The organism is Sediminicoccus rosea, from assembly GCF_033547095.1.
GTDB lineage: Bacteria > Pseudomonadota > Alphaproteobacteria > Acetobacterales > Acetobacteraceae > Roseococcus > Roseococcus rosea.
Window position 1 is genome coordinate 4,458,204 of sequence record NZ_CP137852.1, and the last position, 443,611, is coordinate 4,901,814.

427 protein-coding genes, 3 tRNA genes and 3 pseudogenes (2 of these 433 only partly in view) are annotated in these 443,611 nt (G+C 70.6%); 239 read left to right on the forward strand and 194 right to left on the reverse strand.

The features are described 5' to 3' along the window. The 8 genes and pseudogenes from R9Z33_RS21470 to R9Z33_RS21500 form a co-directional block, all read left to right on the forward strand. Nucleotides 1-267: the final stretch of a CaiB/BaiF CoA transferase family protein gene (locus R9Z33_RS21470; protein WP_318648615.1), read on the forward strand. 948 nt of this gene lie to the left of the window's left edge; 267 of the gene's 1,215 nt are visible here — the last part of the coding sequence; the start codon falls outside the window, past its left edge; the stop codon is at nt 265-267. 109 nt (nt 268-376) lie between these two features. Next, a pseudogene (locus tag R9Z33_RS24805) lies at nt 377-541 on the forward strand (GntR family transcriptional regulator); the annotation flags it as partial. 9 nt (nt 542-550) lie between these two features. Then, on the forward strand, nt 551-1,018 hold the full coding sequence (locus R9Z33_RS21475) for an FCD domain-containing protein (protein ID WP_318648616.1): 468 nt from the start codon (nt 551-553) through the stop codon (nt 1,016-1,018). Then, complete coding sequence (locus tag R9Z33_RS21480; protein ID WP_318648617.1) at nt 1,015-1,923, forward strand: VOC family protein; 909 nt, start codon at nt 1,015-1,017, stop codon at nt 1,921-1,923. The genes R9Z33_RS21475 and R9Z33_RS21480 overlap by 4 nt, the downstream gene beginning before the upstream one ends. Then, a complete protein-coding gene (locus tag R9Z33_RS21485) occupies nt 1,904-2,689 on the forward strand; it encodes an enoyl-CoA hydratase/isomerase family protein (RefSeq protein WP_318648618.1) in 786 nt (261 codons plus the stop codon). Before R9Z33_RS21480 ends, R9Z33_RS21485 begins: the two co-directional genes overlap by 20 nt. Then, nucleotides 2,679-3,317, forward strand: a complete 639-nt coding sequence (locus R9Z33_RS21490) for a glutathione S-transferase family protein (protein ID WP_318648619.1) — start codon at nt 2,679-2,681, stop codon at nt 3,315-3,317. The genes R9Z33_RS21485 and R9Z33_RS21490 overlap by 11 nt, the downstream gene beginning before the upstream one ends. Before the next feature lie 38 nt (nt 3,318-3,355). Next, entirely contained in the window at nt 3,356-4,330 is a 975-nt protein-coding gene (locus R9Z33_RS21495) for a Bug family tripartite tricarboxylate transporter substrate binding protein (protein WP_318648620.1), read from the forward strand. After that, complete coding sequence (locus R9Z33_RS21500) at nt 4,327-5,472, forward strand: CaiB/BaiF CoA transferase family protein (protein ID WP_318648621.1); 1,146 nt, start codon at nt 4,327-4,329, stop codon at nt 5,470-5,472. Before R9Z33_RS21495 ends, R9Z33_RS21500 begins: the two co-directional genes overlap by 4 nt. Before the next feature lie 7 nt (nt 5,473-5,479). On the opposite strand, the gene R9Z33_RS21505 is transcribed toward R9Z33_RS21500, so the two are convergent. The 7 genes from R9Z33_RS21505 to R9Z33_RS21535 all read right to left on the reverse strand — a co-directional run bounded on the left by R9Z33_RS21505 (nt 5,480) and on the right by R9Z33_RS21535 (nt 14,919). Then, nucleotides 5,480-6,358, reverse strand: coding sequence for an MBL fold metallo-hydrolase (locus tag R9Z33_RS21505; protein WP_318648622.1), 879 nt, complete (start codon nt 6,356-6,358; stop codon nt 5,480-5,482). 65 nt (nt 6,359-6,423) lie between these two features. Next, the gene (rsmA, locus tag R9Z33_RS21510) at nt 6,424-7,272 is read right to left on the reverse strand and encodes a 16S rRNA (adenine(1518)-N(6)/adenine(1519)-N(6))-dimethyltransferase RsmA (protein WP_318648623.1); all 849 of its coding nucleotides are present in this window, start codon (nt 7,270-7,272) and stop codon (nt 6,424-6,426) included. Next, nucleotides 7,265-8,551: a peptidylprolyl isomerase gene (locus tag R9Z33_RS21515; protein ID WP_318648624.1), complete on the reverse strand. Its 1,287-nt coding sequence runs from the start codon at nt 8,549-8,551 to the stop codon at nt 7,265-7,267. Before R9Z33_RS21515 ends, rsmA begins: the two co-directional genes overlap by 8 nt. Before the next feature lie 138 nt (nt 8,552-8,689). Beyond that, a complete protein-coding gene (locus R9Z33_RS21520) occupies nt 8,690-11,158 on the reverse strand; it encodes an LPS-assembly protein LptD (RefSeq protein ID WP_318648625.1) in 2,469 nt (822 codons plus the stop codon). Between the two features lie 32 nt (nt 11,159-11,190). After that, nucleotides 11,191-12,315, reverse strand: a complete 1,125-nt coding sequence (lptG, locus tag R9Z33_RS21525; RefSeq protein WP_318648626.1) for an LPS export ABC transporter permease LptG — start codon at nt 12,313-12,315, stop codon at nt 11,191-11,193. Continuing rightward, nucleotides 12,312-13,442, reverse strand: coding sequence for an LPS export ABC transporter permease LptF (lptF, locus tag R9Z33_RS21530; RefSeq protein ID WP_318648627.1), 1,131 nt, complete (start codon nt 13,440-13,442; stop codon nt 12,312-12,314). The genes lptG and lptF overlap by 4 nt, the downstream gene beginning before the upstream one ends. A 34-nt stretch (nt 13,443-13,476) precedes the next feature. Beyond that, complete coding sequence (locus R9Z33_RS21535; RefSeq protein ID WP_318648628.1) at nt 13,477-14,919, reverse strand: FAD-binding oxidoreductase; 1,443 nt, start codon at nt 14,917-14,919, stop codon at nt 13,477-13,479. 170 nt (nt 14,920-15,089) lie between these two features. Here R9Z33_RS21535 and R9Z33_RS21540 point away from each other — a divergent pair, with 170 nt between their 5' ends. Continuing rightward, the gene (locus tag R9Z33_RS21540; protein ID WP_318648629.1) at nt 15,090-15,395 is read left to right on the forward strand and encodes a hypothetical protein; all 306 of its coding nucleotides are present in this window, start codon (nt 15,090-15,092) and stop codon (nt 15,393-15,395) included. A gap of 155 nt (nt 15,396-15,550) precedes the next feature. Here R9Z33_RS21540 and R9Z33_RS21545 read toward each other — a convergent pair whose 3' ends face one another. Both R9Z33_RS21545 and cysQ read right to left on the reverse strand, forming a co-directional pair. Then, nucleotides 15,551-16,504 (reverse strand): L-threonylcarbamoyladenylate synthase, encoded by a 954-nt coding sequence (locus tag R9Z33_RS21545; RefSeq protein ID WP_318648630.1) that lies wholly within the window; start codon nt 16,502-16,504, stop codon nt 15,551-15,553. Further along, complete coding sequence (gene cysQ, locus R9Z33_RS21550) at nt 16,501-17,265, reverse strand: 3'(2'),5'-bisphosphate nucleotidase CysQ (protein WP_318648631.1); 765 nt, start codon at nt 17,263-17,265, stop codon at nt 16,501-16,503. The genes R9Z33_RS21545 and cysQ overlap by 4 nt, the downstream gene beginning before the upstream one ends. Before the next feature lie 87 nt (nt 17,266-17,352). Between cysQ and R9Z33_RS21555 the strand changes: the two genes are divergently transcribed. From R9Z33_RS21555 to R9Z33_RS21570, 4 genes are read left to right on the forward strand one after another with little or no spacing between them, the layout of a single operon-like run. Then, nucleotides 17,353-18,813, forward strand: a complete 1,461-nt coding sequence (locus tag R9Z33_RS21555; protein ID WP_318648632.1) for a leucyl aminopeptidase — start codon at nt 17,353-17,355, stop codon at nt 18,811-18,813. A 3-nt stretch (nt 18,814-18,816) separates the two neighbouring features. Further along, on the forward strand, nt 18,817-20,193 hold the full coding sequence (locus R9Z33_RS21560) for a leucyl aminopeptidase family protein (RefSeq protein ID WP_318648633.1): 1,377 nt from the start codon (nt 18,817-18,819) through the stop codon (nt 20,191-20,193). 22 nt (nt 20,194-20,215) lie between these two features. Then, nucleotides 20,216-21,199: an NADPH:quinone reductase gene (locus tag R9Z33_RS21565; protein ID WP_318648634.1), complete on the forward strand. Its 984-nt coding sequence runs from the start codon at nt 20,216-20,218 to the stop codon at nt 21,197-21,199. Then, nucleotides 21,196-21,636 (forward strand): DNA polymerase III subunit chi, encoded by a 441-nt coding sequence (locus tag R9Z33_RS21570; protein WP_318648635.1) that lies wholly within the window; start codon nt 21,196-21,198, stop codon nt 21,634-21,636. Before R9Z33_RS21565 ends, R9Z33_RS21570 begins: the two co-directional genes overlap by 4 nt. A 6-nt stretch (nt 21,637-21,642) precedes the next feature. Here R9Z33_RS21570 and R9Z33_RS21575 read toward each other — a convergent pair whose 3' ends face one another. The 11 genes from R9Z33_RS21575 to R9Z33_RS21625 form a co-directional block, all read right to left on the reverse strand. Next, the gene (locus R9Z33_RS21575; RefSeq protein WP_318648636.1) at nt 21,643-22,590 is read right to left on the reverse strand and encodes a Bug family tripartite tricarboxylate transporter substrate binding protein; all 948 of its coding nucleotides are present in this window, start codon (nt 22,588-22,590) and stop codon (nt 21,643-21,645) included. A gap of 44 nt (nt 22,591-22,634) precedes the next feature. Further along, nucleotides 22,635-23,960 (reverse strand): siroheme synthase CysG, encoded by a 1,326-nt coding sequence (gene cysG, locus R9Z33_RS21580; RefSeq protein ID WP_318648637.1) that lies wholly within the window; start codon nt 23,958-23,960, stop codon nt 22,635-22,637. Beyond that, complete coding sequence (locus tag R9Z33_RS21585) at nt 23,960-26,503, reverse strand: nitrate reductase (RefSeq protein WP_318648638.1); 2,544 nt, start codon at nt 26,501-26,503, stop codon at nt 23,960-23,962. Before R9Z33_RS21585 ends, cysG begins: the two co-directional genes overlap by 1 nt. After that, complete coding sequence (locus R9Z33_RS21590) at nt 26,503-28,011, reverse strand: sulfite reductase subunit alpha (RefSeq protein WP_318648639.1); 1,509 nt, start codon at nt 28,009-28,011, stop codon at nt 26,503-26,505. The genes R9Z33_RS21585 and R9Z33_RS21590 overlap by 1 nt, the downstream gene beginning before the upstream one ends. Then, complete coding sequence (locus tag R9Z33_RS21595) at nt 28,008-29,714, reverse strand: NirA family protein (RefSeq protein ID WP_318648640.1); 1,707 nt, start codon at nt 29,712-29,714, stop codon at nt 28,008-28,010. The genes R9Z33_RS21590 and R9Z33_RS21595 overlap by 4 nt, the downstream gene beginning before the upstream one ends. Then, nucleotides 29,714-30,904 (reverse strand): NAD(P)/FAD-dependent oxidoreductase, encoded by a 1,191-nt coding sequence (locus R9Z33_RS21600; protein ID WP_318648641.1) that lies wholly within the window; start codon nt 30,902-30,904, stop codon nt 29,714-29,716. The genes R9Z33_RS21595 and R9Z33_RS21600 overlap by 1 nt, the downstream gene beginning before the upstream one ends. Continuing rightward, a complete protein-coding gene (locus tag R9Z33_RS21605; RefSeq protein WP_318648642.1) occupies nt 30,901-31,692 on the reverse strand; it encodes an ABC transporter ATP-binding protein in 792 nt (263 codons plus the stop codon). The genes R9Z33_RS21600 and R9Z33_RS21605 overlap by 4 nt, the downstream gene beginning before the upstream one ends. A 13-nt stretch (nt 31,693-31,705) precedes the next feature. After that, the gene (ntrB, locus tag R9Z33_RS21610; RefSeq protein ID WP_318648643.1) at nt 31,706-32,596 is read right to left on the reverse strand and encodes a nitrate ABC transporter permease; all 891 of its coding nucleotides are present in this window, start codon (nt 32,594-32,596) and stop codon (nt 31,706-31,708) included. 2 nt (nt 32,597-32,598) lie between these two features. Next, a complete protein-coding gene (locus tag R9Z33_RS21615; RefSeq protein WP_318648644.1) occupies nt 32,599-33,864 on the reverse strand; it encodes a CmpA/NrtA family ABC transporter substrate-binding protein in 1,266 nt (421 codons plus the stop codon). Further along, nucleotides 33,861-34,877: a CmpA/NrtA family ABC transporter substrate-binding protein gene (locus tag R9Z33_RS21620; protein WP_318648645.1), complete on the reverse strand. Its 1,017-nt coding sequence runs from the start codon at nt 34,875-34,877 to the stop codon at nt 33,861-33,863. The genes R9Z33_RS21615 and R9Z33_RS21620 overlap by 4 nt, the downstream gene beginning before the upstream one ends. Nucleotides 34,878-35,046: 169 nt before the next feature. Continuing rightward, nucleotides 35,047-35,682 carry an ANTAR domain-containing response regulator gene (locus R9Z33_RS21625; RefSeq protein WP_318648646.1) on the reverse strand — a complete coding sequence of 212 codons (636 nt, stop codon included), beginning with the start codon at nt 35,680-35,682 and terminating at the stop codon, nt 35,047-35,049. A gap of 229 nt (nt 35,683-35,911) precedes the next feature. Here R9Z33_RS21625 and R9Z33_RS21630 point away from each other — a divergent pair, with 229 nt between their 5' ends. Together R9Z33_RS21630 and R9Z33_RS21635 are read left to right on the forward strand one after the other, a co-directional pair. Further along, nucleotides 35,912-36,730 (forward strand): sugar phosphate isomerase/epimerase family protein, encoded by an 819-nt coding sequence (locus R9Z33_RS21630; protein WP_318648647.1) that lies wholly within the window; start codon nt 35,912-35,914, stop codon nt 36,728-36,730. Beyond that, entirely contained in the window at nt 36,727-38,145 is a 1,419-nt protein-coding gene (locus R9Z33_RS21635; RefSeq protein ID WP_318648648.1) for an enolase-like domain-containing protein, read from the forward strand. The genes R9Z33_RS21630 and R9Z33_RS21635 overlap by 4 nt, the downstream gene beginning before the upstream one ends. Here R9Z33_RS21635 and R9Z33_RS21640 read toward each other — a convergent pair. Genes R9Z33_RS21640 through R9Z33_RS21685 form a run of 10 tightly spaced genes read right to left on the reverse strand, consistent with a single transcriptional unit; the run spans nt 38,142 to nt 47,364 of the window. After that, entirely contained in the window at nt 38,142-39,098 is a 957-nt protein-coding gene (locus tag R9Z33_RS21640) for a Bug family tripartite tricarboxylate transporter substrate binding protein (RefSeq protein WP_318648649.1), read from the reverse strand. The two genes, R9Z33_RS21635 and R9Z33_RS21640, sit on opposite strands and share 4 nt — an antisense overlap. Before the next feature lie 3 nt (nt 39,099-39,101). Further along, nucleotides 39,102-40,073 (reverse strand): Bug family tripartite tricarboxylate transporter substrate binding protein, encoded by a 972-nt coding sequence (locus R9Z33_RS21645; protein ID WP_318648650.1) that lies wholly within the window; start codon nt 40,071-40,073, stop codon nt 39,102-39,104. A 54-nt stretch (nt 40,074-40,127) separates the two neighbouring features. After that, a complete protein-coding gene (locus R9Z33_RS21650) occupies nt 40,128-40,937 on the reverse strand; it encodes a sugar phosphate isomerase/epimerase family protein (RefSeq protein WP_318648651.1) in 810 nt (269 codons plus the stop codon). Next, nucleotides 40,934-42,091 carry a dihydrodipicolinate synthase family protein gene (locus R9Z33_RS21655; RefSeq protein ID WP_318648652.1) on the reverse strand — a complete coding sequence of 386 codons (1,158 nt, stop codon included), beginning with the start codon at nt 42,089-42,091 and terminating at the stop codon, nt 40,934-40,936. The genes R9Z33_RS21650 and R9Z33_RS21655 overlap by 4 nt, the downstream gene beginning before the upstream one ends. A 3-nt stretch (nt 42,092-42,094) precedes the next feature. Continuing rightward, a complete protein-coding gene (locus R9Z33_RS21660; RefSeq protein ID WP_318648653.1) occupies nt 42,095-43,261 on the reverse strand; it encodes a Gfo/Idh/MocA family protein in 1,167 nt (388 codons plus the stop codon). Between the two features lie 57 nt (nt 43,262-43,318). Beyond that, nucleotides 43,319-43,942 (reverse strand): TetR/AcrR family transcriptional regulator, encoded by a 624-nt coding sequence (locus R9Z33_RS21665; RefSeq protein WP_318648654.1) that lies wholly within the window; start codon nt 43,940-43,942, stop codon nt 43,319-43,321. Further along, a complete protein-coding gene (locus tag R9Z33_RS21670) occupies nt 43,939-45,201 on the reverse strand; it encodes an NAD(P)/FAD-dependent oxidoreductase (RefSeq protein WP_318648655.1) in 1,263 nt (420 codons plus the stop codon). The genes R9Z33_RS21665 and R9Z33_RS21670 overlap by 4 nt, the downstream gene beginning before the upstream one ends. A gap of 3 nt (nt 45,202-45,204) precedes the next feature. Then, a complete protein-coding gene (locus R9Z33_RS21675; protein WP_318648656.1) occupies nt 45,205-45,939 on the reverse strand; it encodes an amino acid ABC transporter ATP-binding protein in 735 nt (244 codons plus the stop codon). After that, entirely contained in the window at nt 45,936-46,595 is a 660-nt protein-coding gene (locus R9Z33_RS21680; RefSeq protein WP_318648657.1) for an amino acid ABC transporter permease, read from the reverse strand. Before R9Z33_RS21680 ends, R9Z33_RS21675 begins: the two co-directional genes overlap by 4 nt. A gap of 10 nt (nt 46,596-46,605) precedes the next feature. After that, nucleotides 46,606-47,364 (reverse strand): ABC transporter substrate-binding protein, encoded by a 759-nt coding sequence (locus R9Z33_RS21685; RefSeq protein ID WP_318648658.1) that lies wholly within the window; start codon nt 47,362-47,364, stop codon nt 46,606-46,608. Between the two features lie 175 nt (nt 47,365-47,539). On the opposite strand from R9Z33_RS21685, the gene R9Z33_RS21690 reads away from it, so the two are divergent. From R9Z33_RS21690 to R9Z33_RS21725, 9 genes are read left to right on the forward strand one after another with little or no spacing between them, the layout of a single operon-like run. After that, on the forward strand, nt 47,540-49,249 hold the full coding sequence (locus tag R9Z33_RS21690) for a tetratricopeptide repeat protein (RefSeq protein WP_318648659.1): 1,710 nt from the start codon (nt 47,540-47,542) through the stop codon (nt 49,247-49,249). Between the two features lies 1 nt (nt 49,250). Continuing rightward, nucleotides 49,251-50,102, forward strand: coding sequence for a 4-(cytidine 5'-diphospho)-2-C-methyl-D-erythritol kinase (locus R9Z33_RS21695; protein ID WP_318648660.1), 852 nt, complete (start codon nt 49,251-49,253; stop codon nt 50,100-50,102). Nucleotides 50,103-50,152: 50 nt separating this feature from the next. Beyond that, entirely contained in the window at nt 50,153-51,199 is a 1,047-nt protein-coding gene (locus R9Z33_RS21700; RefSeq protein WP_318648661.1) for an extracellular solute-binding protein, read from the forward strand. Then, nucleotides 51,199-52,059: an ABC transporter permease gene (locus tag R9Z33_RS21705; protein ID WP_318648662.1), complete on the forward strand. Its 861-nt coding sequence runs from the start codon at nt 51,199-51,201 to the stop codon at nt 52,057-52,059. The genes R9Z33_RS21700 and R9Z33_RS21705 overlap by 1 nt, the downstream gene beginning before the upstream one ends. Next, entirely contained in the window at nt 52,052-52,852 is an 801-nt protein-coding gene (locus tag R9Z33_RS21710) for an ABC transporter permease (protein WP_318648663.1), read from the forward strand. The genes R9Z33_RS21705 and R9Z33_RS21710 overlap by 8 nt, the downstream gene beginning before the upstream one ends. Nucleotides 52,853-52,861: 9 nt before the next feature. Then, nucleotides 52,862-53,914 carry an ABC transporter ATP-binding protein gene (locus R9Z33_RS21715; protein ID WP_318648664.1) on the forward strand — a complete coding sequence of 351 codons (1,053 nt, stop codon included), beginning with the start codon at nt 52,862-52,864 and terminating at the stop codon, nt 53,912-53,914. After that, on the forward strand, nt 53,911-54,234 hold the full coding sequence (locus tag R9Z33_RS24810; protein ID WP_404830622.1) for a hypothetical protein: 324 nt from the start codon (nt 53,911-53,913) through the stop codon (nt 54,232-54,234). Before R9Z33_RS21715 ends, R9Z33_RS24810 begins: the two co-directional genes overlap by 4 nt. Further along, the gene (locus R9Z33_RS24815) at nt 54,224-54,514 is read left to right on the forward strand and encodes an SH3-like domain-containing protein (RefSeq protein ID WP_404830623.1); all 291 of its coding nucleotides are present in this window, start codon (nt 54,224-54,226) and stop codon (nt 54,512-54,514) included. Before R9Z33_RS24810 ends, R9Z33_RS24815 begins: the two co-directional genes overlap by 11 nt. Beyond that, nucleotides 54,511-55,167, forward strand: coding sequence for a nitrile hydratase subunit alpha (locus tag R9Z33_RS21725; protein WP_318648665.1), 657 nt, complete (start codon nt 54,511-54,513; stop codon nt 55,165-55,167). The genes R9Z33_RS24815 and R9Z33_RS21725 overlap by 4 nt, the downstream gene beginning before the upstream one ends. A 7-nt stretch (nt 55,168-55,174) precedes the next feature. Here the strand turns inward: R9Z33_RS21725 and R9Z33_RS21730 are convergent. The 4 genes from R9Z33_RS21730 to R9Z33_RS21745 all read right to left on the reverse strand — a co-directional run bounded on the left by R9Z33_RS21730 (nt 55,175) and on the right by R9Z33_RS21745 (nt 59,076). Beyond that, nucleotides 55,175-55,249 (reverse strand) — tRNA-Gln (locus R9Z33_RS21730). A 47-nt stretch (nt 55,250-55,296) separates the two neighbouring features. Beyond that, nucleotides 55,297-56,271 (reverse strand): Bug family tripartite tricarboxylate transporter substrate binding protein, encoded by a 975-nt coding sequence (locus R9Z33_RS21735; RefSeq protein WP_318648666.1) that lies wholly within the window; start codon nt 56,269-56,271, stop codon nt 55,297-55,299. After that, the gene (locus R9Z33_RS21740) at nt 56,268-57,638 is read right to left on the reverse strand and encodes an LLM class flavin-dependent oxidoreductase (protein WP_318648667.1); all 1,371 of its coding nucleotides are present in this window, start codon (nt 57,636-57,638) and stop codon (nt 56,268-56,270) included. The genes R9Z33_RS21735 and R9Z33_RS21740 overlap by 4 nt, the downstream gene beginning before the upstream one ends. Nucleotides 57,639-57,669: 31 nt before the next feature. Further along, entirely contained in the window at nt 57,670-59,076 is a 1,407-nt protein-coding gene (locus tag R9Z33_RS21745) for an MmgE/PrpD family protein (RefSeq protein ID WP_318648668.1), read from the reverse strand. 126 nt (nt 59,077-59,202) lie between these two features. Between R9Z33_RS21745 and R9Z33_RS21750 the strand changes: the two genes are divergently transcribed. After that, entirely contained in the window at nt 59,203-60,096 is an 894-nt protein-coding gene (locus tag R9Z33_RS21750; protein WP_318648669.1) for an HpcH/HpaI aldolase/citrate lyase family protein, read from the forward strand. Here the strand turns inward: R9Z33_RS21750 and R9Z33_RS21755 are convergent. From R9Z33_RS21755 to R9Z33_RS21765, 3 genes are read right to left on the reverse strand one after another with little or no spacing between them, the layout of a single operon-like run. Continuing rightward, nucleotides 60,080-60,874, reverse strand: coding sequence for a GntR family transcriptional regulator (locus tag R9Z33_RS21755; RefSeq protein ID WP_318648670.1), 795 nt, complete (start codon nt 60,872-60,874; stop codon nt 60,080-60,082). The genes R9Z33_RS21750 and R9Z33_RS21755 overlap by 17 nt on opposite strands. Nucleotides 60,875-60,884: 10 nt before the next feature. Beyond that, a complete protein-coding gene (locus tag R9Z33_RS21760) occupies nt 60,885-61,430 on the reverse strand; it encodes an isochorismatase family protein (RefSeq protein ID WP_318648671.1) in 546 nt (181 codons plus the stop codon). Then, nucleotides 61,424-61,987, reverse strand: coding sequence for a TetR/AcrR family transcriptional regulator (locus R9Z33_RS21765; protein WP_318648672.1), 564 nt, complete (start codon nt 61,985-61,987; stop codon nt 61,424-61,426). Before R9Z33_RS21765 ends, R9Z33_RS21760 begins: the two co-directional genes overlap by 7 nt. A gap of 68 nt (nt 61,988-62,055) precedes the next feature. Between R9Z33_RS21765 and R9Z33_RS21770 the strand changes: the two genes are divergently transcribed. Further along, nucleotides 62,056-63,585, forward strand: coding sequence for a 4-hydroxyphenylacetate 3-hydroxylase family protein (locus R9Z33_RS21770; RefSeq protein WP_318648673.1), 1,530 nt, complete (start codon nt 62,056-62,058; stop codon nt 63,583-63,585). A 20-nt stretch (nt 63,586-63,605) separates the two neighbouring features. Here the strand turns inward: R9Z33_RS21770 and R9Z33_RS21775 are convergent, their stop codons facing one another. Further along, nucleotides 63,606-65,678, reverse strand: coding sequence for a methyl-accepting chemotaxis protein (locus tag R9Z33_RS21775; protein WP_318648674.1), 2,073 nt, complete (start codon nt 65,676-65,678; stop codon nt 63,606-63,608). 137 nt (nt 65,679-65,815) lie between these two features. Between R9Z33_RS21775 and R9Z33_RS21780 the strand changes: the two genes are divergently transcribed. After that, the gene (locus tag R9Z33_RS21780; protein ID WP_318648675.1) at nt 65,816-66,439 is read left to right on the forward strand and encodes a hypothetical protein; all 624 of its coding nucleotides are present in this window, start codon (nt 65,816-65,818) and stop codon (nt 66,437-66,439) included. Here the strand turns inward: R9Z33_RS21780 and R9Z33_RS21785 are convergent. The 4 genes from R9Z33_RS21785 to R9Z33_RS21800 are packed head-to-tail and all read right to left on the reverse strand — an operon-like array spanning nt 66,429 to nt 70,106. Continuing rightward, nucleotides 66,429-67,202 carry an ABC transporter permease subunit gene (locus tag R9Z33_RS21785; RefSeq protein ID WP_318648676.1) on the reverse strand — a complete coding sequence of 258 codons (774 nt, stop codon included), beginning with the start codon at nt 67,200-67,202 and terminating at the stop codon, nt 66,429-66,431. The two genes, R9Z33_RS21780 and R9Z33_RS21785, sit on opposite strands and share 11 nt — an antisense overlap. Then, nucleotides 67,199-68,035: an ABC transporter permease gene (locus R9Z33_RS21790; RefSeq protein WP_318648677.1), complete on the reverse strand. Its 837-nt coding sequence runs from the start codon at nt 68,033-68,035 to the stop codon at nt 67,199-67,201. Before R9Z33_RS21790 ends, R9Z33_RS21785 begins: the two co-directional genes overlap by 4 nt. Further along, the gene (locus tag R9Z33_RS21795) at nt 68,032-69,021 is read right to left on the reverse strand and encodes an ABC transporter ATP-binding protein (protein WP_318648678.1); all 990 of its coding nucleotides are present in this window, start codon (nt 69,019-69,021) and stop codon (nt 68,032-68,034) included. The genes R9Z33_RS21790 and R9Z33_RS21795 overlap by 4 nt, the downstream gene beginning before the upstream one ends. After that, the gene (locus R9Z33_RS21800) at nt 69,018-70,106 is read right to left on the reverse strand and encodes an extracellular solute-binding protein (RefSeq protein ID WP_318648679.1); all 1,089 of its coding nucleotides are present in this window, start codon (nt 70,104-70,106) and stop codon (nt 69,018-69,020) included. The genes R9Z33_RS21795 and R9Z33_RS21800 overlap by 4 nt, the downstream gene beginning before the upstream one ends. 226 nt (nt 70,107-70,332) lie before the next feature. Between R9Z33_RS21800 and R9Z33_RS21805 the strand changes: the two genes are divergently transcribed. The 6 genes from R9Z33_RS21805 to R9Z33_RS21830 all read left to right on the forward strand — a co-directional run bounded on the left by R9Z33_RS21805 (nt 70,333) and on the right by R9Z33_RS21830 (nt 76,119). Further along, complete coding sequence (locus R9Z33_RS21805; RefSeq protein WP_318648680.1) at nt 70,333-70,989, forward strand: hypothetical protein; 657 nt, start codon at nt 70,333-70,335, stop codon at nt 70,987-70,989. A gap of 46 nt (nt 70,990-71,035) precedes the next feature. Continuing rightward, nucleotides 71,036-73,519, forward strand: a complete 2,484-nt coding sequence (locus R9Z33_RS21810) for a glycosyl hydrolase family 28-related protein (protein ID WP_318648681.1) — start codon at nt 71,036-71,038, stop codon at nt 73,517-73,519. A 15-nt stretch (nt 73,520-73,534) separates the two neighbouring features. After that, on the forward strand, nt 73,535-73,834 hold the full coding sequence (locus tag R9Z33_RS21815; RefSeq protein WP_318648682.1) for a hypothetical protein: 300 nt from the start codon (nt 73,535-73,537) through the stop codon (nt 73,832-73,834). A 24-nt stretch (nt 73,835-73,858) separates the two neighbouring features. Further along, nucleotides 73,859-74,233: a phage tail fiber protein gene (locus tag R9Z33_RS21820; RefSeq protein WP_318648683.1), complete on the forward strand. Its 375-nt coding sequence runs from the start codon at nt 73,859-73,861 to the stop codon at nt 74,231-74,233. Between the two features lie 91 nt (nt 74,234-74,324). Further along, nucleotides 74,325-75,071: a Crp/Fnr family transcriptional regulator gene (locus R9Z33_RS21825; protein WP_318648684.1), complete on the forward strand. Its 747-nt coding sequence runs from the start codon at nt 74,325-74,327 to the stop codon at nt 75,069-75,071. 79 nt (nt 75,072-75,150) lie between these two features. Next, complete coding sequence (locus R9Z33_RS21830) at nt 75,151-76,119, forward strand: Bug family tripartite tricarboxylate transporter substrate binding protein (protein WP_318648685.1); 969 nt, start codon at nt 75,151-75,153, stop codon at nt 76,117-76,119. A 144-nt stretch (nt 76,120-76,263) separates the two neighbouring features. Here R9Z33_RS21830 and R9Z33_RS21835 read toward each other — a convergent pair whose 3' ends face one another. Further along, the gene (locus R9Z33_RS21835; protein WP_318648686.1) at nt 76,264-76,458 is read right to left on the reverse strand and encodes a DUF2842 domain-containing protein; all 195 of its coding nucleotides are present in this window, start codon (nt 76,456-76,458) and stop codon (nt 76,264-76,266) included. A 167-nt stretch (nt 76,459-76,625) separates the two neighbouring features. On the opposite strand from R9Z33_RS21835, the pseudogene R9Z33_RS24820 reads away from it, so the two are divergent. Continuing rightward, nucleotides 76,626-77,253, forward strand: a pseudogene (locus tag R9Z33_RS24820) (adenine phosphoribosyltransferase). Further along, a complete protein-coding gene (locus tag R9Z33_RS21850) occupies nt 77,243-79,288 on the forward strand; it encodes an ATP-binding protein (protein WP_318648687.1) in 2,046 nt (681 codons plus the stop codon). The pseudogene R9Z33_RS24820 and the gene R9Z33_RS21850 overlap by 11 nt, the downstream one beginning before the upstream one ends. A 3-nt stretch (nt 79,289-79,291) precedes the next feature. Here the strand turns inward: R9Z33_RS21850 and R9Z33_RS21855 are convergent, their stop codons facing one another. Continuing rightward, complete coding sequence (locus R9Z33_RS21855; protein WP_318648688.1) at nt 79,292-79,630, reverse strand: MerR family transcriptional regulator; 339 nt, start codon at nt 79,628-79,630, stop codon at nt 79,292-79,294. A 32-nt stretch (nt 79,631-79,662) separates the two neighbouring features. Beyond that, nucleotides 79,663-79,974 (reverse strand): integration host factor subunit alpha, encoded by a 312-nt coding sequence (locus R9Z33_RS21860; RefSeq protein WP_318648689.1) that lies wholly within the window; start codon nt 79,972-79,974, stop codon nt 79,663-79,665. Between the two features lie 191 nt (nt 79,975-80,165). On the opposite strand from R9Z33_RS21860, the gene R9Z33_RS21865 reads away from it, so the two are divergent. Beyond that, nucleotides 80,166-80,798, forward strand: coding sequence for an SGNH/GDSL hydrolase family protein (locus R9Z33_RS21865; protein WP_318648690.1), 633 nt, complete (start codon nt 80,166-80,168; stop codon nt 80,796-80,798). A gap of 43 nt (nt 80,799-80,841) precedes the next feature. On the opposite strand, the gene R9Z33_RS21870 is transcribed toward R9Z33_RS21865, so the two are convergent. The 3 genes from R9Z33_RS21870 to R9Z33_RS21880 are packed head-to-tail and all read right to left on the reverse strand — an operon-like array spanning nt 80,842 to nt 83,846. After that, nucleotides 80,842-81,141 (reverse strand): hypothetical protein, encoded by a 300-nt coding sequence (locus tag R9Z33_RS21870; RefSeq protein ID WP_318648691.1) that lies wholly within the window; start codon nt 81,139-81,141, stop codon nt 80,842-80,844. A gap of 11 nt (nt 81,142-81,152) precedes the next feature. Continuing rightward, nucleotides 81,153-82,541: an MBOAT family O-acyltransferase gene (locus tag R9Z33_RS21875; RefSeq protein WP_318648692.1), complete on the reverse strand. Its 1,389-nt coding sequence runs from the start codon at nt 82,539-82,541 to the stop codon at nt 81,153-81,155. Next, entirely contained in the window at nt 82,542-83,846 is a 1,305-nt protein-coding gene (locus R9Z33_RS21880) for a GDSL-type esterase/lipase family protein (protein ID WP_318648693.1), read from the reverse strand. A gap of 138 nt (nt 83,847-83,984) precedes the next feature. On the opposite strand from R9Z33_RS21880, the gene R9Z33_RS21885 reads away from it, so the two are divergent. Continuing rightward, nucleotides 83,985-84,725 (forward strand): DUF459 domain-containing protein, encoded by a 741-nt coding sequence (locus R9Z33_RS21885; RefSeq protein WP_318648694.1) that lies wholly within the window; start codon nt 83,985-83,987, stop codon nt 84,723-84,725. Nucleotides 84,726-84,731: 6 nt separating this feature from the next. Here the strand turns inward: R9Z33_RS21885 and R9Z33_RS21890 are convergent, their stop codons facing one another. From R9Z33_RS21890 to R9Z33_RS21930, 9 genes are all read right to left on the reverse strand, one after another. Further along, nucleotides 84,732-85,691: a Bug family tripartite tricarboxylate transporter substrate binding protein gene (locus R9Z33_RS21890; RefSeq protein WP_318648695.1), complete on the reverse strand. Its 960-nt coding sequence runs from the start codon at nt 85,689-85,691 to the stop codon at nt 84,732-84,734. Beyond that, complete coding sequence (locus R9Z33_RS21895; protein ID WP_318648696.1) at nt 85,688-86,338, reverse strand: polysaccharide deacetylase family protein; 651 nt, start codon at nt 86,336-86,338, stop codon at nt 85,688-85,690. Before R9Z33_RS21895 ends, R9Z33_RS21890 begins: the two co-directional genes overlap by 4 nt. 3 nt (nt 86,339-86,341) lie before the next feature. Continuing rightward, nucleotides 86,342-88,078 carry a gamma-glutamyltransferase family protein gene (locus R9Z33_RS21900; protein WP_318648697.1) on the reverse strand — a complete coding sequence of 579 codons (1,737 nt, stop codon included), beginning with the start codon at nt 88,076-88,078 and terminating at the stop codon, nt 86,342-86,344. 59 nt (nt 88,079-88,137) lie between these two features. Next, nucleotides 88,138-89,118: an NAD-dependent epimerase/dehydratase family protein gene (locus R9Z33_RS21905; protein WP_318648698.1), complete on the reverse strand. Its 981-nt coding sequence runs from the start codon at nt 89,116-89,118 to the stop codon at nt 88,138-88,140. Nucleotides 89,119-89,459: 341 nt separating this feature from the next. Continuing rightward, on the reverse strand, nt 89,460-90,464 hold the full coding sequence (locus tag R9Z33_RS21910; RefSeq protein WP_318648699.1) for a glycosyltransferase family 2 protein: 1,005 nt from the start codon (nt 90,462-90,464) through the stop codon (nt 89,460-89,462). 33 nt (nt 90,465-90,497) lie between these two features. Further along, nucleotides 90,498-91,187 carry a class I SAM-dependent methyltransferase gene (locus tag R9Z33_RS21915; RefSeq protein ID WP_318648700.1) on the reverse strand — a complete coding sequence of 230 codons (690 nt, stop codon included), beginning with the start codon at nt 91,185-91,187 and terminating at the stop codon, nt 90,498-90,500. Between the two features lie 142 nt (nt 91,188-91,329). Continuing rightward, nucleotides 91,330-92,037 (reverse strand): methyltransferase domain-containing protein, encoded by a 708-nt coding sequence (locus R9Z33_RS21920; RefSeq protein WP_318648701.1) that lies wholly within the window; start codon nt 92,035-92,037, stop codon nt 91,330-91,332. Further along, a complete protein-coding gene (locus R9Z33_RS21925; RefSeq protein WP_318648702.1) occupies nt 92,037-96,020 on the reverse strand; it encodes a glycosyltransferase in 3,984 nt (1,327 codons plus the stop codon). The genes R9Z33_RS21920 and R9Z33_RS21925 overlap by 1 nt, the downstream gene beginning before the upstream one ends. Nucleotides 96,021-96,546: 526 nt before the next feature. Then, nucleotides 96,547-97,224, reverse strand: coding sequence for a TylF/MycF/NovP-related O-methyltransferase (locus R9Z33_RS21930; protein ID WP_318648703.1), 678 nt, complete (start codon nt 97,222-97,224; stop codon nt 96,547-96,549). Between the two features lie 344 nt (nt 97,225-97,568). On the opposite strand from R9Z33_RS21930, the gene R9Z33_RS21935 reads away from it, so the two are divergent. Beyond that, complete coding sequence (locus R9Z33_RS21935) at nt 97,569-99,851, forward strand: polysaccharide pyruvyl transferase family protein (protein WP_318648704.1); 2,283 nt, start codon at nt 97,569-97,571, stop codon at nt 99,849-99,851. A 4-nt stretch (nt 99,852-99,855) separates the two neighbouring features. Then, a complete protein-coding gene (locus tag R9Z33_RS21940; RefSeq protein WP_318648705.1) occupies nt 99,856-101,169 on the forward strand; it encodes a BNR-4 repeat-containing protein in 1,314 nt (437 codons plus the stop codon). 26 nt (nt 101,170-101,195) lie between these two features. Here R9Z33_RS21940 and R9Z33_RS21945 read toward each other — a convergent pair whose 3' ends face one another. From R9Z33_RS21945 to R9Z33_RS21970, 6 genes are all read right to left on the reverse strand, one after another. Then, the gene (locus tag R9Z33_RS21945; RefSeq protein ID WP_318648706.1) at nt 101,196-102,002 is read right to left on the reverse strand and encodes a polysaccharide pyruvyl transferase family protein; all 807 of its coding nucleotides are present in this window, start codon (nt 102,000-102,002) and stop codon (nt 101,196-101,198) included. A 31-nt stretch (nt 102,003-102,033) separates the two neighbouring features. Continuing rightward, a complete protein-coding gene (locus R9Z33_RS21950) occupies nt 102,034-103,053 on the reverse strand; it encodes a hypothetical protein (protein ID WP_318648707.1) in 1,020 nt (339 codons plus the stop codon). Nucleotides 103,054-103,279: 226 nt separating this feature from the next. Next, on the reverse strand, nt 103,280-104,116 hold the full coding sequence (locus tag R9Z33_RS21955; protein WP_318648708.1) for an SDR family NAD(P)-dependent oxidoreductase: 837 nt from the start codon (nt 104,114-104,116) through the stop codon (nt 103,280-103,282). Then, a complete protein-coding gene (locus tag R9Z33_RS21960; RefSeq protein ID WP_318648709.1) occupies nt 104,113-105,066 on the reverse strand; it encodes a tripartite tricarboxylate transporter substrate binding protein in 954 nt (317 codons plus the stop codon). Before R9Z33_RS21960 ends, R9Z33_RS21955 begins: the two co-directional genes overlap by 4 nt. After that, nucleotides 105,063-106,064 carry an NAD-dependent epimerase/dehydratase family protein gene (locus R9Z33_RS21965; RefSeq protein WP_318648710.1) on the reverse strand — a complete coding sequence of 334 codons (1,002 nt, stop codon included), beginning with the start codon at nt 106,062-106,064 and terminating at the stop codon, nt 105,063-105,065. The genes R9Z33_RS21960 and R9Z33_RS21965 overlap by 4 nt, the downstream gene beginning before the upstream one ends. Before the next feature lie 114 nt (nt 106,065-106,178). Next, nucleotides 106,179-107,117: a DUF2125 domain-containing protein gene (locus R9Z33_RS21970; RefSeq protein ID WP_318648711.1), complete on the reverse strand. Its 939-nt coding sequence runs from the start codon at nt 107,115-107,117 to the stop codon at nt 106,179-106,181. 48 nt (nt 107,118-107,165) lie between these two features. Here R9Z33_RS21970 and R9Z33_RS21975 point away from each other — a divergent pair, with 48 nt between their 5' ends. From R9Z33_RS21975 to R9Z33_RS21990, 4 genes are read left to right on the forward strand one after another with little or no spacing between them, the layout of a single operon-like run. Further along, the gene (locus tag R9Z33_RS21975) at nt 107,166-107,720 is read left to right on the forward strand and encodes a gamma-glutamylcyclotransferase (RefSeq protein ID WP_318648712.1); all 555 of its coding nucleotides are present in this window, start codon (nt 107,166-107,168) and stop codon (nt 107,718-107,720) included. Nucleotides 107,721-107,758: 38 nt separating this feature from the next. Beyond that, nucleotides 107,759-108,127: a hypothetical protein gene (locus R9Z33_RS21980; protein WP_318648713.1), complete on the forward strand. Its 369-nt coding sequence runs from the start codon at nt 107,759-107,761 to the stop codon at nt 108,125-108,127. A 59-nt stretch (nt 108,128-108,186) separates the two neighbouring features. Continuing rightward, the gene (mdlC, locus tag R9Z33_RS21985) at nt 108,187-109,806 is read left to right on the forward strand and encodes a benzoylformate decarboxylase (protein ID WP_318648714.1); all 1,620 of its coding nucleotides are present in this window, start codon (nt 108,187-108,189) and stop codon (nt 109,804-109,806) included. Then, nucleotides 109,807-110,772, forward strand: a complete 966-nt coding sequence (locus tag R9Z33_RS21990; RefSeq protein WP_318648715.1) for a Bug family tripartite tricarboxylate transporter substrate binding protein — start codon at nt 109,807-109,809, stop codon at nt 110,770-110,772. It begins immediately after the preceding gene. Between the two features lie 131 nt (nt 110,773-110,903). On the opposite strand, the gene lpdA is transcribed toward R9Z33_RS21990, so the two are convergent. Then, entirely contained in the window at nt 110,904-112,295 is a 1,392-nt protein-coding gene (gene lpdA / locus R9Z33_RS21995; protein WP_318648716.1) for a dihydrolipoyl dehydrogenase, read from the reverse strand. 174 nt (nt 112,296-112,469) lie between these two features. On the opposite strand from lpdA, the gene R9Z33_RS22000 reads away from it, so the two are divergent. The 6 genes from R9Z33_RS22000 (at nt 112,470) to R9Z33_RS22025 (ending at nt 117,307) form a co-directional block, all read left to right on the forward strand. Next, nucleotides 112,470-112,808 (forward strand): hypothetical protein, encoded by a 339-nt coding sequence (locus R9Z33_RS22000; protein WP_318648717.1) that lies wholly within the window; start codon nt 112,470-112,472, stop codon nt 112,806-112,808. Nucleotides 112,809-112,866: 58 nt separating this feature from the next. Next, a complete protein-coding gene (locus R9Z33_RS22005) occupies nt 112,867-113,196 on the forward strand; it encodes a hypothetical protein (protein ID WP_318648718.1) in 330 nt (109 codons plus the stop codon). Between the two features lie 54 nt (nt 113,197-113,250). After that, nucleotides 113,251-113,610 (forward strand): hypothetical protein, encoded by a 360-nt coding sequence (locus R9Z33_RS22010; RefSeq protein WP_318648719.1) that lies wholly within the window; start codon nt 113,251-113,253, stop codon nt 113,608-113,610. A 141-nt stretch (nt 113,611-113,751) separates the two neighbouring features. Next, nucleotides 113,752-114,729, forward strand: a complete 978-nt coding sequence (locus tag R9Z33_RS22015) for a Bug family tripartite tricarboxylate transporter substrate binding protein (protein ID WP_318648720.1) — start codon at nt 113,752-113,754, stop codon at nt 114,727-114,729. A 33-nt stretch (nt 114,730-114,762) separates the two neighbouring features. Beyond that, nucleotides 114,763-115,731, forward strand: a complete 969-nt coding sequence (locus tag R9Z33_RS22020) for a tripartite tricarboxylate transporter substrate binding protein (protein ID WP_318648721.1) — start codon at nt 114,763-114,765, stop codon at nt 115,729-115,731. A gap of 28 nt (nt 115,732-115,759) precedes the next feature. Beyond that, nucleotides 115,760-117,307, forward strand: a complete 1,548-nt coding sequence (locus R9Z33_RS22025; RefSeq protein ID WP_318648722.1) for a D-aminopeptidase — start codon at nt 115,760-115,762, stop codon at nt 117,305-117,307. 6 nt (nt 117,308-117,313) lie between these two features. On the opposite strand, the gene argF is transcribed toward R9Z33_RS22025, so the two are convergent. The 3 genes from argF to R9Z33_RS22040 all read right to left on the reverse strand — a co-directional run bounded on the left by argF (nt 117,314) and on the right by R9Z33_RS22040 (nt 120,207). After that, nucleotides 117,314-118,264, reverse strand: a complete 951-nt coding sequence (argF, locus tag R9Z33_RS22030) for an ornithine carbamoyltransferase (protein WP_318648723.1) — start codon at nt 118,262-118,264, stop codon at nt 117,314-117,316. Further along, complete coding sequence (locus R9Z33_RS22035) at nt 118,261-119,463, reverse strand: aspartate aminotransferase family protein (RefSeq protein WP_318648724.1); 1,203 nt, start codon at nt 119,461-119,463, stop codon at nt 118,261-118,263. Before R9Z33_RS22035 ends, argF begins: the two co-directional genes overlap by 4 nt. A 192-nt stretch (nt 119,464-119,655) precedes the next feature. Then, nucleotides 119,656-120,207: an outer membrane protein assembly factor BamE gene (locus R9Z33_RS22040; RefSeq protein WP_318648725.1), complete on the reverse strand. Its 552-nt coding sequence runs from the start codon at nt 120,205-120,207 to the stop codon at nt 119,656-119,658. 89 nt (nt 120,208-120,296) lie between these two features. Here R9Z33_RS22040 and R9Z33_RS22045 point away from each other — a divergent pair, with 89 nt between their 5' ends. The 5 genes from R9Z33_RS22045 to R9Z33_RS22065 all read left to right on the forward strand — a co-directional run bounded on the left by R9Z33_RS22045 (nt 120,297) and on the right by R9Z33_RS22065 (nt 123,760). Further along, nucleotides 120,297-120,827 (forward strand): ubiquinol-cytochrome C chaperone family protein, encoded by a 531-nt coding sequence (locus R9Z33_RS22045; RefSeq protein WP_318648726.1) that lies wholly within the window; start codon nt 120,297-120,299, stop codon nt 120,825-120,827. Further along, the gene (locus tag R9Z33_RS22050) at nt 120,824-121,318 is read left to right on the forward strand and encodes a YceD family protein (RefSeq protein WP_318648727.1); all 495 of its coding nucleotides are present in this window, start codon (nt 120,824-120,826) and stop codon (nt 121,316-121,318) included. Before R9Z33_RS22045 ends, R9Z33_RS22050 begins: the two co-directional genes overlap by 4 nt. A 156-nt stretch (nt 121,319-121,474) precedes the next feature. Next, the gene (rpmF, locus tag R9Z33_RS22055; RefSeq protein ID WP_318648728.1) at nt 121,475-121,675 is read left to right on the forward strand and encodes a 50S ribosomal protein L32; all 201 of its coding nucleotides are present in this window, start codon (nt 121,475-121,477) and stop codon (nt 121,673-121,675) included. A gap of 33 nt (nt 121,676-121,708) precedes the next feature. Beyond that, a complete protein-coding gene (plsX, locus tag R9Z33_RS22060) occupies nt 121,709-122,806 on the forward strand; it encodes a phosphate acyltransferase PlsX (RefSeq protein ID WP_318648729.1) in 1,098 nt (365 codons plus the stop codon). Nucleotides 122,807-122,812: 6 nt separating this feature from the next. After that, nucleotides 122,813-123,760: a beta-ketoacyl-ACP synthase III gene (locus R9Z33_RS22065; protein WP_318648730.1), complete on the forward strand. Its 948-nt coding sequence runs from the start codon at nt 122,813-122,815 to the stop codon at nt 123,758-123,760. An 80-nt stretch (nt 123,761-123,840) separates the two neighbouring features. Here the strand turns inward: R9Z33_RS22065 and R9Z33_RS22070 are convergent, their stop codons facing one another. The 3 genes from R9Z33_RS22070 to tcuA are packed head-to-tail and all read right to left on the reverse strand — an operon-like array spanning nt 123,841 to nt 127,314. Then, nucleotides 123,841-124,794 (reverse strand): tripartite tricarboxylate transporter substrate-binding protein, encoded by a 954-nt coding sequence (locus R9Z33_RS22070; protein ID WP_318648731.1) that lies wholly within the window; start codon nt 124,792-124,794, stop codon nt 123,841-123,843. After that, the gene (gene tcuB, locus R9Z33_RS22075) at nt 124,791-125,894 is read right to left on the reverse strand and encodes a tricarballylate utilization 4Fe-4S protein TcuB (protein WP_318648732.1); all 1,104 of its coding nucleotides are present in this window, start codon (nt 125,892-125,894) and stop codon (nt 124,791-124,793) included. The genes R9Z33_RS22070 and tcuB overlap by 4 nt, the downstream gene beginning before the upstream one ends. A gap of 22 nt (nt 125,895-125,916) precedes the next feature. Further along, nucleotides 125,917-127,314, reverse strand: coding sequence for an FAD-dependent tricarballylate dehydrogenase TcuA (gene tcuA, locus R9Z33_RS22080; RefSeq protein ID WP_318648733.1), 1,398 nt, complete (start codon nt 127,312-127,314; stop codon nt 125,917-125,919). 159 nt (nt 127,315-127,473) lie between these two features. On the opposite strand from tcuA, the gene R9Z33_RS22085 reads away from it, so the two are divergent. Genes R9Z33_RS22085 through R9Z33_RS22100 form a run of 4 tightly spaced genes read left to right on the forward strand, consistent with a single transcriptional unit; the run spans nt 127,474 to nt 131,716 of the window. After that, a complete protein-coding gene (locus tag R9Z33_RS22085; RefSeq protein ID WP_318648734.1) occupies nt 127,474-129,075 on the forward strand; it encodes an EAL domain-containing protein in 1,602 nt (533 codons plus the stop codon). Between the two features lie 42 nt (nt 129,076-129,117). After that, nucleotides 129,118-130,314 (forward strand): FAD-dependent oxidoreductase, encoded by a 1,197-nt coding sequence (locus R9Z33_RS22090; RefSeq protein WP_318648735.1) that lies wholly within the window; start codon nt 129,118-129,120, stop codon nt 130,312-130,314. Further along, nucleotides 130,311-130,928, forward strand: coding sequence for an isochorismatase family protein (locus tag R9Z33_RS22095; RefSeq protein ID WP_318648736.1), 618 nt, complete (start codon nt 130,311-130,313; stop codon nt 130,926-130,928). The genes R9Z33_RS22090 and R9Z33_RS22095 overlap by 4 nt, the downstream gene beginning before the upstream one ends. Then, on the forward strand, nt 130,925-131,716 hold the full coding sequence (locus R9Z33_RS22100) for an enoyl-CoA hydratase-related protein (protein ID WP_318648737.1): 792 nt from the start codon (nt 130,925-130,927) through the stop codon (nt 131,714-131,716). Before R9Z33_RS22095 ends, R9Z33_RS22100 begins: the two co-directional genes overlap by 4 nt. Here R9Z33_RS22100 and R9Z33_RS22105 read toward each other — a convergent pair. Both R9Z33_RS22105 and R9Z33_RS22110 read right to left on the reverse strand, forming a co-directional pair. Then, nucleotides 131,713-131,931 carry a hypothetical protein gene (locus tag R9Z33_RS22105; protein WP_318648738.1) on the reverse strand — a complete coding sequence of 73 codons (219 nt, stop codon included), beginning with the start codon at nt 131,929-131,931 and terminating at the stop codon, nt 131,713-131,715. The two genes, R9Z33_RS22100 and R9Z33_RS22105, sit on opposite strands and share 4 nt — an antisense overlap. 21 nt (nt 131,932-131,952) lie before the next feature. Next, nucleotides 131,953-133,266, reverse strand: a complete 1,314-nt coding sequence (locus R9Z33_RS22110; protein ID WP_318648739.1) for an NAD(P)/FAD-dependent oxidoreductase — start codon at nt 133,264-133,266, stop codon at nt 131,953-131,955. Between the two features lie 139 nt (nt 133,267-133,405). Between R9Z33_RS22110 and R9Z33_RS22115 the strand changes: the two genes are divergently transcribed. Genes R9Z33_RS22115 through R9Z33_RS22125 form a run of 3 tightly spaced genes read left to right on the forward strand, consistent with a single transcriptional unit; the run spans nt 133,406 to nt 134,377 of the window. Continuing rightward, nucleotides 133,406-133,570 (forward strand): DUF3309 family protein, encoded by a 165-nt coding sequence (locus tag R9Z33_RS22115; RefSeq protein WP_318648740.1) that lies wholly within the window; start codon nt 133,406-133,408, stop codon nt 133,568-133,570. An 11-nt stretch (nt 133,571-133,581) separates the two neighbouring features. Then, nucleotides 133,582-133,902, forward strand: a complete 321-nt coding sequence (locus R9Z33_RS22120) for a DUF167 domain-containing protein (protein ID WP_318648741.1) — start codon at nt 133,582-133,584, stop codon at nt 133,900-133,902. Between the two features lie 49 nt (nt 133,903-133,951). Then, entirely contained in the window at nt 133,952-134,377 is a 426-nt protein-coding gene (locus R9Z33_RS22125) for a DUF3830 family protein (RefSeq protein WP_318648742.1), read from the forward strand. On the opposite strand, the gene R9Z33_RS22130 is transcribed toward R9Z33_RS22125, so the two are convergent. Genes R9Z33_RS22130 through R9Z33_RS22140 form a run of 3 tightly spaced genes read right to left on the reverse strand, consistent with a single transcriptional unit; the run spans nt 134,364 to nt 138,092 of the window. Then, nucleotides 134,364-135,680 (reverse strand): hypothetical protein, encoded by a 1,317-nt coding sequence (locus R9Z33_RS22130; RefSeq protein ID WP_318648743.1) that lies wholly within the window; start codon nt 135,678-135,680, stop codon nt 134,364-134,366. The two genes, R9Z33_RS22125 and R9Z33_RS22130, sit on opposite strands and share 14 nt — an antisense overlap. Then, on the reverse strand, nt 135,673-137,337 hold the full coding sequence (locus R9Z33_RS22135; RefSeq protein WP_318648744.1) for a M3 family oligoendopeptidase: 1,665 nt from the start codon (nt 137,335-137,337) through the stop codon (nt 135,673-135,675). Before R9Z33_RS22135 ends, R9Z33_RS22130 begins: the two co-directional genes overlap by 8 nt. 2 nt (nt 137,338-137,339) lie before the next feature. Beyond that, a complete protein-coding gene (locus R9Z33_RS22140) occupies nt 137,340-138,092 on the reverse strand; it encodes a maleate cis-trans isomerase family protein (RefSeq protein ID WP_318648745.1) in 753 nt (250 codons plus the stop codon). Nucleotides 138,093-138,189: 97 nt separating this feature from the next. Here R9Z33_RS22140 and R9Z33_RS22145 point away from each other — a divergent pair, with 97 nt between their 5' ends. Continuing rightward, entirely contained in the window at nt 138,190-139,158 is a 969-nt protein-coding gene (locus tag R9Z33_RS22145) for a Bug family tripartite tricarboxylate transporter substrate binding protein (RefSeq protein WP_318648746.1), read from the forward strand. Nucleotides 139,159-139,212: 54 nt separating this feature from the next. After that, complete coding sequence (locus tag R9Z33_RS22150; RefSeq protein WP_318648747.1) at nt 139,213-139,752, forward strand: carboxymuconolactone decarboxylase family protein; 540 nt, start codon at nt 139,213-139,215, stop codon at nt 139,750-139,752. Here R9Z33_RS22150 and R9Z33_RS22155 read toward each other — a convergent pair whose 3' ends face one another. Beyond that, nucleotides 139,753-140,619 (reverse strand): helix-turn-helix transcriptional regulator, encoded by an 867-nt coding sequence (locus tag R9Z33_RS22155; protein WP_318648748.1) that lies wholly within the window; start codon nt 140,617-140,619, stop codon nt 139,753-139,755. Between the two features lie 82 nt (nt 140,620-140,701). On the opposite strand from R9Z33_RS22155, the gene R9Z33_RS22160 reads away from it, so the two are divergent. Genes R9Z33_RS22160 through R9Z33_RS22170 form a run of 3 tightly spaced genes read left to right on the forward strand, consistent with a single transcriptional unit; the run spans nt 140,702 to nt 142,925 of the window. Then, nucleotides 140,702-141,406, forward strand: coding sequence for an ABC transporter permease (locus R9Z33_RS22160; protein ID WP_318648749.1), 705 nt, complete (start codon nt 140,702-140,704; stop codon nt 141,404-141,406). Further along, the gene (locus tag R9Z33_RS22165; RefSeq protein ID WP_318648750.1) at nt 141,403-142,089 is read left to right on the forward strand and encodes an ABC transporter ATP-binding protein; all 687 of its coding nucleotides are present in this window, start codon (nt 141,403-141,405) and stop codon (nt 142,087-142,089) included. The genes R9Z33_RS22160 and R9Z33_RS22165 overlap by 4 nt, the downstream gene beginning before the upstream one ends. Nucleotides 142,090-142,094: 5 nt before the next feature. Continuing rightward, entirely contained in the window at nt 142,095-142,925 is an 831-nt protein-coding gene (locus R9Z33_RS22170; RefSeq protein WP_318648751.1) for a substrate-binding domain-containing protein, read from the forward strand. On the opposite strand, the gene R9Z33_RS22175 is transcribed toward R9Z33_RS22170, so the two are convergent. Further along, nucleotides 142,912-144,495, reverse strand: a complete 1,584-nt coding sequence (locus R9Z33_RS22175; protein WP_318648752.1) for an ABC transporter substrate-binding protein — start codon at nt 144,493-144,495, stop codon at nt 142,912-142,914. The two genes, R9Z33_RS22170 and R9Z33_RS22175, sit on opposite strands and share 14 nt — an antisense overlap. 61 nt (nt 144,496-144,556) lie before the next feature. After that, the gene (locus tag R9Z33_RS22180) at nt 144,557-145,762 is read right to left on the reverse strand and encodes a CaiB/BaiF CoA transferase family protein (protein ID WP_318648753.1); all 1,206 of its coding nucleotides are present in this window, start codon (nt 145,760-145,762) and stop codon (nt 144,557-144,559) included. 85 nt (nt 145,763-145,847) lie between these two features. Here R9Z33_RS22180 and R9Z33_RS22185 point away from each other — a divergent pair, with 85 nt between their 5' ends. Then, the gene (locus R9Z33_RS22185) at nt 145,848-146,894 is read left to right on the forward strand and encodes an NAD(P)-dependent oxidoreductase (protein WP_318648754.1); all 1,047 of its coding nucleotides are present in this window, start codon (nt 145,848-145,850) and stop codon (nt 146,892-146,894) included. Between the two features lies 1 nt (nt 146,895). On the opposite strand, the gene R9Z33_RS22190 is transcribed toward R9Z33_RS22185, so the two are convergent. From R9Z33_RS22190 to R9Z33_RS22205, 4 genes are all read right to left on the reverse strand, one after another. Next, a complete protein-coding gene (locus R9Z33_RS22190) occupies nt 146,896-147,969 on the reverse strand; it encodes a mandelate racemase/muconate lactonizing enzyme family protein (RefSeq protein WP_318648755.1) in 1,074 nt (357 codons plus the stop codon). A gap of 61 nt (nt 147,970-148,030) precedes the next feature. Beyond that, nucleotides 148,031-149,533 carry a tripartite tricarboxylate transporter permease gene (locus tag R9Z33_RS22195; protein WP_318648756.1) on the reverse strand — a complete coding sequence of 501 codons (1,503 nt, stop codon included), beginning with the start codon at nt 149,531-149,533 and terminating at the stop codon, nt 148,031-148,033. A 205-nt stretch (nt 149,534-149,738) separates the two neighbouring features. Continuing rightward, nucleotides 149,739-150,269 (reverse strand): tripartite tricarboxylate transporter TctB family protein, encoded by a 531-nt coding sequence (locus tag R9Z33_RS22200; protein ID WP_318648757.1) that lies wholly within the window; start codon nt 150,267-150,269, stop codon nt 149,739-149,741. Nucleotides 150,270-150,273: 4 nt separating this feature from the next. Next, nucleotides 150,274-151,272: a Bug family tripartite tricarboxylate transporter substrate binding protein gene (locus R9Z33_RS22205; protein WP_318648758.1), complete on the reverse strand. Its 999-nt coding sequence runs from the start codon at nt 151,270-151,272 to the stop codon at nt 150,274-150,276. Nucleotides 151,273-151,463: 191 nt separating this feature from the next. Between R9Z33_RS22205 and R9Z33_RS22210 the strand changes: the two genes are divergently transcribed. After that, nucleotides 151,464-152,978: an acyl--CoA ligase gene (locus tag R9Z33_RS22210; protein WP_318648759.1), complete on the forward strand. Its 1,515-nt coding sequence runs from the start codon at nt 151,464-151,466 to the stop codon at nt 152,976-152,978. Then, nucleotides 152,978-153,952 carry a 2-dehydropantoate 2-reductase gene (locus R9Z33_RS22215; RefSeq protein WP_318648760.1) on the forward strand — a complete coding sequence of 325 codons (975 nt, stop codon included), beginning with the start codon at nt 152,978-152,980 and terminating at the stop codon, nt 153,950-153,952. Before R9Z33_RS22210 ends, R9Z33_RS22215 begins: the two co-directional genes overlap by 1 nt. A gap of 60 nt (nt 153,953-154,012) precedes the next feature. Here R9Z33_RS22215 and dnaJ read toward each other — a convergent pair whose 3' ends face one another. Both dnaJ and dnaK read right to left on the reverse strand, forming a co-directional pair. Further along, nucleotides 154,013-155,146: a molecular chaperone DnaJ gene (gene dnaJ / locus R9Z33_RS22220; protein ID WP_318648761.1), complete on the reverse strand. Its 1,134-nt coding sequence runs from the start codon at nt 155,144-155,146 to the stop codon at nt 154,013-154,015. Nucleotides 155,147-155,226: 80 nt separating this feature from the next. Then, nucleotides 155,227-157,134, reverse strand: coding sequence for a molecular chaperone DnaK (gene dnaK, locus R9Z33_RS22225; RefSeq protein WP_404830626.1), 1,908 nt, complete (start codon nt 157,132-157,134; stop codon nt 155,227-155,229). A 259-nt stretch (nt 157,135-157,393) separates the two neighbouring features. On the opposite strand from dnaK, the gene R9Z33_RS22230 reads away from it, so the two are divergent. From R9Z33_RS22230 to R9Z33_RS22240, 3 genes and pseudogenes are all read left to right on the forward strand, one after another. After that, nucleotides 157,394-157,867, forward strand: coding sequence for an Lrp/AsnC family transcriptional regulator (locus R9Z33_RS22230; protein WP_318648763.1), 474 nt, complete (start codon nt 157,394-157,396; stop codon nt 157,865-157,867). Between the two features lie 107 nt (nt 157,868-157,974). Then, nucleotides 157,975-158,817, forward strand: a pseudogene (locus R9Z33_RS22235) (TAXI family TRAP transporter solute-binding subunit); the annotation flags it as partial. Nucleotides 158,818-158,881: 64 nt separating this feature from the next. After that, the gene (locus tag R9Z33_RS22240) at nt 158,882-159,730 is read left to right on the forward strand and encodes an amidohydrolase family protein (RefSeq protein WP_318648764.1); all 849 of its coding nucleotides are present in this window, start codon (nt 158,882-158,884) and stop codon (nt 159,728-159,730) included. Between the two features lie 45 nt (nt 159,731-159,775). Here the strand turns inward: R9Z33_RS22240 and R9Z33_RS22245 are convergent, their stop codons facing one another. Then, nucleotides 159,776-160,135 (reverse strand): hypothetical protein, encoded by a 360-nt coding sequence (locus tag R9Z33_RS22245; RefSeq protein ID WP_318648765.1) that lies wholly within the window; start codon nt 160,133-160,135, stop codon nt 159,776-159,778. A 185-nt stretch (nt 160,136-160,320) separates the two neighbouring features. Between R9Z33_RS22245 and R9Z33_RS22250 the strand changes: the two genes are divergently transcribed. Together R9Z33_RS22250 and R9Z33_RS22255 are read left to right on the forward strand one after the other, a co-directional pair. Beyond that, nucleotides 160,321-161,295 carry a Bug family tripartite tricarboxylate transporter substrate binding protein gene (locus R9Z33_RS22250; RefSeq protein ID WP_318648766.1) on the forward strand — a complete coding sequence of 325 codons (975 nt, stop codon included), beginning with the start codon at nt 160,321-160,323 and terminating at the stop codon, nt 161,293-161,295. 6 nt (nt 161,296-161,301) lie between these two features. After that, entirely contained in the window at nt 161,302-162,339 is a 1,038-nt protein-coding gene (locus tag R9Z33_RS22255) for an amidohydrolase family protein (RefSeq protein WP_318648767.1), read from the forward strand. On the opposite strand, the gene R9Z33_RS22260 is transcribed toward R9Z33_RS22255, so the two are convergent. After that, a complete protein-coding gene (locus R9Z33_RS22260; RefSeq protein ID WP_318648768.1) occupies nt 162,329-163,021 on the reverse strand; it encodes a DJ-1/PfpI family protein in 693 nt (230 codons plus the stop codon). The two genes, R9Z33_RS22255 and R9Z33_RS22260, sit on opposite strands and share 11 nt — an antisense overlap. Before the next feature lie 175 nt (nt 163,022-163,196). Here R9Z33_RS22260 and R9Z33_RS22265 point away from each other — a divergent pair, with 175 nt between their 5' ends. The 5 genes from R9Z33_RS22265 to acs all read left to right on the forward strand — a co-directional run bounded on the left by R9Z33_RS22265 (nt 163,197) and on the right by acs (nt 168,632). Next, nucleotides 163,197-164,156 (forward strand): Bug family tripartite tricarboxylate transporter substrate binding protein, encoded by a 960-nt coding sequence (locus R9Z33_RS22265; protein ID WP_318648769.1) that lies wholly within the window; start codon nt 163,197-163,199, stop codon nt 164,154-164,156. 14 nt (nt 164,157-164,170) lie between these two features. Continuing rightward, entirely contained in the window at nt 164,171-165,622 is a 1,452-nt protein-coding gene (locus R9Z33_RS22270) for an amidohydrolase family protein (RefSeq protein ID WP_318648770.1), read from the forward strand. After that, entirely contained in the window at nt 165,619-166,038 is a 420-nt protein-coding gene (locus R9Z33_RS22275; protein ID WP_318648771.1) for a hypothetical protein, read from the forward strand. The genes R9Z33_RS22270 and R9Z33_RS22275 overlap by 4 nt, the downstream gene beginning before the upstream one ends. A gap of 158 nt (nt 166,039-166,196) precedes the next feature. Then, nucleotides 166,197-166,493 (forward strand): hypothetical protein, encoded by a 297-nt coding sequence (locus R9Z33_RS22280; protein WP_318648772.1) that lies wholly within the window; start codon nt 166,197-166,199, stop codon nt 166,491-166,493. Between the two features lie 201 nt (nt 166,494-166,694). Next, on the forward strand, nt 166,695-168,632 hold the full coding sequence (gene acs / locus R9Z33_RS22285) for an acetate--CoA ligase (RefSeq protein ID WP_318648773.1): 1,938 nt from the start codon (nt 166,695-166,697) through the stop codon (nt 168,630-168,632). 7 nt (nt 168,633-168,639) lie between these two features. Here acs and R9Z33_RS22290 read toward each other — a convergent pair whose 3' ends face one another. Further along, the gene (locus tag R9Z33_RS22290) at nt 168,640-169,509 is read right to left on the reverse strand and encodes a sulfotransferase domain-containing protein (RefSeq protein ID WP_318651686.1); all 870 of its coding nucleotides are present in this window, start codon (nt 169,507-169,509) and stop codon (nt 168,640-168,642) included. A gap of 228 nt (nt 169,510-169,737) precedes the next feature. Here R9Z33_RS22290 and R9Z33_RS22295 point away from each other — a divergent pair, with 228 nt between their 5' ends. From R9Z33_RS22295 to R9Z33_RS22305, 3 genes are all read left to right on the forward strand, one after another. After that, nucleotides 169,738-170,895: an MFS transporter gene (locus R9Z33_RS22295; RefSeq protein WP_318648774.1), complete on the forward strand. Its 1,158-nt coding sequence runs from the start codon at nt 169,738-169,740 to the stop codon at nt 170,893-170,895. Between the two features lie 227 nt (nt 170,896-171,122). Then, the gene (locus R9Z33_RS22300; protein WP_318648775.1) at nt 171,123-172,178 is read left to right on the forward strand and encodes a calcium:proton antiporter; all 1,056 of its coding nucleotides are present in this window, start codon (nt 171,123-171,125) and stop codon (nt 172,176-172,178) included. Nucleotides 172,179-172,248: 70 nt separating this feature from the next. Further along, on the forward strand, nt 172,249-173,211 hold the full coding sequence (locus R9Z33_RS22305; protein WP_318648776.1) for a Bug family tripartite tricarboxylate transporter substrate binding protein: 963 nt from the start codon (nt 172,249-172,251) through the stop codon (nt 173,209-173,211). Here the strand turns inward: R9Z33_RS22305 and R9Z33_RS22310 are convergent, their stop codons facing one another. Then, a complete protein-coding gene (locus R9Z33_RS22310; RefSeq protein ID WP_318648777.1) occupies nt 173,212-174,105 on the reverse strand; it encodes a LysR family transcriptional regulator in 894 nt (297 codons plus the stop codon). A gap of 124 nt (nt 174,106-174,229) precedes the next feature. On the opposite strand from R9Z33_RS22310, the gene R9Z33_RS22315 reads away from it, so the two are divergent. From R9Z33_RS22315 to R9Z33_RS22345, 7 genes are all read left to right on the forward strand, one after another. After that, entirely contained in the window at nt 174,230-174,781 is a 552-nt protein-coding gene (locus R9Z33_RS22315) for a carboxymuconolactone decarboxylase family protein (protein WP_318648778.1), read from the forward strand. A gap of 47 nt (nt 174,782-174,828) precedes the next feature. Then, nucleotides 174,829-175,293, forward strand: a complete 465-nt coding sequence (locus R9Z33_RS22320; protein WP_318648779.1) for a nuclear transport factor 2 family protein — start codon at nt 174,829-174,831, stop codon at nt 175,291-175,293. After that, a complete protein-coding gene (locus tag R9Z33_RS22325) occupies nt 175,290-175,904 on the forward strand; it encodes a pyridoxamine 5'-phosphate oxidase family protein (RefSeq protein ID WP_318648780.1) in 615 nt (204 codons plus the stop codon). The genes R9Z33_RS22320 and R9Z33_RS22325 overlap by 4 nt, the downstream gene beginning before the upstream one ends. Beyond that, nucleotides 175,901-176,182, forward strand: coding sequence for a hypothetical protein (locus R9Z33_RS22330; protein WP_318648781.1), 282 nt, complete (start codon nt 175,901-175,903; stop codon nt 176,180-176,182). Before R9Z33_RS22325 ends, R9Z33_RS22330 begins: the two co-directional genes overlap by 4 nt. A gap of 206 nt (nt 176,183-176,388) precedes the next feature. Beyond that, a complete protein-coding gene (locus tag R9Z33_RS22335) occupies nt 176,389-177,504 on the forward strand; it encodes an NAD(P) transhydrogenase subunit alpha (protein WP_318648782.1) in 1,116 nt (371 codons plus the stop codon). A 13-nt stretch (nt 177,505-177,517) separates the two neighbouring features. Further along, on the forward strand, nt 177,518-177,916 hold the full coding sequence (locus tag R9Z33_RS22340) for a proton-translocating transhydrogenase family protein (protein ID WP_318648783.1): 399 nt from the start codon (nt 177,518-177,520) through the stop codon (nt 177,914-177,916). Between the two features lie 4 nt (nt 177,917-177,920). Continuing rightward, the gene (locus R9Z33_RS22345; protein WP_318648784.1) at nt 177,921-179,321 is read left to right on the forward strand and encodes an NAD(P)(+) transhydrogenase (Re/Si-specific) subunit beta; all 1,401 of its coding nucleotides are present in this window, start codon (nt 177,921-177,923) and stop codon (nt 179,319-179,321) included. A gap of 171 nt (nt 179,322-179,492) precedes the next feature. Here the strand turns inward: R9Z33_RS22345 and rpsU are convergent, their stop codons facing one another. Continuing rightward, entirely contained in the window at nt 179,493-179,696 is a 204-nt protein-coding gene (gene rpsU, locus R9Z33_RS22350; protein ID WP_027286066.1) for a 30S ribosomal protein S21, read from the reverse strand. Between the two features lie 154 nt (nt 179,697-179,850). On the opposite strand from rpsU, the gene def reads away from it, so the two are divergent. The 3 genes from def (at nt 179,851) to R9Z33_RS22365 (ending at nt 181,680) form a co-directional block, all read left to right on the forward strand. Then, the gene (gene def / locus R9Z33_RS22355; RefSeq protein ID WP_318648785.1) at nt 179,851-180,351 is read left to right on the forward strand and encodes a peptide deformylase; all 501 of its coding nucleotides are present in this window, start codon (nt 179,851-179,853) and stop codon (nt 180,349-180,351) included. Further along, nucleotides 180,348-180,905 (forward strand): COQ9 family protein, encoded by a 558-nt coding sequence (locus tag R9Z33_RS22360; protein WP_318648786.1) that lies wholly within the window; start codon nt 180,348-180,350, stop codon nt 180,903-180,905. The genes def and R9Z33_RS22360 overlap by 4 nt, the downstream gene beginning before the upstream one ends. A 121-nt stretch (nt 180,906-181,026) precedes the next feature. After that, nucleotides 181,027-181,680, forward strand: coding sequence for a hypothetical protein (locus tag R9Z33_RS22365; RefSeq protein ID WP_318648787.1), 654 nt, complete (start codon nt 181,027-181,029; stop codon nt 181,678-181,680). 132 nt (nt 181,681-181,812) lie between these two features. Here R9Z33_RS22365 and R9Z33_RS22370 read toward each other — a convergent pair whose 3' ends face one another. From R9Z33_RS22370 to R9Z33_RS22390, 5 genes are all read right to left on the reverse strand, one after another. Beyond that, on the reverse strand, nt 181,813-182,928 hold the full coding sequence (locus R9Z33_RS22370) for an OmpA family protein (RefSeq protein WP_318648788.1): 1,116 nt from the start codon (nt 182,926-182,928) through the stop codon (nt 181,813-181,815). A gap of 260 nt (nt 182,929-183,188) precedes the next feature. After that, the gene (locus R9Z33_RS22375; RefSeq protein WP_318648789.1) at nt 183,189-184,295 is read right to left on the reverse strand and encodes an OmpA family protein; all 1,107 of its coding nucleotides are present in this window, start codon (nt 184,293-184,295) and stop codon (nt 183,189-183,191) included. 182 nt (nt 184,296-184,477) lie between these two features. After that, nucleotides 184,478-185,608: a 5-(carboxyamino)imidazole ribonucleotide synthase gene (locus tag R9Z33_RS22380; protein ID WP_318648790.1), complete on the reverse strand. Its 1,131-nt coding sequence runs from the start codon at nt 185,606-185,608 to the stop codon at nt 184,478-184,480. Further along, entirely contained in the window at nt 185,595-186,083 is a 489-nt protein-coding gene (purE, locus tag R9Z33_RS22385; protein ID WP_318648791.1) for a 5-(carboxyamino)imidazole ribonucleotide mutase, read from the reverse strand. The genes R9Z33_RS22380 and purE overlap by 14 nt, the downstream gene beginning before the upstream one ends. A 15-nt stretch (nt 186,084-186,098) precedes the next feature. Then, nucleotides 186,099-186,299: a YdcH family protein gene (locus R9Z33_RS22390; RefSeq protein ID WP_213610501.1), complete on the reverse strand. Its 201-nt coding sequence runs from the start codon at nt 186,297-186,299 to the stop codon at nt 186,099-186,101. A gap of 211 nt (nt 186,300-186,510) precedes the next feature. On the opposite strand from R9Z33_RS22390, the gene R9Z33_RS22395 reads away from it, so the two are divergent. After that, nucleotides 186,511-186,654 (forward strand): YdcH family protein, encoded by a 144-nt coding sequence (locus tag R9Z33_RS22395; protein WP_318648792.1) that lies wholly within the window; start codon nt 186,511-186,513, stop codon nt 186,652-186,654. A gap of 32 nt (nt 186,655-186,686) precedes the next feature. On the opposite strand, the gene R9Z33_RS22400 is transcribed toward R9Z33_RS22395, so the two are convergent. After that, nucleotides 186,687-187,259, reverse strand: coding sequence for a DUF1013 domain-containing protein (locus R9Z33_RS22400; protein ID WP_318648793.1), 573 nt, complete (start codon nt 187,257-187,259; stop codon nt 186,687-186,689). 151 nt (nt 187,260-187,410) lie between these two features. Between R9Z33_RS22400 and R9Z33_RS22405 the strand changes: the two genes are divergently transcribed. Beyond that, the gene (locus R9Z33_RS22405; RefSeq protein WP_318648794.1) at nt 187,411-187,608 is read left to right on the forward strand and encodes a DUF1192 family protein; all 198 of its coding nucleotides are present in this window, start codon (nt 187,411-187,413) and stop codon (nt 187,606-187,608) included. Nucleotides 187,609-187,653: 45 nt separating this feature from the next. Here R9Z33_RS22405 and R9Z33_RS22410 read toward each other — a convergent pair whose 3' ends face one another. Further along, nucleotides 187,654-188,148, reverse strand: a complete 495-nt coding sequence (locus R9Z33_RS22410) for an Hsp20 family protein (RefSeq protein WP_318648795.1) — start codon at nt 188,146-188,148, stop codon at nt 187,654-187,656. A 218-nt stretch (nt 188,149-188,366) separates the two neighbouring features. Continuing rightward, a complete protein-coding gene (gene rpmE / locus R9Z33_RS22415; RefSeq protein WP_318648796.1) occupies nt 188,367-188,594 on the reverse strand; it encodes a 50S ribosomal protein L31 in 228 nt (75 codons plus the stop codon). 157 nt (nt 188,595-188,751) lie between these two features. Here rpmE and R9Z33_RS22420 point away from each other — a divergent pair, with 157 nt between their 5' ends. Next, complete coding sequence (locus tag R9Z33_RS22420) at nt 188,752-189,336, forward strand: LemA family protein (RefSeq protein WP_318648797.1); 585 nt, start codon at nt 188,752-188,754, stop codon at nt 189,334-189,336. A gap of 63 nt (nt 189,337-189,399) precedes the next feature. Further along, the gene (locus R9Z33_RS22425; protein ID WP_318648798.1) at nt 189,400-190,413 is read left to right on the forward strand and encodes a hypothetical protein; all 1,014 of its coding nucleotides are present in this window, start codon (nt 189,400-189,402) and stop codon (nt 190,411-190,413) included. Between the two features lie 97 nt (nt 190,414-190,510). On the opposite strand, the gene R9Z33_RS22430 is transcribed toward R9Z33_RS22425, so the two are convergent. Next, nucleotides 190,511-191,197, reverse strand: coding sequence for an SDR family NAD(P)-dependent oxidoreductase (locus R9Z33_RS22430; protein ID WP_318648799.1), 687 nt, complete (start codon nt 191,195-191,197; stop codon nt 190,511-190,513). A gap of 77 nt (nt 191,198-191,274) precedes the next feature. Here R9Z33_RS22430 and R9Z33_RS22435 point away from each other — a divergent pair, with 77 nt between their 5' ends. Beyond that, entirely contained in the window at nt 191,275-192,123 is an 849-nt protein-coding gene (locus R9Z33_RS22435; RefSeq protein WP_318648800.1) for an oxygenase MpaB family protein, read from the forward strand. Nucleotides 192,124-192,302: 179 nt separating this feature from the next. On the opposite strand, the gene R9Z33_RS22440 is transcribed toward R9Z33_RS22435, so the two are convergent. Further along, nucleotides 192,303-192,377 (reverse strand) — tRNA-Val (locus tag R9Z33_RS22440). Nucleotides 192,378-192,460: 83 nt separating this feature from the next. Between R9Z33_RS22440 and R9Z33_RS22445 the strand changes: the two genes are divergently transcribed. Further along, nucleotides 192,461-193,228, forward strand: coding sequence for a DUF3108 domain-containing protein (locus tag R9Z33_RS22445; RefSeq protein WP_318648801.1), 768 nt, complete (start codon nt 192,461-192,463; stop codon nt 193,226-193,228). Here R9Z33_RS22445 and gph read toward each other — a convergent pair. Next, nucleotides 193,202-193,828, reverse strand: coding sequence for a phosphoglycolate phosphatase (gph, locus tag R9Z33_RS22450; protein WP_318648802.1), 627 nt, complete (start codon nt 193,826-193,828; stop codon nt 193,202-193,204). The two genes, R9Z33_RS22445 and gph, sit on opposite strands and share 27 nt — an antisense overlap. A gap of 121 nt (nt 193,829-193,949) precedes the next feature. Between gph and glmU the strand changes: the two genes are divergently transcribed. Both glmU and glmS read left to right on the forward strand, forming a co-directional pair. Then, entirely contained in the window at nt 193,950-195,245 is a 1,296-nt protein-coding gene (glmU, locus tag R9Z33_RS22455; protein WP_318648804.1) for a bifunctional UDP-N-acetylglucosamine diphosphorylase/glucosamine-1-phosphate N-acetyltransferase GlmU, read from the forward strand. 42 nt (nt 195,246-195,287) lie between these two features. Beyond that, a complete protein-coding gene (glmS, locus tag R9Z33_RS22460; protein WP_318648805.1) occupies nt 195,288-197,111 on the forward strand; it encodes a glutamine--fructose-6-phosphate transaminase (isomerizing) in 1,824 nt (607 codons plus the stop codon). Nucleotides 197,112-197,129: 18 nt separating this feature from the next. Here the strand turns inward: glmS and R9Z33_RS22465 are convergent, their stop codons facing one another. The 5 genes from R9Z33_RS22465 to R9Z33_RS22485 all read right to left on the reverse strand — a co-directional run bounded on the left by R9Z33_RS22465 (nt 197,130) and on the right by R9Z33_RS22485 (nt 200,487). Next, nucleotides 197,130-197,444, reverse strand: coding sequence for a cupin domain-containing protein (locus R9Z33_RS22465; RefSeq protein ID WP_318648806.1), 315 nt, complete (start codon nt 197,442-197,444; stop codon nt 197,130-197,132). A 5-nt stretch (nt 197,445-197,449) separates the two neighbouring features. Further along, nucleotides 197,450-198,391 (reverse strand): dihydrodipicolinate synthase family protein, encoded by a 942-nt coding sequence (locus R9Z33_RS22470; protein ID WP_318648807.1) that lies wholly within the window; start codon nt 198,389-198,391, stop codon nt 197,450-197,452. Continuing rightward, nucleotides 198,388-198,900, reverse strand: coding sequence for a YcgN family cysteine cluster protein (locus R9Z33_RS22475; protein ID WP_318648808.1), 513 nt, complete (start codon nt 198,898-198,900; stop codon nt 198,388-198,390). Before R9Z33_RS22475 ends, R9Z33_RS22470 begins: the two co-directional genes overlap by 4 nt. Before the next feature lie 56 nt (nt 198,901-198,956). After that, entirely contained in the window at nt 198,957-199,754 is a 798-nt protein-coding gene (locus R9Z33_RS22480) for a lipid-binding SYLF domain-containing protein (RefSeq protein ID WP_318648809.1), read from the reverse strand. Between the two features lie 91 nt (nt 199,755-199,845). Continuing rightward, nucleotides 199,846-200,487, reverse strand: coding sequence for a histidine phosphatase family protein (locus tag R9Z33_RS22485; RefSeq protein WP_318648810.1), 642 nt, complete (start codon nt 200,485-200,487; stop codon nt 199,846-199,848). Nucleotides 200,488-200,560: 73 nt separating this feature from the next. On the opposite strand from R9Z33_RS22485, the gene R9Z33_RS22490 reads away from it, so the two are divergent. The 4 genes from R9Z33_RS22490 (at nt 200,561) to R9Z33_RS22505 (ending at nt 203,453) form a co-directional block, all read left to right on the forward strand. Then, nucleotides 200,561-201,832 (forward strand): AmpG family muropeptide MFS transporter, encoded by a 1,272-nt coding sequence (locus R9Z33_RS22490; protein WP_318648811.1) that lies wholly within the window; start codon nt 200,561-200,563, stop codon nt 201,830-201,832. Continuing rightward, nucleotides 201,829-202,179, forward strand: a complete 351-nt coding sequence (locus tag R9Z33_RS22495) for a DMT family protein (RefSeq protein WP_318648812.1) — start codon at nt 201,829-201,831, stop codon at nt 202,177-202,179. Before R9Z33_RS22490 ends, R9Z33_RS22495 begins: the two co-directional genes overlap by 4 nt. Before the next feature lie 231 nt (nt 202,180-202,410). After that, complete coding sequence (locus R9Z33_RS22500) at nt 202,411-202,917, forward strand: type III secretion system chaperone family protein (protein ID WP_318648813.1); 507 nt, start codon at nt 202,411-202,413, stop codon at nt 202,915-202,917. Nucleotides 202,918-202,934: 17 nt separating this feature from the next. Next, the gene (locus R9Z33_RS22505) at nt 202,935-203,453 is read left to right on the forward strand and encodes a DinB family protein (protein ID WP_318648814.1); all 519 of its coding nucleotides are present in this window, start codon (nt 202,935-202,937) and stop codon (nt 203,451-203,453) included. Nucleotides 203,454-203,506: 53 nt separating this feature from the next. On the opposite strand, the gene R9Z33_RS22510 is transcribed toward R9Z33_RS22505, so the two are convergent. Then, a complete protein-coding gene (locus R9Z33_RS22510; protein ID WP_318648815.1) occupies nt 203,507-204,034 on the reverse strand; it encodes a hypothetical protein in 528 nt (175 codons plus the stop codon). A gap of 78 nt (nt 204,035-204,112) precedes the next feature. Between R9Z33_RS22510 and R9Z33_RS22515 the strand changes: the two genes are divergently transcribed. The 6 genes from R9Z33_RS22515 (at nt 204,113) to R9Z33_RS22540 (ending at nt 210,616) form a co-directional block, all read left to right on the forward strand. Beyond that, nucleotides 204,113-205,270 carry an ATP phosphoribosyltransferase regulatory subunit gene (locus R9Z33_RS22515; protein ID WP_318648816.1) on the forward strand — a complete coding sequence of 386 codons (1,158 nt, stop codon included), beginning with the start codon at nt 204,113-204,115 and terminating at the stop codon, nt 205,268-205,270. Between the two features lie 5 nt (nt 205,271-205,275). Next, nucleotides 205,276-206,565 (forward strand): adenylosuccinate synthase, encoded by a 1,290-nt coding sequence (locus tag R9Z33_RS22520; protein ID WP_318648817.1) that lies wholly within the window; start codon nt 205,276-205,278, stop codon nt 206,563-206,565. Between the two features lie 58 nt (nt 206,566-206,623). Further along, nucleotides 206,624-208,306 carry an AMP-binding protein gene (locus R9Z33_RS22525; RefSeq protein WP_318648818.1) on the forward strand — a complete coding sequence of 561 codons (1,683 nt, stop codon included), beginning with the start codon at nt 206,624-206,626 and terminating at the stop codon, nt 208,304-208,306. Then, entirely contained in the window at nt 208,306-209,613 is a 1,308-nt protein-coding gene (locus R9Z33_RS22530) for a hypothetical protein (protein WP_318648819.1), read from the forward strand. Before R9Z33_RS22525 ends, R9Z33_RS22530 begins: the two co-directional genes overlap by 1 nt. Nucleotides 209,614-209,714: 101 nt before the next feature. Further along, the gene (locus tag R9Z33_RS22535; RefSeq protein ID WP_318648820.1) at nt 209,715-210,134 is read left to right on the forward strand and encodes a hypothetical protein; all 420 of its coding nucleotides are present in this window, start codon (nt 209,715-209,717) and stop codon (nt 210,132-210,134) included. 62 nt (nt 210,135-210,196) lie between these two features. After that, nucleotides 210,197-210,616, forward strand: coding sequence for a hypothetical protein (locus R9Z33_RS22540; RefSeq protein WP_318648821.1), 420 nt, complete (start codon nt 210,197-210,199; stop codon nt 210,614-210,616). Nucleotides 210,617-210,628: 12 nt separating this feature from the next. Here R9Z33_RS22540 and R9Z33_RS22545 read toward each other — a convergent pair whose 3' ends face one another. After that, nucleotides 210,629-211,090 carry a cupin domain-containing protein gene (locus R9Z33_RS22545; protein WP_318648822.1) on the reverse strand — a complete coding sequence of 154 codons (462 nt, stop codon included), beginning with the start codon at nt 211,088-211,090 and terminating at the stop codon, nt 210,629-210,631. 116 nt (nt 211,091-211,206) lie between these two features. On the opposite strand from R9Z33_RS22545, the gene R9Z33_RS22550 reads away from it, so the two are divergent. The 5 genes from R9Z33_RS22550 (at nt 211,207) to R9Z33_RS22570 (ending at nt 215,653) form a co-directional block, all read left to right on the forward strand. Continuing rightward, nucleotides 211,207-212,094 carry a LysR family transcriptional regulator gene (locus R9Z33_RS22550; protein ID WP_318648823.1) on the forward strand — a complete coding sequence of 296 codons (888 nt, stop codon included), beginning with the start codon at nt 211,207-211,209 and terminating at the stop codon, nt 212,092-212,094. Between the two features lie 46 nt (nt 212,095-212,140). Next, nucleotides 212,141-213,535 (forward strand): amidase, encoded by a 1,395-nt coding sequence (locus R9Z33_RS22555; RefSeq protein ID WP_318648824.1) that lies wholly within the window; start codon nt 212,141-212,143, stop codon nt 213,533-213,535. 54 nt (nt 213,536-213,589) lie between these two features. Continuing rightward, nucleotides 213,590-214,447, forward strand: coding sequence for a fumarylacetoacetate hydrolase family protein (locus R9Z33_RS22560; protein ID WP_318648825.1), 858 nt, complete (start codon nt 213,590-213,592; stop codon nt 214,445-214,447). Between the two features lie 73 nt (nt 214,448-214,520). Then, entirely contained in the window at nt 214,521-214,673 is a 153-nt protein-coding gene (locus R9Z33_RS22565; RefSeq protein ID WP_318648826.1) for a hypothetical protein, read from the forward strand. Continuing rightward, a complete protein-coding gene (locus R9Z33_RS22570; protein ID WP_318648827.1) occupies nt 214,670-215,653 on the forward strand; it encodes a Bug family tripartite tricarboxylate transporter substrate binding protein in 984 nt (327 codons plus the stop codon). The genes R9Z33_RS22565 and R9Z33_RS22570 overlap by 4 nt, the downstream gene beginning before the upstream one ends. Nucleotides 215,654-215,668: 15 nt before the next feature. Here R9Z33_RS22570 and R9Z33_RS22575 read toward each other — a convergent pair whose 3' ends face one another. The 4 genes from R9Z33_RS22575 to R9Z33_RS22590 form a co-directional block, all read right to left on the reverse strand. After that, nucleotides 215,669-216,958, reverse strand: a complete 1,290-nt coding sequence (locus tag R9Z33_RS22575) for an LLM class flavin-dependent oxidoreductase (protein WP_318648828.1) — start codon at nt 216,956-216,958, stop codon at nt 215,669-215,671. Nucleotides 216,959-217,076: 118 nt separating this feature from the next. Continuing rightward, a complete protein-coding gene (locus R9Z33_RS22580; RefSeq protein ID WP_450104031.1) occupies nt 217,077-218,468 on the reverse strand; it encodes an ATP-binding protein in 1,392 nt (463 codons plus the stop codon). Nucleotides 218,469-218,524: 56 nt separating this feature from the next. Beyond that, entirely contained in the window at nt 218,525-219,229 is a 705-nt protein-coding gene (locus tag R9Z33_RS22585) for a response regulator (RefSeq protein WP_318648830.1), read from the reverse strand. 3 nt (nt 219,230-219,232) lie between these two features. Then, entirely contained in the window at nt 219,233-219,865 is a 633-nt protein-coding gene (locus R9Z33_RS22590; RefSeq protein WP_318648831.1) for a MarR family winged helix-turn-helix transcriptional regulator, read from the reverse strand. 145 nt (nt 219,866-220,010) lie between these two features. Here R9Z33_RS22590 and R9Z33_RS22595 point away from each other — a divergent pair, with 145 nt between their 5' ends. The 3 genes from R9Z33_RS22595 to R9Z33_RS22605 all read left to right on the forward strand — a co-directional run bounded on the left by R9Z33_RS22595 (nt 220,011) and on the right by R9Z33_RS22605 (nt 226,804). Beyond that, nucleotides 220,011-220,889 (forward strand): branched-chain amino acid aminotransferase, encoded by an 879-nt coding sequence (locus R9Z33_RS22595; RefSeq protein WP_318648832.1) that lies wholly within the window; start codon nt 220,011-220,013, stop codon nt 220,887-220,889. 139 nt (nt 220,890-221,028) lie between these two features. Next, a complete protein-coding gene (locus R9Z33_RS22600; RefSeq protein ID WP_318648833.1) occupies nt 221,029-223,947 on the forward strand; it encodes a glycosyltransferase in 2,919 nt (972 codons plus the stop codon). Between the two features lie 7 nt (nt 223,948-223,954). Beyond that, entirely contained in the window at nt 223,955-226,804 is a 2,850-nt protein-coding gene (locus tag R9Z33_RS22605; protein ID WP_318648834.1) for a glycosyltransferase, read from the forward strand. A 99-nt stretch (nt 226,805-226,903) separates the two neighbouring features. Here R9Z33_RS22605 and R9Z33_RS22610 read toward each other — a convergent pair whose 3' ends face one another. Further along, a complete protein-coding gene (locus tag R9Z33_RS22610; RefSeq protein WP_318648835.1) occupies nt 226,904-231,964 on the reverse strand; it encodes an alpha-2-macroglobulin family protein in 5,061 nt (1,686 codons plus the stop codon). 157 nt (nt 231,965-232,121) lie between these two features. Here R9Z33_RS22610 and R9Z33_RS22615 point away from each other — a divergent pair, with 157 nt between their 5' ends. The 4 genes from R9Z33_RS22615 (at nt 232,122) to R9Z33_RS22630 (ending at nt 237,422) form a co-directional block, all read left to right on the forward strand. After that, nucleotides 232,122-233,270: an efflux RND transporter periplasmic adaptor subunit gene (locus R9Z33_RS22615; protein WP_318648836.1), complete on the forward strand. Its 1,149-nt coding sequence runs from the start codon at nt 232,122-232,124 to the stop codon at nt 233,268-233,270. A gap of 10 nt (nt 233,271-233,280) precedes the next feature. After that, nucleotides 233,281-236,379 carry an efflux RND transporter permease subunit gene (locus tag R9Z33_RS22620; RefSeq protein ID WP_318648837.1) on the forward strand — a complete coding sequence of 1,033 codons (3,099 nt, stop codon included), beginning with the start codon at nt 233,281-233,283 and terminating at the stop codon, nt 236,377-236,379. Between the two features lie 62 nt (nt 236,380-236,441). Further along, nucleotides 236,442-236,807, forward strand: a complete 366-nt coding sequence (locus R9Z33_RS22625) for a hypothetical protein (RefSeq protein WP_318648838.1) — start codon at nt 236,442-236,444, stop codon at nt 236,805-236,807. 198 nt (nt 236,808-237,005) lie between these two features. Next, entirely contained in the window at nt 237,006-237,422 is a 417-nt protein-coding gene (locus R9Z33_RS22630; protein ID WP_318648839.1) for a hypothetical protein, read from the forward strand. A 12-nt stretch (nt 237,423-237,434) separates the two neighbouring features. On the opposite strand, the gene R9Z33_RS22635 is transcribed toward R9Z33_RS22630, so the two are convergent. Continuing rightward, nucleotides 237,435-238,817, reverse strand: a complete 1,383-nt coding sequence (locus R9Z33_RS22635) for an MDR family MFS transporter (RefSeq protein ID WP_318648840.1) — start codon at nt 238,815-238,817, stop codon at nt 237,435-237,437. A gap of 101 nt (nt 238,818-238,918) precedes the next feature. Between R9Z33_RS22635 and R9Z33_RS22640 the strand changes: the two genes are divergently transcribed. The 8 genes from R9Z33_RS22640 (at nt 238,919) to R9Z33_RS22675 (ending at nt 246,765) form a co-directional block, all read left to right on the forward strand. After that, nucleotides 238,919-240,022 (forward strand): 2-aminoethylphosphonate--pyruvate transaminase, encoded by a 1,104-nt coding sequence (locus R9Z33_RS22640; RefSeq protein ID WP_318648841.1) that lies wholly within the window; start codon nt 238,919-238,921, stop codon nt 240,020-240,022. 107 nt (nt 240,023-240,129) lie between these two features. Continuing rightward, nucleotides 240,130-240,834 carry an ATP12 family chaperone protein gene (locus R9Z33_RS22645; protein WP_318648842.1) on the forward strand — a complete coding sequence of 235 codons (705 nt, stop codon included), beginning with the start codon at nt 240,130-240,132 and terminating at the stop codon, nt 240,832-240,834. Continuing rightward, nucleotides 240,831-241,106, forward strand: coding sequence for an acylphosphatase (locus R9Z33_RS22650; RefSeq protein ID WP_318648843.1), 276 nt, complete (start codon nt 240,831-240,833; stop codon nt 241,104-241,106). Before R9Z33_RS22645 ends, R9Z33_RS22650 begins: the two co-directional genes overlap by 4 nt. A gap of 156 nt (nt 241,107-241,262) precedes the next feature. Then, nucleotides 241,263-242,012, forward strand: coding sequence for a DUF4410 domain-containing protein (locus R9Z33_RS22655; protein WP_318648844.1), 750 nt, complete (start codon nt 241,263-241,265; stop codon nt 242,010-242,012). A 168-nt stretch (nt 242,013-242,180) separates the two neighbouring features. Continuing rightward, complete coding sequence (locus tag R9Z33_RS22660; RefSeq protein ID WP_318648845.1) at nt 242,181-243,236, forward strand: TRAP transporter substrate-binding protein; 1,056 nt, start codon at nt 242,181-242,183, stop codon at nt 243,234-243,236. Beyond that, complete coding sequence (locus tag R9Z33_RS22665; RefSeq protein ID WP_318648846.1) at nt 243,233-243,781, forward strand: TRAP transporter small permease; 549 nt, start codon at nt 243,233-243,235, stop codon at nt 243,779-243,781. Before R9Z33_RS22660 ends, R9Z33_RS22665 begins: the two co-directional genes overlap by 4 nt. Beyond that, nucleotides 243,778-245,094, forward strand: coding sequence for a TRAP transporter large permease (locus tag R9Z33_RS22670; RefSeq protein WP_318648847.1), 1,317 nt, complete (start codon nt 243,778-243,780; stop codon nt 245,092-245,094). Before R9Z33_RS22665 ends, R9Z33_RS22670 begins: the two co-directional genes overlap by 4 nt. A 264-nt stretch (nt 245,095-245,358) precedes the next feature. Continuing rightward, nucleotides 245,359-246,765: a DEAD/DEAH box helicase gene (locus tag R9Z33_RS22675; RefSeq protein WP_318648848.1), complete on the forward strand. Its 1,407-nt coding sequence runs from the start codon at nt 245,359-245,361 to the stop codon at nt 246,763-246,765. Nucleotides 246,766-246,802: 37 nt separating this feature from the next. On the opposite strand, the gene R9Z33_RS22680 is transcribed toward R9Z33_RS22675, so the two are convergent. From R9Z33_RS22680 to lipB, 4 genes are all read right to left on the reverse strand, one after another. Beyond that, nucleotides 246,803-248,197: a PucC family protein gene (locus tag R9Z33_RS22680; RefSeq protein WP_318648849.1), complete on the reverse strand. Its 1,395-nt coding sequence runs from the start codon at nt 248,195-248,197 to the stop codon at nt 246,803-246,805. A gap of 94 nt (nt 248,198-248,291) precedes the next feature. Next, nucleotides 248,292-248,534, reverse strand: a complete 243-nt coding sequence (locus R9Z33_RS22685) for a light-harvesting protein (RefSeq protein WP_318648850.1) — start codon at nt 248,532-248,534, stop codon at nt 248,292-248,294. 12 nt (nt 248,535-248,546) lie between these two features. Next, nucleotides 248,547-248,699: a light-harvesting protein gene (locus tag R9Z33_RS22690; protein ID WP_318648851.1), complete on the reverse strand. Its 153-nt coding sequence runs from the start codon at nt 248,697-248,699 to the stop codon at nt 248,547-248,549. A 337-nt stretch (nt 248,700-249,036) separates the two neighbouring features. Next, nucleotides 249,037-249,735, reverse strand: coding sequence for a lipoyl(octanoyl) transferase LipB (gene lipB, locus R9Z33_RS22695; RefSeq protein ID WP_318648852.1), 699 nt, complete (start codon nt 249,733-249,735; stop codon nt 249,037-249,039). Nucleotides 249,736-249,755: 20 nt separating this feature from the next. Between lipB and R9Z33_RS22700 the strand changes: the two genes are divergently transcribed. Together R9Z33_RS22700 and R9Z33_RS22705 are read left to right on the forward strand one after the other, a co-directional pair. After that, nucleotides 249,756-249,841: transfer RNA gene (locus R9Z33_RS22700), tRNA-Leu, on the forward strand. 585 nt (nt 249,842-250,426) lie between these two features. Further along, a complete protein-coding gene (locus R9Z33_RS22705; protein WP_318648853.1) occupies nt 250,427-252,694 on the forward strand; it encodes an NADP-dependent malic enzyme in 2,268 nt (755 codons plus the stop codon). A gap of 71 nt (nt 252,695-252,765) precedes the next feature. Here the strand turns inward: R9Z33_RS22705 and R9Z33_RS22710 are convergent, their stop codons facing one another. The 12 genes from R9Z33_RS22710 to R9Z33_RS22765 all read right to left on the reverse strand — a co-directional run bounded on the left by R9Z33_RS22710 (nt 252,766) and on the right by R9Z33_RS22765 (nt 265,431). Next, nucleotides 252,766-254,178 (reverse strand): DUF1254 domain-containing protein, encoded by a 1,413-nt coding sequence (locus tag R9Z33_RS22710; RefSeq protein ID WP_318648854.1) that lies wholly within the window; start codon nt 254,176-254,178, stop codon nt 252,766-252,768. 175 nt (nt 254,179-254,353) lie between these two features. Next, on the reverse strand, nt 254,354-255,181 hold the full coding sequence (locus tag R9Z33_RS22715; RefSeq protein ID WP_318648855.1) for a hypothetical protein: 828 nt from the start codon (nt 255,179-255,181) through the stop codon (nt 254,354-254,356). Between the two features lie 88 nt (nt 255,182-255,269). After that, entirely contained in the window at nt 255,270-256,103 is an 834-nt protein-coding gene (locus tag R9Z33_RS22720) for a hypothetical protein (protein WP_318648856.1), read from the reverse strand. A 32-nt stretch (nt 256,104-256,135) separates the two neighbouring features. After that, nucleotides 256,136-257,071, reverse strand: a complete 936-nt coding sequence (locus tag R9Z33_RS22725; RefSeq protein WP_318648857.1) for a Bug family tripartite tricarboxylate transporter substrate binding protein — start codon at nt 257,069-257,071, stop codon at nt 256,136-256,138. Between the two features lie 16 nt (nt 257,072-257,087). Then, nucleotides 257,088-257,783: a DUF1028 domain-containing protein gene (locus tag R9Z33_RS22730; RefSeq protein WP_318648858.1), complete on the reverse strand. Its 696-nt coding sequence runs from the start codon at nt 257,781-257,783 to the stop codon at nt 257,088-257,090. A 7-nt stretch (nt 257,784-257,790) separates the two neighbouring features. Next, a complete protein-coding gene (locus tag R9Z33_RS22735) occupies nt 257,791-259,350 on the reverse strand; it encodes a hydantoinase B/oxoprolinase family protein (RefSeq protein WP_318648859.1) in 1,560 nt (519 codons plus the stop codon). Further along, entirely contained in the window at nt 259,347-261,380 is a 2,034-nt protein-coding gene (locus R9Z33_RS22740; protein WP_318651687.1) for a hydantoinase/oxoprolinase family protein, read from the reverse strand. The genes R9Z33_RS22735 and R9Z33_RS22740 overlap by 4 nt, the downstream gene beginning before the upstream one ends. Nucleotides 261,381-261,388: 8 nt before the next feature. Continuing rightward, nucleotides 261,389-262,348, reverse strand: coding sequence for a Bug family tripartite tricarboxylate transporter substrate binding protein (locus R9Z33_RS22745; RefSeq protein WP_318648860.1), 960 nt, complete (start codon nt 262,346-262,348; stop codon nt 261,389-261,391). Nucleotides 262,349-262,351: 3 nt separating this feature from the next. Next, nucleotides 262,352-262,960, reverse strand: coding sequence for a hypothetical protein (locus R9Z33_RS22750; RefSeq protein ID WP_318648861.1), 609 nt, complete (start codon nt 262,958-262,960; stop codon nt 262,352-262,354). A gap of 125 nt (nt 262,961-263,085) precedes the next feature. Continuing rightward, a complete protein-coding gene (locus R9Z33_RS22755) occupies nt 263,086-263,862 on the reverse strand; it encodes a TorF family putative porin (protein WP_318648862.1) in 777 nt (258 codons plus the stop codon). A gap of 193 nt (nt 263,863-264,055) precedes the next feature. Then, nucleotides 264,056-264,277, reverse strand: a complete 222-nt coding sequence (locus tag R9Z33_RS22760) for a hypothetical protein (protein WP_318648863.1) — start codon at nt 264,275-264,277, stop codon at nt 264,056-264,058. Between the two features lie 161 nt (nt 264,278-264,438). Continuing rightward, on the reverse strand, nt 264,439-265,431 hold the full coding sequence (locus tag R9Z33_RS22765; protein WP_318648864.1) for a Bug family tripartite tricarboxylate transporter substrate binding protein: 993 nt from the start codon (nt 265,429-265,431) through the stop codon (nt 264,439-264,441). Between the two features lie 113 nt (nt 265,432-265,544). Here R9Z33_RS22765 and R9Z33_RS22770 point away from each other — a divergent pair, with 113 nt between their 5' ends. The 3 genes from R9Z33_RS22770 to R9Z33_RS22780 are packed head-to-tail and all read left to right on the forward strand — an operon-like array spanning nt 265,545 to nt 267,779. Continuing rightward, nucleotides 265,545-266,171, forward strand: coding sequence for a ribonuclease HII (locus tag R9Z33_RS22770; protein WP_318648865.1), 627 nt, complete (start codon nt 265,545-265,547; stop codon nt 266,169-266,171). Nucleotides 266,172-266,229: 58 nt separating this feature from the next. Continuing rightward, nucleotides 266,230-267,309 (forward strand): site-specific DNA-methyltransferase, encoded by a 1,080-nt coding sequence (locus R9Z33_RS22775; RefSeq protein ID WP_318648866.1) that lies wholly within the window; start codon nt 266,230-266,232, stop codon nt 267,307-267,309. Further along, entirely contained in the window at nt 267,306-267,779 is a 474-nt protein-coding gene (locus tag R9Z33_RS22780; RefSeq protein WP_318648867.1) for a GNAT family N-acetyltransferase, read from the forward strand. Before R9Z33_RS22775 ends, R9Z33_RS22780 begins: the two co-directional genes overlap by 4 nt. A 3-nt stretch (nt 267,780-267,782) precedes the next feature. On the opposite strand, the gene dnaN is transcribed toward R9Z33_RS22780, so the two are convergent. From dnaN to mutM, 5 genes are all read right to left on the reverse strand, one after another. Further along, the gene (dnaN, locus tag R9Z33_RS22785) at nt 267,783-268,910 is read right to left on the reverse strand and encodes a DNA polymerase III subunit beta (protein WP_318648868.1); all 1,128 of its coding nucleotides are present in this window, start codon (nt 268,908-268,910) and stop codon (nt 267,783-267,785) included. Between the two features lie 133 nt (nt 268,911-269,043). Continuing rightward, entirely contained in the window at nt 269,044-270,468 is a 1,425-nt protein-coding gene (gene dnaA, locus R9Z33_RS22790; RefSeq protein ID WP_318648869.1) for a chromosomal replication initiator protein DnaA, read from the reverse strand. A 325-nt stretch (nt 270,469-270,793) separates the two neighbouring features. Continuing rightward, nucleotides 270,794-271,069 (reverse strand): 30S ribosomal protein S20, encoded by a 276-nt coding sequence (gene rpsT, locus R9Z33_RS22795; protein WP_318648870.1) that lies wholly within the window; start codon nt 271,067-271,069, stop codon nt 270,794-270,796. Nucleotides 271,070-271,188: 119 nt separating this feature from the next. Continuing rightward, nucleotides 271,189-271,965, reverse strand: a complete 777-nt coding sequence (locus R9Z33_RS22800; RefSeq protein ID WP_318648871.1) for an enoyl-CoA hydratase — start codon at nt 271,963-271,965, stop codon at nt 271,189-271,191. 35 nt (nt 271,966-272,000) lie between these two features. Continuing rightward, nucleotides 272,001-272,897, reverse strand: coding sequence for a bifunctional DNA-formamidopyrimidine glycosylase/DNA-(apurinic or apyrimidinic site) lyase (gene mutM, locus R9Z33_RS22805; protein WP_318651688.1), 897 nt, complete (start codon nt 272,895-272,897; stop codon nt 272,001-272,003). Between the two features lie 65 nt (nt 272,898-272,962). Here mutM and R9Z33_RS22810 point away from each other — a divergent pair, with 65 nt between their 5' ends. The 5 genes from R9Z33_RS22810 to dnaQ are packed head-to-tail and all read left to right on the forward strand — an operon-like array spanning nt 272,963 to nt 276,294. Beyond that, nucleotides 272,963-273,712, forward strand: coding sequence for a class I SAM-dependent methyltransferase (locus R9Z33_RS22810; RefSeq protein WP_318648872.1), 750 nt, complete (start codon nt 272,963-272,965; stop codon nt 273,710-273,712). Nucleotides 273,713-273,748: 36 nt separating this feature from the next. After that, nucleotides 273,749-274,183 (forward strand): PaaI family thioesterase, encoded by a 435-nt coding sequence (locus R9Z33_RS22815; RefSeq protein ID WP_318648873.1) that lies wholly within the window; start codon nt 273,749-273,751, stop codon nt 274,181-274,183. Continuing rightward, nucleotides 274,183-275,019: a shikimate dehydrogenase gene (locus R9Z33_RS22820; protein ID WP_450104016.1), complete on the forward strand. Its 837-nt coding sequence runs from the start codon at nt 274,183-274,185 to the stop codon at nt 275,017-275,019. Before R9Z33_RS22815 ends, R9Z33_RS22820 begins: the two co-directional genes overlap by 1 nt. Further along, on the forward strand, nt 275,016-275,633 hold the full coding sequence (gene coaE, locus R9Z33_RS22825) for a dephospho-CoA kinase (RefSeq protein WP_318648874.1): 618 nt from the start codon (nt 275,016-275,018) through the stop codon (nt 275,631-275,633). Before R9Z33_RS22820 ends, coaE begins: the two co-directional genes overlap by 4 nt. Beyond that, nucleotides 275,626-276,294, forward strand: a complete 669-nt coding sequence (dnaQ, locus tag R9Z33_RS22830) for a DNA polymerase III subunit epsilon (protein WP_318648875.1) — start codon at nt 275,626-275,628, stop codon at nt 276,292-276,294. Before coaE ends, dnaQ begins: the two co-directional genes overlap by 8 nt. Here dnaQ and R9Z33_RS22835 read toward each other — a convergent pair. The 4 genes from R9Z33_RS22835 to R9Z33_RS22850 all read right to left on the reverse strand — a co-directional run bounded on the left by R9Z33_RS22835 (nt 276,260) and on the right by R9Z33_RS22850 (nt 280,565). Then, the gene (locus tag R9Z33_RS22835) at nt 276,260-276,880 is read right to left on the reverse strand and encodes a sugar transferase (RefSeq protein WP_318648876.1); all 621 of its coding nucleotides are present in this window, start codon (nt 276,878-276,880) and stop codon (nt 276,260-276,262) included. The two genes, dnaQ and R9Z33_RS22835, sit on opposite strands and share 35 nt — an antisense overlap. Beyond that, the gene (locus R9Z33_RS22840) at nt 276,873-278,078 is read right to left on the reverse strand and encodes an O-antigen ligase domain-containing protein (RefSeq protein ID WP_318648877.1); all 1,206 of its coding nucleotides are present in this window, start codon (nt 278,076-278,078) and stop codon (nt 276,873-276,875) included. Before R9Z33_RS22840 ends, R9Z33_RS22835 begins: the two co-directional genes overlap by 8 nt. Beyond that, entirely contained in the window at nt 278,072-279,001 is a 930-nt protein-coding gene (locus R9Z33_RS22845; RefSeq protein WP_318648878.1) for a hypothetical protein, read from the reverse strand. The genes R9Z33_RS22840 and R9Z33_RS22845 overlap by 7 nt, the downstream gene beginning before the upstream one ends. A 61-nt stretch (nt 279,002-279,062) precedes the next feature. Next, nucleotides 279,063-280,565: a heparinase II/III domain-containing protein gene (locus R9Z33_RS22850; protein ID WP_318648879.1), complete on the reverse strand. Its 1,503-nt coding sequence runs from the start codon at nt 280,563-280,565 to the stop codon at nt 279,063-279,065. A gap of 157 nt (nt 280,566-280,722) precedes the next feature. Between R9Z33_RS22850 and R9Z33_RS22855 the strand changes: the two genes are divergently transcribed. From R9Z33_RS22855 to R9Z33_RS22870, 4 genes are all read left to right on the forward strand, one after another. Further along, complete coding sequence (locus R9Z33_RS22855; RefSeq protein WP_318648880.1) at nt 280,723-283,593, forward strand: polysaccharide biosynthesis/export family protein; 2,871 nt, start codon at nt 280,723-280,725, stop codon at nt 283,591-283,593. A gap of 111 nt (nt 283,594-283,704) precedes the next feature. After that, on the forward strand, nt 283,705-285,972 hold the full coding sequence (locus tag R9Z33_RS22860) for a YjbH domain-containing protein (RefSeq protein ID WP_318648881.1): 2,268 nt from the start codon (nt 283,705-283,707) through the stop codon (nt 285,970-285,972). A gap of 80 nt (nt 285,973-286,052) precedes the next feature. Then, nucleotides 286,053-287,348 carry an HlyD family efflux transporter periplasmic adaptor subunit gene (locus R9Z33_RS22865; protein ID WP_318648882.1) on the forward strand — a complete coding sequence of 432 codons (1,296 nt, stop codon included), beginning with the start codon at nt 286,053-286,055 and terminating at the stop codon, nt 287,346-287,348. Between the two features lie 6 nt (nt 287,349-287,354). After that, on the forward strand, nt 287,355-289,292 hold the full coding sequence (locus tag R9Z33_RS22870) for a glycosyltransferase (RefSeq protein ID WP_318648883.1): 1,938 nt from the start codon (nt 287,355-287,357) through the stop codon (nt 289,290-289,292). 6 nt (nt 289,293-289,298) lie between these two features. Here R9Z33_RS22870 and R9Z33_RS22875 read toward each other — a convergent pair whose 3' ends face one another. Next, entirely contained in the window at nt 289,299-290,087 is a 789-nt protein-coding gene (locus R9Z33_RS22875) for a cyclase family protein (protein WP_318648884.1), read from the reverse strand. Nucleotides 290,088-290,189: 102 nt separating this feature from the next. Between R9Z33_RS22875 and R9Z33_RS22880 the strand changes: the two genes are divergently transcribed. From R9Z33_RS22880 to R9Z33_RS22940, 13 genes are all read left to right on the forward strand, one after another. Beyond that, nucleotides 290,190-290,579 carry a VOC family protein gene (locus R9Z33_RS22880; RefSeq protein WP_318648885.1) on the forward strand — a complete coding sequence of 130 codons (390 nt, stop codon included), beginning with the start codon at nt 290,190-290,192 and terminating at the stop codon, nt 290,577-290,579. Continuing rightward, nucleotides 290,576-291,409 carry a MaoC/PaaZ C-terminal domain-containing protein gene (locus tag R9Z33_RS22885; RefSeq protein ID WP_318648886.1) on the forward strand — a complete coding sequence of 278 codons (834 nt, stop codon included), beginning with the start codon at nt 290,576-290,578 and terminating at the stop codon, nt 291,407-291,409. Before R9Z33_RS22880 ends, R9Z33_RS22885 begins: the two co-directional genes overlap by 4 nt. Nucleotides 291,410-291,455: 46 nt before the next feature. Next, the gene (gorA, locus tag R9Z33_RS22890) at nt 291,456-292,838 is read left to right on the forward strand and encodes a glutathione-disulfide reductase (RefSeq protein ID WP_318648887.1); all 1,383 of its coding nucleotides are present in this window, start codon (nt 291,456-291,458) and stop codon (nt 292,836-292,838) included. A 71-nt stretch (nt 292,839-292,909) separates the two neighbouring features. After that, nucleotides 292,910-294,292 (forward strand): class II 3-deoxy-7-phosphoheptulonate synthase, encoded by a 1,383-nt coding sequence (locus R9Z33_RS22895; RefSeq protein ID WP_318648888.1) that lies wholly within the window; start codon nt 292,910-292,912, stop codon nt 294,290-294,292. After that, on the forward strand, nt 294,289-295,443 hold the full coding sequence (locus R9Z33_RS22900) for a beta/alpha barrel domain-containing protein (RefSeq protein WP_318648889.1): 1,155 nt from the start codon (nt 294,289-294,291) through the stop codon (nt 295,441-295,443). Before R9Z33_RS22895 ends, R9Z33_RS22900 begins: the two co-directional genes overlap by 4 nt. Next, the gene (locus R9Z33_RS22905; RefSeq protein ID WP_318648890.1) at nt 295,440-296,312 is read left to right on the forward strand and encodes a DMT family transporter; all 873 of its coding nucleotides are present in this window, start codon (nt 295,440-295,442) and stop codon (nt 296,310-296,312) included. The genes R9Z33_RS22900 and R9Z33_RS22905 overlap by 4 nt, the downstream gene beginning before the upstream one ends. Nucleotides 296,313-296,343: 31 nt before the next feature. Further along, a complete protein-coding gene (locus R9Z33_RS22910) occupies nt 296,344-298,008 on the forward strand; it encodes an NAD+ synthase (RefSeq protein WP_318648891.1) in 1,665 nt (554 codons plus the stop codon). Next, a complete protein-coding gene (locus R9Z33_RS22915) occupies nt 298,005-298,403 on the forward strand; it encodes a hypothetical protein (protein WP_318648892.1) in 399 nt (132 codons plus the stop codon). Before R9Z33_RS22910 ends, R9Z33_RS22915 begins: the two co-directional genes overlap by 4 nt. Before the next feature lie 166 nt (nt 298,404-298,569). Then, complete coding sequence (gene gltX / locus R9Z33_RS22920) at nt 298,570-299,898, forward strand: glutamate--tRNA ligase (RefSeq protein WP_318648893.1); 1,329 nt, start codon at nt 298,570-298,572, stop codon at nt 299,896-299,898. 212 nt (nt 299,899-300,110) lie between these two features. Beyond that, nucleotides 300,111-300,461 carry a hypothetical protein gene (locus R9Z33_RS22925; RefSeq protein ID WP_318648894.1) on the forward strand — a complete coding sequence of 117 codons (351 nt, stop codon included), beginning with the start codon at nt 300,111-300,113 and terminating at the stop codon, nt 300,459-300,461. Nucleotides 300,462-300,610: 149 nt separating this feature from the next. After that, a complete protein-coding gene (gene cysS, locus R9Z33_RS22930; RefSeq protein ID WP_318648895.1) occupies nt 300,611-302,032 on the forward strand; it encodes a cysteine--tRNA ligase in 1,422 nt (473 codons plus the stop codon). Nucleotides 302,033-302,084: 52 nt separating this feature from the next. After that, the gene (gene copM / locus R9Z33_RS22935; RefSeq protein WP_318648896.1) at nt 302,085-302,459 is read left to right on the forward strand and encodes a CopM family metallochaperone; all 375 of its coding nucleotides are present in this window, start codon (nt 302,085-302,087) and stop codon (nt 302,457-302,459) included. Beyond that, a complete protein-coding gene (locus R9Z33_RS22940; protein WP_318648897.1) occupies nt 302,456-303,286 on the forward strand; it encodes an RNA methyltransferase in 831 nt (276 codons plus the stop codon). The genes copM and R9Z33_RS22940 overlap by 4 nt, the downstream gene beginning before the upstream one ends. 3 nt (nt 303,287-303,289) lie before the next feature. Here R9Z33_RS22940 and R9Z33_RS22945 read toward each other — a convergent pair whose 3' ends face one another. Then, complete coding sequence (locus R9Z33_RS22945) at nt 303,290-304,246, reverse strand: Bug family tripartite tricarboxylate transporter substrate binding protein (protein ID WP_318648898.1); 957 nt, start codon at nt 304,244-304,246, stop codon at nt 303,290-303,292. After that, nucleotides 304,243-304,992 carry an SDR family oxidoreductase gene (locus tag R9Z33_RS22950; protein WP_318648899.1) on the reverse strand — a complete coding sequence of 250 codons (750 nt, stop codon included), beginning with the start codon at nt 304,990-304,992 and terminating at the stop codon, nt 304,243-304,245. The genes R9Z33_RS22945 and R9Z33_RS22950 overlap by 4 nt, the downstream gene beginning before the upstream one ends. A 99-nt stretch (nt 304,993-305,091) precedes the next feature. Here R9Z33_RS22950 and R9Z33_RS22955 point away from each other — a divergent pair, with 99 nt between their 5' ends. Beyond that, the gene (locus tag R9Z33_RS22955) at nt 305,092-306,006 is read left to right on the forward strand and encodes an alpha/beta fold hydrolase (RefSeq protein WP_318648900.1); all 915 of its coding nucleotides are present in this window, start codon (nt 305,092-305,094) and stop codon (nt 306,004-306,006) included. Nucleotides 306,007-306,056: 50 nt separating this feature from the next. Further along, nucleotides 306,057-307,499: an esterase/lipase family protein gene (locus tag R9Z33_RS22960; protein WP_318648901.1), complete on the forward strand. Its 1,443-nt coding sequence runs from the start codon at nt 306,057-306,059 to the stop codon at nt 307,497-307,499. Here the strand turns inward: R9Z33_RS22960 and R9Z33_RS22965 are convergent. After that, complete coding sequence (locus tag R9Z33_RS22965) at nt 307,496-308,341, reverse strand: universal stress protein (RefSeq protein WP_318648902.1); 846 nt, start codon at nt 308,339-308,341, stop codon at nt 307,496-307,498. The two genes, R9Z33_RS22960 and R9Z33_RS22965, sit on opposite strands and share 4 nt — an antisense overlap. Before the next feature lie 159 nt (nt 308,342-308,500). Here R9Z33_RS22965 and R9Z33_RS22970 point away from each other — a divergent pair, with 159 nt between their 5' ends. Continuing rightward, entirely contained in the window at nt 308,501-309,754 is a 1,254-nt protein-coding gene (locus R9Z33_RS22970) for an MFS transporter (RefSeq protein ID WP_318648903.1), read from the forward strand. Between the two features lie 128 nt (nt 309,755-309,882). Beyond that, entirely contained in the window at nt 309,883-310,542 is a 660-nt protein-coding gene (locus R9Z33_RS22975; RefSeq protein WP_318648904.1) for an MORN repeat-containing protein, read from the forward strand. A gap of 168 nt (nt 310,543-310,710) precedes the next feature. On the opposite strand, the gene R9Z33_RS22980 is transcribed toward R9Z33_RS22975, so the two are convergent. Genes R9Z33_RS22980 through R9Z33_RS23000 form a run of 5 tightly spaced genes read right to left on the reverse strand, consistent with a single transcriptional unit; the run spans nt 310,711 to nt 315,170 of the window. Then, nucleotides 310,711-312,378 carry a stimulus-sensing domain-containing protein gene (locus R9Z33_RS22980; protein ID WP_318648905.1) on the reverse strand — a complete coding sequence of 556 codons (1,668 nt, stop codon included), beginning with the start codon at nt 312,376-312,378 and terminating at the stop codon, nt 310,711-310,713. Nucleotides 312,379-312,380: 2 nt separating this feature from the next. Further along, on the reverse strand, nt 312,381-312,683 hold the full coding sequence (locus R9Z33_RS22985; RefSeq protein WP_318648906.1) for a CcdB family protein: 303 nt from the start codon (nt 312,681-312,683) through the stop codon (nt 312,381-312,383). 3 nt (nt 312,684-312,686) lie between these two features. Continuing rightward, a complete protein-coding gene (locus R9Z33_RS22990; RefSeq protein ID WP_318648907.1) occupies nt 312,687-313,121 on the reverse strand; it encodes a type II toxin-antitoxin system CcdA family antitoxin in 435 nt (144 codons plus the stop codon). Nucleotides 313,122-313,164: 43 nt separating this feature from the next. Further along, nucleotides 313,165-314,661: a tripartite tricarboxylate transporter permease gene (locus tag R9Z33_RS22995; protein WP_318648908.1), complete on the reverse strand. Its 1,497-nt coding sequence runs from the start codon at nt 314,659-314,661 to the stop codon at nt 313,165-313,167. Continuing rightward, complete coding sequence (locus tag R9Z33_RS23000) at nt 314,661-315,170, reverse strand: tripartite tricarboxylate transporter TctB family protein (protein WP_318648909.1); 510 nt, start codon at nt 315,168-315,170, stop codon at nt 314,661-314,663. Before R9Z33_RS23000 ends, R9Z33_RS22995 begins: the two co-directional genes overlap by 1 nt. A gap of 127 nt (nt 315,171-315,297) precedes the next feature. On the opposite strand from R9Z33_RS23000, the gene R9Z33_RS23005 reads away from it, so the two are divergent. Next, nucleotides 315,298-315,918 carry a class I SAM-dependent DNA methyltransferase gene (locus R9Z33_RS23005; protein ID WP_318648910.1) on the forward strand — a complete coding sequence of 207 codons (621 nt, stop codon included), beginning with the start codon at nt 315,298-315,300 and terminating at the stop codon, nt 315,916-315,918. Here the strand turns inward: R9Z33_RS23005 and R9Z33_RS23010 are convergent. The 3 genes from R9Z33_RS23010 to R9Z33_RS23020 all read right to left on the reverse strand — a co-directional run bounded on the left by R9Z33_RS23010 (nt 315,897) and on the right by R9Z33_RS23020 (nt 318,745). Beyond that, a complete protein-coding gene (locus R9Z33_RS23010) occupies nt 315,897-316,946 on the reverse strand; it encodes an alkene reductase (protein ID WP_318648911.1) in 1,050 nt (349 codons plus the stop codon). The genes R9Z33_RS23005 and R9Z33_RS23010 overlap by 22 nt on opposite strands. Nucleotides 316,947-317,064: 118 nt before the next feature. Next, entirely contained in the window at nt 317,065-318,024 is a 960-nt protein-coding gene (locus R9Z33_RS23015; protein ID WP_318648912.1) for a Bug family tripartite tricarboxylate transporter substrate binding protein, read from the reverse strand. Between the two features lie 4 nt (nt 318,025-318,028). Continuing rightward, the gene (locus tag R9Z33_RS23020; RefSeq protein ID WP_318648913.1) at nt 318,029-318,745 is read right to left on the reverse strand and encodes a SapC family protein; all 717 of its coding nucleotides are present in this window, start codon (nt 318,743-318,745) and stop codon (nt 318,029-318,031) included. Nucleotides 318,746-318,917: 172 nt separating this feature from the next. Here R9Z33_RS23020 and R9Z33_RS23025 point away from each other — a divergent pair, with 172 nt between their 5' ends. The 3 genes from R9Z33_RS23025 to R9Z33_RS23035 all read left to right on the forward strand — a co-directional run bounded on the left by R9Z33_RS23025 (nt 318,918) and on the right by R9Z33_RS23035 (nt 321,031). After that, a complete protein-coding gene (locus R9Z33_RS23025) occupies nt 318,918-319,262 on the forward strand; it encodes a hypothetical protein (protein WP_318648914.1) in 345 nt (114 codons plus the stop codon). Nucleotides 319,263-319,373: 111 nt separating this feature from the next. Next, on the forward strand, nt 319,374-319,859 hold the full coding sequence (locus R9Z33_RS23030; RefSeq protein WP_318648915.1) for a hypothetical protein: 486 nt from the start codon (nt 319,374-319,376) through the stop codon (nt 319,857-319,859). Between the two features lie 32 nt (nt 319,860-319,891). After that, entirely contained in the window at nt 319,892-321,031 is a 1,140-nt protein-coding gene (locus R9Z33_RS23035) for a cupin domain-containing protein (RefSeq protein WP_318648916.1), read from the forward strand. Nucleotides 321,032-321,042: 11 nt separating this feature from the next. Here the strand turns inward: R9Z33_RS23035 and R9Z33_RS23040 are convergent, their stop codons facing one another. Genes R9Z33_RS23040 through R9Z33_RS23065 form a run of 6 tightly spaced genes read right to left on the reverse strand, consistent with a single transcriptional unit; the run spans nt 321,043 to nt 333,061 of the window. Beyond that, nucleotides 321,043-321,795 carry a GDSL-type esterase/lipase family protein gene (locus R9Z33_RS23040; protein ID WP_318648917.1) on the reverse strand — a complete coding sequence of 251 codons (753 nt, stop codon included), beginning with the start codon at nt 321,793-321,795 and terminating at the stop codon, nt 321,043-321,045. A gap of 1 nt (nt 321,796) precedes the next feature. Further along, entirely contained in the window at nt 321,797-325,864 is a 4,068-nt protein-coding gene (locus tag R9Z33_RS23045) for a cellulose biosynthesis protein BcsC (protein ID WP_318648918.1), read from the reverse strand. 13 nt (nt 325,865-325,877) lie between these two features. Continuing rightward, the gene (locus R9Z33_RS23050; RefSeq protein WP_318648919.1) at nt 325,878-326,564 is read right to left on the reverse strand and encodes an ABC transporter permease; all 687 of its coding nucleotides are present in this window, start codon (nt 326,562-326,564) and stop codon (nt 325,878-325,880) included. Then, nucleotides 326,561-327,565 (reverse strand): alginate O-acetyltransferase AlgX-related protein, encoded by a 1,005-nt coding sequence (locus tag R9Z33_RS23055; RefSeq protein ID WP_318648920.1) that lies wholly within the window; start codon nt 327,563-327,565, stop codon nt 326,561-326,563. The genes R9Z33_RS23050 and R9Z33_RS23055 overlap by 4 nt, the downstream gene beginning before the upstream one ends. Nucleotides 327,566-327,620: 55 nt before the next feature. Then, nucleotides 327,621-332,264, reverse strand: a complete 4,644-nt coding sequence (bcsA, locus tag R9Z33_RS23060; protein WP_318648921.1) for a UDP-forming cellulose synthase catalytic subunit — start codon at nt 332,262-332,264, stop codon at nt 327,621-327,623. Next, entirely contained in the window at nt 332,261-333,061 is an 801-nt protein-coding gene (locus R9Z33_RS23065; protein ID WP_318648922.1) for a cellulose synthase operon protein YhjQ/BcsQ, read from the reverse strand. Before R9Z33_RS23065 ends, bcsA begins: the two co-directional genes overlap by 4 nt. 1,159 nt (nt 333,062-334,220) lie before the next feature. Between R9Z33_RS23065 and R9Z33_RS23070 the strand changes: the two genes are divergently transcribed. Continuing rightward, complete coding sequence (locus R9Z33_RS23070) at nt 334,221-335,090, forward strand: hypothetical protein (protein WP_318648923.1); 870 nt, start codon at nt 334,221-334,223, stop codon at nt 335,088-335,090. Nucleotides 335,091-335,167: 77 nt separating this feature from the next. Here the strand turns inward: R9Z33_RS23070 and R9Z33_RS23075 are convergent, their stop codons facing one another. Then, a complete protein-coding gene (locus tag R9Z33_RS23075) occupies nt 335,168-336,277 on the reverse strand; it encodes a glycosyl hydrolase family 8 (RefSeq protein WP_318648924.1) in 1,110 nt (369 codons plus the stop codon). Between the two features lie 238 nt (nt 336,278-336,515). Here R9Z33_RS23075 and R9Z33_RS23080 point away from each other — a divergent pair, with 238 nt between their 5' ends. Then, entirely contained in the window at nt 336,516-337,406 is an 891-nt protein-coding gene (locus tag R9Z33_RS23080; protein WP_318648925.1) for a fumarylacetoacetate hydrolase family protein, read from the forward strand. Beyond that, a complete protein-coding gene (locus R9Z33_RS23085; RefSeq protein WP_318648926.1) occupies nt 337,406-338,443 on the forward strand; it encodes a 5-methyltetrahydropteroyltriglutamate--homocysteine methyltransferase in 1,038 nt (345 codons plus the stop codon). The genes R9Z33_RS23080 and R9Z33_RS23085 overlap by 1 nt, the downstream gene beginning before the upstream one ends. 71 nt (nt 338,444-338,514) lie before the next feature. Here R9Z33_RS23085 and R9Z33_RS23090 read toward each other — a convergent pair whose 3' ends face one another. Further along, nucleotides 338,515-339,297 carry an N-acyl homoserine lactonase family protein gene (locus tag R9Z33_RS23090; RefSeq protein ID WP_318648927.1) on the reverse strand — a complete coding sequence of 261 codons (783 nt, stop codon included), beginning with the start codon at nt 339,295-339,297 and terminating at the stop codon, nt 338,515-338,517. Nucleotides 339,298-339,376: 79 nt separating this feature from the next. Between R9Z33_RS23090 and R9Z33_RS23095 the strand changes: the two genes are divergently transcribed. Further along, nucleotides 339,377-340,510, forward strand: a complete 1,134-nt coding sequence (locus tag R9Z33_RS23095; RefSeq protein ID WP_318648928.1) for an alcohol dehydrogenase catalytic domain-containing protein — start codon at nt 339,377-339,379, stop codon at nt 340,508-340,510. A 65-nt stretch (nt 340,511-340,575) separates the two neighbouring features. Further along, nucleotides 340,576-341,409: a DUF3883 domain-containing protein gene (locus R9Z33_RS23100; protein WP_318648930.1), complete on the forward strand. Its 834-nt coding sequence runs from the start codon at nt 340,576-340,578 to the stop codon at nt 341,407-341,409. A 14-nt stretch (nt 341,410-341,423) separates the two neighbouring features. Here the strand turns inward: R9Z33_RS23100 and R9Z33_RS23105 are convergent, their stop codons facing one another. Together R9Z33_RS23105 and R9Z33_RS23110 are read right to left on the reverse strand one after the other, a co-directional pair. Continuing rightward, on the reverse strand, nt 341,424-342,611 hold the full coding sequence (locus R9Z33_RS23105) for a vWA domain-containing protein (protein WP_318648931.1): 1,188 nt from the start codon (nt 342,609-342,611) through the stop codon (nt 341,424-341,426). A 4-nt stretch (nt 342,612-342,615) separates the two neighbouring features. Next, nucleotides 342,616-343,494, reverse strand: a complete 879-nt coding sequence (locus R9Z33_RS23110; RefSeq protein WP_318648932.1) for an AAA family ATPase — start codon at nt 343,492-343,494, stop codon at nt 342,616-342,618. Between the two features lie 53 nt (nt 343,495-343,547). On the opposite strand from R9Z33_RS23110, the gene R9Z33_RS23115 reads away from it, so the two are divergent. Next, nucleotides 343,548-343,880: a hypothetical protein gene (locus tag R9Z33_RS23115; RefSeq protein WP_318648933.1), complete on the forward strand. Its 333-nt coding sequence runs from the start codon at nt 343,548-343,550 to the stop codon at nt 343,878-343,880. Nucleotides 343,881-343,904: 24 nt separating this feature from the next. Further along, entirely contained in the window at nt 343,905-344,447 is a 543-nt protein-coding gene (locus R9Z33_RS23120; RefSeq protein ID WP_318648934.1) for a periplasmic heavy metal sensor, read from the forward strand. A 6-nt stretch (nt 344,448-344,453) separates the two neighbouring features. Here R9Z33_RS23120 and R9Z33_RS23125 read toward each other — a convergent pair whose 3' ends face one another. The 4 genes from R9Z33_RS23125 to R9Z33_RS23140 form a co-directional block, all read right to left on the reverse strand. Beyond that, on the reverse strand, nt 344,454-344,945 hold the full coding sequence (locus R9Z33_RS23125) for an RNA pyrophosphohydrolase (RefSeq protein ID WP_318648935.1): 492 nt from the start codon (nt 344,943-344,945) through the stop codon (nt 344,454-344,456). Further along, on the reverse strand, nt 344,942-346,000 hold the full coding sequence (locus tag R9Z33_RS23130; RefSeq protein ID WP_318648936.1) for a divergent polysaccharide deacetylase family protein: 1,059 nt from the start codon (nt 345,998-346,000) through the stop codon (nt 344,942-344,944). Before R9Z33_RS23130 ends, R9Z33_RS23125 begins: the two co-directional genes overlap by 4 nt. A gap of 19 nt (nt 346,001-346,019) precedes the next feature. After that, nucleotides 346,020-347,423, reverse strand: a complete 1,404-nt coding sequence (locus R9Z33_RS23135) for a S41 family peptidase (protein WP_318648937.1) — start codon at nt 347,421-347,423, stop codon at nt 346,020-346,022. Between the two features lie 230 nt (nt 347,424-347,653). Next, nucleotides 347,654-348,253, reverse strand: coding sequence for a NeuD/PglB/VioB family sugar acetyltransferase (locus R9Z33_RS23140; protein ID WP_318648938.1), 600 nt, complete (start codon nt 348,251-348,253; stop codon nt 347,654-347,656). A 66-nt stretch (nt 348,254-348,319) separates the two neighbouring features. Here R9Z33_RS23140 and R9Z33_RS23145 point away from each other — a divergent pair, with 66 nt between their 5' ends. Continuing rightward, nucleotides 348,320-349,867: a serine hydrolase domain-containing protein gene (locus R9Z33_RS23145; RefSeq protein WP_318648939.1), complete on the forward strand. Its 1,548-nt coding sequence runs from the start codon at nt 348,320-348,322 to the stop codon at nt 349,865-349,867. Nucleotides 349,868-349,876: 9 nt separating this feature from the next. Here the strand turns inward: R9Z33_RS23145 and R9Z33_RS23150 are convergent, their stop codons facing one another. Further along, nucleotides 349,877-350,113, reverse strand: a complete 237-nt coding sequence (locus R9Z33_RS23150) for a DUF2171 domain-containing protein (protein ID WP_318648940.1) — start codon at nt 350,111-350,113, stop codon at nt 349,877-349,879. Nucleotides 350,114-350,266: 153 nt separating this feature from the next. On the opposite strand from R9Z33_RS23150, the gene R9Z33_RS23155 reads away from it, so the two are divergent. From R9Z33_RS23155 to R9Z33_RS23170, 4 genes are read left to right on the forward strand one after another with little or no spacing between them, the layout of a single operon-like run. Continuing rightward, nucleotides 350,267-351,772 carry a replicative DNA helicase gene (locus R9Z33_RS23155; protein WP_318648941.1) on the forward strand — a complete coding sequence of 502 codons (1,506 nt, stop codon included), beginning with the start codon at nt 350,267-350,269 and terminating at the stop codon, nt 351,770-351,772. Further along, on the forward strand, nt 351,773-352,813 hold the full coding sequence (alr, locus tag R9Z33_RS23160) for an alanine racemase (protein ID WP_318648942.1): 1,041 nt from the start codon (nt 351,773-351,775) through the stop codon (nt 352,811-352,813). After that, nucleotides 352,810-353,595 (forward strand): MlaE family ABC transporter permease, encoded by a 786-nt coding sequence (locus R9Z33_RS23165; RefSeq protein ID WP_318648943.1) that lies wholly within the window; start codon nt 352,810-352,812, stop codon nt 353,593-353,595. Before alr ends, R9Z33_RS23165 begins: the two co-directional genes overlap by 4 nt. Next, entirely contained in the window at nt 353,592-354,371 is a 780-nt protein-coding gene (locus R9Z33_RS23170) for an ABC transporter ATP-binding protein (protein WP_318648944.1), read from the forward strand. Before R9Z33_RS23165 ends, R9Z33_RS23170 begins: the two co-directional genes overlap by 4 nt. Before the next feature lie 10 nt (nt 354,372-354,381). Here R9Z33_RS23170 and R9Z33_RS23175 read toward each other — a convergent pair whose 3' ends face one another. Continuing rightward, nucleotides 354,382-356,127, reverse strand: a complete 1,746-nt coding sequence (locus tag R9Z33_RS23175) for a transglycosylase domain-containing protein (protein ID WP_318648945.1) — start codon at nt 356,125-356,127, stop codon at nt 354,382-354,384. Between the two features lie 375 nt (nt 356,128-356,502). Between R9Z33_RS23175 and accD the strand changes: the two genes are divergently transcribed. Together accD and R9Z33_RS23185 are read left to right on the forward strand one after the other, a co-directional pair. After that, nucleotides 356,503-357,372 carry an acetyl-CoA carboxylase, carboxyltransferase subunit beta gene (accD, locus tag R9Z33_RS23180; protein WP_318648946.1) on the forward strand — a complete coding sequence of 290 codons (870 nt, stop codon included), beginning with the start codon at nt 356,503-356,505 and terminating at the stop codon, nt 357,370-357,372. Beyond that, complete coding sequence (locus R9Z33_RS23185) at nt 357,369-358,655, forward strand: bifunctional folylpolyglutamate synthase/dihydrofolate synthase (RefSeq protein ID WP_318648947.1); 1,287 nt, start codon at nt 357,369-357,371, stop codon at nt 358,653-358,655. The genes accD and R9Z33_RS23185 overlap by 4 nt, the downstream gene beginning before the upstream one ends. On the opposite strand, the gene R9Z33_RS23190 is transcribed toward R9Z33_RS23185, so the two are convergent. The 8 genes from R9Z33_RS23190 to R9Z33_RS23225 are packed head-to-tail and all read right to left on the reverse strand — an operon-like array spanning nt 358,648 to nt 366,526. Then, the gene (locus R9Z33_RS23190) at nt 358,648-359,523 is read right to left on the reverse strand and encodes an SH3 domain-containing protein (protein WP_318648948.1); all 876 of its coding nucleotides are present in this window, start codon (nt 359,521-359,523) and stop codon (nt 358,648-358,650) included. The genes R9Z33_RS23185 and R9Z33_RS23190 overlap by 8 nt on opposite strands. A gap of 41 nt (nt 359,524-359,564) precedes the next feature. Further along, entirely contained in the window at nt 359,565-359,936 is a 372-nt protein-coding gene (locus tag R9Z33_RS23195; RefSeq protein WP_318648949.1) for a DsrE family protein, read from the reverse strand. Further along, on the reverse strand, nt 359,933-360,733 hold the full coding sequence (locus R9Z33_RS23200) for a HesA/MoeB/ThiF family protein (RefSeq protein WP_318648950.1): 801 nt from the start codon (nt 360,731-360,733) through the stop codon (nt 359,933-359,935). The genes R9Z33_RS23195 and R9Z33_RS23200 overlap by 4 nt, the downstream gene beginning before the upstream one ends. 50 nt (nt 360,734-360,783) lie before the next feature. Beyond that, complete coding sequence (locus tag R9Z33_RS23205; protein ID WP_318648951.1) at nt 360,784-361,260, reverse strand: glutathione peroxidase; 477 nt, start codon at nt 361,258-361,260, stop codon at nt 360,784-360,786. Nucleotides 361,261-361,275: 15 nt separating this feature from the next. Then, the gene (locus R9Z33_RS23210; protein ID WP_318648952.1) at nt 361,276-362,451 is read right to left on the reverse strand and encodes a M20 aminoacylase family protein; all 1,176 of its coding nucleotides are present in this window, start codon (nt 362,449-362,451) and stop codon (nt 361,276-361,278) included. A gap of 11 nt (nt 362,452-362,462) precedes the next feature. Next, entirely contained in the window at nt 362,463-363,317 is an 855-nt protein-coding gene (locus R9Z33_RS23215; protein ID WP_318648953.1) for a MaoC/PaaZ C-terminal domain-containing protein, read from the reverse strand. After that, nucleotides 363,314-365,404, reverse strand: a complete 2,091-nt coding sequence (locus R9Z33_RS23220; RefSeq protein ID WP_318648954.1) for an acetate--CoA ligase family protein — start codon at nt 365,402-365,404, stop codon at nt 363,314-363,316. The genes R9Z33_RS23215 and R9Z33_RS23220 overlap by 4 nt, the downstream gene beginning before the upstream one ends. Nucleotides 365,405-365,431: 27 nt before the next feature. After that, nucleotides 365,432-366,526 carry a M20/M25/M40 family metallo-hydrolase gene (locus tag R9Z33_RS23225; protein ID WP_318648955.1) on the reverse strand — a complete coding sequence of 365 codons (1,095 nt, stop codon included), beginning with the start codon at nt 366,524-366,526 and terminating at the stop codon, nt 365,432-365,434. A 46-nt stretch (nt 366,527-366,572) separates the two neighbouring features. Between R9Z33_RS23225 and R9Z33_RS23230 the strand changes: the two genes are divergently transcribed. The 5 genes from R9Z33_RS23230 to R9Z33_RS23250 all read left to right on the forward strand — a co-directional run bounded on the left by R9Z33_RS23230 (nt 366,573) and on the right by R9Z33_RS23250 (nt 371,789). Then, the gene (locus tag R9Z33_RS23230) at nt 366,573-367,691 is read left to right on the forward strand and encodes a threonine synthase (protein ID WP_318648956.1); all 1,119 of its coding nucleotides are present in this window, start codon (nt 366,573-366,575) and stop codon (nt 367,689-367,691) included. Between the two features lie 297 nt (nt 367,692-367,988). Then, nucleotides 367,989-369,485 (forward strand): M81 family metallopeptidase, encoded by a 1,497-nt coding sequence (locus R9Z33_RS23235; RefSeq protein WP_318648957.1) that lies wholly within the window; start codon nt 367,989-367,991, stop codon nt 369,483-369,485. After that, complete coding sequence (locus tag R9Z33_RS23240) at nt 369,482-370,567, forward strand: alanine racemase (protein WP_318648959.1); 1,086 nt, start codon at nt 369,482-369,484, stop codon at nt 370,565-370,567. The genes R9Z33_RS23235 and R9Z33_RS23240 overlap by 4 nt, the downstream gene beginning before the upstream one ends. Continuing rightward, complete coding sequence (locus R9Z33_RS23245; RefSeq protein WP_318648960.1) at nt 370,561-370,968, forward strand: (Fe-S)-binding protein; 408 nt, start codon at nt 370,561-370,563, stop codon at nt 370,966-370,968. The genes R9Z33_RS23240 and R9Z33_RS23245 overlap by 7 nt, the downstream gene beginning before the upstream one ends. Then, nucleotides 370,959-371,789 carry a heterodisulfide reductase-related iron-sulfur binding cluster gene (locus R9Z33_RS23250; protein WP_318648961.1) on the forward strand — a complete coding sequence of 277 codons (831 nt, stop codon included), beginning with the start codon at nt 370,959-370,961 and terminating at the stop codon, nt 371,787-371,789. The genes R9Z33_RS23245 and R9Z33_RS23250 overlap by 10 nt, the downstream gene beginning before the upstream one ends. Nucleotides 371,790-371,857: 68 nt before the next feature. Here the strand turns inward: R9Z33_RS23250 and R9Z33_RS23255 are convergent, their stop codons facing one another. Continuing rightward, on the reverse strand, nt 371,858-372,310 hold the full coding sequence (locus R9Z33_RS23255; protein WP_318648962.1) for a GatB/YqeY domain-containing protein: 453 nt from the start codon (nt 372,308-372,310) through the stop codon (nt 371,858-371,860). Between the two features lie 94 nt (nt 372,311-372,404). Here R9Z33_RS23255 and carA point away from each other — a divergent pair, with 94 nt between their 5' ends. From carA to R9Z33_RS23305, 10 genes are all read left to right on the forward strand, one after another. Beyond that, on the forward strand, nt 372,405-373,763 hold the full coding sequence (carA, locus tag R9Z33_RS23260; protein WP_318648963.1) for a glutamine-hydrolyzing carbamoyl-phosphate synthase small subunit: 1,359 nt from the start codon (nt 372,405-372,407) through the stop codon (nt 373,761-373,763). Nucleotides 373,764-373,796: 33 nt separating this feature from the next. Next, nucleotides 373,797-374,555 (forward strand): SDR family NAD(P)-dependent oxidoreductase, encoded by a 759-nt coding sequence (locus tag R9Z33_RS23265; protein WP_318648964.1) that lies wholly within the window; start codon nt 373,797-373,799, stop codon nt 374,553-374,555. A gap of 4 nt (nt 374,556-374,559) precedes the next feature. Then, on the forward strand, nt 374,560-374,934 hold the full coding sequence (locus R9Z33_RS23270) for a hypothetical protein (protein ID WP_318648965.1): 375 nt from the start codon (nt 374,560-374,562) through the stop codon (nt 374,932-374,934). Further along, nucleotides 374,934-375,581, forward strand: a complete 648-nt coding sequence (locus R9Z33_RS23275; RefSeq protein WP_318648966.1) for a LysE family translocator — start codon at nt 374,934-374,936, stop codon at nt 375,579-375,581. Before R9Z33_RS23270 ends, R9Z33_RS23275 begins: the two co-directional genes overlap by 1 nt. Then, a complete protein-coding gene (locus tag R9Z33_RS23280) occupies nt 375,581-375,844 on the forward strand; it encodes a hypothetical protein (RefSeq protein ID WP_318648967.1) in 264 nt (87 codons plus the stop codon). The genes R9Z33_RS23275 and R9Z33_RS23280 overlap by 1 nt, the downstream gene beginning before the upstream one ends. After that, nucleotides 375,841-376,110, forward strand: coding sequence for a hypothetical protein (locus R9Z33_RS23285; RefSeq protein ID WP_318648968.1), 270 nt, complete (start codon nt 375,841-375,843; stop codon nt 376,108-376,110). Before R9Z33_RS23280 ends, R9Z33_RS23285 begins: the two co-directional genes overlap by 4 nt. Continuing rightward, nucleotides 376,110-376,367 (forward strand): hypothetical protein, encoded by a 258-nt coding sequence (locus tag R9Z33_RS23290; protein ID WP_318648969.1) that lies wholly within the window; start codon nt 376,110-376,112, stop codon nt 376,365-376,367. The genes R9Z33_RS23285 and R9Z33_RS23290 overlap by 1 nt, the downstream gene beginning before the upstream one ends. Nucleotides 376,368-376,433: 66 nt before the next feature. Continuing rightward, nucleotides 376,434-379,679, forward strand: a complete 3,246-nt coding sequence (carB, locus tag R9Z33_RS23295) for a carbamoyl-phosphate synthase large subunit (protein WP_318648970.1) — start codon at nt 376,434-376,436, stop codon at nt 379,677-379,679. Nucleotides 379,680-379,793: 114 nt separating this feature from the next. Then, a complete protein-coding gene (gene greA, locus R9Z33_RS23300) occupies nt 379,794-380,267 on the forward strand; it encodes a transcription elongation factor GreA (protein ID WP_318648971.1) in 474 nt (157 codons plus the stop codon). A 4-nt stretch (nt 380,268-380,271) separates the two neighbouring features. Next, a complete protein-coding gene (locus R9Z33_RS23305) occupies nt 380,272-381,474 on the forward strand; it encodes a threonine ammonia-lyase (protein ID WP_318648972.1) in 1,203 nt (400 codons plus the stop codon). Nucleotides 381,475-381,536: 62 nt separating this feature from the next. Here R9Z33_RS23305 and R9Z33_RS23310 read toward each other — a convergent pair whose 3' ends face one another. The 4 genes from R9Z33_RS23310 to R9Z33_RS23325 all read right to left on the reverse strand — a co-directional run bounded on the left by R9Z33_RS23310 (nt 381,537) and on the right by R9Z33_RS23325 (nt 384,949). Then, the gene (locus R9Z33_RS23310; RefSeq protein WP_318648973.1) at nt 381,537-382,856 is read right to left on the reverse strand and encodes a TRAP transporter large permease; all 1,320 of its coding nucleotides are present in this window, start codon (nt 382,854-382,856) and stop codon (nt 381,537-381,539) included. Further along, a complete protein-coding gene (locus R9Z33_RS23315; protein ID WP_318648974.1) occupies nt 382,856-383,359 on the reverse strand; it encodes a TRAP transporter small permease in 504 nt (167 codons plus the stop codon). Before R9Z33_RS23315 ends, R9Z33_RS23310 begins: the two co-directional genes overlap by 1 nt. Nucleotides 383,360-383,363: 4 nt before the next feature. Continuing rightward, nucleotides 383,364-384,356, reverse strand: coding sequence for a TRAP transporter substrate-binding protein (locus tag R9Z33_RS23320; RefSeq protein WP_318648975.1), 993 nt, complete (start codon nt 384,354-384,356; stop codon nt 383,364-383,366). A gap of 98 nt (nt 384,357-384,454) precedes the next feature. Further along, entirely contained in the window at nt 384,455-384,949 is a 495-nt protein-coding gene (locus R9Z33_RS23325) for an Lrp/AsnC family transcriptional regulator (RefSeq protein WP_318648976.1), read from the reverse strand. Nucleotides 384,950-385,080: 131 nt separating this feature from the next. Here R9Z33_RS23325 and trxB point away from each other — a divergent pair, with 131 nt between their 5' ends. Then, nucleotides 385,081-386,052 carry a thioredoxin-disulfide reductase gene (gene trxB, locus R9Z33_RS23330; protein WP_318648977.1) on the forward strand — a complete coding sequence of 324 codons (972 nt, stop codon included), beginning with the start codon at nt 385,081-385,083 and terminating at the stop codon, nt 386,050-386,052. After that, entirely contained in the window at nt 386,052-386,945 is an 894-nt protein-coding gene (locus R9Z33_RS23335; RefSeq protein ID WP_318648978.1) for a LysR family transcriptional regulator, read from the forward strand. The genes trxB and R9Z33_RS23335 overlap by 1 nt, the downstream gene beginning before the upstream one ends. A 26-nt stretch (nt 386,946-386,971) precedes the next feature. Here R9Z33_RS23335 and R9Z33_RS23340 read toward each other — a convergent pair whose 3' ends face one another. Next, nucleotides 386,972-387,490 (reverse strand): transposase, encoded by a 519-nt coding sequence (locus tag R9Z33_RS23340; RefSeq protein ID WP_318648979.1) that lies wholly within the window; start codon nt 387,488-387,490, stop codon nt 386,972-386,974. A 218-nt stretch (nt 387,491-387,708) separates the two neighbouring features. On the opposite strand from R9Z33_RS23340, the gene R9Z33_RS23345 reads away from it, so the two are divergent. Beyond that, on the forward strand, nt 387,709-388,209 hold the full coding sequence (locus R9Z33_RS23345; RefSeq protein WP_318648980.1) for an MAPEG family protein: 501 nt from the start codon (nt 387,709-387,711) through the stop codon (nt 388,207-388,209). A gap of 95 nt (nt 388,210-388,304) precedes the next feature. Here the strand turns inward: R9Z33_RS23345 and R9Z33_RS23350 are convergent, their stop codons facing one another. Then, complete coding sequence (locus R9Z33_RS23350; RefSeq protein ID WP_318648981.1) at nt 388,305-389,300, reverse strand: aspartate-semialdehyde dehydrogenase; 996 nt, start codon at nt 389,298-389,300, stop codon at nt 388,305-388,307. Nucleotides 389,301-389,463: 163 nt separating this feature from the next. Between R9Z33_RS23350 and R9Z33_RS23355 the strand changes: the two genes are divergently transcribed. Continuing rightward, nucleotides 389,464-389,697, forward strand: coding sequence for a hypothetical protein (locus R9Z33_RS23355; protein WP_318648982.1), 234 nt, complete (start codon nt 389,464-389,466; stop codon nt 389,695-389,697). 135 nt (nt 389,698-389,832) lie between these two features. On the opposite strand, the gene R9Z33_RS23360 is transcribed toward R9Z33_RS23355, so the two are convergent. Next, on the reverse strand, nt 389,833-390,669 hold the full coding sequence (locus tag R9Z33_RS23360) for an NHL repeat-containing protein (RefSeq protein WP_318648983.1): 837 nt from the start codon (nt 390,667-390,669) through the stop codon (nt 389,833-389,835). Between the two features lie 49 nt (nt 390,670-390,718). Here R9Z33_RS23360 and R9Z33_RS23365 point away from each other — a divergent pair, with 49 nt between their 5' ends. From R9Z33_RS23365 to ureG, 7 genes are read left to right on the forward strand one after another with little or no spacing between them, the layout of a single operon-like run. Continuing rightward, entirely contained in the window at nt 390,719-391,510 is a 792-nt protein-coding gene (locus R9Z33_RS23365; protein WP_318648984.1) for an urease accessory protein UreD, read from the forward strand. Nucleotides 391,511-391,534: 24 nt separating this feature from the next. After that, nucleotides 391,535-391,837, forward strand: a complete 303-nt coding sequence (locus R9Z33_RS23370; protein ID WP_318648985.1) for an urease subunit gamma — start codon at nt 391,535-391,537, stop codon at nt 391,835-391,837. 9 nt (nt 391,838-391,846) lie between these two features. Then, nucleotides 391,847-392,152 carry an urease subunit beta gene (locus tag R9Z33_RS23375; RefSeq protein ID WP_318648986.1) on the forward strand — a complete coding sequence of 102 codons (306 nt, stop codon included), beginning with the start codon at nt 391,847-391,849 and terminating at the stop codon, nt 392,150-392,152. Continuing rightward, nucleotides 392,153-393,862: an urease subunit alpha gene (gene ureC / locus R9Z33_RS23380; RefSeq protein ID WP_318648987.1), complete on the forward strand. Its 1,710-nt coding sequence runs from the start codon at nt 392,153-392,155 to the stop codon at nt 393,860-393,862. A gap of 11 nt (nt 393,863-393,873) precedes the next feature. Further along, a complete protein-coding gene (locus R9Z33_RS23385) occupies nt 393,874-394,434 on the forward strand; it encodes an urease accessory protein UreE (RefSeq protein WP_318648988.1) in 561 nt (186 codons plus the stop codon). Continuing rightward, entirely contained in the window at nt 394,397-395,098 is a 702-nt protein-coding gene (locus R9Z33_RS23390; protein ID WP_450104032.1) for an urease accessory protein UreF, read from the forward strand. The genes R9Z33_RS23385 and R9Z33_RS23390 overlap by 38 nt, the downstream gene beginning before the upstream one ends. Continuing rightward, nucleotides 395,095-395,730: an urease accessory protein UreG gene (gene ureG, locus R9Z33_RS23395; RefSeq protein ID WP_318648990.1), complete on the forward strand. Its 636-nt coding sequence runs from the start codon at nt 395,095-395,097 to the stop codon at nt 395,728-395,730. The genes R9Z33_RS23390 and ureG overlap by 4 nt, the downstream gene beginning before the upstream one ends. On the opposite strand, the gene R9Z33_RS23400 is transcribed toward ureG, so the two are convergent. From R9Z33_RS23400 to R9Z33_RS23415, 4 genes are read right to left on the reverse strand one after another with little or no spacing between them, the layout of a single operon-like run. Then, nucleotides 395,731-397,053 (reverse strand): MFS transporter, encoded by a 1,323-nt coding sequence (locus tag R9Z33_RS23400; protein ID WP_318648991.1) that lies wholly within the window; start codon nt 397,051-397,053, stop codon nt 395,731-395,733. After that, entirely contained in the window at nt 397,050-397,658 is a 609-nt protein-coding gene (locus tag R9Z33_RS23405; protein WP_318648992.1) for a nitrile hydratase subunit alpha, read from the reverse strand. The genes R9Z33_RS23400 and R9Z33_RS23405 overlap by 4 nt, the downstream gene beginning before the upstream one ends. Next, nucleotides 397,658-397,957 carry an SH3-like domain-containing protein gene (locus tag R9Z33_RS23410; RefSeq protein WP_318648993.1) on the reverse strand — a complete coding sequence of 100 codons (300 nt, stop codon included), beginning with the start codon at nt 397,955-397,957 and terminating at the stop codon, nt 397,658-397,660. The genes R9Z33_RS23405 and R9Z33_RS23410 overlap by 1 nt, the downstream gene beginning before the upstream one ends. Nucleotides 397,958-397,965: 8 nt before the next feature. Beyond that, nucleotides 397,966-398,262: an SH3-like domain-containing protein gene (locus tag R9Z33_RS23415; RefSeq protein ID WP_318648994.1), complete on the reverse strand. Its 297-nt coding sequence runs from the start codon at nt 398,260-398,262 to the stop codon at nt 397,966-397,968. A 92-nt stretch (nt 398,263-398,354) separates the two neighbouring features. Here R9Z33_RS23415 and R9Z33_RS23420 point away from each other — a divergent pair, with 92 nt between their 5' ends. The 7 genes from R9Z33_RS23420 (at nt 398,355) to phoB (ending at nt 404,416) form a co-directional block, all read left to right on the forward strand. Beyond that, on the forward strand, nt 398,355-398,942 hold the full coding sequence (locus tag R9Z33_RS23420; protein WP_318648995.1) for a DUF2336 domain-containing protein: 588 nt from the start codon (nt 398,355-398,357) through the stop codon (nt 398,940-398,942). Nucleotides 398,943-399,086: 144 nt separating this feature from the next. After that, nucleotides 399,087-400,154 carry a phosphate ABC transporter substrate-binding protein PstS gene (gene pstS, locus R9Z33_RS23425; RefSeq protein ID WP_318648996.1) on the forward strand — a complete coding sequence of 356 codons (1,068 nt, stop codon included), beginning with the start codon at nt 399,087-399,089 and terminating at the stop codon, nt 400,152-400,154. A 63-nt stretch (nt 400,155-400,217) separates the two neighbouring features. Beyond that, nucleotides 400,218-401,180: a phosphate ABC transporter permease subunit PstC gene (gene pstC / locus R9Z33_RS23430; protein WP_318648997.1), complete on the forward strand. Its 963-nt coding sequence runs from the start codon at nt 400,218-400,220 to the stop codon at nt 401,178-401,180. A 4-nt stretch (nt 401,181-401,184) separates the two neighbouring features. Then, nucleotides 401,185-402,096, forward strand: coding sequence for a phosphate ABC transporter permease PstA (gene pstA / locus R9Z33_RS23435; protein WP_318648998.1), 912 nt, complete (start codon nt 401,185-401,187; stop codon nt 402,094-402,096). Between the two features lie 65 nt (nt 402,097-402,161). Continuing rightward, the gene (gene pstB / locus R9Z33_RS23440) at nt 402,162-402,953 is read left to right on the forward strand and encodes a phosphate ABC transporter ATP-binding protein PstB (protein WP_318651690.1); all 792 of its coding nucleotides are present in this window, start codon (nt 402,162-402,164) and stop codon (nt 402,951-402,953) included. A gap of 11 nt (nt 402,954-402,964) precedes the next feature. Beyond that, nucleotides 402,965-403,687 carry a phosphate signaling complex protein PhoU gene (phoU, locus tag R9Z33_RS23445; protein WP_318648999.1) on the forward strand — a complete coding sequence of 241 codons (723 nt, stop codon included), beginning with the start codon at nt 402,965-402,967 and terminating at the stop codon, nt 403,685-403,687. Between the two features lie 12 nt (nt 403,688-403,699). Beyond that, nucleotides 403,700-404,416 carry a phosphate regulon transcriptional regulator PhoB gene (phoB, locus tag R9Z33_RS23450; RefSeq protein ID WP_318649000.1) on the forward strand — a complete coding sequence of 239 codons (717 nt, stop codon included), beginning with the start codon at nt 403,700-403,702 and terminating at the stop codon, nt 404,414-404,416. 137 nt (nt 404,417-404,553) lie between these two features. Here the strand turns inward: phoB and R9Z33_RS23455 are convergent, their stop codons facing one another. Then, entirely contained in the window at nt 404,554-406,095 is a 1,542-nt protein-coding gene (locus R9Z33_RS23455) for an acetolactate synthase large subunit (protein WP_318649001.1), read from the reverse strand. A gap of 74 nt (nt 406,096-406,169) precedes the next feature. Here R9Z33_RS23455 and R9Z33_RS23460 point away from each other — a divergent pair, with 74 nt between their 5' ends. The 6 genes from R9Z33_RS23460 (at nt 406,170) to R9Z33_RS23485 (ending at nt 410,795) form a co-directional block, all read left to right on the forward strand. After that, nucleotides 406,170-406,637 carry a hypothetical protein gene (locus R9Z33_RS23460; protein WP_318649002.1) on the forward strand — a complete coding sequence of 156 codons (468 nt, stop codon included), beginning with the start codon at nt 406,170-406,172 and terminating at the stop codon, nt 406,635-406,637. An 8-nt stretch (nt 406,638-406,645) separates the two neighbouring features. Then, nucleotides 406,646-407,536 (forward strand): formate dehydrogenase accessory sulfurtransferase FdhD, encoded by an 891-nt coding sequence (gene fdhD, locus R9Z33_RS23465; RefSeq protein ID WP_450104017.1) that lies wholly within the window; start codon nt 406,646-406,648, stop codon nt 407,534-407,536. A gap of 100 nt (nt 407,537-407,636) precedes the next feature. Next, complete coding sequence (locus R9Z33_RS23470) at nt 407,637-408,977, forward strand: LLM class flavin-dependent oxidoreductase (protein WP_318649003.1); 1,341 nt, start codon at nt 407,637-407,639, stop codon at nt 408,975-408,977. Further along, complete coding sequence (locus R9Z33_RS23475; RefSeq protein ID WP_318649004.1) at nt 408,974-409,954, forward strand: Bug family tripartite tricarboxylate transporter substrate binding protein; 981 nt, start codon at nt 408,974-408,976, stop codon at nt 409,952-409,954. The genes R9Z33_RS23470 and R9Z33_RS23475 overlap by 4 nt, the downstream gene beginning before the upstream one ends. Nucleotides 409,955-410,032: 78 nt before the next feature. Then, nucleotides 410,033-410,638, forward strand: a complete 606-nt coding sequence (mobA, locus tag R9Z33_RS23480; protein ID WP_318649005.1) for a molybdenum cofactor guanylyltransferase MobA — start codon at nt 410,033-410,035, stop codon at nt 410,636-410,638. A 31-nt stretch (nt 410,639-410,669) separates the two neighbouring features. Beyond that, complete coding sequence (locus tag R9Z33_RS23485; RefSeq protein WP_318649006.1) at nt 410,670-410,795, forward strand: hypothetical protein; 126 nt, start codon at nt 410,670-410,672, stop codon at nt 410,793-410,795. Between the two features lie 40 nt (nt 410,796-410,835). Here the strand turns inward: R9Z33_RS23485 and R9Z33_RS23490 are convergent, their stop codons facing one another. Continuing rightward, complete coding sequence (locus R9Z33_RS23490) at nt 410,836-411,816, reverse strand: NADPH:quinone oxidoreductase family protein (RefSeq protein ID WP_318651692.1); 981 nt, start codon at nt 411,814-411,816, stop codon at nt 410,836-410,838. A 1-nt stretch (nt 411,817) separates the two neighbouring features. Next, nucleotides 411,818-412,768 (reverse strand): Bug family tripartite tricarboxylate transporter substrate binding protein, encoded by a 951-nt coding sequence (locus tag R9Z33_RS23495; protein ID WP_318649007.1) that lies wholly within the window; start codon nt 412,766-412,768, stop codon nt 411,818-411,820. 60 nt (nt 412,769-412,828) lie between these two features. Between R9Z33_RS23495 and R9Z33_RS23500 the strand changes: the two genes are divergently transcribed. The 9 genes from R9Z33_RS23500 to R9Z33_RS23540 all read left to right on the forward strand — a co-directional run bounded on the left by R9Z33_RS23500 (nt 412,829) and on the right by R9Z33_RS23540 (nt 424,989). Then, entirely contained in the window at nt 412,829-413,956 is a 1,128-nt protein-coding gene (locus R9Z33_RS23500) for a CaiB/BaiF CoA transferase family protein (protein WP_318649008.1), read from the forward strand. Between the two features lie 3 nt (nt 413,957-413,959). After that, on the forward strand, nt 413,960-415,306 hold the full coding sequence (locus tag R9Z33_RS23505; protein ID WP_318649009.1) for a tetratricopeptide repeat protein: 1,347 nt from the start codon (nt 413,960-413,962) through the stop codon (nt 415,304-415,306). Between the two features lie 214 nt (nt 415,307-415,520). Next, a complete protein-coding gene (locus R9Z33_RS23510) occupies nt 415,521-415,859 on the forward strand; it encodes a DVU3141 family protein (RefSeq protein ID WP_318649010.1) in 339 nt (112 codons plus the stop codon). Between the two features lie 7 nt (nt 415,860-415,866). Then, the gene (locus tag R9Z33_RS23515; protein WP_318649011.1) at nt 415,867-416,670 is read left to right on the forward strand and encodes an ABC transporter permease; all 804 of its coding nucleotides are present in this window, start codon (nt 415,867-415,869) and stop codon (nt 416,668-416,670) included. 6 nt (nt 416,671-416,676) lie between these two features. Continuing rightward, nucleotides 416,677-417,324 (forward strand): ABC transporter ATP-binding protein, encoded by a 648-nt coding sequence (locus R9Z33_RS23520; RefSeq protein ID WP_318649012.1) that lies wholly within the window; start codon nt 416,677-416,679, stop codon nt 417,322-417,324. A 148-nt stretch (nt 417,325-417,472) separates the two neighbouring features. Beyond that, nucleotides 417,473-418,699 carry a capsule biosynthesis protein gene (locus R9Z33_RS23525; RefSeq protein ID WP_318649013.1) on the forward strand — a complete coding sequence of 409 codons (1,227 nt, stop codon included), beginning with the start codon at nt 417,473-417,475 and terminating at the stop codon, nt 418,697-418,699. After that, nucleotides 418,689-420,464 (forward strand): polysaccharide biosynthesis/export family protein, encoded by a 1,776-nt coding sequence (locus R9Z33_RS23530; RefSeq protein ID WP_318649014.1) that lies wholly within the window; start codon nt 418,689-418,691, stop codon nt 420,462-420,464. Before R9Z33_RS23525 ends, R9Z33_RS23530 begins: the two co-directional genes overlap by 11 nt. A 211-nt stretch (nt 420,465-420,675) precedes the next feature. Beyond that, nucleotides 420,676-421,839, forward strand: coding sequence for an efflux RND transporter periplasmic adaptor subunit (locus R9Z33_RS23535; protein ID WP_318649015.1), 1,164 nt, complete (start codon nt 420,676-420,678; stop codon nt 421,837-421,839). Nucleotides 421,840-421,845: 6 nt separating this feature from the next. Further along, nucleotides 421,846-424,989, forward strand: a complete 3,144-nt coding sequence (locus tag R9Z33_RS23540) for an efflux RND transporter permease subunit (RefSeq protein ID WP_318649016.1) — start codon at nt 421,846-421,848, stop codon at nt 424,987-424,989. A 534-nt stretch (nt 424,990-425,523) separates the two neighbouring features. On the opposite strand, the gene R9Z33_RS23545 is transcribed toward R9Z33_RS23540, so the two are convergent. Beyond that, nucleotides 425,524-426,117, reverse strand: coding sequence for a DUF2889 domain-containing protein (locus R9Z33_RS23545; protein WP_318649017.1), 594 nt, complete (start codon nt 426,115-426,117; stop codon nt 425,524-425,526). Between the two features lie 109 nt (nt 426,118-426,226). Between R9Z33_RS23545 and secB the strand changes: the two genes are divergently transcribed. The 4 genes from secB (at nt 426,227) to R9Z33_RS23565 (ending at nt 430,355) form a co-directional block, all read left to right on the forward strand. Next, nucleotides 426,227-426,706: a protein-export chaperone SecB gene (gene secB, locus R9Z33_RS23550; protein WP_318649018.1), complete on the forward strand. Its 480-nt coding sequence runs from the start codon at nt 426,227-426,229 to the stop codon at nt 426,704-426,706. 272 nt (nt 426,707-426,978) lie between these two features. Further along, nucleotides 426,979-428,052 carry a DegT/DnrJ/EryC1/StrS family aminotransferase gene (locus R9Z33_RS23555; protein WP_318649019.1) on the forward strand — a complete coding sequence of 358 codons (1,074 nt, stop codon included), beginning with the start codon at nt 426,979-426,981 and terminating at the stop codon, nt 428,050-428,052. 9 nt (nt 428,053-428,061) lie between these two features. Continuing rightward, a complete protein-coding gene (locus tag R9Z33_RS23560) occupies nt 428,062-429,276 on the forward strand; it encodes a glycosyltransferase family 4 protein (RefSeq protein WP_318649020.1) in 1,215 nt (404 codons plus the stop codon). Further along, nucleotides 429,273-430,355 carry a glycosyltransferase gene (locus R9Z33_RS23565; protein ID WP_318649021.1) on the forward strand — a complete coding sequence of 361 codons (1,083 nt, stop codon included), beginning with the start codon at nt 429,273-429,275 and terminating at the stop codon, nt 430,353-430,355. The genes R9Z33_RS23560 and R9Z33_RS23565 overlap by 4 nt, the downstream gene beginning before the upstream one ends. On the opposite strand, the gene R9Z33_RS23570 is transcribed toward R9Z33_RS23565, so the two are convergent. Next, nucleotides 430,352-430,849, reverse strand: coding sequence for an acyl-CoA thioesterase (locus R9Z33_RS23570; RefSeq protein ID WP_318649022.1), 498 nt, complete (start codon nt 430,847-430,849; stop codon nt 430,352-430,354). The two genes, R9Z33_RS23565 and R9Z33_RS23570, sit on opposite strands and share 4 nt — an antisense overlap. A gap of 325 nt (nt 430,850-431,174) precedes the next feature. After that, the gene (locus tag R9Z33_RS23575; RefSeq protein ID WP_318649023.1) at nt 431,175-431,879 is read right to left on the reverse strand and encodes an RraA family protein; all 705 of its coding nucleotides are present in this window, start codon (nt 431,877-431,879) and stop codon (nt 431,175-431,177) included. 116 nt (nt 431,880-431,995) lie between these two features. On the opposite strand from R9Z33_RS23575, the gene R9Z33_RS23580 reads away from it, so the two are divergent. From R9Z33_RS23580 to R9Z33_RS23615, 8 genes are all read left to right on the forward strand, one after another. Next, entirely contained in the window at nt 431,996-433,372 is a 1,377-nt protein-coding gene (locus R9Z33_RS23580; protein WP_318649024.1) for a carbohydrate porin, read from the forward strand. Beyond that, complete coding sequence (locus R9Z33_RS23585; RefSeq protein WP_318649025.1) at nt 433,317-433,982, forward strand: DNA-3-methyladenine glycosylase family protein; 666 nt, start codon at nt 433,317-433,319, stop codon at nt 433,980-433,982. Before R9Z33_RS23580 ends, R9Z33_RS23585 begins: the two co-directional genes overlap by 56 nt. Then, complete coding sequence (locus R9Z33_RS23590; protein WP_318649026.1) at nt 433,982-435,148, forward strand: aminotransferase; 1,167 nt, start codon at nt 433,982-433,984, stop codon at nt 435,146-435,148. Before R9Z33_RS23585 ends, R9Z33_RS23590 begins: the two co-directional genes overlap by 1 nt. Before the next feature lie 104 nt (nt 435,149-435,252). Further along, complete coding sequence (locus R9Z33_RS23595) at nt 435,253-436,167, forward strand: VOC family protein (RefSeq protein ID WP_318649027.1); 915 nt, start codon at nt 435,253-435,255, stop codon at nt 436,165-436,167. A gap of 1 nt (nt 436,168) precedes the next feature. Next, nucleotides 436,169-436,546, forward strand: a complete 378-nt coding sequence (locus R9Z33_RS23600) for a nuclear transport factor 2 family protein (protein WP_318649028.1) — start codon at nt 436,169-436,171, stop codon at nt 436,544-436,546. A 51-nt stretch (nt 436,547-436,597) separates the two neighbouring features. Further along, nucleotides 436,598-437,311 (forward strand): GntR family transcriptional regulator, encoded by a 714-nt coding sequence (locus R9Z33_RS23605; RefSeq protein ID WP_318649029.1) that lies wholly within the window; start codon nt 436,598-436,600, stop codon nt 437,309-437,311. Nucleotides 437,312-437,397: 86 nt separating this feature from the next. Further along, on the forward strand, nt 437,398-438,273 hold the full coding sequence (locus R9Z33_RS23610) for an alpha/beta hydrolase (RefSeq protein ID WP_318649030.1): 876 nt from the start codon (nt 437,398-437,400) through the stop codon (nt 438,271-438,273). After that, nucleotides 438,270-439,316, forward strand: coding sequence for an Ldh family oxidoreductase (locus R9Z33_RS23615; RefSeq protein WP_318649031.1), 1,047 nt, complete (start codon nt 438,270-438,272; stop codon nt 439,314-439,316). The genes R9Z33_RS23610 and R9Z33_RS23615 overlap by 4 nt, the downstream gene beginning before the upstream one ends. On the opposite strand, the gene R9Z33_RS23620 is transcribed toward R9Z33_RS23615, so the two are convergent. Continuing rightward, a complete protein-coding gene (locus R9Z33_RS23620; protein ID WP_318649032.1) occupies nt 439,313-440,305 on the reverse strand; it encodes a tripartite tricarboxylate transporter substrate binding protein in 993 nt (330 codons plus the stop codon). The two genes, R9Z33_RS23615 and R9Z33_RS23620, sit on opposite strands and share 4 nt — an antisense overlap. 130 nt (nt 440,306-440,435) lie before the next feature. Further along, nucleotides 440,436-443,611, reverse strand: partial view of an FG-GAP-like repeat-containing protein gene (locus tag R9Z33_RS23625; RefSeq protein ID WP_318649033.1) — the end only. It continues 4,396 nt past the right edge of the window; 3,176 of the gene's 7,572 nt are visible here — the last part of the coding sequence; its start codon lies beyond the right edge, outside the window; it ends in the stop codon at nt 440,436-440,438.

The following is a 443,611-nucleotide window of genomic DNA, read 5'->3' on the forward strand; positions in this document are numbered from 1 at the left end:
ATCCCGGCCGCCCCCGTGAACAGCACCGAGGATGTGCTGCAGGACCCGCACCTCGCCGCCACCGGCTTCTTCCTGGAGCAGGAGACGCGACACGGCCGCATGCGCTTCCCTGGCATGCCCGCCTGGTTCTCGGCCACGCCCGGCCGTGTGGACGGGCCCGCCCCGGCGCATGGCGAGCATGGCCGCGCCGTGCTGGAGGAGGCGGGCTTCACGCCGGAGGAGATCGCGGCGCTGGTGGCGGAGGGCGGTCTGATCCTGCCCGAATGACCGCTTGACTTGTCCGGTCCTTTCTTCCCAGGATTGACTAACAATCCTGGGATCCGCCGAAATTCCCGCCGCCAAGCCCCTTGCCCGCCCGGAGACCCTCTCCCACCGCCTGGCCGATTGGCTGCGGGAGGAGATCCTGGAGGGGCGCCTCGCGCCAGGCGCGCGGCTGATCGAGGCGGAGCTTGTCCTGCGCTCGGGCACCAGCCGCGTCACGCTGCGCGAGGCCCTGCGCATCCTGGCGCAGGAGGGCCTGCTCGACCTCTCGCCCCATCGCGGCGCCTCGGTGCGGCTGCTGTCGGACCAGGAACTGCGCGAGCTCTTCGGCGTACGCGCAGCGATCGAGGCCTTTGCCGCCGGCGCCGCCGCGCGCCGCCGTGACCCCGCCGTGATGGAGCGGCTGCAAGGCCTCGCCGGCCGCATGCGCGGCGCCGTCACCCAGCGCGACATGGCCGGCTATGGGCGCCTCGCCGCCGAATTCCACGAGGCGCTGGTGGACGCCGGCGACAACGCCATCCTGGCCGGCATGTACGCGCAGATTCGCGCGCGCCTGCGCCGCTACCAGGCCGCGATGAGCCGCGTGCCGGAACTGCCGCAGACCTCCATCGCCGAGCATGACGCGATCCTGGCCGCCATCGCGAAGGGCGACGCAGCGGCCGCCATGGCGCTGACCAACGCGCATCTGGACAGCCTGGTGGGGCAATTCGCCGCCCCGCCCAAGACCAAAGACGATCAGGGAAGGAACACCAAATGACAGGCTTCGGCCTCGCCTATGTCGCGCTCGCCACGAAGGATGTCGCCGCCGCGTCCCGCGTCCTGGGCGAGCTTCTGGAACTGCCGCGCCAGGACCTGCGCTTTGCCGGCAGCACGGCCCCCTGCTTTGCCATCGGCGAGACGGCGCTCGCCCTCTTCACGCCGGATGATCCCTTCCTCGGCGCGGGCGCGCAGCCCGGCGTGCATCATGTGGCCTTCGCGGCCGAGGACCCGGCGCGGGCCGGCGCGGCGCTGTCCCAGTCGGGCTTCGCCACCAGCACGGCCCCGGGCGGCGCCATGGCGCTGGACCCGGCACAGACCTCGGGCGTGCGCGTGCGGCTCTCGCCCGCGCTCCGCATGGGGATCGGTCGTTCGGGCTGGGTGGACCGGATTGACCACATCGGCATCGCCAGCGCCGACAACCAGGCCGCCATCGCGACCTTCTGCCAACGCCTGGGCTGCCCGCTGGAAAGCCAGCAGACCGACATGGAGGTGCAGATCGCCGTCGAGAGCTTCACCTCCGACCGCTACGGCGTGGTCTATCACACGCGCCCGCCCGTGCCGGTGGGCGGCCTGCGCGTCGCCTTCATCACCACCGGCGATTGCGAGCTGGAGTTCCTGCAGAACTTCGACCCCGCGCAGTCGGGCCAGGTCGCGCATGGCACATCCGGCAACACGCGGCAGGACCAGGGCGCCATCGCGCGTTTCGTGGCAAGCCGCGGCGCCGGCCTGCATCACATCGCCTTAAAGTCGCGCGACATTGATCGCACGCTCGCGCATCTGCATGCCGCGGGCCTGCCGATGATCGACCTCAAGGGCCGCCCCGGCTCGCGCCGCGCGAAGATCGGCTTCTGCCACCCGCAAGCCATGGGCGGGGTGCTGATCCATGTCGTCGAGCGCGACTGACCCCGGCTTGCGGGAGGAGCGCGCGGGCCGCGCGCTGCTGCTGACGCTCGACCGCCCCGCCGCCGGCAATGCGCTGGACGAGGCGACGATCCTGGCCTTGCGCGCGCGGCTCGACCACGCGGCGCGGGACGAGACGCTGAACTGCGTCATCCTTTGCGGCACCGGCCGCTTCTTCTGTGCGGGGGGAGACCTCAAGGCCTATCGCGCGCTGGAGAACGCGGCCGCGCTGGAGCGCGTCTTCGGCGCCGCACGGGCGCTGCTGGACGCGATCGAGGCGCACCCGCTGCCGGTCATCGCCGCCATTGATGGTTATGCGCTGGGCGGGGGGGCGGAGTTGGCGCTCGCCTGTGACCTGCGCGTGGCAGGGGCGGGAGCGGTGCTGGGCTTTCCGCAGCTGCGCCTTGGCATCATTCCCGGCTGGGACGGCACGGAACGCCTCGCGGCCCGGGTCGGCCGCGGCACCGCCATGCGCCTGCTGCTGACGGGCGAGCGCCTCACCGCCGAGGCCGCGCAGGCCATGGGCCTGGTCGAGCTGGTGGCCGAGAATGCACGCGAGGCCGCGCTCCGCCTCGCCGCCGATCTCGAAGCGGCGGCACCCCTCGCCATCCGCGGCGCGAAACAGGCGCTCTCCACGCTTGAACTGCCGCGCGCCGAGGCCCGCAATCTGGCGGCCGGCGTCTTCGCGCGCCTATGGTTCACCGAAGATCACCGCGAGGCCGAACGCGCCTTCGCCGAAAAACGGGAGGCCGTGTTCCATGGCCGATGACAAGCTCCGCATCCTCGGGCGGCCCAATTCCTTCAACGTGCGCAAGCTGCTCTGGCTCTGCGACGAGATCGCCCTGCCCTATGTCCGGGAGGATTGGGGCCGCGGCTATACGCCGACCAGCACGCCGGAATTCCTGCGCCTGAACCCGGTCGCGCAGATCCCAGTGGTGCTGGATGGCGACCTCGTGCTGCGCGAGTCCAACGCCATCATGCGCTATCTCTGCCTCAAGCATGGCGCGGAGTGGATCTATCCTGCCGCGCCGGAGCGGCGCGTGCGCGTCGAGCAATGGCTGGACTGGGTCGCCTATGACCTGACGCATGCCATGCGCGGCGCCTTCCTGGGCGGGCAGTTGCAGGAGGCGCCCTGGAACAATGCCTGGTTCGTCGAGCAGGGGCGGCAGGACTTCACCCATGCCATGGCGCTGCTCGATCGCGAGCTGGCCGCTGGACAGCCCTACCTCTGCGGCGAGGGCTTCACGCTGGCCGACATCCCGATGGGCCTCGTCGTCAACCGCTGGTTCGCGGTGAAGGGCTTCGACAAGCCCGCCTATCCCGCCGTCAGCGCCTATTTCGAACGCCTGTCGCAACGCCCCGCCTATCTGCGCCACGGCCGCAACGGACTGCCTTGACCACCACAACGACAACAAGAACTGGGAGGACACCAAAGATGAGACGGACAATCCTGAAAGGGCTTGCAACGCTCGCTACGCTCGGCTCACTGGCGGCGCCCGCCCTCGCGCAGGCGCCCTTCCCCGAACGCCCGATCCGGCTGATCATCCCCTATGCGCCCGGCGGCGGCACCGATGCCACGATGCGCGTCCTGACCGGCCCGATGGGCGAGATCCTGGGCCAGCCCTTCGTGATCGAGAACCGCACGGCCGGTGCGGGCACCATCGGCGCCGCCATGGTCGCGCAGGCCAGGCCCGATGGCTACACGCTGCTGGCCGACCCCTCGGCGCATGCGCTGAACCACATGCTGATCCGCAACCTGCCCTTCAACTACGAGCGCGACTTCGCGCCCATCGCACGCATGTCGGTCATGCCGCTCATCATGATCGTGCCGGCAAATGAGCGCGCGGCGGACCTCGCCACCTACATCGCGCGCCTGCGCGAGCAGGGCGGCCGCGTCTCCTGGGCGAGTGCCGGCATCGGCACGGCCTCGCATCTCTCAGGCTTCCTCTTCGTGCAGCGCGCGGGGATCGAATCCACACATGTGCCCTATCGCGGCGGCAGCCAGGGCGCGCAGGCGGTGCTGGCGGGCGACACGATGTTCAACTTCGCCACCGCGCCCTCAGCCGTGGGGCTGGTGCAAGGGCGGCAATTGCGGGCGCTCGCCGTCTCCTCCGCCACGCGCATGTCGGTCCTGCCCGATGTGCCGACCGTGGCCGAGGCCGCCTTGCCCGGCTTCGAACTGGTGGAATGGATCGGCCTCTGGGCGCCCACGGGCACGCCGCCCGCCATCCTCGATCGCATCCAGGATGCGGCCCAGCGCACGCTCGCCATGCCCGACATCCGCGCGCGCCTCGCCACGCTGGGCATGGAGGCCGCCTTCCAGCCGCGACCGGAATTCACCCGCTTCCTGACGGAGCAGCGCGCCCTGCTCACGCGCATCGCGACCGATGCCGGGCTGCGCCCCGAATGAGCGGCGCCCTGGACGGACTGCTGGTGCTGGACCTGACGACCTTTCTGTCAGGCCCCTATTGCACGATGATGCTGGGCGATCTCGGCGCCGAGGTCATCAAGGTGGAACGGCCCGAGGGCGACGAGGCGCGGCGCATGCCGCCCTTCGTCGACGGCCGCAGCCAGCCCTTTGCGCTGTGGAACCGCAACAAGCGCAGCATCGCGCTTGACCTGAAGGCGCCGCCCGATGCGGCGCTGCTGTGGCAGTTGGTGAAGCGCGCCGATGTGCTGGTGGAGAATTTCCGCCCCGGCGCGCTGGCCCGCGCCGGCTTTGGTTGGGAGGCGCTGCACGCGGCCAATCCGCGCCTCGTCGTCGCCTCCATCTCCGGCTTCGGCCAGACCGGGCCCTGGGCGCAGCATGGGGGCTTCGACATGATGGCGCAGGGCATGTCGGGCCTCATGGCCGGCAATGGCCCGCCCGATGGCGAGCCCTATCGCCTGCCCGTGGCCATCACCGACCTCACGGCGGGCATGTTCACCACCAGCGCGATCCTCGCCGCCCTCATGGCGCGGCACCGCACCGGCATGGGCCAGCACATTGACCAGTCGCTCTTCGAGGCTGGCCTCGCGCTCGGCGTCTATGAGGCGGCTCATGTCTTCAGCCAGGGCACGCGGCCCGAGCGCATGGGGCAGTTGCATCGCGGCAACTCGCCCTATCGCGTCTTCCAGACGCGGGATGGCTGGATCACGATCGGCGCCAACAAGGACGCCTTCTGGCGCAGCCTCTGCGACATACTGAACCTGCCGGAATTGCCGGCCGATCCGCGCTTCGCCACCAATGCCGACCGCGTGCGGAACAATGACGCGCTGGTGCCGCTGCTGCAGGCCGCCTTCCTGACGCGGGAGAGTGCCCATTGGCTCGCGGCGCTGGGCGGCGCCGGCATCCCGGCCGAGCCGGTGTTGGCCTATGACGAGGCGCTGGCCCACCCGCAGGCGGTGGCACGCGGCGTCAGCGCCGAGATCGCGGACCCGGCGCGCGGCGCGATCCGCACGCTCTCCTCGCCGCTGAAGCTCAAGGGCACGCCGGCTACGCTGCGCGTCCGCGCGCCCGACCTCGACGAGCACGGCGCGGAGATCCGCGCCTGGCTCGCCGAGGGCGGTTGAAGCGGCGCTACCGCGCGAAGACCCAATCATAGGCGCCGCCGGCCCGCTTCAGGCGGCCCGCGGTCGGCGTCGGGAAATGGATCGGCAGCAGCAGCGTGTCGGTCTCGGCCACCTCCTCGAAGACGCGCTTGCGGCTCTCGGCCGCCGCATGCGGGTCCCAGCAGAAGATGGTGGACATGGTCGGGTCGAAGCATTGCAGCTGGTGGTGCATCATGTCGCCCGCGATGATCGCGGTCTGCCCCTTGCTGCTGATCTTCACGCAGACATGGCCGGGCGAATGGCCGGGCGTGAGGATGAGCGAGATGCAGTCATCCAGCGTGAAGCTCTCATCCACCAGCAGCGCCTGGCCGGCCTTGGCGATGGGCTCGCAATTCATCCGCCACACGCCGCCCGCGCCGCCGGCGCGCTCCTTGCCCTCGCGCTCCAGCGCCTCCCACGCGGCGTATTCGCCCTTGTGGAAGATGTACTTCGCATTCGGGAAGGTCGGGACCCATTCGCCGTTGACGAGCTTCGTGTTCCAGCCGCTGTGGTCGATGTGCAGGTGGGTGCAGAAGACGTAGTCGATGTCCGCCGGTGTCAGCCCCTCGGCGGTCAGCGCATCCATCCAGGGCTGCTTCGGGAAGTCCATGGGCGCAGGGTAGCCCTTGTCCTCCCCGGTGCAGGTATCCACCAGGATGACGTGCTGGGCCGTGCGCACCACGAAGGTCTGGTAGGTGATGACCATCTTGCCCGAGGCGCGGTCGAACACCTCCGGCGCCAGCCGCGCGACATCGGCGGCCTTGGCGGCGCTGTCGTAGTTGAGGAAGAAATCCTCCGGCCGCCGCCACGGACCGTCGCGCTCGATGAGGCTGGTGATGGCGACGTCGCCGATCTGCAGGCGCTTCATGTGTGATGCTCCATCTCTTGGACGCGCGCATCCTGAATCGGATCGCGGCCGCGCGCCAGGGCGGGTCAGGCGCCGCCGCGGGCCAGCACGGCGCGGGCCAGCGCGTCAAAGGCGCTGACCGGCAATTCCTCGGCCCGGCGCTCGCCCGCGATGCCGCATTGCTCCAGCAGCGCCTCCGCGCCGCCCAGCGATTTCAACGAGCCGCGCAGCATCTTGCGGCGCTGCCCGAAGGCGGCCGCGGTCACCCGCTCCATCGCGCGGAACAGCTCGGGCGGCGGCTGCTCGGCATGCGGGGTAATCACCACCACGGCGGAATGCACCCGCGGCGGGGGGCGGAAGGCGCCGGGCGGCAGCCGCAGCCCCACCATGCAATCCGCCACCCACTGCGCCAGCACGGCGAGGCGGCCGTAATGCTCGGTCTGCGGCGCGGCGGTGATGCGGAAGGCGACCTCTTCCTGGAACATCAGCGTCAGCCGCTCCCAGGACGCGGCCTCGCGCAGCCAGCCGATGAGCAGCGGCGTGCCGACATTGTAGGGCAGGTTCGCCACCACCTGGCGGGGCGCGGGCAGCTGCGCCACGCCATCGAACTTCATCGCATCCTGGCGCAACACGGTCAGGCGCCCGGGATGCGCCGCCACAACCTCGGCCAGCGCCGCGATGGCGCGCTCATCCAGCTCGACGGCGGTGAGATGCGCGAGCGGCTTGCCCAGAAGCGCGCGGGTCAGCCCGCCCGGGCCCGGCCCCACCTCCAGCACATGCCGCCCCGTGAGGTCGCCGGGCAGCAGCGCGATGCGGGCGCAGAGCGTCTCGTCCAGCAGGAAATGCTGGCCCAGCGCCTTGCGGGCATCCAGGCCATACTTGCCGACGACGCCGGCGAGGGGCGTCAGCCCAAGCTCTTGTTTTGACTCAGACACGCATCTCGATCACGGCACGGCGGCGCAGGTCGCGCTGCAGCTGGCGCGAGAGCAGCTCCACGCGGTCGCGCAGGATCTGCTGGCGCGCGGCGTCCGGCGTGAACTCGTTCATGTTCCGCTGCTCGCGCGAGCAGACCATCAGCAGCAGCACGCCATCGGGCGCGATCACCGGCTGGCTCGGCCGGCCGATCGCCAGGCTCGCCAGCATGCTGCGCAGCGCGGGCGGATTCAGGCCCTCCAGGCGGATCGGGCCCGGATCGGTCGGCCGGTCGCTCGTGCGCGGCAGCGCGTCCACCTGTTCGCAGCCACGCAGCGTCTGGGAGAGGCGCTGGGCGCGCTCCACCACGGCGCGCTGCTGCTCCGTCGGCGCCTGTGGGTCCAGCGGGCGGTCGAAGGGGGTGAAGAGCTGGCGGATGGTCAGCATGGTCGAGAGCTGCGCCGCCGTCCCGCCCTCGCGCCGGGCGCGCAGCGAGACGATCTGGAAGCCGCCGGCCACGCGGATCGGGTTGCTGACCGCGCCGGGCGGCATGCGGGTCACGATGCTGGCAACCTCGGGGTCGAGCTGGTTGACGCCGACCCAGCCGACATCGCCGCCGCCCAGCGCCGTCTGCGCCTGGCTGAACTGCGACGCCACGACCGGGAAGGGCGAGCCGCGGCGGATCTGGCCAATCACCTCATCGGCGAAGCGGCGCACCTCGCCCTCATTCGCGGGGTCATCCACCGGCAGGTAGATCTCGCTGACGAGGTATTCGGCCTGGGCCTCCTGCGCACGGCGGCTGGCGATGGCATCAGCCACCTCCTGCTCGCTGATCTCCGCCAGCGGGCCCAGGGCCTGGCGCAGCAGGCGGCCCCAGCCGATCTGCGCGCGGATCTGGTCGAACAGCACGCGCGGCTGGATGCCCGCATTGCGAAGCTGGTTGCGCATGGCGCCGGGCGGCAGATTGTTGCGGCGCTCGATATCCGCGATGGCCTCGGCGATGTCCGCGTCGGAGACGCCGATGCGGCGGCGCTGGATCTCCTGGATGCGCAGCCGCTCATCCACGGCGAGGCGCAGCACCTGCGGCTGCAGCCGGCCCAGGATCTCGGGCGCGACGCCCATGCCGACATTGAGCGCGAAGAGGCGGGAGCGGGAGGTGACCTCGGCCTGGGTGATCGGGTCCCCGTTCACGACGGCCAGGATGCGGTTGCCGGTCTGCGGGGCGGGCGCCTCGGGCGCGCCGGCCGGTCGCGGCTGGGCGAAAGCCATGGGCGCCACGGCGACGGCGAGGAAGAGCGCCATCCCGAACGGGAGCAACCCCTGGGGGACCAACCCCTGGGGGAGCAGGCCCGACGGGAGCAACCTGGAGGCGATTCGGGAACGGGTGCGGGTCATGATCCCCTGTCTTAAAGCAGAACCGCCCCGGCCGGAAACCGGGCCTCAAATGGCCCGGAAGAAGTAGTCGCCCACGGTCTTGAAGCCGAGCCGGACCAGGAAGACGGTGTTGCCCATGAAGGGCTCGCCCGTCGTCGAGTTGCGGGCATAGCGGCGGAGGAAGCGGCCCTCGATGATGAAGCACTCGTCCTCGTAGCCGAAATTGGCGATGACCATCGCCGGCGTGTCGGCCACCACGTCGTAGCGGAGCGAGCCGGCGGCCCGCCAGACGCCGCCCGCCGCCGTCCGGTACTGCACCGAGGCGCCGACCAGCACCTCGTTGCGGCCGGTGCTGCTGGTGAATTGCGGCAGGCGGTTGTTGAAAAGGTAGCCGCCGTTGAGCGAGAGGTTGCTCAGAGCCCCCACGCGCCCAAGGTTGAAATTCGCCACCGCGTCGGTCGCGCGGTGCTGGAAGCTCTCGCTGTCGAAGCGGTTGCGGGCGATCAGGTCCACCCAGGAGACCGGCGTCCAGGTGGAGCGCGTCACCCAGTCGGAGGCGCGGTCGTTCAGGCCGGTGTTGAGCGGGAAGGTGGTGGATTGCGTGGTGCGGAAGGAGCGGCCGACCACGGCCTCCACGCGGCCGCCATTCACGAAGTCCCAGCTGCCGCGCAGCGCCAGGTCGGCGCGCGTGGTGCCCTCCATGCGGTCCCGGCCGGTGTAGCGGCTGAGCTGGAAGAGGTTCGCCTCGGTGAACTCGAAATCCAGCGCATCCTCGTTCGGGAAGCGCAGCTGCCGGCCGAGATGCGGGCCGGTGACGAGCTGCACCCGCGGCTCAATCATCTGCGTGCCCCATTCCCCGGCGGAGCGGATGAAGGGCATGCGCCAATCGGCCGCGATGCGGATATTGCCGTTGGCATGGATGCCATTGGCCTCGGGCAGCGGGTTGAAGCCATTGTTCTGCTGGTTGCCGGCATAGTAGCCGGTGCCGTCGAACTGGCTGCGGAAGGTGATGATGTCGCCGAAGGCGCCCTGCACCGGCCGCTCCCAGCTGACGCGGCTGGCGAGGCGCTGGCTGAAGGTGCCGGTCGGGCGCGTCAGGCCGAGGACGCCCACATCGGACGTGATGTAGCCGCCCAGGAACTGCTTGCGGGGGGCATGCTCGTAGATGCCGTTCGGGCCGACGAAGGGGATGGTCGAAAGATCATCGGCCGTGTTGAGGCCCTGGTAGTAGCGCACATCCAGGCGGGCATAAGCCTCGGTGCCCCAGAAGCCCTCGACGTAGGCGGTGCTGGTGAGGACGCGGCGATACTCGAACTTGTAGGTGCGGAGGTAGCTGTCGCTCGAGGCGTAGTTGCCGTCGAAGCCAATGCGCCAATTCTCGTTGATGGCGAACCGCCCGCGCGAGAAAAAATGCCCGTTGATGCCGGGTGAGCCAGTGCCGCCCGCCGCCGCGCGCTCGGCCTGCTCCTGGTTCATGTAGCCGATCGAACCCTGCATCTGCAGTTCGCCGTTGTTGAAGCGGCGGCGGTATTCGAGGGCGAGGTTGGGTGGCGCCAGCGTGCCGATGGTGGGCGTGACCAGCAGGTCCTGCGTCTCGTCGATCGCCCAGAAATACGGCGTCTGGGTGAAGGCACCGAGGAAGCGCGTGTAGCCGTTGGTCGGGAAGAGGAAGCCCGAGGCGCGCGGCGTCTGCGGATCGGGATGGGAGAGAAAGGGCGTGTAGAAGAGCGGGATGCCGCCGATCTGGACCGTGGCGTCGCGGTAGGAGATGCGCTGGGATTCACGGTCCTGCGTGGCCGTGCGGGCGCGCATCTGCCACAGCGGCGGGCGCGTCGGGTCGGCCTCGCAGAGGTTGCAGGAGGAATAGACCGGGCGCGCGATCTCGGTAACGGTGCCGTCCGTCCGGCGCGCGCCATTGCCGGCGAGGCGGGCATTCTGCGCGAGGCGGGCGCGGATCTCGGTCAGCACGCCGTCGCGGAAGCCGTCACCCAGTTCAGCCTCTTCGGCGTAGAAGACCTGCCCGTCCGCCTCGATGATCTGCACATTGCCCTGCAGCAGGGCGACCCGGGTGTTGCGGTCATAGGTGAAGCTGTCGGCCCGCAGGAACCGCCCGCCCTGCCAGGCTTCGACGCGGCCGCGTGCCACCACGCGCTCCCTCTCGCGGTCATACTCGACCTCCTCGGCGGAGAAGGTGACGGGGCCGTCCGTGCGGTTGTCCACCACCGGCGTCGCCCCGGCTGGGCCGGCGGGCGCGGACGCGGCCGGGCTGGAGAGCAGACTCGGCAGCGTCTCCCGCGCCATCTGCGAGTCCACGAAGCCCATGGGCGCGAAGGTCTGCGAGGCGGGGTCGAAGGCGGGTGCGATCTGCGCGCTGGCCGGCAGCAGCAGCTCGACCGGCGCCAGGAGGATGGCGAGGGCCAGGCAGCGCCAGAGGCGCGGGCTCGGGCGCAGGCCGAGGCGGCGCGCCTGGGCGCGGCGGATCAGGCGCCGGGCGAAGCGCGGCAGGGGCCGTGGCGGCCCCAAGGGGGGAACCACGGGAGGAAGCAGCGGCGTGGGGGGCAAGGCGTTCACCCATCCTCCAGATGCAGCAAGAGGGCCAGGGCCAGCAGCAGCCCGGTGGCCGTGGGCGCCCAGGCGGCGAGCCAGACCGGCAGTGTGCCGGATTCCCCGAACTCGCCGGTGATGCGATCGAGCACGAACAGCCCGAAGCCGGCAGCGACGCCGGCCGCGATGGTCTGCGCCACGCCGCCACGCCGGCTGTTGCGCATGGAGAAGCCCGCGGCCAGCAGGGCCATGGTGATCGCCAGCACCGGCGTGCTCAGCATGGATTGGAATTGCAGCCGGTGCCGCAAGGCCGAGAAGCCGGCCTGCTCCAGGATCGCGATGAAATCAGGCAGCGCCCAGAAGGAGAGCGTGTCTGGCGAGGCGAAGCTGTTCTCGATCCGGTCGGGCGTCAGGTCGGTGGGCAGCACGAAACGGGCCGGCGGGCGCGGCAGGCGGTCACCGCCGAAGATGGTCGCTTCCTCCACCTCCCAGCGGCCAGGGCGCAGCGTGGCGCGCGGCGCCTCGATCCGCGCCATGGCCGAACCGCCGGCCGAGATGCGCCAGATGGTCACCTCGGTCAGGCTGAAATCGGCGAGCCGGTCGGTGCCGAGCAGCCGGGCCGGCCGGCCGGAAATGACCGCGACGCCGCCCGGCTCCAGCCCGGAATCGCCCTGCCGCAGCCAGAGACGCCCGCCGGCCAGCGCCGTAACGCCACCCCCCGCGCGCAGATAGGAGGCATCAAGCCGCTCCGCCCGCGCCAGCATGGCCGAGGAGATGGGCGAGACGGCCATGATCGCGATCAGGCCGAAGCCGAGCGCGACGGCCAGCGGCCCGGACAGGAAGCCCCAGGCCGAGATGCCGGCCGCGCGCGCCACGATCAGCTCGGAGGAGCGGGTGAGGCGCCAGAAGGCGAGCAGCCCCCCCAACAGGATGGCGAAGGGCATGATCTGCAGGCCGACGAACGGCATCCGCAGCCCGGCGATGGAGGCGACCAGCGCGAAGCCCGCATCGGGGCGTGTCGCGGCGCGGCGCAGCAGCTCGATGAAGTCAAACATCGAGACGAGCAGCGTCAGCGCCAGCAGCATGCCCGCGGTGGCCGCCAGGAAGCGGCGCGCGACATAGAAGGTGAGCGTCTTCGCGACGATCATCGGGCGAAGCCCCGCATCTGGTCCGGCAGGCCGGGCATGCCCGAAATCACCCAGGCGGAGGCGAAGCCGGGCAGCAGGGCGTGCAGCCAGATCAAGGGGATCAGCGCGCTCTGCCGGGCCGCCAGATTGCCGATGGAGAGGCCGAGCGCCAGCAGCCCCACCATCAGCAGGCTGCCGATGAAGAGGTTGATGCCGCCGCCGAAGCGCCGGAACTGGCCGGACAGCGCCACGGCGAGCGCCAGCAGCGCGAAGGTGACGGCGGTGAGCGGACCGGTGAGACGCTGGTGCGCCTCGGCCAGGAAGCGCCGGCGATCGCGCACCGAGACACCTTCCTCCGGATTCAGCAGCTCGCCCATCGTGCGCTCCTGCGCGTTCCGGAAGCGCTGCCCCTCGCTGCGGTTGGCCCGCGCGAGGTCGAGGCTGTTCTCCTGGAAGGTCAGCACGGTGAGCCGCAGGGTGCTGCTGCCATCCGGCTGCATCACGCGCTCCACCTGCTGGCGCTGGCCGTTGAACAGCGTGACGCGCGGCCCCTGCGGGGTGGAGACGATGCGCCCGCTCTCGGCCAGGATGGTGACGGGCGCGCCGCGCTCCCGCGAGTCATGCACCAGGATGCCGTAGAGCGTGCCGCTCGAATCCCGGTCCCGGGCATAGACCGTCAATTCCTCGCCCACGGAGCTGAACACGCCCTCCTGCAACAGCAGGCCCGCCATCTGGTTGCGGATCTCGAACTGCCATTCGCGGAAGGCCTGGTGGGAGGCGGGGGTGAGCCAGAGGTTCAGAATGAAGCAGATGCCCATGGCGCCCATCGCCACCAGCAGGGCCGGGCGGGCGAGTTGCCACTGGCTCAGGCCGGCGGCGCGCATCACCACCAGCTCCCGGTCCGAGGCCAGGCGAACATAGGTGAAGAGGGTGACCACGAAGGTGGTGATGGGCAGGATCACGCCGAAGAAGCTCGGCAGCAGCAGGCCGGTCAGCTCCAGGAAGACCCAGATGGACAGGCCGCGGTCCAGCACCAGCTCGATGAAGCGCAGCGACTGGGTGAGCCAGACCAGCGCCGCCAGCCCCACCGTCACCGCCAGCAACGACAGGGCGAGCTGCCGCATGATGTAGAGGTCAATGCGCTTCATATGGGCGCGGTCTTACCAGCCCATGGCGGGAAGGTCACGCATCGGGAAGCAGCTTGCCGGGGTTCATGAGGCCGCGCGGGTCCAGCGCCGCCTTGATCCGGCGCATCGCGTCCAATTCGGCGCCACCCCGCCAGGATTCCATCATGTCCGTCTTGAGGCGGCCGATGCCGTGCTCGGCGCTGAAACTGCCGCCGAGGTCGCGCACCACCTCGTTCACCACATCCATGATGTCATGGCTGCGGGCCAGGAAATCGCTGGCCGACATGCCCTCGGGCTGGGCCAGGTTCATGTGGATGTTGCCATCGCCCATATGGCCGAAGGGCACGGGGCGGCTGCCGGGGATGAGGGCGCGGCAAGCGTCGGATGCCCGGCGGATCAGTTCCGGCACGGCCGAGACCGGCACGGAGACATCATTCTTTACACTGGCGCCGGCGCGCTTCTGCGCCTCCGGGTGCTCCTCGCGCAGGCGCCAGATGGCGGCGCGCTGGGCCTCGGATTCGGCCAGCGCCGCGTCCTCCACCTCGCCGGCCTCCATCGCGGCCTCCAGAACGGTCTCCATCAGGCCGCGCAGCCCCGCCCCCTCGCGCGAGGCGGAGAGGTCGACGAGGACGTAGTGGTCCGCGCGGGCCGAGAGCGGCAGCGTGGCCCCCTCGATGGTGGAGAGCACCATCCCCATGCCGATGCCGGACATGTATTCGAAGGCCCGCACCGCGCCCTCATCGGCCGTGCGGAAGCGGCGGAAAAGGGCCAGGGCCGCATCCTCCGAGGGCACGGCGCAGAGGGCCGTCGCCGTCTCGCGCGCGGCGGGGAAGAGGCGCAGCACGGCGGCGGTGATGATGCCGAGCGTGCCCTCGGCGCCGACGAAGAGGTGCCGCAGCGCGTAGCCCGTGTTGTCCTTGCGCAGCCGGCGCAGGCCATGGATCACGCTGCCATCGGGCAGCACGACCTCGAGCCCCAGCATCAGCTCGCGCGCGTTGCCGTAGCGCACCGTGGTGTTGCCGCCGGCATTGGTAGAGAGCAGCCCGCCGATCATTGCCGTGCCCTCGGCGCCGAGGCTCAAGGGGAAGAGCACGCCATGTTCCGCCGCCACCTGCTGGGCGCGGGCCAGGACCAGGCCGGCCTCGACCGTCATGGTCATGTCGGCCGTATCCACCTCGCGCACGCGGTTCATGCGGGCGAGGCTGAGAACCACCTGGCGCGGCCGCGCCTCGGGCGTGGCGCCGCCCACCATGGAGGTGTTGCCGCCCTGCGGGATGATGGCGATGCCCTGCTGGGCGCAAAGCTTTACGCAAGCCGCGACCTCCGCCGTGCTGGCCGGGCGCAGCACCGCCATCGCCTCGCCTTGGTAGAGGCCGCGCCAGTCGCTGAGATGCGGCGCGATGTCGCCCGGCTCCGCCAGCACGCCGGCAGGGCCGAGGATGTCGCGGAAGGCCGTGATCAGGGAGGGGTCGGCGGCAGGGGGGGCGTGGTCGGGCATGCGGGTTTATAGCGGCGCCGCGGGGCATCTCCAGAGACCCGCGCGGGCCGCCACGCATCTTTTCATGCCCTGGGGCCGGCCATACCAAAAAAACGACCGAATGTGATTTTGCACACGCGACATAGCTGCTATATTCTTTAGCAACGCGTTTCATTTATGGAACTTCTCTCATGGCGCCCGGAAAATTCCTGTCCAGCCTTCTGGTCATCGTGATCTGCTCGGCCGGCGGTTTCGGGCTGATGCACTGGCTGCAGGGCGCGCCGACGCCGGTCGCGGTCGCCACCACGACCACCACCACCACGGCCGGCCCCGTCATCAACCGGCTGAGCGGGTGCCAGGGCTTCAACCAATCCATCGATGAAGAGATCGCCCGCCAGAACCGGATCGGGCATAGCCACAATTCCGTCCGCCTCGCCGCGCTGAAGCGCGATTGCTCGGGCGAGGACCAGGAGCATTACCGGGTGATGCCGCGCTGAAGGCCGGACCGGACGGCGACGCCCCTCCGCACGCGATCCCCGCCTAAATCTCCACTCTCGCGGCTCCGCCGCGCGCATTACTCCCGCGGCTCCGCCGCGCGCCTTATTCCCGCGGCTCCGCCGCGCGCCTTACTCCCGCGGCTCCGCCGCGCGCCTTACTCCCGCGGCTCCGCCGCGCGGGCCAACCGGTCGCGGATGGCCGGCCCCAGCCCGTCCCCCGGTACAGGCATGGCCGCGATGCCCCTGAGCCCCGGCCGGTCCAGCGCGCGCAGCCCGGCGAAGAGTCGGGCGGCCGCCTCGCGCAGGTCCCGGCCCGCTGACAACTGGTAGGTCACCGCCGCACCGGGCAAGGGCGGGCCAAAGGCCAGCAGCGCCTCATCCGCCGATACCTCGCGCGCATCGAGACGCAGCGGCAGCGTGGGCGCGTAGTGGGAGAGCAGCATGCCCGGGCTCCGCAGCGTCGGCTGCGGCCCGGCATGCCGCGGCAGCGGCCGCCCGACCGGGCCGATCACCGCCTCGATCGCCTCCACCGGCACGCCACCCGGCCGCAGCAGCGCCGCGCCGCCCCCAGCCAGATCCAGCACGGTGGATTCCACGCCCACCGCGCATTCGCCCCCCTCCAGCACCGCTGCGATCCGGCCGGACAATTCCTCCATGACATGGGCGGAGGTGGTCGGACTGACGCGCCCCGAGCGATTGGCCGAGGGCGCGGCGATGGGCGTGGCCGTGGCCCGCAGCAGGGCCAACGCGCCCGCATGCGCCGGCACGCGCACGGCCAGCGTGTCCAGCCCGGCGCCAGCCAGGAGGTCGATCCGGCAATCGGCCCGGCGCGGCAGCACCAGCGTCAACGGCCCCGGCCAGAAGGCGGCGGCGAGCGCGCGGGCCCGGTCATCGGCCCGCACCTCGGCCCAGGCGGCCTCGGCCTCGGCGAAGTGGCAGATCAGCGGGTTGAAATGCGGGCGGCCCTTCGCCTCGAAGATGCCGGCCACCGCCTGGCCGTTCCGCGCATCCGCGCCGAGGCCATAGACCGTCTCCGTCGCGAAGGCGACGAGCGCGCCCGCGCGCAGCAGCGCCGCCGCATCCAGCGGGTCGTCAAGCAGCGCGGTCATGCCGCGCCCCAGGCGACGAAGCCCGGATTACGGAAGCCGGGCTTGCCGTAGCGCAGCGGCTGGCCCGCCGCATCCACCACGCGGCCACCCGCCGCCTCCAGCACCGCCTGCCCGGCCGCCGTGTCCCATTCCATGATGCCGGAGGCGAGGCGCGGCATCAGATCGGCCCGGCCCTCCGCGATCCAGGCGAATTTCAGCGCGGAACCCATGCGTGTCGTCTCGCGCACCGGCCAGTCGCGGCAGAAGGCCTCGGTCGCCGCGGCGTCGCGGTGGGAGCGGCTGTCGAGCACGTGCAGCCCCTCGGCCGGGGGCCGGCGCGCCTGGATCGCACGGCGCGCGCCCGCTTCCTCGGCCCAGGCGCCCTCGCCCACGATGCCGGCGTAAACGCTGCTCCGCCCCGGCGCGCCCAGCACGCCCAGCACGGGCCGCCCGGCCTCGATCAGCGCGATGCAGGTCACGTATTCGTCGCGTCCGGCGGCGAATTCGCGGGTGCCGTCCAGCGGGTCCACCAGCCAGAACCGATCGCCCACCTCCGGCACCTCGCCGGCCGCGAAGGCTTCCTCGGCCACCACCGGGATCTCAGGCATGGCGCCGCGCAGCCCCTCGGTGATGATGCCCTCGGCCAGGCGGTCGGCGGCGGTGACGGGGCTGGCATCGCCCTTGCGCTCGATGGCGAAGCCGGCCCGGCGCACCGCCTCGATCGCATCGCCCGCCGCGCGCGCGAGGCGCACGGCCAGCTCCAGGAGTTCGGCGTGGGTCATGCGGCTGGTCTATCCACCCGGCCGGGATGACGCAATGCGAGGCAGCCCCTATCCTATGGGGAACCCTCTGACCGGAACCGATCCCCCATGCTCGACATCGCCTTCGCCAAGCCCGCGCTGCCGAAAGCCGGCGCGCTCGTCCTGCCCATCGCCGAGGGGGCGGCCCTCAGCGGCCTCGCCGCCACGCTGGATGCGGCGATGGAGGGCGGCCTTGCCCGCGCGCTGGAGGCGGCGGGCTTCAAGGGCAAGAAGGGCCAGTCCGCCACGCTCTGGGCGCCGCATGGCGGCATCACCAAGCTTGTGGCGCTCGGCCTGGGCGAGAGCCCGGATGCCGAGAAGCTCGGCGGCAGCCTCGTGCCCCTCGTCTCGGGCGAGGCGGCGGCGATGGTGGCGGCCGATGGCCTCAGCGCCGAGCAGGCGGCGAGCCTCGCCATGGGTGCGGCGCTGCGCGCCTATCGCTTCGACCGCTACCGCACGACCGAGAAGGCCGAGGACAAGCCGAAGCTCGCCAAGCTCACCATCGGGACCGGCGAGGCGGCCGCCGCGAAGACGGCCTTCGCGCCGATGAAGGCCGTGGTGGAGGGCGTCTTCCTCACGCGCGACCTGGTCTCTGAGCCCGGCAACATTCTCCACCCCGCGGAATTCGCCGATCGCCTGAAGGGGCTCGAGAAGCTCGGCCTCGGCATCGAAGTGCTGGGCCCGAAGGAGATGAAGAAGCTCGGCTTCGGCGCGCTGCTGGGCGTGGCCCAGGGCTCCATCAACGAGCCGCGCATGGTGGTGATGAAGTGGAACGGCTCCGGCAAGCGGAAGATGGACAAGCCGCTCTGCTTCATCGGCAAGGGCGTCACCTTCGACACGGGCGGTATCTCCATCAAGCCCGCCGGCGGCATGGAGGACATGAAGTGGGACATGGCCGGCGCGGGCACCGTCGCCGGGCTGATGGCCGCCCTTGCCGGACGGAAGGCGAAGGCGGATGTGATCGGCATCGTCGGCCTCGTCGAGAACATGCCGGGCCACAACGCGCAGCGCCCGGGTGACGTGGTGACCAGCGCCTCGGGCCAGACCATCGAGGTCATCAACACCGACGCCGAGGGCCGCCTCGTCCTCGCCGACGTGATCCATTACGCGATCCAGAAGTTCGACCCGGCCTTCATGGTGGACCTCGCCACGCTGACCGGCGCCATCATCGTGGCGCTGGGCCATGAGCATGCGGGCCTGTTCGCGAATGACGAGGAACTGGCGGCGCGCATCATCGCCGCCGGCAATGCGGTGGGCGAGGCCGCCTGGCGCATGCCGCTGGGCGATGCCTATGACAAGCAGATCAAGTCCGACATCGCCGACATGAAGAATGTGGGCGGCGGCCGCGCCGGCGGCTCGATCACGGCGGCCTGCTTCATCCAGCGCTTCGTGCAGGGCAAGCCCTGGGCGCATCTCGACATCGCCGGCACGGCCTGGAGCAGCAAGGACAGCCCGACCATCCCGAAGGGCGCCACCGCCTATGGCGTGCGCATGCTCGATCGCCTGGTGGCGGAGCATTACGAAGGCTGAGCGGTGCTGAAGATCCGGCGCGCGCCCTCACGCGGGGCGCTGCGGCTGCGCCCGGTCCCGGAGGGTGATCACCCTTCGGGCTTCCGCGGCCGGCCGGGCGAGGTTCTGCAGTTCTCTCCCGAGGAACGCTGGGTCGGCGCTGGCAGCGCCTCCTCCCCGCATGAATGGGAACGCGTCGGCGCCGCCTGCATCGCGGCGGCCGGCGAGACGGCGCGCGTGGCGCTGGATGCGCGGGGACTCTCCGCGCCCTGCGCCGTCTCACTGGCGACGGGCGCCCTGCTGCGCGCCTGGCGCTTCGACCGACTGAGGGCAGCGAGGCGGCCACGCCGGATCGAGCTGCTGGTGGATGACCCATCGCTCCTGGACGAGCCCTGGGCCCGCGCCGAGGCGGCGCTGGCCGGTGCGGCCTTCGCGCGCGAACTGGTGGCGGAGCCCGGCAACCACCTGACACCGGGCGCCTTCGCCAAGCGCCTCCGCGCGCTGCGGAAGGAGGGGCTGGAGGTCGCGGTGCTCGGCCGCAAGGCGCTGCGGCGGCTGGGTGCCGGTGGGCTGCTCGCCGTGGGCCAGGGCAGCGCGCATCCGCCGCGCATGGTCCTGCTGCGCTGGAAGGGCGGCTTCAAGGCGCCGCCCGTCGCCTTCATCGGCAAGGGCATCTGCTTCGACACGGGCGGCATCTCCATCAAGGGTGCCGCGGGCATGGAGGCGATGCGCGCCGACATGGCCGGGGCGGCCGCCTGCGCGGGCGCGATGCTGGCCCTCGCCCGCCGCCGCTCCCCCTGCCCCGCCGTCGCCGTGCTCGCCATCGCGGAGAATGCGACGAGCGGCATGGCCTACCGCCCGGGCGACGTGCTGCAGATGATGAGCGGCCGCACCGTGGAAGTCGTGGACACGGATGCCGAGGGCCGCCTGGTGCTGGCCGATGCGCTGCACCTTGCCGCGCGCCGCTTCCGCCCGCAGGCGCTGCTCGACCTTGCCACGCTCACCGGCAGCGTGGTGACGGCGCTGGGCCATCATCGCGCCGGGCTCTTCGGCAATGACGCGGCGCTGGGCGCCGCGGTCACGGCGGCGGGCGAGGTGGTGGGCGAACGCCTCTGGCCCCTGCCCATCGGCGAGCGCCACCGCGAGGATCTGAAGAGCGACATCGCCGACCTCAAGCAATGCGTGCCGGCCGGGCGCGGGCCGCAGCCCGATGCCTCGCACGCCGCGGCCTTCCTGCGCGAATTCGTGGGCGCATTGCCGTGGGCGCATCTGGACATCGCGGGCGTCGACCTGGCGGAGACGGCGGAATGCCTGGCAGCGAAGGGCACGCCCACAGGCTTCGGCGTGCGCCTGCTGGACGCGCTGGTCGAGCGCCACTTCGAGGACCCGCATCGGCTATGATGCACAGCAAGGACAGGAACGGATGATGCAGGCCATCTGGTATGAGGCGACGGGCCCCGCGCGCGCGGTGCTGGTGCATGGCGAGATGCCGCGCCCCGAGCCGGCGCCGGGCGAGGTGCTGGTGCGCGTCCATGCCTCCGGCGTGAACCCTTCGGATTGCAAGGCGCGCGGCGGCTCTCGCCCCATGTCGGCACCGCGCGTCATCCCGCACAGCGACGGCGCGGGCGTGATCGCCGCCGTGGGCGCGGGCGTGGATGCGACCCGTGTGGGTCAGCGCGTCTGGCTCTGGAACGGGCAGTGGAAGCGGCCCTTCGGCACCGCGGCGGAATACATCGCGCTCCCCGCCGCCCAGGCCGTGCCCCTGCCGGAGAATGTGAGCTTCGCCGAGGGCGCCTGCCTCGGCATCCCGGCGCTGACGGCGCTGCGCGCCGTGATGGTGGATGGCGGCGTGATCGGCCAGTCCGTGCTGGTCGCGGGCGGTGCCGGCGCCGTCGGCCATTACGCGATCCAGTTCGCGAGGCGGCTGGGGGCGAAGCAGGTGATCGCGACCGTGAGCTCCGCCGCCAAGGCCGCGCATGCGATGGCGGCCGGCGCCGATGCCGTGATCAACTACCGCGCCGAGGATGTCGCCGCGCGTGTCCAGGAACTGACGGGCGGGCGCGGCGTGGACCGCGTGATCGAGGTGGACCTCGCCGCAAATGCCGCGCTGCTGCCGCGCATCGTGAAGCAGGACGGCCTCTGCGTGACCTACGGCTCGGGCGCGGCCGAGATCACGCTCGGCTTCTTCCCGATGATCCTCTGCGGTGCGGCGATCCGTTTCTTCATCGTCTATGAGTTGAGCGCCGAGGCGCGGGCGGAATGCGAGGCGGTGCTGGACAAGCTGCTGCGCGATGGCGGGCTGCAGCACGCCATCGCCGCGACCATGCCGCTCGCCCAATGCGCCGCCGCACATGACAAGGTGATGGATGGCACGGCGATGGGAAACATCGTGCTCACGGTGCCATGACCGAGATCGGCTTCTACCACCTCACGCGCAGCACGCTGGAGCAGGCCCTGCCGCGCCTGCTCGGCCGTGTGCTCGCCTTGCAGCAGCGCGCCCTGGTGCTCTGCGCCAGCGAGGAACGGTTGAAGTCGCTCGACGACGCGCTCTGGACCTGCCCGGAGCCCGACTGGCTGCCGCATGGCACGCGGGACGGCGCGGTGCAGCCCATCTTCCTGACGCTGGCCGATGCGCCACCGCCCAATGGCGCGCAGCACCTGTTCCTGACCGAAGGCAGCGAGAGCGTGCATCTGCCGCTCTATGCCCGCGCCTTCGACCTGTTCGACGGCGGAGACGAGAACGCCGTGGCCGCCGCGCGCCGCCGCTGGAGCGCGGCGAAGGCGGCGGGGCACGCGCTCACCTATTGGCAGCAGGGCGAGCGCGGCTGGGAGAAGAAGGCGTAGCCGCCGCTACTCCATCACGATTCCGGTCAGCGTCGCCATGTCCTGCCAGCGGCGCACCTCGGCCTGCTGGAATTCGGCGAAGGCGGCCGGGCCCATGGGCGCCGCGTTCAGCCCGGCCTGCGTCGCGCGCTCGGCCGTCTCGGGCTGGGCCAATGCGGCCAGGAAGGCCTCGGAGAGGCGCGTGACGCGCGCCGCATCCACTCCGCGCGGCGCGAAGAGGCCGAACCAGGCATCCACCGCCATGAAGGGCACGCCGGCCTCGGCCGTCGTCGGCAGGTCCGGGAAGCCCGGCACGCGCTGCGTCGCGCCGATGGAGAGCGCGCGCAGCCGCCCCTCGCGCACCAGCGAGACCACGCCGGGCCAGGTCGAGACATAGAAATCCACGACGCCCGCCACCGTGTCCTGCGTGGCGGGGCCGCCGCCGCGATAGGGCACATGCACCGCATCCATGCCCGAGCGCCGCACGAAGGTCTCCGCGATCACATGGCTGGCCGAGCCCGCCTGGGATGAGGCGTAGGAGACGCGCCGCCCGCCGCGCCCCATTTCGATCAGCCCGGCCATGTTGCGGGCGTGCGAATTGGCCGGCACCACCGTCGCGTGGTGCACGGTGGCGAGCCGCGCCACGGGTGTGAAGCTCTCGATCACATTGTAGGGCAGGTTGCGCGCCATCCATTGGTTGGAGGCATGCGTCTGGTTGTGGCCGAGGATGATGGTGTTGCCATCCGCCGCGGCGCGCGCCGCCGCCTCGGTGCCGATGATGCCGCCCGCGCCGCCGCGATTGTCCACGACGATGGCCTGCCCCAGCGCAGCGCCCGCACGCTCGATGAGGATGCGGGCCAGGATGTCGGTGCTGCCACCCGGCGGGGCGGGGACGATCAGGCGCAAGGGCTGGGTCTGCGCGCGCGCAATGGCGGGGGCAGCCAGGATGCTGGCGATCAGGAGACGGCGGTGCATGGTGTTTCCTCCGGCAAGGAGGGCGTTCTACCGCAAGCCGGCGCTCAGGCGAAGGCGGCTTCCGCGCGGGCCGGCAGCGCGCCATGCGCCACCGCCTCGCCCAGCAGCAGCAGCACCGGGCCATCCCCCGCCCAGCCAGGCGCGCGCGCCACGATCTCGGTCAGCGTGCCGCGCAATTCCCGCTGGCGGGGCGAGCCGCCGCGCTCGATCAGCGCGGCGGGCGTGCCAGGGTCGAAGCCCTCGCGCGCCAACCCGTCGCGCAGTTGCGGCAGGGTGGTAAGGCCCATGTAGATGGCGAGCGTCTGCCCCGGCCGGGCCAGCGCCGCGAAGTCCAGGTCAAGCCGCCCCTCGCGCGTATGGCCGGTGACGAAGGTGAGCATGCGGGCGGCGTCCCGATGCGTGAGCGGGATGCCGGCCTGGGCGGCGCAACCCAGCGCGGCGGTGACGCCGGGCACCACCTCGAAGGGAATCCCGGCCTCGGCCAGCGCCTGCGCCTCCTCCCCGCCACGGCCGAAGATGAAGGGATCGCCGCCCTTGAGGCGCACCACGCGCAGCCCCTCGCGTGCCAGCTCGACGAGGAGCGTGTTGATGCCCTCCTGGGGCACGCAATGCAGCGCGCGCTTCTTGCCGACGAAGATGCGCCGCGCGTCGCGTCGCGCAAGGTCGAGCACCTCCTCGCTCACCAGCCGGTCATGCACGATCACATCCGCCTCGCCCAGCGCGCGCAACGCGCGCAGCGTCAGCAGGTCCGCGGCACCCGGCCCGGCGCCGACGAGCTGCACGAAGCCGCGCGGCGCGGCCTCGGCCTGCTCCAGCAGCCGGGCGAAGGCGGCCTCCGCCTCCGCCTGCCGGCCGCCCAGCGCGAGATCGGCCGGGGTGCCGGTCAGCGCGCGTTCCAGGAAGGCGCGGCGCGCGGGCAGGCTCGGGATGCGGGCGCGCACGGCCGCCTGGAACGTCGCGCCAAGCGCCGCAACGCGCCCGAGCAGGGGCGGCAGCACCGCCTCGATCTTCTGGCGGATCAGCCGCGCCAGAACCGGGGCCGCGCCACCGGTCGAGACGCCGATGGTGATCCCCTCCCGCGTGATGATGGCGGGCGTGATGAAGGAGCAGAATTCCGGCCGGTCCACGACGTTCACGGGAATCCCGCGCGCGAGGCAGGCGCGGTGCAGCGCAGCGAGATCCTCCTCCGGCGCGCCGGCCGCCACGGCCAGCGCGCAGCCCTCCAGCAGGGCCGGATCAAAACGCGTGGCCTCGCGCGCTTCCGCACCGGCGGCACGCAGCAGCGCAGCCTTGGCCTCCAGCGCCTCGCCGGCGCCGAGCAACAGGACGATGCGCCCCTGCAGGTCGAGGAAAGCGGGGAAGTGGCGCATCAGGCGGGCGCCAACGCCAGCAGGGCCGCGAGCTCCGGCTTGCAGCTGCCGCAGCCCGTGCCGGCGCAGGTGGCCGCACCGATCGCCGCCACATCGCCCGCACCCGCCTCGATCGCGGCGCGGATGGTGGTCGCACTCACCCCGTGGCAGGCGCAGAGCGTGGGCGAGGGCGGCGGACCATCGGGCAGCATGCCGGCCAGCAGCGCGTGCCGCGCCGCACTGCCGATCCGCGCCTCGGCGAAGAGGGAGATCAGCCATTCGCGCGGCGGCAGCACATGGTTGGGGCCGAGGAACAGCACGGCGATGAGATGACCATCGCGCAGCCAGGCGGCGCGATGCTCGCCCGTCGCCTCGGCGTGGAGCGCGATGGTGGGCGGCCCCTCGCCCAGCGCCTCGGCCAGCCGCGCGAAGGGGATGGCATCCTGCCCCGCCATCTCGTGCCGGAATACGCCCTCGGCCGCGGGAGCGAGGGCGCACCAATCGGCAAGCGCTGCGCCGAGCGGCCGGCGGGCCAGCAGCACGCCGTGCCAGGTAGCCGCGAAGGGCGTGAGCGTGACGGGCGTGTGCTTCAGCTCGGGCTGGCCGCTCACCGGATCGGTCGCGGGGGTGACGGCCGCGTTGATGCGGCCGCACGGCGAGAGCTGGTCGGTCCAGTGCATGGGCGCGAAGCAGGCGCCGCGCGGCGTCGCCGCATCCAGCGCGAGGCGGAGCACCGCCTCGCCCCACGCGCTCGCCACACGCACGAGGCCGCCTTCGGCGAGGTCCGCGGCATCGGCGGGATTCACGGTCAGCACCGGCTCATGCGCGTGCTGCATCAGGCGCGGCACGCGGCCGGTGCGCGTCATGGTGTGCCACTGGTCCCGCAGGCGGCCGGTCAGCAGGATCATGCCGCCCTGATGCGCGGGTCGGCGGAAGGGCGTCACCACCAGGCGCTGCACCGGCGGCGTGATGCGGCCGCCGCGCGGCCCCTGGCGCGGCACGGGCCATTGCGTCGGCGGCAGGGCGTCATATCCGGCGTCGCTGAGGTCGGCGAGGCCACCGAGGTCGAAGACGCGCGGCGCGGGGCGGGCGAGTTCCGTCACCGCCGCATGCTCGCGGAAGATCGCGGCCGCATTGGGCCAGGCGAAATGCGCGCCCCAGCCGAGGCGCCGGGCGACCTGCGCGATGATCCACCAATCGGCCCGCGCCTCGCCCGGGGCGGGCAGGAAGCCGCGCTGGCGGCTGATCACGCGCTCGCTATTGGTGACGGTGCCGTCCTTCTCGCCCCAGCCCAGCGCGGGCAGCAGGATCTGCGCGTGCTGCGCGGTGTCGCTGCCCGCATGGCAATCGGAGAGGATGAGGGTGGGGATGCGCGCCAGCGCGCGCCGCACCTGGGCGGAGTCCGGCAGGGAGACGGCAGGGTTGGTCGCCATCACCCACATCGCGCCGATGCGCCCCTCCTCCGCCGCGCGGAATAGGTCCACCGCCTTGAGGCCCGGCTTCAGGGCCAGGTTCGGCGCCTGCCAGAAGTCACGCAGCGCCGCCACCTCCTCCGGCCTTTCGGCATCGAGATGCCCGGCCAGCATGTTGGCGAGTGCCCCCACTTCGCGCCCGCCCATCGCATTGGGCTGGCCGGTCACGCTGAACGGCCCCATGCCCGGCCGGCCGATGCGGCCGGTGACGAGGTGGCAGTTGATGATGGCATTGGCCTTGTCGGTGCCGCTGCTCGACTGGTTGGTGCCCTGGCTCCAGAGCGTCACCACGCGCTCGGTCGTCGTGAACCAATGGTGGAAGGTGGCGAGCTGCGCGGGGGCGAGGCCGGTCAGCGCGGGCACGTCGAGCACCTGGCCAAGGCCCTCCGGCAGGGCGAAACCGGCACGGCCGAGATGCGCGAGCAACCCGGCGAAGAGCGCGACATCACTGCCCGGCCGCAGCGCGAGGTGCAGATCCGCCGCCTCGCAGCTCGCGGTGCGGCGCGGGTCCACGACGACGAGGCGCATCTGCGGGCGGATCGCGCGCGCGGCAAGAATGCGCTGGTGCAGGACGGGATGGCACCAGGCAAGGTTGCTGCCGACCAGGATGACGAGGTCCGCCTGCTCCAGATCGGCATAGACGCCGGGCACGAGGTCCTCGCCGAAGGCGCGCCTGTGGCCGGCGACGGCGCTCGCCATGCAGAGGCGGGAATTGCTGTCGATGTTGCCGGTGCCGAGGAAGCCCTTCGCGAGCTTGTTGGCGGCGTAATAGTCCTCGGTCAGGAGCTGGCCGGAAACGTAGAGCGCCACGCCCTCCGGCCCGTGCTGCGCGAGGGCGCGGCGGAAGCCCTCGGCCGCGGCATCCAGCGCGGCGTCCCAGCTGGCCCGCTTGCCGTCCACCATCGGGTGCAGCAGCCGGCCTTCGAGACCGGTGGTCTCGCCCAGCGCGGCACCCTTGCTGCACAGGCGGCCCTGGTTGGCGGGGTGCGCCGGATCGCCGCGGACACTCCCATCAGCCCCGGCGAGCACGCCGCAGCCGACACCGCAATAGGGGCAGGTGGTGCGCGTGGCGGCGAGGAGGGAGCCGTCCATCAATACACGTCCCGCTGGTAACGGCCCTGCCGCGCGAGGGCGACGATCCAGTCGCGCGCCTGGTCGGCGTTCATGCCGCCCTCGCGCATCGCGACCTCGCGCAGCGCCGCATCCACATCCTTCGCCATGCGGCTGGCATCGCCGCAGACGTAGAAATGCGCGCCATCCTGCAGCCAGCGCCAGAGGTCGGCGGCATCCTCCAGCATGCGGTGCTGCACATAATCCTTCGCCCTCCCGTCACGCGACCAGGCGAGCGAGAGGCGCTGCAACGTGCCGTCCTTGCGCCAGGCCGCGATCTCCTCCGCGAAGAGGAAATCCGTCGCCGCATGGCGGTCCCCGAAGAAGAGCCAGGTGCGGCCCTTCAGGCCAAGGGCCGCGCGCTCCTGCAGGAAGGCGCGGAAGGGGGCGATGCCGGTGCCGGGGCCCACCATTATGACCGGCGTCTCGGCCCGCGCGGGCAGTCGGAAATGGCTGGCCTGCGCATAGACGGGCACGGAATCCGCGCGGAAGGCGAGGTGGCAGGAAGCGATGCCGTCGCGCACCCGCCCGCGCCGCGAATCGCGCACCACGCCGACGCAAAGCTCCACGCGCCCTGGCGTGGCGCGTGGCGAGGAGGCGATGGAATAGAGGCGCGGCTTCAGCGTGGGCAACGAAGCCACGAGATCGCCCAGCGGCGGCCGTGCGGAGGGGAAGGCCTCCAGCAGGTCCAGCAGGTCGGCATCGGCGGGTTCGGCGCCATCCTCGCCATCGGCCAGGCGACGGAGCGCGGCACCCTCGCGCGGGTCGCGCGCGGCGCCGGCGAGCAGATCGAGCGTGCGGTCGAGCGGGCGGGCGATGTCGCGCTCGGCGGAGAGCGCCTCGCGCAGGGCCTCGTCCTGCGTGGCGCCGAGACGGGTGAGGCAGGCCTCGACCAGCGCCGGATCATTGCGGACGACGACGCCAAGCGAGTCGCCGGGCTCATAGGTAACGGAGGTGCCGCCCAGGTCGAGCACGATGCGGCGCACATCCTTCCCGCTGGCGGCCCCGGTCAGGCGCTCGGAGGCAAGCAGCCGCGCCACCTCGCCGCGCGGCGCCACAATGGGGGACGCGGCGGCGGGCGCGACCTCCACATCGGCCATCAGGCGCTTCACCGCATCGCGCGTGACCTTGCCGCCGGGCTGGCAAAGCGCGGTGGAGGTCTCGCGCCCGTCGGCCAGCGCCTCGGCATAGGTCTGGCAGAGATAGCCGCATTGCCCACAATCGAGCTGCGCCATGGCGGCCATCAGGCGGCGCGGCAGGCTGCGCCCCTCGGCGAGGGCGAGGCGCTCGTCGAGCTCCAGCGCCGGGTCGTGCCAGGGGAAATCCTCGGCGGGCGGCGGCGGCGCGCTGGACAGGCCCGGCTGTTCGGCGCCGCCATAGAGGCCGGCGAGGAAGCCGTTCAGCCAGGCACGCTGCTCGGGCGTGAAGGGGGCGGATTCGGGGATCAGCGGCACCGGGGCCGGGCCGAAATTCTGCGCGATGGCGTTCATGCTTCGAGCATCCCGTTCAACTCGGCATCGGCGTGGCGGGCGCAGAAGTCGCGGAAGCTCTCGCCCGCCTGCCGATCGGCCTGCCAATGGCGCAGGATGTTCAGCAGCAGCGGCGCCACCGCCTCGGCCTGCACCTTCGGGCGGATCAGCCGGCCGATCCGCGCCTCCTGCGCCGCGCCACCGCCGAGATGGATGTCATAGCCAGGCAGCACATCCTCGCCCTGCTCCACCTTGGCGCCGAGCAGGCCGATATCGGCGATGAAATGCTGCGCGCAGGAATGGTGGCAGCCGGTGAGGTGGATGTTGAGCGGCGCGTCCAGCGTGATCCGCTCCTCCAGGAAGGATGCGATCTCGAGGCCGTTGCGCTTGGTGTCGGCGGCCGCGAATTTGCAGCCGGCCGAGCCCGTGCAGGCGACGAGGCCGGCGCGGATGGCATTGGCGTCGGTGGAGAGGCCGAGCGCCGCCAGCGCGGCGAGCGCGCCCGCGACATCGGCCACGTTCGGGACCAGCAGGTTCTGCCAGACGGTGAGGCGCAGTTCGCCATTGCCGAAGCGCTCTGCCACGCCCGCCAGGCCGCGCAGTTGATCCGCCGAAAGCCGGGCCGCCGGCACCACCACGCCCAGCCAATGCAGGCCCTCCTGCCGCTGCGCGTGAACGCCGACATGCGCGAGGCGATCGGGCGCCGGCGGGCGCTGCATCGCCGCGATGTCGAAGCGCGGCAGGGGATGGGCCAGCACCGCCTCCACCTCGCCGAGAAACCGCGCATGGCCCCAGGCATCCAGCAGGTATTTCAGCCTTGCCTTCTTGCGATCCGTGCGGTCGCCATGGGCGATGAAGACGCGCAGGATGGCATCGCAGAGCTTCACCACCTCGCCCGGCAGCACCGCCACATCGGTGGGCGTGGCCAGGTCCTGATGCCCGGTGATGCCGCCGAGGCCGAGGCGGAAGCGATCTGCGCCACCCACCCGCACCACGCTGAGCGCGATGTCGTTCGTCTCCTCCAGCACGGCGATGGAGCCGCCGCCATCCAGGCTGATGTTGAACTTGCGCGGCAGGCCGAAGAGGTCGCGCGTGTTCAGGATGTGGTGGTGCAGCGCGCGGACGATGGGCCGCGTATCCAGCCATTCGCGCGGATCGAGGCCGACCGTGGGAGAGGCCGTGATGTTGCGGATATTGTCCGCCCCCGTGCCGCGCGGCAGCAGGCCGATCTCGCCAAGGCGCATCACCACCTCCGGCCCCTTGCCGGCCGGGATCAGGCGGATCTGCAGGTTGGCCCGGGTCGTGATGTCGATGAAGCCGCCGCCGCATTGCTCTGCGATGGCGGCCACCTCGCGCGCCTGGTGCGCGGTGAGGATCCCGCCAGGGATGCGCAGGCGGCACATGAAGGCGTCCTGCGCGGGGCCGACGAAGAACAGGCCGTGGAAGCGGCCGATGAAGTCATCGATGGGTTTCGGGAATTGGCCGGCCTCGGCGCGCGCCGTGATCTCGCTCCAGCGGTCCAGCGGGTGCCTTTCGCGCTTGGCTTCCTCCTGCGGGACGAGCTTTCCGCCGCGCGCGATGGTCGCATCCTGGGCCGCGCGCAGCGCATCGGCGGGCGCGGTGCCGCCGCCCGCCGGCGCCAGCGCGCCGCGCCGCGCCTCCACGCCGGCCATGAAGCCCTTGAGGTAGTTCTGCTGCTCGGGCGAGAAACCGGGGCCTTCCATCACGCCATCTCCCGCGCGAAGGCCGGGCCGAGCGCGAGGGCCGCGGCATGCCGCCCCACCCTCCGGCCCGAGGCGATGAGGTCCAGGTAGAAACCGCTATCGGCCACGTCGCCATAGAGCACGGCGCCCACCAGGCGGTCCCCGCGCAGGAAGAGCCGCCGGTAGCGATCCTCCTCCTCGTCGCGCAGGGTGACGCCCTCCCCTTCGATCTCGCCGGCCGACCAGACGGCGGTGCCGGAAACTTTCAGCGCGACCGATTCCGCGCGGGGCGCATAGCGCACGGCACCGCCGGTCAGCGTCGCGGCCGCGATCTCCGCCTGTTCCAGCGCGGGTGCCACGAGGCCGATGATGCGGCCCTCCACCTCCGCGCATTCACCGATGGCGAGGATGTCCGGATCGCTGCTGCGCATCACCGCATCAGCCATGATGCCCCGCCCGATGGCGAGGCCGGCGGCGGCGGCGAGTGTCGTGTCGGGCCGGATGCCGACCGCCATCACCACGATCTGCGCCGCGATGCGCCGACCATCGGCCAGCAACACGCCCGCCACGCGCCCCTCGCCCTCGATGGCGGCGAGTTGCGCCGGCATGGCGAAGCGGATGCCGCCACGCCCCAGCCGGCGCGCGAGCAATCCGCCCGCGCCCGCATCCAGCTGCCGCTCCATCGGCCATTCCACCGGATGCAGCACGGTCACCGTCATGCCGCGCCGGGCCAGGCCCGCGGCCGCTTCCAGCCCGAGCAGCCCGCCACCGACCACGACGGCGGAGCCACCGCCGCGCGCCGCGCGCAGCATGGCGCGCACATCGTCCAGCGTTCGGTAAGTCAGCACGCCCGGCAGCCCGGCGCCTGGCACGTTCAGGCGGATGGCGCGCGATCCGGTGGCGATCACCACCCGGTCATAGGGGATCCGCTCGCCGCGCGCCGTCACCGCCGCCCGCGCCGCACGGTCCAGCGCCGCGATGGGCGTGGCGGGCCGGAAGGCGACGCCACGGTCCTGCAAGCCGCGCAGGTCATGCGGGATCAGTTCGGGCAGCGTCTTTTCGCCCGCCAGCAGCGCGGAGAGCGCCACCCGGTCATAGGGCAGTGCCGCCTCGGCGCCGCAGAGCGTCACGCGCGCACCTCCCTCGGCGGCGCGCAACGCGCAGCGCGTGCCGGCCGGCCCCGCGCCGATGACCAGGACCTGCTGGCTCACGCGGCGGCCGGCAGCGCGTGGCGCTCATGCAAGAAGCGCAGCACCGCCTCGCGCGCCGCCAGGAAGCGCGGCTCGGAGGCCAACGCCAGGCGATCGCGCGGGCGGGGCAGATCCACCTCAAGCACCTCGCCGATGGTGGCGTTGGGGCCGTTCGTCATCATCACGATTCGGTCGGAGAGCAGCACCGCCTCATCCACGTCATGCGTGATCATCATGATGGTGGTGCCGAGCCGCGCATGGATCGCCATCACCTGGTCCTGAAGATGCGCGCGGGTCAGCGCGTCCAGCGCGCCGAAGGGCTCGTCCAGCAGCAGCACCTTGGGCTTCATGGCCAGCGCGCGGGCGATGCCGACGCGCTGCTTCATGCCGCCCGAGATCTCGGCCGGGCGCTTCTGAGCGTGCCCCTCCATGCGGACCAGGGCAAGGTTCTCCATGGTCCAGGCATGGCGCTCGGCGCGGGACATATTGCGCCCCACCGTGCGGTCCACCGCGAGCTTCACGTTCTCATAGACGGTGAGCCAGGGCAGCAGCGAATGATTCTGGAAGACCACGGCACGGTCCGGCCCCGGCTCCGTCACCTCGCTGCCTTCCAGCAACACGCCGCCGAGCGTGGCGGGAAGCAGGCCCGCCACCACGTTCAGCAGGGTGGACTTGCCGCAGCCGGAATGGCCGATCACGGCGACGTACTGCCCCTGCTCCACCTTCAGGTCGATGCTGTTCAGCACCAGCGGCGCCGTCGGCCCGAAGCGGACCGAAAGGCGGGAGACTTCGAGAAAGCTGCGGTTCATGGCGCGTGCCCCTTCACTGCTCGGTGGTGCCGCGCGTCACCGCGCGACCGGCGAAGGCCATGATCCGGTCCAGCACGAAGCCGACGAGCCCGACATAGATCAGCGCCACGATGATGTCCGAGAGGTTGGAGCTGTTCCACGCATCCCAGATGAAGAAGCCGATGCCAACGCCGCCGATCAGCATCTCGGCCGCGATGATGGCGAGCCAGGAGAGGCCGACGCCGATGCGCAGCCCCGTGAAGATGTAGGGCGCCGCCGCCGGCACCACGATGCGCAGGAACCACTCATGCGGGCGCAGGCGGATGACGCGCGCGACGTTGCGGTAGTCGGCCGGCACGTTCCGCACGCCGACGGCGGTGTTGATGATGATGGGCCAGACCGCAGTGATGAAGATCACGAAGATCGCGGAAGGCTGCGCCTCGCGGAAGGCGGCCAGCGAGAGCGGCAGCCAGGCCAGCGGCGGCACGGTGCGCAGCACCTGGAAGATCGGATCCAGGCCGCGCATCGCGAGCTTCGAGGAACCGACCAGCATGCCCAGCCCCACGCCCACCACGACGGCCAGCGCGAAGCCCAGCGCCACGCGCTGCAGGCTGGCGGCGAGATGCAGGCCGAGGCCCTTGTCCAACCCGCCCCGGTCATAGAAGGGGTTGAGGATCAGCTCCTTCGTGTCGCTCCAGACGCGTGAGGGCGGCGGCAAGGTCGCCCCCGGCCCGGAGCAGAGCCATTCCCAGAGCAGGAAGAGCCCCGCGACGACGAGCAGCGGCGGGATGACCACCGCCAGCGTCTCGTTCACGCGGCGCATGAAGGCGGAGGCCCAGGCCTTGGATGACCGGGGCGCGGGCGCCGCGGCGGGCGTGGCGAGGGGCGGCGTGGCCGTGACGGCCGGGGGTGTGATCGCGTTCATGCTCAGGCCGCCGAGAGCTTCTTGATGGAGAGCGAGGCGAGATAGGCCGCCGGATTCTCGGGGTCGAAGACCTTGCCGTCGAAGAAGGTCTCGCGCCCGCGCGAGGTGCCGCTGGGCGTCTCGCCATTCGGCACGCCGGCCCGGGCGGCGGCGGCGCGCCAGATGTCCTCGCGGTTCACCTGTGCCAGCAGCGGCGCCGTCTCCAGCCCCTCGGGCAGGATGCCCCAGCGCTGATTCTCGGTCAGGAACCAGAGGTCATGGCTGCGGAAGGGGTAGCTCGCGTGGTCGCGCCAGAACTTCATGGTGATGTCGGTGTTGGTGGTGGTGCGGCCATCGCCGTAATCCACCTCGCCGCGCATGCGGCCGATGATGTCGTTCACCGGCACGTTGAACCAGGCGCGGCGACCCAGGATCTCGCACATCTCCTGCTTGTTGGCCGGCGTGTCGCACCAGCGCGCGGCCTCGATCACGGCCGCCGTCAGCGCCTCGGTGGCTCGCGGGTTCTGCTGCACGAAGTCGGCGCGCAGCGCCAGGCACTTCTCCGGATGGTCCTTCCAGAACTCGCCGGTGACGAGAGCGGTGTAGCCCAGTCGCTGGTTCACCAGCTGCGCGTTCCAGGGTTCGCCCACGCAGAAGGCGTCCATGGTGCCGACGCGCATATTCGCCACCATTTGCGGCGGCGGCACGACAATGGTCGAGACGTCGCGCTCCGGGTCGATGCCGGCGGCGGCGAGCCAGTAGCGGATCCACATGTCATGCGTGCCGCCGCGGAAGGTCATCGCCACCTTGCTGTCGCTGTTCAGCGCACGCCGCAGCGGCGAGGCGTCAAGCCGCGCGCCAAGCTGCATGTGCTTGGCAGCAACGCTGATGGCCTGGCCATTGGTGTTGAGCCGCGCCAGCAGCGCCATGGGCACGGGCTGGTTGTTCTGGGTGATGCGGCCCATGTGGATCAGATAGGCCATGGGTGTCAGCAGATGTGCGCCGTCAATGCCGCCGCGCCCGCCGCCCAGCACCAGGTTGTCGCGCGTCGCACCCCAGCTCGCCTGGCGGTTCACCTCCACATCCGGCATGCCATGCTTGGCGAAGAAGCCCTTCTCACGCGCGATGATGAGCGGCGCGGCATCGGTCAGTGCGATGAAGCCGAAGATCGCCTTGCGGACCTCCGGCGTGGTGCTGCCCTGGGCATGCACGCCCGAGCCGCTCACCGCCTTTGCGGCGGCGAGGAGGGCGGCGGTGCCGGCGATGGCGTTGCGGCGAGAGAGGCTCATGCTTGGGTCTCCAGGAGGGGTTCGGGTTCGTTCAGGCGGGCCGCGGCATCGCGCCACAGCCCGTCATGGAAGGGAGCGAGGGCCTGCGCGTCGGGGATGGTGCCGGGCATGTGCCCGGCCTCGCGCATGGCGGAGAGCCAGAGGGCCGCCTCCTCTCGGCGCGGCAGGGTGGCGGCGCGGAAGCGGATCCGGTGTGTCGCGTCGAAGGCGCTCTCGATGGTGGCGGGGCTGAGCTGCCAGAGCGCGCGGCCGGCCATGATGGAGATGGCCTCCACGCGGTTCTCCGGGTCATCGAGCCAGCGCGCGGCAGCGATGACAGCGGCGGTGGCGGCGACCGTCTGCTCGCGATGGGTGGCGAGGTATTCCGTGCTGAAGGCGAGCAGTTTCTCGGGGTGCTCGGGCCAGATCTCCGCCGTGCCGGCAACGACCTGGCCCGCCCCCATCGCCTCGGCCGCCGCCCCCCAAGGCGCGCCGACGCAGAAGCCGTCAATCTCGCCGGCCGCCAGCCGGTGCGCCATGCGCGGTGGCGGCACGGCGGTGAGGCGCACATCGCGCTCGGGGTCCACGCCCTGGGCCAGCAGCCAGCGGCGCAGCAGATAGTTGTGCGAGGAGAAGGGAAAGACGACGGCGAGCGTCGCGGGCGAACGCCGCGCCTTCAGCTTGGCCGCGAGATCGCCGGCCGCCAGTTCGTTCGAGAGGGTGATGCCATTGCCGTTGCGCGAGAGGCCGCAGGCCACCTGCAGCCTCGCCTCGACGCCGCCGAGCCCGGCCGCCAGGGCGATGGGCATGGGCGCGAGAAGATGCGCACCATCCAGCGCGGAGAAGGCGAGCTTGTCACGGATCGCGGCCCAGGAGCCCTCGGGCGAGAGCGCCACGCGCAGGCCGACCGTCTCGAAGAGGCCCAGCGCCTCGGCCACCAGCAGCGGCGCCGCGTCAAAGAGCGGAACGAAGCCCAGGCGCATGACGCGCGCGGCCGGACGGATGCGGGGGGTGGGGAGGCCAAGCGGGCGCAAGCGGCAGGTCCACGCATCGGGCGGACCGTCATGGGCCACCGGGAGGAGGGCCGGGCTTGCCAGGAATGCGCCATTGCATTCCGCCCGTGGGATGCCTCCTATCGCCAGTGAGGGACAGGGCGCAAGCGGCAAAATGCACGCTTGTTAGGCGAACGAACCTGAGTCGCCTCTACTCGATCCGAATTGCCGGTTTTTTATTCAGATAGGCCGCCGCCATGGGCCCCAGCTTCAGCCGCCGCTCCATCGCCATGCGCTGCAGCCGGCGGTGCGCCTCGGGCTCGGACAGGCCCTCATCGCGCATCAGCCGGCGCTTGGCGGCGGCGATCTGGTCGCGCTCCTCCAGCGTCGCGCGCGCTTCGGCGAGCTGGGCGCGCAGCGCCTCATGCGCCCGGAACCGCCGGATCGCGACCTCCAGCACCGGCCGCACCCGCGCGGGCGCCAGGCCCTCCACCACATAGGCGGCGACGCCGGCCTCCAGCGCCGCCTCGATCTGCTCGGGCGCGCCGCGCTCAGCGAAGAGGACGACAGGGCGAGGCTCGTCACGGTGCAGGGCGCGCATGGATTCCAGCGCATCGCGCGAGGGGTCGTCGAGGTCGCAGACGATGACATCGGCCTGGCTCGCGCGGACGCGCGCCGTCAGGTCAGCCACGTCGGGCGCGATCGCCACGACGGCACAACCGGCCGCTTCCAGACCCAGGCGCACGGCTTCCGCACGCTCAGGCTCGCCATCCACCAACAAGACCCGCAGCGCTGATGCCCCCTCATTCGGGCCGCGCTGGCGTATTCCCCGCTCCCTGCATGCCACGGATGCGGCCGGCGGGAAAAGACCGGAAGGTTTTGTCTTTCCGATTTGGCATTATTTTCCTATGATACCGGTATGACGAATCCCCTCCCCTCCTCCCTCTCCTGCTCCAGCCGCTTCCGGCGGGCGGGCGATTTGTCCGAAAGCGGGGTGCTGCGAAAAATGCACGGCGCTGAACTGCCGCGGCCCGGGCGGCCGCGCTAGCCTCGCCGGGTTGAGGGAGGGAACGACCATGCGCTTCGCGCTCTGCAATGAGGTGCTGCGCCATCTGCCCTTCGCCGAGCAGGCGCGGCTCTCCGCCAGCCTTGGCTATGACGGGCTGGAGGTCGCGCCATTCACCCTGGATGCCGAGACGCCGCACCGGCTGCCCGCCGCACGCCGCGCCGAGTTCCGACGCATAGCGGAAGGGGCCGGCCAACCGATCACCGGGCTTCATTGGCTGCTGGTGGCGCCGGCCGGGTTGTCCATCACCGAAGCCGCGCGGCAGCCGGCCACGGTGGATGTGATGCGCGCGCTGGTGGACCTGGCCGTGGATCTGGGCGCCACCTACCTCGTGCACGGATCGCCAGCGCAGCGGCGTGTGCGCGAGCCGGGCGATGCGGCGCGCGCCGAGGCCGCCTTCGCCGTGATCGCCGACCATGCCGGCGCGGCCGGCGTCTCCTATGTGCTGGAGCCGCTCGACCCGGGCCAGACCAATTGGGCCTCCTCGCTCGCCGAGGCGCTGGAGATCGTGATGCGCATCGGCCACCCCGCGCTGCAGACCATGCTGGACACCTGCGCCACCGGGAACGGCGAGAGCGAGAGCGCCGCGGCGCTGCTGCGCCGCCATGTCCCCGGGGGGCGCATCGCGCATGTGCATCTGAACGACCGCAACAAGCGTGGCCCAGGCCAGGGCGCGGATCTGTTCGCGCCGGTACTGCGCGCGCTGCACGACACGCGCTACGCCGGCATCTGCGGCGTGGAGCCCTTCGACTACCACCCCGATCCGGTGGCTTGCGCGGCACGGGCCATCGGCTATCTGCGCGGGATCCAGGAGGGCATCGCGCCATGAAATTCCGCTTCCTCGAAGCCGAGCGCTTCGAATGGTCCTTCATGCTGCGCATGCCCTTCCGCTTCGGCGTCATCACCGTGCGCGACGGCATCCAGGCCGTGGTGCGCACGCGCATCCAGGATGAATCGGGCCGCGAAGCCTGGGGCTGGTCGGCCGAGACGCTGGCCGCCAAGTGGTTCGACAAGGACCCCGCGCTCAGCGACGCCGACAACCAGCACCAGTTGCGCCGCGCGCTCGAGATCGCCGAGGCACAGTCGCTGGCGGCGGGGTTCAACACCGCCTTTGGCCATTATGCGGATGCCTATGCCGCGCATGTCGCGGCCTGCGCGGCGGAGGGGCTGAACCCGCTGGTCGCGAGCTTCGGCCGCGCGCTGTGGGACCGCGCGGCGTTCGACGCGCTGCTGCGCCTGACCGGCCTCTCATTCGACGCGGCGCTGCGCGCCAATCTTGGCGGCATGGCGCCGCATGCGCTCATTCCGGACCTCGCGGGCTTCGACTTCGCGGCGATGCTGGCCGAGACGCCGCCGCCCGGCCGCATCCATGCGCGCCACACGGTGGGCCTGGTGGACCCGATCACCGCCGCCGACCTGGAGGAGCGGGTGAATGACGGCCTGCCCGAGACGCTGGAAGAGGTCGCCACCACCTACGGCCATGCCTATTGGAAGCTGAAGGTCGGCGGCCATGTCGAAACCGATGTCGAGCGCCTCTGCCGCATCGCCTCCGTGCTCGACCGTCTGCATGGCGGCTACCACGCGACCCTGGACGGCAATGAGCAATACGAGGATGCGGAGGGCGCGCTGGCGCTCTGGCGCGCCATGCAGGCCGAGCCGCGGCTGAAGCGGCTCTGCGCCTCCATCCTCTTCATCGAGCAGCCGGTGAAGCGCGCACGCGCGCTGGAGACGGGCATGTCGGCGCTGGCCGCCGCGCGGCCCGTGATCATTGATGAGAGCGACGGCGCGCTGGACGCCTTCGTGATCGCCAAGGGGCTCGGCTATGCCGGCGTCTCCACCAAGGCCTGCAAGGGCATGTGGCGCTCGCTCATCAATCTGGCGCGCTGCCGCAAATGGGGCGACGGGCATTTCATGTCGGCCGAGGATCTGACGACGCTGGCGGGCATCTGCGTGCAGCAGGACCTGGCGCTGGTGAGCGCGATGGGCCTGACGCATGTGGAGCGCAACGGGCACCACTTCATCGATGGATTCAGCGGGCGGCCCAAGGCCGAGGCGGTGCGCTTCATGGAGGCGCATCCCGATCTCTATGCGGACACGCCGCGCGGCCCGCGCCTGAAGATCCGCCAGGGCGGGCTGGAGATCGGGAGCCTCGCCGTTCCCGGCTTCGGCAGCGTGGAGACGCCGGATGTATCGGCGATGCGCGCGATGGAGAGGGCGGCGTGGCCTCGCCAGGGGCAGCCCTAGTCCACCGTGATCCGGGCCTCCCGCACGACCCGGCCCCATTTCTCGGTTTCCGCCTGGAGGAAGCCCGCCAGCGCCTCGGGCGTGCTCGCCTCCGGGTCCACGCCCGCATTGGTCATGCGCTGCATGGCGGCGGGCGTGGCGAGTGCGGCGCGCAACGCCTCGGAGAGCCGCGCGATGGCTGCGGGCGGCGTGCCGCCGGTCGTCATCACGGCACCCCAGGAGGTGGCCGTGGCCTGGGGGTAGCCCTGCTCGGCCAGCGTCGGCACATCGGGCATCAGGGGATGGCGGCGTGGGCCGGTCGCGGCCAGGGCACGCAGTCGCCCCTCGCGCACCGGGCCGACCGTCGCCGCGATCTGCACCAGCATCATCTGGATGGTGCCGGACATGAGGTCCGCCATGGCACCGCCCGAGCCGCGATACGGCACGTGCAGCAGCTCGATGCCGGCGGCGAGGCGGAACAGCTCGGCAGCCGTGTGCGTCGAGGCGCCATGGCCTGAGGAACCAAAGGAGAGCTGCCCTGGCCGCGCCTTCGCCAGCGCCACGAAATCCGCGAGATTGCGGACCGGCAGCGAGGGCGGGACCACGATCACCATGTCGCTCGTGTAGGCCATGCCGACCGGCGCCAGGTCGCGCGCCGGGTTGAAGCCCATGTTGCGGTAGATATGGATGTTGGTGCTGAGCAGGCCGGTCACGCCCATCAGCAGCGTGTGCCCATCGGGCGCCGCGCGCGCCACCATCTCGCCGCCGATATTGCCGCCCGAGCCGCCGCGGTTCTCCACGATGACAGGCTGGCCGAGACGCTCGCCCATCGGCTCGGCCACGATGCGCGCGGCCACATCCGTGCTGCCGCCGGCGACGAAGGGCACGACCATGCGGATCGGCCGGGTCGGCGCCCAGGATTGCGCCAGCGCGGGCGCGGCCAGCGGCGTGGCGAGCAGGGCGCGGCGCAGCATGGCTCAGTTCACCGTGATGCGCGCTTCGCGGACGACGCGCCCCCATTTCTCGGTCTCGGCGCGGAGATAGGCGGCCAGCTCGGCGGGGCTGGACGTGACCGCCTCGGCCCCCACCTGCGTCAGGCGCTCGCGCACCGGCTGCAGGGTCAGCGCCTCGCGCAGCACGGCGTTCAGGCGTTCGATTGCGGCGGGCGGCGTGCCGGCGGGCGCCATCACCGCACCCCAGGAGGTGGCTTCCGCGGCAGCCAGGCCGATCTCGGCCACGGTCGGCACATTCGGCAGAGCCGGATGGCGGCGGGCGCCGGTCACGGCCAGCGCGCGGACGCGGCCCGCCTGGATCTGCGGCAGCGCGCTCGCCACCTGGTCGAGCATCACCTGGACATTGCCGGCGACCGTGTCGTTCAGCGCGGGGGCGGAGCCGCGGTAAGGCACGTGCTGGATGTCGACCTGCGCGACAAGCTTGAACAGCTCCACCACTGTATGGGTCGAGCTGCCATTGCCGCCCGAACCGTAGGAGAGACGGCCCGGCTGCGCGCGCACCAGCGCCAGGAATTCCTGCGCCGTCTGCGCCTGCACCTGCGGGTTCACGATCAGCACATGGTCGGTCGCGAAGGCGAGGCCGATGGGCGCGAGATCCGTCAGCGGGTTGAAGCCCATATTGGCGTAGAGATGCGGATTGATGGTGAGCGTGCCGGTCGTGCCCATCAGCAGCGTCATGCCGTCCGGCGCGCTGCGGACCACGTTCTCGACGCCCACATTGCCGCCCGCACCGGTGCGGTTGTCCACGGCGACGGATTGCCCCAGGCGTTCGCCCATCGGGTCGCTCAGCACGCGCGCCACGATGTCGGTGGCGCCGCCGGCCGCGAAGGGCACGACGAAGCGCAAGGGACGCGTCGGCGCCCATTGGGCGGATGCGAGGCTCGGCAGCAGCAACGCCGGCAGGGCCAGCGCCGCACGGCGGGTGGTGCGGATCATCTCGTGTTTCCTCCGGTTCTTGGGCGCCGTTCTACGCGGCTTGCCCAGCGTGGTTCAAGAAATCGCGGCGTGACGCTCCTTCATCACGCGCAGCACGTGATCCGGCTCCTCCGCCCACCAGCGGCGGGAGAGGAGTTCGACCTCGGTGAAGCCGTTGTAGCCCGCAGCCTCGGCCATACGGCGGATGGCCGCGATGTCGATGACGCCATCGCCGGGCATGCCGCGGTCGAAGACGAGATCGGTCGTCGGCACCAGCCAGTCGCAGGCGTGGAAGGCGGCAATGCGGCCCTCGGCCCGGCGCATCTGGCGCGCGAGATCGGGGTCCCACCAGACATGATAGACATCCACGGCGACGCCGACGCCCTCCCCCAGCGCCTCGCAGAGATCGAGCGCCTGGCCGAGGGTGGAGAGCACCGAGCGATCCGCGCAGGTCATGGGGTGCAGCGGCTCCAGCGCCAGTGTCACGCCAGCGGCACGCGCTTCGGCCAGGATGGCGGAGAGCCCATCGCGCACCATGGCGCGCGCGCCAGGCAGGTCCTTCGAGCCCGCGGGCAGGCCGCCGCAGACCATGACGAGGCATTGCGCGCCGAGCTTGTGCGCCTCCTCGATGGCGCGGCGGTTGTCCTCGATGGCAGCGGCGCGGCCCGCGGCGTCCGGCGCGGGGAACATGCCGCCGCGGCAGAGGCCGGTGACGGTCAGGCCCGCATCTCGGATCTTCCGCGCGGCGCCATCCACGCCCATGGCGTGCAGCACGTCACGCCAGGGCGAGATGCCGGGAATGCCATGCCGCGCGCAGCCCTCGATGCAGTCGGCGAGGCCCCACTTCTCCTTGACGGTGACGGTATTGAGCGAGAGCGGAATCACGCGACACCATGCAGGGCGAGCAGTTGCTTCATCCGGCTCGCCGCACGCTCCGGGTCGCTCAGCAGGCCCGCCGCATCCGCGAGGCGGAACAGCTCGGCGAAGTGCTGGATGGAGCGCGTGCTCTGTTGCCCGCCGACCATGACGAAGTGGTCCTGATGCCCGTTCAGCCAGGCCATGAAGACCACGCCCGTCTTGTAGAAGCGGGTTGGCGCCTTGAAGATGTGGCGGCTGAGCGGCACCGTCGGCGCCAGGATCTCGTGGAAGGTGCTGAGATCGTTCTTCGCCAGCGAGGCCAGAGCACCACCCACCGCCGGTGCGATGGGGTCGAAGATGCCGAGCAGCGCGTCGGAATAGCCCTCGGCATCGCCCGCGATCAGTTCGGCGTAATTGAAGTCGTCGCCCGTATACATCCGCACGCCTTTCGGCAGGCGGCGGCGCATCACGATCTCCTTCTGGTCATCCAGGAGCGAGATCTTCACGCCATCCACCTTGGCGGCATGCGCGTGTATGACGGCGAGCGCCGTCTCCATCGCCGCCATGTGGTCGTGGTTGCCCCAGTAGCCTTCGAGCGCGGGGTCGAACATCTCGCCCAGCCAATGGATGATCACCGGCTGCTTCACGCCGCCGAGGATGCGCGCATAGACGCGCTCATAATCGGCCGGGCTGTTCGCCGCCTTGGCCAGCGCACGCGACGCCATGAGGATGATGCGCCCGCCCATCTTCTCGACGGCTTCGCATTGCTCCTCATAGGCACGGATCACGTCATCCACCGTGACATCCGGCCCGGGGGTCAGGTGGTCCGTGCCGGCGCCCGAGGCGATCACCGCACCCGGGTGATCCTTCGCCGCATCCAGGCTCAGGCGGATGAGCTGCTGCGCCGCCTTCCAGTCGAGGCCCATGCCGCGCTGCGCCGTGTCCATGGCTTCCGCGACACCAAGGCCGAGCGACCAGAGGTGCTTGCGGAAGGCGATGGTGCGGTCCCAATCCACTTTGGCGTCGAGCCAGGGATCCTGCTCGGCCAGCGTGTCGGCCACCACATGCGCGGCGGCGAAGGCCACGCGCGGATAGGGCGGCAGCGCCTTCGCGAATTCGCGCGGCGGGCTGGTGGTGAAGTCCTCGAGGCCGTTGGCCGTCGGCAGGCGCAGGGTCGCCATCGTTCAGACCTCCAGCCTCGGCAGATCGATCCAGCGGCGCTCTTCCCAGGATTGCAGCCCGGCCATCGCCATCTGCACGCCCTTGGCGCCCGCCAGCAGATCCCAGGGGTAGTCCTTCACCTCGCCCACCACATGGCGCAGGAAGAGCTCCCACTGGACGCGGAAGCCGTTGGGGTAGGGCTGCGTGTCGGGCACCTTCTGCCAGCCCTCGTAGAAATTGATGGTCTGCGGCACGTCGGGGTTCCAGACGGGCTTGGGCGTGGCCACGCGCGGCTGCACCCAGCAATCCGTCAAGCCGCAGACGGCCGATCCATGCGTGCCATCCACATGGAAGGTGACGAGGTCATCGCGCCGCACGCGCGTCGCCCAGGAGGAATTGATGTGGGCCACGATCGGCTCCCCCTTGGCACCCTCCAGCTGGAAGGTGGCATAGGCCGCGTCATCCACGTCGGCATCGTACCAATTGCCCGCCTCGTCCTTGCGCTTCGGAATGTGGATAGCGCCGAGGCAGGAGAGCGACTTCACCGCGCCGAAGGTGTTGTCCAGCACATAGCGCCAATGGCAGAGCATATCGAGGATGATGCCGCCGCCCTCGGCCTTCTTGTAGTTCCAGGAAGGGCGCTGCGTCGGCTGGAGATCGCCCTCGAAGACCCAGTAGCCGAACTCCCCTCGCACCGAGAGCAGGCGGCCCAGCTGCCCGCTGTCGATCACCATCTTCAGCTTGCGAAGGCCAGGCAGGAACAGCTTGTCCTGCACCACGCCGTGCTTGATGCCGGCGGCCTTCGCAACGCGCGCGAGGTCCAGCGCATCGGCCAGATTGTCGGCGGTCGGCTTCTCGCAATAGACGTGCTTGCCGGCGGCGATGGCCTTGCGGACGAGGCCCGCGCGCATCTGCGTCGTTGCCGCGTCGAAGAAGATCTCGTCCTTCGGGTCGGCGAGGCAGGCGTCGAGGTCGGTGCTGACGCGCTCCACATTGTGCGCGCGGGCCAGCGCCTCCAGCTTCGCCCGGTTGCGCCCGACGATGATCGGGTCCGGCATCAGGATGTCGCCATTGGCGAGCGGCAGGCCGCCATCGGCGCGGATCGCGGCGATGGAGCGGATGAGGTGCTGGTTCATGCCCATGCGCCCGGTGACGCCGTTCATGATGATGCCGATGCGCCGTTGCGCCATGGTCGTTTCCCCGTTTAAGTAACCGTCTGGTTACCTATCGCCCCGCGGGGCTCCGGGTCAAGGCCGCAGATAGCCCAGCACCATGGCCACCACATGCGCCTCCCGCGCATCCAACGCCGCCTCGCTGCCCAGGTCGGTGCCGAAGATGGTGGAGAGGGTGTGCATGTTCGCCACCGTGAAATGGCCCAGCGCCACGATGGAGAGGTAGAGCTGCAAAGGGTCCGCATCGCGCCGGAAGATCCCGGCCGCGGCACCGCGCGCCAGCACCTCGCGCAGGCGTTGCGTCAGCGGCGAATAGAGCGCCGGCACATCGGCCGAGCGGCGCAGATAGGCGGCACGGTGGATGTTCTCCTGGTTCAGCAGCGCCACGAATTCCGGGTGCCGCGCCGTGTAGCGCAGGTTGAAGGCGACCAGCCGCGCCATCGCCTCAGCCGGCGGAAGGTGCGAGACCTCGACCTGCTCCTCCTCCGCGCGCTTGGCGGCATAGGCGGCCTCGAGCACGGCCAGCCAGAGATCTTCCTTCGCGCCGAAATAGGCGTAGAGCATGCGCTTGTTCGCACCCGCCCGCGCCGCGATCTCGTCCACCCGCGCGCCCGCCAGGCCATGCGCGGCGAATTCCGCCAGCGCGGCATCGAGAATGCGCGCGCGCGTCGCCTCGGCGCGGGGGGAAAGCGCGCTCACAGGCCCAGGCGGTCGCGCAGCCGGCCTTCCAGCACCTTGGCCGCGACGCCGATGCGCCAGAAGCGATGAAAGGCGATGGGACGGATGGGCGTGACCGGCATGTCCACCCGCTCGCCCAGGATGCGCCGCGCCAATTGCCGCCCCATGGCGGTGCCCATGGCCACGCCGCGGCCGTTATAGCCGAGGCCCGCCAGCAGGCCCGGCGTGGGCTCATGCAGATGCGGGTAATGATCCTTCGTCATGGCGAGTTGACCGTTCCAGCCATGCGTCCAGGCCACACCCTTGATCTCCGGCCAAAGGCGCAGCGCGTAGTCCTTCAGGTATTGGATGGGCTGCGTGTCGCTGATCGGCCGCTGCGGGCCACGCCCGCCCATGAGCAGGCGATTCTGCTGATCCAGCCGGTAATAGACGGTGATGTTCCCGGCCTCATAGAGCGAGGCGCGCAGCGGCATGATCTTTCGCGCCACGGCCTCATCCAGCGGCGCCGTGGCGGCGATGGAACTGAAGACCGGCACCACACTCTGCCGCAGCCCGGGCCAGAGATCGCCCGTATAGCCATTGGTGGCGAGCACCACATGCGCGGCCGTGATGGCGCCCTGCGGCGTGGTCACGCACCACGCGCCCGCTGCCTCCGCAAGCGAGGTGGCGGGCGTCTTTCCATGCACCCGCGCGCCCGCCTGCATCGCCGCACGCGCCAGGCCCCGCGCATAGGAGAGCGGCTGCACATCGCCGCCGCGCCGGTCGAGCATGGCACCCGCATAGCGCGTGGTGCCCGTCAGCTTCGCGATGGCGGCGGCATCCAGATACTCCACGGGCCAGCCGCGCTTCGCGCATTGCTCGGCGGTGCGGCGCACATCCTCGGCGTTGCTGCCATCAATGGCGGCACGGATCGTGCCCTCCTGCCGCGCCTCGCACAGGATCTGGTGGCGACGGATCAGGTCGAAGACGGCATCCGGCGCGCCGTAGGAGAGTTCCAGCATGCGCCCACCCAGATCCTCACCGTGATCGGCGATCACCTGGTCCGGGTCGGGCTTCAGGCCGGGATTCACCTGGCCGCCATTGCGGCCGGAGGCACCCCAGCCCGGCTCCTCCGCCTCGATCAGGATGACGTCGCGCCCCGCTTCCGCCAGATGCAGCGCGCAGGAGAGGCCGGTGAAGCCGCCGCCGATGATGCAGACCTCGGCGCGCGTCTCGCCGGCCAGAGGCGGCGTCGGCATCGCGGGGATGGCGGTCTCGGCATAGAGGCTCGGCGGCAGCATGGGCTACTCCAGGGGGCGCAGGACGCGGCGCAGGAAATCCTGCGTGCGCGGCTCGCGCGGGGCGGTGAGGATTTCCGCGGGAGGGCCTTCCTCGACGACGCGGCCCTTGTCCATGAAGACCACGTGATCCGCGACCTCACGCGCGAAGCCCATCTCATGCGTCACCACGGCCATGGTCATGCCCTCGCGCGCCAGGTCGCGCATGACGGTCAGCACCTCGCCCACCAGTTCGGGGTCGAGCGCGCTGGTCGGCTCGTCGAAGAGCACGGCCTTGGGGCGCATGGCGAGCGCGCGGGCGATCGCGACACGCTGCTGCTGGCCACCCGAAAGCTGGGAGGGATAGGCGCTCTCCTTCCCGGTCAGGCCCACACGGGCCAGCAATTCGCGCGCATGCCGCTCCGCCGCCGCACGGTCCTCGCCGGCGGCGTAGATCGGGCCCTCGGTCACGTTCTCCAGCGCGGTGCGATGGGGAAACAGGTTGAAGCGCTGGAACACCATCGTCACCTGCTGGCGCGTGGCGCGGATCTCGGGGCTGTTACGGTCCACCCGCCTGCCCAGCACCCTCACCTCGCCGCCCTCATAGGATTCGAGGCCGTTCACGCAGCGCAGCAGCGTGGACTTGCCCGAGCCCGACGGCCCGATGACGCAGACCACCTGGCCCTGGCGGATGTTCAGCGAAATGCCATCCAGTACGCGATTCGTGCCGAAGGATTTCTGCAGCTTGTCGATCTCGATCATCGCCGGCCGAACCGCTTTTCCAGCCGCGCCACCAGGATGATCAGCGGGATGGACAGGCACAGATAGAGCAGCGCCGCCATGGTCCAGACCTCCTGGTTCTTGAAGGTGGAGGAGGCGATGAGGCGCGCCTGCGTCGAAAGCTCGGCGACCGTGATGACGCTGGCCTGCGAGCTGTCCTTCAGCAGCATGATCAGGTTGTTGCCATAGGGCGGCAACACGATCCGCACCGCCTGCGGCAGCACCACGCGCGTCAGGATGCGCGCGCGGCTCATGCCCAGGCTCTCCGCCGCCTCGATGGTGCCGGCATCCACGGCGAGGATTCCCGCGCGGAACACCTCGCCCATATAGGCGGAATAGGCGACGCCAAGGCCGATCACGCCCGCCTGGAAGGCGTTGAGGTCCACGCCCAGCTCGGGCAGCACGAAATAGATGTAGAAGAGCTGCACCAGGATCGGGATGCCGCGGATCGTGTTGGTGAAGAGCATCGCCGGCCATTCCAGCCAGCGCTTGCCCGAGGTGCGCATCAGCGCCCAGACGATGCCGAGCGCCGTGGAAAGCAGCAGCGCGCAGAGGGTGACGGCGATCGTCACCCAGACCCCTTGCAGCAGGATGGGCAGAAATTGCTGCCCGTCCCGCAGGAAACCCGCCCAGGTCAAGCGCCGCCGCTCACGCGGCCGAAGGCGGCAGGTTCCACTTGGTAACCAGCGCGGTGAAGGCGCCATCGGCCTTCATGCTGGCCAGCCCCGCATTGATCCGCGCCATCACCGGATCGCCCTTGCGGGTGCCGATGGCGATGCTACCGACGATCGAGGGGCGATACTCCGGCAGCAGCCGCACGCCGCGGAAGGTGCCCTGCGCGATCTGGTAGGAGACGATGGGCGCATCGCCGAAGCCCGCCGCGATGCGGCCGAGCGAGACGTCGCGCATGATGTCGGCCACGCTGTCATAGGTGCGGACATCGAGGCCGGCCGCGCGCAGCGGCTCGATATAGACGGTGCCGATCTGCGCCCCTGCCGCCACGCCGCGCATGTCGGCCAGGCTGCGCCAAGGGCGCTGCTCGCCCTCGCGCACCGCGACGCCTTCCCCATAGGCATAGACGGGGTCGGAGAAATCGATCTGCTCGCGCCGCGCGGGCGTGGCCAGCATCGCCGCCGCGATCAGGTCGATGCGGGAGGAGGTGAGCGAGGCGATGAGCGCCGCGAAGGGGGTGGCCTGCACATCCACGGCGAAACCCTGGCGGCGGCCGATCTCGGTGATCAGCTCCACCATGAAGCCGGTGATCGTGTTGCGGCTGGTGTCGAGGAAGGTGAAGGGAATGCCCGTCGGCGTGGAGCCGACCCGGAGCGTCTGGCCCTGCGCCAGCGCGGTGCCACCGGAAAGCGCCAGCGCGGCGCCGCCCCCCAGAACATGACGACGGTTGAACATGCCCACCTCTCCTCTGTTTGCCTTGCCTGGACGGGATGAGGGCACGGCTGCGCGGAAGGTTCAAGCGGCCCCCCGCCCCGGAACCGATGCCGAAAAGCCACATTGTGGCCGGCAACTGTGGTGAACAGACCACGCCCCATGGTGCGGCACCCCCTCGCATGCCTACATTCCATCCATGCGCGAGAGACGCCTGCCACCCCGGCTCCTGCTCCTGGGCCTGACCATGCTTGCTGCCTGCGCGGCGGGCGGGCCCAATGTCGTGGACCGGGCCGGCCGCTCGGCGCCGAGCCGAGGGGAGGTCGCGGCCAGCGGCAGCGTCTTCGGCAACTACCTCGTCGGCCGCTTCGCGGGCGAGGAGCTGGATACCAAGGTGGCGGCCGACAGCCTGCTCGCGGCCCTGCGCGCCGATCCGGACCAGCCCGACCTCATCCACCGCGCCTTCATCGCCACCCTCATGGATGGCCGGCCGGATGCGCTGCGCCTCGCCCGCCGCCTGCCGGACAACGCCTCGGCGCAGCTTGTGCTCTTCGGCGCCGAGGTGGCGGCCGGGCGCTGGGCGGGGGCGGAGGCGCGGGCGCGCAACCTGCACCGCCAGGGGCCGGTCTCGGCCCTCCAGCCCGTACTGCTGGCCTGGACCCAGGCCGGACGCGGCCAGACCGACCAGGCGCTGGCCACGCTGCGCCCCCTGGCCGAGCAGGGCCGCTTCCGCGCGCTGAACGCGCTGCACGGGGCGCTCATCGCCGACGTCGCCAACCGCCCGCGCGAGGCCGAGCGCTTCGTCCGCCTCGCCCTGGCCGACCAGCCCGAGCCGACGCTGCGCCTTGCGATGCTCGCCGCCGGCATCCTCGAGCGTGCCGGGCGCCCGGCCGAGGCGGCGCGGCTGCTCGACGAGCTGGCCGGCTCCAATGACGACCTGGCGCTCGCCGTCCTGCCGCCCGCGCGCCGCCTGGTGCTCACCCAGCGCGCCATCGAGGGCCCGGCCGACGGCATCGCGGAGGCCTATGTGGCGCTGGGCAGCGCCCTGCGCGGCCAGGGCCTGGAGGAGATGGCGACGCTGATGGCGCGCCTCGCCCTGCGTCTGCGGCCGAGCTTCGCCCCCGCCCTGCTGCTGCTGGCCGATACCCTGACCGAGGGCGAACGCCTGGAATCGGCGCGCGAGACGCTGCTGCTGGTGCCCGAGGGCGACCCGCTTTTCGGGCCGGCCCAGCTCCGCCAGGCCAACCTGCTCGACCGGCTGGGCCGCGCACCGGAGGCGGAGGCGCTGCTGCGCCGCATGGCCGACGCACAGCCCAGCCTGCCGCAACCGCTGACGCGCCTCGGTGACCTGCAGCGCCGGCGCGGCCGCTTCGCCGAGGCGGTGCAGGCCTATGACGGCGCCATCGCCCGCAGCCAGCCCATCCGCGCTGCCGATTGGCCGCTCTTCTACGCACGCGGCATCGCGCGGGAACGCTCCGGCAATTGGCCAGGCGCTGAGGAGGATTTCCTCCAGGCGCTGGCGCTCTCGCCCGAGCAGCCCTTCGTGCTGAACTACCTCGCCTATACCTGGGCCGACATGGGCGTGAACCTGGAACGCGCGAAGGCCATGCTGGAAGGCGCCGCGGCCCAGCGCCCGCAGGATGGCAACATCGCCGACAGCCTCGGCTGGGTGCTGTTCCGCATGGGGCAGATCCAGGCCGCCATCACGCAGCTGGAGCGCGCGGTGGAGCTGGAGCCACGCAGCGCCACCATCAACGACCACCTGGGCGACGCCTATTGGGCCGCCGGGCGTGAGCGCGAGGCGCGCTTCCAGTGGCAGCGGGCACTCACCATGGACCCGGAACCTGCCGAGGCGACCCGCCTGCGGATGAAGATCGACAGCGGCCTGCCCCGGCCCGCCCGCCGCTGACATGACGACGCTGGAGGAGGCCGCCCCGGCCAAGGTCAACCTGTTCCTGCACGTGACCGGCCGCCGCGCCGACGGATACCACCTGCTGGACAGCCTCGCCGTCTTCGGCCCCGCCGCCGATCGCCTCGCCGCGGCCCCGGCCGATCAGCTGAGCCTGACGCTGGCCGGCCCCTTCGGCGAGAGCCTGGCCGCCGAACCCGACAACCTGGTGCTGCGCGCCGCCCGCACCCTCGCGGCCGAGGCCGGGGTGACGGCGGGCGCGGCGCTGCGGCTGGAAAAGCATCTGCCGGTCGCGTCCGGCATCGGCGGCGGCTCGGCCGACGCGGCCGCCGCGCTGCGCCTGCTCAACCGCCTCTGGGGCTGCGCGCTGGAAGAGACGGTCCTGACGCGACTCGCCGCCCCGTTGGGCGCCGACATCCCGGTCTGCGTCGCCTCGCGCCCCGCCCGCATGCAGGGCATCGGCGAGCAGATCAGCCCGGGCCCCACCCTGCCGGAATGCGGGCTTCTGCTGGTCAATCCGCGCGTGCCGGTGGCCACCCCCGCCGTCTTCCGCGCGCGCCAGGGTGGCTTCTCGCCATCGGCCACCCTCCCCGGCGCCTGGGGCAGTGCGGCGGCCATGGCGGCCGATCTCGCGCGGCTGACCAATGACCTGGAGGCGCCGGCACTCTCCCTCTGCCCGGTGATCGGCGAGGTCCTGGCCGCGCTGCGCGCCGCGCCCGGCTGCCTGCTGGCGCGGATGAGCGGCTCCGGCGCCACATGTTTCGGCATCTTCGCGACACCGGCCGAGGCGGCTGCCGCCGCGCGCGGCATGCCCCCCGCCTGGTGGGCCGCGGGCGGCGCCCTGATCACTTGACGGGCGCAGCGCTTCCGCCACAGCTTGTCCGGACATCGAAGGAGCCCGTCATGATCGCCTCCCGCCGGACCATCCTTGCCGCCAGCGCCCTGTCGCTGCCCCTCAGCGCGCCCTGGGTCACCAGCCGCGCGCAATCCGGCGGCACGCTGACCGTGGTGCTGAACCAGGGCCTGCTGGCCCGCCTCTGGATCGACGAGCTGCATCCGGCCTTCGAGCGTGAAACGGGCGCGCGGCTGAACGTCCAGCAATCGGTCACGGCGAACATGCTCGCCATGCTCCGCACCCAGCGCGACAACCCGCCCGACCTGATGCAGTTCTCCGAGGCGGGCGTCTTCGCCGCCGCCCAGGCCGGGCTGCTGCGCCCGCACAATCCGGCGAATATCCCGAACTGGGCCTTCCTGCGCGATGCCTTCAAGCTGGCCGACAACTACTCGGCCGGCGTCATCGATGCGGTGCACACGCTCTACTACAACACCCGCGCGCAGACGACGCAGCCCACCGCCTGGGCGCAGCTCTGGGATCCCTCCTCGCGCCGGCGTGTCGCCATCCCGCCCATCACCTGGAACAGCGGCGTGCGCATGGTGACGACGGCGGCGCAGATCGCCACCGGCAAGCCCTTCGCCGAGGCGCAGCGGGACCTCGATGCCGGCATCCGGCATCTCGCACGGCTGAAGGAGAATGGCGCCATTGCCTATACCGGCGCGCCGCAGGCCATCCAGATGCTGCAATCGGGCCAGATCCCGCTGGTGCCCTTCTACGGCATCTTCATCAACCCGATCATCGAGCAGGGCGCGCCCATCAAGCCCGCCGTGCCGCTGACCGAGGGCATCCATGGCGAGATCGTCGGCCTCAACATGCCGGTGAATGCACGCAACGTGGAACTGGCCGAGCGCTACGTGAACATGAGCCTTTCGCGTGAGTTCCAGAGCAAGATTGACAGCGTGCTGCATTCGCGCGCTGCCAACCGCGAGGTGAACCCGTCACCGCGGACGATGGAGCTGCTCGGTCCGCCGGAGAACATCCTCTACGCCGACTGGCGCTTCCTCTCCGAGCAGCGCGGCCGGCTCACCGATGCCTGGAACAACGTGTTCGGCTGATGCAGGGCGCTTCCCCGCGCCTCACCGGGCTGTTGCTGATTGCGCCCGCGCTGGTTTTCCTCGCGGCCTTCTACCTCGTGCCGCTGGGATACATGGTCGAGGAAAGCCTGCGCTCCGCGCCGGCCGACCTGGAGCCGCGCGCGGGGCTGCACCTCTTCCAGTATGACCGCGTCTGGAATTCCGGGCGCTCATGGCGGGCGCTGGAGCGGACGGTGCGGATCTCGGCCATCTCCACGCTGCTCACGCTGCTCATCGCCTATCCGATCGCGCTGTTTCTCTTCCAGGTGCGGACCTTCTGGCGCACGGCGATCCTCATCACGATCTTCGTCTCCCTCGCCTCCAGCCTGATCGTGCGGAACTATGGCTGGCTGGTGACGCTGGCCGACGCGGGACCGGTCAACCAGCTCCTGCTGGCGCTCGGCCTGACCGAGGAGCCGTTGCGGCTGGTCTACAGCGAAGGTGCGACCATCGTGGCGCTGGTGCATTACGCGCTGCCCTTCATGATCCTGCCGATCTACGGCGCATTGACGCGCATCCCACCCTCCTTCGTCGAAGCCGCGCAATCGCTCGGCGCCGGGCCCTGGCGGGCGCTCTTCGGCACGGTGCTGCCGCTCTCCATGCCGGGGATCTTCGGCGGCACCACGCTGACCTTCGCCATTTGCATGAGCGCCTTCGTGACACCCCTCATGCTCGGCTCGCCCGCGACGGCGATGATCAGCCAGGTGGCGGCCGAGCAGTTCCTGGTGCAGCTGAACTTCCCCTTCGGCTCGGCCATGATCGTGGCGCTGACGCTGGTCACCTTCGGCATCCTGCTGGCCTATACGCTCCTCATCCGCCTGGTGTTCCGCCACCATGCCTGACGCGAAGAGCTTCCGCGCCGTGGTGGCGCTGCTGGCCAGCCTCGGCCTCGCCTTTCTCATCTTTCCGGTGATCTTCACCGGGGTGGTGGCCTTCGGCGGCTCGATCTTCATCGAGTTCCCGCCGCAAAGCCTCTCGCTGCGCTGGTTCGAGAATATCAGCCGCATCAACCGCATCTGGGATGCGACCATCACCAGCCTCTACATCGGCGTGATCACCGCCGCGCTCGCCACCGCCATGGGGGCAGCCGCAGCCCTCGCCCTGGTGCGCAGCCCGCTGCCGGGCAAGGCCATGCTGACCTCCCTGCTGCTCTCGCCCATCGCGCTGCCCATCGTGGCCATCGGCATCGCGCTGATCCAGTTCTTCATCCTGCTGGGCGTCGCCTTCACCTGGTGGAGCCTGGTCATCGGCCATCTCGTGCTGGTCATCGCCTATCCGGTGCGGACCGTGGCGGCGGCCCTCACCCTCTCCAACCCCTCGCTGGAGGAGGCGGGCGCCTCGCTCGGCGCCTCGCCCTGGCAGGTCTTCCGCACAGTCACGCTACCGCAGATGGCGCCGGGCCTGGTCAGCGGCTTCCTCTTCGCCTTCCTCATCAGCTTCGACAACTATCCGATCAGCGTCTTCCTCGTGCGTGGCGACCTCACGACCCTGCCGATCGAGCTGTTCAACTACATCAGCCAGAACCTGGACCCGACGCCGGCGGCCTTCTCCTCCGCCTATGTCGCCGTGGTCGCGCTGCTCATCCTGCTGGCCGAGCGGCGCTGGCGCATCATCTCCCTCTCCATCCCGCGCTGAGGAGACCCCATGGCCCGGCTTGAGCTCGATCGCGTCGAGGTGACCCTGGGGGGCAACCGCATCCTGCACGGCGTCAGCCTCGACGTGGCGGATGGCGAATGCGTGGCGCTGCTGGGCCCTTCGGGCTGCGGCAAGACGACGACGCTGCGCGCCATCGCAGGCTTCACGCCGGTGAGCGGGGGGGAGATCCGCATCGCCGGGCGCTCCGTGCTCGGCCTGCCGCCGCACCGGCGCAACCTCGGCCTCGTCTTTCAGGATTATGCGCTGTTTCCGCACATGACGGTGGCGCAGAACATCGGCTACGGGCTGCGCATGCGCGGGCAGGACCGCGGCACCATCGCGAAGCGCGTGGAGGAGGCGCTGGACCTGGTCCGCCTGGGCGAGATGGCCGATCGCTACCCAGCGCGCCTCTCGGGCGGCCAGCGGCAGCGCGTGGCGCTGGCGCGCGCGCTCGTCATCAAGCCCGACATCCTGCTGCTGGACGAGCCGCTGGGCGCGCTGGACCGCAAGCTGCGTGACGCGATGCAAGTGGAACTGAAGCGCATCCATCGCGAAGTCGGCGTCACAACCATCATCGTCACGCATGACCAGGAGGAGGCGCTCTCGCTTGCCGATCGCGTGGCCGTCATGTTCACCGGCGACATCCGCGAGGTGGAGCGCCCCGCGACCCTCTATGCCCGCCCGCGCAGCCGCGAGGTGATGGATTTCCTGGGCGAGGCCAATCTCATCCCGGCCGATGTCACGCCGGAGGGCGCACTGCGCCTGCCGGGCGGTGGCGAAATCCTGCACGCCGGTGCCAGCCCCGGCGCGGTGCGGATCGGCATCCGGCCCGAGCACATGACGATCCTGCGCGAGGCCGCGTCCGGCAGCATCGCCGCGCGCGTGACCGAAATCGTCTTCAAGGGCGCGCATGCCTCGCTCTATGCGGAGGGCCCGGCTGGCCTGGCCCTCTCGGCGAGCCTGCCGCCCGCGGCGCTGGCGGCGCCGCCCGCCATCGGCGAGACTGTCCATCTGCGCCCCGACCCCGCGCATCTCATCCTGTTCGAGGAGGACAAGGCATGACCAGCGAACGCGCCATGCATGACATAGGCGGGCTCGACCTCGGCCCGATTGATCGCACCGAGCATCCACGCACGCTCTATGAGCTGCGGGTGGACGCCATGCTCATGCTGCTGACAGGCCCGGCCTGCGGCGCCTTCAAGACGGATGCACTGCGGCGTGCCATCGAGGAATTCTCGCAGGAGGATTACGACCACCTGCCCTACTATGACCGCTGGCTGCAGGCGATCACCAACCTCCTGGTCGAGCAGCAAGTGCTGACGCGCGAGGAGATCGAGGCGCGGGTCGCCGCCATCACGAAGGAGCTGGCCGATGCCGCCTGAGCCGCGCTTCGTGCCCGGCACGCCAGTCCGCGTCGCCGACCGGCCGGTGCGCGGCCATTGCCGCACGCCCTTCTACCTGCGCGGCCATCGCGGCGTGGTGACGGAATATGCCGGCCGCTTCCATGACCCGTCCCAGCTGGCGCAGCACCGCCCGGGCCTGCCCAAGCTGTTTCTCTACCGCGTCCGCTTCCCGCATCTCGGCCCCGACGGCCAGCCGACGCGGGACGAGATCGAGGCCGACATCTACGAGGATTGGCTGGAAAGCGAGGCCGCCCCATGAGCACGCCGCATCACCACCATCATGATCACGACCACGATCACGATCATGACCACGCGCCCATCGAGGATGGCGAGGGCCCGCCCGGCCCCTTCCAGATCCTGGAGCGCGCGCTGCGCGAACTGCTCATCGAGAAGGGCATCCTCACCGCCGAGCAGATCACCCGCCAGATCGAGCTGCAGGAGGGCCGCACGCCCGAGCTCGGCGCCAGCGTCATCGCCAAGGCCTGGGCCGATCCGGAATTCCACGCGGAGTTAAAGCGCGACGCGCGCGCCGCGGTGGCGAGGCTCGGCATCACCATCCCCGATGCGCCGGAGCTGATCGCGCTCGAGAATGAGGAGGGATTGCACCACGTCATCGCCTGCACCCTCTGCTCCTGCTACCCGCGCATGCTGCTGGGCGTGCCGCCCGCCTGGTACAAGAGCAAGGCCTATCGCTCGCGCGTGGTCCTCGACCCGCGCGGCGTGCTCGCGGAATTCGGGTTGACCCTGCCGGAGGAGACGCGCATCCGCGTCGTGGATAGCACGGCCGATCTGCGCTACCTTGTCATCCCCCGCCGCCCGGAGGGCACGGAAGGCTGGGACGAGGCGCGGCTCGCGGCCCTGGTGACGCGCGATTCGATGATCGGCACCGCTGTGGCGTTGGCGCCGGACTGAGTGGGGCTGGTTGGGGTGCTAGGATTCGAACCTAGGAATGGCGGTACCAAAAACCGCTGCCTTACCACTTGGCTACACCCCAGCCGTGCAGCCCTTTAGCGAGGCACCGCCGGGGTCGTAAAGCCCCCCTCAGATCCGGATATTCGCGTCACGCACCAGCTGCTGCCAGCGGGCCAGGTCGGTGCGCAGGATGTCGGCCAGCCGCTCCGGCCCGCCCGGCGGCGCAGCCTCCACATTCTGCTGGGCGAGGCGCCGGACGAAGGCGGGGTCGGCCAGCAATTCGTTGAGGACGCGATTCCAGTAGAGCGTGATGGCCGGCGGCGTGCCGGCCGGGCCGAGCAGGCCAGCCCAGGCCAGGCTCTGGAAATCCACCACCTCCGGCACGCCCGATTCGCGCATGCTCGGCACATTCGGCAGGATGGGCGAACGCGCCTGCGCCAGCACCGCCAGCGCCTTCACGCGGCCGCCGGTCACCTGCGGCATGGCGCTCGTCATCGCGTCGATCATGAAATGCACGCGCCCGGCCGAGAGGTCGAGCAGCGCCTGGGCCGAGCCGCGATACGGCACCTGCTCCATCGGCACCCGCGCGAGCCGGGAGAACATCTCCGTCGTCAGGTGCCCCGCCGTCCCCATGCCCGGGTTGGCCGCGATGTAGCGGCCGGGATTGGCCCGCATCAGGGCCACAAGCTCGGCCAGGTTGTTGGCGGGCAGGTCGGGCGGCACCACGATCAGGAATCCGGTCCAGCCGATCAGCGACATGGGCACGAGGTCGCGCAGCACGTCGAAGGGCAGGTTGGGCGTGACCGCCGGATTCACCGCGACGGGCGAGTTGCTGGTCAGCAGCAGCGTATGCCCATCGGGCGGCGCGCTGGTCACCGCCTGCACGCCGATCGCCCCGGTGGCGCCCGCCCGATTGTCCACGACGATCTGGACGTTGTGCCGCGTCTGCATCTCCTCGGTCAGCACGCGTGCGATCAGGTCGCTCATATTGCCCGGTGGGAAGGGCACGATGATGCGCACCGGGCGTGTCGGATAGCCTTGCGCGAAGGCCGGCGCGGCGAGCGCGAGCGCGGGCGTGGCGAGCAGATGGCGGCGTTGGATCATGCGGCGGGAGTCCTTTGCCAGTCGAAGGGGGCGGCGCGCGGCAGGCCGAGATTCTCGCGCAGGGTGGTGCCTGTGAATTCGCGGCGGAACACGCCGCGACGTTGCAGTTCGGGCACGACCAGGCGCACGAAATCCTCATAGGCGCCGGGCATGTGCGTGGCAGCGAGCACGAAGCCGTCGCAGGCCTCGCTCTCGAACCATTCCTGCATCTCGTCCGCGATGGATTGCGGCGTGCCGGTGAAGCAAGGGAACTCGCGGATGGTGCCGCGGCCGCTGATCTGCACGAAGTCGCGCAGCGTCGGGTTCTGCTTGCCCGAGCCGGCGACGACGCGGTCGCGGATCGCCTGCAGGCCCTTGATGCCGGCGAGTTCCTCGTCGGTGAAGGCATCGTCCATGCCCTTGCTGGCGAAGTCGTAGTTCAGCACCTCGGAGAGCAGTGCGAGGCCGTCCACCGGCTTGGCAAGGCTTTCGATCAGCGCGCGCTTCTCCGCCGCCTCATCCTTGCTGTTGCCCACGATCGCGTAGACGGCGGGGCAGACGCGGACCTTGGCGGGATCCCGGCCCGAGGCGGCGACCTGCGCCTTGAACTCGGCATAGACCTTCTGGCCGGCCTTGAGGTTCGGATAGATCACGAAGATCAAGTCGCCCCAGGCGGCGGCGAAGGTCTTGCCGCGACCGCTCTGGCCGGCCTGGATCAGCACCGGCCGGCCCTGCGGCGTGCGCGGCACGGTGAAGGTGCCCTGGCTCTTGTACCAGCGGCCCTCATGGTTCAGGCGGCGGACCTTGCTCGGGTCGGCGAAGATGCCCGAGGCTCGGTCGTTGATGATCGCGTCATCGCCCCAGGCATCCCAGTGGCTGAGCACGATCTGCATGAACTCATCCGCGCGGTCATAGCGCAGGTCATGCTCGGGGTGCTCGGCGCGGCCCATGTTGTGCGCCTCGCTGTCGTTCAGCGAGGTGACGACGTTCCAGGCGACGCGCCCGCCCAGCATGTGGTCCAGCGTCGCGAAGACGCGGGCCACATGATAGGGCTCGTAATAGGTGGTCGAATAGGTGGCGCCGAGACCGAGCTTCTCGGTCGCCAGACCCATCGCGGTGAGGATCGAGATGAGGTCGAGCTTCACGACACGGATGCCGTTCGTCACCGCCTGCGCGTGGTCATGACCCAGGATGTCCGGCAGGGCCAAGCGGTCGTCGAAGAAGGCCATGTGGAAGCGGCCATCCTCGAGGTTGCGGGCGATGCGCTGGTAATACTTCGGCGAAAGGAAGTCCTGCATCGTTTCCGGATGCCGCCAGGACCCCGGGTAGTTCGAGCAGTTCTGCGCCTGAAGAAAGGCGACCATGGCCATTTCGCCGCGTCGTGACATCAATCTTTTTCCTCGACCGTGTGGCGCGTCCTCAGCCATTCAGGGCTTCAGTGAGCGCCATCACATTCGACGCCGCATCCAGGCCCATGACAAGGTCAAGGATGCGCCGGGCCTGCGCCGCGGAGATCTGGCGGCCCGCGTTTTCCATGAACTTCCGTTCCACATCGGCCATGGTCAGCGGATTGCCGTCGGAGCCGCGGTTCATCTCCTCGCGATGGCGCAGAACGCGGCCATCCATCGTCTCGATCACCAGCTCGCCGCCGTAGTAGCGCGGGAAGTTCAGCGTGGCGTCGGTCTCGTAGCTGGTGCGCGCACAGAGGGCGAGCGCGCGCGGATCACGGATCATCTCCTCCTCCAGCTCGTCGAGCGAGAGGCGTCCGCGCAGCAGGCAGGAGGCGACGGCATAATGCACGCTGAACTGCGCGTCATACGAGTTGGCCGGCACCTTCTTCGCCGCCTCCGGCTCGCACACCACCTTCACCTGGCCCGGATGGATCCGGACCGTGATGTGTTTGATGTCCTCCGGCCGCAGCCCGTGCGCCGCGCGCAAGGCCAGCGCGGCATCGGCGAAGACGTGGTTGAAGTGGCAGCAGGGATAGGGCTTCAGCGCGTTGTTGCGCATCTCCCACAGTTCGCCCAGGCGCTCGGTGCAGCGCGAGAGGTCGGAGGGCGCCTTGTCCTGCATGTGACTGCGGAACAGACCGAAGCGCCCCTCATAGGCGGCGGGCGGCGCCTTGAAGCCGTTGCGCGCCAGGGCCGTCGCGGTGATCGCGGCGAAGCCCGCCCAGCCGGGATGGATGCGCTTGGTCCAGGAACCATCCTCCAGGAACTCCAGCGAGCCCGCGGCCATGGAGAGCAGAATGCCCTGCGCCGCCCCGATCTGTGCGGGCGTGGCGCCGGCCAGGCGCCCCGCCGTCAGCGCGCAGCCAAAGGCGCCGACCATGCCCGTCGGGTGGAAGCCCACCTGGTGGAATCCACCCTGCGCGGCGGCGCCGATGCGCGAAGCCGCCTCGACCCCGAGGATATAGGCAAGCAGCGCCTCCGCACCGCTCGCGCCATGCTCGCGCGCCATGTGCAGCGCCGTCGGCACCGTGCTCGATGACGCGTGCACGATCGCGTCCGAATGCGTGTCGTCATAATCGAGGCCGTGGATGAGCGCGCCGTTCATCATCACGGCATCGCGCAGCGGCAGGCGGTAGGGCATGCCGATCACGGGATGGCTGCCTGCCCCGGCCATGCCATGGATCGCGCCGATGGTCCGCCGCGCATAATCGAAGCCCGAGGCAGCAATGGCGATACCCAGGCTGTCCAGCATGTGGCGCTTGGCCTGTTCCATCACGTCGGCGGGAATCTCCTCCACCCGCAGGGCGGTGGCGAACTCGCCCAGCTGCAAGGAAATCGGCGTGCGCGTGGCAAGCTCGGTCGGCAGGCTGTCCATGACGTTTGTCTCCCTTTCCGGAAGGATGGGCATGTCCGGGCGACCCTGTCAAACATACGGACAAATCCATCTGGACGCCGCCCGGCGCCCCGCCTATCAGCGAAGGAACATCGCAGGAGACGCCGCATGACCGCCCCGAACCGCACCTTCCTCTTCGCCCCCGGCGACCATGCCCGCCGCGCCGAAAAGGTGCTGACCGCCGGCGCCGATGCCTGCATCCTCGACCTCGAGGATGCGGTGGCGATCTCGGCGAAGGTCGCGGCCCGCGCGCTGGTGAATGCGGCGCTGGAGCGCCCCCGCACCTGCCGCGGCTTCGTGCGTGTCAACGCCTTCGATACGGAATTCTGCCCCGGCGACATCCAGGCCGTGATCGGCCCGCGACTCGACGGGCTGGTGCTGCCCAAGCTGGAGGACCCGGCCCAGCTCATCGCCGTGGATTGGCTGATTTCGGCGCTTGAGCGCGAGCGTGGCCTGCCCCATCGCGGCATCGAGGTGATGCCCATCATCGAGACGGCGCGTGGCATGGCGGGCCTGGGCGCACTCACCGCCTGCGCCGCCTCCCTCGGCAGCCGCGTGCGGCGCTTCAGCTTCGGCGCCGGCGACTACACGCTCGACCTCGGCATCACCTGGGATCTGGCGGAGACGGTGCTGGAAGGTGCGCGCGAGAAGATGGTGCTGCACAGCCGCGCCGCGGGGCTGGAAGCGCCCATCGACACGGTCTGGATCGAACTGCGGGAGATGGAGGCCTTCACCGCCTCCTGCGCGCGCGGCGTGGCGCTGGGCTTCCAGGGCAAGCTCTGCATTCATCCGGACCAAGTGCCCGTCGCCAATGCCGCCTATTCCCCGGCGGAGGCGGAGGTGGCCCGCGCCCGGCGCATCATAGCCGCCTTCGCCGAGGCCGAGGCACAGGGCCTGGCCTCCATCCAGGTGGAGGGACGCTTCGTGGACTACCCGATCGTGGACCGCGCGCAGCGCATCGTGGCGCTGGCCGAGCGGATCGGCCTCACACCTCGCGCTTGAGCGTCGCGCGATAGGTGAAGCGGGGGGCAGGGTGGCAGCCCTCCGACACCTCGAAGACACGGCCATTCTGGTCGAGGTAGCGCCGGCGGATCATCAGTGCCGGCGCGCCGGGCTCGACCTCGAGCAGCGCGGCCTGGGCCTCGGGCACGCCGCCCGCCGAGAGATCCACCTCGACCGAGGACAGCTGCAGCCCGAAGCGGCGTTCGATCAGGGCATAGACCGAGCTGGGCTGCTGGCCGATCTCTTCGATCACTCCGGCATATTCCGTCGGAATGTGGACCACCGTGAAGCAGATCGGTGCCGTGGTGAGGCGGACGCGGCGGATGCCCTCGACGCGCAGCCAGGTCTCGCCCTCCGGCACGCCGGGCACTTCGCTCGCCGGCACCTCGCGTGCCCGCAGCACGGTCAGGCGCGTCTCCTCCGGGTATTGGAGGAGACCTCCCATGCTGGTCAGGTCCTGCACGAAGCGGCCGCGATTCTCATGCGCGATGACGGTCGTGCCGCTGCCCTGGCGGCGCGCGACCAGCCCCGCCTCCTCCACCAGGCGCAGCGCCTCGCGGATGGTGTGGCGTGACGCGCCGTAGAGGGCACAGAGCTCGGTCTCGGTCGGCAGCATGCTGCCGATGGCGTGCTGGCCGCCGCGGATCTGGGCGAGCAGCTCGTCGCTGATCTGGCGATAGCGTGGGCGCGGATCGGCGCCGGAATTCGTGATGTCGCGTCGGCCCGTGCCGTCGCCCCTGGTTATGTCGCCCTTGGTCACGGCGCCCCCCGATTGCATTCCTTTCTAGTTACCCGGGGTCCTTCACCAATGCCAGCAGGGAACGCCAGCGTGGGTCCGCGGCATCCTCGGCCCATTCGAAGCCGGCCATCTCGGTGGTGATGATCGTGGACCCGGCGCCGGCCAGGCGGGCCAGCGCCGCCTCGCGGTTCGCAGCGCGGCGCGAGCCCATCGCGTCCCGCACCGCCCAGACGCGGCGGCCCAGGCCCAGCAGGCCCAGCGCCGTCTGCATCACGCAGACATGCGCCTCATAGCCGCAGACCACGATGTCGGTGCGCTCGGCCGGCAGGGCGTCCCGGAAGGCGGGCGTGCGGCAGGCATCGAAGCTCGTCTTGTGGAAGGTCGCCTCGCTCAGCGCGGCGAGTTCCGGCAAGAGGGGCCCGATGCGGTCCGGGCAATGCTCGGTGGCCCAGACCGGGATGTCGAAGAGCCTGGCGAGGTTGGCGAGGCGCAAGGCCTCCCGCACCACGGCCGGCCCGCCCTCGATGGCGGGGTGCAGCTTGCCCTGGAGGTCCACGAGGAGCAGCAGGGAGGTCCGGCGGTTCAGGGTCAGCATGGCATGCGCTCCAGCAGGCGTTGCATCAGGCCGCGCGCGGGCAGCCCAAACAGGCGCAGGCGACGGGTTTCGGACAGCACCAGGAGGCCCACCGCCTGGGCGAAGACCTCCGCGACCAGCGCATCGGGCTCAGGCACGGTGGCGGCTGCGCGGATGGGTGCCAAGGCCTCCAGCAACAGGGCGTTCAACTCGGGGTCCACCCCCTGCCCGAGCCCGCGCGGCGCAGGACCGCCAGGGCCGAGATAGAGGCCCAGCGCCAATTCCTGCGGACGCGCGGCGTAGAAATCGAACAGCGCCATCGCGCCCTGCCGGAAGGCGTCCGGCCCCTGCGCGGCGGCGGCGATGGCAACCGTGAGATCGGCGAGCGAGGCGCGCAGCAGTTCGGCATAGATCGCCTCGCGGCTGTCGAAGTGGAAATAGAGCGCGGCCGGCGTGTAGCCCGCACGCGCCGCGATGGCCCGCAGGCTGGCGCCCTCCAGCCCCTGCTCGGCGAAGACCTCGCGCGCTGCATCGAGGATGCGCTGCCGGCCCAGTTCCTTTTTCGTCGAAGCGCTCATTGACCCCGATAATCGAACAGCGTTAGATTTTTCGCAAGCCCAAGGGAATGAGAGAGGGAAACGCCACCATGCTGATGTCCGCCGAGGCCTATCGCGACTCGCTCCGCGCGCTTTCGCCGCGCGTCTTCGTCAATGGCCAGCAGGTGAAGAGCGTGGCGGATGAACCGCTGCTGGCGCCGGGCATCAACGCGCTGGGCGTGACCTATGACTTCGCGCTGCGCCCCGAATACGAGAAGCGCATGGTGGCCACGCAGCAGGGCTCGGGCCGCGTCACCAATCGCATGCTGCATGTGAATGGCAGCACGGATGACCTGCTGACCAAGCTGGAGGCGGTGCGTCTGCTCTGCCGCGAATCCGGCTGCGCCCAGCGCTACCTGGCGCATGACGCGCTGAACGCGCTGCACCAGGGCACGAAGCGCGCCGATGATGAGCATGGCGGCGAGCGCCATGCGCGCTTCCTCGCCTACCTCGATGATGTGCAGGCGCGCGACCTCTCGCTCGGCATCGCGATGACGGATGCGAAGGGCGACCGCTCCAAGCGCCCCGGCCAGCAGGTCAATCGCGACGTGCATGTGCACATCAAGGAACGCCGTGCGGATGGCATCATCATTCGCGGCACCAAGGCCATCGTCACCGGCGCGCCCTACATGCACGAATTCCTCGTCATGCCGTGCCGGACCATGACGCCCGAGGATGCCGATTTCGCCGTCTGCTGCGCGGTGCCGGTGGATGCGGAGGGTGTCACCATCGTCTCCCGCCCCGCCGGCCGCCCGGGCGAGGCCGCGGCCCGCTTCAGCAACACGTATGGCCAGTCCACCGGTGTGGTGATGTTCGAGGATGTCTTCGTGCCGTGGGAGCGCGTCTTCTTCGCGGGCGAGACGGTCGAGGCCGGCTTCATGACGACCAGCTACGCGACGCATCACCGCCATTCCTGCATCGCCGCCCGCGCCGGCTTCGGTGACCTGCTGATCGGCGCCGGCGCCCTGATGATCGAGGCGAACGGCCTGGACACCGACCGCCACGCCCATGTGCGGGATGCGATGGTGGACCTGATCAAGATCGTCGAGGGATTCTACGCCTGCGGCGTCGCCGCCAGCGTCTATGGCACGCGCGACCCCTCGGGCGCGGTGATGCCCGAAACGGTGTTCAGCAACATCGGCAAGCTGCTGCTGGCGACGCAGATCTACGACATGCATCGCCTGGCCCACTACGTCTCGGGTGGCCTGATCGTCGCCCTGCCCGGCCCGGATGAGGACCACAACCCCGAGACAGCCGCCTCACTCTCCGCCGTGCTCGCCGGTCGCCCCGACATCCCGGCGGAGAAGCGCCTCGACGTGGCGCGCTTCATGGAGGACCTCACGGCCTCCAACCAGGGCGGCTGGTATTCCGTGATCTCGCTGCATGGCGGCGGCAGCCCGGAGGCGATGAAGCGCGAGATCTGGCGCAACTACCCGGTGGAGGAACGCAGCGCGCTGGTTGAAAGGCTGCTCGACCGCGGCATCCTGGACGAAGGGAAGCGCACCTCGAAGCAGCCCGGCCGCTGCTGCGAGACGGGCTGCGAACCACCCGCCCTGCCCGCCCGCAACGCGGCCGAATAGGCCGCGCGGCCGGGCCCGCCTCAGGCCGCGCGGATCGCGCCCAGGAAGCCATCCACCTTGCCGCGCAGCGCGATGGCCTGCTGCGACAGCCCAGCGGAGGCATCGCGCAGCTCTGTGGTGGCCGCCGCCGTCACTTCCGCTCCTTCGCGCACCTGCGCGGTCTGGCGCGAAACCTCCTCCGTGCCGCTGGCCGCACGCGAGACAGCGCGGCCAATCTCCTTGGTCGCGGCCGCCTGCTCCTCCGCCGCCGCGGCCACCTGCTCGGCGATGGCGCTGACCTCCGCGATGGTGCGCCCGATGCCGCGCACCGCTTCCGCCGCCCGGCCCGTCTCCTGCTGCATCGTGCCGATCTGCTCGCGGATCTGCTCGGTGGCCTTCGCGGTCTGCGCTGCCAGCGCCTTCACCTCGCCCGCCACCACGGCGAAGCCCTTGCCGGCATCGCCCGCGCGCGCCGCCTCGATCGTGGCGTTGAGCGCGAGGAGGTTGGTCTGCGCCGCGATGGAATTGATCAGGCCGACCACGTCGCCGATGCGCTGCGCGCCTTCAACCAGGACGCCCACGGCGGCATCCGTCGCGCGCGTGTCCTCGGCAGCCTTGGCGGCGATGCGCGCGCTCTCCGCCACCTGGCGCGCCACATCGGCGATGCTCGCCGCCAGTTCCTCCGTCGAATTGGCCACCAGGCCCACCTCCTCGAAGGCGCTGCCCGCGGCGCGGGCCATGTCCTCGGCCCGGTCGCGCGCATCCGTGGCGGCGTGGCCCAGGCGATCGGCCGTGTCGTCGAGCGGCGCGGCGGCGGCGGCAAAGGCGCCCAGCGTCTCCGCCACCTCGACCTCGAAGGCGCGGACCAGGCCTTGCGTGCGTTCGCCCTCGGCCAGCTTCGCGGCCTGCGCGGCGGCGGCCGCCGCTTCGGTGGCGCGGGCGACCTCGGCCTTTCGCCGCAGCACTTCCAGCGCGCCGGCCATCTGGCCGATCTCGTCCCGACGTCCCTCATGCGGGATCTTCCGCGCAAGGTCACCCTCGGCCAGATGCTGCACGCTGCCGGTCAGGTCCAGCACGGGCGTCACCACGCGCCGGCGCAACAGCACCGCGAGGCCCGCCAGCAACAGCCCGACCACCAGCGCCCCGGTCAGCACCATGGCGAGGCTCCACCAAGCCGCGGCTTCCGCGGCGCCGGCTGCGGAGACCGCTTCCTCAAGCGCGGCGTCGCGCAGCAGCAGGAGCTGCTGCAGCGCGGGCGTCGCCCAGGCGGTGAAGGCGTCACCGCTCAAGGGATAGGCGGAGCCCGCGCGGCCCGCCGCGATCAGCGCATCCGTCATGCGCATCGCCTCGCCGAAATAGCGCGTCTGCACTTCGGCCAGGGCCTGTGCCACGCGTGGCGGCTCACCGAGCATGCGGGCCACCATGCGCGCACGGTTCCACCCGCTCTCCACCGCGAAGCTCGCGCCGGCGATCGTCTCCAGTTCGGCCGGCGTCAGCGCGCGGCCGCTGTTCAGCGCCGTGCCCACGGCGACGATCCGGCGACTGGCCGCGTCGCGGACATCCCAGGTGATACGCGCGACGAGCAGCAGGCCCTCAAGCCCGCCGCCTGCCTCGGCCACGGCTCGGTGGCTGCCATCCAGCAGCTGGCTGACGCTCGAAAGCATCGCGGTATAGGCCGCCTGCGGCCGGCCGCGGATGGCTGCCTCGCGCGCGGTCAACGGCTGCTCCGCCGCGGGGCGCAGCTGCGCACGCAGGGCGGTAAGTTCGGCCGGGATGCTCTCCAGTCGCCGCAGGCCGGCCTCCAGACCGGCGGCGCGCAGCGCGTCCAGCGTCCGCTGGAGAGCGGCATCGGTCTCGGTCTCCAGCGCGCGCAGCCGCTGCATGACGCCGGAATCCGCCGCGCCGGCCGCGTTCATGCGGATGACGTAGTTGCCGCGTTCGATCACCAGCCGCTCGGTCAGGCGCAGCAGATCGGCCGAGACCGCGACATGCCCGGCCGCCTCACGCGCACCCTGCGCCTTGCGCCACTCGCTCCAGGCCAGGCCGCCCGCAACCAGCGTTGCGACGCAGCCAATGGACAGCATTGCCAGGTTGAACAGGGTTCTCACGCGCATCGTCATGCATCCTCTTCGACGAGATGCCGGCAGACTTAGGTCAGAGGTCTTGCCGATGCGTGAATCCCGCCGTTAACCGCGATTTCATGCCCGCCGGCCTATTGCCGCCTGGTTTGCCGATGACGAGGTCCCCGAGCATGTCGAACGAGATCACGCCTGCCCTGCAGGACGCCCTGGCCGCTGCCGTCGGTGCGGCCGTCCGGGCCGAGTTCCAGCCGCTCTTCACTGAAATGAACCGCTTCCTCGACCGTCGCATCGCGGAACTGAGCGCGGAGCTGCACGCGAGCGTCCAGCTCGCCGACATGAGCGAGGAGCGCATCACGCAGGAATTGACCCAGATGCATGAGCGCATCGCGAACCTCGTCGCCGCGCCGGCCGAGGCCAGCCGCAACAGCGGCGTGGAGCTGGAGGCCGTGGTGATGGCGACGGAATCCGCCGCCAACGTCATCCTCGAAGCGGCGGAGGCGATCCAGGACTGGATCTCGAGCGGCCAGCGGGACGCGGCGGGCATGCAGGACCTGGCCGAAAAGGTGAACGCCATCTTCGAAGCGTGCAGTTTCCAGGACGTGACTGGCCAGCGCATCCGCCGCGCGATCCAGCACCTGCAGCAGGTAGAGACCATGCTGGAACGCGTGCTGCCCGGCCAGGCGCGGGCGGCCGAAACCAAGGTGGTGGTCCGCACGCAGATGCAGACCGTGGCCGCCGCGCCCAACGCCGCCGACCTCGCGCAGGCCGACATCGACGCGCTGCTCAACGCCTGAGGCGCAGCATCCAGGCGATCAGGCCAAGGCCGCCGGCCACGGCCAGCATGACCACCGCCAGCGCATTCGCCTCGGGCGTCATGCCCAGGCGAAGCTGTGAGAAAAGATAGACCGGCAGCGTCGTCGCTCCCGGGCCGGAGACGAAGCTCGCCAGCACCACATCGTCCAGCGAGAGCGTGAAGGCGAGCAGCCAGCCCGCCGCCAGGCTAGGCGCGATCAGCGGTAGGGTGATGGTGCGGAACACCACGGCCGGGCTGGCGCCGAGGTCCGAAGCGGCTTCCTCGAGCGATGGATCGAGGCCCGCGAGCCGCGCCTGCACCAGCACGGCCACATAGGCCATGCCGAGCGCGGCATGCGCCAGCCAGACGGTGACGGCACCACGCTGCGCGGGCCAGCCCGTGAGCGCCTGAAGGCCGACGAAAAGCAGCAGCAGGGCCAGACCCATCACCACCTCGGGCAGCACGAGCGGCGCGCCGGCCAGCACGCCGAAAAGCGGCCGCCCCGCAAAGCGCCCATGCCGCGCCAGCACCCAGCCCAGCGCGAGACCCAGCAACGTCGCCAGCGTGGCGGAGGCCGCGCCGATGCGCAGCGACAGCCATGCCGCCTCCAGCAGCCGCTCATTGGCTGCCAACGCCTGGAACCAGCGCAACGAGAAGCCGCCCCATTCGAAGGGCACGCGGCTGCCCGAGAAGGCATAGGCCGACATGAGCAGGATCGGCGCCCAGAGGAAAAGCAGCCCGAGCGTGAGCAGAGCCCGCCTCATCGCGCCACCGAAAGCCGCTGGTAGAGCGCGATGGGCAGCAGCAGCAGCGCCAGCAGTGCGGTGGAGAGCGCAGCCGCCGCCGGCCAGTCGCGCGTCTGGAAGAACTCGCCCCAGATGGCGCGGCCGAAGAGCACGGAATCCGGCGCGCCGAGCACCTCGGGGATCACCACCTCGCCCGCCGCGGGAATGAAGACCAAGAGGAAGGCGGCGCCGGCGGCAGGCGCGGCGAGCGGCAGGGTGATGGTGAAGAACACCGTCCAGCGCCCGGCGCCGAGATCGGCCGCCGCCTCCTCCAGCCGCCGGTCGCGCCGGGCCAGCGTGGCGGTCAGCGGCAGCACCGCGAAGGGCAGGTACCCATGCACCATGCCGAGCAGCATGGCGCCCTCGCTGTAGAGCAGTGGCATGGGCTCGGCGATCAGCCCCACATGGAGGAGCGTCGCGTTGATCCAGCCGCCATCGCGCAGCAGCCCGACCCAGGCGGCGAGGCGCAGCACGAAGCCGGACCAGAAGGGCAGCAGCACCAGGGCCAGCAGGGGCGCCTGCCAGCGCGGCGCGGCCGAGGCGATGCCGAGCGCCATGCCGAAGCCCAGCACAAGGCAGAGCCCCGCCGTGATGGCCGCAAGCCGCAGCGAGCGCAGCGCGGCATCGAGGTAGTAGGTGTCGGCAAACAGCAGACCCCAGGCCTCGAAGCTCCCCTGCCAGCCCTCCCGCCCGATGGGCGGGATGACAGGCGGCACGCCGGGCGCCGAGGTGCCGAAGCCCATGCCCAGCACGATGGCCAGCGGGGCCGCCACCAGCAGCAGGAGCGCAAGCCAGGCGCCGGCGCGGATCATGCCAAGAGCGGCGCCAGCGCGGCGGCGTCCCATGCGAGGAAGATCTCCGCCCCTGGCACGGGCAACGCCGCGCCGGCCGGCAGGACGAGACGCAGCCCCTGCCCCTCCGCCTCGGCCAGCAGCAGGACATCGCCGCCGCGGAAGGCGATGTCGGTGACGGTGGCACGCGTCCCATTCACCTCCGGCAGGCTCTCCGTGATGCGGATGCGCTCGGGACGCAGCGCATAGGCGGGCGCGGTCGCGTCCGTCCGCAAGCGGAAGCGCCCGGCCTCCAGGACATTGGCCGCACCCAGGAAGCGCGCGACGGAGCGCGTGGTCGGGCGCTCATAGAGCTCGCGCGGCGCCGCCACCTGCGCGATCCGCCCGCCCTCCAGCACTGCCACCCGATCCGCGAGCGAGAGCGCCTCCGCCTGGTCATGCGTGACCATCACGAAGCTGGCGCCGAGCCGGCGCTGCAGCGCGCGCAATTCCAGGCCCGTGCGTTCCCGCAGGCCGGAATCGAGCGCGCCCAGCGGCTCGTCCAGCAGCACCAGCGGCGGCCGGCGTGCCAAGGCGCGGGCCAGCGCCACGCGCTGCTGCTGCCCGCCCGAGAGCTGCTGCGGGCGCCGCGCCTCCAACCCTTCCAGCCCCAGCAGCGCCACCAGCTCCGCGACACGCGGCGCGGGGTCGCGTTCGCCCGCGCGGCGCAGGCCATAGGCGATGTTCTCGCGCACGCTCATATGCGGGAACAGCGCGTAGGACTGGAACATCATCGCGAGGTCCCGCCCGGGCGGCGGCAGGTGGGTAATGTCGCGCCCGCGCAACGTGACGCGGCCCGCATCCGGCGCCTCGAAGCCGGCGATCACGCGCAGCAGCGTGGACTTGCCCGAGCCCGAGCCACCCAGCAGCGCGAAGAACTCGCCCGCGCCGATCTCGAGCGAGAGGGCGTCCAGCGCCAGGGTGGCGCCGAAGCGCCGCGTCACGCCCTCCAGCGCGAGCAGCGTCACCGGCCGGCCTTGAACCGCGCCCAGAGCCGCGCCCGCGCGCGTTCGCCGGCCTGGGCCGGCGTGCCGGCCACGAAGCTCAACGCCAGCGCTTCGGCCGGGGGGAACACGCTCGGATCGTTCGCCACCTCGGGCGGCAGCAAGGCGCGCGAGGCGGGGACGGCGTTGGGATAGCGCACCTGGCGGGTGATGCCGGCCATGACGTCGGGCTGCAGGATGAAGTTGATGAAGGCATGGGCGGCATCGGGGTTCGGCGCATCAGCCGGGATCGCCATCATGTCGAACCAGAGCTGCGCGCCCTCGCGCGGCATCACATAGGTCACCTCATGCGTGCGCCGTGCCTCGCGCGCGCGAGCCGTCGCCTGGATCACGTCGCCCGAATAGCTGAAGGCGAGGCAAATCTCGCCCGCCGCCAGCGCATCGATGATGGCGGGTGGCGAGGGGATGGAGCGCAGGAAGGGGCGGATCGCGAGCAGCGCGCGCTGGGCGGCATCGAGATCGGCCTGGGTGGTGCTGTCGGGATGCCGGCCCAGATGGCGCAGCACGGAGGGCAGCACATCCACGGCGCTGTCCATCACCGCGATGCCGCAGCGCGCGATGCGGCGCGCATGCTCGGGATTCAGCAGCAGGTCCAGGCTGTCGAGCGGCGCATCGGGCGCGAGTTCGCGAATGCGCGCGGCGTTCATGCCGAGGCCGACCGTGCCCCAGAGGTAGATCACGCCATGCCGGTTCTCCGGATCCACGCTCGCGATCCGCGCCATCAGCGCCGGGTCGAGGTTGGCGGCATTGGGCAGCCGGGCACGGTCCAGCGGGCGCAGCGCGCCGGCGCGGACCAGGCGATTGAAGGCGGGTTCGCTGGTGGGGACCACAATGTCATAGCCGGAGCGCCCTGCGGATAATTTTCCTTCCAACGTCTCCAGCGTGTCATAGACGTCATAGCGGACGCGGATCCCCGTCTCGCGCTGGAAGCGCTCGATCGCGTAGGGATCCATGTAGTCGGCCCAGTTGTAGATGTTCAGCGTGGGTTGCTGCGCCTGGGCGTTGAGGCCAGTGAGCAGCAGGACCAAGGTCAGCAGAAATCGGCGCATGGGGCGGGCTCCGCATCAGGGTGCTGTGCCTAATGGCGCAGGCGCGTCGGTTCCACAATATCCGCTTTTTTTCCTTGACGTTCTTTATTTGTTCTCGTAAAGAAGGCGGGCCAAGGGGTGAACTGCGTCCAGTGCCGCGCCCCGGGCCGCACCCCTCCCTCCCCTTCCGATGCACCCCGCGCGCCCGCGCGGCTTGCCGCCCTCATGGCTTAGGAGACGCACGCCCATGCCCTTCATCGCTAGCGACCTCGTGCCGCTGATCCAGACCGCGCGCTTCAACCTCTGGCACTACCGCAGCACGGATCTGCAGGCCGCCATCACGACGGCCGGCTATTTCGCACCCGCCGCCGCCACGCTCCGCGCGGGCGACCTGATGATCGTGCAATCGGCCGATGCCATGGCCATGCTGCCGGTGCGCAGCAATGCGGCGACCGGCCCCGGCGTCACGCTCGACGGCGCGGTGGCGCCCATCGCGCTCACCCGCTCCATCGCGCAGACGCTGCGCATGGTGCAGGCGGCGGGCGCCGTGGTCTCGACCATCATCCTCGCGCCGCTCATGGCCGGCATCATCGTCGGCACCTCCATCCCGGTGCAGGCGCAGGTGACCGGGCCGATCCAGCAGGTGGTGATCACGCTGCGCAACGCGCAGAACCAGATCATCCCTCCCGCGGTGCTGGTGAATGTGGATCAGGGCTATGTCACGGCCACCCTGCCCACGCCGCCGGTCGGCACCGGCTACCGCATCCGGATCGAGGATGCGCTGGACACCGGCGTCGTCGCCACCTCGCGCAGCTTCAACATCCTGCCCGACCTCCGCCTGATCCTGATCGAGGACGGCGCGAAGCTGCTGCAGGAGGACGGCTCCGCCATCTCCCAGGGCTGAGCCACCGCGCCGCCCCCACACCTTCCCCCAGACCGGACGGAGCCCCATGCCCGACCTCAAGATCAGCGAATTGCCCGCGGCGACGGCCGTCGCGGATGCCGACCTCACGCCCTTCGTGCAGACCTCGCCCACGGCGGCCACGCGGCGTGCCACCCTGTCGCAGATGCGGCGCGCGGTGCTGGCCGACCGCGGCGTGGACGTGCGCGACTTCGGCGCACTCGGCAACGGCACGACCAATGACGCGCCCGCGATCCAGGCCGCGATCAATGCGCTCGGCACCGCCGGTGGCGTCGTGCAGTTCGGCCCGCGCACCTATCGCCTCGCCACCGCCATCACCATCAGCAGCGGCGCCGTGCGGCTGCAGGGCGCGGGCTTCAGCGAAGGCGGCAGCCCCGGCCAGGGCACCTGGCTCACCGTGGACCAGACGGGCTTCACGCCCTTCACCTTCACCGGCGTCGGCGCCCGCGGCTCGGCCGTCTGCGACATGGCCTTCCGCCAGAACCACACCGCCGCGCTGAACGCGAGCTGGGCGCCCACGAACTATGACTGGCTGTTCCGCGTCACCGACTGCCTGGGCGGCGTGGATTTCGACAACATCATGCTCTCGGCCGTCAATCGCGGCATCTTCGTGCGGAATTCGGGGCGCACCGATTTCCGCCGGATCCGCGGCCAGGTCTTCACCGCGGGCATCGAGATCGACGAGGGCTACGACACCTCGCGCATGCTGAACCTCCATTTCTGGCCCTTCTGGTCGGCCGACGACAATGTGGTGCGCTGGCAGCAGGCGAATGGCGACGCGCTGATCTTCCGCCGCTGCGACGGCGTCTTCGTGGACCAGGCCTTCGTCCTCGGCTACCGCTCGATGTTCCGTTTCACGTCCTCCGCGGCGGGCTTCACGCAGAAGTTCAGCATCGGGCAGGCCTATGCGGATTTCGTGCGGCACGGGATCTGGATCGACGCCGCGGGCACCGACGGCCAGGTGGATGCCATGACGGTGCAGTGCGAGATCTTCAACGCCGGCGGCGCGCCGCTGCCCGGCTCCATCGGCATCTACGTCAACACCAATGCCAGCCGCGTGCAGATCGGCACGCTGCGCATCGACGATGCCGAGGATAATCCGATCCGCATCGAGGGCAGCGGCAACCGCATGGACGTCGGCGCCCTGCGCTGCGTGAACTTCAACCTGCGGAACAATGGCGCGGCAGCGCTGCACATCGCCAATGTCGCGAGCGGCACGCCCAACCGCGTGAACCTCGCGAGCCCGCCGCTGCTGGAGACCGCCAATCCGGGTCCTGTCTTCAACGCCGGCAGCAATGGCTCCGTCGGCCTCCAGGCGCCGGCGGGCGAGGCGGCGCGACCCGGCCTCTCCCTCGCGCAGTCCGATACGGGCCTCTTCCTCCCGGCGGCCGCCACGCTCGGCGTCAGCGCGGGCGGCGTGGAGCTGGCCCGCATGGCGAGCGGCACGGCGAGCCTCGGCGCGGTGAGCGGCGCCCATGGCCTCGAGGTGACGACGCCGGCCAGCACGGTGAACCGCCCCGAGATTCTCGGCGGCGTGACCGGCACCCCCGCACGGACCGGCTGGCGGGCGAAGGGATCGGACGCGAACATCTCGGCCATCATGCAGCCCAAGGGCACGGGGGCCGTGCTCGCCCAGTTCCCCGACAATGCGGTGGCAGGCGGCAATGCACGCGGCGCCTCGGCCACCGATTGGCAGACGACGCGCACGGCGGCGGGCCAGGTGGCCTCCGGCACGCAGAGCACGATCGGCGGCGGGGCCAACAACACGGCCAGCGGCCTCAACAGTGTCGTCTCGGGCGGCACGACCAATGTCGCGTCCAGCACCAACACGGCGATCGGCGGCGGCAGTTCCAACACGGCCTCCGGCAACAGCGCCTATGTGGGCGGCGGCAACTCGAACATCGCGAGCGGCGGCTTTGGCTGCACCGGGGGCGGCTTCACCAACACGGCCAGTGGCGCATCCGCGACGGTCGCGGGCGGCAGCACCAACACGGCCGGCGGGTCACGCTCCTGGATTCCGGGCGGCGGCCAGGCGACGACGCGCGGCATCGCCGGGCGCGGGGCCTGGGCGGGCTCGCAGATCGCCAGCCAGGGAGATGCCCAGGCCGGCGAGCACGTGCTCTGCCGCCAGACGACCGACGCGACCGCGACGCGACTGACCTCCGACAACGCCGCGCAGGGGGCCACCAACCAGATCATCCTGCCGAACTTCAGCAGCTATGCCGGCACGCTCACCGTCGTCGCCAAGGCGACGGGCAGCACGGCGGCGGCGACATGGCGGCTGAATGTCTCGGCGGTGCGCGGCAACGGCGCGGCGACCACGACCCTCTATGAGGGCGCGGGCAGCGCCATCGCCCCCACCGCCAGCAGCGGCACCGGCAGCGCATGGCGCCTCGACGTCGGCGCTGACACGGCCAATGGCGGCATCGCCGTCACCGTCACGGGTGCCGCCGCCACCACCATCAACCACTCGGCGCGCTTCGCGAATGTCGAAGCCACGACCGCCAGCTGACCGCAGGAGAACCCCATGGCCTTCCTCATCCCGATCGAGATCAACGACACCGGCGCCTTCGCCGAATATTGGCGCCTGACCCATGTGCAGGTGGACCGCGTGGCCGGCGTCGTCGAGGCGCAACTGCACGGCTATCGCGACGAGGCGGCCCGCCGCGCCGGCAAGGCGCCGCTCGACCGCCTGAGCTTCCGCTTCGACCAAGCGACGCTGGAGGACCCCTACACCCTCGCGGTGGAGGACCTCTACCGGACCATCCGCCTGCAGCCCGAGGCGGGCGGCGCGCCGTCGCGCTTCGCCACCGCCACCGACATCTGACCCTGAGCGAGAAGGAACGATCCCATGAGCTCCCTCACCGATTACGCGAAGAACGTTCTCACCCGCGCGTTGTGCGGCCGCTCGCCGGTGCTGCCCACCGCGGTCTTCCTCGGCCTCGGCACTGGCGGCAGCGATCCCACGGGGATCAGCGGCGAGGCGGTGGGCAATGGCTATGCCCGCCAGCGCGTGACCTTCACGGGCACCGGCGTGCAGCAGAACGCGGAGGCGGTTCGCTTCACCTTCACCGCCGCCGCCGGCAGCTTCTCCCATGTCGGGCTGTTCGATGCGGCGAGCGGCGGCAACGCCCTGACCTGGTCCCCGCTGACCTCGCCCGTCGCCATCGCCGGGCCGGGCACGGTGACCATCAACCCGGGCGCCTTCACCATGACCGGGGACTGACAAGATGGGTTGACAGGAGTTGTGTCACCAAGCTTGCAACTCGGAGAATGTCAGGCTTATTCTCTGCCTCGGTTGAGGGAGAGAATAAGCCGTGAACCCGCTCGACGCCACCCATAGCCTGGTCCGCGACACGCAGCCGGCGGAGCCGTGCTCCACCTGCGGGAGCCGGGTGGCAGGCCTGTGCCACAGGCTCGACGCTTCGGCGCTGGACGATATCTCGGCCGATTCGCAGCGCTTCCACCTGGCGGCCAAGAGCGTGCTCTTCCGCGAGGGCGATCCGGCCCAGCGGGCCTATTCCATCGTGGAGGGCGTCGTGAAGCTCTCCCGCCTGTTGCCCGACGGGAAGCAGCAGGTGGTGGGCTTCCGCTTCGCTGGGGACATCCTGGGCTATGGCGCGGGCCAGACCTATCCCTTCGACGCCGAGACGCTGACCGGCGGCCATTTCTGCCGCATCGAGCGCGGCCGCCTGGATTCCCTCCTGCGGCTCTACCCGCAGATGGAGCGTCGCATGCTCGACCTCTGCCTGCGCGAATTGTCGAACACGCAGGACCAGCTGGTCTCCGTCGGCCGCCGCTCGGCCGAGGCGCGGGTCGCGAGCTTCCTGATCGGCCTGGTCGAGGCCTACCGCCAGCGCGGGCCGCTCCCGACCGACCTTCCCATGCCGATGACGCGCAGTGACATCGGCGATTTCCTCGGCCTCACCCTCGAGACGGTGAGCCGCAGCTTCGCCTCCTTCAAGCGCCAGAAGCTGATCAGCGAGCCCGGGCACCAGACGGTGCGGATCCTCGACATGGAGGCGCTGCTCCGGCTGACCGAGGGCGAGACGGCCGGCATGTGATCCGGGAGCGGCACGGTGGCGCTTGCCCTGGGCATGGCGCTTGCATTCAACTGGGCATGTCTCTCAAGGAAACTCGCCCATGAATCGCCGCCAATTGCTCGCCGCCACCCCCCTCCTGGCCACCCCGGCCCTGGTGCAGGCGCAGCCGGCCTGGCCCAATCGCTCCGTGCGGGTGATCATCCCCTTCACGCCCGGCGGCGCCTCGGACCTCATGATGCGGCCGGTGGCCGAGCGGCTGGAGCGGATGCTCGGCCAGTCCTTCGTCATCGACAACCGCCCGGGCGGCGGCGGCGCGGTGGGTGTCGGCGCCGCGGCCAATGAGCGGCCGGACGGCTACACGCTGCTGATGTCCACCGCCGGGCCGCTCGTGCTGCTGCCCTCGATGATGGCAAACCTGCCTTACAATCCGGCACGCAGCTTCACCTACATCTCCCTGATGGGGGGCGCGCCCATTGTCTGCGCGGTGAAGGGTGACAGCCCGATCCGCAGCCTGGCCGACTACGCGACGGCGGCGAAGCGCGCGCCCGATGCGGTGAGCTTCGGTTCCTCCGGCATCGGCTCGATGGGCCACCTGACCGGCGTGCTCTTCGGCATGGAGGCGGGCGCCCAGCTCTTGCATGCTCCCTTCCGCGGCGCGCCCGAGGCGCAGACCGCCGTGCTCGGCGGCACCACCACCTCGCTGTGGGACACGGCGGCGGCCAATGTGCAGGCGATCCGCGCCGGCACCATGCGCGGGCTTTGCGTCTCCTCGGCCCAGCGCGCGGCCATCCTGCCCGACGTGCCGACGGCGCGGGAAGCGGGCTTCGCCAATGTGGTGAGCCTCAACTGGTTCATGCTCTGTGCGCCGGCCGGCCTGCCGCCGGCCATCGGGGAGCGCCTGGGCGCCGCCGTGCGCGAGATCCTGGCCGAGCCCGCCATCCGCGAGCGGATGGACTCCATCGCCTTCGTGCCGGGCGAGAATGTTCCGCAGGCGGGCCTGGCCGCCTGGGTGCAGGGCGAGCAGCAGCGCTGGGCGCCGGTTGTGCGTGCCTCGGGCGCCAGCATGTGAGGGAAACGGATGGCCGGGTCCCACCCGGCCATCCCCCCGCCGCGGGTATTCAGGAGGTATTGTGCTCGCCCGGCCGCATCAGAAGCGCCCGCAGTTGCAAGCAACCCCCACTACTCGCCGGCGAGAAGACCATGGCACCCCCCGTCATCGCGGGGCTTTGGCGCTCCATTCGATCAACCGCTTGGCCGGAATCACCCAGATGATGCCAGCGGTGACGTAATACACCAACTGTATTGCCCAATGTCGGTGGACAACAAAATCTCCTAACGCGACCACAACGGCGATATAAACGATAAATCCGACCACGCCGATCAGGAACGCAACCTTACCTCGTGACATAGGAACGACATGGCCTCCTCTGGCAATCTCGTCCCGTGAGCGGGAGAGAAGCTTGCTAAATATTGCCCGAAGGGACTAGGCTTCAAGCCGTTCGAGCGAACCCGGCGTCACTCCAGGCGCCCTTCCGCCCGAATCATCCCATCGGCCAGATCGCAGCAAAGAATCCCGTGACGCAAAACGACCTCAAGCGCCACATCCGTGGCATTCCCGATTTTCCCAAGCCGGGAATCCTCTTTTACGACATCTCGACCCTGCTTCGGCACGGGCCGGCCTGGAAGGCCGCCATGGCCGAGATGGCGGCGCGGATCACCCCCTACCAGCCCCAGTTGCTCGCCGGCATCGAAAGCCGCGGCTTCCTGCTCGCCGCCCCGCTGGCGCTTGAGCTCGGCCTGGGCTTCATCATGCTGCGCAAGCCCCTACCAGCCCCAGTTGCTCGCCGGCATCGAAAGCCGCGGCTTCCTGCTCGCCGCCCCGCTGGCGCTTGAGCTCGGCCTGGGCTTCATCATGCTGCGCAAGCCCCGCAAGCTGCCCGGCGCGACCGTCGGCCTCGACTACGCGCTCGAATACGGCACGGACCGGATCGAGATGCAGGCCGATGCCGTGGAACCCGGCCAGCGCGTGATCCTGCTCGATGACCTGCTTGCCACCGGCGGCACCATGCGCGCCGGGCTCGATCTGCTGCGCCAGTCCGGCGCCGTGGTGCCCGCCGTCGCCGCGATGATCGAACTCACGTTCCTCGGCGGAAGGAAACGCCTCGATGTCCCCGTCGAAACTCTCCTCACCTATGACGAGTAGGGCTCCGCCCGTCGACAAGGCCCGCATCATCCGTGACGCGGGCGGCAATGCCTATCTGGAGGGCGGGGACGGTGCGGTCTCCGCCGCCGGCCTCAACGGCGTGCTGGCACTCGCCATCGCCTCGGCCCCCACCGGCATCACCGTGGCCGATCCCTCGCTGCCCGATTGCCCGCTCGTCTTCATCAACCCGGCCTTCACCCAGCTCACCGGCTATCCGCCGGAGGAGGTGCTGGGCCGCAACTGCCGCTTCCTCCAGGGCCGCGGCACGGAGAAAGAATCCGTCCGCGCGCTGCGGCTCGCCATCGCCGGTGGCAAGCCCATCACCCTCGAATTCACGAACCATCGCCGCGACGGCCGCCGCTTCGTGAACGAGCTGCGCATGGCCCCGGTGATGGACGAGAAGGGGCAACTCGTCGCCTATATCGGCATCCAGCACGACGTCACCGCCCGCAAGCGCGCCGAGCGCGAGGCGATCAAGGCCCGTCGCGCGGCCGAGCGCGCCAACCAGGAAAAGAGCGACTTCCTCGCCTTCATGTCGCATGAGGTGCGCACACCGCTGCACGGGGTGATGGGCACGCTGGCCCTCCTGCTCGACACCGCGCTCGACGCCGAGCAGCGCGCCTATGCCGAGACGGCGCAGCGCTGCGGCGCCACCCTGCTGCACACCGTGAACGAGCTGCTGGACCTCAGCCGCATCGAGGCCGGCAAGCTCGGCATCCATTCCGACCCCTTCTCGCTGGCCGACATCGTGAAGGACGTGCTGGACCTGCTGGCGCCTGCCGCCGCCGAGAAGGGCATCGAGCTCTCCGCCAGCCTCGACCACCTGCTGCCCGGCCAGCTGGTCGGCGATCCGAGCCGCATCCGCCAGGTGCTGATCAACCTGACCGACAACGCCGTGAAGTTCACCCATCGCGGCAGCGTGGAACTGCGCATCGCGGCCCTGCCCGACGGGCATGTGGGCTTCGCCGTGACCGACACCGGCATCGGCATCCCGCCCAAGCTGCGCCAGAGCCTCTTCACTCGCTTCGCCCAGGCCGATCCGGCGGGCGAGCAGATCGGTTCCGGCCTCGGTCTTGCCATCTGCAAGCGGCTTGTCGCGCTCATGGGTGGGCAGATCGCGGTGGACAGCACGCCCGGGCGCGGCAGCACCTTCTTCTTCGACCTGCCACTCGCGCATGTGCCGGAATCGGGCACGCCGCCGCCCCGCATCGCGCCGCAGCCCGTGGTGGTGCAGCCGCTGGCCGGAGCGCATGGCCGCATCCTGCTGGCCGAGGACGGCAAGGCGAACCAGCTCGTCGCCGCCGCGATCCTGCGCAAGGCCGGCTACACGGTCGAACTGGCGCGCGACGGGGCGGAAGCCGCCGCCGCCGCCGAATCCTCCGACTATGACCTGATCCTGATGGACATCCGCATGCCGCTCATGGACGGCTATGCCGCCACGCGCGCCATCCGCGCCGTGCCGGGCCCCCGCGGCCGCGTGCCCATCATCGCCATGACGGCGAGCGTGATGCCCGGGGATTCCGAGCGCTGCACCGCGGCCGGCATGGATGGGCACCTCGCCAAGCCGCTCGGCAAGGTCGAACTCCTGGCCGCCGTCCAGCGCGTGCTGGATGCCCGGCCGCGCCGCCCCCGCGTGCCGATTCCGGAAGCCGAGCCCGGCGCCACCGCCCCCCTGCTCGACCGCGAGACGCTGGAGGAGCTGCGCGCCGCCGTGGGTCCGGGGCGCTTGCCGCGCCTGATCAGCGTCTTCACCGCCGAAACGAAGGAGCGCGTGCGTCGCATGCACGCGATGACCGACCCGGTCCGCATCGAGGACGAGGCGCACAGCCTGAAGGCGGCCGCCGCCACCTTCGGCGCCATCGCCCTGCGCGATGCCGCCCGCGCGCTGGAGGATGCCTGCCAGGGCGGCCAGCCTGAGGAGTGGCGCCGCATCCTGGACCTGCTACCGGGCCTCGCGGACCGCAGCATCGCCGCTTTCCCGCTCGCCCGCGCCGAGGTGCGCGCCAAGCAGGATCGCGAGCAGAAGGGGCGCTGAACCTCAGAGCCGGCGCAGCGCCACCGCGATCGCGTCCAGCTCGGCCAGGATCTGCGCCAGCGCACTATCCTCCTGGGCGGGTTCGCCCAGCGGAAGCTCGGGCTCACCCTCGTCCAGAAGACGCTGCACGCCCTTGATCGTGTAGCCTTGCGTGTACAGCAGGTCGGAGATGCGCTTGAGCAGCGCGAGGTCCTCCGGCCGGTAGTAGCGGCGGCCGCCCGCGCGCTTCAAAGGCTTGAGCTGCGGGAATTTCGTCTCCCAGAAGCGCAGGACGTGCTGCGGCACGTTGAGCTGCTCCGCCGCCTCGCTGATGGTGCGGAAGGCCTGCGCGGATTTGCGCAACCGCGGGCGATCCTCTAGACCAGCTTGCCCGCTCACTCCTTGCCGCCATTGGCCGGGGTGGTGCCATTGATCCGTGCCTTCAGCACCTGGCTCGGCCGAAAGGTCAGCACACGCCGGGGCAGGATCGGAACTTCAACGCCTGTCTTGGGATTGCGCCCGATGCGCTGCCCCTTCTGACGGATGAGAAAGGTGCCAAAGCCAGAAATCTTCACGGATTCCCCGGTCTCCAGCACGCTGGAGACGCGCTCGAGCACCGCCTCCAGAAGGGCGGCTGATTCGTTGCGGGAGAGCCCGACCTCCGCATAGATGGCCTCAGCGAGGCCGGACCGCGTCAGCGTATCCATCGTCGACTCTCCGTCATGGCCGGCCCCGCAACACGATGCGAGGCCCGCAAGTCTCTGAACCGGCAGGAAAGCCGGGAAGAGCAGGCCACGTCAACCATGTTTCGCCGCGCTCCCCCCAAAACCGCGTTTACCGCGCTTTCACCCCGGGTCTGGCACCTCGCGTGCCGACCCCAGGACGGAGTCCCTTGCCCATGCCGCCTCGCCGCTGGCCTTTCCTGGCCCTTCTGGCCGCCCTCGCCCTGCCCTTCGCCGCAGCCCCGCTGGCCCCGGCACGGGCCGAGACCGCCTGCCCCGACATCCTGCTGGGCGACAGCCTGGCCGTTGGCCTCGCCCCGCATGCCCGAGCCCTGGGCTTCACCGTCATCGCGCAACAGGGCGCGGGCATCGCCTGGCTGCGCCAGCAGGAGCCGCGCTGCGCCCGGCGCCTCATCCTCGTCTTCGGCACCAATGACCTGCGCGGCATGACCGCCGCGGAGGCCGAGGCCTATCCGCTGCGCATCGCCGCCGTGATGGAGGCGTGGGAGGCGCAGCAGGCCATCTGGGCCACGCCCGGCTGCTTCCAGGATGCTGCGCTGGAGCGTGGAAGCGCCGCGCTCGATGCCGCCCTCACCCGCCATCTCCGCCGCGCGAGCGACCGGCTGCGCGACCTGCCCGCCATCCATAGCGGCCGCCTCGCGCGCTGCGTCTATCCTTCGCATGACGGCATCCACCCGACGGGCCTTGGCTACCAGGCCTGGTGGGCGGGGCTTTCGCAATGGCTGGAGCGTGCCGCCGTGGCCGGGCTGCAGCCGGCCAGCGCACAGCGCCAGAGCATGATCCGCTGAGGTGACATCACGAGGGTGGGGAAGCCCCATCCCCGCCAGGCAATCAGGCGCGGCCCCAGGAGAGCACCGCCCGCAGACGCTGCGTCAGCGCCGGGACGCCAAGCGCCTCCATCCCCGCGTGCCAGGCCTCGGCCAGCGCGATCAGCGCCTCGGTTCCCGGCAGGATGGGCAGCCCATAGGCGGCGTCGAGGATGGCGCCGGAGCGGCCCATCAGCAGCAGCAGCCAGACCGCCCCCAGCACGACCAGCGCGGCCCCCACCGGCAGCGTCGCCGACGCGCGGGAAAAGTCGTCGGGCACGCCGGGTTGCGGCGGCGGGGCATCGGGCATCCAGGGTTGCTGCATCGCGTGCTCCCTCAGAACTGGAAGTAGATGAAGGGCGCGACCCCCTCGGGGCCGGCGAGCAGGATCAGCAGCAACGCCACGCCGCAGAGCGCACCGAGTGCCAAGGGCGGCAGCCGGCGCAGCGCGCGCTCGGTCCGCTCACGTAGATCGGCCGGCCAGAAATGGAAGGAGAGGCCGAGCAGCGTGAGCGCCAGGAGGCGCCAGGTGATGCTCTCGTTCGGCAGGTCGAACTGCACGAGGCCGGCCATCATCGCCCAGAAACCCGCCATGTCATGCGCGCGGAAGAGCACGAAGGCGATGACGACGATGTGGAAGGTGACGAACCAGCGCAGCAGGCGCCCCGCCGTCGTGACCGGCGCCGCGTTGCCGCCCAGCGCCCGCTCGATCCAGAGGGCGACGCCATGGATCACGCCCCAGAGCACGAAGGTCCAGGCCGCACCGTGCCAGATGCCGCCCAGCACCATGGTCGCCATCAGCGCCAGGCCGACATTGCCGCGATTGCCGCCGAAGCAGCGGATATAGACGTAGTCCCGCAGCCAGGTGGAGAGCGAGATGTGCCAGCGCCGCCAGAACTCCGAGAGGGTGACGGCGCGGAAGGGCTGGTCGAAATTCTTCGGGAAGTGATAGCCGAGCAGCGCCGCGAAGCCGATCGCCATGTCCGAATAGGCCGAGAAGTCGCAGAAGATCTGGATGGTGTAGCCGTAGCTGGCCAGCAGGATGTCCAGCGCGCCATGCGCGGCCGGGTCGCGGAAGACGGGATCCACGATGCCGGTCGCGAGTTCGGACGCGATCACCACCTTCTTGAACAGGCCGCCCAGGATGAGAATGCAGGCCATCGCCACGGGGATGCGGAAGCGGTCCGGCGGCGCGTGCAGCTGCGGCAGGAAGCGCGCGGCGCGCACGATGGGCCCGGCCGCCAGATGCGGGAAGAAGGTCAGGTAGACGAGGACGTTGAGCGGCGATGGCTCGGGCTCGGCGGCGCCTTCATAGGCATCCACCATGTAGGAGATTGCCTGGAAGACGTAGAAGGAGACGCCGACCGGCAGCACGATGTCGAGCAGCGGCATGGGCCCGAGGCCAAGCCAGTCGAGCCGGCCCACCACCTCCTGCAGGAAGAAGTTGGTGTATTTGAAGTAGAACAGCCAGGCGAGCGTGCCGGCGATGCCGGTCCAGAGCCAGGCGCGCGAGCGCCCGCGCCCGGCCAGCAGGCCGATGCCCCAGGTCCAGGCGCCCACCAGCAGCAGCGCGGCGCAAAGCTCCACGCTCCAGAAGGCGTAGAAGGCAAGGTTGGCGGCGAGCAGGAAGGGCTTGTGCCAGGCCGGCCGGAAGCGGACGAGCGACCAGTGGCCGAGGAAGACCACCGCGAAGAAGATCGCGAAGATGCCAGTCGGGAAGAGCATTCAGGTGGCGGTGGTTCGCGTGGCGAGGCCCATGCCGCGCAGGAGATGCGCCTGCAACCGCTCCGCCGTCAGGCGATAGCCGTCCGGCGTGAAATGCACGAGGTCGGGCCGCATGAGCGGCGCATCCCCGCGCGCGAGTTCCGGCAGGCGGCAGGGGCTGCGCGTCACCTCGGCACTCCAGTCGAAGAAGCCCACGCGCTGCGCCTGGGCCACGCTGCGCTGCGCCGCGCGCACCCGGAGCAGCGCTGGCAGGGGCGAGACGGCGGCGCAGCCCTGCGGTGGGCGGCCACGCCGCGTGGCGCGCACCGGGCGGCCGGCATCGGGCACGCCCATCACCATGATGCCGCTGCGCGGCAGCGTCTGGCGCAGGCGCTGGATCTGGCGCGTCAGCTGCACCGCATAGGCGGCCTCGTCAAAATCGGCATCCACCGCCTCATTCGTGCCGAAGGCAAGGATGACCAGGGCCGGCGGCTGGTTCGTCAGCTCGCGGGCGAAGATGGTCGGGTCGCGGTTGTCGAGCGAGGCGAGGGTGGCGCCATTGATGCCGAATCCCTCGACCAGCACGCCGCGCCCGCTCCGGTCCACGCCCCAGCCCAGGAGTTCGACCGGGCCATCGCCCGTCACCTCGATGGCCAGCTCCCGGCTGCGCGGCGGCGCGTCCAGCGTGAGTGGGCGGAATTCCGGACCGGCGCTGCGCAGCGTGACCGGACCCACCGCCAGCTCATCCACGCGCAGGCGGAAGCTGCCGGCCTCGGGCCCGGCCATCAGGCCGAGATGCACGCGGTCGAAGCCTGCCGCCTCGCTCGAGCGGAGCGTGATGACATCGCCCGCCCGGGTTCCGGTCAGGCGGAATCCGGTCAGGCCGAAGGGGCCGGGATTGCTGGCGCGGAGCGCGCTGCGCGCCGTCCATTCGCCGCTTTGCGAGGCCTCGACCAGCTGGTTCGCATTGATCGGCCGTTGCGCGCGGCCAGGCGGCAGGCGGCCGGGACCGGCGGCGCCGAAGCGCGCCTGCATCAACTCGCGCAGGTGCCCCACCATGACCGGGCCCGCGGTGTGGCTGTCGCCCAGGATGAGGATCAGGGCGCGCGAGGCCTGGCCCCGCCCGGCGGCGCGCAGCGCGTTCGCCAGCGGCTCATAGGGATTGTCGCCAGCGCGCGCGGGCAGCACCGATTCAAGCCCGGTATCCGGTCGCGCCTGCGCGAGGATGAGCGGCCCGCCCACCTCGCCCGCCAGGGGTTCCGGCCGCGCGCCGCAGCCGCCGAGCAGGGCGGCGGAGCCCAGGAACAACGCGCGGCGGTTCAGCATTTCGTGCGGGCCGGGGACTTCATTGTGACAATCTGCATGGTATAAATCCCCCAATCCCCCGCTGTCCCGGAGAAAACCCGCGTGGCGTTCCGCGCCCTACCCGCATCTCGCTCGCGGCGATGCCTTCTCTATGGCGCAATGGCGCTGCTGTCATCGGGCGGGATCGCCCTGGCGCAACCCGCCATCCTGCCCAACCCCCTCCCCGAGCGCCCGGCGCCCGAGCGGGTGAACCTGCTCTTCTGCGGTGATTCCCTCGCCCAGGGCATGTTCCTCGCGCTGAACGGGCAGCTCCGCCGGCGTGAGACGGTGCGCGTGACGAACGGCACGCTGCACGCCACGGGCGTGACCCGCAGCGACGAGCATGACTGGCCCACCGTCTCGCGAGATCTCGTCGCGCGGCACCGGCCGAACCTCACGCTCTTCTGGGTGGGCGCCAATGATTTCCGCCCGCTGGTGGTGCGCGAGACGCGCTCGCGCTTCGCCTTCGGCACCCAGGCCTTCGCCGAGGGCTATGGCCGCCGCGTCGGCGAGATGGTCAGTCATGCGGTGCAGGCCGGCTCGCGCGCCGTCTGGTTCGGGCTGCCCAATGTGCGCGATGCGCAATTCGCCAATGCGGTGCGCCAGCTGAACGAGATCCAGCAGAATGCCGCGCTGGCCGCCGGCGCCGTCTGGATCCCGACCTGGGAGGCGACGAGCGATCCGCAGGGCCGCTTCAAGTCCAGCGTGAGCCTGGAGCGCGGCCCGCGCGGCTTCCGCGCGGAAGACGGCGTCCACTTCACCGAATGGGGCTATCGCCGGATCGCGGCCCTCTTCTTCGACGAGGTGGAGAACATCTTCCCCGAACTCGCCGAAGGGCTGGGCCGGCTCTCGGATACCTGAGGCGCGTCAGGAATCGGCGGTGATGTTCGCCCGGCGGATCACCTCCCGCCAGCGGCTCAGCTCGGCCCGCTGGAAGTTCGCGAGGTCCTCCGGGCTGCCGCCCATGCCCTCCACGCCGTTGCGCGCGAAGGCCGCGCGCGTCTCGGGCTCGGCCAGGGCCGCGTTGAAGATGCCGTTCAGCCGCTGCGTCAGCGGCGCGGGCAGCCGCGGCGGCGCATACAGCGCCCACCACGCCTCGATGTTGATGGCGGGCAGTCCAGCCTCGCCGAAGGTCGGCACGCCCGGCAGCACGTCGCTGCGCGTGGCGCCGGTGATGCCGAGGCCCAGCATCGTCCCCGCCTCGATGTGCGAGCGGACGAATTGCGTGTGGTAGAACATGGAATCGATCTGCCCGCTCAGCAGGTCGGTCACCGCGCGGGCGCCATCCCGGTAGGGGACATGCGTCGTGGTGATGCCGGTCGCCTCGCCCAGCAGCGCCTGCGCCAGGTGACCCGTGGTGCCGGTGCCGGAGGAAGCGACGGACAGCGGCCGGGTGCGGGCAAGGGCCACGAATTCCGCCATGCTCCGCACGCCGAGCTGCGGGCGGACCACCAGCAGGATCTTGGTCTTGGAATGCGCGATGATGGGCGTGAAGTCGCGCATCGGATCATAGGGCAGGTTCGGCATCAGGTGGGGGTTCACCGTGTGCGTGCCGATGGTGCCGAGCAGCAGCGTGAGCCCGTCGGGCGCCGCCTGCGCCACGTAGTGCGAGCCGATGGTGCCGCCCGCGCCCGCGCGGTTGTCGATCACCACGGTCGCGCCGTTCAGCCCGCGCGAAAGCTGCTGCGCCGCGATGCGGCCCAGGATGTCGGTGCTCGACCCGCCCGGGAAGGGCACGACGAGGCGGATGGGCCGGTCGGGCCAGGCTTGGGCGCGGGCGATGCCCGGAGCGAGCAGGCTTGAAGCCAGCAAGGCGCGGCGCTTCATGGCGCGATATCCTCCCGTGAAATCGCTGCAAGGTCGCACAGGGGGGCACCCTCCCGCAATGCGAGGCAGGCTTCGGGGAATTCGCCGAGGAAGCGCGCCCCCTCCCCCGTCAGCCGATCCAGGACGGCATCGAGGTGCCGCATCGCGCCATTGGGCAGGTCATGCAGCACCATCAGCACCGGGGCACTGGCCGCGCGGCATTGCGCGAGGGCGGTGGCGGGCCAGCCCTCGGGGTCGCGGAAGTCGCCGGGAACGGCGTTCCACAGCACCACCGTATAGGCCTGGGCGCGCAGGTGCCGGAGCGCGCTGGCGTTGAGCAGATGCGGCCCCAGCGCACCGCCGCCGCCATTGGGCCGGAACAGGCGCCCCGCATTCAGCGGGCCGAGCAGCGCCTCGGCCTCCGTGATCTCGGCCACGGCCTCCGCGCCGCCGCGCAGGCCGAGCGGCGCGCCATGCGTCAGCGTGTGGTTGCCGATGCGGTGGCCCTCGGCCAGCGCCCGCTCGGCCAGCGCGCGCCGCGCCGGGTCGCGCAGCTTCCGCGCGATGGGGAAGAAGGTGGCGGTCAGGCCGCGCCGCCCCAGGGCCGCGAGCACCAGCGGCGTCGCCTCCGGCTCAGGGCCGTTGTCGAAGCTGAGGCAGACCTCCAAGCCTCACCACCCCACGGCATAGCTGGCGCGGCGCGGATCGGCGCCGGCCGTCAGGATGCCGCTGCGCTGGTCCGCCTGAACCATGCAGACCGCACCGGCGCGCCAGATGCGGTCAGGCCACCAGCTCACCTGGTGGCCGCGTGCGGCCAGGGCCTCGCCCGTCGCGCGCGCGATCCGGCCTTCCAGGCAGATGCGACCGGGATGGGTCACATGCGGCTCGAAGCTGTCGGGGAAGCTGTAGGTGGCCGCGCGCGGGTGCTCCACGGCGTCCTGCGGATCCATCCCGAAGAGCAGCATGTTCAGCATCACCTGCAGCATCGCCTGGGACTGCACATCGCCGCCCGGCGTGCCCAGCGGCATCACGAATTCACCCGTGCGCTCCAACATGATCGGGTTGGGCGTGAGCCGCGGCCGCTTGCCCGGCGCCATGCGGCTCGGATGGCCCGGCGCGGTGAAGGATTGCGAGCCGCGCGAGGAAGGGCAGAGCCCGGTGCCGGGAATGACCGGCGTGTCGCTTGAGACATCGCTCGGCGTGGCCGAGACCGCATTGCCCCAGCGATCCACCACCGAGATGTAGGAAGTGTCGCGCGGCGGGCCGGAGGGCGCGCCCGGGACGTTCAGCGGCGCGCCCGCAGCGATGGGCGCGGCCCCACGCGGCTGGCCCGGCGGCGGCATGTCGGGCCAAGCGCGGGCGGGGTCGATCATGCGGGCGCGGGTGGCGGCATAGGCGGGGTCGAGCAGGCCTTCCAGCGGCACATTCACGAAGTCCGGATCGCCATAGAAGGCCTCGCGATCGGCAAAGGCGAGCTTCATCGCCTCGATGATCTGGTGCAGGTAGTCGGCACTGTTGTGCCCCGCTGCCTTCAGCGCCGCCGGGTCCAGCAGCGCGAGGGCCTGGTGCAGCACCGGCCCCTGGCACCAGGCGCCGCAGGTATGGACATCCACGCCGGCGAAGCGCGTCGTGATCGCGCGCTCCACGGGCGACCGGTAGTCGGCCAGGTCCTCGGCCGCGAGCCAGCCGCCCGCCTCGCGGTGGAAGCGCAGGATGGCTTGCGCGATGTCTCCCCGGTAGAAGGCGGCGCGGGCGGCCTCGAGCCCGGACGCGCGGTCCCCGCCGCGGGCCAGCGCGGCGCTTTCCTCGTCGGCCATGTAGCGCAGGCTCTTGGCCAGATCCGATTGCACGAAGATCTCCCCCACGCGTGGCGGCCGGCCGCCCGGCAGGAAGATCGCGGCGTTGGACGGCCAGCGGGCATATTTCTCCCGATAGCCCGCGATGGTGTCCGCCATCAGCGGATGCACTGGAAAGCCCTCAGCGAAGCGGATCGCGGCCTGGACCACCTCGGAAAAGCGCATGGTCCCGAAGCGTGCCAGCGCCGTGATCCAGGCATCGGGCGCGGCCGGCACCACGGTGCGAAGGATGCCCTCGGGGATGGTGCCGCCGCAGTTGCGCAGGACATGCTCGGGGTCCGTCGCGCGCGGCCAGGGGCCGAGGCCCGCGATGGTCCAGACCGCGCCATCAGCCATGCGGATCATGATGGGGGCGACGCCCGCGACATTCACGATGTCGGGCTGCACGACGCCGAGCGCGATGCCGCCGGCCACCGCCGCATCCACCGCATTGCCGCCCGCCTCCAGCACGGCGAAGGCGGCATGCGCGGCGCCGTAATGGCCGGCCGAAGCCATGTGCCGCGTGCCGCGCAGGGCGGGGCGCTGGGCGTAGGGCTCGGCGGGGTCAGGCATGGGCGTTCTCCGGTGGCCAGGGCGGCTCGCACCGTGATCCCGCGAAAGCGCGTCCCGGTCTAGCCGTGGTAGCGCCGCCACCATTCGACGAAGCGCGTCAGCCCCGTGCGCAGATCCGTGGTGGGCTTCCAGCCGAAATCGCGCTCCATGGCCGAGACATCGGCGAAGGTCGCCGGCACGTCGCCGGGCTGCATGGGCTTCAGTTCGCGAATCGCGGTGACGCCAAGCAATTCCTCCAGCAGCGCCACCATGCCGAGCAGCGGTTCGGGCCTGCTGTTGCCGATGTTGTAGAGCCGGTGGCCGCCATCGGCCGGCGGGGTGTCCAGCGCGGCCATCACGCCCTGGACGATGTCATCCACGAAGGTGAAGTCGCGCATCATGCGGCCCTCGTTGAAGAGGGAGATGGGGCGGCCCTTCAGCATCGCGTCGGTGAAGAGCCAATAGGCCATGTCGGGCCGGCCCCACGGGCCATAGACGGTGAAGAAGCGCAGCCCGGTGAGCGGCAGCTTGTAGAGGTCGCTGTAGGTCCGGCTCATCACCTCGCCCGCGACCTTGGTCGCGGCGTAGAGGGAGGCCGGGTGATCCACGCGGTCGGTCTCGCGGAAGGCGCCATCCGTGCGCGCGCCATAGACCGAGCTGGTGGAGGCATAAACCGTATGGCGGATGCGGCCCTCCGCCCGGCGGATCGCCTCCAGCACCGAGAGATGGCCGGTGACATTGGCGGCGGTGTAGGCGAATGGCGCCTCGAGCGACCAGCGGACGCCGGCCTGCGCGCCAAGATGCGCCACGCGGTTGATCTCCGGATGCGCCCGCATCAGGGCGAGCACCGCCTCATGGTCGGCCAGGTCCAGCTTCTCGAAGCGGAAGCGCCCCGCCGGTGCGTCCCCGGTGAGCGCGGCGAGGCGCGCGCGCTTCAATGAGGGATCATAATAGGCATTGAGATTGTCGAGCCCGATGACGTGCTCGCCGCGCGCCAGGAGCGCCTGGCAGAGATGCGCGCCGATGAAGCCGGCCGCCCCGGTGACGAGGACGCTACCCATGCCGGAAGCCTGCCCCGCGGCGGGACGCATCTGGATCACATCGGCGCCGTGGCTTCATCACCGCCTCGAGGGTCTGCCAGGAGAAGCTCGCGAACGGCCCAGCCTTGGCTTCGGGGTTATCAGGTCTCGACAGGGGAGGCTGGTTGGAACGACCCCGCTGGGGATCAGGGGATGGGATATTTGGATCGGGGATGCAAGTACCTCGACGCACAGGTCCCCGCGGCAGGACGAAGCGCCCGCCCCATCCTGGCCGCCTCGCCATGGAAGCCCCCCGTAAGACAAGACGGGACCGGCCTGGCTCGCATCGAGCGAGCGGGAGCCGGCCTGGGCGCGGCGGTCGGTCAGGCCTTGACGGCCGTAGCCTGGCGGTATTCACGCCCCGCCTTCAATCGCGGCCCCAGTCTGCCGAGGAAGTCGACGAACATGCCCCGCTGCTGCTCGGAGAAGAACTCGATCGGGGCACCGCCCCGTATCCGGACCTGCCCGGACTGAAGCTTGTCCCGGCGCGCGGTTCCCTTCGGGGAGCGGCCGGCGAGCATATGGATCTCCCTGATCCATTGGCGTGGATTGCCCGGCCGCATCTCCTGCCAGGACATCTGCAGCGCCTTTTCCACGCCCTCCGTGGGGGACAGGACGCTGTATTGGCGGAGCTTCTCGACATTCACGCGCATGCGCTGGGCGGGAAGCAGGTTCTTCATGTGAAGAAGCAGCAGCGCCCCGGGCGCGACGCGGCTCAGATCCGGTCCGTCCAGCTGGAAGTTGTGGCCATAGATGCCCCGAAGCGCCGCAGAGCGATGCACGGCCGACTTGCCGCTCATCAGGCCGGAGGGCGTCACCGCCTCATCCTCGAAGAGGGTGAAACGGTCTTCGCGGTCGCCGTAGTTGTTGAGCCAGATGCCTGCCAGGATGTCAGCCGGCGGCAGCGCCTTGATTTCAGGAACGATCGCGGGACCAAAGAAGACCTCAGCGCTGGAATTGACCCAGCAGACGAATTCATCGGTGTCGAGCAGGATGAAATATTCACTGGTGCCGCGTATCGCGTCGTACAGATCCGGATACTGCGCCGGGCGGTGCAGGCCGTTATGGAAGCCGGTGAACTGTGCCACCGTCGCGTGCTCCGCCGTGCGGCGCAGCGTCGCCAGCACGTCGGGGTCATCGGAGTCATTGTCGAAGATGATCAGGTTTTCCATGCCCACGATGGCGGCATGATGATCGATCCAGCGCTGCAGGAAATGCGCCTCGTTCTTCGTCTTGAGCAGAATCTTCAGAGGAGACGAGCTACGGCGGATGCGTTCGCAGATCTCAGACTGCTGCGTGGTCCATTGCAGGAGCATTGAATCCGTCACGACAAAGCCGTTCCTCTCACGACGCGCGGTGCTTCAAGAATGCTTCTTGACCGAAACAAAAGCCAAGGCGGAACGCACTGGCCTCTCGTTATACGGATAAGAAAAGATCGTCGTCGTGGTAGCAAGCTTTTCTAGCTCGTCCAGCATATCCATGCCGAAGTCGTTGTAGACGAGCGAGCGCCCCCCCTTCCCGTCGCCGTGATAGACCTCAGGCAAGAGAAAAACATCTTCGTCGCCATCCACATCCACACGCTTCACGGTCTTCGGCGCGAGGGGAGATGCGGTCGGGATGGTGAAGATATGAGCCCCGCCGGGCTTCAGCACGCGACTGATCTCCGCGAAGGCCCGATAGGGGTGGCGGACATGCTCGAAGATGTCGGAGGTGATGACCAGGTCGACCGAAGCGTCAGCCAGGCTCAACGCCATCAGGTCCTGGTTGGTCACTCCGTCACGCATCGCGCCGCTCGCGAGATCGCTCCAGTAGAATGACTTGGTGTAATGCGGCAGGCCCTTGAAGATGGCCCGAAAGGGACCGGAAATCCCCGGCTCGAAGATCACGAGGTTCCGAAACCCGGGCATCTTCACCAGGGATGTGAGGTCAGGCGCTGCAAGGGATGAGTAATGATTCAGTATTGCCTCGGCTTGGACGCGGTAACGCAACGTCGAGCGGCATGACTGGCAAGGATAGGTCTCACGGATCGACCGCTTCTGACGGACAAACATGCCCTTCCAACCACAAACGCGACAGGTCGACGCGTAGGAATGCGGGGGGAACGTGCTGTCGGTGGGCGTGTCTGACAAGGAATTTGTCCGCGCTATGGTAAAGTTTAGAACGCCCATCGGGCAGGCGTCCGCGCGGTCCCCCCTAGTCGAGCAACCGCACTTCGACCTTCGTTGCAAGAATCCGACGAACCCATCGAAAATCTTTCGTCACGATATAGACGAGATCATCATCGGCCGTCACGGGGTCCACCGCCTTTACCGCGAGCACATGCGCCCCCGCCGTGCAGACCGACAATTCCGGCTCGAAATCCCGGCCGAGAATACGGTAGCTGCCATGCTGCTTTGGGTCGGGGGCCCCCCAGTCCGTCGTCTCGGCACGCGTCGCCGGCGAGGGATAGGCAAGGACCAGAAGCCCATCCGGTGAGAGGATGCGCGTCAGTTCGCCGAGCGCCTTGCGATGATCGGGCACGCGCGTCAGCACATGGTAGCAGATGATGAAGCCGTAGCTGCCGTCCGGCCGGTCAATCGCCTGCGGATCAATGGCACCAGGCGAGCCGAAGGCGCTCGTCTCGATGCTTCGGAACCAGCCCCCCGCCACCACCCGGATGTCGCCGAAGTCGAGCAGGGAGAATTCCTTGAAGGCGGCGCGGTCGCGGATCGTGTCGATCAACTGCCGCCCTGCCCGGTGCCGCTCAAGCGAGCCGCATTGCAGGCAGGTGGGCGGCCGCCCGCGGCGGCTCATCCGGCCACCCGGCCCCGGTCCGAAGCGCGTTCCACCGCAGCACGGGCAGACGGGCGGCGCCTTGCCCCCGGCGGCGACCTGTGTCGTGGACTTGGGATCGACTGCCATCACGAGGTTCCTTCCTCAAGAACCCGCCAGATCTGGTTCACGCGCGTTTCCCACGACACGTCGTTCAGCACGGCGGCGCGGGTGGCGGGGTCCACCTTGGGCCCACGGCCGGCAAGGGTCGCATCAATCGCGGCGATGAATTCCTTCTGGCTCGCCGCCACGCTGACATAGGGGCCGATGTCCTGGATGTTCGCGACATCGGTGGTCACCACCGGGACGCCGACGGCGAAATAGACGTAGAGCTTCAGCGGATTCATCCGGTCGCTCTGGTCGCTCTTCAGGTGCGGGATCATGGCGACATCGAAGCCGCGCATGATCCGCAGCGCCGTCTCATAGGGCCGGACGCCCAGCAGATGGATGTTGGGGCAGCGGGCGCTCATTTCCGCCACCTCGGGCCGGCCATGCGCCGAGCCGACCAGGGCGATGCTGCCATGCGGATAGCGCCGCGCGACCGCCTCGATGAGCTCGAGATCCACGCGGTCCCGCATGTTGCCGACATAGCCGATGATCGGGCGCGGCAGCCCACGCAGCTCGGGCGGCATCCCCCAGCTCTCGACATCGGGCAGGATTTCGGCGCCGTTCGGGACGACATGGATGTCCGGCCGGAGGCTGGCGAAGGCGTCACGGACGGGGGCGCAGTTGCTGAAGACGGTGTCCGCCTCCGTCAGGATCGTCTGGTAGGCCCGCTCGATCTGGCGCGTATAGGCCTCGCTGCTGCCGGGGAAGGTCCGCTGGTCGTCAATCAGGTCCGCCACCACGAAACCGGGCCGCACGGCGTCGGCGACCTCGGGATATTCGAAGATGACGGGCGACACCCAGAGCATCGGCGCCTCGTCGCAACCGACCTCCGCCAGCACCTCCCGGACGAAGTCGGGATAGGCGCTGGCCGGCCGCAGCTCCTGCCCGAAGGCGCGCGCGGCCCGCGGGCCCGCCCGGTGGAGGAAGGTGCGCCGGATGAAGTCGGGGGCGTCGGCCGTGCGGAGGATCCGCTTCACGGTGTTGACGTAGACAAGGCTGCCCTGGTGGGCCGCTTCGCCGGCCGCGAGCTCGGCCTGGCGCTCCAGGTCCACCACGCTGATCGGACGGTCCAAGTGGATGATGCGGCGGACGCGCCCGGTCTCCAGCATGTATTTCGCCAGCATGTCGGACCGCCGGCCATAGACGTCCGAATCATTCTGCTTCCACAGGAAGACGAGATCACGCGGGCGCTCGCCCTTGACCAGCGGGGCGCGAAGCTCCTGCCTTGGCTTCTGCGCCACGAGGCGCGGCAGCGCCACGCCGGAGAGTTCCTCGAGGATGCGGAAGGTCTGCTCGAACAGATGCGGCTCGACCAGCTGGCCGCGTCGCGCCGTCGAATAGGCGAGGTCGAGCCGCGCCGCATTCACCTCGTAGCTGAGCTCCGAAAGGAAATAGGAGCGCGTGCCCTTGCCCCCGCCCCGCGCGGGTGCGGCGGCGACACGGCGGAGCGCGGCGTCGAGCGAGGCATCGTCGGTCACCACCTCGAAGGCATTGGCCAGCGCGAGGTCCAGCAGCGGCGGCACGGCCCGCGCCAGCACCGGCACGTCCATGGCGAGCGCATCGGTCAGCTTCGCCGGAATCTGGTATTGCGAGATTGGCTCGCTCGGATCCTGCAGGATCGCCACCGCGTCGGCCAGGTTCACGAGCTCGGGCAGGCGCTTCCAGGGCTGGTCGGGATTGAGCGATATCCGCGCCTTCTTGTAGGAGGCGAAGCGGTTCGCCGTCCGCTTGTCGGTCACGGTGCCGATGATGCAGAGGACCAGGCGATCATCGCCCAGCCGCTCAAGCGCATCGGCGATATCGAAGATACCCTTGTGCGGGCGGGGCGTGCCGAGGAAGAGGATGACCCGGTCCGCATCCTTGAAGCCATATTCGGCGCGCACCGCGCGGCGATCATAGAGCGCCGGGTCGAAGACACGCTCGTCGCGCCCATGGCGCACGGTGATCCCGCCGAAACGCCGCCGCAAGGCGACGTTGGAGACGGTGACCAGCTCACCCTCGGTCACGAGGGTCTCGCCGAAGCGGGTCCAGAGCTCGCTGTAGGGGCTGGCGAGTTCCTGCGGGTTGTCCCGCACCGCCGAGCGGATCTCCTCGATGGAGGCGGGCGCGTTGGACTTGGTGAAGGCCAGCTCGTGGTCGTCGATGTCCACGACCATCGGGCAGTCGTTGAAATGCCGGATCAACGCGCCGAGGACGAGGCTCGGCAGGCGCGGCTTGCCCACATGGACGACGTCGCAGCGGGTGTTGCGTGCGAGTTCGATCGCGCCGGTCAGGAAGCTCTTGAGATCGGTCGCGGGGAAGCTTCGCATGGGAAGCTTGCCGTCCGCGATGGGCGGCCAGATCCGCCCCCCATAGAAGGCGAAGATCGGCCCGACCAGCTCCGCATCATGACGCTTGGCGGCCATGTCGGCGAGGAGGAAGGCGCGCCCGACGGGGTTGTGCGCCATGTCCCAGGCCACCACCGCCACCTTCAGGGGGTTGGCCGCCCCTTCCGCCGTGGCCGGACGACCGGTGGTGCGGACGGATGCACCCTCCTTCGGCCGGGCCTCGGCCGGAGGCGCCTTGGGGGCCGGCGACGGCTTCGGGGCCTGGGGGGCGGGCGCCCGCGCAACCTCGCGCTTGGGGAAGCGGATACGGAGATTCTCGGCCCGCAGCCGCCGTCCGGTGGCGCCGCAATAGAAGGCGACCGAGTGCAGCTCGGCATCAAGGACATGCGCGGGCAGCGGAACGAGGAAGCCATGCTCGGCGAGCGCCCGGTTCCCACCGGCCAGGGGCTCCCGCAGCCCCTTCGCCTCGATCTCGCGCACCGGCTGGCCGTCGATCGTGACCAGGACGGCCCGCGCGGCATCGCTCACGATGCCCCAGCACACCAGGGACTCACCTTCGACGCGATCCACCCCGGCCTCGACCGTGAGCGCGCGGTCGGGCTTCGCCTCGGGGCGGGGCGGCGAAGGGGCGGGTGCTGACGCCCGCGCTTCGGCCGCCGGAGCTGAGCTGGACCGCGCGGCGGCCGAAGCGCGGGCCTTGGCCTCGAGAAGCCTCTCGGCCGGGGAAACCGCGCGGGCCGCCGGCGGTTCAGCCGGGGCAGACGCCTCGCGGGGCGGGGACGGCATCGGCGCGCCGGCGATCGCGACCTCGGCCGGCACGGGCAGCTCGATGGATGCGACTTCAAGCTGGGACGCTCGCTCACACAACGAAATCCGAGCGGGGCGGGCCGCGGCGACGGCGGCCGGAAGCTCGGCGGCGAAGCCGAAGCGCCGCAGCCGCGGATCGCCATTCGCATCCATCGAAGAAAGGCCGCCCACGGTGACGCGGACCAGCTCGGCGCCGTTGCCATAGAGACCCAGCGTGGCCGAGCTGGGCCGGTCGGCCACCCAACCCAGGACGCGCCGCCCGGACACCGAGAAGAGCCCGCCCGAGAACTCGCGGGCGCGCGACGCATCGGCGGCCGGCTGGGACATGGTACCGAATTCGACGCTCGACAGAGCGACGGTGCCGGCCTCGCCCGAGAACTCCAACGCGAGCATCCTGGGGGAGGAGGAGGAGACGCTCCGCAGATACTCGACCGTCAGCGCGGCGGGCTCCGGCCCGACCCGCGGCGACTGCAGGAGCATGTCCTCGAAGACCCATTTCTTCTGGGCATTCTCGACCAGCAGCGCGACCCAGTTCAGATTGAGGCCCGGCTGAATCGTGTGGATGCCGGCGATGCTGAGGCGAAAGCGGCCATGCTGGAGGCCGGCGGGAAACTGTAGGGCCTGCGTGATGCGCAAACGCGCCAACGGGCTGCTCGTTTCGATGACCAGGCCGGTCGGCTTGTCGGAGGCGGCGAGCGGGCGGAACGAGGCGACAGGGTCCGCATTGACCCCCTTGAGCTGGATCGCCCATGCCGGGCAGACGTCACTCTGGTGCGCCGCGCGAACGGGGCGGGCCGACCGCCACCCCCCGAACTCGGAATTGCGGATCAAGGAGAGGGATCCAGCATCGCCTTCGGCGACACCAGCCCCTGGGCTCCGAACAGAATTCATCCGCCAGCTCCTTCAAGACCTGAATCCCAGGCGCTCACCCAACCAACAAACCAATCGCCCCCAAATGCATCAAAAGCGATCAAACGCGAGCTGGCTCTCCGATTTGCTTTATGATGATTTTTTCAAAGTCCAATGACGTCGTCTAATTTTTGCTGCTTTGAAGGGCAATATCTAAGTCTAGGTAACGATAGGGATTTCTTCTCTTGACGATAGTGCAAAACCTACATCGGACTAGAAGAGGAGGCAAGGTCCCCCCTCCGGACATTAGGGCCGGCGCAGCCGGCGAGAAGATCAACCATGTGATCGCATGCAACCTGGCCAGCCGAAGCGCCGCCGGCACGACGTCCGACGCCACCTGCCCGAGGGTCCGCCATCGAGATGAAACCCCGACGGAACTGCCACCGCGACGGATGTGGCCGAGAAGTGCGGCGCGACCCGGCCAGGCGGCGCCGGCAGCCCCGGCAGATCAGGCCGGTTGACGCTTCATGACCTTGAAATTCGCTCCATCACCGAAAACGTAATCATCCCGACCCACAAAATATTCATCCACCGCCGCCTTACAGCCGCCATGGGTATGATAGTCATCAAACATCACGCAGCCACCCACGGAAAGCAAAGGCCACGACGAACTCAAGGCATACTTCACCGCGTCATAGAAATCGCAATCGATGTGGACGAAACACAGGGATTTCATATCAACGTCCGGAACGACGTCCTGAAACAGCCCCTTATGCAAATGTATACCCTTCTGCCCAACCTCGATTCCGAATTCCGAGAACGATTGACAAACGCGATCGTAGAGATTTTCAATATATCCGTAATACTTATCAGGACCGATTCCGGAAGACTTGCCGGATTGGATGATCTCAAACCGCTCCTTGGACTTGGGACTGTCCTTTTCTGAGGCCGGCGGCGGAATCATGCCGAACACGTCGAAACCGTGGAAAGAGCGCCCAGCCGCGAGGGCTTGCGATGCCAGCACGATGGCCGACCCGCCGAGCGCGACACCGAACTCGGCAATCGCACCCTCCGTCCGCGCGGCAATGACGGCGCGCAGAGTGGCTTCCAACCTCGCGAACTTTTGTTCGCTCAGGTAGGTCAGGCGGCCCTGCCGCACCTTCTTCGCAAGCTCACTCAGTGCCATAACAAGTTTCCCTCGATTTAAATGCTCAGGAAATATAATATAATTTTGTATTTTTCTGCTCGGCCAATACTACTCATTATTATCTGCTTCTGCAATCTACCCGCCTCAACATTGCAGAGCGGAAATTCCACTCGAATACAACCGGGGCACATTGTTCCTCGACGCACGGCGATGAGTCGGGCGGGGGTTGCCACGATGCAGCAGGCGGCATGCCGCGACCTGCCGGCTGGCTCGCGAATCGGCAGATGATCGGTACGCCCCCGGCAAGGTGTGCTTTACACTAGCTCCCTCAAGCGGATATGATTGTATTGCTTCGTAATTGGCCGATGCGTGGAGATGTTAACGTGATCGTATTCGTGACATGCCTGCGACATCCCGAGAGTGCCAATAACTACGCCAAAGTCGAAGATTTATTGGAATCCACACTCAAGTCTGTCGTCGCCCAGACCAGTCAGGACTTCCACGTGGTCGTGGTGGGGCATGTTCGCCCAAGTTTTACTTTGCCGGCCAAGGTCCAGTTCGTGGAAGTGGACCTCCCGCCCCCGACGGTCGAAGCGGATCTGGAGGCCTCGCGCGAGGTCTTCCGCCACGACAAGGGGCAGAAAATTGCCATCGCCGTCCGCTACGCACTGGAGTACAATCCCTCCCATATCGTTGCCTTCGATGCCGATGATTTCGTCAGCCGCGGTCTCGCGGCCTTCCTGAACGAGCACGGCCAGGGAAGCGGTTGGTATATCGAGAAGGGATACATGTACTCGCCGCGCGCGAGGAAACTCGCCCTCCTGGGCGGCTTCCACCGCCGATGCGGCACATCATTGATCTACAACGTCAAAGACCTGAAGATTCCAGACTGCCCGCCCGATGATCATGCACAGGTCATCAGCCGCACCGGGGCCGAATACTTCAAGAAAATCTATGGTTCGCATGTGCAGGCGAGCGAGTACTTTGCCAAGTTTGCGTCGTCCTGGCAGGCGATCCCGTTTCCAGCGGCCGTGTACACGGTCGAGACAGGTGAAAACCATTCCTCCAACCAATTGCCGCAGACGGGCAAGTTCCTGCCCCTGTCGGATGAACTCAAGGCGGAATTCGGATTGAGCGAACCGGCCCAGACCATGCCCCTCCTGCCTGCCGCAGGCGCAGCCGCGCCCCCCATCCTTCAGCCCTCGGATGGCGCGATCCTCGAGACCGTCCAAAAGATGCTGGCCGAGGGCCGGGCGGCGGAGGCGACCGTGATCGCGAACGAACTGATGGCCTCGGACACGGAGGCCTGGCTTGGCCGTGTGGCCGCGGCCAGCATCGCCCTTCGCCGCAAGAACCACGCCGAAGCCTACCGCCTGCTCAGCACGGCGCCGGATGACCGCAGCCGCATGCTGCGACCCAACCTCTATGTCACGGCCGCCTTCCGCTGCTCGGTTGATGCCGGTTTGTCGGCCTATGGGCAGGTGAGCGCCCTGGGCCTCGCCGCCCAGCCGGCCCAGGCCTGGCCGGTGGTCCGGACGCTCGCCCTCAACCACCGCTTCGAGGAGGCGGAGCAGCTGCTCTCCGCGATCGATCTCGGCCAGCAGCCGCCGGCCGTCGCCACCGAGGCCGCCTGGATCCGGCGCTTCCTCCGCGAGCGCGACAGGAGCGTCGTGGACGGGGATCATGCCGTCCGGCTCGGCGTCATCGACTACAAGTCGCTCGACATGAACCGATCCTCGACCAATATCGGCGATCCGATCCAGACCCTCGCCTATCTCGGCAATCTGGCGCGGTTCTCGAAGGTCAAATACCAGTCGGACGACGGGATCGGCGGCTTCGTCACGGGCTTGCAGGACCGCGTGCCCGACCGCCTGCGCGACCCGAGGCACGAGACCACCGTGCGCCTCGTCCGCGTCAACCGCGATGCGTCCACCTATGAGGCTTACCCGCAAGGCACCTGGGTATTCGTCTATGGCTGGTACATGCACCACCTGTTCCACGCCCGGTTCGACCTGCCGTTGAACACGGCGCTGCGGCCGATTTTCATTTCCTTCCACGTCAACGAGCCGCGGATCCTGACGCCGGCCGCCATCCGGCAATTGCGGCAATACGGGCCGATTGGCTGCCGCGACTGGTCCACGGTGAACCTGCTGCGCCAGAAGAACGTCCCGGCCTTCTTCACCGGCTGCATCACGACGACCATGGGGACCATCCTGCGCAAGGAGCCGGGGGCACCCGCCACCCGCCAGGTGGCCCTCGTCGAGGCCAATCCGGAGCCGGGCGAGATCGCCCCCGAACTCGGGCTCAAGTTCCATCACGGCCACCCGGACTCCCGCGAGGCCAGCCTCGTGACGAACCTCGAAACGGCCGTCGCCAAGCTGGAGACCTATTGCGGCCTGGAGCGGGTCATCACCTCGCGCCTGCATTGCTACCTGCCGAGCCTGGCCATGGGCGTCCCGGTGGATTTCAAGCCGCGCAACCCGAAGGACATCCGGTTCGCGGGCCTGGCCGGGCTGAACATCGAGAACCTCGGAACCATCCGTGACCCGATCCTCAGCCTGATGAACACCATGCTGGGCGAAATCCTCGCCGGAAAAAGCGAGGAAGAGGTCTATGCGGCATGGCGGGCAGCCACCGAGCCGTTGACGCATCTCACCCAGCCCTGAGCCGATGGGCGGCAGCGGGACCTGCGCCTCCGCCGCGAAGCTCCGTCAGGTCGCGGTCTTCGAGCTTGGCCCGGCCTGGAGCGGCAATTCCCTGAATTGCACCACCTACCGGCAGCACGGGGTGTTCAGCCGGAACGGGCGCCAGGCGCTCTGCTTCCTGGATGGGACGGGCCACCTCATCGTTGGCCAGCGCGACCTCGGCGGTGGTGGCATGGAGACGGTTCGCGTCGAGGTGCCGCAAAGGACGCAGGACGCCCATTACAGCCCGAGCCTGGTGATCGACACCCGGAACCGCATCCACGTCGCCGGCGGCGCCCATGTCAGTCCGCCCTTCTATGGGAGATCAGAAGCGGGGGACCTGGCGAGTTTCCGGCTCGTCGAAGACCCCGCGCTGCTGGGCGAGGAGCGGACCAGTTACCCCTCCTTCCTGACCGCGGCAGGCGGAGCGCTTTTCCTTCTCTACCGGCGCGGCCATCCCGGGCGCTCGGTCTGGTGCTGCCGCGGGTGGGATGAGGCCCGGCAGGCATGGTCGGATGAATCCGTTCCGATCCTGAGCGGCGCCGGCACAGCCACCATGCATTCCGGCCCCTACATCAACACCCCGCTGCGCGAGCATGCCGGCCGGTTCGGGCTGTTCCACGTCTGGCGCAGCGGAAAACTGCCCCATACGGGCAGCCATGTCCGCAACATCGGGATGGATTTCTGCGAGGTGGATCTGCTCGACCGGCAGGCCTTCACTCATCGCGGCCTGCAGTTGCAGATGCCCGTGACACCCTTCGTGACGGAGCGCGTGGTGGCCATCCCCTGGGATGCTGACCTCTCCAACCAGGCTGGCGCAACGCGCCTTCCCGATGGCCGGCCGTTCGGCGTCGCATCCCATGCGGAACCGGGCGGGCGGTCCCAGGTGCACATCTTCTGGCCGGACCAGGGTGGGAGGTGGCATTCCCATCCCATCACGCGCTTCACCTCCAGCCGCCGGCTGGTGGGCGGAGGAACGCTCTACCTGCCGCATAGCCGCCCCGCCTGCGCGGCCCTGCCGGACGGATCGGTCCTCGTCGTCTTCCGCACGGCCGAAGCAGGGAATGCGCTGGTCGCCAAGCGCCTGCTGCCGCCGCTGTTCCTGGCGGAGACGGCCGAGGATCATCTCCTCTGGCCGGATGACCTGGGCTTCTACGAACCGGTGCTCGACATCGGCCTGGCGGAGGCCACCGGCCGCATCTGCGCCTATGTGCAGGCCTGCGGCCAAACGCGCGACAACCAGACGATGGCGGAGCGCGCCGCGGCCCCCGCCTTTCTGGTGGAATGGCGGCTTGACTGACCGCCGGACGGAGCAGCGCGGCGCCGTCAGACCTTCAGGTTGAACGGCGCCATCTTCAGGAGCGGGTCGAGGTTCATGCTTTGCCAGGCGCGATCCGGCCGCGTCTGGTCATAGAGAGCGACGCCCTCGGCGTAGCTCCGGGCAAAGCCCAGCTCGAACCCGACGCCGCTGGTGAAGTCGCCCCACTTGAACGGGTAGTTCACGCCCGTGCCGCTCCAGAACGCGAAGGGCACGCCATAGGCCAGGGCGACGATGGCGGCGTGCATCGCATTGGCCATGACGAACTTGGCCGAAGCGATCGCGTCAATGAAGCGGAGGCAGGCTTCGGTGGTGTTCTCGGTGGCGGGGGACATGACGACGGAGTCGGGACAGGATTCCAGGTCCTCGGCGGTCGGCGCGGTGTGACGCAGGTGGTGGACCCACAACACCTTGCCGGCGACGGCCGGATCATGCTTCGGCTGGTAGAAGCGCGGAAGCAGAAGGGCCGTGTCACCCAGCGGGGTGTATTTCGGCAGGCCGAGCACATCACGCGAATGGGCGCCGCGCACGCCAAGGAAGAAGCAGCTGGTCAGCAATTCTGCCGAGAGCGGCTTGGCGTTCTGCAGGCCGCATCCCCAGAAGATGGCCTGGCCGCGCCCGTCCTCCGGCTTGAAGCCGTTTCGCTGGGCCGCCTTGATGCGTCCCGGCTCGATCACGCTGCCCACCAGGTACAGGGTTCCATGCGAAAACCGGCACTCATTGGTGAACATGAGGTCCCGGTAGACCAGGGCGAGCGCATCCCCGAAGTTCCCGATCGCCTGGTCCTGCAGCCAGAATTTTACCCGCGTTGCCAATGATGCCTCCACCGCCCAGAAGATACGGATATCAGACGATTTTCTTGCCCGTCATGTTCACTTTCGGCAGGAACGGCCGAATGATCTGCCTTGCCTTGTCCGAGAGATGCACACGATCTCCGATCACGCATGATTCAGTAAAAAGCGCGGCAGCGCGCATCAACTCGTCGCTATCCGCGCAGATGGCCCGGATGGGGGCCGGGTTCGCCAGGAAATTATAATATCCCTCGCTATAGGCGTATTTTGATTCGTGCCCGCGCTTGTGAAGTATCACCATCAATGAGCCGCGAAAATAGGCGATGTGGTGACACCCGCCGCCCTGCACGCTGAGAAAATAGAAGCACCTGCTGTATATCTTGTTCTTGAAGGTGTTGATGTCATCCTGGCCGCCACCGGCCACGTGCTCGGCGAACAGCGCGTCGAATGAAAGAACCTCGTGGTGCCGTTCAAGAACCTCGAGATCACCGAGATCCATCTGGCCATCCACATCCTGGCTGTAGGCGACGTTGCGCTGGCCAGCCCCATGCCGAATGTAGATGATCTGGAACTGGTGCTTCAGAGTGCTGAAGATCGTCTCCAGCGTGGCCGGGTCGATGAAGTTGATCGGGCCGGAGTTCCATTCGCTGTTGAACTTGTTGTGAATGACAAGCAACGGGCGGTCACTTGCCGCAACCCTGGACTGAAGCGGCAGCGCCGCGAATTTCCTGCGGAGGTCCGGGTAGATATGGAAGGCGCAGGGGCCGAACCGCCCAAGCGTATGTTCATCCTTGGCGGGAAGACAGGGCAACCGGTTCTTCGGCTGGCGCGCGACACGGACGCCACTCTGCTCGACGACCTCCAGCGCTTTCAGGTCGTCATAAAAGCATTTCATCCCCCGATACGTGATGATACGCCGGCTGCCGAGCAATCCAGTCCGCGACAGCCAATTGACGAAGGGCAGGAACAGGATGAGCTCGGCCCCAAACTCACCCTTGTACTCTAGCGTATCCGGGATACTCGCAACGTAATCGAGCACTTTATTCGAGGATCCGCCCTGACCATCCTGCAACATGGTTGCTATATCCCGCCAACCGCGCCGAAAGCTAGATCTTTGCCATCCGCATCAAGCAAAGGACACAGTTTTCCGACCACTTGTATGAAAACATAGAATTATTAGTTAGCAGAAATCTTTTTTGTTGGCAAATAAAATTGCCCGCTCAGGCTCGCCTTACCCCAGATGGAAGCTGGACGCGCGGATGGCGGCGCCGCCGCCGCGCCATCCGAGGGCGGCACTCACGTCACGGCGTCTTCAGCGTCAGCCCGCCATCCACCACAATCTCCGCCCCCGTCACGTATTTCGCCTCGTCGGAGGCGAGGTAGAGCGCGGCATAGGCCACGTCCCAGGCATCGCCCATGCGGCCCATCGGCGGCTGTGCGTTGCGCCGCGCGACGATGGCCGAGACATCGCCCCCGCTTCGCTGGCCGGCGAGGCGCGCCTCCACCAGCGGCGTGTGCATCAGCCCCGGGATCACCACGTTGCAGCGGATGCCCTGGGGCGCATAGCGCACCGCGATCATCCGCGAGAGCGCCATGACGCCCGATTTGGACGCCGCATAGGCCATCAGGTCCGGCCCGATGTTCCGCAGCGCCGCGACGGAGGAGAGATTCACGATCGCGCCGCCACCCTGCTGCACCATGACCGGGAGCACCGCGCGCGTGCTGAGATGCACGTAGTGCAGGTTGTGGTGGAATTGCTTGTGCCAGACCTCGGGCGACATCTCCTCGGGGCCGCCGGGCACGCTGCCGCCCACATTGTTCACCAGGATGTCGATGCGCCCGAAGGCGGCCAGGGTCGCGGCCACGATGCGGGCGATCTCGTTCTCCTGCGTCACGTCGGCGCTCAGCGCCACGGCCTGGCCGCCCTCGGCCGCGATCAGCGCCGTCGTCTCCTCGGCGGCCGCGAGGTTGAGGTCCACGCAGGCCACCTGCGCGCCCTCCCGCGCGAAGAGGATCGCCATGGCGCGGCCATTGCCGATCCCCTCGCCGACCGAACCGGCGCCCAGCAGCAGCACGCGCTTGCCAGCAAGGCGCGGCGCGCCCCGCGGCGGCAGGCCCTGCACGGAAGCGACACTCATCGCTGCGCCCAGGGCGTGGTCTGCCACAGCGCGCGATAGCGCCGCTCATCCTCGCGCAAGCGGGCGAACCAGGCCTCACCCGATTCATGGCGCACCAGCAGCGAGCGCGCCTCGATCGCGCGGATGAATTCAGGGTCCTTCGCGATGTCGTCCGTCGCCTCGCGGAAGCGCGAGACGATGTGCGCGGGCGTGCCGACCGGCATGACCAGGCCGCGCTCGGAGGCCATGGTCACGTCGATGCCCTTCTCCTTAATGGTCGGCAGGTCGGGCGCGAAGCGGCTGCGCGCATTGGCGGCCACCGCCAGCAGGCGCATGCCCTCGTTGTTCGTCAGGACATAGCCGAGGTTCAGCCCGGTGGAGACGATCTGCTTGCCGAGGATGGCGGTACGGATCTGCGGATCGCCCTGGAAGGCCACATGGTTGAAGCGCAACCCCGTCGCCTGCTGGATCAGCACCATCAGCAGATGGTCATCCGTGCCGATGCCGGGCGAGCCGAAGGTGATGCCGCCCGGATCGCGCCGCGCCGCGGCGAAGAGGTCCTCCAGCGTGCGATAGGGGCTGTCGGCGGCGACCGAGATGGCCGAGGGGTCGCCCACCAGGTTGCCGATGGGCGCGAAGTCATCGAGCTTGAACTGCGCCGTCCGCTCGATGGGGATGGTGAGCAGCCCCGGCATGTTGGTGGTGCCGATCACCGTGCCGTCGGTGCGCCCGCGCGCGATGGCGGCCAGCGCCACCTCGCCCCCCGCGCCAGGGCGGTTCACGACGACGACATTGCCGCCGATGCGCGGCTCCAGGAAGCGGGCGTAGAGCCGGGCATCCACGTCGGTGGCGCCACCGGCGACGAAGCCCACGATGATCTCGATCGGCCGGTCCGGCCGCCAGGATTGCGCCAAAGCCGGGGTGGCGAGCAGCGCCGGGGTGGCGCCAAGCAGCGTGCGACGATGCATCATGCGTTTCCTTCCTTGAGCCACTTGATGAGGCGCGAGAGGCCTTCGCGCATATCCACCTCCGGCCTCCAGCCGATCGCGGAAAAGGCCTTCTCATGCGCGATGCGGAAGGCACCGCCTGAGGTCAGTCGCACCTTGCCCGCGGTCTCGCCCACGAAGCTCGGCGCTGGCCCGCCGCCGGCGAGTTCCGTGACCAGCTCGACCAGCTGCCGCGTCGTCACCGGCGCGGGGCCGGAGCAGTTCACCGCGACATTGCTCGCCGCGCTCTCGAAGGCCATGCGGTTGGCGCGCGCGAGGTCCCCGACATAGACGAAATGCTTGGTCTCGCTGCCATCGCCGAAGATCTCGGGCGGTTCACCGCGCGAGAGCTTCTCCAGCGTCTCGATGATGTAGAGCGCATTGGCCGCACGGTGGTGCTGCCGCTCACCATAGACGGTGGAATAGCGCAGCACGACATGCGGCAGGCCGCGCTTGGCCGTGTAGGTGCGGCAGAGCTGCTCGCCGATGATCTTGGTCGCGCCATAGATGATGGCGGCCGGCGGCGCGCCCTCGCTGTAGAAGGGCGTGCCCTCCACCAGGTCGCCCTTGATGCCCGGACCATAGCCATAGACCGCGTTGGAGGAGGCGAAGACCACCTTCCTCACGCCGCGCGCGACGCTGGCCTCCAGCGCGTTCTGCACGCCGCGGATGTTCACATCGAGGCCGCCCCAGGGGTCGCGGTCCATGTTCAGGGTCATGTAGGCCGCCAGCAGCAACGCGCCATCCGCGCCCTCCAGCGCGGCCAGCAGGTCGCTCATGCGCATCACGTCGCCACGGATGATCTTGAGGCGCGGATGGTCCTTCAGATGGGCCACGGCGCTTTCCGCGCCCATCGAGAAATTGTCGAAGAGGCGAACCTCGGCGGCGCCCGCATCGAGCAGTTCCCCCGCCGTTGCGGAACCGACCAGGCTGCCGCCGCCGATGATGACAAAACGCGATCCGGCAATGGGGACGGACGCCATGCTGTTCCTCCAGAAGTTTTCTTGGCGGGCAGCATGCGGCGGCCCCCGGCCCAGGACAACCCGTCCGGGGCACAGAGCCGTCACGGGTGCAGGGCCGTCACCGTTGCAGGGCCGTCAGCGGCGCGGGGCGCCTGGCCATTCGACGGGCGGCAGGGTGGCGAGCGGAATGCGCGCCATGGTCAGGCGCCGGTTCCGCAGCTCGAGCGGCAATTCGACCCGCGGCGGCCCGCCCTCCGCCGGCACGCGGGCGCTGAGCAGCAGGCCCGCGCGCAGCGCGCCCACCATGTTGGGCGCGACCAGCCCGGCCTGCACCACGGCGTTCAGCCCTTCCTGCACGCCCACCAGCGTCAGGGTGCCCCGCCCCTCGGGCTGAAGCTGCGCATCGAGCGTGAGGGTGGCGCGGAGCTGCATCACCGCCTCGCCCATCCGTGCCTCGGCATGGCCGATGCTGAGCGCGCCGCCCGCCGCGCGCCACGCGGCGGCGCTGAGACCGGGCGGCTGGTTGAGCTTGCCGGTTACCTGGAAGCTGTCGAGCCGGGGCAGGCCGGCCGGCGCCAGCCCGGCCGCGCGAATGTCGAAATCCGTCCCGAACAGATTGAGCGCCAGGCTCTGCACCGCGAGCTCATCGCCCAGGCGCAGCCCATCGCCTTCCAGCGTGCCGCCCTGCCCATCCAGGCGCAGCCGCGCGACGAGCGAGCGGCTCTGCACCGGCATCGCGCCACGCGGCAGGATGAGCTGCTGCGCGCCGGTCAGCTCCAGCCGCAATTGCCGATGGTCCTGCGGAAACAGGCCGAGCGTGGCACCCGCCGATTGCCAGCCCACGCCATTGGGCGCGCGCACCGAGAGCTCGGAGAGGTTCAGCACGGCGCCGACCGGAAAGCCCGCGCGTTCGGGGGGGGCATGGCGCACCTGCCAGCCCTCGGCGCGGCGCGCCTCGGTCCAGCGGGCCAGCTCCACCTCCAGGCGGCTGGTCGCCTCCTGCCAGGTCCAATAGAGGCCGCCACCGGCCAGGATCAGGGCGAGGAGGAGGAACGCCCACCATTTTCTTGCCATGCCGGCAGGGTTAAACATCCCGACCGGTTTCGCAAAGGTTCAAGCGGAGTGCAGGATCTTCCCCTGGATGCCGACGGGCATCTTTACGTCTTCGCCTATGGCTCGCTCATCTGGCGGCCGGGCTTCCCGCATCTGGGGCATGAGCCGGCGCTGCTGCGCGGCTATCACCGGCGCTTCTGCCTCTGGTCCCGGCATTATCGCGGCACGCCCGAGATGCCCGGCCTGGTGCTCGGGCTGGATCGCGGCGGCGCCTGCCGCGGGGTCGCCTTCCGCGTGGCCCGCGCCGAGGCGCCCGCCGTGCTGGACTACCTGGAATCGCGCGAAAATCCGAATGGCGAGAACGTCTATCACCGCCGCCTGCTGAAGCTGCGCCTCGCCTCCGGCCGCGCGGTGCAGGGCATCGCCTATGTCGCGGACCGCGCCCACCCGGCCTATTGCCGCCCCTGCGAGCAGAGCACGGCGGCCACCATCGCGCGCGGCGCGGGCAAGACCGGCACGAACCGGGAATATCTGGAAAACACGGCCCGGCAGCTCTCCGCCATGGGCCTCGCCGATCCGCGGCTGGAGCGGCTGGTGCGCCTGGTGATGGCAAGGTCTGATTAACCTTTCCGCCTGATCCTCCACCGACAGGAGGATCCACCATGGCGGCCGACATGCAGGATGAGATCCGCGAGGCCCGGATGCGCTGCGCGCGGCACCTCGCTGATCTTCACCGGCTGCACCTGGCCATCCTCGCCGAGGGGCGTGGCCTGAAGCGCTTCACCGCGGCCGGCAAGCCCAGCGCCGAGATCGAGGTCACCGCCGAATTGCTGGAGCAGTATCTGTCGGCCACCGATGCCTTCCTGGAAAACATGCGCGGCCGGATGGAGGCCCGCCTCGCCCTGCTTCGCCGGGGCGAGCCGCAAGTGAATGGCCGGCCCGAGGATGCACCGGGCCATGGCGGCTTCTGGCTCAGCTTCTCCCGGCTTTGCGCGGTGCTGCGGCGCGTCGCGCGCCGGGCGGAGACGTAGCGCTTGCGGCTGAGGCCCAGGAGGCCGTAACCCTGGCGCAAAGCCCAGGGGGAAGCAGAATGCCGCATGGCCCGATGGAGACCGGCGTCGTTACCGTGCGCGAGGCGACTTTCGCGCTGATGCGCGAACTCGGCATGACCACGGTCTTCGGCAATCCGGGCTCGACCGAGTTGCCCTTCCTCGACCGCTGGCCGGACGACTTCACCTATGTGCTGGGGCTGCAGGAATCCGTGGTGGTCGGCATGGCGGATGGCTATGCGCGCGCCACCGGCCGTGCCGCCTTCTGCAACCTGCATTCGGCGGTGGGCGTGGGGCATGCGGCGGGCAACATCTTCACCGCCTTCCGCAACCAGGCGCCGCTGGTCATCACGGTCGGCCAGCAGGCGCGCTCGCTCCTGCCCGGCAACCCCTTCCTGGGAGCGACCGAGGCGGCGAACTTCCCGCGCCCTTATGTGAAATGGAGCATCGAACCGGCGCGGGCCGAGGATGTGCCGGCCGCCATCGCCCATGCCCACCGCATCGCCATGCAGCGCCCCTGGGGGCCAACGCTGGTGAGCATCCCGATGGATGACTGGGGCGTGCTGACGCGCCCCGTACCGGCGCGCTTGGTCAGCGTGGATGTGGCACCGGACCCCGCCTTGCTCGACCGCCTGGCGGCGGCGCTGGCAAAGGCCGAGCGGCCGGTCTTCGTCGTCGGGCCCGAGGTGGACCAGGAAGGCGCCGGCCCCGCCCTGCTGGCGCTGGCCGAGCACGCGCGCGCGCCGATCCTGACGAGCCCCTTCGCCAGCCGCGTCGCCTGCCTGGAGGATCATCCGCTCTTCCAGGGCTTCCTGGCCGCCGCGCCCAATGCGGTGGCAGCGGGGCTCGCCGGGCATGATCTCATCCTCGTGATCGGCGCGCCCGCCTTCACCTTCCATGTCGCGGGCGAATGCGCGGTGTTCCATGATGGCACGCCGATCTTCCAGCTCACCTCGGATGGCGAGGCGGCGGCGGCCGCCGCCTCCGGCACCGCCATCCTGGGCAGCATGCGCCTCGCGCTGCCAGCGCTGCGGGAGCGCCTGCCGGAGACGCGGCGCGCGGCGCCCGCCCCGCGCGTACCGGCGCCCCCACCTGCGGCCGCCCTGCCCCTGCCGGCGGAATACCTCTTCGCCGCGCTGCGCGCCGCCATGCCGCAGGAGGCGATCCTGGTGGAGGAAGCGCCCTCGCACCGGCCCGCGCTGCAGAGGCACCTGCCCGTCACGCGCTGGGGCGGCTTCTACACCATGGCCTCGGGCGGCCTGGGGTATTCGCTCCCCGCCGCGGTCGGCGTCGCCATGGCGAACCCGGGCACGCGCGTGGTCGCGGTCATCGGTGACGGCTCGATGATGTATTCCATCCAGGCGATCTGGAACGCGGTGCAGGCACGGCTGCCGCTGACCATCATCGTCGTGAACAATGCGGGCTATGGCGCGATGCGCAGCTTCTCCCGCGTGCTGGGGGTGGAGGGCGCGCCGGGGATCGAGCTGCCGGGCCTCGATTTCGTGAGCCTCGCCGCAGGCCAGGGCTGCCCGGCCCAGCGCGTCGAGACGGCCGAGGCGCTGCATGCGGGCCTCAACGCCGCCTTCGCGGCCGAGGGACCGATGCTGCTCGACGTCGTCGTGGATCACGCCATCCCCCACCTCTACCACAAGGCCAAGTAGATGATGGATCGCCGCTCGCTCCTCGCCTTTCCCGCGCTGCTGCCGGTGGCGGCATCGGCCCAGGGCGCCTGGCCCAGCCGGGCGATGCGCATCATCGTGCCCTTCCCGCCCGGTGGCCTCGCGGACCTGCTGGCTCGGCCGCTGGCGGCGCGGCTGCAAACCGCCCTGGGCCAGCCGGTGGTGGTGGAGAACCGGCCGGGCGCGGGCGGCAATATCGGCGCGGACCTCGTCGCGAAGGCGGCACCGGATGGCTACACATGGCTGCTCGGTTCGATCGGGCCGCTGGCGGCCAACCAGTTCCTCTTCGCCGCCATGCCCTATGAGACGCGCAGCGCCTTCGCGCCCACGGTGCTGCTGGTGAACACGCCCAAGGTGATCGTCGTCGCGCGCAACCGGCCCTGGCAGAATCTGGCGCAGATGCTGGAGGCGGCGCGGGCGCGGCCGGATGCGGTCCGCGCGGGCTCGGCCGGCAATGGCTCCTCGCTGCACATCGCGCTGGAATTGCTGAAGCAGCAGGGCGGCGCGCAGATCCTGCACATCCCCTATCGCGGCGCGGCGCCGGCGGTGACGGACCTCGTCTCCGGCCAGATCGACCTGATGGTGGACAACCTGCCCAACATCCTGCCGCAGATCCGCGAGGGAACGGTCCGCGCGCTGGCGGTCGCCACGCCGCAGCGCCTGCCGCAACTGCCCGACGTGCCGACCACGGCCGAGGCCGGGCTGCCCGGTTTTGTCTTCGGCACCTGGTTCGGACTGGCCGCCCCCGCCCGCACAGCGCCCGAGATCGTGGCCCGCATGGCGGCGGCGGTGGATGCCGCGCTGCGCGAGCCCGAGATCGGCGGCCGCCTGGCCGAACAGGGCGCGGTGCTGGGCGGTGGCACGCCCGAGGCCTTCGCGAGCTTCATCGCAGCCCAGACCACGGCGCTGGAGGCCGTCATCCGAAGCGCGAACATACGGGCGGAGTAAGCCGGCAGTCAGCGCCGAACCGGCAAGCCTGCGCCCGCCCACGCAGAATCCGGCCGCAACTGCGGCCGGCGGATCGCTTCAGCGATCCGAAGCCAAGCGCGCGGACGCGCGCGCCCGGCATCTGAGGGCATTCAGATATGCAAAGCCCGTCCGTCCACGGCCAGCGCGGCTTCCTTGACCGCCTCGCTCAGCGTCGGGTGGGCGTGGCAGGTGCGGGCCACATCCTCCGCGCTCGCGCCGAACTCGATCGCCATGGCGATCTCGGCGATCAGCGTGCCGGCATCCGGGCCCATGATGTGCGCGCCCAGCACCGCGTCGGTCTTGGCATCGGCCAGGATCTTCACGAAGCCGTCCATGTCCCCCATCGCGCGCGCGCGGCCATTGGCGGTGAAGGGGAACTTGCCGACCTTGTAGGCCTGCCCGCGCGCCTTCAGCTGCTCCTCCGTCTCACCGACGGAAGCGAGCTCGGGCCACGTGTAAACCACGCTCGGGATGGCGTTGTAGTTGATGTGCGGCTTCTGCCCGGCCAGCAGCTCGGCCAGCGCCACGCCCTCATCCTCGGCCTTGTGCGCCAGCATCGCGCCGGCGATGGCATCCCCGATGGCGTAGATGCCGGGCACGTTGGTCGCGTAATGCGCGTCGGTCTTCACGCGGCCGCGCTCATCGAGTGCGACGCCGACCTCGGCGAGGCCCAGGCCCTCCACATGCGGCCGGCGGCCGATGGCCAGCAGGACGACATCGGCGCGGATCTTCTCCGCCTCGCCGCCCGCGGCCGGCTCGATGGTGACGTCCACGCCCGTCGCATCCGCCACGGCGGCGGTCACCTTGCTCTTGAGCTTGAACTTGAAGCCCTGCTTGGTCAGCACGCGCTCGAAGGCCTTGGAGAGCTCGTTGTCCATCCCCGGCGTGATCCGGTCGAGATATTCGACGACCGTCACCTTGGCGCCCAGGCGGCCCCAGACGCTGCCGAGCTCAAGCCCGATGACCCCGCCGCCGATCACCACCAGGTGCTCGGGCACCTGCGTCAGCTCCAGCGCGCCGGTGGAGGTGACGATGCGCGTCTCATCCACCTCGATGCCCTTGAGCGGGATGCTCTCGCTGCCCGTCGCGATGACGATGTTCTTCGTGCTGTAGCTCTGGCCCGCGACCTCGACCGTGGTCGGGTTCACGATGCGCCCGGCGCCCTTCAGCCAGGTCACCTTGTTCTTCTTGAACAGGAATTCCACGCCCTTGGTGTTGGCGCCCACCACCTCGGCCTTGCGGGCCTGCATGCGCGCGAGGTCGAAGGAGACGCCGGTCACGTTGATGCCATGATCCGCCAGCTTGTGCTTCGTCTCCTCGAAATGCTCGGAAGATTGCAGCAGCGCCTTGGAGGGGATGCAGCCGACATTGAGGCAGGTGCCGCCCAGCGTCGCGCGCTTCTCCACGCAGGCGACCTTGAGGCCGAGCTGGGCCGCGCGGATGGCGCAGACATAGCCGCCGGGGCCGGCGCCGATGACGATGACGTCGAAGCTGTCAGACATGGGTGATCCTCAACCGTATTTGGCCGCAAACTGGCGCGGGCGGGGGCGCGGCGCAAGGTGCGGGCGATCGGCGCCATGCGCAGTGCCGATTGCCGCGGGGCCGATTGGCGCGGGGCCGATTGGCACCGGGCGCGGGGCCGGGGCAAGCTCATGCCATCCGGAAGGGAGTGGACGATGCGCAGGATCATCATCGCGGCCGGCCTGCTGGCCCTGCCCCTGGCCGGAGCAAAGGCCCAGGCGATCCCGCCCAATTGCAGCGGCGTGCTGGAGGCGGTGGGCTGGCAGAGCCAGTCGGAGCGCGGCTACTGGGCCAGTTCGGTGGATTTGCGGAACATCTCGGGGCGCCCGGTCCAGGTGACGGTGCAGTACAATGGCCTGGGCGCGATGAACCGTGGCGCCTTCCGCATGGAGCCGGGCGGCTGGAACCGACACTGGCTGGCCCGGACGGACCGCCCGCTCTCCACCGCCGCGCTCCAGGCCAACACCACGCTGATCTGCGCCGCGCCGGGCTGAGCCTCGCCATCCGGCCGCCGGCGTGGCACTGCTCGCCGGGCAAAGGGAAGGATGCGGCATGCGCGGAGCGGGATGGATGGGCATGGCGGCATTGCTGCTGGGCACGCTGCCCGCCGCCGCCCAGGATTGCGCGGGCCAGGTGATCATCCTGGGCGCCGGCAGCCAGGCGGAGGGGGCCGGCTTCGCCTATTGGGCGACGCTGTCCAACCCCGGCATGCGCGCCGTCCAGGTCGAGCCGCGCTGGGGCGAGGGCAGCCTCCCGGCCCTGCGGATCGAGGCGGGACGCATGCAGCGCATCCGCCTCGGCGCCGGTGAGGCGCGGCTCGCGGCCGAGGCGATCGAGGCGGCGACGCGGCTGCGCTGCCAGCCAATCCCCCGCCAGCCCTGATGGACCCGGCGTAGCAGTGCGTTGCATGCTGCACGCCCCCGTCATGAGGTCCGCATGATCCGCATCTTCCTCCTCGCCCTGCCCCTGCTGCTGACCACCGCCCCCGCCGCGCAGGCGCAGCTTCCGGGCATCGAGCGCGACTGCGCGTCGCTGGGCCTGGCGCCACCACGCTTCGCCAGCCTCGCGCTGGGCGATGGCAGCTACATCTACCGGATGGAACTCGCCGATCGCGGACGGACGGGCCTCCGCTACAGCTACAGCTTCACCCTGCCCGGCAGCACCCGCCCGGCCGAAGCGCTGAACGGCTACCTGCCCCCGGGCGGCCAGATCGAGCATGCGCTGGGCACCAGTGACCGGAACCTGGACGCCAGGGCGCTCCAGAACGCGACGACGCTGCGCTGCTTCGCGCCCTAGGGCCGGATCGCCGCGGGGGCGGAAGCCTCCCCGGATGGGCGCCTCGCCGCGCGACGAAGGGACTTGGCAAGCGCCCCGGTTCCATGCCCCAATCCCGGATGACGGCGCCGTAAGATGCGCCGAGGCATTTGGGAGAACGTCATGGCCCACACCCTTTCACGCCGGCATGCCCTCGCCGTGGGCGGCGCCGTGCTCGCCGCGCCCCATGTGGCCAGCGGCCAGGGCCGTTACCCCGAACGCCCGATCCGCCTGATCATCCCCTGGGCGCCGGGCGGCAGCGCCGATGCGCAGCTCCGCAGCCTGGGCGAGCAGGCCGGCCGCCTGCTGGGCCAGCCCGTCGTCGCCGAAAATCGCGGCGGCGCCGGCGGCACGCTGCACGCCGTGCACCTGGCGCGCGAGGCGCGGCCCGATGGCTACACCATCGGCCAGATGCACCTCTCGGTGATCCGCCGGCCCTTTCTGGTGCGCAACCCGCAATGGGACGCGACGACCGACTTCACGAACTTCATCGGGCTGAGCGGCTGGCTCTTCGGCGTCGCCGTCGCAGCCAACAGCCGCTTCCAGACCTGGCAGGACATGATCACCTACGCCCGCGCCAATCCGGGCCGGGTGAGCTTCGCGACCTCCGGCATCGCCACGACGAACCATCTGACGATGGAAGACATCATGGCGCGCGAGCGGATCGAAATGACGCATGTCACCTTCCGCGGCGCCTCCGAGGCGGTGCCCCAGGTGCTGGGCGGGCAGATCGACATGATCGCGGACAGCAGCGTCTGGGCCGGGCCGGTCGAGGCGGGGCAGATGCGCCTGCTCAGTGTCTGGACGGCGGATCGCGTGTCGCGCTTCCCCAATGCGCCCACCCTGCGCGAGCTGGGCTATGACCTGGTCGTCACGTCGAACTACGGCCTGTGCGCCCCGCCGCGCATGGACCCCGGCATCGTCCGCCTGCTGCATGACGCCTTCCACACGGCGCTGATGGGCCCGGAGAACACGCGCGTGCGCAACCAGTTCGACATGCCGCTCGTCTACTACAACACGGCCGACTACCAGGAATTCGTCGTCCAACGCGCCGCCTATGAGCGCGAGATGGTCACAAGGCTCGGCATCCGCATGGAATAGCGCCGGTCCGCGTTCAGGGAGGAAACGAAAAGAATGACGATCCAACGCCGTGCGCTGCTCGGCGCGCTCGCCGCATCGCCCTTGGCCGCCCCCGCGCTGGCCCAGGGGCGCTACCCGAACCGCACCATCCGCTTCCTCATCCCCTGGCCGCCCGGCGGCAGCCTGGACGCGCTGCACCGGCAGATGTTCGAGATCTTCCAGCGCGACACGGGGCAGAGCATCGTCATCGAGAACATGCCCGGCGCGCGCGGCACCCGCGCGGCCTTCTTCCTGACGCAGCAGGCGCGGCCGGATGGCTACACCCTGGCGCATCACCACCTCTCCATCCTGCGCCACCCCTTCCTGACGCGGCAGCCGACCTGGGATCCCATCACGGATTTCAGCTACATCATGCAGGTCACCGGCTTCGTCTTCGGCACGGCGGTCCGCGCCGACCGCGGCTGGAACACGTTTGACGACATGATCGCCGAGGCGCGCCGCCGCCCGGGCCAGCTGACCTATTCCACCTCCGGCATCGCGACGACCAACCACCTGGCGATGGAGGACATCCTGGCCCAGCGCGGCGTGCGGATGGAGCACATCCCCACGCGCGGCGCGCAGGAGGGGGTGACCATGCTGCTCGGCCGGCAGATCGACATCGTGGCCGACGCCCAATCCTGGCGGCCGCAGGTGGAAAGCGGCGAGTTCAAGCTGCTGAGCGTCTGGACGCCGACGCGCCTCGGCTCCGCCCCCAATGCGCCCACGCTGCGCGAACTGGGCCTCGGGACCAGCGTGACTTCGCCCTATGGAATCGTCGGCCCGAAGGGCCTTGATCCGGAGATCGTGGACATCGTCCACCGCAGCCTGAAGAAGGCCTTCGAGGATGACGCCAGCCAGGCGATCATGCGGCGCTGGGAAAACCCCAACGAGTATCTGGGCCCGCAGGCCTATCTGGAATTCGCGCGGGAGCGCGTGGCCTATGAGCGGGATACGGTGCGCCGGCTGAACCTGAGCATCGACTGAGGCGGCCATCGGGGCGAGACTGCGCCCCATGCAAGATCGCCTCGACTCCCTGCTCGAATCCCTGCCGCGGGCCCATCCGGGCCCGGGCGGCGCCATCGCCATCCTCCGCGCGGGGGAGGTGCTCGTGCGCCACGCCTGGGGCTACGCCAATGCCGAGCGGCGCATCCCCTTCACGCCCGCCAGCCTCTTCCGCATGTGCTCCATCACCAAGCAGTTCACCTGCGGGGCGATGCTGGCCTCGGGCGCGGAACCCGCCGCGCTGGACGCCGCGGTGCGGGCGCGGCTGCCCCTGCTGGAGGGGCCAGCCCCCGGCGCGCTCCACCTCGCGCATAACCAGTCGGGCCTGCGCGACTATTGGGCGGTGGCCATGCTGCTCGGCTCGCCCGTGGAAGCGCCGTTCGGCGACGTGGAGGCCGCGCGGCTGATCGCCGCCACGCGCCGCCTGCAGTTCGCGCCGGGCACCCGCTATTCCTACTGCAACCAGAATTTCCGCCTGCTCTCCGACGCGCTCGAGACGGAAACCGGCCGGTCCTTCCCGGAACTTCTCGCCCGCCACCTCTTCCAGCCGGCCGGAATGGCGACGGCCTTCCTCGCCGCCGACACGCGCGCCATGCCGGACGGCACGGAAGGCTACGAGGGCAGCCAAGCCACCGGCTTCCGCGCGGCGGAGAACCGCATCCTCTGGACCGGTGATGCCGGTCTCGGCGCCAGCTTGGACGACATGATCGCCTGGGAACGCCATGTGGATGCGACGCGCGACGACCCGGCAGGGCTTTACAACCGGCTCAGCGCACCCGTGGCCTTCGCCGGTGGCGCGCCCGCCCCCTACGGCTTCGGCCTGGCGCGCGGGCGGGAATTCGGGCGGGACTTCACCGGCCACGGCGGCGCGCTGCGCGGCTGGCGCAGCCACCGCCTGCATGTGGCGGCCGAGCGCCTCTCCATCGTCGTCCTGTTCAACCACATGGGGGATGCGGCCGGCGCCGCGCTGGATGCGCTGGCCGCAGTGCTGGGCGAGACGCGCCCGCAGCCCGACGCCGGCCTGCCCGCCCCGACCTGGCTCGGCAGCTATCGCGAGCCGGAGACGGGGCTTTCGGCGCGCATCGACCTTGCCGCCCCCGGCCAGCTGCGGCTGCGCTTTGGCCATGGGGCGGAAAAGCTCGACCTCCAGCCGGATGGCTCGGCCGGGTCGGCCCGCACCCGGCTGCATGCCGGCCCCGACGGGCTATGGATGGAGCGCCCGCAGGAAAACCACCGCGCGCGGCTGATCCCCTGCGAAGGCACGGCGAGCCGCGACATCGCCGGGCACTACCATTGCGCCGAGCTGGACGCGGAACTGCTGGTGACCTCGGCGGGCGGCGTCGCCTATGGCGGCTTCGCCGGGCCGGTGGGCCAGGGGCGGATGGAGATGCTGGAGCCGATCGGCCCCGATCTCTGGGCGCTGCCCTGCCCGCGCGCGCTGGATCACGCGCCGCCGGGGGACTGGACGCTCGCCTTCCGCCGCGAGGCGGGGCAGGTCAGCGGCGTGCAGATCGGCTGCTGGCTGGCACGCGGGCTGGACTACCAGCGCCGCGCCTGAGGCCGGTCAGTCCAGGCCCATCGCCCAGAGCAGCACGCCCTTCTGGGCGTGTAGCCGGTTCTCCGCCTCGTCGAACACGACGCTCTGCGGGCCGTCCATTACCTCGTCGGTGATTTCCTCGCCGCGATGGGCCGGCAGGCAATGCATGACGATGGCATCGGGCGCCGCCTGCTTCAGCAGCGCGCCGTTGAGCTGATAGGGCGCCAGCAGGTTATGCCGGCTCAGCGTTTCGCCATCCTTCTCGTCGCTCATCGAGACCCAGCAATCGGTCACGACGCAGCGGGCGCCCTGGACCGCGGCGACGGGATCATGCGTCAGCTCGATCTGCGCGCCCTCGCGCCGCGCCCAGGCGATCAGCTCAGCGGGCGGCGCCAGCTCGGGCGGGGTCGCGATGCGCAGCGTGAAGCCGAAGCGCGCCGCGGCCTGGATGAAGCTCTGGGCCACATTGTTGCCATCGCCCGTCCAGGCGACGACCTGGCCGGCGATCGCGCCGCGATGCTCCTCGAAGGTCATCACATCGGCCATGAGCTGGCAGGGATGGCTGATGTTGGTCAGCCCGTTGATCACCGGCACCGTGGCATGCGCCGCGAGTTCGCGGATGTTCGAGACATCCGCGGTCCGCAACATGATGGCGTCCACGTAGCGCGAGAGCACGCGCGCCGTATCCTTCACGCTCTCGCCACGGTTCAGCTGGATCTCGCGCGCCGTGAGCACGAGCGGCGTGCCGCCGAGCTGGCGGATGCCCACCTCGAAGCTGACGCGGGTGCGCGTGGAGGGCAGCTCGAAGATCAGCGCCACCGTCTTGCCGGCCAGCGGCTGGCCCGGCACCTCGCCGCGCTTCGCCTTCTTGCCCAGCTCCAGCATGTGCCGGAGCGTGGGGCCGTCGAGGTCCATCAATTCCAGGAAGTGCCGGGGGCCTTCGCCGCCCCCGGCCGTCGGCTTCAACAAGGCACTCACTTGGCGGGCGCCAGCGCTTCAGCGGGCGTGAGGGCCAGGCAGGCGCGGTCGAGGGCGGCGAGCGCCTCATCCACCTCGGTTTCGGTGATGATCAGGGGCGGCGCCACGCGCAGCACGTTCATCCCGGCCGCGACGGTCAGCAGGCCTTCCTCCACGCATTGCGCCTGCATGGCGCCGTTGCTCACCTCCGGCACCAGGCGCAGGCCGAGCAGCAGCCCGGCGCCCTGCACGCCCAGGATCACGCGCGGATGGCGCTCGGCCAGCGCCAGCATGCCGCGCCAGAGGTGACGCGCCACGCGGTCCACCTGATCCAGGAAACCGGGGGCCAGGACCACGTCCAGCACAGCATTGCCCGCGGCGCAGGCCAGCGGCCCGCCGCCATAGGTGGTCCCGTGGGTGCCGGGTTTGAGGTGCTTGGCGACCGCCTCCTTCGCCATCACGGCGCCGAGCGGGAAGCCACCGCCGATGCCCTTGGCCGAGGACATGACGTCAGGCTCGATGCCGGCCCATTGATGCGCCCAGAGCTTGCCTGAGCGACCCATGCCGGTCTGCACCTCGTCCAGCGCCAGCAGCAGCCCGAACTCGTCGCAGACGGCGCGGAGTTCGCGCAGGAAGCGCAGGTCGGCCGGGCGGACGCCGCCCTCGCCCTGCACCGGCTCGATCATGATGCCGGCGGTGGCGGGGGTGATGGCGTCGCGGACGGCGTTCATGTTGCCAAAGGGCACATGGTCGAAGCCCTCGACGGCCGGGCCGAAGCCCGCGAGGTACTTCTCGTTGCCCGTGGCGCTCAGCATGGCGAGGGTGCGGCCGTGGAAGGCGCCCTCGAAGCAGATCATCCGGAACTTCTCCGGATGGCCGTTCTCGGCATGGTACTTCCGCACCGCCTTGACCATGCCCTCATTGGCTTCCGCGCCGGAATTGCAGAAGAACACGCTGTCGGCGAAGGAGGCCGCGACATGCCGCGCGGCCAGCTTCTCGGCCTGGGGCACGCGGTAGAGGTTGCTGACATGCATCACCCGCGCCGCCTGCTCGGCGATGGCCTTCACCAGGTGCGGGTGGCCGTGGCCGAGCGAGGAGGTGGCGATGCCGGAGCCGAAGTCGAGGAATCGTCGCCCCGCATCCGTCCACACATAGGCGCCCTCACCCCGCTCGAAAGCGAGGTCGGCACGGTTGTAGGTCGGCATCAGGGCGGGGATCACGCTTCAGCGCTCCTGTGGAACATCCGGCCGCGACATGCGGGCGGAAACCGCCAGCATGACGGAAAACCGCCGGGAATCAAGCCTTGGCTGGCGACAGCGGCCTCAGACGACGCTGTGTTCGTTCCGCATGGTCCTGACATTGTCGAGCGGATGATCCAGCGTTTCGGCGATTCCGCCTCGACGCGTCGCGCCCTAGCGGCCGCCGCCGGCCACCGGACCGCCGGCGGGCAGGATGCCGGCATTGCCGGACGGATTGGGCCCGATCCGGCCCACATTGCCGAAGAGCGCCTGCATCAGCGTGCGCTCATTGCCCGGGCTCGGCGTCTCGCGCTCGACGAAGTTCACGCGCGGCATGTCGCCCTGGGTGAAGTCGAGCTGCCGGATCTCGGCGACTGTGCCGGCCGGGTTGAAATCGATGGCGACGACGCGCTGGGACCGCAGCGCCATGCTGCGGGCGGGCCGCAGCTGCGTGACGCCGCTGATGTAATACCAACTGTTGTCGGAGAAGGTGCTGGTCTGGCTCGGGCTGCCCAGCAGCGCCTGCACGTCGGCCCGTGTGGAGACCCCCGTGGTGATCTGCGCGATCTGGTCCTCCGTCACCGGATGGCCGCGATTGACGATCGGCGTGGTGAACACGTCGCGCGGGCGCTCGGGCATCGGCGGCAGGTAGGCGCAGCCGGCCAATGCCGGCAGCGCCAGGAGGGTCAGGATTCGGATGTTGACCAAGGCTGGGTGACGGGCCATGTCCCGGGCTTAACGCCACCCTGCCCCCGTGGTCAATGCGCCTGAACGGCGCGCCCCGCCCGGGGGCTCTTGTCAGGATTTTCCGCATCATGGGCCTTTTCGGCCTGTTCCGGCGCCGCCCGCATGAGCGGACCGGCTTCGAGCTCTACGCGGCCGCCGTCGGCGCCGCCCGGACGCCCCGTTTCTATGCCGAGCTTGGCGTGCCCGACACCACGGCGGGGCGGTATGAGCTGGTCTGCCTGCATGTCGGCCTGCTGATCCGCCGCTTGCGCGCCGCCACCGACAAGACCGCCGACGCCCTGGGCCAGGCCGTCTTCGACGCGATGTTCGCCGACATGGACGTGAACCTGCGCGAGATGGGAATCGGCGACCTCAGCGTCGGCAAGCGGGTGAAGATGCTGTGGGAGGGCTTCCATGGCCGCGCCACCGCCTATGCCGAGGCGCTGGACCAGGGCGACACCGCTGCCCTCGCCGCCGCGCTGGAACGCAACATCTGGGTGAAGGAGCCCGCCCCCGAGGGCGCCGGCACGGAGCTCGCCCGCCATGCCGAGCGGGTCTCCGCCCTGCTGGCCGGGCAAGAGCTGGAGGCGCTGCTGCGGGGCCAGGTGCATTTCGCATGAGCGCCGAGTTCAGCCACCGCCTGCCCCTGGCCCATGTGCCCGCCGCCGGGCAGCGCCTGCACCTCGAGGCCGGGGCGGAGGAACGCGCCGCGCTGGCCCGCCGTTTCGAACTGCTGAGCCTGCATAGCCTGGCCGCCGACCTGCGCCTCACCCCGGGCGCCGAAGGGGAGGTGCAGGTGACGGGCGAATTGACGGCCGAGCTGGAGCAGGCCTGCGGCATCACCCTCGTCCCGATCCGGCAATCCGTGCGGGAGCCCATCGCCTGGCGGCTGCTGCCCGAGGGCATGGAGCCCTCCGATGGCGAGGATGACCCGGACGACATCGAGACCGAGCAGGGCGTGGCCGACCTTGGCGAGGCACTGGCCCAGCAATTGTCGCTCGCCCTCGACCCCTATCCGCGCGCGCCCGGCGCGGCCATGCCCGAGAATGCGGACAAGGACGCCGCGCATAGCCCCTTTGCAAAGCTGTTGCGTCTGAAGCCGCAAGGGTAGGTTGCGCGAGGGGAAGAATGGGTGCTAATCGCCCACCCTCCCTGCTGCCGCTTGCCCGCAGCGGCCGTTATCCCTTGGGCGCACCCCGCCCCGTCTCTTGCCAGGACCGACCGGCGCTTGTCCGGGCGGTCCCCTACCCGTTGAAAGGCTGGCTCCATGGCCGTCCCGAAGAAGAAAGTCTCCCCTTCCCGCCGCGGCATGCGCCGCAGCCACCTGGCGCTGGCGAAGGAAGGCCATGTGGAGTGCTCGAACTGCGGCGAGCTGAAGCGCCCGCACCATGTCTGCTCCTCCTGCGGTCATTATGACGGCCGTGAGGTCGCGGCCGCTGATGCGCTGAAGGGCGTGGTTCGCGGCTAAGCCGATGACGGGTGGGGCGATCCGCGCGTGAACATGGCGGCACCCTCCGAGGGGGCTTTGCGGCGATTTTCCCTCGCCGTTGACGCCATGGGCGGCGACCATGCCCCCGACAGCGTCCTCGACGGCCTGGACCTCGCGGCGGAGCGCCACCCCAAGGCGCAGTTCCTGCTCGTGGGTGACGAAGCGCGGCTGCGCGAAGGGCTGAAGACTCGGCCGCGCGCCGCCAAGCTCTGCGTCATCCGCCACGCGCCGGACGCGATCCCGGGCGACATGAAGCCGACCGTGGCGCTGCGCCAGGGGCGGAACTCCTCCATGCGCCTCGCCATCGACGCGGTGGCCAAGGGCGAGGCGGCGGGCGTCGTCTCCGCCGGCAACACGGGCGCGCTCATGGCGCTCGCCAAGATCGTCATCAAGACGATGCCCGAGATCGGCCGCCCGGCGCTGGCCGCCATCACCCCCTCCGCGCGGGGCGACGTGGTCATGCTCGACCTTGGCGCCAACATCCAGTGCGATGCGCGCAACCTCGTCGAATTCGCCATCATGGGCGATGCCTTCGCCCGCGCCGTGCTCGGCCTGCCCAACCCCACCATCGGCCTGCTCAATGTCGGCTCCGAGGAGCTGAAGGGCGATGACCGCGTGCGCCAGGCGGCCGAGGTACTGCGCGAGGGCCATGCCGGCATCAACTTCCATGGCTTTGTCGAGGGGCATGACATCGCCGCCGGCACCGTGGACGTGGTGGTGACGGATGGCTTCACCGGCAATGTCGCGCTCAAGACCGGCGAGGGCGCGCTGAAGCTGATGCGCGACCTGCTGCGCCAGGTCTTCACCTCGAGCATCCCGGCCCGCGCCGGCTACCTGCTGGCAAGGCCTGCGCTGGAGCGGTTGCGCGAGTGGATGGACCCACGCCGCTACAACGGTGCCATCCTGCTCGGCCTGAACGGCGTCGTCGTGAAGTCGCATGGCGGTACGGACGCGACGGGTTTCGCCCATGCCATGGACGTGGCGATGGACATGGTGACGCACGGCTTCACGCAGAACATCCGCGAGGGCCTCTCGCGCCTCGCCACGCATGCGCCGCCCATGACCGGCTCCGAGGCCGATCCGTCGGCCGTGACCGCTCAGCAGGACTGATCCGCCTTGACGCTTCGTTCCGTGATCGCCGGCTGCGGCGGCCATCTGCCCCCCAATGTGCTGGACAATGACGCCCTGGCGGCCCGCTTCGGCCTGGACACCAGCGATGCCTGGATCCGCGAGCGCAGCGGCATCACCCAGCGCCACCTCGCCGGGCCGGATGAGAGCTGCGCCTCGCTCGGCGCCGAGGCCGCGCGCAAGGCGCTGGCCCATGCCGGCGCCGCCGTTGATGAGGTGGACGGCATCATCGTCGCCACCGCCACGCCGGACCATGCCTTCCCCTCCACCGCCGTTCGCATCCAGGCGCTGCTGGGCATGACGCGCGGCTTCGGCTTCGACCTCTCGGCCGCCTGCACGGGCTTCGTCTATGCCCTCTCGGTCGCGGATGCGATGATCCGCGCGGGCCAGGCGAAGTCCCTGCTCGTCATCGGCAGCGAAGTCTATTCGCGCATCCTCGACTGGACCGACCGCGGCACCTGCGTGCTCTTTGGCGACGGCGCGGGCGCGGTGCTGCTGCGCGCGGAAGAGGGCGAGCGCGGCGTACTCTCCACCCACCTGCACGCCGATGGGCGCCATGGTGACATCCTGCTGGTGGAGGGCACCGCGGGCCCGCTGCGCATGGCGGGGCGCGAGGTGTTCAAGCACGCGGTCAACAAGCTCTCCGCCGTGGTGGACGAGGCACTGGCAGCGAATTCCATCGGCCGCGAGGATGTGCAGTGGCTGGTGCCGCACCAGGCGAACATCCGGATCATCGAGGCGATGGGCAAGAAGCTCGGCCTGCCGCGTGAGCGCGTGGTGGTGACGGTGGACCGCCACGCCAACACTTCCGCCGCCTCCGTGCCGTTGGCGCTGGCCGAGGCGGTGCATGACGGCCGGATCCAGCGCGGCGACCTGGTGCTGCTGGAAGCCATCGGCGGCGGCCTCACCTGGGGCGGGGCGCTGGTTAGGTTTTAGGCCCTCAGACACCGGGCCTATGAGGCCCGGATCCTGGAGGCGCAGCGACCATTCTCTGAGGTGGAGTTTGGTCGGGGCCCCTAATCCGCCCGCAGATTCGCCCGCTGCACGATCACGGCCCAGCGCTCACGCTCACTCGCAACGAAGCGCCCGAAATCGGCGGGAGTCGGACTCGTTTCCAGCTCGACGCCATTCTCGATGAGGCGCGAGCGCACCACCGGGTCGGCCAGCGTCGCGTTCATCGCGGCATGCAGGCGGGCCGTCGCCTCCACCGGCGTGCCGGCGGGCGCCAGCAGCCCATACCAGGTGGCGCTGTCGATCTGCGGGAAGCCCTGCTCAAAGGAGGTGCGCAGCTCCGGCAGGATGGAGGCGCGCTGGCGCCCGGCAATGGCGATGGCGCGCAGCGTCCCGGCCGAGAGGAAGGGCAGGAAGGGCGCCGCCGCATTGGTGATCATCTGTACGCGCCCGGCCACCACATCGGTCAGCGCGGGGGCCGTGCCGCGGTAATGGATGGCGTCCAGCTCGAAGCCGAGCGTCAGTGCGATCATCGCGCCCAGCGCATGCGCCGTGGTGCCCGCGCCCGGCGTGCCGAAGGTGAGTGGCGGGTTCTTGCCGCGCGCGAAGGCGCCGAGTTCCGCCAGGTTGCCCGCCGGCACCGAGGGGTGCACCGCGATGACATTGGGCGCCGCCCCCAGCAGGCCGATCGGCGCGAAGCCATTCGCCACGTCATAAGGCACGCGCGGATGCACGAGGCTCGAGATCACGAAGGAGCCACTGCCCGCGAGCAGGATGGTGGTGCCATCGGGCGCCGCCTTGGCGACGATGTCATTGCCCAGGATGCCGCCCGCGCCGCCGCGATTCTCGATGACGATAGGCTGGCCCAACCGCGCCGACATGCCCTCGGCCAGGATGCGGCCCACGATGTCGTTGCTGCCGCCGGCGGTGAAGGGGATGATCAACCGGATGGGACGGCCCTGCGCCCGGGCCAGCCCTGGCAGCGCCAGCAGGCCAAGGGCGGCACGGCGCGCGATCATTTGTGCTTCTCCTGCGCGTTCCGCAGCAGGGCCAGGCCGCGATACACCCCGTGCACCATCTTCGAGTAGGGCATCACCAGGAAGAAGGCGAGGACGAGGCCGAGATGGATGGCCAGCATCACGCCCATCGCGCCCGTATGGCGGATCGCGAGCAAGAGCAGGCCCGTGCTGCTGATCAGGAAGAGCAGCGCCAGCATGGCGTATTCCCCGCCCAGCAGGCGCTTCGCCACCGGGCCGGGGTCCGTCACCGTCTTCACCCACAGCAGCCCGGCCGTGCCGATGCACAGCAGGACGCCGCCCCAGGTGCCGAGCTGCACGGGCAGGCTCAGGAAGGCATGCGGCGACTTCCAGCCCATGAAATGATGGTAGAAGGCGCCCACGCTGGTGGCCGCGAAGCACATCATGAAGCCGTAGAACATGGCGTGGTGCAGGTGCCGCCGCGCCTGGGCGAAGCTGTCATCCAGGTCGTTGCAGCCATGCCCGCCGCCGCCCAGGTTGCGCAGCGTCAGGATGTCCACCGCCGCCTCGGCCACCGGCCCCGCCGTGATGGGCTTCTGCCCCGCGCCCGGCGCCGTGCCGCGCCAGTAGCGCACAGCGCCCATCCCCATGGCGAAGAGCGCATAGCCGAAGCTGAGCGAGGCCATGCCCACCATCAGCCAATAGGGGATCACCCGGAAGAAGGCGCCCGTGCCGGTCTGCGCGGTGTAGAGGATGGCCGGGTCCTGCAGCGCCATGGTCAGCAGCAGCACCAGCGTGACCGAGAGGAAGGCGGCCAGCGAGACCAGCGTGCCGTTGCGCTCGAAGGCGCGGCCCATGCCCTGTGGCCAGGCGTATTCGGCATACGATTCCGCACGGATCGTCGCGAAGGTCTCCGGCACGTTGATGCCGAAGGGGTGCGGCGGCGCATATTGGCAGGCGTGGTAGCAGCCCTTGCAGGAATGACAGAGGTTCGCGAGATGCGTGAGGTCACCCGTCGTGAACTCCCGCCGCAGCGTCATCGCGGGAAAGACGGCGCAATAGCCCTCGCAGTAGCGGCAGGCGTTGCAGATCTCCATCTGCCGCCGCGCTTCGATGGTGGCTTCGCTCTCCGTGCCGGTCATGCCGCCGGGCGCAGGGGGGCGGTTAATTCCTTCCAATTTTCGCGGCCTCCTCGCCTGCGATGCGGCCAAAGACGGTGCCGATGGTCATGCCGAAACCGGCCAGGTAGCCCTGGCCCAGGATGTTGCCCGCCATGATCTCGCCGCTGGCGAAGATGTTCCCCGAGGGCTTGCCATCGGCCATCATCACCCGCGCGCGATCATTCACCTTCACCCCCAGGAAGGTGAAGGTGATGCCCGGCGCCAGCGGGTGGCCGTAGAAGGGCGGCGTGTCGATGCGTCGCGCCCAGTGGCTCTTGGGGATGGCGAGGCCCTCGGTGCGGCAATCATCCAGCTTGTTGCCGTGGAAGGTGCCGGGCTGCACCGCCGCATTGTATTCGGCCACCACGCGCTCGAGCTTGGCGGGGTCGAGGTCGAGCATGACGGCGAGCTGAGCGATGCTGTCCGCCTTCATCGGCGGGAAGACGCTCGGCAGGTAGTTGTGCAGCGCCTGGCTGTCGGTGATGGCGAAGGCCCGCTGGTCGCGCTGCTGCGCGATCAGCCGGCCCCAGATGGCGTAGCGCTTGGGCCAGACATCCTCGCCCTCGTCATAGAAGCGCTCCACGTCCTTGTTCACGACGATGGAGAAGGGCACGCAGTCGAGGCGCATGGCGAGCCCGCCATCGGCCATTGGCGCGCGCGCGTCATTGGCCACGGCATGGAACTGCGTGGGGTCGCCGACCTCCTGAACGCCGCTCGCCAGCATGTCGCGCAAGACGCGACCCTGGGCATAGGGCGTGCCGCGGATCTGGAAATTGTCCGCCGCGTCGCCCCAGTATTCGCGCAGCCACTCGCGGTTCGCCTGGAAGCCGCCGGCCGAGGCGATGACGGCCTTGGCACGGATGCGCTGCGGGAAGCCCCGCCAGGAGACGATGGCCTCCCGCGCGAAGCCCTCCTCGATGGCGATGTGCTGCACCTCGGTGTCGTAGAGGATGGTGATGCCGAGCTTCTCGGCCGTGCGGTAGAGCGCATTCACCAGCGCCTTGCCGCCGCCCAGGAAGAAGGCGTTGGTGCGGGAGAGGCTGAGCGTGCCTGACAGGCTCGGCTGGAAGACCACGCCGCAATCGCGCAGAAAGCCGGGCGCATGTTCGCTTGCGCGGATGCACATGCGCGCCAGCGCCTCATCCGTGCGGCCGCCGGTCACGCGCAGCAGGTCATCCCAGTATTCCTCCTCGAGGTAGCTCTCGGTGAGCACGTCGGTCGGCTTGGGGTGCAGGGCGCGCAGGTTGCGCGTGTGGCGGGAGTTGCCGCCGCGCATGGCCTTCGGCGCATGCTCGGCGACGATGACGCTGGCGCCGGCCCGCGCCGCGGTGATCGCGGCCGAGAGCGCCGCATTTCCGCCGCCCACCACCAGGACGTCCCAGAGACGTGTGAATTCAACCATATGACTGCATATGCGCGGCGGGCCGCGCCTGTCCAGCGGCCTACCGGCCGCTTAAGCGCCGATTCACCATCGCGGGCCCATGAAGGCCACGGGGCGCCGCAGGAGCCGGACGCCACGCCTCGAAAGCAACATCATGCCGGAAGCCGCGGAGACCACAGCATGAGCACCGCCGCCCGCCGCCCCCTGGGCGACCGCGAGCGCTTCGTCGCCTTCGCCTTCGCCGGCGCCGACATGCTGGTCGAGACCAACCTGGAAGGCCAGATCGCCTTCACCGCCGGCGCCTTCCGCGTGCGCTTCGGCGCCGCGCCGGAAAGCTTCATGGGCCAGGACCTCGCCGCCCTCATCGCCGCGCCCGATCGCAGCAGCTTCGCCGCCGCCCTGGCCTTGATGCCCGAGCGCGGCCGCCTCTCGCCCACCGTGATCCGCCTCGCGAATGCCGAACAGACGCCCTTCGTCGTTTCCGGCCTGCACCTGGCCCTGCCGGGCGAGCCGCCGCGGCTGTGCCTTTCCATGGGCCCGGTGCCCATCCCGCTCGATCCCGCGGCCGATGCCACGCCCACCGCCGTGGCGCTGCTGCGCGAAGCGGAGACGCGGCTACGCCGGCCGGGCCAAGGCGCGGGCGGGCTCGGCCTCATCGAGGTGTCGGGCCCGATGACGGCGGAGATGCGCGCCGCGCTGACCGGCCAGGCCGGCAACATGGCGGCGGAGCTGGCGCCGGGCCGCTACGGGCTGCTCTCCGCCGCCGGAGCCAGCGCGGCCGAGATCGCCGCCGTGACCGAACGCCTCGAGATCCTGCTGCGGCAGCAGGGACAAGGGGGCAGCGTGAGCGGCGGCATGCTGCAGCTGGATGGGGGCGCGCTTTCGCCCGTCCAGGCCGTCCGGGCATTGCGGCATGGGCTGGCCACCTTCACCCGCGCCGGCGCCGCCGGGCTGCTCGAGGAGGGCTTCAGCAACGGGCTCTCGGGCTTCGTCGAGCAGATCACCGCGCGCGCCGGCACCATCCGCAGGGCCATCGCCCAGCGGCGCTTCCACCTCGACTACCAGCCCATCATGAGCCTCGGCGAGCGCGCCCTGCACCATTACGAGGCGCTGCTCCGCCCCGAGCGTGGCCTGCTGGGGGCCGATGCGGGCCCGCAGGATTTCGTCACCCTGGCCGAGACGGTCGGCCTGACGGAGGAACTCGACCTCGCCGTCACCGAGGTCGCTTTGCAGGCGGCCAGCGCACTCACCGGGGCGCAGCGCATCGCGGTGAACATCTCCGGCCTGTCGCTCCAGAGCACGGCCTTCCGCAAGAGCCTGGACGCGCTGATCGCGGCCCATCCCTCCGCCGGGCAGCGCCTGATGGTGGAGCTGACCGAGAGCGCCGAGATCGAGGAGGAGGCCGCAGCCGCCGCCACGCTCGAAAGCCTGCGCGCGCGCGGCATCCCGGTCTGCCTCGATGATTTCGGCGCGGGCGCCGCGGCCTTCCGCTACCTCAAAGCCTTCCGCGTGGACTATGTGAAGGTGGATGGCAGCTTCGTCGAGGCGGCGATGCGCAGCGAGCGGGACCGCAGCTTCGTTGCCTCCATGGTGGATCTTTCCGTCGCCGTGGGCGCCCGCGTGGTGGCCGAGCGGATCGAGACGGAAGAGATGGCGCTCATGATGCGCGGGCTTGGCGTGCATCTCGGCCAGGGCTGGCATTTCGGCCGCCCCGGCCCCCTGCCGAAGCCCCAGACGGTGGCAGTGGCGCGACGCAGCGGAAAGCAGGAAAGCTGGGGCTGACGGGCTTCCCAGGCCCGGGCGCAGCGCCCTAGGCTCGTCCGCATGAGTCGTGATCGTGTTCTCATCGTGGGCGCGGGGCCGGTCGGCCTTGTCGCCGCCGCGGCCTTGGCGGCCGAGGCCATTCCCGTCGCCATCATCGAGGCCGAGCGCGACCTGCCGGACGGCATGCGCGCCAGCACCTTCCACCCGCCCACGCTCGACATGCTGGAGCGCTTCGGCGTGGTGGAGAGCCTGATCGCGGACGGCCTGATCTGCCCCACCTGGCAGTTCCGCGACCGTGCCGAGGGGCCCATCGCCACCTTCGACCACGCGATGATCGCGGATGACACGCGCCACCCCTACCGCCTGCAATGCGAGCAATGGCGGCTCACGCGCCTGCTGCGCGAGCGCCTGGCGGCGAATGCGGCGGTGGAGTTCATCTACGACGCGCGCGCGCTCGGCGTGACGCAGGACAAGGACGGCGTTCGCCTCACCATCAGCCGGCCGGACGGCCATCGGGAAGAACTGGCCGGCCGCTTCCTCATCGGCGCCGACGGCGCGCGCAGCGCCATCCGCAAGAGCCTTGGCATCGGCTTCGAGGGGCAGACCATCCCCGAGATCTACCTGACGCTCTCCACGCCCTTCGCCTATCACGACGCGATCGAGGACCTCACCAACATCGCCTATATCAGCGACCCGGATGAGTGGTTCGTGCTGCTGCGGAACCGCAACCTCTGGCGCCTGCTGCTGCCGACCGACCCGAACGAGCCGGAGGAGGTCATGCTCTCCGATGCGCGGATCGAGCAGCGCATGCAGGAGGTTCTGTCCAAGGGCGGCGCCTACGAGATTACGCACCGCACCGCCTATCGCGTGCATGAGCGCGTGGCCGAGCGCTATGTGGAAGGCCGTGTCTTCCTCGCGGGCGATGCGGCGCATGTGAACAATCCGCTCGGCGGCATGGGCATGAATGGCGGCATCCATGACGCACTGAACCTGGCGGAGAAGCTTGCCGCCGTCTGGCGCGGCGCGCCGCTGGCGGCGATGGGCCGCTACGAGCGGCAGCGGCGCAAGGTGGCGCTGGAGGTCGTGCAGCAGCAGGCGCTGCGGAACCGCTCCATCCTGAACCAGAAGGACCCGGCGGTGCGCCAGGCCTTCCTCGACGATCTGCGCGCGACGGTGGCCGATCCGGCGCGACACCGCGCGCATCTGCTGCGCACCAGCATGATCCAAAGCCTGCGTGACCTGGAGGCCATCGAATGACCGAGACCGATGAAGAAATCTACGCCCGCCAGGGCCTCGGCCGCCGTGCGGGCTTCGGCGTCGCGCCCGCGCTGGTCATCGTGGACTATGTGGTGGGCTTCGCCGACCCGTCGCAATTCGGCGGCGGAAATATCGGCCCCGCCATCGCTGAAACCGTCCATCTGCTCGCCCATGCGCGGCGCAAGGGCTGGCCGGTCGCGCATACCCGCGTGGTCTATGCCGAAGATGGCTCGGATGCGGGCGTCTTCACCCTGAAGGCGCCTTCGTTGCTGAAGCTGACGGAGCATTCGCCGCTCTCGCAGATCATCCCGGAACTCACGCCCGCGCCGGGCGAACTCGTGGTGCGCAAGCGCGGCGCCTCGGCCTTTTTCGACACGAATCTCGCGGGCTTCCTGACGATGCGACGGGTGGACACGCTGATCGTGGCAGGCTGCACCACCTCGGGCTGCGTGCGCGCGACGGTGGTCGATTCCCTGCAGCATGATTTCCGCACCATCGTGGCGACGGATTGCGTGGGCGACCGCGCCATCGCGCCGCATGAGGCCAACCTCTTCGACATGGGCCAGAAATACGCGGACCTGATGACGCGGGCCGAGATCGAGGCGCTGGGGTGAACGAGGCGCGCGTCACGCTGGAGGTCGCGGCCGGCATCGCGCGCCTCACCTTCGACCATCCGCGCCGGATGAACGCCATCACCGCCGCCATGTGGCAGGCGCTGCCCGGCCTGCTGGACCAGGTCCAGGACGACCCCGCCATCCGCGTGCTGCTGCTCCAGGGTGCGGGCGATCGGGCCTTCTGCACCGGCAACGACATCTCGGAATTCGAGGCGATCCGCGCCGATGCCGCGCAATCCGCCGCCTACAACGCGCTCCAGCGCGCGGTGGCGGAACGCATGGCGGCGCTGGAGAAGCCCGCCATCGCCGCCATCCACGGCCATTGCCTGGGCGCAGGGCTCGAGCTCGCCCTGCAATGCGACATGCGCTTCGCGAGCCAGGAGGCGCGCATGGGCGTGCCCGCCGTCCGCCTGGGCCTGCCCTACCGGCTGGAGGATATCGCGAAGCTCGTGGATGTGGCCGGCCTCGCCACCGCGCGGCGCATGGTGCTGACCGGGCGCAGCTTCGCCGGCGCCGAGCTGGAGCGGATGGGCCTCGTCACGCAAATGCTGCCCGATCGGGCCGCGATGCTGGCAGCGGCCGAGGCGGCGGCCAGCGACATCGCCGCGGCCGCACCGCTCTCGCTGCGCGCCGCCAAGGCCGCCTTCCGCGAGATCGCGCGACGCGACGGCCCGCCAGACCTGGCCCGCGCCCAGGCGCTGGCCGACGCCTGCTACGACAGCGCCGATTACGCCGAGGGCCGCGCCGCCCGGCGCGAGGGCCGCCCGCCGCGCTTCACCGGCCGCTAATCCCCCGCGCGCGACTTCCGCTTGCCCAGCGCCATGCTGAGCGCGAAGACGCCCATACCCCCCAGCAGCGACATCAGGATGAAGCCCCATTTCAGCCCGGCGGTGCGGGCCTTGGGGTCATCCATCACCTGCACCAGCAGCAGCCCGAAGATGACGACGCCAACACTGCCGATGGCCGTCGCGACGATGCCGAACTGCCGCATCCTGCGGTCCATGCCTCCCCTCCCCTTTCTGGTTCAGTGGAGTTTGACACCAGGCTCCGCCCTTTGCGAGACGAGGCTGGCCAGGCTGCGCCAGGCGGTGGGCGCGCTGCCATGCAGCGCCGTCTGGTGCATCTTGTAGAGCGAGCGATACATCAGCCGCGCGAAATACCCCTCGATGAACATGGACTTGCCCACCAGGAAGCCCATCAGGCTGCCCACCGTGCTGTATTTTCCGAGCGAGACGAGCGAGCCGAAATCCCGATAGACGAAGGGCTCGAGCGGCTTGCCGTCGAGCAGACGCTCGATCTGGTTGTACATGTGGCTGGCCTGCTGGTGCGCCGCCTGGGCGCGCGGCGGGATCGGCTGGTCCGACCCCTCGCGCGGGCAGGAGGCGCAGTCGCCCAGCGCGAAGACGCTCTCGTCGCGCGTCGTCTGCAGCGTGGGCAGGACCTTGAGCTGGTTGATCCGGTTGGTTTCGAGGCCACCGATGTCCTTCAGGAAATCCGCGCCCTTCACCCCCGCCGCCCAGACCGTCAGCTCGGCGGGCAGGAAACCGCCATCGGCCAGGACCACGCCATCGGCCCGCACCTCGGCCACGCGCGTGCCGGCATGCACCTCGACGCCCATCTTCGCGAGCAGGTCATTGGTCGCGGCCGAAATGCGCTCGGGCAGGGCGGGCAGGATGCGCGGCGCCGCCTCCACCAGCATGATGCGGATGTCGCGCTCGGGCTGGATGCGATCGAGGCCATAGGCGACGACGGCGCGCACGGTGCGGTGCAGTTCGGCGGCCAGCTCCGTGCCGGTCGCGCCCGCGCCGATGATCGCCACATGCAATTGCCCGGGCCGCACCGGCTCGGGCTGCGCGTTGGCGCGCAGGCAGGCGTTCACCAGGCGGCGGTTGAAGCGACTCGCCTGATCCAGCGTCTCCAGCGGGATGGCGTGCTGCGCGGCGCCGGGCGTGCCGAAATCATTGGTGACGGACCCGACCGAGATGATCAGCGTGTCGTAGGCCAGGCGGCTCGCCGGCGTGATCTCGCGCCCTTCCTCGTCCAGCATGGCGCCGAGCAGCACCTCCTTCGCCGCGCGATCGAGGCCCACCATCTCGCCGAAGCGGTAGGTGAAGTGGTGCCAATGCGCCTGGGCCAGGTAGTTCAGCTCATGCTGCGCGCGATCCAGGCTGCCCGCCGCCACCGCATGCAGCAACGGCTTCCAGAGATGCGTGCGGCTGCGCTCCACCAGCGTCACCTGTGCGCGCTGTCCTTTCCCGTAGCGATTGCCGAGGCGGGTGGCGAGTTCGAGGCCGCCGGCGCCCCCTCCGACGATGACGATGCGGTGCGGATCAGCCATGCCAAGCCCCCTTATGCCCAGGGCAGCGTAACGCCCGGCATCGTTGCAGGCAAAAAACATATCGGGGGCAACCTTGCGGGGCGGCCAGGCGTTGATGGTCCGCGTGGGTCCTCACGCGCCAGAACCCGGAGACCGCGCCATGCCCATCGGCACCATCCTCGTCATCCTTCTCATCATCGCGCTGCTGGGCGGGTTCAGCGGCCGCTTCGGTGGCTATGGCTACGGCTTCGGCCATGGCAGCATCGGCGTGCTGGGCACGGTCCTGATCATCGTCGTCATCCTGATGGTGTTGGGACGCATCTGACGGGGGAATGATTGGCGGAACCTTTCCAGGTCACGCCCGAGGGGCTGCGGCTCGTCGTCCGCCTCACCCCGCGCGCGGGGCGGGATGGGCTGGATGGCGTCGCGACCACGCCGGATGCGGGAACGCATCTGCGCTTGCGCCTCTCTGCCCCGCCAGTGGAAGGCGCGGCCAATGCGGCGCTCATCGCCTTCCTGGCCCGCGCGCTGGGGCTGCGCAAATCCGACATCCGCCTGCTCGCGGGCGAGCGGGCGCGGGTGAAGCGCCTGCTGCTGGCGGGCGACGGCGCCGAACTGGCCCGGCGCGTCACGGCCTGGATCACCCCCTCGACCTGAGGCGCGCTCCGTGCTTTTTCCGCCGACAACTCCAGCAAAGGGCAGGATCGTGAGCGACATCACCATCAATATCGGCGGCGACATCTTCCAGGCGCGCTTCGAGACCGAGGCCGCGCCGCAGACTGTGGCGCGCTTCCGCCACCTGGTGCCCTACAAGGACCGCATCATCCATGTCCGCTGGAGCGGCGAGGCCTGCTGGATCCCGATGGGCGAGCGCGACCTCTCCATTGGCTATGAGAACGCGACGAGCTACCCCGCGCCGGGGCAGATCATCGTCTATCCGGGCGGCATCCCCGGGGCGGTGAGCGAGACGGAGATCCTGGTGGCCTATGGCCCCTGCTGCTTCGCCAGCAAGGCCGGGCAGCTGGCCGGCAACCACTTCCTGACCATCACGGCCGATCTCGACCGCCTGGCGAAGGTGTGCCGTTCGGTCCTGTGGGACGGCGCGAAGGACATCACCTTCAGCGCCGCCTGAGGGGCAGCAGCGCCAAGCCCACGGCGGCCGGCAGCAGCCAGATGATCCGCGCCTCATAGCGGTTCAGCGGCTTGGAGAGCGCGCCCGTCGCCGCGGCATTGCCGCCGATGGCGACGAGCGCGAAGAGGATGAGGGCGGCGCGCGGCACATCCCGCGCCCGCGCGGCGCGCCAGAGTAGCCACGGCGCCAGCAGCAGCGCCAGCAGCACCACCGGAAGATGGATGGGCAGGAAGGGCGCCGCCGCCGCGGGCAGCAGGCCGCGCGCCTGCAGCCCCGCATCGAAGCGCGCCAACTCGGCCGCCGGGAAGCCATGTTCGATCACCTCGCGCGTGCTGAAGAGCGAGGTGGGCACCAGCGTGTCGCCGACGCGGAACAGGGTGAGCTGGCGCAACGCGTTGCGGAGCATGGCCCAGGCCACCTCCTCCGGATAGGCGGCGATCGTCGCGCCCACGATCTCTCGCGCCTCGGGAACGGCGCGCAGGCCGCCCAGCTTGCGCAGGCTGCCATCGGCCTCGCTGTTGATCGGGCTTATGCCCCAGAGGAAATCCTCCGCATCCATCGGCAGGCGATCGAGGAAGCCACAGAGCCGCCAGCCCGGATCCTCTGGGCAGCGCGCCTGCATGAGACGCAGCGCGGGTCCGTCATCCTGCAACCGTGCCAGCAGGAAGATCGCGCCATGCGGCGAGGGCGCGAAGCGGCCGAAGGCGGCGTAATTCGCGCTCGCCAACACCAGCAGCGCGAGCATCGGCGGCGCGGCCACCCGCAGCACGGGGGCCAGACGCCGCGTCAGCAGCGCCGTCATCACGACCAACGCCAGGGCGGGCGGCAGATGCGCCATGTGGCCCGAGATGGCGAGCGCCCCGAGGAGGCCGACCGCCAGCATCTCGATCCGTGAGAGGCGGCCGAAGCCCAGCAGGAAGAGACAGAGCGGGCCAAGCGCCGTCAGCGCATCGGGCATCACCGTCGCCAGGAACCAGGGTGCGGAAGTCAGCGCCGCAAGCCCGCCGCAGACCAGCAGATGCGCCCCGGGCCCAGGCGCCTCGCGCAGCGCCCGCTGCGTCAGCCAGAGCAGCCAGGAGGCAAGCAGCCCCTGCGCCAGCGCCACCGGCCAGAGCGACCAGGCCCCATGCAGCGCATGGATCGCGGCACCATAGGTGAGCGACTTGTCCCAGGGCGGCACGCCCATCGTCGTCTGGCGGATGTAGGTGAAGCTGTCCACGAAGACGAGCGGATAGAGGTTCAGCGCGGCGGGCCAGACCAGCAGCAGCCCGCCGAGCAGAATCGCAAGCGGAATCCTAGCCAAGCGCCGCTTCCGCCTCCCGCACCACCTCGGCCAGCGCACCCTCCGCGAAGGGCGAGACCAGCCCCGCGCCATGCGCCAGTTCCTGGAAGGGGGCCGAGCCGCCGCGGGCGCACAGCGCCACATAGTCGTCCAGCGCGGCCCGCGCGTCGTGGCGGGACTTCACCCAGAACTGCATCGCGCAGCACAGCGCCAGCGTGTAGTCGATGTAGTAGAAGGGGCTGTTGTAGATGTGCTGCTTCGCCTGCCACCGCCCGCCCTTGGCGGGGTAGGCGAGGTCTCCATAGTCGGTCCAGGGCATGTAGAGCCGCTCCAGCCGCTGCCAGATGGCGTGGCGCTCGGCCGGGGTCGCGTTCGGGTTCGCGTGCACCTCGTGCTGGAAGTGGTCCACGCAGACGCCATATGGCAGGAAGGCGAGCGAGGAGATCAGGTGCATCCGGCGGAACCGGTCCGCCGCCGCCTCGCCCACCAGCAGCCCCATCTGCGGATGCGTCAGGAATTCGAGGCCCATGGAGTGGATCTCCGCTGCCTCCATGGTGGGCCAGAGCTGGTCGATACCCGGCAAATGGCGGCTTTCCCAGCACTGGAAGGCGTGGCCCATCTCATGCGTGAAGACGCCGATGTCGTGATGCGTGCCGTTGAAATTCGCAAAGATGAAGGGCACGCCGACCGTGGGGAAGGAGGTGCAGAAGCCGCCCCCCGCCTTGCCTGGCCGGTTCTTCAGATCAAGGAAGCCGCCCGCCTGCATCAGGCGGTAGAAGTCGGACAGGCGCGGGTCCATCCGGTCGAACATGGTCTGCGCGGCGGTCACCAGCGTGTCGTGGTCGCCGATGGGTGCCGGGTTGCCGGCGGGGTCGATGAGGGCCTCGTCCCAGTAGCGCAGGCGGTCCCAGCCGAAATGGGCGCGGCGGGCCTCCAGCAGCTTCGCCACCAGCGGCACCACATGGCGCACCACCTCCTCGCGATAGCGGGCGACATCCGCCGCGTCGTAATCCACGCGGCGCATGCGGCGATAGGCGAGCGGGATGAAATTCGCATCGCCCAGCTTCACCGCCATGCCATGCCGGAGCTTCACCAGCGAATCATAGATCTCGTCCAGCTCGGCGCCGTTCCGGGCGAAGAACTCCCAGCGCGCCGCCTCGGCCGCGTGGCGCATGGCGCGGTCCGCATGCTCGGCATAGGGGGCGAGGCCGGAGAGGTTCAGCTCCTTCCCGTCCAGCGCGATCTTCGCCGAGGCGAGCAGCGCCGTGTAGCGCGCGGAGAGCCGGGCCTCCTCCTCCAGGTCGGCCGCGATGGCGGGGTCGAAGGTGGTGATGTCCGTCTCCCACAGGCGCAGCACATGCGCGCCCACCAGCGCCTCGATGCCGGCGCGGTCCGGATCGGCCAGCAGGCGGCGCTTGATCGCCACCTCATGCCCGGTGGCGACGGGGGCGAGCTTGTCGGCGTATTCGCGGGCGGCCTTGGCCTCCTCATTGGCGGTGTCCTGCGCGAATCGCAGATGCACCAGCGCCGACCAGGTGTCATGCGCACGCCGCGCAGCATCCCATTGCGTGACCGCCGCCGCGCGGTCGCCCGCATCGAGCAGGGCGTTGATGGCGGCGGCCTCGGCCGCAAGGCTCGCCTCCGTCGGCGTGGGCGCCGTGATCTCGTCGAAACGCATGCTCAGAACTCCGCCATCAGCCGGCCGAAGCCGTCCATCTTGTCGGTGATGCCATTGGCGCGCAGCGCATGCCACCAGGTGGCGGTGTTGATCGCGATGACGGGCTTGCCAAGCCACATCTCGGCGGCCGCGGCGAGGCGCACCATGGAGAGGTTGGTGCCCACCTGCACGATGGCGTCCACATCATCGCCGTCCAGCTCCCGCAGCACGGGCACCAGCTCGGCCGGCGTCACCTCGGCGATGGCGGTCCAGCGCGGGCATTGAAGCGCCCTGTCCCGCACCGTCGAATAGCCCATGTCGCCGAAATAGCGGATCACCTCGGCATTCATGCTGGGCCAGTAGGGCGAGAGGATGGCGAGGCGCTTGACACCGCCATAGGCCTGCAAGGCCGCGTGGCAGGAATGCGAGCCGACGCTGATCCTGAGGCCGCTCTCCTCCTCCACGCTCCTGACGAAGCGGTCGGCGCCTTTCACGCCGTCGAAGAAGGTCACGGCGCTCATGCCCATCACGAGGTAGTCGGGCTCGCAGGTCATCACGCTGCGCACGGCGTCGAGCGTATTGGCGCCGATCACTTCGGCGCCGGCGCGGAAGGTCTCGTTGCTCACCGCATGGGCGTTGGGCGTGAAGATCCGGCTGTAATGCGCGGTGACGCCGGGCGGGCGCATCATGTCGAAGTCCGGCTGCACCACCGTGTTGGTGGAGGGGCCCATCACGCCGAATTTCTTCCGCCAGCCCAGCACGTCACGCATCGCCATCGCCTCTCTTCTCGGGGCCCCGAGTCTCGCGCCCCGCGCGACGGGGCACAAGCCGCGCTTGCGGGCGGAGGGGCGCGCATCCTATTCCGGGTTCACCATGAACCTGCTCCGCCGCCTCCTCCTCTCCGCCCCCCTGCTGCCGCTCGCGGCCCAAGCGCAGGAGGCCTGGCCCGCACGGGGGACGATCCGCTTCGTCGTGCCCGGGCCGGCGGGCGGCGCGGGCGATGTGACGGCGCGGCTGGTGATGGAGCGCCTCGCCGCCCGCCTCGGGCAGCAGATCGTGGTCGAGAACCGGCCGGGCGCCGGCACCAATATCGGCATGACGCTGGTCGCCCGCGCGGCGCCGGATGGCTATGTGCTGGGGCTGGCCAGCATCGCGAGCCATGCGGTGAACCGCAGCCTCTATCGCAACCTGCCCTTCGACCCGGTGGCGGATTTCGCGCCGGTCAGCCTGCTCGCGCTGGTGCCCAACATGATGGTGGTGCCGCCCGGGCTGCCGGTCTCGAACCTGGCTGAATTCGTGGCCTTCGCGCGGGCGCGCCCGGGGCAGATCAATTTCGGCTCGGTCGGCGCGGGCTCCTCGCAGCACCTGGCCGGCGCGCAATTCGCCCAGGCGACGGGGATCGAGCTGCAGCACATCCCCTACAATGCGGGCGGGCAGATGAACACGGACCTGATGGAGGGCCGCATCCAGGTGCTGTTCCAGTCGGTCAGCGCCGTGGCCGAACTGGCCCGCGCCGGGCGCGTGCGCCCGCTCGCCGTCACGGGCACGGAGCGCATCGCGGCCTTCCCCGAGGTGCCGACCCTGCGCGAGGGCGGCGTGGACATCGTCTCCACCGGCTGGTTCGGCGTGGTCGCCCCGGCGCAGACGCCCGCCGCCATCCTCGACCGGCTGCATGCCGAGACCATCGCCGCGCTGGCCGAGCCCGAACTCGCCGCGCGCCTCGCGGCCGGCGGCAGCCTGCCGCGCGCCTCCGCCAGCCGTGCCGATTTCGCGCGCTTCATGGCGGAGGAGACGGCACGCTGGGCCCCGGTGGTGCGCGCCACGGGCGCGACCGCGGATTGAAGCGCGACGCGGCCCGGTCCACCCTGCCCATTCCCACCCGGCAGGAGCAGAGCCATGGCCCGCGTGCGTTCCATCCCCTCGAGCGAGCTGCCCCCTGATCTCGCGGCCATCTACGAGGATTTCGCCGGGCAATACGGGCCCTTCCGCAATCAGGTCGCGGTCATCGCGCATGTGCCGGCCGCACTCCGCCACCTCATGCCCATGCTGATGGAGCTGCGCGCGGCGGCCACCCTGCCCAAGCGCTACCTGGAGATCGCCATCGTCGTCGTCTCGCGCCTGAACGAGTGCCATTACTGCGTGGCGCACCACAAGCCCTTCCTGGTCGTGGCCGGCGTCTCGCCCGAGGCGGTGGACCGCATCATGGACGCCGACCTGCCCGCGGAATTCGACGCGGTGGACCGGCTGGTGATCCGCTATGCCAAGGTCGCCTGGGAGACGCCCAACCGGGTCACGCCGAAGCTGCACGCCGAATTGCTGGAGCATTTCACCGAGGCGCAGATCGTGGAGCTCACGCTGCGCATCACGCTCTGCGGCTTCTTCAACCGCTTCAACGATGCGCTGCAGATCGAGGAGGAGGAAGAGGTCCACGCCTAGTCAGAGGTTGAAGGAAACCCGCCCCGTCTCGGTCACGTCATAGCCGCCCATCCGCGCGGCCCGCTCGGCGAAGAGCGGCGTACGGGCGAAGGCGAGCAGCGCCTGCATCGGCGCCTCGAAGGCGTCGCGCCGGTGCAGGACCAGGTCGAACCGCTCCCGCAGCAGCGGCACGAAGCCGAGGGCGGCGCGGGCAGCCTCGGCGCGGATGCCGAAGCCCGCATCGGCCGCGCCGCGCAGCACGGCGGCGGCCACCTCATCCTCGGCCAGCGCGGGTTCAGGCAGGAAGGCCACGTCGCGGAGCGCCACACCGGCATCGCTCAACAGGCCCACCAGCGCCACATGGCTGCCGGCGCGCGGCTGGCGGCCGATAACGCGCAGGCCCGGCCGCGCGAGGTCCGCGATGGCGGAGAGCCCGGCCGGATTGCCGGGCGGCGTGATCAGCCCCTGCTCGCGCCAGGCCCAGGTGAGGCCCACCAGCGGCGCGCCGGGCAGGGCGGCGCGCACCGCGGCCTCGTTGAAGCCGCCCTCCTCGTCGCGCAGGTGCAGCGCGGCGACCAGGGCGGTGCCGGCCACCAGCGCATCCAGCCCATCCAGGCTGCCGCCCGCCCTGAGTGCAAGGCCGCAGCCCGATTGCCGCACCGCCCAGTCCAGCAGGGGATCATGGCTGCCGGCCAGGATGGGCGGCGGCGCGGCGCGGCCCCCGGCCTCGGCCTGATCCACCAGCCAGCGGCGCAGCGCCTCGGCCGGGAACACCCATTTGCCGCCCACCAGCGCCGCCGGCAGGCGCCGCGCGCGGGCGAGGTCGTAGAGGGCGCGTTCGGAGAGGCGGAGGAACTGCGCGGCCTCCTTCAGGGTCCAGACATCCATCCGGCAAATATCGGCAAATGACGGCAGATGATCAATTCATCTCGCCGTGGACGCCAGAAAGCGCCGGGCTTACAGCCGTGTCATGCAAGATCTCGGGGCCGCATTCCAGCAGGCGCTGGGCCTCGTCGCCGCGGGCGATGCGGGGCTCTGGGCGATCATCGCCCTCAGCCTGCGCGTCTCGCTCACCGCGACCCTCATCGCCGCCTGCATCGGCCTGCCGCTGGGCGCGCTGCTCGCCGTTGCACGCTTTCCCGGGCGGCAGGGCCTGCTTGTGCTGCTCAACGCGCTGATGGGTCTGCCGCCGGTGGTGGCGGGGCTCGTGATCTACATCCTGCTCTCCCGCTCCGGCCCGCTCGGCCCGCTCGGCCTGCTCTTCACGCCGACGGCCATGGTGATCGCGCAGGCCGTGCTCATCACCCCCATCCTCGCGGCGCTGACGCGCCAGGTGCTGGAGGGGATGTGGGAGGAATATGCCGAGCAGCTGCGCTCGCTGGGCTCCGGCCCGGGCCGCGCCGTGCGCACCCTGCTTTGGGACGGGCGCTTCGCGCTGTTGACCGTGCTGCTGGCGGGCTTCGGCCGCGCCTCGGCCGAGGTCGGCGCCGTCATGGTGGTGGGCGGCAACATCGAGGGCTTCACCCGCGTGATGACCACCGCCATCGCGCTCGAGACCAGCAAGGGCGACCTGCCCTTGGCGCTCGGCCTCGGCATCGTGCTCATGGCGATCGTGCTCGGCGTGAATGCGGCGGCGCAGTTGCTGCGCGAGGCCTCGGCCCGGTGGTCGGGATGAGCGGCCCCATGTTGCGCGCCGAGGGGCTGGGCTACAGCGTGGGCGGCCTGCCCCTGTTGCAGGGGCTGGACTTCACCATCGGCCCGGGCGCGCCCAGCTTCATCATCGGCCCGAATGGCGCGGGGAAGTCCACGCTGCTGCGCCTGCTGCATCGCCTCCTGCCGCCCAGCACGGGGCAGGTGCTGAGTGCGGGCATCGGGCGGCAGGCCATGCTCTTCCAGAAGCCCGTGCTGCTCCGCCGCAGCGTCGCGCAGAACATCGCGCATGCGCTCTCGCTCGCCGGCATCCAGGAGCCGGGCCGCATCCCCGCCGCGCTGGAGGAGGTGGGGCTGCCGCACCTGGCCCACCGGCCCGCGCGCCTGCTCTCGGGTGGCGAGCAGCAGCGCGTGGCCCTCGCCCGCGCCCTCGCCCTGCGGCCCGACATCCTGTTCCTCGACGAACCCACCGCGAGCCTCGACCCCGCCGCGACGCGCGCGGTGGAGGCGATCCTCGCCCGCACAGCCCAGCGCGGCGTGAAGATCGTGATGACCACGCATGACCTGCACCAGGCGCGCCGCCTCGCCGGCGAGATCCTGCTGCTGCACCAGGGCCGCCTCGTCGAGCAGGCCGCGGCCGGGACCTTCTTTTCATCCCCCGCCAGCGCCGAGGCCCAGGCCTTCCTGCGCGGCGACATCCTGGAGTGAGACGCATGTTCCGCCGCCCCCTCCTTGCCCTCGCGCTGCTGGCGACGCCCGCCCCCCTGCCCGCCTGGGCGCAGGAGCGCGTCATCACCATCAGCAGCACCACCAGCACCGAGCAGTCGGGCCTGTTCGGGCATATCCTGCCGCTCTTCCGGGAGCAGACCGGCATCACCGCGCGCGTGGTCGCACTCGGCACCGGCCAGGCGCTGGATGTGGGACGCCGCGGCGACGCGGACGTGGTCTTCGTGCATGACCGCGCGGCAGAGGAGCGCTTCGTGGCGGAGGGCTTCGCCACGCGCCGCCAGCACGTGATGTTCAATGATTTCGTGATCATCGGGCCCGCCCATGACCCCGCGCGCATCGCAGGCTCGCGCGATGCCGTGGCCGCCCTACGCCGCATCGCCGAGGCGCGCGCGCCCTTCGTCAGCCGCGGCGACCGCAGCGGCACCCATGCGGCGGAGCTGCGCCTCTGGCAGCAGGCCGGCGTGGAGCCTGCGGGAAACTGGTATCGCGCCGTGGGCCAGGGCATGGGCCCGGCACTGAACACCGCGGCGGCGCAGAACGCCTATATCCTGGCGGACCGCGGAACCTGGCTCTCCTTCCGCAACCGGCAGGAGCTGCGCGTGCTGACCGAGGGCGATCAGCGCCTGTTCAACCAGTATGGCGTGATGCTGGTGAACCCTGCGCGCCACAGCCACGTGAAGGCACGCGACGGGCAGGCCTTCGTGGACTGGATCGTCTCGCCCGCCGGGCAGGCCGCCATCGCCGGCTACCGCATCAATGGCGAGCAGCTCTTCTTCCCGAACGCGACGCAGCCCGAATCGGTCACGTCTTCCTGACGTTCCAGAAGAGCGGCGCGCCCTGCACGATGCCGCTGACGTTGCGGCGATGGGCGGTGGCCAGGAAATACTGGCCGAGCGGGATCATCGGCACATCCTGCATGGCCTGTGCCTGGATGCGGCGCGCGATGGCCTGCTGCGCCGCGAGATCGGGCGCGTCGAACCAGGCGTTGCGGAGGTTCTCCAGCTCCGGGCTGTCGGGCCAGCCGATCCAGCCATTCGTGCCATTGCCGCGCAGGCCGAGATGCCCGGCCGGCGAGGCGAAATCCTGCCCGCCGCCGAAGGTGAAGAAGGCGGACCAGCCGCCGCGCTCCACCGGCTCGCGCGAGGTGCGGCGGGAGAGCACCGTGCCCCAGTCCAGCGCCTGGTAGTCGAGGTTGATGCCGATGCGGCGGAACAGGTCGCCGCCCACCTCCGACATGGCGCGCAGGAACGGCAAGTCCGTCGGTACGATCAGCACCATCCGCTGCCCGTTATAGCCGGCCGCCGCCAATTCGCGCCGCACGCGATCGAGGTCGCGCGGTGAGGTCAGCGCCCCCATCGCCTCGTCATTGGCGAGCGGCGTGCCGGGCGTGAAGACGCCCACATTGCCGCGCCAGAGATCGGGGTTGTTGCCGACGATGGCCTGCATGAAGTCCGGCTGGTTGATGGCGCCCAGGATGGCGCGCCGGATGGCGGGATTGTTGAAGGGCGGCTGCAGGTGGTTGAAGCGCAGGAAGCCCACCCAGCCCGAGGTCTCGAGCGTGGAAATCTCGATGTTGCGGTTGCGGCGCAGCGTGGGCAGCAGGTCGGTCACCGCCTGTTCCCACCAATCCACCTCGCCCGCCTGGAGCGCGGCTGAGGCCGTCGCCGCATCGGGCATCACCACCCATTCGACGCGGTCGAGATTGGCCACCTTGCCGCCGGCGGTGAAGCTCGGCGCGCCCTCGCGCGGGACATAGCCGTCGAAGCGCGCATAGACGGTGCGGGCACCCGCCACGCGTTCGCCGGGGACGAAGCGATAGGGGCCGGAGCCGATGATCTCCGTCACCTGCGTCGCCGAATCGGTGCGGGCCAGGCGCTCGGGCATGATGAAGGGGACGGTGACGGTGGTCTTGCCGAGCGCGGCCGGCAGCAGCGGGAAGGGCTTCTTCAGGCGGAAGCGCAGGCGCCGGTCATCCAGGGCCACGAGTTCATCCGTCGCGGCGAAGAGCGCCTGGCCGAAGGCATCGCGGGCACCCCAGCGGCGCAGGCTCGCCACCGCATCGGCCGCACGCACCGGCTCGCCATCATGGAAGCGCAGGCTGGGGCGGAGCGTGATGGTCCAGGTCTTGCCCTCATCCTCGACGACGTGCCCCTCGGCCATCTGCGGTTGGGGCGCGAAGTTCGCATCGGTGCCGTAAAGCGTGTCATAGACGAGATAGGCGTGGTTGCGACTGACGAAGGCGGTGGACCAGAGCGGATCAAGCACCGTCACGTCCGATTGGGGCACGAAGCGCAGCGAGCGCGCTCCCTGCGCGGCGACCATGGCGGGCGCGGCGAGGCCGGCGATCGGCGCGGCGAGCAGGCTGCGGCGGGGAAGCTGGGTCATGCGGGGGCTCCGTCACATGTCCAAGACATGATGCGAAGGTCATCCACACAAGTCCACGGAATTAATCGGGCAGGATCAGCGCCCGCGCCGCGACCAGGGCCGCAATCGCCGCCTCGTCCAACCCCGCCTCGCGCAGCACCTCCCGCCCATGCTCACCCAGGCGCGGCGTGGGACGGCGCGGGATCTCGCCATGGGCGGAGAAACGCACCGGCGCCGCCATCCGCGTCAGCGCGCCCTCGCTCGGGTGCTGCTCCGGCTGGAAGAAACCGCGCGCGTTGAGGTGCGGATCGGCACGCAGGCTGGGCAGGTCATGCACCGGGGCGCAGGGCAGGTCGGCCGCTTCCAGCAGCGCCAGCCATTCCGCCGTGCCCCGCGTGGCGAAGATGGTGGCAAGCTCGGCATAGAGCTCATCGATGTGGCGCAGCCGCGTGGTGTGGTTCTTCAGGCGCGGGTCCTGCGTCATCCGCTCGGGCGTCCCGATGGCGGCGAAGAAGCGCTCCCATTGCGCCTGGTTGTAGATCATCACGCCGATGAAGCCGTCCCGCGTCGCATAAGGCTTGCGGTCGGGGCTGATGAGGCGGGCATAGCCGCCCTGGTCGGTCGGCGGCTCGAAGCCGAGGCCGCCCATGTGGTCGCCCAGCACCATGCTGGCCATCACCTCGAACATCGGCACCTCCACCTCCTGCCCCAGGCCGGTGCGGCTGCGCTCCAGCAGAGCGGCGAGGATGCCCGAGAGCGCGTGCATGCCGCCCACGCGATCGGCCAACGCGAAGGGGGCATAGCGCGGCGCAGCGGCGCCTTGCGCCAGCGCCAGATGCGCGAGGCCGCCGATGCCCTGGATCAGGTCGTCATAGGCGGGCTTCTCCGCATAGGGGCCGTCCTGCCCGAAGCCGACCAGCGCGCAGAAGACGAGGCGCGGATCAGCCGCGCGCAGCGTCGCCGAATCGAGGCCGAGGCGCTGCAGTGCGCGCGGGCGGACATTGGTGATGACCACGTCGCAGGTGCGGGCCACGGCCAGCGCCGCATCCCGCGCGGCGGGCTGCTTCAGGTCCAGGCAGAGGCCGCGCTTGCCGCGGTTGAGCGTGAGGAAGATCGCCCCCATGCCTGGGTTGCGCGCAGGCTCGGTGTGGCGCGTCACATCGCCCTCGGGCGCTTCCAGCTTGATGACCTCGGCGCCCATCTCGGCCAGGAGCTGCGTGGCGTAGGGGCCGAAGAGCACCGTCGTCATGTCGAGCACGCGGATGCCCGCGAGTGGTCCGGCGCCCATATGCGTCTCCCCCTGTGTATCGGGAGGGCAGGCTAGCCAAGCGGCGCGGCTTGGGCGAGCCTGCGCCGCAAACGGGAGACCCAAGTTGCAAAGATTCCGCATCGGCTATGTCGGCTTCGTGCCGCACCCCAATTTCCTGGCGACCGCGGCGCAGGACCCGGCGCTGGAGATTGTCCATATCCCGCTGGAGGCCAGCACGGGCGAGCAGATCCAGGCGCTCTCCTCCTGCCATGGCTACTACGTCATGGCGGCACGCGATGAGCTGCCCCTGCCGCTGCATGTGCATGCCGAGCTGCTGGGCAAGCTGCCTAATCTGCTGATGGCCGCGAGCTACGGCGCGGGCTACGACCCCTGCAACCCGGAGGCCTGCACGGATGCGGGCGTGCTGCTGGTGAACCAGGCCGGCGGCAATGCGGAGGGTGTCGCGGAGCACGCTGTTGGCATGATGCTGGCCTGCCTGAAGCGCATGCCGGAGGCGCAGGCCTCCATGATCGCCGGCACGGCGCGCAACCGCGCGACGCTGCTGGGCCGGGAGCTGCGCGGCAAGGTGGTGGGCCTGGTGGGCTTCGGCCATGTGGGCCGGCGCGTGGCTGAGATCGTGAAGGCCGCCTTCGGTAACCGCGTCCTGGTCTGCGACCCCTATCTGGACGCCGCCACCATCGCCGCGCATGGCGGCGAGAAGGTGGATTTCGGCACGCTGCTGGCCGAGGCCGACGTGGTCAGCATCCATTGCCCGCTGACGCCCGAGACGCGCGGCATGATCAATGCCGCGGCCTATGCCGCGATGAAGAAGGGCGTGATCTTCGTCACCACCGCGCGCGGCTCCATCCATGACGAGGCGGCGCTGTTCGACGCGCTGGAATCGGGCCAAGTGGCGAGCGCGGGCCTGGATGTCTGGGAGGTGGAACCGCCGCCGGTGGACCACCCGCTGCTGCACCACCGTGCCGTCATCGCGAGCCAGCACACGGCGGGTGTGACCGAGGAAAGCCGCGCGAACATCACGAAGATCGCCGCACTCGCCTTCTCCGAGCTGGCCGCCGGGCGCATGCCGCCGCGCATCGTGAACCCGGAGGTGAAGCCGCGCTTCATCGAGCGCTACACCGCGGCCTTCGGCAAGCCACCGATCGGGTAACTCAGAAGGCGGGCGCGAGGCCGAGGCCGGGCCCGTCGGGCACCGCCATGAAGCCCTCGCGCACTGCCAGGGACTGGCCATAGGGGGGCGTTGCGAGGTCGGCGTAGTAGACCTCGATCGGCGCCTCCTGCTCCTGCGCGGCCAGCACATGCAGCGTGGCCAGCAGGCCCGGGCCGAAATAGGGCGAGTGCGGCACGAGGGTCACGCCCGCCGCATGCGCCAGCCGTGCCACCTCCATCAGCCCGGTGACGCCGCCGATCTTGGTGACGCTGGGCTGCGCCACATCCAGCGCGCCGGCGGCAAAGAGCGCCGCGAAGTCCGTGGGGCTGCCGGCATTCTCGCCGCCCGCGATGGCGACGCCCGCCGCCGCGCGCACGCGGGCGATAGCGGGCGCATCCTCGGGCGGCCAGATCGGCTCCTCCACCCAGCGCACATTCATCCCCCGGACGGCCTGGCAGAAGGCGATGGCCTCGGCCTCGGTCGCCCAGGCGCAGTTGATGTCGAGCATGAGCGGGATCTGGGACGGAGCCGCATCGCGCGCCGCACGGATGCAGGCCAGGTCCACCTCATGCAGCTTGATCTGGCGGTAGCCCTCGGCCACCGCAGCCGCCGTGTTGCGGGCGACATCCTCCGGGACGCCGTAGCGCAGCAGGCTGGCATAGGCGGGCACGCGTGCCCGTCCCGCGCTGCCCAGCAGCGCGTGCAGCGGCTGGCCCGCCCGCTGCGCCGCCAGATCCCAGAGCGCGATGTCGAGGCCGGAGAGCGCGAAGGTGATGGGCCCATTGCGCCCGAAATTGTGGAAGCGCCGCGCCAGCATGCGCGTGAGGCCCGCGATGTCCGTCGCATCCTGGCCGAGGCAGGCGGGGGTGAGCAGGCGGTCCAGCGCGTCCTTCGTGGTCTCGACCAGGTTGAAGCCGAAGCCCTCGCCCCAGCCCACGCGGCCATCCTCCGTCTCCACGCGGAGGATGAGCGTGTCCATGTCCTTGAGATGGAGGTTGCCGCCCACACCCGCGCTGCCCGCGCCATAGGTGAAGCTGCTCCGCTGGATGCGGCTTTCGATGCCGGTGATCTTCATGGCGTGTCCCCTGCCCCCGGGCCGATGCTGGCACCGGCGCGGGCGCGGGGCTACCCCGCCATCAGGCGGGCTTCGGACTGCGGAAGCCAGCCATGAGCTTGCTGATGGCGGGGTAGAACATCAGAGTCAGCCCCGCCACCATGATGGTGCCGACCAGCCAGTTCGAGAAGAAGACGGCGAGCGAACCTTCACTGATCAGGAGCGCCTGGCGGAAGCTCTCCTCCGTGCGGTCCCCCAGCACCAGGGCGAGCACGAGCGGCGCCAACGGGTAGTCCAGCTTCTTCATCACATAGCCGATGACGCCGAAGATGAGCATCAGCACCACGTCGAACTCCGCGCTGTTCACCGTGTAGGCGCCGATGGCGCAGACCATGAGGATGATGGCGGCGATGATCGAGAAGGGCACGCGCAGGATCATCGCGAACCAGGGCACGGCTGCCAGCACGATGATGAGGCCCACGATGTTGCCCAGATACATCGAGGCGATCAGGCCCCAGACGAAATCCTTCTGTTCGACGAAGAGCATGGGCCCCGGCTGCAGCCCCCACATGATCAGGCCGCCCAGCAGCACGGCCGCGGTGGGCGAGCCCGGCACGCCAAGCGAGAGCATGGGCAGCAGGGCCGAGGTGCCGGCCGCATGCGCCGCCGTCTCGGGCGCGATGACGCCCTCGACGCGGCCCTTGCCGAAGCTCTCCTTGTCGGTCGCCATGCGGCGGGCCACGCCGTAGCTCATGAAGCTCGCCGGCGTGGCGCCGGCCGGAGTGACGCCCATCCAGCAGCCGATGACCGAGGAGCGGATGAACAGCCACCAGTGGCGCGGCAGCTCGGACCAGGTCTTGAGCATGGTCCGAAGGGTGATCTTCGCGGACTGCCCTTTGAAGCGCAGCCCTTCCTCGATGGACTGGAAGATCTCGGAGAGGCCGAACAGACCGATGACAACGACGAGGAAATCAATGCCGCGCATCAGCTCCATCGAGCCGAAGGTCATGCGCAGCTGGCCCGTCACGCCATCGAGGCCCACGCCCGCCAGCAGGAAGCCGAACATCATCGCGGCCAGCGCCTTGAAGGGCGACCCCTTGGACAGGCCGATGAAGCAGGCAAACGAAAGAAACATCACCGCGAAGAATTCGGGCGGGCCGAATTGCAGCGCGAATTGCGCGACGAGCGGCGCGACGAAGGTGATCATCAGCACGGCGATGAAGGCGCCGACGAAGCTGGAGGTGAAGGCCGCCACCAGCGCCTCGCCCGCGCGGCCCTGCTGCGCCATGGGGTAGCCGTCGAAGGTCGTGGCGACGGACCAGGGCTCGCCCGGGATGTTGAAGAGGATGGAGGTGATGGCCCCGCCGAAGAGTGCGCCCCAGTAGATGCAGGAGAGCAGGATGATGGCGCTGACCGGCGGCAGGGCGAAGGTCAGCGGCAGCAGGATGGCGATGCCGTTCGCGCCACCCAGGCCCGGCAGCACGCCGATCAGCACGCCGAGCACGATGCCGGCCACCATCAGGATGATGTTCTCCGGCTGCAGGGCAACCGCGAAGCCCTGCATCAAGAGGCTGATTTCTTCCATCAGTGCGAACCCTTCAGCGCCGCCGGGCGCAGGAGTGCAGCATCAAGCGCCACCGCGACGGCGCGCGCGCCGGGGAGCCCCGATGCGGCTTTGCCGCATCGGGATGAGCTGAGTTTGGAGAGAACGAGGCCCGGTGGCCCCGCGAAGATTTCGGCGGCGGAAGGCCGCGCAGCCGGCATTCCGCCGGCGAAGGCTTCGTGGGGAGCTAGTAGCCCAGATAGGTTTCGAGCGGGCCCTTGGGCAGGGCGACGAGGAACCACAGCTCGAAGATCGCGAAGGCCACGCCCGCCGCCAGTGCGCCCGAGGGGAGGGAAACGACGGAGCGGAACTCGCCGAAGCGGATCATGAAGAAGGCGATCAGCAGCGCGGAGCTGACATAGATCCCGGCGAAGGGAATCACGGCCACATAGACCGCCGTCGGCACCAGCACGGAAGCGACCATCCGCAGCTGCGGCCAGGTGGCGAAGAGCGCGCCTTCGGCCTTGGCACCGGGCTTCAGCGCCATGGCGAGGTTCACCAGGCTGGCACCAACAAGGATGAGGCCGAGCCAGAAGGGGAAGTAGCCCGATTGCGGCCCGTCGCCAGCCCAGCCCGCGCCGATCCGCAGGCTGTCCATGATGGCGATGCCACCCACGGCCATGAGGATGACGGCGGTGCCGATCTCCATGCCCTTCATGCTGGGGCCGCGCTCGGCGGCCGCTTCAACCAGGGTGTCGTTTCCGGTGGTGACGCTCATGGGTTCAGCCTCCAGTGGCCAGGAAGCCAGCTTCCTGCATCAGGGAACGGTGACGCGCCTCCTCGCGCGTCAGCCACTCGACGAAGGGCGCGCCCGTCATCGTCGTGGTGTTGAAGGCGCCATTGGCCATCAGGTCGCGCCATTCGGGCGTCTGCGTCACGCGGTTCAGCAGCTCGGTGTAGAAGGCGACCTGAGGCGCGGTGATGCCGGGCGCGGCGAAGACGCCACGCAGCATCAGGTATTCGACGTCGAGCCCCGCCTCCTTGCAGGTGGGGATGTCCTGCCAGCCCATCGTGTCGGTGATGCGGCCCTCGCCCGGCAGGCGGCGCGTATCGAAGACGCAGAGCGGGCGCAGCGTGCCCGCGCGCCAATGGGTCACCGCCTCGATCGGGTTGTTCACCGTGGCCTGGATATGGCCGCCGACGAGCTGCGTCGCCACCTCGCCGCCGCCGCGGAAGGGCACGTAGATGAACTCCGTGCCCATGGCGCGCTGCATGGCGACGGTGATGATCTGGTCTTCCTGCTTGGAGCCGGTGCCGCCGATGCGGATGCGCCCGGCCTTCGCGGCCTCCACGAATTGCTGGAGGTTCTGCCAGGGCGACGAAGCGTTCACCCAGAGCACGAATTCGTCCAGCGCCATCATCTTCACCGGCGTCAGGTCTCGCCAGGAGAAGGGGATGCCCGTGGACATCGGCGTGGTGAAGAGGTTGGAGAGGCTGATGATCAGCAGATGCGGGTTGCCGCGCGCGTTGCGGGCCTCGAGGAAGCCCTCGGCGCCGGCGCCGCCCGCCTTGTTCACCACCATCATCGGCTGGCGCATCAGGCTGTGCTTGGTGATGATGCCCTGGATGATGCGGGCCATCTGATCGGCGCCGCCGCCGGTGCCGGCGGGGACGATGAACTGCACGGGGCGCTGCGGCTCCCAGGCGCGCTGCGCCTGCGCGGCGCCGGAGACCGCAAGACCGGCCCCGATCATCGGCAATTGGCGACGACTGAGCATCATGGGCAAGGGCCTCCTATGGCGTGAACCGTGCCTGTAAATGCCCTTTACAAAGCCGCTTGGAACCCCTCTCGTTCCGTAAAGGAGTCAATTGGCTGTGAAGCGATGAAAAGCTTGCAAAGCCGCTTGGCAGCCTTCCGCTTCCGCGCGATGCCGCGCTTCATTGGGTCCGTGTTCCAGGAGAACTGCGTTTCATGAGTGCGATCAGCAACCTCGGTGAATTGTTGCAACGCGGTGCCGCCGCGGCGCCGGCGCTCCGCGCGCCCGGCCGCCCGGCGCTGACGCATGAGGGGCTGCGCGCGCTCGCCGCCGGCACCGTCGCCGCTCTGAACGCGAAGGGCATCGGCCGCGGCGATCGCGTGGCCATCGTGCTGCCCAATGGGCCCGAGATGGCGGCCGCCTTCCTCTGCGTCGCCGCCGGCGCGTCCACCGCGCCGCTCAACCCCTCCTACAAGGGCGACGAGTTCACCTTCTACCTCGATGACCTGAAGCCCAAGGCGATCATCGTGCAGCAGGCCGACGCGACGCCCGCGCGCGCCTCGGCGGAGGCGCTGGGGATTCCGGTGCTGGAGCTGATTCCCGGCGAGGCGGCCGGCAGCTTCACGCTGCAGGGCGGCACGCCCGGCACGGCCAGCAAGCCCGGCATGGCCGAAGCCGATGACGAGGCGCTGGTGCTGCACACCTCCGGCACCACGGCGCGGCCGAAGATCGTGCCGCTCAGCCAACGCAACATCACGGCCTCCGCGCGGCACATCGGCACCGCGCTGGAGCTCTCGGAGAGCGATTGCTGCCTGAACATCATGCCGCTCTTCCACATCCACGGGCTGATCGCGGCGGTGCTGTCGAGCGTCGCGGCCGGTGGCGCGGTGTGCTGCACCGGCGGCTTCGATGCGCTGAAGTTCTTCCGCCTGCTCGATGAGGAACGCCCCACCTGGTACACAGCGGTGCCGACGATGCACCAGACCATCCTCAGCCGCGCCGATCGCAATGCCGAGATCATCCAGCGCGCGAAGCTGCGGCTGATCCGCTCCTCCTCGGCCTCGCTGCCCGGGCCGGTGATGGAGGCGATGGAAGCCACCTTCGGCTGCCCGCTGGTCGAGAGCTACGGCATGACGGAGGCGGCACACCAGATGGCCTCCAACCCGCTGCGCGGCAAGCGCAAGCCCGGCGCCGTCGGCCTGCCCGCCGGCCCCGAGGTGCGCATCATGTCCGACGAGGGCGAGTTCCTGCCGCAGGGCGAGGTGGGCGAGGTGGTGATCCGCGGCCCCAACGTCACCGCGGGCTATGAGGCGAATCCGGAAGCCAATGCCAAGGCCTTCACCAATGGCTGGTTCCGCACAGGCGACCAGGGGATGCTGGACGCGGATGGCTATCTCCAGCTCACCGGCCGGCTCAAGGAACTCATCAACCGCGGCGGCGAGAAGGTGAGCCCGCTGGAGGTGGATGGCGTTCTCTCCGCGCACTCTGCCGTGGCGCAGGCGCTGACCTTCGCCATCCCGCACAGCAAGCTGGGCGAGGAAGTGGGTGCGGCCGTCGTGCTGCGCGAAGGCGCTGAACTGACCGAGCGCGAGCTGCGCGACTTCGCGGCGAAGTACCTGGCGGACTTCAAGGTGCCGCGGAAGGTCGTCTTCCTGCCCGAGATTCCGAAGGGAGCCACGGGCAAGCTGATGCGTATCGGACTCGCTGAGAAGCTGGGGATTTCGCTCTGATGAAGATCTGCGTGTTTGGCGCCGGCGCCATTGGCGGGCTGATGGCGGCGAAGATGGCGGCGGCAGAATCGGCCGAGGTCACGATCATCGCGCGCGGGCCGCATCTGGCTGCGATGCAGAAGAACGGCCTGAAGCTGATCAGCGAGGGGCAGGAGACGATCGTGTATCCGCGCTGCGTCGCCACCGCGGAGGAGGCGGGCGTGCAGGATGCGGTGATCGTCACGCTGAAGGCGCATTCGCTGGCGGGTGCGGCCAAGCAGATGCAGCCGCTGCTGGGGCCCGAGACCTCCATCGTCTCGGCCGTGAACGGCATCCCCTGGTGGTATTTCCATAAGATCGGCGGCCAGTATGAAGGCCGGCGCGTGGAGAGCGTGGATGCGGGCGGCGAGGTCTCGGCGCTGCTGGCGCCGGAGCGCGCCATCGGCTGCATCGTCTACCCGGCGGCGGATGTGCCGGAGCCCGGCGTGATCGAGCACACCTATGGCGACCGCTTCACGCTGGGCGAGCCGAGTGGCGAGCGCACGCCACGCGTGGAGGCGGTGGCCAAGGCGCTGGTGGCGGCGGGGTTCAAGGCGCCGGTGCGGCCCAAGATCCGCGATGAGATCTGGGTGAAGCTCTGGGGCAATCTCGCCTTCAACCCGATCTCGGCGCTCACGGTGAATACGCTGGACCAGCTGACGGGTGATCCCGGCCAGCGCGAGGTGGCGCGGAACATGATGCTGGAGGCGCAGGCGATCGGCGAGGCGCTGGGCGTGCGATTCGCGATCGACGTGGACAAGCGCATCGCTGGCGCGGCGGAAGTGGGCGCGCATCGCACTTCGATGCTGCAGGACCTGGAGCGCGGCCGCCCGATGGAGATCGAGGCGCTCTTGGGCGTGATCGTGGAATTCGCGGAATTGACCGGTTTGCCAGCGCCCACCTGTCGCACCGTTCTGGCGCTCGTGCGCGCCCGCGCCCGCGCAGCCGGGCTCTGAGATCAGGGGGCCGGGGCCTCACGGCCCCGGCAGGTCCAGGGCAGCGCCCTGGACGTTCCTTTACCGACCCAGCCCGTCCCAGAACTCCTTCACCTTCGCGAAGAAGCCCTCGCTTTCCGGGCTGCTCTTGCCACCCTGCACCGCCTCGGCCTCGAAGGCCTCAAGCAGCTCGCGCTGCTTGGCGGTGAGGTTCTGCGGCGTCTCGACGACGACCTGGACATACATGTCACCGCGGGCGGGGTTGCGCAGCACGGAGAAGCCCTTGCCGCGCAGGCGGAAATTGTCGCCCGTCTGGGTGCCGGCCGGGATCTTCACGGCTGAGCGGCCGCCATCAATGGAGGGCACCTCCACGCTCGCGCCAAGTGCGGCCTGCGTCATCCGCAGGGGCACACGGACCATGATGTTGGGCCCCTCGCGCTGGAAGATCGGGTGCGGCTTTACGCCGATATCCACGTAGAGATCGCCTGCCGGCGCACCGCGCAGCCCGGCCTCGCCCTCGCCGGTCAGGCGGATGCGGGTGCCGTCCTCGACGCCGGCCGGGATGGTCACGTTCAGCGTCCGGTCGCGCTGCACGCGGCCCGAACCCGAGCAGACCTTGCAGGGGTTCTTGATGATCTTGCCCGAGCCCGAGCAGGTGGGGCAGGTGCGCTCGATCAGGAAGAAGCCCTGCTGCGCGCGGATCTTGCCCGAACCGCGGCAGGTGCCGCAGGTGGTGGCGGACGCGCTGCCGCCCTCGGCGCCCGAACCGTTGCAAGCCTCGCAGGAGACACTGCTGGGCACGCGGATGGTCTTCTTCGTGCCGGCGAAGGCCTCTTCCAGGGTAATCTGGACTTCCTGGCGGAGATCGGCGCCGCGACCGGTCGCCTGGCGGCCGCCGCGCCCGCCGAAGCGGCCGAACATTTCCTCAAAGATGTCCTCGAAGCCGCCGCCGCCGAAGGGATTCCCGCCGCCCCCACCGCCGCCGCCGCCCTCGAAGGCGGCGTGGCCGAAGCGGTCATAGGCGGCGCGCTTGTCGCCATCCTTCAGCACCTCGTAGGCCTCGTTCACCTCCTTGAAGCGGGCCTCCGCCTTCGCATCCCCCTGGTTGCGGTCGGGATGGAACTGCATCGCGAGCTTGCGATAGGCCTTCTTGAGCTCGTCCTCGGAGGCGTCCCGGCTGACGCCGAGCACTTCATAATAATCGCGCTTGGCCATGGTCACTCCTGGGCGGAATTACAGAGACGCCCGGGCCATCACTGACCCGGGCGCTGGAAGCCATCGGACTGAGGCGATGCTCAGCCCTTCTTCTTCTTCGGGTCCACTTCCTCGAACTCGGCGTCCACCACCTTGTCGTTGGGCTTGGTGGCATCCGGGCCGGGCTCGGGCTGGGGCGAAGCCTGCTCGGCCTTGTACATCGCCTCGCCGATCTTCATCGCGGCCTGGCTCAGCTTCTCGGCGGCCGCGTTGATGGCCTCCGCATCGCCGCTCTCCATGGCCGCGCGCGCCTCGGTGATCAGCGCCTCGGCGGCGGCGCGCTCATCGGCCGGCACCTTGTCGCCATTCTCGCGGATGGTCTTCTCGGTGGAGTGCACCAGCGTGTCGAGCTGGTTGCGCGCCTCGACCGCCTCGCGGCGCTTCTTGTCGGCTTCGGCATTGGCCTCGGCATCGCGCACCATCTTCTCGATGTCGGCGTCGGAGAGACCCGACTTCGCCTGGATCTTGATCTGGGTCTCCTTGCCGGTGGCCTTGTCCTTCGCCGAGACGCTGACGATGCCGTTCGCGTCGATGTCGAAGGTCACTTCCACCTGCGGCACGCCGCGCGGTGCGGGGGGGATGCCCTGCAGGTCGAAATTGCCGAGCAGCTTGTTGTCCGCCGCCATCTCGCGCTCACCCTGGTAGACCTTGATGGTGACAGCCGTCTGGTTGTCATCCGCGGTCGAGAAGGTCTGCGACTTCTTGGTGGGGATCGTCGTGTTGCGGTCGATCAGGCGCGTGAACACGCCGCCCAGCGTCTCGATGCCGAGCGAAAGCGGCGTCACGTCGAGCAGCAGCACATCCTTCACGTCGCCCTTGAGGACGCCGCCCTGGATGGCGGCGCCGATGGCGACCACCTCGTCAGGGTTCACGTTGCGGGCAGGGTCCTTGCCGAACTTCTGCTTCACCGCCTCGATGACCTTGGGCATGCGCGTCATGCCGCCGACCAGGATGACCTCGTCGATCTCACCGGCGGAGAGCCCGGCATCCTTCAGCGCCTGCTCCACCGGCGCCATGGTGCGGGCGACGAGGTCCTCCACCAGCGACTCCAGCTTGGCGCGGGTCAGCTGCATGACGAGGTGCTTCGGGCCGGACGCATCGGCGGTGATGAAGGGCAGGTTGATCTCGGTCTGCTTCGAGCTGGAGAGCTCGATCTTGGCCTTCTCGCCGGCTTCCTTCAGGCGCTGCAGAGCGAGCTTGTCGCCGCGCAGGTCGATGCCGTTCTCCTTCTTGAACTCATCGGCCAGGTAGTCGATCACGCGCTGGTCAAAATCCTCGCCGCCCAGGAAGGTGTCGCCATTGGTGGACTTCACCTCGAAGACGCCGTCGCCGATCTCGAGGATGGAGACGTCGAAGGTGCCGCCGCCGAGGTCATAGACCGCGATGGTGCCCGAGGTCTTCTTGTCCATGCCGTAGGCGAGGGCCGCGGCCGTCGGCTCGTTGATGATGCGCAGCACCTCGAGGCCCGCGATGGCGCCGGCCTCCTTCGTCGCCTGGCGCTGGGCGTCGTTGAAATAGGCGGGCACGGTGATGACGGCCTGCGTCACCTTCTCGCCGAGATAGGCCTCGGCCGTGTCCTTCATCTTGGTGAGGACGTTGGCGCTGATCTGCTGCGGGGCATACTTCTTGCCCTCGACCTCGACCCAGGCGTCGCCATTGTCGGCCTTCACGATGCTGAAGGGGGCGAGGCCCTTCTCCTTCTGCACCATGGCGTCGTCGAACTTGCGGCCGATGAGGCGCTTGACGGCGTAGAGGGTGTTGTTCGGGTTGGTCACGGCCTGGCGCTTGGCGCTCTGGCCCACCAGACGCTCGCCATTCTTCGCGAAGGCGACCATGGAGGGGGTGGTGCGCGCGCCCTCCGCGTTCTCCAGGACCTTCACCTCGCCGCCTTCCATGATGGCGACGCAGGAATTGGTGGTCCCGAGGTCAATACCGATGACTTTGCTCATGCGAGCATGCTCCTGTGCGGCGGCTCTGGTCCGGCCCCTGTCAGGCACCGGGCTGAGCCCCTGTTGCTGCCGCGCGGATACGCGGCTTCCGCGCCCCATGCGCGGCTTCACCTGCCCATGTATTGAGCAGCGGGCGTGCGGACAAGAGGCGGGGCCCAAGTCTTTGCCGGGCATTTTCGCATGGCGGAAACCCTTGCCCTTGCGATCGGAACGCCGCATTTTCGTTTACAGATCGAGTTTATCCGAATAGCCTCCCGCCATGGACGAAATTGACCGGAAAATTGTCATCGCGGTTCAGCAGGACGGCGCCGCGGGGCTGGCCGACCTGGCCAAGGTCTCCGGCCTCTCCGTCTCGGCGACCGCGGAGCGGCTGAAGCGGCTGGAGGAACGGGGCGTGGTCCGCGGCTGGCATGCCGAGCTGGACCCGGCCGAGGTGGGCTGCCCCCTGCTTGCCTTCCTGCGCGTCGCCATCCGCCCGGGCAAGGAGGACATCGCCTTCCGCCGCCTGATCCGCAAGCTGGAGACGGTGCTGGAATGCCACCAGCTCACCGGGGAATGGTCCTACCTCGTCAAGCTGCGCCTGCCGGACATTGCGGCGCTGGAGACCCTGATGGCCGAGGAAATCCGCCCCCTGGCGGGGATGGAGCGCATCTCGGTCGAGATCGCGATGGCGACGGTGAAGGAGACCGCCCTGCTGCCCGTGATCCGCGCACCGGAGGAAGAGGAGGCGTGATCATCCGGCGCGCCCTGCTGGCCGCACCCGCGCTTGCGATGGCCGGCCGCGCGGCGACCCAGACGCCGGCCACCCTCCCGCCCGTCACCCTCTAGCTCGCCACCGCCACGCCGGGGGGCGGCTTCCCGGCCTATGGCGCGGCCTTCGTCGCCGCCATCCATGTCGCCGATCCGAGCCTCACCATCGCGCCACGCAACACGGCGGGCAGCCTCGAGAACGTGAACCTGCTGGCGGAGGGCCGGGTGGATCTCGGCCTTGTCGCGGGCGAGACGGCGACGGTGGAGCTGGCGGCCGGGCGGGGCGTGACCCTGCTCTTCGCCATGTATGCCCAGCCCGGCCTCTTCGGCCTGCGTGGGGACAGCCCGATCCGGTCCATCAGCGAACTGCGCGGCCAGCGCGTGGCCTAGGGCGCGCGGGGCTCGGGCTTCGTGGTGCTGGCGCGGCAGGTGATGGGCGGCCTCGGCCTCGACCCGGAGCGGGACTTCCAGGGCGTCCTGCTGGACCGCGCGGGGGATGGCTCGGCCATGGTGATGCAGGGGCGCGTCGCCGCGCTTTGGGGCGGGGGCGCGGGCTGGCCCGGCTTCGTCACCCTGGCGCGCGGGCCGCAGGGGCTGCGCTTCGTGGCGCCGGAAGCGACGGAACGCGCGCGCATCCTGGCGGCCGACCCCACGCTGCGCCCGATGACGCTGCCCCCCGGCAGCTACCCCGGCCAGGCCGAGGCGGTGGAATCGGTCGGCACCTGGAGCCTCATCCTCGCGCGGCCAGGGCTGGAGGAGGAGCTGGGCTATCGCCTCGCCGCCGCGCTGCACAAGGCGCGCGGAGACCTCGGCCAGCGCCTGGCCCAGGCCAGCGAGACCACGGCCGAGAACACGGCGAGCGCGGTGACCGACCCGGCGCTGATCCAGCCTGGCGTGCGTCGCTTCCTGCGCGGGATCGGCCTTCTGGGCTGACCGGCGGCGGCGCCCTAAGCTCCGCCCCATGAACGAGATTCGCGACTGCCCCGGGCCGGACCCCGTGCCCCGCCCCCCCGCCATGGCGATGCCGCCACTGGCCTGCGACACGCATACCCATGTCTTCGACGCCGCGCGCTACCCCTACCAGGCCACCCGCGGCTACACGCCGCCCGACAATGGCGTGGCGCGGCTGCTGGCGCTGCACGACGCGCTCGGCATCGCGCGCGGCGTGGTGGTGCAGGCGAGCGTGCATGGCACCGACAACCGCGCCGTGCTGGATGCCGCCGGCACCCATCCGGACCGGCTGCGCGCCATCGTCGCCGTCAGCGAGGGCGTGACCGAGGCCGAGATCGCCGCCATGCATGCGAAGGGCGCGCGCGGTATCCGGGTGAACCTGGTGGACAAGGGCGGCATGCCCTTCCGCTCGCTCGATGCGCTGGCGGATGTGGCGGAGGTGATCCGTCCCTTCGGCTGGCATGTGGAATTGCTCGTGCATGTCGAGGAACAGCCGGCCCAGCTGCGCGCGCTGGCCGAGGCGATGCGCCTGCCCGTCTCGGTCGGCCATATCGGCTACACCAAGGTGGCGCGCGGCGGCATCGCCCATCCCGGCTACCAGGAGTTCCTGGCGATGCTGCGCGACGGCCTGTTCTGGGTGAAGCTGACAGGCCTCTGCCGCATTTCTGCCGAGGCGGCCTTCCCCTATTCCGATACGGCCAGCTTCGCCCGCGCCGTCATCGCCGCCGCGCCGGAGCGCGTGATCTGGGGCAGCGACTGGCCGCATGTGGCACATTTCGACAAGCCCATGCCGAATGACGGCGACATGCTGGGGCTGCTCGCGGAATGGGAGCCGGATGCGGCGAAGCGGGCGATGATCCTCAGCGGAAATCCCGCGCGGCTCTACGGCTTCTGACCCTCGGCGGGGCCCGGCGGGCTTGCGGAGGGCCGCGCCCGCAACTCACTCGCAGACCAGGTGCAGCTGCCCGGTGATCATCTGGTCGGTCACGCCAGGGGCACCCGGCCGGAAGGTCGCCACCCATTGGACGACCTGCGACTGAGGTCCGATCCGCCGCCGGAAATTGCCGACCGTCTCGCGGGCAGACCCCACATAGGTCACGTTGTAGGTCTGTGCGAAGGGCTGGCTGTTCTGCAGCAGGATGGAGACGCGGAGCCCGCCCTCCGCCGTGGGCTCGCGTTGCACGCCGAGCAGGGTCAGCCGCCCGCTGGGCAGGCAATCCGCGGCCGAGGCAAGCGCGGGCGGAGCGAAGGCCCCGAGGGCTCCGACGAGCAGGGCGGCGGTGATGGCGTTGCGCGGCATGCGGCGATCCTCCAGCGACCATGCGAGCCTAGTCGGGCATCCGGCCGGCGCCCAATCCATTCCGACGATGGGTGGCATGGACGGCGCCGATCATGCCCTGGCCGCGCCACCGGGCGCGGGTGGTCAAGGCCCGGTGGCTGAACCAAGATGCGCCGTCGCCGAACGCGGCCTGGAGGAAACGCCACATGAACCACCATCGCTGGGGGCGCCGCACGCTGCTGGCCGCCCCGATCGCCTTGGCCACGCCCGCCCTCGCACAACCCTCCTGGCCCAGCCGGCCGGTGCGGATGATCGTTCCCTGGCCGGCGGGCGGTGCGGCGGATCTCGTCGGGCGCCTCTACGCCCAGGCGCTGGCGACGCGCACGGGCCAGACCTTCGTGGTCGAGAATCGCGGCGGCGCCACGGGCACCATCGGCGAGCAGGCGATGATCCAGGCGCCGAATGACGGCTACACCATCATGAACCAGGCGACGCCGATCTCGGTGACGCCCGCCCTCTTCGCCGGGCAGCGGCACATCCCGGAGCGCGAGTTCCTGCCCGTCTTCCAGACCATGGCCGTGCCGCAGCTCGTCCTCGTCGAGCGCAATTCGCCGGTCAACAGCGTGCCGGAGCTGATCGCGGCGATGCGGCGCGCCAATGGCAACTTCGCCGCCGGCTCCTCCGGCATCGGCTCGCAGCAGCACCTGGTGCTGGAGCTTTTCCTGCGCGATGCGGGGGTGAAGGCGAACCACATCCCCTATCGCGGCGGCGCGCCCGCGCTGATGGACCTCGTCGCCGGGCAGATCCGGCTGTTCTTCGGCAATGTGAACAGCGCCATCGCACAGGTGCGGGACGGCCAGGTGAAGGCGCTGGCGCATACCTCCAACCGGCCGCGCATCAATGCCCTGCCCAATCTTCCCGCGCTGTCGGAGACGCTGCCCGGCTTCGCCACGGTGGAGTGGAACGGCATCTTCCTGCGCGCCGGCGCGCCGCAGCCGGTGGTGGAGCGGCTCTCCGCCCTGCTCAACGAGATCGTGGTGGACCCCGCCTTCCAGCAAACGCTGCGGGCGAGCGACCTCACGGCCGAACCCAACACGCCCGAGCAGTTCGCCGCCTTCTTTCGCGCCGAGAGCGCCAAGTGGCAGGCCTTCGTGCGCGACGCCAACATCCGGCTGGAGTAGCGCCCGATGGCCAGCATGATCCCACCCCCCGGCATGACCGCCGCGCGCCACATCGCGATCCGCGAGGCCTGGCTCGACCAGCATCAGGAGCCGATCCTCGATCCGGCCCTGCCGATCATCGATCCGCACCATCACATCTGGGACCAGTCGGACCAGCGCTACCTGCTGCCGGAATTGCTGGCCGATACGGACACGGGGCACGACATCCGCGCCACCGTCTTCATCCAGTGCGGGTCGCAATACGACATGGCGGAGGCGCCCGAGCGGCGCCCGCTCGGCGAGACGCGCTTCATGACGCGCGTGGCCGAGGCGGCCGAAGGCGGGCGCACCCGCGCCTGCGCCGGTATCGTGGGCCTCGTCGACCTGACCTTGGGCGACCGCGTGACGCCCCTGCTGGAGGAGCATGTGGCGATCGCGGGCGGGCGCTTCCGTGGCGTGCGCAACCGCACCGCCTGGGATGCCTCGCCGCTGGTCCGCAGCAACCTGGAATCGCCGCCGCCCGGCCCCCTGCCGCTCCCTGCCTTGCGCGAGGGCGCGCGGCGGCTGGCGGCGATGGGTCTCACGCTCGACGTCTGGGCCTATCACCCGCAATTGCCGCAGGTGCTGGAGGTGGCGCGCGCAGTGCCGGAGCTGACGCTCATCGTGGATCACTGCGGCGGGCCGGTCGGCGTCGGGCCTTACAGGCACGATGAGGTCTTCGCCACCTGGCATGCCGCGATCAAGGCGCTCGCCGCCTGCCCGAACGTCATGATGAAGCTGGGCGGCCTCGCCATGGAGGTGGGCGGCTACAAGTTCCACGAGGCGGCGCTGCCGCCGAGCTCCGAAGCCCTGGCCATGGCCTGGCGCCCCACCATCGAGGCCTGCATCGAGGCCTTCGGCGCCGGGCGCTGCATGTTCGAGAGCAACTTCCCGGTGGACAAGGGGATGTGCAGCTACCCGGTGCTGTGGAACGCCTTCAAACGCCTCGCGGCCGGCGCCAGCGCAAGCGAGCGGACGGCGCTTTTCTCGGGCACCGCCGCGCGGGTCTATCGGCTCACGATCTGAGGCGGGAGGCTGCCGTCTCCACCGCGGCCGCCCGGATGGCGCGCCGCGCCGCCCCCGCGGTGCGGGCGCGCTCCACGACGGCCGCCGGCGCCACGAAGGGCGTGCCGGCGTTGAAGGGCGGCTCGGGGTCGTATTCGATCTGCAGCTGGATGCCCATCGCCACATCCTCCCCCGCGAGGTCGGCCACGACGCGCAGCGCCATGTCGATGCCCGAGGTGACGCCGCCGGCCGTGTAGATCTTGCCGTCCTTCGTCATCCGCGCATCGCTCACCTCCGCGCCGAATTGCGTGAGCAGGTCGCGCGCCGCCCAATGCCCGCCCGCGCGCCTGCCCCGGAGCAGGCCGGCCGCGCCAAGCAGCAGGCTGCCCGTGCAGATGCCGAAGACATGCTGCGCCGCTTCCCCCTGGCGGCGGACGAATTCCACCGTCTCCGCATCCAGAATCGCGTCATCCGTGCCTGGGCCACCGGGCACCACGAGAAGGTCGAAGGGCGGGGCGTCGGCGAAGCTGACGGAGGGGGTGATGACGAGGCCGCGATCGGTCTTCACCGGCGCGATCGTCTTGGCGACGATCTCGGTGCGCCAGCCCGGCAGGCGCGCGATCACCTCATAGGGACCGGTGAGGTCAAGCTGCGTGAGGCCGGGAAACAGCAACAGGCCGGCAACGGGCTGGGGGTTGGACATGGTGTTCTCCCTGGGGTCTTGCCGCGCAGCATGCCCCGCATCGCGGCCGCGCGGGAGGGGCGCCGCCCAAGCCTTGGGCAGGCGTGGGGCCGATGCCCGTGACGGCATGAAACTTCCCGCTTCCCCCGCGCGCCGCGGGGCGCGAGGCTCTGGCCTTCCCGTGGAGACCGCCCGCATGCTCGCCACCCGCCGCGCCCTGCTGCTCGCGCCCCTTGCCACCCCTGCCCTCGCCCAGGCGCCCTTCCCCGACCGGCCCATCCGCCTCGTCATCGGCTACCCCGCGGGCGGCGGCGTGGACACGGTGGGGCGGCCGATCATGCAGAAGCTCTCGGAGCGGCTCGGCCAGCCGGTGGTCGTGGAAAATCGCGGCGGCGCCAATGGCAACATCGCCATGGAGTTCATGGCCCGCGTGGAGCCCGATGGGCACACCTTGTTCATGGGCGATGCCGGCAATCTCGGCATCACGCATGCGCTCTATCCGAACCTGCCCTTCGACACGCAGCGCGATTTCGTCGGCGTGGCGCAACTCACCGCCGGCCCGTCCGTGCTGGTCGTCTCCTCGGCCGTGCCGGCGCGGACCATGCAGGAATTCGTGGCGCTGCTGAAGGCGCGGCCGGATGCGCTGCATTTCGGCTCGGCCGGCATCGGCTCCGGGCCGCATCTCTTCTACGAATCCTGGCGCCGCGCGGCGGGGGTCTCCATGACGCATGTGCCCTATCGCGGCACGGGGCCCGCGCTGCAAGGGCTGCTGGCGGGCGATGTGCAGCTCATGGTCGGCAATTACGGCGTGTTCCGCGGCGCGCATGAGGGCGGCCGCGTGCGGGTGCTCGCCATCTCCTCGCCCGAGCGGCATCCGGCCCTGCCCGACATCCCCACGGTGCGCGAGACGGGGACGGACTGGGCGCTGGTGGGCTTCAACGGCGTCATCGCCCCCGCGCGCATCCCGCCCGCGCGGCGGCAGGTGCTGGAGGACGGCTTCCGCGCCGTGATGCAGCAGCCGGAGATGGTGGCGCAGATGATCAGCCTCGGCTCCGTCGCCGCCTTCACGCCAGGCGCCGCGCTGGACGCCCATATGCGCGAGCAGCGCGCCTTCTGGACGCGGCTGGTGCGGGAGGCCAACATCCAGGCGGAATAGGGAGGGCACAGCCCATGATGCTGATCACCAACGCGACCATCGTGACGGGCGATGAAGCGGGCACCATCCATCACGGCGGCGCCATCGCCATTGAGGACAACCGCATCGCCGCCATCGGCCCCACCGCCGAGATCACGGCGAAATACCCGGGCGCCGAGGTGGTGGACGCGACGGGCCGCGCCGTCTTCCCAGGCTTCGCCAATATCCACACGCATCTGGTGATGACGCTGGCGCGCGGCGTCTTCGAGGATCTCTCGCCGCCGCATGAGCCGCCCTTCACCGGCGGCCTCTCGCCCATCCCCCTGCCGCCGCTGACGCCGGAGGAGCAGCGCGTGATGTGCGAGCTGGGCGCCCTGGAGGCGCTCCGTTCCGGCACCACAGCCGTGCTGGAGGATGCGACCCAGATCGAGAACTACGCGGCGGCGATGGAAGCCACTGGCCTTCGCATGCTGCTGGCCGAGCGCAGCTGGGACCGCGTCGGCACCTCCATCGGCGACCCCGCGGAGTTCAAGCGCGACGCGAAGGTGGGCGAGGCCGGCATCGCCCGCATCCGCGCGCTGCACGCGAAGTGGAACGGCGCGGCCGGCGGGCGCATCCGCGTCGGCGTCTCGGCCTGGGCGCCGGACATGTGCTCGCCCGAATTGCTGCGGAACCTGCGCGACCTCCAGCAGGAGCTGGACACGGTCTGCACCATCCACCTCAACCAGATCTGGGGCGAGGTGGCAGCGGTGCAGGCGCACCACAACATGCTGCCGACCGAGTTCCTGGATTCCATCGGCTTCATCCATGACCGGATGATCGGCGCGCATTGCCGCTGCATGGCGCCGCTGGAAGAGAAGATCCTGGGCAAGCGCGGCGCGCATGTCGCCTTCAACTCCGCCATCGCGGCCCGCCGCGGGCTCAGCCCCCGCGTCTGCGAGATGGCCGACGCCGGCTGCAACATCGCCATGGGCAGCGACAACATGGCCGAGGACATGGTCGAGGTGATGCGGACCGGCCTCTTCATGGAGCGCGTGCGCCGCAAGGATGGCCGCAACCCGACGCCGGAGGAGGCGCTGCGCTGGGCCACCCGCAATGGCTACAAGGCGATGGGCGTGCCCGATGGCGGCTGGCTGGCGCCGGGCAACCTGGCGGACCTCATCATGCTGCGGACCGACCGCGCGCATCTCGTCCCCTTCCTGCGCCCCGTCTCGGTCTTCGTGCACCAGGGCCAGGCGCGCGACATCGACGACGTGATGGTGGATGGGCGCTGGCTGATGCGCGACGGCGCGATCCTGACGATGGACGAGGCGCGCATCCTCCGCGAGGCGGATGAGGTCTCCAACCGCGCCTGGGCGCGCCTCTTCGCCGAGCGGCCGGACATCGAGGTGCCGGAGGGCTTCCGGCCTTTGCCGGCGCCGGGCTCGGCTGGCAGCGCGGCGGTGGCGATGCATCCGGTGGGGCCCGCGCGGCGCGTGGAGGGGTGAGCCTCGGCCAACGGCTGGTCGCGGGCCGGCCTTGGCGGTTGCTGCTCGGCGTGCTCGCGGCGTCGCTCGTGGCCTGCTTCACGCCGCTGCCGGTGCTGCTGCTGATCTCCTATCTCCCCGGGGCCGGGCTCGATGAAATCACGCCGACGCTGATCGGCGATTTCGCCCTGGGCTCGGCCGCCATGGTCTTCGCCTGGCCCTTCGCCTTCCTGATGACACTGGCCGGTGGCCTGCCGGTGCATGGGCTGCTGGCCGCGCTCGGCCGGCAGGGGCGGCTGGCCTATGCGCTGGGCGGGGCTGTGGCGGGCGCGCTGCTGCTGCACCTGCTCCTGTTCGCCAAGCCCGCCCTGCCGCTGGCGGGCTCATTGGCCGGAGGCCTGGCCGCCCTCGCCTTCCGGCGCATCTGGCAGCCCTGAGGCGCCGATCATGGCAGGCCGCCGCAATCGCCCTCAATTCGCCGCGCCTGCCCTCAACATACCTCGCGAACGCCCAAGCCCCGGCACAGGCGGCGCGCAAATTCCTCCTCACACGAAGCCCACCCCGGGCAACGTGGTTCCCCAAGGAGGAACATTCGATGGTCCAGACTTTCCGCCCCGCCTTCCTGACCCTCGCGCTGCTGATCGGCGCGGCCCCGGCCTTCGCCCAGGGGACCTCGCAGGGCACGGGCACGCCGGCCCCCGCCGCGAGCGGCACGCAGCGCCCCGTGGCCGCCGCCCCCGCGACGCCGGCCAACCCCGGCGGCCAGGCCGCGGCCCGCCCGGCGACGCAGGGCCAGGGGACGCAGGGCACCGCCCAGGCGCCCGTCCGCCCGGTCCAGCCCTCCGGCACCGCCGCGACCACCCCGGCGCCGACCGCGCCGCGCACCAACTGAGGCGCGCCGCCTGATCACCCCGGCCGGCTCCTGACGAGCCGGCCGGATCCCTCCCAGACCCCGACTCACCCTCCCCGGCTCACTCCGGGGAGGGTCTTTTGTTGAGGCCCGGACAGTGCGATTGACGCGGCGCAAGGCGGCGTGCGGTTATCTTCCCCAAACACGCCCCCAAGGCAGACTGGTTCGAGGAAGGAAACGCCCATGTCGGATGACGCGCTCATCGCCATCAAACCCAGCATCGCCAGCACGGCCAAGGTCACGGCAGAGACGCGGGCCGCGATGGTGGCCCGCGCCAAATCCGACCCGGACGGCTTCTGGCGTGACGAGGCCAAGCGCATCGCCTGGATGAAGGCGCCGACCAAGATCAAGAACACCAGCTTCACCGGCGACGTCTCGATCAAGTGGTTCGAGGATGGCGAGCTCAACGCCTCCGTCTCCTGCCTGGACCGCCACCTCGAGGCCGGGCGCGGCAACCAGGTGGCCATCATCTGGGAGGGGGACGACCCGAACAGCGACAGCAAGGTCACCTATGCCGAGCTGCACGAGCAGGTCTGCCGCATCGCCAATGCCATGCGGGCGCTGGGCGTGAAGAAGGGCGACCGGGTCTGCATCTACCTGCCGATGATCGTGGAAGCGGCCGTCGCCATGCTGGCCTGCGCGCGCATCGGCGCCGTGCATTCCATCGTCTTCGGCGGCTTCAGCCCGGACAGCCTCTCCTCCCGCATCCAGGATTCCGAGTGCAAGATCCTGCTCACGGCCGATGAAGGCCGGCGCGGCGGCCGCAAGGTGCCGCTGAAGGTGAATGCCGACGAGGCGCTGAAGGTCTGCCCCTCGATCGAGCATGTGCTGGTGGTCCGCAACACCGGCGCCGATGTGGCGATGCAGGCCGGCCGCGACATCTGGTGGCACGAGGCGGCCGCGGCCCAGCCCGCGACCTGCGCGCCGGAGCGGATGAACGCCGAGGATCCGCTCTTCATCCTCTACACCTCGGGCTCCACCGGGAAGCCCAAGGGCGTGCTGCACACCACCGGCGGCTACATGGTCTGGGCCAGCTTCACGCATGAACTGGTCTTCGACTACCGCCCGGGCGAGATCTACTGGTGCACGGCGGATGTGGGCTGGGTGACCGGCCACACCTACATCGTCTATGGCCCGCTCGCGAACGGGGCCACCACGCTGATGTTCGAGGGCGTGCCGAACTACCCGGATTTCGGCCGCATGTGGCAGGTGGTGGACAAGCACCAGGTCAACATCTTCTACACCGCGCCCACCGCCATCCGTGCCCTGATGCGCGAGGGCGAGGGCCCGGTGAAGAAGCATTCCCGCAAGTCGCTGCGCGTGATGGGCTCGGTCGGCGAGCCGATCAATCCGGAAGCCTGGCTCTGGTACTACCGCGTGGTGGGCGAGGAGCGCTGCCCCATCGTGGACACCTGGTGGCAGACCGAGACGGGCGGCATCCTGATCTCGCCGCTGCCGGGCGCGGTCGCGCAGAAGCCCGGCTCCGCCACGCTGCCGCTGCCGGGCGTGCAGCCCGCACTGGTGGATGGCGAAGGCAAGTTCCTGGAAGGGGCGACCGAGGGCAACCTCGTCATCACCGACAGCTGGCCCGGCCAGATGCGCACCGTCTATGGCGACCATCCGCGCTTCATCCAGACCTATTTCTCGACCTTCCCTGGCCTCTACTTCACCGGCGACGGCGCGCGGCGGGACGAGGATGGCTACTACTGGATCACCGGCCGCGTGGATGACGTGATCAACGTCGCCGGCCACCGCATGGGCACGGCGGAAGTCGAGAGTGCGCTGGTGGCGCACCCCAAGGTGGCCGAGGCCGCCGTGGTCGGCATGCCGCATGAGCTGAAGGGCCAGGGCATCTACTGCTACGTCACGCTGAACGCGGGCGAGGAGCCCTCCGACGCGCTCAAGAAGGAGCTGGTGGCCTGGGTCCGCAAGGAGATCGGCCCGATCGCGACGCCCGATGCCATCCAGTGGGCGCCGGGTCTGCCCAAGACCCGCTCGGGCAAGATCATGCGCCGCATCCTGCGGAAGATCGCCGCCAACGAGACCGACCAGCTGGGCGACACCTCGACCCTGGCCGACCCCGCGGTGGTGACGGACCTGGTCGAGAACCGGGTGCAGTAGGCTTCCCTCACTCGTAGGTGGAGGCGACCTTCGGGTCGTCGAAGCGGCGAAGGAAGTCGAGGAACCAGCGGTAGCGCTCGGTCAGGATGCGGATGGTCTCGGGCTGCAGCTCCTGGCGGTGCCGGCCCGGGGCAGTGTCCGTCCCGGCCCATTTCTGGCCGATCCAGGACGGATTGTTGGGCAGGTTCTCCACCCGCTCGCGCGCGATCTGCCGCCGCTGCTGGCGCGTCCAACTCTCCGGCGGCACGCCCATGAAGTGGGAGGCGCGCGCCACGACCTCCTCGAAATGCAGGCAGTACATGGCGTAGCCGATGAAGATGCGGTCCTGCGGCGCGATCCTGCGGACGGCGTTGAACCAGCCCTTCAGATAGCCGGTGTTGTCGAAGCTCAGCGCGAAGGCGTCGATCCCCTCGCGCGCCACGCGCTCGCGCCGGGCGGCGGTCTGCTCCGGCGTCTCCAGCGGCGCCTCATGGACGAATTGCCAGTGATACTGGTTGCAGACGATGTCCCGCGGATCGCGCGCGTTGAGCACGAAGCGGTAGTCCAGCAGGCGCATGCCGTGATTGAAGTATTGCGGCGTGTTGTGGAGGATCAGGCAATCCTCGCGGGGCGGCACCTCCCGCGTCGCGTCCTGGATGCGGCCGGCCTCATAGAGGGATTCCAGCCAGTCCACCCGCTGGTAGCGACCGGTCGCGATGGCGCGCAGCACCCGGTACATGGAGCCGGTGGCACTGGTCGGCGTGGTCAGGAAGATGATGCTGCGTGCCATAGTCCCGGTTCGTCGCCTTCCCACCACCACCGCGCGCCGGCTGCGCCACGCCCCGGATCGCCGCCGGCTTTCGCCGGGGCAGCGGACCGCCGTGCGAGGTGCCGGCATCACCGCCAGCGCGCCCTCGCTCAGGGCGTCATGCTCTAGCCCGCGCCGCGTGAAGGAGGCAAATCGTGTCCGCGTCACGCAGCGGCGGAGGCGCGGGGGCCTGGTGCATCACCAGCCGGTCCATGTGCATGGGGGCGCCTTTGCCCTGCAGGGCAAAGCCGGCGCGATGACGCAAACGTAACCGGGCCCGCCTTGCCTCCGGGCGCGGTCGGGCCAGTTTTGCGGGCGATGTCCGCTTCCCCGCACCGCGCCCTCATCCTCACCTTCGCGCTCGCGGGCTTCGCCTCCGCCTTCGCAACCCGCCTGACCGACCCGCTGGTGGCGGTCATCTCTCTCGATTTCGAGGCCGATCCGGCGCGGGTCGCGCTGCTCGCCACCTGCTTCGCCCTGCCCTATGCGCTGGTCCAGCCCGTGCTGGGGCCGGTGGCGGATGCGCTGGGCAAGCGGCGCATCATCACCTTCGCCCTCGCCTTCCAGGCCCTGTTCCTCTTCGCCTCGGCGCTGGCCCCGAGCCTCCTGCTGCTCATGCTGCTGCGCGTGCTGACCGGGGCGGCGGGCGGCGGCATCTTCCCGACCACACTGGCCCTCTTCGGTGACCGCGTGCCGCTGGCCGAGCGCCAGGTGGCGATCAGCCGCTTCCTCGCCTGCGCCATCGTGGGGCAGATGGCCGGCGGCGCGGTGGCCGGGCTGCTGGAGCCGATGCTGGGCTGGCGCGGGCTCATGCTGCTCTGCGGCGCGCTCACGCTGGCCGCCATGCTCACCATCCTGCGCGATCGCACGCCGGAGCCGACGGGCCGGCTCGATTTCGGCCAGGCGGTGGGCCGCTACCGCTTCCTGCTCACGCACCGACCCGCGCTGGTGCTGTTCTGGGCGGTGGGCATCGAGGGTCTGCTGGTCTTCGGTGGCTTCCCCTACTTCGCCAACCACCTGGCGGAGACCGGGCTGGGCGGCACGCGGGAGGCGGGGCTGACGGTCGCCGCCTTCGGGGCGGGGGGCCTTGCCTATGCCGGGCTCGCGCCGCTGCTGGTGGCGCGGCTGGGCTCGCGCCGGATGATGCGCCTGGGCGGCAGCCTCGCGGCCGTGGGTGTGGCGGGCCTTGCCCTCGCGCCCGCCGCCATCGTCTTCATGGCGGCGGGCGGGGTTCTCGGGCTTGGCTTCTTCATGCTGCACAACTCGCTCCAGACCCGGGTGACGGAGGTGGCGCCGCAATCCCGTGCCTCGGCGGTGGCGATGCATGCCTTCCACTTCTTCCTGGGCCAGGCGGCCGGGCCGGTGGTGATGGGGCTGGCGCGCGAGGGGTTCGGCTTCACCCCGGCGATGCTGGTGGCGGCGCTCGGCCTGGCGGGTCTCGGCGTGGTCATGGGCCGCGAAAAGAACAAACCTTGAACATTCTCCGATTCGCGGGAGCAAAATTGTTTTGAATCAATGCTGCGCCCCGATTCGCGCGAACGAATCGGGACCGCCCGATTCGCACCTCCCAACCACAACCACTGGTGGCCCGCGCCCTGGCCGGACCACCATGGCGTTCTTCCTTTGTGCAAAATTGGCCCCGCGTTCCACTCGCGAGGCCTTTCTGGCATGATAGAGATCATCAATCGTCAGGGGTCCGCACCATGAAGCAAGCCGTCGGGAAGCTGCCGCTCTGGAGCTGGGCCATTCCGGTCTCCGGCCTCGCCCTGCTGCTCCTCTGGGGCGAGGGGGCCCCTGCCCTGCTGGTCGCCGCCGGGCTGCTCGGCGCCGTCTTCGCCGCCGTCCACCATGCCGAGACCGTGGCGCAGCGCCTGGGCGAGCCCTTCGGCACGCTGGTCCTGGCCCTTTCGGTGACGGTGCTGGAGGCGGGGATGATCGTCTCCATCATGCTGGGCGGCGACAGCCCGACCGTGGCGCGGGACAGCATCTTCGCCGCGCTGATGATCGCGCTGAACGGCATCCTCGGCCTCTGCCTCGTGCTCGGCGGCGTGCGGCACTTCGCGCAGAGCTTCCGCCCCGTCGCCGCCAATGCGTTGCTGGTGGTGCTGATGCCGCTGGCCGTCCTCACCCTGGTGCTGCCGAGCTACACGACCAGCACGCCCGGGCCGGTCTTCAGCTCGCCGCAGCTGGTCTTCGTCTCGATCATCGCGCTTGGCCTCTATGCGCTGTTTCTCTATGTCCAGCTGATCCGGCACAAGACCGACTTCATGGTGGACCACGGCCTGCACGGGGACCCGCCCTCGCGCGCCGCCGCCTGGCTCGCCTTCCTGCTGCTGGCGCTGGCGCTGCTGGTGGTGATCCTGCTGGCCAAGAAGCTCTCCCCCACCCTCGAGGCCGGGGTGGCCGCCATCGGCGCGCCCATGGCGGTCGTCGGCATCGTCATCGCCGCCATCGTCCTGCTGCCGGAGGGGATCACCGCGGTGAGGGCGGCGGCCAGCAACAACCTGCAGACGGCGCTGAACCTGGCGCTCGGCTCCATCGTGGCCTGCGTGGGCCTCACCATCCCGGCGGTGGCTGTCGTCGCGCTCTACCTTGGCGAGCCGCTGCATCTCGGCCTCAGCCAGTCCATGACAGTGCTGCTCGGCCTCACCTTCCTGCTGCTGGCGGTCACGCTGGGCAGCGGGCGGACGACGGTGCTGGAGGGGACGGTCCACCTCGCCGTCTTCGCGGTGTTCGTGATCTTCTCCTTCCTGCCTTGAGGCGGGGGCGGGCTTCCGCCCCCCCCCCGGCTTCGCGTAGCCTCGGCCCCAACAAGACTGAGGAACCGCCATGATCCAACGCCGCCCGCTGCTGCTCGGCGCGCTCGCGATGCCCGGCATCGCGCGCGCCCAGGCCTATCCGACGCGCAGCATCTCCTTCCTCATCCCCTTCGCGCCGGGCGGCGGCACGGACATCATCGCCCGCGCGCTGCAGCCCACCCTGCAGGATGAGCTGGGCCAGGCCCTGGCCATGGAGAACCGGCCCGGCGCCTCGGGCACGCTGGCCGTGGGGCAGCTCGCCCGCGCCCGGCCCGATGGCTACACCATGCTGATGACGACGGTGAGCGCCTCGGCCGTCGTGCCGCCTCTGCTCAACCCGCCGCCCTTCGACATCCACCGTGACCAGACACCGGTGGTGCTGGCCGGCACCGTGCCGCTGGTGGGCGTGGTCCCGGCCTCCTCCCCCGTGCGGGATTTCGATGGCTTCCTGGCGCATGCGCGGGCCAATCCGGGGACGCTGAACTATTCCTCCTCCGGCGTCGCCACGCAGCAGCATCTGGCGGCCGAGCTGCTCTCGGCCCAGGCCGGGCTGCGCATGACGCATGTGCCCTTCCGTGGCACCGGCCAGGCCGTGACGGAGATCCTGGCCGGGCGCATCGACATCGCCTTCGACACCCTGCCCACCTACCTGCCGCATATCCGCGCCGGCCGGGTGCGCGCCATCGCCGTCACCATGCCCCGGCGCGTGGAGTGGCTGCCCGATGTGCCCACGGTGGCCGAGAAGGGCTTCCCCGGCTTCGACGCCAATGTCTGGTACATGGTGATGGGCCCGCCCGGCCTGCCGGAGGCGATCACCGCGCGCTGGGTCGCGGGCGTGAACCGCGGGCTGAACGACCGCGGCGTGCGCGCCCGCATCAGCGAGGCGGGCTTCCTGCCCGGCGGCGGCACCCAGGCCGATGCGGCGGCGCTGCTGCGGCGCGATGCCGAGCGCTATGCGAACGTGATCCGGCAGGCGGCGATCAAGCTCGACTGATCAGCCGAAGGCCCAGTCGCAGCGCTCCGCCGCCATCTCGATGAAGGCGCGCAGCTTGGCCGGGATCAGCCGCGCCGCGGGCCAGGCGATCTGGATGGGCATGGCGGGCGGCTCGCAATCCCGCAGCAGGCGGACCAGGCGCCCGGCGGCGATGGCCTCGCGCGCCTGGTAGGCCAGGACCATGGTGACCCCGCCCCCTCGCTCCGCGGCGCAGAGCGCGGCATCGGCGCTGTTGGTGACAAGGCGCGGGGCGATGGGCACGCGCTGGTCGACGCCGGCGCGGAACAGCCGCCATTCCTCGGCGCCCTCGAAGGCGGAGAAGCGGATGATGCGGTGCGCCGCGAGCGCCTCGGGCTGTTCGGGCGTGCCGTGGCGGGCCAGGTAGTCCGGCGCCGCCACGATGATGCGCCGCGTCTCGCCCAGGCGGCGCGCCACCAGGCCGGAATCGGGCAGGTGGCCGATGCGGATGGCGCAGTCCACCCCTTCCTCCACCATGTTCACCCGACGGTCGGAAAGCTGGAGCTCCGCCTGCACGCCCGCGTGAAGGGCCAGGAAATCCGCCAGCAGCGGCGCCACATGCAGGCGCCCGAACACCGCCGGCGCCGAGACGACGAGCCGGCCCACCGGCGTGCGGCGCTCCGACTGCGCGAATTCCTCCGCCTCGGCCAGCTCGGCCATGATCCGCCGTGCCCGCTCCAGGTAATGCGCGCCCGCCTCGGTCAGCGTGACGGAGCGCGTGGTGCGGGCCAGCAGCCGCACGCCGAGATGCGCCTCCAGCGCCGCCACATGCCGCGTGACGGCCGAGGGGACGAGGCCCAGATGCCGGGCGGCCGGGGCAAAGCCCTTGCGGTCCACCACGGCGATGAAGGCGGAGATGGCGGCGAAGCGGTCCATGGATCATTGCAGCATGAGCAATGATGAAGTGCCAAGAACGGAAATTATCAGTTTCGCCGCAATGGCTGATCGTCCGGATCGCGGTGGCCGGGCCCTCCGGCCGCCCCGGACAAGGACCACCCTGATGACCCGTCTCGTCACCCATGCCTCGATCGACGCCGCCCCCGAGGCCTCGCGCCCCTTCCTCGACGCCGTCCAGAAGCAGCTGGGCTCCGTGCCCAACCTGTTCCGCACCGTCGCCAGCAGCCCGGCGGCGCTGGAGGGCTATCTCGGCCTGAGCGGCGCATTGGCCAAGGGCAGCCTGCCCGCCCAGACGCGCGAGCGCATCGCGCTCGCCGTCGCCGAGATCAATGGCTGCGACTACTGCCTGGCCGCGCACAGCTATATCGGCCAGCACATGGCCCGGCTCGACGCCGCCGAGATCGCCGCCAACCGCGCCGGCTTCTCGAACGACGCCAAGGCCGATGCGGCCGTGCGCTTCGCCGCCAAGGTGGCGCGAGAGCGCGGCCATGTGGAGGATGACGCGCTGCGCCTCGTGAAGCTCGCCGGCTACAGCGACGCGCAGATCGTCGAGATCGTCCTGCATGTCGCCCTGAACACCTGGACCAACTACCTCAATGAGGTGGCACGGACCGAGGTGGATTTTCCGGCAGTGACCCCCGCCCGCGCCGCGTGAGCCCGATGGCGGCGGGGCAGCCCGCCGCCACACCCGAGGAGAAAGCGATGTCCCGCCCCCCCTTCCCGCCCTTCACCGCCGAGACCGCCGCCCACAAGGCCCGCATGGCCGAGGATGCCTGGAACGGCCGCGACCCCGCCCGCGTGGCGCTGGCCTATACCGAGGACAGCCGCTGGCGGAACCGGGCCGAATTCCTCCGGGGCCGCGCCGAGATCGAGGCCTTCCTCACGCGCAAATGGACGCGTGAGCTGGAGTATCGCCTCATCAAGGAGGTCTGGGCCTGGCAGGGGAACCGCATCGCGGTGCGCTTCGCCTATGAGTGGCATGACGATAGCGGCCAGTGGTTCCGCAGCTACGGCAACGAGAACTGGGAATTCGACGAACACGGCCTGATGCAGACCCGCATCGCCTCGATCAACGACCTGGCGATCCGCGCCGAGCAGCGCCTTTTCCACTGGCCGCAAGGCCCCCGCCCGGATGGGCATCCCGGCCTCACGGAGCTGGGCTTGTGAACCAGATCCCCTTCACCCCCAGCATCCGCGCCGTGCAGGACCGCAAGACCGCGCGGCCCCGCCATGCCGAGATGGATTTCCGCAGCCGCATCACGCCCGACCTGGCGTGCTTCATCGCGGCGCAGACCAGCGTCTTCCTGGCGACGGCGAGCGCGGCAGGCCAGCCCTATCTCCAGCATCGCGGCGGGCCGGCGGGCTTCCTGCATGTGCTCTCGCCGAAGCAAATCGGCTTCGCCGACTTCAAGGGCAACAAGCAGTACATCACCCTCGGCAACCTCGCCGAGAACCCGCAGGCCTTCCTCTTCCTGATGGATTACGCGCATCGCCGCCGCATCAAGCTCTGGGGCAAGGCACGGGTGATGGAGGACGACCCCGGCCTGCTCCAGGCGCTGCGCCCCGAGGGGTATGCCGGCATCCCCGAGCAGGCGATCCTGTTCGACGTCGCGGCCTGGGACGCGAATTGCCCGCAGCACATCCCGCAGCGCTTCGAGGCGGCGGATGTGGCCGCCGCCCTGGCCGCCCGCGATGCGCGCATCGCCGAGCTCGAGGCGGAATTGGCGCGGCGCCGGGCCTGGCCTATGCCTGGGGCAACCTCAGGAGAGCCCTCATGAAAGCCTGGACCCTCACCGCCGCCCTGATCCTCGCCGCCGCCCCCGCCTGGGCGGACCGGGCCGGCGCCGAGCGCTGCGCGGCGGGGCTGCAGCCGCTGGGCCAGCAACTCTTCACCCGCGCCTTGCCCGGCGTGCTGGGCGGCGCCTCGATCCCGGATGCGCTGCGCAACGCCGCCGTCTCGATGGTGATGTCGGGCGCGGTCAGCCGCGATGCCGCGCGGCAGGCGGCGGAATCCGCCGGGCCCTGCCTCGCCATGGCGCGCCCCACGGGCGGCTGAACCGGCCGCACGCGCCCGGCGCTTGTCCGCATCCATCCGCCGGACCGCGGCGCCGGCCTTGCTGCCGCACGCCTGGGCAGGCGATGCGCCCTTTCCGGGCTGTCCGGATGATTTCCGAACATTCCACTCGGGAAATGCCGGTCCCCCGCTTGCACTTCGGGGCGCGGCGTGACTATGGAGCGCGGATTGTCCTTCTGGAGCACGGTATGCGCCTCGCGGTTCTCAAGGAAAGGCGGGCCGGCGAAAGCCGCGTCGCCGCCACGCCGGAAACGGTGAAGAAGCTGAAGGCCATGGGCCTCGGCGTTGCGGTGGAGGCGGGCGCGGGCCTGGCCTCGGGCATTCCGGACGCGGAATACGCGGCCGCCGGCGCTGAGATGGCTGCCGATGCCGCGAGCGCGCTGCAGGGGGCGGAGATCGTCTTCGCCGTGCGCGCGCCGGAAGCGCCACTGCCCAAGGGCGTGCTGCTGATCGGCACGCTGGGCGCCGATGCCGCCGCCGCGAGCGCCTATGCCGCGGCCGGCGTCGAGGCCTGCTCGATGGAGCTGCTGCCCCGCATCACCCGCGCGCAGAGCATGGACGTGCTCTCCTCGCAGGCGAACCTCGCGGGCTATCGCGCCGTGATCGAGGCCGCCGAGGCCTTCGACCGCGGTTTCCCCATGCTGATGACGGCCGCCGGCACCATCCCCGCCGCCAATGCCTTCATCATGGGCGCGGGCGTGGCCGGCCTGCAGGCCATCGCCACCGCGCGCCGCCTGGGCGGCCGCGTCTCCGCCACCGATGTGCGCCCGGCCGCCAAGGAGGAGATCAAGTCCCTCGGCGCCAGCTTCGTCGGCTATGAGGATGAGGAGAGCAAGGCGGCCCAGACGGCCGGCGGCTACGCCAAGCAGCTCTCGGCCGAGTTCTACGCGAAGCAGGCCGAGGTGGTCGCCGCGCACATCGCCAAGCAGGACGTCGTGATCTGCACCGCGCTGGTGCAGGGCCGCAAGGCGCCGACCCTGGTGACGGCCGAGATGGTCGCCAGCATGAAGCCGGGCTCGGTGATCGTGGACATCGCGGCCGATGCCGGCGGCAACTGCGCCGCGACGGTGCCGGGCGAGATGATCGTCACGCCGAACGGCGTGAAGGTGCTGGGCTTCACCAACTGGCCCGGCCGCATCCCCGCCGCCGCCAGCGCGCTCTATGCCCGCAACCTGCTGACCTTCCTGACGACCTTCTGGGACAAGGAAGCCAAGGCGCCCAAGCTGCCGCCCGAGGACGACATCGTGGCCGGCGTGACGCTGACGCGCGGCGGTGCCGTGGTCCACAAGAACTTCGCGGCCTGAGGAGAGAGCCCAGATGAGCACCCAGTCCGAACTGGCCGAAAAGGCCGCCGAACTCGCGGCCCGCGCGACGGAGCTGGCGGAATTCGCCCGCCGCGCCGCCGAGGCCGCCGCCCCCGTCGCGCAGGTGGTCGAGCCCTTCCTGCTGATGCTGACCATCTTCCTGATGGCCTGCTTCGTCGGCTACTACGTCGTGTGGAACGTGACGCCGGCGCTGCATTCGCCGCTGATGGGCGTCACCAACGCGATCTCCTCCGTCATCATCGTGGGCGCCATCCTGGCGGCCGCCGCGGCGCAGAGCGATGCGGCGCGCCTCTTCGGCTTCCTCGCCGTGACGCTCGCCGCCGTGAACATCTTCGGCGGCTTCATGGTGACGCGCCGGATGCTCGCCATGTTCCAGAAGAAGAAGGGCTGAACCGATGGCGACGATCTCGACCCTCGCCTACCTGGCGGCCTCGGTCCTCTTCATTCTGGCGCTGCGCGGCCTCTCCCACCCGGAGACCTCGCGCAAGGGCAACCAATACGGCATGACCGGCATGGCGGTGGCGATCATCGCCACCATCCTGAATTCCGGCATGGATTTCGGCGGCTTCGTGCTGATCGTCTCGGGCCTCGCCATCGGCGGCTCGATCGGCGCGGTGCTGGCCAACCGCATCCAGATGACCTCGCTGCCGCAGCTGGTCGCGGCCTTCCACTCGCTGGTGGGGCTCGCGGCGGTCTTCGTGGCGGGTGCGGCCTTCTATAGCCCCGAGAGCTTCGGCATCGGCGTGGTCGGCAATATCAAGGCCGCCTCGCTGATCGAGATGTCGCTCGGCCTCGCCATCGGCGCCATCACCTTCTCGGGTTCGGTCATCGCCTTCCTGAAGCTGGATGGCCGGATGTCGGGCGCGCCCATCATGTTCGCCGGGCAGCACAAGCTGAACGCGATCCTGGGCGGCGTGCTGGTCTTCCTGATCTTCCTTTTCGTGCTGACCGGCTCGCCCTTCCTCTTCTGGGTGATCGCGCTCCTCTCCTTCGCGCTGGGCTTCCTGCTGATCATCCCGATCGGCGGCGCCGACATGCCGGTCGTCGTCTCGATGCTGAACAGCTACTCGGGCTGGGCGGCGGCGGGCATCGGCTTCACCATCGGCAACCTGCTGCTGATCGTGACCGGCGCGCTGGTGGGCGCCTCGGGCGCCATCCTCTCCTACATCATGTGCAAGGGGATGAACCGCTCGATCATCAACGTGCTGCTGGGTGGCTTCGGCTCTGACAGCGGGACGGCCGCGGCCGGTGGCGGCGGTGAGCGCGCGCCGGTGAAGGCCGGTTCGCCGGAAGACGCGGCCTTCATCATGAAGAACGCGCAGAAGATCATCGTGGTGCCGGGCTACGGCATGGCGGTGGCCCAGGCGCAGCAGGTGGTGCGCGAGATGGCGGACCTGCTGAAGAAGGAGGGCGTCGAGATCTCCTACGCCATCCACCCCGTCGCGGGCCGCATGCCCGGCCACATGAACGTGCTGCTGGCCGAGGCGAACGTGCCCTACGAAGAAGTGCACGAGCTGGAGGAGATCAATCCGGAGTTCGCGGAGGCCGACGTCGCCTACGTCATCGGCGCGAACGACGTGACCAACCCGGCGGCCAAGACCGACAAGTCCAGCGCCATCTATGGCATGCCCATCCTGGACGTGGAGAAGGCCAAGACCGTGTTCTTCGTGAAGCGCGGCATGGCCAGCGGCTATGCCGGCGTGGACAACGAGCTGTTCTTCCGCCCGAACACCATGATGCTCTTCGGCGACGCCAAGAAGGTGACGCAGGAGATCGTGCAGGCGCTGCAGCGCTAAGCCGCAGCCTCACTCACGGAAAAGGCGCCGCAGCGATGCGGCGCCTTTTTTGTTGCCCGGGGCGCGGCGTGGCTTCGCGTCAGCCATAACGCAGAAAACCGCGGCAGGAGGCCTGCCACGGTGACGTCATCTCGATCCGGAAGAACCGGCGCCGAAGCGCCGGAGCCAGGCTCAGAAGCCTTCGCGCTCGATGCGCTTGCGCTCAACCTTGCGGGCGCGGCGAACGGCCTCGGCGGCCTCGCGCGCACGGCGCTCGGAGGGCTTCTCGTAGTGCCGGCGAAGCTTCATCTCGCGGAACACGCCCTCGCGCTGCAGCTTCTTCTTGAGCGCCTTCAGCGCCTGGTCAACATTGTTATCCCGAACGACGACTTGCACGCGGGCGAATCTCCTGATGGCCGAAAACGACGTATCGCCCCGGAGCGTCACGCCCCGTGGCCGTGCGGAGCGCATATCACATCCGCCCCTCTGGCGGGAAGCCCTCGCATGCGGGAAAAACACCCCCACATCCCCGGAGTTGCAAGAGGGCAGCATGGCCATCCTGAAGATCGCCCGCATGGGTCACCCGGTGCTGCTGGGCCGCGCCGCGGAGGTGGACGACCCCACCGCCCCCGAGATCCGGCAGCTCATCCTCGACATGGCCGAGACACTGGCCGATGCGGGGGGAATCGGCCTCGCGGCACCCCAGGTGCACCAGGCCCTGCGCCTCTTCCTTTGGCGCGAGGGGCAGGAGCTGCGCGTGCTGATCAACCCGGAGATCACGCCGATCGGCGCCGAGCGCGCCCGCGCCTGGGAGGGCTGCCTTTCCATCCCGGGCCTGCGGGGCGAGGTGGAGCGCCCCGCCCGCGTCGCCTGGCGCGGCCTGGACCATGAGGGCCGGCCGGTGCAGGGCGAGGCCGAGGGCATCGCCGCCCGCGTCCTGCAGCACGAGAATGACCATCTGGACGGCCTCTTCTATCTCAGCCGCATGACCGATCTCAGCCGCCTCGGCTTCGTCGAGGAACTGGCCCGCTTTCCGGAGGAAGCCGCATGACCGAAGCCACCTGGATCGACGCCGCGGTCCGCCGCGCCCGCAGGGAGGGATGGAGTGGCGAGACGCTGCGCCGCGCGCTGGCCGATTGCGGGGAGCCGCCGGAATTGCTCTCCAGCGCCTTCCCGCGCGGCGTCACGGGCGCGGTGGATGCCTGGCTCGCCCTGGTGGATGCCCGCATGGACGAGGCCGCGGCCGCGGAGGATCTGGCCGCCCTGCGCACGCCGCAGCGCATCCGCCGCGTGGTGGAATTGCGCCTGCGGCTGTTGCAGCCTGACCGCGAGGCGCTGCGCTCCGCCCTCGCCCTGCTCGCCCTGCCCTGGAACGCGCCGCTCGCCCTGCGGCTTCTGGCGCGCACCGCCTCGGCCATCTGGCATGCCGCGGGTGACCGTTCGGCCGACTTTTCCTGGTACACGCGCCGGGCGACGCTGGCCGCGGTGTATTCCGCGACCTTGGCCTTCTGGCTGCGCCCGATCGAGCCGGAAATGGACGAGGTTTTGTCGTTCCTGGACAGGCGCTTGCAAGATTTGCCTCAACCGGCGCGGAAAGCCGCCTAAACAGGCTTCGCGCCCTGCGCGGGAGCGTGTAAAGGGCGATGCTGTTCTGGTCAGTTTGGCCGTTTCGCCCGGATTCGCCGGGTGCGGGAAGCTGGCCCACCGATTCGGGAGATTGGGCGGAATGACGCCTTTGAAAAGCCCTCTGGCACGGCGCCTTCTTGCGGGCGTCGCGGCCCTTTCGGCGCTGGCCGCCTGCGCCGGGACCCCAGCACCCACGGTCACGGCTGCCGCGCCTGCCGCAGCCCCCGCGGTGGCGGCCGCCGCACCGGCGCCGGCAGCCCCGGCGACGCCTGCCGCTCGCACCGCTGCCGCCGCGCCGGCCTCGTCAGCTGCCAGCCGGCAATCCTGCCTGCAGCCGGCCGAGAAGGCTGCCTTCGACATCCGCGCTCTGCAAAGCCAGCTGCTCGTGGCGGCCCTCGCCTGCGGCCAGCACGACCAGTACAATGCCTTCGTCCGGAAGAATCAGTCGGAGCTGGCCACTGCCTTCCGCAATCTGGGCGCCTATTTCCGCCGGACGGAAGGCGCGCAGCACCAGCGGCAGCTCGATCAGTACATCACCGAGCTGGCCAACAGCCAGTCGCGCATCAGCATCGATCGCGGCAGCTTCTTCTGCCGCGAACAGGGTCCGCTTTTCGCGGCTGCGATGGCGGCGAATGGTCCGAGCGAGCTGTCCCAGGTGTCGGTCACGCGTCAGGTGCACCAGTCCCTGACGGCGCAGGCCTGCCCGGCGGCACCCGCGAGCCCGCAGCGTGCGAGCTCCCGCCCCGCGCGCTGAGCCCCGCTCCGCGACCCCAAGAAAGGCGGCCCCTGGGCCGCCTTTTTTTGTCTGCGCGCCGAGGGCCCTGCCCAACAAAAAAGGGGTGGCCGAAGCCACCCCTTTCGAAGTCTCGCGAAGGAGACGTCCGGCTTAGCGCAGGACGATCTCGACGCGGCGGTTCTGCGGCTCGCGCACGCCCATCGCCGTCGGAACCAGCGGACGATCGAAGCCGAAGCCCTGGATCGTCATCTCGTTGCGAGCGATGCCACGGCGAACCAGCTCGGCGGCCACCGCTTCGGCGCGGCGGACGGACAGGCGCTGGTTGTAGGCCGCGGAACCGGTGCGGTCGGCGTGGCCGGACACCTCGATGCGGGTCGAACGAACCGTACGGGCGTTCGTCGCCGCCTCGGCGATGATCTGGCGGGCGCGGTCGGTCAGGTCAGCGCGATCCCAGTCGAAGAAGACCAGGAAGGTGCGGGCCGGAGCCGGGGCCGGAGCCGGGGCCGCGACGGGGGCTGCCGGAGCCGGCTGCCACGGGAAGTAGCGCAGGCCGACCATGAAGGAGTGGTTCTCACCAGCCGTCTTCGCACCGCCGGACACCACCGGGGCGCCCGTCCGGGTGTTGTAGCCCACGACCGGGAAGTAGACCGGGTTGGACGCGAAGTAGCGGTACTCGGCCGTCACGGACAGGCCGCGCACAGAGCTGATCGGGAAGGCCGCGCCACCGATGGCCTGGTAGGCGAAGGCGCCTTCCGTGCCGGAGGTCACGAAGGTGCCGCCCGAGGCGCGGTCGATCAGCGTCAGCTCCTGGGCTTCGCGCCAGGCGTAACCGATACCGCCGCCGATGTAGGGGATGATCCACGGCGCGGAGGGGATGCGGAAATCGTAGAAGGCGTTACCCATCAGGCCCCAGGTGCGGCCCGTGCCCGAAGCCGTGCTCGTGGAGGAGCCGGTCGAGCCCGCCTCGTTCTGGCGGAAGCTGCCCTCGATCTCGGCGCGGATGCCGTTGCCGAAGGCATAGCCGATCGCCACCGAGCCGGCGAAGCCGGTGTCAGAACCCGCCTGGGTGGTGGTGGGGATGTTCAGCGCCCGGAGCTGGCCGGCCAGCTGCCGGTTGGTCAGGCCGGTCTGCTCCGGCACCAGGTTAACGCCAGCGGCGGCGCCGATGTAGACGCCCGAGAGCGACAGGGACTGGGCATGGCCCAGCGCCGGCAGGGCCAGGGCGGTCGCCATCACCCCAAGGGCGATTTTCGTTTCACGAAGCATTTCGCTTCTCCTTGCATAAGACGGCATGAACCACGCGGCCCTCAATCGGTCCGCAATAAGATTATCTTTTAGGACAAGCTGCGCGATTGCACAGCCTTCATTTAGGCATCTGCTCAGGAAGCAGTGACTTTCGCCTCACACGGTGCAGTTTTGCAACACCATGGTCCAGCTTGCCTGCCAAGTTACCAATGAATGACGCCCAACAAAAAAGGGGTGGCCGAGGCCACCCCTTTCGAAGTCTCGCGAAGGAGACGTCCGGCTTAGCGCAGGACGATCTCGACGCGGCGGTTCTGCGGCTCGCGCACGCCCATCGCCGTCGGAACCAGCGGACGATCGAAGCCGAAGCCCTGGATCGTCATCTCGTTGCGAGCGATGCCACGGCGAACCAGCTCGGCGGCCACCGCTTCGGCGCGGCGGACGGACAGGCGCTGGTTGTAGGCCGCGGAACCGGTGCGGTCGGCGTGGCCGGACACCTCGATGCGGGTCGAACGAACCGTACGGGCGTTCGTCGCCGCCTCGGCGATGATCTGGCGGGCGCGGTCGGTCAGGTCAGCGCGATCCCAGTCGAAGAAGACCAGGAAGGTGCGGGCCGGAGCCGGGGCCGGAGCCGGAGCGGCAACCGGGGCCGGGGTCGGAACGTTGAAGGCGTACCGGATACCAGCCAGGACGGACTGGTTCAGGTTGTCGCCGTCATAGCGGCCCTGCAGGACGCGGCCGTTGTTCGGGCCGCCCACGGCCTGGCCACGGATGCCCATGTCCGGCTGGGTGGAGCCGAAGAAGCGATACTCGAGGGTCAGGGCCAGAGCCGGCGTGATGCCGAAGGCCACGCCACCGATCGCCTGGTAGGCGAAGTTGTTGGCGGTGTCGTCGATGGTGATCATGCCACCATTGCCGCTGCCGCGAACCGAACGCCAGTTGCTCTGCACGACGCCGATACCACCACCGACATACGGGGTGATGCCAACGCCGCCCGGACGCCAGCCGGTCTGGATGTCGTAGAAGACGTTACCCATCAGGCCGTACTGATAGATCTGGCCACCCGTCGCGGTCGCGTTGCGCGTGCCGGTCGGCGTCGCGATCGTGCCCGAGCTGACGGTGTTCTGGCGGATGTTCGCCTCGAGCTCGGCGCGCAGGCCGTTGCCGAAGCCCCAGCCGATGCTGGCAACGCCGGCCCAGCCCCAGTCGGTGTCGAGACCGACCTGACCGGTCAGGATGCCCGACGGCGAGAGACGCGGGTTGACCGAGTTGTTCTCACGGTAGTTCGCACCCACGCCCGCGCCCAAGTACAGGCCCGAGATCGGTTGCGCCTGGGCGGCCACGGGCAGCGACAGAACCGTCGCGGCCATAAGGGCCTTCTTGAGGCTCATCCTCGTTCTCCTTAGATCAAAAACGTTTGTTCGGTCGCTGCGTGGCACACCCTCTGGATGAGAATCCCCGCTGCGTGAGGGCACCTTAACACCAGTGTTCCGGCAAATGCACCACCCCGCCCCGCATTTCCCACCATCTGTGGCCTAAAGGCAACAACGCCCATTGGCTTTTCGGCCACAGGTCACAATCCGTCACAGGCCGCCGCGTCATCGAGGCCCGCCAGCGCGTCCCGGGGCAGCAGGCGATTGGCATGGCCCAGCTTGCGGCCCGGCTTCGCCTCCGCCTTGCCGTACCAATGGGCCACGACATCGCCGCGCGCGAGCAGGCGCGGCCAGGCCGCCAGCCCCTCGGGCCCGACCAGGTTGCGCATCACCGCATCCGAATGGCGGGCAACCGGGCCGAGCGGCAGGCCGGCGACCGCCCGGATATGCTGCTCGAACTGCCCACAGGGGCAGGCGTCCATCGTCCAATGCCCGGAATTGTGCGGCCGGGGGGCGATCTCGTTGCCGAGCAGGGATCCATCCGGCAGCAGGAACATCTCCAGCGCCACGAGTCCCACCAGTTCCAGCGCGACCGCGACCTTGGCCACATTCTCCCGGGCCGCCCGCGCGGCTTCGGCCGGCAGCCGGGCCGGGGCGAAGGAGAGGTCGAGGATGTGGTGGCGATGCCGATTCTCCACCGCATCATAGGTGGCGACCGCCCCGTCCAGCCCGCGGGCCGCGATGCCGGAAATCTCGGCCGCGAAGGGAACGAAGGCTTCCAGGATCAGCGGCTTGGGCGAGAGTCGCTCGAAGGCCGCCGCGGCCTCCTCGGGGCGCCGGAGCACCGCCTGGCCGCGCCCGTCATAGCCAAGGCGCGTGGTCTTCAGCACGGCCGGCAGCCCGATCTCGCCGATGGCCGCCTGCAATTCGGCGAGGCTCGTCACCGGCCGCCAGGGGGCGACGGGGACGCCGGCCTCGGCCAGGAATCGCTTCTCCGCGATCCGGTCCTGGCAGATGGAGAGCGCGCGCGGCCCCGGGCGGCAGGGCACGCGGCCCTCTAGCGCCGCGAGCGTCGCGGCGGGCACATTCTCGAACTCATAGGTGACGACATCCACCGCGGCCGCGAAGCGGTGCAGCGCCTCCACATCCTCATACCCGGCCACGGTGGCCGCGGCCGAGACCTGCATGGCCGGCGAATCCGCCTCGGGGGCGAAGATATGGCAGCGATAGCCCAGGCGGGCGGCCGCGATCGCGCTCATCCGCCCCAACTGGCCCCCGCCCAGGATGCCGATGGTGGAACCGAGCGGCAGCGCCCCCTCAGACCGGGTCATGCGGGACGCCTTCCGTCTGGCGGGCGCGCCATGCATCCAGCCGCTCCGCCAGCGCCGGGTCGGCCAGCGCCAGGATGGAGGCGGCCAGCAGCGCCGCGTTGATCGCGCCGGCCTTGCCGATGGCAAGCGTGCCGACCGGCACGCCGCCCGGCATCTGCACGATGGAGAGCAGCGAATCCATGCCCTTGAGCGCATGCGACTCGACCGGCACGCCCAGCACCGGCAGCGGCGTCATGCTCGCCGCCATGCCCGGCAGGTGCGCCGCGCCGCCGGCCCCGGCGATGATCACCTGGATGCCGCGCCCGCGCGCCGTGGTCGCATAGTCGAAGAGGCGGCCCGGCGTGCGATGCGCCGAGACCACCCGGCATTCATGCGCGATGCCGAGCGCCGTCAGGGTTTCATCCGCATGGCGCATCGTCTCCCAATCGGAACGGCTGCCCATGATGACGCCCACACGGGGCGCGCTCTCCGCCATGATGCTGGTCCTGTGTCAGGCGATGATGTCGGGGACGAGCTGGCTCTCGAGCCAGGCGATCTCGTCCTTCAGCTTCAGCTTGCGCTTCTTCAGGCGCTGCATCTGCAACTGGTCGCCCAGGCCGGTCTCCAGCCGCGCGATGACGGTGTCGAGGTCGCGGTGCTCGCTGCGCAATTCGTGCAGGCGGCGGAGCAGGGCTTCGCGGTCTTCAAGCATCCGTATGTGCCGCCATCCTGATCGCGAGGGCTGGAAATTCGGCCCGGAGGGTAGAGGAAATCTTTTCCCTTCGCCGAGGGAATGGGGATAGCATGGCTTGGCGCGCTGGCAACAGAGCGCGCGCGAAGGTGATGCCCCGGGTGGGCGTTCCCGCCCGGGCGAAATCGAAAGAGGATGCCCACGCATGATGCATGCCCCCAGGATTCGCGCCTTGGAAACCCGCCACGCCGAGATCGAGACCCGCATCGCCCATGAAGGCGCGCGGCCCCGCCCCGATGACGCGGCCATCGCCAAGATGAAACTGGAGAAGCTGCACCTGAAGGAAGAGATGGAGCGGCTGCGCCGCGCACATTGAGCGCGCGGGACTAGAACACAGGCGGAGGGCGCCTATTCCGGCTCGGCCGGGGCCGGAACCGGGATGGCGATGCCTTCGGCGCGCAGCCGTTCCTGCGCCGCGGTCACCGCCGCGTTCAGCGCCCCCTGGGTGCACAGGCCGAGGATCACCGGGTCGCGCGGCTTGATGTTCGCGCTGTTCCAGTGGGTGCGGTCACGCACCTTCTGGATGGTCTCCTTGGTGGTGCCGAGGAGCTTTCCGATCTGCACATCCGGCAGCTCGGGGTGGTTGCGCAGCAGCCAGGCAATGCCGTCCGGGCGGTCATTGCGCTTCGCCACCGGCGTGTAGCGCCCCCCCTTCCCGCGACCCTTGGCCACCGGCACCGCGGGCGCGGCCAGCACGAGGCGCGCCGTCGGGTCGGCCTCGCAGCGGGCGATGTCCTCGCGCGTCACCTGCATGTTGGCCACCGGGTCATAGCCGATGATGCCCTGCGCCACCTCGCCATCGGCGATGGCCTGGACCTCGAGCGGGTGCATCTGCACGAAATCGGCGATCTGCTCGAAGGAGAGCGAGGTCTTCTCGATCAGCCACACGGCGGTTGCCTTGGGCATCAGGGGCTGGGCCATGTCAGTGTTTCCGGGAGAAGAAGGTCTGTTCCGTGGATGGAGAGGGGCGGCCCGGGGGCCCACACCCGATCTGTGCATGCCCTATACTGTTCACCCCCGGCCACTGTCACCCCCCGCGACGGGACAGCCCCGCCAGGAGAGGAGAAATCGCGTGATCTTCGAGGATGATCCCCGCCCCAAGCCCCGCGAGGGCCTGCACCCGCCCCGCCTGGAGGGTTGGTCGGAGCCGGAACTGCGGGCCTATATCGCGGAGCTGAAGGCCGAAATCGCTCGCGCCGAGGCGGCGATCCTGACCTGTGGCAGCCACCGCGCGGCCGCCGAGGCGTTTTTCCGCAAGCCGCCGGAATGAAGAAAGGGGGGCCTGCGCCCCCCTTTCCCGTGTCAGGCCAAGATGTCAGGCGGCCTGGGACGCCTGCTCGATCGCCACGGGCCGGCTCGGCGCCGCGGCACCGCTGCCGGCTGCGCCCCCATGGGCGATCGGGATGCGCCGGGGCTTCAGCGCCTCGGGCACCACGCGCTGAAGGGCCACATGCAGCAGGCCGTTCTCGATGCGCGCGCCCTGCACGACCAGGTGGTCGGCCAGCACGAAGCGGCGCTCGAAGGCGCGGCCGGCGATGCCGCGATGCACGTAGCGGCGCGCCTCGCCCTCGGCCTGGGGCGCCTTGCCCGAGATGAAGAGCGTGTCCTCGCGCACGACGAGTTCCAGGTCATCGGGGCCGAAGCCGGCGACGGCCATGGTCAGCACATAGCTGTCCTCGCCCGTCACCTCGATGTTGTAGGGCGGATAGGCGGGCGACTCGGCCTGCACGCGCGCGCCGTCGAGCAGACGGGCGAAGCGGTCGAAGCCGATGGCGGTGCGGAGAAGGGGGGAGAAATCAACGGCGTTCATGATGAACCTCCTGCTGTAGCAAGGTCCGGGTTAAGTGTTCCGCCGCGCGCATCCCCAGAACGGGCGATGCCTTGGCTGGATCCACGCCGAGGCCCTGACGGCGCCTCGACAGCAGCGATCTGGAATGTCGCCAGCGCCGTTTCAAGAGGGGTCCCCAACAACGAAAACCGCCCTGGCCATCGGCCAGGGCGGCACCCGGAGCAGGTTGTGCGCGGGCCTTAGCCCTTGCGCATACCGATCCCGGCGAATTTCTTGTTGAACTTGGCGACCTGGCCGCCCGTGTCCATGATGCGCTGCACGCCCGTCCAGGCCGGATGGCTCTTCGGGTCGATGTCGAGACGCAGCGTGTCGCCCGGCTTGCCGCCCGCCGTGCGGGTCTTGAAGGTGGTGCCGTCGGTCATGATGACGGTCATCTCGTGGTAGGCGGGGTGGGTGTCGGGCTTCATGTCGGGCTTTCCGGGATGCGGCAGGCGGCGATGGCTGCCCAGCCGTTGAAGCGCGGGGATTAGGTCATCCGCGGGCCGGATGCAAGGGCGCCCCCCTCCCCGACCAGGTCCAATCCGCCCTAACATCGGAATGAACGAGGATGGGAGGCAGGTTGCGATGGAATGGGTGATCCCGGCGGTGCTGGTCGCCCTCGTGACATGGGGTGGCCTGATCCGCACGCGCCTCCGGCGGCTGCGGGCCGAGGCCGTCGGTACCTGGCCGGCGCTGGCCGCCCGGCTGCAGCGCCGCCATGGCCTGGTCACGCCCCTGGTCCAGGCGCTGCAGGATCTGCCACGCAAGGCGCAGAAGCCCGTCCAGGCCCTGGTGAAGGCGCGCAATGCCGCCCTCGTCGCGGATCTCTCGCCCATGGCCGCCGGCTTGGCCGAGCAGGCGCTGGAGACCGCCATCGTCAACGCCCTGGCGCATGGCGAGGCCCATCCGGACCAGGTGGATCCGGCGCGCCTCGCGCAGCTCGCCCATTCCTTCGAGGAAATGGCCGAGGAGATCACGGACGCGGCGGAGGCATTCAACCACGCCGTCTTCGCCTACAACATGGCCTGCGTCGGCACGCCGGCCATTGTCATCGCCAAGTGGCTGAACTTCTACAAGCTCGAGTATTTCGGCCTGGACCAGGCGGAGCGCGAGGCCCTGACGCAGATCGAGCGCGGGCATGCCCCGGCCCCGGGCGCGCGGATGGGTTAACCAAGCCCTCACCCGGTTGTGCGAAGCCCGGCGCCGGACCTGTCTTTGCCGCCGGAGAACGCCTTGTCCAGCACGCGGACCAGCCAGTCGGTGCAGGAACTGCGCCAATTGATCGCCATGCTCGAACGCAGCGGGATCGCCGAGCACCGCCCCGAGGCGCGCGCCCTGCTGCAGCGTTCGCGGGCGCTGCTGCGCGAGCGGCAGCGCGGGGCGCGCGGGCTGGCCGGCAAGCTGGTCACGCTCCTCACCCTGGCGATGGACGCCGCCATGCTGGGCGCGGCGACGATGGCGGCCATCCTCGCCGCCACCGGCCCGGCCTCTCCCGGGCTGATCGGCCTCGCCCTCGCCCCCGTCATCTGGCTGGCGCTGCGCCTGCGCCGCCACGCACCTGCGCTGGCCGAGGCCGCGCGCTGGATTACCTACCACCTGGCCTGGCTCTATGACTGGTTCGCGGAGGCGGTGAGCTTCGCCGCGATGGAGCGCCTCGATGCGCGGATCACGGCGCGCGAGGTGATGTCGGGCTGGCGGCAGCATCGCCGCGCGCTGCCGCATCGCGCGGGCCTCGGCGATGTCGTCGCCTTCCTGGAGGCCGAGTATGGCGCCCAGGCCGGCCGCGCCTTTCGCCAGGAGGCGGAGGCGCTGGGCCGTCCACCCGCCGCCGCCATCCGCGGCGGCGCGGCGCGTGAGCGGGCGGCGCAGCGCCTTGCCGCCTTGCGCTGGTCCGCGCTGATCGCCCTGTTCGGCCGGCTCGCGCAGAGCGGCGCCCTCTGGCCCGAGACCCTCCCGGCCGGGATGACGGCCGCGGGCGCCGAATGGGCCGGCGGCGGGACGAGGCCCGGCATCCTCGCCATGGCCGCAACGGAGACCGCGCCGGCCGCGCCTGCCGACACGCCGGAGCGCGCCGCCCGCCGGGCCGATCTGCGCGACCTCATCCGCCGCAAGCGCCAGGACATCACCACCGCCTTCGGCTGGCACCTGAAGACCGAGGCCGAGATCAGCCAGCGCGACGCGTTCCTGGCGCAGACGCGGGCGGAGATCGCCGAACTGGAGCGCGAACTGGCGCAGCTCGGCGGCTGACGCGATCGCCCGCCGCGCGGCGTTGGTCGCGGCTTCGGGGCCGGTGGCTGAGAGGATGATCCAGCGGTTCAGCGATCACGCCTCAACACATCATGCCCTAGAAGGGGATGGGCCGGCCGTGATGGTCGAAGAAGCCCCCGCTCTCGGCGGGCGTGAGGCCGTCCAGCACGTCCAGCAGGCGCGCGGCGGCCTGTTCGGGCGGCTGCACCTCCAGCCCCGCCTTGGCGAAGGGGGCGGAGAGCGCCGTATCCACCGTGCCCGGATGCAGCGAGACGCAGATCGCCTGCGGCCTGGTCCGCGCCAGCTCGATCGCCGTGGTCCGCATGATCTGGTTCAGTGCCGCCTTGGCCGCGCGATAGCTGGTCCAGCCGCCCAGCCGGTTGTCCGTGATGCTGCCGACGCGGGCCGAAAGCGTGGCGAAGACGGCGCGGCCATCGCGCGCCAGCAGGGGCAGGAAATGCTTCATCAGCAGCGCGGGGCCGGTGGCGTTCAGGGCGAAGCTCCGCGCCATATGGGCGGGATCGAGCTGGCGGAAGCTCTTTTCCGGCTGGAAGCGGCCATCATGCAGGAAGCCGGTGGCATCGAGGACAAGGCGCTGGCCGGGGCCGGTCTCGGCCGCGGCGCGGGCGATGCTCGCCTCGTCCAGCAGGTCGAGCGCGGGCAGGGTCCGGCGGCCGAGGCGGCGCACGCGCTGGCCGCGCCGCTCCAGCTCGGCGGCGAGCGCCGCGCCGATGCCGCCGCTGGCACCGATGATGACGGCCTGGATCGGTTGTTCATGGTCCATGACCGCTGGGATGGGCGCTAAAGCCGCGGGCCGCAAGCGGGCCTCGCCATCGCGCGCACCGGCCCCATATCCCCTGCATGACACGCGCAAGGCCGGACCCCGCCCAGCCGATCAAGGACGCCATCGCGGCGCGGGTGGTCGCCCTGTTCAATGACCGCGCGAAGGGCGAGGCGCCGGTGCCGCGCCGGCCGGACGGGTTGTTCGGCCCGCGCTCCGTCGCCTGGCGGGTGCATGGCGACGTCACCTCCATGATGGTGGGGGGCATCGCCTCCCTGTTGTTGCAGATGCTGCACCCGGCAGTCCTCGCCGGCGTCTGGGACCACTCGAATTTCCGCACCGACCTGCATGGCAGGCTGCGCCGCACCGCCCGCTTCATCGCGCTCACCACCTATGGCGGTCGGGAGGAGGCGCTGGCGGTGATCGAGCGGGTGCGCGGCATTCATGACCGCGTCGGCGGCACGCTGCCCGACGGTACGCCCTACCATGCCAATGACCCCAGCCTGCTGGCCTGGGTGCATGTGACCGAGACGACGAGCTTCCTGGCCGCCTGGCGGCGCTATGGCGAACCCGGCATGGGCCGCGCCGAGCAGGACCGCTACTTCGCCGAGATGGCGGAGGTGGGCGCGCGGCTGGGCGCCGACCCCGTCCCGCGCGATGCCACCGCCGCGCAGCGCCTCATCACGGCGGGCCGCGCCGCGCTGCGCAGCGACGCCCGCACGCGGGAGGTGCGGCGCTTCCTGCTGCAACCCGCGAGCCGGGCGCCCTGGGCGGCGCCCCTGCAGGCCCTGGGCAACCAGGCAGCCATCGACCTGCTGCCCGGCTGGGCACGGGAGATGCACGGACTCACGAACCCGGTGCTTGGGCGGCCCATCCTGCGCGCCGGAACCCGCGGCCTCGCCGAGACCTTGCGCTGGGCCTTCCGCTGAACCGCAGACGCCGCGCGGGAAGGCAGGATCGGCGAAGCGGTCATCCACCTGTTCGAGCCCGCCGATGGCCCGGGAAGGCGCCCTCCTGGCCGCACGCAGCGTCAGGCGGCCCCTGCCCGCAGGCCACATGGGGAGCGGGCCGGCATCGAAATCCGGAGAGTTGCTGGCAGGGGATCGGATGGTGGGCGCGACAGGGATTGAACCTGTGGCCCCTGCCGTGTGAAGGCAGTGCTCTACCGCTGAGCTACGCGCCCATCCGATGGCGCTCCCTTTGCGGCGGGACGCTGTTCCTGTCAAGCCGGTTGCACCCGGCCCGGCGCGGCCTAAATGTTGACGCATGTTCGGACGCGTCGTCCTCACCCTGCTGCTGCTCACGGCCCCCGCCTCGGCCGAGCGCTGGCGCGCGACCTATGTGATCACCGCCGCCGGCATCACCGTGGCCGATGCCGAGGTGCGCTTCACCCTGGGGCCGGCCGGCACGCCCTACAGCATCGAGACGCGCTCCCGCACACGCGGCGTCGCCGCCTGGCTCATCCGCTCCGAGACCCGGGCGCTCAGCGAGGGCGTGCTGCGGACAGGCGCCGCCCAGCCGCGCCGCTACCAGACCGAGGGCACCTGGCGCGGCATGCCCCGACGCACGCTGCTCGAATACGCGCCCGACGGCACGGCGCGAGTCGCGGCCCTGGAACCCTTGCAGGACATGGAGCGCACGCCCGTCCCCGATGACGCGCGGCGCGGCCATGTCGACCCGCTCTCAGCCATCGTGATGCTGACGGCCCATGTGCGGGAGACGGCGCGCTGCGACGTGCGCGCCCGCACCTTCGACGGCCGCCGCGTGACCGCCTTCGAGGTGACGACGCATCCCGTGGTCCTGGCCTCGGACCGCGGACTGCTGCGCTGCGACGTGGAAAGCCGCCCCATCGCCGGCATCCCGCTCGACCGTCCGATCGAGGATACGAGCCGGCCCACGCGCAGCAGCCTGGTCTTCGGCGTGCCGCAGCCCGGCGCGCCGGCGATTCCCGTCCAGGTCGAGATCGCGAGCCGCTGGTGGGGAACGATCCAGGCGAGCCTGGTGGAGCTAACCGAGGAGCGCGGGCAGCGCTGACGGCGCGGCGGCGCTGAGATCGGCGCCCGTGCCCTCGCCATAGCCCCAGGCGGCGAAGACGCTGCGCACCCCGGCACCGCGCGCGGCGCGGATGTCGTTCTGGTGGTCGCCGATCATCACCGCATCGGCCGCGGCCACGCCCAGCCCCTCCAGCACGCCGCGCACATGGCCAGGGTCGGGCTTTTTCACGGGCAGGCTATCGCCGCCCAGGACCAGGGCGAAATGCGGCGCGAGGCCGAGTTCGGCCAGCAGCGCGCGCGTGGCCGCGATCGGCTTGTTGGTGCAGACCGCATGGCGCCAGCCCTGCGCGGCGAGCGCCTCGAGCGCTGCCACCATGCCCGGATAGGGGCGGGTCAGCACGGCGGAATTCGCCTCGAGATCATCGAGGAAGCCGGGCAGCAGCGCCTCATCGAAGGCGAGGCCGCGGGCCGTGAAGGCCTTGAGCAGCAGGGCCCGGGCGCCGTCGCCGATCATGGCCGCCACCTCGGGCAGCGGGAAGGGATCCAGGCCCTGGGCCGCCATGAGGCGGTTGAGCGCGGCGCGGAGATCGGGCGCGCTGTCCACCAGCGTTCCGTCGAGGTCGAAAATGGCGAGCGGCATGCCAGGGTGGTAGCCGCCGCGCCCCGCCACGGCAAGGAAGCCCCCGGCGATACGCGGTGCAAGAAAGCGTCATCCGTCGCCGGGGTTGCGGCCCGGGTGCCGGGGCGGCTACGCCTTGAACATGCGCGCAGCCATCATTCTCGCGGCGGGACAGGGCACCCGCATGAAGTCCGCCATGCCCAAGGTGATGCACCGCATCGCCGGGCGGCCCATGATCAACCACCTCATCGCCGCCTGCGAGACGGTGTTCGAGCGGATCATCGTCGTCGCCGGGCCCGGCATGCCGGAATTGCAGAAGGCGGTGGCGCCGCATGCCAGCGTGGTGCAGGCCGAGCGCCTGGGCACCGGCCACGCCGCCCGCATGGCCGCCCCCCTGCTGGAGGGCTTCACCGGCGATGTCGCGGTGCTCTACGGCGACAACCCCCTCGTCTCCCCGGCCACGCTGGAGCGCCTGGTCGCCGCGCGTGACGCGGCGGATCTCGTGCTGCTGGCCATGCGCCCGGCCGACCCCGCGAAATACGGCCGCGTGGTGCAGGATGGCGCGGGCGCGGTGGAGCGTATCGTCGAATGGGCCGATGCGAGCGAGGCGGAGCGCGCCATAGGCCTGTGCAATGCCGGCGTGGTCTGCGCGGCCTGGCCCGATCTCTCGCGCTGGCTCGCGGGGCTCAGGAACGAGAACCGCCAGGGCGAGTTCTACCTGACCGATGTGGTGGGCGCCGCCCGCGCCGAGGGCCGGCGCAGCCATGCCGTGGAAGCGCCCGAGGCGGAGCTGCGCGGCATCAACAGCCGTGTCGAGCTCGCCGCCGCCGAGGCGGAGGTGCAGGCGCAGCTGCGCGCGGCCGCCATGCTCGGCGGCGCCACGCTGACCCTGCCCGAGACGGTCTGCCTCGCCTGGGACACGAAGCTCGGCCGCGATGTGGTGGTGGAACCGCATGTGGTCTTCGCGCCCGGCGTCACGGTGGAGGAAGGGGTGACGATCCGCGCTTTCTCGCATCTGGAGCAATGCGTGGTGCGGCGCGGCGCCATCATCGGCCCCTATGCGCGGCTGCGCCCGGGCACCGAGGTGGGCGAGGAGGCGCATGTCGGCAATTTCGTCGAGCTCAAGGCCGCCAGCCTGGGCCGGGGTGCCAAGGCCAACCATCTGAGCTACCTGGGCGACGTGACGATCGGCGCGGGCTCGAACATCGGCGCGGGGACCATCACCTGCAATTATGACGGCGTGAACAAGCACCGCACCGTCATCGGCGCCGGCGCCTTCATCGGCAGCGACACGGCGCTGGTCGCCCCCGTCCGCGTGGGAGACCGCGCGCTGGTCGCAGCCGGCAGCGTGGTGACGGAGGATGTGCCGGATGACGCGCTGGCCGTGGCGCGGGGCCGGCAGGTGAACAAGCCGGGCCGCGGCTTCAAGGGCAAATAGGCGGCATCCCCTGCGGGAGCGCCAGCTGGGAGTATCGATTGCATGTGTGGAATCGTCGGCGTCGTTGGCCGGGAAGCGGCGGCCCCCCGCCTGCTGGAGGCGCTGCGACGCCTGGAATATCGCGGCTATGACAGCGCCGGCATCGCCACGCTGGTGGATGGCGAAGTGCAGCGCCGCCGCGCCGAGGGCAAGCTCGGCAACCTCGCCCAGGTCCTGGCGGAATCGCCGCTGAGCGGCACCACCGGCATCGGCCACACGCGCTGGGCCACGCATGGCGCGCCGGTGGAGCGCAACGCGCACCCGCATGCGACGGCCCGCGTGGCCGTGGTCCATAACGGCATCTTCGAGAACTACGCCGAGCTGCGGCACGAGCTGGAGGCCAAGGGCGCCGTCTTCCAGACCGAGACCGACACCGAGACCTTCTGCCTGCTGCTCGACGACCTGCTGGCCCAGGGGATGACGCCGGAGCAGGCGGCCTCGGCCGCGCTCAAGCGCGTGCAGGGCGCCTTCGCCGTCGCCATGATGTTCGCGGGCGAGGCGAAGACGCTGATCGTGGCCCGCCAGGGGGCGCCGCTGGCCGTGGGGTTCGGCGAGGGCGAGATGTTCGTAGGCTCGGACGCGCTGGCGCTCGCGCCGCTGACCCGCCGCATCGCCTATCTGGAGGAGGGCGACTGGGCCGTCCTCTCCGAGAATGACGCACGCTTCTTCGACATCCACGACAACCCGGTGACGCGCGAGGTGCGCACCACCTCCGTCTCGGGGGCGGCGACCGGCAAGGGCAACTATCGCCACTTCATGGAGAAGGAACTGCATGAGCACCCGGCCGTGCTGGGCGACACGCTGCGGCAGTACCTCGACCCGCGCACGCTGGAAGTGAACCTGCCCCGCCTGCCTTTCGACCCCGCCCGCGTGCCGCGCATCACCATGACCGCCTGCGGTTCGGCCTTCCTCGCCGCGCAGGTGGGGCGCTACTGGATCGAGCAGCTCGCGCGCATCCCGGTGGATGCCGATGTGGCGAGCGAGCTGCGCTACCGCGACCCGCCGCTGGCCGAGGGCGGCGCCGCCATCCTCGTCAGCCAGTCGGGCGAGACGGCGGACACCATGGCGGCGATGAAGCTGCTGCGGGAGAAGCAGCAGAGCATCCTCTCCGTCGTCAACGTGCCCGAGAGCAGCATGGCGCGCGAAAGCGATGCGACGGTGCTGACGGTAGCGGGGCCCGAGATCGGCGTCGCCTCCACCAAGGCCTTCACGGCGCAGCTGGCCGTGCTGGCCTGCCTTGCCATCGGCCTGGGCCGCGCGCGGCGCGAACTGACCACGCTGGATGAGGGCGTGCTGACCAAGGCGCTGCTGGAAGTCCCGCACAAGGCGGCCGAGGTGCTGGAGCAGGACGCGCAGATCAAGGCCCTCGCCGCCGAGGTGGCCAGCGCGCGGGACGTGCTCTTCCTCGGCCGCGGCGCGCTCTTCCCCATCGCGATGGAAGGCGCGCTGAAGCTGAAGGAGATCAGCTACATCCATGCCGAGGGCTATGCGGCGGGCGAGATGAAGCACGGCCCGATCGCGCTGATCGACAACCAGGTGCCGGTCATCGCGCTCTGCCCGAGCGGGCCGCTCTATGAGAAGACGCTGTCCAACCTGCAGGAGGCCTCGGCCCGCGGCGGGCGGATCATGGCCTTCACCGACGCGGCCGGTGCCCCCGGCCTCGCGCGCTTCGCCGAGCGGGTGATCGTGCTGCCGGAGGTGGGCGTCTTCGCGCAGCCCATTCTCTACGCCATCCCGGTGCAGCTGCTGGCCTATCACGTCGCCGTGCTGAAGGGCACGGATGTGGACCAGCCGCGCAACCTGGCGAAGAGCGTGACGGTGGAGTGAGGGAAACGCGTTCCCGGGCTAACCCGGGAACGCCTTCACTTCGGTCTCGACGAAGGAGAGCGGGCCCGGCCCGGCATTGACCACATTGTGCTCGACGCCGGCGACGCGATGATAGGCCTCGCCCTTCTTCAGGATGGATGTGCTGGTCGTCCCGTCCGGGTATTCGACCAGCAGCTGGCCATCCATCATCGGCACGACGACATAGAGCCAGCCATGCCGGTGCCAGCCGGTCTCGGCACCCGGGCCGAAATCCCAGCGGATGACGCGCACCTTGTCATCATCGATCTGCAGCACGGGAACCGCCGGCTCCCGGCAGCGCAGCGGCTCGGCCATCGCGCCTACTCCGCCGCCTGCTTCACCGCCGGCATGCCCGGCAGCGGCAGCGCGCCGGTCGCCTGCCAGGTCGCCCAGGCCTTGTCGCCATCTTCCTTCGAGAGCGGCAGGTGGGGCGGGCGGATCACGCGCCAGCCATCATCGCCCGTGCTGCGCGCGATGATCTCGCGCAGACCGGGGATGAGCGGCACGGCGGTGGCGGCGCGGCGCGTCGCCGTCAGCATGGCCTGGGCCGCATCGGCCTCGGGGCCGGTGCGCTTCGCATAGACGATGCCGCCCCAATGGCTGTTGCAGTTGGAGGCGGCGGTGATGCAGCCCGCGCCGCCCTCGGCCAGGATCTTCTGCACGAACTCGTCGGAGCCGGAATAGACCTCGAAGCCGCGGCTCGCGAAGGCGTCGATCATCGCCTTCATGTTCGCGTAGTCGCCCGAGCTGTCCTTCACGCCCTTGAAGACGCCCGGATGCGCGTCGAGCAGGCGGCCGATCAGCGAGAGGCTGAAAGGCACCGCCGATTGCTGCGGGAAGTGGTAGAGGTAGAGGGCGATGCCGCCGCCGACCCGCTTCGCCACCGCGTCGAAATAGGCGAAGAGGCCGTCATCGCTCGGGCCCTTGTAGTAGAAGGGCGGCAGCAGCAGCACGCCGCGGCAGCCCTGCTCGCGCGCATGGATGGTGAGTTCCACCGTATCGGCCAGCGAGGCGCAGCCGGTGCCGGGCATCATCACGGAGGCGGGCACGCCGCGCGCGATCAGGCCTTCCAGGATCTGCTTGCGCTCATGCAGGCCGAAGCTGTTCGCCTCGCCCGTCGTGCCCATGATGCCGAGGCCGTTGCAGCCATTGGCCAGCAGCCACTTGGCGTGCTTCGCCATGCGGTCGAGGTCGGGCGTGAAGTCGGGCTTCATCGCGGTGAGCACGGCGGCGTTGATGCCGCCGAACAGGGCGTCCTTCATGGCGTAGTTCCTTCCAGTGAACCGATCGCGGGCTTCACGCCCGCGCGTTTCGGCCAGTTGCCCGGCCAGGTGGCGATGTGGTCTTCGGTGGCGCCCGCCGCGCGCTCGGGGATGACGCGGCCGCGCACGGAGACGCCCGCGCGGACCACGCTCTCCGGGTCACCTGAGCGGAGCGGGTGCCATTCGGGCAGGTCCCGCCGCTCGGCCACCAGGCGATAGGCGCAGGTGGGCGGCAGCCAATCGATCTTCTGCAGCCGCGCGGGGGTGAGGCGGATGCAGTCCGGCACGCGGCGCTTGCGGTTGGCGTAGTCGGTGCAGCGCGCCGTCGCCGTGTCGAGCAACCGGCAGGCGATCTCGGTGTGGTGCAGGCGGCCCGTGTCATCCTCGCGCAGCTTGTGCAGGCAGCAGCGCCCGCAGCCGTCGCAGAGGCTTTCCCACTCGGCGCGCGTCATGGCGTCGAGCGTCTTGGTCTTCCAGAAGGCCCCAAGGGCGGCGGGTGTGTCTGACACGCGAGTGGTTTAGACCAATCCCGCCGGCCGCGAAACGGAGGCGCCGGCAACCCTGCTCAGCGCGAGGGCGGGGGCGGCGGCAGCGGCGTGCGGCCGACGCTGCCGCGCGGGGCCGCATTGCCAGCCGGGCTCGCCACGGGCTGCGCGGCCGGCGCAGGGGCCGCGGCGGCGGGCGTGGCCTGGGCGCCGAAGCGCATCAGCGCCGCGCGGAGCGGATCGGCACCCGGATTATGCGCGGACATGCTGATGACGATCTCGCGCGCGCCCACTTCGCGCCCGTAATAGGCGGCGTTCCAGTCAGGCATCGGGTTCAGCACCGACCCCTCCAGCGCGAGGCCGGCGAAGAGCCCGCGCGAGCGCGAGAAGGAGAGGATGTCCGCCCCGAGCGCCGTGGTCGTGGCGCCCTCGACCGAGCCGCCGAGATGCGCGATGGCGAGCGAGGCATCGGCGCCGAACTTGAACTGGCGGTCGATCACCGCGTTGAGCGCGCGGTCATTCATGAGGAGCAGCAGCGTCTGGCTGTCCTGGATGCCGGCCTGGAAGCCGAGGCTGCCCGAACCCACCGCATAGAAGGCGGGTGAGGACCAGGACCCGGCGGCGTCGCGCCCGACCAGCACGCAATTGCCGCCCGAACCGCCGGCGAAGAAGGCGGCGCGGAAGCTCTGCGGGCAGACCACGGCGCCGCGCGCCCGGCGCAGCACGCTCGCGGCATCGAGACGGTCATTCCCGGTGGAGAGGATGTCCTGCACGGTCAGCGCCGAGCGATCCACCAGCGATTGCGGCGCATTCCCCCCGGGGGAGCCAGCACAGGCCGCAAGCAGCGCCGCCGCGGCGGCCAGAATGACAAGGCGCATGAGCTTCCCCCGATAACCCTTCGCAGCGCCACGATTCTAACGAGCCGGGGGCCGCGCCGGAAGGCCTTTCAACAGCGCCTCTGTGGCAGGTTCAGGGCGGCGTCGGGTTTTCGAGCAGCCAGGGCTCCTCATTGACCGAGACCACCCGCCAATCCGGCCCGTGCTTCTCGATCCGCGTCAGGGAGAGGTTCTTGACCGAGAAGGTCAGCGCCTGGTGCCCGTCGAGCTTCAAGGCGTGGGACAGGGCGGCGCGGATCGTCCCGCCATGCGCCACCATCACGATGTCCTGCCCCGGCAGGCTCTGCGCCAGCCCCTCCAGCACCGGGCCCACGCGCTCGCGCACGTCATCCACGCTTTCGCCGCCGGGCGGGCGCTCCGCCGCGGCGTGCGGCCAGAAGGGGTGGGGCGGGTGACGCAGCCGCTCGGTCAGCGCCTCATGCGTGATGCCCTGCCACTCGCCGAGCGACTGCTCGGCCATGTCGGGCTCCACCACCAGGGGCTGCTCCGGGTAGCCGGCAGCGAAGATGGCGGCCGCCGTGGCGCGGGTGCGGCTCAGCGGCGTCACCACCCAGCGGGCCGGGCGCGGCAGGCGGAGCGCCAGCCAGCGATACAGCGCCGCCTCCTCGCGCAGGGCCGCGTCGCAGAGCGCCACATCCATGTTGCCGTAGAGCATCGCGCGCGCCGAGGGTTCGACCAGGGCGTGGCGGATCAGGAAGAAGCGGGTGATGTCCATGGGCCGGCGGTGTAGACCGGTTGCGCCCCCCACGGAACTGGCGGCGCGCCCGGCGGATCGGTAGCTTCGCCGCATGCTGATCCTGTTCCGCGACCGCCGCTTCCTGATCATGCTGGCGCTGGGCTTTGCCGCCGGCGTGCCGTTGCCGCTCACCGGTTTCGTGCTGCGGCAATGGTTTTCCGAATCGAGCATCTCGCTGGCCGCCATCGGCTTCACGGCGCTGATCGGGCTCGCCTATTCGCTGAAGTTCCTGTGGTCCCCGGTGATGGACCACGCCTCCCCGCCCCTCTTCCGCTCGCTCGGGCGGCGGCGCGGCTGGCTCGCCAGCATCCAGCCGCCGCTGATGGTGGCGATCCTGGCGCTGGGGCTCACCGACCCTGCCAGCGCCGCCTGGATGACCGCGGCCGTCGCCGTGGTGGTCGCCTTCCTCTCCGCCAGCCAGGACATCGTGATTGACGCCTATCGCATCGAGATCCTGGAGGAGGAGGAGCAGGGCTACGGCTTCGCCTGCTATGTCTGGGGCTATCGCTTCGCGCTGCTGGCGGCCAATGCCGGCGCGCTCGGCATGGTCGGCCTGGTCGGCTGGTCGGGCGCCTTCGCGTATTGCGCGGCATTGGTCGGCATCGGCTTCCTTGCCGTGCTCTTTGCGCCGGAGCCCGCGGCGCCGCCGCGCGAGGACATGTCCTGGGCCCGGCGCATCAAGCTCGCGGTCGTGGATCCTTTCGTGGATTTCACGCGACGGCGCTACTGGCTGGCGATCCTGCTCTTCGTCGTGCTGTTCAAGCTGGGCGAGGCGCTGGCCGGCATCATGACGCCGCCCTTCTACCGCGCCATCGGCTTCAGCCGGACCGATGTGGCGCAGGTGGCGGTGGTCTTCGGCCTGGTCATGTCGCTCGCGGGCGTCCTGGCCGGCGGCTTCTTCGTGGCGCGGATCGGCGTGGGCCGGGCGCTGGTGATCACGGGCCTGCTGCAGATGCTCTCCAACCTCATGTATGTCGCGCTTTATTGGGCGGGGCGTGACATGGGGATGCTCTACGCCCAGGTCGGCGTCGAGAACTTCACCGACGGCCTGGCGGACGCCGCCTTCGTCGCCTACCTCACCGGGCTCACCAACCGGGCCTTCAGCGCCACGCAATATGCGCTGCTGTCCTCGCTCGCCGCCGTGCCGCTGCGCTTCCTGGGCGCCTGGTCGGGGCAATGGGCCGAGGCGCTGGGCTGGACCAACTTCTTCCTGATGACCACCGCGGCCGCCCTGCCGGCGCTCTGCATCATGCTCTGGCTGCTGAAGCGCCTGCCGCCGGCGCCGAAGCCCGCGCAACCCCTGGGAGCGATGCCCGATCCATGAGCGCGTATTGGCTGACCCCCCTGCTGCTCATCGGCAGCAACATCCTGATGACCTTCGCCTGGTACGGTCACCTCAAGGCCCCCGCTTGGCCGCTTTATGTGGCCGTGCTCGTCTCCTGGGGCATCGCCTTCTTCGAGTATTGCCTGGCCGTGCCGGCCAATCGCATCGGCTATGCGTCGGGCGCCTTCACCGGCCAGCAATTGAAGGTGATGCAGGAGGTGATCACCCTCGGCGTCTTCGCCGTCTTCAGCGTGACCTTCCTGGGCGAACAGCTGCGGTGGACCTATTTCGCCGCCATGGGCTGCCTGGTCGCGGCGGTGATCTTCATCTTCCTGCCGGTGGAATAACGCGACTTATTCACAGCTTCTTCTTGCGGGAAGGACTTGCGGCGCGGATTCAGGGTGCCATACCCTAGCGGTGGTGGTGAATCAGGCGCCGCACCCCAATCCCTAGGCCAAGGGGGACCATCGGGAGGGTTGCCCCGCCTGCGAAAGGACCGTCACGGTCCTGCCACCCACGCGCCATGGCCCGCCCGGGGCCCGGCGGGTGATCGCAACGGGGTGCCTGGGGAGTGCCACATGTCCGGAATGCTGGCCGAGGTTGGGGAAGAACGCGCCACCAACCCGCTCGATGTGCTCGAACAGATCGTCATCGCCAATGATTGGACCTTCGAGCGCCGCTCGGATGGCGAAATGGCGGCCGAAGCCCCGGGCAAATGGTGCAACTACACGCTGTTCTTCTCCTGGTCGCCGGAGATCAGCGCCATGCATTTCTCCTGCGCCTTCGACGTGAAGGTGCCGGACACGCGCCGCGCGCCACTCTTCGAATTGCTGGCCCTGGCCAATGAGCGCCTCTGGATCGGCCATTTCGGCCTGGAGAGCGAGGAGGGCGTGCCCGTCTTCCGCCATGCCGTGCTGCTGCGCGGCGCGCCCGGCGCCTCGGCCGAATCGCTGGAGGACATGGTGGACATCGCGCTGACCGAGTGCGAGCGATTCTTCCCCGCCTTCCAGTTCGTGCTCTGGGGCGGCAAGGCGCCGGCCGAGGCGCTGGACGCCGCCATGCTGGATTGCGTGGGCGAAGCCTGACCCAAGCGCCCGCCGCCATGATCACGCCCGCCTGGGCCAGGGCCATGGCCGCTTATAATGCCGAGATGAACCGCCGCCTCTACAGGGCGGCGGGAGCGCTGGACGACGCCGCCCGCCGCGCCCAACGCGGTGCCTTCTTCGGCAGCATCCACGGCACGCTCTGCCACCTGCTCTGGGGCGATACGGTCTGGATGCACCGCTTCGCCGGCTGGGAAAGGCCACCCACCGGCATTCCCGGCAGCCCCGCCTGGATCACCGACTGGGAGGACCTGACCACCCGTCGCACCCAGGCCGATGCCGGCATCGAGGCCTGGGCCGCCGGCCTCACGCCGGCCGATCTCGAGGGCGACCTCAGCTGGTTCAGCGGCGCCACGGGCCAGGAGATGCGGCGGCCGCGCTGGCTGCTGGTCACCCACATGTTCAACCACCAGACGCATCATCGCGGCCAGGCGCATGCGCTGGTCACCGCCGCCGGCGCCCGCACCGAGGACACGGACCTGCCCTGGGTCATCCCGCCGGAAGCCTGGGCGGGTTGAGACCTGGGGGGGCTGATTCACGCCCCGGCGTTTCCACCATGGAGGATCAGGCTCTAGCTGCGCCGCCCCGGGCTGATCTCGTTCGCCGCCATGCCCGCCGCGGCCGAGACGATGGGCAGGCGCGGCAGGTCGCCCAGCCGGCGCAGCACCTCTTGCGGCGGAACGGTGAAGTTGGGGCCGGTCAGCGCCGCCAGCGCCTGCGCCTGGCTGCCCTCGCGCAGCGCCACGCTGGCCCGGCGCAGCAGGATCTCCACATCCGCGTTCCGGGCGCCCGGCGCGATGCCCAGCGCCGCCCGCATCTCGGCGACGGCCGATTGCAGGGTCTGACTGGTCGCGGGGTTGCTGGGCACGCTGTAGATCGGGTTCTCGCGGAAGCTGCGGGCCAGGAATTCCAGCTGCGCCGCCGCCATGGCCGCGCCTGCCGGGTCGCCCTGCCAGCGCGAGGTATCGCCCAGGTTGCGCGGCGCGAAGAGGGCGGCGCCGCGCACCGGGTCACCGAAGCCGCCCATGTAATCCGTCACCGGATCAATGTCGCAGGCGGCGAGGATGAGGGGCAGAACCAGCATGGTGCGACGTTTCATGGAAACTCCTTCGAGGGTCACCCATGCCATGCCGGCATCTTGCCGGTCAGCATGCCCCCTGTCACAGATGGTAACCGCATGAATGACGGATCCTCCCTGACCACCCCGCCCGGGCTGCTGCCGGCCGGGCTGATGGACCTGCTGCCGCCCCAGGCAGAGCGGGAGGCCGCGCTCATCGAGGCGCTGATGGAGGGCTTCGCCCGCTACGGCTATGAGCGCGTGAAGCCGCCCCTGCTGGAATTCGAGGAAGGCCTGCTGGGCGGCTCCGGCGCCGCCGTGGCCGAGCAGACCTTCCGCCTGATGGACCCGGTCAGCCAGCGCATGATGGGTCTGCGCGCCGACACCACGCCCCAGGTCGCGCGCATCGCGGCCACGCGGCTCGGCCAGCAGACCCGGCCACTGCGCCTCTGCTATGCCGGCCAGGTGCTGCGGGTGCGGGGCAGCGAACTCGCCCCCTCCCGCCAATTGGCCCAGGCCGGCGTGGAGCTGATCGGCGGCGCAGCGCCGGAGGCCGATGCCGAGGTCGCGCTGGTCGCCGCCGAGGCGCTGGCGCGGGTGGGTGTGACCGGCATCACGCTGGACGTGACGCTGCCGCGCATGGCGCAGGCCCTGCTGGATGCCGCCGGGATCGAGGATGCGCTGGCCCAGCGCCTGATCCGCGCGCTGGATCGCAAGGACGCCGCCGCCGTCACGGCGCTGGCCGAGGGCGCCGGGCCCGTGGCCCTGCTGCTGCCCCGCCTGCTGGCCGCCGCGGGCCCGGCCGGGCCCGCGCTCGCCGTGCTGCGTGACGCCGAACTGCCCGAGGCGGCACGTGCCATCGCCGAGAATGCGGCGCGCATCATCGAGGCGATCGCGGCGCGCGCCCCCGGCCTGCGCATCACGCTCGATCCCGTGGAATTCCGTGGCTTCCGCTATCATGTGGGCGTCGCCTTCACGATCTTCGGCCCCGGCCAGTCGGGCGAGCTGGCCAAGGGCGGGCGCTACCTCTCCGCGAATGACGAGCCGGCGACGGGCATGACGCTCTACCCCGATGCCGTGCTGCGCGCGGCCCCGCCCGCCCCGCCCCGGCCGCGCTGCTTCCTGCCGCTCGGCACGCCGGCCGCCGCGGGTGCCGCGCTCCGCGAACAGGGTTTCGCCACCGTCGCGGCCCTGGCCGCCGAGGATGCGCCGGGCGCCCTCCGTTGCACCCATGTCTGGGATGGCGCAAACCCCGTCCCGCTGGTTCAGAAAGGTTAAGCGTTATGGCCAATGTCGCCGTGATCGGCGCCCAGTGGGGCGACGAGGGCAAGGGCAAGGTTGTGGATTGGCTGGCGAGCCGCGCCGAGATCGTGGTGCGCTTCCAGGGCGGCCACAATGCCGGCCACACGCTGGTGGTGGATGGCACCACCTACAAGCTCTCGCTGCTGCCTTCAGGCGTGGTGCGCGGCAAGCTCGGCATCATCGGCAATGGCGTGGTGCTCGACCCGGACGCGCTCTTGGGCGAGATCGCCAAGGTGCGCGCCCAGGGCCTGGATGTCGGCCCGCACAACCTGCGCATCGCCGACAACGTGCCGCTCATCCTGCCGCTGCACCCCGCACTCGACCGCGCGCGCGAGGCGGCGCGCGGCGAGGACAAGATCGGCACCACCGGCCGCGGCATTGGCCCCGCCTATGAGGACAAGGTGGGCCGCCGCGCCATCCGCCTCTGTGACCTGGCCGAGCCGGAGACGCTCTCGGCCAAGCTCGACGAGCTGCTGCTGCATCACAATTCCCTGCTGCGCGGCCTGGGTGCGACGCCCTTCGAGAAGCAGCCGCTGCTCGATGCGCTGCTGGCCCTCGCCCCCCAGCTCCTGCCCTATTCCGAACCGGTCTGGGAGCGGCTGGCCGCCGCCCGCGCCGCCGGCAAGCGCGTGCTCTTCGAGGGCGCACAGGCCGTGATGCTCGATGTGGACCACGGCACCTATCCCTACGTGACCAGCAGCAACACTGTGGCCGGCAATGCGGCGGCGGGCGCGGGCGTGGGGCCGGATTCCATCGGCCTCGTGCTTGGCATCGCCAAGGCCTATGCGACGCGCGTGGGCTCCGGCCCCTTCCCCTCCGAACTGCATGACGAGATCGGCCGCCGCCTGGGCGAGCGTGGCCGTGAATTCGGCACGGTCACAGGCCGCCCCCGCCGCTGCGGCTGGTTCGATGCGACCATGGTGCGCCAGGCGGTGAAGATCGGCGGCGTGAACGGCCTGGTTCTCACCAAGCTCGACGTGCTGGACGGCCTGCCCGAGCTGAAGATCTGCACCGGCTACCGCGTGGACGGCGTCGAGATGCGCCATCTGCCGGCCGCCATGCGCGCCCAGGCCAAGGCCGAGCCCATCTTCGAAACGATGGAAGGCTGGTCCGGCTCGACCATGGGGGCGCGCAGCTACGCGCAGCTGCCGGCGCAGGCGGTGAAGTATATCCGCCGCATCGAGGAGCTGGTGGAGGCGCCGGTCATGATGCTCAGCACCTCGCCCGACCGTGACGACACGATCGCGCTGCGCGATCCTTTCGCGGGGTAGCGCCGGCCCCGCTTCGCCGCCTAACCTCCCCGCAGAAGAACACGGTGGGGAGGCCCCAATGAGCGGCGAGGCATTCAAACAGGCGCGCGACCTTCTCTTCGCCCATCGCGGCAACTACGCGGCGGCGCATCGCGATTTCCGCTGGCCCGCGATGGAGCGCTTCAACTACGCGCTGGACTGGTTCGATACCGAACTGGCCCGCGGCCCGCTCGGCAACAGCGAGGCGCTGCGGATTCTCGGCGATGGCGCCACCACCCGCAGCTTCGCCCAGCTTTCCGCCGATTCCAGCCGCCTCGCCAATGGGCTGCGCGCCATGGGCGTGAAGCGCGGCGACCGCATCCTGATGATGCTCGGCAACATCGCGCCGCTATGGGAGACGATGCTGGCGGCGCAGAAGCTGGGCGCCGTCGTCATCCCCGCGACCACGCTGCTCACCCCCGCCGACCTGAAGGACCGGTTCGAGCGCGGCCGTGTACAGCATGTGGTGGCGACCGGCGCCGATGCGCGGAAATTCGACGGGCTGGATCCGAAGGTCTCGCGCATCGCCGTCGGCGGCGCCTCGGGCTGGGTGGATTACGACGCGCTGCTCGAAAACAGCGCCGATTTCACGCCCCAGGGTGTCACCCATGCGCGCGACCCGCTGCTGCTCTATTTCACCTCCGGCACCACGGCGAAGCCGAAGCTCGTGCTGCATGACCAGTGCTCCTACCCGGTGGGCCACCTGATCACGATGTATTGGCTGGGGCTGCAGCCGGGGGACCTGCATTTCAACATCTCCTCGCCCGGCTGGGCGAAGCATGCCTGGAGCAATGTCTTCGCCCCCTGGAATGCGGGCGCCACCATCCTCATCAACAACCAGCCGCGCTTCGATGCGCGCGCGACGCTGGAGACGATGGCCGCGCAGGGGGTGAACACCTTCTGCGCGCCGCCCACCGTCTGGCGGATGATGGTGCAGCAGGACATGGCGCCGCACCGGGGCGCCTTGCGCGAACTCTGCTCGGCGGGCGAGCCGCTGAACCCCGAGGTGATCGAGCATGTCCAGAAGATCTGGGGCATGACCATCCGCGAGGGCTATGGCCAGACCGAGACGACCCTGCAGATCGCGAGCTTCCCGGGCCAGAAGGTCAAGCCCGGCAGCATGGGCCAGGAATCGCCCGGCTACCGCATCCGCCTGCTGAACCCGGACGACCAGGAGGTGGAGGAAGGCGAGGTCTCGATCATGCTCGACCCCCCGCCCATGGGCCTCATGCAGGGCTACCAGAATGATGACGGCAGCTTCGTGCCGCTGGGTTCCATCGCCTATCGCACCGGTGATGTCGCAACGCGCGATGCCGAAGGCTACTTCACCTACGTCGGCCGCGCGGATGACGTGTTCAAAGCGTCCGACTACCGCATCTCGCCCTTCGAGCTGGAGAGCGCGCTGATCGAGCATGAGGCGGTGGTGGAAGCCGCTGTGGTGCCCGCCCCCGATGCGGTGCGGCTGGCCGTGCCCAAGGGCTACATCGTGCTGGCCGAGGGCGTGGAGGCGGACCGCGCCACCATGCTCTCCATCTTCCAGCACCTGCGCGAACGCCTCTCCCCCTACAAGCGCCTGCGCCGCCTCGAGGTCTATGACCTGCCGAAGACGATCTCGGGGAAGATCCGCCGCGTGGAGCTGCGCCAGATCGAGGAGAAGCGCTTCGCCACCGGCGCCCGCGGGGAGGCCGAGTTCCGCGAGGAGGATTTCCCGGAGTTGCGCTGATGCTGAGCGACCCCTACGGCCTGCCGCTCACCACCGCCTCGGACGCGGCGCGGGACGCGCATGCGCGCGGGCTCGATCGCGTACTCACGCAATATGACGGCATCGTGGAAGCCTTCGACGAAGCCATCGCGGCTGATCCGGGCTTCGCGCTGGCGCATGTCGGCCGCGCCCAGGGGCTGCTGCTGCGCGGCGAGACGGCGGCGGCGGCCGAGGCGCTCGCCACCGCGGAATCGCTCGCCGGCGGCGTCACGGCGCGCGAGGCGAGCCAGATCGCCTTCTATCGCACGCTGATGACGCGGCCGATCGAAGCCGCCATCGCGGCGCTGGAGGCGCATGTCGAAGCCTGGCCGCGCGATGCCATGGTGCTGAACACCAATGCCAACCCGAACGGGCTGCTCGGCTCCTCCGGCCAGGTCGGGCAGAAGGCTCGGCTCGCGGCCATGATGGATCGCCTGGCGCCGCATTACGGGGAGGATTGGTGGTTCGCCTCCGCCCATGCCATGGCGCTGAACGAGACGGGCCAACATGCCGCGGCGCGCAGCCGCATCGAGGTCTCTTTCGCGCGGCGGCCGGATTCCGCCTGGGTCGCGCATTCCCGCGCGCATCTCTGCTACGAGCAGGGCGAGGGGGATGCGGCGCGCGCCTTCCTGCGGGAATGGCTCCGGGCCTATCCGCGCGGCGGCGTGCTGCACGGGCATCTGCACTGGCACCTGGCGCTCGGCGAGCTGGAGGCGGGTGAGACGGAGGCGGCGCTGGCGCTCTACCGCGCCGCCTTCTCGCTGGAGGGCGGCAGCGGCACCGCGCGGCAGAAGCTGCAGGACGCATCCTCCTTCCTCTGGCGTTGGGAGCTGGCGGGGCAGCCGCGCGACGATGCGGCCTGGATGGCGCTGCGCGATTTCGCCCGCGCGCATTTCCCCCGCCCCGGCATCGCCTTCGCCGACCTGCATGTGATGCTGGCCGAGGCCGTGGCCGGCGATGCGGCGGCGCTCGAATCCCGCATCGCGCAGATGGCGGCGCTGGCCGAAGCCGGGCGCTATCCCTCAGGGCCGGTCATCCCGGCCATCTCTCGCGCCTTCCTGGCCTATGGGCGGCGTGACTTCGCCAGCGTGATCGAGACGCTGGAGCCGCTGCTGCCGCAGAGCGAGCGCATCGGCGGCAGCCGCGCCCAGACCGACCTGGTGGAATTCACGCTGCTGCGCGCCTGCGCCGAGGCGGGGCGGGCGGAGGATGCCCGCCGCATCCTGGAGGCGCGGCGGGCCGGGCCGGCGGCGGTGCCGGTCGCGGGGGTGGCCTCGCATCACGGCTGATAGGCACGGGCTGTCACGATGGTCGGACAGACCGATTGGCGCCGCGCCGCATTGCCCGCCATGATCGCCGCATCTGTTGTTGCCCCAGCGGAAAACCATTCATGTCCAAGCTTCCCGGCCTCGTCGCGCTCGCCAGCCTCGCGGTGATCCTCCCGGCCCAGGCGCAAAACATCCCGTTCAACGCCATCACCATCACGATACCGGGCAATTCCCCCTGCCGCGTGACCCCCGTCAGCATCACGACGGGCAAGAGCGCGAGCGATGTCCGGTTCACCTTCACGAATGCGGGCGCCTCCCCCATCAGCTTCACCCTCCGGCTGACGATCTCGGGCATGAGTGCCGGCAGCAGCTTCTCCCGCACGCTGCCTGACGTGGCGTTCAGCGCGCGCCCGACAGGTTCGAACACCGTCGAGATCGGCGGGCTGGGCACGCCCCTTTCCTCGCTCGCCAGCCCGGCGGCGACGGCGGTGCTGGTGAACTGCGTCAATGCGGCCGGCAATCGCCCCTTGGCCAACATGTAGGGTGCATCCCGCGGCCTGCCTCCCCCTCAAGCCGGCCTGACGCCGGAACTGGAGCCCATCTCGTGCTTGTTCGCTTCGCCTTTCCCGCGCTCCTCGCCCTCGCCTTCGCGCTGCCCGCCCAGGCGCAATTCGCCATCCCCGCCACGGCGATCACGCTCAACTACAGCAACAACAACGGCTGCACGCTCTCGCCCAGGCAGGTCTACTCGATCGGCACGGACCAGCTGGTTGTCAGCCTGAACAATGATCACCCGACCAACTGGATCTCCTTCAGCGTCCAGGTCGTCCTCAGCGGCACAGGCTTCAGCCGGACCATCCAGAGCCAGTCCACGGGCTCGCTCGGGCCGGGCTCCCTGGTCGTTCCGATCCGCAGCCTCACGCCCGCCCTGCCCACCAGCATCGCCAATGCCAGCGCCACCGTGACCGTGCAGACCTGCTCCCAGGCGCCGGACCCGAGCGGCCCGCGCCGCAACTGGCGCTGAACCCCGCACCGCTCAGCCCATGGTGACGCCGTATTGCCGGCAGATCTCGATGATCTGCGGCGGTGCGAGCCCGCCGGGCGCGGCCTGGCCGGCGCGGTCGAAATGGCGGAACATTTCCAGGGCCTGGATGCCCGGTGCCGCCAGCACCAGCAGCCGCACCGGCCGGTCCGTGTCGTTGCGGAAGCCATGCGGCACGCCCGCGGGCAATTGCGCCGTGCCGCCCGCCGTTAGCCGGGCCTCGCCATGGGCGCTCAGCAGCGTCAGTTCACCCTCCAGCAGGAACAGGGCCTCGTGGTCCACCGCGTGGCTGTGCGGCGGCACGACATAGCCCGGCGGGACGACGTGATCGGCGAGCAGGAAGCCGACCACCTCTGGCCTGGTCTTCGCCACCAGGCTCGCGCCGAACACATCGAGCACCTCGCCCTCCGCGGCGGCCAGCACGCCCACCGCCGCCTTGGTCCTTGCATCCATCATGATCGTCTCCTCCGTCTTCGCGCCTCTCCTGCGCCGGGCCGAGGTTGCGCGCATGCGGCCGGCCGGCACAGCCAGCGCTTCTGGACAGGCCGTCCACCAGGGCGAACAATCGCCCGATGAGCGCTTTCGCGGGGATCGAGGCCTTCGTGCGCGTGGTGGAGGCAGGCAGCTTCACCACCGCCGCGCAGCGCCTGCAGACCGCCAAATCCTCGGTGAGCGCCGCGGTGCGCGGCTTGGAGGAGCGCCTGGGCGTGCGCCTCCTCGACCGCAGCACGCGCCGCGTGGAGCCGACCGAGGCGGGCCGCGTCTTCTACGCGCGCTGCCGCCGCCTGCTGGAGGAGGAGGCCGCCGCCCGGCTCGAGGCGCAGTCGCTGCAGGAGATGCCCGCCGGCCGGCTGCGCGTCGCGGCGCCGGAATGCTTCGCCGCCCGCCACCTCGTGCCCGGCCTCGCCAGCTTCCTGGCCCAGCACCCGGCGGTGGAGCTGGAACTGGCCGAATCCCCCGGCAATGTCCGGCTCGTGGAGGATGGGTTCGACCTCGCCATCCGCGTCGTCGAGACGCCGGCCGAGGGGATGGTGGTGCGAAGGCTCGCAACCTCGCGCGTGGTGATCGTCGCCGCCCCCGGCTACCTCGCGCAGCATGGCGCGCCGCTGGTGCCGGGCGATGTCGCGGCGCATCGCTGCGTCGGCTTCGCCCCGCTGGCCTGGCGGGACACCTGGCGGCTGGGCGGCGAGAGCGTGCCGGTGCGCCCGGTCCTGCTGACCGACAACACGGAGACACTGCGCGCGGCGGCGCTGGCCGGCGTCGGGCTGGCGGCGGTGCCCGACTGGGCGGTGGCGGATGCGCTGGCGGCGGGCCTGCTTCAGCGCGTCCTGCCGGACCATCGTGCGGCGGAGAGCGGGATCTTCGCCGTCTATCCGACGAACCGGCTGATGATCCCCAAGGTGCGCGCCTTCGTGGACCATGTGGCGGCCGGCTTGCGCGCCCGGGGGCTGGCCGGCTGAGCCCAGCCCCCGTGACGCGCGCGGCGGGGCGGCGCATTCTGCATGCATGACCCAGACCGACCCCGCCCTGATGGAAGCCGAGGCGCTTCTCGCCCTCTATGCCCGCCGCGCCCTTTCCCCCGTCGAGGCCCTGAAGGCCGTCACCGAGCGAATCGCGCGGATGAACCCCTGGGTGAATGCCTTTGCCGCGCTCAACCCGCGCGCCCTGCAGCAGGCGGGAGAGAGCGAGGCGCGCTGGGCCGCCGGGCGCCCCATGGGCGCGCTGGACGGTGTGCCGGTGACCGTGAAGGACCTGCTGCATGTGGCCGGCTTCCCGACCCGGCGCGGCAGCCGCACGACCGACGCCACGCCCGCCGCCGAGGATTCCCCCTCGGTGCTTGGGCTGAAGCTCGCCGGCGCCGTCATCATCGGCAAGACGACCACCACGGAATTCGGCTGGAAATCGCCGGGCGACTGCCCGCTGCACGGCATCACCCGGAACCCGTGGAATCGCGAGCGCACGCCGGGCGGCTCCTCCTCCGGCGCGGGGGCGGCAGCGGCGGCCTGCTTCGGCCCTCTGCATATCGGCACGGATGCCGGCGGCTCCATCCGCATCCCGGCCGCCTTTTGCGGCGTGGTGGGAGTGAAGCCGAGCTTCGGCCGCATCCCGCAATGGCCGCTCGGCGCCTTCGCCAATGTCGCTGTCGCCGGCCCCATGGCGCGCAGCGTGCGCGACGCGGCGCTGATGATGAACGCCATGTCCCGGCATGACCTGCGCGACCCCTTCTGCCTGCCCGATGAGAAGCGCGACTGGCGGGACGGCATCGAGGATGGCGTGGCCGGCATGCGCGTGGCGCTCGTCCGCCGCCTGGGCTTCGATGCGCCGCTGGACGCCGAGGGCGAGACCGCGCTGATGGCGGCCGCCCGCGCGCTGGAAGCCGCCGGCGCCATCGTCGAGGAAGCCGACCCGCAACTGCCCGACACGCGCGCCATCTTCGGCCGGGTCTGGGGGGTCGCACTCTCCCGCCTCGTGGCCTCGGTGCCGGAGGAGAAGCGCGCGCTGCTCGATGCCGGCATCGCAGAGGTGGCGGAGGCCGAGGGACGGATGAGCGCGGTGGATTTCCTCGGCGCCGATGCGCTGCGGATCGAGGCGGCGCACGCCATGGCGCGCTTCCACCAGCGCTACGACCTGATGCTCACGCCCTGCACGCCGACCGCCGCCTTCGCCGCCGACCAGCCGACGATTGATCCACGCATGGCGCTCTGGCGGGACTGGGCGCCCTGGACCTTCAGCCACAACCTGACGCGCCAGCCCGCCATCTCCGTGCCGGTCGGCCTGGATGCCGAGGGCATGCCGCGGGCGGTGCAGGTGGCCGCCGCGCTCTACCGCGACGACCTGGCCTTCCGCGGGGCGCGGGCCCTGGAAATCGCGTTCCAGTCCCCCGCCGCACCCGTCTTGTAACGTCCGCGAAAAGATGCTTCACCCCCGCCACTCATTGTGACGGGGGCATGACACGTGCGGCTTGTGACGTTCACCGATGGCATGGGCGCCCGCGTCGGCGCCCTCGATTCCTCGGGTGCCGTGCGCGACATCACCGCCGTCGATTCCTCCCTGCCGCGCGACATGCTGGGCCTCATCGCCTCGGGACGCATGCCGGCCATCGGCGATGCGCCGGTGGTGCCCGAGGCGCGGTTGCTGGCGCCGATTCCGCGCACGCCGAAGAACGTGTTCTGTGTTGGCAAGAACTACCATGAGCACGCCAAGGAATTCGCCGGCTCCGGCTTCGACGGCGGCGCGAAGGACGTGGTGCCCCCCTTCCCCGTGGTGTTCAGCAAGCCGCACACCAGCATCATCGCGACCGGCGAGCCCATCCTCGGCCATCTCGATCCGACCGGCGGCCTCGACTACGAGGGCGAACTCGGCGTCGTCATCGGGAAAGGCGGCCGCGGCATCGCCAAGGCGGATTCGCTGAAGCACGTCTTCGGCTACACCATCATCAACGACGTGACGGCGCGCCACCTGCAGAAGCGCCACAGCCAATGGGTGCTGGGCAAGGGGCTGGACAGCTTCTGCCCCATGGGCCCCGCCATCCTCACCGCCGATGAAGTGCCCGATCCCGCGAAGCTCACCCTCACCACCTGGGTGAATGGCGAGCAGCGGCAGCACGCCTCGGTCAGCGACCTCATCTTCGACATTCCCACCCTGATCGAGGCCATCAGCGCCGGCATCACGCTGGAGCCGGGCGACGTCATCGCCACCGGCACGCCGGTGGGCGTGGGGATCGGGTTCTCGCCGCCACGCTTCCTCGCCTCCGGCGATGTGGTGCGGATCGAGGTTCCCGGAATTGGAATGCTTGAGAATCGAGTGGCCTAAACCGGCAATTGCGACTATTGCGTGACAACCTTCGGTGGGAGGAACAACTTTGCGCGGACCCAGCACCTTGCCCATGCTGCGCCGTCGTCCTTTGACGGCGACGCAGATCTGCACCCTGCCGGAGCAGGCGCAGCGCGCCGCGGCCTTCTATGAGCCGCCGCGGGATGAACAGCCGCAGCAATCCGCCCGCCTGACCGAAGACCGCGACACCGCCGCCGCAGCATGAGGCTGGACCGTCGCGGCCTCCTGGCCCTGCTGCCCGGCACCGCCGCCCTTGGCGGCCCCGCCGCGGGACAGACCGTCGATTTTCCCACCCGCCCCATCACCATGGTGGTCGGCTTCCCGCCCGGGGGCCAGGCCGACCTGGCGGCACGCCCGGTGGCGGCCGCGATGGAGCGCAACCTGCGCCAGCCCGTGGTCGTGCAGAACCGCCCGGGCGGCGCGGGCGCCATCGGCTCCGGCTTCGTCTCGCGCGCCGCGCCGGATGGGCAGACGCTGCTCATGGCGCTCTCCTCGCTCGCCGTGATTCCGGAGGCCGAGCGCCTCTTCGGCCGCCCGCCGCCCTATACGGTGGACCAGTTCGCCCCGATCGGCCTCGTCAACGCCGACCCGACTGTGCTGGCCGTGCCCGCCAATGCGCCCTGGGCGAACCTCGCCGAATTCGTCGCCGCCGCGCGCGCCCGGCCGGGAGACATCCCCTACGGCTCCTCCGGCGCCTATGGCACGCTGCATGTGGCGATGGAGATGTTCGCCTCCGCCGCGCAGATCCGCCTGCTGCACGTGCCCTTCCAGGGCGCTGGGCCGGCCATCACCGCGCTGCTCTCGGGCAATATCCAGGCGCTGGCCACCGCCCCTGGCACGGTCACGCAGCATGTGCAGTCCGGCCGGGTCCGTGTTCTCGCCTGCTGGGGCCGCGAGCGCGCGCCCGCCTTCCCCGATGTGCCGACCTTCATGGAAGCGGGCTTTCCGGAAGTGGAGTTCTACATCTGGGCCGGCCTCTTCGCGCCCGCCGCCACGCCCGTCGCGATCCAGCTCCGCCTGCGCGAGAGCCTGCGCCTCGCCATGCAGGACCCGGAGTTGCTGCGCGCCTTCGAGACCGCCGGCTCGCCCCCGCGCTATCTCGACGCGCCGGATTTCGCGCGTTTCTTCGTCGAGGATTCGGCGCGCCTGGTGCGCGCCGTGCAGCGCATCGGCCGCGTCGAGTAGCCGGGGCCCGATCGCCTACGGAAAGAACCGATTGGCCGGGCGCGGCAGGCCGAGATGCTCGCGCAGCGTCGTGCCCGCATATTCGGTGCGGAACAGGCCGCGCCGCTGCAGCTCCGGCACAACCTCGCCGACGAAATCCATGAGGCCCCCCGGCACATAGGGGAACATGACGTTGAAGCCGTCGCAGGCGCCGGTCTCCAGCCATTCCTGCATCTCGTCGGCGATGCTGCCGGGCGTGCCGACGATCGCGGCACCGCCATAGCCGCCGAGGCGCTGCGCCAGCTGCCGCACGGTCAGGTTCTCGCGCCGCGCCATGGCGATGGCGCGCTCGCGGCCCGACTTGCCGCCCTCCGTCTCCGGGATCTCGGGCAGCGGGCCGTCCGGGTCGAAGCCGCGCGCATCCACGCCGAGCGCGATGGAGAGCGCGCCCAGCGCGCTTTCGTAATGCACGAGGCTGTCGAGCCGCGCGCGCTTCTCCCGCGCCTCCTCCAGCGTCGCGCCGACGACGACGAGCGCGCCAGGCAGGATCTTCAGGTGATCCGGGTTGCGGCCGATTGCCGCGGCGCGGCCCTTCACATCGGCGTAGAAGGCGCGCGCATCGGCGATCGGCCCGCCGGCGGCGAAGACCATCTCCGCCGTCTCGGCCGCGATCTGCCGCCCCGCCTCGGAGGCGCCGGCCTGCACGATGACGGGCCAGCCCTGCACCGGGCGGGCCACGTTCAGCGGCCCGCGCACCGAAAGCTCGGCACCCTTGTGGTTCAGCACATGCATCCGCGCGGGATCCCAGAAGATCCCGCTCTCGGCATCGCGGATGAAGGCGTCATCGGCGAAGCTGTCCCACAGGCCGGTCACCACGTCGTAGAATTCGCGCGCGCGCTTGTAGCGCTCGCCATGCGCCATGTGTTCGTCATGGCCGAAATTCTGCGCGGCATCGGGGTTGGCGGTGGTGACCAGGTTCCAGCCCGCGCGCCCGTTCGAGATGTGGTCGAGCGAGGCGAATTTCCGCGCGACGTGATAGGGGTCGTTGTAGGTGGTGCTGGCCGTCGCGATCAGGCCGATGCGCTCCGTCACGGCGGCCAGCGCGGGCAGCAGCGTCAGCGGGTCGAAGCTGGTCACGGTGTGGCTGCGGCGCAGCGCCTCCACCGGCATGTTCAGCAGGGCCAGGTGGTCCGCCATGAAGAAGGCGTCGAACTTCGCCGCTTCCAGTGCCTGGATGAGCGTCCTGAGCTTGGGGAAGCTGAAATTCGCATCCGGCCAGGCGCCGGGATAGCGCCAGCCGCCGGTGTGAATGACGACGGGGCGCATGAAAGCGCCCAGGTGAAGCTGCTTTTGCGCCATCTGCGCCAACCCCTCCGGATGTGTCAGTCATCTGGCTTCGCCGCCGGCCTTCCGTCAGGGCGCGGCGCGCAGCCCTGCCATGCGGTCAGACCGGAAGGCGCATCCGCGCGCGCAGCCCGCCCATCGGGCTCTCCTCCAGCAGGATCTCGCCGCCATGGGCGCGGACGATGTCCCGCGCGATGGCGAGGCCGAGCCCGGTGCCGGTGGCCGAGCCCGAGCTGAAGGGGCGGAAGGCCTCGGCGCGGTCGGCCGCCGGGATGCCGGGGCCGTCATCGTCCACGGTCAGCTCCGCCCAGTGGCGCCCCGCCTCCTGCACCTCGGCCACGGCGATGGCGATGCGCTTCGCGTGCCGCCGTGCATTGTCGAGCAGGTTGCCCAGCGCGCGCTTCAGCGCATCCGCGCGCAACGGCAAGGTGAGCGCCTCGGGCAGGTTCACGCTCACATCCGCGCCGCTGCGGCGGGACTTGGCGGCCATCTCCTCGACCAGCTCCACGAGGTCGGCCGGGCGCGGCGCCTCGATGCCCTCGCCGCGGGCGAAGGCGAGGTAGGTCTCGACCATGCGCTCCATCTCCTCGAGGTCCTGGTTGAGCGCCTCCAGATCCTCCGCCGTCTCGGCCGAGCGCGGCAGCATGGCGATGGCGAGCCGCATGCGCGTGAGCGGCGTGCGCAGGTCATGGCTGATGCCGGCCAGCATCTCCGTGCGCTGGCTGACGAAGCGCAGGATGCGGCCCTGCATGGCGTTGAAGGCCAGCGCCGCCTGCCGCACCTCGCGCGCGCCCTCGGGCTTGATGGGGGCGGTGTCGCGCCCGAGGCCGAAGGATTCCGCGGCTTCCGCGAGGCGGCGGATGGCGCGCACCTGGTTCTTCATGAAAAGGATGGCGATGCCCGCCAGCAGCAGGGCGGAACCGACGAGCCAAAGCACGAAGACGTAGAGCGTGGTGCTGAACAGCCGCTTGCGCGGCGCCTCGACCGAGAGCAGCCCCGTGCCGGTCTGCACGCGGATGACGATGGCCTGCGGGTCGCTGTGCCAGTCGGCGTCGAAGGTGAAGCTCATCCGCTCGCGCAGCGCGTGGTCCAGATCCTCCTCCAGCGGCAGGAAGGGCATCCAGGCGGGTCGGGCGGGCGGCGTGCCGAGCAGCTGCCCCGGCTCGAAGCCGAGCGAGAGGCCGAGGCGCCAATTGGCCTCGCGCAGGATCTGGCCTCGCATCGCCTCGGGCACCTGGTCCACCAGATTGGCCACGAAGGCGACATCGCCGGCGAGGCCGGCGGAGAGCCGGCGCGAGATGACGTCGAGATGCCCGCCATAGAAGAGCTGGAGCGCGACACCCTGCAGCACGACCAGCGGCAGCAGCATGATGAGCAGGGTGCGGGCCAGCAGGCCGCGCGGCAGCAGGCCGCCCAGGCCCCGCAGCAGCGACTTGTCCGGCCGCTTCGCGACGGGCCGCGCCAGGCCTTGGCTCACCGGGCCCTGGCCCATGGGTCCCTGGCCCAATGGCCGCTCGCTCATGGGCCCTTGGTTCATGGGCCCTTGGTTCATGGGCCCGGTCTCAGCACATAGCCCTTGTGCCGGATGGTGTGCAGGAAGCGCGGCTCGCGCGGGTCCACCTCGATCTTGCGGCGCAGGCGCGTCACCTGCACGTCCACGCTGCGCTCTCCCGCATCGGGCGTGCCGAGCGCCACCGCGATCTCCTCGCGCGAGAGCACCTCGCCCGCGCGGCGCGCGAGCGCGGTGAGCAGCGCGGCCTCGCCGCCCGTCAGGCGCTGGGTGCCGTCGGGGCCGCGCAGCTCGCAGCGCTCGGCGTCGAACCAGCGCTGGCCCAGCTGCATCGGGCCCTCGGGCAGGGCGGCGGGGGCGGCGCGGGGCGCCGCGCGGCGCAGGATGGTGCGGATCCGCAGCGCCAGCTCGCGCGGGTCGAAGGGCTTGGCCAGGTAGTCATCCGCGCCGTGCTCGAAGCCCGCCACGCGGTCATCGGGCGCGCCGCGCGCGGTCAGCATCAGGATGGGCGTCTCATGCCCCTCACGCCGCAGATGCTCGGCCAGTTGCAGCCCGGTCTCGCCCGGCATCATCACGTCGAGCACCAGCAGGTCGAAGGCCATCGCCTCGATCGCGGCGCGCGCCTCGGTCGCGTCCCCGGCGACGGCGACGCGGTGGCCCTGCTCGGTCAGGAAGCGCTGCAGCAACGCGCGCAGCCGCGCGTCATCATCCACCACCAGGATGTCGGCACTCGTCTCGGCCATGGATCAGCCTCCTCGGGTCTCGAAGCGCGGGGCGGGGTTGGGGGAGAAGGTGGGCGTGGTGCGGCCGGGCGCGGCGCTGCGCTCCAGTGCCTCGAACTGGGCGCGCGCCTCGGGGCCCATCAGGCCGCGCATCACCTGGCGGAAGCCTTCCACCGCCTGGGGCCCCGCCTCGCGATAGGCGCGCAGCACCCATTCGCGCTGCGCGTCGAACAGGCGGCGCTCCAGCGCGGCACCCTGCTCGGTCAGGCTCAGCAGGCGCTGGCGCTTGTCGGTGACGCCGGGCGCCTGATGGACATAGCCATCCTCGATCATCGGCTGCAGGACGCGGCCGAGCGACTGCTTCGTGATGTCCAGGATGGCGAGCAGCTCACCCACCTTGATGCCCGGCGCGCGGCCGACGAAGTGCAGCACGCGGTGATGCGCGCGGCCCATGCCGAGGGTGGCGAGGATGCGGTCCGCCCCGGCGGTGAAGTCCCGGTAGCCGAAATACAGCAGGTCCTGCGCCAGGCGCAGCTCCTCCTCGCGCAGGAAGAGCAGGCTGCGCGTGCCGCCCGGCGCACGGGAGGGCTCCGCCCGGGATGGCTCGAGGCGGGGCGTTTCGGGGCGGGCGAGTTCGGACTTCAGTGTTTCCGGCATGGCAGCCATGATTCCATTTTCGGTCAGGTTCATTGACACATTTTTTGCGGTCATTCTACATGGGCACGGGAAAACGACAGGATGATGCGCCCATTCCGCCCCCGGCGTTCCGTTCGGGTCTCTTACGGCGCCAAGGAGGAAAGACATGGCCCTGGTTCCCTTCGATGATCGCGACGGCGTGATCTGGTGGAATGGCGAATTCCGCCCCTGGCGCGATTCGAAGCTGCACGTCCTGTCCCATGGCCTCCATTATGCCTCCGCCGTCTTCGAGGGCGAGCGTTGCTACGGCGGCGAGATCTTCAAGCTGCGCGAGCACACGGAACGCCTGCTCCAGTCCGGCCGGATCCTCGGCTTCGAGATCCCTTATACCGCACAGCAGATTGATGATGCGTGCAACGAGACGATTCGTCGCAATGGCCTGACCAACGCCTATGTCCGCCCGATCGCCTGGCGCGGCGCCGAGGAGATGGGCGTGGCCGCGAAGGCGACCACCGTGCAGCTCGCCATCGCCGTCTGGGAGTGGGGCGCCTATTTCGGCGTGGAGCAGCGCATGAAGGGCGTGAACCTCGCCATGGCCAAGTGGCGCCGCCCGCATCCCGAGACCGCACCCACCGCCTCCAAGGCGGCCGGCCTCTACATGATCGGCACGATGAGCAAGGAGGCCGCCATGGATGAAGGCGCCGACGACGCCATGATGCTCGACTGGAAGGGCGACCTGGCCGAGGCCACCGGTGCCAACGCCTTCTTCGTGATGGATGGCGAGGTGCACACGCCCAAGCCCACCTGCTTCCTGGACGGCATCACCCGCCGCACCGTGATGGACCTGGCCCGCAAGCGCCAGATGAAGGTGGTGGAGCGCGTGATCCATCCGGACGAGCTGCCCAAGGCGAGCGAGGTCTTCCTGGCCGGCACCGCCGCCGAGGTGACGCCGGTGCGGCGCATCGGCACGCAGGACTTCACGCCCGGCGCCATCACCGAGACGCTGATGAAGGATTATGACGCGCTGGTGAATCGTCGCGGCTGAGCCGCGCGGGCGAATTGTAGCTGAGTCGCGCGGGCGAATGTTGGCGCGGCTCAGCCGGAGAATGGCGGACCAAGCCCCGGCGCGCTTGACGGGGCGCGCCACTCCGGGGGATTGAAGTTACATCCCCCGGAGCACGTGCTTGAACCCATTCGCCTTTCTCACCCGCTTCCTGGCCGGGCGTGCCGCTGAACGGGAGCGGGCGGTAAAGCGCATGGCCGCGCTGGCGGCGCGGCGCGACGGCGATGCCGCGCGCGACCGGCGCGACTGGGCCGAGGCCGCGGCCCATTACGAACGCTACCTCGCCCTCGCCCCCGATGACGCGGCGCTCTGGGTGCAGCTCGGCCATGCCCGCAAGGAAGCGGGTGACCTGCCGGCGGCCGAGCAGGCCTATCGCACCGCCCAGGAACGCCGGCCACGCGACCACGACATCGCGCTCCAGCTCGGCCATGCGCTCAAGCTGCAGGGCCGCCTGGAGGAGGCGGCGGCGGCCTATGCGCTCTCCGACCAGCTGGCGCCCGTCAACCACGCGGCGGAAGAACTCGCGGCCCTGGCCGGCGTGGAGATCCGCCCGCGGCCGGCCGGCGTCACGGCCCGCCAGATCTCGGAGCGCGAGCGCCTGGCGCTCGAACGCCTGCGCGAGGCCGAGCTCGATGTCGCGCGCGCGCCGGAAAATCCCGCCACCCACCGCGCCCTGTCCGAGGCGCTGCTCCAGGCCGGCCGGCGCAACGCCGCCATCGCCGCCGCGCGCGAGGCCTTCCGCCTGGAGCCCGAGCGGCGCAACTGGCAGGCGATCCGCCGCGTCGGCGGCGCCCCCCCGGATGAGGGAACGCCCGGCGGCCCCCAGCTGCATGACGTGACCGACCTGCTGACCATGGTGCGCGACACCGGCCGCGCCACCGGTATCCAGCGCGTCCAGCTCGGCCTGGCCGAGGGCATCCTGGCCGACCCGGTGGCGGCCGAGCAGGCCCGCTTCGTCTTCCTGGCCGAGCGCTTCGGCCCGCTCTGGACCCTGGCGCGCGAGGACATCGCGGCCATCATCGCCTATTGCCTGCACGAGCCGCATGACGCGCTCCGCGCCGAGGCGCTGGTGCATGGCGCGATGGACCGCGCGCGACCGACGCACCTGCCCTCGGCGCGCGTCTTCTTCATCATGGGCGCCTTCTGGTTCTGGGCGGGCGTGCCCTCGGCGCTGGCGCGGCTGCGCGCGGCGGGGCTGCGGATCGGCGTGCTGATCTACGACCTCATCCCCCTCAGCCATCCCGAACACACCAGCGAAGGCACGGTCGCCGCCTTCCGCCAGGGGCTGGAGGAGGGCGCCACCCTCTGGGACTTCGCGCTGACCATTTCGGAATTCACCGCGCGCGAGCTGGGGCGGCAACTCGCCGCCATCGAGGCGCCGAGCATCCCGATCCGCCCGGTGCCGCTGGCCCATCGCATCAGCCCGCCCGACAAGCCCGACGCGCTCGCCTTCCCCGAGGCGGTGCGCGACCTGCAGGGGCAGGACTACGTGCTCTGCGTCGGCACCATCGAATCCCGCAAGAACCACCTGGCGCTGTTCCAGGCCTGGCAGATCCTGCTGCGCGAGGGGCTGGACCCGCCGCCGCTGGTGCTGGTCGGCCGGCCCGGCTGGCGCGTGACGGACCTGATGGAGCAGCTGGAGGCGACGCGCTTCCTGGGCGGGCGCGTGCGCCTCGTGCATGGCGTGTCAGACCCCGAGCTGGAGGGGCTCTATCGTGGCTGCCTTTTCACCATCTTCCCCTCCTTCACCGAGGGCTGGGGCCTGCCGGTGGGCGAATCCCTGGCGCTGGGCAAGCTCTGCCTCGCCGCCCTCGAGGGCGCCACGCCGGAAGCGGCGGGCGGCTTCGCCGAGCCGATCGACGCCTATAGCCCGCGCGACATCGCTGCCCGGGTGCGACACTTCGTGACCGACCGCGCAGCGCTGGCCGCCGCCGAGGCGAAGCTGCGGGAGGGCTTCACGCCGCGCGGCTGGCCGGATGTGACGCGCCACTTCCTGGAGGAGCTTTCGGGCTGCCTGGCCGCGCCGCCCCCGCAGCGGGCGGCACCGGAACCGCCCCGCCTGGCCCCCGGCCAACGCCTCCTCTTCGCACCCGGCGCGGCGGTGGGGGACCTTCTCGTCCTCGGCGCGGGCTTCGAGCCGCCGGAGGCGCCCGGCGCCTGGCTCATCGGCACCTCGGGCACGCTGCATCTCGATTGCGCGGCGCCGCTGCGGCTCTGGTTCCGGCTGCGCGCCGCCCCCTGGGCCATGGAAAACCGCACCGGGATCGCGCTGGGCGACGGCCCGCTGCAATGGGCCGAGGTTGAGCCCGGGCAGGAGGCGATGCTGGCGCTGGACGTGCCGGCCGGCCCCGCCACGCTGCGCCTCGTCGTGGACGGGCCGACCCACCCGCCGCCGGACGGCGAACGCCGGCCGATCCGCGTGGCGCTGAGCGAGATCACCGCCGCCGCGCAGGAGACGGGGCGCCTCGTCCCCGGGCGCGCCGTGGTCTTTGGCGCCGCCGCCGCCACGCAGGACTGGCTTTCCCTGCTCGCCGAGGGCTGGAGCCAGACGGCCAATGGCCAGGGCGTGAGTGCCCTGGCGGCCGATCCGGCGCTGCGCCTCGCCCTGCCCCTCGAGGCGGCGGGCGAGGTCCGCGTGCTGCTCCACCTGCATGTCCGCGCCGGCGCGCATGGCCGGCTGCGCCATCCCGGCGGCCTGACCGACCTGCCGGAGGGCGGCGGCGCGCTGCTGCTGCCGCTGCAGATCCGGACGGATGCCGAGGGCATGGCCCGCATCGCGCTGAGCATGGAGGATCGCAGCGTGCCGCCGATCCGCATCGCCGCGCTGCAATGGGCCGCCGAGGGCGACATGGCCGCACGGCTGGCCATGATCGAATCCGTGATGCTGCCCGAGGGCGGCGCCGCGCACGCCCTCTCGCCCACGCGCCTGATGGCGCTGGAGGCGCGGCTGCGCGCCGAGACGACCGAGCCCGCCACCCCGCTGCCGGGCGGCGAGGCGGGGCGGGCGGCGCTGCGCCTCGTCACCTCGCGCAAGGGCTGAGCGCCCGATGCGCCTTATGCTGGACCTCCAGGGGGTGCAGGGGGCGGCGCGGCATGCGGGCCTGGGCCGCTACAGCCTGGAACTGGCGCGCGCCCTGGTGCGCGGGCGCGGCCAGCACGAGGTGCAGATCCTGCTCAATCTGCGCCTCGCGGATTCGGCGGCGCGGCTGGCGGCGGAATTCGCCCCGCTGCTTGGGCCGGAGGGGATCCGGCGCTGGACCGCGCCGCCGGGCTGCGCCGCGGGGCAGCATCCCCAGGCGTCGCTGCGCCGCCTCGCCGAGCATCTGCGCGCCGAGGCGGTGAGCGCCGCCGCCCCGGACCTGCTGCATCTCGGCTCGGTCTTCGAGGGGCTGCGGCACGATGTCGTCACCACCTGGCCGGCGGAGCTGGAGCGGCCGCGCATCGCCGCGACCGTGCATGACCTGATCCCGATGACGCTGCGCGAGATGTATCTCGACGGGCATTGGCGCGAGGCCGGCCTCGTGCCCTGGTATGCGCGGTGCCTGGACGAACTCGCCGCCTGCGCGCCGCTGCTCGCCAATTCCGAAGCGACGCGCGCCGAGGTGCTGCGCCATCTGTCCCTGCCGCCGGAGCGCGTGGTGGTGGTGGGCGGCGGCGCCTCGCCCGGCTTCGCGCCCCCGCCGCCCGACCCGGTTGCGCGTGAGGCGCTGCTGCGGCGCTACGACCTGGCCGAGGGCTACCTGCTCTACCTGGGGGCCGGGGATTTCCGGAAGAACGAAGGGCTGCTGCTGCGCGCCTATGCCGCGCTGCCCGAGGGGCTGCGGGCCCGCCACCGCCTGGCGATCGGGCATGTGAACCCGCCGCACCTGCGCGAGATGGCGCGCGGCGCCGGCGTGGCCGAGGGCGAAATGGTGTGCCTGCCCTTCATCCCGGACCGCGACCTGCCCGGCCTCTATGCGGCGGCGGGCCTCTTCGTCATGCCCTCGCTGGCCGAGGGCTTCGGCCTGCCGTTGCTGGAGGCGATGGCCTGCGGCGCGCCCTGCATCGCGAGCAACCGTTCCGCCCTGCCCGAGGTGCTGGCCCGCAGCGACGCGCTGTTCGACCCGGAGGATGCCGAGGGGCTGACCCGCCTGATGCAGCGCCTGCTGGAAGCGCCCGAGCTGCGCGCCGACCTCGCTGCCTATGGCCCGCGCCGCGCGCGCGATTTCAGCTGGGACCGCGTAGCGGCGGAGGCCTGGGCCGCCTTCGAGCGCGCCCGCCCCGTGGCGCCGAAGGGCCGGTTGGGGCGCAAGAAGAGCCTCGCGGTCATCTCCCCCCTGCCGCCGACGCCGAGCGGCATCGCCGACTACACGGCGGAACTCGCCCCCGCGCTGGCCGCGCATTACGCGGTGACGGTGGTCAGCGCGGTCCGGCCGGAAGGGCCGCTCACCGGGCGCCTGCCCTGGATGAGCGAGGATGATTTCGCCGAACAGGGCGGCCGCTTCGACCGCGTGCTCTATCACATCGGCAACAACCCGATGCACACGCGCATCCTGCAGGATCTGCTGCCGCGCATCCCGGGTGTGGTCACGCTGCACGAGGCCGCGATCACCGACCTGCGCAACTGGCTCGACCGCCGCGCCGATGCGGCCGAGCCGCGGACGACGCGCGTGGTGCGCGAAGAGGGCTACCCCGCGCTCTTCGCCCCCTACGAGCTGGCCGGCAGCGCAGGGCCGATGGCCGAGGCGCTCGCCCTCGTGCTGCATTCCGGCCATGCGCGCTGGCTCCTCGAGATGCAATACGGCAATGCCGCCCTCGCGCACGCCCATGTCCTGCCGCTGATGCGCCAGCCCGTGTTGCTGCCCTCGCGCGAGGCGGCGCGGGCCTCGCTCGGCGTCGCGGAGGAGGAGCTGATCGTCGCCTCCTTCGGCATCGTCACGCCGCAGAAGCTGCCCGAACGCCTGCTCGCCGGCTTCGCCGCCCTGGCCCGTTCCGTGCCCGCCGCGCGCCTGGTCTTCGTGGGCGAGGCGCAGGATGGCAGCACGGCCCTCATGGCCGCGGCCGAGCGCCAGGGCCTGGCCGGGCGCGTCAGCGTGGCGGGGCGGGTGCCGCCCGGCATCTACCAGGCCTGGCTCGCCGCCTGCGACCTCGCGGTGCAATTGCGGCGCGGCAGCCGGGGCGAGACCTCCGCCGCCGCCAAGGATGTGCTGATGGCCGGCCGGCCGCTGATCTCCAACCGGCATGGCGCGATGGCGGAGATGGAAGCCTCCGGCTGCCGCCTGATCGGTGAGCCGGCCGAGACCGCCGAACTCGCCGCCGCCCTGCTCGAGATCGGCCGCGACGCGGCGCTGCGCAGCCAGATGGGCGAAGCCGCCCGGCGCTGGGCGCTGCGGGAGCTGAACCCGGACCGCGTCGCCGCCGCCTACGCCGCCGTGCTGGAGCACGCCTATGTCCACGGACCGCAGGCCGGGCTCGCGCATCTGCTCGCCATCAGCCGCGACCTGCCGCTCTCCGCGCGGGATGCGGCCGCGGCGGGGCTGTCCCTGGCCACCACTTTCCCCGGGGTGCGCCAGCCGCGCCTCTGGCTCGACACCGGCCTCGCCGGCCTGGAGGAGGGCACGCTGACCATGCTGCGCGAGGGCCTGGGCGCGATGCGGCCCGAACCTTGCGCGCAGGCCGGCCAGGGCTGGGTCACCGCGCATGGCTGGGCCTGGGAGAGGCTAGACCTGCCGGACCAGCCGCCGCCGGAGGGGCCCGCCATCATGGCCCCGGGCGATGCGCTGGTGGCCCCGCCCGGCCTCGCGCGCGACCTCGCGGCGGCGCAGGGCGTACGCGTGCTGGACGGGCTTCACCCCGGCCTGCAGCGCGGCGAGGGCCCGGCCCAGCGCATGCTGGTGGAGCGGCTGCTCGGCGCCTAGACCACGCCGCGTTCACGCAGCATGGTCTGGCCTTGGCTGAGAGGATGATTCAGCGTTTCGGCGATGCCGCCTCAACGCATCATGCTCCCGGGCGCCGGGCTATGGCAGGACGGTGATCCGACCCGCCGCCTGCCGCGCGAAGAAGGCCGGGCGGTACATGTCCGCGACCTCGGCGCCCGGCAGCTCGAACCGCCCCGCCGTCACCGCCCGCAGCCGCACCGCGAGGCGGAACTCCCGCAGCTCGGGCGAGAAGGTGAAGGCGGCCACGACCCGGTCATCGAGGGCGGGCTGCGCATCGGCCTCGGGCAATTCGCCCAGGCCGGGCAGGCCGGGCACGGGGCCCGGGCCGAGCCGGGCCTCGACCTCCCAGCCCGCGGGCAGGCCCTGGCTGATCATCGACATGTGGTTCTGGCTGGACTCCGCCCGGCCCTCGATCACCATGATGAAGGAGGTGCCAGAGCGCAGCTGGTCGAGGTTCAGCGCCATGCCCTCCAGGTTGAGGAAGCGGCGGCGGATCTGCATGGCGTTGCGCCCGGCGGGCAAGGCCTCGGCCGGGATGCCGCTGACCGTGAGGCTGACCGGCAGGGGCGCATCACCGAGGTTGCGCAGCGTGCCGCCCGCCGTCGCGTTCACGACGCGGCCAGGCGCCGCCGTGCCGTCCAGGCTGGCCCGCACCGGGCGGCCATCGCGGCCCAGCGTGGCGGCGGCAAGCACCGCCCAGGCCTGCTCCTGCGTCGAGGCCAACGCGGGCGTCAGCTCCGGCCCCGGCAGGCGGCCCAGCGCCGCGCTGAGCATCGCGGCCGGCATCCGGCCCTCCTGCGCGAGGACGAGGATCGCCATCGCATCCCGCGCGCCGCTGCCATAGTCGTAGATCCAGTCGCGCCGTGCGGGCGCGGCGAGCGCGGCGGTGAAGGCACGCGTCGCGCGCTCCGTGTCGCCCGCGCGGGCGAAGGCGGCGCCGAGCTGCGCGCGGGCCAGCGGCGTGGGCAGCCGGTCCAGGTTCTCCATCAGCCGGCGCGCCGCGCCGAGCCGGTGCCGCCCGGCCAGCGAGAGCGCGCTGAGCCGTGCCGCCTGCGCCGCGTATTCGGCGGGCTCGGTCGGGTTGGTTTCCTCGAGCCGCTCGGAGAGGCTGACCAGCGCCGCCTCCAGCGCGGCATCCGCGACGGCGGCGCCGGCCGCCTTGGCGCGCAGCAGCGCCTCCACCGCATAGCCGGAGGTCCAGTATTCCGGCTCGCCCTGGGCGGACCAGAGGCCGAAGCTGCCATCGAAGCGCTGCCGCGCCAGCACGCCATCCACCGCGCGCTGCAACCGCGCCGCCTGCGCGGGCGTGCTCGCCTCGGTGATCGCGGCGGCGAGGCCGATCGCCTGCGAGGAAAGCTGCTCCAGGCAGGCGAGCGGGAAGGCCTCCAGCGCGCGCAGCATGCCCTCGGCGTCGTAGCGGACCGGCGTGCCGAGCCGTGCCGTGGCGCGCCAGCCGGGCAGGAAGCGCGCGGCATCGGGCGCGAGCCGCACCTCCTGCCCCGGCGCGATCTCGATCAGGCTCGCCACCGCCAGCGGCGCGCGGGAGGAGCGCACCTCGATGCGGGCCTCGCGCGTCGTGGTGAAGCCCTCGGGCCCGGCGATGGCCAGGCGCAGCACGCCCTCGCCCGGGCCGTTCGCACGCAGCGTGGCCGTGGGCTGCGCGCGCGCGCCGGTGGCGAGGCGCGCGGCGAGGCGCTCCGGGCCGGCCAGGGCGATGGCGCCCTCGGCCGTCAGCGTGGCGCTGACCTCGCCGGCCGGGAGTTCGAGATTGTGCAGCAGGACCGCAATGCTCGCCTCGTCGCCCGGGGCGAGGAAGCGCGGCAGGATCGCCTCGGCCAGCACGGCGTCGCGCACCAGCAGCGTGCGCGCGGCGGAACCGACGCGCGCACCGTCCCAGGCGACCGCCATCAGGCGAAGCTCGCCCGCGAAATCCGGGATCTCGAGCGGGATCTCCGCGCGGCCCTGGGCATCGGTGGTCACCACGCCGCTGAACAGCACAACGTTGCGCTGCGGGATGCGCAGCGCGGCGAGGTCGCCCAGCTCGTCGCCGCCCTGGCGCAGCACGGCGAGCGTGCCGTCACCGGGGCGGATCAGCCGGCCGTAGTCGTCGCGGATGTCGGTGCCGAGCGTGCGCCGGCCCGCGTAATGCGCGAGCGGATCGGGCGTCGCGAAGCGCGTCAGGCGCAGGATGCCCTCATCCACCGCGGCGAGCGTGAGATGCACCGGCCCCTGCCCGCCGGTGACGCTCACCGGGATGGTGACGCGGCGCTGCGGGCGCACGCGCTCCTCGCCGCCGATCGCGACCTCGAGGCGGCGCGCGGCGGGGTCGATCTGCAGCCATGTCAGGCCAAGGGCGCGGCCGGGCGCCTGCGCCGCCTCACCCTGGCGGAACACCGTCACGGCGGCATAGGCGCCGGCACCCCAGGCGGGGTCGGCCTCCAGCGTCACCTCGGCGCCGGCGGCCGGCACCTCGATCTCGCGCAGCGCGACCAGACGGTCGGTCAGGATGGCGAGGCTCGCGCGGCCGGCGAAGGGCGCCGTGACGCGCAACGTGATCGGCTGGCCCGGCGCATAGGCGCGACGGTCGGCCGCCACATCCACCTTGTCCGGCACCTCGGCCGATTCCGAGGCGGTCCAGCCGGAGCGGAAGCGCACGGAGGCGAGCGCCATGCCGCCGGCCTCCTGCGCCTCCAGCCGGTAGCGGCCGAAGGGCAGGCTGCGGGCGAAGCGGCCCGGCGCGGTCGCCGTGACGGCGAGGCTCGCCGTGTCCACGGGCTCATCGGTCCAGACCGTCTCGTAGCGCGCCTGGCCGGAGCGCAGGACGATGCGCCAATCCGGTCGCTCGCGCACGAGGCGCAGGTTGAGCTGCCCGGCCTGCGGCTGGCCGGCCGGGTTCACGATGACGAAGTCGAAGGCGGCCTCGCTGTTCGCATCCACCGATTGCGGGCCGCGGATGCCGACGAGGCGCGGCGCGCCGGCCACGGCCAGCGGCAGTTGCGCGCTGCTGGCGCGGCCGCCCGGCTCCTCCACCTGCAAGGTCAGTTCCGCGCGCAGCGGGCGCGTGGTGTCGGGCGCGCGTTCCAGGTTCAGCGTCAGGGTGGCGCGGCCCTGGGCATCCGTCTCGGGCAGTTCGGCCGAGAGCATGTCGGGCGCGAAGACCTCGTCCTCCAGCCCGAAGAGGAAGCCCTGCAGGGCCGGGAAGGGGCTGCGCTCGGTGATCAGGCGGTATTGCGCGTTGCCGGTGAGGCCCGAGCCCGGCGCGCCATAGAGGAAGCGCGCGGTCACCGGGATCTCGAGCGGTTGGCCGGGTGTCAGCGGCCCGGGCGCGGGCCCGACCTCGACGGCGAGGCGCTCGGGCACGAAGGCCTCCACGCGCAGCGTCACCTCGCCCACGGACGGCGCGTTCGGGTCGGTCAGCGCTTCGATCTTCCAGGCGCCGGCCGGGGCGGCGGCGGGCAGCGTCACGGGCCAATGCCCGCCATCGCGCAGCACCGTCTCGGCGGCGACCTGCCCGTTCGGGCGGCGCAGGCGCAGGCGCACCGGCAGGTTCGCCGGCTGCCCCGCCACATCGCGCAGCAGCATCATGGCCTGCACCGTCTCGCCCGGCCGGTAGATGCCGCGATCGAGCCAGAGGAAGGCATCGAGCGGGCCGGGATACGGGCGCCCGGCGACACCGCGATCGGAGAGGTCGAAGGCCGCGGCCTCGAGGTCGAGCGCGACCAGGTCATCCGCCGTGCTGGCATGGAGTGCGACGGGCGCCATCGGCCCCTCGCCCCGCAGCAGGGCGGCGGCGAAGCGGACCAGTCCGTCGGCGCCGGCCTCCGCCTCGGCCAGGATTTCGTTGTTGCGGGCCATCAGGGCCACGCGGGTGCCGGCGGCCGGCCGCGCATCGCCCAGGTGGCGCGCCTGCACGGCGAGCCCGCCCGCGCCCCGCCAGGCGGTGAGGCCGAGATCGGTGACGATCAGGGGCTGCGCCGTGGCGAGGCTCGACGCGTTGTTCGTGCCGTCATCGGGCAGCGCCACCATGATGTAGAGGCCGGGCCCCGCGCTCCGCACCGCATCGGGCACCGGAATGGCGAGGCGCTGCAGGCTGTTGGCCGGATGGCGCGGCACCTCCACCTGGCCCTGCCAGACGACGCGGCCCCAGCTTTCCTGGAGATCCTGCGCCATCCAGGAATCCAGCTGGTCACCCAGGCGCCAGTCGCGCGTGAGGGGGACGAGGTTGCGCTCGGCCACGCGGATGATGCGCAGCTGCACGGCCGAGACGTTCATGAGCGCGAGCGGCACGCGCGCCTGCTGCCCGCGCGGCAGCAGGAAGGCGCGGCTGTCGAAGGCCATGCGGGGCGCGCGGTCGGGCATGGCGATGTTGAGCGCGGTGTCGCGGTTCAGGCGCAGCCCATCCTCGCCCGGCAGGCCGGCGCGCAGCAGCAGCCGCGTGGTGCGGCCATGCGGCAGGCCGACGGCGCAGAGCGAATCGCCATCGCGCGTGATGGCGAGGCCGGGGATGGCGGGCTCGGCGCGGATCCAGTCCTGCGGCTGCCAGTCCTGGCGGCGCGCGGGCGGCAGCGTGAAGCTGAGGCAGGCGCGCGGCGGCTCGGCCTCGCTTTCCGTGTTCACGCGCGCGACGAGCAGGCCGGCGGCGCGGCGGGCCTGGGTGAGCGCCTCGGCGTAGCGCGCCTCGTTCGGGGCGCGCTGCAGCACGGCCTCCAGGGCGGCGATCTGCTGGGCCGGGCGGTCCATGCGGCCCAGCGCCTCGGCGATCAGCAGCAGCGAGGGAATCTCCGGCGTGCCGGCCGGCACCATCATGAAGTTCTGCCAGGCGGCCTGCACAGCGCGCGCCGGCTCGGGCGGGGCGCGCCGCAGCTGCGCGCGGGCCAGCGCCAGCCACTGCGCGGGCGTCATCTCGCCCATGCCGGCGCGTTCCTCCCAGGCCTGGGCGGCATTGGGCCAATTGTTCGCGCGCTCGGCCGTGGCGGCGCGTTGCTCGGCCGCCTGGCGCTGCTGCGGCGTGCCGCCGGCCGGGAAGCGGCGCTCGAGCTGCTCGCGATACTGGCCGGAATCTCGGGAGAGGCCAGGAAGGTCGAAGGCCTGCGCCGGAATTGTGAAGAACAGGGCAAGCACAACCAGCCAGCGAAACATGCGACGCCTTCCTTTCCTCAATACCGGCATCATGCACATTTTGTGCTGAACTCCCAGAAGAACCCGGGGTGACGAAGGGTAACCTTTCCGCCTTGTCACTCGGCTTTTCAGGACGGTGCTGTTGAATCGCATGAACCCCGCGGCCCGCCGCGCGGGAATGGATGATCTCGCCCCGACCGGAGCCCCGCCCCGCATGCTGTCCCGCCTGTTTCCGTTCCTCCTCGCGCTGCTGCTGCCGCTGGCCGCCGCCGCGCAGCCGGCCGTCCCGGTCACGACGGAGGCGGCGCGCATCGGGCCCCTGCCGGTCGAGATCCTGGCCAATGGCACGGTCGTGTCGGAGAGCGTGGTCACCATCCGCACGCGGGTGGACGGGCAGATCACGCAGGTGCACGTGACGGAGGGGCAGCTGGTGCGGCGCGGCCAGGTGCTGTTCACGCTCGACTCGCGGCTGAACCAGGCGATCCTGGCGCAGCAGGAGGCGCAGCTCGCCGCCAACCGGGCGCAGATCGTCCGCTTCCAGGCCGATGCGGTGCGCTACCAGTCGCTGCGCGGCGAGGGCTTCGCGGCGCAGCAGCGCTTCGAGCAGGCGACGGCCGAGGCCGCGGCCGCCGTCGCCAACGCGCGCGCGACCGAGGCGCTGATCCAGCAGACCCGGCTCAACATCGAATTCGCCACCATCACCGCCGAGACGGAGGGCAAGCTCGGCGTGCTGCCGCTGCGCGTGGGCAATGTCGTCCGCCAGGCGGAGAACGTGCCGATGGCGACCATCACGCAGATGGACCCCATCCTGGTGCAGTTCAGCGTGCCGGAGCGCTGGCTGCCGCAGATCCGCGCCGCGCTGAACGCGGGCGAGGTGCCGGTGCAGGCGCTGGGCGATGGCGAGACCGGCCAGCCCGCCGAAGGCGCGCTGGTCTTCGTGGACAGCGCGGTGGATGTCGCGACCGGCACCATCCAGCTGCGCGCCCGCTTCGACAATCCGGGCGGCACGCTCTGGCCCGGGCAATATGTGCGCGTGACCGTGGTGCCCAGCGTGGAACAGGACGCCATCTCCATCCCCTCGGCGGCGGTGCAGACCGGCCAGCAGGGCCGCTACATCTTCGTGCTGGCGCCCGACGGCACGGCGCGGCGGCGCGCCGTGCAGCTGGTGCGGACCCTGCGGGACCGCGCCGTGGTGCGCGGCGAGATCGCGGCGGGCGACAAGATCATCGTGGACGGCGCGCAGCGCGTGACCGAGGGCGCGCGCGCCGTCGAGCGGAACGCGCCGCCCGCGGCACCGGCGCCGCAGCGCGTCTCCTCCGCGAACTGAAGGCGCCGCCATGCACATCTCGGAGCTCTGCATCCGGCGCCCGGTGATGACGCTGCTGCTGACCATGGCGGCCGTCTTCGCCGGCGCCATCGCCTATACGCGCCTGCCGGTCGCCGCCGTGCCGCGCGTGGACTTCCCCGTCATCTCCGTCTTCGCGAACTTCCCTGGCGCCAGCCCGGAGACCATGGCGACCTCGGTGGCACTCCCGCTCGAGCGCGAGTTCAGCACCATCGCGGGGCTGGAGAGCATGAGCTCCAACTCCGGGCAGGACACGCTGAACCTCACCCTGCAATTCCAGCTCGGCCGCAACATCGACAGCGCGGCGCAGGACGTGCAGGCCGCGCTGACCCGCGCGCAGCGACGCCTGCCGATCGAGATGACGGTGCCGCCCAGCTACCGGAAAGTGAACCCGGCCGATGCGCCGGTCCTGCTGCTGACGCTCTCGGGCGGCGACGTGCCGCTCTATCGCCTGCAGGACGTGGCGAGCACCATCATCGCCCCCGCGCTGTCCCGCGTGCAGGGTGTCGCGCAGGTGGTGACCTATGGCGAGCAGCTCTACTCGGTGCGCGTCCGCCTCGACCCCGACCGGATCGCGGCGATGGGCCTCGCCTTCGACACGGTCCAGCAATCCATCCAGCAGGCCAATTCCAACGCGCCGGTCGGGCTGCTGAGCGGCGCGCGGCAGCAGCTCACGCTGCGCGCCACCGAACAGCCGCAGAATGCCGAGCAGTTCGGCCAGCTCGTCGTCGCCGGCCGCGCCAATGCGCCGGTCCGCCTGAACGAGATCGCGGAGGTGGCGGATGGCGTGCAGAACGAGCGCGTGGCGAGCTGGCGCGACGGAAGCCGCGCCCTGGTGCTCGCCGTTCAGCGCCAGCCCGATGCGAATACGGTGGATGTGGTGGATGGCGTGCTGCGCAGCGTGGAGGCGCTGCAATCGGCCCTGCCGCCCGGCGCGCGCCTCGGCGTCATGCTCGACCGCAGCCGCTCGATCCGCGACGCGGTGCATGACGTGCAGGAATCGCTGCTGATCGCGATCGGCCTCGTCGTCCTGGTCTGCTTCCTCTTCCTGCGCCGGCTGAGCGCGACGCTGATTCCCTCCATCGCCGTGCCCATCAGCCTCTGCATCACCTTCGGCCTCATGTATGTGCTGGGCTACGGCATCGACAACGTGACGCTGCTCGGCCTCACCATCGCGGTGGGGCTGGTCGTGGATGACGCGATCGTCGTGCTGGAAGCGATCGTCCGCCACATCGAGGAGGGGATGCATCCCGTCGCCGCCGCGATCCGCGGCGCCAAGGAGGTGGGCTTCACCGTTCTCTCCATCACGCTCTCGCTGATCGCGGTCTTCCTGCCCATCCTGCTGATGGGCGGCGTGGTGGGCCGCGTGTTCAACGCCTTCGCCGCCACCGTCAGCCTCGCCGTCATCGCCTCGCTCGTCGTCTCGCTGACGCTGACGCCGCTCATGGCCAGCCGCATGAAGGGCCAGCACAAGGCGCCGGGCCTGCTCGACCGCATGCTGGAACGCGGCTTCGTCGCCATCGAGAAGGGCTACGCCTTCCTGCTCGACCTCGCGCTGCGCTTCCGCCTGATCATCTGGGCGCTGTTCCTGGCCTCGCTGGTCGGCGCCGCCTGGATGGCGGTGAAGCTGCCCAAGGGCTTCTTCCCGGTCGAGGACACCGGCCTCGTCATCGTCAACACCGAAGGGCCGCGTGGCGCCTCGATCGAGGCGATGGCCGAGAAGCAGCAGCGCATCGCGCAGATCTTCACCGCCTCGCCCTACGTGAACAGCGTGGTGGCGACGGTGGGCGCGGTGGGCGGTTCGGCCTCGATCAACCAGGGGCGGCTCTTCGTCGAGCTGAAGCCGCGCAACCAGCGCCCGGACATCACGACCATCCTGCAGGATCTGCGGCGCCAGGCCTCGGGCGTGCCGGGCATGCGCGTCTTCCTGCAGCCCATCCAGAACATCAATTTCGGCGCACGGCAGACCCGCACCCTCTACATCTACACCATGCAGGGGCTGCGCCTGGACGAGCTCTATGACTGGGCGCCGCGGCTGGAAGCGCGGCTCGCCCGCCTGCCGCAGCTGCAGGACGTGAACACCGACCTGCAGCTCGACAGCCCCGTGGTCATGGTGAATGTGGACCGCGACCGCGCGACGGCGCTCGGCGTCTCCATCGAGCAGGTGCGCCAGGCGCTGTATTCGGCCTTCGGCTCACGCCAGATCAGCACGATCTACGGCCAGGCCAATGCCTATCCCGTCATCCTGGAGGCCCTGCCCGAGGACCAGCGCGACGAGACGGGCCTCGCCAAGCTCTACCTGCGATCCGTGACGGGGCGCCTCGTCCCGCTCTCCGCCGTCGCCAGCATCGAGCGCCGCTCGGGGCCGCTCACCGTCGGCCACCAGGGGCAGCTGCCCGCCGTCACCATCGGCTTCAACACACCCCCGGGAGTGGCGCTGGGCGATGCGGTGAACGCGATCCGCGCGGTGGAGCGCGAGATGGGGCTGCCGCCCACCATCGTCTCCGGCTTCTCAGGCTCGGCGCAGGTCTTCCAGCAGGCGCTGGCCGGCCAGGGTGCCTTGGTGCTGGCCGCCGTGCTGATCATGTATGTGGTGCTGGGCGTGCTCTATGAGAGCTTCATCCATCCGCTGACCATCCTCTCGGGCCTGCCGGCCGCCGCACTCGGCGCCTTCGCCACGCTTTGGCTCTCCGGCCTCGATCTCTCGGTGATCGCGGTGATCGGCGTGCTGCTGCTGATCGGGCTGGTGAAGAAGAACGCGATCATGGTGGTGGATGTGGCGCTGCAGCGGCAGCGCGCGGGCGAAGCGCCGGCGGATGCGGTGCGCCACGCGAGCCTGCTGCGCTTCCGCCCGATCCTGATGACGACGCTGGCCGCGGCGGCCGGCGCCGTGCCCATCGCGGCCGGCTGGGGTGCCGCGGCGGAGCTGCGCCAGCCGCTCGGCCTTGCCGTCATTGGCGGGCTCGTCGTCAGCCAGGCGCTCACGCTCTTCGTGACGCCCGTGCTGTATTTGGGCTTTGACGGGCTGGCGCGGCGCTTCAGCCGCGGGCGCGGCAAGGCGGAGGGGCCGAGCCCGGCGCCGGCCGAATGAGGCCCTGTGACTTTGCCGCGATCTTGCTAGGCTGCCGGTCGGAATTCTCGTCGGAGACACGCATGCTGACCGTCACTCGCCCGGGGGCCGGGCGCCTTCTGCTCCTCACGGTCACGCTGCTGGCCGGCGCCGCCGAGGCGCAGACCCCGCCGCGGCAGAACCAGGGCCAGGCGGTGGACCAGATCTATCGCGAGCTGATGGGCCAGAGCCCCAATGCGCCCGGCACCCTGCCGCCGCCCGCGCTGAACGCCACTCCCAGCCAGGATGCCCGGCGCGAGGCGGAGATCTTCCGTGAGGAAACCGGCCGCAGCCAGAGCGCGCCGAGCCGCGCGACGCCGCCCCCGGCCTCGGGCAGCGTGGCGCAGGATGCGCGGCGCGAGGAGCAGATCCTGCGCGAGTTGAGCAATCCCGCGCTGGTGCCGCGCTGACCGCTCCAGAGGCGTGCCGCCCCGGTCCCGGCCACATCGCCCGGACCGATGGCGGCAAGCGGCAGGGACGATTTCCGCGCACCCCGCATCCGCGCCTAGACTGCCCCCCGAAGGCCAGGCTTGCGGGCCTTCCGGCTGCGGGGTGACTGGCCGCCCACGCCGCCGCCAGGGAACCCGCCAGGATCGAGGACCTCCGCCATGTCCCCTTCCCGCGCCACGCTGCTTGCGGCCCTCGGGCTCGCTCTCGCACAGCCGGCCCTGGCGCAGCAGGGGCCCATCGCCACGCCCTGCGCCGGCAACATCACCATCGGACCGCAACTGGTCCGTCAGCAGGTGGCGCCCGATGGCTCCTCGGCCTGGGCGGTGCTGCTGGGCAATGCGCGCACCCACTCCATCGCCGTCGTCGTCACCGCCTCGGGTTTTCCGCCCAACCTGCGCACGCCCTCGCCCGAGCGCCGGATGATCGTGACCGCGGGCACCAGCAACGTGCCGCTTCTGATGGTGGAGGCGGCGGCCGGCGTCACCGCCATGCCGGGCAACATCTCCCTGGTGCTGGACCAGCAAGCCGCGTCCGGCGGGCCGGTGATCCGCGTCAGCAACTGCTCGCGCTGGTAGCCCGCCGCGCGCTCAGCGCTTGCCGCTGACCTCCGCCCCCGCATCGCGCGGCAGCCGCGCGAAGAGCGGCGTGGCGGAGAGCACGACCAGCCCGGCGATCAGGAAGGCGGCCGTGAAATCGCCCGGCAGCAGCGCCTCGTGCCCCGCCATGTGGCGGCTCACTTCGAGCGAGCTGGTGGCGAGCACCACGCCCAGGGCCGGCGGCAATTGCTGCGCCGTGCCGTAGAAGCTGGTGCCCGCGCTCAGCTTCTCACGCGGGAGGTCGGCGAAGGCCAGCGTGTTCAGCGCGGTGAATTGCAGCGAGCGGAACAGCCCGCCCAGCGCCAGCACCACGAACATGGCCGCGATGGGCCAGGCGGGCGTGAAGGCGGCGCCGATCGCCACGCCCAAGGCGGCCAGCACGCCATTGCCCATCAGCACGGTGCGGAAGCCGAAGCGGCGCAGGATGGGGCGCGTCAGCGGCTTCATGGCGAAGGCGCCGATGGCGGTGGCGAAGGCGACGAAGCCCGCCTCCGTCGCGCCCCAGCCGAAGCCCACCTGCAGCAGCATGGGCACGAGGAAGGGCACGCCCCCGGCACCCATGCGGAACAGGCTGCCGGAGAGTGCCGCGTGGCGGAAGCTCGGATGGCGCAGCAGCGTGAGGTCGAGCGCCGGCGCCTCGGCGCGCCGGCAATGCCGCAGCGCGAGCCAGCCCAGCACCGCGCCCAGCAGGAGCAGCACGCCCGGCCAGTGATCCGGCAGCACGCCGCGCCCCACCGTCTCGATCCCGGCCATCAGAGTGGCCAGCGCGCCGCCGACGAGGGCGAGCCCCCGCAGATCGGGCGGGCCTGGGTTGGCGGGCGGCAGCGGCGTGATCTTCCAGGCCACCATGACCAGCCCGAAGGCGGCGACCGGCAGGTTGATCCAGAAGACGCTGCGCCAGCCGAAGAGGTCGGTCAGGATGCCGCCGAGCGGCGGCCCGAGGATGGGCCCCAGCATGGCCGGCATGGTCAGCCAGGTCATCGCCGTCAGCATCTCGTCCTTGCGGATGCCGCTGAGCAGGAGCAGGCGGCCGACCGGCACCATCATCGCGCCCGCCATGCCCTGCATCACCCGCGCCGCCACCAGCTCGCCCAGGCTGTTGGACAGGCCGCAGGCGGCGGAGGACAGGCCGAAGAGCGCGATGGCGATGAGGAAGACGCGCTTCGCCCCGAAGCGGTCCGCCACATAGCCGGAGACGGGGATGAAGACCGTCAGCGCCACAAGGTAGGAGGTGATGGCGACCCCCAGCCGCGCCGGGTCCTCGTTCAGCTCCCGCGCCATCGAGGGCAGGGCGGTCACCACCGCCGCGCTGTCCAGGTTCTGCATGAACAGCGCGGAGGCGACGATCACGGCGGTCACGCGCGCATCGGCCATTCCCACAGGGTAGAGGTTTATGCGCCCAAGTCACCCGTCGCGGGGTTCCCCAACCGATGAATTCGCGGCAAGAGCCGCTGCTCAGACCAGGAAGACCCGCGATGCTGCTCCTCACCCCCGGCCCCGTGCAGACCCATCCCTCGGTGCGCGCCGCCATGGCCGAGGACATCGCCCCCTGGGATGCCGCCTTCCGCCCCTTCTACACCCGCCTGCGCGAGCGCATCCGCGCCATCGCCGGCGGCGTGGAGGGCGAGCATGTGACGCTGCCGCTGCAAGGCGCGGGGCACATGATCCTCGAAGCGGCGATCCGCACCTATGTCGCGCCTGGCGGCGCCATCCTGATCCCGATGAACGGCGAATACGCGGTGCGCATGGCGCGCCTCGCGCGCGAGGCGGGGCGTGAGGTGGTGGAGCTGCACGCCCCCGACACGCGCGGCATCACGCCCGGCGAAGTGGCGGCGGCCCTCGCCGCCCACCCGGAATGCGGCCATCTCGGCATGGTGCAGAGCGAGACGGGCAGCGGCATCGTGAACGACCCGGCCGCAATCGGCGCCGTGGTGCGCGCGGCCGGGCGGCGGATGATCCTGGACGCCGTCTCCGCCTTCGGCGCCCTGCCGCTCGACCTCGCGGCGCAGCCTGAGATGGACGCGGTGGTCTTCACCTCCAACAAGTGCCTGGAGGGGCTGCCCGGCTTCGGCTTCGCCGTCGCGCGGGTGGACCGGACGGAGCAATGCGCGGGGAATGCGCGCTCCTGGAGCCTCGACCTCTCGGATGTGCTCGCGAACAGCCGGCAGAACGGCATGGGCAGCCTGCGCTTCACCGGGCCCGTGCAGACGCTGCGCGCGCTCGACGTGGCACTGGACCGCTTCGACGCCGAGGGCGGCCGCGCCGTGCGCCTCGCGCGGTACCAGGCCAATGCGGCCGCCCTGCATCGCGGCCTCAAGGCGCTGGGCCTCAAGCCCTATCTGGAGGAAGCCGATCAGGGGCCGATCGTCGTCACCGTGCACCAGCCGGCCGGCCTCGTGCTGGCCGACTTCGTGGCCGCCCTGAAGCGCCAGGGTGTCACGATCAGCAGCTATTTCACCACCGAGGCGCCGAGCTTCCGCATCGGCGCCATCGGCGATATCGGCTTGCCGGAGATCGCGCAGGTGCTGCGCGCGGTCGAGGCCGCGTTGGCGGAACTCGGGCTGCGCCAGGCGGCCTGATTCCCTGGTTCCAGCCGGCGGGCGCATGCTCTGGATCGCGATCGGAGGCTGATTCACGCCTTTGGTGTTTCCACCAAAGGCGATCAGGCTCTAAGAACGGCGCCGTCATGAAACGCTTCTGGAACCAGGCCACCTGCGTCGCCGAGGGCGACGGCTTCGCCATCCATCTCGACGGCCGGCCCGTGAAACTGCCGACCGGCGCTTCGCTGCGCGTCGCCACGCGCGAACTGGGCGAGGCGCTGGCAGCCGAATGGCAGGCCGCGGGCGGCGAGCGCGGCGGCGAGATGAGCTGGGAGGATGTCCCCCTCACCCGGCTGACCGGCACGGCGGCCGAGCGCATCGCGCCCGATCCCGCCGCCACCATCGCCGCCATCGCCAAATACGCCGAGACCGACCTGCTCTGCTATCGCGCCGAGGATGACGCGCTGGCCGCCCGGCAGGACGCGGCCTGGCAGCCCTGGCTCGACTGGGCGCGCAGCAGCTTCGGCGCCGATCTGCGGATCACGCGCGGCATCATGCCGGTGGCGCAGACGCCCGAGGCGCTGACCGCGCTGCATGACGCGGTGGCGGGGCTCTCGCCCGTCGCGCTCTCGGCGCTGGGCGTGCTGGTGCCGGCGCTGGGCAGCTGCGTGCTCGGCCTCGCCGTCATCCATGGCGCGCTGGAACCGGGCGACGCGCATCGCCTGGCCGTGCTGGACGAACTCTTCCAGGAGGAACGCTGGGGCCTGGACTGGGAGGCGGAGGAGCGCCGCGAGAAGGTCGCGGCCGACCTGGCCCTCGCCGCGCGGCTGGCGGCGCTGAGCCAGGGATGACGGCCCGCCTGCTCCGCATCGCCGGGCGCGTGCAGGGGGTGGGCTACCGCGACTGGCTGGTGCGCGAGGCAAGGCGCCACGGGATTTCCGGCTGGGTCCGTAACCGCGCGGATGGCACGGTCGAGGCCCTGCTGGCCGGCGAGGAGGATGGGCTGAACGCGGTGCTGACCGCGTGCCGGCGCGGCCCGCCTCTGGCGCAGGTGACACGGATCGAGGAGCAATTCGCCGAGCCGCCGGCGGAGCCCGGCTTCACCAGGCGGCCCAGCCTTTAGAGCATGAGGCGTTGAGCCGGCATCGCCGAAACGCTGAATCATCCTCCGAGACAAGGCTGGACCACGCGGCGTGAGGGCAGCGTGGTCCAGCTTCCCAGGGCAGATCGGCGCCCGCTAGGCTCCGGACGCACTGAACCTCGCCGCAAGGAAGGCCCGATGTCCCACGCCCCGCAGCCCGGCCGCCGCGCCGCCCTCGCCCTCGCGCCCGGCCTGGCCCTCGCGGCCTGCACGGCGCCGCAGGTGGAACAGACGGCCGGCTATTCGGGCGGGCGACTGCCCCGGCCGGAGCGCATCTATGTGGTGGACCCCGGCGTCGCCGCCGACGATGTGAAGCTCGATGACGGCGTCCGCCAGCGCCTTGCGCAGATGACGAGCGACCAGTCGCTCAGCCAGCAACGCCTGGCCGCCGGGCGCCAGGCGGCGGGCGGCGTGGCGGCGGAGGTGACGGCCAAGCTGCAGAGCTTCGGCCTGCCGGCCGAGCGCGTGGGCCGCGCCCCGCCGCCCGGCGCGGGGCGGGTGGTGATCGTCGAAGGGCATCTGCTCTCGGTGGATCAGGGCAACCAGACGCGGCGCAACCTGATCGGCTTCGGCCGGGGGCGCAGCAGCGTGACGGTGGAGGTGCAGGTCTATTACCGCGACGGCCAGGCCGCGCCCCGGCTGATCAGCAGCTTCGAGGCGACGGCGCAGAGCCCGATGACGCCGGGCGCCCTGGGCACCATGGGCGCGGGGGCCGTGGTGGGGCGCGTGGCGGAGGTCGCCGCCTCCAATGCCATCCTCTCCAATGTGAGCAATGCGCGCTCGGCCGATACCGGCTCGGAAGGCCGGCGGATCGGCGATGCGCTGGGGCTGCGGCTTGGCCGGATCTTCGCCGAGCAGGGCTGGATTCCGGAATCGGCGGTGCATTAGCCCGCGCCGGGCCCCGCCCCCACTGGCGCAGGCGCGACGAGGAAACGTGCAGCCGCTGCCCGCCGCGCAGGCGCTTATGCCCTCCGCGCGCGGATTTCCGCGACAGGCGCCTTGCCACGCTGCGCCAAAGCTTGCGACGCTTCATTCAAACCCAAGGAGAGCAGGCTCGTGCAACGACGTGACCTCATGAGCGCCGGTCTGGCGCTGGGCGCATTCGCGACCCCCCTGGCGGCACCGCTGGTGGCCCGCGCGCAGCAGACCTTCACGCTGCGGCTGCACAGCTTCTCCTCGCCCACGGCGCTGGACCACACGATCCACCTCGACCGCTGGGCCGAGCGCGTGAACCAGCAGTCGCAGGGGCGGATCATCATCCAGAGCTTCCCGGCCATGCAGCTGGGCGGCCAGCCGCGCGACCTGCCGCAGCAGCTGGAAGACGGCGTGGTGGACATCATCTGGACCGTGCCCGGCTTCACGCCCGGCCGCTTCATGGGGACGGAAGGGCTGGAGATGCCCTTCATGAACACCGGCCGCAGCGCCACCATGTCCCAGGCCGCCTTCGAGTATGTCTCGCAGAACCTGGCGGACACCGAGTATCGCGGCATCAAGATCATCTCGATCCACTCGACCGACCGCGCGCTGATCCATACCTCGCGCCGGCCCGTGCGCACGCTGGAGGATTTCCGCGGGCTGCGGCTGCGCGTGGCCGGCCGCTTCATCGGCGAGGCGGTGACCGCGATGGGTGCCACCCCCGTCGGTATTCCGCTGGGCGGCGTCTATGAGGCGGCGTCGCGCAACCAGGTGGACGGCTTCCTGATCAACTGGGCCATCACCCAGCCCTTCCGCCTCTTCGAGGTCTCGAAATACCACAGCGAGCCGCCGGGCGTGGGCCTCTTCCAAGGCATGCTGCTCACGCTGATGAACCAGCGCAGCTACATGCGCCTGCCGCCCGAGCTGCGCGCCGTGATCGACGCCAATTCCGGCGCGGCCCTCTCAAAGCAGCTGGGCGAGGCGTGGGACACGCAGACCCAGCCCGCCATCGATGCCGCGCGCAATGCCGGCAACGAGATCATCGAGATCAGCCCGGCGGAGATGGCGCGCTGGCGCACCGCCGTCGCACCGGCCTATGAGGCCTGGATGGGCGAGATGACGCGGCGCAACCGCAATGGCCGCCAGCTCTTCGAGACCATCCAGACGATCACCGCGCGCTACGGCCGCCCGGCTTGAGCACGCCGGAGGTCACGGAGCACGGCGTCCTCGCGGCGCCGGCTTTCGTTCCCTTCCCCCGGCTGCGCGCGGTGCTGGAATCCGTCGCCACCTGGGCGGCGCTTCTGGCGGGCGCACTGCTGCTCGCCGCCGTCGCCGTCACGGCCGGCTCGGTGCTGCGGGGGGCGTTGATCAACAAGCCGATCCTGGGCGATTCCGAGATCGTCGAGATGCTGCTCGGCGTCGCCGTCGCCTTCTGCCTGCCGCTGGCCGAGATGCGCGGCGCGCATGTGATGGTGGATTTCTTCACGCAGAAGCTGCCCGCGCGCGGCCTTGCCGGCCTCGATGCGCTGATGCGCAGCGTGGCGGCGGCCGTGGTCTTCGTGCTGGCCTGGCGGCTCGCCATCGGCGGCTACAACAACTGGGACCGTGAGCGCGAGACCATGTTCCTCGAGATCCCCTTCTGGTGGGGCTATGCGGGCGCGGCCATCGGCATGGCGCTCTGGATGGTCTGCGCCGCCTTCGTGGCGCTGGAGAGCGCGGCGCGCGTGAGGCGTTCCGCATGAGCGACTTCGACATCGGCCTGGCGATGTTCGCCGCCGCCCTCGTGCTCATCGCGCTGCGGATGCCGGTGGGGGTGGCGATGCTGCTGGTGGGCGGCGTGGGCTTCGCCACCATCGGCGGGTGGGACCGGCTCTTCGCCACGCTGAACTCGATGACCTTCAGCCGGTTTTCCTCCTACACGCTCTCGGTCATCCCGCTCTTCCTGCTGATGGGCGATTTCGCCACCAAGGGCGGCATGAACCGCGCGCTGTTCCGCTGCGCGCGCGCCTGGATGGGGCATTGGCGGGGCGGCCTCGCGGTCGCCACCATCGGCGGCTGCGCGGCCTTCGGCGCCATCTGCGGTTCCTCGCTGGCCACCGCCGCCACGATGAGCCAGGTGGCGGGGCCCGAGATGCGCCGCCATGGCTATTCGCCGGCCCTGGCCACCGGCACGCTGGCCGCCGGCGGCACGCTCGGCATCCTGATCCCGCCCAGCGTCATCCTCGTGATCTATGCGATCTACACGGAGATGAGCATCGGCACGCTCTTCGTCGCCGCCGTCATCCCCGGCCTGATCGCGACCGCGGGCTACATGCTGGTGGTCAACATCTATGCCCGCCTGCACCCCGATGCCGCGCCGCCCGCCCCCGCGCTGGATTTCCGCGAGAAGCTGCGCGCGACCGCCGAGGTCTGGCCCGTCGCGATGGTCTTCATCCTCGTCGTCACCGGCATCTATGGCGGCTGGTTCAGCGCGACCGAGGGGGCGGCCATCGGCGCCGCCGCCACCTTCCTGCTGGCGGTGACGCTGGGCGGCATGCGCTGGGAGGGGCTGAAGGAGAGCCTGCTCTCCACCACCGTCACCACCGGCCTGATCTTCGTGGTGCTGCTGGGGGCGGAGCTGTTCAGCGCGGCGCTCGCCCTCTCCCGCCTTCCCGCCGAGCTCTCGGCCGTGGTCGCCACCTTCGACGTGGCGCCCATCGTCATCCTGCTGATGATCCTGCTGATCTACTTCATCCTGGGCTGCTTCATGGAGAGCCTGGCGATGGTGCTGCTGACGCTGCCCATCTTCATCCCGCTGATGCTCTCGCTGGACTTCGGGCTGGGCCGGGAGCAGGTGCTGGTCTGGTTCGGCATCCTGGTGCTGATGTCGGTGGAGGTGGGGATGATCTCGCCGCCCTTCGGCCTCAACCTCTTCGTCATCAACGCCATGGCGAAGGACGTGCCGATGGGCGAGACCTATCGGGGCGTGATGGGCTTTGTCGCCTCGGACTTCGTGCGGATCATCCTGCTGGCGCTGCTGCCCGCGATTTCCCTCTGGCTGCCCGGCCTCTGGTAGCGGCCGCGCATGCCCGACATGCGTGGTGCGGATTTGCCTTGCGCTTTGTTTTGCGATGCACCATACCACGGCCATCAAGCGGGCATGCATGCTCGCCAGGTCCCGGTCGCGTGAGCGGCGCCGCGCTTCAGCCCAGCTGAAGCGCCTCAAGGCAGCCGAACTGCCGGAACCTTCGATGTATCTCCCGGATCAGCCCAGCCACGCGGGGTGTCCAACCCTGAACTTCCGCGGCCGCGAAGCGCGCGCCGCGCAGCTGGATTTATCATGACCACTTTCCAAGAACTCGGCCTCAACCCGCTCCTCCTGAGCGCGCTGGAACAGGCCGGCTACACCACTCCCACGCCCATCCAGGCGCAGGCGATTCCCGCCGCGCTGCAGGGGCGTGACATCCTGGGCATCGCGCAGACCGGCACCGGCAAGACCGCCGCCTTCGCGCTGCCCATCCTGCATCGCCTGGCCGAAATGGGCGGCCACCCGCCGCGCGGCGGCTGCCGCGTGCTGGTGCTGAGCCCGACGCGCGAGCTGGCCAGCCAGATCGCCGAGAGCTTCAAGACCTATGGCCGCCACATGGGCTATTCCGTCGCCACCGTCTTCGGCGGCGTCGGCCATGTGCCGCAGCAGCGGGCGCTGGCCCGCGGCGTGGACGTGCTGGTCGCCACCCCCGGCCGCCTGATGGACCACATGGGCACCAAGCATGCCCGGCTGGACCACACGCAGATCCTCGTGCTGGACGAGGCCGACCAGATGCTCGACCAGGGCTTCCTGCCGGCCATCCGCAAGATCGTCGCGACCGTGCCGAAGGAGCGCCGGACGCTCTTCTTCAGCGCGACCATGCCGCCCGACATCGCGCGCCTCGCCGCCGACATGCTGATCGACCCGGTCCGCGTGGAGGTCACCCCCGTCTCCACCACGGCCGAGCGCGTGAACCAGAAGGTCATCTTCCTGGATGGCGCGGGCAAGCGCGCCGCACTCACCGGCATCCTGCGCGGCGAGGGCGTGGGCCGCGTGCTCATCTTCTCGCGCACCAAGCATGGCGCGGACAAGATCGTGAAGTCGCTGGAGCAGGACGGCATCGCCGCCAATGCGATCCATGGCAACAAGGGCCAGTCGCAGCGCGAGCGGGCGCTGGCCGAGTTCAAGTCCGGCCGCGCGCCGGTGCTGGTGGCGACCGACATCGCCGCCCGCGGCATCGACGTGCCGGAAGTCACGCACGTCATCCAGCATGAGCTGCCGGAAGTGCCCGAGACCTACGTCCATCGCATCGGCCGCACCGCGCGCGCCGGCGCCTCGGGCGTCGCGATCGCGCTGGTGGCGCCGGATGAGGTCGGCCTGCTGCGCGCCATCGAGAAGGTGACGCGCCAGAAGATCGACAGCGAGGATCGCCGCTCCAACCCGACGGTGCCGCTGAATGACCGCGCCGTGCCGACGCGCCCGCAGCGCGGCCGCGGCGGCGCGCCGCAGCAGAACCAGCGCGCGCCGAAGCGGGAGCATGGCGCGCGTGAGCATGGCGGCGGGCGCGACCATGACCGCCGCGAGCACCACCGCGACGAGCCGCGCGCGCCGAACCGGCCCGCCGCGCCGGAGCGCGCCTGGGTGAAGCCGCTTGGCGATGCGGGGCGGAAGCGCCCGGCGGCGCCGGCGCAGCGCGGGTTTCTCGCGCGCGGGCGGTAAGGGCTGATCCGGGGGCGCCTGCCTCCGGACCCCGCCTTCAGATCGCCTGGGCCGTCACGCCCCGGCGACGCAGCAGCGGCAGCATCACCACCAGCGCCGCCAGCAGCAGCACGATCTCCAGCGCATAGACGCTGGCATAGCCCAGCATGGCGCCGGTCCCCTTGGGGCCGGCCCAGCTGCTCACCACATCCCGGATTACGCCGCCCAGCGCCATCGCGGCGCCGGCGGCGGTCGCCTGCACGGCGCCCCAGGCGCCCAGCGCCAAGCCTACCTGGTCGCGGGGCGCGAGGTTCATGGTCGCCGTCAGCGTGCCATGGCTGAACAGCCCGCCCCCGAAGCCGATCAGCAGCACGCCCAGGCCGAAGAGGACAGGCGCCTGCAGGGGTGCGGCCAGGATCACCAGCGCGAAGCCGGGGATGCCCCAGATCACGCCGTTGCTGGCCATCCGGAAGGGGTCCGTGCCGCGGCTCAGCACGCGCGAGGCGTAGCTGAAGCCGATCAGGCCGCCCAGGGCGAGGCTCGCGGTCAGCGTGGTGGTGGCGGAGACGGTGAGGCCCAGGATCTGGCCGCCATAGGGCTCCAGCAGCACGTCCTGCATGGAGAAGGCGGCCGTGCCGAGGCCGAGCGCCGCGAGGCGGCGCAGCGCCTGCTCGCCCTCGATGAAGCTGCCCCAGGATTCGCGGAAGCTCGGCTCGGGCAGATGGAAGGCGGTGCGCGCGGGGTTGCGCGCCTCCTGCTTCCACAGCGCGATCGTGTTCAGGACGAGGGTCACCACGGCCGAGGCCTGGATCACCTGGATCAGCTTGCCCGGCGTGAAGTCGGCCAGCAGCGCGCCGAAGACGATGGCGCTGCCGATCATGCCGACCAGCAGCATCACATACATGAGGCCGACGATCTTGGGCTGAGCCTCGGGCGGTGCCAGGTCCGTCGCCAGGGCGAGGCCCACCGTCTGCGTGGTGTGCAGCCCCGCGCCGACCATGAGGAAGGCGAGGCCGGCGCCGGCCAGGCCGATCCAGCGCGGCGCATCCATGGCCTCCCCCTCGCCCGCCAGCACGAGCAGCGCGAAGGGCATGATGGCGAGGCCGCCGAACTGGATCAGCGTGCCCTGCCAGATGAAGGGCACCCGCCGCCAACCGAGGAAGGAGCGGTGCGTGTCCGAGCGGAAGCCGATCAGCGCGCGGAAGGGCGCGAAGACCAGCGGCAGCGAGAGCATGATGGCGACAAGCGAGGCCGGGACCGCGAGTTCCACGATCATCACGCGGTTCAGCGTGCCGATCAGCAGCACCATCGCCATGCCGACCGAGACCTGGAAGAGCGAAAGCCGCAGCAGGCGCGAGAGCGGCATCTCGGGCGTGGCGGCGTCGGCGAAGGGCAGGAAGCGCGGGCCGAGCCGCGCCCAGCCTTCGATCACCTTGCGCGAGAGCGGGTTCATGCGCCGTTCATCCCGTGCGGGCCCTGTTCGGGGGAGGGGGTGAGGGGTCGGTCCAAGCGGGCCGGCCCCCCGTCAAGCCAGGACGGGCCTGGCCCTATTTCACCGCGAGCGAGGCGAACTCGGCCGGTGTTCCCGGCTTTGCCAGCGCGACGGCGGGGGCGTTCCCGTCATTCAGGCTCGCCGCGGCGCGCGGCTTGCCCTGCAGGAAGGCGGGGAACCAGGTGGTGTTGGCCAGGATCGCCGTGTGCACGGCGAGCGAGGCGACCACCACGCCGCCCAGCATCAGGGGGATGCCGACGGTGGGCTTCACCACCAGCCACATCTTGCCATTGATCATGGGGGCCTCCTCCTACTTGAGCCAGGGGGAGAGGGTGTAGGCGAGGAAATGCGCGCAGGCGGCGATGAAGCCGAATGTGCGCGTCCCGCTGATCAGGTAGCGGTGGAGTTCTTCCGCCTCCCCGACGGTCAGGCCGGTCGGCCAGACCTTGCTTTCGTCAGACATGGTTCAGTCCCTCCTTTAGAGACCTGTGGACGTTGCGTGATGAACCCAGGAGCGGGTTCCTCGGGGCTTCGGCACCCAGGCTTCGCGCGGGAGGACCGCGCGCCAAGGACGGAAGCAGTGGGGGGTGGGGCGGTGCGGATGGGCACACGGCAGGGCGGCGGCGCAGGGCCGCGCGATCTCCGCCTGTGGGTCGTGTCCCATTGCGATCTTGACCTTGCCCAGAATGTCAATCTAGATTGACAAATCAACTGTCAATTTGATTGGACATTCGTTCCGGTCGCTGTGTCAAGCGTTCTGGCACCCCAACAGTGACAGCCAGCCGCCAGTGTGGCGCGAATCAGACACCCGCGCCCGTGCCGAACACCTCGTCCCAGGCCGCCATCAGGGCCGCATCCGCCTCTTCCATCGTCGCCAGGACGCCCAGGTCATGCAGGCTGGTCACGCCGTGCTCGGCGATGCCGCAGGGGACGATGCCGCCGAAATGCGCGAGGTCCGGCTCCACATTCAGCGCGATCCCGTGCCAGGAGACCCAGCGCGTGACGCGCACGCCGATGGCGCCGATCTTGAACTCGCCCAGGCCCGGCTTCACCACCCAGATGCCGACACGCCCTTCCCGCCGCTCACCGCGGATGTTGAAGCGATCGAGCGCGCGGATCATCCATTCCTCGAGGCCATGCACATAGGCGCGCACGTCGCGCGGCGGCACGCGGCCATGGCGGCGCGTCAGGTCGAGCATCACATAGGCGGTGCGCTGGCCCGGCCCGTGATAGGTCCATTGCCCGCCGCGGCCCGCCGCGTAATGCGGGAAGCGCTGCTCGATCAGCTCCTCGGGCCGGGCGCTGGTGCCGGCGGTGTAGCTCGGCGGATGCTCCACCAGCCAGACCGTCTCGGCCTCGCTTCCCGCGCGGATCGCGGCCACGCGGGCTTCCATCGCGGCCAGCGCCTCGGGATAAGGGGTGAGGCCCTCGCTGATCCGCCATTGCGGTTCTGGCCCCGAAGGATTTTGGTCTGGGTCGGTTGAACAGGGCGGGATCATGCGCTAGGACGCTCTCGTCTGCGGTCGTGGTGGAATGGTAGACACGCCAGCTTGAGGTGCTGGTGGGGGAAACCCCTTGGAAGTTCGAATCTTCTCGACCGCACCATATTCTTACCCTCAGACGCCGGGCGCCCACTCCGTGGGCTTGGCTTCGCCGCGCCACGGGCCTCCCCGACATCGCAGGCCATTGGGCGGCGCCGGCCGCCATGCGGCCGGATGCACGCCCTCTTAGACCCCCGGACGCCGGGCGCCCACTCCGTGGGCTTGGCTTCGCCGCGCCACGGGCCTCCCCGACATCGCAGGCCATTGGGCGGCGCCGGCCGCCATGCGGCCGGATGCACGCCCTCTTAGACCCCCGGACGCCGGGCGCCCACTCCGTGGGCTTGGCTTCGCCGCGCCACGGGCCTCCCCGACATCGCAGGCCATTGGGCGGCGCCGGCCGCCATGCGGCCGGATGCACGCCCTCATAGACCCCCGGACGCCGGGCGCCCACTCCGTGGGCTTGGCTTCGCCGCGCCACGGGCCTCCCCGACATCGCAGGCCATTGGGCGGCGCAGGCCGCCATGCGGCCGGATGCACGCCCTCTTAGACCCCCGGACGCCGGCCGCCCACTCCGTGGGGCGGGATGCGCGAGCGGTTGCGGCTGCGCCCATTACCTCGCATCTTGCCGGAGGTTCAGAAAGGGTTCGCCATGGACGATGATTTCCGCCGCGCCGCGCTCGACTACCACCGCTTCCCGCGGCCGGGGAAACTCGCCATCGAGCCCACCAAGCGCATGGCCTCCCAGCGCGACCTGGCGCTGGCCTATTCCCCCGGCGTCGCCGCCGCCTGCGAGGAAATCGCGGCCGATCCCGCCAAGGCCTGGGACTACACCACGCGCGGCAACATGGTCGCCGTCATCACCAATGGAACGGCGGTGCTGGGCCTGGGCAATATCGGCCCGCTCGCATCCAAGCCGGTGATGGAGGGCAAGGCTGTCCTCTTCAAGCGCTTCGCCGGCATCGATTCCATCGATATCGAGGTGAAGGCCAACGAGATCGATCATTTCGTCGAGGTCGTGGCCGCGCTGGAGCCCAGCTTCGGCGCCATCAACCTGGAAGACATCAAGGCGCCCGAATGCTTCGAGATCGAGGCCCGGCTGCGCGCGCGGATGAACATCCCCGTCTTCCACGATGACCAGCACGGCACCGCCATCATCGTCGCCGCTGCCGTGCGCAACGGGTTGCTGCTGCAGGGCAAGAACCTCGCCGATGTGAAGCTGGTGAACACGGGCGGCGGGGCGGCGGCGCTGGCCTGCCTCGACCTGCTGCTGACCATGGGCCTGAAGCGCGAGAACGTGACGGTCTGCGACATCGAGGGCGTGGTCTACAAGGGCCGCCCCGGCCTGGATGACACCAAGGCGCGCTACGCGCAGGACACCAGCGCCCGCACCCTGCCCGAGGTGCTGGACGGCGCGGATGTGTTCCTGGGCCTCTCCGCGCCCCGCGTGCTGAAGGGCGAGTGGCTGCACAAGCTGGCGCCCAAGCCGCTCGTCCTCGCCCTCGCCAACCCCGACCCCGAGATCCTGCCCGAGGCGGTGCGCGCCGCGCGGCCGGATGCGATCGTGGCGACGGGACGGACCGACTACCCGAACCAGGTCAATAACGTCCTCTGCTTCCCCTTCATCTTCCGCGGCGCGCTGGATGCGGGCGCCACCACGATCAATGAGGCGATGAAGGTGGCCGCGGTCGAGGCCATCGCGGCCCTCGCCCGCGTGGAGGCGAGCGAGGTGGTGGCCGCGGCCTATGGCGGCACGGCGCCGGTCTTCGGGCCCGAATACATCATCCCCAAGCCCTTCGACCCGCGCCTGATCCTGGAGGTCGCGCCCGCGGTCGCCAAGGCCGCGATGGACAGCGGCGTGGCCCGCCGTCCCATCGCGGATTTCGAGGCCTATCGCGCCGATCTCAGCCGTTTCGTCTTCCGCTCCGGCAACCTGATGCGGCCGGTGCAGGAATCCGCCCGCCGCCGGCCCGCGCGGATCGTCTTCGCCGAGGGCGAGGATGAACGCACGCTGCGCGCCGTGCAGACCGTGCTGGACGAAGGCACGGCCGAGCCCATCCTGGTCGGCCGCACGTCGGTCATCGAGGCGAAGCTGAAGGCGCTCGGCCTGCGCATGGCGCTCGGTCAGTCGGTGCGCGTGATGCATCCGGAGGAGCAGCCGGAGTTGTTCGCGCCCCTGGTGGAGCTCTACCAGTCCAAGGTCTGCCGGCGCGGCATCACGCCCGCGGCGGCCAAGCGCCGCGTCGCCTCCCGACCGACGGTCGTGGCCGGCCTGCTGCTGGAGGCGGGCCACGCCGATGCCGCCATCGTCGGCGGCCATGGCGACTGGATGAGCGAGTGGGAACACGCGCTCGGCATCATCGGCGCGCGCGCCGAGGTCAGCCGCGCCTATGCCTGCACCGCCGTCATCACGCAGAACGGCACGCTCTTCTTCGTGGATACGCATCTGCTGGTGGACCCCAGCGCCGCGCAGATCTCCGAGATGACGCTGCTCGCGGCCGAGCAGGTGCGCAACTTCGGGCTGACGCCCAAGGTGGCGCTGCTCAGCCATTCCTCCTTCGGTGCCTCGGGCGCGCCCTCGGCGCGGAAGATGCGCGCGGCGCTGAAGCTGATCCACGCCGCGGCACCCGATCTCGAGGTGGATGGCGAGATGCACGCGGATGCCGCGCTGGTGCCGCTGATCCGCGCCCGCGCCGTGCCGGATTCGCCCCTGGAAGGCACGGCCAATCTGCTGGTCTTCCCGAACATCGATGCGGCCAACATCGCCTTCAACCTGGTGAAGGCAGTGGCGGATGGGCTTCAGGTCGGGCCCATGCTGCTGGGGATGAACAAGCCCATCCATGTCCTCACGCCGAGTGTCACGGCGCGCGGCATCGCGAACCTCGCTGCCGTCGCCGGCAGCCAGGTCGCGCGGGGGTAACACCCAGGAAGGGCCTCCGGCGGCTGGGGCCTCAAACCCCAGCTCTCCGCGATGAGTCTGCGAGGCTCCGATCAGACCTTGTTGACGGCCGGGATGGTCCAGCTGCCATCCAGGATCGAAGGGTCATGCTCGCGCGGCCAGTAGAGGCGCATCATCAGCACGAATTTGCCCGCGGGTGCCGGGAGCCAGTTGGATTCGCGATCCGCGCCTGGTGAGGCGTGCTGAATCAGCAGGTCCACCGAGCCATCCGGATTGCGCTTCAGATCCTGCCGCGCGCTGATCGAGTAGCGGTTGATCGGGTTCGCGACGAAGAAGTAGTCGGCGTCGTACATCGTCAGCGACCAGAAGCCGTCGGCTGGCGGCAGCTGGCCGGGCGGGAAGCGCATCACATAGCGGTTGGCGCCGCTGTAATCGTGCCCATGCGCGTCCTTCTGCGAGGTCGGATAGACCGCATCCTGCGGGCGGTTGGCGCCGAGGCCGATGGCGGTGATCAGCGCGCGCATCAGGTAGTCGGTGCCATAGATGCCGGTGCGCGTGGTGAAGGCCCAGCCATTCTTGTTCGTGACCGCGGGGTTGATCCGGAACTGGATCATGATGCGATCGAAGGAGACGGAGGGGATGCGGCTCACGAAATCGGCGCGCAGCTTGCTCGCGTCGAAATCCTGGCCGGGTACCAGGCCGATGCGGGCGAAGCGCGCCACGTGCTCCGCATCGCCGGGATTGGGCGGGTTCTGCTTCATCAGCTGCGCCAGCAGCGTGAAGTACTCCACCGCGCTCATGCGGTTCACCTGGTCACGCACCGCGGTGCGCATGTCGATCGCGGGGTCCACGCGGCCCGGCGGCGGCGTATAGGGCCGGCCATAGGCGCTGAGCGGCACCAGCGAGACCTGGTCCTGCAGCGCATGCACCTCGCGGTAATCCTCGGGCGTGCCGGTGCAGTAGATGCGGCCCAGCAGCCAGACGATGTTGGTGCGCGACTTGTATTCAGTGACGCCGGGCGGCAGCGTGCCGCGCCAGCCGGGACCAGTGATGGCATAGACCTGCGGCCCTGTGCCGGTGGTGCGCTTGCCCGGGACCTGGAACACCGTGGTCCAGCCATCGAGCAGCGGGAAGAGCGCGTAGCGCCCCTTCATGTCGGGCAGCGAGAGCACCATCGGCTCCTGCCCCACATCGAAGAAGGAGGTGGTGTAGAGCGTGTCGGCGTTCGGCGCCGTGACGTCGCGGAAGCTGGAATTCGGATATTCGCGCAGCTTGATGATGTGCCCCATCGGGCCGCGCGTGCCCTGCACGGCCGGCACATTGGTGATGATGCGGCGCGTCATCTCCATGGTGACGAGCGGATAGCCATAGACATAGGCTTCGCTGGCCAGCCAGAAATCCTCCATCCCCTCGAAGAGGCGCAGGCCCTCGGCCAGCGCGCCGGTGGCGGGCACCATGCCCATGAGGCCCATCCCGGCCAGCGCGGAGCGGCGTGAGATCGTCATCCTGTTGTCCTTCCTCTTTCTGGCGAAGGATCGCCGTGTGGTGGTCGACCCGCGCCGTCGGCATCGCCCCCGAAGGGCCGGGCCGGGCGACTTACAATCGGCATCATGCGAAAAAATAAGGCCGATGCGCCATCACGATTCCGTGTCGCCCGCGTTACGTCGAGGTCAGCCGGTTTCAGCGCGGGAAGAGGAAGGAGACCTGGAAGCGGATCTGCCAGGAGGCGGCATCATCCGGCCGGACCACGTTGTAATAGGCGCCGAGCTGCGCGTTCACCGCCTGACCCGAGACGCGGAAGACCTGCCCGAGTGCCAGGCCCACCGGCACTGTCCATTGCTGGCCGCTGCGCGCCATCCAGTTCGACGTGATGATCGGCGAGCTCGAGAGATAGGTGCCCGGCGAATGGGGGAAGTTGTAGTTGATGAAGGGCTGCGTGGTGAAGGTGTTGTAGGAGTTGTGCCGCGCGCCGCCGAAGGACCAGACATTGTTCACCAGCGCGCCGATCACCCAGGGCCCGCGCATGGTGAGCGCTACGGCCGAAGGGCCAGCGCCCCAGATGTTGCTGCCCAGCGCCTGATCCGTCGTCGTCGGCACCTGGATGATCGGGCCGGCGCCCCAGATGAGGCCATCGGTCGGCCGCGCGGGGGAAAGGAAGGCGGTGAACTGCGTGGCGCCCAGGCCGAAGCTGGTGCCCTGCCCCGGCATCATGCCCGGCTGCGACATCACCGGCAGGATGGTGCGGGTGATCAGGTTCCAGTCGCTGTTGAGCGAGAAGGGCACGACGGGCTGGATGTTGAGGATGTTCTGCGTGTGCTTGCGCGGGCCCGCATCCAGGTTCGTGTTGTTCTGGAAGGGCAGGCTCGACATGTTGGCGACCGGGTTCTGCACCGCCCGCGCCAACGCCGCCGTGCTGTTCGGGTCCTCCGCATGCGGCTGCGCCAGGGCGGGGCACGCGGCGACGCACAGGAGCGCTGCTGCAGCCCGATGGAGGGGAACGGCCGTCATGCTCAACCTCGCTGCCAATGCGTCGCATGGCGAACCATGCACCGGCAGCTTGGACCCACGCCTTGAGGTGCCGCAAGCTGCCGCGGATTCAGCGCGGAAAGAGAAAAACAAGCTGGAAGCGCACCTGCCAGGCGGGCGCGTTGTCCGGCCGGATCACGTTGTAATAGGCCCCGAGATTGGCGTTCATCGGCTGGCCATGGACGCGGAAGACCTGCCCGAGCGCGAGGCCCACCGGCACCGTCCAGCGCTGCCCCGGCGGCGCCAGCCAATCCGCCGTGATGAGCGGCTGGGTGGAGAGATAGGTGCCCGGGGAATGCGCAAAATTGTAGTTGATCAGCGGCTGGAAGGTGAAGGTGTTGTAGGCATCCTGCGGCCCGCCGCCGAAGGACCAGACGTTGTTCAGCAGCGTGCCCACCACCCACGGGCCGCGCATGGCGAGCGCGATGCCGGACGGCCCGGCGCCCCAGACGCGGCTGCCCAGCGCCGGATCGGTCACGCTCGGCGCCTGCACCAGCACCCCCGCACCCCAGCCGATGCCCGCCGTCTGCCGCGCCGGCGAGAGGAAGAAGGAGCCCTGCGTGGCGCCCAGCCCGAAGCTGCTGCCCTGCCCCGGGGTGAGGCCGGGCTGGGAGGTGACGGGAAAGACCGTGCGGGTGATCAGGTTCCAGTCGTCATTGAGGCCGAAGGGCAGCACCGGCTGGATGTTGAGGATGTTCTCCGTCTGCTTGCGCGGCCCCATGCCGAAATTCGTGTTGTTCTGGAAGGGCACGCTATAGACCTTGGCGAGCGGGTTCTGCGCGATGCGTGCCAGCGCCGCCAGGCTCAGCGGCTCGTGCGGGTGGCCCGGCGCCGGCGCGGCGGGCTGGGCGGCGGCGGGCAGGCTGGCGGCGGCGAGACAGGCCGCAGCGATCAGGATCCTCAACACCGACAAGCCCGATCGCCCCTGCCTCGAGATCAGCCGCGCAGGGCGGCACCGAAGCGCGCATAGCCGTCGCGGATGGCGCGCGTATAGGCCTCGGCGTCCAGATAATCCGGCACGGCGTAGATGCGGCGGAGGGCCTCGATGAAGGCCGGGTCCTGTGTGGTCTCGCGGATCACCTCCTGCCACCAGAGCACCGCCTGGCGCGGGATGCCGGGCGGGCCGACCACGCCATAGGCCACGGCGTCGGAGAGCGGGTAGCCGAGTTCGCGGAAGGTCGGCACATCCGGGTGGCCGGGCACCTTGTTGGGGCCGGTCTCGGCCAGCAGCCGCACGGCGCCCTGCGCCAGGAGCGGCCCGAAATCCGCCGAGGCGACGGCGTCGATATGGCCGCCCATCATAGAAGCGATGGCCTCCGCCCCGCCGCGGAAGGGCACCGTGCTGGTCTGCACGCCCTCATGCCGGAAGGCGGCCTCCACCAGCACCTCGGCGAAGCCGCGCGAGCCCGTGGTGCCCCAGCTGAGCTTGCCCGGATTGCTGCGCGCATAGGCCAGCAGATCGGCCCAACTGCGCAGCGGGCTGTCGGTCTTCACATAGACGGCGAGCGGATGGCCGCTGATCTGGCCGAGGCCGGTGAGTTGCCGTGGGTCATAGCCCAGCTGCTGCTGGTGCGGGATGATCCAGAGCGCGCTGACCGAGCCCAACGCCACCTGCGTGCCATCCGGGGTGGCGCGCGCGATGCGGTCCAGCGAGAGGGCGCTGCCGGCGCCGGGGCGGAAATCCACCACGGTCTGCACACCGCGCTTGGCGCGCGCGGATTCCGAGAGCTGCCGCATCACCATGTCACCCACGCCGCCCGGGGCGAAACCCACCGTGAGCGTCAGCGTGCGGTTGCCGGGGAAGGCCTCCTGCGCGTGGATGGCCGGGGCTGCGAGCGTTCCAGCCAGGATCAGGGCATCGCGGCGCTGCATGCGGGGCTCCTCTTCGTCAACGATGCGCGGGCGGGTGGCCATTGTCGGCCAGCCATTTGCTGTGCGTGGCCAGGCGCGGGTTGTAGGGGCGCTCCTGGAAATAGGGCAGCAGTGGGCGGAAGCGGTCGAGGATGCTGCGGAGTTCGTGCACCGGCGTGTCGTGCAGATCCACGCGCAGGTCGAGATAACTGAAGGGCTCATCCGCGTAGATCAGCATGGCGGAGGAGTTGAGCGGCTTGTGCTCGCCCCCTGCATCGCGCCCGGCCTCCAGCGCCAGCATCAGCCGGACTTCGATCGGCTCTTCCACGCTGGCGGTGAGCGAGGCGGCGATGGCGGGCACCACGCCGTCATTGGCCAGCGCGTTGCCCATGGCGACGAAGCCCGGGCCCAGGATATGCGCGGCGTGCACGCCATTGCCGGCACCGGTGAAGCCCGCCGCATGACCATAGGCATCCACCACGCCAATCTGCCGCAAGTCACGCTCGGGGTCGCCCGTCGCCAACTCCTCCACCACCTTGGGCGCGTGCAGGCCAAGCCCGATGAGGCGCGCGCAGGTGAGGGTGAGGCGCGGATCGGCGATCGCCTGAACTCCCGCCGCGCCCATGCGCGGCACCACCACGGGGCAGCGATTGCCAACGGCGATGGAGCTGGTGGCCATGGCCACGCCCAGCATCTTGCTGCGAGGGCAGCGCAGGACGGCGGTGAAAGTCATGGGCGTGTCACTCCGTCTCGGGCGGGTGCATGCCGCCGCCGCCCGGCATTTCGACGATAAGCCGGTCGCCAGCTGGAATCACCTGGAATCCCTTGGCCTTGAGCGTGGCACCAGATGCCAGCCGGACGACCCCGCGCGCCCCATCCGCGCCGCCATGGCGGCCACGCGCCGGGTGATGCACGCGTTCGAAGGTCGCGAAGATGCCAAACGCCTCGCCATGGCGATGCGCCACCTCCATGACCTGCCCGTCGCCGCCGCGGTACCGTCCCGCGCCGCCCGAGCCGTCGCGCAGATCCTTCCGCCAGACGACGATGGGGGCCACCGTCTCGGTCACCTCCACCGGCACGTTCTTCACGCCCGAGGGGTAGGGTGTCGCGGAGAGCCCATCCTGTGCGGGGCGCGCGCCGGCACCGCCCGAATGGAACATCGTCACCATGAAGGGGCGCTGCGTCATGCCCGTCAGCCCCTGTCCGGCGCCGAGCTTGAGGTTCCAGAGGTTCGACGTGCCTTCGGCCGGCACGCGGCCCGGCAGCGCCTGGTCCAGCGCGCCGAAGACCACGTCCGGCAGCATGTGCCCCATGGTGCTGCGCGCATTCACCGCGGCGGGCGAGAGCGCATTGAGGATGCTGCCCTCCGGCGCCGTCACGCGGATCAGGTCCAGCGTGCCGGCATTGTTCGGGATCTCGGGCCCGATGATGCAGCGGATGCCGAAGGCGGTGTAGGCGTCGGTATAGCAGAGCGGGCAGTTGATGCCGTAGCCGCTCTGCGCCGAGGTGCCGGCGTAGTCCACCGCGATGTGATCCTCGGCAATGGTGAGGGTGGCGTGGAGATCGATCGGCGCCTCCATGCCGTCGATCCGCATGTGGCTCTTCCAGCTGCCCTTCGGCAGCTTCGCGATCTCCGCCCGCATCGCCGCCTCGGAGCGCGCGATGATGTGCGCGCCGAGCACCTCCAGGTCGTCCAGGCCGTTCTCGGCCAGCATGGCGGAGAGGCGGCGCTCGCCCGTCTCGTTGCAGGCCATCAGCGCGTAGAGGTCGCCCTCCACCTGCACCGGCTCGCGCACATTCGCGCGGATCAGCTTCACCAGCCACGGGTCCACCACGCCCTGGCGCGCCAGCGGCATGATGGGAATCCGCAGCCCTTCGTGGAACACCTGGCGCCCATCAGGCGAGAGGCCGATGCCGCCGATATCCACCACATGCACCGTGCAGGAAAACAGGCCGACCAGCTTGCCCTGGTGAAAGGCGGGCGAGGTCACGACCACGTCGTAGAGGTGCCCGGTGCCCTGCCAGGGATCATTGGTGATGTAGTGGTCGCCCTCGCGCATGCTCTCGGCGGGAATGGCGGCGAGGAAGTGCTTCACGCTGCGTGCCATGGAGTTCACATGGCCCGGCGTGCCCGTGACCGCCTGGGCCAGCATGCGGCCCTCCACGTCGAAGACGCCGGCCGAGATGTCCCCCGCCTCGCGCGCGCTGGTGGAGAAGGCGGTGCGGACCAGGGTGCGGGCCTGCTCCTCCACCACGGAGAGCAGGCGGTTCCACATCACCTGCAAACGGATGTCGTTCATGGGCTGTGCTCCAGCACGATCTGCTCGGCCGCGTTGATGGTGGCGGACCAGCCGGCGGGCACCACGGTTGTCGTCTCATCCTCGATGATGAGGGCGGGGCCCGGCACGCGGGCGCCGGGCTTCAGCGCGTCACGCACCTGGATGGCGGCGGGCGCGGTGAGGCCCGTCGCCGGGTCCACCAGGGCGCGGTGCTGCGCCGCCGCTGGCGCATCCCGCCCGGTGATTTCGGCGAGGCGCGTCGGTGGCGGGACCGGGTGCGAGAGCGCCAGCGCCCAGGTCATCACCTCGGGTTGCAGGCCCGGGATGGCGCGGCCGAAGATGCCGCGATAGGCGGCGGTGAAGGCCTCCTGCAACGCCGCCGCGCCGATGCCGGCCGTGATCGGCACCGCGATCTCATGCCCCTGGCCGCGGTAGCGCATGAAGGCGGTGCGGGCTTCCACCAGGCCCTCGCGCGGGGCGGCCTGCAACACCACCGCCTCCGCCTCGCGCCGCATCTCGGCGAACATCGCCTCCAGCGCCGCCTCGTCCAGCGCATCGAGCCGCGTGTAGCGCGTGCGCACCACCTCGAAGCCGATCGGCGCCTGGAGGAAGCCATGCGCGGAGCCCACCCCCGCGCCGCGCGGCACCAGCACGCGCGTGATGCCGAGCTTCTGCGCGAGGCGCGCGGCATGCAGCGGGGCGGCGCCGCCAAAGGCGATCATGGTGCGCCCGGCCGTGTCCTCGCCATTCTCGACGGCATGCACCCGCGCCGCGCTTGCCATGGTCTCGTCCACGATCTCCGCCACGCCCACCGGCGCATCGGCGCCCAGCGGCGCGAACGCGTCACGCGCGGCATCCTCATCCAGCGGGATGCTGCCGCCCGCGAACATGGCGGGGTCCAGCCGGCCCAGCAGGAGGTCGGCATCGGTCACCGTCGGCGCGGTGCCGCCCAGGCCGTAGCAGGCCGGGCCTGGCGCGCTGCCGGCGCTGTCCGGCCCGACCTGGATGCGGCCCAGCACGTCGCGCCGCGCGATGGAGCCGCCGCCCGCGCCGATCTCCACCAGCTCGATCACCGGGATGCGGATGGGCAATCCGCTGCCCTGCACGAAGCGATAGGCGCGCGCCACCTCGAAGCTACGGGCCATGTGGAAGCGGCCATCGTCGATCAGCGTCAGCTTCGCCGTGGTCCCGCCCATGTCGAAGGCCAGCACGCGCGTGAGGCCGTTCTGCGCCGCCACATGCCGCGCGAGGATGGCGCCGCCCGCCGGCCCGCTCTCGACCAGGCGCACCGGGAAGCGCCGCGCCGCACCCACGGTGCAGAGCCCGCCGGAGGACATCATCATCAGCACCGGCGCCGCGATGCCCTGCGCGCGCAGCCCGTCTTCCAGCCGCGCCAGGTAGCCATCCATCAGCGGGCGCACATAAGCATTCGCGAGGGTGGTGCTGGCGCGGTCATATTCGCGCACCTCGGGGCAGACCTCGCAGGAGAGCGAGAGCGAGACGCCGGGCAGCAGCGCGGAAAGGACCTCCGCCGCGCGGCGCTCATGCGCGTCATTGGTGAAGCTGTGCAGGAAGCAGATGGCGAGCGCGGTCACGCCATCGGCGCGCGCCTGTTCCGCCACGCCCTCCAGCGCCGCCTCGTCCAGCGGCAGCAGCACGCCGCCATCGGCCGCGATGCGCTCGGGCACGGTGTAGCGCAGCGCGCGCGGGGCGAGCGGGGCGGGGCGCTCCATCGTCAGGTCGTATTGCGCGAAGCGGTGCTCATAGGCGATCTCGACGCTGTCGCGGAAACCCTGCGTGGTGAGCAGCGCGGTGCGTGCCCCCTTGCGCTCGATCAGCGCATTGGTGGCGAGCGTCGTGCCGTGCAGCACGAGGCTGAGCGCGCCAGGCGCCACGCCGGCCGATGCCAGCAGCAGGCGCGCCCCCTCCAGCACTGCGCGCTCCGGCGCATCGGGCGTGGTGAGCAGCTTGTGCGAATGCGTGCGCCCGGGGGTTTCAAGGACGAGATCGGTGAAGGTCCCGCCGATATCCACGGCGAGGCGATGGCCCATCAGCAAGTCTAGTCTCCGATCCTGATGTTCCCGGTGCGCACCACCCGCCCCCAGACCTCGCTGTCGGCGCGCAGGAAGGCGAGATATTCGGCGCGCGGCAGCGTCGCGGGATGCAGCCCGGCCTCGTCGAAGCGGCGCTTCGTGTCGGGCTCGGCCATCACGCGCAGCACCTGCGCGTTGATCGCGTCCAGCAGCGCGTCGGGCGTGCCGGCGGGCGCGGCCAGGCCATACCAGTTCTCGGCGACGTAGCCGGGCACGGCCTCGATCGCGGCGGGCGTGTTGGGCAGCAGCGGCCAGCGCTCGGGCGAGGTGACGGCGATGGCGCGCGCCTGCCCGCCCTGGATGAGGCCGAGCGTCGCGGGATCGCCGTAATAGGCATCCACCACGCGGGCCGCGAGGTCGTTCAGCGCGGGGCCGGTGCCGCGATAGGGCACATGCTCGATGGAGACACCGGCCAGCTGGTTGAACAGCTCGCCCGCCAGATGCTGGCTGGTGCCCGGGCCGCCGCTCGCGTAGCGCAGCCCGCCGCGCCGGGCGAGGGCCAGGAACTCCGTGAGGTTCGCCGCCGGCAGGTCGGTGCGGACGGCGAGGATGAAGGGCATCCGCACCAGCCGCGTGATGTGCCCGAGCCCCAGCGCATCATAGGGCAGGCGGCGCAGATGCGGCCCGGCGGTGATGGTGCCGGCCCCGGTGAGGGAGAGGGTGTAGCCATCGGGCGCGGCGCGCGACATGGCCTCGACGCCGATCACGCCGCCCGCCCCGCCGCGATTCTCGACCACCACGGTCTGCCCCACGGCGCGGCCCAGCGGTTCGGCCAGCAAGCGCGCGGTGAGGTCCACGCCACCGCCCGGCGGGAAGGGCGCGATGAGCCGGATCGGGCGGTTGGGCCAGCCGGGCGCCTGGGCGTGCGCGACGGCAGGGGTCGCGAGCAGCGCGGCCAGGCTGCGGCGAGGGAGGAGATGTTGCATGGTTCAGCGCCCCGGCATGTTGAGGCCGGGCGGCGGGATCGCCGTGCCGCGCGGCATGCCCCCGGCGCCGATTTCGGCAGGCGGCGGCAATTGCAGGTTCTGATAGCCCGAGGGGCGCTGGAAGCGGGATGCCTCCTGCGGGCCGAAGCTCACCTGCGTGGCTTCGAGCAGGCCCGGAACCGGGCCCGTGGCATTGCGCGAGAGGGTCTCGCTGCGCAGCATCACGCCATCGGCGGTGAGGCAGATGCGGGCGGCCTGGCCCTGCTCCTCGACGCGCCAGTTCACGCATTCGGTGTTGGCGATGCGGGCGGGGCCTTCACGGGTGAAGCGGGCCGCGGCACTGGGCGCCATGCGCGCGGCGATGGGCGTGGCCGGCATGTCGAGGATCATGCGCTGCGCCGCCATGGCCATGAAGGCGGTGCCGGACCCCATGTCGAGGACGATCCAGCCCTGCCCGCCCGGCATGTCCATCCGCATCAGGCGGCGCTGGGCCAGCCAGGCCATGCGCATCTCGCCGGGCGGCTGGCCCTCCGCCGTCACGCGGTAGGTGACGGCGACGTCGCGTGCGGGTGTGAGGGTCGGGCGCTCCTGCGCGGCGGCAGGACCTGCCATGGCGAGGAGGAGAACGAGGAGCGACGCGGGTTTCATGAACCTGCCTTCCGAAGAGGAAGGGGGAGCGTCCGCCCGCGCCAGCGCCGGGTCAACACCCGGCCATGGGGGCCGGGTGTCGTTCACGCTCAGAACCGGAAGGCGATCGAGGCCAGGGCGCGGGCGCTACAGATGTTCTGCGCCGTGCCGTAGATGCAGTCCTGCTTGCTGATCGAGGTGTCGTAGTAGCCCACGCTCGCGACCACCGTGCCGATATTGGCGATGGGGAATTCGCGGGTGACGGCGATGGACCACCACGCATAGTCCGGCGTGCCGAAGACGGCGTTGCGCTGGATCCACTGGTAGCCGATGCGGCCGCCCAGCGTGAGGTCCCAGACGCCGGTCTTCCAGTCGGCGCCGCCCTCGACATAGAAGCCATCGCCCGAACGCCCGAAGAAGTTGGGCGAGTAGTTGAAGGCGCCCAGCAGGTTCACGGGGCCGATCTCATAGGTCGCCTTGGCGTAGATTTCCGCGTAGTCGAGCACGGGGGAGACGCCGCCGGGCGGACGGGTATAGCCGGGATAGAGGTAGCCGATGCCGCCGAAATCCAGGTTCACGCCACCGAGCGTGACGCGGTAGCCGCCATAGACGTCCACCTCCTGCCGCGCATCCAGGCCCTGGAAGCTGACATTGGAGATGAAGCCGCCGACATAGACGCCGCTCGTGTGCACCGCCTCGGACGCCGCCTGGTAGGCCATGCGGGAGCGGGTCTGGCTGATGCCGCGGAAGAGGTAGTCGCTGGCATAGGTGCCGGTGGTGGTGACGGTGATCCCGCTCTCGCCGATCGGGATCTGGGCCTGGGCCGGCTGGATCATGGCGAAGCCCGCCAAGGTGGCACAGGCCAGGAAAAGCTTGCGGATGGGCATGAGACCTCCGGGAGGTGGGAACGACGTTGCACCGCAGCATATCGCGGCGCAAAAAACCGTCCCATCAGGGAGGCATCATTTTCAGGCGCCCCTCACATAAATCGCGCATAAATAATGCACGAGCGCAATCCGTGAGCAAAACATAGGCAAGACGCGACCAATCGCAGGCCAAGCCGGTCGCCGGCGGGCCGGGTCAGACCCGCAGGTCGAGCAGCGACCCACGCGGCAAGGGCTTGCTCGGGGCCGGGGGCACCGCCTCGAGCCGGCGCTGCGCCACCTGCTCGGCGCCCATCGTGGCGCCATCGCCCGGCATCTGGCGGCGGATGGCGGCGGCCTCCGTCACCGGGCGCTCGGCAATGCGGTTCTGGGGGGCGACCTCCTTGGTGAAGGCCGCCAGGGAATTGGTGGTGATCATGCGCACCACCTGCCACCGCAAGGATGAAGGTTTCCTGAAGATCCGCGCGGATTCCGGGGCGCTCCGGCCGGCAGCGGCGATGAGGCGGTTGCTGATCATGCCCGGGAACTTGCGCTCCCGGGCCGTTAACACTCCAGCAACCTATGGATGTATCGTGAAGATCATTCGACGCGGATGTTCTTCTCGTTCACCAGTTGCGCCCATTGCACGCGCTCCCGCGCGGCGAAGGCGGCCAGCTCCTCGGGCGTCGAGGGCTCGGCCGCCCCCGCCTGCTGTCGGAAGACGGCCTGCGTCTGCTCGTTGCGCATGCCCTCGCGCACGGCGGCGTTCAGCCGGGCGATGATCGGCGCGGGGGTGCGGGCCGGCGCGTAGAGCGCGAGCCAGAGGCCGGTGGCCAGCGGCACGCCGAGTTCGGTCAATGTCGGCACATTCGGGGTGAGTTCGATGCGCGTCGGGTGGGCGAGGGCCAGGATGCGGGCTCGGTTGTCCACCGCCAGGCTGTTGGCGCCACCCACCGGCAGCATCATGGAGTCCACCTGGCCCGAGGCGACGGCCTGCATGCCCGGTGCCTGCGCGGCGAAGGGCACGTGCAGCTTCTCGAAGCGCTCCGCCCGGGCCACGAACTCGAAGGCGAGGTGCGAGGAGGAGCCGACGCCCCAGGAGGCATGGCTGAGGCGCCCGGCCTCGCGCCGCGCCTCGCGGATGAAGCTCGCATAATCCGTGATCTCGCGGCGATGCGCGCCCACCATGAGCGCGAAGGGGACGCGCGTGACCATGGAAATGGGCACGAAGTCGTTCTCGTCGCTGTAGGGGAGCGAGCGGAAGGTGGAGCGGTTGATGGCGAAGGTGTCGGTGATGCCCATGGTCAGGGTGGTGCCATCGGCCGGGGCGCGCGCCGCCACCAGCGTGCCCACGGTGCCATTGGCGCCCGGCCGGTTCTCGACCACCACGGGCTGGCCCAGCGTGCCCTGCAGGCCGACCGCCATGCCACGGCTGATCACATCCGTGATGCCGCCCGCCGCATAGGGGACGATGATGCGGATCGGCCGGTCCGGCCAATTGGCGGGCAGCGCCGGTTGAGCCAGGGCGGATTTGCCGGCAAGCAAGCCGGTGGCGCTGGCGGCCAGGAGGCCGCGGCGGGATGTCAGAAGCATGGATGTCTCCAGGATGGATTTTTGGTTAACTGAAATTCATGTAGAAATGTTTACATTCCATCGCAAGAGGGTTTCGGCCGCGTCACAATTCGTGATCGGCGGCGGCGCGCCCCATGCCTGACTTCCGCCTCGAGCAGGCGGCCGGCGGCCTGGTCGCCGGGCTGGACGAGGCCGGGCGCGGGCCGCTCGCCGGCCCCGTCATCGCGGCCGCCGTCGTCTTCCTCCGCCCCTGCCCCGCCCCGCTCGCCGCGCTGCTGGATGACAGCAAGCGCCTGAAGGAGGCCGCGCGCCGCAACGCCGCGCTGGCGCTGCGCGACGCCCAGCGCCAGGGCATCGTGGCCTTCGCGCTGGGCGGCGCCTCGGCCGCCGAGATCGGGCGGATCAACATCCTCGCCGCCTCGCTGCTGGCCATGCGCCGCGCGCTGCTGCGATTGCCCGTGATGCCCGGCCTCGCGCTGGTGGACGGCAACCGCCCGCCGCCCCTCCCCTGCCCGGTGCGCTGCGTGGTGGGCGGCGATGGCCTCAGCCTCTCCATCGCCGCCGCCTCGATCCTGGCGAAGACGTTGCGTGACGCCGGGATGGCGCGGCTGGATGCGCGCTGGCCGGCCTATGGCTTCGCGCGGCACCAGGGCTATCCCACCGCGCAGCATCGCCAGGCCCTGCTGGAGCACGGGCCCTCGCCACATCACCGGCGCGGCTTCGGGCCGGTGGAGGAAGCCTTCGCGCGGCACCGCTGTTGACGGCGCGACTCCGCGTCACGCATGTTCAGGCCTTCGATTCGCGAAGGAACTTCCCGCCTTGGGCGCTGGTCTCGAGATACCGCTCGACAGGATCCTGCTGGGCGACTGCATCGAGACGCTGCGCGCCCTGCCGCCCGCCTCGGTGCACGCGGTCTTCGCCGACCCGCCCTACAACCTGCAGCTCCGCGGCACGCTGCACCGCCCCGACCACAGCCTGGTGGACGCGGTGGATGACGCCTGGGACCAGTTCACCGATTTCGCGGCCTATGACGCCTTCACGCGCGAATGGCTGACGGAATGCCGCCGCGTCCTGCGCAAGGACGGCACGCTCTGGCTCATCGGCAGCTACCACAACATCTTCCGCCTCGGCACCGCGTTGCAGGACCTCGGCTTCTGGATCCTGAACGACGTCATCTGGCGCAAGGCCAACCCGATGCCGAATTTCCGCGGCCGGCGCTTCACCAACGCGCATGAGACGCTGATCTGGGCCGCCCGCAGCGAGGACGCGAAATACCGCTTCAACTACGCCGCGATGAAGGCGCTCAACGACGACCTGCAGATGCGCAGCGACTGGTACATCCCGCTCTGCACCGGCAATGAGCGCCTGCGCGACGAGGCGGGCAACAAGCTCCACCCGACGCAGAAGCCCGAGGCGCTGCTCCACCGCGTCATCCTCTCCTGCACGCAGAAGGGCGATGTGATCCTCGATCCCTTCAGCGGTTCGGGCACCACGGGCGCCGTCGCCAAGCGGCTCGGCCGGCGCTTCATCGGCATCGAGCGCGACCCCACCTATGCCGCCGCCGCCGAGCGCCGCATCGCCGCCATCCAGCCGCTGGGCGATGTCGAGACGGCGCCGACACCCACGCGCAAGGAACAGCCGCGCATCGCCTTCGGCAGCCTGGTGGAGCGCGGGCTGGTGCAGCCCGGCGCCACGCTGACCGACCGCCACCGCCGCTGGGCCGCGCAGGTCTTCGCCGATGGCACCATCGCCTGCGGCACGGCGCGCGGCTCCATCCATGGCGTGGGCGCCGCGGTGCAGGAGGCGCCCTCCTGCAATGGCTGGACCTTCTGGCACCTGGTGCAGGCGGATGGCGCGCTGAAGCTGCTGGACGTCTTCCGCACCGAACTGGCCGGGTGAAGATCCACGAGGACTGGTTCCCCGGCCTGGTCGGGGACATCGCCGCGCTGCATGCGCGGCATTATGCCGCGAGCCACGGCTTCGGCGCCGTCTTCGAGGCGAAGGTGGCGCGGGAACTCGGAGATTTCCTGACCAAGCCGCGCTCGCCGGGGGATTTCTTCCGCGCGGTGGAGCATGACGGCCGGGCGCTGGGTTCCATCGCGCTGGAGGATGAGGGCCACGGCCTCGGCCATCTGCGCTGGTTCATCCTGGACGCATCGCTGCGCGGCAGCGGCCTCGGCCGGCGGCTGCTGGGCGAGGCGCTGGCCCATGCGCGGGCGCAGGGCATCGGCCGGGTCTATCTCTGGACACTGGACGGGCTACCGGCCGCCGCCCGCCTCTATGCCGAAGCGGGCTTCGTGGAAGTCGAGCGGCTGACGGCCACCCAATGGGGCAAGGCCGTCACCGAACTCCGGTTGGAGTGGTCCTGAGCCTCAGACCCGCATCGGCATCAGGACGTAGAGCGCGTCGTCATCCGCCGCGTCCTGCACCACGGTCGGCGCGCTGCCATCGGAGAACTTGAAGCGCAGCGTCTCGCCCACCTGCTCGGTGATGTCGTTCAGGTAGCGCGCCTGGAAACCGATCTCGATGGGCGAGGAGGCATAGGTGACCAGCCCCTCATCCAGCTCCTCGCGCGCTTCGCCCTGCTCGGCGCTGGAGGCCGTCAGCAGCAGGTTGTCGCTGGAGATGCTGAGCTTCACCGGGCGCGACCGCTCGCTGGAGATCGCGGCCACCCGGCCCACCGCCTGGGCGAAGGCCTGGGTGCCGACTTCCATGACCTTGTCGTTGTTGCGCGGGATCACGCGCTCATAATCCGGGAAGGTGCCGTCGATCAGCTTGCTGGTCAGCGTGACGGTGCCGACGCGGAAGCTGATCTTGGTGTCGGAGAGGCGGAACTCGATCTCGTCGCGCGTCTCCTCGGCGAGCTTGTTCAGCTCGTTGACGGTCTTGCGCGGGATGATGACGCCCGGCATCGCCGAGGCGCCGTCCGGCAGGTCGGTCTCGACACGGGCCAGGCGGTGGCCGTCGGTCGCGGCGGCGCGGAGCTTGCGGCCCGAGGCGTCCTCGGCGACGTGCAGGTAGATGCCGTTCAGGTAGTAGCGGGTTTCCTCGGTGGAGATGGCGAAGCGCGTGCGGGCGATCATGCCGCGCAGCTTGGCCGCCTCCAGCTTGAATTGATGCGGCAGCGCGCCCTCGGTCATCGAGGGGAAGTCCTCGACCGGGAGCACCGGCAGGCTGGTGCTGAAGCGGCCGGCGCGCAGCGTCAGGGGCGCGTCGCCGCCCTTGTGGTCGAGCTCGACCGTCGCGCCATCCGGCAGCTTGCGGACGATTTCATAAAGGGTGGCGGCGGGGGCGGTGGTGCGGCCGGGGCGGGCCACCTGCACGCCGGGCACTTCCTCGACGATGGCGATTTCCATGTCGGTCGCGGTCAGGCGCAGCGTGCCTTCCTTCGCGTCCAGCAGGATATTGGCGAGGATGGGAATGGTGTTCCGGCGCTCGACCACGGATTGCGTGTGCCCGAGGGCCTTGAGCAGGATGGCGCGCTCGACGCTGAACTTCATCTCTCCCGGTCCCTTGCTGTCCGATGGCGCGAATCGCCGCGCAATACGGGGATTTCTGTAGCATCCCGGCCGAAACGGTCAAAGCAGGGTGCAGGGAGCAGGCTCCCTGCTGGGGTCTGAGGGGCAAAGCCCCTTACATCTCCAGCATCTTCCTGAGCAGGGTCACATCCTCGGCGAAAGCCGGATCCTCGGCCATCAGCTCCGTGATCTTGTTCACCGCGTGCAGCACGGTCGTGTGATCCCGGTTGCCGAAGCGCCGGCCGATCTCGGGCAGCGAGCGGGAGGTCAGCTGCTTCGCCAGATACATCGCCACCTGGCGCGGCCGGGCCACCGCGCGGGAGCGGCGGGCCGAGGCCATTTCGGTCAGGCGGATGTTATAGTGCTCGGCCACCTTGCGCTGGATGTCGTCGATCGAGAGGCGCTTGTCATGCGCGCGCAGGATGTCGGAGAGCACCTCGGGCACGGATTCCAGCGTGACCGGCCGGCCGAAGAGCTTGGCATGCGCCACCACGCGGTTCAGCGCGCCCTCCAGGTCCCGGACGTTGGAGGCGATCTTGCGGGCCAGCAGCTCCTGCACGCGGGGCGGCACCTCGACGCCGGAGATGGTCGCCTTGGACTGCAGGATGGAGAGGCGCAGCTCATAGGTCGTCGCGTGCAGGTCGGCCACGATGCCGCCGGAGAGGCGGGTGCGCAGGCGGTCCTCGATGCCCGAGAGGTCATTCGGCGCCTTGTCGGCCGAGATGATGATCTGCTTGCCGGCGTCGATCAGCGCATTGAAGGTGTGGAAGAACTCCTCCTGCGTGTTGTCCTTGCCGATCAGGAACTGCAGGTCATCCACCATCAGCACATGGACCGAGCGCAGCTGCGTCTTGAACTCCATGGTGTTGTGGCTGCGGAGTGCCGCGATGAAGCGGTACATGAACTTCTCGGCCGACATGTAGGCGACGGAGAGGTTCGGGTCGCGCTCCCGCAGGGACCACGCGATGGCGTGCATCAGATGCGTCTTGCCCAGCCCCACGCCGCCATAGAGGAAGAGCGGGTTGAAGCCGGCCTGGGCGGGCTTCTCCGCCACGCGGCGGGCGCAGGCATGCGCGAATTCATTGGGCTTGCCGACGACGAAGCTGTCGAAGGTAAAGCGGGGGTCGAGCGGCACCAGCCAGTCGTTGCGGACGGGCTCGGCCATCGCCGGCGTGGCGGCGGCGGGCGCGAGGCTCTCGGCGAGGGGCGAGGCCTCGGCCACCTCCTGCTCGATCGCGGCCTTCTCGGCGCGGGAGGCGGCCTGCACGCGCAGCTCCACCAGGCGCACGCCGGGCATCTCCGCCTGGCAGAGCAGGCGCAGCCGGTCGCCGTAATGGTCGCGCACCCAGTCCCGCAGGAAGCGCGTGGGCAGGTGGATGAGGACGCTTTCCCCCTCGACACCGGCCAGGCTCATCTGCCGCAGCCAGTTCCGGTACTCGACGTCACCCACCTCCTGTCGGAGGCGTGTGCGGACGCGGGCCCAGCAGGCGGCGATCTTTCCGGCGTTGGGCGGGGGGGTCTCGCCCGTGTCCTGATCCATCCCTGTCCTCAGTCTCTCAACGCGTTCCTCGGGGGAGGCCGCATATTGGTTGCTCGTTTTTGAGGGCGGGGCCGCCCGGTACTCGACACTGGAATGCTCAACACCGACCGTGGCGCCACGCTGCATGGCACCGCGATGATGGGGAAACGTTACCGCAGGTTTCAGCCGGGCTTGAAGTCGTTCAGGCGCCATTTATCAAAAACACGCCCAGTGTGACAAACAAGTCGCTATGCGGTGACGTTCAGCCACAAGAAAAAGCTCCGCCATGGGAAGAATAGCCTTCCCTCGGCAGAGCCGTTCCAATTGTCAGTAGTTGAAGGCGCGATCAGGCCGAAGCGGTGTTCAGCGCCTTGATGCGAGCCGAGAGGCGCGACATCTTGCGGGCCACGGTGTTGCGATGGAGCACACCCTTGGTCACCGCCGTCTGCATTTCCGGCTGCGCGGACTGGAACGCCGCGGCCGCCTGCTCCTTGTCGCCGCCGGCGATCGCCAGCTCGACCTTGCGCAGGAAGGTGCGCACGCGCGAACGGCGCATGCGGTTGCGCTCGGTGCGCTTCTCGGTCTGGCGGATGCGCTTGCGCGCGGAAGCATTGTTGGCCATGGGCGTTGAGTGCGATCGCTTCTGGAGTGAGTGACAGGGACGGTGAAGGCCGCCCGAGGAAGCGAGGGTCTAAGCCCCCGCCCCCCTCATCGTCAAGACGGGAAGTGCGGCGGCGCCCCTCACCGGTTGCGGAAAGCGGGCTTGCGCTTCTCGGCGAAGGCCGACATGCCCTCCTTCTGGTCCTCGGTCGCGAAGAGCGAATAGAAGATCTTGCGCTCGAAGCGCACGCCCTCGGCCAGGGTCGTCTCGAAGGCGCGGTTCACCGCCTCCTTGGCGATGGCGACGGCGGGGCCCGAGAGGCTTGCGATCTTCTCGCCCACCTTCATCGCCTCGGCCATCAGCTGGTCCAGCGGGACCACGCGGGCGACGAGGCCGCTGCGCTCGGCCTCCGTCGCGTCCATCATGCGGGCGGTGAGCACGAGGTCCATCGCCTTGGCCTTGCCCACCGCGCGCGTCAGGCGCTGGGTGCCGCCCGCACCGGGGATGATGCCGAGGTTGATCTCCGGCTGGCCGAACTTCGCGTTGTCGGCCGCGATGATCATGTCGCACATCATCGCCAGCTCGCAGCCCCCACCCAGCGCGAAGCCGGCCACCGCCGCGATGACGGGCTTCTTGATGGTGGTGACCGCCTCCCAGCGGGCGGTGATGAAGTCCTCGAAATAGACGCCCGGCCAGGTGCGGTCCTTCATCTCCTTGATATCGGCACCGGCGGCGAAGGCCTTCTCGGAGCCGGTCAGGATGATGGCGGCGATGGCGGGGTCGGCGTCGAAGCCGCGCAGCGCCTCGCCCAGCTCACCCATCAGCTGGTCGCAGAGCGCGTTCAGCGCCTGCGGCCGGTTCAGCCGGATCACGGCGACCGCGCCTTGCGTCTCTGTCAGGATCATTTCGTAGGCCATGGCGTCCTCGGAGGTTGGCGGCCGCGGCGTGCCGCTCAGCGTTGATGTTTGGCGCAGTAGAAGGTGGATCGGCCCGACTGCACAAGCCGGGTGATCCCGGAGCAGGCGGGCGGGCCTGGGCAGCGCGCGCAGGGCTGGCCCGCGCGGTCATAGACGTCGAACCGTTCCTGGAAGACGCCGAGCTCGCCATCCGCCCGCACATAGTCGCGCAGGCTCGAGCCACCGGCCGCGATCGCCTCGGTCAGGACCGAGGTGATGGCCGGCACCAGACGCCCGGCCCGGGCGCCCGGAATGGTGGCGGCCAGCCGCCGGGGCGAGATCCCGGCGCGGTACAGCGCCTCGCTGACATAGATGTTGCCCAGGCCGGCGACGACCTTCTGGTCCAGCAGGGCGGCCTTGATCGGGGTGATCTTGCCGGTCAGCGCCGCCTCCAGCGCCTCGACCGTGAAGCCGGGCTCCAGCGGCTCCGGGCCCAGGCCGGCCAGCAGCTTGTGGCCGTCCTCGGCGTCGCGCGGGACGAGGTCCACGCAGCCGAAGCGGCGGGGGTCCACGAAGCCGACGCGCCAGCCGCCCTCCGTCTCCATCACCAGGTGCTCATGCGCCTCGGGCGGCTGGTTGTGGCCGCGGGCGTCGCTGGCGAGGCCCTGCGGGCCCATCCGGGCCACCACGGCGGCATCGCGGTGCCGCGCCACCATCCGGCCGGACATGCCGAGATGGATCAGCACGCTCTCCCGCCCCTCCAGGCGCATCAGCATGTATTTGCCGCGCCGCCGGAAGCCTTCCACCCGCGCGCCCGTGAGCGTCGCGGCCAGGCCGGGCGGGAAAGGCCAGCGCAGGCCGGCGCGGCGCGTCTCGGCATGGCAGATCACCTGGCCGCCGAGCACGGAAGCCAGGCCGCGCATGACGGTCTCGACCTCGGGCAATTCGGGGATGGCGGCCTCCTCTTTCTCCGGTCCCCCGCATGGCAGATTCGCCCTGTTGCCGCTATACCCGGCGGATGACCGAGAACCCCGAGACCACCGCCGATTTCGGCTTTCGCAGCGTCCCCGCCGAGGAAAAGGCCGGGCTGGTGCGCGAAGTCTTCGACAGCGTGGCCCCCCGCTATGACGTGATGAACGACCTGATGTCCCTCGGCCTGCACCGGGCCTGGAAGCGCATCTTCGTCAACGCCATCCAGCCCCGCCCGGGCGAGACGCTGCTCGACCTCGCGGGCGGCACGGGGGACATCTCCTTCCTGGCGCTGGAGCGCGGCGCGGGCCGTGTCATCTGCTCGGACATCAATGCCGAAATGCTCTCGGTCGGCCAGTCGCGCGCGCTGAAGAAGGGGCTGGTGCGCGGCCTCTCCTTCCTGTGTGCCGATGCCGAGCACATCCCGCTGCCGGATCGCAGCGTGGAGAAGGTCAGCATGGCCTTCGGCCTGCGGAACTGCACCGACAAGGACGCCGTGCTGCGCGAGGTGCGGCGCGTGCTGCGCCCGGGCGGGCGCTTCCATTGCCTGGAATTCTCGCGCCTGGAGGTGGCCGCGCTGGCGCCGCTCTATGACGCCTGGTCCTTCAAGGCGCTGCCGGCGCTCGGCGGGCGCATCGCCCAGGATTCCGAGAGCTACCGCTACCTCGCGGAGAGCATCCGCATGTTCCCCGACCAGGCGACGCTGGCCGCGATGATGGCGGCGGCCGGTCTGGAGCGCGTGCAGCACCGCAACCTCTCGGGCGGCATCGTCGCCATCCACACCGGCTGGCGCCTCTAGCGCCCGCCCCAGGCCCCTCCTCATGAAGACCGAAAGATGAGCATGCCGCACAAGGACCTCCAGGCCCGCATCGAGGCAAGCTTCGCCCAGCAGGGGCTGATGCGCGTGATCGAGGCGCGCATCGCCTCCGTCTCGCCGGGCCGCTGCGTGATCGAGGCGCCTTTCCGCAAGACGATGACGCAGCAGCAGGGCTTCCTGCATGCCGGCGTGCTGACCACGCTGGCCGACAATGCCTGCGGCTATGCCACCCTCTCCCTGCTGCCGCCGGGGCAGGAGGTGCTGACGGCGGAGCTCAAGGTGAATTTCCTGCGCCCCGCGCGTGGTGTGCTGGCCATCGCCCGGGCCGAGGTGCTCAAGCTCGGCCGCACGCTGACCGTGGCGCGCGCCGAGGTCTGGATGCGGGCCGAGGATGGCTCGGAGAGCCTCTGCGCCGCGATGCAGGCGACGCTGGTTCCCTCGCTGACCGGCTGATGGTCACGGGCCGCATTCTGACAGGCAAGGCCATGCTGGCGGGGGTGGCGGGCTGGCCCGTCTCCCATTCGCGCTCGCCGCTGCTGCATGGCACCTGGATCGCGCGGCACGGGCTCGATGCGGCCTATGTGCCGCTGCCCATCGCGCCCGAGAATTTCACCACGGCCGTGCGCGGCCTGATGGCCGCGGGCTTCCGCGGCATGAACGTCACCATCCCGCACAAGGAGGCCGCCTTCGCGGTCTGCGACGAGGTGCTGCCCCGCGCGCATCGCGCCGGCGCGGTGAACACGCTGGTCTTCCGCGACGGCCGCATCACCGGCGATTGCACGGATGGCTTCGGCTTCCTCGCCTCCCTGCCTGACTACGACCCGAGGCGCGGCCCGGCGGTGATCCTGGGCGCGGGCGGCGCGGCGCGCGCCATCGCCGCCGCGCTGCTCGACGCGGGCTGCCCGCATCTGACCCTGGTGAACCGCACGCCGCAGCGCGCCGAGGCGCTGGCCCGGGCGCTCGGCGGGAACATCGCCGTCAGCGCCATGCCGCCGCTCGAAGGCGCCGCGCTGCTGGTGAACAGCACGAGCCTCGGCATGGCCGGGCAGCCGCCGCTGGAGCTGGATCTCGCGCCCCTGCCCGCGCATGCCGTCGTCGCCGACATCGTCTATGTGCCGCTGGAGACGCGGCTGCTCGCCGCCGCCCGCGCGCGCGGGCTGCTGGGCGTGGATGGCCTCGGCATGCTGCTGCATCAGGCGCGGCCCGGCTTCGAGGCCTGGTTCGGCGTGGCGCCGGTGGTGGATGAGGAACTGCGCCGCATCGTCGCCGCGGACATCCCGCCGCGATGAAGGTCTGGGGCCTCACCGGCAGCATCGGCATGGGCAAGTCCACCGCGGCGCGCGCCTTCCAGCGCCTGGGCGTCCCGGTCTTCGACGCCGATGCCGCGGTGCATGCCCTGCAGGCCCGGGGCGGCCGCGCGGTGCGGCCCATCGCCCGGGCCTTCCCGGGAACCGAGCGTGACGGCGCCACGGATCGCGAGGCGCTGCGCCGCGCGGTGCTCGGCCAGCCCGAGGCGCTGAAGCGGCTGGAGCGCATCATCCACCCGCTGGTGCGCGACGAGCAGGCGCGCTTTCTCAAGCGCTGGCGCGGGCGCGGCACGCGCATCGTCGTGCTCGACATCCCGCTGCTGTTCGAAACGCGACGTGACCTCCGTGAGTTCGACCGCATCCTCGTCGTCTCCGCACCCGCCGCCGTGCAGCGCCGCCGCGTGCTGCTGCGCCCAGGCATGACCAAGGCGCGGCTCGACGCCATTCTCGCCCGCCAGATGCCCGATGCCGAGAAGCGCCGCCGCGCCGATGTGGTGATCCCGACCGGCCTCTCGCGCCATCACGCCCAGGCCCGGGTGCGGCGCCTCGTGCATGCCGCGGTACGGCAAGAGGCGCGGGAGATGCGCGATGCGTGAGGTCGTCCTCGACACCGAGACCACCGGCTTCGAGCCGCTGGAGGGCCACCGCGTCATCGAGGTCGCCGCGATCGAGATCGTGAACCTCATGCCGACGGGCAAGGTGTTTCACACGCTGGTGGACCCGGAACGCGACGTGCCGCCGGAAGCCACGCGCGTGCACGGCTTCACCCGCGCCGACCTGGAGGGCAAGCCACGCTTCGCCGAGATCGCCGACGCGATGCTCGAATTCCTGGGCGACAGCCCCATCGTCGCGCACAACGCGCCCTTCGACTTCAAGCACCTGGATGCCGAGCTGTTCCGCTGCAAGCGGCCCACGCTCGACCCCGCGCGGATGGTGGACAGCCTGGCGCTCGCGCGCCTCGCCTTCCCCGGCGCGCAGAACAGCCTGGATGCGCTCTGCCGGCGCTACAACATCGATCTCTCGCAGCGCACGACGCACAATGCGCTGCTCGACGTGAAGCTGCTGGCCGAGGTCTATCTGGAGCTGAAGGGCGGCCGGCAGCCGGGCCTCGTGCTCGGCTCGGCGCCCGTGGTGCAGACCATCCTGCGCGAGGCCGGCGCGCCGCGCACGCCACGCCCCATGCAGCCGACGCCCGAGCAGGAGGAAGCCTTCCAGGCCTTCCTCACGAAGCTGAAGGACCCCCTCTGGCTGAAGTGAGGGGCGCCATGGTCGCCTCGCCCGGCGCATGCGCGCCGTGGCCGCTCAGCAGCAGCCCGGCGCAACGCGCGAGGATCACGAGGTCGCCGCGCAGCGTCACACGCTCCACATAGCGCGCATCCCATTCGAGACGCGCGGGCCAGGGCACGGCGTTGCGCCCCTCCGCCTGCGCGAGGCCGCACAATCCGGGGCGCACCGCCAGCCGCGTCGCCTCGCGCGGGGTGTAGAGGGGCACATAGTCCAGCGGCAGGGGGCGCGGGCCGACCAGCGACATCTCGCCCCGCAGCACCAGCCAGAGCTGCGGCAATTCATCCAGCGCCAGCGCCCGGATGGCGCGGCCGAAGCGCGAGAGACGGAGCGCGTCGCTGCCGGGCCCGGCCGCCATGCTGCGGAATTTCACCATGCGGAACGGCACGCCGTCCCGCCCCGCGCGCCATTCCCGGAACAGCACGGGCCGGCCGAGCATGACGCGCACCGCCAGCGCGGTGCCCAGCAGCAGCGGCAGGCCCGCCGCCAGCAGCAGCGCCGCGCCCAGCACGTCGAAGCCGCGCTTGCCCCAGCGCCGATAGGCCTCGCCGTCAGGCATCCCGCGCCTCCACGCCGAGCGAGAGCACGAGGCCGAGCGCGAACCACACCATGCGGTTGCCGAGGTCGGTCGAGACCATGGCGGTCATCGCGACGGGCAGGGTCAGCGCGAGGATCACCGCGGCCCGCTCCGGCGCGACGCGCGGCAGCCGCGCGAACGCGAGCAGCAGCGCGCCCCCGAAGACGGCGAGCCAGAGCAGCAGGCCCACCGCACCGCCCTCCACCAGCGCCTCGACCGCGTGGTTGTGCGGGTGCAGTCCGCGATCCTGGCCGACGCCGATGGCGGGCGGGAAGCCGCCAGGGCCAAGGCCCGCCACCCCCGCCAGCCGCCAGGCCTCGCCCCAGAGGATCAGCCGCGCGGAATCCTGCCCGCCGCCCGGGCGGAACAGGCGCTCCAGCGTGGCGAGGTCCTCGGCGCGCCCGGGATCGAGCAGCAGCAGGCCGAGCCCCGCCCCGCCCCCCGCTGCCACGAGGGCGATCCAGCCCAGCGCCGCCGCCCTGCGGCCTTCCAGCAGCCAGCGCAGGGCGGGCGCCAGCGCCACCACGGCGGCGAGTTGCAGCAGCGCCGCCCGCCCGCCCGGCAGCAGCACGCCCACCGCGAGTGCCAGCAGCAGCGCGAGCCAGACCGGCACCCACAACCCCCGCGCCGCCGTGGCGCGCAGCGCGACCAGCCCCGCCGCGCAGGCGATGGAGAGCCCGGCCACCTGATACTGCACCCGCACGCGGTAGGGGTCGGCACCCACCTGCCCGCCCAGCACCACGGCATCGGTGGCGAGCCCCCAGGCGATGGCGGCCGCGACATAGGCGCCAAGGCCGATCACCGCCACGGCGAAGACCCGCCGCGCCGCGGGATCCGCGCCGATCAGCAGGCCGAGCGCGAGCATCAGCGGGCCCGCCAGCACGATCTCCGGCAGCCGGTCCGCGACGCCCTCCCCCCATGGGCTCCAGGTCGCGGCCAGCACCCACCAGGCCCAGAGCAGCCCGCAGGCGGCGAGCGGGGGGCCGAGGCCGCGCGAAACCAGCCAGGCCCGGCCCAGAACGAGCACCGGCAGCAGCGCCAGCAGCACCAGCAGCGCGACCAGCGTGATGTCGAAGGTCAGGTTCGCCACGGCCTGGGTGGATTTCAGCGCGCCCGCGAAATGCAGCACCGCGCCGGCCATCCCCGCCAGCGCCGCGAAGAGCGGCGCCGTCCTCAGCATGCGCCGTCGCCGCCCGGCAGGCGCGTGAGCACCGGCTCCTTGCGGGCCGGGGCGGGCTCGGCGGGCGGTCGCCAGGCGGGGGCCAGCGCGGACGGCAAGGGCGGCCGCAGCAGGATGCGGCAGGTGACGGCGAGCAGCACGGCACCCGGGATCACGATGGCGAGCAGCACCAGCAGCAGGGGCCGGTTGGGCACCGAGGGGCGGATCTCCACCATCGGCACGGAGACGAGCCGCGCCGCCGCCGCCTCGTCGGCCGCCACCACCAGCGCCGCGCGCTGCTGCTGCGCCAGCAGGTCATAGAGGCTGTTGCGCAGGAAGAGGTCGGGCTCGACGCGCAGCCGCGCCTCCAGCGCCGCGATGCGCCGTCCGGCCAGCTCGGCCAGGGTTTCGCGAACCCGTCCCTCGGCCTGGGCATGCAGCCGTTGCAGCATGTCGAGGGCGGAATCACGGTCCCGGTGCACCAGCTCCAGCGTCCAGGTGACCGAGGTGAGCGAGGGGGTGGCGCCGAAGTTGCGCTCCAGGAAGCGCAGCGCATCATCCGTATCGGCCTGCAGGCGCAGGCCCAGCAGCCGGCGGATCGGGCCGAGCGGCAGGGCGGCGCGGCGCTCCTCGATTTGCGCCAGAAGTGGCGTGTCCCGCGCCAGCACGTTGGCCGCCTCCGGCGCGCGCAGGGCCGCCAGATAGACCGCGAAATTGCCGCCCGGCCGTTGGTCGAGCAGGGAGGGCTGCAGGAAGGCCGAGGGCGTGAGCAGCGAGGAGGTGGCGATGCCCGTCGTCTCGGAGGGCGCCACGATGGCGGTGGCGACGAAGCTGCGCGGCCAGTTCCAGAGCAACGTCGCGGCCAGGGCATAGACCACGGCGCAGCAGAGCAGGATGCCCATGCGCTGGCGCCACACCTCCCTGAGCAAAGCGTCCAGCGCCATCATGGCCTCACGTCGTGCAGGCAGGATGGGGGCGGAGATGCAGGAAATGCAACCTATGGGATCATAAATTATGGATATGTGTCGTGATGCGGGAGGTCGTTTCGGAAATGCACGCCTCGAGCACCGGCAAGGGCGACACCTCCCCATAGGCGCGACTTTCCATCCCCCGCACCAGCCGAAGCGCCATGGGGCCATCGGCCGAAAGGCTGAGCCGCATCCCCGCCCCCGCCACCCCCTCGGCCCCGAGCGTCCAGTCCCCCGGCGCCAGCCGCCAGCGGAGCAGCGCCTCGCGGAAGGGACCTGACACCGCATCCTCCACGGCCAGCCCGCCGGGCGCGGCGCGCAGCACCCGGGCATGGCGACGGCCGCGATGGTCCCGCCACCAGCCACCGCCGGGCAGCGCGCCGGTCTCGGGCCAGTGGTGAAAGAGGAAGGGCCCAAGGCGCGGCATCTGGTCCTCGCCATCGAAGGCGATGCCGTTATGCGCCGCCGCCCCCTGGAAATAGTCCAACCAGGCGGGGTCGGCCGGGTTGTAGGCGCCGGTGCCGCCATCGCGCAGCAGGTTCTCCCCCTCGCGCCAGAGATCGAGATGCAGGAGGTCGGCATGGCCCGGGCGGAAGCGCAGCGGGCCGACGCGCAGGATAGCGCGGAAGCGGCCGAAGCGCCGCCCGAGCAACCCGCCCGCCTCCCAATCCGCTTCCGCCGCCAGCACCGCGGCCGGCAGGGTGAGGCCGAGGGCGGCACAGCCCGCATCCGCCGGCCAGCCGGCCGAAGCGCCGCAGAAGATCCGCGCCGCGCGCTCCAGGCTGGCGCTTGCGTCATCCGGCCCCGCCGCGGACAGGTCGGCCACATGCGAGCCATCCTGGTGCCCGATGCGGGGCAGCCGCCCGGTGACGGGGCAGGCGAGGCGATGCAGCCAGCGCGTCGCCGCCGCCATGCGCGCGAGGGTGAGGGGCGCGGCCTCGGGCCCACCGGCCCGGCGGCGCAGCCATTCGGTCACCGCCACCACGTCCAGCAGCATCCGGTGATAGGCCGGGCTCAGTTGCGCGAAGCCGCCATCCGCCGCCACCAGCCGGGCCACCGCCGCATCCAGCCGCCGCGCGCCGCGCCGGGCCAGCCCGCCCTCGCCCAGCGCCAGGCCGCAGATCAGCAGGCCGCAGGCCTCGCTGACCGGATGGTTGTTGTCCTGCGCCCAGGCATAGGCGGGGTTGGCGCCGATCCGCCGCGCCAGGGCGCGCATCGCCGCCTCGGGCGCGGGCGTGCCGGCCAGGGCCGCGGCAAGCGCGAGGTGGAGGACCCGCAAGGCCGCCTCCTGCCCGCAGGCCCAGTTCACACCCCGGTAGGGCGGGTTGGCGGCAAACCAAGCCGCGACCCGGTCGGGAATCGCCCGCCCCTGCCCAGCCAGCGCCAGGCGCGGCAGTTCAGCCCAGCGATTCGCTTCCCAGAGCGGCCGCACATCCGGCCCCGCCATGAGGTCCGCGCCATCCGGCGGGAGGCCCCCGCGCAGCCGCCAGCGGAGCCAGCCACGCGCCCAGGGGCCGCGGCCCAGCAGCGACCAAGCCACAGGCCGCGCCCCCAAACGGCGAGCAGCATCCAATTTTGCAATCCAGAGGCTTGACGAGGAGGGGAGGCTTCGCCGCATGGTTGCAAATAATGCATCTTATTTTTTCATAACTAAATTTTCGATTTCTGTTCTTGCGCCAAAATGGGGAGCCCGTTCGTTGAAGCATGCCCGCGTCCTGGCCCTCTGGACCTTGGTGCTGGCCTTGCCCGCGGCCGCGCAGAACGCCCCCTCCCTGATCGGCCCGCCCGCCCTGCCCTCCACCCTGCCCGGCGGCGCGCCGCTGCAGGCCCTGCCGCCCAGCGCCCAGCAGGACATCCTCCAGCGGCTGCTCGATGCCGGCGCCGGCCGCACGCTGGGCAGCCAGAGCCCCACCGCACCGCAGCCGGCACCCTTCTCCAGCCTCGGCCTGCCGGCGCCGACGCCGGCCGCGACCGATGAGCCGCTCTCGCCCATCGAGCAGTTCTTCGAGAATCGCCGCCCGCAGCCCGCCTCCCTCGCCGCCGCCACCCCGGCCGCGCGCATGCCCATGACGCCGCAGCCGCTCCGGCAATTCGGCTATGACAGCTTCCGCACCAACCCGCCCGGCGCGCTGGCCGGCCAGGCCTTCGGCCAGCAGCTGAACCAGGCCTCCGGCGCCATCCCGGAGGACTACATCATCGGCCGCGATGACGAGCTGGTGATCAGCTTCCGCGGCCGCACCAGCCAGGACCTGACCCTGCGCGTGTCACGAGAGGGCATGCTGCTGCTGCCCAACCTGCCGCCCCTCGCCGCGGCCGACCGCACGCTGCGCGAACTGCGCGAGGAACTGGGCCGCCGCGCCCAGCGCGAGCTGGCGGGCGCCGACGTCTTCATCTCCGTCCGGCAGATGCGCCAGGTGACGATCTTCGTGGGCGGCGAGGTGCAGCGCCCGGGCGTCGTCGCCCTCTCGCCGCTCGCCAATGTGTTCGACGCGCTGGTGGCGGCGCAGGGTGTGCGGAAATCCGGCACGCTGCGCGCCATCCGCGTCGAGGGCCCGCGCGGCCGCCGCGTGCTGGACCTCTACCCCGTGCTGGCCGGCGAGGGCGAGCCGCCGGATCTCACGCTGCGCGAGGGTGAGCGCATCCTGGTGCCCCCCATCGGCGGCGTGGTGGCGCTGGGCGGCGAGGTTTCGCGCCCCGCCATCTATGAGCTGCCGCCGGGCAGCGGCTCATCCCCGCTCGGCACCATGCTGCGCCTCGCGGGCGATGCGCTGCGCCCCTCCGGCAACCGCTTCCTGCTGGAGACCACCGATGGCGAGGGCCGCCGCGCCTTCCGCGAGATCGGCCTGCAATCGCCACTCCGCCGGGGCGACCTGCTGCTGGTGGAGCCCGGCACGGATGTGCAGGCGCACAATATCCGCCTCACCGGCCATGTGGCGCAGCCGCTGACGCGCGCCCTGGGCGGGCGCGGCGCCAGCCTGCGCGGGCTGCTCGGCGATGGCCGCATCGTCCGGCCCGACCCCTATGCCCGCATGGCCGTCATCCTGCGCACCGATGCGCGCACCCGCGGCCGCCGCTTCCAGCCCTTCGACCTCTCGGCCGTGCTGGCCGGCCGCGCCGATGTGCATCTGGCCGAGGGCGACGAGGTCATCATCCTCTCGCTCGCCGATGTGCTCTGGCTCTCCAGCCCCACGGTCCAATGGGCCCTGCTCGACGAGACCGAGCGCGGGCGGCTGAACGCGGCCCAGGCGCGCATCGCCCCGCCCGCCACGCCCCCGCCCCAGCCGGCGAGCCTGCTGGCCGGGCTGCCCAGCGTGATTCCCGCGCCGGCGCCGGGCATGCCCACGCCCCCCGGTGCCGGCCCCGATCCGTCGCGCGGCCTTGATTGCGCCGCGCTGACGCAGCTTGAGATCGCGGCGCGGTCCTCGCCGCAGCGCTTCGCCCATGCCCGGATCGGCGGCTTCCGCCGGCTGGGCGAGGCACCCTGCCCGCAGGTCTTCCTCGATTATCCCGCGCTGCTCACCTACCTGCTCGACAATGCCATGACATTGACGGGCGAGGGCCGGCTGCCCGGCCTCTATCCCATCACCAACGGCACCGGGCTGGATCAGGTGCTGGCCGTGGCGGGCGGCCTGACCGACACGGCCGACCTCTCCAGCGTCGAACTGACGCGCGAGCCCTCGGACCAGACCAGCGCCATCCCGCTCACGCGCACCCTCCTCGACCTGCGAAGCCGCAACTTCGCCGCCGTCCGCCTCTCCCCGCGCGACGGCGTCCGCATCCCGCGCGGCTTCGGCGACCGCGACAACGGCCCCGTCACGCTGATGGGCGAGTTCCTGCGCCCCGGCGTCTACGACATCCGTCGCGGCGAGCGCCTTTCGGAGGTCATCGCCCGCGCGGGCGGGCTGACGCCGCAGGCCTATCCCTATGGCGCCGTCTTCACGCGCGAGGCGGCGCGCGCGCGCCAGCAGGAAGGCTTCAACCGCACCGCCCGCGAGCTGGAAATGGGCCTGATGCAGGTGGCCGCCGGCACCGCCGTGGTCGGCAGCAGCGGCCGCGGCACCGATGTCTCGGGCGCGGTGGCCGCGGGGCAGCAGCTGGCCGCCAGCCTGCGGAACATCCCCGCCGCCGGTCGCATGGTGGTGGAGGCCAATCCCGTCGTGCTCGCCGGGCGGCCGGAACTGGACGTGCTGCTGGAGCCGGGCGACCTGATCGTCATGCCCAAGCGGCCGAACGACGTGACGGTGGTGGGCGCGGTGCAGAATCCTGGCAGCCTGCAATTCACCAGCGGCTGGCGGGCCAGCCAGTACGTGCGGGCCGCGGGCGGCACGCAGCGCTTCGCCGACCCCTCGCGCGCCTTCCTCGTGCTGCCCAACGGTACCTCGGTGCCGGCCGGCCTCGGCGCCTGGCAGCAGGGCGGGCCGCCGGTGCCGCCGGGCAGCCTGGTGATCGTGCCCAATGATCCCTCGCCCTTCGAATCCTGGGGCTTCCTGCGCGACATGACGCAGATCGCGGGGCAACTCGCGATCTCGGCGGCCGCGCTGGCCGTGATCTACCGGGGAGGGAATTGATCTCTGCCCCCCAAACGCCGGGCGCGCCGGCCTCCGTGCGGCCGGGTGGGAAGGCCATGGCACCGCGTGCGGGGCGCCGGCTTGGCGTCGCGCCACCGCTGGCACGCTGACGTGACGCGCGGTCTGGGCGCGCCGGCCGCCATGCGGCCGGGTTGTGGTGGGGCGGCAGCCATCCTGGCCGGGCTGCTGGTGCTCGCCGCCCCCGCCCGTGCCCTCGACGAAGTCCCCGCCACCGGTTCCAATTTCGGCCGCGTCGGCCTGCTCGAGATGCCCAATGCGCGCTTCCGCCCCGATGGCGTCATCGAGGGCGGCATGTCCTGGCGGCGGCAGCGGGACTTCTTCTTCATCAATTTCCAGGCGCTGCCCTTCCTCGAGACCACCTTCCGGCTGAGCGACCGGCTGAACGGCACAACCGGCCGCGGCACCACGACCGACCGCGCCTTCGACATCAAGCTGCGCGTCTGGGAGGAGGGCGCCTGGCGACCGGCCCTGGCCATCGGCCTGCAGGACGTGATCGGCACCGGCATCTACCAGGGCGAATACATCGTCGCCTCCAAGCGCTTCTGGTCGCTCGACGCGACGCTCGGCATGGGCTGGGGCCGGCTGTCTTCCGGGCAGGATGTGACGAACCCGCTGACCTATGGCCCGGCCGGCTTCGGCACGCGGCCACGCAGCGTGGGCCAGGGCGGCACGGTCGCCTGGAACAGCCTGTTCCGCGGGCCCTATTCCGGCATCTTCGCCGGCCTCGAATACTCCGTGCCGCCGATCCCCACCCCCTGGGGGCCGATCGAGGGGCTGCGCGCCAAGATCGAATACTCGGCCGATGCGCTGCGCGACGAGCGCGGCGGCTATCCCACCCGCACCACCAACCTGCGCGGCGAGGCGGCGAGCCGCGTGAACATCGGCCTGAACTGGCAGCCCAACCCCTATCTCGATATCGGCGCCTCCTTTCTCTACGGCACGGATTTCCTGGTGCGCGCCTCGCTGCGGCTCGATCCCAACGCGCCGCCGGACCTGCCGCGCGAACCGCCGCCCCCCATGCGCCCCCGCCCCGTCGAAGGCGCGCCGCCGCCACCGCCCGAGCCGCTGCGTGGGTGGCGCGAACGCCTGCTCGCCGCCTCGGCCGGCTTCGAGGGGCAGATCCGCATGGGGCGCGACGATGCCGAGGGCGAGGCGACGGAAAACGCCGTGCTGGCGCGCCGCCTCTTTCCCGCGCTGCGCGCCCAGAGCTTCCTGCCCATCTCGCTCGACCTGCGCGGGGACGAGGCGCATATCGCCGTCTCCGGCGGGCAATATCGCACCCTGGCGCAAGTCACCTCCCGCGTGGTGCGCGCGGCCCAGCCTATCCTGCCCGCGCAGATCGAGCGCATCCGCGTGATCTGGGAGCGCGACGGCGTGGTCATCGCCCGCCTGGTCACGCTGCGCGGCGCCTTCGAGGCGCAGGGCCGCGCCATGGGCAGCGCGGAGGAGATCCTGCATGCCTCGCAACTCCTGCCCGCCTGGGACGAGACGAGCCCGACCGCCGCCTATGCCGCGCCGCCGCGCCTGACCTGGGGCATCGCGCCCGCGCTGAACATCATGGTGGGCGACCCCGACACGGCGGTGCGCTGGCAATTGGGCGCAACCGCCGGCGCGCGGCTCGACATCGGCTGGAACACCGCCATCGCCGGCGCGGTGCAGCAGGCCTTCGCCGGCAATTTCGCCGATGGCCTGCCGAGCGACAGCGTGCTGCCGCATGTCCGCAGCGATTTCGCGCGCTACGCCCGCGCCAACACCACCACCATGCCCGCCCTCTATGCCGAGCGCATCTGGACGCCCGCGCGCGACGTCTTCGCCCGCGTCACGGCGGGCATGCTGGAGCCGATGTTCGGCGGCATTTCCGGCGAGGTGCTCTGGCGCCCGCGCGACCGCCCCTTCGCCATCGGCCTCGACCTGAACTGGGTGGCGCAGCGGCAATACACGCAGAACATCGGCACGCTCGGCTATTCCGTCGTGACCGGCCAGGCCTCGCTCTACCTCGATCTGCCGGTGTGGAACCTTTACACGACCCTGCGCGGCGGCCGGTATCTCGCGGGCGACTGGGGCGGCACGATCGAGATGGGGCGCCGCTTCGACAGCGGCATCGAGGTGGGCGGCTTCGCCACCTTCACCAATGTCAGCTACGCGCGCTTCGGCGAGGGCAGCTTCGACAAGGGCATCTATGTCCGCGTGCCCTTCGACTTCTTCGGCCTCACCACGCGCAACCGCGCCGCGCTGAACCTGCGCCCCGTGCAGCGTGACGGCGGGCAGCGCCTGGCGGTGGACAGCCCGCTCTGGGAGGTGACGCGCGAAGGCCGGGCCGATGCGCTGCGGCGGGGCTATGCGGGCTTCACCTGGTGACCGCCGGGTCGGCGCTCGGTCACGATTGATTTACCGAGGTCGCGGCAAAAGAGGCGCCGCCCGCCGCCGGACTTCACCCAATGCCCGATATCTCACCGCCCGGAACCTCGCGTGCCGAGGCCTTCGAAGCGATGAGCCGCGCCACCACGGGGCTCAGCCTGCCCCCGGCGGCGCCGCTGCCCGCGCGCCGGGGCTTCCTGGCGCGGCGCGGCCGCCTGCTGCTGGCACTCGTCCTGGTGGGCGCGGCGGTCGCCGGCATGCTGCACCAGCAACTGACGCTCTCCACCGCCCATGCGGTGATCTCGGCCCATACCTTGCCCGTCCGGTCGCCCATCGGCGGCGAGGTCACGGACCTCGTGGGGGAGCCGGGCGCCGAGCTGCCGCACGGGCTGGCCTTCGCGCGCATCGAGAACATGCAGGCCGATCGCGGCCGCGTGCTGGATGCGCAGCAGGACGGGGAGCGGGCGCGGATGGAGGTGGATGCCCTGATCGGCCAGATCCGCGCGCTGGAGGCCATGGCCGGCGAATTGCGCGCCCGCGCCGCCCTGCACCGGGACGTGCTGGCCGAGGAGAACCAGGCCTGGCTGGCCGAGGCGGAAGCCTTGCGCAGCGCGGCGCTGGCCCGCGCCGAACGGGCCGCGCGGGATGCGGCCCGCGCCGGCGAACTCGCGCGTGGCGGCCATGCCAGCCTCGCCGCGCGCGAACGCGCCGAAGCCGAGCTGGAGATCGCGCGGCGCGAGGCGGAGGCGCAAGGCATGCGGATGCTGGCGCTGCAGCGCCAGGCCGCGGCGGCGCGCCTCGGCGCCTTCACCCAGCCAGGCCAGACCGGCGCCGCCTATGCCGACCAGCGGCTCGATGAGCTCACGCTGCGCCGCGACGAGCTGATGCGCCAGCTGAGCCTGCAGCAGGCGGCGCTGGACCGTGCGGAGCGCCGCCTGGCCGAGGAGCGGCAGCTGCATGAGGCGCGGCGCAGCGCCGTCATCTCGCCGCCGCGGAGCCTGATCCTGTGGCGGCTGCACACCCAGGCGGGCCAGCGCGTCCTGCCCGAGGAGATCCTGGCCGAGCTGGTGGATTGCCGCAGCGCCTTCCTGCTCGCCTCGGTACCGCAAAGCGCGCTGCCGCATGTGCCGCCGGGCAGCACCGCGCGACTCCGCCTGGCGGGCGAGGCGGTGGAGCGGCGCGGCATGGTCGTCGGGCGCCAGGGCGAGGCGGAGGCGCGCGAGGGTGGGAACCTTGCCGCGCTGCCGACGCGCACGCCCGGCCAGACCGCGCTGCTGAGGATCGCCCTGCCGCCCTTCGAGCCGGAAAAGGCCTGCCCGGTGGGGCGCACCGGGCGCGTGATCTTCGACGGGCGCGGCCTGCCGCGACCCTGGTAGGCGGCGATGCCGGATGCCACCTGGGTGCCGGCGCTGCTGGCGCTGGGCCTGCCATTGCTGGTCGTCACGCTCTGCGGGCCACGGGCGGCGCTGTCCCGTGCCGTCTGCCTTGGCCTCGCCCTGTTCTTCACGGCGCGCTACCTCGCCTGGCGCTGGGGCGCGCCGCTGCCCGAGGGCGGCGCCTTCCAGGCCGCCTGGGCCTGGGCTTTCCTGGTGATGGAGACGCTGGCCGCCCTCTCCTCGGCACTCGTCATGGTGTTCCTGCTCCGCCACCGCGACCGCACGGCCGATGCCGCGCACCCCGCGCCGCCGGCCCTGCGCGACGCGCCGGTGGACGTGCTGCTCTGCACCTACAATGAAGGCCCGGAGATCCTGGAGCGCAGCATCCTCTGCGCCACGCGCATCGCCCATGCCGACCTGCGCGTCTGGGTGCTGGATGACGGCGCGCGGGACTGGGTGCGCGACCTCGCGGCGGAGCTTGGCGCGCTCTACGTGCGGCGGGTGAAGGGGCGGCACGCCAAGGCGGGCAATGTGAACAACGGGCTCGCGCACGCCATCAGCACCGGCCGCCGGCCCGAATTCGTGCTGCTGCTGGACGCCGATTTCTCGGCCCACCGGGACATCCTGCGCCGCACGCTGCCGCTGTTCCGCGCGGCGGATGTCGGCATCGTCCAGACGCCGCAGCATTTCTTCAACCCCGACCCGCTGCAGGCCGGCCTGCTCTGCGCCAAGGCGCTGCCGGATGAGCAGCGCTTCTTCTTCAACCACATCCTGCCCGCCAAGGATGCCTGGGGTGCGGCCTTCTGCTGCGGCACCTCGGCCGTGCTGCGCGTGGAGGCGCTGCTCCAGGCCGGCGGCATGGCGGTGGAGACGGTGACGGAGGACATGCTGACCAGCTTCAAGCTGGCCGAGCATGGCTGGCGCACCATCTTCCTGGACGAAGCGCTTTCGGCCGGCCTGGCGCCCGAGGGGCTCGGCGAATATGTCGGCCAGCGGGCGCGCTGGTGCCTGGGCGCCATGCAGCAGATCCACACGCGCTGGTCCTTCGCCGGGGCGGGGCGCATGCCGCTGGCGCAGCGGATCTCCTGCCTCGACACCGTGCTCTACTGGGGCACGAGCTTCCTCGCGCGGCTGATGATGCTGGTGGCGCCCATTCTGTTCTGGTGGTTCGGCATCAGCTCCTTCGCGGCCAGCCCGGGCGAGCTGGCCTTCTGGATGGCGCCGCACCTCCTGGCGGGCATGCTGGGGCTCGCGCTGCTCTCGCGCGGGCGGCTGCTGCCGGTGCTCTCGGAGGTGAGCCAGCTGGTGATCACCTTCCCCGTGCTCGCGACCGTGGCGCGCACGCTGGTGCGCCCCTTCGGCCAGCCCTTCCGCGTGACGCCCAAGGGCCTCTCCTCCACGCGCATCACCATCCACTGGGGATTGCTCGCGCCATTCGCGCTGATGGCGCTGCTGACGGCGGGCGGCATGCTCACGGCCCTCGACCCCTGGAGCCCCGCGCGGGTGCAGGAGGGGTATGCGCTGAACATGCTCTGGAGCCTGCTGAACCTGTTGCTGCTCTGCACCGTCATCGCCACCTGCGTGGAATTGCCGCGCCCGCGCCAGGAGGAGCGCTTTGCGACCGATGAGCCGGCGCAGATCCTGCTGGCCGACGGCACGCGCCTGCCCACCCGCCTGCGCGACCTCTCGACGCGCGGCGCCCTGGTGGACACCGCGGGGCGCGTCGCCCGGCAGGGCGAATTGCTGCTGGACCGGGGCGCGCTGCGCATCCCCTTCCGCCTGGTGCGGGTGACGGAGGGCGGGCTGGCGCTGCGCTTCGTCATCGGCACCGCGCTCCGGCGCGTGCTGATCCTTCGGCTCTACACCGGCGCCTATCGCAACGAGGTGGCGGAGCCGAAGCTCGGCCTGGTGATGCGGGGCATGCTGCGCCGGCTGATCGGCTGAGGCGGGCTAGTCTTCCAGGATCGCCACCGCCCGCGTCCAGCCCGCGCTGCCGCGATGCACCTTCACCGGGAAGCAGGCCACCATGAAGCCATGCGGCGGCAGCTTGTCGAGATTGGCGAGCTTCTCCAGGTGGCTGTAGCCGATCTCGCGCCCCGCGCGATGCCCCTCCCAGATCAGCGCGGCATCGCCGGTCTCGGCCACCTTGCGGCGGGTGTGGCTGAAGGGCGCGTCCCAGGACCAGGCATCGGTGCCCACCACGCGCACCCCCTGCTCCAGCATCCACAGCGTCGCCGCCTTGCCCATGCCGCAGCCCGTGTCGATGTAGTCGGCCTCGCCATAGCGCGCCGCGGCGGCGGTGTTCACCAGGACAATGTCGAGCGGCTTGAGCGTATAGGCGATGCGATCCAGCTCGCGCTTCACATCGTCGGGCGTGCAGACATGACCATCCGGCTTGCTGCGGAAATCGAGCTTCACGCCGCGCGAGAAGCACCATTCCAGCGGCACCTCGTCAATCCGCCAGGCGGGCTCGCCGCCCGGCACGCTGCGCTCGTTCATGCGCGAGAAATAGTGGTAGGGCGCATCCAGATGCGTGCCGTTATGCGTGCTGATCCGCACGCGCTCCATCGCCGCGTATTCGCCCTCGGGCAGGGCGGAGACGGGCACGCCCATGTAGTCGGCCATGGCGGGCGCGGTCATGTGGTGATCGAGATACTCGATCTCGGGCAGCATGTGCGGCGGGTCGCTCGCGATGCCGGCCTTGAGCGCGACGGAGAGGTCAATGAAGCGACGGGCCATGGGTGTTCCTCCTGTGTTGGGGCGGGAGGCTAGGCGTGGGCCCTGGCGGCTGACAACCGGGCGCGCGCTGCCTAAGCTCCCGCGGGCAGGGAGACCGATCGCATGAAACTCGCCTGGGTGATCCGCTACGTGCCCGACGCCGTGGCGACGGCCGGCTTCTATGGCCGCGCCTTCGGCCTGGCGCCCCGCTTCGCCGCGGGCGAGGATTTCATCGCGATGGAGACCGGCGCCACCGTGCTCGCCTTCTGCCGCGAGGGCTTCGTGACCAGCGGCATGGGGCTGGCCTTCACGCCGACGCGGCCCGACGCGAAGCCGCCGGGCGAGGAAATCGCCTTCGAGGTGGAGGATGTGCCGGCCGCCCATGCGCGGGCGCTGGCCGCGGGCGCCGTCGAGGTGCTGGCGCCGGTGGAGAAGCCCTGGGGGCAGGTCGTCTCCTATCTCAGAGACCCGAATGGCGCGCTGGTGGAACTCTGCACGGCGATCCCGGCATGACCCGCCTCGCCCGCGTCATCCGCCATGTGCCCGATGCCCGCGCCAGCGCGGCATTCTATGCGCGCGCCTTCGGCCTGACCGAGAAGCTGGCGCTGGGCGAGGACTACATCGCCATGGAGACCGGTGAGACGGTGCTGGGCTTCGCGCGGCAAGGCTTCTTCGAACGCGAAACCGGCCTGCACCTGGGCGCCCCGCATGGCGACAGCAGCCAGGAGATCGCCTTCGAGGTGCCGGACGTGGCGGCCGCGCATGCCCGCGCCCAGGCGGAGGGCGCGACCGAGGTGCTGGCCCCGGTGGACAAGCCCTGGGGGCAGACCATCTCCTACCTGCGCGACCCGGATGGGGGGCTGGTGCAGCTCTGCTCGCCGCTCGGCGCGGTGGCCGCGCCGCTCTACCTTGAGGATCTCTCGCCGGGGCAGGTGTTCCGCGCCGGGCCGGTGACGGTGACCGCGCAGGAGATCATGGACTACGCCGCGCGCTTCGACCCGCAGCCCTTCCACACCGACCCGGTGGCGGCGGCCGAGCACCCGCTCTTCCGCGGCCTGGCCGCGAGCGGCTGGCATACGGCGGGGCTGACCATGCGCCTCGTCGTCCGCGCCATCGGGCATCTGGCCGGTGGCATCGTCGGCGCGGGGGGCGAGTTGCAATGGCCGCGCCCGACCCGCCCCGGGGATACGCTGAGCGTGGAGATCGAGGTGCTGGAGGTGACGCCCTCCCGCTCGCGGCCCGATCGTGGCTCGGCCGTGGTGCGGATCACCACGCTGAACCAGGCGGGCGAGGCCGTGCAGGTCTTCACGCCGCGCATGGTGGTGCCGCGCCGCCCTTCCTGAGCGGGGGCGGAGCGCCTATGTGAGGCGCAGCTTGAAAGGGTGCTCCATGGCGTATGACTTCGATCTCTTCGTGATCGGCGGTGGCTCGGGCGGGGTGCGCATGGCCCGCATCTCGGCAGGGCATGGCGCGCGCGTGGGCGTCGCGGAGGAGCGCTTCTGGGGCGGCACCTGCGTCAATGTCGGCTGCGTGCCGAAGAAGATCATGGTCAATGCCGCCGAATACGGCATGTGGGCCGAGGATGCGGCCGCCTTCGGCTGGCACATCAAGAATCACGGGCATGACTGGGCGAAGCTCGCCGCCGCGCGCGATGCCGAGGTGGCGCGGCTCTCGGGCATCTATGGCCGCATGCTGGGCGGCGCGGGTGTCGCCACCTTCGACGCGCGGGCGACGTTCCTCGACGCGCATACGCTGGATGTGGGCGGCAAGCGCATCACGGCCGAGCGCATCGTCATCGCGACCGGCGGGCGGATCACGAAGCTCGACATTCCCGGCGCCGAGCTGGGCCTCGTCTCCGATGATCTCTTCACGCTGAAGGCGCTGCCCAAGCGGGTCGCCGTCATCGGCGGCGGCTATATCGGCCTGGAATTCGCGGGGCTGCTGCGCGGCCTGGGCGCCGAGGTGGACGTGTTCTACCGCGCCGAACTCCCGCTGCGCGGCTTCGACGGGGACCTGCGGACCGCCGTGGTGGAGGCCATGGTGGCGCAGGGCATCGGCATGAATTCCGGCGTGATGCCGACGCGCATCACGAAGATGGAAGACCACCTGATGGTCTCGCTCAGCAACAACTTCATGCGCGAGGTGGATGCGGTGTTCTTCTGCACCGGCCGCGCGCCGAACACGCCGGGCCTCGGCCTGGAGCGCGCCGGCGTGGTCACCGGCAAGGGCGGCGTGATCCCGGTGGATGCCGACCACGCGACCAACATCCCGCACATCTACGCCATCGGCGACGTGACGGACCGGCTGAACCTGACGCCCATGGCGACCGCCGTGGGCCATGCCCTGGCCGATACGCTGTTCGGCAAGAATCCGCGCCGGGCGAGCTATGAGAACGTGCCGACGGCGGTCTTCACCTCGCCGCCCATCGGCACGGTCGGCCTGTCGGAGGAGGAGGCGGCGCTGCACGGCCCGGTGGACATCTACCTCACGCGCTTCACCCCCATGCGCCACACGCTGAGCAAGCGGGAGGGCCGCAAGACCCTGATGAAGCTGGTGGTGGACCAGAAGACGCAACGCGTCCTGGGCGCCCATATGCTGGGCGAGGACGCGGCGGAGATCATGCAGGGCATCGGCATCGCCGTGGTCATGGGCGCCACCAAGCAGGATTTCGACCGCACCATCGGCATCCATCCGACGGCGGCGGAAGAGTTCGTCACGCTGCGCACCCGCACCCGGGTGGCGGGCGTGCCGGAGGCGGCCACGGCCGATTAGCCGGGGCTGGTAGCCTTTCTGCGCCGGCTGATTTAGGGTCTTGGGAACACGGTTTTTGGGAGTTCGCAGCCATGGCGCGTGACTGGCGCCCCTCTTCCTGGCGGCAGATGCCGATCCGGCAGGTGCCGGAATACCTCGATCCCGCGGCGCTGGCCGCGATGGAATCCAAGGTCGCGAGCTTTCCCCCGCTGGTTTTTGCAGGCGAGTGCGAGCGACTGAAGGCCGCGCTCGCCGAAGCTGCCGAAGGCCGGGCCTTTGTCCTCCAGGGGGGTGACTGCGCCGAGAGCTTCGCGGATTTCAACGCGAACACCATCCGCGACACCTTCAAGGTGCTGCTGCAGATGGCGGTGGTGCTGACCTTCGGCGCCGGGATGCCGGTGGTGAAGCTGGGCCGCATGGCCGGCCAGTTCGCCAAGCCGCGCAGCAGCGACGTGGAGAAGCTGGGCGACGTGACGCTCCCCTCCTATCGCGGGGACATCATCAACGGCGCGGAATTCACCTCCGAGGCGCGGGTGCCCGACCCGAAGCGGATGGAATTCGCCTACCTGCAATCGGCCGCCACGCTGAACCTGCTGCGCGCCTTCGCCACCGGTGGCTTCGCCGACCTGCATCAGGTGCATCGCTGGAACCTCGATTTCGTGGCGCGCAGCCCGCTCGCCGCGCAGTATGAGGGCCTCGCCGCTCGCATTGATGAGACGCTGCGCTTCATGGCCGCCTGCGGCATGAACAGCGACAATGCGCCGCAGATCCGCGAGACGGCCTTCTACACGAGCCATGAATCGCTGCTGCTGCCCTATGAGGAGGCGCTGACGCGCGAGAGCAGCACGCATCTCAAGACCTATGCCTGCTCGGCCCATTTCCTCTGGATCGGCGACCGCACGCGCCAGCCGGATGGCGCGCATGTCGAGTTCCTGCGCGGCGTCGCCAACCCGATCGGCATGAAGGTCGGCCCCAGCATGGAAGCCAGCGAGCTTCTCCGCCTGACCGAGATCCTGAACCCGGCGAACGAGCCGGGGCGCCTGACACTGATCGCCCGCATGGGGGCCGACAAGGTGGAGGCGAAGCTCGCGCCGCTGGTGCGCGCCGTGACCGAGGCGGGCCGCAAGGTGGTCTGGCTGAGTGACCCGATGCACGGCAACACGACCACCCAGGGCGGCTACAAGACCCGCAACTTCGACGCCATCCTGAACGAGGTGAAGGGCTTCTTCGACGTGATGTCGGCCGAAGGGGCGCTCGCCGGAGGCGTGCATGTCGAGATGACCGGCCGCGACGTGACGGAGTGCACCGGCGGGGCGCGCAAGCTGACGGCAGCCGACCTGGCCGAGAACTACGCCACCTTCTGCGACCCGCGGCTGAACGCGGAGCAGTCGCTGGAGCTGGCCTTCCTCATCGCGGAGGAGCTGAAGGCGCACCGGGCGCGGCCGGAACGCGAGCTGGTCCGCGCCGCGCAATGAGCGACAGATCCCCGCTGGACCGTGAGATCACGGCCCGGACGGACAGCTACTTCAACCGCACGCGCCGCATCGTCGAGACCTTCGGCGATGTGCGCGTCACCTACGCGGTCTTCCTCCGCCGCCCTGTCATCTCCGCCCCGCGCCTCGCCGTGCAATGGCTGGAGCGCGTGGCGCGGGAGCGCGGCACCCCTTTCGAGATCGAGGTGAAATACCCTGAGGGCGCCTGGGTCGGCGCGGGTGACCCGCTGCTCTATCTCAGCGGCTCCTTCGCAGCACTTGCCGATCTCGAGACGCTGTACCTGCAGCGCCTGGGGCCCGCCTGCGTCGCCGCGCACAACGCCTACCAGATGAGCCTGGAGATGCCCAAGGCGGCCTTCCTGGCCATGGAGGCGCGGCACTGCGCCGGCTTCGAGATGCAGGAGATGATGGCCTATGCGGCCTCGGTCGGCAGCGCGGCCGCACGCCAGGAGGGCGCCACGGGCTTCGTCGGCACCGCGACCGACGCCACGGCGCATTGGTTCGGCGAGGCGGCGGGCCGCGGCACCATGCCGCATGCGCTGATCGGCTATGCGGGCTCCACGCTGCGCGCCGCCGAGATGTTCCACGAGACCTATCCGAATGACGGGCTGACCGTGCTGGTGGATTATTTCGGCCAGGAGGTGACGGATGCGCTGACCGTCTGCCACCGCTTCGCCGATCTCGCCGCCGCCGGACGCATGGCCGTGCGCCTCGATACGCATGGCGGCCGCTTCCTCGAGGGGCTGGACCCGGCCGAGAGCTACGCCGTGCTGGAGCGCCACGCGCCCAACGCCATCCGCCGCTATCGCAGCGATTCCGAGCTGCGCCACCTGGTCGGCACCGGCGTCTCGGCCGCCGCCATCTGGCGCGTGCGCGAGGCGCTGGACGCGGCGGGCTTCCAGAAGGTGCGGATCGTCGCCTCCTCCGGCTTCAGCGTCGGCAAGTGCCGCGTGATGGCGGAGGCGCAGGCGCCGGTGGATGTGGTGGGCACCGGCAGCTTCATCCCCGACATCTGGAGCGAGACCTACGCCACGGCCGACATCGTCGAATATGACGGCACGCCGCGGGTGAAGCTCGGGCGCGAATTCCTGCTGCGGCAGGAGGGGCGGCGGCGGAACGGGCACCAGGGTTGAGCGAGCGCCGCATCGGGCTGCTCTGCGCCTTCGGCGTCCTTTTCATCTGGACCGGCTTCCAGCTCATGTCGCGCTTCCTCGCGACGCAATCCGTCACCGCCTGGGACATCGCGGCGCTGCGCTATGGCGGCGCCTTCCTCGCCGCCCTGCCCTTCCTGCTCTGGCGCGGGCCGCCGCGCATCCCGCTGCCCCGCGCGATGGCCCTGACGGCGACGGCGGGCTTCGGCTTCGCGCTCGGCGCCTATGGCGGCTTCCAGTTCGCGCCCGCCGCGCATGGCGGGGTGATCATGGCGGGGCTGCTGCCCTTCCTCATCGCAGCCGCCTGGTGGGTGGCCTTCGGCGAGGCCTGGGGGGTGCGGCGCATCATCTCGCTGCTGCTGGTGGGGCTCGGCATCGCGCTGCTGGCACGCGACACCTTCGGCAGCCATCCCGGCGCCTGGCGCGGGGACCTGCTCTTCGTCTTCGCGGTGCTCTGCTGGGCGGCCTACACGTGGCTGGTCCGGAAATGGCGGATCGGCGCGCTGGACGCGACGATGGCGGTCGCGCTCTATGCCGCGCCGCTCTTCCTGCCGGTCTGGTGGCTGTGGCTGCCCTCGCGCCTGGAGGACCTGTCCCTTGGCATGGAAATCTTCCAGATGGCCTGGCATGGCGCGCTCTCGGTGATGCTGGCCGGCTTCCTCTTCACCCGGGCGGTGGTGCTGCTGGGCGGGCCGCAGACCTCGGCCATCACGGCGGCGGTGCCGGCCCTGGTGGCGATGGGCGGCTGGCTCTTCCTGGGCGAGACGTTGGGCGCGGCGGGCTGGGCCGGGGTGCTGCTGGTGACGGGCGGGATGGTGGCGAGCGTCCTGCCCGGGTTGACCACTCGTTGACCCTGGGGGCCCGCACGCCTACTTCCACGGAATGACGAAACGCCTCCGCATCGCCCTCGCGCAGATGAACCCGCATGAGGGGGAGTTGCGCGCCAATGCCGCGAAGATCCGCGCCCTGCGCGCCGAGGCCGCGGCCGCCGGCGCCGACCTGCTGGTGACGCCGGAATTCAGCATTGCCGGCTATCCGCCCGAGGACCTGGTGCTGAAGCCCGCCTTCCAGGCCATGTGCGACGCGGAAATCGCGGCGCTGGCAGCCGAGACGGCGGATGGCGGGCCAGGACTCATCGTCGGCGGCCCCTGGCTGGATGGCGGGAAGCTCTACAACGCCGCCTTCCTGCTGGATGGCGGGAAGATCGTGGCGCGCCGCGCCAAGCATGAGCTGCCGAATTACGGCGTCTTTGACGACAAGCGCGTCTTCGACGCCGGGCCCGCGCCGGGCCCCGTGGTCTTCCGCGGCATCCGCCTGGGCCTCATGATCTGCGAGGATTGGTGGTTCCCCGCCGTCTCCGAGACGCTGAGCGAGAGCGGCGCCGAGATCCTGCTTTCCATCAATGGCTCCCCCTTCGAGGTGGAGAAGGCCGAGGCGCGCATTGACCTCGCGGTCGCGCGCGTGGTCGAGACCGGGCTGCCCTTCGTCTTCCTCAACCAGAATTGCGGGCAGGATGAGCTGGTGTTCGACGGTGCCAGCTTCGTGCTCAACGCCGACCGCAAGCTGGCCGTGCGCGCGCCCTCCTTCGCCGAGACGCTGATCCTGACCGATTGGGAGCAGCCGGGCGATGTCTGGGTCTGCGCGGCGCAGGAACTCGCCAAGCCGCTGAGCCGGCCGGCGCAGATCTACCACGCGATGATGCTGGGCCTGCGCGACTACGTGGAGAAGAACCGCTTCCCGGGGATCGTGCTCGGCCTTTCGGGCGGCATCGATTCCGCGATTTCCGCCGCCGTCGCCGCCGATGCGCTGGGGCCGGAGCGGGTGCGGGCCGTCATGATGCCCTCGCCCTATACCAGCCAGGAGAGCCTGGAGGACGCCGCCGAATGCGCGCGGCTGCTCGGCATCCACTACGACACCATCCCGATCGGCCCCGCCATGGCGGCCTATGAAGCGATGCTGGCGCCGGCCTTCGGCAACCGCGCGCCGGACATCACGGAGGAGAACCTCCAGTCGCGCATCCGTGGCGTCACGCTCATGGCGCTGTCGAACAAGTTCGGCAACATGCTGCTGACCACCGGCAACAAGAGCGAGATGAGCACCGGCTACGCCACCATCTATGGCGACATGTGCGGCGGCTATTCCGTTCTGAAGGACGTCTACAAGACCGACGTCTTCGAGGTCTGCCGCTGGCGCAACGCCAATACGCCGGCGGGCGCGCTGGGCCCCGATGGCGCCGTGATGCCCGAGCGGGTGATCACCAAGCCGCCCAGCGCCGAACTCAAGCCCGACCAGAAGGACCAGGACACGCTGCCGCCCTATGAGGTGCTGGACGCGATCCTGAACGGGCTGGTGGAGCGCGAGCTGAGCGTGGACGATCTGGTGGCGCAGGGCTTCGAGCGCGCGCTGATCCTCCGCGTCTGGCGCATGCTGGACCGCGCGGAATACAAGCGCCGCCAGGCGCCGCCGGGCGTGAAGATCGGCCAGCGCGCCTTCGGGCGGGACCGCCGCTACCCGATCACCAATGGCTTCACCGGGCTGATCTCGTGACGGAACACCCGCTCACGCCGCCCGAGGGGCTGGAAGTGCGTATCCGTGACCTCTCGGACCCCGATGCGGCCGAGGCGACGGAAGTGGTGCGCGGCTTCCTCTCGCTGGCGCACGCCAATGAATTCGCCAAGCGCTATGTGCGGGACAGCGTGGAGCGCTGCCGCGTGCCGCGCGCGACCGCGGCGGAGGTGACGGCGGCCTGGTTCGCCTTCGGCGAGGATGCGGTGGTGGCGGGCCTCAGCGAGGACCATCAGGGCGAGGTCTGGCAAAGCGCCAACGACCTGCCGAGCTTCGCCGCCGCCCCCCCGCGCGACCGCGAGGCGCTGAACTGGCGCATGCTCGACCCGCGGCGGATGGGAGAGGATGAGGATGATGATGAGGGGGAGGAGGAGTGAGCCGCGCCGCCGCTCGGGATCACGCATCCGCCGATCTTCTCCACGCCCGACGAATCCGGCCGCAGCACAGCGGCCGGCGCGCCCAGACTGACCTTTTCACCCGCGCGCCCGCAGTGGCGCGAAGCCCAGCGCGCGGAGCGCGCGCCCGGCGTCTGAGGGCCTGAACATGACCATCAAGCTTCGCTTTGCCCCCTCGCCGACGGGGCATCTTCATGTCGGCAATGCGCGCATCGCGCTGGCCAATTGGCTCTTCGCCCGCAAGACGGGGGGTGAGCTGGTGCTGCGCCTCGATGACACGGACACGGGCCGCAGCAAGGCCGAGTTCGTGACGGCGATCGAGGAGGATCTGCGCTGGCTCGGCCTGGAATGGGACAGCATGTTCCGCCAGACCGATCGGCTGGATGCCTATGCGGCGGCGGCCGAGCGGTTGAAGAAAAGCGGCCATCTCTACCCCTGCTTCGAAAGCGAGGAGGAGCTGGCCTACAAGCGCGAGCTTCGCCTCAAGCAGGGCCGCCCGCCGCTCTATGACCGCGGCGCGCTGAAGATGACCGAGGAGCAGTACGCCCGCGCGCTGGAGAACGGGAAGAAGCCCTATTGGCGCTTCAAGCTCTCGGGCACGAATATCAGCTGGAATGACGGCGTGCTCGGCCCGCGCTCGGTGAAGCTCTCCGCCATCAGCGACCCCGTGCTGGTGCGGGCCGATGGCTCGCCGCTCTACACCTTCACCTCCGTGGTGGATGACCTGGAGACGGGTGTCACCCATGTGGTGCGGGGCGAGGACCATGTGACCAATACCGGCGTGCAGCTCGACATCTGGCTGGCGCTGGGCGGGCGGATGGACGCGCTGCATTTCGCCCACCTGCCGCTGCTGACCGATGCCGATGGCGGGCCGCTGTCGAAACGCATCGGCTCGCTCTCGCTGCGGCAGTTGCGGCGGGACGGGATCGAGGCCGCCTCCATCACCGGCTATCTCGCCGCACTCGGCACCTCGCAGGACCCCTTCCCGGGCACGCCGGCGCAGCTTCTGCCGGGCTTCGACCTGAACAACGTCTCCCATTCGTCGCCGCGCTTCGACCCGCGGCAGATGCTGGCGCTGAACCGCAAGCTGCTGCACGGCATGTCCTTCGAGGAGGCGCGCCCCAAGCTGCCCGAGGGCGCCGACGCCGCCTTCTGGGAAGCCGTGCGCGAGAACCTGGACCGCCTGCCCGAGGTGAAGCATTGGTGGGACGTGATCCACGGCCACATCGCGCCCGTCGAGCAGCCGGCCGAGGCGGAGTTCCTGGCCACGGCACTCAGCCTCCTGCCGGCCGAGCCTTATGACGCCGCCACCTGGCCCAGCTGGACCGAGGCGATCAAGGCGGCCACGGGCCGCAAGGGCAAGGCGCTCTTCATGCCGCTGCGCCTTGCCCTCACGGGCGAGGATCACGGGCCGGATCTCAAGGCGCTGCTGCCGCTGATCGGGCGCGAGCGGGCGGTTCAGCGCCTGCGCGCCTGACAGGCGGCATCTGACCGGGCGGGGCGCCACCCCCTTGATGGCGCGCATGGCAGGAATATGCTCGGGGCATATAATGGCCCGCGCGGAGAAGCCTGATGTCGTTTGCCCGAGGCGCGGGGTGCGCCGCCCTGCTGTCGTTGCTTCTCGCCTTTGATGTCCAGGCGCAGACAGCCGTTGGGGGCTTCTATCGGCAAGCCAACCAGAACGCCGTCATGTTCCAATACACCAGGGACCGCTACTGCCACGTGCAGAGCGAAAGCCAGATGGCGGCCTATGGGGGCTTCTCGAAGGTGACGGTGGTTCCTCGGCTTGCCATGATGGGGCAGCAGACGGGCACCTGCGCCTGGCCCAACGGGTTCTACCGGCGCAGGAACGAGACCGCCGTCTATCGGCTCTACGGCGTGGGCGTGGTGGCCGGCGTGGGCACCGACATCTGCCATGTGGTGAATGAGCAGCAGATGGGGTCCTTCGGCGGGTTTCAGCAGGTCCGGGTCGTGCAGCCCACCGCCGATTTCGGGCGGGGCCGCGGCCCGGTCTCTCCCTGCAACACCAGGGCCGGCTGAGCCACCCGTCCGCTTTGGGCTTGATGCTTCGCCCCGGCTGGCGCATAGCTGCGCCATGGTCCTGACCTGCCCCTGCTGCTACGGCTGACGCCCCGCGCGCCGCGCGGTGATCGTGCCCGCTGCCGTTTTGCCCTATGGACCCCCATCTCATGACAGAGCTCCGCTTCCATAACAGCCTCACGCGCCGCGAGGAGGCGTTCCGCCCGCTCGATCCCGCGCATGTGAAGCTCTATGTCTGCGGCCCCACGGTCTATGACCTGGCGCATCTGGGCAATGCGCGGCCGGTGGTGGTGTTCGACGTGCTGGCCCGGCTGCTGCGGCGTGTGTTTCCGCGCGTGACCTATGCGCGGAACATCACGGACGTGGATGACAAGATCAACGCGCGCGCGCGGGAGTCCGGCGAGCCGATCAGCGCCATCACCGCCCGCACCACCGCCGATTTCCACCGCGACATGACGGCGCTGGGCGCCCTGCCGCCCGATGTGGAGCCGACGGCGACCGGCCACATCGCCGAGATGATCGCGCTGACGGAAAAGCTGATCGCCAATGGCCATGCCTATGCGGCGGAGGGCCATGTGCTGTTCAGCGTCGGCAGCTTCGCCGACTACGGCAGGCTCTCCGGCCGCAACCAGGAGGAGCTTCTGGCGGGCGCGCGCATCGATGTCGCGCCCTACAAGCGCGATGCGGGCGACTTCGTGCTCTGGAAGCCGAGCGACGACGAGACGCCGGGCTGGAATTCGCCCTGGGGCCGTGGCCGTCCGGGCTGGCATATCGAGTGCTCGGCCATGTCGTGGCGGCATCTTGGCGAGCAGTTCGACATCCATGGCGGCGGCGCCGACCTGCTGTTCCCGCATCACGAGAACGAGGTCGCGCAAAGCCGCGCCGCCTTCGGCACGCCCTTCATGGCCCATACCTGGCTGCACAACGGCATGCTGCTGGTGGATGGCGAGAAGATGTCGAAGAGCCTCGGCAATTTCCTCACCGTGCAGGACATCCTGGCGCAGGGCCCCTGGGCGGGCGAGGCCTTCCGCCTGCTGCTGCTGCGCACGCATTACCGCTCCGCACTGGACTACACCCAGGCCGGCCTGCAGGAGGCGAAGGCGGAGCTGGATGACAGCTACGCGATGCTGGGCCGCGCGCCGGCGGTCAGCGAATCCCCGCTCATCACCGAGATGGCGGAATGGGCGCTGGAGCCGCTGGCCGATGACCTGAACACGCCGCTCGCGATCGCCCGCCTGCGCGACCTTCGCACGCTGGAGAACAGCGCCACGGTGGGCGGTTCCGCCGCCGCCGTGCTCTCGCGCATCGGCAAGTCCTGGCAGCCCGTGCCCGGCCAGGCGGCGGCGGCCTTCCGCGAGGCGGCGGCGGTGCTGGGCCTGGCACAGGGCGATCCCCGCGCATGGCTGCAGGGCGGCGATGACGCGAGCGCGATCGAGGCGGCCATCGCGGCCCGCCTCGCCGCGCGCGCGGCGAAGAACTGGGCCGAGGCGGACCGCATTCGCGCGGAGCTTCTGGCCCAGGGTGTGGTGCTGGAGGACAGCGCGGGCGGCACGACATGGAAACGCGCTTGACCCTGACCTTGTGGCAAGCCGGACGCTGCCTCCCCTCAGAAGGAGACACGCCATGAACCGCCGCACCGCCCTGATCGCCGCCACCGCCGCGCTCCCGGGCACCGCCCTCGCGCAGTCGCCGCATGCCGGGCATGGCGCGGGCCATACCCCATCGGCCGCGCGCAACGAGCCCGCCAGCACGCGCGAATTCCGCGCCGCCAACAACGCCATGCACCGCGCGATGGAGATCCGCTACAGCGGCAATGCCGATCGCGACTTCGTGGCCGGCATGATCCCGCACCATGAGGGCGCGATCGAGATGGCGCGCATCGTCCTGCGCCACGGCACCGACCCCGAGGTGAAGCGCCTGGCGGAGGAGATCATCCGCGCGCAGCAGGCCGAGATCGCGCAGATGCGCGCCATCCTCGCGCGGCTTCCCGCCAGATGAGGGAGCTGGGCGCCGCACCACTGGTCGCGCCCGAGGGCGAGACGCCCATCGTGGTGCTCGTGCGCCCGCAGCTCGCCGAGAATATCGGCACGACAGCCAGGGCGATGGCCAATGGCGGGCTGTTCCACCTGCGCCTGGTTGCCCCGCGCGATACTTGGCCGCACCCGCGCGCCTGGGCCGCGGCCTCGGGCGCGGATCGCATCCTGGATGCGGCGCAGGTCTTCGACACGGTGGATGCCGCCATCGCCGATTGCCACCGCGTGCTGGCCACCTGCCCGCGGCCGCGCCATGTGGTGATCCCGGTGATGACCGCGCGGGCCGGGGCGGCCGAGCTGCGCGACATCAACGCGCGCGGGATGCGCGTCGCGGTGCTGTTCGGGCCCGAGCGCGCAGGACTGGAGGCCGAGGACCTGGCGCGGGCGGATACACTGATCCGCTATCCGCTCAATCCGGAATTCAGCTCCCTCAACCTCGCCCAGGCGGTGATGGTGCTGGCCTATGAATGGTGGGTGGCGGCGGATGCGACGCCGCCGCGCCAGCTGCAGACGCACAAGACCGCGGTCGCGACCAAGGGCAGCCTCGACAATTTCATGGGCCACCTGATCAGCGAGCTGGACGCCTGCGGCTTCCTGCGGAACGCGCCCAAGCGCGAGGGCATGGTCCGCAACCTGCGCCATTGGTTCGAGCGCGGCGAGATTACCGAGCAGGAGGTCCGCACCCTGCACGGCGTGGTGGCCGAGCTGTCGCGCGGGCGCATGCGGCATGGACGGCCCGAGGCGAAGGCCGATCGGGAGAGCACGGCGAAGGCCGATCCGCCCGGGGCCTGACCCTCAATCCGCCTTCACGCCGATCCGCCGGATCAGTTCGCCCAGCCGCGCATGCTGCGCCACGTTGCGCGCCTGGTACTCCTCCGGCGTACCCGGAAGCGCCGCGGCGCCGAGTTCGGAGAGGCGCGCCACGGTCTCGGGCTTCACCAGCCCCGCGCGCAGCGCCGCATTGGCGCGGACGATCACCTCGGGCGGCGTGCCGCGCGGCGCGACCAGGCCGAACCAGGCCGTCACCTCATAGCCCGGCAGCGTCTCGGCGATGGCCTGGATGTCGGGCGATGTCGGCCAGCGCCGGGCGGAGGTGACACCGATGCCCACCAGCGCGCCGGAGCGCACGTGGTTGATGATGGTGGGCATGTTGTCCACGCCGTAGTCGATGCGGCCGGGCAGCAGGTCCACCATCATCGGCGCGCTGCCGCGATAGGGCACATGCGTCGCCTCGATGCCCGCCATCAGGCGGAACATCTCGGCCGAGAGATGCGTCGAGCCGCCGATGCTGGTCTCGCCATAGGAAAGCCGCCGCTGCTTGGCGAGCGCGATCAGCCCCGGCACGTCCCGCACACCGAGCGAAGGATGCGCCGCCAGCAGGTTCGGCACCTCCGCGATCTGGCTGATCGGCAGGAAGTCGGTCAGCGGATCGTAGCCGGCATTGCTGTAGAGATGCGCGTTGATGGCGTTCGTGCCGGGCGAGCCCAATAGCAGCGTGTAGCCATCGGCCGGGCTGCGCAGCACGGCCTGGGCCGCGATGTTGGAACCGGCGCCGGGGCGGTTCTCGATGACCACCGGCTGGCCCAGCTCTTCGGTGAGGATCTGGCCGGCGAGGCGGCCCAGAAGATCGGTCGTGCCACCGGCAGGGAAGCCCACCAGGATGCGGATCGGTCGGTTCGGCCACGGCGACTGCGCGAGCGCAGGCGTCGCCAGCAGCGGCGCGGCCAACAGTGCGCGTCGGGTCGTTTTCACAGCGTCCATCCTCCATCGATCACCATGGCCTGGCCGGTGACGAAGGCGCTTTCGTCACTCGCCAGATAGACCACCAGCGCCGCCATCTCCTCGGCCGTGGCCAGCCGCCCCATGGCCTGGCGGGCGATGAAGGCGGCGCGCGAGGCCTCGAAGCTTCCGGCCGCCGCGGCATTGGCGGCGATGCGGTCCTGCAGGCTCGGCGTGTCCACCGTGCCGGGGGCGAGGCAGTTCACGCGCACGCCCTGCGTCACGCAATCGGCGGCCACGGCGCGCGTCATGCCGATCACGGCCGCCTTGCTGGTGCCGTAGAGGAAGCGGTTGGGCGCGCCTTTGATGTTCGACGCGGCCGAGGCCATGTTGATGATGCTGCCGCGCTTCGCCTCCAGCATCGCCGGCAGCGCCGCCTTGATGGTGCGCCACATGCTGCGGACGTTGAGCGCGAAGGCGAAGTCCCATTCGTCATCGGTGCAGGTCAGCGCCGTGTTCTGGTGCACGAAGCCCGCGCAGTTGAAGAGGATGTCGAGCCGCCCGGCGGCGGCGATGGCGGAAGCGACGGCCGCGTCATCCAGCACGTCCAGCGCGTGGCTGGTGATGCCATGGGCGTCGAGCCCCGCGAGCTTCGCGGCGTCGCGGTCGGTGGCGATGACCGAGGCGCCTTCCCGGGCCATGGCGATGGCGGTGGCGCGGCCGATGCCCTGCCCCGCCGCCGTCACGAATGCGCGTTTCCCTGCGAGCCTTCCGGCCATGGCCGCTTTCCTCCTGTCGTTGGGCGTATTCGGGCCGCTCGGCGGGGCGGCGTCAATCCCGCAGTTTCGCCGGCGCGGACGCTGCGGCAGGATGCGCGGATGAAGCCACTGTGCATCGCCGAGATGGGGCATTTCTTCGTGGGCGGCCGCCGCGCGCGCGTCGCGGGGCGGCCGGTGGCGGAGATCCAGCTCGTCCCCGGCAGCCCGCCCTATCGCGCGGACATGAACGGCGAATACCTGGTGGCGAGCCTCTATGTGGAACATGCGCGGCCCGAGCCCGTCACGCGCCCCTGCCCGCTGCTCTTCTGGCATGGTGGCGGGCTGACCGGCGCCTGCTGGGACACGACGCCGGATGGGCGGGAGGGCTGGAAGCTCTGGTTCCTGCGGCGCGGCTGGCACGTGCATGTGAGCGATGCGGTGGAACGCGGCCGCAGCGGCTATGCCCCCTTCCCCGAGATCTTCCCTGGGGCGCCACTGCATCGCCGCGTGAACGACCCTTGGGAGCAGTTCCGCATCGGCCCCAGCCATGCCGAAGGCCGCGCGCATCCCGGCCACCAGTTTCCGCTCGATCACTACGAGGACTTCCTGCGGCAATGCGTGCCGCGCTTCGTCGGCACCGATGCCGACATGCTGGCGGCCTATCTCGCGCTGGTGGAACGCGTGGGGCCCTGCGTCATCATCGCGCATAGCCAGGGCGGGCATTTCGCCTGCGCCGCCGCCCAGGCCGCGCCGGACCTGGTGCGCGCGCTGGTGCTGCTGGAGCCCTCCGGTTTCGGCGCGGGCGCGATGCCGGACATCCCCGTGCTGCTGCTCTATGGCGACCACATCGCGCGTGATCCGCGCTGGGTCACGCTGCGCGCAGCGGGCGGCGCCTTCGCGGCACGGACGCCGCGCGCCGCGTTGCACGACCTGCCGGCGGAAGGCCTGGCCGGCAATGGCCACATGCTGATGCTGGAGCGCAACAGCGATGCCATCGCGGCCCGGGTGCAGGGCTGGCTCGAATCCAATCTTTGACAGCGGGGCCGCGCGCCGCCCAGTCTCCGCGGCGTGATCAGGGTTTCGACATGAGCCGGGGCTGGCGCTGGACGCGCCGCGCCCTCGCGCTGGGGGGCGTGGCGGGGGTAGCCGCCTATGCCGCCCTCCGGACACGGCCGGCCGAGACCGAGGCCGACCTCAACCTGCTCTATACGCCGGCCGCCATGCATCACGGCGTGGACCGCAACCCGATCATCGTCATTCCCGGCCTGCTCGGCAGCCGCCTGCGCGACCCGGCCTCGGGCCGCATCGTCTGGGGCGCCTTCGATGGCGTGGCGGCCGATCCCGGCACGCCGGACGGCGCGCGGCTGGTGGCGCTGCCCTTCACGGAGGCGATGCAGAGCCCCGGCGCGCGCGTCGCGCCCGATGGCGTGCTGGACCGCGTGCAACTGCGCGTGGCGGGCATTCCGCTGGCGCTGCGCGCCTATGCGGAGATCCTCAGCACGCTCGGCCTCGGCGGGTATCGCGACGAGGCGCTGGGCCTCGCCGGCCGGGTGGATTACGGCAGCGACCACTTCACCTGCTTCCAGTTCGCCTATGACTGGCGGCAGGACAATGTGTGGAACGCGCGGCGCCTGATGGCCTTCATGGCCGAGAAGCGCGCCTTCGTGCAGGCGGAATATGCGCGCCGCTTCGGCATGCGGAACCATCCCGTGAAGTTCGACGTGGTGGCGCATTCCATGGGCGGGCTCGTCGCGCGCTACGCCATGCTGTTCGGCGATGCCGACCTGCCGGCGGATGGCGCGCTGCCCCAGCCGAGCTACGCGGGCGCCGAATACATCGCGCGGCTGATCCAGATCGGCACGCCCAATGGCGGCTCGCTCGATGCCCTGCGCGTGCTGGTGGAGGGGCGGGATTTCGGCCAGCCCATCGTGCCGCGCTACAGCCCGGCGATCCTCGGCACCTTCGCCTCGGTCTATCAGTTGCTGCCCCGTGCCCGCAGCCGCCCCGTGATCCTGGGCGATGCGACGCCCGACCTGCATGACCCCGCGCTGTGGCAGGGCATGGGCTGGGGCCTCGCCGCGCGCGGGCTGGAGGGGGACCTCGCCACGCTGATGCCGGATGTGACCGATGCCGCGGAACGCCGCCGCCTCGCCCTCGCCCTGCAGGCGCGGCTGCTGCGCCGGGCCCGCGCCTTCGCCGCCGCCATGGACCAGCCCGCGCGCCCGCCGGCGGGCACGGAACTCATGCTGGTGGCGGGCGATTCCATGCCGACGGCGCTGCGCCTCGCGGCCTCGGCCGATGGCCGGCTGACGACGCGCGAGACCGGGCCGGGCGATGGTGTGGTGCTGCGCGATTCCGTCCTGCTCGATCACCGCCAGGGCCAGTCGCCGCGGCCACCGCGCGTGGAAAGCCCGATGGGCTTCGAGCGCGCGCTCTTCCTCCCGCGCGAACACCTGGAGATCACGCGCGACGCGACCTTCCGCGACAACATCCTGTTCTGGCTGCTGGAGGAGCAGCGCAGGGGTTAGCCGTGGATGAACACCGCGCAGGGCGAGGCCCGCAGCAGCCGCGCGGTGGCGCTGCCGAAGATCAGCCGGGTGATGCCGCTCTCCTGGTCCGCGCCGAGCACGAGGAGCGAGGCGGGCAGGCTCTTCGCCTCCGCCAGCAGGATGTCATGCGGATCGCCGCTCACCGCATAGGCCTCTGCCCGCATCTCGTGCTGCGTCAGGTAGCGCTGCAGGGCCTCGGGGCTCGTCTCCGTCGCGAAGTCGAGCAGCTTCACCACCTGGTTCCGGCCGAGGCCGAGCAGCGCGAAGACATGCAGCGTCCGCATCGCGGCGAGGGAGCCGTCATGCGCGATCAGGACAGGCCGCTTCAGCGCCTCGCCCGCGGCCAGGCCGGGCGCTGCCGCCTCCACGCCCGGGGGCACGACCAGGAGCGGGCGCGCGCCGTCACGCAGCAGCGCCTCGATGGTGGGGGAGAGGCCGTCGTCGCAGGCCTCGCGGCCGAGCGTGCTGTCGCGGCCGATCACGATGAGGTCATGCGCGCAGCCCTCGGCCAGCAGCGCGGCCTCGGGCGCCTCGTCGCGGCGGACCACGGCGAATTCGAAACCCTCGGCGGCGATGCGGGCATCGGCCAGCACGCGCTCGGCCTCGGCCTCCACCGCCTCGGCCAGCTTCTCGTTGCGGCGGGCGGCGAAGGCGCCGGCGCCCAGCGGCACCGGCTCGTGCGCGCCGCTGGTGTGCGGGCGGTCCAGCACGATCAGCGCCGTCACCGCGGCGCCGGTGCGGCGGGCGAGCGCGAAGGCGATGTCCCGCGCCGCGCAGGCGCCGGGCGTGTCGTCGAGGGCAAGCAGGATGGAGCGGATCATGGCGGCAAACTGGCCTTGCCATGCGTTGCTGGCAAGCCAGGGTTGGTTTGACTTCGCCCATCCGCACCCCCATCCTCCGGGCATGTCCAGGCTCACCTCCCTTTCGCGAAGCGGGCTCGCCGCATGGCGTGCCTGGGTGGTCCTGCTGGACCCCGATCCATGCGGCCCGAAACGCGGCTGACGCCGCCTTCGCCTGACCCGCAAACCGTGATCGAGGGGGCGCCCGAGAGCGCCCGCAATACCATGTCCGTGACCCAGATCGCCGCGCCGCTTCCGGCGCCGGCCCAGTTTCCTGTCTTTGTCGCCGCCGCCACCTGCGGCTTCGCCGGCGTCTGGATGTCGGTGCCGCTGGCCGCCGTCATCCTGACCGAGGCCGGCGTCTCGCCCGCCCTGGTCGGGCTTTACGCCGCTTCCGTCTGGGTGGCCGCGCTGCTGACCGCGCCCGCCTCGCCCTGGCTGGCGAGCTGGGTGGGGGGCGCGTTGCGACTGCACCAGCTGGCGGGGCTGACCTCGGCCGTGGCGCTGCTCGGCCTCGCCACCAACCCGCCGCTGGCGCTGTGGTTCGTCTTTGGCGGGCTGCTCGGCATCGCCTCCTGCCTCACCTGGACGACGGCGGACGCCATCGCGGGCGCCATGGCGCCACCGGGGCGCGAGGGGCGGTTCCTCGGCATCTACCAGACCTTCATCTCGGCCGCGATCGGCGGTGGGCCGGCCGTGCTCTGGCTTTCCGGCGTGCAGTCGGGGGCGTTTGCCGCCTCGGCCGGGCTGATGATGCTGGGCGTGGCGCTGACGCTGCTGCTGCGCGAGGTGCCGGGCGCGGTGCCGCGTCGCATGCGGCTCTCCTTCGTGCGGCTGCGGCCGGTGGCGCTGATGATGGCGGCACCCGCGGGCGCGGCCATGCTGTGCGGCGCGCTGGAGGGCACGGCGGGGGCGGTGTTCCCCGTGCAGGGGCTGGCGCTCGGCCTTGCGGCGGGGGCGGCGGCCACCATCGTCGTGGCGACCGGCTTCGGCAACATGCTGGCGCAATACCCGGTGGGGATGCTGGCGGACCGCTTCGGGACGCATCGCGCGCTGCTGGGCTGCGCCGTGGTGGTGGCGCTGGGCTCGCTGCTCTGGCCCTGGCTGGCGCCGGGCTGGGGGATCTGGCCGGTGCTGGCCGTCTGGGGTGGCGCGGCGGGCGCGATCTACACGCTCGGCATGGTGCGGGCGGTGCAGCGCTTCGCGGGGCCGGCCCGGGCGCTCGGCATGGCGGGGTTGAACACCGCCTATCTGCTGGGCGGCGCGCTGGGGGCGCCGCTGGGCGGCCTGCTGCTGGAAGCCGTGCCGGGCTGGGGCCTGCCGGTCGCCGTCGCCACCGTGGCCCTGGGCGGCGGCCTCGCGCTGAGCGTCGCCGCCTTGCGGCGCGGGGCGTAGTGCCGCCTTGCGGCGCGGGGCGTAGTGCCGCCTTGCGGCGCGGGGCGTAGTGCCGCCTTGCGGCGCGGGGCAAAATGGGGCGTTACCACAGGGTGGCTGATCCGGCCTGATGCCATGGAGGTTGTGTGATGCGTTGGATGTTCCTGATCCTGGCTCTCTCAGGCCCCGCCCTTTTGGGCACCGCCGCGGCCCAGGCGCCAGCGCCCGAGCCTGCCCATCCGCGCCCGGCGCCCCCGGCGGCCGACGTCATCGCCGAGGTGGGCCGCCCCGGCTGGACGGTGGATGAGCGCAATGGCTGCTGGGTCTGGAACCCCAACCCCCAGCAGCAGGAGATCGTCATCTGGACCGGCCCCTGCGAGGGCGGCCCGGCGCAGGGCGAGGGCATGCTGGAATGGCGCTATGTCGAGGGCGGCGAGCCGCGCGGCGAGCGTTACGTCGGCAGCCTGGCGCGCGGGAAGATGCACGGGATCGGCACCTTCCTGGATTCCAACGGCATCGTGTACCAGGGCGAGTGGCAGGAGGGGCGCGAGCAGGGCCGCGGCCTGCGCGTCTGGGCCACCGCCCGCTACGAGGGCGAGTGGCGCGAGGGACGGCGCCATGGCCGTGGCATCATGGTCTGGATCAACGGCAACCTGTATCGCGGCGAATTCCGCGATGACCGCCCCGAGGGTCTCGGCGAGTATTTCAGCGTGGAGGGCGGCTGGTTCCGTGGCGCCTGGCTCGCCGGCTGCTTCCGTGAGGGCGACCGCCAGGCCGCCATCGGCCGCCCCCTGGAAGAATGCCCCTGAGACATGGGGTCTGGGGCCTGAGGCCCGAGCCGCCGGAGGCTCTTTTTCCCCTCGGCCCCGTCGGAAATTTCCCGTGTCGCCAGCGCGCGGCTAAGCCTCCAGCAGCCGCAACCTTTCCCTGGCGCGCGGCTAAGCCTTCGGCAGCCGCAACCTTTCCCTGGCGCGCGGCTAAGCCTTCGGCAGCCGCACGACGAACCGCGCCCCCAGCACCTTCCCCGCCGCATCACGCCGGTTCTCGGCGCTGATGCGGCCGCGCAGCCCCTCGATGATCTGCTTGGAGATGGAGAGGCCGAGCCCCGAATGCTGGCCGAAGCGTTCGCCGCGCGGGCGCTCGGAGTAGAAACGGTCGAAGATGCCTTCGAGCTTGGCGTCCGGGATGCCCGGCCCCTCATCCTCGACGGTGATCTCCACCTCCGTCCCCGCCTCGCGCGCGCGCAGCCAGACATGGCCGTGATCCGGGCTGAAGGAGACGGCATTGCCCAGCAGGTTGCGGAACACCTGCACCAGGCGGTCCTCCACGCCCATGGCCACCAGCTTGTCGGGCGCCTCCAGGGCCATCTCCGGGTCGCGCGGCGTGCGCGTCGTGTTGTGCAGCTCGACCAGCACGGCGAGGATCGGGCCGATGTCCACCGGCTCCGCCACGGTGCGGGAGAGCTCCGCATCCACGCGGGACGAATCCGCGATGTCGCCGATCAGCCGGTCCATCCGCACCGCGTCATTGGCGATGATGCCGAGCAGCCGCTTCTGCTGCGCCGGGTCCTCCACGCGGCGCAGCGTCTCGATCGCGCTGCGCACGCTGGTCAGCGGGTTCTTGAGTTCATGCGCCACATCGGCGGCAAAGCGCTCATTGGCGTCGATCCGGGCCCAGAGCGCGCGGGCGGCGGCCTGGAGATCGCGCGAGAGGATGCCAATCTCATCCTGCCGCTCGAGCAGGCGCTCGGGCACGCTGCCGGTGCGGCCCTTGCCCTGGCGCATCTCGGCCGCCGCACCGGCGAGCTGCAGGATCGGGCTGGCCAGCGTGCGCGCCAGGTAGAGCGAGACGGCGACGGTGAGGATGAGCGCCAGCACGAAGAGGCCAAGCACGCTGGCGCGGATCTCGAACAGCCGCGCATCCACCTCCCGTGCCTCGCGCGTCAGCAGCACGATGCCGACGGCCTGGGCGCCGCGCCGCGCGGGCTCGGCCACGCTGACCAGCAGGCGGCCATCCGGCGTGCGGCGGATATAGGGCGTGACGCCGCCCTCCAGCGCCAGGCGCAGCTCCGCCTGCCGCTCGGGGCCGAGATCGGGCTGCCAGTCGAAGCTCTGCGCATCGGGCGTGGTGTCAAGCACCACGGGGTTCAGCGCCTGGCGCGGCAGCAGGCCCAGCACGCGCTCATAGAGGCCGGAGACGGTGTCGGAGATGGCACCGCGCGGGGCGGGCGCGGGCAAGGGCTCGGTCACCACGGCGCCGCCCGCGGCCTCGCGCACGCGGCTGTCGGCGACGACGAGGCCGGCCGTGTCGAACAGCCGCGCCTGGGTGTTGGGCGAGGGCTCGACCAGCCGGCGCAGCAGCGGGCGCGCGACCTCGGGCACCAGCACGGCGCGGTCATCCTGGATGCGGACCGCGGCTTCGGCGATGCCGCCCGCATAGATGCGCGCCTGGGTCCGCATGGCCTCGACCTCGGCGGCGAGCAGGCCGTTCTGGTACTGGTCAAGGTAGAGGAGCGCGGCAGCCAGCAGCGCGGGCGGCAGCGCGTTCACCAGCAGGATGCGGCGCAGCAGCGGCGAGACCCAGCGGCGCCGGCGGTCGGGCTCGGCCGCGCCGTCCTCGGGCTTGAGCAGGGGGGCTTCAGGCATGCTCAGAACCCCGTGACCAGCACGTCGAGCGCGCGGGTGATCTCATCCTGGTGGGCGGCGAGGGAGCCGACCGGCGGGCCAAGCTCACGCCGGGGAATGGCACCGAGGAGCTGCGTGGCCATGAGGAAGGGCCGGCCCTCGATGTCGAAGCGCGGGTGCAGGTCCCGGATGGGGCCGGGCACGGCGTCGGGCGGCAGGAGGGGCGCCACGACGCGGGTCTCCAGCCGGTCCAGGAAGTCGCTCTGGACCTGCACGAGGTAGCCCGGGGCGCCGCGCGGGCGGCGGAAGACGTCGAAGCGCGCCACCGGTCAGAACATGCGGTATTCGGCGAGGGGCAGCTCGTTGCTCTCGGTCCAACGGTTCCAGGCTTCGATCGCGTCCTGGTTTTCTTCCAGCCAGCGGCGGGCCTTCTCGGCGCGGATCGCCTCCTGCACGGCACGGGCGGCGATGGCGGCGGCGTCGAGGCCGAGCGCCTGGGCCTCGGCGGCGAAGGGGGCCTGGGCTTCGGCGAGGCCGGGGGGCGCGTCACGGCGCCGACTGCCTTTTGCGCTAGGTCCCACCCCGGCAAAGTCGTTGGCCGTCACCGCTCCTCCTGTCGCCTCTGCAAGGGCCTGCAGCTGGGATGGACGCGGGAAGATGGTCCCTGCCTTCCACTTATAGACTGTGACGAGATGGACGCCGCACCGACGCGCAAGCTCCGCCGCTGACGTGTTCGACTTGATCATCCAATCGGCAAGATTCATGCTACGACCTTAGCGATTTAGGCTAGTTCAGCAAGCAAATTGTTCAGGCCCGCCGCCGCGCCCAGGCTCTGTAGATCCGTGGCCCCAGCAGCGCCGCCACCGCCACCAGCAGGATCGCGAGGCTGCCCGGCCGGGTCACGAAGACCATCCAGTTGCCTTCGCTGATGGTCAGCGCCTGGCGCAGCGCCTGCTCAGCCATCGGCCCCAGGATCATGCCGATCACGACGGGCGCCACCGGGAAGTCGAAGCGCCGCATGAACATGCCGATGATCCCGATGGCGTAGAGCAGGACCAGGTCCACGATGGAGTTGGAGATGCCGTAGGTGCCGATCGTGGCGAACACCAGGATGCCGGCATAGAGCTGCGGCGTCGGGATCTTCAGGATCTTCACCCAGAGCCCCACCAGCGGCAGGTTCAGCACCACCAGCATCACATTCGCCACGAAGAGCGAGGCGATCAGCGTCCAGACGAGGTCGGGCTGCGTCTCGAAGAGCAGCGGCCCGGGCTGGATGCCGTAGCTCTGGAAGGCGCTCAGCATGATGGCCGCCGTGGCGGAGGTGGGCAGGCCGAGCGTGAGCATGGGCACCAGGATGCCGGCCGCGGCGGCATTGTTCGCGGCCTCGGGCCCGGCCACACCTTCGATGGCGCCGGTCGTGCCGAATTCATGCGCGTGTTCGGGCGCCACCAGCTTCCGCTCGGCATAATAGCTGAGCATGGTCGGCATCTCGGTGCCGCCGGCGGGCAGCACGCCGAAGGGAAAGCCGAGGCCCGCGCCGCGCATCCAGGGCCAGAAGCTGCGCCTGAGGTCGGAGCGCGAGAGCATGAGGTGGCCGACCGGCAGCACCTGCGCCGCGCCGCCGTGATGGCGCCAGGCCATGTGCAGTGCCTCGGCCACCGCGAAGAGCGCGACGGCGACGAGCACCACGTTCACGCCATCATACAGCTCGGGCAGGCCGAAGGTCATGCGCGGCTGGCCGGTCTGCAGATCAATGCCGACCAGGCCCAGCGTCAACCCGAAGAAGAGGCTCACCAGCCCCCGCAGCGCCGAGCCGCCGAGCACGGCGGAGACGGTCACGAAGCACAGCACCATCAGGCAGAAATACTCGGCCGGCCCCAGCAGCAGCGCGACATCCACGATGACGGGGCCGAGGAAGGCGATGCCCAGCGTCCCCACCAGGCCGGCCACGAAGCTGCCGATGGCGGCCGTCGCCAGCGCCGGGCCCGCACGGCCGCTGCGCGCCATCTTCGCCCCTTCGAGGGCGGTGATGATGGAGCCGCTCTCGCCCGGCGCGTTCAGCAGGATGGAGGTGGTGCTGCCGCCATACATGGCGCCGTAGAAGACGCCGCAGAACAGGATGAAGGCGCCGGTGGCGCTCACCTGGAAGGTGATGGGCAGCAGGAGCGCGATGGTGAGCGCGGGGCCGATGCCGGGCAGCACGCCGACCGCGGTGCCGAGGAAGCAGCCCAGCAGCGCCCAGGCCAGGTTGGTCAGCGTCAGCGCATGCGAGAAGCCGAGGGAGAGGCCGTTGATCGCTTCCATCAGGCCACCTCCTGCCCGAGAAGGCGCAGCACCAGCCCCTCCAGCAGACCCGCGCCGATGTTCACGCCAAGCCCCTGCACGAAGAGGAACCAGACGAGCAGCGTCAGCGGCAGCGCGATCAGCAGGTCCCGCGCCATGGAGCGGCTGCCGAAGGCGGCGGCGACGAGGACGAACTGCGCCGAGGCCGCGATGGAAAACCCGGCCGGGCCGATCAGCACGAGGTTGGCGAGCAGGCCCGCGCCCAGCAGGCCGAGCGCGCGCAGATTGGGTGGCCCGGCCTCCGCCACCTCGGCCACCTGCGCCGACCAGCCGCCCCGCAGCGCGGAGAGGACCAGCAGCGCGCCCAGCAGCGTCATGCCGCTTGCCACCACATAGGGCACCGCCTTGGGGCCCACCTGGGCGTAGAGCGGCGAGACGGGAATGGCGCCGGCCTGCCAGAAGCCGACCAGCCCGAAGGCCAGGACGAAAAGGCCGGCCAGCAGGTCAGGCCAGGGAATCCGGTTCGTCATGGGGCCTCGCGCTTCCTTGCGCGGGCAGTCTTGGCCGTTTCATGCCTTCCGTCACCTGTCCGCGGCGTGGCAAGCTTGTCATTCGGGGAAGCTTTCGCGCCAGGCGCCGCGCCGCCATGCTGCCGGCATGAGCGCGGATCACATCATCGGACTCTATGAGCGCCACGCCCGCGCCTTCGACGCGCAGCGCGGGCGGGGCCCGATGGAGCGCGCCTGGCTCGATCGCTTCACGGCGCTGGTCCCGCCCGGTGGCGCGGTGCTCGACCTGGGCTGCGGCATGGGGGAGCCGATCGCGGCGCATCTCATCGGCGCGGGGTTCCGGGTGACGGGGGTGGATAGCGCGCCCACCCTGATCGGCCTCTGCCACGCACGCTTTCCCGGCCAGGATTGGCGCCTGGCCGACATGCGCGGCCTCGATCTCGGGCGGCGCTTCGACGGCATTCTCGCCTGGGACAGCTTCTTCCACCTGGACCAGGCGGATCAACGCGCGATGTTCGCCGTCTTCGCCCGCCACGCGGCACACGGCGCCGCGCTGATGTTCACCAGCGGCCCATCGGAGGGCGTGGCGCTGGGCTGCTTCGAGGGCGAGGTGCTGCATCACGCGAGCCTCTCACCGGAGGAATACCGCACCCTCCTGGCCAGCCACGACTTTGCGGTGGTGGACCACCGCGCGGAAGATCCGGAATGCGGCGGGCACACCGTCTGGCTCGCCCGCCGCAGTGGCGCTCAGGCGGCCAGCGCCGGATAGTCCGTGTAGCCCTTCGCACCGCCGCCATAGAAGCTCGCCTGGTCCGGCGTGTTCAGCGCGGCGCCCTGGGCGAGGCGCTCCGGCAGGTCCGGATTCGCCAGGAAGGGCACGCCGAAGGCGATGAGGTCGGCGAGGCCCGAGGCGATGTCCGCTTCGGCCCGCGCACGGTCATAGCCGCCGTTCAGGATCAGCGTGCCCTTGTAGTGGGCACGGATCAGCGCGGCCACGTCGAAGCCGGGCTTGGTGTCGAAGATGTGCAGATAGGCGAGGTTCCGCTTCGCCAGCTCGCCCGCCACATAGGCGTAGGTGGCCGGCGCGTCGGGATCATGGATGTCGTTGAACACCCCGCCCGGCGAGAGCCGCACGCCCACGCGGTCGGCGCCGATCGCCGCCACGGCGGCATCCACCGCGCCGAGCAGGAAACGCGCGCGGTTTTCGACCGAGCCGCCCCATTCATCCGTGCGCTGGTTCACATTGGGCGCCAGGAACTGGCCGGGCAGGTAGCCATTCGCGCCATGCACCTCCACGCCATCCAGCCCGGCCTCGCGCGCCAGGGTCGCCGCGCGGCCATAGGTCGCGATCAGGGCCGGGATCTCGGCCGCCTCCAGCGCGCGGGGCGTGCCATGCGGCTTCATGCCCTCATGCGTGTAGATCTCGCCGGGGGCGGCGATGGCCGAGGGCGCCACGGGCGCCGCGCCGTCCAGGAAATCGGGGTGGGAGATGCGGCCGGTGTGCATCAGCTGCACAAAGATGTGCCCGCCCTTGGCGTGCACCGCGCCGGCCACCTGGCGCCAGCCCTCGACCTGCGCCGCGTTGTAGAGGCCGGGAATATCAATGTAGCCGCGGCCCGAGGCATCGGGCGTCGTGCCCTCGGTCACGATCAGGCCGGCGCTGGCGCGCTGGGCGTAGTATTCGGCGTTCAGCGCGTTGGGCACCTGGCCGGGCGTGCGGTTGCGCGTCATCGGCGCCATCACGACACGGCTCTTGAGGGTCAGCGCGCCGACGCGCACGGGGGAGAACAGGGACATCTTCGGGCAACTCCATGGCTCGGGGCGGAACACGCCGCCCCCTTGCCAAGAGAGATGGGGCGCAAAGGTTGCGCCGCGAAATCACGCCCGGTGATGATGCCCATTCACGCCGGAGGATTTACCCGGCGAGGCCAAGCTCCTTCAGCACCGCCTCGGTCGCGGCGATGTCGGCGGCGAGGAAGCGGTCGAACTCGGCCCCGGCGAGGAAGGCGTTGTCCCAGCCGCGCGTGGCCAGCAGCTCGCGCCAGGCAGGCAGCGCGTTGAGCTCCGTCATCAGGTTGACCAGGGCGGCGCGCTGGTTCGGGTTGATGCCGGGTGCCCCGAAGACGCCGCGCCAATTCGCCGTCACCACATCCACGCCGGATTCGCGGAGCGTCGGGATGGCGGGGTCGCTGCGCGTCTCGCCGGTGGTGGCCAGGGCCCGCATCCGGCCGGCGCGGATCTGCTCGGAGAATTCGGAGAAGCCGGAAATGCCGGCCTTCACCTGGGCGCCCAGGATCGCCGCCTGGGCCGGCCCGCCGCCGGCGAAGGCGACATAGCTGCCCTCGCGCGCGTTGCGGCCCAGCGCCTTCAGGATCAGGCCCAGCGTGATGTGGTCCGTCCCGCCCGCGCTGCCGCCGCCCACCGAGGTGCCGCCCGGATTGGCCCGGAAGGCCGCCAGAAGCCCCGCGATGTCCCGGATGTCGGAGGAGGCGGGGACGACCACCACGCCCACCTCCTGCGTCATTCGCGCGATGGGCGTGACATTGGCGAGGCCGAGCGGCGAGCGGTTGGTCAGCACCGCGCCCACCATGACCGAGCCCGCGACCATCAGCGCATCCGGCCGGCCGCGCCGCTGCGAGACGAAGCGCGGCAGGCCCACGATGCCGCCGGCGCCGCCCACATTCTCGAACTGGAAATTGCCGACGAGGCCGGCGGGCCGGGCCACCTGCTCGATGGCGCGGCCAAGCCCGTCCCAGCCGCCGCCGGGGCCGGCCGGGATGAACATGCTCATATTGGCGAAGCGCGCCTGGGCGCGGGCGCCGGGGGCGAGGGCCGGCAGCAGCGCCGCCGCGGCCAGGAGGGTTCTGCGCCGCATCGCCTCAGCCCTGCATCTGCTTGAGTTCGGGAATGCCGCCCAACGAGAGCATGTGGGCGTAGATGGCATCGAGCCAGCCCTTGTCCCGCAGCGTCACCAGCTGCTCGCCGGTCAGCTTCGCCAAGCGCTCCCGGTCCACGGCGTGGAAGCCGTCCACGCGGAAGGGCTTGCCTTCCCATTCGAACTGCGTGGCCGCCGGCTGCAGCAGGCCCATCAGCGAGAGGCCCTCCGCGAATTCCTGCGTCTTGCGGAAGGCGGCCTCGACCGAGCGGGTGAAGTCCAACGCCTTGGTGGCGAGCGGCGCGGGCTTGCGGTCGGCGTCGAAGATGGGCTCCCCGGCCGAGGCGGCGAATTGCGGCGCCTGGGGGTCGATGCAGAGCACGAGCTGGTCGGAATCCGCCGCCGCGCGCACCAGCAGGAAGGGATAGCGGCGCAGATAGGCCGGCACGTAGGTCCCGCGGCGCCAGGCGCCCTTCTCATCCACGAAGAGGTTGCGGTCAGGGGCGAGGCCGGTCAGCGCCACGGGCATGTGCGGCGCCTGCGCGGCGAAGACCACCGGCATGTGGCGCCCGGCCAGCGCGAATTCCTCGACGGCGAGCGGGATGGAGGAGAGATGCGCGGCGAAGCCGTGCCCCACGTCGCGCAGGTGCAGCCCCGCATGGCGATCGCTGTCGAGCGGCTCCAGCGCCGAATACAGGACGGGCAAGGTCGGGGCGTTCATGACATGTCTCCGGCAGGCGGTGGCCCGAAGGGTGAGACGTTGCATTAATTGTTGGACAGCAACGACATTTTGGCCTTTCGGGCCTTGTTCTTCGAAAACAGCATAGACCAACATCCCATGCCCGAGGAAGGTCCGGGCCAAAAGCCAAACCGACCACGTCCCGAGGAAGCCCATGTCCCATCCCGATCCACGGCTGAGCCGCCGCCTCATCGTCGCGCGTGCCGCCACCGGCGCCGGGCTGGTGGCCGCCGCCACGATCCCGGGCGAGGCCGCCGCCCAGCGCAGCGTGACCGATGCCGACCCGCGCGATGCGGCGGGGCGCGGCCGGGGCTCGGGCGGGGGCCAATACCGCACCAACGCCACCGATTCCGACCCGCGTGACGCGGCCGGCCGGGGCCGTGGCACCGGGTCCTCCACCGGCTACACCGACCGTGACCCGACCGATGGCCCAGGCCGTGGCCGCTCCGGCCGCACCGACAGCGACCCCTCCGACGGGGCCGGGCGCGGCCGGCGCTGACGCACCCGCCCGGGCGGCGCGCCACATCTCCGCGATTGTGTTGAGCGCCCCGGCTGTGCACTCTTCCGCTTGCGGATCATCCGCCAACGAGACAGGACAAGAGGAAACCTGATGGAAAGCCGTCTCTCCCGCCGCCTCCTGGTCCTGCGGGTCGCCGCCTTGGGCGGCACAGGCACCGCGCTGGCCGCTTGCGTGCCGACCGGCCCAACCCCGGTGGTGTCGCGCGGCACCGGCATCACCGACCGCGATCCGAGCGATGGCCCGGGCCAGGGACGCGGCGGCTATCGCACCACCGGCATCACCGATCGTGACCCGAGCGATGGGCCGGGCAATGGCCGTGGCGGCGCGCGCGGCACCGGCGTCACCGACCGCGACCCGAGCGACGGCGCGGGCCGCGGGCGCGGCGGCTACCGCACCACCGGCATCACCGACCGTGACCCGAGCGACGGCCCCGGCAATGGCCGCGGCGGCTCACGCGGCACCGGCATCACCGATCGCGACCCGAGCGACGGCGCGGGCCGCGGGCGGGGCGGGTATCGCGGCACCGGCCGCACCGATTCCGACCCGCGCGACGCGCCCGGCCAGGGCCGCTGGTAGCCGGCGACACACCACCAGGGCCGACAGGAACGATGCAGCAAGGATTGACCGAGGCGGCCTTCGCCCTCGCCTTCGAGGGCATGAGCGTGGACGAGGCGCTGGCCCTGCGCGAGGGGCTGGCCTGGAAGCATTTCAGGGGCGCGCGCCCGGACCGCTTCGCGCCCCTGCTCAGCGTGGCCGATCTCGACGCGCATCTGCGGACCGATGGCGCGCGCACGCCGCGCATCGCCATGGCGGACGAGGCGCGCAACGGCAGCGCCGGCGTGCCGGAGGAGGAATTCGCGCTGCCCGATGGACGGGTGGACCTGCCCCGGCTGCTGGCGCGCTTCGATGCCGGCGCCTCGCTCGTCGTCTCGCAATTCCATGAGACGCATCCACCGCTCGCGAATTTCTGCCGGGGGCTGGAGCGGCTCTTCCTGCACCCGGTGCAGTCCAACATCTACCTGACGCCGCCTGCGGCGCAGGGCTTCCGCACGCATTTCGACACGCATGACGTGCTGGTGCTGCAGGTGGAGGGCCGCAAGCGCTGGCGCATCTGGGATGGCGAGCGTGTGGAGCGGCCGACGCGCCGCACCCCCTGGCCCGGCAACATGGCCCCGCTGGGCGAGCCGCATGTGCTCGTCCTGGAACCGGGCGACGCGCTCTATATCCCGCGCGGCATCATGCATGACGCGGCGACCGAGGCGGGCGAACGCTCGCTCCACGCCACGATCGGCTTCATGGAGTCGTCCTGGGCGCAGGCGATGCGCGCCCTGCTGGACGAGGCGGAACTGGCCGACCCCAAGCTGCGCGAAAGCGTGCCAAGCTGGCGCATCGGCGAGGCCGACCTGCTGCCTGGCCTGGCCGAGCGCCTCGCCCGGCTCGCCACCCCCGCCCATGCCGAGCGGCTCGCCAACCTGCTGCTGGAGCAGCTGGCGCGGGACCGCCAGCCCCTGCCCGCCCGCGGCCTCTTCGCGCCCATGCCCGAGGGCGCGCTGCGGCTGAGCGAGGGCATGCATTCCCACCTGGTGCAGGCGCAGGACGGCTCGGCGACGCTGTTCTGGACCGGCGGCGCCCTGCCGCTCACGCCGCATGAGGTGAATGAGCTGGCCGCGCTGGCGGAGGGCACCGTGCCGGGCGATGCCGATTTCGCCCGCAGGCTCTGGGGCATGGGGCTGCTGGAACCGGCCTGACGCCGGGTCTCCTATCGCTGAAGCGCCAGCCTGAGGTGCCCCTCGATGGCGGTGGAGAGGATGGCGTAGCCCGTCAGGGTGAGGTGCAGCCAGTCGAAGGCCACCCAGTCATGCAGCACGCCCTGCCCGTCCACCATGAGCTGCCCGGGCTCGCTGTAGATGATCCGCTGGTTGTCGCCGCAGGCGGCGATCAGCTGGTTCAGCCGGGCGATGGGCGCGCGCATCGGGTCATTCGCGTAGATGCCGCGCGGCAGCACCCCGAGCAGCAGGATCCGCGCCTGGGGCGCCAGCCGCTGCAGCTTCTCGATCACCGCCGCCACGCCCTGCGCCACATCCTCCGGCCGGTTGCCGTGGCCGATATTGTTGGTGCCGATCAGCAGGACGATCGCCTGGGGCTGCAGGGCGGCCGGCCAATGCCCGTTGTCCAGGCGCCAGAGCAGGCTTTGCGTCGTATCCCCGCCGATGCCGAGGTTCAGCCCGCCGCGATGCCCGTAGAACATCCGGAACAGGTTGGGCTGCCAGCCCTCGGTGATGGAATCGCCCACGAAGACGATGCGCGCCTGCGCGAGGTCCGTGCCGCGCAGCCGCGCGGTCAGCGCGTTCACCGCGGTGCGCCACTCGGCCCAGGGCCCGGCCGCCGGCACCACCGTGGTCGGGCGCGGGCCGGCCGGCGGCGCCGGGCAGGCGGCAAGCGCGGGCAGGCTCGCCGGGAGCAGGAGCCCGACCGCCAGGGCGATGCGGCGCAGGCTGGCGGCGACCCTCACGTCACCAGGTCGGGCGTGCGGCGCCGGAAGGCAGGCCCACCCATTCCGGCCGCCCCGCGCCGAAGCTCGACTGCATGGGGTCGTTCACATTGGGCGTGGGGGCGGCGGCGCCGGCATGCAGCGGCAGCAGGTCCTCGCGCGGGCGGTCCAGGCGCCAGCGCAGGTAGAAGAGGCCCACCGTGTCCTGGTAGTCGCCCACCTTCTCGAAGCGGCCGGCCAGGCCCAGGCGCACATTCGGCGTCACCGCATATTCGACATTGCCGAAGATGGAGCCGGCGATGCCGCTGCTGCGCGTGGCGGTGCTGGTGACCGGCGTGGTGTTGTCGAAGAAGGAGGCGTTGACCGCCTGCGCCTGCAAGGCGGAGTTGGTCGGGAAGGTCGGCGTCGCCGCCGTGCGGAAGTTCTGGTAGCCGACCGAGCCGATGGTCCGCAGCGACCAATCGCCCCAGCGGGCGACGTACTCGGCCTGGAGCGAGGCGATGATCTGCTGCTGCGGGCTGAAATAGCCGCCCTGGCCGAAGGTGAAGCCGCCCAGGTTCTTGTCGAACCCGAAATACCGCAGGTCCAGGCCCATGGTGAGCTGCTGGTTCTGCTCGCGCAGCAAGGCGTAGTAGGCGCCGATGCCGGCATCCACGCGGGCGTTGTTCTGGACGTTGTCGCCCCGGTAGATGCTGTAGCCGGCGCCCGCATAGGTGCCGAAGCGCTGGGAGGGCGCCCATTCGAACTGCAGGCGCGCGCCGGTGCGGATCACGCCGCCCCAGGGGGCGCCCACCACCGAATTGGGCATGCCGGCATAGGAGAGCATGCTGTCCGTCACCGCCCGGCGGTCGAAGGAGAGGCGCATGCGCAGCTGTTCGTTGATGCGCGGCACCACCTCCGCGCCGCCCACGATGTTGGTGCGGGCGAAGCCCAGCGGCGTGGAACCGATATCGGCCCGGAAGTTGCGGCCGAGATAGGCGGCACGCAGCGCCGCACCCTCCTGCGTCTCGGGCCCCGCGCGATAGGAGCCGGCCGGGAGCACCGTGTTTTCGCCGAAGAGGCGCGCATTGCCGGAGGCGGTGTTGAGGTTCCCGGCGTTCAGCGCCACCGCATCCACGCCCATCACGATGCGGCCGGGCATGTTGCCCGGCATCGGCGTGCTGACCTCGACCGGCACCGTCAGGGTGGTGAGGCGGGAGGTGCCGGCCGTGCCTTCGCGGTAGCCGAGCATGGCGCCGGCCTGCAGCCAGGTCGCCGCCTCGTCGCGGGCGCGGATCAGCTCCTGCGCGATCTGCGCGGTCAGCGGGTCATGCAGCTGGGTCGGGCCGGGGCCGCCGCGCTGCGGGTTCAGCGCCATCTGCGTCAGCCGCGCCTCGGCCAGCTGGCCGCTGCTCCGCAGGTGCTCGAGCCGCCGGGTGCCGGCGCTTTCCATCAGGCGGAGGCTGCGGCCCAGCTCGCCCCGCGCGCGGGCGACGCGGGCCTCGGCCATCGTCACCTGGAGGTCGCCCGGATGGAGGAAGGCGGTCTCGGTGATCAGCGCATCGGCCTCGCGCAGCCGCCCCTCGGCGATGGCGAGGTCCACCTTGGCGAGGCGCGCGGTGAGGTTGCGCGGGTCGCGCTCGAGCACGGCGTCCACCAGAATGCGCGCCTCGGCCGTGCGGTTCTGCGCCACGTAGAGGCGGACCAGGGCCATGTTCAGCGGCACGCTGCCGGGTGCTGCGGCCAGCGCCGGCGCCAGCGCCTGATAGGCCCGGCCGGGCTCGTTCCGCAGGCCCAGCGCATCGGCCTGCTGCACCGCGCCCGCTTCCATGACGGCGGCCAGCTCGCGCCGGGTTTCCGCCGGGAGGTTGCGGTCGGCCAGCAGGGGGGCGGCCAGCGCGCTGGCATCCTCCAGCCGGTTCGCCTCGATCAGGGCGGAGGCGAGGGCGATGCGGTCGGCCGCGCTCGTGTTCGGGTTGGCGGCGAGCGCCGCGCGGGCGGCGAGGCCGGCGCGGATCGGGTCGTTCAGCCGGGCGAAGGCGCGCACCGTGGCGGGGCCGACCGTGAAGGCCGGGTCGCGCCGGCCTGCACCGGCCAGCAGCTGCTCGATCGCACCCGCGCGGCCTTCGCGCACCTGCAATTCAAGCTGGCGGATCTCGAACTCGCGCCGGCTCGCCGTCAGCAGGCGGTTCATGTCGGCGTTGCGGACCCGCACCGGGATGCGCTCCAGCAGGGCGACGACGGTGCCGAAGCGCTCCTCGTCCAGCGCGGCCAGGGCGGCGGCGGTCGAGGCATCGGCGGTCGTGTCGCGCTCGAGGCGCGCGGTGAGTTCGGCGGCTTCCGCAGTCTGGCCGAGGGCGCGAAGCTTGCGGATCGCGTCGAGCATGATCCAGGGATTGTTCGGCGCCATGGCCAGCGCCTGGCGCAGCAGCGCCAGGGACTGCTCGGGATTGTCGGTCAGCGCCGCGCGGTCGCGCAGGCTGAAGGCGCGGGCGACCATCACATCCTGGTTCGGCGGCAGGCCCATCTCGCGCTGGAAGGCCTCGGCCTCGGCGATGCGGTCCTGGCCGACCAAGGCGAGGTAGAGGCCGTTCATCGCGTCGCGTTGGCGCGGCCGCAGGGTGAGCGCGTTGCGGAAGCGCATCTCGGCCGCCACGAAGTCCCGCCGCAGGATCGCGACCTGGCCGAGGACGAGCTCGCTGTCGAGGCGCTGCTGGCCGCGCGCGTTCAGGCCGCGCCGGGCAAGCGAATCCGCGCGGTCGAGGTCGCCGCGCTCCAGCGCGCGCCAGGCGAGGCCGCCCGGGCCCAGGCCGCCGCCGCCACCACCGCCGCCGGCGGTGTTCCAGGGTGTCAGGCTGCCCACCGCGCGGGTGAATTCCTCCGCCCGGTCGGGCGAGAGGGCGATGGCGCGGTCCAGCAGGTTCCGCGCCTCGGTCATCCGGTTCTGGATCTTCCGCAGCACGGCGAGGCCGAGGATGGCCTCCGTATCGTTCGGATCGATGGCGAGCGCCGCGTTGAACTGCTGCTCGGCCTCGGCATTGCGGCCGGCATCCACCGCGCCCCAGCCGAAGATGCGCGCCGAGGCGCCCGGGGCGATCACCACCTCGGAGGCGCGGAGCTTCTGCTCCAGCTCCCGGTCGCCGGGGTTCTGCGCGAGATAGGTGCGGATGCGCGCGGCCGATTCGGGCTCGTCGCCCAGCCAGAGCAGCGATTGCCGCCACGCCACGCGCGCCGCCTCGCGCACGCCGCGCTGGTTGTAGAGCTGCGCCAGCCGGTCCACGCCGTCGGAGCGGGTTTCCTCGCGATAGGTCAGCAACTGGGCGTAGGTCAGCGCGAGCTGAAGGTCGTTCGGCGCGGCCGCGGCCATCTGGCCGAGTTCCTGCACCGCCTGCCGATAGCCCGACTCGGAGGAACCGCCGAGCACCTGGAAATACTCGGAGGCCAGGGCCGGCGGGATGCGGCCGTTGCGGAACATCTGCCGGTAGCGCGCCACGGCTTCCTCCGCGCGGCCGCCGCGCGCCAGCTGACGGGCCGCGGCCAGCGCCTCGGCATCCTCACCGGTGACGCGCAGCAATTCCTCGCCGCGCATCAGGCGCGGGTCATTGGGCGCGAGGCGGCGCAGCCGCGTCAGGTAGCGCCGGGCCGCCTCGGGCTGGTTGCTCAGCGAGGCCAGCTCGATGGCGCCGGCCAACGCCTCGATGTTGTTCGGCTCGACGGCGAGCAGGCGGTCGAGCGTCTGGAGCGCGCGCTCGGTCTGGCCCTGCTGCTGCCAGAAGGCGGCCTGCTCCAGCAGGTTGGTGGAGGCGGCGCCACCGGAGATGCGCGCCTCGCTGCCCGCCGGTGCCGCGGCCGGCGTGGCGGCGGCCGGCGGCGACAGCGCGGGCGGGGAGAGCGCGGGCGGCGAAAGCGGGGGCGGGGCCGAGAGCGCCGGCGCCTGCGACAGCGGCGGGGGCGACAGGACAGGCGGGGCCGAGAGGACCGGCGGCGGGGGTGAGAGGACGGGCGGCTGCTGCGCGGCCGCGGGCAGCCCGGCCAGCATGAGGCCGGCAGCCATCCCGGCCGCCTCGCGCCGCAGGGCGCGGCGCGTCTTCCGATCCGTGCGGTTCAGCATCCCCGGCGTCCCGTCACGGCCGCCAGACCGCCGTGGTGTCGCGCGTCATGAAGGCCTGCGGCTGCGCGCCGCTGATCATCCAGATGCTGTACATGCCGCCGGCCTCCAGGCCGTCCAGCGCGAAGGGAGCGCTGGCGCGGTCCCCGCAGGTGGCGCGGATCTGCGCCGCCACCGGGTTCACGCTGCGGGCGCGGGTGGCGAGGCTCGGCACCGCCTCGAAGACGGCGGGGCCGGAGGGCTGGATCGCGAGGCCGCCCGCCGGGCAGTCCGGCATGGCGTTGTAGAAGGCGAGGCGGGCGCGGGCGCGGTTGAAATCGGCGGCATCCACCACCGGCGTCGCGGCCAGACCACCATTGGGCGCGGCGTGCAGCAGCACGGTGACGAAGCTGCCCGGCTCGACGCGCAGCGTGGCCTGGCCACGGCGCTGCCCCTCCTGGAACTCCAGGCGGAGCTGCCGGTTGGCCACGTTCTCGACCGTCGTGAAGGCCATGACGCGCTGCGCGGGCGCGGTGCCCAGGCGCTGCTGCGGCAGGAAGTCGGGCCGCGCCATCACCTCGCCGGGAAGCACGTTGACGAGGCGCACATAGGCAGAGCCGCGCGGCGGAACCGGATCATAGACCTGCCCCTGCGCCAGGGCCGCGCCCATGCCGCCGAGACTGGTCGCGAACGCGGCCGCGAGGGCGAGAAGCGCGCGCCTCATGCCACGGCCCGCCGGACCTGGTTGAGGAACTCGGCCGGCGCGATGGCCGCCTGGCCCCAGGAGGAATTGTTCGTGGTGTTCACCATGTCCTGCTCCAGGTGGTTCCAGACAAGGGCGCGCGGGCGCTGCTGCCGGAAGGCATCGCTGCGCAGGTAGTCGAGCAGCGTGGCATAGGTGCCGACATTGTTCGGCTTCCAGGAGAGACCGACCGGACGCACCAGCTGGTTGGAGAGCACGGGCTGGAAACCGAAGCGCGGCTGCACATTGCTGGTGCCGACCACCATCGTGTCGTAGCTGTCATCCTCGATCAGCGCGGCGGCGCCCTCGGGGGGCAGGATCTGGCGGATCAGCGAGGTCTCGGGGCCATAGGCCGAGCGCTGGGCGGGCGGCACATGCTGCGTGAGGTCGCCGGCGGCGAGCTGCATGGGCCGCAGGTCGCCCAGGCGGGTGCCGGGGCGTGGGCTGGCCGGCAGCTGCATGCGCTCGCGCATCTGGCGCGCGATCTCGACGGCGGCGAGCTCGGCGCCCATCGGCGTCCAATGCGTGTCGGTCTTGAAGAAGAGGGGATGCGACGGATCGCGCTGCATCTGCGCGCGGAACAGGGCATCGAGGTCCGGCACCAGGGCGCCGGCGCGGGTCAGTTCCGTCACACTCAGGCTGTAGCGCTGCGCCGCCTCGGGCGAGACCTGGGAGCCGGCGGGCAGGAATTGCCGCATGAGGCGCTTGCGCGAAGGGATCAGGCAGATCGCCACCTGGATCCGCGCGGCGCGCAGGATGCCGATGGTCTCGCCCACCGTCTGCAGCGCATTGCGCAGCGCCGTCATGTCCACCCGCGCCAGGCGGTCCCACACCGGGAAGAGCCAGCCATTGGTGCCGATCTCGACGAGGCTGGCCTGCTGCGCCTGGGCCTCGCGCAGCGCCCAGGGGGCGGCCAAGGGGGCAGCCAAAGCGCCGGCCAGCCCGGCGCGGCGCGTCATCGTCCAGGTGTTCGCATCAGGCATCGCTGTCGCCTCCATGGCTGTCGGCCTTGTGCTTTTCGACATCATCCGGCCTCCCTCAGACCGAGCGTTCGCGCAGGCGCTGCGCCGCGCGGCGCCGCAGGATCCAGTAGATCGGGCCCGGGATCAGCAGGAGGACCAGCAGGAAGACGCCGAGCAGGACATAGGGGTTGTCCTTCATGAAGTATTCCGGCCAGAGCCAGGGCGGCAGGCTGCCATGCGTGTAGGTGGAGCCAACGCGGAAGGCCTGGATGCGACCGCCGCTCAGGATCGCCGTGTCGCCCTGGACGCGCGGCACCTGCTCGGGGTCGCGCAGCGCGGTGACCATCGCCTCCAGCCCGGCGGGGCTGGAGCCGGTCAGCGCCACCACCGAGCGGCCCGAGGTCAGCGGGCTCTCGAAGCCGATCAGCGCGCCCAGTGCCTCACCCGGATTGGCCAGCAGCGCCGAGACGCGCTCCAGCTCGCCGCGGCGCTCGCCGCCGAAGAGGTTGCGGAAATCGCCGAACACGTCGTTCAGGCGGACCGTGAGACGGTTGCCCTCGAGCTGCAGCGGCCCGTCGCGCAGCAGCGTCTGCAGGGCGGGCTGCCGGCCCAGCGTGCCGATCACCAGCAGGTCCTTGCCCGCCACGGATTGCAGCGCATCCGGCCGCACCACCTGCAGGTTCACCGGCGGATAGCTGACCAGCGCCGCGATGCGGCCCAGCATGGTGAGGAAGGATTCCAGCTCCGCCTGCGAGGGACGGTCGGGCAGCACCACGGCGGTCTGCGAGAGATCCGCGTATTTCGTGAAGGGGAAGCCCGAGGAGGTGAAGAAGGCGAGGTTGGGCAGCGTCGTGAAGCGATGCGCGCCGCTCAGGTCGATCGTGCTGTCCGGGTCCACCGAGGCGCGGATGTCGCCCGGCACCGCGATGCAGTCGCCGCGGTGCAGCGGGCGCATGTCGAAGCGCAGCTGCAGCTCGTTCTGGCCGAAGAGCATGTAGCTCGGCAGGCCGATCTGCACCTCGTCCGTCTCGCTCTGGGTGACCTGGCGCTGGATCCAGTTGAAGGGCCAGGAGGCCTCGGCCTGGCGCAGCGGCGCGGAGCGCAGATAGATATCGTTCAGCGCCACATCGAGGCGCGAGACGGCGACATCCATGATCGGCCCGGGCGGCGCGCGGAAGCGGATCTGGGCGGAGAGCGCCCGGTCGCGTGCCGTGTAGAGGTCGGGCGCGGTGCGGAAGGGCACGGCGATGGGGCCGGGCACATAGCCGAAGGCTTGCAGCTCCGACGGGTCCATGATCTCGCCGAAGCGCAGCGGGCGGTCCACCCGCACCCAGCGCGGCGCGTCATAGGGCTGGCGCGGCGGGATATCCTGCGCCTGGATCGTGACCAGCTCGCCGCTCAAGGCCTCGCGGCCGACGCCGAGCGCGGTCGCCGCGGCCACCGCCTCCTGGCCGTTGCGGCCGGCGATGACGAGCAGCAGGCCCAGCGGGTCGTTCGGATTGGGCAGGATGGCCAGCGTCGGGCCCTCCAGCCGGGGCATCATCACCCCGGGGATGGAGTCGAGGCTGGCCGAGATCACCACCGCATTGCCGCGCTGCGGGATCACATTGCCGACGGGGAAGGTCGAGCCGCGGTAATCCGCCTGCACCGCGAACCAGGAGGAGACGATGGCCGCCGCGCGCAGCGCGTCGTTGCTCGCCACGTCGGGCAGGATGAAGGGCAGCACGAGGGGCTCGCGCAGCTGGCGCGGGTCGAAGAAGGGCTCAGGCAGGCGGGCCAGGTCGCGCGTGATCGGCAGGCGCTCGAGTCGCAGCGAGATGGTGGAGTTGTCGGAGATCGTGCTCCAGAGCAGGCCGGAGAGCGGATCGTTGCACTCGATGGCGTAGCGGCCGGTGAAGCGGAAGTTCAGCCGGTTCACATCGGCGAAGAAGAAGGGGTTGATCGGGAATTCCAGCGGGCCGAAGGCCGGGCGGGCGCGGTCGGGCTGGATGGTGCCGATGAACTGCTCATTCAGCGTGAAGGCGATCTGGCTCAGCTCGGGGATCAGGGCGGGCGAGGTCGCGCCCTGCAGGGTGAGCCGGGCGGAGGTGACCACCTCGTCGCCACGCACGCCGAAGAGCAGGCCCTGCAGATCCGAGACGCCGCGCATCTGCATCGGGCCGCGCAGGCCGAGCTGCCGCAGGGTGCGGGTTTCGGTGCGGGTGCCGGGCGCGTCCTGGCCGGGGGTGGCCATCAGCGGGTTCTCGGACAGCGCGCCCTGCGCCGGGGCGGCGAGGGCCGGTGCGCCGCCGGGCGGTGCGCCCAGGATGGGCGGCAGGAGTGGCGCCGGGGCGAGGCCGGGCGGCGGCGAAAGCGCGGGCGGGGCCGAGAGCGGCGGCGGGGAGAGGGCCGGCGGCGGGGAAAGCGTGGGCGGCTGCGGCCCGCGCGTCTGCGCCGAGGCCATGCCGGAGGCGACCATGAGCGAGAGCGCCACCGCGGCCGGAATCGAGGGACGCACCAACCCGCCGCGCTTCATCGCGGCCGGCGCCTGCACCTCCCCGGCCTTCGCCTGGGCGAGGTCCGGCATGGTGTCGGGCACCTGGATCGAACGGCCCGCAGGGGTGCGCTTGCGGAAGCTGAACTGCGACCCACCGGCGAAGAGACCACCAATCGACACAAGCACTTCCTTCAGCGAACGCAGAGGGCGATCCTCGCGGATGTTGTCCCAGTCCACCCAGGCATCGGCGCGACACAGGGTCGCGATCACAATACTGCCTTCGTCCTGCATGTCCTGCGGCAGGAAGCGCAAATTGAGACGATCGTCCTGCCAGCGCAAGACCTCCGCCGGCACGGTCACGCGCTGCGAGCCGGCATCCAGCTCGACCATCACCAGATTGTCGTCGCCCCGGTTCTCGGGCGCGGGCATGCGCAGGGCCGCCCCGCCGAGCGAGAGATCCTCCGACATGCCCTCGATCCGGCGGCCATCGGCCAGCAGCACCGCGGCCTCGACCTCGGCCGAGACGCGGGCGCGGGAGCGCACCTGGCGCCGCTCGCGGCCCACGGCGAGGCCCGCCAGCACCGCGACGAGGCAGAAGGTCGCCCAGATGACGTTGAGCGCGAAGGCCTGGAACTCCAGCGTCTGCGGCGCATTCGCCGCGAGGCCGTAGATGCCGAGCAGCAAGCCGATCAGCAGCGCCGCCGCCAGGAACATGTTGGGGCCCACGGCGCGCAGGTCGAAATAGCCCTCCTCCAGCGTGCCGCCCTTGTCGGTCACGTTGAAGCGGCCGCGCTTGGGGTCGAGCAGCGTCGAGAGCGTCACCGGCAGCAGGTAGACGGTCAGCACCGTCTCATAGATCTCGGACCAGAAGGAGTGGCGGACGGTCTTCTGGATGCGCGACGCCGTGGTGACCGAGAGCACGATGTGCGGTCCGGCATAGGCCACGATGGCGAGCGGCGAGGCCGCGATGATGCTCTCGCCAAAGATCAGGAAGGCCAGCGGCGCGGTCAGGAACACGAAGCGCGGCAGCGGGAACAGGAAGTGGAACATCGCGTTGAAGTAGCAAAGCCGCTGCGCGAGGTTCAGGCCGCGTGAAAAAAGTGGATTCTCCACGCGCAGAATCTGGATCATGCCGCGGCCCCAGCGCATGCGCTGGCCGATATGCAGCATGAGGCGCTCGGTCGCGAGGCCGGCGGCCAGCGGCACGCGCAGATAGGCGGTGCGCCAGCCCTTCTTCTGCATCCGGAGCGAGCAGTGGCAGTCCTCGGTCACCGTCTCGGTCGGCACGCCGCCCACGGATTCCAGCGCGGTCCGCCGGATGACGGCGCAGGAGCCGCAGAAGAAGGTGGCGCCCCAGAAGTCATTGCCCTGCTGGATCAGGCCATAGAAGAGCAGGCCCTCATTCGGCACGCGCTGGCCGGCGGCCAGGTTCCGCTCGAAGGGATCGGGCGAGTAGAAGTAGTGCGGCGTCTGCACCATCGCGAGGCCCTGGTCGCGCAGCATCCAGCCCAGGCTGAGCTGGAGGAAGCCGCGCGTCGCCACGTGGTCGCAGTCGAAGATGACGACGTATTCCGAGCTGGTCTGCGCCAGCGCGTGGTTGATGTTGCCCGCCTTGGCGCCCTTGTTGTCGGGCCGGATGATGTAGTGGCAGCCCACCTCCTCGGCGAAGCGGCGGAAATCCTCGCGCCGCCCGTCATCCAGCAGGTAGACGTTCAGCTTGTCCGACGGCCAGTCGAGCGCGAGCGCGGCGAAGACGGTGGGGCGCACCACGTCCAGCGGCTCGTTGTAGGTCGGGATGAAGACATCCACCGAGGGCCAGTCATCCGGGTTGGCCGGCAGCGGCGCCGGCTTGCGGTCAAGCGGCCAGAGCGTCTGGAAATAGGCGAGGACGAGCGCGACGATCGCGTAGACCTCGGCCATCAGCAGGCCGACGCCGAGGAAGCTCTGCAGGAAGGTGCTGAAATCCAGCGTCTCGGTCAGCCGCCAGAAGATGTAGCGCAGCGAGACCAGCAGCGAGAGCACGATCAGCATCAGCGTGATCGTGCGGCCCTGGATGCGGTTGAAGACGAGGAACAGGAAGAGGCAGCCGAGCGCGAAGATGACCTGCTGCTCGGCCGACATCGGCACGGTGATGATGGTGAGCGAGAGGATCGCGCCCAGAGTGACGATCAGCCAGCCGAACCACTTGTTCCGCATCAGCGGAAGCCGGGCCAGCCACTCCTTCCGGGCAGCGACTTCGCTCATCGCGCGCCCCACCCCGGCGAGAAGGGTTCCGGCACGGGGGGCAGGGCCGCCTCGATGCCACGCGCGATCTCGCGCAGATCCTCCGCCGCCTGGCTGTTGGGCGCGAGGTCGAGCACCAGGCGCTGGGCGGCGAGCGCCTCGGCCACGATCTCCTCGCGGCAGATGGCGCCGAGCAGGCGGGGCCCGAGGTGGCGCGCCACCGTCTCGGCCGCGGCGCGGGAGAGGCGGGTGTTGGGATCCACCCCGTTCAGCACGACGCGCAGGCGGCCGGCGAAGAGCGCGGCCATGGTGCCGGCGCCGAGGAAGCGCCCGCTGTCGATGTCGGGCACCAGCGCGGCGCTGGTCGCATCCGCCAGCAGCACGGCGCAGACCATGGAGGCCATGGGCGCCAGGATGCTGAGCGCATGCGAGGCGCCGGGCGGCGTATCGGCGATCACCAGCAGGCTGGGGTCGGTCAGGATGGCGCGCAGCGGCGCGGCCAGCAGCTCGGGGTCGCGCTCGAGCGCGTGGGCCAGACCGAGGGCGCCGCGGATGTCGATCGAACCGTGCGGCAGCAGCATCACGCCGGAGGCGGTCTGGCGCACCATCTCACGCCAGTCGGGGCGCTTCGGCAGTTCGGTCATGAAGCCGGCGATGTCGCTCAGGGGGACACCGAAATGCAGGCGCAGCGTGTTCTGCGGGTCGAAATCCATCACCAGCACGCGGCGGCCCTGGCGCCGCATGGCATCCGCCACATTGGCGGCCAATGTGGTCTTTCCGACACCACCCTTGGGGGACGCGAAGCAAATGAGGGGCATGGAGCCTCCGGCAGCCTAGAAGCTTGACGGCGCCCGCAGGGCGGCGCGGAACGTGTCAAAGGGGGATGCAGCAGGCGGGCCGCCCGACGCGACAAGACGCATAACCTCCCCCAGGGGAACTGTCACGGCTGCGGCCGGGAGGGCGTTCCCGCCGGGGCGGAGTGGCGGATCATGAGGGGCGCGGCCGGCCAGGGGCTCGGGCAGGCCCGCGCTGCCGGGATGGGCGACGACCTGCTTCAGCCGGCTGAGCGTGCTGCCGGCCGGCGCGGGGGGCGCCGGCGGCGCAGCGTCACGCGGCGCGGAGAGCCCGCTGAAGATCGCGAAGTCCGCCAGCGGGGCGGCGGGCGCGGGGGCGGGCCGCGGCGTCATCGGAGCGGGCGGGGGTGGGGCCGGAGCCAGCACCAAAGGCGCGGGCGGCGGGCTGGGGGCGCGGGCGGGCTCGGGCGCGGGCGGGGCGTAGGAAGCCGGCTGCGCCGGCGGGGCGTAGGAAGCCGGCGGCGCGGGCGGAGCATACGAGGCCGGCTGCGCCGGCGGGGCATACGAGGCCGGCGGCACCGGCGGGGCATACGAGGCCGGCTGCGCCGGCGGGGCATAAGAAGCCGGCTCGACCGGAGCGGCATAGGACACCGGCGGCGCGGGCGGGGTGTAGGAAACCGGCTCCGCTGGCGGAGCGGGCGGGACCGGCTCAACCGGCGGGGCGAACAGGACCAGTTCCACGGGCGGGGCGGGCGCGGCCGGCTCCGCCGTCGGGGGGAACAGCGCCGATTCCAGGGCGGCAGCCGGAGCGGCGGCCAGGGTGGGCGCGGGCGGGGTGCGCGCAGCCGGGGGCGGACCCACGGGCGGCGCGACAGGCGGCGCGGTGGCAGGCTCGGGGGCACGGGGGGCGGCGGCCGGCGGCGGGGCGGGCCGGCGCGCCGCCGGACGGGGCGCGGGGCGCGTCAGGACGGACCAGTCGATGCCGGCCAGCAGCGCGGCCGCAGCCTCATCCTGATCGGCATCGGTCGGCGGGGCGGGCGGTGCGACGGGCTTCGGCGCAGCGGCCTGCGGGGCGGCGGGCGGGGCAGCGGCGGGGGCCAGCGGCACCGCGGGCGGCGGGGCGACGGCCTGCGGCCTGGGTGCGGCCGGCGCCATGATGGGGGCGGGCGGCGGGGCGACCACCATGACAGGGGCGCTCTTCACCGCGGGCGCGGGCGGCGGCGCGGCCGGCGGCGGAGCGATCGCCACCACCGGCGCGGCCATCACCGCCGGGCGCGCGGGCGGGCGCGGGGCGGGCGGCGGCGGCACGACGGAGGGCGCGCTCATCACCGCGGGCGGCGGCGCTGGTGGCACCGGTGGCACCGGCGCGACGACGGGGACGGGCACGGGCGCCGAGACCGGCCGTGGCGGCGGAGCGGCCGCCATCGCGGGCGCGGGCGCGCTCACCGCAATCGGCGGCAGCGGCGGGGGCGGTGCGACCGGCACCGCCGGAAGGGGCGGCGGGATGGGCGCGCTCGCCAAGGGGGCCCTTGCCTCGGGCGCGGCTGCGGGCATCGCGCCCAGCCGGGGGGCCGGCGGCGGCGCTGCCCCGGTAAGAGGGGCAGCCGGCAGGGATGGGGTGGCGCTGGGCGGCGTGGCGCTGGGTGGGGTGGGCACCACCGGCTCGCGCAGGCGCGGCGGCGGCGCGAAGGCCGTGGCGGGTGCCGCTGCGGCCAGGGGCGCGGCGGCCGGGGCTGGCGGCCGGAGGCGGGGTGCGGGCGGGAGCGGCGCGGGTTTGTCGTCGATGGGGGGCACCGCCATGATGGCGGCCATGGCGGTCGGCGGCTCAGGCGGCGGCGCGGATTCCTCGGAGCGCAGCGCGGCGGAGACGGAGCGCAATTCACGCAGGACTTCTTGCGGACCGATAGGCGCGCCGTCACCCCTGGCCGACTCCGTGCGAACCGGCAGGTTTCCGAAGCTGCGGTACTTCAAGCCTGGCGTGTTCATGGCGGCGGCCACCCGCGCCACGTCTGGCTCCTGGCCCATCGAGAACGCAAATCCCTGTTGCTGGTAAGGCCCTAGGATGCCTTCAAACCCGCGTCAACGAAACCCTCGACTTTGAAATTTAGATTGATTGCATCGCAGTATGCATCAAATCATATCAGAGTCGCGCGCCGCGAGTGTTGAAAGCAGGCTCAACGCGCCAGAGTAGTAATCCGGCATCGGCGGAACCGCGGTTCCGGGCATCGCGAGGCGCGCATGGCGCGGGGTCGGCGCATGGCCCCGCCGCGCCGTGGCGAGCGCGGCGACGCCGCCGATCCCGGGCGAAGCCGCGTAGGGCGAGATGATGTTCGTGGTCAGGTCCACCCAGGCCGGCAGGTGCCGGTGGCGCGGATCATTCCAGAAATCGGCGGAGCCGGTCAGGCTCGGCTCCTGCGCCAGGCCGACCCAGGCCATGTAGAGCGGCACGCGCAGCGCGTCATAGGAGAAGCGCGGCGCCCAGTCGCCCGGCAGGGAGAGCAGGCCATCCACCCGGCGCACCGCCAGCCAATCGGGCGGCAGGCCCCAGCGGCCGAAGCGGCCGTTGCGCATCAGCGCCACGCCATCGGCGGCGACGCGCAGCCAGGCGGGATCCGGCACGGCCTGGGCCAGGGCGCGGATCGCCGGGAAGGCATAATAGGAGGGGTTCACGATGGTGTGGTCGGCCCGCTCGAAGCCGCGGGCGCCGGGCAGCAGCACCCAGTAGCTGCCGGCGCGGCGGACCAGCAGGCGCAGGATGTCCCGCGCCATGGCCGTTCCCTGCGCCGTGTGGTCGCGGTTGCCCCAGCGCTGGCCGGCCTCGAGCAGCGCCCAGGCGATGAAGAGGTCCCCATCCGTCGCGTTGTTCGGGTCATCCACCGGGTTGCTGGCATTGGGGCGGAAGCGCCAGGAAAACAGCTCATCCTGCGGGCGGCGCAGGGTGGTGACGGTCCAGGCGAGGATGCGGTCGAAGGCCTCGCGGTCATCGGCGCGGACGGCCGACATCAGGGCCCAGCCCTGCCCTTCCGAATGTGAGATGTTCTGGTTGCCCGTGTCCACGATGCGGCCCTCGGGCGCCAGGAAGCGGTCCCGGAAGGCGGCCCATTCGGCGCGCTGGATGTCGCTGGGCGGCCGGGCCTGGGTGGCGGCGGCAGGAGCGGCGGCGAAGGCGGGGAGCGCGGCGGCGGAGAGCCCGAGCAGGGCGTGGCGCCGCGACAGTCCAGGGGGGGCAACCAGGGTCAAGCGTCAGTCCTCGGCCAGGGGGTTCGCCAGGAATGGTCCAGCCAGCGGACCACCGGCACGGGGATGCCAGGGGCGGCGCAGGCCTTGTTGGACGCAACTTAGGAGGATGATCGCGACGGTTGCAACCACAATGTTGCAGAAAGACGAGTTGTCTCGCAATTTGAGACAAATTGCCAGGGGCTTGTCAAACCATTCCGACCGGCTTCCCCTGTCGCCCTGTCCCAGAAAGAGACCAGCCATGGCCCTTCGCCTCGTCACCTTCGCCCATGCCAACACCATCCGTCCCGGCGCCATGCTGGGCGATTCCGAGGTGCTGGACCTCACCGCCGCCGGCCTGCCGCACGCCGACATGGCCGCGATCATCGCGGCGGGCGCCCCGGCGCTGGCCGCCATCCGCGCCCTGGTGGCCAACCCGCCCGCCGCCGCCCGCCACCCACTCGCCTCCGTGAAGCTGCTGGCCCCCCTGCCCCGCCCCGCCCGCAACATCTTCTGCGTCGGCCGCAACTACATGGACCACGTGGCCGAGGGCGACCGCACCCGCGGCATCACCAATTCGGAACTGCCCAAGTTCCCGCAATTCTTCACCAAGGCGCCCGAGACGGTGATCGCGAATGGAGACACCATTCCGGATCATGGCGCGACGGGCGTGACCCAGTGGCTCGACTACGAGGCCGAACTGACCCTCATCATCGGCAAGCCCGGCGCCAATATCGCGAAGGAGGATGCGCTCAGCCACGTCTTCGGCTGGACCATCGCCAATGACGTGACAGGGCGCGACCTGCAGCGCCGCTACGGCCAGTGGTTCAAGGGCAAGTCGCTCGATGGTTCCTGCCCGCTCGGCCCCTGGATCGTTCCGGCGGACGAACTGGATGCGAGCGACCTCGCCATCCAGCTCTGGATCAATGGCGAGCAGCGCCAGTCCAGCCGCACCAGCAAGATGATCTTCGACGTGAAGGAGATCCTGCATCACCTCTCCAAGGGCTTCACCCTGCTCCCCGGCGACGTGGTGATGACCGGCACGCCCGAGGGCGTGGGCTATGCCATGGTGCCGCCGCAGGTGCTCAAGACCGGCGATGTGGTGAAGATCCGCGTCGAGGGCATCGGCGAGCTGACCAACCCGGTCGGCTGATGCGCCCCTTGCCCCTGCTGCCCACCACCGTGGTGGGCAGCTACCCCCAGCCCGCCTGGCTGCTGGACCAGGAGGCGCTGCGCTCGCGCCTTGTGCCGCGCGTGCGCGCGCCCGAGATGTGGCGCGTGGCGCCGGAATTCCTGGCCCAGGCGCAGGATGACGCGACGGTGCTGGCCATGCGCGACATGGAGCGCGCGGGCATCGACATCATCACCGATGGCGAGATCCGCCGCGAGAGCTATTCCAACCATTTCGCCTCGGCGCTGGAGGGCATTGATCCTTCCGGCCCCGGCGAGGTGGTGGGCCGCACCGGCGCCAAGACGCTGGTGCCGCGCGTCATCGGCCGCATCCGCCGCAAGCACGCCGTCGAGGTGCGCGACGTCGCCTTCGCGCGCGCCAACACCGACCGCGCGGTGAAGATCACCCTGCCCGGGCCCTTCACCATGAGCCGGCAGTGCCAGAACCTGTTCTACAAGGACGAGGCCGAGCTCGCGATGGACTACGCCATCGCCCTCAACGCCGAGATCCGTGAGCTGAAGGCCGCCGGCGCCGACGTCATCCAGCTGGACGAGCCCTGGATGCAGGCCTTCCCCGAGATGGCGCGCGCCTTCGCCGTGCCCGCCATCAACCGCGCGCTGGAAGGGATCGAGGGCACCACCGTCGTGCATCTCTGCTTCGGCTATGCGGCGATGGTGAACCAGAAGCCCTCCGGCTACTCCTTCCTGCCGGAGCTCTCGGATTGCGCGGCCGGGCAGATCTCCATCGAGGCGGCGCAGCCGAAGCTCGACCTCGCCATCCTGAAGGAACTGCCGGGCAAGACCATCATGCTCGGCGTGCTCGACCTGGGTTCCAAGGAAGTGGAGACGGCGGAGGTGGTGGCCGATCGCATCCGCGCGGGCCTCAAGGTACTGCCCGCGGAGAAGATCGTGCCGGCACCTGATTGCGGGATGAAATACCTGCCGCGCGAACGCGCCTTCGGCAAGCTGAAGGCGCTGGCGGAAGGGGCCGCGATCGTGCGGCGGGAGCTCGGCGCCTGACAGCGTCGGCGAGAGGGCTTTGCCCTCTCGCGCTCACCCACCAAGAAACTCGGTTTCTTGGATCTTCCAACCTAAGCGGGCGCCACATCCAGCCGGATCACATCCGGTGCAATGGCGGGATACAAGGCCATGACCTTCGGATCATGGCCGGGGATCACATGCTGCTTGCTCTCACCCAGGCTCGGCAGCATGGCCTGGGCGGCCAGGTAGTCCTCGACATTCACCACCACCGGGAAGGGCACGCCCGTCTCGGCATTGGCGAAGAAATGCATGGCGTCCGAGGCCAGCACCACCCAGCCGCGCTTCGTGTGCACGCGCACCACCTGCAGGCCCGGCGCATGGCCGCCCACATGGCGGACGGTGATGCCGGGGGCGACCTCGCTCTCGCCCTCATGGAAGGTCACGCGCTCGCCATGCACCAGGCGGACGAAGCTCACCACCTGCTCCACGTCATAGGCGCGGCGCAGGAAGGGGCGGCACATGCAGGGGCCGACGGCGTGCTGGATCTCGCAGGCCTGGGCGTGGAAGCGGGCGCGGGGGAACTTCTCGAAATTGCCGGCATGGTCCCAGTGCAGATGCGTGCTGATGATGCCCGTCACGTTCTCCGGCTTCACGCCAAGCGCGGCGAGGCCCTCCGTCGGGCAGCGCAGGAAGTCATGGCCGCGCTTCGTGCAGGTCTCGCGGTCGGCGCCGCTGTCGATCAGGATGGCCTGGCCGTCGCGCACCGCGGCCCAGACGAAGAAATCCATGGGCATCGGGCCGTCATGGATGTCGCCCGGCGCCACCATGAAATTGTCCCGCACCTGGCGGCGCGGATTGGTGGCGTAGCGGATGGCGTAGAGCTCGTAGGTCATGGCGGTTCCCTCGTTTCGGGCATGCTGGACAGGCGCGCGGGTGGCGTCCAGCCTGCGGCAGGAATCAGGAGGAAGCGCCATGCGCATGAAAGCCGCCGTGCTGCAGGCCCAGGGCCTGCCGCGCCCCTATGCCGAGACGCGGCCCATGAGCATCGAGGAGGTGGAACTGGCCCCACCCGGCCCGGGCGAGGTGCTGATCGAGATCGCCGCCGCGGGCCTCTGCCATTCCGATCTCTCCACCATCGAGAACCAGCGCCCGCGCCCCTTGCCCATCATCATCGGCCATGAGGGGGCGGGGATCGTCCGCGCGCTGGGCGCGGGCGTCACGGGGCTGAAGGAGGGCGACCATGTGGTGGCGCTCTTCGTCACGAGCTGCGGCGAGTGCCGCTATTGCGTGCGCGGCCGGCCCAATATCTGCGCCGCCTCCTTCGACACGCGGGCCAAGGGCACGCTGATGTCGGGCGCGCGGCGGCTGAAGCGGCTGAACGGCGAGGTGGTGAACCACAATTCCGGCCTCTCGCTCTTCGCGCAATTCGCCGTCGTGATGCGTGACAGCCTGGTGAAGATCGACAAGGACATTCCGCTGGAGGATGCGGCGCTCTTCGGCTGCGCGGTGATGACGGGCGCGGGGGCGGTGATCAACACGGCGCGGCTGCGCCCCGGCGAGGAGGTGGCGGTGGTGGGCCTCGGCGGTGTCGGGATGAACGCGCTGCTGGCGGCCGTGGCGGCGGGGGCGTCGCGCATCATCGCGGTGGATACGAGCCAGGCGAAGCTCGACCTGGCGCGGGAATGGGGGGCGACGGACTGCTTCCTCGCCGGCAACGCGGATTGCGCGGCGGCGGTGCGCGAGGCGACGGCGGGCGGCCTCGACACCGTGATCGAGACGGCCGGCACCATCCCGGCCTTCGAGCTGGCGCATGCCATCACCGCGCGCGGCGGCAGCACGATCAGCGCGGGGCTGCCGAATGTGGCAGCGAAATTCTCCTACCTGCATGCGGCGCTGGTGAGCGAGGAGCGCAGCATCCGCGGCAGCTACATGGGAAGCTGCGTGCCCAACCGGGACATTCCGCTGCTGCTGGGGCTCTACCGGCGCGGCAAGCTGCCGGTCCAGAAGCTGAAGAGCGGCTTCGTCAGCCTGGATGAGATCAACGAGGGCTTCGACCGGCTGGCGGAGGGCACGGTGCTGCGGCAGATCCTCAGGCCGAATGGGTGACCACGGCGCCGCATGATGTAGCCCGCGCTTCCCCAGCCTGTGTCCGATAGTGTTAGCCTAGCGCTATGCCGAACGAATGGACGGACGAAGAAAACGACCTGATCGTCGCTGCTTACTTTGCGATGTTAGCGGCCGATGCCTCGCGGACCCCATACAACAAGGCCAGCTATCGCAGGGCACTCTTGCCACGCTTGAACACGCGCTCGGAGGGATCCATCGAGTTCAAGCATCAAAACATCAGCGCGGTACTGAAGGGCTTGGGAGAGGCGTGGATTCCTGGGTACAAGCCCGCCTTCAACTTCCAGGCGTCGCTGGTTGATGCTGTTGCGCGCTGGTTGTCATCGCATCCGGAGTGGCTCTCACGGCTTCAACGCGTGGAAGCGCAGCCCGGCTTCAAAGAAAGCGCAGCTCTCTGGATCGGACCTGCGCCCACCCTGTCGAACCAAGCGCCGCCTAACGAGCTGGAGCAAATGGCTCAGATTGCGAGGAAGTTTGATGTCGCGGGCCGTGACGAGCGCAACCGTGCCCTCGGTCGCGCCGGGGAAGAGCGTGTGCTGGCTCATGAGCGTGCGTCATTGCGAACGGAAGGCCGCGACGATCTCGCAAGGAAGGTACGCTGGGTCTCGGATGAGGAAGGTGACGGAGCCGGCTACGATATCGCAAGCTTTACGCCGGGCGGTCAGCGTCGACTCATCGAGGTCAAGACAACAAACGGTTGGGAACGAACCCCCTTCTACATCAGCCGCAACGAATTGGCTGCCGCAGACACGCATCGTGCGGAGTGGTGCCTCTTTCGTCTCTGGGACTTCGCGCGAGAGCCAAAGGCATTTGAGCTATATCCGCCGCTCGACGCCCATGTTTCCCTGACCGCCACGACCTTCATCGCGGCATTCCAATAGGCCAAGGTGGTGCGTTACCGCAGCGCCCGCGCCATATCGTCCAGGCCTTCCAGCGTCATCGGGAACATCCGCCCCTCCATCGCGTCCTGGATGAGGCCGATGGAGGTGGTGTAGCCCCAGTGCTTCACCGGCGTGGGGTTCAGCCAGGCGACGCGGCGGAAATGCGCGGTGATGCGCTTGAGCCAGATTTTCCCCGCCTCCTCGTTCCAATGCTCCACGCTGCCGCCGGGCTCGACGATCTCGTAGGGCGACATGGAGGCGTCACCCACGAAGACCACACGCCAGTCGGGGCCATAGGTGCGCAGGATCTCCCAGGTGGGGGTCTGCTGCTCCGCGCGGCGGCGGTTGGACTTCCAGAAGCGCTCATAGGGGCAGTTGTGGAAGTAGAGATGGACGAGGTGCTTGAACTCGCTCTTCGCGGCGGAGAACAGCTCCTCCGAGGCACGGATGTGGTCATCCATGCTGCCACCGATGTCGAGCAGCAGCAGCACCTTCACCGCGTTGCGCCGCTCGGGCCGCATCTTGAGGTCGAGCGTGCCGGCATTGCGCGCGGTGGCGCCGATGGTGCCGTCAATGTCCAGCTCATCGGCCGCCCCCTGGCGCGCGAAGCGGCGCAGGCGGCGGAGTGCCAGCTTCATGGCGCGCGAGCTGAGGGCCGCGTCATCGGCGAGGTCGCGGAATTCGCGCTTGTCCCAGACCTTCACGGCACGGCGGTGGCGTGAGCCTTCCTGGCCGATGCGCACGCCCTCGGGGTTGAACCCCTCGGCGCCGAAGGGCGAGGTGCCGTTGGTGCCGATCATGCGGTTGCCGCCCTGGTGGCGCTTCTTCTGCTCGGCGAGCCGCTCCTTCAGCGTCTCCATCAGCTTCTCGAAGCCGCCCATGGCCTCGATCTTCTTCATCTCCTCGGGCGAGAAGAGGCGCTCGGCCAGCTTCTTCAGCCATTCCTCCGGCAGCTCGCGCGGGATGATCTCGCCGGTGATGGTCGTCGCCGGTTCCAGCCCCTTGAAGACCTGGCCGAAGACGACGTCGAAGCGGTCGAGGTGGCGCTCATCCTTCACCAGCGTGGCGCGGGCCAGGTGGTAGAAATCCTCGAGGTCGTAATCCGCCACGCCGGCCTTCATCGCGCCCATCAGCATGAGCCATTCGGTGAGCGAGGCGGGCAGCCCGGCCTTTCGCAGCTCGAGGATGAAGGGGGCGAACATGGGCCTAGCGCCTCGCGCGGCTCAGGAAGGCCAGGCGCTCGAACAGGTGCACATCCTGCTCGTTCTTCAAGAGCGCGCCATAGAGCGGCGGGATCGCCACCTTGGCGTCGCTGCTGCGCAGCGCCTCGGCCGGCATGTCCTCGATCATCAGAAGCTTCAGCCAGTCCAGCAGTTCGCTCGTCGCGGGCTTCTTCTTCAGCTCGTTCACCTCGCGGATCTGGAAGAAGACGTTCAGCGCCTCCCGCGCCAGGTCGGCGCGCAGGCCCGGGTAATGCGCTTCCAGGATGCGCTCCATCGTCTCGCGGTCGGGGAAGCGGATGAAGTGGAAGAAGCAGCGGCGCAGGAAGGCGTCCGGCAGCTCCTTCTCGTTGTTCGAGGTGATGATGACGATGGGGCGGTGGCGCGCCACGACCGTCTCCTTCGTCTCGTAGACGTGGAACTGCATGCGGTCGAGCTCGAGCAGCAGGTCGTTCGGGAATTCGATGTCCGCCTTGTCCACCTCGTCGATCAGCAGGACGACCGGCGTCTCGCTGGCGAAGGCCTCCCAGAGCTTGCCGCGGATGATGTAGTTGGACACGTCCCGCACGCGCTCATCGCCCAGCTGCCCGTCGCGCAGGCGGCTCACCGCGTCGTATTCGTAGAGGCCCTGCTGCGCCTTGGTGGTGGATTTGATGTGCCACTCGATCAGCGGGTAGCCCATGCTGCGCGCGATCTCCTGCGCCAGCACGGTCTTGCCCGTGCCGGGCTCGCCCTTGACCAGGAGAGGGCGTTGCAGGGCGATGGCGGCGTTGACCGCCACCTCCAGCTCGCGCGGCGCGATGTAGCGTTCGGTGCTGGCGAATTTCTTCACGATGGGCCGGGCCTCTTGATTCAGGGTCGCCATCTTCGCGCTTTCCTGTCTTGCGGCAAAGGGCGCGGCGTGTTTTCCCCCCCTTCATGGACATCTACTTCGTGGCCCTGGTGGCGCTGGCCATCGCCGGCATGATCGAATCGCGCAGCTCCACCCCCGGGCTGCGCCCGGACTATGAGCCGGCCGACCGCGCCTTCCGCTGGCTCGGCCGGTCCTCCTTCATCATGTGGCTGGTGCTGCTGGGCTTCGGTTTCTGGCAATTCGCCTGGTGGCAGCCGCTGGCGGGGCTGGTGGGCTCGCTCGCGGCCAATGCGCTCGTGCTGCAATATGGCGCCCGGCCCTATTGGCCGGGCGTGTCCATGGGGCTCGCGCTGCTGGGGCTCGGGCTCGCCAGCAAGATCTTCTTCGACGCGTTCTGAGGCCCGCGGTGCTATAGGCGTGGCATGATCCGCGCCCTTCTCATCGCATCCGCCCTTTGTGCCAGCCCCGCACTCGCCCAGCACGCCATCCCCTATTCGGGGATGCAGCAGCGCGAGATCCGCGCCCTCTCGCCACAGCAGGTCGAGGATCTGCTGGCCGGGCGCGGCATGATGCTGGCGCTCGCCGCCGAGCTGAATGGCTGGCCCGGGCCCATGCATGTGCTGGAGCTGGCCGGGCCCCTCGGCCTGACGCCCGAGCAGCGGCGCGAGACCGAGGCCCTGATGGCCGCCCACCGGGCCGAGGCGCGGCGGCTCGGCGCCGAGATCGTGGAGGCCGAGCGCGGCCTGGACGCCGCCTTCCGCGAACGCCGGATCACGCCGGCGGAAATCACCGCCAAGACCGAGCGGATCGGGGCCCTGCAGGCCGCGCTGCGGGCCGAGCACCTGCGCACCCACCTGCTGCAGACGGCGCTGCTTTCCACCGCGCAGGTCACACGCTACGCCGAGTTGCGCGGCTATGCCGGCGGCGCCGCGTCCCCCGCGCCGGCGCATCGCCACCGGCACTGAGGCTGTTCAGGCGGCAAATCGGGAAAAATCCACCGCGAGCCGCTCATAGATCGCCCGCTTGAAGGGCACCGCCATGCCCGGCAGCTCCGCCAGCCGCGCCCAGCGCCAGGCATCGAATTCCGGGTGGGGGTCGAGGTCGAGGCGGATGTCGGCATCCTCGCCCAGGAAGCGCAGGGCGAACCATTTCTGCGTCTGGCCGCGATACTTGCCGCCCAGCGCCTTGCCGATCAGCTCGGGCGGCAGGTCGTAGTTCAGCCATTCCGGGTGCTCGGCCAGGATCTCGGCGCGGGCGGTGCCGATCTCCTCCTCCAGCTCGCGGAAGACGGCGACGGCCGGGTCCTCGCCCGCATCCATCCCGCCCTGGGGCAGCTGCCAGCCGCCGGGCGCGCCCTCGGCATTGGGCATGTCGGCTCGGCGGGCAACGAGGATCAGCCCCGCCGCGTTGAACAGGACAGCCCCCACATTGGGGCGATAGGGCCAAAGGGACAGATCTTTCATCGGGTGGCGATCTCCGGGCGGCGGACCAGGGCGGTGACGGGGGCCAGCGCCACCCCGCGGGCATCGAGCCCGCCGCTCCAGGCGGCAAGGCGCTCCAGCGACACCGGCGTCACCTCGCCCAGATAGCCGAGCGCGCCACCGCGTTCCCGCGCCAGGCGTTCCAGCTGCGCGAGGCGCTGCTCGATCTCGCCGCGCGTATGCGGCTCATCCACCACCACATCCACGGTGAACCCCCAGGCGCGCTGCGGGTGGGGCGCGCCCGGGCGGGCGTCGAAATAGAGCAGGCCGCGCGCGTTCAGCGCCAGCTGCATCTGGGCGAAGGGCTCGGCCAGGGCGGCGAAGCGGTCGCCGCGCATGGAGGTCAGCGCACCGACGGCCCCGACATGGCCGGGAAAGCGCGCCAGCAGCCATTCCAGCCGCTGCGCGTTCTCGCCGGCCGAAAGCCCCGTCAGCAGCGCGCGGTGGCCGGGATCGTTCATCGGGAAGCCGGTCGGCTCCATCGGCAGGGCCAGCAGCGTCTCGAAGCCGCGCTCGCGCGCCGCCTCGATCAGGGGGATGGGGTTGGGCGCATAGGGGGTGAAGGCGAGGGCGACGTTGCGCGGCAGGGTGCGGATCGCCTCCTCCGAGAGCCCGGCGCGCAGGCCGATGCCGCCCAGGATGAGCGCCACGCGCGGGCGCGGGTCCTGCCGGTCGAAGGGGCGGGCATAGGCGCGCATGGGCATGCGGCCATCCGGGCCGATGCGCGGCAGGGCGCCGGCCGCCGTGAACTCCACCAGGGCCGGGTCCACATGCCGCGCCAGGCTCTCCGGCACGCCGCGCGGCGGTGGCGGCGCGGGCGGTGGCGTCTCGATGGGGGCCAGCGCCAATTCGGCGGTGGGGGCGGCGGGCGGGCCGAGCACCGCCAGCGTCACGCCGCCGCCGCCAAAGGCCAGCACCGCCACCAGCCAGAAGACGCCGAGCCAGATCCAGCCGCGTCGCCCGCCCTGCGTGTTCAGGCTCTCCTCGGGCGGGCGTTCCTCAGACGGGCGTTCCTCAGACGGGCGTTCCTCAGACACGGCGGGCCGGGATCTCCCGTCAGCGCTGCGCGCGGCGCTGCGGGTTGGCCGCCATGGCGCGCACCAGCGAGAGGCCCTGCTGCAGCTGGAAATCCGTCTCGGGCTTGGTGATGTCGAGGGTGGGCCAGCCCTCGGGCGGCTGGCTCTGCACGCGGTCGGTGATGGAGGCGGGCAGGTTGAGCGGCGGCAGCGTCACGGTGGGCGGCGCGGGCGTGGCCGAACCCTCGGCCCGCAGCGAGCGGCGGAGATCCTGCTCGCGCTCGCGCTCGCGCCCCGGGGCGGCGGCGGCGGTGGCCTGGGCATCCTGGCGGGTGGCGCGCACCTCGAAATCGGGCACGATCCCGGTCGCCTGGATGGAGCGGCCCGACGGCGTGTAGTAGCGCGCCGTGGTCAGCCGGATCGCGCCATTGTTGCCGCCGAGCGGCATGACGGTCTGCACCGAGCCCTTGCCGAAGCTGCGCGTGCCCAGCACCACCGCGCGGCGATGGTCCTGCAGCGCGCCGGCCACGATCTCGGAGGCGGAGGCCGAGCCGCCATTGATCAGCACCACCATGGGCAGGCCCTGGGTGATGTCGCCCGCGCGCGCGTTCCAGCGCTGCGCATCCTCCGGGCGGCGGGCGCGGGTGGAAACGATCTCGCCCTGGTCCAGCAGGTCATCCGTGACCTGCACCGCCTGGTCGAGCAGGCCGCCCGGGTTGTTCCGCAGGTCGAGCACGACGCCGCGCAGGTTGCCGCCGGCCTGCTGGCGCAGCGTGGTCATGGCGCGGCGCAGGTTCACCTCGGTCTGCTCGTTGAAGGAGGTGATGCGGATATAGGCGATGTCGTTGCCTTCCAGGCGGAAGCGGACCACCTGCGGGCGGATCACGTCGCGCGTGATGGAGATCTCCAGCGGGCGCGCCTCGCCCTCGCGCCGGACGGTGAGGCGGATCGAGGTGCCGCGCTCGCCGCGCATCTGGTCCACCGCCTCCTGCAGGGTCATGCCCTGGGTGGAATTGCCGTTCAGGTGGGTGATGAAGTCGCCCGGGCGGATGCCGGCGCGGGCGGCCGGCGTCTCGTCGATCGGCGAGATGACGCGGATATAGCCACCCTCCTGCGTCACCTCGATGCCGAGGCCGCCGAACTCGCCGCGCGTCTGCACCTGCATGTCACGGAAGTTGCGCGGGTTGAGATAGGCGCTGTGCGGGTCGAGGCCGGTGAGCATGCCGTTCACGGCGTTCTCGACCAGGTCGCGATCCTGCACCGGCTCGACATATTCCGCGCGCACGCGAGCGAAGACGTCGCCGAAGAGCTGCAGCAGGCGATAGGTCTCGGCGCGGCCGCCATCGGCCGCACCCTGCGCCCAGGCCGCGACGAGCGGGCCCACGATGATGCCCGCCGCGAAGGCGCCCGCCACGGCAGCGGTGGTCCCGACCTTGAGCTTCATCCAGCGAGCCTCATTCCCAGTGGTTCCGGACGCCCCATGGCTGATGCGCCCGAATGTTTCACACATGCGCTCCGCTGATGGCACGCGGCACCGCGCCGGGCAAAGCCCGGACTGCGCCACGCAATACCCCATCATCACGCACTTGAAAGCTTAAAGCTTCCGGAACGCCGCGCAATAAATCCCGACATGCGGCTTGGGGGTGCGAATGCAACCCCGTGTCACGCTTTGTCTCAGACGCCTCGCGGCAGGGAACGGGCGGGCGCGCCGGCCAGCACGGCCCCCGCGGGCACATCGGCCCGCACGGTGGCGCCCGGGCCCACCACGGCATCCGCGCCGATGCTGAGGTTGGGCGCCACCACCGCCCCCGCCCCCACCACGGCCCGCGCGCCCACCCGCACGCCGCCGCAGAGCACGGCGCCCGGGGCCACATGCGCCCCCTCCTCCAGCACCACGTCATGCTCGATGATGGCGCCCGTGTTCACCAGGGCGAGGCGGCCGATGCGCGCCAGCGCGCCCAGCACCGCGCGCGGCATGACCACGGCGCCCTCGGCCAGTTCCGCGCTGCGGGCGCGCACCACCGAGGGGTGCAGCAGCACCGGCAGCGGGCAGCCCAGCCGCGCCGCCGCCTCCAGCCGCAAGCGGTTGCCGCCGAGGGCGATCAGCAGCGGCCCGCCATCATGCGCCGCCTCGTCCCCCAGCACCGGCAGGCCGAGCATGGGGGGAAGGGGTGCCCGCGCATCGAGGAAACCGCGCGGGGCGAAGCCGGCATCCCAGGCCGCCTCGCAGACGGCGCGCCCATGGCCGCCGGCGCCGAGAATCAGGACATGCATGGGAATAACCATGTGGTGGAGTCGGGGATTTCGTGTAGGAGGTCCGGGCCAGGGAGTTTTCGGGACATGCGTGATCTGGATTTGTTGCGGCTGGAACGCCGCGTCGGGCTCATGCTCGCCCCCCTGGCGGAGCAGCCCGGCGCCACGATCGGCGTGACGCGCGACGGCGTGCTCCTGCTGCGGCGCTCGGTCGGCCTCGCCTCGCTCGACCTGCACATCCCGCTCGGCGTGGCCAGCTGTTTCCGCATCGCCTCCGTCTCCAAGCAATTCACCTGCGCCGCCATCCTGCTGCTGGAGCGCGACGGGCTGCTCGGCGTGGATGATCCGGTGCGCCGGCATTTGCCGGAACTGCCCGAATCGCTGGACAGCATCACGCTCGATCACCTGATGCGCAACTCGTCCGGCCTGCGGGACATGCTGGAATTGCTGCGCCTGGGCGGGGCCGACCTTGCCACCCATCTCGATGCGGCCGAGCTCGACGCCGCCATCGCCCGGCAGCGGACGCTGAACTTCGCCCCCGGCTCGCGCTTTCTCTACTCCAACAGCGGCTTCTGGCTGCTGGGGCGCGTGATCGAGCGCATCTCGGGCCAGAGCCTCGCGGAGTTCCTGGAGACGCGCATCTTCCTGCCGCTCGGCATGACGCGCACCCGCCACACGCCGGATCTGGCCCGCCCGGTGCGCGGCCTGGCGACCGGCTACCTGCCCGATGGCCTGGGCGGCTTCACCACGGCGCGGCACGGCTTCCCGCTGGGTGGCGAGGGCGGCCTCGTCTCCTGCGTCGAGGATCTGGCGCTCTGGGCGCGCAGCCTCTCGGTGGGCGGGCTCGGCAGCGAGATCGAGACGCGGCTGCAGGCCACGCTGCCCTTCACGGGCGGCGCCATGAACCGCTACGCGCTGGGGCTGGAGGTGGAGGAGTGGCGCGGCCTTCGGCTGGTCAGCCATGGCGGGCTGTGGCCGGGCTACAAGACGGCCTTCCTGCGCCTGCCCGAGAAGCGGCTGACCGTGTTCGTGCTGGCGAACAACGCGGCGCTCGACCCGCACCACATGGCGCTGCAGGTGCTCGAGGCGGCGCTGGGCAATGACCCCGCCCTGCAGCCCGAGCCGCCCCCGCTGGACCATGCGCCGATGACCGGCACCTGGCTGAGCGAGGCGGAGGGCCTCTCGCTCGACATCGGCGCGGATGGCACGGCGCGCATGCACGGCGTGCCCTTCGCCCTGATCCCCACGACGGATGGGCGGATGAGGGCCCGCCGCGGCGCCTTCCCCTTCCGCGCCAGCCTGCCCGAGGGCGATGCGATGGAGGTGGAGTTCGACGCCGGCCACCGCGCCCTCTTCCGCCGCGCCGCGCCCATGCCTCCGCCGGCGCTGGACGGCGTCTGGCATTGTGCGGAACTCGCCGCCGAATGGCATATCCGGGATGGCGTGATGCGGGCCCTGGGCCCGGTGCGGCGCGGCCCGCCTTCCGCCATCACGGCGCTCGGGCCGCGGCATCTGCGGATCGCCATGCCCTCCTCCCTCTTCGAGGGCTGGGCCGATGCGGTGCTGGCCGAGGATGGGCGCAGCCTGGTCGTGAATGCCAGCCGGGCGCGGGGTCTGGTCTTCACCCGCGCCTGACCGGCCAGCCTACATGGTGCGCGCCTTCAGCGCGTCCAGGTGGTTCATGCTGAGGACCACGCGGCCCCCTTCCACCGAGGCGACAGCGCTGACCGGCAGGTAGTGGTGGTGCCGGCCGCCATCGGGGTCATCGTTGCGGGTGAGCTTGATCCGCTCGCCCTCCAGATGGTCCACCGTGCCGACATGGTTGCCGCAGCTGCCGACGACCTCCATGTGTTCCGTGATCTGGTCCTGCATGCCGCTCATGGCCTTCACTCCGTCTTGTTGCAGCCGTTGGAACGTGGGGCCCGGGCCCCGGTTGCCGCCCGGCATGGAGGGGCGGGCCAGGGAGAGTTACGCCCGTTATCCACAGGCCCTGGCCATGGCGGCGGGCGGTGGGCGGGAGTATGGAGGGGGCACATGAACAACATTCCTCCGCCGCCGGACGACCGTGGGCTTTTCGGCCTCGGCTCGCGCCTGCCGCCCGCCAGCCTGGAGGCCGAGCAGGCGCTGCTCGGCGCGCTGCTCGCCAACAACAAGGCCTATGAGCGCGTCAGCGAGTTCCTGGAGGCCGAGCATTTCGCGGATGCCATCCATGGCCGCATCTACAGCGCCATCCGCCGCCGGGTGGAGAATGGCCAGCTGGCCGATGCCGTCACCCTGCGCCACGAATTCGAGCACACCGGCGAGCTGGCCGAGGTCGGCGGCCCCGCCTATCTGGCGCAGCTGCTGGGCGCCATGGTCGGCATCGTCAATGCCGGCGAATACGGCAAGCTGATCCATGACTGCTACATCCGCCGCCAGCTGATCGACCTGGGCGAGCAGGTGGTGAACCGCGCCTATGGCTCCGAGCCGGAGCTGGAGGGCAAGCACCAGATCGAGGCAGCCGAACAGCAGCTCTTCGACCTCGCGACCGAGAAGGCGAGCGAGGGCGGCGCCATCAGCTTCGAGCGCGCGCTGATCCGCGCCGTCGAGATCGCCGCCAAGGCGAAGGAGAGCGGCGGCGGCGTCTCAGGCCTCTCGACCGGGCTGCGCGACCTCGACGCCAAGATGGGCGGGCTGCACGACAGCGACCTGATGATCCTCGCCGGCCGCCCCGGCATGGGAAAGACCGCGCTCGCCACCAAGATCGCCTTCGGCGCGGCGCGCGCCCTGCTGCGCGAGGCGGAGGAGACCGGCGGCAAGCCCGGGCAGGTCGCGATCTTCTCGCTGGAAATGAGCGCCGACCAGCTGGCCAACCGCCTGCTCTCGGAAGCCAGCCGCATCCAGGGCGACCGCATCCGCCGCGGCGAGATCAGCCAGCGCGAATTCGACCATTTCGTCGGCGTCAGCCGCGAATTGTCGCAGCTGCCCATCCTGATCGACGACACGCCCGCCATCACGCTTTCGGCGCTGCGCACGCGCTGCCGGCGCATCCAGCGCACCAAGGGGCTGCGCTTCCTGGTGGTGGACTACCTCCAGCTCATGCGGCCCGCCGCCGGCACGCGGCCGGAATCGCGCGTGCTGGAAATCAGCATGATCACCCAGGGGCTGAAGGCCATCGCGAAGGAGCTGTCCATCCCGGTGATGGCGCTGTCCCAGCTCTCGCGCGCGGTCGAGCAGCGCGAGGACAAGCGGCCGCAGCTGAGCGACCTGCGTGAATCCGGCTCGATCGAGCAGGACGCGGACAGTGTTTCGTTCATCTACCGTGACGAATACTATTTGAAACAAAAAGAGCCCAAGATCACGAACTTCCCGGATGACGCGAAGTTCCAGGACGCCATGACCCGCTGGCAGCAGGACATGGAACGCGCCCACAGCAAGGCGGACCTCATCATCGCCAAGCAACGCCATGGCCCCACCGGGACCATCCCGCTCTTCTTCGAGGCCGAGTTCACCCGCTTCGGCGATCTCGACACCACGCATGAGCAAAGCTATGGCGATTGAATGCCCCATGGCCTTTTGACCATTGATTGCGGCGCGGTGGTGCGGAACTGGCGCCGGCTCTGCGAAACCCATGCGGGCGGCGCCGTCGCCGCCGTGCTGAAGGCCGATGCCTATGGGCTGGGCGCCGCCCCCATCGCGCGCGCGCTGCGCGATGCCGGCTGCCGGCATTTCTTCGTCGCCACGGTGGAGGAGGGCGAAGCCCTGCGCGCCACGCTGGGCGAGGGCCCCATGGTCGCGGTGCTGGGCGGCTTCCCGGCCGGCAAGCACGCGGGACTGACGCCCGTGCTCAACAGCCTCGATGACGTCGCGGCCCATTCGGGCCCGGCCATCCTGCATGTGGACAGCGGCATGTCCCGCCTCGGCCTCGCGCTGGATGAGCTGGAGAAGCTGGCGGATAACCCGGCGCTGCTGGACGGTCTCGAGATCCTCTATGTGATGACGCATCTCGCCGCGGCGGAGGATCCGCAGCATCCGTTGAACCTCGTGCAGCTCACGCGCTTCAACGAGGCCTGCCTGCGCCTGCCGCGGGCGCGGCGCAGCATCGCCAATTCCTCGGGCATCTTCCTCGGCCCCCGCTTCGGCAGCGAGCTGGCGCGGCCGGGTGCCGCGCTCTACGGCCTGAACCCGACGCCGGGGCGCCCCAACCCGATGGAGCCGGTCTTCACCCTGACGGGTCAGGTCCTGCAATTGCGGAACATCCCGCCCGGCCAGACGGTGGGCTACGGCGGCGCTTGGCTCGCGACCCGGCCGAGCCGCATCGCCACCATCGGCATCGGCTATGCCGACGGGCTGCCGCGCGCGCTGGAGGGCCGGCTCAAGGGCCGCTATCGCGGTCAGGAATTCCCGATGGTCGGCCGCGTCTCGATGGACCTGATGACCTTCGACGTGACCGGCATCCGCGCCATGAAGGCGGGCCGCTGGATCGAGATCATCGGCCCGCACCAGGATGCCGACATGGTGGCCGGCATGGCGGGCACCATCGGCTATGAACTGCTGACCTCGCTCGGCCGGCGCTTCCGGCGGGACTACCTCCCGGCATGACCCGCTTCCTCGACGCGCTCGCGCTGATCGGGCGCGGCCTGATCGGCGCCTGCCGCACCCTTGGCGATGTCGCGATCTTCGCGGCGGTGGGAGTTTCGCACCTGGTGCGGCCGCCCTTCCACTTCCGGCAATTCTGGCGGCATTTCGTCGAGATCGCCTATTTCTCGTTGCCCGTGGTGGCGCTCACGGCGCTCTTCACCGGCATGGTGCTGGCGCTGCAGAGCTTCACCGGCTTCTCCCGCTTCAACGCCGAGAGCGCCATCGCCAGCGTGGTGGTGCTCTCCGTCACGCGCGAATTGGGGCCGGTGCTGGCGGCGCTGATGGTGGCGGGCCGGATCGGCGCGGCCATGGCGGCCGAGATCGGCACGATGCGCGTGACAGACCAGGTGGATGCGCTGACCACGCTCTCGACCGACCCGATGAAATACCTCGTCACGCCGCGGCTGCTGGCGGCGACGCTGGCCATGCCGCTGCTGGTGATCGTGGCGAACATCCTGGGCGTGCTGGGCGGCTTCCTGATCGGCACGGTGAAGCTCGGCTTCGTCGCGCAGACCTATCTCGACAACACCTGGGACGTGCTGGAGGTGATGGACGTGGTCAGCGGCCTGGTGAAGGCCGCCGTCTTCGGCTTCATCATCGCGCTGATGGGCAGCTGGTGCGGCTACAACAGCAAGGGCGGCGCGCAGGGCGTGGGCCAGGCGACGACGGCGGCGGTGGTGGCCTCCTCCATCCTCATCCTCGCGCTGGACTATGTGATCACCGAGGCGTTCTTCTCGCGATGAGCACCTCCACCACCCCCAAGATCCGGCTGCGCGGGCTGCAGAAATCCTTCGGGCCGAAGCGCGTGCTGGATGGCGTGGACCTCGATGTCCGCGCGGGCCATTCCATGGTGCTGCTGGGCGGTTCGGGCTCCGGCAAGTCGGTCACCATCAAGTGCATCCTCGGCCTCGTCACGCCCGATGAGGGGCTGATCGAGGTGGACGGGCAGGACATCTCGAAGCTCTCGCGGCGGGACCGGACGGCGCTGCGGGACCGCATCGGCATGCTGTTCCAGAATGGCGCGCTGTTCGACAGCCTGCCGGTCTGGGAGAATGTCTGCTTCAAGCTGCTGGCGCAGAAGCGCATCACCCGTGCGGCCGCGCGCGACAAGGCGGCCGAGGTGCTGGCCCAGGTGGGCCTTGCCGCCAGCGTGGGCGACCTCTCGCCGGCCGAGCTTTCGGGCGGCATGCAGAAGCGCGTGGCGCTGGCCCGCGCGGTGGCCTCGGCCCCCGACATCATCTTCTTCGACGAGCCCACCACCGGCCTCGATCCCATCATGGGCGCGGTGATTGACGGCCTGATCGTGGATTGCGTGGAGCGGCTGGGCGCCACCGCCTTCTCCATCACGCATGACATGGCGAGCGCGCGCCGCATCGGCGATGACGCGGCGATGATCCACAAGGGAAGGATCGTCTGGACCGGCAGCGCCGAGAAGCTTGGCGAGACGGGCAATGCCATGGTGGACCAGTTCGCGCGCGGCGAGCGCGAGGGGCCGATCCAGATGGAATTGCGCAAGTAGGGCTACCGCCTCAGGAGGCGCGCGCCGCCTCGATGATCTCGCGGAAGAGGCGGGCCGGCAGGGTGCCGCCGCGCACGTCATCCATCCCCGTATTGTCGTCATTGCCGAGCCAGACGCCGATGACGAGCGGGCCCGAGGGCAGTTGCACGAAGCCCATGAACCAGGCATCGCGATAGTCCTGCGTCGTGCCGGTCTTGCCGCCGGTGACCAGGCCCGGCATGGCGGCGGCGCGGCCGGTGCCGTTGCGGACCACGCTCACCATCATGTTCCGCATGCGCTCGGCGGCCTCGGCGCTGATGACCTGGGCGGGCTCGGTGCGGGGCACGGGAAGCGCGCGGCCCTCCGCCTCGACGCGCTGCATGCCGTAGGGGGTGATGCGCCGCCCGCCATTGACCATCGCGGCATAGCCGGCGGCGAGGTCGATCAGCTTCACCTCGCCCGTGCCGAGCGCGATGGAGGCATCGCGCGGGAAGCGGCCATTCACGCCGAGGCGCATGGCGACATCGGCCACCCCGCGCGGCCCGCCGCCCATCTGCATGACGCGCACGGCCGAGGTGTTGACCGAATGGGCGAAGGCCTCATCCAGCGTGATCGAGCCGCGCGTGCGCCAATGTCCGTTGGACGGCGACCAGCGGCCCATCTGCAGCGGCCCGTCGCTCACCTGGTCGAAGGGGGATGCGCCGTGCTCCAGCGCCGCCAGATAGACCATCGCCTTGAAGGTGGAGCCCGGCTGGCGGCGCGCATCGGTCGCGCGGTTGAAGGGGCTGCGGCGGAAGTCGCGCCCGCCCGCCATGGCGCGCACCGCGCCCGTATTGGCATCGAGCACGACAACGGCGCCCTGCCCCACCCGCGCCTCGCGCCCCGCCTGGTCGAGCAGCGCGGCCAGGCGGGATTCCACCGCATTCTGCCAGCGCGGATCAAGCGTGGTGCGGATGACGAGGTCGGCGCTGCCGGGGAAGGCGCTGGGGATGTCCTCGAAGATCCAGTCGGCGAACCAGCCGCCGTTGCGCGAGGGGCGCGGCGGGATGGTCATCTCCTGCACGGCGCGCTCCATCTGCTCCGCCGTGATGGCGCCGGTGGCGACCATGGCGGCCAGCACGTCCCGCGCGCGGGCCATGGCGCCGTCGGGGTTGGCGCGCGGGCTGTAGCGCGAGGGCGCCTGCGGCAGGCCGGCCAGGATGGCGGCCTGGGGCAGCGTGAGCCGCCGCGCCGAGACGCCGAAATAGAGCCGCGCGGCCGCATCCACCCCATAGGCGCCGCCGCCGAGATAGACGCGGTTCAGGTAGATCTCGAGCAGCTGGTCCTTCGTGAAGCGGTTCTCGAGCCAGAGTGCCATCAGCGCTTCCTGCACCTTGCGCCGCGTGCTGCGGGCCGGGCTGAGGAAGAGATTCTTGGCCAGCTGCTGGGTGAGCGTGGAGCCGCCCTGCACCACCTCGCCCGCGTTCCAATTGGCATAGGCGGCACGGGCCAGGCCGATCACGTCCAGGCCGAAATGCTGGTGGAAGCGGCGATCCTCGATGGCGAGCAGGGCGGCGGGCAGGTGCGGCGGCAGGTCGCGCAGGCGCAGCGTCTCGCCATAGAGATCGCCCTGGGTGCCGAGCAGCCCGCCCTCGGCCGTCTGCAGGGTGACGCTGGGGCGGCGCTGATGCGTCAGCGCCGTATCGGCGCGGGGCATGTCATGCGTGAACCAGATCAGCAGCGCGCCGGCCGCGAGCAGGCCCCAGATGAGCAGGATGATGGCCGCCCGGAGCAGCATCCCGCCCAGGCTGCGGCGGCGCTTCGACGGCGCGGCGGCGCGCCCGCTGGATTTTGGCCCGCTCGGGGGGGACCGTGGTTCGACCCGGGGGGAGGGCCGGCTGGCAGGGGCCGGGGTTCGCAGCCTTGCGGCCGCCACTCTCGGCATGGCGAGGCTTTAGCATGGCGGGCGGGCCGGTGCATCAGGGAGTTTGGGGCGGGCCCTCCCCGCTTGACCCGCGCCCCCCGTCCCGCCATCTCCATCCCGTCGCAGCGTCCGGAGCATCCGGCCGCACAGCGGCCGGCGCGCCGCGCCCGCCCTCCCCGCCCGCCGCACCCCATGCGGCGCGAAGGCAAGGCGGCGGAGCCGCCGCCCGCCGTCTGAGGGCAGATAAAGATGAACTGGATTTCCGAGTGGGCGCTGCCCAAGATCAAGACGCTCTTCGGCACCTCGCGCGAGATGCCGGACAATCTCTGGCACCAGTGCCCGAGCTGCCAGAAGATGATCTTCCAGACGGACCTGGAGAAGAACCTCCGCGTCTGCACCCATTGCGGCCACCACATGCGCCTCTCGGCCAAGCAGCGGCTCGACGCCACGCTGGATGAGGGCTGGCAGAAGATCGAGCTGCCCAAGGCGCCGGCCGATCCGCTGCGCTTCCGCGACCAGCGCCGCTATTCCGAACGCCTGCGCGATGCCCAGACCAAGTCCGGCATGGATGACGCGGTGGTGGTGGGCCATGGGCAGATCGAGGGCCAGCGCGCCGTCGTCGCCGTCTTCGAATTCGCCTTCATGGGCGGCTCCATGGGCGCCGGCGTGGGCGAGGCCATCGTCACCGCCGCGCGGCTGGCCGTGCTGCAGGATGCGCCGCTGATCGTCTTCGCCAGCTCCGGCGGCGCACGCATGCAGGAGGGCGCCGTCAGCCTCATGCAGATGCCGCGCACCGTGATCGCAACGCAGATGGTGAAGGATGCGGGCCTGCCCTTCATCGTCGTGCTGTGCGACCCGACGACGGGCGGCGTCACCGCCAGCTTCGCCATGCTGGGCGACATCCAGATCGCCGAGCCGGGTGCCCTCATCGGCTTCGCCGGGGCGCGCGTGATCGAGCAGACGGTGCGCGAGAAGCTGCCCGAGGGCTTCCAGCGCGCCGAATACCTGCTGGAGCACGGCATCCTCGACATGGTGGTGAAGCGCGCCGAGATGCGCGAGACGCTGGCGCGCGTCATCCGCCTGCTGCGCGCCGCCGAGGAAGCGCCGGCCGCCGCATGACCGGCGCAACAGCGGGCCGTTCGGAGGCCATCATCGAGCGGATGCACGCGCTGCATCCGAAGCTGATCGATTTGAGCCTGGGGCGTCTCGAAGCCCTGCTCGGCAAACTCGGCCATCCGGAGCGGCGGCTGCCGCCCGTGGTGCATGTGGCCGGCACCAACGGCAAGGGCAGCACCTGCGCCTTCCTGCGCGCCATCGGCGAGGCGGCCGGGCAGCGCGTGCATGTCTACACCTCGCCGCACCTGGTCCGCTTCCATGAGCGCATCCGCCTCGCCGGCGAACTGGTCGGCGAGGAGGCGCTGAGCGACGCGCTCGAGGAGGTGGAGCGGGTGAATGGCGAGACGCCGATCACCGTCTTCGAGATCACCACCGCCGTCGCCTTGCTGCTGTTCAGCCGCGTCCCGGCCGACCTGCTGGTGCTGGAGGTGGGGCTCGGCGGGCGCTTCGACGCGACCAATGTCATCGCCGCCCCGGCGGCCACGGCGATCGCCAGCATCTCCATGGACCACATGGATTTCCTGGGCGACACGATCGGCAAGATCGCCTTCGAGAAGGCCGGAATCATCAAGCCCGGCGTGCCCTGCGCCACCGGGCGGCAGCAGGATGAGGCGCTCTCGGTCATCGCCGCCCGCGCGGCCGAACTGGGCGCGCCGCTGCTGGCGCGGGATGCGGCCTGGCGGATGGAGCGCGAGGGCACGGGGCATCGCTTCACCGATGGCCAGGGCACGATCCTCCTGCCCGAGCTCGGGCTGCGCGGCGCGCACCAGCCGGACAATGCCGGCATCGCCATCGCCGCGCTCCGTGCCTGGAAACCGGCCTGGCTGAGCGAGGACGCCATCATCCGCGGCGCGGCGGCGGCCGAATGGCCGGCACGCATGCAGCGGCTGCGCGGGCGCCTCGCCCCGCCCGCCCCCTGGGAGCTCTGGCTGGATGGCGGGCACAATGCCGGCGCCGGCCAGGCCCTGGCGGCGACGCTCACGGAATTCCGGGATCGCCCGCTGCACCTCGTCATCGGCATGAAGCAGGGCAAGACGGCGGCGGGCTTCATGGCGCCCATCCTGCCGCTCGCCAGCAGCGTCACGGCCGTGGCCGAGCCCGGGCAGCACCTGGCGATGACGGTGGACGACATCGTCGCGGCGAGCGGCGGCGTGGCCAAGCCGGGGCCGGATGTGCGGGCGGCGCTCACGCGGATCCTGGCGGAGGAAGCGCCGGGGCGCGTGCTGATCTGCGGCAGCCTCTACCTCGCGGGTGAGGTGCTGAAGCTGGACGCCGCCGCTACTTGATCTCTTCGTCCGGCAGGACGCCAAAGATCTCGCCGCGCTTGATGAAGCCGCGGCGATCCTGCACCTGCACCTCGCACCAGTCGCTGCCGGCCTCGCAGCCGCGGATGCGGCCGATCACGCCGGGCTTGAGGCGGGCGACGGGGGCGGCGGAATCCTCGGCGCGGCGGCGCAGCGGGATCTCGGCGCTGGGCTCGCCACGCACGATGAAGGTGCGGCGCCCGGGCTGGAGGTTGGAGGCGGCGAGCCAGCCTTCCGCCCCATCGGGGTCGCGGATGCGGCGCCACTGGTCATGCTCGCGGATGATCTGCACGGGCAGGTCGGCCCGCTGGTAGCGCCATTCGACCGGGAAGCGGCGGTCGGGGCCGACGCGCAGGTTCACGTCATTGGAACGCAGCGCCGCGAAGCGCGGCATGGGCAGGCCGGTGACGCTGCCGATGGGCGGAATGGGCTCGGGCGGCGGCGGGGCGGCGGGCTGCGGGGGGGCCGCGGCGGCGGCTCCGGCGGCGGCGGCGGCCGCGGCAGCCGCTGCCGCGGCGGCGCGGCGCTGCTGGGCCTGCTGACGCTGCTGGGCGGCGGTGGGCGGCTGGCGCTGCGCGGTGTTGGGCCGGGCAGCCGTTCCGCCCTGGGCGGGGCGGGCCTGGGGCGGGCGGGCCGACTGGCCCTGCGCCGGGCGCTGCGCCTGACCCTGGGCCGGGCGCGCGGCGGGGCGCGGCGTGGTGCCGCTGGCCGAGGATGTGGAGGATGCGGCGGGTGCCGTGGCCGGGCGCGGCGGCGGCACGCTGCCCTGCCCGCCCAGGCTCGATTGCGCGGCCGCCCCGCCCGCGAGGGCGAGGACGCAAAACGCAGCGAGGGTGAGGCGAGCATGCATCGCCCCTCTGGATGCCAAGCCCCGCCGCGCCGGGTCAAGCGTCACAGGGAAATCACCTGCCCGCCGCCGACAGCGCCGAGGAAGGTGACGATGCCGGCCAGCTCCGTGCCCGGGGCCAATTCCTCGCCTTCCAGCCCCTCGGCCTTCAGCCCCGCCTCGCAGGCGATGCGGCGGATCTCCAGCGCACGGGCGGCCTCCATCAGGGTCGTGATGGTGGCGACGCCGGCGCGGGCCAGCTCGGCCTCGCGCGGGTCATGTTCAAGCGGGGCGGCCTTGAGCAGCAGCCGGCAGCCGCCATTCGTGGCGAAGAGCGTGACCGGCCGGCCGAGCGCGGCGGCGGCGGTGGCCAGCATCAGCGCGTAATGCGCCCGCTCATGCCCGCCCGAGATGAGCAGCAGGCCGAGCGCGTTCATGGCCCATGCGCCGAGAGGTCATGGATGGAGGCGTGCTCGCCACAGAGCGCGCAGGCGGGGTCGCGCCGCAGCTTCACGGTGCGGAAGCGCGCATCCAGCGCGTCCCAGAGCAGCAGGCGGCCGGACATGTCCTCGCCAATTCCGAGAATGACCTTGAGAACCTCGGTCGCCTGGAGCGTGCCCATCACGCCGACGACGGCGCCGAGCACGCCCGCCTGGGAGCAGGTGGGGACCAGCCCCTCGGGCGGCATTTCGGGGTTGAGGCAACGGTGGCAGGGGTGGGGGGCGCCCTCATGCGCGCGGAAGACGGAAAGCTGGCCCTCGAAGCGCAGCACGGCGGCGCTGACCAGGGGCTTGCCCAGCAGGTGGCAGGCATCGCCCAGCAGGAAGCGCGTCGGGAAATTGTCGGTGCCGTCGCAGATCACGTCGTATTGAGGGATCAGTTCCTCGGCCGCCGCGCGGTCCATGCGGCGGGTGTGGAGTTCAAGCCGGACTTCGGGGTTCAGGCCGCGCAGCGCCTCGGCGGCGCTGTCAGTCTTGTGCTGGCCGATCCGCGCCGTGCTGTGCGCCACCTGGCGCTGGAGGTTCGACAGCTCCAGGTGGTCGTGATCCACGAGGCCGATGGTGCCCACGCCGGCGGCCGCCAGATAGAGCGCGAGTGGCGAGCCAAGGCCGCCCGCGCCCACCACCAGCACGCGCGCCTGGCGCAGCCGCGCCTGGCCGATCGCGCCCACTTCCTTCAGCAGGATGTGGCGGGAGTAGCGGTGCAGCTCGTCTTCGGTGAAATCGAGATCCATGGGCGGCATATGGGGTGGCGGGGGCCGGAAGGGGAAGCCCCGGCCCTTCCCTAGAGCAGCGCCTCGATCTCGCGCTTCAGCGCCTCGGGCTTGGTGGTGGGGGCGTGCCGGGAGACGACGTTGCCCTGCTTGTCCACCAGGAACTTGGTGAAGTTCCACTTGATGCCGTCGCCCAGGATCCCGCCCTTCTGCTTCTTCAGGAAGCTGTAGAGCGGGTGCGCCTCGGCCCCGTTCACCGCGATCTTGGAGAAGATGGGGAAGGTCACGCGGTAGCTGGTGTCGCAGAAGCTCGCGATCTCGGCATCGGTGCCCGGCTCCTGCGCGCCGAACTGGTTGCAGGGGAAGGCCAGCACCTCGAAGCCGCGGGGACCGTATTCCTCCTGCAGCGCCTGGAGGCCCTTGTATTGCGGGGTGAAGCCGCATTTGGAGGCAACGTTGACGATGAGCAGGGCGCGGCCGGCATAGGCAGACAGGCTCTGCTCGGTGCCATTGCCGAGCTTGGCGGTGAAGTCATGGACCGTCGTCACGGAATTCTCCCTCGGTCAGCCGTGGCCCAGCTGCTGCTCCACCAGTCGGGCGAAGCAGCTGGCGCCGATCGGCAGCAGCGCGTCGTTGAAATCATATCGGCCGTGATGCACCGGCACATTGCCGTGCTCGGGCGTCATCTGGCCCAGGAGCATGAAGGCGCCAGGGGCCTTCTCGAGATAATAGGCGAAATCCTCGCCGGCCGTCAGGGAGGGCAGGTTGGTCATGATGAGATCCTCCCCCACCACGTCCCGCGCCGCGGCCTCGAAGGCGGAGGCCTCCTCCACCGTGTTGATGGTGGGCGGGTAGGAGCGGCGGTAGTCGAGGCTGACCTCCACGCCATGGGCGGCGGCGATGCCGTGCACGGTCTGGTGGAACAGCTCATCCATCGCGCGGCGGGTGGCGGGCTTCAGCGTGCGGATGGTGCCGCGCATCAGCACCGTCTCGGGGATCACGATCTGCGAGGTGCCGGCCTGGAACTGGCCGATGGAGAGCACCACCGTCTCATGCGGGTCCATGCGGCGGCTGACCAGGTTCTGGAGCGCCGTGTAGATCTGAACGGCGCAGGGCAGCGGATCGAGGCCGCGATGCGGCTGGGCCGCGTGGCAGCTGCGGCCGGTCAGCGTGAGGTCGAAGTAGTCCACGGCCGCCAGCACCGTGCCGGGGCGGATGGCGGCGGTGCCGAGCGGCAGGTCATAGGCGTTGTGGATGCCATAGACCTGGTCGCAGGGGTATTTCTCGAAGAGGCCGTCGCGCAGCATCTCCGCCGCGCCGGTGAGCCCTTCTTCCGCCGGCTGGAAGATCAGGTGGACGGTGCCGGAGAAATTGCGCGTCTCGGCAAGGTAGCGGGCGGCGCCCAGCAGCATGGTGGTGTGGCCATCATGGCCGCAGGCGTGCATCCGGTTGGGGATGGTGCTGCGATGGGCGAATTCGTTCAGCTCCGGCATGGGCAGCGCGTCCATGTCGGCGCGCAGGCCGAGCGTGCGGTTGCCCGGCCGCTTGCCGCGGATGACGCCGACCACGCCCGTGCGGCCCAGGCCGCGCTCCACCTCGATGCCCCAGGATTCCAGCTTCTCCGCCACGATCCCGCTGGTGCGGACCTCCTCGAAGCCGATCTCCGGATGCGCGTGGAAGTCGCGCCGCCATTCCGTCATCTCGGCGTGGAATTCGGCGATGCGGGGGATGGGCTGCATGGCAGGGTTCCTCAGGCGAAGCGGAAGGCGCCGTTGCTGACGACGACCACGTCGCGCTCGACGACGCGGGCGCGGAAGGCGGCACCGCCGGGACGATGCCAGATTTCCGTGCGGATCGTCTCACCCGGATAGACGGGCGAGGAGAAGCGCAGATCCATCGTGCCGAAGCGCGTGGTGTCGTAGTCGCAGAGGCCCTTCATCAGCGCGTGGCACACGACGCCGAAGGTGCAGAGCCCGTGCAGGATGGGGCGCGGGAAGCCAGCCTTGGTGGCGACTTCGGGGTCGATGTGCAGCGGGTTGTGGTCGCCGTTCAGGCGGTAATACGCCGCCTGCTCGGGGCGCGTGGGCAGGTCGAGAACGAGGTCCGGCATGCCCTCGGCCTCGGGGTGGGGGGGCTTCACCGGGCCCGAGGGGCCGCCAAAGCCGCCATCGCCGCGGGCGAAGGTGGTCATCGCCACCGTGGCGAGCTTCTCGCCGCTCGCGGCGTCACGGATCACGCGCTCGGAATAGATCAGCGCGCCCTTGCCGGCGCCGCGATCCACGAGGCCGGTGACGCGGGAGGTGCCGATGACCTCGCCGCTCACGGGCAGCGGGCGGTGCAGCGTCAGTGACTGCTCGCCATGCACCACGCGCACCCAGTCCACGCCGGTATCCGGCGCCTTGATCCAGAAGCCGGGATAGCCGAGCACCACCGCCATGGAGGGCATGGCGACCAGGCCGGGCTCATAGGTGAAGGGAAGCTGGCGCAGGTCCATCGGGTCCTGACCCAGGCCGATGGAGAGGTTGTAGAGCGCCACATCCTGCCAGCGCAGGCTCTGGCGGATTTCCGGGATGGGATAGGCGAGGAGCTTCTCCGCGACGATCATTCGCCGATCTCCAGCACCGCATCGGCGGCGAAGGCGCCCTCGCCCTCCGGCAGGACGAGCAGCGGGTTGATGTCCACCGAGAGCAGGCGCGGGCCTGCCGCGACGGCGAAGGTGGAGAGGTTGGCCAGCGCCTGGGCCAGGGCCTTCACATCGGCCTTGCGGCGACCGCGCACGCCATCGAGCAGCGGGAAGCCCTTGAGGCTGCGGATCATCGCCTCGGCCTCCGCCACGCCAAAGGGGCAACGGCGGAAGCTTACATCCTTCAGCACCTCGATGAAGATGCCGCCCAGGCCGACCATGGCGACGGGGCCGAAGACCGGATCGCGCAGCAGGCCGAGCGCCATCTCAACCGCGCCCTTGATCTGCTTGGCCACCAGCACGCCCTCGATGCGCGCGCCGGGCGCGCGTTCGGCGGCGCGGGCGAGCAGCGTGGCGAAGCCTTCGCGCACCGCGGCCTCGCTGGCGATATCGAGCAGCACGCCGCCGATCTCGCTCTTGTGCAGGATGTCGGGGCTCAGGATCTTCATCACGACCGGGAAGCCGAATTCCCGCGCGGCGGCGACGGCCGCCTCCACATCGGCACAGGCGCGCTCGGGCACGGCGGGGATGCCGGCGGCGGCCAGGATGCGCTTGCCCTCGGCCTCGGTCGGCGTGGTGGCGGGCAGGCTCACTTGCGGCAGGGCGGGTGCGGGGGGCGTGGCGCGGGCGAAGGCCTCGCCGAAGCGGCCCATGGCGTGCAGGGCGACGACGGCGCGCGTCGGGTCCTCGAAGATGAGGAAGCCGTCCTTCTCATATTCGCGGATCATGTCGCGCGGCGCGATGATGGAGAGCGCCCAGAGACGGTCCTGGTGCTGGTCGGCCACCGCCTTCATCTGCGCGCGCAGCTTGGGCGCGACCGACTTGGAAGCCCCCACCTGGGTGAAGAAGCCGAGGCAGGAGGTATAGCCGCCATCCACCACCATCGCCGTCGCGAATTCGCCGATCAGCTCCGTCTGGTTGATGGCCTGGGCGGTGCAATCCACCGGGTTGCGCGGCGCGCAGAAGGGCACGAAGCCGCGCAGGCGCTCCTGCGCCGGCTGCGGCATCTCGGGCATCTCGAAGCCGATGGATTCCGCGACGTCCGAGATCAGCACGCCCGCGCCGCCCGAGACCGTCACCACGCCCAGCGTGTTGCGCACGGGGTAGATGCGCTTGGTCGCCGCATAGGCGATGTCGAGCAGCTCTTCGGTGTTGCGGGCGCGCACCACGCCGAATTCCTGCAGCACGGCATCGGTCACGGCGTCATCGCCCGCGATGCTGGCGGTGTGCGACTGCGCGGCGGCCTGGCCGAGCGCGCTGCGGCCCACCTTCATCATCACGATGGGCTTGCGGTTGCGGCGCGCGAGGTCGAGTGCGGCCAGGAAGTTCTTGCCCTCGCGAATCCCCTCAGCATAAGCGCAGATCACGTCCACATCGGGGCTTTGCGCCATCCAGCCCAGCACGTCGCTCAAGGTCACCTCGGCCTCATTGCCGGTGGTGATGCAGATCTGCGTGCCGATCTCGCGGTCGCGCGCGATGGAGTAGAGATGCGTGCCATAGGCGCCGGATTGCGAGGCGATGCCGATGCGCCCGGGCAAGGGCCAGCCGCTCTCGAAGCTGGCCGAGAAGGTCGCGTAGAAATTGATCGCGGAGTTGAACAGGCCAAGGCAGTTCGGCCCCATCAGCCGCATCCCATGCTTGCGGGCGCTGGCCACCATCACATCCTGCGCGGCGGCACCGCCCGCATCCATCTCGGCGAAGCCGGCCGTGAAGACGATGGCGCCCTTGCAGCCACGGGCCCCCAGATCCTCCACGGCCTGCAACGCCGCCTGGCTCGGCACGGCCACGATGGCGACATCGGGCGTCTCGGGCAGGCTGTTCACATCGGCATAGCTTTTCAGCCCCTGCACCGTCGGGCGCTTCGGGTTCACCGGGTAGATGGCGCCCTGGAAGCCGCGTTGCAGCATATAGGAGATGGGGCGGCCGCCGATGCGCACGGGCTCGTCGGAGGCGCCGATGATCGCGATGGACCGCGGATTCACCACCGGGTCGAGCGAAGAGAAATCCATGTTGTTCGTTTCCTCGGAGGTCTTTTGTCAGCCTGCCAGCAGGCTCTGGAAAATGGGCACGGCACGGTTGAGCTGATCCAGCGCCACGGATTCATGCGGCGTATGCGCGGTCTCGATCGGGCCAGGCCCCAGCACCACGCAGGGCGCGATGGCCTGGAGCTCGGAGGCGTCGGTGCCGTAGGGCGCGGTGCGGGCCGCCTCACCGGTAATGGCGCAGGCGCGGCGGATCAGCGGGTGGTCGGCGGGCAGTTCGGGCGGGTGGCCCTCATGCGCCTCCTCCAGCGTCAGGCCATTGGCCCGCGCCGCCTCGCGCATCACGGAAAGGACGGGCGAGGGATCGATCTTGTGGCTGTAGCGAAACTTGATGCGCGCCGTGGCTTTCGCGACGGTCACGTTCACCGCGGTGCCGTGATTGTCCACCACCAGGTTGAAGTCGCTGAACACCGGATCATAGGCCGTGTCCTGCAGGCTCGGGTCGTTCCGCAGCCGCTCGAACATGGCCTTCACCTCGACGAGGAAGGGGATCAGCGCCCAGTTCGCGTTCAGCCCCTTGCCGGTGGAGGAATGCGCCTGCACGCCCTCGGCCGTCGCGGTGAAGGCGATATGCGCGCGATGGCCGCGCACCGGGATCAGGCTGGTGGGCTCGGCCACCACGATGCCGGCGAGGCCCGCCTTCTGCGCCAGCTTCGACTGCCCGGCGATGATGCGCGCCCCCTGCTTCGTCGTCTCCTCATCGGTCGTGATCAGCAGCGTGGCGCGGGGGGCCTGCTTCGCCGCCATGATGCAGGCGGCGACCGCGCCCTTCATGTCCACCGCGCCCAGGCCATGCAGCACGCCGTCACGGATCGCCCCGCTCCAGGGGTCGTCGGTCCAGCCGGTGGCGGGCACCGTGTCCATGTGGCCGGAGAGGGCGAGGCCACCCGGGCCGCCGCGATGGGCCACCAAGGCGCGCTTCGCCACCCCGGCGCCATCCACATAATCCAGCCTTTCGATCTCGAATCCGTCCAGTTCGGCCTCGATGCGATCGGCGACGGCGATGTTGGAGAGGTGGCTGCGGCTGTCCATCCGCACGAGATCGGCCGCGAGCCGGGCAAGTTCGTTTTCCCAAGGGAGGTTTTGCATGGGGCGAGGCTTGCCCGAAGCGGGCTTGCGCGCAACCCTGGCCGGCATGACCTCCTATCTCGATCCGCGTTCGGGCCGCACCTATCCGCTCGAAACCCCGCGCTGGTGCGGCGATGACCGCGCCCCCCTGCTGCTGACCGACCTGCCGGGAATCGGGCGGGACGACATCGCGCGCGGCGTGCGCAGCATCTGGCGCTATGCCGCCGCCCTGCCCTTCCTGCCGGCCCGGCCGATCTCCATGGGCGAGGGCTGCACGCCGCTCATGGAAATGGCCCTGGGCGAGGGCACCGCCCTGCTGAAATGCGAATGGTTCATGCCGACCGGCAGCTTCAAGGATCGCGGCGCCTCGGTGATGCTCTCCCTGCTGCGGGAGCAGGGGGTGACTTCGGTGCTGGAGGACAGTTCCGGCAATGGCGGCGCCGCCGTCTCGGCCTATGCGGCGGCGGGCGGCATGGAGGCGACCATCTTCGTGCCCGCCAGCACCAGCCCGGCCAAGACGGTGCAGAGCCGCGCCGCCGGGGCCCATATCACGCTGGTGCCGGGCTCGCGCCAGGATTGCGCGGATGCGGCGGAGCGCGAGGCGGAACGGATCTTCTACGCCAGCCACAATTGGCAGCCCTTCTTCCTGCAGGGCACCAAGAGCCTGGCCTATGAGCTTTGGGAGGATTTCAACTTCCAGACGCCGGACAACGTGATCGTCCCCTGCGGGGCGGGTTCCAATGTGCTCGGCCTGCACATCGGCTTTTCCGAGCTTTTGCGCGCGGGCCAGATCAGCAAGCTGCCGCGCATCTTCGCGGCCCAGCCGGCGAATTGCGCGCCCATCGCCCGGGCGGCGCTGGGGCTGGATCCGGTGGCGGCGCAGCCGACCATCGCCGAGGGGACGGCCATCGCGCAGCCCTTGCGGACCAGCGAATGCCTGCGCGCCATGCGCGAGAGCGGCGGCGGCGCGGTCATGCTGGCGGAGGATGAGATCGCGGCGGCCTCGCTCATGCTGGCGAAGCGCGGCGTCTATGTGGAGCCCACCTGCGCCCAGGCGGCCGCCGCCTTCGGGAAGCTGCTCGCCTCGGGCAAGATCGCCGGGCGCGAGAGCACGGTCGTGGTTCTCACCGGCACCGGCCTGAAATCCACCCCCCGCTATGCCGAATTGCTGGGCGTGGAGATCTGAGCGCGGTCCGAGGTTGCCCGAGGGGTCCGGGGAGACCGTGGCGCCCCGGTTTCCTTGACTTTCGAGGGGCCTTCGGTATATTTTCCTAGAATGTATCTCATCATCCCCGCCCGCCTTTCAGCGTCACATCCACCGCCTCGGGCGGTGCGCATCCCGGCCTTGCGCGGCGGGCTCCGGCGCGGATTTGGCGCCTTCGGGATTTGTCCGAAAGCGGGGTTCCGCCGCGGAGCCCCCCCGGTAAGATCGTAAGATGGTAAGGCGAGACGCCTTCCCGCAGTTCTGTATTGGAGACGGCCCGTGAGCCCGCGCATCGCCCTGTTGGGCTTTTCCATCGAGTGCAACCGCTTCGCGCCCATCGCGACCGAGGCGGATTTCGCCTATCGCTGCCTGCTGCGCGGCGATGCCATCGTGACCGATGCGCGCAGCGCCAGCCCCCAGGCACTGGGCGAGATGCCGGGCTTCGTGACCGCCATGGACGCGACCGGCCCCTGGCAGCCGCGCCCCCTCACCCTCGCCATGGCCGAGCCCAATGGGCCGGTGGACCATGCCTTCTTCGAGAGCCTGATGGAGGAATGGCGCATCGGCCTGCGTGCCCTGCGCGGCCAGGTGGAGGGCGCCTTCTGCGTCATGCATGGCGCGGGGCTGACGACGGTGCTGGATGACCCGGAGGGCGCGGTGCAGGCGCTGGTGCGGGCCGAGCTGGGGGAGATCCCCTTCATCTGCACCTATGACCTGCATGCCAATGTCAGCGACGCCAATGTGGCGCTGAACGACGCCTATGTGGGCTATCTGACGAACCCGCACATGGATATGCGCGCGCGCGGCGAGGAGAGCGCGGGCCTGATGCGCCGGCTGCTGAAGGGCGAGCGCTTCGTGCGCGCGCATCGCCGCCTGCCGATCGTGGCCCCCACCGTCTCGCTGCTCACGGCGCAGGGGCCTTATGCGGAGGTGATCAATCTGGGCCAGGAGCGCCGCGCCGCCGATACGCGCATCGTGAATGTCTCGGTGATGGCGGGCTTCGCCTATGGCGACACGCCCTTCAACGGCATGTGCGCCATCGTCACCGCGACCCACCAGGGCGCCGCCGATGCGCTGACCGATGAGCTGGCGGACGCCGCCTGGGCGCGGCGCGACCGCTTCGTGGCGAAGCTGACGCCGCTGGAGGAAGCGACCGAGCGCGCAATGACCAGCCCCACGCCGCTCGCCTTCGCCGATGTCGCCGACAATCCCGGCGGCGGCGGGCGCGGCAACACCATGTGGCTGCTGGAGGCGTTTCATCGCGCGGGTGTGCAGGGCGCGGTGTTTGGCGTGATCCATGACCCGGCGCTGGTGGCGGAGGCCAAGGCGGTGGGCGTCGGCGGCCAGTTCGAGGCGCGGTTCAACCGCGCGGCCGAACAGGACCCTTTCAGCCGCCCCTTCGCGGCCGAAGCCGAGGTGAAGGCGCTCTCCGACGGGCATGTGACGGGGCGGCGGGGCATCTTCGCCGGCACGGCGATGCAGCTGGGCGACACGGCCTGGCTGCGCCTGGGCGGCATTGACGTGGTGGTGATCAGCCAGCGCACGCAATGCGCGGACCCGGCCTTCCTGGAGCATCTGGGCATTGACGTGGGCGCGGCGCGCTGCGTCGTGGTGAAGTCACGCGGGCATTTCCGCGGCGGCTTCGACGAGTTCTTCCAGCACGAGCAGATCGTGGAGGTGGATGCGCCGGGCCTCACCTCGCCCATCCTCTCCCGCTTCGACTGGACGAAATTGCCGCGGCCCGTGCTGCCGCTGGATCAGGACGCCTCGCGATGAACCTCGATGAACTGACCACGCCGGCTTTGGTGCTGGATCTGGGTGTGCTGAAGCGCAACCTGGCCATGATGCAGCGCGCCATCGCGCGCCACCCCGGCGTCGTGCTGCGGCCACACCTCAAGACCGCGAAGTCGCGCGATGTGGCGATGTTGGCGGCACCCGATTTCGGCCCCGTCACCGTCAGCACCCTGGCCGAGGCGCGCTACTTCGCCGAGGGCGGCTGGCGGGACCAGATCTATGCGGTGGGGATCACGCCGCAGAAGCTCGATGCCGTGGCCGCGCTGAATGCCGATGGGGCGGATGTGAAGGTCATCACCGATGATGTGGAGGCCGCCCAGGCCATCGCCGCGCATCCGGGAAAGATCCGCGCGCTGGTCGAGGTGGATGTGGGCGAGGGCCGCGGCGGCGTGCCGCCGGATGAGGCGCGGGCCATCGCGGCCGCACTCGGCGGGAAGCTCGCCGGCGTCTTCACCCATGCCGGCCACTCCTACGGCGGGCGCAGCATCCCCGAGATGGCCGCGATCGCCGAGCTGGAGCGCGCGGGCGTGGTGCGCGCCGCTGACGCGCTGCGCGAGGCCGGGTTCAAGCTGGAGATCGTGAGCCTCGGTTCCTCCCCCACCGCGCTGCATGCGGAGAAGCTGGACGGCATCACCGAGATCCGCGCGGGTGTTTATATGTTCGGGGACCTGTTCCAGGCGCAGCTCGGCACCCACCCCGAGGGCGATATCGCGGTGACGGTGCTGGCCAGCGTCATCGGCCGCAAGCCGGCGCGCGGCGCGCTGCTGCTGGATTCCGGCGCGCTGGCCATGAGCAAGGACCGCAGCACGGAGAAGGCGCCGCGCGACTACGGTTTCGGCCTGGTGCTGGACATGGATGGCGGGAACACGCTGGGCGAGCCGATCCTGACGCGGGTGCATCAGGAGCATGGCGAGGCGGTGCCCGCGCCCATGCTGCCCATCGGCACGAAACTGCGCGTGGCCCCCAATCATACCTGCCTGACAGCGGCCGCCTTCGACCGCTATCATGTGGTGGATGGATCGCGCGAGGTGATCGCCGTGTGGGACCGTGTCAACGGATGGTAGCGCATGAGGACTGGTCCGCGCTGCGGGCGGCGGAGACCCAGCGCATGCTGGCCGCCTGCACCCGCTGCGGCGCCTGCTTCGAGGCCTGCCCGATGGTGCCTTATGCGCGGGATGCGCGCGGCACCGATGCGAAGGCCGCCGTGACCGGCGTGCTGGATGTGCTCTCCGGCGGCGCCGGCGATGCGGCATCGCGCAACTGGATCAGCGTCTGCACGCGGAGTGGCTCCTGCAACGAGGCCTGCCCGGAAGCGGTGAATCCCATGCTCATGCTGCGGCTGGCCAAATGGCAGGCGCAGGAGGGGGGCGTGATCCCCAAGCGGGATGCGGCGGAAACCATGTCCCGCGTGAAGGTCTTCGCGCGGCTGTCTTTCACCGAGAAGGAACAGGGCGAATGGCTGTGAGCACCTTCTGGTATGGCTGCAACATGACGCGCCATGGCGAGATCATCCGCCTCAGCCAGCGCATCCTGGAAGCCGTGGGGGTCGAGGCCGCGCCGGTGGGTGGCCCCGGCGCCTGCTGCGGCAGCCCGAAGGAGAGCACACCGCGCATCGCCGAAGGCATGGCCGACCGGACGATGGAGAAATTCGCCGCCAGCGGGACGCCGCGGGTGATCACCTGGTGCCCCTCCTGCCACGCCAATCTCGATGATTTCATGGGGCAGACGAAGGAACAGAACTTCGACAGCCAGCATCTCTGCGAGGCGATCCATGAGCAGCGCGCGCGGCTCCAGCCCCTGCTGACTCAGCGGGTTTCGGCGCGCGTCTTCGTGGACCGGCATGTGGGCTTCCAGGGGCGGGTGCCGGTGAACGACATCATCCCCGAGTTGCTGGGGATGATCCCGGGGGTTTCCGTGGTGGACCACCCCTATCGCGCGCCGAGCTACATGTGTTTCGGCCTTGCGAGCGTGCCGGGTGCGCTCGCCGATGTGCAGCGGACCACGCTGGCGGCGATGCGGGAGACGGGGGCGGACACGCTGGTGACCATCTTCCACTCCTGCCACCGCGAGATGATCGGGCTGGAGCGGGACCACGGCATCCGCGTGGTGAACTGGGTGCACCTGCTGGCCGAGGGCATGGGGCTGCCCTACGAGGATGAATACAAGGCCTGGCGCAACGCCGAGGACCCCATCGCGGCCATCGGCGCGGAGCGGGTGGCGGCGGCGGGAGAGGTCGCCGTCCGCAAGCTGGTCGAGCCCGAATTGACCCGGCCGAGGCTGGTGTGATGGGGTCCGGGGCCAAGGTTTTCCCCCTTGGGCCCCGGCGGGTGCAGGGCGGAGCCCTGGGTTGCCCCTTATCCTCCCAAAGCGGCCTTCACGGCGGGCCCGGCCTTGGCCATGTCCAGGCTCGCGGCATGCTTCGCCTTCAGCACGGCCATGACCTTGCCCATCTCCTTGATGCTGGTGGCGCCGGTTTCGGCCACGGCGGCGGCGACGGCGGCGGCCAGCGCCGCGTCATCCATCTGGGTGGGCAGGAAGCTTTCGATCACCTTGATCTCGGCCTCCTCCTTCGCGGCCAGCTCCTCGCGGTTGCCCTGGCGGTAGAGCTCCACGGATTCGCGGCGGGATTTCGCCATGCCGCGCAGCATGGCGATGATCGCCGGCTCCTCCAGCGGCGGGCCGGGGCGGGCGGCGATGTCCATGTCCTTCAGCTTGGCCGTGATCATGCGCAGCGTGCCGGTGGTCGCGGCATCCTTGGCGAGCATGGCGGTTTTCAATTCGGCTGTGAAACGGCTACGGAGGTCCATGGGATCAATCCTTACACGGGAAGTCGGGAGTGTTTTTCCCAGTGCGCCGGCTCCCGCCTTGCCCTGGGAAGTCATTTCCCACATAGTGTAGCCCATGCGCTCCGTGGAAGACATCCTAGCCCTCATGGGGGGCGCCGAGGCCGCCGCCGCCCAATGCCAGGTCGGCACCGAGGCCATTCGCAAGTGGCGGCAGGCCAAATCCATCCCGGCCAAGCACTGGCCCGCGGTGCTGGCGGCCACCGGCCTCTCCCTCTCCGATCTCACCAGCGCGGCCCCAACGCCCCAGGAAACGCCCATGCCCGATCAAGTCCCCGAAGGTGCCACCGCCGTCCTCGTCCTGGACGATGGCAGCGTGCATTGGGGCCTGGGCTTCGGCGCGCATGGCACGAACGAAGCCGAGATTTGCTTCAACACCGGCCTCACCGGCTACCAGGAAACGCTGACCGACCCCTCCTATGCCGGGCAGATCATCAACTTCACCTTCCCGCATATCGGCATCGTTGGCACCAACCCCGAGGACATGGAGGCGGCGACGCCGGTCGCCCGCGGCCTGATCGTCAAGCAGGACGTGACGGAGCCCGCCAATTACCGCGCCACGCTGCACCTGCGCGAATGGCTGAAGCGGCATGGCGTGCCGGGCATCAGCGGCCTCGACACGCGGGCGCTGACGGCGCGCATCCGTGATGGCGGCGCGCCCAATGGGGTGATCAGCTTCCCGGCCGATGGCCGCTTCGACATCCCGGCCCTGCTCGCCCAGGCCAAGGCTTGGCCGGGGCTGGAGGGCATGGACCTCGCGAAGGAAGTGACGGCCCGCCAGGCCTATCACTGGGACGAGACCTGCTGGTCCTGGGGCAAGGGCTTCGGCGCGCAGAAGGCGCCCACGCATCGCGTGGTGGCGCTGGACTATGGCGCGAAGCGCAACATCCTGCGCTGCCTGGCCGATGCCGGCTGCGACGTGACGGTGCTGCCCGCAACGGCCACGGCCGAAGAGATCCTGCGCGAGAAGCCGGATGGCGTCTTCCTCTCCAACGGCCCGGGCGACCCGGCGGCGACCGGCGCCTATGCCGTGCCCGCCATCCAGGGTGTGCTGGCGGCGAAGGTGCCGGTCTTCGGCATCTGCCTCGGCCACCAGCTGCTGGCGCTGGCCCTGGGCGCCAAGACCTACAAGCTCGATCGCGGCCATCGCGGCGCCAACCAGCCGGTGCAGGACCTCGCGACCGGGAAGGTCGAGATCACCAGCCAGAATCATGGCTTCGCGGTGGACCCCAAATCCCTGCCCGAGGGCGTGGTGGTCACGCATGTCAGCCTCTTCGACGGCACGAACGAGGGCATCGCGGCGCCCGCCAGGCGCGCCTTCTCGGTGCAGTATCACCCGGAAGCCTCGCCCGGCCCGTCGGATAGCCACTACCTGTTCCATCGGTTCGTGGAGATGATGGCCCAGGCCAAGGCCTGACCCAGGTGGCCTGAACACAGGGAGAAACCGGACATGTTCGATCTCACGGGGCGCGTGGCGCTCGTCACCGGCGGCAATGGCGGGATCGGGCTGGGCTTCGCCCGCGGCCTGGCCAAGGCCGGCGCCAGCGTGATGCTGGCCGGCCGCGACGCCGCCAAGAGCGAGGCCGCGCTCGCCGAACTGCGCGCGCTGGGCGCCCAGGCCGAGGCGGTGAGCGTGGACGTGACCAACACAGATTCCATCAAGGCGATGGTGGCGGCGACGGTCTCGACCTTCGGGCGGCTCGACATCCTGGTGAACAATGCGGGCACCAACATCCGCTCGCGCCCCGAGGAGACCTCGCTGGCCGATTGGCACACGGTGCTGAACACCAACCTGACCAGCACGATGTTCGCGGCCCAGGCCGCCTATCCGCACCTGAAGGCGGGCGGCGTGGGTCGCATCATCAACAACGGTTCCATGCTCTCCATCTTCGGCATGCCGCTGCATGCGGCCTATTCCTCCTCGAAGGGCGCCGTGGTGCAGCTGACGAAGACGCTGGCCACCGCCTGGGCGAAGGACGGCATCACGGTCAATTGCGTGCTGCCCGGCTGGATCGACACGGCGCTGACCCGCGGCGCGCGGCGCGACATGCCGGCGCTGGATCAGAACGTCCGCACCCGCGCCCCCGCCGGCCGCTGGGGCACGCCCGAGGATTTCGAGGGCATCGCGGCCTTCTATGCGAGCGATGCGGCGGCCTACATCACCGGCACCTCCATCGCCGTGGATGGCGGATATTCGATCCAGGGATGACGCGGTGCCGCTGCCGGAATTCATGCAGATCGAGGCGCCCGTCTATGCGCCGCGTCGCACCCTCTCCCTCATGGAGACGGAGCAATTCCTGCTGCTCGCCGCCTATCACCTCTGGCGCGACGACATCTGGCCGATTGACGGCGAGGCGCTGGACAAGCTGCGCGGCGCCCTCTCGCCGCATCCCGTGCGCGACCAGAACAAGCAATTCGGCATGAACGTGCTGGAAATGGCGCTGGACCGGCTGACGACGGCGGAGCTCATCGAGATTCGCCGCCGCGGCATCGTGCCGACGCCGCGCGCGATCGAGGAGCTCGAGCGCGCCATCGCCGGCACGCGGAAGAGCGCCGAAGACATGCTGCGCAAGCTGCTGGAGGATTGATGCCCTCCCTCGAAACCCTGCTTGTCTTCGCTGCCCTCTCGCTCGGCCTGGTGCTGACGCCCGGGCCGAACATGCTCTACCTCATCAGCCGTTCCCTGGCGCAGGGAACGCGGGCGGGCATGGTCTCGCTGGCCGGCTGCCAGACGGGCTCGCTCCTCATCATGCTTTGCGCGGCGGCGGGCATCACGGCGGCGCTGTTTGCCATTCCCTATGCCTGGGATGCGCTGCGCATCGGCGGCGCGATCTACCTCGCCTGGCTCGCCTGGCAATGCGTGCGGCCAGGCGCGACGCCCCTCTTCGCGCCGCGCAGCCTGCCGCCCGAACCGGATGCGCGGCTCTTCGCGGTCGGCTTCGCCACCGCAGCGCTGAACCCCAAGGTCGCGCTGTTCTATGTGGCGGTGCTGCCGCCCTTCCTCGACCCGGCGCTGGGCAACCTCTTCGTGCAGGGCGTGATCCTGGGCGCGGTGCAGATCATCATCGCCATCGTCTTCGACGGCATCCTGGTCTGGGGGGCCGCCGGCACGGCGCGCTTCCTCGGCACACGGCCCGGCTGGCTCGCCGTGCAGCGCTACGTGCTCGGCGCGGCGCTGGCGCTGATCGCGGCCAAGCTGGCCTTTGGCGAGGGTTTCTCGGGGGCACGCGGCTGATGGTGGAATTCCTCGTTACGCTCCTCGTCGTGCTGATGCTGCTGGCGGGCTGCACGCTCGTCGCCATCATCGCCACCACCGCCTTCGGGCGCATGCTGCCGCGGCTGGAGCAGGCGCTCGGCCTCTCCATGCTGCTGATGGGCGTGCTGCTCTACCTCGTCTTTCCCGGCACGGGCGCGCTCTATGTGGTCGGCCTCGTGGCGCTCTCGCACGCCATCGCGGGCGGGCTGATCTGGTATCGCAAGAAGGTGTTCGGCCGATGAACGGGTTCGTCTTCGCCCTCTTCGCGCTGGGCTATTCCGGCGGCGTGCTCTTCTGGCTGGCGCATGCGCTGAAGAAGATGTTCCCGCCGATGCGCGCGGCACTCACCGCCTTCGCCATCTCGGCCACCGTGCATGGCGTGACCATGTTCTTCCTCGAGCCCGAGCACGTCATCACCGCGCTGGCCTTCTGGGGCGTACCGCACCTGATCCTGCTGCCGGCGCTGCTGTATTCCGCCTGGCGTGAATCCAAGGGAGTGCAAGGCTGATGGAACAGATCCTCATCATCGTGCAGGGCCTCGTCTATTCCGGCCTCGTCGTCACGCTGCTCGCCAACCGCCTCTCCAAGGGCCGCCCCGGCGTGATCCCGATCCTGGCGGCGGCGGGCTCGCTGATCCTGCTGCACGGGTTGCTCACCTTTCTGATCCCGGCCGCCTGGCACACCACCTGGTACGTCTTCTGGGTGCCGGGCCACGTCATCACGCCCCTCATCCTGCTCTGGCGCCGGCGCGGCGCCCCAGACTGAACACACAGCGACTGCACATTCCCCGGCGGCCAGCGCCCCGGAACTCCCCTTCTCCTGAGGTCCCCCATGCCCAAGCGCACAGACATCTCCTCGATCCTCATCATCGGCGCCGGCCCCATCGTCATCGGCCAGGCCTGCGAGTTCGACTATTCCGGCGCCCAGGCCTGCAAGGCGCTGCGGGCTGAGGGCTATCGCGTCATCCTGGTGAACTCCAACCCGGCCACGATCATGACCGATCCGGGCCTGGCGGATGCGACCTATGTCGAGCCGATCACCCCCGAGATCGTCGAGAAGATCATCGCGAAGGAGCGCCCGGATGCGCTGCTGCCCACCATGGGCGGGCAGACCGCGCTGAACACGGCGCTGAAGCTCGATGCCGCCGGCGTGCTCAAGAAGTATGGCTGCGAGCTGATCGGCGCCAAGGCCGAGGTGATCGACAAGGCGGAGGACCGCCAGAAGTTCCGTGATGCGATGAGCAAGATCGGCATCGAAAGCCCCAAGAGCGCCATCGCCCACACGATGGACGAGGCCTGGGCCGGCCTCGCGGAAGTGGGCCTGCCCTGCGTCATCCGCCCGAGCTTCACGCTGGGCGGCACGGGCGGCGGCATCGCCTACAACCGCGAGGAGTTCGAGCAGATCGTCTCCGCCGGCCTCGCCGCCTCGATGACGAGCGAGGTGCTGGTCGAGGAAAGCGTGCTCGGCTGGAAGGAATACGAGATGGAAGTCGTCCGTGACCGCGCGGACAACTGCATCATCGTCTGCTCCATCGAGAACCTGGACGCGATGGGCGTGCACACGGGCGACAGCGTGACCATCGCTCCGGCGCTGACGCTGACCGACAAGGAATACCAGCGCATGCGCGATGCGAGCATCGCCTGCCTGCGCGAGATCGGCGTGGACACCGGCGGCTCCAACGTGCAGTTCGGCATCAACCCGAAGGATGGCCGCATGGTGGTCATCGAGATGAATCCGCGCGTCAGCCGCTCCTCCGCGCTCGCTTCCAAGGCCACGGGTTTCCCCATCGCCAAGATCGCGGCCAAGCTCGCCGTCGGCTACACGCTGGATGAGCTGAAGAACGACATCACCATGGTGACGCCGGCCAGCTTCGAGCCGACCATCGACTATGTGGTGGTGAAGATCCCCCGCTTCACCTTCGAGAAATTCCCCGGCACGCCGGCCACGCTGACCACCAGCATGAAGTCCGTCGGCGAGGCGATGGCGATCGGCCGCTCCTTCGCGGAAGCCCTGCAGAAGGGCCTGCGCAGCCTGGAGACGGGGCTTTCCGGCCTCGATGAGCAGGCGCCGCCGGGCGATGGCTCGCGCGAGGCCTTCCATGCCTCGCTCGCCATCCCCCGCCCGGATCGCGTGCTGACCGTGGCGCAGGCGCTGCGCGCGGGCGTGCCGGTCGAGGAGATCCACGCCGCCTGCAAGTTCGACCCCTGGTTCATCCGCGAGATCGCGCGCATCGTGGATGCCGAGCGCGCGGTGAAGGCCAAGGGCCTGCCGACCAGCGCGCACGGCATGCGCGGCCTCAAGGCGCTCGGCTTCTCCGACAAGCAGCTGGCCAAGCTGACCGGCCAGGCCGAGACCGCCGTGACCGCGGCGCGCGAGAAGCTCGGCGTGCTGCCGGTCTACAAGCGCATCGACACCTGCGCCGCCGAATTCGCGGCCGATACGCCCTACATGTATTCCACCTATGAGGGTGGCTTCGGAACGCCCGTCTGCGAGTCCCGCCCCACGGCGCGCAACAAGGTGGTCATCCTGGGTGGCGGGCCGAACCGCATCGGCCAGGGCATCGAGTTCGACTATTGCTGCGTCCATGCCTGCTACGCGCTGAAGGAAGCGGGCATCGAGACCATCATGGTCAACTGCAATCCCGAGACCGTCTCCACCGACCCCGAGACGGCCGACCGCCTCTATTTCGAGCCGCTGACGCCCGAGGACGTGATCGCCCTGATCCGCCGCGAGCAGGAGGCGGGCACGCTGCTCGGCTGCATCGTGCAATATGGCGGGCAGACGCCGCTCAAGCTCAGCCAGGCGCTGGACAAGGCGGGCATCCCCATCCTCGGCACCTCGGCCGAAGCCATCGACATCGCCGAGGATCGCGAGCGCTTCCAGCAGATGCTGAAGGGCCTCGGGCTGCAGCAGCCGCAGAACGGCATCGCCCGCAACCTGGAGGAGGCCGAGGTCGAGGCCGAGCGCATCGGCTATCCCGTCGTTGTCCGCCCCTCCTATGTGCTGGGCGGCCGCGCGATGGAGATCGCCTACAATGCCGAGCAGCTGCGCCGCTTCGGCGCCGAGGCGGTGCGCGTCTCGGGCGAGAATCCCATCCTCATCGACCAGTACCTGGCCGATGCCATCGAGGTGGATGTGGACTGCATCGCCGACGCGGACGGCGTGGTCTATGTGGCCGGCGTGATGGAGCACATCGAGGAGGCGGGCATCCATTCGGGTGACAGCGCCTGCTCGCTCCCGCCCTATTCGCTGCCGCCCGCCATCATCACCGAGCTGAAGGCGCAGACCCAGGCCATGGCGCGCGCGCTCAAGGTGCGCGGGCTGATGAACGTGCAATATGCGGTGAAGGATGGCGAGATCTACGTGCTGGAGGTGAACCCCCGCGCCAGCCGCACCGTGCCCTTCGTGGCCAAGGCCACGGGTGTCGCCGTCGCCAAGATCGGCGCGCGCGTGATGGCCGGCGCCAAGCTCGCCGAGTTCAACCTGGATGACGACGCGGTGGCCAAGCATGTGGCGGTGAAGGAGGCGGTTTTCCCCTTCAACCGCTTCCCCGGCGTGGACGTGCTGCTCGGCCCCGAGATGAAGTCCACCGGCGAGGTGATGGGCCTCGACACCAGCTTCGAGCGCGCCTTCCTGAAGTCGCAGATGGGTGCGGGCGTGAAGCTGCCGGAAGGCGGCACCGCCTTCATCTCGGTGCGCGAGGGGGACAAGGCGGCCGCCGTCGGCATCGCGCGGCGCCTTGCCGAGATGGGCTTCCGCGTGATGGCAACCCGCGGCACCGCGGCACGTTTGCGCGAAGCCGGAATCGAGGTGACGCTGGTGAACAAGGTGCTGGAAGGCCGCCCGCATTGCGTGGATGCGATCAAGTCCGGGGAGATCCAGCTCGTGATCAACACCTCGGGCGGCGGGCGCAGCGTGTCCGACAGCTTCGACATTCGTCGTTCGGCGCTGACGCAGGGCGTTCCGCACTACACGACCATCGCCGGTGCGAGGGCCGCGGCGGGGGCGATCGCCGCGTTGCGGGCGGGAACCCTTGATGTAGCGCCCCTGCAATCCTACTCTATCACGTCGTTCTGAAGTCCGACTCATGGAGGTGGGGGGCGCTCCCGCCCCCTTCTCTCCCCCTCTCACGCCGGCGTGCCAAGCAAGAGCCAGCCGGCAAGAGGGACCGCCGCGAAGGAAGAAACTGCCGTGCAGAAGTTCCCGATGACCGCCGAGGGGCTGGCCAAGCTGGAAGAGGAACTGAAGCAACTGAAGTCCGTTGAACGCCCCGCGATCATCGTGGCGATCGCGGAGGCGCGCGCGCATGGCGACCTCTCGGAAAACGCCGAGTATCATGCGGCGCGCGAGCGCCAGTCCTTCATCGAAGGCCGCCTCGCCGAGCTCGAGGCGATCATCCCCTCGGTCGAGGTGATCGACGTGAGCAAGATGACGGGCAGCCAGGTGCGCTTCGGCGCGCGGGTCACCATCATCGACGAGGAGACCGAGAAGGAGACGACCTATCGCATCGTCGGCCAGTATGAGGCCGACATGAAGACGGGCTCGATCTCGCTCTCCTCGCCGCTCGCCAAGGCGCTGATGGGCAAGAAGGTGGGTGACAGCGTGGAGGTTCCGACCCCGGGCGGCGCCCGCGCCGTCGAGATCACCGCGGTCGCCTTCAACTAGCGCCATGCAGCTCTCCCTGGCGGATCTGCGCGCGGCCGCGGCGCGCATCCATGGCCGCGTGCTGCGCACGCCCAGCATCGAGAACCCCGCCGTCTCCCATGCCTGCGGTGCGCGCGTCTCGCTCAAACTCGACAACCTGCAGGCGACCGGCGCCTTCAAGGAGCGCGGCGCGGCCAACCGCCTCGCCCTGCTGTCCGAGCGCGAGCGTGCGGCCGGCGTCATCGCCATGTCGGCCGGGAATCATGCCCAGGCGGTGGCGCGCCATTCCACGCTGCTGGGCATCGCCTCCACCATCGTGATGCCGCGCTTCACCCCCTCCAACAAGGTGCTGCGCACCGAGGGTTTCGGCGCGCGCGTGGTGCTGCATGGCGAGAACCTGGCCGAGGCCGCGGCCCATGCCCACCAGCTGGCCCGCGCCGAGGGCCTGACCTTCATCCACCCCTATGACGACCCCGGCGTGATCGCCGGCCAGGGCACGATGGCGCTGGAGATGCTGGAGGACGCGCCCGACCTCGACGCGCTGATCTTCCCGACCGGCGGCGGCGGCCTCGTCACCGGCTGCGCCGTGGCCGCTCATGCGCTGCGCCCTGGCATGCCGGTCTACGGCGTGGAGGTGGAGGGCTACCAGGCCATGCGCCAGCGCCTTGCCGGCCAGCCCGTGCAGGTGGGCGGCCCCACCATCGCCGAGGGCATCGCCGTGCGCGACGTGGGCGAATTGCCGCTGGAGATGCTGAAGCGCCTCGGCGTCGAGATCCTGGTCGTGCCCGAGCGCGCGGTGGAGCAGGGCATCGCGCTGCTGGCCGAGGGCGCCAAGGTCGTCTCCGAGGGAGCGGGCGCGGCCGGCATCGCCGCACTGCTCACCTATCCCGAGCGCTTCGCGGGGAAGCATGTCGGCACCGTCGTCTGCGGCGGCAATATTGACCCGCGCATCCTCTCCAACGTGCTGCTGCGGAACCTGCTGCGCGATGGCCGGCTGCTGCGCCTGCACCTCGACATCCCCGACCGCCCGGGCGTGCTGGCCGACATCGCGACGCGCGTGGCCGATGCCGGCGGCAATGTGATCGAGGTGAGCCACCAGCGCCTCTTCGCCGCACCCAGCGTGCAGACGGCGGAGCTGGAACTCATGATCGAGGTGCGCGACCGGGCGCAGGCCGATGCCATCGTGGCCGCGCTCGAAGCCGGCGACTACGTGGTGCGGCGCGGCTAAAGCGCGCCTGCCAGGCCGTTTCGGACATCCGGGGCCAGGCCTGCGGCCCGCCCCGGAGAACCTCACTTCAGGAAATCCGGTTCGATCAGGCGCGGCAGGAGCAGCGCCATGTCCGGCCAGAGGATCAACAGCGCCAGCACGCCCAGCATGGGCAGCAGCATGATGGTCACATCCTTCAGCGCGTCGATCACCCGCATCTCCGCCACCGCGCAGGTGATGAGCAGGCACAGGCCGTAGGGCGGCGTCACCAGCCCGAAGGCGAGCGAGACGATGCCGATCATCGCGAAATGCACCGGGTGCAGCCCGGCGGCCTCGGCGATGGGCTGGAGGATGGCGCCGACGATGATGATGGCCGGGATCGCATCCAGGAAGCAGCCCACCACCAGGAAGACACCGGCGATGAAGAAGCCCGTCATCGCCGGCCCCAGCTGCCAGGCGCCGACTCCCGCCATCAGGCCCTCGGGGATCTTGTAGAAGGCCAGCAGCCAGCCGAAGGCGCTCGCCGTGCCCACGCAGAAGAGCGCGACCGCCGAGAGCTTGCCCGTCTCGCTGAAGGCGTTCCAAAGTCCCCGCAGATTCATCTCGCGATAGACGATGATGGAGAGGAAGCCCGCATAGAGCACCGCGATGCAGGCGCTCTCCGTCGCGGTGAACCAGCCGAAGATCTTGCCGCCGATGATGATGAAGGGCGTCAGCAGCGCCGGGATGGAGACGAGGAAGGAGGCGAAGACCTCGTTCAGCGTCGAGCGCGGATAGGTCGGATAGCCGCGCATCTTCGCATAGGCATGCACCGTGCCCATCTGCGCGAGGCCGATCAGCAGCCCCGGCAGCACGCCGGCCAGGAAGAGCGCGCCGATCGAGACGGTCAGCACGCCACCCCAGACGATCATCAGGATAGAAGGCGGGATGATGACCGCGAGCACGGCCGAGACGGCGGTGATGGCGACGGAGAAGCTGTCGTCATAGCCCTCCTTGCGCTGCGCCTCGATGAAGAGCTTCGCCTGGCTCGCCGCATCCGCCGTGGAGCTGCCGGAGATGCCCGCGAAGAAGATGGACAGCACCACGTTCACCTGCGCGAGGCCGCCCGGGAAATGCCCCACCAGCGCGCGGGAGAAGCGCACCAGGCGGTCCGTGATGCCGCCGATGTTCATCAGGTTCGCCGTCAGCAGGAAGAAGGGCACGGCCAGCAGGATGAAGCTGTTGTAGGCGTTGAAGGTCTCCTGCAGCAGGAGCATCGGCCATAGCCGGTCCTCGATCAGCAGGATGGGCAGGCAGGCGAGGCCGATGGCGACGGCGACAGGCACGCGCAGCGCCAGCATCCCGAAGAAGCCACCGAAGAGGATCCACGCGGCCTGCGTGGAGGACAGCGTGCTGGCCCCCATCAGCCGCGCCCCCGCAGCACCTGGATGCTGTCCCACATGTGCTCGCCGGTGAAGAGCAGCCACGAGAAGCCGGCGATCGGCCAGGCGATGTGGATGGTCCAGAGCGGCAGCTCCGCCAGCTCGCTGATGCGGAACCAGGCGAACTCCGTGAACTCGATGCCGTACCAGAGGAAGACGGCGCCGAAGATCAGCATGAAGACATTGGCGACGAGATCCAGCGCCGCCTTGAACTTGCCGGTGGCCGAGGGGAAGAGGTCCACGATGAAGTGGCTCCCTTCCCGCACGCCGATCATCGCGCCGATCATGATCATCCAGACCAGGAGGAAGCGCGCCGCCTCCTCCGTCCAGATGTAGCGCGGGATCAACTCGGTGAAGCGCGCGAAGATCTGCAGCGTCACCGGGATGATGAGGATGACGACGGTGAGCACCACCAGCACATCGAGGAAGCGGCTGTAGAGGAAGGTGGCGCGGCGGAAGGCGCCGCGCGGCTGGTGGTGCGCCATCGGCTCAGCTGTTCAGCGCGTTGATGCGGGCGAAGATGTTCTCCGCCTCGATCTCCCGCGCATAGGTCGCCATCACCGGGGCCACGGCCGCCAGCATGGCCGCGCGGTCGGTGAAGGGGATGCGGCGGAGGCGCCCCTCGCCTTCCAGCCGGGCCAGGGTCTGCCCGTCCTCCGTGCTCTCCGTCTGGCGGCCGAAGACGCCGGCCTCGCGCCCGGCGCGGCGCACCGCCTCCTGCACCTCGCGCGGCAGGCGCGCGAAGGTCTGCGCCGAGAAGCAGATGGGGCGCACCGTGATCGCGTGCTGCGTCATGGCGAGGTTGGGCGCCACCTCGAAGAAGCGCATGGCCAGCACGCCCGCGGCCTCGTTCTCGCCCGCCTCGAGCACGTTGTTCTGGATGGCGTTGTAGACCTCGTTATAGGCGATGACCTGCGGCGCCATGCCGGCCGCCTGGAAGGTGCGGTTCCAGATCGGCGCACCCTGCACGCGCACGCGCAGGCCACGCATCTCCGCCATGTTCGAGACCGGCTTGTTCGCGAAGATGTTGCGGACGCCGCCCCCGGCATAGCCGATGAGCATGACGCGCGCGCGCCGCTCGACTTCCTGGGCCACGGGGGCCAGCAGGTCCTGGTCCATGACCTGGTTCCAATGCGCCAGGTCACGGAAGAGGAAGGGCGCGTCGATGAAGGGCGCGGCCCGGCTGAAGGTGGACATGTGCGCGGGCGAGACGATGCCGTAATCCACCGCGCGCCCGGCCGACATGTATTCGAAATACTGCTTCTCGAGGCCGAGGCTGCTGTTGCGGTGCAGGACGAAGTTCACCGGCCGGCCGGCGTATTGCTTCACCAGCTCCTCGAAGCGCAGGAGCGTGCGGTTGAAGACGTGATCGTCATTGAACTGCACGGCGCCGTTCAGCGTGATGGGCGCTTGCGCCCGCACGACGGTGGGCGCGGCGAGCAGGCAGGCGGCAGCGCCGCCCAGAAGCGTTCTGCGATGCATATGCGGATCCTCCCTGTGGTTCCGTCTCACGGCGGTTTGCCCGCTCGCGAGGGGAAGCCTATGCCCGGGGAAGCTCCGAGGGGAAGAGCCTAAAGGGCCTAGAAGGGCACGCCCACCACGTTCTTCGCGGTCCGGATGGTCTGCAGCGTCTGCACCTTGTGAACGTTCTGCGCGCCGGTCAGCCGCGCGGTCAGCGCGTTCTCGTGCGCCGTGTCCCGTGCCACGAGTCGCAGCAGGAAATCGCCGCCGCCCCGGATCATGTGGCATTCGCGCACCTCCGGCCAGCCGATGACCTCCGCCTCGAAGGCATCGAGCACCGCCTGCTTCTGGCTCTCCAGCCCGACGACGGCGAAGAAGGTGACCTCGAATCCGAGGGCCGTCGGCTCCACATCGGCGTGATAGCCGCGCAGCACGCCCGCCTCCTCCAGCCGGCGCACGCGGCGCAGGCAGGGCGGCGCGGAGAGGCCGACCCGGCTCGCCAGCTCCACATTGGTGATCCGCCCGTCGGACTGGAGTTCGGCCAGGATCCGCAGGTCAATGGCATCGAGTTCGGCCATGCTGGCGGGCGTTGTTTCGTTGCTACGGGGTGCCATGCGGCGCAATATCCTTGCGGATGCAGCGAAGTGCAACCCACTCTCTTGTTCCGCATGCCAAGATGGGCAGATATGCGTCCCACGCACGCCATCCCCCCGCGTGTCCCACACGACAAGCTCCGGAATCGCCCGTGCCCGCCACCACCCCCACCCGCCTCCTGATCATCGGCGCCGGCCCGGCCGGCTATACCGCCGCGATCTATGCGGCCCGCGCCGGCCTCAAGCCCGTGCTGGTCGCCGGCATGCAGCCGGGCGGCCAGCTCACCATCACGACCGAGGTCGAGAACTACCCGGGCTTCGCCGAGGCCGTGCAGGGCCCCTGGCTGATGGAGCAGATGCGCGCCCAGGCCGAACATGTCGGCACCGAGCTGAAATACGACCTCGTCACCAGCGTGGACCTCTCCCGCCGCCCCTTCCGCGCGGAATGCGACAGCGGCGAGGTCTACCTGGCCGAATCCATCATCATCGCCACCGGCGCCCAGGCGCGCTGGCTCGGCATCCCCGGCGAGCAGGCGCTCTCGGGCTTCGGCGTCTCGGCCTGCGCGACCTGCGACGGCTTCTTCTTCCGCGGCAAGGACGTGGCCGTCATCGGCGGCGGCAATTCGGCGGTGGAGGAAGCGCTCTACCTCGCCAACCTCGCGCGCCACGTCACCCTCATCCACCGCCGCGACAGCCTGCGCGCCGAGCGCATCCTGCAGCAGCGCCTCTTCGCCAAGGAGAACGTCACCATCCTGTGGGACATGGTGACCGAGGAGATGCTGGGCACGGAGGGCGCCCGCCCCGTCGCCCGCGGCCTGGCACTCCGCCACGCCCGCACCGGCGAGCGGCGCGAACTCCCGGTGGACGGCATCTTCGTGGCGATCGGCCATGACCCGGCGACGAGCCTCTTCCGCGGCCAGCTCGCCATGGATGAAGGAGGCTATCTGATGGTGACACCAGGCGGCACCCGCACAAGCGTGGAGGGCGTCTTCGCGGCGGGCGACGTGGCGGACAAGGTCTATCGCCAGGCCGTGACCGCCGCCGGCACCGGCTGCATGGCGGCGCTCGACGCCGAGAAATTCCTCGCCGCTCACGAAGCGGCACATGACAAGGCCGCTGCGTGATGCCGCTCGACTGGGACAAGCTGCGCGTCTTCCACGCCGTGGCCGAAGCCGGCTCCTTCACCCATGCGGGCGAGACGCTGGCGCTGAGCCAATCGGCCGTCTCGCGCCAGATCCAGGCGCTGGAGGACGCCCTCTCCGTGCCGCTCTTCCACCGCCATGCGCGCGGCCTGATCCTCACGGAGTCGGGGGAGACGCTGAACCGCACCGTGCGCGAGGTCTTCGCCAAGCTCGCCATGACCGAGGCGCTGCTGACCGAGGGCCGCGAACGCCCGGCCGGGCGGCTGAAGATCACCACCACCACGGGCTTCGGCGGCTCCTGGCTCGCACCCCGCCTGCACCGCTTCCTGGAGATGTATCCGGAGATCAACGTCTCCGTGATCCTGGACGATGCCGATCTCGACCTCGCGATGCGCGAGGCGGATGTCGCCATCCGCATGCACCCGCCCCGCCAGCCGGACCTGATCCAGCGCCATGTGGCGAGCTTCGGCTGGCGCATCGTGGGCAGCCCGGACTACCTGAAGCGCCACGGCATCCCGCAGCGCCCGGAGGATCTGGACGCGCACAAGCTGATCGTCTGGGGCGACTACCGGCCGCCGGTGGAGGACATCAACTGGCTGGCCGAGATCGGCCGCAAGCCGGGCCAGGCGCGGCGCGGCACGCTGGAGGTGAACAGCCTGACCGGCATGCTGCGCGCCGTGCAGTCGGGCATGGGCCTCGCCGCCATGCCGGACTACATGGGCCCAGAGCTGGAGGGCCTGCTGACCGTGCTGCCCGAGCTGAAGGCGCCCAAGATCAACGCCTATTTCGTCTATCCGGAGGAGATGCGCGCCTCGAAGCGCGTCTCCGTCTTCCGCGATTTCCTCGTGGCGGAGCTGGCGGGCGCCAGCAGCTGAGGTTTCCAGGGGGTGGCGGGGCCGGTTCATCGGGTCCGCCACTGCCGCATGTCACCGCCGGCCAGTTTCAGCAGCCCGCCACAGGCCTTGAGCAGGCCGCGCGGGATGGAGCCGAGATCCTCCAGCGCCTTCGCCACCAGCTTTTCGATGCTTTCGGACAAAGCCAGGTCCGGCAGGAAGCAGGGCGCGCAAGGCAGGGCCGAGCGCAGGCCCAACTCCTTCACCACCAGCAGCTGATGCAGGCTCGCCCGCCGTGCCACCCGGCGCCAGGCGCGGCAAAGCCGCTCCCTCAGGCTGTCGAATTCGGGGTTGGTCGCGGCGAAGAGCCAGCGGTCCAGCACGCCCGCCTTCATCCAGCGCCGCAACTGCCGGTGCGCCGTGTCCCACTTGCCGAAGCGGGCCGGCATCTCGGACCAGATGCAGCGCGTCATCACCACATGGAAAATGCCGTCCAGCATCCGGCGCCGGTCCCGGCAGGGCCGGCCCCCAGCGGGGATCATCGGGGCGAGGAGGGCGTATTCGGCGTCGGTGAGGAGGGGCCGCATTCTGTCGTTATAGGAACAAATGCAGAACATGCGCCAGGAAAAAAGACCTCGGGCGGCCGAGGGGCTTGCCCCCAGGCACCCCTTGCCATCACCTCTGCCGTGATCGGGCAACCGCCCCTGCGCGCGGGGGCATCGGAAGGGCGCGTCATCACATGAAGCCGGGCAGGGTCGCTGGGCGTCCGCCACTCACGCCGGATCAGCGCGGGGTGGCCATGGGCATGGCTTCGGCCCTGCTGGCGGCGGTGGCCGTCTTCAGCCTGGCGGCCATCCTGGGAGGGGCCTCGTCCGGCTTCGGTTCATCGCTCGAATCCCGCCTGGAGGTGCTGGCCGCGTGCCTCCTGGCGCCGGCGGCCACCCTGCTCTTCTGCATTGCCCGGCTGGCGAAGCACCGCTTCTTCACGCCCGAGGACATCAACGGCAGCGCGCTGACCGAGGGAAGCATGCGGGCCAGGCTGCTCCAGGCGCTGCTGCAGAACACGCTGGAGCAATCGGCGCTCGCCCTGCCGGTCTATCTCCTGGGCGCGTTGCTGTTGCCGGGCCACCTGCTCGGCCTTGTACCGGCGGCCGCCGCGATGTTCCTGACCGGCCGCGCGCTGTTCTATGCCGGCTACGCGGGCGGGGCCGCATCAAGGGCCCTTGGCTTCGCCCTCACCTTCTACCCGACGGTTCTTCTCGCCGTGATCGCGGTCGGTGCCCGGATCCTTCGCCTGGCCGCCTGAGCCGGCGGCACAGGCCCATCACAGAGCCGGGGTCCGGGAAATCAAGAGCCCCAGGGCGGGTCCAGGGCAGCGCCCTGGACCTCCCCCTCGGTCTCTTACTTCCGCAGCTTCTCCGCGATCTGCACCGCGTTCAGCGCGGCACCCTTCAGCAGCTGGTCGCCGCAGAGGAAGAAGTCGAGCCCGCGGTCGCCAAACACCGGGTTGGCGCGGATGCGGCCCGCTTCCACGTCGTCCTGGCCGGTGGCCGTGATCGGCATGGGGTAGCGCTGGGCGGCCGGCTCATCCACCACCCGCACGCCCTTGGCGCGGGAGAGAACCTCGCGCGCCGCTTCCGGCGTCACGGGGCGTTCCGTCTCGATCGTCACGGCTTCCGCATGCACGCGATAGGTCGGGATGCGGACGGCGGTGCAGGAGATCAGGAGATCGGGCATGCCCATGATCTTCCGGCTCTCCCAGGCCACCTTCATCTCCTCGCGCGTGTAGCCATTGGGCTGGAAGCTGTCGATCTGCGGGATGACGTTGAAGGCCAGCGGGTGGGCGAAGACCTCGTTCTGCGCGGGCTGGCCATCCACCAGGACGCGGCGGGTTTCACGCTCCAGCTCGGCCATGCCTTCCGCGCCCGCGCCCGAGGCCGCCTGGTAGGTCGAGACAATGACGCGCTTCAGCCCGAAGGCCTGGCGCAGCGGCTCGAGGGCCACGACGAGGATGGCCGTCGTGCAGTTCGGGTTGGCGATCAGGCGATGGCTGCCGATGGCGGCCTCGTTGACCTCGGGCACCACCAGCGGCACGTCGTCCTCCAGCCGCAGCGCGGAGGAATTGTCCACCACGGCCACGCCCTGCGCGGCCAGCGCGCGCGCATGTGCCTTGGCGAAATCGCCCGAGACGGCCAGCAGCGCGAGGTCGAGGTTGCGGGCGCCGTCCGGGCTATAGGCCTCGATCGCGACGTCGCCCCAGGGCGTGCTCTGCTTGGTGCCGGCCGAACGCGTGGAGGCGAAGAGGCGAAGCTCCGTCACGGGGAAGTGCCGCTTGGCGAGCACCGCCACCAGTTCCTTGCCGACCGCGCCCGTGGCACCGATCACGCCCACACGCATCACACATTTCTCCTGATGAAACCGGCGCTGTGTAGCCCAGGCCCGGGCGCACGGAAACCGCCCCTGGCGCAAGGCAGGTGAGCGCCGCGCAACCGCCGGCACCCCGCGACGTTCCCGGCATCTCCGCATCATCCCGAAGCGGCCAGGGCCTGGACCACGCGCGATGACCCTCAGACAGCTCAACCCGCCTCTGCCGATGACCACGCCGCACGGGCCCGGCCTCGCGCATTTCGTGATGGATTACGGGCCGGAATCCCACCTGCTCTGGGTGGTCTTCCTGGATGCCGACGGCGCCTGCTGGTCCATCCCCAACCCCGAGGTGCGCCTCGCGCCCAATTGGTCGCTCGGCCGCCGGCCGCGGAAGTCATCCCAGCCCGGACTCACCGCCATCGGCTAAAGGCTGCGGCGGCATCGCCGAAACGCAGACTCAGCCGCTGGGCCAAGCCTGGGCCATGCGAAGTGACCGCAGCGTGGTCGAGGGGATGGCGTGGCGCGGCGGAAGCCCGGTCCATCCGCGCGGCAGCGGGCGCGCTCAGGCCGGCTGCAGGCGGGTGAGGCGCGAGGGGTTGATCTCGGCCAGCAGCACGCTGCCATCCGGGTGCAGTGCGATGCCATGCGCGCCGTTCAGCACCGCCCGCGCGCGGCCCACCAGGGCACCGTTGCGCGAGAAGACCGAGAGGCGCGGCACCTGGTCCGTCACCCACCAGTTCCCCTCGGCATCCGCGCCGATATCCATGGGTTTGTGCACGTCGGTGATCTCGCGCAGGAATTCGCCCTGGGCGGTGAAGATCTGCACGCGGCTGTTGTCGCGATCCGCCACCGCCACCTCGCCGAAGCCGTTCATCCAGACGGCGTGCGGCGTGCAGAATTGGCCAGGGCCGCGCCCGGGCTCGCCCCAGCCGCCCTCGGGCGTGCCATCGGGGCGGAAGCGGTGGATGCGCGAGGCGGCATAGCCATCGCCCACGAAGGCCGTGCCGTCGGGCGCGAAGCAGATGTCGCAGGGGCTGTTGAAGGGCGCGCCCGGCCCGTGCCGCGAGCCCAGCGCGCCGAGCCGTTCGCCCTCCGCATCGAAGCGGATGATCTCATGCGCGTCGCGATCCACGACATGCACGCTGCCATCCGGCGCGACGCAGAGCATGTGGCCATCGGCGACCGATTCGCCCCAGGCATCCAGCCGCCGGCCATCGGGGTCGAGCACGATGACGGTGGGGATTGCCGGGTCCACATAGGGGTCGGCGCGGAGCAGCACGTAGATGCGCCCCTGCGCGTCCACCGCCACGTCGCTGACACGCCCCGCGCCATCCGGCACGGCGCCCCAGGGGCGTTGGATGCGATAGCGCTGCGCGCCGAGCGTCACGAAGAGTTCCATGCCGGAAAGCTTGCCACGCGAGCGGCTTGGCGGCCAAGCTTCCTGCCGCATGATTCGACATCAACGCGCCATCGGCGCCGCATCGCTGGAAGTGGCGGCGCATGGCCTTGCCCGCCTTGCCCAGGCCTCGCCGCTGCGCATCCTCTTCCCGACGCCGGAGCCGGGGGCGGCGCTGGAGGCCGCTTTCGTGAATGTGGCCGGCGGGCTGGCGGGGGGCGATTCCATCACCGCCGGCATCACGCTCCAGGCGGGGGCGCGCGCCCAGGTCACGACCCCCGCGGCCGAAAAGGTCTATCGCAGCCTGGGCGACACGTCCCGCATCGCCACGCGGATCGAGGTGGCGGAGGGGGCCGTGCTGGAATTCCTGCCGCAGGAGGCGATCCTCTTCGACGGCGCGCGGCTCACGCGCGGCATGGAGGCGCGGGTGGCGCCGGGCGGCACGCTGCTGGTAGCGGAGGCATTGGTGCTGGGCCGCATCGCGCGCGGCGAGGTGTGGCGGCAGGGCGCCCTGCACGACCGCTGGCGCCTGCACCAGGGCGAGCGGCTGGTCTGGGCCGACGCCATGCGCCTGGACGCCACGCAGCGCGATGCGCCCTTCGGCCTGGATGGCGCGGATTCCCTCGGCATGATCCTGCTGATGGCCGAGGACGCCGCCGCGCATCGCGAATTGGCGCGAGAACTGACGGCGGGCGCGGCCTCACTGGTGCGGCCGGGGCTCCTGCTGCTGCGCTTCCTTGGCACGGCGGGGGCGGTGCGCGGGGCGATGGCGGCGGCCATCCCCGCCTTGCGCGCGGCGGCACTCGGCCTGCCGCCCGTCCTTCCAAGACTGTGGACGTGCTGAGGCATCCTGTTCCATGATGGTTTTATGCAACTGACCCCCCGCGAAAAAGACAAGCTGCTCATCGCCATGGCCGCCCAGGTGGCGCGCCGCAGGCTGGAGCGCGGCGTCAAGCTCAACCACCCCGAGGCCATCGCGCTGATCACCGATTTCGTCGTCGAGGGCGCGCGGGACGGCCGCTCCGTCGCCGAGCTCATGGCCGCGGGCGGCGAGGTCATCACCCGCGCCCAGGTGATGGAAGGGGTGGCCGAGATGATCCACGACATCCAGGTGGAAGCCACCTTCCCCGACGGCACCAAGCTCGTCACCGTCCACAACCCGATCCGTTAGAGGACCGCCATGATCCCAGGTGAAATCCTCTGCCCCGAGGGCGAGATCGAGCTGAACGCCGGCCAGCCCGTGACCGAGATCGAGGTGGCCAACACGGGCGACCGGCCGATCCAGGTCGGCAGCCATTACCACTTCTCCGAGACCAACCCGTCGCTGACCTTCGACCGGGCGGCCGCACGCGGGCAGCGGCTCGACATCGCGGCCGGCACGGCGGTGCGGTTCGAGCCGGGGCAATCGCGCATGGTGCGCCTCGTGCCGTTGCGCGGCGGGCGCGTGGTGCATGGCTTCCGCGGCGATGTGGAAGGGAAGCTGTAGATGGCAAAGCTCTCGCGCCACGCCTATGCCGGCATGTATGGCCCGACCGTGGGCGACCGCGTGCGCCTCGCCGACACCGAGCTCTTCATCGAGGTGGAGCGCGACCTCACCACCTATGGCGAGGAGGTGAAGTTCGGCGGCGGCAAGGTGATCCGCGACGGCATGGGGCAATCCCAGGCCACGCGCGCGCAGGGCGCGGCCGACACCGTCATCACCAATGCGCTGATCCTCGACCATTGGGGCGTGGTGAAGGCCGATGTCGCCCTGCGCGATGGTCGCATCCATGCCATCGGCAAGGCCGGCAATCCCGACACGCAGCCCGGCGTGGACATCGTGATCGGCCCGGGCACCGAGATCATCGCGGGCGAGGGCAAGATCCTCACCGCCGGCGGCATCGACACGCATATCCACTTCATCTGCCCGCAGCAGGTCGAGGAGGCGCTGACGGCTGGCGTCACCACCATGTTCGGCGGCGGCACCGGCCCCGCGCATGGCACGCTCGCCACCACCTGCACGCCCGGTCCCTGGCACCTGGCCCGCATGATCCAGGCGACCGAGGGCCTGCCCATGAATGTCGGCTTCCTCGGCAAGGGCAACGCGGCCCGGCCCGAGGGGCTGGAGGAAATGATCCGCGCCGGCGCGGCGGGGATGAAGCTGCATGAGGATTGGGGCAGCACGCCGGCCGCCATCCGCAACTGCCTCGCCGTGGCCGACCGCTACGACGTGCAGGTGGCGATCCACTCGGACACGCTGAACGAGGGCGGCTTCGTCGCCGACACCATCGCCGCCTTCGAGGGCCGGACCATCCACGCCTTCCACGTCGAGGGCGCGGGCGGCGGCCATGCGCCGGACATCCTCAAGCTGCTGGGCGAGAAGAACGTGCTGCCCAGCAGCACCAACCCCACCATGCCCTATACGGTGAACACGGTGGACGAGCATCTCGACATGCTCATGGTCTGCCATCACCTCGATCCGCGCATCGCCGAGGACGTGGCCTTCGCGGAATCCCGCATCCGGCGCGAGACCATCGCGGCCGAGGACATCCTGCACGACCTCGGCGCCATCAGCATGATGTCGTCCGACAGCCAGGCCATGGGCCGTGTCGGCGAGGTGATCATCCGCACCTGGCAGACCGCGCACAAGATGAAGGTCCAGCGCGGCCGCCTGCCGGGCGAGACCGGCGAGAACGACAATCTCCGCGCGCGGCGCTACATCGCGAAGTACACGATCAACCCCGCCATCGCGCAGGGCATCTCGGCCTATGTGGGCAGCATCGAGGTGGGCAAGCTCGCGGACCTCGTGCTGTGGAGCCCGGCCTTCTTCGGTGTGAAGCCGGAGATGGTGCTGAAATGCGGCATGATCGCCACGGCGCTGATGGGCGACCCCAACGGCTCCATCCCCACGCCGCAGCCGGTGCATTACCGCCCCATGTTCGGCGCCCTCGGCCGCGCCCCGCAATTCACCAGCGTGACCTTCACCTCGGCCGCGGCCCTCGATGCCGGGCTCGACAAGTCCCTCGGCATGACGCGCCCGTTGCTGGCGGTGAGCAACACGCGCGGCGGCATCTCGAAGAAGAGCATGGTGCTGAACGACGCGACGCCGGTGATGGAGATCGACGCCGAGACCTACGAGGTGCGGGCCGATGGCGAATTGCTGATCGGCGAGCCCGCGCAGGTGCTGCCCATGGCGCAGCGCTATTTCCTGTTCTGAGGGCCCAGCCGATGCACGACATCCTCCCCCGCGCCACGCGCGTGGCAGCCCCCGGCAGCTTCACCGCCGATGCCGAGGTGAGGCTCGACTTCGATGACCGCTTCCGGCGCCGCAAGCGTTACGAGACGGCCGGCGGCATCCCCTTCGTGCTGGACCTGGCCGAGGCGCAGGTGCTGCGCGAGGGCGACGGGCTGATCCTCGATGATGGCCGCGTCATCCTGGTCCGCGCCGCCGAGGAACCGTTGGTGGAGATCCGCGCGCATAACGCGGCGGAGATGATCCGCCTCGCCTGGCATCTCGGCAACCGGCATCTGCCCGCCGAATTGCAGGAACAGCGCATCCTGATCCGCGAAGATCACGTGATCGAGCAGATGCTGCGCGGCCTCGGCGCCCATATCCAGAAGGTGCGCGCGCCCTTCAACCCGGAGGGCGGCGCCTATGGCGAGCACAACCGCTCCTCCCACCAGCACCACCATGGGCACCACCATGGGCACCACCACGGCCACGACCACGGCCATGAGCACGACCACCATCATGGCGACGGGAACCATCACCATCACCACGGTGACTGACGCCGATCTCTTCCGCCTGATGGCCTGGACCTCGCCCGCCTATCCGGTGGGCGGCTTCAGCTACAGCCACGGCATCGAGATGGCGGTGGAGGAAGGCCGGCTGAAGAAGCAGGCCGACCTCGTCGCCTATATCGCCTCCGTGCTGCGCCAGGGCGCGGGGCGGGTGGATGCGGTGCTCTTCGCCGAAGCGCATCGCGCGCCGGATGAGGAAGTCCTGGATGAGATCGCCGAACTCGCCTTCGCCTGGCGCGGCACGGCGGAGACGGCCCTCGAATCCACGCAGCAGGGTGGCAGCTTCGCCAGCGTGACCGTGTCCTGCTGGCCCGATGCGCGCTTCGCGGCCTTCGCCGCGCGGCATCGCGGGCGGCTTTCGCATGCCGTCGCCTTCGGCGCGGCGGCGGGCATGGCCGGCATTCCGCTGCGCCCCGCCCTCTTCGCCTTCCTGCAGGGCTTCTGCGCCAACCTCGTCTCGGCCGGCGTGCGCCTCATCCCGCTCGGCCAGACCGATGGGCAGATCGCCACCGCGGCGTTGCAGCCCATCATCTCCGAATGCGCCGATGCGGCGCTGACGACACCGCTGGAGGAGCTGGGCACGGCCGCGCCGCTGCTCGACATGCTCTCCATGCGCCACGAAACCCAATACACGAGGTTGTTCCGCTCATGAGCAATGGACCCTTCCGCGTCGGCGTCGGCGGCCCTGTCGGTTCGGGCAAGACGGCGCTGGTCGAGCGGCTCTGCCGCCTGCTGCGGCAGACGCACGACATCGCGGCCATCACCAATGACATCTACACCAAGGAAGATGCCGAGTTCCTGACCCGCGCCGGCGCCCTGGACGCCGAACGCATCATGGGTGTCGAGACCGGCGGCTGCCCGCACACCGCGATCCGCGAGGATGCCTCGATCAACCTGGCCGCGGTGGACGACATGTCTGCGCGCTTCCCCAATCTGGAAGTCCTCTTCATCGAGAGCGGCGGCGACAACCTGGCCGCGACCTTCAGCCCCGAGCTGGCGGACCTCACCATCTACGTGATCGACGTGAGCGCGGGCGACAAGATTCCCCGCAAGGGCGGCCCCGGCATCACCCGCTCGGACATCCTGGTGATCAACAAGATCGACCTGGCGCCGCTGGTGGGCGCGGACCTCTCCGTGATGGACCGCGACGCGCGCCGCATGCGCGGCCAGCGCCCCTTCATCTTCAGCAACCTGAAGATCGACAAGGGCGTGACCGAGATCGCCGACTTCATCCTGGAGCAGGGCGGTCTGGCCACTCGGGAGTCGCGGCTGGTCCCCGCCTGATCAGCGGCGGGCCAGGCTCAGCACGCCCGCCATCACCGCCAGCACCGCCCCGCAATAGAACCCCATCCACGGCCCCGCCAGGGTGAAGCAGGCCGCCGCCGTGGTCGCGCCCAGGCTCTGCCCCAACACGCGCGCCGTCGCCTGCATGCCGCCCGCGCTGCCGGCCCGGTGACGGGGCGCGCTGGAGAGGATCGCGCGGTTGTTCGGCGCCTGGAAGCAACCGAAGCCGATGCCCGCCAGCAGCAGTCCCAGGCAGACCCAGAGGCTGGCGGGGATGCTGCCGAGCAACAGCAGCGCCAACGCCAGCACGCCGCCCCCCGCCGCGACCGGCAGGGCCGAGGCGGTGCGGTCGGCCAAGCGCCCCGCGATGGGGGCCAGCAGCCCGACAGCGAGGGGATAGGGCGTGATGATCAGCCCGATCTGCACCGGCGTGAATCCGGCGGTCGAGAGGTGGAAGGGCATGGAGATGACCGTCACCATATGGGCGGCGAACATGCAGATGGAGGCACCGATGGCGAAGCGCACGGTGCGGATGCGGAGCAGGTCCAGCGGCAGCAGCGGCACGGAGCGCGCCATCTCCCGCCGGATCAGCAGCCCGCCGACGAAGAGGCCGAGCGCCAGCGCCACCAGGCCCAGCACCGGCCAGTGCAGGATGAGGTCCAGGCCCAGGAAGACCAGGCCGAAGGCCGCCACGTTCATCGCGGCCGCGCCGAGGTCGAAGGCGCGCGCCTGGCGCGGCACGTCGGGCAGCACCTTCGCGCCGAAGATCAGGGCGGCGAGCCCCACGGGCAGGTGCACGAGAAACACCGCCGGCCATTCCGCCACCGCCAGCACCGCCGCGCCGAGCGAGGGCCCGGTGGCCGAGCAGAGCGCCACCACCATGGCATTGAAGCCGATGGCGCGGCCAAGCTGCGCGATGGGATAGGTGTGGCGGACCAGGCCCGACATCAGGCTCATCACAGCCGCACCGCCCAGGCCCTGGGCGATGCGCGCGGCCAGCAGCGTCTCGAAGCTCGGCGCCAGGGCGGAGCACAGGGCCGCCAGCAGGAACAGCGCCAGCCCGGCATTCCAGACGCGCTTGAACCCCGCGATCTCGCCCAGCGCCGCAAAGGGGATGAGCGTGCCGACGACGGTGATCTGGTAGGCATTCACCACCCAGACCGATTCCGCCGGCGTCAGGCCGAGATCCCGCGCCGCCGAGGGCAGCGCGATGTTGACCATCGCGGCATCGAGCACGGTGAGCGCGATCCCGGCCGCGATGCAGGCGGCGGCGCGGGTGCGTCTGGGCTCCGGGAGGCCGTCTGCCTCCGACTCGGGCGTCACGCCGCGTGCGAGACCTTCCGCGTCGCCTGCGGGAGGGAGACGCCCACCAGATGGTCGCGCGAGACGATGGCGGTCAGCTCATCCTCGCTCCAGCCCTCGGTGCCGGGCGGGCGCAGGGGCAGCACCATCCAGCGGAAATCCGCTGTGCTGTCCACCACGCGCACCTGCACGCCCGCCGGCAGCACCGTGCCGAATTCGGCCAGCACGGCGCGCGGCTCACGCACCGCGCGCGAGCGATAGGCGGAGGATTTGTACCAATGCGGCGGATAGCCGATCACGGCGCGCGGATAGCAGGAACACAGCGTGCAGACGACGAGGTGATGCACGCTCTCGGTGTCTTCCAGCACGCCGAGCGGCGGGTTGCCCTTCATGGAGACGCCCATGGCCTCGGCCGCGGCCGTGCCGTCGCGCAGCAGGAAGGCGCGCCATTCCGGGTCCACCCAGGCGCGGGCCACCATGCGGGCGCCGGTCTCGGGGTTCGCGCGCTCGGCGATGGTCCGGCGCTGCGCGATCTCCTCCTCGGTGACGATGCCGCGCGACTTCAGCGCGGCGACGAGCTTCTCGAGGAGGGCAACGCTCTCCGGGCGGGGTTGGTAGCCGGCCATCACGCTTCCTCCAGCCAATGTTCAAACAATTCGATCAGCAGCGTGTCCCCCGCCTCGCCCTCGTTCCAGACGGGCGGCTGGTCGAACAGCACATGATAGAGCACGCGCGGCGTGGCCGGGCGGTTGAAGGCGATGTCCTCGGGGTTGGGGAAGGTGCCCAGCGCCCGCGCCACCGTGCCCATGCGGCCGCGCACATAGTGCGGCGTGCGCAGGTGCAGCCGCGCGATGCGCTCGGGCCGCGCATCCTTCACCCGCACGCGCTGGCCCGGCTTGAAGCGGGCGGCAGCGGTTTCACCCACGCCGGTGCTCACTGCAATTCCTCCCAGCTGGCCGCGCCCTTGGCGAGCATGACGGCGGCAATCGCCCGCAGCCACTTCTCGTAATAGGTCAGGCCGAAATACTCCGCTTCGGGCAGGCTTTCGATGTTCAGGCGCTGCTCATCCGTGGTCAGCAGGCCCTTCTCGCGCAGCACGGCGCGCAGCGCGTCCACGCGCTTGCCGAAATCATCCGGCGGCGCGTCGTCATCCGGCTCGACCGGGGTGCAGCGGAAGCGGGGATTGCCGCCCAGGTCATGCTGGGCGGGAGCGGGTTCGGGCGTGTCCATGGCGTGAGCCTACGCCCGCCGGCCGCGCCCTCGCAACGGGTGTGGCGCCGTATCTTCACCGCTTCGCAAGGTGGCGATGGCATGGTTTCGCCATGGCCCTTCGCTTCCCCTCGGCCGGGGCGCTGTCCGAGCGCCTGGCCCTCGCCACCCGCGCCGATGCGCCGTTGCTGCTGCTCGCGGCCGACGAGGCGCCACCGGTGCGCCTCGCCGTCGCCGCCAACCCGCATGCGCCGCGGCTGGCCGATGCGATCCTGGCGCGCGATCCGGTGGCGGAAATCCGCGCGCGGCTGGCCCGCAAGCTCGCCGTGCATGCGGCGGAGCTGGCGGGGATGGGCTGGGCAAGGCTGCGCCGCCTGGCGGAGGACAGCGCGCCCCAGGTGCGCCACGCCGTGGCCGACACCCTGACCGACCTGCCCGACGCCCCGCATGACCTGGTGCTGGCCCTGGCACGGGACCCCGAGCCGGGCGTGAGCGAGCCACTCATCCGCCTCTCCCGCGTCCTGACCGAGCCAGACCTGATCGAGCTGGTGCGCCGCCCGCCGGTCGCGGAGGCACGGCAATCCGTGGCCCGGCGGCTGAACCTGACGGAGCGCGTGGCGCGCGCCATCCTGCAAACCGGCGACACGGCGGCGATGGCCGCGCTGCGCCGCAACCCGACCGCCCGGCTGCCGCGCGAATGAACTGACACGGCATGGACAACCGGCGGCAAAGGTCGGTGTCATGGAAGCTTCACAAATCTGAAACACGCTGGTCTCCCGGGGCGCCTATCCGCTGCGCCACCCACCGCCCCTCCCCTGCCCGGGCGGACCAACATGGAGATCACCGTGAACCGTCGCTCCCTTCTCGCCCTGACCGCCGGCGCTGCCGCCACCCCCTTCCTGGCGCGCGAGGCCTTCGCCCAGGCCGCGACGATCACCGGCGCCGGCGCCACCTTCCCGCGCCCGCTCTATGAGCGCTGGTCGCAGGCCGCGCGCGAGCCGCTGGGCGTCACGCTGAACTACCAGTCCATCGGCTCGGGCGGCGGCATCAACCAGATCACGGCCCGCACCGTGGATTTCGGCGCCTCCGACGCGCCGCTCAGCACGGCGCAGCTGACGGAGCGCAAGCTGATGCAGTTCCCCTCCGTGCTCGGCTCGGTGGTGCTCAGCGCCAACCTGCCCGGCGTGGCCGACAATGCGCTGCGCCTGACGCCCGAGATCATCGTGGACATCTTCATGGGCCGCGTGGCCCGCTGGAACGACCCCCGCCTGGTCGAGCTGAACCGCGACATCCGCCTGCCGAACCTGCCCGTCTCCCCCTGCTACCGCGCCGATGGCTCGGGCACGACCTGGGTCTTCACCACCTATCTCTCCCGCGTGTCGGATGCCTGGCGCACGGGTCCGGGTGCGGGCACGGCGATCAGCTGGCCCGCCGGCAACGGCGCGCGCGGCAATGAGGGCGTGTCCAACATCATCCGCAACACGCCGGGCGCCATCGGCTACATCGAGAATGCCTACGCCGTCGTGAACCGCATGACGACGACGCAGCTCCGCAACAAGGGTGGCCGTTTCCTCGCGCCGGAAATGCCGGCCTTCCTGGCCGCCGCCGCCGCCGCCGACTGGACCGTGCCGAACTTCGCCGCCGACACGATCGACCTGGCCGATCCGGCCGCCTGGCCGATCACCAGCCCGACCTACATCCTGCTGCCGATCGACCCGCCGGCCGACAAGGTGGCGGCCAGCCGCAACACCATGCGCTTCTTCGACTGGGCCTTCCGCAATGGCGGCGACATCGCCCGCCGCCTGGAATACATCGCCCTGCCGACCGCGGCGCATGACCTGATCCGCGCCGCCTGGGCGCGCCAGGTGCGCGACCCGTCCGGTGCGGCGGTCTGGACTGGGGCCGCGGCCTGAGCCATCACCCGCCGGCCGGGCTCGGGCCCGGCCGGCGCCCGTCTCTTTCCAAGGTTTCCTTCCGTGCAGCCATCGCCCCCCGCCCCGGCACGCCGGAGCTCCGGCTCCATCGGCGATCTCGTCTTCGAATGGTTGTGCCGGGGCGCGGGCGTCTTCGTCCTGCTGCTGCTGGGCGGCATCATCGTCACCCTCTTCATCGGCGGCCTGCCGGCCTTCCGGCAATTCGGCCTCGACTTCCTCATCAGCACCCGCTGGGACCCGGTGGAGGGGCGTGAGCAATTCGGCGGCGCGGTCGCCATCGTCGGCACCGTGATGTCCTCGATCCTCGCCATCATCCTCGCCGTGCCGCTGGCCTTCGGCATCGCCTTCTTCCTGACCGAGCTCTCGCCCCCCTGGCTGCGCCGGCCGATGGGCACCGCGATCGAGCTGCTGGCCGCCGTGCCCTCGATCATCTTCGGCATGTGGGGCCTCTTCGTGCTGGTGCCCTTCGTGCAGCGCAACATCCAGCTGCCCTTCGGTGAGACGCTGAGCGAATTGCCGCTGGTCGGCTTCCTCTTCCAAAGCACGAACTTCGCCGGCACCTCCATCTTCGCCGCCTCACTCGTGCTCGCCATCATGATCCTGCCCTTCATCGCCGCCACCATGCGCGACGTGTTCGAGCAGGTGCCGCCGGTCTACAAGGAAAGCGCCTACGGCCTGGGCGCCACGCGCTGGGAGGTGATGAGCGGCGTGGTCATCCCCTACACCCGGATCTCGGTGGTGGGCGGCATCATGCTCGGCCTGGGCCGCGCGCTCGGCGAGACGATGGCGGTGACCTTCGTCATCGGCAATGCGAACCGCATCGCGACATCCTTCTTCGACCCGACGACCACGATCGCCTCGGTCATCGCGATGGAGTTCCCGGAGAGCCTGGCGGGCGGCCTGCAGCAATCCTCGCTCTTCGCGCTGGGCTTCCTGCTGTTCCTCATCTCCTTCATCGTGCTCGCCTCGTCGCGCTACCTGCTGCGCTCGCGGCTGAAAGGCTGAGGCCATGAGCGCCACGACCGACCTTCACGCCATCGCCATGCGCCCGCGGGATGAGCGCGCGCGCCGCGCCCGTGGGCGCCGCCGCCGTCTGGTGGACCAGGGCATCCGCCTGTTCTGCCTGGCCGCGACCGCGGTCGGCATCTTCTTCCTCGCCTCCATCCTGATCACGCTGGTCTGGCGTGGGGCGGCGGCGATCGATCTCACCGTCTTCATCACGGATTTCCGGCCGACCACCTATGGTGACCCGGATGCCGAGAAGGGCGGCCTGCTGCACGCCATCCTGGGCAGCTTCGTGCAGGCCGGCATCGGCGTGGCGGTGGGCACGCCCATCGGCATCCTGGTCGGCACCTACCTCTCGGAATATGCGCGGCAGACGGCGCTGGGCAATGCGGTGCGCTTCGTCTCGGACGTGCTGCTCTCCGCACCTTCGATCCTGGTCGGCCTCTTCATCTACCAGATCGTGGTGCTGCCGATGGGCGGCTTCTCGGGCCTCGCGGGCGGGCTCGCGCTCTCCATCATCGTCATCCCGGTGGTGGTGCGCACGACCGAGGACATGCTGACGCTGATCCCCAACACCCTGCGCGAGGCGGTGGTGGCACTCGGCGCGCCCAAGTGGAAGATGATCACGCTGGTCGCCTACCGCGCCGCGTTGTCCGGCATGGTGACCGGCATCCTGCTCGCCTTCGCGCGCATCGCCGGCGAGACGGCGCCGCTGCTGCTGACCAGCTTCGGCAACAACGTGGTGAACTGGGACCTGACGAAGGCGATGGCCAGCCTGCCGGTGGCGATCTACCAGCAGGCCAATTCCGGCTTCCCCGACCTGATCCAGATCGCCTGGGCCGGTGCGCTGATGATCACCGTCGGCGTCCTCCTGGTGAACATCATCGCGCGCACCCTGCTGCGCAAGCGCATCTGAACGAAGGCATGGCCATGAACTCCGACACCCAGACCAACATCGACACCCAGGCCGGCTTCGGCGGCATGCAGGCGCGCTCGGATGCGGTGATCAGCACCGACAACCGCATCAGCATCCGCAACCTCGACTTCTTCTACGGCCCGACGCTGCCCAAGGCGCTGAAGGGCATCAACCTGAACTTCCCGAACCGCCAGGTGACCGGGATGATCGGCCCCTCGGGCTGCGGCAAGTCCACGCTGCTGCGCGTGATGAACCGCATGTACAGCCTCTACCCCGGCCAGCGCGCCGAGGGCGAGGTGATGATGGACGGCCAGAACCTGATCGATCCCTCCGTGGACATCAACGAGCTGCGCTCCAAGGTCGGCATGGTCTTCCAGAAGCCCACGCCCTTCCCGATGACCATCTACGAGAACATCGCCTTCGGCGTGCGCCTGCACGAGAAGCTCTCCAAGGCCGAGATGGACCAGCGCGTCGAATGGGCGCTGACCCGCGCGGCCATCTGGGGCGAGGTGAAGGACCGGCTGCAGGCCAATGCCATGGGCCTCTCGGGCGGGCAGCAGCAGCGCCTCTGCATCGCGCGCACCATCGCCGTCCGCCCCGAGGTCATCCTCTTCGACGAGCCGACCAGCGCGCTCGATCCGATCTCCACGCTGAAGATCGAGGAGCTGATCGACGAGCTGAAGCGCGACTTCACCATCGCCATCGTCACGCACAACATGCAGCAGGCGGCGCGCTGCGCGGACCAGGTGGCCTTCTTCTACCTGGGCGAGCTGATCGAGGTGGCGCCGGCGGCCGAGATGTTCACGGCGCCGAAGCAGCGCAAGACCCAGGAATACATCACCGGCCGGTTCGGCTGAGGAGCACGACGATGCCCAACGGTTCCCCCTCGCACATCGTGAAATCCTACGAGGAAGACCTCAAGCGCCTGCGCGAGATGATCGCCCGCATGGGCGGCCTGGCCGAGCGCCAGGTGGCGGATGCGGCCGATGCGCTGATCCGCCGCGACAACAAGCTCGCCGCCGAGGTCGTCGCCCGCGACAAGCTGCTGGACGACATGGAGCGCGAGGTGGAGCAGTTCTGCGTCCGCCTCCTCGCGCTGCGCCAGCCCATGGCGCAGGACCTTCGCCTCATCATCGCCTGCATGAAGATCAGCCAGGACCTGGAGCGCATCGGCGACTACGCGCGCAACGGTGCCAAGCGCGCCATCGTCGTCTCGCAGCAGCCGCTCCTCGGCAGCCTCAACGGCTTCGAGCGGATGGCCGAGCTGGTGCAGGAAAACCTCAAGGGCGCGATCGACGCCCTGGTCGAGGAGGACCACGCCCAGGCCGACGCGGTCTGGGCGAATGACGAGCCCATTGACGGCATCTACAACGGCATCTTCCGCGAGATGCTGACCTTCATGATGGAAGATCCGCGGAACATCACCGCCGCCACGCACCTGCTCTTCATCGCGAAGAACATGGAGCGCATCGGCGACCACGCCACCAACATCGCCGAGCGCGTGCATTTCGCCGTGCTCGGCACGCCGCTGACGGAGGAACGCCCCAAGGCGGATGTCTCCACCTCGGCGGTGGTCCAGCCCCCGGCTTAAGGAGTGCGCGCCATGCCCGAAGGCTTCCATGGCGGGGCCAAGCCCACCATCCTCGTCGTCGAGGATGAGGCCGCCCTGCTCGCCCTGCTGCGCTACAACCTCGAGCGCCAGGGCTTCCATGTGGAGGAGGCGACGGACGGGCAGGAGGCGCTGATCCGCATCGCGGAAGCCAAGCCCGACCTCGTCCTGCTCGACTGGATGCTGCCCGCCATGTCCGGCATCGAGGTCTGCCGCCAGATCCGCCGCCGCCCCGCCACGCGTGACCTGCCGGTGATCATGGTCACCGCCCGCACCGAGGACCAGGACGCGGTGCGCGCGCTGGACACGGGCGCCGATGACTACATCGCCAAGCCCTTCGCGGTGGAGGCGCTGCTGGCCCGCATCCGCGCCCTGCTGCGCCGCTCGGCCGCCGTGCCGGCCAAGGGCAGCATCTCCTATCACGACCTGGCGATGGACCAGGACGCGCACCGGGTCACCCGCAATGGGCGCCCGCTGCACCTGGGGCCCACCGAATACCGGCTGCTGGAATTCTTCCTCTCCCACCCGCGCCGCGTCTTCACGCGCGAGCAGCTTCTGGACGCCGTCTGGGGCCGCGACATCCATGTGGAGCTGCGCACGGTGGACGTGCACATCCGCCGCCTCCGCAAGGCGATCAACGATGAGGGCGAGGTGGACCTGATCCGCACCGTCCGTTCGGCCGGCTACGCGCTGGACGCCGACGGCGGCTGACCCGCCCGCCGGCAAGCGCCTCCATCGCAGCCCAGCCGTAGCTCCCGAGGATCCGGCCGCACGTGCGGCCGGCGGAAAGCTTCAGCTTTCCGAAACCAAGCGCGCGGAGCGCGCGCCCGGCTTTTGAGGGCAGAAAATCAGATCACCAGTTCAATCAGGAAGGGCCCGGGGCGCGCGAAGCTCTGCGCCATCAGGTCGGCCACCTGATCCAGCGTGGTGGCCTGCGCCGCCTCCACGCCCATGGATTCCGCCAGCTTCACCCAGCCGATATCGGGGTTGCCGAGGTCCAGCATGTTCATCGCCGTCGGGCCCGGATTGGCGCCCACATTGCGGTATTCGCCGATCAGGATCTGGTACTTGCGGTTGGAGAGGATGATCGTCGTCACCGGCAGCCGCTCGCGCGCCTGGGTCCAGAGCCCCTGCACCGTGTACATGGCCGAGCCATCCGCCTGCAGCGCGATGACGCGCCGCCCAGCCCCGCCGATCGCCGCCCCCGTGGCCAGCGGCACGCCGCAGCCGATGGCGCCGCCCGTGATCTGCAGCCAGTCATGCGCGGGTGCCGCATGGGTGTGCGGGAAGAAGCCGCGGCCGTAGCTCACCGCCTCATCCACGATGATGGCGCCTTCCGGCATCAGCGCCGCCACGGTGCGCGCCAGCCCCTCGGGCGTCGGCGCGCCGCGCTCGGCCTCGGGCCGCGGGCCGGCATCCGGCATGGCGACCTTGGGCGCATTCAGCTCCTCGGCGAGCGCGGCCAGGGCGGTCACCGCATCCTGCTCGGGCCGCGTCAGCACCGTGATCGTCGCATGCTCCGGATGGTGGCGGGAGGGCATGTTCGGGTAGGCGAAGAAGCCGATGGGCGCCTTGGAGCCGACCAGGATGATGTGCTCGTAATCCTTCAGCCGCGCGATCGCCTGGTCCGCCGGATAGGGCACCCGCTCGAGCTGGAGGCGGCCGCGGCCGCGCTGGAACTTGGCGTTGGAGGTCTCGGCCAGCAGATGCGCGCCGGTCGCCTGCGCGATGCGGTTGGCCTCGACCTGCGCGGCCTCGCTCGTGCCCATGGTGCCGCCCAGCAGGACCAGCACGTTCTTCTTCTCGCGCAGCACGCGCGCTGCATTGCGGATGGCGTGCATCTCGGCCTGCGGCACGGCGGGCACGGGCAGGGCGTCCGCCACCACGCCGCCGTCATCCCAGCAGGTGTCGGAGGGCAGGATCATGGTGGCGATCTGCCCGGGCGAGGTGCGGGCGGCCTGCACTGCGCTGGCCGCGTCGGCGCCCACGTCCTGGGCCTTGGTGCTGGTCCGCACCCATTGCGAGACGCCGCGGGCGAAGCCCTCGGTATCGGCGGTCAGCGGCGCGTCGAAGGGGCGGTGATAGGTCGCCTGGTCGCCCACGCAGTTCACGATGCCCGAGCGCGCGCGCCGGGCGTTGTGCAGGTTGGAGAGGCCATTGGCCAGGCCCGGGCCGCAATGCAGCAGCGTCACCGCGGGCTTGCCCGTCATGCGCCAATAGCCATCCGCGGCGCCGGTCACGACATTCTCCTGCAAACCCAGCACGCAGCGCATGCCGGGGATGCGGTCGAGTGCCGCCACGAAATGCATCTCGCTCGTGCCGGGGTTGGAGAAGCAGACCTCCACGCCGCTCTTCAGCAGGCTATGCACAAGGCTTTCGGCACCGTTCACGCGAATTCTCCCAAGGACTGGACGTGGCAGACAGCCTGGGCCACAGAAGCATTCCGGGCAAGACGGGGGTCGCGATGTCGAAGTCCACGGGCAGCAAGATCTGGTTCATCGGCTTCATCGTGGGCGCGCTCGCCATGATGGCCTTCCACCAGGCCTTCCTGCATGTCCTGCACCACCACGCGCACAAGCTGCCCATGCTGACCGATGCCGTCGGCCGCTTCCCCATGGCCTTCGACCTCCGCCCGGCCCCGCCCTTCGGCCTGCCCCTGCTGGCCATGCAGGGCCTCTGGGGCGGCGTCTGGGGCATCATCATCGCGGGGCTGGTGCGCGTCACCCGCGCCGAGAATTTCGACCTGCCGCTCGGCCTCGTCTTCGGCGCCCTCGCCATCACGGCGGTGGAGACCACCGGCCTGCCCGGCCTGATCGGCCTCCCCATCCTGAACAGCGCGAACGAACCGGCCCTGATCCGGGCCGCGGTGCTCAATGGCGCCTTCGGCTTCGGCGTCGTCTTCCTCCTGCGCCCCTTCGCGGTGCGCGGCTGAACCGCCATATGGCGGTCATGGACACGCCCGACCTCCAGGTCCGCCCGGACCCCGCCGACCCCCGACTGACCCGCCGCGTCACCGGCCTCGACCATACCGGCGCCGAGGTGGAGACCAGCGTCACCATGGAACGCCCCCTCACGCTCTATCTGAACGGGCAGGAGATCGTGACCATGATGACGATCCTCGACCGCCCGGAGGACCTGGCCGTGGGCTACCTGCTCAACCAGGGCATGCTGCGCGCGGAGGACCGGCTGACGGCGGTGGATTATGATGACGACCTCGGCGTCGTCGTCGTCCGCACCGAGGCGCGGACGGATTTCGAGGAAAAGCTGAAGAAGAAGACGCTCACCTCCGGCTGCGCCCAGGGCACCGCCTTCGGCGACCTCATGGAGGGCTTCGCGAGCGTGCGCCTCTCCACCGAGGTGAAGCTCCGCACCAGCGACCTCTACCGCCTGCTGCACCGGATCAACACGATCCCCTCGCTCTACCTGGAGGCCGGCGCCATCCATGGCTGCGCGCTGGCGGCGGCCGACCAGCCGCTCTGCTACATGGAGGATGTCGGCCGCCACAACGCGGTGGACAAGATCGCCGGCTGGATGTTCCGCGCCGGCGTCTCCGGGGCGGACAAGATCTTCTACACGACCGGGCGCCTCACCTCGGAGATGGTGATCAAGACGGTGCGGATGGGCATTCCCATCCTGCTTTCGCGCTCGGGCTTCACCGCCTGGGGCGTGGAACTCGCGCGCGAGGCGAACCTGACGCTGATCGGCCGCTGCAAGGGCAAGCGCTTCACCGTGCTGGCGGGCGAGGGCCGCATGGTCTTCGACGCCGACCCCCGCTACGTCGAGGAGGAGAGCGCCAAGCACTGGCGCAAGAACTCGGCCGAGGCAGAGTAGGGGTCCACCCGCCCAACAAACCGGCAGAGGCTCCGTTCAAAAAATGTCCATGCGGGCCGAAGGCTCTTTTCATCGGGGTTGAGGGGCGCATCATCCCCGGATGACCGCGCCCCGCCAGATGGCCCTCGCCACCCTCGTCCAGCCGAATGGCAACCACCTCGCCGCCTGGCTCGCCCCCGGCGCGCAGCCCGATGCCGGCACCGACATCGCCTGGTGGCAGCGCATCGCGCAGATCGCCGAGCAGGGGAAGTTCGACCTCTTCTTCATCGCCGACACGCCCACCGTCCGCACCGACGACATGCGGATCTGGAGCCACGCGCCCGTCTTCATGAACCAGCTCGAGCCGCTGACGCTGCTCTCGGCCGTGGCGGGCGCCACGAAGCGCATCGGCCTCGGCGCCACCGTCTCCACCAGCTTCAGCGAGCCCTACAACGTGGCGCGCTTCTTCGCCTCGCTCGACCACATCTCGCATGGGCGGGCCGCCTGGAATGTCGTCACCTCGGCCAATGACTTCGCCGCGCGCAACTTCGGCCACGCCAAGCTCCCCCCGCACAGCGAGCGCTACGAGCGCGCGGGGGAATTCGTGGAGGTGGTGAAGAAGCTCTGGAACAGCTGGGAGCCGGACGCCTTCGTCTATGACACCCAGGAAAAGCTGACCTTCGACCCCGCGAAATTCCACCTCGTCCAGCATGAGGGCAAGCATTTCCGCGTGCATGGCGGGCTGAACATCGCCCCCGCCCCGCAGGGCCACCCCGTCATCATCCAGGCCGGCGCGTCCGACACCGGCAAGGAACTCGCCGCCGCCACCGCCGAGGTCGTGTTCGGCACCTCCGCCACGATCAAGAGCGCCGTCGCCTTCTACAGTGACCTCAAGGGCCGCATGGCGAAATACGGGCGCGCGCCCGAGCATCTGAAGATCCTGGGCGGCATCACCGTCATCGTCGGCGACACCGTCGCGGAAGCCGAAGCCCTGAACCGCGAGTACCAGGAGCTGCTGCACCCCGCCGTCGGCGTCATGCGCCTCGGCCAGGACCTGGAGACCGACCTCTCCGACCTGCCGCTGGACGAACCCGTGCCCGAATCCCGCATCCCCGCCGCCAGCAACCACCACCAGGCCTATTTCGCCGAGATCGCCGGCCTGATCCGCGAGGGGCTCACGCTCCGCCAGGTGGCCCAACGCTACAACCGCAGCAAGGCGACGCTCTGCGGCACCCCCGCGCAGATCGCCGACCTGATGCAGGAGTGGATGGAGGCCGGCGCCTGCGACGGCTTCATGGTCACCTTCCCCGTCATGCCGCGCGGGCTGCAGGATTTCGTGGACAAGGTGGTGCCGGAACTCCAGCGCCGCGGCCTGTTCCGCCAGGACTACACCGGCACCACGCTGCGCGCGCATCTCGGCCTGCCGCGCCCCCGCCACCCCGCCGAGGAGACCCCCGCATGACCCTGCCCCGCCGCTCCCTTCTCGCCGCTCCGCTGGTCCTGCCCGGCCTCGCCACGGCGCAAACCGTGGATGGCTGGCCCAACCGCCCGGTGCGCCTCGTCATCGCCTTCGCGGCCGGCGGCGCGCTGGACGCCATCGCCCGCTCCATGGGGCGGCACATGGAGCGCGAATACGGCCAGCCCTTCGTGGTGGATGCGCGCAGCGGGGCGGGCGGGCGCATCGGCACCGCGCATGTCGGTCGTTCCCCAGGCGATGGCTATACCCTGCTCGTCACCAGCAGCGCGGCGCATGGCGTGGCCCCGGGCCTCTACCCGGACCTGCCCTATCACCCGATGAACGACTTCACCCATATCGGCCTGGTCGGCACCGCGCCCATGGTGCTGCTGGCCAGCGCCAATGCCCCCTACCGGGACCTGGCGGGCCTCGTCGCCTCCGCCCGCGCGCGCGGCACGCCGGTCAATTTCGGCTCGCCCGGGATCGGCAGCCTCGGCCACCTCACCGGCGAACTCGCCGGCCGCACGCTGGGCATCCCCGTGCAGCACGTCTCCTACCGCGGCTCGGCCCCCGCGCAGCTCGACCTGTTGGCCGGGCAGCTCGAACTGGTCTCGGACAACCCCTCCTCGCATAGCGGGCCGATGCAGGCCGGGCGCATCCGCTGCCTTGCCGTCGCCGCGCCCGCACGCATGGCCGCCTTCCCCGATGCGCCCACCTGGGCCGAGCAGGGCTACCCGCAGATGGTCGCCAGCGCCTGGTATGGCTTCTCCGGGCCGGCAGGCATGACGCCGGCCATCACCCAGCGCCTCAATGCCAGCCTCGCCGCCTGGCTCGCCACGCCCGAGGCACGGGAATTGCTGCGCGGCATGGCGATGCAGCCGGAAGGGCGGATGTCCCCCGCCGAATACACCGCCTTTGTCGCCTCGGAAGTCGCGCGATGGGCCAATGTCGCACGCGAGGCGAATGTCAGGGTCGAAGGATAAAGGGCCTCCGGCGGCTGGGGCCGCGGGCCCCAGACCCCATCAGTTGACGCGGCGCCATACCCGCCGGACAAGCGCCACATGCACGAGACCTATGGCGTCATCCTGGCAGGCGGACTCGCGCGGCGGATGGGCGGGGGGGACAAGCCCCTCCGCACCCTCGCCGGCAAGCCGATGCTCGACCACGTCATCGCCCGCATCGGGCCGCAATGTGCGACGCTGGCGCTCAACGCCAATGGCGACCCGGCCCGTTTCGCCGCCCATGGCCTGCCCGTCCTGCCCGACACCCTGCCCGACCACCCGGGCCCGCTCGCCGGCATCCTCGCCGCCATGGAGGCCTCGCCCTTGCCCTGGGTGGTGACGGTGCCCGGCGATTCCCCCTTCCTGCCGGAGGACCTGGTCGCGCGCCTGCACGCCGCGCGCGAGGCCGCCGGCACGCCCATGGCCTGCGCCGCCTCGGGCGGCTACGCCCACCCGCCCATCGCCCTCTGGCCGCGCGAACTGGCCGCGGCCCTGCGTCAGGCCGTCACCGAAGGCGAGCGGAAGATCGACCGCTGGACCGCCCGCCATGGCGTCGCCCATGCCGAATGGCCCACCACCCCCTTCGACCCCTTCTTCAACGCCAATACCCCCGAGGAACTGGCGGAGGCAGAGAGGCTCTTGCTCAACCGGGGTGTTTCGCCGTAACGCTCAGGGACGCTTTCCGGGAGACAAGAACATGAAGGCCGTCATCACCGGCATCCTCGCCGCCACCATCCTGTCCGTCGCCGCCGCCTTCGTGCTCGACACGCGCGTGCAGGAATCGGCCGAGCAGCGCTTCGCCACCTCGGGCGTCCGCCTCTAAGGCCCGAACCGGGCCGGCCCGCGCCGGCCCGCCTGACGCGTCAGGGGCGTAGAACGACCCGCCCCACGGCCCGCCGCCCGCGCACCTCGGCCATCGCCTCGCGGAACTGCGCGAGCGGGAAGCCCGCGTGCACCTCGGGCCGGAGCTTCCCTTCGGCCCACCATGCCACCAGCTGGTCCCACAGCGCCCGCACCCGGGCCGCGTGCAGATCGCGCCCATCGCCCGGCGACCAGCCGAGATAGGTGCCCCAGTTGAGCCCGGCCACCGCGATGTTCTTGAGCAGCAGGATATTCGCCGGCACCGTCGGGATGCGCCCCGCCGCATAGCCCACCGTCACCAGCGTTCCGCCATCGGCCAGGCAGCGGAGCGATTCGTCGAAGACATCGCCGCCCAGCGTGTCCAGCACGCAGGCGACACCCGCGCCGCCCGTGATGTCCCGCACCGCGTCCCGGAAGGGCGCATCACTGTCCAGCACCGCATCCGCGCCGCGGGCGTGCAGCATGGCATGCTTCGCCGCCCCGGCCCGTGCGATGACCCGCGCGCCCAGCGCCTTCAGGATCTCGACACCCGCGAGCCCCACGCCGCCCGCCGCGCCATGCACCAGCACCCAGTCGCCCGCCTGCACCCGCCCGCGCCACATCAGCGCCGAGGCGGCGGTCGGATAGCTGATCGGAAAGGCCACGGCGGGCTCCAGCGGCAGCCCGTCCGGGATGGGCACCACATGGATGGCGTCCACCACCGCCTCCTCCGCGAAGCCGCCCCAGTCCAGCGCGGCAAAGACCCGCGTGCCGACGGGCAAGGGCCCTTCCAGCACCGTCCCCACCACCTCGGTCCCCGGCGCGAAGGGAAGCGGCGGCTTGCGCTGGTATTTGCCCGCGACAACCAGCTGCACGGCGAAGGAGACCCCCACCGCCGCGATCCTGATCCGCACCGCGCCCGGCCGCATCGGCGGGCGCGGCACCTCCTTCACCTCCAGCGCGTCGAAATCGCGCCAGGATTCGCAGATCAACGCACGCATCATCTCACTCACCCTTGATGTCCGCCTCGCGGATCAGCCGGCCGAAGCGCTCATATTCCGTGCGCACGAAGCGCCCGAAGGCCTCGGGCGTGCTCGCCACCGGCTCGGCGCCCATCGAGCGGAACCGCGCCTGCGCCTCGGGCGTCGCCGCCATCCGCGCCACGGATTCCTGGATGCGCGTGGCCACCGCCAGCGCCATGCGCGGCGGGCCCCACATCCCGTACCAGGTGGTCATCTCGTAGCCCGGCACCGTCTCGGCCACGATGGGCAGTTCCGGATGGTCCGGCAGCCGCGCCAGGGTGGTGACGGCCAGCGCCCGCAGCCGCCCCGCCCGCACATGCCCGGCCGAGGAAGCCAGGCTGTCGAACATCACCTGCACCGTGCCGCCCAGCAGATCCTGCAGCGCCGGGCCGGAGCCGCGATAGGGCACATGCACCATGTCCGTCCGCGTCATCAGCTTGAACAGCTCGCCCGCCAGGTGCGGCGCACCGCCGATCGAGGAGGAAGCATAGGAAAGCCGCCCCGGCTGCGCCCGCGCCAGGGCGATCAGCTCCGCCACGTTGCGCGCCGGCACCGCCTCATTCACCACCAGCACCAGCGGCACCTTCACGATCTCGGAAATCGGCGTGAAGTCGGTCAGCGCGTCGTAGGGCATGTTCCGCTGCAGGTGCGGCACGATGACATGGGCCGAGGCATTCACCAGCAGCGTCGTCCCATCCGGCGCGGCGCGCGACACCTCGCCCGCGCCGATGGCGCCCCCCGCCCCAGGCCGGTTCTCCACCAGCGAGGGCTGCATGCCCGCGGACGCGACGCGGCCCACAAGGTCGGTCGGCCCGCCGGGCGGATAGGGCACGATGAAGCGCGTCGGCCGCTCCTGCGCCTGCGCCACCCTTTGGGCGGCCATGGCACCGCCCAGCGCCGGCATGGCCAGCATGGCCCGTCTTGTCGCGATCATCCGCCCTCCCTTTCCAGTCGTGGATTTTGGGCGATGATAGGCGCAACACAGAGGAACGCCATGTCCCAACCCTTGAAGCCCTATGAAGGCCTGGTCGTGCTGGACGCCGCGCAGGGCATCGCCGGCCCCTATTGCGGCATGCTGCTGGCGCAGGCCGGCGCCACCGTCATCAAGCTGGAGCCGCCCAAGGGCGACTGGTCGCGCGGACTCACCTCGCGCGCGGGCAGCCACAGCGTGATGCACACCGCCTTCAACCGCGGCAAGCGCAGCCTGGTGCTGGACCTCGCCACACCCGAGGGCCAGGCGCGCGTGGCGAAACTCGCCGCCCGCGCCGATATCCTGATCGAGGCCTTCCGCCCCGGCGTCGCCGCCCGCATCGGCCTCGCACCCGAGGCGGCGAAGGCGGACGCCGTCTGCGTCTCGGTCTCGGGCTTCGGGCAGACGGGCCCCTATCGCGAGCGGCCCTGCACCGATGGCATCGCCCAGGCCTTCTCCGGCCTCGTCGCCGTCAACACCGGCGCCGATGGCGTGCCGCACAAGGCGGGCACGCTGGTGGTGGACGTCGTCACCGGCATCTCCGCCTTCGCGGCCTGCCAGGCCGCTCTCGCCGAGCGCGCGCAGGATGCGGCCGCCGGGCGGCCCGGGCGGCGGCGGCACCTCGATGTCTCGCTGATGCAGACGGCCGCCGCGCTGATGGTGCTGCCCATCTCGGAATCCGGCCTGCTCGGCCGCATGCCGGGCGAGCTGAACACACCCGCCGGCAGCTACCCGACCAAGGACGGCGCCTGGATCATGTTCGCCCTGGTGCGCGAGGAGGAGTGGGTGACGCTCTGCCGCACCATCGGCCGCACCGACCTGCTGGAAGACCCGCGCTTCACCGACTTCAAGGCGCGCTTCGCCAACAAGCCCGCCCTCATCGCCATCCTGCGCGAGGAATTCATGACGCGCGACGCCGCCGAATGGGTCGCGCTGCTGCAAGGCGCCCGCCTGCTGTGTGACCGCGTGAACACGCCGCTCGAATTCCTGGCGGATCCGCATGTCCAGGCGGTGGGCGCCGCGCCCCTCCTGCAGCAGCCCGAACTCGGCGCCCTGCCCTTCCCCGCCATCCCGGGCTTCGGCGCCTGGGAGCAACCCGCCCCCGCGCTGGGCGAGGACACGGACGCGCTGCTCGCCGAATGGGGGATCTGAGCCATGGCGCATGACGCCCAGGGCAACCGCGCCAGCTTCGCCTCGGCCGAGGCCGCCCGCGCCTTCGACCACATGGTGGAGGGCTTCCTCAAATACCGGCTGGACACGCCGCAGCGCCTGAAGGCGGCGCTGCAACTCGACCCCGAGGCGCCCCTGCCGCACATGATGCAGGCCGGCTTCGCCATGCTGGCCTACAAGGCCGCGCATGTGCCGGCCGCCCGCGCCGCGCTCGACCAGGCGCGCAAGCTCGGCGGCAACCCGCGCGAGCAGATGCACCTGGCGGCGCTCGACGCCTGGGCCGATGGCGCGCAGGACCGCGCCATCGCGATCTGGGAACGCATCATCGCCGAGCACCCGCGCGACATCATGGCCTTCCGCTTCCACCATTTCGGGGCCTTCTGGATGGGCCGCGCGCCCGCCATGTGGAACGCCGTCGAGGGCATCCTGCCGCATTGGGACGGCGAGGTGCCGGGCTATGGCTCGGTCCTCGCCTGCCGCGCCTTCGCCAATGAGGAGGCGGGGCACCTGCTCATCGCCGAGCATGCGGGGCGTGAGGCCATCCGCCGCGACCCGGCCGATCTCTGGGCCGCCCATGCCGTGGCCCATGTGCTGGAGATGCAGGGCCGCCGGGCCGAGGGCATCGCCTGGATCACCGGCCTGAGCCGCCATTTCGAGGGCGGCAACAACCTGAAGCACCACATCTTCTGGCACCAGGCCATGTTCCACCTGGAGCGCGGCGAACATGCCGAGGTGCTGCACCTCTACGACACCGGCTTCCGCAACCTGGACAGCCCCGTCACCCAGATGCAGCCCGACCTCTACATCGACTGCCAGAACGCCGCCTCCATGCTGTTCCGGCTGGAGCGCCAGGGCGTGGATGTCGGCGACCGCTGGGAGGAACTGGCCGAAAAGGCCGAGGCCCGCATCGGCGACTGCCTTTCCGCCTTCACCCTGCCGCATTGGATGATGGCGCTCTGCGCCGCCGGCCGCTTCGAGGCGGCGGAGCGGATGCTGGCCGCGATGCGGGATTATTGCGGCGCCAACAGCGGCGAGAACCCCCGCGTGGTGCGCGAGGCGGCACTGCCCTGCTGCGAGGCGCTGCTGCTGCGCGCCCGCGGCATGCACGCGGCGGCGGTCGCCGTGATGCGCCCGGCCCTGGGCGGCATGCATGAGCTGGGCGGCAGCCACGCCCAGCAGGATGTGCTCGAACAGCTCTTCCTCGATTGCGCCATGGCGGCCGGCCTCGACGCGGACGCGCAATTGCTGCTGGAGCGCGTCACCGGCCGCTGGCCGACCCCGCCCGAGCGCCGGGTGGGATATCGTTCGGCCACGATCGGCTGGCGGGGCTGACCACCGCCAAGCCACTGTCCTGATTCAATGATTTGACAGGAAAATCTTTTTGCGGTGTCAATCCGGTCGCCGCCGCGTATATAGCGGCGCTGATCCGTGGGGCAGGCCGCGCGGGGTGATCCAACTCGTCGCAGGTCGCGAACACCGCCTTGAATTCGGGGGCGGGCCCCGCGCCATGAAGAAAGGTCTGTCGCCTTTGCTGCACACGAGATGGATGTTTGGCGTTCTCGCCCTGGCCCTCCTGCCCGGCTGCGGCATGCAATGGCCTGATCTCTCGCCGGTCGCGTCCAGCTCGGCCGCGCCGCCGGTCAGCACGGTGCCGCGCGGGCCGGACCCCTTGGGCGACTTCGCCGAGACCGCCACGCCGGGCGGCGTGGGCTTCGTGAACGGCGAACGCGCGCGCCTCGTGCGCAGCTACAACGCCGCCAGCGGGCGGGAATGCCGGGAGATCATCCTGGGCGCAGGCAACAGCGAGCGCGTGGCGGTGGCCTGCCGCAACGGCGCCGGCCAGTTCGTCTCCTCCACGCCCCTGCTGCGCGGCAGCTTCAGGTAGCACCTGCATGGATCTCGTGGGCAAGGAGCCGGGCATCCTCCAGATCTTCCGCGCGCGCATGCGGGTCATGTCCGCGCTGATGATCCGCGAGTTGCACACGCGCTTCGGCCGCGAGAACCTCGGCTATGTCTGGCTCTTCCTGGAGCCGGCCCTGCTCGGGCTCGGCGTCGCGGTGTGGCAATGGTCCATCGGCGTCGGCTCCTCCATGAAGGGGGACCTGAACAAGTTCAGCTTCTTCCTGATCGGCTACATCCTCTACTATCTGTTCCGCACGCTGGTCAGCCGCTCGCCGCACGGCATCGCCGCGAACTACCAGCTGCTCTACCACTCGCGCGTGACGGTGGAGGCGGTGATGTGGGCGCGCAGCGTGCTCGACGCCGCCGCGGTCGCCATCTGCATCGCCATCTTCGTTCTCATCATCGGCATCGTCTTCGGCGACTGGCCGAGCAACCCGCTGCAGATGATGGCCGGCGTGCTGCTGATGATGCTGCTCTCGCACGGGACCGGCCTGATCTTCCTCGCCTCGACCGCGCTGAACTCGCAGCTGGTGGATCGCCTCGTCCATCCCTTCACCTATCTCTGCCTGCCCTTCTCCGGCATGTTCTTCATGGTCTGGTGGCTGCCCGGCTCCATGCAGGAGCTGGTGCTGTGGTTCCCGCTGATCCACATCATGGAATTCACGCGCGAGGGGCAGTTCGGCCCGCGCGTGCCCTACAGCTACAACCTGACCTACACGCTGATCTGGATCCTGGGGGTCAATTTCATCGGGCTTTGCGCGCTCAAGGCGGCCAAGCCGCATCTGGAGGTCTGAGCCGCCATGCTGCAGCTGGAAGGCGTCTGCAAGAGCTTCACCAAGAACGGCGTGACGCGCGAGGTGCTGTCGGGCATCGACGCCACCTTCCTGCCGGGCGATGCGGTGGGCATCCTCGGCCGCAACGGCGCGGGCAAGAGCACGCTGATGAAGATCCTCGCCGGCGTCGAGCATCCCACGCGCGGCAAGGTGCGCCGCCGCATGAGCGTCTCCTGGCCGATGGGCTATGACGCTGCGGTGCATGGCGCGTTGACGGGGGCCGACAATGCGCGCTTCATCGCGCGGCTCTATGATCGCCCGATCGGGTGGGTCGAGAGCTTCGTCCAGGAATTCTCCGAGATCGGCGAGGAATTCCACAAGCCGGTCAAGACCTATTCGGACGGCATGAAGGCGCGCCTCATCTTCGCGCTGTCCATGGCGGTGGATTTCGACTGCTACCTGATCGACGAGGTGATCGCGGCCGGTGATGCCCGCTTCGCCGAGCGGTGCCGCCAGGCCCTGCTCGCCCGGCGCGGGCGCAGCGCCTTGATTCTTGTTTCACACCAGACGAATACGGTTCGCCAGCTCTGTTCCCACGCCGCGATCCTCCACGAAGGGAGGCTGACTTTCCATGAAGATCTGGACCAAGCTTTCGCCGAATACGAGCAACTCTAGCTCGGCCGCGGGTGCCTCGCGCCCGCTGCCAACCCTCCCGGCGGCCGGCGCGTCCCAGGTCCAGCCGGGGGGCGCCACGGCGCTCGGCCGTGCGGCGGCGGGCGCCCCATCCGGCCGTGCACCGGCCGTCCCGGTGCGCGAGAAGGCGTTGCGCGACAAGACGGGGCGCGAAAAATCGCTGCGCGCCACCCCCTCGCTGCGTGCCAGCACCAGCCTGGCGGACCGGCTCTCCGGCCGGCCGCTGCCGCCGGTCGGCAGCATGGGCGGGCGGCGGAACTGGCGGGAATGGATCCGCGAGCATCCCTTCACCATGTGGGTCGTCCTGCCCAGCCTGATCGCGGCCTTCTACCTCTTCTTCATCGCGGCCCCGCAATACGTCAGTGAATCGCGCTTCACCGTGCGGGCGCAGATGCCCCGCATCGCCGCCTCCAGCGGCTTGGGCGGCGAGATCCTGGGCTCGGCCGGCTTCATCCCCTCGCCCGAGAACGTCGCCGCCGTCCGCGACTTCCTGCTGTCGCACGACGCCGTCCGCAAGACGCGGGAGAAGCTCGACCTCGTCGAGATCTTCCGCCGCCCTGAAGCGGACCCGCTCTTCCGCCTCTGGTGGGCCCGCCCGACGGCGGAGCGGCTGCGCTGGTATTATCGCTGGCAGGTGACGGTGACGGTGGACCCCACCACCGGCATCTCCGACCTGCGCGTCTGGACCTTCCGCCCCCAGGACAGCCTCGCCCTGTCCAACCAGCTCATGGCCCTCAGCGAGGAGCTGGTGAACGACATGAACACCAAGATCCGCGAGGAGGCGATGCGCGTCGCCCGCACCGAGCTGCGCCGCGCCGAGACCCGCCTGACCGATGCGCGCGTGGCGCTCACCATGTTCCGCCAGCAGGAGCGCGAGGTGGATCCCGCCGCCACCGCCTCCGCCGCCGTGGCCACCATCAACGCCCTGCAGAGCGACATCGCCCGCGCCCGCAGCGAACTGCAGACGCTGCAGGCCTTCGCGCGCCCCGGCAGCCCGCAGGTCATCAACCTCGAGAACCGCATCCGCGGGCTGGAGGCGCAGGTGGCGGAGGAGCGGGCGCGCATCGCCACCGCCTCCTCCGGCGTGACCGAGCAGATGGAGACCTTCGCGCGCCTCACCGCCGAGGTGCAGCTCGCGCAGAACCAGCTCGAAGCCAACATCATCGTGCTCGACCGCGCCAATTCGGATGCCGCCCGGCAGGCCGTCTTCCTCACGCGTGTGGTGGACCCCAACCTGGCCGAGCGGTCGCTCTTCCCCCTGCCCTACTGGGCCAGTCTCTATGTCTTCCTCAGCCTCACCATCCTCTACGGCATGGCCTGGCTGATCCTGACCGGAATGAGAGAACATGCGCGCTGACTTTCTTCGCCCCCTCGTCATCGCGGCTGGTCTTGCCGGGCTGATTCCGGCCGGCGTGCAGGCCCAGAGCCTGCCCGGCGGCGGGCTGCCACCCAACCTCGCCGCGGCCGCCGCCAGCATCGCGAACCGGGCCGGGGGCGGGACGGCGGGCGCCGCCGGCACCGCGCTGGCCGCCCCCCCGGGCGACCCCGGCACCAACCGCCTGGGCAGCACGACCGAGGCCGAGGCCGGCGCCATGGCCGCGCTGCCGCTGGGCGAGGTCAGCCGCGCCAGCGGCCGGCCGACCGCGGTCTTCGGCGCATCGCTGTTCACCCAGTCCGCCGCCGCCTCCTCCGAGGCGCCGAACCCGAACTACGTGCTGACGCCGGGCGACCGCGTGGCCGTGCGCGTCTGGGGCGCGGTGGATGCCGACCAGAGCGGCATGATCGACCCCGCGGGCAATTTCTTCCTGCCCAATGTCGGCCCCATCCCGCTGGCCGGCACCCGCTCGGGCGATATCCAGAGCCGGGTGGAGCAGGAGGTCCGGCGCCTCTACACCCAGCAGGTCCAGGTCTATGCGACCGTCCTCTCGGCCCAGCGCATCGGCGTCTTCGTCACGGGCTTCGTCCGCACGCCGGGGCGCTTCGCCGGCAGCGCCGCCGATTCCGTCATTGACTTCCTGGTCCGCGCCGGCGGCGTGGACCCCTCCCGCGGGAGCTTCCGCGAGATCTCCATCCTGCGCGGCGGCCGCCAGGCGGCCAGCGTGGACCTCTACCGCTTCCTGCTCGACGGCCGCCTGCCCGCGCTGCGCCTGCAGGAGGGCGACACGATCGTCGTCGGCCGGCAGCGCGCCCTGGTGGGGGCCACCGGCGGCGTTCGCAACAACTTCCTCTTCGAGGTGCCCGGCCAGATCATGACGGGGCGCGAGCTGATCGAATATGCCCGCCCCCTGCCCAGCGCCACCAACGCCATCATCCAGGGCACGCGGGATGGCCGGCCCTTCTCGCGCTACAGCACGCTGAGCGAATTCCACTCCCAGCGCCTCGGCGACCAGGATGTGGTGACCTTCATCACCGACCGCCCGATGCAGACCGTGCGCGTCACCGTCGAGGGCAGCCGCGTCGGCCCCTCCGTGCTGGTGATGGACCGCGACGCCCAGCTCTGCAACGCGCTCGACTACATCGAGGTGGACCCGACGCTGGCCGACACCAGCAGCATCTACATCCTGCGCGCCAGCGTCGCCGCCCAGCAGGCCCGCGCCCTGGCCGAGGCGTCGGACCGGCTGGAGCGCGCGCTCTTCCTCGCCACCTCCCCCACCCAGGGCGTGGCCGCCATCCGCTCGGCCGAGGCGCAGCAGATCTCCTCCTACCTGCAGCGCGCGCGACGCGTGGTGCCGGAGGGCCGGATCGTCGTGTTCAGCGGCGGGCGCTGCAACAGCATCCGCCTCGAGGACAACGACATCATCGTGATCCCCGAGCGGCGCGAGACGGTGCTCGTCACGGGCGAGGTCGGTGCGACGCGCGCCGTGCTCTGGCGCCCCGGCATCACCGTGGCGGACCTGATCCGCGAGGCGGGCGGCCTGACGGCGCGTGGCAACATGAACAGCATCATGATCCGCCGCGCCTCGGGCGAGGTGATCCTCGACCCGCGTGAGGCGCCCCGCGCGGGCGACGAGGTCATCGCCCTGCCCCGCATTGATCCGCGCAACCTCCAGGTTGCGCAGGACATCATGCAGGTGCTGTTCCAGGCTGCCCTGGCCGCGCGTGTCTTCGTGCCGGTAAATTAGAGTAACAGAGGCCAGGGCGGCGGGGCGGGGCCGACGCGGCCCGAGCCCCGCCGCGCCCCGGAAAAAGCGCGCCACGGCCCCTCCGCAACGCCACCGCCCCGGCATTGCGGCGTTGCACAATTTTGGGTTGACCTGCCGTCCCGCTTAGGTTGCAGATGGGGCAAGGTTTGCGGTGGGCCGTCCTGGCCCATCGCCTGAGGGGTCTCTCTGCATGCGGTTTTTCGTAGCGTCGGTGTTCCTGGCGGCGGTCTCGATGGTGCAGCCCGCCCAGGCGCAGATGGGACCCGGCGGCCCACCCCCGGCCGTGGGCGTCGTCGAGGCGCGGCGGCAGCCGGTGACCGAGAGCACCGAGTTCATCGGCCGTATCGAGGCGATCAACCGCGTGGACCTGCGCGCCCGCATCACCGGCTTCCTGGAGGAGCGCCTGTTCCGCGAGGGCACCGAGGTGGAGGAGGGCAAGCTCCTCTTCCGCATGGAGCGCGCGCCCTTCGAGGCGCAGCTGGAACAGGCCAAGGCGAATGTCGCCTCGGCCGAGGCGCAGCTCGCCAATGCCCGCACCTCGCTCGCCCGCGCGCGGGAATTGCGGACGACCGGCACCGGCACCCAGGTCGCGCTCGACAACGCACAGGCGCAGGAGCGCACCTCCGCCGCCACGCTGCTCGGCGCCCAGGCGGCGGTGCGCGTGGCCGAGATCAACCTGGCCTATACCAACATCTACGCGCCCTTCGCCGGCGCCATCGGGCGCTCCACCTACACGCCCGGCAACGTCGTCTCCCCCTCCAGCGAGCCGCTTGCCACCATCGTCAGCCAGGACCCGATGCGCGTCGCCTTCACCATCGCCCAGCGCACCGCGCTCGAGCTGCGTGAGCGCTACGAGGGGCGCGGCGGTGCAGCCGCGGTGGTGGTCCGCATCCGCCAGTCGGACGGCACGATCTACCCGCTGCCCGGCCAGATCGACTTCATCGACACGCAGGTCAGCCGCGACACGGATTCGATCCTGGTGCGCGCCAGCATCGCCAACCCGATCCGTGCCGGCATGCAGCAGAACGACATCGGCGCGCGGCAGCTGGTGGACGGGCAGTTCGTGACCGTGCTGCTGGAGAGCGCCCAGCCGGTGATGGCCGTGACCATCCCGCGCTCGGCCATCGCGCAGGACCAGGCGGGCTTCTTCGTCTTCATCGTGGATGGCGAGGGCCGCGCCCAGCGCCGCAACGTGACGCTCGGCCGCAGCACCGCCGAGACCGCCGTGATCGAGAGCGGCCTGGAAGCCGGCCAGCGCGTGATCACCGAGGGCATCCAGCGCGTCCGCCCCGGCCAGCCGGTGAACGCCGCCCCCGCCGGGGTCAGGCCCGCAGCCACCGGCCGGCCGGGCTGACGCCGCATGTTCTCCGCCATCTTCGTCCGCCGCCCGCGCTTCGCCATCGTCATCTCGATCGTGATGACGCTGGCCGGCGCGCTCTCCATGTTCAACATCCCGGTGGCGCAGTTCCCGGACATCGTGCCCCCCGTGGTGCAGGTGACCGCGCGCTATCCCGGCGCCTCGGCCGCCGTGGTGGAAGCCACCGTCGCCCAGCCCATCGAAAGTGCCGTGAACGGCGCGGACCGCATGCTCTACATGCGCTCCAACTCGGGCAGCGATGGCAGCTACTCGCTGGCCGTCACCTTCGCGCTCGGCACCAATCCCGACATCAACACGGTGAACGTGAACAACCGCGTGCAGGGCATCCTGGCGCGGTTGCCGCAGGAGGTGCAGCGCGCCGGCGTCACGGTCCGCAAGCAGTCCTCGGCGGTGCTGCAGTTCATCGGCGTCTCCTCCACCAATCCGGAGCACCCGCCGCTCTTCCTCTCAAACTACGTCACCATCAACATGCTGGACACGCTGCGCCGCCTGCCCGGCGTGGGCGACGTGCAGATGTTCGGCGCGCAGGACTACTCCATGCGCGTCTGGTTCGAGGTGGACCGGCTGAACAACCTCAACGTCTCCCCCTCCGAGATCATCGCGGCCATCCAGGCGCAGAACATCCAGGCGGCGGCGGGCCGCATCGGCGCGCGGCCGATCGGCGAGGACCAGCAGTTCCAGTTCAACATCCAGACCCAGGGCCGCCTGATCACGCCCGATGAGTTCGGCGCCATCGTCATCCGCGCCAATGCCGACGGCTCGGTGCTGCGCGTGCGCGACGTGGCGCGGGTGGAGCTGGGTGCGGCCAACATGGATGTGGAGGCGCGGCTGAACGGCCAGGCCACCGTCACCATGGGCGTCTATCTCTCGCCGGGCGCCAATGCCGTGCAGGTCGCGCAGCTCGTCAGCCGCACCCTCGCCACGATGGGCCAGCGCTTCCCGGAAGGGATGACCAGCACGGTGATCTACGACACCTCCACCTTCGTGACCGACACGATGCATGAGGTGATCAAGACCCTGATCGAGGCCTTCATCCTCGTCGTCATCGTGGTCTATCTCTTCCTGGGCTCGCTGCGCGCCACCATCATCCCGACCATCGCGGTGCCGGTCAGCCTGATCGGCACCTTCGCGGTGCTGTTCGCGCTAGGTTATTCGGCCAACACCATCTCGCTGCTCGCGATGGTGCTCGCCATCGGCATCGTCGTGGATGACGCGATCGTGGTGGTCGAGAATGTCGAGCGCGTGATGGAGGAGGAGCCCGACCTCACGCCGGCCGAGGCCACCAACAAGGCGATGGGCGAGATCACGGCGCCGATCATCGCCATCACCCTCGTCCTGCTCTCGGTCTTCGTGCCGATCGGCCTGATCTCTGGCGTCTCGGGCGTGCTGTTCAAGCAGTTCGCGGTGACCATCAGCGTCGCCATGATCATCTCGGCGATCAACGCGCTGACGCTCTCCCCCGCGCTCTGCGCCATCGTGCTCCGGCATGAGGGGCAGAAGCGCGGGCCCATCAAGTATGTGCTGCGCGCCATCGACAAGGTGCGCGACGGCTATGCCTGGATCGTGGGCCGGCTGGTGCGCGTGGCCTTCCTCTCGATCATCCTGACCGGCGTCTTCGCCTGGGGCATCTTCTCGCTCGGCAGCCGCACGCCGCAGGGCTTCCTGCCGCAGGAGGACCAGGGCGCCTTCTTCGTCCAGCTCCAGCTGCCGCAGGGCTCCTCGGTCGCGCGCACGCGCGAGGCGACGATCCAGGTGGAGAATTTCCTCCGCCAGAACCCGGCGATCGAGAACATCCTCTCCATCATCGGCTTCTCCTTCATTGACGGCGGGGCACAGCCCAACTCGGCCTTCCTCGTCGCGCGGATGAAGCCCTTCGAGGACCGCACGACGGTGGAGGCCAGCGTCTTCACCGGCATCCGCTCGGTCTTCGGCTTCGCCGCCGGCTTCCGCGTCGCCAATGTCTTCGCCTTCAACGTGCCGCCCATCCTCGGCCTCGGCACGGGCGGCGGCTTCGAATACCAGCTCCAGGACTTCGAGGGGCGCGACCCGGTGGAGCTGGGCGGCGCGATGATGGGCATGATGATCGCGGCCAACCAGGATGCACGGCTGGCCGGCGTCTTCTCCACCTTCTCGCCCACCACGCCCTCGCTCTACCTCGACGTGGACCGTGACAAGGCGCAGGCGCTGGGCGTTCGCATCAGCGACATCTTCACCACGTTGCAGGCCTCGCTCGGCGGCTTCTACGTGAACGACTTCAACCTCTTCGGCCGCACCTGGCAGGTGAACATCCAGGCCGAGGCGGTGGACCGCGACGACATCCCCGACATCTGGCGCCTGCAGGTCCGCAATGCGCGCGGGCAGATGGTGCCGCTGCGCGCCTTCGCCGATGTGCGGGTCGTGCTCGGCCCGCAGACCATCCAGCGCTACAATAACGTCCGCTCGGTGACGCTGAACGGCCAGGGCAGGCCCGGCATCTCCTCGGGCGATGCGATGGCGGCGATGGAGGAGCTTTCCACCCGCGTGCTGCCCTCGGGCTACAGCTTCGACTGGACCGGCACCGCCTATCAGGAGAAGCAGGCCTCGGGCCAGACCACGGCGCTGATCGCGCTCGCGCTGCTCTTTGCCTATCTCTTCCTGGTGGCGCTGTATGAGAGCTGGACCATCCCGGTGCCCGTGCTGCTCTCGGTCGCGGTGGGCGGTCTTGGCTCCTTCGCGGCGCTGGTCATCGCGGGGCTGCCGCTCAACGTCTATGCGCAGATCGGCCTTGTCGTGCTCATCGCGCTGGCGGCGAAGAACGGCATCCTGATCATCGAATTCGCGAAGGAGCAGCGCGAGAAGGGCCTGCCCATCCAGGAGGCCGCGGTGCTCGGCTCCAAGATGAGGTTCCGCGCGGTGATGATGACGAGCTTCGCCTTCATCCTGGGCCTGGTGCCGCTGATCACGGCGACGGGTGCCGCCGCGCTGTCACGCCAGGCGGTGGGCCTGCCGGTCTTCGGCGGCATGCTCGCGGCGTCGGTCATCGGCATCTTCATGATCCCGATGCTCTACGTGGTGTTCCAGTCCCTGCGCGAGCGGGTGAAGGGGCTGTTCGGCAAGCGCGAAGGTGAGCCCGCGAAGGCGCATTGAGGCGGGCGGGCGCCCAACGCCCGCCCCGACCCACCCGGCCGCACGGCGCTTGAGGGCGCCAAACAAGCCCATCCGGCCGCACGGCGGCCGGCGCAGCCCGAAAAGGCCAGTGGCCCGGCGCGCCAGCCGCGCGGCGAAGCCCAAGCCGCCGGAGGCGGCGCCCGGCGTCTGAGGGCGCTCAACAAAACCATCCGGCCGCAACCGCGGCCGGCGCCGCCCAACCGGGCTCATGGTCCAGCGCGGCCGTGGTGCGGCGAAGCCAAGCCGCCGGAGGCGGCGCCCGGCGTCTGCGGGCGCTCTACAAAACCATCCGGCCGCAACCGCGGCCGGCGCCGCCCAACCGGGCTCATGGTCCAGCGCGGCCGTGGTGCGGCGAAGCCAAGCCGCCGGAGGCGGCGCCCGGCGTCTGAGGGCGCTCTACAAAACCATCCGGCCGCAACCGCGGCCGGCGCCGCCCAACCGGGCTCATGGTCCAGCGCGGCCGTGGTGCGGCGAAGCCAAGCCGCCGGAGGCGGCGCCCGGCGTCTGAGGGCGCTAAATCGGCGTCTCTTCCCGCTTCTCGGCGAGGTCGCTCCATTCGGGCCACTTCTTCCGCACCACCGGGCTGTCCGGCGCATAGGCGTGGCAGGTGCCGAGCAGGGCGGGGCGCTTGCGCGGCGCGCCGGCCGCCTCGGCCTTGCGCTGCGCCGCCTGGCGGCGGTTGCGCAGCGGCCACATGGTCTGGAAGGCGACGGTGCCCATCTGCGCCAGCACCTCGCGCAGATGAGTGCAGCCCAGCACGCCGCCGACCCGCTCATTCACCGCGCGGTTGAAGCCGGGGCCGATGGTCAGCCCCGCGAGCTTGGCGAAGGCCGGCGTGGCGCCGGTGCAGACGGCGAAGGGCGTGTGGTCGGAGGCCGCTTCGCAGGCGATGATCAGCATGTCCTCGTTGATCGTCATCCGCACCCACATGCCATGGATCGGGTCGCCCGGGCCGACCTGGCCGCGATGTTCCGAGGGGAAGCCGTAGGTCTTGGTGTCGGTGAGATGCGCCTCGATGTCCACCAGCCCGTCCTCGCGCACATAGCCGCGCAGCTGGATGTCGCGCAGGTGTTCGAGCTTGCGGGGGGCGGGGGCTGAGAGCGGCATCCGCCAGAGATAGGCGTTTGATGCGCCGCCGCAAAGGGCGCGACACGTCTGGCGGCACCGCCCGCCCCGTGGTAGCGCCCCCCCATCCGCATTGATCGAAGGCGATCCCATGTCCGACCAGCCCCAGAACCCCGCCAATGGCAGCTCCGGCCAGGAGCCCATGCCGATCGTCCTGAACATCCAGTTCACCAAGGACCTCTCCTTCGAGGTGCCCGGCGCGCCGGGCATCTACGCCACGCTGCGCGAGCAGCCGCGCGTGGACCTGGCGCTCGACGTGCAGGCCCGCCCGATCCAGGAGGGCGAGAACGTCTTCGAGGTGTCGCTGATGATCCGCGCCGACGCCAAGTCGGGCGAGACGCCCTGCTTCATCGCGGAGCTGACCTATTGCGGCATCTTCACCCTGAACGTCCCGCAGGAGCATCTGGAGCCGGTGCTGCTGGTGGAATGCCCGCGCCTGCTCTTCCCCTTCGCCCGCAACATCCTGGCCGATGTGACGCGCGAGGGCGGCTTCCCGCCGGTGATGCTGAACCCGATCGACTTCGTGCAGCTCTGGCAGAACCGCCGCGCCCAGCCGGTCGGCACGGCCTGAGGCGCCCCCGGGGAGGGGCCACCCTCCCCGGATTTTGAATATCCGGGCGATCAGTCTGCGCACGAAATTATAAATATCTGCAAAAAATACACGCAGAGCTTGCATTTCCTGCAAACAGCTCGCTCTATTTGAGCCAACGGTAACCAAAGGTTAGCCGCATGGCTCCTGTTCGCCTTGCCTTGCCCGCCGACTCCCCGCGGCCCCTGCACGAGAGCCTCCCGGCGCCCCTTCCGCTCTCCCCGCCCCATCTCGCCGGCGGCGAACTGGACAGTTTGCGGCGCTCCCTCGAATCCGGCTGGCTGGCCCCCGCCGGGCCCGAGCTCCAGGCCTTCGAGGCCGAAATCGCCCAGGTGGCGCGCCAGCCGCATGCGCTTGCCACCAGCTCCGGCACGGCCGCGCTCCATCTCGGCTTCCGGGTGCTCGGCGTGCAACCGGGCGACGAGGTCTGGGCGCCGAGCCTGACCTTCGTGGCGACCGTGGCCCCCGCCGTGCAGATGGGCGCCACCCCCCGCTTCCTCGACGTGGACCCCGCCTCCTGGACGCTCGATCCGCACCTGCTGCGCGAGGAGCTGGCCGCCGCCGCCCGGCGCGGCCGCCTGCCGCGCTGCGTGGTCCCGGCCGACCTCTACGGCCAGCCGGCCGACATGACGGCGATCCGCGAGGCCTGCGACGCCTGGGGCGTTCCCATCCTGTCGGACAGCGCCTGCTCGCTCGGCGCCATGCAGCATGGCCGCCCGGCCGGGCATGGCGCGCGGCTGGTGGCGCTGAGCTTCAACGGCAACAAGATCGTTACCGCGGGCGGCGGCGGGGCGCTGCTCTCGGGCGATGCGGCGCTGATCGCCCAGGCCCGGGCCCTGGCGACGCAGGCGAAGGAACCCGCCGTGCACTACCAGCACGAGACGACGGGCTTCAACTACGCCATGAGTTCCCTGCTCGCCGCCGTCGGCCGCGCCCAATTGCCGAGCCTGGCCGAGCGGGTGACGACGCGGCGCGCCATCTTCGCCCGCTACGCCAAGGCGCTGGCCGGCCTGGCCGGCCTGACCTTCATGCCCGAGCCCGCCTGGGCCCATTCCTCGCGCTGGCTCACCGCCATGCTGGTGGACCCGCGCGCCTTCGGCACGGACCGCGAGACGCTGCGCCGCGCCCTGGCCGAGGAAGGGATCGAGAGCCGACCGGTCTGGAAGCCGCTGCATCTCCAGCCCGCCTTCCGCGATGCGCCGGTGGTGGGCGGGCGGGTGGCGGCCGCGCTGTTCGAGGAGGGCCTCTGCCTGCCCTCGGGCAGCGGGATGAGCCCGGCCGACCAGGCGCGTGTCATCGGCGTGATCCGCGCCCTGCACCGGGGGTAACGCCACGGCTTGGCGCGCATCCTCTACCTCCACCAGCATTTCTCAACCCCGGCCGGCGCCACCGCCACGCGCAGCCACGCCCAGGCCCGCGCGCTGGCCCAGGCCGGCCATGCGGTGACCATCGCCTGCGGCCAGTGGCAGGGCGCCGTGACCGGCCTCGAGGGCCCGTTCCGGCGCGGGGCGCGCCATGGCCGCATTGCGGGGTTCGAGGTGGTGGAATGGGCCATCCCCTGCGGCAGCGCACTCGGCGAGGCGGCGCGGATCAGCGCCTTCCTGCGCTATGCGGCGCGCGCCACGCGGCTCGCGCTGCGGCCGGGCTGGGATCTGGTGATCGCCAGCTCCACGCCGCTCACCGTGGCGCTGCCCGCGCTGCTGGCGCGCCGGGCGCGCGGCACGCCCTTCCTCTTCGAGATCCGCGACCCATGGCCCGAATTGCCCGTCGCCATGGGGCTGCGCCGCCCGCTGCTGCTGCGCGGGATGGAGCGCCTGGCCCGCGCCGCCTGCCGTGACGCCGCGGCGGTCGTCGCCCTCACCGAGGGCATGGCCGGGACCGCGCGCGGCCGCGGCACCCCGCCCGGGCGCCTGCATGTCATCGGCCAGGGCTGCGACCTCGACCTCTTCGGCCCGCATGCCACCCCCTGGCGCCCGGAGGCGGCGGGTGGCGGCGAGATGCTGGCGGTCTATGCCGGGGCGCATGGCCGCGCCAACGGGCTGCACCAGCTGCTGGAGGTGGCGGCGCTGCTGCAGGCGGCGGGCGAGCGCCGCATCCGCCTGCTGCTGGTGGGCGAGGGCGGCGAGAAGCCGGCGCTGATGGCCGCGGCGGCGGCGCGCGGCCTCGGCAATGTCACCTTCCTCGATGCCATGCCCAAGCCGGAACTTGCGCGCCTGATGGCCGGCAGCCAGGTCGGGCTGCTCTGCCTCGCGCCCATCCCCGCCTTCGCCGAATGGACCGCGCCCAACAAGCTGATGGACTACCTCGCCGCCGGGCGCCCCGTGCTCTCCAACGTGCCTGGCGAGGCGGCTCGGCTGCTGGAGGCCGGCGGCTGCGGCGAGACCCATGCGGGGCCCGCCGCGCTCGCCACGGCCCTGCGCCGCCTGGCCGACCAGCCCGTGCAGCGCGAGGCGATGGGCCTGGCGGCGCGGCGCCTCGCGGAGCGGCGGCATGACCGGCGGCTGCTCGCCGCCCGCTTCGTCACCGCCGTGGAAGGTGCGCTCGGCGCATGATCCTGCTGCTCTCCGCCGCGCATCCGAGCGACGACATGCGCGTGGTCCGCAAGGAGGGCGAGAGCCTGGCCGCGGCGGGCTGGGCGGTCACGCATCTCTCGCCCGCGCCGGCGCGGCCCATCGGTCCCGTGGCGGTGGAGACGGTGCCCCGCACGGCCCGCCGGCACCGCTGGCGGGCGCTCTACGCCCGCGCCATGGCCCTGCGGCCGCGCGTGATCCATGCCTCCGAGCCGGATGCCTGGATCATCGCCTGGCTCGCCGCCCGCCGGACGGGCGCACGCCTCGTGCTTGATGTGCATGAGCACTATCCCTCGCGCCTCGATGCGAGGCTGCCGGCCTGGCTGCGGCCAGTGGCGCAGGGCGCGATCCGCCGCGTGATGCGGGCGCTGGGTCGCCGCGCCGATGCGGTGGTACTGGCGAAGGACGGCCTGGCCCAGGACTTCCCGGGCGCGCGCTGCATCGCCGTGCGCAACCACGCGCTGGTGCCGGAGGGGCTGCCACGGCGGCGGCACGGGTCGGGCCCGGTGACGCTGCTGCATCTGGGCGCCATCGGCGTCGCGCGCGGCTGGCCCGTGCTGCTGGAGGCGCTGGCGCTCTGCCCGGCGGAGACGCGGCTGCTCGTCATCGGCCGATTCACCGATGGCAGCGAGGCGGCGTTCCATGCGGCGGCGGCCGGGCGCGGCCTCGCCGGGCGCATCACCTGCACCGGCTGGCTGCCGGCCGAGGCGGCGATGGCGCGCGCGGCGATGGCCGACATCAACCTGATCCTCTTCCAGCCGGGCGAGGAAAATCATCGCCTCGCCCTGCCGCACAAGCTGTTCGACGGGATGGCGCTTGGCCTGCCCGTCATCGCGCCGCGCTTCGCCACCGGTGTCGCGGAGATCGTGGAGGGCAGTGGCTGCGGGCTGCTGGTGGATGTGACCGCCCCCGCCGCCATCGCCGCCGCCGTGGCGGAACTGGGCGATGCGGACCGGCGCGCCGCGCTGGGCGAGGCCGGCTGGCAGGCGGCGCGCGGCGCCTGGGGCTGGCCGGCCGAGGCGGAGAAGCTGGTCGCGCTCTATCGCGAGCTGCTGGCCTAGGCGCCCCGCCGCCGCAGCGCGAGGCGCTTGGCCGGTTCGCCCGTCGCGCGGCCGGCCAGGATCTCGCGCACCTCGGCAGGCCAGGGGGTGACGCGGCGGATGTTCAGGTCCACGCAGAGGTAGAGAACCTCATGCTCGGAGGCGGTCCAGCCCTCGGTGAAGTGGAACATGCGGTGCCTGAGCAGCAGGCGCTTGTCATCGGCGGCCAGCACCGTGCTCTCGGCGCCGATCAGCATGGCCTCGGTCATCTCACGCTGGTAGTCGAGCCAGGCCTCGGCCGCGAAGGTGCCGAGGCCGCCCTTCTTGAGCGCGGTACCGAGCCCCAGATGCGGCCAGAGCCGGTCGGTCTGCAGGTCATAGGCGACGAGGTAGTAGCCCATGTTCAGGTGGCGATAGCCATCCACCCATTCCCGCTTCACCGCGACCAGGGGTTCGTCCCAACGGAACCATCCCCCCTCAAGACGCGGCGCGGGACCATCCTCGACGAAGGGCATGCAGCCTCCAACCAGACCAGTTCAACAAGACGAAAGCCGCACCCCCGGCATCCGGCCGCAGCTGCGGCCGGCGGAGCGCTTCAGTGTTCCGAAGCCAAGCACGCGGATGCGCAAGCCCGGCGCCTGAGGGCACGACAATGAAGTATCCGCCCCGGCCAGGCACGGCCGAGAGCGTCGGCACGCCGAAGCCAAGCGCGCAGATGCGCGCGCCCGGCGTCTGAGGGCACAACGCCGCCGTATCCGAGCCGAATGGGCGAGGCGGAGAGCTTCAGCTCTCCGAAGCCAAGCGCGCGGATGCGCGCGCCCGGCGTCTGAGGGCATAAACTCAGTGAATATCATCCGACTTGGCCAGCGCCTCGCGCAACTTGCCGATGTCGAAATCCGGGCGCTTGGCCATCTCCAGGATGACAGCTTCCTTGCGGCTCAGCAGGTCGATCGCGGCCGGCAGGGCCTTCACCGCATCGGCCGGGATGGTGACCGCGCCGTGGCGGTCGGCATGGACCACCTCGTCATGCACCACCTGCATGCCGTGCACGGTCACCGGGCGGCCCCAATCCACCACATGCACATAGGCGTGGCTCGGGTTGATGATGCCGAGCAGCTGGAAGCCCGGCGCCACCATGTCGAGGTCGCGGATCGAGCCGTTGGTGACGCAGCCGAGTGCCTTCAGGCCCTTGTGGACGTTGGTGTTCACCTCGCCCCAGAAGGCGCCGGTGCCGGGCACGTCATCGAGATCCTGCAGGACCACCACGGTCGGCATGTCGGTGTTGGCGACATACTCGTACCAGCCGATGCGCGAGGCGCGGTCGGCTTCCTTCGTGCGGCCCGAGGGGAATTGCGCGCGGATGGTGCCGACGCGCGCCGGCCCGCAGATCGGCGGCATGGACGGGTGGGCGCAATCGAAGGTGCGGACCGTGAAGCCATGGCCGCGCCGCGCGGGCACGACGAGCTCGAGCGCATTGCAGATGGTGGGCGTATCCCAGGCGCAGAGCGCGTCGAGATCGGCTTGGGTATAGGGGCGTGCGACCATGTGTTCCTCCTGGCGTTGGGGCAGTGTCGGGCGAGGCGGCGCGCGCGTCAAACCACGGGAGTGACAGATTCGTGATGCGATGGACACGGCGCGCGGCGGCGCTACAGCATCCGCCCATGCGCCTCGCCGCCCTCCTCCTGCTGCTGATGCTGCCTGGCCTCGCCGCCGCGCAGACCGGCCGCTTCAATTCCGCCGGCACGCCCAACCTCGGCCCGCCGGAGGATGCGATGATCCCCAGCCTCGCCGCGAAGCAGGACCGGCTGGAGGAGGAGGGCTGGCTGATCCGCGGCCAGGCGACCTTCATCCTGCAGGGCAATGCCGGCTTCCGCTCGCCCTACCAGGGGGCGGGCAGCCTCCTGCCCGCCCCCCAGGCGCGCAACACGCTCTCGACCGACCTGATCCTCGGCCGGCGGCTCTGGCATGGCGCGGAGGTGATCGTAAATCCCTCCGTCACGCGCGGCTTCGGCCTCTCCAACTCCACGGGTGTCGCGAGCTTCCCCAATGGCGAGGCGTTCCGCCTGGGCAGCAGCGATCCGGTGCTGTTCGTCCCGCGCCTCTTCCTGCGGCAGACCATCGCCCTCTCCGAGGACACGGTCCCGCCCGACAATGATCCACTGCGCTTCACCGAGCGCCTGCCGCGCGAGCGCATCACGATCACGGCGGGCAAGTTCGCCGTCTGGGACATCTTCGACGACAACCGCTACGCGCATGACGCGCGCACGCAGTTCATGAGCTGGGCGCTGGTGGGCGGCGGCGCCTTCGACTACGCGGCCGATGCGCGCGGCTACACCGAGGGCCTGGCCATCGAATGGGAGAACGGCATCTGGGCCGTGCGCGGCGGCGCCTTCCGCGTGGCGCGCCAGGTGAACGGGCTGTTCCTCGACCCCGCCATCACGCGCGGCTTCCAGCTCCTCGCCTCGGTGGAGCGCTTCTGGCGCTTCGGCGAGCGGGAGGGCGCGCTGCGGCTGATCTACGGCTATTCGCGAGCGCGGCAATCGCGCTGGAACGAGCTGTTCAGCAACGGCTTCCAGACCTTCGACATCAACCCCTATGGCTACCGCGCGAAGAACAACGCGACGCTCTCCTCCGACCAGGAGATCACCGGGGATTTCGGCATCTTCGCCCGCGCCTCCTGGAATGACGGGCAGACGCAGAACTGGATGTTCACCGAGATGGACCGCGCGCTCAGCTTCGGCGGCACGCTCACCGGCCAGCGTTGGGGCCGGCCGGCGGATACGCTCGGGCTCGGCACCAATATCGGCTTCATCAGCGGCGGGCGGCGGCGCTACCTGGAGGATGGCGGCATCGGCTTCATCACCGGCGACGGGCGGCTGAACTACAGCCCCGAATGGGTGACCGAGACCTATTACGATGCGCGCCTCGCCCCCGGCCTGCACGGGGCGCTCGGCTATGCCCTGGTGGTGAACCCGGCCTACAATGCGGATCGTGGTCCCGTCTCCATCTTCACCGCCCGGATGCGCGTCGCCTTCTGACCGCACGGCGCTCTTCGCCGCCGAGCCGCGCTTCGCGCAGATCGAGGAGCGCGCGGGCCCGCTGCCCTGGCGCAGCCGCCCGCGCGGCTTCGCGGGATTGCTCCGCACCATCTGCGGCCAGCAGATCAGCAACCAGGCGGCGGGCGCGATCTGGCGGCGGCTCTCCGCGCTGCCGGGCGCGCTGACGCCCGAGGGGCTGCTCGCGATGGATGACGCGACGCTGTGTGGCACGGCCGGCCTCTCCCGCCCCAAGGCCGCGCATGCGCGCAGCCTGGCCACCGCCTGCCTCGACGGCACGCTCGATTTCGACCGCATGGCGAGCCTTCCCGATGCCGAGGCGGTGGCGATGCTCAGCGCCGTGCGCGGCCTCGGCCCCTGGACGGCCGAGGTGCATCTGATCTTCGCCGAAGGGCGCGCGGACATCTTCCCCTCCGGCGATATCGCGCTGGCCAATTCCGCGCGTCATCTCTTCGCGCTTGAGGCGCGGCCCGCGCCGAAACCCCTGGCCCGCATGGCAGAGGCGTGGTCGCCCGCGCGCTCACTCGCCGCGCGATTGCTCTGGCATCATTGGCGGCACGAGACCGGCCGCCCGCTGATCGAGGATCCCTGATGCGCTTCTCCCCCACCATCATGGCGACGGCCGACCCCGCCATCCCCGCCGCCCGCGCCTGGGCGGCGCGCTACCAGGGCCAGCGCGGCCCGGCGCTGGACCTGACGCAGGCCGTGCCAGGCTATCCGCCGCATCCGGAACTGCTGGCACGCCTTGGCGAGGCGGCTGGGCAACGCGCAGCCGCGGGCTATGGCGCCATCGCGGGCGACGAGGCGCTGCGCGCGGCCCTGGCCGAGGATGCGAGCGGCTTCTACGGCGCGGCCATCGGGCCCGGGCAGGTGGCGATCACCGCCGGCTGCAACCTCGCCTTCGCCATGGCGATGAAGGTGCTGGCCGCCCCTGGCGACAATGTGCTGGTCCCCACACCCTGGTACTTCAACCATGAGATGGCGCTGACCATGGCCGGCGTGGAGGCACGGCCCCTGCCCTGCTCCGCCGCGCAGGGCTTCGTGCCCGATGTGGCGCTGGCCGCGACGCTGCTGGATCAGCGCACGCGCGCCATCCTTCTCGTCACGCCCAACAACCCGACCGGCGCCGTCTATCCGCCCGAGGTCATCGCGGGCTTCGCCGAGCTCGCGCGCCGGCGCGGCATCGCGCTGGTGCTGGACGAGACCTATCGCGACTTCCTGCCCAACACCGTGCCGCACCGCCTCTTCAGCGATCCCGACTGGGGCGAGGTGCTGGTGCATCTCTACAGCTTCTCCAAGGCCTATTGCATTCCGGGCCACAGGCTCGGCGCCGTCATCGCCGGCGAGGGTTTCCAGCACCAATTGGCCAAGGCGCTCGACACCCTCCAGATCTGCCCCGCCCGTCCGGCGCAGCAGGTGCTGGCCTGGGCGATCCCGGCGCTGCGCGACTGGCGCTCGGACAACCGCAAAATCATGCTGGCGCGCGCGGCCGCCTGCCGCGCCGCGCTGAACAGCGACTGGATCGACGCGATGGGCAGCTACTTCGCCTATCTGCGCCTGCCCGAGGGGGCGCCCGATGCGATGGCGGCGGCCGAACACCTCGCCGCCGAACAGGGGCTGATGACGCTGCCCGGCCCCTTCTTCGGCCCGGGGCAGGAGCGGCACCTGCGCCTCGCCTTCGCCAATGCGGAGGCCGAACGGCTGGCGGAACTGCCGGCACGGCTGGCGGGACTGGGGGCTGGCCACGCCACGGGTTGATTTTCGAAAATCTTGACGGTTTCGACAATCCGCGCGAGGCTCCCCGGCCAGATCCGCTCGAGGGGGGGAAAGATGACACGCCAGCAGCACCAGGCCGCGCCCGCATGATCCAGGTCAAGCGCCTCCGGCACCTCGCCCTCACCGTGACCGACATGGAGCGGCAGCTCGCCTATTACCGCGACATCATCGGCCTGGCCGAGATCGGCCGCGAGGCGGGGCGCGCCTTCCTGGCGAGCGAGGCGGGCCAGCTTTCCATCGTGCTGGAGCAGGGCGGCGTGGCCGGCCTCGCGCGGCTCGGCTTCGACCTGCCGGCCGATGGGGATATCGCCGCCGCCGAGCGCGCGCTGGTCGCCGCCGGAATGCCGGCCGAGCGCTGCACCGATGTGGCGCCGGGCTGCCCCGTGGCGCTGCGCTCGCGCGATGCGGATGGCCGCGCGATCGAGCTGCATGTCGCCTTCCACGGCTATGAGAACCGCCTGCCCCTGCCCGGCATCGCGCCCCTGAAGCTCGGCCATGTCGCCTGCTTCTCGCCCGATCCGGCGGCGACGGCGGATTTCTTCACCGGGCAGCTGGGCTTCCGCGTCTCCGACTGGATCGAGGACCGCTTCGTCTTCCTGCGCTGCAACCACGAGCACCACACGGTGAACTTCACCCGCGGCCCCGATGCGCGCATGCACCACATGGCCTTCGAACTGCGCGACGCCGGCCACATGCACCGCGCGGCCGATATCCTGGGCGGGCAGAAGGTGCCCATCCTCTGGGGCCCGGTGCGTCATGGCCCCGGCCACAATGTCGCGATGTATCACCGCGACCCCGAGGGCAATGCGATCGAGCTGTTCCACGGCCTCGACTGCATGACGGACGAGGCGCTGGGCTTCTGGGACCCCCGCCCCTGGCACCGCGACCGGCCGCAGCGCCCCAAGACCTGGGTCGGCCTGCCGCGCGATGTCTGGGGCCTGCCACCCTCCCAGGCCTTCCTCGAGATGCACCGGCTGCAACTGCCCGAGGAAAAGGGCTGAGATGGCGCCCGACGCCGCCGCCATCCTGGCGCTGGAGGACCGGCGCTTCCAGGCGATGGTCGCGCAGGATTTCGCGGCACTCGATGCCCTGATCGCCGAGGATCTTCGCTTCGTCCATTCGAACGGCGCGGTGGAGGACAAGGCGGAATTCCTCCGCAAGCTGCGCGATGGCGAGCGGCGCTACCTGCGCTACGCGGCGCTCACGCGCGAGGTGCGGCAGGAGGGCGGCTTCAGCTTCGTCTTTGGCGAAGCGGATGCCGAGATCGCGCGCGCGGGTGGTGGAATCCGCACGCGGATGACCTATACCGCCATCTACCGCGACGCGCCCGCGCCGCGCCTCTTCGCCTGGCATTCGGTGAAGTCCCCCGCCGCCCCTTGAAGCCCGGGTGGGGACGGCCTCACTCTCACGGTCTCCAAGGAGTGCCCCACGATGTCCGCCACGGCCGCCACGAAGCGCGCCGCCCCCGCGGCGGTGCTGATCAGCCAGACGGTGCTGAACCGCCTGCTGGCCGACATCCTGGATGGGCGCTACGCGCCCGGCGCCCGGCTGCGCTTCGCCGAGTTGCAGGCGGCCTATGAGGTCGGCATCGGCACGCTGCGCGAGGCGCTGTCGCACCTCGCCTCGGTCGGCATGGTGGAGGTGGACGCCAATCGCGGCTACCGCGTGGCCCCGGTCTCCGAGGCGGATCTGCTGGATGTCTCCAGCCTGCTGATCGAGTTCGAGCAGCGCGCGATCCTCTCCTCCATCGAGAATGGCGACAAGGCGTGGGAGGAGGCGGTGGTGGTGACCTTCCACCGCCTCTCCGCCATCGAATCCCGCCCGCGCGCGGAACGCGCGGCGCGCTTCAAGGAATGGGTGGCGCTGCACCGGGATTTCCACCACGCGCTCGTCTCGGCCTGCGGCTCGCGCTGGCTGCTGCACATGCGCGGGCTGCTCTATGACCATATGGAGCGCTACCGCCTGCTCTCGCAGCGCCACCGCCCGCAGGGGCCGGGGCGCCTCGCCGAGCATGAGGCGATCAAGCAGGCGGCCCTCGAACGCCGCGGGCCGGAGGCGGCGGAGCTGCTGCGGAAGCAGCTGCAATGGACGGTGGACAACGTCAGGCTCTACGCGCCGCAATTCATCCAGCCACCCAGCGCCTGACCAGAAAATCGAACATCTTGAAAGTTTCGAAAATCGGGGCATGATGCCGCACGAGCCCGGTTCAACGGGCAAAGGAACGGCATCCCATGGACAGCGAGATCACCTTCACCTCGGACGGGCTCACCCTCGCCGGCAGCCTGCATGTGCCGGAAGGCCGCGCGCCGGAGCAGCGGCTGCCCGCCGTCATCGTCCTGCACGGCTTCATCGGCGCCAAGGACAATTCCTATTCCGAGGTGGTCAGTCGGCTGATGGAAAGCTGGGGCTATGTCGTGCTCCGCATCGACTTCCGCGGCTGCGGCAAGAGCGAGGGCAAGCGCGGCTACGTGCTCTGCCATGACCAGGTGGCCGATACGCGCAACGCCATGACCTGGCTCGCGCAGCGCCCCGAGGTGGACCCCACGCGCATCGCGGTCCTCGGCCACTCCTTCGGCGCCGCCATCGCCGCCTATACCGCCAGCACCGACACGCGCTTCGCGGCGGCCATCATCTCCTGCGGCTGGGGCCATGGCGAGCGCAAGTTCCGCGGCCAGCACGCGACACCCGAGGCCTGGGAGAAGTTCACCAACCTCCTCGCCGAGGGCCGTGCCCACAAGGCCCGCACGGGCGAGACGATGATGGTCAGCCGCTGGGATGTGGTGCCGATGGCCGAGCATCTGCGGAAGAACCTCTCCCACCTCGCGCAGACGGTGGTGGCCGCCGACACCGCGCAGAGCATGTTCGACTTCAAGGCCGAGGAGGTGATCCACCAGCTCGCCCCCCGCCCCGTGCTCTTCATGCATGGCGCGGACGACACGGTGACGCCGGTCGAGCAATCCATCCGCATGTGGGAGCTGGCGGGCCAGCCCAAGGACCTCGTGCTGATCACCGGCACCGACCATTTCCCGATCTTCGGCAAGGACAATCGCGGCCGCGACATCCTGAAGGGCTGGATGGAGCGCTACTTCCCCGCCACGCCGGCATGAGCGCCCGCATCGAGGCCGGCGCCCTGCGCGACTTCGCCGCCGCCATCCTGCAGGCGGCCGGCACCGGCGAGGCCGATGCGCGCGCCTGGGCCGAGACGCTGGTCTGGGCCAATCTGCGCGGCGTGGACAGCCACGGCGTGCTGCGCATCCCGCGCTATCTCGAACTCATCGGCACCGGCGCCATCAACCCCAAGCCCCGCATGGCGATGCGCATGCAGGCCGGCGCCATCGGCCTGCTCGACGCCGACCAGGCGCCCGGCCCCGTCGCCATGAACCGCGCGATGGATGAGGCCATCGCCATCGCGCGGCGGCTGCATCTGGGCTGGGTGGTGGCGCGGGACATCACCCATGCGGGCGCCGTCGGGCATTTCGCGCTGCGCGCAGCCGAGCAGGGGATGGCGGGGCTGGTGATGACCGCCTCCGGCCCGCTCATGGCCTGGCCGGGCAGCGCGGGGGCGGTGGTCTCCACCAACCCACTCGCCATCGCCATCCCGGCCGGCACGCGCCCGCCCTTGCTGCTGGACATGTCCACGGCGGCCGTCGCACTCGGCAAGATCATGGCGGCGAAGGATGCCGGCACGCCCATCCCCGAGGGCTGGGGCGTGGATGCGGCCGGCCAGCCGACGCAGGATCCCGCGAAGGTCGCGACGCTGCTGCCCATGGCCGGGCCGAAAGGGGCGGGCCTCTCGCTGATGATCGAGTGCCTGGCCAGCCTCGCCGCCGGCAATCCGCTGATCAGCCTGGCGCTGCGCGGCGCGGGGGCGAAGGAAGGGCCGCGCATGAACGGCCTCGCCATCGCGCTCGATATCGCGGCCTTTGGCGAGCCGGGCGCCTTCACCGCCGAGGTGGATGCGCTCGCCTCCGCCGTGGCCGCCGTGCCGGCGAGCGGCGCCACGCCCGTGCTGCTGCCGGGGGATCGCGGCGGCGCCGTGATGGCGCGCCGCCTGCGCGAGGGGATCACCCTGCCGGATGGCACCTGGAAGCGCCTCTCGGCCTCGGCCGCCGGGCTTGGCGTGGCCCTGCCCGGCCTGCTGAGCAGCTAACCTGCCTGCAGCTGCCGGCTGCCGATCAACTCGCGCCAGCGGGAGATCTCGGTGGCGACGAGGCTGCGCAGCTCCTCGGGCGTGCTGGTGCGCACGCGCCCATCCACCAGCGCGGCGAGGCGGCTGCGATGCTCCGGCTGCTCGGCCAGGGTCATCACCGCCTGATGGAGCCGCGCCTGCACGGGGCCGGGCAGGTTGGCTGGCCCCGCCAGCCCGGCCCAGGTGGTCACGACGTAGTTCGGCACCGTCTCCGCCGCGGGCGGCACGTTCGGGAAGGCCGCGACCGGCTCGGCCGCCGTCACCGCCAGCGCACGCAGCCGGCCGGATTGCAGCTGCGGCCCGGCCGTCACCGTCGTGATGATGGCGCAGGCGAGGTCGCCGCTCATCAGGCCGGTGATGGCATCGGATTCGCCGCGATAGGGCACATGCACCAGCTGCGCGCCGGACATGGCGCCCAGCAGCTCGCCCGCCAGGTGATGCGTGGACCCCACCCCGGCCGAGCCGAAGGTGATCCCGCCGGGCCGGTTGGCCATTTGCAGCAGCGAGCGGAGATCCCGCGCCGGATGATCCGCCCGCACCGCGATGACGAAGCCGAACTCCACGACGCGGGAGATCCAGGTGAAGCCGTCCACCGGATCGAAGGTGAGGTTGCGGCCGAAGGCGGCGGCCACCGCATGGCCCCCGGTGATGAGGCCGAGCGTATAGCCGTCGGGCGCCGCACGGCTCAGCGCGGCGGAGGCCACCATGCCGCCCGCGCCCGGGCGCGGCTCCACGATGACGGATTGCCCGAGCAGGCTGCCGAGCGAGACCGCCAGCACGCGCGCCAGCGCATCGGCCGAGCCTCCCGGCGCGAAGCCATGCAGCAGCGTGATGGGGCGCTCCGGCCAGGCGGCAAGGGCGGGCGCGGCGGCCAGCGCGCCCACGCCGCCCAGAAGGAGGCGACGCGCGATGCGCGGCGCAGGCGGGCCGGCCGTGAAGCGGCGTGTCATTCCTGTTCGTCCTCCCTGAGCCAAGGCCGGACCACGGGCCCGGCACGCCGCCGCCGCCCTGGCTGGGGGCGACGATCAACGCCAGGACACACTCTCACAGGATTTTCGAAACTTCAACTCTCTTCGAATATCAGACAAAGCTCCAGTCCGAGCTGTGCAGGCTGGCGGCATTGGCGAGGGTGATGAACTCCACCGTCAGGCCATCCGCCGAGCTGATCCGCCAGATCGTGGCGTCGGTCTGCGTGAAGCTCGCGCCCTGCGCCACCGTGCCGTAGCCGCTGAACTCCAGCCGATCCCCCGCCGCGGGCCCCTGGCCGGCGAAATCCAGCACCACATCCCCATCGGCCTGCCCACGGACGAAGCGGAACACGTCATGGCCCGCGCCACCGGTCAGGGTATCGCTGCCTTCGCCGCCATCCAGGATGTTCGCGCCGGCATTGCCGTCCAAGCGGTTGTCCAGCGCATTGCCCGTGCCGCTCAGCCCGGCCGAGCCCGAGAGGCTGAGGCGCTCCACCTCGGCACCCAGCGTCAGGCTGACCGAGGTGAGGACGCGGTCATAGCCGCCGCCCACCTGCTCCACCACCTGATCGAGCGCGTGGTTCACGACATAGGTGTCGTTGCCCGCACCACCCTCCATGCGGTCCGCGCCCCAGCCGCCATCCAGCCAGTCATTGCCCAGGCCGCCGACCAGGGTATCGGCGCCGCCATCGCCCCGCAGCGTATCGTCGCCCTCGCCGCCATCCAGGATGTTCGCGCCGGCATTGCCATCCAAGCGGTTGTCCAGCGCATTGCCCGTGCCGCTCAGCCCCGCCGGGCCCGAGAGGCTGAGATGCTCAAGCTCCGCCCCCAGCGTCAGGCTCACCCGGGAGACCACGCGATCATAGCCGCCGCCCGCCTGCTCCACGACCTGATCGAGCGCGTGGTCCACGACATAGGTGTCGCTGCCCGCGCCGCCTTCCATCCGGTCCGCGCCGGAGCCGCCATCCAGCCAATCAAGGCCCAGGCCGCCGATCAGCGTATCGGCGCCGGCCTCTCCCATCAGGGTGTCGTCGCCCTCGCCGCCATCCAGCAGGTTCGCCCCCGCATTGCCGTCCATGCGGTTGCCCAGCGCATTGCCCGTGCCGCTCAGCGCAGCCGTGCCCGAGAGGCTGAGGCGCTCCAGCTCCGCGCCCAGCGTCAGGCTGACCGAGCTGATCACGCGGTCATAGCCACCGCCCGCCTGCTCCATCACCTGGTCGCGCACATGGTCCACGACATAGGTGTCGCTGCCCGCGCCGCCCTCCATCCGGTCCGCGCCCGAGCCGCCATCCAGCCAGTCAACGCCCATGCCGCCAATCAGGGTATCGGCGCCGCCGCTCCCCCTCAGACTGTCATCCCCTTCGCCGCCCTCCAGGCGGTTCGCCCCGGCATTGCCGTCGATCCGGTTGTTCAGCGCATTGCCCGTGCCGGAGAGGCCGCGGGTGCCGAGCAGGGTGAGGTTCTCGACATGGGCGCCCAGCGTCCAGCTCACCGTGGCGAGCACGAGGTCCCGGCCCTCATCCGCTGCCTCGAAGACGCGGTCCGCGGCATGGTCGGCGCTGTAGGTGTCGGCACCGGCACCGCCGGCCATGCCATTGGCGCCCGCCCCGCCGAGGCTGTCATCGCCGCCCAGCCCGAACAGGATGAGTCCCGCGGCCGTGGCGTCCAGCACCTCGCCCGCTTCGGTGCCGACCTGCGCGGCGGCGGGCGACGCCACCTGCTCGGCCGTGCCGCCGGCATCGGTGTAGCTGGCAACGGCACGCAGCAACTGCCCGGCCTGCCCCGTGGCCGGTGCGAAGCTCGCGGCATCGGCGCCCGGAATCTCGGCCCAGATGTCGCCCGCCAGCGCCTGCCAGCGAAAGCCGATCGTCCCCATCCCGTCCGGGTCCGTGAGGGCGGGCGTCGCCGTCAGCAGCCCGTCCTCCAGGCTGAACCGGATCGTGCCCTGCGGCGCGTCATTCTGCGGCGAGATCCGCACCGTGATGGTGGTTGATTTCTCCAGCACGAAGCTGCCCAGCGTCGAGCCCGTCTGGCGGATGATGTCGACCGCGCCATCGCCGTCATAGTCGCCGATGGCGGGCGCCGCGCTGAGGAGATAGGGGTCAACCAGCCGCAGCGGATTGGCCGCGCCGGTCAGCTCGACGAAGGTGCCGCCGTCGTTGCGGAAGCTGCGGAGGGTGCCGGCCGCGCTCGCCAGCACGAGGTCCATGTCGCCATCGCCATCGAGGTCGCCGACGGCCGGCGCGGCGCGGTCCACGGTGATGCCGGCGAAGGGCGTGGCCGCGATGTCCACCGCGACGAAGCCGTCCTCCGTCTGGCGCCAGGCCTGCAGGCCACTGAAGGCCAGCGAACCCGCCAGCAGATCCAGATCGCCATCATCATCGAAGTCGATGAACACCGGGGTGGAGAGGCGCTGGGCGGCGAGTGTCGTGAAGCTGCCCCCGGACGGCCCGCCGGCCACGAAGCCATCGGTCGTGCCACGCCAGAAATCCAGCCCTTCCTGCGCGCTGCCAAGGACGAGATCGACGAAGCCATCGCCGTCAACATCGCCGAAGGCCGGCGCCGTATACGCGCCACCGACGACATCCCTGAACGGGTTCGAGCCGCCCGCCAGGAACTGGAAGCCGGCCTCCGTGTTCAGATACGTATCGAGCGTGCCGTAGGCGTTCCCCATGACGAGGTCGAGGTCGCCATCGCCGTCGAAATCCACCAGCACCGGCCGCGGATCCATTTCCGTGTAGAGGTGCCCGACGGGGTCCAGCAGCATGGGCAGCGGCACGAAGGCCCCTCCCTGATCCGCCATGTTGAGCCGGCCGCCCACCGCATCGACGAGGCCATAGGTCAGGTTGCGCGTCGCGGTCGGCGCGTCGCTCGTATTGGCGTAGGTCAGCGCGCCGATCATCGCCTGGACCGCCGCGCCATAGGCCGCCGCCGTGAAGGCGACGCTGAAGGTGCCGCCGACGCCACCCGAGGCGGTGCCGATCACCTCGCCCTCGTAGCGCACATTCGTGCCGTCGAAGCTGATCTGGCGGAAGCCGTTGCCCGTGCTGCGGAGCGAGACGACATCCTCGGCCAGCAGGCCCGAGACGGTGAAGACCCCGCCCGCGAACCGGTCGCCCTGGATCAGCGCCACCGAGGCATCGATCAGCAGCGGTCCGGCCTTCGCCGCGTCTTCCGTGAAGGTCACCTGCGGGGCGAGGCCGCCGAGCCAGGTGATCTCGCGCGTGTCGGTGACCGTGACGACCAGGGTCGTGGAGCTGAAGCTGCCGGTCGCATCGGTCGCCCGAA

Bases quoted from the DNA above. Each gene is read 5' to 3' on its own strand.
- R9Z33_RS21480 (WP_318648617.1), top strand. From the start codon at position 1,015: ATGACAGGCTTCGGCCTCGCCTATGTCGCGCTCGCCACGAAGGATGTC.
- R9Z33_RS21485 (WP_318648618.1), top strand. From the start codon at position 1,904: ATGTCGTCGAGCGCGACTGACCCCGGCTTGCGGGAGGAGCGCGCGGGC.
- R9Z33_RS21490 (WP_318648619.1), top strand. From the start codon at position 2,679: ATGGCCGATGACAAGCTCCGCATCCTCGGGCGGCCCAATTCCTTCAAC.
- R9Z33_RS21495 (WP_318648620.1), top strand. From the start codon at position 3,356: ATGAGACGGACAATCCTGAAAGGGCTTGCAACGCTCGCTACGCTCGGC.
- R9Z33_RS21500 (WP_318648621.1), top strand. From the start codon at position 4,327: ATGAGCGGCGCCCTGGACGGACTGCTGGTGCTGGACCTGACGACCTTT.
- R9Z33_RS21505 (WP_318648622.1), bottom strand. From the start codon at position 6,358: ATGAAGCGCCTGCAGATCGGCGACGTCGCCATCACCAGCCTCATCGAG.
- R9Z33_RS21515 (WP_318648624.1), bottom strand. From the start codon at position 8,551: ATGGCGCTCTTCCTCGCCGTCGCCGTGGCGCCCATGGCTTTCGCCCAG.
- lptG (WP_318648626.1), bottom strand. From the start codon at position 12,315: ATGATCGTCGCGAAGACGCTCACCTTCTATGTCGCGCGCCGCTTCCTG.
- lptF (WP_318648627.1), bottom strand. From the start codon at position 13,442: ATGAAGCGCATTGACCTCTACATCATGCGGCAGCTCGCCCTGTCGTTG.
- R9Z33_RS21535 (WP_318648628.1), bottom strand. From the start codon at position 14,919: ATGCCCGACCACGCCCCCCCTGCCGCCGACCCCTCCCTGATCACGGCC.
- R9Z33_RS21540 (WP_318648629.1), top strand. From the start codon at position 15,090: ATGGCGCCCGGAAAATTCCTGTCCAGCCTTCTGGTCATCGTGATCTGC.
- R9Z33_RS21545 (WP_318648630.1), bottom strand. From the start codon at position 16,504: ATGACCGCGCTGCTTGACGACCCGCTGGATGCGGCGGCGCTGCTGCGC.
- cysQ (WP_318648631.1), bottom strand. From the start codon at position 17,265: ATGACCCACGCCGAACTCCTGGAGCTGGCCGTGCGCCTCGCGCGCGCG.
- R9Z33_RS21555 (WP_318648632.1), top strand. From the start codon at position 17,353: ATGCTCGACATCGCCTTCGCCAAGCCCGCGCTGCCGAAAGCCGGCGCG.
- R9Z33_RS21565 (WP_318648634.1), top strand. From the start codon at position 20,216: ATGATGCAGGCCATCTGGTATGAGGCGACGGGCCCCGCGCGCGCGGTG.
- R9Z33_RS21570 (WP_318648635.1), top strand. From the start codon at position 21,196: ATGACCGAGATCGGCTTCTACCACCTCACGCGCAGCACGCTGGAGCAG.
- R9Z33_RS21575 (WP_318648636.1), bottom strand. From the start codon at position 22,590: ATGCACCGCCGTCTCCTGATCGCCAGCATCCTGGCTGCCCCCGCCATT.
- cysG (WP_318648637.1), bottom strand. From the start codon at position 23,960: ATGCGCCACTTCCCCGCTTTCCTCGACCTGCAGGGGCGCATCGTCCTG.
- R9Z33_RS21585 (WP_318648638.1), bottom strand. From the start codon at position 26,503: ATGGACGGCTCCCTCCTCGCCGCCACGCGCACCACCTGCCCCTATTGC.
- R9Z33_RS21590 (WP_318648639.1), bottom strand. From the start codon at position 28,011: ATGAACGCCATCGCGCAGAATTTCGGCCCGGCCCCGGTGCCGCTGATC.
- R9Z33_RS21595 (WP_318648640.1), bottom strand. From the start codon at position 29,714: ATGGAAGGCCCCGGTTTCTCGCCCGAGCAGCAGAACTACCTCAAGGGC.
- R9Z33_RS21605 (WP_318648642.1), bottom strand. From the start codon at position 31,692: ATGAACCGCAGCTTTCTCGAAGTCTCCCGCCTTTCGGTCCGCTTCGGG.
- ntrB (WP_318648643.1), bottom strand. From the start codon at position 32,596: ATGAACGCGATCACACCCCCGGCCGTCACGGCCACGCCGCCCCTCGCC.
- R9Z33_RS21615 (WP_318648644.1), bottom strand. From the start codon at position 33,864: ATGAGCCTCTCTCGCCGCAACGCCATCGCCGGCACCGCCGCCCTCCTC.
- R9Z33_RS21630 (WP_318648647.1), top strand. From the start codon at position 35,912: ATGCGCTTCGCGCTCTGCAATGAGGTGCTGCGCCATCTGCCCTTCGCC.
- R9Z33_RS21635 (WP_318648648.1), top strand. From the start codon at position 36,727: ATGAAATTCCGCTTCCTCGAAGCCGAGCGCTTCGAATGGTCCTTCATG.
- R9Z33_RS21640 (WP_318648649.1), bottom strand. From the start codon at position 39,098: ATGCTGCGCCGCGCCCTGCTCGCCACGCCGCTGGCCGCGCCCGCGCTG.
- R9Z33_RS21645 (WP_318648650.1), bottom strand. From the start codon at position 40,073: ATGATCCGCACCACCCGCCGTGCGGCGCTGGCCCTGCCGGCGTTGCTG.
- R9Z33_RS21655 (WP_318648652.1), bottom strand. From the start codon at position 42,091: ATGGCGACCCTGCGCCTGCCGACGGCCAACGGCCTCGAGGACTTCACC.
- R9Z33_RS21660 (WP_318648653.1), bottom strand. From the start codon at position 43,261: ATGGCGCAACGGCGCATCGGCATCATCATGAACGGCGTCACCGGGCGC.
- R9Z33_RS21670 (WP_318648655.1), bottom strand. From the start codon at position 45,201: ATGCTGCCGCCGAGCCTCTATGCCGAGACCGCCATCCCCGCGATGCCG.
- R9Z33_RS21675 (WP_318648656.1), bottom strand. From the start codon at position 45,939: ATGATCGAGATCGACAAGCTGCAGAAATCCTTCGGCACGAATCGCGTA.
- R9Z33_RS21685 (WP_318648658.1), bottom strand. From the start codon at position 47,364: ATGTTCAACCGTCGTCATGTTCTGGGGGGCGGCGCCGCGCTGGCGCTT.
- R9Z33_RS21690 (WP_318648659.1), top strand. From the start codon at position 47,540: ATGCGCGAGAGACGCCTGCCACCCCGGCTCCTGCTCCTGGGCCTGACC.
- R9Z33_RS21695 (WP_318648660.1), top strand. From the start codon at position 49,251: ATGACGACGCTGGAGGAGGCCGCCCCGGCCAAGGTCAACCTGTTCCTG.
- R9Z33_RS21700 (WP_318648661.1), top strand. From the start codon at position 50,153: ATGATCGCCTCCCGCCGGACCATCCTTGCCGCCAGCGCCCTGTCGCTG.
- R9Z33_RS21705 (WP_318648662.1), top strand. From the start codon at position 51,199: ATGCAGGGCGCTTCCCCGCGCCTCACCGGGCTGTTGCTGATTGCGCCC.
- R9Z33_RS21710 (WP_318648663.1), top strand. From the start codon at position 52,052: ATGCCTGACGCGAAGAGCTTCCGCGCCGTGGTGGCGCTGCTGGCCAGC.
- R9Z33_RS21715 (WP_318648664.1), top strand. From the start codon at position 52,862: ATGGCCCGGCTTGAGCTCGATCGCGTCGAGGTGACCCTGGGGGGCAAC.
- R9Z33_RS24810 (WP_404830622.1), top strand. From the start codon at position 53,911: ATGACCAGCGAACGCGCCATGCATGACATAGGCGGGCTCGACCTCGGC.
- R9Z33_RS24815 (WP_404830623.1), top strand. From the start codon at position 54,224: ATGCCGCCTGAGCCGCGCTTCGTGCCCGGCACGCCAGTCCGCGTCGCC.
- R9Z33_RS21725 (WP_318648665.1), top strand. From the start codon at position 54,511: ATGAGCACGCCGCATCACCACCATCATGATCACGACCACGATCACGAT.
- R9Z33_RS21735 (WP_318648666.1), bottom strand. From the start codon at position 56,271: ATGATCCAACGCCGCCATCTGCTCGCCACGCCCGCGCTCGCGCTCGCC.
- R9Z33_RS21740 (WP_318648667.1), bottom strand. From the start codon at position 57,638: ATGTCACGACGCGGCGAAATGGCCATGGTCGCCTTTCTTCAGGCGCAG.
- R9Z33_RS21745 (WP_318648668.1), bottom strand. From the start codon at position 59,076: ATGGACAGCCTGCCGACCGAGCTTGCCACGCGCACGCCGATTTCCTTG.
- R9Z33_RS21750 (WP_318648669.1), top strand. From the start codon at position 59,203: ATGACCGCCCCGAACCGCACCTTCCTCTTCGCCCCCGGCGACCATGCC.
- R9Z33_RS21755 (WP_318648670.1), bottom strand. From the start codon at position 60,874: ATGCAATCGGGGGGCGCCGTGACCAAGGGCGACATAACCAGGGGCGAC.
- R9Z33_RS21760 (WP_318648671.1), bottom strand. From the start codon at position 61,430: ATGCTGACCCTGAACCGCCGGACCTCCCTGCTGCTCCTCGTGGACCTC.
- R9Z33_RS21765 (WP_318648672.1), bottom strand. From the start codon at position 61,987: ATGAGCGCTTCGACGAAAAAGGAACTGGGCCGGCAGCGCATCCTCGAT.
- R9Z33_RS21770 (WP_318648673.1), top strand. From the start codon at position 62,056: ATGCTGATGTCCGCCGAGGCCTATCGCGACTCGCTCCGCGCGCTTTCG.
- R9Z33_RS21775 (WP_318648674.1), bottom strand. From the start codon at position 65,678: ATGCGCGTGAGAACCCTGTTCAACCTGGCAATGCTGTCCATTGGCTGC.
- R9Z33_RS21780 (WP_318648675.1), top strand. From the start codon at position 65,816: ATGTCGAACGAGATCACGCCTGCCCTGCAGGACGCCCTGGCCGCTGCC.
- R9Z33_RS21785 (WP_318648676.1), bottom strand. From the start codon at position 67,202: ATGAGGCGGGCTCTGCTCACGCTCGGGCTGCTTTTCCTCTGGGCGCCG.
- R9Z33_RS21790 (WP_318648677.1), bottom strand. From the start codon at position 68,035: ATGATCCGCGCCGGCGCCTGGCTTGCGCTCCTGCTGCTGGTGGCGGCC.
- R9Z33_RS21800 (WP_318648679.1), bottom strand. From the start codon at position 70,106: ATGCGCCGATTTCTGCTGACCTTGGTCCTGCTGCTCACTGGCCTCAAC.
- R9Z33_RS21805 (WP_318648680.1), top strand. From the start codon at position 70,333: ATGCCCTTCATCGCTAGCGACCTCGTGCCGCTGATCCAGACCGCGCGC.
- R9Z33_RS21810 (WP_318648681.1), top strand. From the start codon at position 71,036: ATGCCCGACCTCAAGATCAGCGAATTGCCCGCGGCGACGGCCGTCGCG.
- R9Z33_RS21815 (WP_318648682.1), top strand. From the start codon at position 73,535: ATGGCCTTCCTCATCCCGATCGAGATCAACGACACCGGCGCCTTCGCC.
- R9Z33_RS21820 (WP_318648683.1), top strand. From the start codon at position 73,859: ATGAGCTCCCTCACCGATTACGCGAAGAACGTTCTCACCCGCGCGTTG.
- R9Z33_RS21830 (WP_318648685.1), top strand. From the start codon at position 75,151: ATGAATCGCCGCCAATTGCTCGCCGCCACCCCCCTCCTGGCCACCCCG.
- R9Z33_RS21835 (WP_318648686.1), bottom strand. From the start codon at position 76,458: ATGTCACGAGGTAAGGTTGCGTTCCTGATCGGCGTGGTCGGATTTATC.
- R9Z33_RS21850 (WP_318648687.1), top strand. From the start codon at position 77,243: ATGACGAGTAGGGCTCCGCCCGTCGACAAGGCCCGCATCATCCGTGAC.
- R9Z33_RS21860 (WP_318648689.1), bottom strand. From the start codon at position 79,974: ATGGATACGCTGACGCGGTCCGGCCTCGCTGAGGCCATCTATGCGGAG.
- R9Z33_RS21865 (WP_318648690.1), top strand. From the start codon at position 80,166: ATGCCGCCTCGCCGCTGGCCTTTCCTGGCCCTTCTGGCCGCCCTCGCC.
- R9Z33_RS21870 (WP_318648691.1), bottom strand. From the start codon at position 81,141: ATGCAGCAACCCTGGATGCCCGATGCCCCGCCGCCGCAACCCGGCGTG.
- R9Z33_RS21875 (WP_318648692.1), bottom strand. From the start codon at position 82,541: ATGCTCTTCCCGACTGGCATCTTCGCGATCTTCTTCGCGGTGGTCTTC.
- R9Z33_RS21880 (WP_318648693.1), bottom strand. From the start codon at position 83,846: ATGCTGAACCGCCGCGCGTTGTTCCTGGGCTCCGCCGCCCTGCTCGGC.
- R9Z33_RS21885 (WP_318648694.1), top strand. From the start codon at position 83,985: ATGGCGCTGCTGTCATCGGGCGGGATCGCCCTGGCGCAACCCGCCATC.
- R9Z33_RS21890 (WP_318648695.1), bottom strand. From the start codon at position 85,691: ATGAAGCGCCGCGCCTTGCTGGCTTCAAGCCTGCTCGCTCCGGGCATC.
- R9Z33_RS21900 (WP_318648697.1), bottom strand. From the start codon at position 88,078: ATGCCTGACCCCGCCGAGCCCTACGCCCAGCGCCCCGCCCTGCGCGGC.
- R9Z33_RS21905 (WP_318648698.1), bottom strand. From the start codon at position 89,118: ATGGGTAGCGTCCTCGTCACCGGGGCGGCCGGCTTCATCGGCGCGCAT.
- R9Z33_RS21915 (WP_318648700.1), bottom strand. From the start codon at position 91,187: ATGTTTGTCCGTCAGAAGCGGTCGATCCGTGAGACCTATCCTTGCCAG.
- R9Z33_RS21920 (WP_318648701.1), bottom strand. From the start codon at position 92,037: ATGGCAGTCGATCCCAAGTCCACGACACAGGTCGCCGCCGGGGGCAAG.
- R9Z33_RS21930 (WP_318648703.1), bottom strand. From the start codon at position 97,224: ATGGCACTGAGTGAGCTTGCGAAGAAGGTGCGGCAGGGCCGCCTGACC.
- R9Z33_RS21940 (WP_318648705.1), top strand. From the start codon at position 99,856: ATGGGCGGCAGCGGGACCTGCGCCTCCGCCGCGAAGCTCCGTCAGGTC.
- R9Z33_RS21950 (WP_318648707.1), bottom strand. From the start codon at position 103,053: ATGTTGCAGGATGGTCAGGGCGGATCCTCGAATAAAGTGCTCGATTAC.
- R9Z33_RS21955 (WP_318648708.1), bottom strand. From the start codon at position 104,116: ATGAGTGTCGCTTCCGTGCAGGGCCTGCCGCCGCGGGGCGCGCCGCGC.
- R9Z33_RS21960 (WP_318648709.1), bottom strand. From the start codon at position 105,066: ATGATGCATCGTCGCACGCTGCTTGGCGCCACCCCGGCGCTGCTCGCC.
- R9Z33_RS21965 (WP_318648710.1), bottom strand. From the start codon at position 106,064: ATGGCGTCCGTCCCCATTGCCGGATCGCGTTTTGTCATCATCGGCGGC.
- R9Z33_RS21970 (WP_318648711.1), bottom strand. From the start codon at position 107,117: ATGGCAAGAAAATGGTGGGCGTTCCTCCTCCTCGCCCTGATCCTGGCC.
- R9Z33_RS21980 (WP_318648713.1), top strand. From the start codon at position 107,759: ATGGCGGCCGACATGCAGGATGAGATCCGCGAGGCCCGGATGCGCTGC.
- mdlC (WP_318648714.1), top strand. From the start codon at position 108,187: ATGCCGCATGGCCCGATGGAGACCGGCGTCGTTACCGTGCGCGAGGCG.
- R9Z33_RS21990 (WP_318648715.1), top strand. From the start codon at position 109,807: ATGATGGATCGCCGCTCGCTCCTCGCCTTTCCCGCGCTGCTGCCGGTG.
- lpdA (WP_318648716.1), bottom strand. From the start codon at position 112,295: ATGTCTGACAGCTTCGACGTCATCGTCATCGGCGCCGGCCCCGGCGGC.
- R9Z33_RS22000 (WP_318648717.1), top strand. From the start codon at position 112,470: ATGCGCAGGATCATCATCGCGGCCGGCCTGCTGGCCCTGCCCCTGGCC.
- R9Z33_RS22005 (WP_318648718.1), top strand. From the start codon at position 112,867: ATGCGCGGAGCGGGATGGATGGGCATGGCGGCATTGCTGCTGGGCACG.
- R9Z33_RS22010 (WP_318648719.1), top strand. From the start codon at position 113,251: ATGATCCGCATCTTCCTCCTCGCCCTGCCCCTGCTGCTGACCACCGCC.
- R9Z33_RS22015 (WP_318648720.1), top strand. From the start codon at position 113,752: ATGGCCCACACCCTTTCACGCCGGCATGCCCTCGCCGTGGGCGGCGCC.
- R9Z33_RS22020 (WP_318648721.1), top strand. From the start codon at position 114,763: ATGACGATCCAACGCCGTGCGCTGCTCGGCGCGCTCGCCGCATCGCCC.
- R9Z33_RS22025 (WP_318648722.1), top strand. From the start codon at position 115,760: ATGCAAGATCGCCTCGACTCCCTGCTCGAATCCCTGCCGCGGGCCCAT.
- R9Z33_RS22040 (WP_318648725.1), bottom strand. From the start codon at position 120,207: ATGGCCCGTCACCCAGCCTTGGTCAACATCCGAATCCTGACCCTCCTG.
- R9Z33_RS22045 (WP_318648726.1), top strand. From the start codon at position 120,297: ATGGGCCTTTTCGGCCTGTTCCGGCGCCGCCCGCATGAGCGGACCGGC.
- R9Z33_RS22050 (WP_318648727.1), top strand. From the start codon at position 120,824: ATGAGCGCCGAGTTCAGCCACCGCCTGCCCCTGGCCCATGTGCCCGCC.
- rpmF (WP_318648728.1), top strand. From the start codon at position 121,475: ATGGCCGTCCCGAAGAAGAAAGTCTCCCCTTCCCGCCGCGGCATGCGC.
- plsX (WP_318648729.1), top strand. From the start codon at position 121,709: ATGGCGGCACCCTCCGAGGGGGCTTTGCGGCGATTTTCCCTCGCCGTT.
- R9Z33_RS22070 (WP_318648731.1), bottom strand. From the start codon at position 124,794: ATGATCGCGCGCCGTGCCGCCCTTGGCCTGCTGGCGCTGCCAGGGCTG.
- tcuB (WP_318648732.1), bottom strand. From the start codon at position 125,894: ATGACCGGCACGGAGAGCGAAGCCACCATCGAAGCGCGGCGGCAGATG.
- tcuA (WP_318648733.1), bottom strand. From the start codon at position 127,314: ATGGTTGAATTCACACGTCTCTGGGACGTCCTGGTGGTGGGCGGCGGA.
- R9Z33_RS22085 (WP_318648734.1), top strand. From the start codon at position 127,474: ATGAGCACCGCCGCCCGCCGCCCCCTGGGCGACCGCGAGCGCTTCGTC.
- R9Z33_RS22090 (WP_318648735.1), top strand. From the start codon at position 129,118: ATGAGTCGTGATCGTGTTCTCATCGTGGGCGCGGGGCCGGTCGGCCTT.
- R9Z33_RS22095 (WP_318648736.1), top strand. From the start codon at position 130,311: ATGACCGAGACCGATGAAGAAATCTACGCCCGCCAGGGCCTCGGCCGC.
- R9Z33_RS22105 (WP_318648738.1), bottom strand. From the start codon at position 131,931: ATGGACCGCAGGATGCGGCAGTTCGGCATCGTCGCGACGGCCATCGGC.
- R9Z33_RS22110 (WP_318648739.1), bottom strand. From the start codon at position 133,266: ATGGCTGATCCGCACCGCATCGTCATCGTCGGAGGGGGCGCCGGCGGC.
- R9Z33_RS22115 (WP_318648740.1), top strand. From the start codon at position 133,406: ATGCCCATCGGCACCATCCTCGTCATCCTTCTCATCATCGCGCTGCTG.
- R9Z33_RS22135 (WP_318648744.1), bottom strand. From the start codon at position 137,337: ATGCGTTTCGACGAGATCACGGCGCCCACGCCGACGGAGGCGAGCCTT.
- R9Z33_RS22140 (WP_318648745.1), bottom strand. From the start codon at position 138,092: ATGGCGATGCGTGACGTGCTGGGCTGGCGGAAGAAATTCGGCGTGATG.
- R9Z33_RS22145 (WP_318648746.1), top strand. From the start codon at position 138,190: ATGAACCTGCTCCGCCGCCTCCTCCTCTCCGCCCCCCTGCTGCCGCTC.
- R9Z33_RS22150 (WP_318648747.1), top strand. From the start codon at position 139,213: ATGGCCCGCGTGCGTTCCATCCCCTCGAGCGAGCTGCCCCCTGATCTC.
- R9Z33_RS22155 (WP_318648748.1), bottom strand. From the start codon at position 140,619: ATGGATGTCTGGACCCTGAAGGAGGCCGCGCAGTTCCTCCGCCTCTCC.
- R9Z33_RS22160 (WP_318648749.1), top strand. From the start codon at position 140,702: ATGCAAGATCTCGGGGCCGCATTCCAGCAGGCGCTGGGCCTCGTCGCC.
- R9Z33_RS22165 (WP_318648750.1), top strand. From the start codon at position 141,403: ATGAGCGGCCCCATGTTGCGCGCCGAGGGGCTGGGCTACAGCGTGGGC.
- R9Z33_RS22170 (WP_318648751.1), top strand. From the start codon at position 142,095: ATGTTCCGCCGCCCCCTCCTTGCCCTCGCGCTGCTGGCGACGCCCGCC.
- R9Z33_RS22175 (WP_318648752.1), bottom strand. From the start codon at position 144,495: ATGACCCAGCTTCCCCGCCGCAGCCTGCTCGCCGCGCCGATCGCCGGC.
- R9Z33_RS22180 (WP_318648753.1), bottom strand. From the start codon at position 145,762: ATGGGCGCCGGACCACTCGCGGGCATCCGCGTGCTCGACATGACGACG.
- R9Z33_RS22190 (WP_318648755.1), bottom strand. From the start codon at position 147,969: ATGAAGATCACCGGCATCGAAAGCCGCATCCAGCGGAGCAGCTTCACC.
- R9Z33_RS22195 (WP_318648756.1), bottom strand. From the start codon at position 149,533: ATGGAAGAAATCAGCCTCTTGATGCAGGGCTTCGCGGTTGCCCTGCAG.
- R9Z33_RS22200 (WP_318648757.1), bottom strand. From the start codon at position 150,269: ATGAGCGTCACCACCGGAAACGACACCCTGGTTGAAGCGGCCGCCGAG.
- R9Z33_RS22205 (WP_318648758.1), bottom strand. From the start codon at position 151,272: ATGATGCTCAGTCGTCGCCAATTGCCGATGATCGGGGCCGGTCTTGCG.
- R9Z33_RS22210 (WP_318648759.1), top strand. From the start codon at position 151,464: ATGAGTGCGATCAGCAACCTCGGTGAATTGTTGCAACGCGGTGCCGCC.
- R9Z33_RS22215 (WP_318648760.1), top strand. From the start codon at position 152,978: ATGAAGATCTGCGTGTTTGGCGCCGGCGCCATTGGCGGGCTGATGGCG.
- dnaJ (WP_318648761.1), bottom strand. From the start codon at position 155,146: ATGGCCAAGCGCGATTATTATGAAGTGCTCGGCGTCAGCCGGGACGCC.
- dnaK (WP_404830626.1), bottom strand. From the start codon at position 157,134: ATGAGCAAAGTCATCGGTATTGACCTCGGGACCACCAATTCCTGCGTC.
- R9Z33_RS22230 (WP_318648763.1), top strand. From the start codon at position 157,394: ATGGACGAAATTGACCGGAAAATTGTCATCGCGGTTCAGCAGGACGGC.
- R9Z33_RS22245 (WP_318648765.1), bottom strand. From the start codon at position 160,135: ATGCCGCGCAACGCCATCACCGCCGCCCTGCTCGTCGGAGCCCTCGGG.
- R9Z33_RS22250 (WP_318648766.1), top strand. From the start codon at position 160,321: ATGAACCACCATCGCTGGGGGCGCCGCACGCTGCTGGCCGCCCCGATC.
- R9Z33_RS22255 (WP_318648767.1), top strand. From the start codon at position 161,302: ATGGCCAGCATGATCCCACCCCCCGGCATGACCGCCGCGCGCCACATC.
- R9Z33_RS22260 (WP_318648768.1), bottom strand. From the start codon at position 163,021: ATGTCCAACCCCCAGCCCGTTGCCGGCCTGTTGCTGTTTCCCGGCCTC.
- R9Z33_RS22265 (WP_318648769.1), top strand. From the start codon at position 163,197: ATGCTCGCCACCCGCCGCGCCCTGCTGCTCGCGCCCCTTGCCACCCCT.
- R9Z33_RS22270 (WP_318648770.1), top strand. From the start codon at position 164,171: ATGATGCTGATCACCAACGCGACCATCGTGACGGGCGATGAAGCGGGC.
- R9Z33_RS22280 (WP_318648772.1), top strand. From the start codon at position 166,197: ATGGTCCAGACTTTCCGCCCCGCCTTCCTGACCCTCGCGCTGCTGATC.
- acs (WP_318648773.1), top strand. From the start codon at position 166,695: ATGTCGGATGACGCGCTCATCGCCATCAAACCCAGCATCGCCAGCACG.
- R9Z33_RS22290 (WP_318651686.1), bottom strand. From the start codon at position 169,509: ATGCCGGCACCTCGCACGGCGGTCCGCTGCCCCGGCGAAAGCCGGCGG.
- R9Z33_RS22295 (WP_318648774.1), top strand. From the start codon at position 169,738: ATGTCCGCTTCCCCGCACCGCGCCCTCATCCTCACCTTCGCGCTCGCG.
- R9Z33_RS22300 (WP_318648775.1), top strand. From the start codon at position 171,123: ATGAAGCAAGCCGTCGGGAAGCTGCCGCTCTGGAGCTGGGCCATTCCG.
- R9Z33_RS22305 (WP_318648776.1), top strand. From the start codon at position 172,249: ATGATCCAACGCCGCCCGCTGCTGCTCGGCGCGCTCGCGATGCCCGGC.
- R9Z33_RS22310 (WP_318648777.1), bottom strand. From the start codon at position 174,105: ATGGACCGCTTCGCCGCCATCTCCGCCTTCATCGCCGTGGTGGACCGC.
- R9Z33_RS22315 (WP_318648778.1), top strand. From the start codon at position 174,230: ATGACCCGTCTCGTCACCCATGCCTCGATCGACGCCGCCCCCGAGGCC.
- R9Z33_RS22320 (WP_318648779.1), top strand. From the start codon at position 174,829: ATGTCCCGCCCCCCCTTCCCGCCCTTCACCGCCGAGACCGCCGCCCAC.
- R9Z33_RS22330 (WP_318648781.1), top strand. From the start codon at position 175,901: ATGAAAGCCTGGACCCTCACCGCCGCCCTGATCCTCGCCGCCGCCCCC.
- R9Z33_RS22335 (WP_318648782.1), top strand. From the start codon at position 176,389: ATGCGCCTCGCGGTTCTCAAGGAAAGGCGGGCCGGCGAAAGCCGCGTC.
- R9Z33_RS22340 (WP_318648783.1), top strand. From the start codon at position 177,518: ATGAGCACCCAGTCCGAACTGGCCGAAAAGGCCGCCGAACTCGCGGCC.
- R9Z33_RS22345 (WP_318648784.1), top strand. From the start codon at position 177,921: ATGGCGACGATCTCGACCCTCGCCTACCTGGCGGCCTCGGTCCTCTTC.
- def (WP_318648785.1), top strand. From the start codon at position 179,851: ATGGCCATCCTGAAGATCGCCCGCATGGGTCACCCGGTGCTGCTGGGC.
- R9Z33_RS22360 (WP_318648786.1), top strand. From the start codon at position 180,348: ATGACCGAAGCCACCTGGATCGACGCCGCGGTCCGCCGCGCCCGCAGG.
- R9Z33_RS22365 (WP_318648787.1), top strand. From the start codon at position 181,027: ATGACGCCTTTGAAAAGCCCTCTGGCACGGCGCCTTCTTGCGGGCGTC.
- R9Z33_RS22370 (WP_318648788.1), bottom strand. From the start codon at position 182,928: ATGCTTCGTGAAACGAAAATCGCCCTTGGGGTGATGGCGACCGCCCTG.
- R9Z33_RS22375 (WP_318648789.1), bottom strand. From the start codon at position 184,295: ATGAGCCTCAAGAAGGCCCTTATGGCCGCGACGGTTCTGTCGCTGCCC.
- R9Z33_RS22380 (WP_318648790.1), bottom strand. From the start codon at position 185,608: ATGACCCGGTCTGAGGGGGCGCTGCCGCTCGGTTCCACCATCGGCATC.
- purE (WP_318648791.1), bottom strand. From the start codon at position 186,083: ATGGCGGAGAGCGCGCCCCGTGTGGGCGTCATCATGGGCAGCCGTTCC.
- R9Z33_RS22390 (WP_213610501.1), bottom strand. From the start codon at position 186,299: ATGCTTGAAGACCGCGAAGCCCTGCTCCGCCGCCTGCACGAATTGCGC.
- R9Z33_RS22400 (WP_318648793.1), bottom strand. From the start codon at position 187,259: ATGGCCCAGCCCCTGATGCCCAAGGCAACCGCCGTGTGGCTGATCGAG.
- R9Z33_RS22410 (WP_318648795.1), bottom strand. From the start codon at position 188,148: ATGAACGCCGTTGATTTCTCCCCCCTTCTCCGCACCGCCATCGGCTTC.
- rpmE (WP_318648796.1), bottom strand. From the start codon at position 188,594: ATGAAGCCCGACACCCACCCCGCCTACCACGAGATGACCGTCATCATG.
- R9Z33_RS22420 (WP_318648797.1), top strand. From the start codon at position 188,752: ATGGAATGGGTGATCCCGGCGGTGCTGGTCGCCCTCGTGACATGGGGT.
- R9Z33_RS22430 (WP_318648799.1), bottom strand. From the start codon at position 191,197: ATGGACCATGAACAACCGATCCAGGCCGTCATCATCGGTGCCAGCGGC.
- R9Z33_RS22435 (WP_318648800.1), top strand. From the start codon at position 191,275: ATGACACGCGCAAGGCCGGACCCCGCCCAGCCGATCAAGGACGCCATC.
- R9Z33_RS22445 (WP_318648801.1), top strand. From the start codon at position 192,461: ATGTTCGGACGCGTCGTCCTCACCCTGCTGCTGCTCACGGCCCCCGCC.
- gph (WP_318648802.1), bottom strand. From the start codon at position 193,828: ATGCCGCTCGCCATTTTCGACCTCGACGGAACGCTGGTGGACAGCGCG.
- glmU (WP_318648804.1), top strand. From the start codon at position 193,950: ATGCGCGCAGCCATCATTCTCGCGGCGGGACAGGGCACCCGCATGAAG.
- glmS (WP_318648805.1), top strand. From the start codon at position 195,288: ATGTGTGGAATCGTCGGCGTCGTTGGCCGGGAAGCGGCGGCCCCCCGC.
- R9Z33_RS22465 (WP_318648806.1), bottom strand. From the start codon at position 197,444: ATGGCCGAGCCGCTGCGCTGCCGGGAGCCGGCGGTTCCCGTGCTGCAG.
- R9Z33_RS22470 (WP_318648807.1), bottom strand. From the start codon at position 198,391: ATGAAGGACGCCCTGTTCGGCGGCATCAACGCCGCCGTGCTCACCGCG.
- R9Z33_RS22480 (WP_318648809.1), bottom strand. From the start codon at position 199,754: ATGCGCCTTGTCATTCTGGCCGCCGCGGCGGCGCTGCTTGCGGCCTGT.
- R9Z33_RS22485 (WP_318648810.1), bottom strand. From the start codon at position 200,487: ATGGACATCACCCGCTTCTTCCTGATCCGCCACGCCCTGGTCGAACCC.
- R9Z33_RS22490 (WP_318648811.1), top strand. From the start codon at position 200,561: ATGCTGATCCTGTTCCGCGACCGCCGCTTCCTGATCATGCTGGCGCTG.
- R9Z33_RS22495 (WP_318648812.1), top strand. From the start codon at position 201,829: ATGAGCGCGTATTGGCTGACCCCCCTGCTGCTCATCGGCAGCAACATC.
- R9Z33_RS22500 (WP_318648813.1), top strand. From the start codon at position 202,411: ATGTCCGGAATGCTGGCCGAGGTTGGGGAAGAACGCGCCACCAACCCG.
- R9Z33_RS22505 (WP_318648814.1), top strand. From the start codon at position 202,935: ATGATCACGCCCGCCTGGGCCAGGGCCATGGCCGCTTATAATGCCGAG.
- R9Z33_RS22510 (WP_318648815.1), bottom strand. From the start codon at position 204,034: ATGAAACGTCGCACCATGCTGGTTCTGCCCCTCATCCTCGCCGCCTGC.
- R9Z33_RS22515 (WP_318648816.1), top strand. From the start codon at position 204,113: ATGAATGACGGATCCTCCCTGACCACCCCGCCCGGGCTGCTGCCGGCC.
- R9Z33_RS22520 (WP_318648817.1), top strand. From the start codon at position 205,276: ATGGCCAATGTCGCCGTGATCGGCGCCCAGTGGGGCGACGAGGGCAAG.
- R9Z33_RS22525 (WP_318648818.1), top strand. From the start codon at position 206,624: ATGAGCGGCGAGGCATTCAAACAGGCGCGCGACCTTCTCTTCGCCCAT.
- R9Z33_RS22530 (WP_318648819.1), top strand. From the start codon at position 208,306: ATGCTGAGCGACCCCTACGGCCTGCCGCTCACCACCGCCTCGGACGCG.
- R9Z33_RS22535 (WP_318648820.1), top strand. From the start codon at position 209,715: ATGTCCAAGCTTCCCGGCCTCGTCGCGCTCGCCAGCCTCGCGGTGATC.
- R9Z33_RS22545 (WP_318648822.1), bottom strand. From the start codon at position 211,090: ATGATGGATGCAAGGACCAAGGCGGCGGTGGGCGTGCTGGCCGCCGCG.
- R9Z33_RS22550 (WP_318648823.1), top strand. From the start codon at position 211,207: ATGAGCGCTTTCGCGGGGATCGAGGCCTTCGTGCGCGTGGTGGAGGCA.
- R9Z33_RS22555 (WP_318648824.1), top strand. From the start codon at position 212,141: ATGACCCAGACCGACCCCGCCCTGATGGAAGCCGAGGCGCTTCTCGCC.
- R9Z33_RS22565 (WP_318648826.1), top strand. From the start codon at position 214,521: ATGCTGCGCCGTCGTCCTTTGACGGCGACGCAGATCTGCACCCTGCCG.
- R9Z33_RS22570 (WP_318648827.1), top strand. From the start codon at position 214,670: ATGAGGCTGGACCGTCGCGGCCTCCTGGCCCTGCTGCCCGGCACCGCC.
- R9Z33_RS22575 (WP_318648828.1), bottom strand. From the start codon at position 216,958: ATGCGCCCCGTCGTCATTCACACCGGCGGCTGGCGCTATCCCGGCGCC.
- R9Z33_RS22580 (WP_450104031.1), bottom strand. From the start codon at position 218,468: ATGGGCCAGGGCCCGGTGAGCCAAGGCCTGGCGCGGCCCGTCGCGAAG.
- R9Z33_RS22585 (WP_318648830.1), bottom strand. From the start codon at position 219,229: ATGGCCGAGACGAGTGCCGACATCCTGGTGGTGGATGATGACGCGCGG.
- R9Z33_RS22590 (WP_318648831.1), bottom strand. From the start codon at position 219,865: ATGCCGGAAACACTGAAGTCCGAACTCGCCCGCCCCGAAACGCCCCGC.
- R9Z33_RS22595 (WP_318648832.1), top strand. From the start codon at position 220,011: ATGGCCCTGGTTCCCTTCGATGATCGCGACGGCGTGATCTGGTGGAAT.
- R9Z33_RS22605 (WP_318648834.1), top strand. From the start codon at position 223,955: ATGCGCCTTATGCTGGACCTCCAGGGGGTGCAGGGGGCGGCGCGGCAT.
- R9Z33_RS22610 (WP_318648835.1), bottom strand. From the start codon at position 231,964: ATGTTTCGCTGGCTGGTTGTGCTTGCCCTGTTCTTCACAATTCCGGCG.
- R9Z33_RS22615 (WP_318648836.1), top strand. From the start codon at position 232,122: ATGGATGATCTCGCCCCGACCGGAGCCCCGCCCCGCATGCTGTCCCGC.
- R9Z33_RS22620 (WP_318648837.1), top strand. From the start codon at position 233,281: ATGCACATCTCGGAGCTCTGCATCCGGCGCCCGGTGATGACGCTGCTG.
- R9Z33_RS22625 (WP_318648838.1), top strand. From the start codon at position 236,442: ATGCTGACCGTCACTCGCCCGGGGGCCGGGCGCCTTCTGCTCCTCACG.
- R9Z33_RS22630 (WP_318648839.1), top strand. From the start codon at position 237,006: ATGTCCCCTTCCCGCGCCACGCTGCTTGCGGCCCTCGGGCTCGCTCTC.
- R9Z33_RS22635 (WP_318648840.1), bottom strand. From the start codon at position 238,817: ATGGCCGATGCGCGCGTGACCGCCGTGATCGTCGCCTCCGCGCTGTTC.
- R9Z33_RS22640 (WP_318648841.1), top strand. From the start codon at position 238,919: ATGCTGCTCCTCACCCCCGGCCCCGTGCAGACCCATCCCTCGGTGCGC.
- R9Z33_RS22645 (WP_318648842.1), top strand. From the start codon at position 240,130: ATGAAACGCTTCTGGAACCAGGCCACCTGCGTCGCCGAGGGCGACGGC.
- R9Z33_RS22650 (WP_318648843.1), top strand. From the start codon at position 240,831: ATGACGGCCCGCCTGCTCCGCATCGCCGGGCGCGTGCAGGGGGTGGGC.
- R9Z33_RS22655 (WP_318648844.1), top strand. From the start codon at position 241,263: ATGTCCCACGCCCCGCAGCCCGGCCGCCGCGCCGCCCTCGCCCTCGCG.
- R9Z33_RS22670 (WP_318648847.1), top strand. From the start codon at position 243,778: ATGAGCGACTTCGACATCGGCCTGGCGATGTTCGCCGCCGCCCTCGTG.
- R9Z33_RS22675 (WP_318648848.1), top strand. From the start codon at position 245,359: ATGACCACTTTCCAAGAACTCGGCCTCAACCCGCTCCTCCTGAGCGCG.
- R9Z33_RS22680 (WP_318648849.1), bottom strand. From the start codon at position 248,197: ATGAACCCGCTCTCGCGCAAGGTGATCGAAGGCTGGGCGCGGCTCGGC.
- R9Z33_RS22685 (WP_318648850.1), bottom strand. From the start codon at position 248,534: ATGATCAATGGCAAGATGTGGCTGGTGGTGAAGCCCACCGTCGGCATC.
- R9Z33_RS22690 (WP_318648851.1), bottom strand. From the start codon at position 248,699: ATGTCTGACGAAAGCAAGGTCTGGCCGACCGGCCTGACCGTCGGGGAG.
- lipB (WP_318648852.1), bottom strand. From the start codon at position 249,735: ATGATCCCGCCCTGTTCAACCGACCCAGACCAAAATCCTTCGGGGCCA.
- R9Z33_RS22705 (WP_318648853.1), top strand. From the start codon at position 250,427: ATGGACGATGATTTCCGCCGCGCCGCGCTCGACTACCACCGCTTCCCG.
- R9Z33_RS22710 (WP_318648854.1), bottom strand. From the start codon at position 254,178: ATGACGATCTCACGCCGCTCCGCGCTGGCCGGGATGGGCCTCATGGGC.
- R9Z33_RS22715 (WP_318648855.1), bottom strand. From the start codon at position 255,181: ATGACGGCCGTTCCCCTCCATCGGGCTGCAGCAGCGCTCCTGTGCGTC.
- R9Z33_RS22725 (WP_318648857.1), bottom strand. From the start codon at position 257,071: ATGCAGCGCCGCGATGCCCTGATCCTGGCTGGAACGCTCGCAGCCCCG.
- R9Z33_RS22730 (WP_318648858.1), bottom strand. From the start codon at position 257,783: ATGACTTTCACCGCCGTCCTGCGCTGCCCTCGCAGCAAGATGCTGGGC.
- R9Z33_RS22735 (WP_318648859.1), bottom strand. From the start codon at position 259,350: ATGAACGACATCCGTTTGCAGGTGATGTGGAACCGCCTGCTCTCCGTG.
- R9Z33_RS22740 (WP_318651687.1), bottom strand. From the start codon at position 261,380: ATGGGCCATCGCCTCGCCGTGGATATCGGCGGGACCTTCACCGATCTC.
- R9Z33_RS22745 (WP_318648860.1), bottom strand. From the start codon at position 262,348: ATGCAACATCTCCTCCCTCGCCGCAGCCTGGCCGCGCTGCTCGCGACC.
- R9Z33_RS22750 (WP_318648861.1), bottom strand. From the start codon at position 262,960: ATGGCAGGTCCTGCCGCCGCGCAGGAGCGCCCGACCCTCACACCCGCA.
- R9Z33_RS22755 (WP_318648862.1), bottom strand. From the start codon at position 263,862: ATGCCCATCCGCAAGCTTTTCCTGGCCTGTGCCACCTTGGCGGGCTTC.
- R9Z33_RS22760 (WP_318648863.1), bottom strand. From the start codon at position 264,277: ATGATCACCACCAATTCCCTGGCGGCCTTCACCAAGGAGGTCGCCCCC.
- R9Z33_RS22765 (WP_318648864.1), bottom strand. From the start codon at position 265,431: ATGCTTCTGACATCCCGCCGCGGCCTCCTGGCCGCCAGCGCCACCGGC.
- R9Z33_RS22770 (WP_318648865.1), top strand. From the start codon at position 265,545: ATGCCTGACTTCCGCCTCGAGCAGGCGGCCGGCGGCCTGGTCGCCGGG.
- dnaN (WP_318648868.1), bottom strand. From the start codon at position 268,910: ATGAAGTTCAGCGTCGAGCGCGCCATCCTGCTCAAGGCCCTCGGGCAC.
- dnaA (WP_318648869.1), bottom strand. From the start codon at position 270,468: ATGGATCAGGACACGGGCGAGACCCCCCCGCCCAACGCCGGAAAGATC.
- rpsT (WP_318648870.1), bottom strand. From the start codon at position 271,069: ATGGCCAACAATGCTTCCGCGCGCAAGCGCATCCGCCAGACCGAGAAG.
- R9Z33_RS22800 (WP_318648871.1), bottom strand. From the start codon at position 271,965: ATGGCCTACGAAATGATCCTGACAGAGACGCAAGGCGCGGTCGCCGTG.
- R9Z33_RS22810 (WP_318648872.1), top strand. From the start codon at position 272,963: ATGACCGAGAACCCCGAGACCACCGCCGATTTCGGCTTTCGCAGCGTC.
- R9Z33_RS22815 (WP_318648873.1), top strand. From the start codon at position 273,749: ATGAGCATGCCGCACAAGGACCTCCAGGCCCGCATCGAGGCAAGCTTC.
- R9Z33_RS22820 (WP_450104016.1), top strand. From the start codon at position 274,183: ATGGTCACGGGCCGCATTCTGACAGGCAAGGCCATGCTGGCGGGGGTG.
- coaE (WP_318648874.1), top strand. From the start codon at position 275,016: ATGAAGGTCTGGGGCCTCACCGGCAGCATCGGCATGGGCAAGTCCACC.
- dnaQ (WP_318648875.1), top strand. From the start codon at position 275,626: ATGCGTGAGGTCGTCCTCGACACCGAGACCACCGGCTTCGAGCCGCTG.
- R9Z33_RS22835 (WP_318648876.1), bottom strand. From the start codon at position 276,880: ATGCCTGACGGCGAGGCCTATCGGCGCTGGGGCAAGCGCGGCTTCGAC.
- R9Z33_RS22840 (WP_318648877.1), bottom strand. From the start codon at position 278,078: ATGCTGAGGACGGCGCCGCTCTTCGCGGCGCTGGCGGGGATGGCCGGC.
- R9Z33_RS22845 (WP_318648878.1), bottom strand. From the start codon at position 279,001: ATGGCGCTGGACGCTTTGCTCAGGGAGGTGTGGCGCCAGCGCATGGGC.
- R9Z33_RS22865 (WP_318648882.1), top strand. From the start codon at position 286,053: ATGCCCGATATCTCACCGCCCGGAACCTCGCGTGCCGAGGCCTTCGAA.
- R9Z33_RS22870 (WP_318648883.1), top strand. From the start codon at position 287,355: ATGCCGGATGCCACCTGGGTGCCGGCGCTGCTGGCGCTGGGCCTGCCA.
- R9Z33_RS22875 (WP_318648884.1), bottom strand. From the start codon at position 290,087: ATGGCCCGTCGCTTCATTGACCTCTCCGTCGCGCTCAAGGCCGGCATC.
- R9Z33_RS22880 (WP_318648885.1), top strand. From the start codon at position 290,190: ATGAAACTCGCCTGGGTGATCCGCTACGTGCCCGACGCCGTGGCGACG.
- R9Z33_RS22885 (WP_318648886.1), top strand. From the start codon at position 290,576: ATGACCCGCCTCGCCCGCGTCATCCGCCATGTGCCCGATGCCCGCGCC.
- gorA (WP_318648887.1), top strand. From the start codon at position 291,456: ATGGCGTATGACTTCGATCTCTTCGTGATCGGCGGTGGCTCGGGCGGG.
- R9Z33_RS22895 (WP_318648888.1), top strand. From the start codon at position 292,910: ATGGCGCGTGACTGGCGCCCCTCTTCCTGGCGGCAGATGCCGATCCGG.
- R9Z33_RS22900 (WP_318648889.1), top strand. From the start codon at position 294,289: ATGAGCGACAGATCCCCGCTGGACCGTGAGATCACGGCCCGGACGGAC.
- R9Z33_RS22910 (WP_318648891.1), top strand. From the start codon at position 296,344: ATGACGAAACGCCTCCGCATCGCCCTCGCGCAGATGAACCCGCATGAG.
- gltX (WP_318648893.1), top strand. From the start codon at position 298,570: ATGACCATCAAGCTTCGCTTTGCCCCCTCGCCGACGGGGCATCTTCAT.
- R9Z33_RS22925 (WP_318648894.1), top strand. From the start codon at position 300,111: ATGTTCCAATACACCAGGGACCGCTACTGCCACGTGCAGAGCGAAAGC.
- cysS (WP_318648895.1), top strand. From the start codon at position 300,611: ATGACAGAGCTCCGCTTCCATAACAGCCTCACGCGCCGCGAGGAGGCG.
- copM (WP_318648896.1), top strand. From the start codon at position 302,085: ATGAACCGCCGCACCGCCCTGATCGCCGCCACCGCCGCGCTCCCGGGC.
- R9Z33_RS22940 (WP_318648897.1), top strand. From the start codon at position 302,456: ATGAGGGAGCTGGGCGCCGCACCACTGGTCGCGCCCGAGGGCGAGACG.
- R9Z33_RS22950 (WP_318648899.1), bottom strand. From the start codon at position 304,992: ATGGCCGGAAGGCTCGCAGGGAAACGCGCATTCGTGACGGCGGCGGGG.
- R9Z33_RS22955 (WP_318648900.1), top strand. From the start codon at position 305,092: ATGAAGCCACTGTGCATCGCCGAGATGGGGCATTTCTTCGTGGGCGGC.
- R9Z33_RS22960 (WP_318648901.1), top strand. From the start codon at position 306,057: ATGAGCCGGGGCTGGCGCTGGACGCGCCGCGCCCTCGCGCTGGGGGGC.
- R9Z33_RS22965 (WP_318648902.1), bottom strand. From the start codon at position 308,341: ATGATCCGCTCCATCCTGCTTGCCCTCGACGACACGCCCGGCGCCTGC.
- R9Z33_RS22970 (WP_318648903.1), top strand. From the start codon at position 308,501: ATGCGGCCCGAAACGCGGCTGACGCCGCCTTCGCCTGACCCGCAAACC.
- R9Z33_RS22975 (WP_318648904.1), top strand. From the start codon at position 309,883: ATGCGTTGGATGTTCCTGATCCTGGCTCTCTCAGGCCCCGCCCTTTTG.
- R9Z33_RS22980 (WP_318648905.1), bottom strand. From the start codon at position 312,378: ATGCCTGAAGCCCCCCTGCTCAAGCCCGAGGACGGCGCGGCCGAGCCC.
- R9Z33_RS22990 (WP_318648907.1), bottom strand. From the start codon at position 313,121: ATGAATCTTGCCGATTGGATGATCAAGTCGAACACGTCAGCGGCGGAG.
- R9Z33_RS22995 (WP_318648908.1), bottom strand. From the start codon at position 314,661: ATGGAAGCGATCAACGGCCTCTCCCTCGGCTTCTCGCATGCGCTGACG.
- R9Z33_RS23000 (WP_318648909.1), bottom strand. From the start codon at position 315,170: ATGACGAACCGGATTCCCTGGCCTGACCTGCTGGCCGGCCTTTTCGTC.
- R9Z33_RS23005 (WP_318648910.1), top strand. From the start codon at position 315,298: ATGAGCGCGGATCACATCATCGGACTCTATGAGCGCCACGCCCGCGCC.
- R9Z33_RS23010 (WP_318648911.1), bottom strand. From the start codon at position 316,946: ATGTCCCTGTTCTCCCCCGTGCGCGTCGGCGCGCTGACCCTCAAGAGC.
- R9Z33_RS23015 (WP_318648912.1), bottom strand. From the start codon at position 318,024: ATGCGGCGCAGAACCCTCCTGGCCGCGGCGGCGCTGCTGCCGGCCCTC.
- R9Z33_RS23020 (WP_318648913.1), bottom strand. From the start codon at position 318,745: ATGAACGCCCCGACCTTGCCCGTCCTGTATTCGGCGCTGGAGCCGCTC.
- R9Z33_RS23025 (WP_318648914.1), top strand. From the start codon at position 318,918: ATGTCCCATCCCGATCCACGGCTGAGCCGCCGCCTCATCGTCGCGCGT.
- R9Z33_RS23030 (WP_318648915.1), top strand. From the start codon at position 319,374: ATGGAAAGCCGTCTCTCCCGCCGCCTCCTGGTCCTGCGGGTCGCCGCC.
- R9Z33_RS23035 (WP_318648916.1), top strand. From the start codon at position 319,892: ATGCAGCAAGGATTGACCGAGGCGGCCTTCGCCCTCGCCTTCGAGGGC.
- R9Z33_RS23045 (WP_318648918.1), bottom strand. From the start codon at position 325,864: ATGCTGAACCGCACGGATCGGAAGACGCGCCGCGCCCTGCGGCGCGAG.
- R9Z33_RS23050 (WP_318648919.1), bottom strand. From the start codon at position 326,564: ATGAGGCGCGCGCTTCTCGCCCTCGCGGCCGCGTTCGCGACCAGTCTC.
- R9Z33_RS23055 (WP_318648920.1), bottom strand. From the start codon at position 327,565: ATGCCTGATGCGAACACCTGGACGATGACGCGCCGCGCCGGGCTGGCC.
- bcsA (WP_318648921.1), bottom strand. From the start codon at position 332,264: ATGAGCGAAGTCGCTGCCCGGAAGGAGTGGCTGGCCCGGCTTCCGCTG.
- R9Z33_RS23065 (WP_318648922.1), bottom strand. From the start codon at position 333,061: ATGCCCCTCATTTGCTTCGCGTCCCCCAAGGGTGGTGTCGGAAAGACC.
- R9Z33_RS23070 (WP_318648923.1), top strand. From the start codon at position 334,221: ATGACAGGGGCGCTCTTCACCGCGGGCGCGGGCGGCGGCGCGGCCGGC.
- R9Z33_RS23080 (WP_318648925.1), top strand. From the start codon at position 336,516: ATGGCCCTTCGCCTCGTCACCTTCGCCCATGCCAACACCATCCGTCCC.
- R9Z33_RS23085 (WP_318648926.1), top strand. From the start codon at position 337,406: ATGCGCCCCTTGCCCCTGCTGCCCACCACCGTGGTGGGCAGCTACCCC.
- R9Z33_RS23090 (WP_318648927.1), bottom strand. From the start codon at position 339,297: ATGACCTACGAGCTCTACGCCATCCGCTACGCCACCAATCCGCGCCGC.
- R9Z33_RS23095 (WP_318648928.1), top strand. From the start codon at position 339,377: ATGCGCATGAAAGCCGCCGTGCTGCAGGCCCAGGGCCTGCCGCGCCCC.
- R9Z33_RS23100 (WP_318648930.1), top strand. From the start codon at position 340,576: ATGCCGAACGAATGGACGGACGAAGAAAACGACCTGATCGTCGCTGCT.
- R9Z33_RS23105 (WP_318648931.1), bottom strand. From the start codon at position 342,611: ATGTTCGCCCCCTTCATCCTCGAGCTGCGAAAGGCCGGGCTGCCCGCC.
- R9Z33_RS23110 (WP_318648932.1), bottom strand. From the start codon at position 343,494: ATGGCGACCCTGAATCAAGAGGCCCGGCCCATCGTGAAGAAATTCGCC.
- R9Z33_RS23115 (WP_318648933.1), top strand. From the start codon at position 343,548: ATGGACATCTACTTCGTGGCCCTGGTGGCGCTGGCCATCGCCGGCATG.
- R9Z33_RS23120 (WP_318648934.1), top strand. From the start codon at position 343,905: ATGATCCGCGCCCTTCTCATCGCATCCGCCCTTTGTGCCAGCCCCGCA.
- R9Z33_RS23125 (WP_318648935.1), bottom strand. From the start codon at position 344,945: ATGAAAGATCTGTCCCTTTGGCCCTATCGCCCCAATGTGGGGGCTGTC.
- R9Z33_RS23135 (WP_318648937.1), bottom strand. From the start codon at position 347,423: ATGAAGCTCAAGGTCGGGACCACCGCTGCCGTGGCGGGCGCCTTCGCG.
- R9Z33_RS23140 (WP_318648938.1), bottom strand. From the start codon at position 348,253: ATGCATGTCCTGATTCTCGGCGCCGGCGGCCATGGGCGCGCCGTCTGC.
- R9Z33_RS23145 (WP_318648939.1), top strand. From the start codon at position 348,320: ATGCGTGATCTGGATTTGTTGCGGCTGGAACGCCGCGTCGGGCTCATG.
- R9Z33_RS23150 (WP_318648940.1), bottom strand. From the start codon at position 350,113: ATGAGCGGCATGCAGGACCAGATCACGGAACACATGGAGGTCGTCGGC.
- R9Z33_RS23155 (WP_318648941.1), top strand. From the start codon at position 350,267: ATGAACAACATTCCTCCGCCGCCGGACGACCGTGGGCTTTTCGGCCTC.
- alr (WP_318648942.1), top strand. From the start codon at position 351,773: ATGCCCCATGGCCTTTTGACCATTGATTGCGGCGCGGTGGTGCGGAAC.
- R9Z33_RS23165 (WP_318648943.1), top strand. From the start codon at position 352,810: ATGACCCGCTTCCTCGACGCGCTCGCGCTGATCGGGCGCGGCCTGATC.
- R9Z33_RS23170 (WP_318648944.1), top strand. From the start codon at position 353,592: ATGAGCACCTCCACCACCCCCAAGATCCGGCTGCGCGGGCTGCAGAAA.
- R9Z33_RS23175 (WP_318648945.1), bottom strand. From the start codon at position 356,127: ATGCTGCTCCGGGCGGCCATCATCCTGCTCATCTGGGGCCTGCTCGCG.
- accD (WP_318648946.1), top strand. From the start codon at position 356,503: ATGAACTGGATTTCCGAGTGGGCGCTGCCCAAGATCAAGACGCTCTTC.
- R9Z33_RS23185 (WP_318648947.1), top strand. From the start codon at position 357,369: ATGACCGGCGCAACAGCGGGCCGTTCGGAGGCCATCATCGAGCGGATG.
- R9Z33_RS23190 (WP_318648948.1), bottom strand. From the start codon at position 359,523: ATGCATGCTCGCCTCACCCTCGCTGCGTTTTGCGTCCTCGCCCTCGCG.
- R9Z33_RS23195 (WP_318648949.1), bottom strand. From the start codon at position 359,936: ATGAACGCGCTCGGCCTGCTGCTCATCTCGGGCGGGCATGAGCGGGCG.
- R9Z33_RS23200 (WP_318648950.1), bottom strand. From the start codon at position 360,733: ATGGATCTCGATTTCACCGAAGACGAGCTGCACCGCTACTCCCGCCAC.
- R9Z33_RS23210 (WP_318648952.1), bottom strand. From the start codon at position 362,451: ATGCAGCCCATCCCCCGCATCGCCGAATTCCACGCCGAGATGACGGAA.
- R9Z33_RS23215 (WP_318648953.1), bottom strand. From the start codon at position 363,317: ATGATCGTCGCGGAGAAGCTCCTCGCCTATCCCATCCCGGAAATCCGC.
- R9Z33_RS23220 (WP_318648954.1), bottom strand. From the start codon at position 365,404: ATGGATTTCTCTTCGCTCGACCCGGTGGTGAATCCGCGGTCCATCGCG.
- R9Z33_RS23225 (WP_318648955.1), bottom strand. From the start codon at position 366,526: ATGCAAAACCTCCCTTGGGAAAACGAACTTGCCCGGCTCGCGGCCGAT.
- R9Z33_RS23230 (WP_318648956.1), top strand. From the start codon at position 366,573: ATGACCTCCTATCTCGATCCGCGTTCGGGCCGCACCTATCCGCTCGAA.
- R9Z33_RS23240 (WP_318648959.1), top strand. From the start codon at position 369,482: ATGAACCTCGATGAACTGACCACGCCGGCTTTGGTGCTGGATCTGGGT.
- R9Z33_RS23245 (WP_318648960.1), top strand. From the start codon at position 370,561: ATGGTAGCGCATGAGGACTGGTCCGCGCTGCGGGCGGCGGAGACCCAG.
- R9Z33_RS23250 (WP_318648961.1), top strand. From the start codon at position 370,959: ATGGCTGTGAGCACCTTCTGGTATGGCTGCAACATGACGCGCCATGGC.
- R9Z33_RS23255 (WP_318648962.1), bottom strand. From the start codon at position 372,310: ATGGACCTCCGTAGCCGTTTCACAGCCGAATTGAAAACCGCCATGCTC.
- carA (WP_318648963.1), top strand. From the start codon at position 372,405: ATGCGCTCCGTGGAAGACATCCTAGCCCTCATGGGGGGCGCCGAGGCC.
- R9Z33_RS23265 (WP_318648964.1), top strand. From the start codon at position 373,797: ATGTTCGATCTCACGGGGCGCGTGGCGCTCGTCACCGGCGGCAATGGC.
- R9Z33_RS23275 (WP_318648966.1), top strand. From the start codon at position 374,934: ATGCCCTCCCTCGAAACCCTGCTTGTCTTCGCTGCCCTCTCGCTCGGC.
- R9Z33_RS23280 (WP_318648967.1), top strand. From the start codon at position 375,581: ATGGTGGAATTCCTCGTTACGCTCCTCGTCGTGCTGATGCTGCTGGCG.
- R9Z33_RS23285 (WP_318648968.1), top strand. From the start codon at position 375,841: ATGAACGGGTTCGTCTTCGCCCTCTTCGCGCTGGGCTATTCCGGCGGC.
- R9Z33_RS23290 (WP_318648969.1), top strand. From the start codon at position 376,110: ATGGAACAGATCCTCATCATCGTGCAGGGCCTCGTCTATTCCGGCCTC.
- carB (WP_318648970.1), top strand. From the start codon at position 376,434: ATGCCCAAGCGCACAGACATCTCCTCGATCCTCATCATCGGCGCCGGC.
- R9Z33_RS23305 (WP_318648972.1), top strand. From the start codon at position 380,272: ATGCAGCTCTCCCTGGCGGATCTGCGCGCGGCCGCGGCGCGCATCCAT.
- R9Z33_RS23310 (WP_318648973.1), bottom strand. From the start codon at position 382,856: ATGGGGGCCAGCACGCTGTCCTCCACGCAGGCCGCGTGGATCCTCTTC.
- R9Z33_RS23315 (WP_318648974.1), bottom strand. From the start codon at position 383,359: ATGGCGCACCACCAGCCGCGCGGCGCCTTCCGCCGCGCCACCTTCCTC.
- R9Z33_RS23320 (WP_318648975.1), bottom strand. From the start codon at position 384,356: ATGCATCGCAGAACGCTTCTGGGCGGCGCTGCCGCCTGCCTGCTCGCC.
- R9Z33_RS23325 (WP_318648976.1), bottom strand. From the start codon at position 384,949: ATGGCACCCCGTAGCAACGAAACAACGCCCGCCAGCATGGCCGAACTC.
- R9Z33_RS23335 (WP_318648978.1), top strand. From the start codon at position 386,052: ATGCCGCTCGACTGGGACAAGCTGCGCGTCTTCCACGCCGTGGCCGAA.
- R9Z33_RS23340 (WP_318648979.1), bottom strand. From the start codon at position 387,490: ATGCGGCCCCTCCTCACCGACGCCGAATACGCCCTCCTCGCCCCGATG.
- R9Z33_RS23345 (WP_318648980.1), top strand. From the start codon at position 387,709: ATGGCTTCGGCCCTGCTGGCGGCGGTGGCCGTCTTCAGCCTGGCGGCC.
- R9Z33_RS23350 (WP_318648981.1), bottom strand. From the start codon at position 389,300: ATGCGTGTGGGCGTGATCGGTGCCACGGGCGCGGTCGGCAAGGAACTG.
- R9Z33_RS23355 (WP_318648982.1), top strand. From the start codon at position 389,464: ATGACCCTCAGACAGCTCAACCCGCCTCTGCCGATGACCACGCCGCAC.
- R9Z33_RS23360 (WP_318648983.1), bottom strand. From the start codon at position 390,669: ATGGAACTCTTCGTGACGCTCGGCGCGCAGCGCTATCGCATCCAACGC.
- R9Z33_RS23365 (WP_318648984.1), top strand. From the start codon at position 390,719: ATGATTCGACATCAACGCGCCATCGGCGCCGCATCGCTGGAAGTGGCG.
- R9Z33_RS23370 (WP_318648985.1), top strand. From the start codon at position 391,535: ATGCAACTGACCCCCCGCGAAAAAGACAAGCTGCTCATCGCCATGGCC.
- R9Z33_RS23375 (WP_318648986.1), top strand. From the start codon at position 391,847: ATGATCCCAGGTGAAATCCTCTGCCCCGAGGGCGAGATCGAGCTGAAC.
- ureC (WP_318648987.1), top strand. From the start codon at position 392,153: ATGGCAAAGCTCTCGCGCCACGCCTATGCCGGCATGTATGGCCCGACC.
- R9Z33_RS23385 (WP_318648988.1), top strand. From the start codon at position 393,874: ATGCACGACATCCTCCCCCGCGCCACGCGCGTGGCAGCCCCCGGCAGC.
- R9Z33_RS23390 (WP_450104032.1), top strand. From the start codon at position 394,397: ATGGCGACGGGAACCATCACCATCACCACGGTGACTGACGCCGATCTC.
- ureG (WP_318648990.1), top strand. From the start codon at position 395,095: ATGAGCAATGGACCCTTCCGCGTCGGCGTCGGCGGCCCTGTCGGTTCG.
- R9Z33_RS23405 (WP_318648992.1), bottom strand. From the start codon at position 397,658: ATGGCCGGCTACCAACCCCGCCCGGAGAGCGTTGCCCTCCTCGAGAAG.
- R9Z33_RS23415 (WP_318648994.1), bottom strand. From the start codon at position 398,262: ATGGACACGCCCGAACCCGCTCCCGCCCAGCATGACCTGGGCGGCAAT.
- R9Z33_RS23420 (WP_318648995.1), top strand. From the start codon at position 398,355: ATGGCCCTTCGCTTCCCCTCGGCCGGGGCGCTGTCCGAGCGCCTGGCC.
- pstA (WP_318648998.1), top strand. From the start codon at position 401,185: ATGAGCGCCACGACCGACCTTCACGCCATCGCCATGCGCCCGCGGGAT.
- pstB (WP_318651690.1), top strand. From the start codon at position 402,162: ATGCAGGCGCGCTCGGATGCGGTGATCAGCACCGACAACCGCATCAGC.
- phoU (WP_318648999.1), top strand. From the start codon at position 402,965: ATGCCCAACGGTTCCCCCTCGCACATCGTGAAATCCTACGAGGAAGAC.
- phoB (WP_318649000.1), top strand. From the start codon at position 403,700: ATGCCCGAAGGCTTCCATGGCGGGGCCAAGCCCACCATCCTCGTCGTC.
- R9Z33_RS23460 (WP_318649002.1), top strand. From the start codon at position 406,170: ATGTCGAAGTCCACGGGCAGCAAGATCTGGTTCATCGGCTTCATCGTG.
- fdhD (WP_450104017.1), top strand. From the start codon at position 406,646: ATGGCGGTCATGGACACGCCCGACCTCCAGGTCCGCCCGGACCCCGCC.
- R9Z33_RS23470 (WP_318649003.1), top strand. From the start codon at position 407,637: ATGACCGCGCCCCGCCAGATGGCCCTCGCCACCCTCGTCCAGCCGAAT.
- R9Z33_RS23475 (WP_318649004.1), top strand. From the start codon at position 408,974: ATGACCCTGCCCCGCCGCTCCCTTCTCGCCGCTCCGCTGGTCCTGCCC.
- mobA (WP_318649005.1), top strand. From the start codon at position 410,033: ATGCACGAGACCTATGGCGTCATCCTGGCAGGCGGACTCGCGCGGCGG.
- R9Z33_RS23485 (WP_318649006.1), top strand. From the start codon at position 410,670: ATGAAGGCCGTCATCACCGGCATCCTCGCCGCCACCATCCTGTCCGTC.
- R9Z33_RS23490 (WP_318651692.1), bottom strand. From the start codon at position 411,816: ATGATGCGTGCGTTGATCTGCGAATCCTGGCGCGATTTCGACGCGCTG.
- R9Z33_RS23495 (WP_318649007.1), bottom strand. From the start codon at position 412,768: ATGATCGCGACAAGACGGGCCATGCTGGCCATGCCGGCGCTGGGCGGT.
- R9Z33_RS23500 (WP_318649008.1), top strand. From the start codon at position 412,829: ATGTCCCAACCCTTGAAGCCCTATGAAGGCCTGGTCGTGCTGGACGCC.
- R9Z33_RS23505 (WP_318649009.1), top strand. From the start codon at position 413,960: ATGGCGCATGACGCCCAGGGCAACCGCGCCAGCTTCGCCTCGGCCGAG.
- R9Z33_RS23510 (WP_318649010.1), top strand. From the start codon at position 415,521: ATGTTTGGCGTTCTCGCCCTGGCCCTCCTGCCCGGCTGCGGCATGCAA.
- R9Z33_RS23515 (WP_318649011.1), top strand. From the start codon at position 415,867: ATGGATCTCGTGGGCAAGGAGCCGGGCATCCTCCAGATCTTCCGCGCG.
- R9Z33_RS23520 (WP_318649012.1), top strand. From the start codon at position 416,677: ATGCTGCAGCTGGAAGGCGTCTGCAAGAGCTTCACCAAGAACGGCGTG.
- R9Z33_RS23530 (WP_318649014.1), top strand. From the start codon at position 418,689: ATGCGCGCTGACTTTCTTCGCCCCCTCGTCATCGCGGCTGGTCTTGCC.
- R9Z33_RS23535 (WP_318649015.1), top strand. From the start codon at position 420,676: ATGCGGTTTTTCGTAGCGTCGGTGTTCCTGGCGGCGGTCTCGATGGTG.
- R9Z33_RS23540 (WP_318649016.1), top strand. From the start codon at position 421,846: ATGTTCTCCGCCATCTTCGTCCGCCGCCCGCGCTTCGCCATCGTCATC.
- R9Z33_RS23545 (WP_318649017.1), bottom strand. From the start codon at position 426,117: ATGCCGCTCTCAGCCCCCGCCCCCCGCAAGCTCGAACACCTGCGCGAC.
- secB (WP_318649018.1), top strand. From the start codon at position 426,227: ATGTCCGACCAGCCCCAGAACCCCGCCAATGGCAGCTCCGGCCAGGAG.
- R9Z33_RS23565 (WP_318649021.1), top strand. From the start codon at position 429,273: ATGATCCTGCTGCTCTCCGCCGCGCATCCGAGCGACGACATGCGCGTG.
- R9Z33_RS23570 (WP_318649022.1), bottom strand. From the start codon at position 430,849: ATGCCCTTCGTCGAGGATGGTCCCGCGCCGCGTCTTGAGGGGGGATGG.
- R9Z33_RS23575 (WP_318649023.1), bottom strand. From the start codon at position 431,879: ATGGTCGCACGCCCCTATACCCAAGCCGATCTCGACGCGCTCTGCGCC.
- R9Z33_RS23580 (WP_318649024.1), top strand. From the start codon at position 431,996: ATGCGCCTCGCCGCCCTCCTCCTGCTGCTGATGCTGCCTGGCCTCGCC.
- R9Z33_RS23585 (WP_318649025.1), top strand. From the start codon at position 433,317: ATGCGGATCGTGGTCCCGTCTCCATCTTCACCGCCCGGATGCGCGTCG.
- R9Z33_RS23590 (WP_318649026.1), top strand. From the start codon at position 433,982: ATGCGCTTCTCCCCCACCATCATGGCGACGGCCGACCCCGCCATCCCC.
- R9Z33_RS23595 (WP_318649027.1), top strand. From the start codon at position 435,253: ATGATCCAGGTCAAGCGCCTCCGGCACCTCGCCCTCACCGTGACCGAC.
- R9Z33_RS23600 (WP_318649028.1), top strand. From the start codon at position 436,169: ATGGCGCCCGACGCCGCCGCCATCCTGGCGCTGGAGGACCGGCGCTTC.
- R9Z33_RS23605 (WP_318649029.1), top strand. From the start codon at position 436,598: ATGTCCGCCACGGCCGCCACGAAGCGCGCCGCCCCCGCGGCGGTGCTG.
- R9Z33_RS23610 (WP_318649030.1), top strand. From the start codon at position 437,398: ATGGACAGCGAGATCACCTTCACCTCGGACGGGCTCACCCTCGCCGGC.
- R9Z33_RS23615 (WP_318649031.1), top strand. From the start codon at position 438,270: ATGAGCGCCCGCATCGAGGCCGGCGCCCTGCGCGACTTCGCCGCCGCC.
- R9Z33_RS23620 (WP_318649032.1), bottom strand. From the start codon at position 440,305: ATGACACGCCGCTTCACGGCCGGCCCGCCTGCGCCGCGCATCGCGCGT.